This is a genomic window from Ensifer sp. ENS08 (assembly GCF_014852195.1).
Taxonomy (GTDB): Bacteria; Pseudomonadota; Alphaproteobacteria; order Rhizobiales; family Rhizobiaceae; genus Ensifer; species Ensifer adhaerens.
Genome location: NZ_JACVBF010000003.1, coordinates 1 through 400,806 on the forward strand (window position 1 = coordinate 1; position 400,806 = coordinate 400,806).

Genomic DNA, 400,806 nt, shown 5'->3' on the forward strand with positions numbered 1-400,806 from the left:
GCTACGTTCGACGCGCGCGCGGTCCGGGACGTCGGAAGGATTTCATGAACGATCCTGCGGTCATTGCCCGGCGGCGACAGGCGCTCTCTGACCTCGATGCGGCGGAATGACCGGCTGCTTCAACTGTCCAAGCTAAAGCCGATGGGTGCGTCTCATCCGCCCCCTCCCTTCCCTTGCAACCCGGTCCAGCCGGTTCGGTCGGGGGCTTGCCTCAGCGCCAACGGAGATGTCGAGTGTCGCATGTCTAAATGGCTGACGATGCGCCGCCCAAAGTGACATTTCTACTTTGCGCCAAAGCGGACAGTTCAACTTGGCTGCCACATTGCATGTGGTCGGGTGGGTTCAAGGATGACATGCGACCCTCTCTCCAACGTTTGCGCAAAGCGCGCCCTCGTCACTTGCGGCACGCCCCTGGCGCTCAAGCCGTCCCAAACGCGGCACGCTCTTCCATGTAGGCCAATGGATCAGGTTTGTCTTTCATCATCGTCTTTCGCCAGGCTTCCTGCTCGGCGTTGATCAGCGCCAATTCCCAAACACAGGCAATGGCCGGTCTCCTTGCAGCATCCATCGGCTCAGAAGCCGTATAGAGCTTCCGATAGTTGCGCTGACACAGAACCGAACCTTGTATCCACCAGTGAGCCGAGATGGAGATGCCGAGGCTGCCGGGATGGACGATGACAAAGCGAGGCCATTGCTATCGCCCCCAGCCGCCACGCACGGAATGACGTCCTGTCGGACGAATGACTGAGCCAGCGTAACCATCGCGTCATCGATGTGTCTGCCATCGGCGGCAAGGCCATAGGCTTTGAGCTTGAGACCGCCGATGTTCCAGTCGCCCAGGGTGGAAACATCACGTGGGCGGTAAATCTCGATCGTTCCGGTATTCATCGGCGCGCTTCCATCGATACATTGCCTCCCGCTACCTTGGGTGGTGACATTCAGAGAAAAACGACGACCTGCCAAGCGGTCGGCAAACGTTAGCGTCGCGTCGCGTGGAGAAGCTCAACCGGGAACCTAACCCGGCTCAGCGCCTTTCCGCATGGCTGGCTCCATTGGGCGAGCCTGAATGGTTGGAAGGCTCCGCATAGCTGAGGTCGCGCATGCCAGCGGGCACTCGGCATTCCCCTACCCGCATTAGGTGCAATCATCGCCTTGACAAAAAAATCTGTCAAGGCGATGATTGCACCATGCTCGATCTCGATGTCATAGACGCGCCGGCCGCCGCCGCACTTGCCCTGGAGCCGATCAAGGCCCGCTTGCTGGCGGAACTTGCCGCGCCGGCATCGGCTGCCGCGCTGGCTGTGCGGGTGGGGCTGACGCGCCAGAAGGTCAACTACCATCTGCGTGCGCTCGAAGAGCACAAACTGATAGAACCGGCAGAGCAACGCCGCTGGGGCGGGTTGACCGAGCGCCTGATGGTCGCAACCGCCACGTCCTATGTAGTTTCGCCGGCGGCGCTGGGGCCGATTGCTGCCGACCCCGGGCGGAGCAGCGATCGCCTGTCTGCGAGCTATATGGTCGCACTGGCGGCCCGCATGGTCCGTGAGGTCGGCGGACTGCTGCGCAGCGCCCGCACGCAGGACAAGCGCCTGGCGACGCTGTCGATCGACACCGTGATCAACTTTCGTTCGCCTGCGGAGCGCGCCGCCTTTACCGCCGATCTCGCCCAGGCGGTGAGCGCGCTCGCCGCGCGCTACCACGATGAAGGCGCGCCGGACGCCCGGCCGCACCGGCTCATCATCGCCTCCTACCCTGGGCCGAGCGACGAGAGCGCAGCCAAGGGCGAACCCGACGACACCAACTCCTGAAAGGATAACCCATGCCGATCAAGAAGGATGGCAGCGGAAAGCGCTGGGTTGAAATGGAACTGATCGTGCCCGGCTCGCCCGAAGAGGTCTGGCAGGCGATCGCAACCGGCAGCGGCAACAATGCCTGGTTCACCAAGACGGAAATCGATGAGCGGGTCGGGGGCAAGATCGCCTTCGACTTCGGTCCGAACGGCAGCTCGACCGGCGAAGTGACGCATTGGGAGCCGCCTGCCCGCTTTGCCTATGTGGAACGCGAGTGGAGCGAGGGCGCGCCGCCGGTCGCAACCGAAATCACCGTCACGGCGCGTTCCGGCGATCGTTGCGTGCTGCGCATGGTGCATTCGCTGTTCACAGCGAACGACGACTGGGACGACCAGTTGGAAGGCTTCGAGGGCGGATGGCCGGCGTTCTTCGAGATCCTGAAGATCTATCTCGCACATTTCGCCGGCGAGAAGGCGGTCAGCAGCTTCGCCATGGTTTCAACCGGGGAACCGCAGGCAAGAGTCTGGGAACGCCTGAACGAAGCGCTGGGACTTCTCGGCGCCAATGTCGGCGAGGAGCGCAGCACGCCACCACGGCCCGAACGCCTTGACGGCATCGTCGAACGGGTACAGCAGGACACCAAGCAACGCTATCTGCTGCTGCGCCTGAAGGAACCCGGCGCCGGCGTCGCGCTCATCGGAAGCTATTCGACCGGCGAAGGCACCAATGCCAGCATCGCGCTCTATCACTATGGAGACGGTGCCAAGGCGCGCGCGAAAGACAGCGAGCCGAAATGGCAGGAATGGATGGCGACAACGTTCAACTAGATCGCCCATTGGCAACGGGCGCTTCGCCGCCGCCAGCCTGCGCACGCCATTACGCGGACATCACCAACTTATGATATCTGATATCTGACTTTCATATCACCAGACAACAAATTGAATTAACACGATTTACATAGACAGATCTGAGCAACTATCTGAAGCTGCCACCAAAACTCCTGTTTCCAAAAGCCGCGACTGTCCTATGGTCTTACATTGCGGCTATGGAGATCGGCGATGTTCAGGAGCTTTGCGATTGCCCTCGGTATGGTGGCACAACTGGCAGCCGCGACTGCCGCTTGTGCGGAGGAACCCGTCGATACGGCGCGAACGATCATACGGGAACAGATCACTGCCTTTCTGCAGGATGATGCCGAGACCGCCTACTCCTTCGCTTCACCCGCGATCCGCGGCAAGTTTCCCGATAAGGCAAGCTTCTTCGAGATGGTGAAGCGCGGCTACCAGCCCGTCTACCGGCCTGGCAACTTTGCTTTTGGTCGATCGAAGGTTGTTGGCGACCAGGTGCTGCAGGAAGTTCTGATCTCGGCGCCAGACGGCAAGGACTGGACCGCAGTTTACGAACTCGTGAAACAGCCGGATGGCAGCTACAAGATCAACGGCGTGATGATTTTGCAGTCGGCGTCGGGACCGGCCATCTGAGACATCGGTCCGCTGGCGACCATCAGACCGGGGGAAGGTCCCCTCGCCGCCAGGTTTCCTGCGTTTCGGCCATGAAGTCAGCGAAGCGACCTTCTTCGATCGCCAGGCGAATTCCGGCCATCAGTTCCTGATAGTAGGCCAGATTGTTCCAGCTGAGCAGCATGCCGCCGAGCGATTCGTTCGAGCGGATCAGATGGTGCAGATAGGCACGCGAATAGTCGCGCGTCGCAGGGCAAGAGGATTGCTCGTCGAGCGGGCGCATGTCTTCGGCGTGACGGGCATTGCGCAGGTTGATGCGGCCGTGGCGCGTGAACGCGAGGCCGTGGCGTCCCGAGCGGGTCGGCATCACGCAGTCGAACATGTCGATGCCCTCGGCGACCGACCGCAGGATGTCGTCTGGCGTACCGACGCCCATCAGGTAACGGGGCTTGTCCACCGGCATGATCGGGCAGGTAATGTCGAGCATGCGCAGCATTACCTCCTGCGGCTCGCCGACGGCGAGACCGCCCACCGCATAGCCCTTGAGATCGAGGCCCTTCAGCGCTTCAGCCGAGCGTTCGCGCAGCTTCGGGATATCGCCGCCCTGCACGATGCCGAACATCGCCTTGCCCGGCTGGTCGCCGAAGGCGACCTTGCAGCGCTCGGCCCAACGCAGCGACATTTCCATCGCGCGCTCGATTTCCTTTGGCTCGGCCGGCAGCGCCACGCATTCGTCGAGCTGCATCTGGATGTCGCTGTCGAGCAAGCCTTGAATCTCGATCGAGCGCTCCGGCGACATATGGAAGAGCGCACCATCGACGTGGCTCTTGAAGGTGACGCCCTGCTCGTCGAGCTTGCGAAGGCCCGCCAGCGACATGACCTGGAAGCCGCCCGAATCCGTCAGGATCGGGCCCTGCCAGCGGATCAGGCCATGCAGACCGCCGAGCCGCGCGACGCGTTCGGCGCCTGGGCGCAGCATCAGGTGGTAGGTATTGCCGAGAATGATGTCGGCGCCAAGATCCTTGACCTGGTCGAGATACATCGCCTTGACCGTGCCGACGGTACCGACGGGCATGAAGGCCGGCGTGCGGATCGTGCCGCGCGGCATGGACACTTCGCCGCGACGGGCCTTGCCGTCGGTCTTGTGTAGCTTGAACTGGAAGGTCTCGGTCATTTAGTCTTTCCGGAAAAGCAGGCTGGCGTCGCCATAGGAGTAGAAGCGGTAGCCGGTTTCGATCGCGTGCGCGTAGGCCGCGCGCATCGTGTCCAGGCCGCTGAAGGCCGAAACCAGCATGAACAGCGTTGATTTCGGCAGATGGAAATTGGTCATCAGCATGTCCACCGCGCGGAAGCGGTAGCCGGGCGTGATGAAGATACCCGTCGGACCGGACCAGGACTTGACCGTGCCGTCTTCCGAGGTGGCGCTTTCGATCAACCGCAGCGAGGTCGTGCCGACGCAGACGATGCGCCCGCCCCTCGTCTTGACGGCGTTCAGCCTCTCGGCGGTCCGGGCATCGACGTGACCGATCTCCTGGTGCATCACGTGGTCGTCGGTATCATCAGCCTTGACCGGCAGGAACGTGCCCGCACCCACATGCAGCGTCACGAAGTGGCGCTCGATGCCGGCCTCGTCGAGCTTGGCGAAAAGACGGTCGGTGAAATGCAGACCGGCGGTCGGCGCCGCAACGGCGCCCTCCTCTCGGGCATACATGGTCTGGTAGTCGGCGCGGTCCTGCGCATCCTCGGCGCGCTTGGAGGCGATGTAAGGCGGCAAGGGAATGTGGCCGACCGCCATGATCGCCTCGTCAAGCGAGGGACCCGAGAGATCAAAGCGCAGCGTCACTTCGCCGGCATCGCCCTTTTCCTCGACGGTCGCGTCGAGCGTTCCAAGAAAGCAGCTTGAGCCACCGTGGCCGAAGGCAATGCGGTCGTCGACCTTGAGGCGTCGTGCCGGGCGGGCGAAAGCCTTCCAGCGGTCGGGTGCGACCCGCATATGCAGCGTCAGCGAAACTTGCGTCGCGATCTCCTCGCCGCGGCGGCGGATGCCTTCGAGCTGCGCCGGGATCACCTTGGTGTCGTTGAAGACAAGCGCGTCGCCTTCCCTCAGGAACGACGGCAGGTCGAGCACGCCCCTGTCCGCAAGAACGTCGGCGCCATCGGGGCGCACCACGAGCATACGGGCGCTGTCGCGCGGGCTTGCGGGCCGAAGCGCAATCGAAGTTTCCGGGAGGTCGAAGTCGAACAGGTCTACGCGCATTGTTATCTTCAGACAAAAGCAAACCCGCCCCGGCGCAGTTGGCGACCGGGGCGGGTTCGTGCATTAGCGCAAATCAGGCGTCTGCGGCAACCCGCATCGTGACGATCGTATCGGGATCGCGCACCGGCTCGCCGCGCTTGATCTTGTCGATGTTGTCCATGCCTTCGATGACCTGGCCCCAGACAGAGTACTGCTTGTTGAGCCACGGCGCGTCGGTGAAGCAGATGAAGAACTGCGAGTTGGCCGAGTTCGGCATCTGGCTACGGGCCATCGAGCACGTGCCGCGAACGTGGCTGACGTTCGAGAATTCGGCCTTCAGGTCCGGCTTTGAGGAGCCGCCCATGCCGGCGCGGGCCGGGTTGAAGTGCTCGCCGCCGGTCTTGCCGTACTGCACGTCGCCGGTCTGGGCCATGAAGTCCTCGATCACGCGGTGGAATACCACGCCGTCATAGGCGCCTTCGCGGGTCAGTTCCTTGATGCGGGCGACATGCCCCGGAGCGACGTCGGGCAGAAGCTCGATGACGACTTTGCCCTTGGTGGTCTCCAGGATGATCGTGTTTTCCGGATCCTTGATCTCGGCCATGGGTTTTCTCCTTCTGTTGATTTTACTTGCCGACCTTGACGCTGATCATGCGGTCGGGATCGGTGACGGAGCCGTTGTTGGCGTCGTCGCCGAGCTTGATCTTGTCGACATTCTCCATGCCGGAGACGACCTTGCCGACGACCGTGTACTGGCCGTTGAGGAAGTCGCCCGGGGCGAACATGATGAAGAACTGCGAATTCGCGCTGTTCGGGTCCTGCGAGCGGGCCATGCCGACCGTGCCGCGTTCAAACGGGACGTCGGAGAACTCTGCCGGGACGTCCGGACGCGACGAACCGCCGGTGCCGGCAGCCTGCGGCTGGTAGCCGTTTTCCATGTCGCCATACTGCACGTCGCCGGTCTGGGCCATGAAGCCCTTGATCACGCGGTGGAAAGCGACGTTGTCGTATTCACCGGCCGCGGCCAGCGCCTTGATCTGCTCGACATGCTTCGGCGCGATGTCAGGCCTGAGTTCGACGACGACCGGACCATCCTTGAGCGTGATGGTGATGAAGTTGTCGGCCGCTTGCGCAAGCGCCGTGCCCGTGAAGGAGGCAAGCGCGATGGCGCCGGCAAATGCGAGGTGGAGGATTTTCATGGTTTCTCCCTGCGTGGTGAATTTGGGGCCGCCCGTCAGGTACGGCGTTTGGCCTGCAGTGCTTCGTAGACGGACTTGGGCACGAAGGCACTGACGTCGCCGCCCATGGCCGCGATCTGGCGGACCAATGTGGCCGTAATGGGCCGTGATGCCGTGCCCGCCGGCAAGAACAAGGTCTGGATATCCGGCGCCATCTGCCGGTTCATCCCGGCCATCTGCATCTCGTAGTCGAGGTCGGTGCCATCGCGAAGGCCGCGCACAAGCAGCTTTGCGCCGCGCTCTCGCGCCGCGTCGACGACCAGATTGTCGAAGGAAACGACATCGATGTCGCCTGCCCTGTCCGGCAGAAATTCCTGGAGCGAGCGGCGGATGAGCTCGGCGCGTTCGTCGAAGGAGAAGAGTGGTGCTTTGCCGGGGTGGATGCCGATCGCGACGATGACTTTCGCCGCCACGTTCAGCGCCTGCACGAGCACATCGAGATGCCCGTTCGTCATCGGATCGAAGGAGCCGGGATAAAATGCCGTGGTCATCGCACCTGTTTCCGTTTGGTGAAGCCTTTTGTCACGGACGGCGACAGATCGCAAGAGTTGTACGGCGGTTGACCCTGTTCCCTGGGAAACAGCGGGACAGAAAGAATGAATGCTAGATGAATGCCATGTTCAACGGTGCTTCACAGCAAAGACGTTAAGTGTAGTGCCAGTAACAACGGAACTTTTTTGAACGTACTGCCGTTTAGGATGCGAAAGGATTACGGCTATGGGACTTGCTCTGTTTTCGATGGCGATGTTTTTCGCGATGATCTTTGCGACGATACATGGACTGCGCAACGAGTCCCGTGACCGGCGCGAGCGCTACGCGACTCAGAAAATCTTCCGTTGATGGAGGGCACTATGGCCACCCTATTCATGATCGCGGCAGCGGTCATTAGTCTCGTATTCTTGATCGACTTTGCCCGGACGATACGCGACCTCCAGCGCGATCGCCAGGGTTCGGAACGGCTCGACGGCTTCAACGTCTAGCAGTTCCAAAGCTTCGTAAAACGAAGCGTGGTAGTAAGCGGCCGTCGTTCCCTTCCCCTGAGGCGACCGCCATTGTAAGCCGGACGGCATCCCCTGCCCGTCCGGCTTTTTCTTTTCTCTTCTTCGCCCCAAGTCAGGCGCCCTTGGCGGCAGCCTTCGCCGTGATCTCGCCGAGCATCCGGAAGAAGCGCCAGTTCAACAGCACCGCGGCGGCTGCAAGCCCGAGGACGAAGCCGAACCACACGCCGATCCCGCCGAAATTGAAGGGAAAGGCCAAGAGCCAGGCGCAGACGAAGCCGATCGGCCAATAAGAAACCATCGCCAGCAGCATCGGCACCTTTGTGTCCTTCAGGCCGCGCAGCATGCCGGCGGCGATCGCCTGCATGCCATCGACGAGCTGAAACGCACCGGCAATGACAATCAGCGGAGCCGCGAAGGCAAGCACCGCCGCAGCGTCCGGACGGGCTGTGTCGAGATAAAGGGCAGCCAGTTGGCTGGGGAAGAATGCGAAGATGGCGCTGCCGACAATGGCAAAGCCGGCGCCGAGCACCAGCGAAGCGATCGCCGCGCGCCGAACGCCCAGGAGGTCACCGCGGCCATAGGCAAGCCCGACCCGCACCGTGGCGGCCTGCGCAAGCCCGAGCGGGATCATGAAGGCCATCGAGGCGAATTGCAGCGCGATGCCGTGCGCCGCAAGCTCGACCGTGCCGATCGTGCCCATCAGCAGCGAGGCGACGGTGAACAGGCTGACCTCGGCAAGGATCGTCAGCGAAATCGGAATTCCGAGAAAAACGACTTCGCGGAAGGCGACCCAGTCGGGCCGCCAGAAGCGGACGAAGAGTTCGTACTGGTTGAGCTCCGGCTTGCTCTTGATATAGCCGATCGTCAACGCCGCGCCGAGCACGGCAACGCCAAGCGCTGCGACCGCCGCACCGAAGATGCCGAGTTTCGGGAGGCCGAAGTGGCCGAAGATCAGCACGTAGCAGAGCGCGGCATTGAGCACGAGCGTCGCCAGCGTGACATAGAGAATGATCCCTGCCCTCTCCAGGCCACTTAGGAAGGCCCTCAGCACCATGAAGATGAGACCGGGGAAGATCGCCCATTGCGCGATGCGGACATATTCTCCTGCAAGGGCTGCGACCTTGGGCTGCTGGCCGGCAAATAGCAGGATCGGCTCGGCCATCCAGAGGATCGGCGCGGTCAACAGGCCGTAGAGCATCACCACCCACATGCCCATGCGCACCGAGCGGCGCACCGAAACCTTGTCGCCACGGCCGACGGCCTGTGCTGCCATCGGCACCACCGCATTGGCAAATCCGTTGCCGAAAACATAGACGGTGAAATACATCTGGGTCGCGAGGATGATCGCCGCGAGCTCGGTGGCGCCGAGCTTACCGACCATCAGGACGTCCGTCGTGTTGATCGCGAGCTGCGCAAGCTGCGCACCGATGAACGGCACGCCCAGATAGAAGCTCGCGCGATAGTGCGTCCGCCAGGAATTGTCGGTCGTCAACGGTATCGGGCTCGCATTCGCGGTCAGCATGGCAGATTCCTGGCAGTCAATGCGGCTCCGGGCCGCAACCGAAGAACGGGGGGGAGGAATCCGGAAATAGAATACCGTCGGGCAAAGAGCCAGCCGCAAGGGCGAGGTTGCTCAAAGTTTCATCGATAGATCACGAAAATTGATCAATTTCCGTGCAATCGTGGCCGCTCCATCGCCTCTGGCTCGTCCGGCGCTACGGCGTCGGCCGGCCCGACATTCTCCGCGCCTTCCGGTCCGACCGCCCTGCTTCTCGGTATCTTCAGGAAGAACACGATAAGCGCGCCGACGAGGAAGCAACTGGCGAGCGCATAGGGCGCGCCGGCAAAGGCGACGGGCGCGGCAGGGCTGGTGAAATAACCGAAGGCCTGGGTGAAGATCAACGGACCGATGATCGTGGTGATGCTGCCGATGCTGGTCAGCGCGCCCTGAAGCTCGCCTTGTGCCGACGACGGCACGTGGGCCGCGGCGATACTGCGCAGCGGCGGATCAGCGAGGCTTTCGAGCGCGGTCGCGATGATCACCGCATAGATCATCCACCCCTGCCAGGCGCCGGCATAGCCGATGGCTCCGAGCGTGGTGAAGGTCAGGCCGAGCACGGCCGTGCGCCACTCCCCAAGCCGCGGCACCACGCGCGGCAGGATGACGGCCATGACGAAGGCACCGCCGATACCGAAGATCCCGAGCGAAAGTCCGATCTGCCCCTCGCTCCAGCCGTAGCGGTAGCTGGAAACGAAGGACCAGACGGCCGGATAGACCGAATGGGCAAGCCAAAAGAGAAAGAACACCAGCCCCACCCAGCCGATGCCGGGGTAATTGCGCATCTGCTTGAGGGCGCCGAGCGGGTTGGCGCGTTTCCACTCGAAGCGGCGGCGGTTGGCGCTGTCGAGCGTCTCGGGTAGCAGGAATACGCCAAGGATAAAGTTGACGAAGGACAGCGCTGCCGCGCCGTAGAACGGGACCCGCGGGCCGAGTTCGCCAAGCAGACCGCCAAGCACCGGCCCGAGCGCGAAGCCGGTACCAAAGGCAATGCCGATCAGCCCGAAATTCTTGGCTCGGTTCCCGTCATGACTGATGTCGGCGATGTAGGCCGATGCCGTGCCGAAGCTGGCGCCGCTGACGCCGGCGAGTACACGACCGATGAACAGCATCCAGTAGCTGGTGGCGAGCGCGCAGATCAGGTTGTCGAGCGCGAAAGTGAAGACGGATGCGAGCAGCACCGGGCGGCGGCCGAATCGATCGCTGAGATTGCCGATCAGCGGCGCAAAGAGAAACTGCATCGCCGCATAGACGAGCAGCAGCCATCCACCATCGATCGCCGCCTCGCTGACATTGGCGCCGGTCAATTCCTCAAGATAGGCCGGCAGCACCGGCACGATGATTGCGATGCCAATGATATCGAGAAACAGGATGAGGAAGACGAGGAACAGGCCGCGTCGCACAAATTTCTCGTCGCGCATGCGATCCCTCCCCGGCGGCCTGCCCCGGGAAAAGAGACAGAACGTGAACAACGCTACCAATTTAGGTGTAACGGATCATTTCGTACGAAACAATCCGTGAACGTCTCAAATTTTCTGATGGGACTATCGCAATGGTTGATAGGTCGAGCGATCTACAGCCTATGCCTCAGCGATGATCCCGCCGCTGTTCGCGCTTCAGGAAGTCCACGAAGGCACGCAACGCCGCCGGCATATGCTTGCGGCTTGCATAATAGAGAAGCGGACCGGAGAAGCTCGTCGTCCACGCCTCAAGGATGAGCACCAGACGCCCTGCGGCGACCGCGGGCGCGATGAATTCCTCGAAGGTCCGGATCACGCCAAGGCCGTCGATGGCCGCCCCGAGTTCGAGATCGATCGTGTTGGCGGTGACGACGGCTGGCGGCGCGATCGTCAGCGCCGCCTCGCCCTCGCCGAACTCCCAGGGAAGCGAGAAGCCGCTGGCGAAGCGGTGGCGAATGCAGGCGTGTTCAAGCAGGTCGCGCGGATGGCCGGGCACGCCGCGCCTTGCGAGATAATCCGGCGCCGCGGCGGTGACATAACGCTGGCGGCTCGGCCCGATCGGGATCGCGATCATGTCGCGCTCGACGCGTTCCTCGTAGCGGACGCCCGCATCGAAACCGGCAGCGAGGACATCGACGAAACCGTCCTCCGCCGTAACCTCCAGGGAAATTGCCGGGTGCTCGCGCAAGAACCGGCCGATGATCGGAGGTAGAATTTCGCGCGCGACGATGGTCGGAACGTTCAGTTTTAGCGTTCCCGCCGGACTGTCGCGCATCTCGTTGACCTGATCGAGCGCACCGGCGATCTCGCCGAGGGCCGGCGTCAGCCGATCGAGCAGCCGCGTGCCCGCCTCCGTCAGGGTGACGCTGCGGGTCGTGCGGTTGAGCAGGCGCACCTGCAGCTTCGCTTCAAGGCGGCGGAGCGCCTCGCTCAGCGCCGACGCGGAAACGCCGCGCTTCTTCGCAGCCGCGCGGAAACTCCGCGCCGCGGCCACTGCGGTGAAGGCATCGAGATCGGCAAGCGGCAAGTCGTCCATTGTGCGGAATTTCGTACAAGTCGTTCGATTGAGATCGGATTATCGCACGGCATCGAACGAAGTAAACAGGAGACCGAGCAAACGGCCGGCTGGTTTTCGGCCTTGTCGAAGGAGAACGAAGATGGATTACGTTTCACTCGGAAAGTCCGGTCCCTCGGTTTCGGCGCTCGGCCTCGGTTGCATGGGCATGTCCGGCATGTACGGCCCTGCGGATCGGGCCGAAAGCATCGCCACGATCCATGCAGCGCTGGAAGCCGGCATCACGCTGCTCGACACCGGCGATTTCTACGGCATGGGTCACAACGAGATGCTGATCGGCGAAGCGTTGAAGGGCGGAAGGCGCGACAGGGCGCTGCTGAGCGTGAAGTTCGGCGCCCTGCGCGATGCCGCCGGCAACTGGTTGGGCTACGATTGCCGGCCCAAGGCCGTTCGCAATTTTCTCGCCTACACGCTGCAGAGGCTCGGCGTCGACCATATCGACATCTATCGTCCCGCCCGGCTCGACCCGGATGTGCCGATCGAGGACACCATTGGCGCAATCGCCGATCTGGTGAAGGCGGGTTACGTCAGGCATGTCGGCCTCTCGGAAGTCGGATCAGAAACCATCCGGCGTGCGGCGGCCGTGCATCCGATCGTCGACCTGCAGATCGAGTATTCGCTGATTTCGCGCGGCATCGAGGATGAAATCCTGCCGACCTGCCGCGAACTCGGTATCGGCATCACCGCCTACGGGGTCCTTTCACGCGGGCTGATCAGCGGCCATTGGCAGAAAGGTGCGGCCGGCAAGGGCGATTTCCGCGCCATGAGCCCGCGGTTTCAGGAAGGCAACATCGATCGAAACCTCGCCCTCGTCGAGGCTTTGAGACGGATCGCCGAAGGCAAGGGCGTGTCGGTGGCTCAGATCGCGATCGCCTGGGTTGCGGCCAAGGGCAAGGACATCGTGCCGCTCGTCGGCGCGCGGCGGCGTGATCGACTGGCAGAGGCCCTGTCGTCGCGCGACGTCCATCTCAGCGCAGACGATCTGACGGTGATCGAACAGGCAGTGCCGAAGAATGCGGCAGCCGGCGCGCGGTATCCAGAAGCCCAGCTCGCCCACATGGACAGCGAGCGCTAAGCCACAAACGAAAGGGCCGGCAGACAAGCCGGCCCTTTCGAATGATTCTGGTTCAAAGAAATCAGGCTGCGCCCGAGAAAGTATCACAGGCCGTCATCTTGCCGCTGTCGAAGCCGCGCTTGAACCAGCGCATGCGCTGCTCGGAGGTCCCGTGATTGAAGCTCTCGGGAACGACATAGCCCTGCATGCGCTTCTGCAGCGTATCATCGCCGATCTGCGTGGCCGCGTTCAGCGCCTCTTCAAGGTCGCCCTGTTCGAGCAGGCCCTTCTGCTGGGTGTACTTGCCCCAGACACCGGCGAAGCAATCGGCCTGCAGTTCGACGCGCACCGACATCTGGTTGGCTTCGGTCTCGCTCATCGACTGGCGCATCTGGTTGAACTTCGGCAGAACGCCGATCAGGTTCTGGACATGATGGCCGACCTCATGCGCGACGACATAGGCCTGGGCGAAGTCGCCGGCCGCATCGAACTTCTGCGCGAGTTCGTCGAAGAAGCTCATGTCGAGATAGACCTTGCGGTCGCCCGGGCAATAGAACGGCCCGGAGGCAGCCGAAGCAAAGCCGCAGGCAGAACGCACCTGGCCACGGAAGAGCACCATCTTCGGCTCTTCATACTGCTGGCCGTTTGCCTGGAAGATGCCGTTCCAGGTGTCTTCAGTCTCGGCGAGCACCGTCGCCATGAACTGCTTCATTTCCTCTTCTTGAGCGGATCCGCGCGGTGCCGGCGAACCATCGCTCTGCTCGAAGCCCGGCATCTGGACCTGGCCCCCGCCGCCTTCCAGCACCTGCAGCATGTCGATGCCCATGGCCTTGAGGATGAAATAGAGCACGACGAGGAAGATAATCGTACCGAAGCTCATACCGCCTCCGGCGCGCCGCATGCCGCCGCCACCGCCTGGCATGCGGAAACCGCCCCCCCGCCCAAACGGGTTGCCGCCACCGGGGCTCGCGCCGCGCTGGTCTTCGATATTGTCGGATTGGCGGCGGCCCTTCCATTCCATGATCTGTCCTCCCCGGCCTCTGAAAGGCGTTGTCGGTCTGCTCTTTTATAAGACGGCCCTAACGTCGTTGTAAAACGCAATCGCGCCCCGTAAGTTCGCGATCTCACCAATCTTTTTGACAAGGCGACCACTTCGCCAAGGCGCTGCCGGCAGCCGGGCCGCCGGCCCGACCGGCCGCCCTCTCTTGAACAGCCGCGCTCGCCTTGACGCAAACCTGCTTTGCGGCTCCTATGCCCATGCGGACAGGGCGAGGAGGCAGGGCGATGAAGGCATTGCGGCTCGAAGGAATCGGTCAGCTGCGGGTCGCAGAAGTGCCAAAGCCCCTACCCGGCCCGGACGATCTGCTGGTGCGGGTCGAAGCCTGCGGCATCTGCGGCACGGACCGGCATCTGCTGCACGGCGAATTCCCCTCGACCCCGCCGGTGACGCTCGGCCACGAATTCTGCGGCATCGTCGAGGCGGTCGGAAGCAGGGTCTCCGATATCGCAATCGGCGCGAGAATCACAGGCGACCCCAACATCGCTTGCGGTACCTGTCCGCAATGTACCGCCGGGCGCATCAATCTCTGCCGCAATCTCCGGGCGATCGGCATCCATCGTGACGGTGGTTTTGCAGAATACGTGATTATGCCCCGCAAGCAGGCCCATGACATACCACTGAGCCTCGACCCCGTTCATGGCGCCTTTTGCGAGCCGCTCGCCTGCTGCCTGCATGGCGTGGATATGGCGGGCATTCGCGCCGGCTCCTCCGTCGTCGTCCTTGGCGGCGGTGTGATCGGCCTACTGGTCGTGCAGCTCGTCCGCCTCGCCGGCGCAACGACGGTCATTCTTTCCACACGACAGGCGGCAAAGCGCCGTCTTGCCGAAGAGATTGGCGCAACGGCGACGGTCGATCCTTCCTCTACCGATATCATCGAACAGATCGCCGGTGACACCGGGCTCGTTCCCGGCGGGGTCGATGTCGTCATCGAATGCGCCGGCGTTGCCGAAACCGTCATGCAGTCGACTCGCCTTGCCAGGTCCGGTGGCACCGTCGTGATCCTCGGCGTCATGCCGAAGGGCGAGAACGTGGAAATCGAACCGTTCGACATTCTCTTTCGCGAACTGCGGGTGCTCGGATCCTTCATAAACCCCTTCGTCCACCGCCGTGCAGCAGACCTCGTCGCCTCAGGCGCCATCGAGATCGACAAGTTGATCTCGCGGCAAGTGACGCTCGGCGAAGCAGCCGACGTCATTGCGCATCCGCCGGCGGCCGGAGAGGTCAAGGTTCTCGTCATCCCCGGCCGCCCCTGACATTCCCGGCGCTGTTTCGCCGCGCGCGAAGCGCGCTGCATGGCCGGAGGTGCGCAAATATGGCTGGTTCCTGTCGATTCCGGAATTTTCGGGGTTTCGCTTGCAGAAACATTTGCCTATAAGCCGCTTCTAGCCTGAAAAGACCCATCAATGCGTGCCCGGCCGGTGACCTCCCACCTCGGCCGGTTTTTCGCGCAGCTAGAAACGGATGATCGACCATGCCGAAGCGCCAAGATATCAAGTCCATTCTTATCATCGGCGCGGGGCCGATCGTCATCGGTCAGGCTTGCGAATTCGACTATTCCGGCACCCAGGCCTGTAAGGCGCTGAAGGAGGAAGGCTACCGCGTCATCCTCGTCAACTCCAACCCGGCGACGATCATGACCGATCCGGGTCTTGCCGACGCAACCTATGTCGAGCCGATCACCCCTGAAGTTGTCGCCAAGATCATCGCCAAGGAGCGCCCGGACGCGCTGCTGCCGACCATGGGCGGCCAGACCGCGCTCAACACGGCGCTCTCGCTGCGCCGCATGGGCGTTCTCGACCGCTACAATGTCGAGATGATCGGCGCCAAGCCGGACGCCATCGACAAGGCCGAAGACCGCGCCCTCTTCCGCGAAGCAATGGCGAAGATCGGCCTCGAAACGCCGAAGTCGCGGCTGGCGAATGCCACCGACATCAAGGACCATGACCGCAAGACGCACGAGGCCGAGCGCGCCGAACTGAAGAGCCGGCTTTCCGGCGCCGAGCTCGACAAGGCGCTCGATGACCTCGAGAACCAGTGGAACCTTGGCGAAGGCGACCGCAAGCAGCGCTACATGAACCACGCGATGGCGATTGCCGCGCAGGCGCTTGACGATGTTGGCCTGCCCGCCATCATCCGTCCGTCCTTCACGCTCGGCGGTACCGGCGGCGGCATTGCCTATAACCGCACGGAATTCTTCGACATCGTCGGCAGCGGTCTCGATGCGTCGCCGACCACCGAAGTGCTGATCGAAGAATCGGTGCTCGGCTGGAAGGAGTACGAGATGGAAGTGGTCCGCGACACGGCGGACAACTGCATCATCATCTGCTCGATCGAAAACATCGACCCCATGGGCGTGCACACCGGTGATTCGATCACCGTTGCGCCGGCGCTGACGCTGACCGATAAAGAATATCAGATCATGCGCAACGCCTCGATCGCGGTTCTGCGCGAGATCGGCGTCGAGACCGGCGGCTCGAACGTGCAGTTCGCCGTCAATCCGAAGGACGGCCGTCTCGTCGTCATCGAAATGAACCCGCGCGTGTCGCGCTCGTCGGCCCTCGCCTCCAAGGCGACCGGCTTCCCGATCGCCAAGATCGCGGCGAAGCTCGCGATCGGTTACACGCTCGACGAACTCGACAACGACATCACCGGCGGCGCGACCCCGGCCTCGTTCGAACCGTCGATCGACTACGTCGTCACCAAGATCCCGCGCTTCGCCTTTGAAAAGTTCCCGGGCGCCTCGCCGGTTCTGACCACCGCCATGAAGTCGGTCGGCGAAGTCATGGCGATCGGCCGTACCTTTGCCGAATCGCTGCAGAAGGCGCTGCGCGGCCTCGAGACCGGCCTTACCGGCCTCGACGAAATCGAAATCCCCGACATGGACGAGAACGGCGATGGCCGTAACGCCATTCGTGCGGCAATCGGCACGCCGACGCCGGACCGACTGCGCATGGTTGCGCAGGCGCTGCGCTTTGGCATGAGCGAAGCCGAGGTTCACGAGGCGAGCAAGATCGACCCGTGGTTCATCGCCCAGTTCAAGGCGATCGTCGACATGGAAGCGCGCATCCGCGAGCACGGCCTGCCTGCCGATGCCGAGAACCTGCGCATGCTGAAGGCAATGGGCTTCTCCGACGCCCGCCTCGCAACGCTCGGCGGCAAGCGCCCGAAGGAAGTGGCGGAACTGCGCAATGCGCTTAATGTCCGCCCGGTCTACAAGCGCATCGACACCTGCGCTGCCGAATTCGCCTCGCCGACCGCCTACATGTACTCGACCTACGAAACGCCTTTCGTCGGTGCCGCCCGCTCGGAAGCTGAAGTGTCTGACCGCAAGAAGGTCGTCATTCTCGGCGGCGGTCCGAACCGCATCGGTCAGGGCATCGAGTTCGACTATTGCTGCTGCCACGCCGCCTTCGCGCTGAAGGATGCCGGCTACGAAGCGATCATGATCAACTGCAACCCGGAAACGGTCTCGACCGACTACGACACCTCCGACCGCCTCTACTTCGAGCCGCTGACGGCCGAAGACGTGATCGAGATCATGCGCGCCGAGCAGGAAAAGGGCGAACTGGTCGGCGTCATCGTCCAGTTCGGTGGCCAGACGCCGCTGAAGCTCGCCGAAGCGCTGGAAAAGAACGGCATCCCGATCCTCGGCACGGCACCTGACGCGATCGACCTGGCCGAAGACCGCGACCGCTTCCAGAAGCTTCTGATGAAGCTCGACCTCAACCAGCCGAACAATGGCATTGCCTACTCGGTCGAGCAGGCCCGCCTCGTCGCTGCCGAAATCGGCTTCCCGCTGGTCGTACGCCCGTCCTACGTTCTCGGCGGCCGCGCCATGCAGATCATCCATTCGGAAAGCATGCTTCAGAGCTACCTGCTCGACACGGTGCCGGGCCTCGTTCCTGAGGACATCAAGCAGCGCTATCCGAACGACAAGACCGGCCAGATCAACACGCTGCTCGGCAAGAATCCGCTGCTGTTCGACAGCTACCTGACCAACGCGACGGAAGTCGACGTCGACTGCCTGTGCGACGGCAAGGATGTCTTCGTCTCGGGCATCATGGAGCACATCGAGGAAGCCGGTATCCACTCGGGCGACAGCGCCTGCTCGCTGCCGGTGCACACGCTCGACAAGGACATGGTCGACGAACTCGAACGCCAGACGGCAGCCCTTGCCAAGGCGCTCAATGTCGGCGGCCTGATGAACGTGCAGTTCGCGATCAAGGACGGCACGATCTACGTGCTCGAAGTCAACCCGCGCGCTTCGCGCACCGTACCCTTCGTCGCCAAGACGATCGGTGCACCGATCGCGAAGATCGCGGCCCGCGTCATGACCGGCGAAGCGCTCGATGTCGCGATCGCCGCCTATGGCGAAAAGCCGGATCCGCGCAACCTCAAGCACATCGCGGTCAAGGAAGCAGTCTTCCCGTTCGCACGTTTCCCCGGCGTCGATACGCTGCTTGGCCCGGAAATGCGCTCGACCGGCGAAGTCATCGGTCTCGACACCGACTATGCACTGGCCTTTGCCAAGTCGCAGCTCGGCGCCGGCGTCGACCTGCCGCGCGATGGAACAGTGTTCGTTTCGGTGCGCGACGAGGACAAGACCCGGGTGTTGCCGGCAATCCGCATCCTCGTCGACATCGGCTTCAAGGTCATGGCGACCAGCGGCACGGCTCGATTCCTCGGTGAACACGGCATTGCCGCCACCAAGATCAACAAGGTTCAGGAAGGTCGTCCGCACGTCGAGGATGCGATCCGCAACCGTCACGTTCAGCTCGTCATCAACACGACGGACGGCAACAAGGCGATCTCGGACTCCAAGTCGCTGCGCCGCGCCACACTGATGCAAAAGGTGCCCTACTACACCACCATGTCCGGTGCTGAAGCGGCTGCGCACGCAATCAAGGCTCTGAAGGCAGGCAGCCTCGAAGTGCGCCCGCTGCAGAGCTACTTCAAGGCCTAGGAAAGACCGCGGCGCGCGAAACCCTCGCGCGCCGCCGCTATCCCCGAGGGTGTGATGCGCTTCAACAGCCCGCCCCTCCGCTGAACGCCGCATGAACGACCGGTTCAGCCTGCATTCCCCCGGCACATGTTTCTATGACCCTGCGCACTGAGAGATCGGCGGCTTCGCCGGTGGGCGCGACATGGGGCAAGATCGTGCAACTCTATTTCTTTGATTTGCTGTGGGGCGACGAGCACTTCGTCGATGAAGACGGTATCAGCCATTTCGACGAGGGATCGGCCCTCTATTACGGCCAGCGGATCGCAGACAAGATCGGCCGCGATGCCGATTATGGTTCGCTGAAGGTTCAGGTCCGTTCCAGCAACTGCAGGCTGCTGGCAACAATCGTGCCCTCCATCGGCCGCGGCGCCGAACAGCGGGCTCTGCTTGCCCGCCGCCACGTCGGCGCCTCTCTCTACGCTGCAGCCTGAAGCAGCGCAACGAGCAAAGCGCAGGAACATCCATCCTGCGCTTGATCACACTGTTAGTCTGCCGCCAGGGCCTCGGCAGCAGTTCTGCCCCGATCACGACGCGCGTGGCTCGCTGCGAGCCGCACGGTTCTGACGCCCAGATACAGAGAAGCCGTGGAGATCAGGAACGCGACGACGAAAACCGTGAACAAGGCGGCGTGCATCGTGGCAACGTTCGCCTTCTCGTCGAAACCGCGAAGATTGGCCGTCAGCCCGCAGATCGCCGCGCCGATCGCATAACCGGCCGACTGCAACGTCGGCAGAAACGCTGAGGTCTTGTCCCGCTCTCCTCGCAAGGAGACGTCCATCATCAGCTGGCTGAGCGTGCCCCAGGACATGCCGAACCCGGCCCCGACCGCGATCTGGCTCGGGAAGACCAGCCGGTAATCGTCGATCGCGAAGGCGATCATCAGACCAGCGAGCCCGAGGCTGAGAAGCGCAGGTCCCGCAGGGATGAGCTTCACGCGCAGAGCGTGCGAGTGCAGGCTTGCGACGGCGATAGCGGTCACACTCCAGGAGATCGCCATCAATGCCGCGGAAAAACCGGCGGCCGTGGGGCTGAAATTCCAGACATGTTGCAGGCCATAAATGAGGTACACCGAGCCGGACGCCTGAGCGAGGGGCATCAGCAGCACGACCCAAAGTCCGGTGCCGAGCGGTTTTGTGAGCTGAAAGGCGCCCGCGGGCAGGATCGGATGCTCCGCCCGACGGTCGGTTGCGACGGCCGCCCAGAGGATGGTCAGCGCCGTCGCCAGCGCCGCCGCCATCAATGGGACGCTGCTCGCCGTATTTGAGACCGATATCAGCAATATGCCGGAACCGACGACGGTCAGCCGCAGCAGCGGGATTGGACGAGGCGTGTCGGTCGATAGCACCTTGCGTGCCGGTACGATCAGCAGAACGAGCGCAACGAAGATGACGGTTGCGGGAACGTTGACGGCGAAAGCCACCCGCCATGACCAGTGTTCCGTCAGGAATCCGGACACGAGTGGCCCGCCAAAGGCCGCCGTTGCCCAGACGATGGCCTCGGCTCCGAATACCTTTGGGACCAGGCGCGGCGGGAAGAGTTCGGGAATCAGCGCGTAGCAGACCGCGGCAATGATCCCCTCGCCGAATCCCTGAAACACGCGACCGGCGAGGACCTGCGGCATGCTGCCGGCGGCGGTCGCGATGAGGGTGCCGACGACAAAGATGAGCGCGGCCGTAATCAGCGTCCCGCGTGCGCCGAACCTTGACTTGAGCGTGGCGGCAACAGCGCCGCCGAGAATGGCAAAGACGAGATAGAGCGTGACGGCCCAGGACAACAGCGTAGCGCCGCCGATCTCTTCGACGGCTGTGGGCAGCGCGGTCGCTACGAAAAACTCGTTGAATGCGAACAACGCGACCCCGAGGCAAAGGGCAGCCGTCGTCGCCAGATAGTCCGGCCGCAACAGTTCGCTCCAGCGGCCGTCCTCCTGAAGTGCGGTATTGCCCTCGCCTGCCTTGGTTTCATCCCTCGCCAGAACCATGCCCAACGTTCCTCGCTGCTATCTCTTCGGAACACCTTTGTTACGACCTCAACCGCGGTTGAGGTAAAGCGCTTTCCGCGTAGCTTGCCACCCCATCGCTTCCCCCACAAGTTGCAGTGGCCTTTCAGGGTTCGGTGGATGATGGCGAAATATCTGGCTTTCGCGCTTCCGTTTCTGCTATAACCAAGGTTCGAAGTTTCGGACGGTTCCGGCGTTTACGCGCCGGAGACCGTTTTCTTTTGCGTTGGCGCCGCCCTAAGGGCGGCGCCTCGTGCTTGATGAAGGACATTGAAATGGTCGAAAAAGTGCCGATGACACAGGGCGGATTCGTCAACCTGCAGGAGGAGCTGCGCTGGCGCCAGCAGGAAGAACGACCGCGAATCATCGAGGCGATTGCCGAAGCCCGTGCACATGGCGACCTGTCGGAAAATGCCGAGTACCACGCTGCCAAGGAAGCGCAGAGCCACAACGAGGGCCGGATCACCGAGCTCGAAGACTTGATCGCCCGCGCGGAAGTCATTGATCTCTCGAAGATGTCCGGCTCCAAGATCAAGTTCGGCGCCAAGGTCAAACTCGTCGACGAAGACACTGAAGAAGAAAAGACCTACCAGATCGTTGGCGACCAGGAAGCCGACGTGAAGGCTGGCCGCATTTCGATCTCGTCGCCGATCGCGCGCGCGCTCATCGGCAAGGAAGTCGGCGATTCCATCGAAGTGAACGCGCCTGGCGGTTCCAAGGCCTACGAAATTCTCGCCGTCAACTGGGGCTGATCTGCCCTAGCCAAGGGGCGAAGCCTGCCTTCGCCCCGTTTCTCCTTTTCAAAAGACGATCGTTGCTCGCGCAAGGAGTGCGCTTTCGTGGCCGATATCCGGAACGTCGAGGTCATCGCTCCCAATTTCAAGCGCCGCCTCTCGGGCGTGACGTCCACCATCATCCAGTTGATTCCGATCCAGCGCGCGCTCGGCGAAAAGATCGCCGTGCTTGGCCCGGGCTTGCCTGACACCCTGCCCTCGATCCGCTTCCGCGATCTCCTGCGCCTGTGGAGCGCACCGGACGGACGGCCCTGCCGGGTCTGGCATGCGCGCCGCAATGTCGAAATGCTGCCGGCCATCGTGCTGCGCGACCTTCTCGGCATGAAGCTGAGGATCGTCTTCACCTCTGCGTCGCAGCGCCGCCACACCGGCTGGAGCAAGTTTCTGATTTCGCGCATGGACGCGGTAATCGCGACCAGCGGCAAGACCGCCGCCTATCTGCAGGTGCCGAACACGGTGATCCTGCACGGCATCGATACCAAGCGCTTCCAGCCGCCGGTTGACACAGCGGCAGCCAAAGCTGCGCTCGGGCTCGACCCCAACCAAAAATATGTCGGCTGCTTCGGGCGGGTGCGTAAGCAGAAGGGCACGGATCTCTTCGTCGACAGCATGATTGGGCTTCTGCCGTGCCGGCCCGGCTGGAGTGCCATCGTCGCCGGTCGCGCCACCGGCCCGCACGTCGCCTTCGAGAACGAATTGAAAGAGCGGGTCGCAAAGGCCGGGCTCACCGACCGCATCCGTTTCGTTGGCGAACACACCAACATTCCGGACTGGTATCGTGGGCTCGATCTCTTCATCGCGCCGCAGCGCTGGGAAGGTTTCGGGCTGACGCCGCTCGAAGCGATGGCGACAGGCGTGCCCGTTATCGCAACCGACGTCGGCGCGTTTTCGGAACTGGTCGTCGTCGGAGAGCAGGAAACCGGCGCCGTGATCGCCGCCAACGATCTGCAGGCCATGGTCGAGGCAACGGCTGGCTTCATGGACGATGATCATCGCCGGACCTTGGCTGGCGCCAACGGTCTGGGGCTGACCCGCGCATCCTTTGCGATCGAGGGCGAGGCCCGCGCGATCAACGCGGTCTATGAACGCCTGATGCGCTCCTGACTGGCGTTGCCGCTTGCGCGGCAGCCGCCACATTGAATACGTCTCACCGCTTGGAAGCGAAGAGCTTCAGATAGGCGTCGGTAATCGCCTGCTTCGAGAACTGGTTCATCAGGGTCTCGTGCCCACGTTCGGCAAGCCGTTCACCGAGCGACGTATCGCCCGCGATGCGGTCGATTGCCTGGGCAAAGCCGTCGGCGTCACCGATATCGACCATCAAACCGTTTTCGCCATCGCGCATGAACCATTGCGGCCCTTCTGAACGGCTGGAAACAACCGGTGTCCCTTGCGCCCAGGATTCGAGGATTACGTTGCCGAGCGGCTCGTGGCTCGACGCCATCACGAAGATGTCGGAAGCGGCAAGGAAAGGCCGCGTGTCCTTCTGCCAGCCGGCGAAACGCACGCGCTTTGCCACGCCGAGGTCGGCGGCCAGTTTCTCCAGATTTGCACGTTCTTCGCCATCGCCGACGAGCCACAGATAGGCGTCCGGCACCTTGGCGATCGCCTGGATCAGCGTGTGGAAGCCCTTGCGCGGAACGAAGCGCCCCATCGACATGACCACAGGCACATTCTCAGGCGTGTCGAGCGTGGCGCGGCTGATGGGCGCGACCCGCTCGGTTCCGGTGAAGTTGGAGATGACTTCGACGTCGCGATTCCAGCCGATCTTGCGCACATGCTCGGCAATGCCCGGCGTGTTGCAGACGAGGCAATCGGTGTTGCGGAAATAGTCGAGCCGCAGCGGATAGTCGCCGAGACGCGAGATCTTGATGCAGCCCTTGTAGTTGGGCATCAGGCGGCTGGCGCGCGGCATCCAGGCAAACAGCGCATCCGGCTTTTCGCGGCGTGCCATGCTGCTGACCTTCATCGGCAGGAGGATCCGGTCGAGCGACAGGTTGCGGAAGTTGCTTTCGATGATGCGCGTCGCACCCTCGATGTCCTTCTTCCAGATACGACCATGGCGGATGACAGAGGTCTGCTCGACGCCACGCTCGGCGAGCGCGTTGACCAGGTGGACGAAGAAACGCTCAGCGCCGCCGTCCTTGCCGAAGTGAAAATGCATGACTTTCATGAAAACCTCACCGCTTGCTGGCGCGCCGATCCATGTCGTCATGGTTCGGGTGCCGCTTGAGCGCGTGCCTCTGATAGATCTTGGCGGCGGTCAGGAAAGCGTACACCGCTCCCGTCATCGCCTCAATGAAGCCTGGAAAACCGCAGCGCCACAGACCGTTGCGGAAATAGAGCCTAAGGAAATAGAGCGGCGGGCTGAACAGCATTTTGTAAGGGCGCGCCGACTTACCGGCGGCGAACTGCTGATCGGCCTTCAGCGTCGAATACTTGTTTTCCTTGAGGATCTGCTCGTCGATGATCAGCGGCCGATAGTGCAGCAGGCTGCCCTTGGCAGCGGCGCCGACCGCGCCATCCGGCACGATCCCCTCGTGGACTTTCTGATTGAGATCGTATCGTCCCCTGCCCTGGCGGATCAGCCGCAGGTTTCGCCGCTCGTGCGCCCGCTCCGGCGTGTAGCCGTAGCCGATGAGGTAGGGCCTGCGCGCGACGCGCCAGCCGACCGTCTCCGGCGGCGCATCGAGCAGCGAGGGCAGCAGTGCCTTCAGCGGTTCGTCTAGGCGTTCGTCGGAATCGATGTTGAAGCACCAGGGCTGCGTACATTGGTCGAGCGCGAACTGCTTCTGGCCGGCATAGCCCCGCCACGGCTCATGCAGGAAACGGATCGGCCAACCCTTGTCGATGTAGGACTGCACGAGTGCTGCCGTTCCGTCGGTCGAGCCGGAATCGACGATGACGATTTCTGAGCACTGCTCGAGGCTCTCGATGCAATTACCGAGATAGGCTTCTTCGTTCTGGCAGATGATGAAGGCGGACAGCGGAAGCTTGTTCATGGGCGGGCCTTAGATCTGGACGAGGCCGATATCCTTGACCTGGCGAATGGTCAGCATCGTGCGCACCGTGTCGACCCGTTCATTGGCCGTCAGCACTTCGATGACGAAATCCTGGAAAGTCGTGAGGTTTTCGGCGACACAATGCAGCAGGAAGTCGCTTTCGCCGGAAACCGTCCAGGCCTGCCGGACGATCTGCCATTCTGCAGTAGCGGCCGAGAACGCCTTGAGGTCGGCCTCCGACTGACGCTTCAGGCCGACCATGCAGAAAGCGACGAGATCGAAGCCGAGCGCCGGTGCGTTCAGCAGTGCGTGATAGCCCTTGATGACGCCGGTCTCTTCGAGCTTGCGCACGCGCCGGAGGCAGGGCGGCGCGGAGATGCCGACCCTTTGCGCGAGATCGACATTGGTCATCCGGCCATCACGCTGGAGCTCGCGAAGGATCTTGAGATCGATAGCGTCGAGCTCGACTTGTTTCGTCATGAACGTTCGTCCTTTTCGTGGTGACTTTGAGCGCGAGGCAAAGTCGAAAACTTGTGTCTGCCGATGGTGAGGTTGCCCCGATGGCGGGCGACGTCGACTGATGTCCGCCTATCCCGGCGCTGCCGCGATCATCTCGGTCGAGATTTTCAGCAAGGCGCGCTCGTCAAGGGCAAGGTCGTCTCGAGTCGGTGCGTGGCCGAGCGCAGCGCTTTCGCAGTGCAACCATGCACGGCCGGCATTCAACCCCATATGCTTCTCCAGCAAAGTGAATCCGCGTGAAATATCGTCAAACCCGCTGGACAACAAGCAGCCCGGCCGACTATTCGCGGGAAAATGGCGTTGGCGATGCCGGTAGATGCGCAAATAGAGGTGGACATCTTCAGGAGCGACGCAAGGAGCGCTCCATTGTCGGGGTGCGGCGCGGATCGATGCCGGGCCGACGCCTGTGCCCTAAGCGCGTCATCTGGTGGCAAAAGCGGGCTTGAGGCTCAAGCACTTGTGTGTATCAGGCTGCGCACTCTTGAAAGTCATGGTGGGGAATACCTAAAGTATGGGACGATTTCCCATTGACGCAATGGAATCGGATGTGGAGGCAATCCTCTCCGATGAGCGAAGGACAAGATTATGACTGCCCGTCACGTGAAAGTGCTGATCATCGGCTCCGGCCCGGCTGGCTATACCGCCGCCATCTATACGGCGCGCGCCATGCTCGAGCCCGTACTGATCGCCGGTATGGAACAGGGCGGCCAGTTGATGATCACGACTGACGTCGAAAACTACCCGGGCTATGCCGATCCGGTCCAAGGCCCGTGGATGATGGAACAGATGCTGAAGCAGGCGACCCATGTCGGCGCCGAGATCGTCAACGATCTCGTGACCGATGTCGACCTGTCGGTGCGCCCGTTCCGCATCAAGACCGACAGCGGTAACGACTGGACGGCGGACGCGCTGATCATCGCAACCGGCGCCAAGGCCAAGTGGCTCGGCATCGAGACAGAACCGACCTTCATGGGCTTCGGCGTCTCGGCCTGCGCCACCTGTGACGGCTTCTTCTATCGCAACAAGGACGTGATCGTCGTCGGCGGCGGCAACTCGGCCGTTGAGGAAGCGCTCTATCTCTCGAATCTCGCCAAGACGGTCACTGTCGTTCACCGCCGTGATAGCTTCCGCGCCGAGAAGATCCTGCAAGAGCGCCTGTTCGCCAAGCCGAACGTCAAGGTGATCTGGGATCACGAGGTCACGGAATACCTGGGTGCGCCGGCCAAGCCGCCGATGCCCGCTTCCGTCAACGGCGTGAAGCTGCGCAACACCAAGACCGGCGAAACCTCCGACATGGTCACCGACGGCGTGTTCGTCGCGATCGGCCACGCGCCGGCAGTCGAACTTTTCAAAGGCAAGCTTCGGCAGAAGTCCAACGGCTATCTTTGGACCGCGGCCGATTCGACGGCGACCGACGTGCCCGGCGTTTTTGCCGCAGGCGACGTGACGGACGACATTTACCGTCAAGCGGTTACGGCGGCCGGCATGGGCTGCATGGCAGCGCTTGAGGCCGAGAAATACCTGGCGGGTCATATGCCCGTCGCAATTGCAGCCGAATAGAAGCTGCGAATCGGGGTGGTGCCGCTGAGGCACCTCGCCCGTGTGGGAACAGATGCATCAGCCACGCCCGGAAGACAGGACCCCGTCTTCCGGAGTGGTTTCTTATGGGGGACTACATGTCGCTGGACTGGGACAAACTGCGCATTTTTCACGCGGCGGCCGAGGCTGGGTCGTTCACCCATGCGGCAGACAAGCTTCATCTTTCGCAGTCCGCGATCAGCCGGCAGGTGAGTTCGCTGGAGCAGGATGTCGGCATCAAGCTGTTCCACCGCCATGCGCGCGGCCTGATCCTCACCGAACAGGGCGAGATCCTCTATCGCACCGCGCATGAAGTGCTGATGAAGCTCGAGAGTGTCAAGGTCCAACTGAGCGAAACCACGGACAAGCCGAGCGGCAAGCTGCGCATCACCACGACGGTCGGACTCGGCCAGGGCTGGCTCACCGACAAGATCCAGGAGTTCATGTCGCTGCACCCGGACGTGCAGGTTCAGCTCATCCTCGACAATGAGGAGCTGGACGTGAACATGCGCCACGCGGATTGTGCCATCCGCCTGCGTCAGCCGCAGCAGTCGGACCTCATCCAGCGCAAGCTCTTCACCGTGCACATGCACGTCTATGCAGCTCCGTCCTACATCAACAAGTATGGCGAGCCGCAGTCAGTCGAGGATCTCGACAACCACCGCATCATCACCTTCGGCGAGCCGGCGCCGAACTATCTGCTCGACGTCAACTGGCTCGAGATCGCCGGCCGCGATTCCGACAATCCACGCGTGTCGCACCTGCAGATCAACAGCCAGACCTCGATCAAGCGCGCCTGCCTGCTCGGCATCGGCGTCGCCATGCTGCCCGACTATATCGTCGGTCGCGATCCTGGCCTCATCCAGCTGCCGATCAGCGCCGACATCCCGTCGTTCGATACCTATTTCTGCTATCCGGACGAGATGAAGAACGCAGCCAAGCTCAAGGTCTTCCGCGACTACATCGTCGCCAAGGCCCGCAACTGGAACTTTTAGGACGCTTCGGCGAATGCTCATTTTCCGAGCATTTTCCCAAGAGGCCACCAACCATCTGTTTTTACATCGATATTACGGATGCGCCGTCTCTATTGTGCGGCGCATTTTTATTGTTCGCCGCAGAAATAGGCAGGGATGCGCGCATGACATGGCTGTCATGCACAGAAAATGATTGTTGCGCGCCCAAAAAAGCAGCATACCAAACTCAGCTGATGCATCTTTGGTGGCTTCTCCTCCCAGTGCCACCGCAGCAGCTGTTCCCCTCTGGAGGTTTAATTACCTTCACAACTTATAAGGGCCCAAGTCATCTTGTGGCCCTCTTTTTTTGTCTACTGTTAGATACAGGCGAAACGTGACGAAAATCACAGCCGGCTATTGAAAGCCGATACTTCGCTTCCCATATTAAAATGCAGCTGATGCATTCTTGGTGGCTTCTCCTCCCCGCCACCGCATTAGCTGTTCCCCTCTGGAGGTTCTTATTACCTTCACAACTACAAGGGCCCAAGTTTTCTTGAGGCCCTCTTTTTTTGCCTGCAGCACGCTCACGGTCTTGTGATTTGAATATCGTGTTTTAGCGATACATTTATCGTTAAAACACGATATGGCGATATACCATGGACCGAGACGAAATCCTCAAGGCGCTTGCCCATCCCGTGCGGGTGAACATCCTCGCCTGGCTGAAGGAGCCGCAGCGCCATTTTCCGACCCAGGAGCATCCGCTCGATCTCGGCGTATGTGCCGGCCAGTTCGAACGCTGCGGCCTGTCGCAGTCGACCGTTTCCTCGCATCTCGCTGTGCTTCAGCGCGCCGGCCTCGTGACAACCCGCAAGGTTGGCCAATGGATCTTCTACCGCCGCGATGAAGAGACGATCGCCGCCTTCCTCGAGAGCATCGGCGATCTCTGAATCAACCACCTTCTCCCAAGCAGCCCCCCCCTGAAAGGACCTCCCATGGCCTCGCTTTTCGACCCCATCACCATTGGTGACATCGCGCTGAAAAACCGCATCGTGATGGCGCCGCTGACCCGCAACCGATCCCCGGGCGCCGTTCCGAACACCCTGAATGTGACCTACTACGAGCAGCGCGCGACGGCAGGCCTGCTGATCTCGGAGGGAACGGCGATCACCCAGCAGGGCCAGGGCTATGCCGACGTTCCGGGCCTCTATACGCCGGAAGCGCTTGAAGGCTGGCGCAAGGTGACGGACGCGGTGCACGCCAAGGGCGGCCGGATCGTCGTCCAGATGTGGCATGTCGGCCGCATTTCGCATGATTCTCTGCAGCCGGGTGGCGGCAAGCCTGTTGCACCGTCGGCCGTTCGCGCCAAGTCCAAGACCTATCTGGTCAATTCGGACGGTACTGGCTCCTTTGCCGAAACCTCCGAACCGCATGCACTGGAGACCGCCGAGATCGAAGCAATCGTGGAGGACTATCGCAAGGCTGCCCGCGCCGCGATCGACGCCGGCTTCGATGGCATCGAGATCCATGCGGCCAACGGCTATCTCATCGACCAGTTCCTGCGTTCGGGTTCGAACCACCGCACCGATACCTACGGCGGTTCGATCGAAAACCGCGCCCGCTTCTTGTTCGAGGTCATGGATGCCGTGACGAATGAAATCGGCGCCGGCCGGGTCGGCATCCGCCTTTCGCCCGTCACTCCCGCCAACGATGCCTTTGATCCGCAGCCGCAGGAGGTGTTCGGCCATGTGGTCAAGAACCTCGCCCGCTATCCCCTCGCCTATATCCACATCATCGAAGGCGCGACCGGCGGCCCGCGCGACCACCAGCAGGGCGACCAGCCATTCGACTACGACGCCCTGCGTTCGACCTATGTCGCTGCCGGCGGCAAGGCTGCCTGGATGACCAATAATGGCTATGACAGGGCACTCGCGGTAAAGACGGTCAAGGACGGCGAAGCCGACCTTGTCGCTTTCGGCAAGCCGTTCATCGCCAACCCGGATCTCGTCGAACGGTTGAAGCGCGATGCGCCGCTCAACGCGCCGGATCAGGCAACCTTCTACGGCGGTGGCGCCAAGGGCTATACCGACTATCCGGCCCTTGAACAGGTCGCCTGACACTCCCACATGGCAATGCTCCGCCTCTTCGGCGGGGCATTTGTCTTTGGGAATGAAGAGCTTATGTTTTCGCTATATTCAGAAAAATGGTCATTGCATCCTGACGGCGACGTCATCGTAACCCCCTCCAGCCGTCTTTACCCCGTCCGCTATCGCGGCCAGCAGGCGATGCTCAAGGTCGCCGAGGACCCGGAAGAGAAGTATGGTCGCCTGCCCCTGCTCTACTGGAACGGGCATGGCGCTGCAAAGGTCTATGAAGCCGATGGCGACGCGGTGCTGATGGAGCGCACGGACAGCCAGCGCAACCTCTTCCACATGGCGATGACCGGAAGCGACGAGGAAGTGACGCGCATCATCTGCCGCACCGTCGCCGAGCTCCATGCGCCGCGCTCGACACCGGTTCCCGGCGATCTCGTGCCACTCGACAAATGGTTCGCTTCCCTGGAGACGGCTGCTCCCGTTCAAGGCGGTCTCTTTGCCCGCGCGCTCGAGGCGGCGAAAAGCCTGTTTGCAGATCCCGAACCGCCGGTCGTGCTGCATGCCGACGTCCACCACGCCAACATCCTCGATTTTGGCGACCGCGGCTGGCTGGCGATCGATCCGAAACGCGTCCTCGGCGATCGCGGCTACGACTACGCCAACCTGTTCTGCAATCCAGAACTGCCCCTGGTCACCGCTCCGGGCCGGTTGCAGCGGCATCTGCCGATCGTCGCGAAGGAGACCGGGCTTCACCCGCAGCGCATTCTCAACTGGGTGCTTGCCTATGCCGGGCTTTCCGCAGCCTGGTTCCTGGAAGACCATGACGATTTCGGCGTCGAGAACGACCTTACGATGGCGCGAATCGCCATCGCCGAGCTCGGCAGCTAAGCTCAACCCGTCCGCAACAGGACGACGGCGTAGATACAGGTCTCTCCGCCGACATTGCGGAAGACGCAATCCTCCGGCGGGCCGAGTTCCAGGCAATCCCCGATGCCGAGCGTATGGGTCTCCAGCCCTTCCACGAAGGTCAGGCGCCCCGCAGTCACCCATAGCCACCGGCGATGGAGCGCATAGGCGGATGCCGGGATCGGCACCTCGGCGCCGGCCGGAAGTTCAACCTCGACAAGCTCGAGCGGCAGGTCCGACATCGGCGAGACGTGGCGCCGAAGATATCCGGTCTGCGGATCGCGCCACACTGCCTGATCCTGGCGCCGCGACAGCCTGCCCTGGCTCATCTCCGCACGCGCGATCAGAGTGGACATGGTGAGCCCGAACGCGCCGGCGAGCTTTGCCAGCAGCGTGGCCGTCGGGCTGCTATCGCCCCGCTCTACCTTGTGGATCATCGCGCGCGAGACTCCCGATCGCTCCGAAAGCTCGCTCAGCGACCAGCCGCGCGCCTCTCTTTCCAGACGAATTCGTTCACTGAGCCGTTGATCCAGACTATCTACTTTAGTATTCATATCGTAGTCATATAGTGAACGAATGCGAGGAGCAAGCATGCTGATCCGGGCGGCCATCCAAGACGATATGCCAGTCATCTGCGAGATCTACAACGACGCCGTGGCGAACACGACGGCGATCTGGAACGAGACCCGGGTCGATGTCGCCAATCGCGTGGCCTGGCTGAAGGCGCGCACGGACGTGGGTTATCCTGTGCTGGTGGCGGTCTCCGAGGAAGGCGATGTCATCGGCTATGCGTCCTTCGGCGATTGGCGCGCCTTCGATGGCTATCGCCATACGGTCGAGCACTCCGTCTATGTTCACAAGGATCGGCGCGGTGGCGGCATCGGCCGGAAACTCATGGTCGCGTTGATCGCCGAGGCCGAACGGCTTGGCAAACATGTGATGATCGCCGGCATCGAATCGGAGAACGCAGCCTCGATCCGCCTTCATGCCCAACTGGGTTTCGAGGATACCGGCCGGCTGCGTGAGGTCGGCACGAAGTTCGGCCGCTGGCTTGATCTGACATTCATGCAACTGGTGCTTCCGACGGGCTCGCCGCGCTAACCCGCGGCGACGCCTCGACGATGGCCGTTTGTCGAGGCGGTGGGAGATGCTATGAACCTTCAAGGACTGTTTCTGGAAATGTTTTGACGTGGGTCTTCGGCGGAAGGTCAGATCGGGCGCCTGGGCACGTGTCGCGAGAGCGGCACTGGCGTTGGCCGTCAGCATTCCGGCATTAAGCATGACCGAGGCAGAGGCTCGTATCGACGACTTCGCCGCGCAGCCCAAGTGCGTCTATTCCGGCCCGTCGGCCACCGACTCCGCCAAGTCGCTCTGCATCAGCAAGGAAAACTTCGCCCGCGATATCTGCGGCGTGATCGACCACTATGCGACGGTCAACGACCTGCCCGCGGCCTTCTTCGCCCGGCTCATCTGGCGCGAAAGCCTGTTCCGGCCCAATGCCGTCAGCCCCAAGGGTGCCGAAGGCATCGCGCAATTCATGCCTGGAACGGCGAAGATGCGAGGGCTCAACAACAGCTTCGATGTCGTCGAGGCGCTCGGCAAGTCGGCAGAGTATCTGAACGAACTCAGGTCGCGCTACGGCAATCTCGGCTATGCGGCTGCCGCCTACAATGCCGGCGAGAACGGGCTGGAGCGTTTTCTCGAGGTCGATTGGCTGCCGGCGGAAACGCGCAACTACGTGCTCGCGATCACCGCCTACAGCGTCGAGGACTGGCGCGACAATCCGCCGAAGATCCTCGACCTGACGCTCGACAAGAACAAGAGCTTCATCGACGGCTGCGTGGCGCTCGCCAGCACCCGCAACCTCCGCGACATCGAGGTGATCGACGAAGCCGAATGGGCGCCCTGGGGCGTACAGCTTGCCGCACATTTCCAGAAATCAGTGGCGCAGCGACTGTTCGTCAGCGCCGTCAAGCGCCTGCCGGAGCCGATCCGCAGCGAGAAGGCGCTTCTCCTGCGCGAGCGCAATGCCAGCTTCGGCCTGCGTATCCGCTATGCTGCACGCATCGGCCGCGAGACCCAGGCGGACGCGAACAAGCTTTGCGCCACCATCCGCAAGAGCGGCGGCGCTTGCCTCGTCTTCCGGAACTGACAGCTATCGAGGCCTGTCCGATCCTGGACACGAGCGCGCGCTAGCCTGCGGCAATCCCTTGCGGAAGCGCCCGCGGGGCGTTCAGGCAGCCAAGTCCGACGAGCGTCGTTGCAACCGCCTCGTCGATCGGCGTGTGCGGCTCTTCGCCGAGCACGGCAAGCAGCCGCTCGTTTGGCATTCTCAACGGTTCGCGCCAGAGATAGCGCATCTTGCGCAACTCCCTGAAGAGCGGAACGAAGGGCGAAGCCAAGTCGATCAGCCACCACGGGAAGGCCCGGACGGGAAGCGCCGGCTTGCCGACAACCCGGCGGATCGCCGCGATCATCTCGGTTCCATTGCGGTCGAGGAAGCCGCGCATGTGGTAAACGGCGAAAGGCGGCAGGTCCTCGGCGCGCTCGACGAGGCGGATCATGGTTTCGGCGACATCGGGCAGATAGGCCCATTGGTGGCCGATCCCCTCGCGGCCCGGGTAGGAAATCGCGCCCAACGCTCTGCCCGGCTTTATCAGCCCTTGCGAAAACCAGTTATTGGCCGCACCGGGACCGAAGAAGTCGCCTGCCCTCACGATGATGACGCCGACACCTGCCTCCGAGGCGTCCTTCAGACGGCGCTCCATCTCCCTGCGGATCAGACCCTTGTCGGTATCCGGGTTCTGCGGCGCGTCCTCCGTCAGGACGGGAAAGGCGTCGCGGCCGAAATTGTAGATCGTTCCCGGTAAGAGGATGCGTGCACCGGTGGCCTTGGCGGCGGCGATCGTATTGTCCAGCATCGGCAGCACCAAGGTGCCCCAATTGCGGTAACCCGGCGGATTGACCGCGTGCACGATCAGATCCACCCCTTCGGCAGCAGTGCGAACGTCATCCGCGTTCATGGCATCGCCTTGCCGCCAGTCGAACGCCGGCTCGGCCTGCGCCGCCGTCGCGGCGTTTCGGTTCAAGGCACGCACCTGGCAGCCGCGCCTGAGGAGCCCACGGGCGACGGCGCTGCCGATACCGCCCGTCGCGCCGAGCACCAGCGCACGTCTTGTTCTCTGCTGCATCTCGGTCATGTCACACTCCATCCGTTTCGATGAAGGCAGGATTACGCATTCACGAGCTAAACGGAATTGCCGAAAAATCTTGCGCGGCTATACTGAAATCCATGAGCAAGATAGATTTGAGCTGGGATTTCTACCGAACGTTCCTCGCCGTGCTTAAGGAGGGATCGTTGTCAGCCGCCGCCCGCGAGCTTGGCCTGACGCAACCGACCGTTGGCCGGCACGTGGACGCCATGGAAGCGACACTCGGCTATCCGCTGTTCGTGCGCTCCCCGCACGGTCTGTTGCCGACCGACGCCGCGCTGGCACTCAGGCCCTATGCCGAGACGCTCGCCGCGACGTCGGCTGCGCTCTTGCGGGCCGCGTCGGGCCAGCGCGATACGGTCAGCGGCACTGTGCGCATCAGCGCCAGCGAAGTCATCGGCATCGAGGTCCTGCCGCCGATCCTCTCAGAACTGCACGCCGCCTATCCTGCATTGACGATCGAGCTTTCCGCCTCGGACACGGTCGAGGACCTCTTGCGCCAGGAGGCCGATATCGCGGTGCGCATGGTGGCGCCCGCACAGGATGCGCTGATCGCCCGACATCTCGGCGCGGTTCCCTTAGGCTTTCACGCCCATCGCCGCTACATCGAGCGACGCGGCATGCCGCAGACACTGGCAGACCTTAGCAATCACAGCCTGATCGGTTACGACCGAGAGACTGCGGCGATCCGGGCGATCATCGCCCGCTCGCCCGAACTGCCGGCCACACGCTTTGCGCTGAGGGCCGACAGCAATCTTGCCCAATTGGCCGCAATCCGCACCGGCTTCGGCATAGGCATCTGCCAGAACGGACTTGCGGCACGCGATCCCGACCTCCTCCCAGTGCTGCCCGGCTTGTTCGAGATGAAGCTCGATACCTGGCTGGTGATACATGAGAACCTGAAGACGGCTCCCCGCTGTCGCGTCACGTTCGACGCACTTGCCGCGGGACTGCGGGCCTATATTCGTGGCACTGCGCTTGCAGACGCGAATACCGAGATCTGACTTCAACTCCCGCTGCTGCTCAATACTAGTCCTACGCACGAAAAAGCCCGCCAAAATGGCGGGCTTTCAGTTTCCTTGGCACTTCAAGTCGAGCGCTTAATCCTCGGATTCGGCTGGCGTTTCCGCTGCGCCGTTCTCGACGGCCGCCTCTTCGCCTTCCTCTTCGTCGCTTTCCGGTTCGCTGATGCGCTCGACCGAAACGACCTTCTCGTCCTTGGCGGTCGAGAAGATGGTAACGCCCTTGGTCGCGCGGCTCGCAAGCCGGACGCCATTGATCGGCACGCGGATCAATTGGCCGCCGTCGGATACAAGCATGATCTGGTCGTTGTCTTCGATCGGGAAGGCCGCGACGAGCACGCCAATTTCCGTCGTCTTCGAGGTGTCGGTGGCACGGATGCCCTTGCCGCCACGGCCCGAAGTCCGGAAATCGTAGGACGACGAGCGCTTGCCGAAGCCCTTCTCCGAGACCGTCAGCACGAACTGTTCGCGTGCCTTCAGTTCCTCGAAGCGTTCGTTCGACAGTTCTCCGCCGTCAGCGACTTCCTCGCCGACCAGAGCGATTTCTTCCTCGTCGCCGTTCGTCGCCCGACGTTCCGCTGCAGCGCGCTTGAGATAGGCGGCACGCTCCCACGGTTCGGCCTCGACATGGCCAAGGATCGCCATCGAGATGATGCGGTCGCCGTCGCCGAGATTGATGCCACGAACGCCGATCGAGTTGCGGCCGGCAAAGACGCGCACGTCGTCGACCGGGAAGCGGATGCACTGGCCGAGCGCTGTCGTCAGCATGACGTCGTCATGCTCCGTACAGGTGTCGACGGAAAGGATCTCGTCGCCCTCTTCCTCGAGCTTCATCGCGATCTTGCCGTTGCGGTTGACCTGGACGAAGTCCGACAGCTTGTTGCGGCGAACCGTGCCGCGGGTCGTCGAGAACATGACGTCGAGGTTTTCCCAGGTTGCCTCATCCTCGGGCAGCGGCATGATTGTCGTGATGCGTTCGCCGGGTTCCAGCGGCAGCATGTTGATCAGCGCCTTGCCGCGCGATTGCGGCGTGCCGATCGGCAGGCGCCAGACCTTCTCCTTGTAGACGATGCCACGCGAGGAGAAGAACAGAACCGGCGTATGGGTATTGGCAACGAATAGCCGGGTAACGAAATCCTCGTCCCGGGTCGCCATGCCCGAACGGCCCTTGCCACCACGGCGCTGCGCGCGGTAGGTCGTCAGCGGCACGCGCTTGATGTAGCCGAGATGCGAGACGGTCACGACCATGTCTTCACGGGCGATGAGATCCTCATCGTCCATGTCGGGGCCGCCTTCCATGATCTCGGACCGGCGCGGAGTGCCGAACTCGTCGCGGATGGCGACGAGCTCGTCCTTGACGATGCTCATGATACGCAGGCGCGACGACAGGATGTCGAGGTAATCCTTGATTTCCTCGCCGATCTTGTTGAGTTCGTCGCCGATTTCGTCGCGGCCGAGCGCGGTCAGGCGCTGCAGGCGCAGGTCGAGGATGGCACGGGCCTGCTCTTCCGAGAGGTTGTAGGTGCCGTCCTCGTTGATGCGGTGGCGCGGGTCGTCGATGAGGCGGATGAGGCTCTCGACGTCATGGGCCGGCCAGCGGCGCTCCATCAACTGCTCGCGCGCCGTCTGCGGGTCGGGCGCATGGCGGATGAGCTTGATGATTTCGTCGATGTTGGCAACCGCGATGGCAAGACCGACGAGCACATGGGCACGGTCACGCGCCTTGCGCAGCAGGTATTTCGTACGCCGGCTAACAACTTCCTCGCGGAACGAGACAAAGGCACGCAGCATGTCGAGCAGCGTCATGTGCTCGGGCTTGCCGCCGTTCAGTGCCACCATGTTGCAGCCAAACGAGGTCTGCAGCGGCGTGTAGCGGTAAAGCTGGTTCAGGATGACATCGGCATTGGCATCGCGCTTCAGTTCGATGACGACGCGGTAGCCCTGGCGGTCCGATTCGTCACGCAGGTCCGAGATGCCTTCGATACGCTTCTCGCGGACCAGCTCGGCCATCTTCTCGATCATCGTCGCCTTGTTCACCTGGAACGGGATCTCGGTGATGATGATCTGCTCGCGGTCGCCGCGCATCGGCTCGATATGGGCGCGGCCGCGCATGATGACGGAGCCGCGGCCGGTCTCGTAGGCCGAGCGGATGCCCGAGCGGCCAAGGATCAGCGCGCCAGTCGGGAAATCCGGGCCGGGGATGATTTCCATCAGTTCCGGCAGTTCGATCGCCGGATTGTCGATCAGCGCCATGCAGCCGTTGATGACTTCGACCAGGTTGTGCGGCGGAATGTTCGTCGCCATGCCGACGGCAATACCGCCGGCGCCGTTGACGAGCAGGTTCGGGAACTTCGCGGGAACGACCGCCGGCTCCTGCAGGGTGCCGTCATAGTTGTCGCGGAAGTCGACCGTTTCCTTGTCGAGATCGTCGAGCAGCGAATGCGCGGCCTTCTGCAGGCGGCATTCGGTGTAGCGCTCGGCCGCCGGCGGGTCGCCGTCGACCGAACCGAAGTTGCCCTGGCCGTCGATCAGCGGCAGGCGGAGCGACCAGTCCTGCGCCATGCGTGCCAGCGCGTCGTAGATCGCGGCGTTGCCGTGCGGGTGGTACTTACCCATCACGTCCCCGGTCACACGGGCGCATTTGACGTATTTCTTGTTCCAGTCGATGCCGAGCTCGCTCATCCCGTAGAGGATGCGGCGGTGCACGGGTTTCAGACCGTCACGCACGTCGGGAAGCGCGCGGCTGACGATAACGCTCATCGCGTAATCGAGATAGGACCGCTGCATTTCCTCGATGATGGAAATCGGCTCGATGCCTGGCGGAGTTTTTCCGCCGCCGGGGGTGCTTTGCTCAGTCAATGGTGATCACGATCTTTGTTCAGAATCAGTCGGATATTTATAGCGGATTGCCATCGGAAGCGCCAATTTGCGGCCTTTGGCGCCACTTGCCCGCCGGACTGTGAAGATGTCCTTGTAATGCCTTGATTCGCTGTACGATTCACCCAGTTATCCCAATCGGGACCGGTGAGCCGCACAGCAGTTGTGAACAGTCTTTTGCCGCCGGAGCAGGCTTTTCTAGGGCATCGCGCCGGAAATCGGAAGAGCCTGTCCGTCAAAGCCCGACGCGCCGCGGATTTCCGGCCTCTACGCTCGCAGCGATTGCTGATTAAGTCATTGCTGAGACTTTGTTTGTCTGCCCCTTCCCAATGCCCGGCCGCTTGCCTAACAATGTAGGCATGCCACCGGGAAAACCCGGGGCAAAAATCCGGAAGGGGAAACGGATGTTCAATGTCGACCTCCTGGTCAATGCGCTGACGACGCTTCTCGTCACGCTCGATCCGCCTGGCCTCGCGCCGATCTTCCTGAGCCTCACGGTCGGCCTCAGCCGGCAGGAGCGCTTTCAGGTGGCCACCCGTGGCTCGCTGATCGCCTTCTTCATCCTGGCGGCCTTTGCGCTCTTCGGAAACAGCATCCTCGGCCTGCTCGGCATCTCGATCGGCGCCTTCCGCATCGCCGGCGGCCTGCTGCTCTTCTGGATCGCCTTCGAGATGATTTTCGAGAAGCGCCAGGAGCGCAAGGAAAAGACCGGCGAGAATGCGACGGTCAAGGACCACATTCACAACATCGCGGTCTTCCCGCTGGCCCTGCCGCTCATTGCCGGGCCGGGCGCGATTTCGGCAACGATCCTGCTTGCCGGCTCGTTCCCGACCGCTGTCGAGCGCACTCAGCTCCTGATCGTCATCGCGCTGTCGATGCTCAGCCTGTTTCTGGCGCTGGTCATCGCTGAACGCGTCGATCGCTTTCTCGGCGTCACCGGCCGCGCCATCCTCACCCGCCTGCTCGGCGTGATCCTGGCAGCACTCGCGGTGCAGTTCGTCGTCGACGGCGTCAAATCCGCGATGGCGACCTGAGGTCGGATGGCTGGGCGCATCCTTCGCCCGATGCAGTCGAAGAAGACCGGAAACGAAAAACGCCACGTCCCGAGGACGTGGCGTTTTTTCTGTAAATAGGATCCGCTTGCGATCAGAACGGAATATCGTCGTCCATGTCGCGCGAGAAGCCGCCGCCCTGGCCGCCTTGACCGCCCTGGCCACCGCCCGAGCGACCGCCGCCAGAGGACTGGCGAGGCTGGTCGTAATCGTCGTAACCGCCGCCGCCATAGTTGCCGCCGCCGCCGAAGTCACCCGCTCCACCGCCGCCGCCGCGGCTGACACCGGAGCCGCCGCCTTCGCCGCGGCCGTCAAGCATGGTCAGCGTCGAGTTGAAGCCCTGCAGCACGACTTCGGTCGAGTAACGGTCGTTGCCGTTCTGGTCCTGCCACTTGCGGGTCTGCAGCGCGCCTTCGATGTAGAGCTTGGCGCCCTTCTTCACATATTGTTCGACAACCTTGCAGAGGCCTTCGTTGAAGACCACGACCGTGTGCCATTCGGTCTTTTCCTTGCGCTCACCGCTGTTGCGGTCGCGCCAGGTCTCCGACGTTGCAATGCGCAGGTTGGCGATCGGCCGGCCGTCCTGCGTGCGCCGGATTTCCGGGTCTGCCCCGACATTTCCGATCAAGATCACCTTGTTGACGCTTCCAGCCATGTTGCTTTTCCCGTGGTTTCACCGGGCCATGGACCCGGCTTGGAATTTCAAGAGCGCGCATCTTAGCGGCCTGATGCCGCCGATACGCCCCGCCTCGCACATAATCCACAACAGTTTTGGTCGTTTTATGGGCGATTTGTTCTTTATTTGTTCTAGTATTTGGCTATGATCCTGTCAACCGACTCGAATTGGCCGCCTGTTTTGCCGATTGCGCCTCGACATGGGCGTTAGCGTCATTACATAGGGGGCTTTCAACCGACATGCAAAAGCTGGCTTCCGATGAGTGAACTCAAGACCATCTCCATTCGTGGTGCGCGCGAGCACAATCTGAAAGGCATCGACCTCGATCTGCCGCGCAACAAGCTGATCGTGATGACCGGCCTTTCCGGCTCGGGCAAGTCGTCGCTTGCGTTCGATACGATCTATGCCGAAGGCCAGCGCCGCTATGTCGAAAGCCTTTCGGCCTATGCGCGCCAGTTCCTCGAAATGATGCAGAAGCCGGACGTCGACCAGATCGACGGCCTGTCTCCGGCGATCTCGATCGAGCAGAAGACGACGTCGCGCAATCCGCGCTCGACGGTCGGTACCGTCACCGAAATCTACGACTATATGCGCCTGCTCTTTGCGCGCGTCGGGGTCCCCTATTCGCCGGCGACGGGTCTGCCGATCGAAAGCCAGACGGTGAGCCAGATGGTCGACCGGGTGCTCGAATTCGGCGAAGGCACGCGCCTCTATATTCTTGCGCCGCTCGTGCGCGGCCGCAAGGGCGAGTACAAGAAAGAACTCGCCGAACTGATGAAGAAGGGCTTTCAGCGCGTCAAGGTCGACGGCACCTTCTACGAGATCGCCGAGGTGCCCGCACTCGACAAGAAGTACAAGCATGACATCGACGTCGTGGTCGACCGCGTGGTCGTGCGGCCCGACCTCGCCTCGCGCCTTGCCGACAGCCTTGAGACCTGCCTGACGCTCGCCGATGGCCTCGCAGTCGCCGAATTCGCCGACAAGCCGCTGCCACCCGAGGAGACCGCTGCCGGCGGCTCGGCCAACAAGTCGCTGAACGAAACCCACGAGCGCGTGCTGTTTTCGGAAAAGTTCGCCTGCCCGGTTTCCGGCTTCACCATTTCCGAGATCGAGCCGCGGCTGTTCTCGTTCAACAACCCCTTCGGCGCGTGCCCGACCTGCGACGGTCTCGGCAGCCAGCAGAAGATCGACACGGCGCTGATCGTGCCGGAAGAGCACCGGACGCTGCGCGACGGCGCAATTGCGCCCTGGGCGAAATCCTCCTCTCCATACTACAACCAGACGCTGGAAGCGCTCGGCAAGGTCTTCGGCTTCAAACTCGGCAGCCGCTGGAACGAGCTGTCGACTGCGGCGCAGAACGCGATCCTGCACGGAACGGAAGAGAAGATCGTCTTCCATTACGAGGACGGTGCCCGCTCCTACAACACCACCAAGAACTTCGAGGGCATCGTGCCCAATCTCGAGCGCCGCTGGAAGGAAACCGACAGCGCCTGGGCGCGCGAGGAGATCGAGCGCTACATGTCGGCTGCGCCCTGCCCGGCTTGCGCCGGTTTCCGCCTGAAGCCGGAAGCGCTGGCTGTCAAGATCGACAAGCTGCATATCGGTCAGGTGACCGAAATGTCGATCCGCGTTGCACGCGACTGGTTCGAGGTCCTGCCGGAGCATCTGAATGCCAAGCAGAACGAAATCGCCGTCCGCATCCTGAAGGAGATCCGTGACCGACTGCGCTTCCTCAACGACGTCGGTCTCGAATATCTGAGCCTGTCGCGCAATTCCGGAACGCTCTCAGGCGGTGAAAGCCAGCGCATTCGGCTGGCCTCGCAGATCGGCTCCGGCCTCACCGGCGTTCTCTACGTGCTCGACGAGCCGTCGATCGGCTTGCACCAGCGCGACAACGCCCGCCTGCTGGACACGCTTCGGCATCTGCGCGACATCGGCAACACGGTGATCGTCGTCGAACATGACGAAGACGCGATCCTGACGTCCGACTATGTCGTCGATATCGGCCCGGCTGCCGGCATCCATGGCGGCGAAGTCATCGCGCAAGGGTCGCCGTCGGACATCATGGCCAATCCGAAATCGCTGACCGGCAAGTATCTGTCCGGCGAGCTTTCGGTTGCCGTTCCCTCCGAACGCCGCAAGCCGAAGAAGAAAAAGGAAATCACCGTCGTCGGCGCCCGCGCCAACAACCTGAAGAACGTCACCGCCTCGATCCCGCTCGGCGTCTTCACCGCCGTTACCGGTGTCTCCGGCGGCGGCAAGTCGACCTTCCTGATCGAGACGCTCTACAAGGCCGCCGCCCGCCGCATCATGGGCGCGCGCGAAAACCCGGCCGAGCACGACCGCATCGATGGCTTCGAGCATATCGACAAGGTGATCGACATCGACCAGTCGCCGATCGGTCGTACCCCGCGCTCGAACCCGGCAACCTATACCGGCGCCTTCACGCCGATCCGTGACTGGTTCGCCGGCCTGCCGGAAGCCAAGGCACGCGGATATCAGCCGGGCCGCTTCTCCTTCAACGTCAAGGGCGGCCGCTGCGAGGCCTGCCAAGGCGACGGCGTCATCAAGATCGAGATGCACTTCCTGCCGGATGTCTACGTCACCTGCGACGTCTGCCACGGCAAGCGCTACAACCGCGAAACGCTCGACGTGCATTTCAAGGGCAAGTCGATCGCCGACGTGCTCGACATGACCGTCGAGGAAGGCGTCGACTTTTTCGCCGCCGTTCCCTCGGTGCGCGACAAGCTCGTCACGCTCAACCAGGTCGGCCTCGGCTATATCAAGGTCGGCCAGCAGGCCAACACGCTCTCGGGCGGTGAGGCCCAGCGCGTCAAGCTCGCCAAGGAACTGTCGAAGCGCTCGACCGGGCGCACGCTCTACATTCTCGACGAGCCGACCACCGGCCTGCATTTCCACGATGTCGCCAAGCTTCTTGAAGTTCTGCATGAGCTCGTCAACCAGGGCAATTCGGTCGTCGTCATCGAGCACAATCTCGAAGTCATCAAGACTGCCGACTGGGTGATCGACTTCGGCCCTGAAGGCGGCGACGGCGGCGGCGAAGTCATCGCCAAGGGCACGCCGGAAGACGTGGTCAAGGAAAAGCGGTCGTATACCGGCCAGTTCCTGAAGGAGCTGCTGGAGCGCCGGCCGATGAAGAAGGTCGAAGCAGCAGAGTAAGTCTGCCGATCTGGTCGGCGCGCTTTAGGAGTGATCACGGCATGATGCGGCCTGCTCGTCTGGAAGATCTGGCCGCCGTGCAAAGCGTGACGGAGGCGGCCTATGAGCCCTATCGGGCGCTCTTTGGTGGGCCGCCGCTCCCGGTCACCGAGGACTACGCGCCTCGCATCCTTCGCGACGAGGTCTGGCTTCGGGAGCGAGATGAGGTTGTCTCGGCGCTTGCCGTTTTCGAACGGCACGCCGATCACCTTATGATCTTCAGCCTTGCGGTTGCCCCGGCCTATCAGCGCCAGGGGTTCGGCATCGAATTGCTGCGCTTCGTGGATGCCAAAGCAGCCGAGTGGGGCTTGCCGGAGGTGCGGCTCTACACCAATTCACGCATGGAGCGAAACATCGCGCTCTATCGCGCCTATGGATTTCAAGAAACGGGTCGCCGACCCAATCCCTATCGTCCAGGGTGGACACTCGTTGACATGACGAAATCGATCAAAGACTGAAAAGCACGCGGTCAAGCGATGGCCGTTGTTGAGGAGGATGGCATGGCAAAATCCGGAAAGATCCGCGTTGGTATCGGCGGCTGGACCTTCGAGCCCTGGGAAGGCACCTTCTATCCCGACACGCTGGCAAAGAAGCGGCAGCTCGAATATGCCGGCAAGCAGTTGCGGGCAATCGAGGTGAACGGCACCTACTACTCGTCGCAGAAGCCCGAGACCTTCGCCAAGTGGGCCTCCGAAGTGCCCGATGATTTCATCTTCTCCCTGAAGGCGAGCCGCTTCGTCACCAACCGCAAGGTTCTCTCGGAAGCCGGTGAATCCATGGAGCGATTCCTGACGCAGGGACTGACCGAGCTTGGCCCCCATCTCGGCCCCATCCTCTGGCAGTTCGCGCCGACGAAGAAGTTCGAGCCCGACGATTTCGAAGGCTTTTTGAAGCTTCTGCCGGGTAAGCAGGACGGCTTGCCGCTGCGCCATGTGGTCGAGGTCCGCAACCCAACCTTTCAGTCTCCGGATTTTGTCTCCCTGTTGGAGAACTACGGTGTCGCCGTGGTGCTCGCCGAGCATGCGGACTATCCGATGATCGCCGATGTCACTGCCGATTTTGTCTATCTGCGCCTGCAAAAGGGCAGCGACGACATCAAGACTTGCTATGCTGCCGACAAGCTCGACCTCTGGGCCGAGCGCGCCAAGGCGTTTGCGGCGGGCGACGAGCCGAGTGGGCTTGAAAAAAGCGCGCCTGATCGCACGGCCAGGAAGGAGCCGCGTGACGTGTTTGCCTACTTCATCACCGAGGGCAAGGTGAATGCGCCGAACGGCGCACGCGAGCTGCAAAAGCGCGTCGATTGAGATCAGCAGGGCCAGACCGCGCGCAGACGCGTCTGGCCCGCCTAGGGCGCATCCGCGCCCGAGAGCCCCACCACGCTTGGAGTCTCGGGCCTGTCGCAAGGCGTTGATGTTCAGGCGTGCCGAGGCCGCGCCGACGTCGGCTGCGAACCAAATGCCGGTGCTTACGGGACCGCCAAAAAAACGAATCACTGCCCCACCCCATATCGCTTTCACCGATGCAACCGAGCCTGCCGTAAGGGACACTTTTTATGCGGGTTTTTACCCGTCAAAATTTCGATTGCGTGCCGACCGTTGCGTCAGTCTCACAGGCAACCTCCGGAAGTGCCTGATTTTCATGGCGTTGACCGATGTCCCCGTTTTCCACAGCCGGTCCACACAACATCTAGGGCTCAAACTTCCGTCACAAACCACCCCTTGACGCCTCCGGACGATTCACGGTTAATGGATTTCACGTTGCAACGGCGGCGGACCGGATTGTTCAAGTCCCGGTTCCTCTCCCCAAATCGGCGGTTCTGAAAGGCGGCAGTCATGGATTTCACCATGGGGTCGCCCTGAGGATTTCTGTGCGATTTTTCGGGTCCACCGGGGCAATATTTGGCTGGCATCAAGAAGTTGTTGATACTATATTTAGTATTTGCAGACAGCCTATCTCACAAGATACAGGGTCACCCAGTTATGGGTTTCTCTCCAAGGACGGAAGCTGAGACTGGCTGCGGGATGCTCCTCGCGGCCGGGCGGGGACAATTGCGCCTGTGGCGGGCGCTAGGCAACACGAAGGACCAGGGACAATGAAGATCGAACGTCGTTTCACAAAAGCCGGGCAATCCGCCTATGCGGAGATCGAATTCCGCAAGGCTACGAGTGAAATCAAGAACCCCGATGGTTCGATCGTTTTCCGCCTTGCCGATATCGACGTGCCGGCTCAGTTCAGCCAGGTTGCAGCCGACATTCTCGCCCAGAAGTATTTCCGCAAGGCCGGCGTTCCCGCCAAGATGAAGCGCGTCGAGGAGAACGATGTCCCCTCCTTCCTCTGGCGCGCGGTTCCCGACACGGATGCGCTGAAGGCGCTGCCGAAGGATGAGCAGTACGGTTCCGAAACCGATGCCCGTCAGGTCTTCGATCGCCTGGCCGGCACTTGGGCCTATTGGGGCTGGAAGGGCGGCTACTTCGACACCGAGGAAGACGCTTCGGCCTTCCAGGACGAACTTGCCTACATGCTCGCCACCCAGCGCGTCGCGCCGAACTCGCCGCAATGGTTCAACACCGGCCTCCACTGGGCCTATGGCATCGACGGCCCCGGCCAGGGCCACTTCTATGTCGACCCCTTTACCGGCAAGCTGACCAAGTCCAAGTCGGCCTATGAGCATCCGCAACCGCATGCGTGCTTCATCCAGTCGGTCGGTGACGATCTCGTCAACGAAGGCGGCATCATGGATCTGTGGGTGCGTGAAGCGCGCCTGTTCAAGTACGGTTCTGGCACCGGCTCCAACTTCTCTTATCTGCGCAGCGAAGGCGAAAAGCTCTCGGGCGGCGGCAAATCCTCCGGCCTGATGTCGTTCCTGAAGATCGGCGACCGTGCTGCCGGTGCCATCAAGTCGGGCGGCACCACCCGCCGCGCCGCCAAGATGGTCGTCGTCGACATCGACCATCCGGATATCGAGGAATACATCAACTGGAAGGTCAAGGAAGAGCAGAAGGTTGCCGCCCTCGTCACCGGTTCCAAGGTCGTCGCCAAGCATCTGAAGGCGATCATGAAGGCCTGCGTCAACTGCGAAGGCACCGACGACGCCTGCTATGACCCGAAGCAGAACCCGGCGCTGAAGCGCGAGATCCGCGCCGCCAAGCAGGCGCTGGTTCCGGAAAACTATGTCCAGCGCGTTATCCAGTTCGCGAAGCAAGGCTACAAGGACCTTGAGTTCAAGACCTACGACACCGACTGGGATTCGGAAGCCTACCTCACGGTTTCGGGCCAGAACTCCAACAACTCGGTCTCGATCAAGGACGACTTCCTGCGCGCCGTCGAAGCCGATGGCGACTGGCACCTGACCGCCCGCAAGGACGGCCGCGTCATGAAGACGCTGAAGGCACGCGACCTCTGGGAATCGATTTCCTACGCCGCCTGGGCGTCGGCCGATCCGGGCCTGCACTTCAACACGACCATGAACGACTGGCACACGAGCCCCGCTGCCGGCCCGATCCGCGCATCGAACCCGTGCTCGGAATACATGTTCCTCGACGACACCGCCTGCAACCTCGCCTCCCTGAACCTGATGATGTTCAAGGACGCGGCGACCAAGCGCATCAACATCGCAGACTACGAGCACGCCGTCCGCCTGTGGACGATCGTTCTCGAAGTCTCGGTCATGATGGCGCAGTTCCCGTCCCGCGAGATTGCCGAGCTTTCCTATGAATACCGCACGCTCGGCCTTGGCTACGCCAACATCGGCGGCCTCTTGATGTCCTCGGGCATTCCCTATGACTCGACCGAAGGCCGCGCCATCGCCGGTGCGCTGACGGCGATCATGACCGGTGTCTCCTATGCCACCTCGGCCGAGATGGCCGAAAAGCTCGGTCCGTTCCCGGGCTTTGCGCCAAACCGCGACAACATGCTGCGCGTCATCCGCAACCATCGCCGCGCCGCCTATGGCGAGACGACCGGTTACGAAGCGCTTTCGGTCAACCCGGTCGCGCTCATCCATGCCGACAATCCGGACCAGGACCTCGTCATCCACGCCATGAGCGCCTGGGACAAGGCACTGGAACTCGGCGAAAAGCACGGCTATCGCAACGCCCAGGCAACGGTTATCGCGCCGACCGGCACGATCGGCCTCGTCATGGACTGCGACACGACCGGCATCGAACCTGACTTCGCGCTGGTCAAGTTCAAGAAGCTCGCCGGCGGCGGCTACTTCAAGATCATCAACCGCGCCGTTCCGGAAGCGCTGCGCTCTCTCGGCTACAGCGAAAGCCAGATCGCCGAAATCGAAGCTTACGCAGTCGGTCACGGCAACCTGAACCAGGCTCCGGCGATCAACCCGTCGACGCTGAAGGCCAAGGGCTTCACCGACGAGAAGGTGGAAGCCGTCAACGCCGCCCTGAAGTCCGCTTTCGACATCAAGTTCGTCTTCAACCAGTGGACGCTCGGCGCCGACTTCCTCAAGGGCACGCTGAAGGTCTCCGACGAACAGCTCGCTGCGATGGACTTCAACCTGCTCGACCACATGGGCTTCTCCAAGAAGGACATCGAAGCGGCGAACATTCACGTCTGCGGCGCGATGACACTCGAAGGTGCACCGTTCCTGAAGAACGAGCACCTGCCCGTCTTCGATTGCGCCAACCCCTGCGGCAAGATCGGCAAGCGTTATCTCTCGGTCGAAAGCCACATCCGCATGATGGCGGCCGCCCAGCCGTTCATCTCGGGCGCGATCTCCAAGACGATCAACATGCCGAACGAGGCGACCGTCGAGGACTGCAAGAACGCCTACATGCTTTCGTGGAAGCTGGCGCTGAAGGCAAACGCGCTCTACCGTGACGGCTCCAAGCTGTCGCAGCCGCTGAACGCCTCGCTGATCGAGGACGACAAGGACGAGGATGCACTGGAGGATCTGATCCAGGCGCCCGCCGCCGCCCAGGCTGTCACCATCACCGAGAAGATCGTCGAGCGCGTCATCGAGAAGGTGATCCGCGCCCGCGAAAAGCTGCCGAACCGCCGCCAGGGCTACACCCAGAAGGCCGTCGTCGGTGGTCACAAGGTGTATCTGCGCACCGGCGAATTCGGTGACGGCCGCCTCGGCGAGATCTTCATCGACATGCACAAGGAAGGGGCCGCCTTCCGTGCGATGATGAACAACTTTGCCATCGCCATCTCGCTCGGCCTGCAGTACGGCGTGCCGCTCGAAGAATATGTGGAGGCCTTCACCTTCACCAAGTTCGAGCCGGCCGGCATGGTCCAGGGCAACGACGCGATCAAGAACGCGACGTCGATCCTCGACTACGTCTTCCGCGAACTGGCGGTTTCCTATCTCGGCCGTCACGACCTCGCCCATGTCGACACGTCAGACTTCGGCAACACCGCGCTCGGCAAGGGCATTCAGGAAGGCAAGACCAACCTGATCTCGACCGGCTGGACCCGCGGCTACAAGCCGACGATCGTCGGCGGCACCGGTGACCGGGCCTCCAGCGAGCCGAAGGGCTCGTCGACGGCAGCCCCTGCCCGCGCCTCCTCTGGCGCAACCGTAACGGCGATCGCCGGAAACACGGTGCGCAAGATCGAGACGACGACGGCGATCGCAACCTCCGAAATCGTCGCCTTCAAGCGCGACTATGAAGAGCGCGCTGCTGAACTGGCAGAAGAGATCGCCGACGAAGTCGAGCAGGAAGTAACCGCCCTCTTCTCCGACAAGGCGGCCGCCGAAGCGGCATCGGCCAAGTCGGACGCCAAGAAGGTGGAAGCTGAGCGCCGCGCCCGCTCGATCATGCAGGGCTACACCGGCAACATGTGCACCGAATGCCAAAACTTCACGATGGTGCGCAACGGTACCTGCGAGAAGTGCGACACCTGCGGCGCGACGAGCGGCTGCAGCTAAGCGGCCCGTCGTCGTTGATGACGACGACCACCACCATCAGTGCCAACCCGAGATTTTCCTCGGGTTGGATTTCTTTAGAGAACAAAACGAGAATTTATAGACCGAACCACCATTCGACCAAGTTCCCATCATGCTCACCCCGATCATAGACATCCTTCTCGAAGACCCCAGTCAGAATGACCTCAGCGGCATCGTTGCGCCGCTGGATGCCTATAACGATGCCCATAGCGGCATGGTCGATCTGCCCGGTTTTGCCATCGTGCTTCGCGATCCGGAGACGAAAGTCGCGACGGGCGGGCTCTATGCGACGGATGGCTATGGCTGGGCCTTTATCCGTTACCTTGCCGTCCCTGATGAGTACCGCGGCCAGGGCCTTGGCCGGCGCCTTGTCGAAGAAGCGGAGACGATCGCGCGCCAGCGCGGCTATGTCGGCCTTTGGCTCGACACCTTCGAATTCCAGGCCAGGCCCTTTTATGAAAAACTCGGCTTCGAAGTTTTCGGCGAGCTTGAAGGTGGTGATGGGGCGATTGCGCGCTACTTTCTAAAGAAGCGATTCTGACGCCGGAAAGCCACGATCCGAAGAAGCAACCGCGCTTTGGGGGCCCGAAAGCGAGAGTATGCGGCTGCCCCAACGGTATACACGGCCCGACGCTTATTCCGGACGGACGCCCTTGTTGCCCTGTAGCGCGTTTGTGGTCACCCGAATCGCCGGCTGCCGTTTACGTCCTTGCCGATGATCTCCCGGATAATGGTCAGGGTTTCCTTCGCCGCCTCCCTGGGTGCGAGTGCGGTATCGGCGACGTTGCTGACCAGCTTCGTCATATCGTGATCGATATCCTTCTCAGCCCAACGCTTGCCCTTCGCAACCGTGATGTAGACCGAGTAGGCGTGGTGCATGGTTCCGGGCCGCTCGCCGATGATGTGGAGAATTCCGCGAAACGTGTTGGGATCGGCGTCGGCAAACAGCATCTCGCCAATCCGGTAGCCGGCCCGCACTCTGCCGCTGGTGACCAGGATATTCTTGTCGCTCACCGACACGCCGGCATCGCCGAGCAGCCTGCGCATCTCCTCCAGGTAGGGCGAAAGATGGCCGTCATCCATGATGGCCTTGGCGTTCAGACCATCTGAGATGACAATCTGGCCCTTGGGCATATCGCCTTTCCAGGACGTCCTGATCGCGTCAATCGCCCTGATTGAGTCCGGGCTCAGCGTTTCACCGGTCGTCGGATGCGCGATGTAGTCGTTCCGGTCCTTGGACAGGGTGCGAACCGGAACGACGCTGGGCACTGCCGCTATGAACTCCGGCGTAAGCTCGGCCCAAAGAGAGAGTTTGGCGTCGTCATAAAGACCCCTCACTTTCGTCGCGAGCGACGGGTTGAGATCCCATATCTTCTCACCGTGGCCCGTGGCCAGGTCGACGCCTCTTGCCTCGACCTCCGTCATCATCCGCCTGCCCTCGGCGTAAACGGCGTCCTTGGAGCGCTTGTCCCCCTTGGCGAGGCGGTACTGATAATAGACCCAAAGAGGATCGCCGTATTTTGACGTGTAGCTGTTGTCCTTGCCGACAATTCCAAGGCGTTTGTAGAAATCCCACATCGCATCGTTGACCTTGAAGCCGAACTTATCCCTCACGCGTACGTGGTCCTGAAATGCGGTCGTGAGATAGCTCAACATCGGGTCGTTCTTGGTCGGCAGAGCAATCAGATAGGCCGGATTGGCCGGCATGATCTGATCCTGGCACCAATCCAGATCGTCCAGGCTGACGGTCATGTGCAGGGTCGTGCATATATCGAGACCGATGGTCAGCCCATGGAGCTTGCCCATGACCATGTCCTCGAGGCAGCACCGAACGAGTTGTTCTCGGCTCTTGAAGACCTCCGGCCCAATGAAGCCGGCGACGTCGTTGACATGCAGCCATGCGCCTTTCGGCTGCACTTTCGCAAGCTCCATGCCGACAGCCCGGCTGAACCCGTACTTCCGGGACTCAAGCACCATCATGTCGACGCCGTTTGCCGCGCCGTTGGTGAATTCCGAGCCCTGTCCGGTTTCGAAGTAAAGGCCGTACCGCTCCCCTGCCTTGGCGCGCGCATATTTCAGGATCTTCTCATTGGTGATGTCGAAGATCTTGTTGCAATCATCCGTACCGGCAAGGCTCTGGAACACGGTGGAAACTGTGCCGGGGAAGTCTTCGCTTACCTCACCTTGGACGTCGATGTGAGCGAGCACGCACCACGGAATGACGTCGACCAGCTTGAACGTATCCACGATGTCCTTGAGCGCCCGCTCCACCGTGACGACGCTGTCGACGGTGCTGTCCACCGGGTTGGTGCCGATGACGATGTCGCCGGTCGCATAGGAAAACGCATCGAAGACCTGCCACATGATGTCATCGGGGTGGTCGGTCGGCGAATTCGGCTGGATTCGTGCGCCCATGTATCCCTTGGCCCCCAACTTGGTGCCGGGCATGACATTGAAAATCTTCTGGCTGACGGCCACCAGCTCTTCATTGCTCATCAGCTTCGGCACGCAGCCGATGGTATCGCTGGTCAGGCCATGCATGACGCCTTTGATCTCATCTTCCGATTTGGTCAGAAGAAATTCCTTCAGCTGGCCCATCGTCCAGTCTTTCAGCTTTTCTTGTTGAGCCCTGTCGGTGGTCTGCCAAATCAGTCGTTGCAGATCGTCCTCAAACAGCGGGTGCTGATCGAGGTCTGCGATCTTCGTTCTTGCCAGGAGGGCTCGGGCGTTCGTTCGGGACGTATCATTTTCCGCAGCCACAGCGATCGTCTGGTCTCCTTCCTTGAACGCATTCGCGCATCCCAGAACTTGCCGATAGGTCGTCTCGTCAAAGCCGCCCTTGATCCTGCTGATATAGGCAAAGATGTCCTCATCCTGCTTCACGTCGTCGATCACGAGGTTGCTTGGGCCTGGCGCGGCACGGGCAGCATGACTGTAGGCTGTAAGCGTGGCCGCCGCAGTTCCCGCCACCAGCAGGAGATCGCGCCTGGACAGTGCATGCTGGTCTGAGAACATGCCTTTGCTCATTGCCATTTCCTTTCTGCAAAAGGTCTATCGGCATCTCGCCCGACGGCCCTCTGGTGACCGGCGATCTAAGGAAGGCGCATAAGAGTAAATGCTCGACACGTGTCCCTTGGGCATCGACACGGACCCGGCGAGCCTCGACCAGCCGGGCCTGTCAAAGTCGATTACTGCAGGCTCATCACGATGCGACCGTCGATCTTCCCGGCTTCCATGCGGCGGAAGATCTCATTGATATTCTCGAGGCTATCCCACGAAAAATGCGGCGCGACTTTGCCTTCAGCGGCGAACTGGAGCGACTCTTCCAGGTCTTGGCGGGTGCCGACGATCGATCCACGCACGGTGATGCGCTTAAGAACAGTCTCAAAGACCGGCACCGAGATCATACCTGGGGGCAGGCCGACGAGCGCCATGGTGCCGCGCGAACGCAGGAAACCGAACGCCTGTTCCATCGCCGCGGGCGAGACTGCAGTCACAAGCGCTCCATGCACGCCGCCGGTGGCCTTGATCACCTGCTCGACCGCATCCTTGGCCTTGCCGTTGACTGTCAGGTCGGCGCCCAATTGCTTTGCAAGTGCCAGCTTGTCGTCAAAGATGTCCGCCGCGACGACATGCATGCCCATCGCCTTTGCGTACTGCACGGCCATGTGGCCAAGCCCCCCGATGCCGGAGATGGCAACCCATTCACCGGGACGGACTTCCGTTTCCTTCAACCCCTTGTAAACGGTGACCCCGGCACACAGAACCGGCGCGGCAGGACCGAACTCCAGCCCATTGGGCAGGCTGCCAACGAAATCAGGATCCGCCAGGCCATATTCGGCGAACGTCCCGTTGACCGAGTATCCCGTGTTCGACTGGGCCGCACACAGCGTCTCCCAACCGGTGCGGCAATGCGGACAGTAGCCGCAGGCGCTGTGAAGCCAGGGAACGCCGACCCTGTCGCCCTCTTTCACTCTTTTGACACCGGCGCCGACCGCCGAGACATAGCCGACACCCTCGTGCCCGGGAATGAATGGTGGGCTGGGCTTCACCGGCCAGTCGCCATTTGCAGCATGGAGATCGGTATGGCAAACGCCCGTTGCTTCGTATTTCACCAGGATCTGTCCCGGCTGCGGCGTGGGCACTGCCACTTCCTCGATCGTCAGGGGCGCGCCGAATTGCCGAACGACGGCTGCCTTCATCGCCTGAGCCATTTGCCAATCCTCCTCCAATCGCCGGGCCACGGAGAGGTTTCTTATGGGAACAGTGGGCCGGCAGGGGCCTATCTCACATACGAAAATCGTGTAATTGGCTCGAGCATCATGGCGCTCACAGCCAGTGCCCGGACGTCATTTCCTGCTTGGCGTATACCGCCAACACTTCAACGCGGTTCACGTAGCGCCATCGTCAGGTTGCAGCGTAAACCCGCCGGCAGAGTTCGACAATGGGTGGAGTGCAGAAGCGGTTCAGAGACCGACCGCCTTCGGCGCCCGGCCGGATCGAACAACGCATATCGTGCAACCGCGTTCGAGCGGGCGCGCTGGCGCGCGTATTGACAGGATCGGCGCCGGTCGTGTTGACTGAATGCTACGGGGCCGTAGCTCAGTTGGGAGAGCGCCGCAATCGCACTGCGGAGGTCGAGGGTTCGACTCCCTTCGGCTCCACCAAAACGATCAGAAGGTGCCCGGTTGCCGAGGTATCGGAACAGCGGCTGATTTGTCATCAGCAGATCGCCAGTTCGAGTCTTTCCGGGGACACCACCATGCTAAGCCACCGTTCGGCCTTCGCGAAACGCTGCCCGATCCCGTGGCCACCTGTTTTCAGAGGCTGAACGGATCCCGCGCCGATCGCTTCTCGCTCGGTGCACTGAACGGGTCGGCTTTCTTCTCCTTGGACTTGCGGCCCTCGTCGGCGATGATCTCGTCGACCGCCCTCTGGCACTTCATCAACTCGTCGGCCGCCGGGCCGGTGCCGCGCAGGCTGAGATTTGCGATGACGCGATCTTCAAACGCGATGGCCAAGGCCCGCTTGCGCACGAAGCCCGTCAGGAACTCGGCGTCGGTGACGTTCACGAACAGAAACTTTCCGCTCGCATCACCGGCAGCGGTCGCCGAGGCGCTCCATGGATCGGTCTTGTCGAAGCGGAAGGTCAGGTCGTACTCTTTGCCGACCTCGAGCGACCTCCAGTCGTCGCTGGCGAAGCTCATATAGAGCGGCGACTCGGAGCCCTTGGGATAGAACCCAAGGCGCAAGGTGACCCCGCCGTCGAATACCGACGAGATGAAGCAGGAGCCCTCCATCGAGGTGTCGGAAGCAACGGTCCAGCCGTCGACATCCTTCCACTTGATGATTTCGGACTCCTCAGCCGCGGCCGATCCCGCGGCGATCAGACAGCTTACCAATCCGACCAGCAATCTACGCATGCAAAACCCCCGTTTGCCCGCATTTTGATAGGTCCCCGCATCGCTGTCGAGGGTGCCTAGCCGATCCCAGGCAATATTTTAGGAATATTCACCTCTCCGCGGCAAGCGGACTGCCCATCACATGGCGAAAGGATCTTTCGATGACTTGGTCTGGCCGCCGCCGGCAAAGGGATCGTTGTTCGGCGCATTGCCACCGGCGCCCGCAAAGGGATCGTTCGCCGCTCCCTGACCGCCATTCGGGATCAAGGCGCTCACCGCCTCCTGGCACTTGAACATCTCGCTTACCGCCTTCATCGAATCACGCAGGCTGAGGCTCGCGACGACGCGCCCCTCGAAGGCCAGCGCCAAGGTGTTCTTGCGAACGAATTCGGTAAAGAAGTCGGTGTTGGAAAAGTTGACGACAAGGGCCTTGGCGCCGGTCAGATCAACACCGAACGCAACGGCCGGCCACTGACGACCACGGTCGAGCTGCAAGGCAACATCGTATTCCCGCTGCGGCTCGATGGATTTCCATTCGGCATTGCCGATCGAAAGAAACGCCAGGTTCGTCGATCCCCGCGGATAAAAGCCGATACGAAGGATAGCGCCGGCGTCATAGCTCGTCGCCGCGTAACACGAGCCTCCCAGGGAAGGATCGGATCCCACCGTCCAGGCGTTGATCCGTTTCCAGATATTCGAACGCCCTTCTTCGGCAGACGCCGCTCCAGCCGTGAGCAACAGGCCGAGCACCACCAACGACAATCTATGCATGCAACCACCCCACTTTCCACGCAAAGTTATCTTTTTTTAGAGGCCTGTCGAGACGGTGAAGGCCCTTCCCCGCAGGGATTTTTGCGCGCCCCAGGCCCGATGCGAAAGCTGGCAGCTCCGATGCATTCTCCGCGCCGGTCCATGAAGAACGGCCGAGACGAGGTCGAGATGGAGCGGCTGGCGCAAATCAGCCACAGCCTGCGGGCAAAGAGCTGTTGAACATGGCAGAGTGATCGCCATGCTTGCTGGACTTCGGAACGAAAGCGCGGTTCACATCGTTTACCAACCCTTAGTCCCACCCCTTCATCAAGTGGACGATCACCGTGCTTGCCGCCCTGCTTCTCGCTTCGATAGTCGCATCGCCCAATATGCCTGACGTCAAGCTCAGTGCCGCGACGGTGGATGAACTCCAGACCGATTTCGAACGGGCCGTACCGTGCCATCAGATCGATGGACGCAATGTTTGGAAGGGCGCGCTCGCGTTCTACATCCAGTCCTTCGTTTATGACGGCGATACGCCCGTTGCGACCGATGCGGCCGACGCAGTGCTTCCGGAAGACAACAGCGCCGAGACGGTGAAGGAGTTCGAAGACGCCTGCTCGGCCTCGCAAGCGACTTAAGTCTCTCCGCGAAGAGAGCCGCGATTCGTTCGAATCACGCGCGCGACCGGCCTGCCCGGCGCTGTTTTGGGACGCAACCGTCGCCGAAAACCGCCCCGCTCCCGCAAAAGTGACCAATCGACCCCCACAGAAGCAGCCAATTGCCTGAATTCACGGAATTTTAGGCACTTGCGGAACACATATGGAACAGATAGTGTCTGTTCTTGATTTGTTTCACGCCTCTGGAGCGACGTGCCATGCTGACCCGCAAGCAACAGGAATTGCTTCTGTTCATCCACGAACGCATGAAGGAGTCGGGCGTACCGCCGTCTTTCGATGAAATGAAGGATGCGCTCGACCTGGCGTCGAAGTCCGGCATTCACCGTTTGATCACGGCGCTCGAAGAACGCGGGTTCATTCGCCGGTTGCCGAACCGGGCGCGCGCGCTCGAAGTCATCAAGCTTCCGGAAGCCTACGCCGCCGGCCAGCAACAGCCGCGCAGAGGCTTCTCGCCGAGCGTGATCGAGGGCAGCCTCGGAAAGCCGCCGGCCGCCGCTCCTGCCACGCCGAAGCCGGCGCCGGTCGCCGAAAGCACGTCTGTTTCCGTCCCGGTGATGGGCCGCATCGCTGCCGGCGTGCCGATCTCGGCGATCCAGAACAACACCCATGACATTACCGTTCCGCTCGACATGATCGGCAGCGGCGAGCATTACGCCCTCGAAGTAAAGGGCGATTCGATGATCGAGGCCGGCATCTTCGATGGCGACACGGTGATCATCCGCAACGGCAACTCGGCCAATCCCGGCGACATCATCGTGGCGCTCGTGGACGACGAGGAAGCGACGCTGAAGCGCTTCCGTCGCAAGGGCGCGTCGATTGCGCTCGAAGCGGCCAACCCCGCCTACGAGACGCGCATTTTCGGACCGGATCGCGTGAAAATCCAGGGCAAGCTCGTCGGGCTGATCCGCCGCTACCATTGAATTCCAGGCAGAACGCCGAATCAAAAGAGCCTCGCCACTGAAAGTGGCGAGGCTCTTTCCATTTAAGGCGACCTGAAATCCAGATCGCTTATTCGTGGATCGTGTATTCGCCGAGTTCGCAGAGATCCTGCGTGTCCTCGGTCGTATCGAGGGCCGAGCCTTCCTCGAATTCGAATCGCATGTCGTATTTGCAGACGTCCCGCCCGTCGGCAATGGTGATCTCCATGCTCTCGCCGGGGTTCAGGACCTGCCGACCGAAAACATCGTCTTCCCATTCATTGACGCCGACCGGCGACGTATAGAAATTCGTCAGTACCGCGCCGGTGTTGTTCTTCAGCTGGAAAACCAGGTCGTCCGCGCGCGCCTCCATAGCGGTCGCCGCAAAACACGCCAACGCCGTCAGGATCAGTCTCTTTTTCATTGATGCCATTGCCTCCGTTCTTAATGTTGACGGACGCTACCGATGCGGTTGATCTCAGCGGAGTCATCGTTCCCCCTCTACCGAATTCACCGAAGCGATAAGATCCGACGGAGGCATAGGAGACGTGGCTTGCGCGGACGTGTCGCGAATTTTACCGCGCTGCCCTAAGGCAGAACGCCAAACCAAATTTAACGAGGTGAGATTATTGGAGGCCTCGCCCGGAATTGAACCGGGGTACAAGGATTTGCAGTCCTCTGCGTCACCACTCCGCCACGAGGCCTCACAGCTCGGATAACCAAGCGTTGGCGCGGATTTAGAATGATTGCAGAAAAACCGCAAGAGGCATTTTCTGAAAAACGCGCCGTCGAATTGCAGGACGGATACTTTCCACAGAACGATCGACGATGTCCGCCGATCGTCTCCCAGCTGATCTCAGCACCAGGGCGTCGGGCGCCCTTCCCACGGCCGCACGAGCCCCTCGGAAACGAGTACACGTCCAAGAGATTGGTCACCGCGGGTGACCAGGCGCAGTTTCTCGCCGGCCTTGGCATCTGATCGCCCTCCCGCCGAGATCAGCCTGAAGTCGCCTGCATTCAGCAATTCGCGCAGGCGCTGCTTGGCGTAGAAGCCGCGCGAACGCTCCTTGTCGCAGCTTGCCTGGCGGATTCGCGGTGCATCGACATCGGCGACGCGGATCGTCTCGCCATGGAAGACGAAGGTCGCGCCATCGATCACGCAGTTGTCGTTGCGAATGCCGCAAAAATAGAACTGATCGGTACGGATGGATGCCGTCTTCACCTCTTCATTGGGCCGCACGAGAGGGGTTGGCGGCGTGACGCCGACATTCACCGACGGCACCGGGGCGGCCAGGACAACCTTCGTCGCCGGGTTGGGCTTCGGATTTGGTTTGTGCCTATCCGCCTGCTGCGCAACGCGCTCCTGCGCTTCAGGAACCGCGCGCTGAGGCTTCGGCTTCGTTTCCGATCGCGATGCAAGGGCCATGACATCCGAAACCACCGGCCAGTGCCGCAAATCGGCGCGATGGTCGTAGGCCATGACGCCGCCAAGGGTGAGCGCTGCGGCCAGATACCACGGCGCCATGCCGCCCTGTTTGCTGGTGCTTCGGCCCGAACTGCGGCGTCGACGTTTCGTAGTGGCTTTGGCCATCGGTCCCCATCCTGATTCGAGACCGCATTATGCGTTTGATGGGTTGCCGAAAAGTTTTCGAGGGCACCCCAACAGAGGGGAAGACCGCGAGGAACCGGTCATTCGCCTGCGCGGCCACGGCCCTTGTTGAGAGATTCGGAATTGGTACGGGACGGCCGCGAGGAACCGAAAACTGCCGACCGCCCTGCCTCGACAACAAGATCGTTAAATCGGCGTCCGGCTCAGGAGCCGTTCGAGGAGTTGGCCTTCCCGCGCCAGCGCGCCCACCAGACGGCCAGACGACGACGGCGGCGGCGAACCGAGGGAATGTCGTGGGAAAGCACGATCAGGCCCAACGGTATCATCCAGAAGCCCAGCACGGGCAGGAAACCGAGAAAACCGCAGAACACCAGCAGCGAACCCAGCAGGATGCGCAGCAGCGGAGAGTCGGGCAGCGCGATACGCCATTTGCCCAGCACGATCTGTCGTGTTTGCGGATCAATGCCGAAATGCGTCTGCTTCCTGTTTTTATTCATCATTCCCTATCCGGCGTGTTTTCCCACAATTGGGGACTTCTCCACAGCCTCGCAACGGAACTTGTCATTTTTTTTGAAAAAAGCGCTTGGCAAATCAGAAAAGCATGCGTATTAGCAGCCTCACTTCTGAAGCGCACAGCACAACAGCGGCGCGGATGATCCCTGGTAGCTCAGCGGTAGAGCATTCGACTGTTAATCGACAGGTCGCCGGTTCGAATCCGGCCCGGGGAGCCACTTTCTAAAAGAGCCATTTGCAGCGATGCGAATGGCTCTTTTTCATTTTGCACCTATGTTCTCCAGGTGATCAATCCCCAACCTCCCGATGGTTCTTCATGACAAAGGCCGCGGCGCCGCCCATCATCGTCTGGTTCCGCAAGGATCTCCGCCTGGCCGACAATCGCGCCCTCTCGGCTGCCGCCGGCGAGGCAGCCGTCATTCCCCTCTATATTCGCGAACCCGCCGACAGCGGCAACGGTCCGCTCGGGGCGGCGCAGGCGTGGTGGCTGCACCATTCGCTCGAGGCCTTGGGCGCAAGTCTCGCGCGGCACGCTTCTCGCCTCGTTCTTCGATCAGCCGCGCCGCTTGACGTGATTGTCGAGATTGCGCACGCAAGCGGTGCGGAGCGCATCTACTGGAACCGGCGCTACGACCCGAACGGCATCGCCACGGATACCGCGCTCAAGAAGGCGCTGGCCGAGCGGGGAATCATCGCGGAGAGCTTTGCAGGACAATTGCTGCATGAGCCCATGCGGCTGCTGACGACGACGGGCGGCCCCTACCGCGTGTTCACGCCGTTCTGGCGCGCGCTCGAACTGAAAAACGAGCTGGCACCGCCGATCGACCGGCCGCGCCATATCGCAGCCCCGGGAGCATGGCCGCGATCGGAACGCCTTGACGACTGGTCGCTGCTGCCGACGAAACCGGACTGGGCGGCGACATTCAGCGAGGTCTGGACGCCGGGCGAAGACGGTGCGGCCACCCGTCTCGAAGAATTCGTCGATGAGAAGCTCGACGCCTACAAACGCTGCCGCGACATTCCCGACGCGGATGGCACATCCCTGCTCTCGCCTCATCTCGCCTTTGGCGAAATTTCGCCGGCGCAGGCCTGGCATGCGGCAGCTGGGCCCCAGGCCGATAGCGGCGAAGGGGCGGCCACCTTCCGCAAGGAACTCGCCTGGCGCGAATTCTCCTATCATCTGCTGTTTCATTATCCTGAGCTTGGCCGCCGCAACCTCGACCGTCGATTCGACCGCTTCCATTGGCTGAACGACGAGGACGATTTTACTCGATGGACCAGCGGGCTCACCGGATATCCGATCGTCGATGCCGGCATGCGCCAGCTATGGCGCCACGGCTACATGCACAATCGCGTTCGCATGATTGTCGCCTCCTTTCTCATCAAGGACCTGCTCGTCGACTGGCGCAAGGGAGAAGCCTGGTTCCGTGACACGCTGGTCGACGCGGATCCGGCCAACAATGCCGCAAGCTGGCAATGGGTCGCCGGATCGGGCGCGGACGCCGCACCGTTCTTCCGCATCTTCAACCCGCTCCTGCAAGGGGAGAAATTCGATCCCGACGGTCTCTATGTGAAACGCTTCGTGCCGGAGCTGGAGCGCCTCCACCCGCGCTATGTCCATCGCCCCTTTGCAGCGCCCGCCACGACCCTTGCCGAAGCCGGCATCGAACTCGGCACGACCTACCCGAAACCGATCGTCGACCATGCCCTTGCCCGCGATCGGGCACTGGCAGCCTTCCGGCAGATCACAAGCGCACCGGGAGTTTCTGAAGAGACGTAGAGCCTCCGGTAGAATTCCTCAGTTGGCGTCCCGCCCGATTGCGGCTAGGCTCACGTTACGGATGCAACAGCTGAGGGGGTGGTGTATGCGTAACCTGGAAGCCGATTTTGCTGCATTTGCCGGTGCGGTGGAGCTATCTTCCGAAAATCTGGCGACGGCCGTGCGGGAATTTCCGCTCAAGGCGCGCATGGTGCTTGGCGCCCTGGTGCACCTTCAGGTGGGAACGTTGATGCTCGCCACGCCAGACGGCCGCAGGCTGGTGATCAAAGGCGCCAGGGCCGGCCCCAGCGCCATCCTCAACCTCAACAACTGGAACCTGCCGCAGCGTGCTATCTCGGGCGGCACCATCGGGGCTGCGGAAAGCTACATCGACGGCGACTGGGACAGTCCCGATGTCGGCGCCTTTCTCGAACTGTTCCTCGTCAATGCCGAAATCGGCAGGAATTTTCCGAACCGTGCGCGCGGGCTCCTGCGCCTTTTCGACAAGTTCCTGCACTGGCGCAATGCCAACACCCACTCCGGCGCGCGCCGCAACATCTCGGCCCATTACGACCTCGGCAACGCCTTCTACAGCGAATGGCTGGATCCGAGCATGACCTATTCGTCTGCGCTTTATGCAACGGGCGCCAATGATCTTCGCTCAGCGCAGAAAGCCAAATACCGCGCGCTCGCGGAAGCGACGAACCTGCGCACCGGCGATCATGTGCTTGAGATCGGCTGCGGCTGGGGCGGCTTTGCCGAATTTGCGGCAGCGGAAATCGGCTGCAAGGTCACGGGGCTGACGATCAGCCGCGAGCAACTGGCCTTCGCACGCGAACGCATGCAGCGTGCGGGCCTTGCCGACCGGGTCGAATTGAAGTTCCAGGACTATCGTGAAGAAAAGGGTACCTATGACCGCATCGTCTCGATCGAGATGTTCGAGGCCGTCGGCGAAAAATTCTGGGCAACCTATTTCTCGCAGCTGAAGCGGTGCCTGAAACCCGGGGGCAAGGCCGGACTGCAGATCATCACGATCAAGCCCGAATCCTACGAGGAGTATCGTTCCAATCCGGATTTCATCCAGAAATACGTCTTCCCGGGCGGCATGCTGCCAACGCGCGAGCATCTGGTCGAGCTTGGCCGCAATGTCGGCCTGCGGATGATCAACGACTTCGGCTTTGGCGTCGACTATGCCCGCACACTCGGCGAATGGCGGGAGCGGTTCTGGGCGGTCTGGAACAGGATCGAGCCGCTCGGCTTCGACCTGCGCTTCAAGCGGCTGTGGGAGTTCTACTTCTACTACTGCGAGGCCGGGTTCCGTGCCCGCAACATCGACGTCCGGCAGATCGTCTTCGAGTGAAGCGCACGGCGCGTCTTTACCGCGTCACCCGTAGCGCTTAAGAGGCGGTCGATCCAAGTTTCTGTTCAAAGGTACAGCATGCGTCTTGCATGGTTTTTCCTCGCGCTCGCCATCGCGACCGAAGTGGTGGGCCTGACGGTGATGAAGGCCGCTTCCGAAAGCGGCTCCTATCTCGGCCACATCGTCATGTATGTCTCGATCGCACTCTCCTACGTCTTCCTGGCAAAGGCGGTGAAGACGATATCGGTCGGCGTCGCCTATGCGATCTGGGAAGGTTCGGGCGTCGCCATCATCACCCTGGTTTCGGTTTTCGTCTTCGGCCATGTGCTGACCGGACGCGAAATGCTCGGGCTTTCGATGGCGATCGTCGGCATCCTGCTCGTCAATGCCGGCGAGTATCATGACGAGGACGAGGCAGCGCGTGAAGGAGCCGCCGATGAGCGCGCCTAGCATCTACTTCGTTCTCGCGGTCGTGGCCGGCATCCTCGATATTGCGGCCAACCTCGCCTCGACGAAATCGGAAGGGTTCGCCCGCCGCGGCTGGGGCATCCTTTCGATTCTGCTAGTGCTCGCCGCCTTTGCCTTCCTGGCGGAAGCCATCAAGGGCATGGAGCTCGCCATCGCCTATGCCGTACTTGGCGCAACCGGGATCTTCGGGACGGCCATCTGCGGCCGCTTGCTGTTCGGTCAGAAGCTGAAGCCGATCGGCTGGGTCGGACTGGCGCTCATCTTCGGCGCGGTGCTGGTGCTTCACACCGCCTGACGCGGGCGCCCGCCGGGTCCGGCACACTTCTGTCCTTCCATGGCCTCCGCCTTACCGCGGGTCAGCCAGTTCAGCAGGCGGAAATAGAGGCTGTAGGGCAGCAGGTCCATGAGCTTCACCGCGTAGGCAAACCGGCGTGGGAAGGCAATTTCGAACCTTCGCGACTTCAGGCCGGCAACGATGCGCCTTGCCGCCTCTTCACTGTTCACCGGCGCCGGTCGCAGAAAGCGAATGCGCGCGGTCCCGGGCGTATCGACGAAGCCGGGGCTGATGATCTGCAGCCGGACGCCGAGCCGGTCGAGATCGAACTTCAGGCTTTCCGCCATATTGATCAGCGCGGCCTTGGTGGCGCCATAGGCGGCACTGGTCGGCAGTCCGCCGTAGCCGGCCACCGACGAGACGATGGCGATGTGTCCGTACCCCTGCGTCTTCATGTGGTCCACCGCCGGCAAGAGACAGTTGACGACGCCGTTGAGGTTGACGGCAAAGCTCTTCTCGAAGGCCTCGCGGTGAAGCTCGTCTCCGCGCACCGGCAGCGCGACCCCGGCGTTCAGCACCACGAGCGAAAGGTGCCCGTGATCATATTCGATCGCCGCCATCACCCGCTCCATGTCGGCAGGGTCAGTGACATCGCCGTCGAGCACGGTGATCCGCCCTTCGCTTGCTGCTTCATGCTGCAGGTCCACGAGCCTGTCGTGGTTTCTCGCCGTCACGACGACGGAATAGCCTTCCCGCACCAGCGCGAGCGCCAGTGCCCGCCCGGTTCCCGAGCTTGCGCCCGTCACCCAAGCCAGTTTCTGTTCCGATTTCGTAGATTGAATACTCATCACTCACTCCTCGGCACGCGCCGGGAAACACGTACGCATCTCCTTCTGTGGGCGAAAAATGACTTGCCCGGCCCTTCTTCGCGGCAGCGCTCCTTGCCGCCGGCTCTCGCAGTCCCTGGAGACGATTTTTGTTCGGGACAGAGCGACGGCGAAACGCTATTTCTTGCCTGAAGTGCAGGCTGAGCCGAAAACACGCCAACATTTCGGCGGTCCCGGAACGTTGTCGATATTCGCTGGCCGCCGTTCGCTTTTACCTGGTACGTGCCGCCTTACCGCGGTGCCTGTCCTCAAACACGAGGTTCTGAAAATGGCCATTCTCCCGTCCGTGCTCGAAGCAATCGGAAACACGCCTCTGATCCGGCTGAAATCCGTATCCGACGCGACAGGCTGCACGATCCTCGGCAAGGCCGAGTTTCTGAACCCCGGACAATCGGTGAAGGACCGCGCGGCGCTCTGGATCATTCGCCATGCGGAGCGCACCGGCCAGTTGCGGCCGGGCGGTGTCATCGTCGAAGGTACGGCCGGCAATACCGGCATCGGCCTGGCGCTGGTCGGCCAGGCGCTCGGCTACCGCACCGTCATCGTCATTCCGGAAACCCAGAGCCAGGAAAAGAAGGACGCCCTGCGGCTGCTCGGCGCCGAGCTGGTCGAAGTGCCGGCCGTTCCCTACAAGAACCCCAACAACTACGTGAAGATCTCCGGCCGCCTCGCCGAGCAACTGGCCAAGACCGAGCCAAACGGGGCGATCTGGGCCAACCAGTTCGACAACGTCGCCAACCGTGACGCCCATGTGGAGTCCACGGCGCCCGAGATCTGGCGCGACACGGACGGCAAGGTCGACGGCTTCATCTGCGCCGTCGGCTCCGGCGGCACGCTGGCCGGCGTCGCCCAGGGCCTCAGAGCCAAGAACCCCGCGGTCAAGATCGGCCTGGCGGACCCGCAAGGTGCGGCCCTCTACAATTTCTACGCCAATGGCGAACTGAAATCCGAAGGAAGCTCGATCACCGAGGGCATCGGCCAGGGCCGAATCACCGCCAATCTGGAAGGCTTCACACCCGACTTCTCGTACCAGATTCCCGATTCGGAAGCCGTGCCTTACGTCTTCGACCTGATCGAACGGGAAGGCATTTGCGTGGGTGGCTCGACGGGCATCAACATCGCCGGGGCCGTGCGGCTCGCCAAGGACCTCGGGCCGGGACATACGATCGTGACGATCCTGTGCGACTATGGTAACCGCTATCAGTCGAAGCTCTTCAACCCGGACTTCCTCGCCTCCAAGGGGCTGCCGGTGCCGACGTGGTTGAAGACGGCTTCCAACATTGCAGTGCCATACGAATCAGTTGGATAGGAATGCGATGACCAGGACCGTGACTGCCCTCTTCCGTGACGACTTCTACCTCTCGACATGTGAGGCCAGCGTCACCGGAATCCTCGAAGGTGGCGGGATCGAGCTTGATCAGACCTGCTTCTATGCCACCTCCGGCGGCCAGCCTGGCGACACGGGTTTTCTGGAGCGCGCCGATGGCAGCCGCATCGACATCGCGGTCGCCCGCCATGGGGAGACCAAGGATATCATCATCCATGTGCCGGCCGAGGGCCAGCCGGCGCCCGAGATCGGCGAGAAGCTGGTTCTGCACATCGACTGGCCGCGCCGCTACCGGCTGATGCGCATGCACACGGCCTGCCATCTGCTTTCGGTCGTCTGCCCCTTCCCGATCACCGGAGCGTCGGTCGGCGAGGACGAGAGCCGTGTCGATTTCGACATGAACGAGACGATCGACCGGGACGAGGTCACAACAGCGCTGATGAAGCTCGTCGACGAAAACCACCCCGTTTACGTCCAGTGGATTACCGACGACGAGTTGGCCGCCAACCCCGGCATCGTCAAGTCGAAGAATGTTCGCCCGCCGATCGGCCTTGGGCGCGTCAGCCTTGTCTGCATCGGCGAGAACTCGGCGGTCGACAGCCAGCCCTGCGGCGGTACGCATGTGTCGGAGACGCAGGAAGTCGGCGCCATCCACATCGCCAAGATCGAGAAGAAGGGTAAGGAGAACCGCCGGTTCCGTATCCGCTTCGGCACCGCCGAAGACCGCGCATCAGTTTGAGTAAGGAGTTGCGACCGTGACCAACAACAAGAGCGCCTTTGTCGTTTCCGCCGATTGGCTGCAGGAGCGCCTCGGCGATCCGTCGATCCGGATCCTCGACGCGTCGTGGTACCTGCCGGCACAGAAGCGCAACCCGAAGGCGGAATACGACGCCGGCCACATTCCCGGTGCTGTCTTCTTCGACCAGGATGCCATTGCCGACCATACGAGCGGCCTGCCGCATACGCTGCCTTCGCCGGAAGCCTTTGCTGAAGCCGTCGGCACGCTTGGCGTCAGCGAGACGGATACGATCGTCGTCTATGACGGCCCGGGCATCATGACGGCGCCGCGCGTCTGGTGGGAACTCCGCATCATGGGTGCCAAGAATGTCTATGTGCTCGATGGCGGCATGGACGGCTGGAACCGGGAAGGCCGACCCGTCAGCACGGATGTCCCCTCGCCCAAGCCGGCCACGTTCAAGCCGAGCTTTACGCCCAGCGCCGTTACCTCCTTGGCCGGAATGAAGCAGATCGTCGCCGACGGCGCGATCCAGATCGCCGATGCCCGTGGCGCCCCGCGTTTTTATGGCGAGGAAGCCGAGCCGCGTGCCGGCCTTCGTTCCGGTCACATGCCCGGCGCCCACAGCCTTCCTTCCGGCGTCTTTTCGGAAAACGGGAAGCTCAAGGATCTTGAAAGCCTCCGCCAGACCTTCGCAGCGGCCGGCGTCGATCTTTCGAAGCCCGTGGTCACGACCTGCGGATCGGGCGTAACTGCCGCCATCATCACCCTGGCGCTACAGTCGCTCGGCCACACCGACAACACGCTCTATGACGGATCCTGGTCGGAATGGGGTGGCCGCACCGACACCGCCGTCGTCACAGGTCGCGAGTGACGCCATGCGCCCTCCGAAGCTCGCCTCACTGACGGCGCACGTCACCGAACTCGAAATGACCGCTCCGCCGAAGCAGAGCCTGCCGATGCCGGTCAATATCCAGACGGCGATCCTGCGCGTCTCCGACATTCCGCTCGGCTACTATCGGTTTCTCTATCTGCGCGTCGGACGTCGCTGGCACTGGACCGAACGGCTGCGGATGAGCGACGAGGATCTGGCAGCACTGCTTGGCGACAAGCGGAGGAGCGTGACGGTTCTTTACGTCAACGGCGCGCCGGCCGGATTCTTCGAACTGCATCAGGGCGACGACGATGTGGTCGAGCTTGTACATTTCGGGCTGATGGAACACGCACTTGGCCTCGGCCTCGGCAAATGGTTCCTGCTGCAGACGCTGTTTGCCGCCTGGGCGCTGAATCCGAGCAAGCTGAAGGTGACCACCAACAATCTCGACCATCCCCGCGCGCTGCAGCTCTATCAGCAATTCGGCTTCTCGCCAGTCGCGACCCGCGAGGCCACGGTCGAGCCTTTGACCGATGCCGAGCTTCTGAGCCTGGTGAAAAACCTCTGACGAACACCATCCGGCAAGTTCCGGGTGTCCCGATGGCTGCGGCCGGTGCACTCTCCTGATCGAACAATACAAGCTGATCAAGGAGATACACCATGTCGCTGCGCTATATTCCGATGTCTGACGCGGAAGCCCGCCGGATGAGAGAGGGCGGGCTGGACGCCTATGGCAATGCGCCGGAGCGACAGATCTCCGATGGCGACGGCGTACCGTGCCGTCATTGCCTGGATTATGTCGAAGCCGGCGCGCCCTATTTGGTTTTCGCGCTTCGACCGTTTTCCTCATTGCAGCCTTATGCGGAAACCGGCCCGGTGTTCATGCACGCCGAGGCGTGCCCGGCGCATGATGGCGAAACACTGCCGCCGATCCTGAGCTCTCGTGACAGCTATCTCCTGCGCGGCTACGGCCCCGACGAACGGATCGTCTATGGGACCGGTGATGTAATCGCCAGGGAACAGCTTGAAACTCGAGCGAATGAACTGCTGGCACGATCCGACATTTCAGCCATCCATGTGCGCTCGACCAAGTACAACTGCTACCAGTGCCGGATCGTCACCGCCTGACGCCTTCGTGGCAATCGGCCCGGCATCGCTCGCCGGGCCGCTGGATCATTCCGTCAGGCGACGTTCAGCACCGCCTCCGGCGCATAGGCATCATACCCGAGCGCTTCGGCGACGGGTGCGTTGGTGACGCGACCGCGGTGCACGTTGAGGCCGGCGCGCAGATGCCGGTCTTCGGCAATCGCTTTCAGGCCCTTGTCGGCGAGCTGCAGACCATAATGCAGTGTCGCGTTGTTGAGCGCATGCGCCGAGGTCACCGGCACGGCACCCGGCATGTTCGCAACGCAGTAATGCACGATGCCGTCGACTTCATACGTCGGATCGGAATGGGTCGTGGCATGCGAGGTTTCGAAGCAGCCGCCCTGGTCGATGGCGACATCGACGATGACGGCCCCCTTCTTCATGCCGGTCAGCATTTCGCGGGTCACAAGCTTTGGTGCTGCTGCCCCCGGGATGAGCACGGCGCCGATGACAAGATCGGCTGAAAACACTTCCTCTTCCAGCGCGTCGATGGTCGAATAGCGCGTGTGCACGCGGCCGGCAAAGAGATCGTCGAGCTGGCGCAGACGCGGGATCGAGCGATCGATGATGCTGACGTCAGCGCCAAGACCCGCCGCCATGCGGGCGGCATGCAGGCCGACGACACCGCCGCCGATGACGGTCACCTTGGCCGGCAGCACGCCCGGCACGCCACCGAGCAGGATACCGCGGCCACCATTGGCCTTTTGCAGCGAGGTAGCACCGGCCTGGATCGCCAAGCGCCCGGCAACTTCCGACATCGGCGCAAGCAGCGGAAGGCCGCCGCGATCGTCGGTGACGGTTTCATAAGCAATCGCCGTGACGCCGGAATTCAACAGGCCCTTGGTCTGTTCCGGATCGGGCGCAAGATGCAGATAGGTATAGAGAATTTGGCCTTCGCGCAGCTGCGCCCATTCGGAGGGCTGCGGCTCCTTGACCTTGACGATCATGTCCGACTTTTCGAACACGTCCTTCGCCGTCGCGACGATTTTCGCGCCAGCGGCACGGTACGCATCGTCGTCCGCGCCGATCCCTGCCCCGGCCTTGGTCTCCACGATTACCTCGTGGCCATGGGCAACATATTCACGCACCGAGCCGGGCGTCAGGCCGACACGATATTCATGGTTTTTGATTTCCTTCGGGCAACCGACACGCATCCTTGCGTTCCTCTCCTGTTGGGCTTTGCGCCGCTTTTGACGAGGCAATCAGCAAAACACGCCGACAATCGAATGTCCTTGCAAAGACGAAAGCCAGCGCGCATTGATTTCGAAGAATGTTGCGACAATGGGCGCAGGATTGAGGGAAATCACGAATGAGCGAACTTGATGCCATCGATCATGCGATTCTGCGCATTCTTCAGCAGAACGGCCGGATCTCGAATGCCGACCTCGCAGCGAAGGTCGGACTCTCTCCGTCCGCCTGTTCTCGGCGCGTCGACATCCTGGAAAAATCGGGAACGATCGCCGGATACCATGCGCGGATCGCCCACAAGGCGCTCGACTACCAGATCATGGTCATCGTGCATATTTCGCTCTCGGGGCAGTTCGCAAAGACGCTCGCCGAATTCGAGGCAGCGGTAAAGCTCTGTCCGAACGTGCTTGTCTGCTACCTGATGTCGGGAGAATATGACTACATCCTGCGGGTCGCGGCCAAGGATCTGCAAGACTACGAACGCATTCACCGTGACTGGCTTTCGGCCTTGCCCCATGTGGTGAAGATCAATTCCAGCTTCTCGCTGCGCGAAATCATCGATCGGCCGAATGTCGGCATCTGAAAGCGGCCGAAAACCTATCGGCCGACGACGCAATTGCGGCCGCGTCCCTTGGCGGCGTAGAGCCTCAGATCGGCCTGCGCCAGTAAATCCTCGACAGAGACTCCATCGGCAGGCGTCGAAGAAAGCCCGATACTCGCCGTAACCGAGCGACCGTCCGGCGTCGCAATCTGATCTGAGATCGCAATCCGGATCTCCTCGGCGCGGCGCAGCGCATCGGCATGCATCATTGCCGGACACAGGATCACGAATTCCTCGCCGCCGTAGCGAAACAGCCGGTCGACCGGGCGCAATTTCGACTTCACCGTTTCCACCAGACGCTGCAACACACGGTCCCCTTCCAGGTGGCCAAATCGATCGTTCACACCCTTGAAGTGGTCGACGTCGATGATCATCAGCGTCACGGCTGCGTTTTCGGCGCTCGCGGCGCGCAGCATTGCCGGTGCCTCGGCCTCGAACCGGCTGCGGTCGAGCGAGCCCGTCAGCGTGTCCTGCCCGGAGCGCGACAAGAGGTCCTCATAGCGCTCACGGAAGGTCAGCGTGTTGAAGATGTCGCCAAGCGGCCGGTCCGACATGGCAAGCGACGGGTGGCGCGAGAGGTTGAGATAAAGCCCGACGGCAATGGCATAGAAGGGTGCTGCCAGCATTTTCGCCATCCAGCCGCCCCAGAAGACCTCGGCCGGCGCGCCGTTCCACCAGCGCAGCGCCGCATAGAAGGCGGCCTGATCGAAGGTGAGCACCACGAAACCGCAGATGAGGAAACGGACGGTCACGAAGTGACGCAACCACCGCCCGAGGCGCTCATAGAGCAGGATGATCATCAGCGCATCGAAGTAGAGGATCGTCGTTCCCCAGACCATCAGCCACCCCATCTCGTCGATGAAGGCGAGGTCGGCGGAGCGCTCCGCCACGATCGACACCGTATCGTGCTGCCGCAGCAGAAGGCTGAGCGCCACCGTCAGGAAATTGCCGGCGAGCAGACCATAGATCGGCTGGCGCACCGTTGCTGCGTCCTCCTTCACATAGAGGAGGAGGATCATCATCAGCTTGCCGGAGAACAGCACGGCCGATCCGGGAGAAATCACACCGAACGGCAGTTGCACATAGAAGACCGCAGCGAGATAGGTTTCGATGAAGTGCATGACGCCAAGGGCGGCGACAAAGACGCCGAGACCCAATCGGGCACGAAGGTGCAAAAGCCCGATCATCGCCGTGACGTAGACCAGTGCCTCGCCGACGAAGAGAATAAGGTTGGCGTTTGGCATGTGCTTGAGAAGGTTCCGTTTCCTCAAGCACCGTTAACCAGGAAACTTGAAGAAAACTTTACCGGGTGTCCGCTGTTGCTCGACCTTTCAGTGCGAAAATCTGCCGCTTTCGGAAACGCCAGCTTTCCGGCATATTCAGCGCCAACCCACCGTCGTTCGCCCGCAAGCGAACAAAACCCCCAATTGTATTCCTTTTCCATGAAGACCCGCATTCTTGATCAATGGAGGACCGCATGACATCGATGACTTCCCCGCTTAACCTCACGCGCCGCTCGCTTCTTGCGGGGGCCGCAGCCTCCTCGGCACTCGTCATGTTGCATCCATTCTCGGTTCGCGCTGCCGCCAACCAGGCGCATCTCAGGATCATGGAAACGACGGACCTGCACGTCCACGTCTTCCCCTACGACTATTACGGCGACAAGCCGAACGACACGGTCGGCCTTGCGCGCACCGCCTCCATCATCGACGCCATCCGCGCCGAAGCGACCAACTCCATCCTCGTGGACAACGGCGACTTCCTGCAGGGCAACCCGATGGGCGACTACATCGCCTATCAGCGTGGCATGAAGGACGGCGATCTCCACCCGATCGTCGCGGCCATGAACGTGCTCGGCTATGACTGTGGCACGCTCGGCAACCACGAATTCAACTATGGCCTGGACTTCATGTTCAAGGTGCTGAACGGGGCGAACTTCCCGCTCGTCTGCGCCAACCTGACGAAGGGAGCGCTTGCCGCCAATGCGCGGGAGGACAAGCTGTTCCTGAAGCCCTATGTCATCCTCGACCGCAAGGTGAAGGACGGTTCCGGCCAGGAGCATCAGATCCGCATCGGTCTCATCGGCTTCGTACCGCCGCAGATCATGACCTGGGACGCCAAGCACCTGGAGGGCAAGGCCAATGCCCGCGACATCGTCAAGGCGGCGGAAGCCTGGGTGCCGCAGATGCGCGAGGAAGGCGCCGACATCGTCGTGGCGCTCTCCCACTCCGGCATTGGCCAGGAAGCCTATGTGGAGAACCTCGAGAACGCATCCGTTCCGCTCGCCGCGATCGAAGGTATCGATGCGATCGTCACCGGTCACAGCCATCTCGATTTTCCTGGGCCGAAGTTCGACGGCGTTGGCGGCGTCGACAACAAGAAGGGCCTGATCTCCGGCAAGCCCGGCGTCATGGGCGGCTTCTGGGGTTCGCATCTCGGCCTGATCGACCTCTTGATCGAGCGTGAGGGTGGCGCCTGGCGCGTCGTCAACTCGACAAGCGAAGCGCGGCCGATCTATCGGCGCGTTGAAAAGAAAGTCGTGGCTGAAGTCGCCGATCGAAAAGACGTTCTGGCCGCCGCACAAAAGGACCACGAGGCGACGCTTGCCTATGTGCGCACGCCCGTCGGCAAGACCAGCGCGCCGCTCTATTCCTACTTCGCCCTGGTTGCCGACGACCCGTCGGTCCAGATCGTCAGCCAGGCGCAGACCTGGTACATCAAGGACATGCTGAAGGAAACGGAGCACCGCGACCTGCCGGTGCTTTCGGCCGCGGCCCCCTTCAAGGCCGGCGGCCGCGGCGGCGCCGATTACTACACCGACGTTCCGGCCGGCGACATCGCGATCAAGAACGTCGCCGATCTCTACCTTTATCCGAACACGGTGCAGGCCGTGGTCATAACAGGCGAACAGGTGCGCAACTGGCTGGAAATGTCGGCCGGCATCTTTAACGAGGTCAAGCCGGGGGCTTCCGACGCGCCGCTGATCAATGGTGGCTTCCCGTCCTACAATTTCGACGTCATCGATGGGGTCACCTATCAGATCGACCTTTCCGTACCGCCGAAGTTCGACAAGGACGGCAACACGATCAACGCCGCCTCGAACCGCATCAAGAACCTGCAGTTCAATGGACAAGCGATTGATCCGGCGCAGAAATTCGTCGTCGCCACCAACAACTACCGGGCCGGCGGCGGCGGCAACTTCCCCGACATCACCGCCGACAAGGTGGTGTTCGTGGCTCCCGACACCAACCGCGATGTGGTGGTGCGCTACATCATCGACCAGGGCACGATCAATCCGTCGGCCGACGCCAACTGGACCTTCGTTCCGCTCGCCGGGACGAGCGTGACATTCGACAGTGGACCGAAGGCACGGCAGTTCCTGGCACAGGTGAAGGGCGTGACGATCGAGGACGCTGGCGACGCCGCCGAAGGTTTTGCGCGCTTCCGCATCAAGCTCTGAGCCCCCAACCGATCAGTGTGGGCTGCCGCTCGCGGCGGCCCACGCACTTGGCGCGCAGTCGATCAGCCGGCTGAACCGCCGACACAAGCCCACGGCACTCCTACCGAAAAACATGAGTTTCGACAGGCAAGCTTATGTTTACATTAGATTATCTTGAAGAGACAAGCCGGCTCAGACCTGGCGCGACGAGGCGTCGTCGGAAAACAGCGACGGGCCGGTCTGGTCGATGATCTGGCGCCCCTTGCGCAGCGCCGCGTCGATCGCGTCCTGCTCGGACGTGAAGAGATCGGCACGGATGAAGCTGCGAACCTTGGCGCCGCCTTCGGCCGAGACCTTCTCGATGTTGCCCGCCAGACGGAACTGCGAGCCCTCGCGCATCGGCGTCGCACGGATGGTGCAATCCGCATAGGCCTCGGATTTCCCCGGTGCTGCCTGCGCCTGGTCTTCGGAGTTGCCGGAACGGCCGAACAATTTCGAGAAAAACGATGCCATGCCCAAGACTTAGACGCCGCGGCCAACACTGTCAAAGCCTAAGTGCCGATAATTGACCGCGACGCCCACTCCCGTCAGATGATGAGGTTGGAAAGGATCTCGTTCTCGGTAATGTCCTGGTAGCGCAGCCCCGCGGCGTCGAAGCGAGCCTTCAGCACCGGGAAATTCTCGGCATGTTTCGTCTCGATGCCGATCAGGATGGAACCGAAGTTGCGCGCTGACTTCTTCAGATATTCGAAGCGCGAGATATCGTCCTCGTCGCCGAGCAGGTTGAGGAAGTCGCGGAGCGCGCCCGGCCGCTGCGCCATGCGCAGGATGAAGTACTTCTTGAGGCCGGCGTGGCGCATTGCCCGCTCCTTGACGTCAGGCAGGCGCTCGAAATCAAAGTTGCCGCCGGAAACGACCGCGACCACCGTCTTGCCCGCAAGCGTCTCCGGTCCCAGCGCTTCCAGCGCCGAGATCGAAAGAGCGCCAGCCGGCTCGAGCACGACGCCTTCGACATTCAGCATGTCGATGATTGTCTGGCAAATCGCGTTCTCCGATAGCAACATGACCTGGTCAGGCGAGAAACGCCGAAGTGCCGCAAAATTGAGGTCGCCGATGCGCCCAACCGCGGCACCGTCGACGAAGTTGTCGACCTGATCGAGGGTCACGACGCTGCCGGTTTCCAGGCTTTCGCGCAGGCTCGGCGCACCCGACGGCTCGCAGAAGATGAAGTGATCGGCCGCGACCTTGTCCTTGAGGTAGCCGGTGACGCCGGCGGCAAGACCGCCACCGCCAACCGGCAGCACGACGAGATCCGGAACCACCTCTTCCGGCAGTTGCCAGGCAATTTCCGCCGCGACGCTTGCCTGTCCCTCGATGATGTCGGCGTGGTCGAAAGGCGGCACCATGACGCCACCGATCGCCTCCACGTGGTCGCGGGCAGCCTTGTAGCATTGGTCGAAGATATCGCCGACCAGCTTGATGGTGATGAACTCGCCGCCGAACATCCTGGTCTTGTCGATCTTCTGCTGCGGCGTCGTCACCGGCATGAACACGACACCCGGAACGCCGAAATGGCGGCAGACGAAGGCGAAGCCCTGGGCATGGTTGCCGGCCGAGGCGCAGACGAAGGTCTTACCCGAGGCGCCGGCACCGATCGCCTTGCGGAAGAAGTTGAAGGCGCCCCTGATCTTATAGGAGCGAACCGGCGAAAGATCCTCGCGCTTCAGGTAAATATTCGCACCGTAGCGTGCGCTCAAATGCTCGTTGAGCTGCAGCGGCGTCGGCGGGAAGATCTCCCGCAAGGCTTCGGTTGCGGTTTCGACATCCTGCTTCATCACGTGCGGTCTTCCGTTGAGTTGGTCGCTGGCCGTCGCTATTGCACATCGCAACGCCCGAAGCCATGGCTTTGACTCGAATCGGGCCGACGTTGAAAATGACGCACTGACCGTTCCACCGGCACGGCCACACTGTTCTTCCGGGAAATAAGCGCTTGAACGCAACCCTGATCCGGCATGCCGTGCACATTTCGGCGATCCTCGGCATATATCTTGCCTGCGCCATGTTGGTGCCGGCGATGGTCGATCTCTATTACGGCCATTCGGATTGGCAGATCTTTGCCGCTTCGGCGTTCATGGTCGGCGGCCTTTCGCTTGCGACCTTCATGGCGACGCGCATGGGCCCGCCGCCCTTCTCCAAGAAGTTCGGCTTTGTTCTCGTCAATATGCTGTGGGCCGTGTTCTCGGTTGTCGGCGCGATCCCGCTCTGGCTGTCATCGATGAAGCTCGATTTTGCCCAGGCACTGTTCGAATCCGTCTCGGCCATCACGACGACCGGTGCGACAGTGATCGTCGGTCTGGACGATGCGCCGCCCGGGCTCCTCCTCTGGCGGTCACTTTTGTGCTGGCTCGGCGGCATCGGCATCGTCGTGCTCGGCCTGTTCATCATCCCCTATCTCAGGGTCGGCGGCATGTCGTTCTTCAAGATGGAATCCTCCGACACCGGCGACAAACCCTTTGCCCGGCTCGCGAGCTTCAGCCGCGCTTTCCTCGCGATCTATGTCGTCATCACGCTTCTCTGCACGATCGGCTATTTCCTGACGGGCATGAACCGCTTCGATGCGATCAACCACGCGATGTCGACGGTGGCGACGGGTGGCTTTTCCACCCATGACGCATCCTTCGCCTATTTCGGCAGCATTCCGCTGCTCTGGACCGCCACCTTCTTCATGGCGCTCTGCAGCCTGCCCTTCTCGATCCTGATCGTACTGGTCGCCCGTGGCAGGCTGGATGCGCTGCGCGACCCGCAGATCATCGTGTTCCTCGGCTATCTCTCGGCCTTCTCGATTGCCGTTGCCGTCTATCATCGGCTCGCCAATGGCGTGGAATTCCATCTGGCGCTGGCACACTCCTTCTTCAACATCACCTCTATCCTCTCGACCAGCGGCTATGCCAGCCAGGACTACAGCCTCTGGGGGCCCTTCGTCGTCATCGCAGCCTTCATCGCCACCTTCATGGGCGGTTGCTCCGGCTCGACCGCCGGTGGCATCAAGGCCTATCGCTTCATCGTGCTCTTCAATGCGATCCGGTCGGGTTTGAACAAGATCGTCTACCCCAATGCGATCTATGCGGTGCGCTATGGCGGCAACACCGTCGACGCGGACACGCAGCGCTCCATCTTCCTGTTCTTCATCACCTATATGCTGCTCTGGGTGCTCGGCAGTCTCGCCATGGGCGCGCTCGGCTACGATCTGGTCACCGCCACTTCGGCCGTCATTACCTGCCTTTCCAATGTCGGCCCGGGCCTTGGTCCGATCATCGGGCCGGCCGGCAACTTCTCGACGCTCGGCGATCCCGAACTCTATCTGCTGTCGCTGATGATGCTGCTCGGTCGTCTCGAAGTGCTGACCGTGCTGGTAATCCTGACGCCGGTCTTCTGGAAGCATTGACCATTCGCCTGGCGGCCCTATCGTCTTGACTCGGTGCAGCAGATGCCGAAAGTCGGTCGAAACCGGCGATGGGGGAACGTCATGGTGAAACATATACGTCGTCTGGCGATGCTGACCGCCGCCGTGACGCTTTCGGCTGGTCTCGCGGCCCATGCAGGCCCGCTTGCCGACGCGGCGGTGCAGGCCGAAAAGCTCGCGGCTTCCGGCGACGCGGCGAAAGCCCATGACCTGCTCCGCCAGGCGATGAGCGACTTTTCGCAAACGTTACCGCTGGCGATCGGCAAGGCGGTTTTCGTGACCAAGGCGCCGACTGGCTACGCCATGTACGATCCGCGCGAGGGCGCAGTCTTCAAGGAGGGAGAGTCGCTGATCTCCTATATCGAGCCGATCGGCCTCACGTGGAAGGATTCGGCAACGAAAGGCCAACTCGAAAGCCACTTCACCGTGGATTTCGATATTCTCAATCCGAAGGGCGACGTGCTCGCCGGCCAGAAGGCGTTCGGCGATTTCACCTTCACAGGCCACCTCAGAAACCAGGAAATCTATTCGACGCTGACCATCGACGTTTCCGGCGCGCCTGCCGGCGACTATGTGCTGCGCTTCCACTTCAATGACGTCAACAGCGGCAAAAGCGCCAGCGTCGACCAACCCTTCAAGATTGCCGGACCGTAATATTATGCCCCATACTGTAACGACCGTCGGCTTCGATGCCGACGATACACTCTGGCAGAACGAGCAGTTCTTCCGGCTGACGGAAGCGCGCTTCGCCGAGCTTCTGAGGCCGCACACCGACACCGAACATCTCTCCGACCGGCTGCTTGCCGCAGAGAAGCGCAACCTTGGGCTCTACGGCTTCGGCATCAAGGGCTTCGTGCTCTCCATGGTCGAAACCGCCGTCGACGTCACCGATGGCAAGGTGCCCTCCTCCGTCATTGCCGAGATCCTCGCCGCTGGGCGCGACATGCTCGTGCACCCGGTCGAGCCGCTGCTGCATGTCAAGGAAACCCTCGAGGCGCTTCACGGCCATTTTCGCCTCGTCATGATCACCAAGGGCGATCTCTTCGACCAGGAGCGCAAGCTCGCCGCCTCCGGCCTTGGCGACTACTTCAACGCCGTCGAGATCGTCAGCGACAAGACCGTCGCCACCTACGAGCGCATCTTCAAACGTCACGGCGACGGAGCGCTGAAAAGCATGATGGTCGGCAATTCGCTGAAGTCGGATATCGTGCCTGCACTCGGTGCCGGAAGCTGGGGTGTCTATGTCCCGCACGCGCTCACCTGGTCGTTCGAACACCACGATAAGCCGGAGGACCATCCGCGTTTTCGCGAGATTGCGGATCTCGGCGGGTTGGCCACGGTCCTTGAGCGCTTGACACTGAAGGCTTGACTGTCGTCCGCAAGCGCCAAGTCGATTGAAACTATAAGCTGATGCGTATCGATGATACACGCATCAGCTTATCGTCCCCATGGTGGCTTAGATGAGGGGAACCAATGTTGGCGCTTGTTTTCGGTGCAGCGATATCGATGGTGGTGGTGGGCATGCTCATTGGTTGCTGCGGAAGGTTTCGGCTTTGAGCGTCTTTTCCTCGCGCCTCGCGGGTTTGGCGGTTCTGTTGTTTCCCGCACCCGCCATCCACTCGTTCAATTCGGGCTGGTCGTTTGTCGACGCGTTTATCGTCTACGGCCTTGGGGCGCTGATTGCCGCGGCCGTCTTCTACTTCATGAAGACGAGAGAACAGCGCGCCTAAGCGCGTTGTCCACCCCGAAACCCCCGATCACCCTTGACTGTTTGACCTGAGTGTTTGATCTAGGCTGTATGCGGGCGTGGCGAAACTGGTAGACGCAAGGGACTTAAAATCCCTCGGCCTTGGCTGTGCGGGTTCGATCCCCGCCGCCCGCACCAGGCAATCGGTTTTCAAGGATCAACAGGATAGGCGCATCCGACGCTCTCAGGAGAGCGAGACGTTGCGCCGGCGAGACTGGCCGCTCAGTTGTTGTAGTAATAACAATCGCATTCCGCCTGGTAGGCGTCGTCGTGCCAGACGCGGACGGCGAGTTTCGTTGCGCGTCCCTGGTTTTCCAGCCTGAGGCCGAGAAGCGAGACCGCTGCCGCCTTGGAATTGGGGGCGTCCACCTCGATTGCCGATCCGACCTGGTGGACACCCTGCCGCGGGGTCCAGGTGAAGATCTGAACGCTGTAGTGCATCGAATATCCTCCGTGGAGAGATGGTGTGCACGCAATACTAAACGCTATGTGTTCGCAATGAGCCGGTCGCCTTGACCGTTTCAGCCGTCTTCGACGGTCGCTTCAGGCCGATCGCCGCCATCCGTGTGTTCGAAGTGCCAGTGGCCCTCTTCGTCCTGGAAGCTGATCTCCTCGTCGTCGCCGCCGACTTGCTGTTCGGCGGCGGCGGCCTTGGCGGCGGCAAGCGCCGTTTCGCGGTTGGGAAAGGGTTCCGAAAAGGCGTCGGCGGCCTTATAGGCCCATCCGCCGTCATGAGGAACGATGGTGTACGTAATTCGCGCCATACTTCCCTCCCGATAATCCGAAAGACGTTTCCGTCTTCGGCGGGCCGTTGCCGCACGGCCCTGCATTCCTCCTCGTCAAAGGCATACTCAATGCCGAACGCCGCGGATATTAGCACAAGTGTGGTACGAATTGCCACATTCGCGAATCACCCGGAAAGGCTAGCCGCAAAACAAAAAGGCGGCCCCTTGCGGCGCCGCCTAAGCTCTTGAAACGATTGCGTCAAATGATCAGGCCGAAAGCTTCGCAGCGATCTTGGCGACGTGTGCGCCCTGGAAGCGGGCCGCCTGGAGTTCGACCTCGGACGGCTGGCGCGAGCCGTCGGCATCGGTGATCGTCGAGGCGCCGTAGGGCGAGCCGCCCTTGATTTCGTCAAGGCCCATCTGGCCCTGGAAGGCGTAGGGAAGACCAGCGACGACCATGCCGTGATGCATCAGCGTCGGAATGAAGCCGAGGATGGTGGATTCCTGACCGCCATGCTGGGTGGCCGAGGACGTGAAGACCGAGCCGACCTTGCCGACCAGCTTGCCAGACGCCCACAGGCTGCCCGTCTGATCGATGAAGTTGCGCATCTGCGAAGCAACGGTGCCGAAGCGCGTCCCGGCGCCGAAGATGATCGCGTCGTATTGGGCAAGCTCCTCGACATGGGCGATCGGCGCGGCCTGGTCGAGCTTGAAATGAGAGGCCTTGGCGATCTCGTCCGGCACCAGTTCCGGAACGCGCTTGACGTCGACTTCGGCGCCGGCAGACTTGGCGCCTTCGGCCACGGCGTAAGCCATGGTTTCGACGTGTCCGTATGCCGAATAGTAGAGAACGAGAACCTTGGCCATAATTGCTCCTTTGGATACAAGCGATCCCACTTGATCACTGCTGCGCGGAAGATTTATCAAAATGCAGCCGCATGCCAGGAGCCGTCCGGGAAACAGACTGTTCTCGCAATGTGAACAATAATAATTCACTGTTAAATGACTGACTAAACAAACAGGATCACCCGATGAGCAGCATAAAAGTCGTCACTGCCGCCATGGTCGCCATCGGCGACGAACTTTTGTCGGGGCGAACCAAGGACAAGAACATCGGTCACCTCGCCGACATGATGACCATGGTCGGCATCGACCTGAAAGAAGTGCGCATCGTCGCCGACGACGAGGCGGCGATCGTCGAGGCGATCAATGCGGTGCGCAGCCGCTACGATTACGTCTTCACATCCGGCGGCATCGGCCCGACGCATGACGACATCACGGCCGACGCCGTGTCTCGCGCCTTCGGCGTCGAATGCATCTACGAGTCCGAGGCGATGGCGCTGCTCGGCGCCATGTACGAACGCCGCAACATGGAGTTTACCGACGCGCGCAAGCGCATGGCGCGCATGCCACTCGGTGCACGCCATATCCCCAACCCGGTATCGACAGCGCCTGGCTTCGCCATCGGCAACGTGCATGTCATGGCCGGCGTGCCGCAGGTCTTCCAGGCCATGCTCGACGCGCTGCTGCCCGGCCTGAACGTCGGCTCGCCCCTCCTCTCCCGCACCGTACGCTCGCCCTTAGGCGAGGGCGATATCGGCAGCCCGCTGACCGAAGTGCAGAAGAACCATCCGGAGACGAGCATCGGCTCCTACCCGAAATTTGACGGCAAGACCTTCTCGACGGATATCGTCGTGCGGGCCCGCGATCCGGAAGCGCTTGCTGCAGCGGAGGCTGATGTCCAGGCGATGATCCAGGCAATCGCCGACGCGCGGGCAAAGGGATAGCGCGAAGCCCTTGCACTCAAGGCCTCAATGCCGTTATTGCATGTCGGCAAATCAGGATGACGCGTTCCCGCCTGCCCGATCTGCCGGACGCTTCGCCTTACCCTCGTTCAGACAAGCCGGAGCCCACCCATGTCGCTGCCCGATAAAGCCTTTCCCGTTTCCTGGGACCAGTTCCACCGCGATGCCCGGGCGCTTGCCTGGCGGCTGGCCGACAACGGCCAGGAATGGCGTGCCATGGTTTGCATCACCCGTGGCGGCCTGGTTCCGGCTGCGATCATTTCGCGCGAACTCAATATCCGGATGATCGAAACCGTCTGCGTCGCCTCCTACCATGACTACGACACGCAGGGGCAGATGAAAGTGCTGAAGGGCATCACGCCTGAAATCACCAAGGACGGCGGTGAAGGCGTGCTGATCGTCGACGACCTGACGGACACCGGCAAGACCGCGGCCGAAGTACGGGCAATGCTGCCGAAGGCGCATTTCGCTGCCGTCTACGCCAAGCCGAAGGGCCGGCCGCTCGTCGATACCTTCGTGACCGAAGTCAGCCAGGACACCTGGATCTATTTCCCCTGGGACTTGGGCTTCACCTACCAGGAGCCGATCGCCAAGGGCACGCGCGGCTAACTGCCCATACGTTCCGGATGCGGCGTACGTCGCCTTTCCAAGCGGTGACTTGTCGGGCCGAGCGTTTTCGATCAGCTGATCGGCGGTATCGCGCCGATCAGCGTTTCAGCGGTCAAGCCTGGCCCTGCCTTGGCGCCCGCTGCGCCATGGCGCCAGACCGCGGCGGCCGCCGCCTCGAAGGCCGGCATTCCTTTCGCCAGATGCGCGCCGACGATGCCGGCAAGAACGTCCCCCGATCCGGCGGTTGCCAGCCACGGCGGCGCATTGTTGTTGACGACGGCCCGCCCGTCCGGCGCGGCAACGACGGTGTCGGCGCCCTTGTAGACGATCACGGCATGGCTCGCCCGCGCCGCGGCCTGCGCCTTCTCGATCTTCGAAAGCCCATGGTCTCCGGCGATCTCCGGAAAGAGGCGAGCGAACTCGCCATCATGCGGCGTCATCACCATTTGCCCGCCGCCTTTCGCCAGCGCCGCGAACAGTTCGCCGGGGTTCGTCTGGAACGAGGTGATGCCATCGGCGTCGAGCACCAGAGAGCGATCGCAGAGCGCAAGCGCAAAGTCCCTCGCCTTCTTGCCGATGCCAAAACCCGGCCCAAGCACGAAGCTTCCCAGGCGCTGGTCCTGTAGCCATTTGGTAAGCTCCCGCCTTCCGTCTATCTCCTTCACCATCACCGCCGTCAGATGAGACGCATTGATGCCGAGCGCGGCCTTGCCGGTGGCGACGGTAACCAGGCCAGCGCCAGCCGCAAGGCCCGCTGCCGCCGAAAGTCGCGCCGCGCCCGTTGCCTGGCGGTCGCCTGAGAAAACAACCAGATGCCCGCGCTTGAACTTGTGTGTCGAGGCCGCCAGGTCGCCTCCCCAGCCCGCCCAGAGGAACGGCGCGTTGAGGCGCAACGAACCTGGACCGGCACGCACGATGCGCGCGGGAATGCCGATATCGAACACCTTGAGTGTGCCGCAGAGGGATCGCCCGGGCAGAAGCCAATGACCGGGCTTTGGCGCCATGAACGTGACGGTGTGGCGAGCGGCAAAGGCGGCGCCCCGGATCTCGCCCGTCCGGCCGTCGATGCCGCTCGGCAGATCGATGGCAACGACCGGAACGCCGCTGGCATTGACCCGTTCTATAAGGTGAGCGACGTCGTCAGGGAGGTCGCGTGACAAGCCCGCCCCAAAGAGCGCATCGATGACGACATCGCCAGCCTGTGGTTCGAATGCAGAGATTGGCGCAGCATGACCACTCCAGTCGGACCAGGCCCGCGCTGCATCGCCTTGAAGCCTGGCGGGATCGCCGAGGACGAACACGGCGACATCCGCCCCGCTTTCGGCAAGGCCGCGGGCTGCGATGTACCCGTCGCCGCCATTGTTGCCTGGACCGCAGAGCACGACGAAGCGGCGGGCATCCGGAAAATATCGCAGGGCCGCCGCCGTCACCGCCAGTCCGGCGTTGCGCATCAGCGTAAAGCTATCGATGCCGGATTGGGCTGCCGCCCGGTCGATTGCCGTCATTTCGGCGGGCGTGATCAACAGGTGCTGAAGGTCGGAGCGCATGCGCCAGACTTATCCATGCCCACGCGCGTGAAGCAAGGCCTCAGCGCTGCCACCACGATTGCCTTAAAATCATGCACTTGCACATAATTGTTGCTCAAATAACAAGCTTTGCGTCAGCAATGACGTGGAGACGCCGCAAGAAGCGGGCATCTTTCGATCGGAAATCATAAAAAATAGGCAGATCGCACCCGCCGAAGGTATGGAAATCCCGCAATCGGCGCGCCGACAGCAGATTTTTTGTCGTTCTGACAGATTTTCGCAGAAAAACTGGCATGCAACGTGCATATTCAGGGCGAGCGGGCATGATCCTGCTTTCAAGGGAGAAGCGGAGAGACATTTTCTCATGAAAAAGATCGAAGCGATCATTAAGCCCTTCAAGCTCGACGAAGTGAAGGAAGCCCTTCAGGAAGTCGGTCTGCAGGGTATCACCGTCACGGAAGCCAAGGGCTTCGGGCGGCAGAAGGGTCACACGGAGCTGTATCGCGGCGCCGAATACGTGGTGGACTTCCTGCCGAAGGTAAAGGTCGAAGTCGTGCTGGCGGATGAAAACGCGGAGGCCGTCATCGAGGCGATCCGCAACGCCGCGCAAACCGGCCGCATTGGTGACGGAAAGATTTTCGTTTCCAATGTGGAAGAAGTCATCCGAATTCGCACGGGCGAAACCGGCCTCGACGCCATCTGACATCACGGGCCGTTCGGCCCGGTTCTTTTCAAATCCTCGTCATCTCACACAGGGAATAACGGCAAATGACGACTGCAAGCGATATTCTGAAGCAAATCAAGGACAACGACGTCAAGTTCGTCGACCTGCGCTTTACCGATCCCAAGGGCAAGCTGCAGCACGTAACGATGGATGTAGTCTGCGTCGACGAAGACATGTTCGCCGATGGCGTCATGTTCGACGGTTCCTCGATTGGCGGCTGGAAGGCCATCAACGAGTCCGACATGGTGCTGATGCCCGATCCGGAAACAGCGCATATGGACCCGTTCTTCGCGCAGTCGACGATGGTCATCATCTGCGACATTCTCGATCCGGTTTCGGGCGAATCCTACAACCGCGACCCGCGCGGCACGGCCAAGAAGGCTGAAGCCTACCTCAAGGCATCCGGCATCGGCGACACCGTCTTCGTTGGCCCGGAAGCAGAATTCTTCGTCTTCGACGACGTCAAGTACAAGGCCGACCCGTACAACACCGGCTTCAAGCTCGACTCCTCGGAACTGCCGTCGAACGACGACACCGATTATGAGACCGGCAACCTCGGCCACCGCCCGCGCGTCAAGGGCGGCTACTTCCCGGTTCCGCCGATCGACAGCTGCCAGGACATGCGCTCTGAAATGCTGACGGTTCTGTCCGAAATGGGCGTCACCGTCGAAAAGCATCACCACGAAGTGGCGGCCGCCCAGCACGAGCTCGGCGTCAAGTTCGACGCGCTGGTGCGCAACGCCGACAAGATGCAGATCTACAAGTACGTCGTGCACCAGGTCGCCAATGCCTATGGCAAGACGGCAACCTTCATGCCGAAGCCGATCTTCGGCGACAACGGCTCGGGCATGCACGTACACCTGTCGATCTGGAAGGACGGCAAGCCGACCTTCGCCGGCGATGAATATGCCGGCCTGTCGGAATCCTGCCTCTACTTCATCGGCGGCATCATCAAGCATGCCAAGTCGCTGAACGCCTTCACCAACCCGTCGACGAACTCCTACAAGCGTCTCGTCCCGGGTTATGAAGCGCCGGTTCTGCTCGCCTATTCGGCACGCAACCGTTCGGCTTCGTGCCGCATTCCGTTCGGCACCAACCCGAAGGCCAAGCGCGTCGAAGTCCGCTTCCCGGACCCGACCGCCAACCCCTACCTCGCCTTCGCAGCCATGCTGATGGCCGGCCTCGACGGCATCAAGAACAAGCTGCACCCCGGCAAGGCCATGGACAAGGACCTTTATGACCTGCCGCCGAAGGAACTGAAGAAGATCCCGACCGTTTGCGGCTCGCTGCGCGAAGCGCTTGAAAGCCTCGACAAGGACCGCAAGTACCTGACGGCCGGCGGCGTCTTCGACGACGACCAGATCGATTCCTTCATCGAACTTAAGATGCAGGAAGTCATGCGCTTCGAAATGACCCCGCATCCGGTCGAGTACGACATGTACTACTCGGTCTAAAACCATTGGAACCGGCGGCATCGGCAACCGGTTCAAGCCGTGCTCAAGGGCCGGCGGCTCCTCAAACGGAGCCGCCGGCCTTTTCTTTGGCGCGCACGATTGCGAGCGCCCTGAACAAGGAGCGGCACGAAACCGTCGAATTGTGTGATATTATGTTGCCAACAACTTTTGCGCGTCCGCGGGACACGCGCGGCGAGATCGATCAATGGAGGGTGTAGGGAATTCCCTATTGATGTTTTGGGTTCGCCAACCCAGATAATCTCCTGAAAGGATGTGTTGCGTCATGAAACAGAGAAACGCCAAATTCGAGATCGGACAGGTGGTTCGCCATCGGGTTTTCCCGTTCCGCGGCGTCATTTTCGACGTCGACCCGGAATACGCCAACACCGAGGAGTGGTGGAACGCCATTCCGCAGGAGATCCGCCCGAGCAAGGATCAGCCCTTCTATCACCTGTTCGCCGAGAACGACGACAGCGAGTATGTCGCCTACGTCTCCGAGCAGAACCTGGAATTCGACGACAGCGACCGGCCGATGCGCCACGCGCAAGTCGATGCCCTGTTCGACAAGGATGGCGTCGGCCACTACAGACCCAAGGCGACGTTCCGGCACTAAGGCACTGCGCTCTCGAACAAATGAAAACGCCCGGACCGCGAGGTCCGGGCGTTTCTTCATGAGTTTGCGGAGGACCGCTTAGTTCTGCTTGGCAGCCTTCTGGGCTTCTTCAAGCTTCTTGCGCGCGTCCTCGGCCTTCTTCTGCATTTCTTCCTGCAGCAGGCGCTGACGCTCTTCGAGCTGCGACTGCTCGATCGGCTCGCCGTCGAACACACCGGTGAAGCCCGTCAGGGCCATCTTGATCGGGTTCGGAGCGCGCTGGAAGTTGACCGAGGTGAAGACGACCTCATTGCCCTTCTTCAGGCTGGCGATCAGCTGGTCGGAAAGCGGCGCTTCTGCAACGCACTTGTCGGGCATGCAGATGGCGTAGTCGAGCTTGACCGGCTTGCCGCCGTCGATCTGCATCTGAACGCCGGTCGGAATGAGGCGCGCGGACGGTACGGAAACCTGCATGATCTTGCGGTTGACCTTGCCGGAGACGGTGATGAGGCCGACAGCGGTCACGAGCTGGCCGTTGTTGGCGGTCAGCAGGTTCTGAACGATGCAGACATCGTTGTCTTCCTGCTTGGTGCAAACCTTGAACCAGCCCTGCGGCGGCTTGCCGCCAGCCTGCTGTGCAGACGCAACGCTCGGAACGCCCGCAGCAGCTACAGTGAGCGCCAGCGCTGCCATGCCCGAACGTTTTGCAATATTCGACTTGAAGATCATTGTGATTCCGTCTCCTGAAATCCGGTAACGGAACAGTTGTTCCGCAGGTGAGTATCGTCAGCCGCCGTTGTCCTGTTGGCCAAATAAGGCAAATGCATGACCCCGTTTCCGGAAACACCTGTTACATTGGCTCGCTTCGATTATCCAGTGTTTCCTGTCATTTTTTGAATTCATACTAGGCGGAATTTGGACCGCGGATCGGTTGGATTCATCCGTCGGCATTGGTAACGTTCGGGGAATCGGCCTGTTGATACCCCTCACGGGAGGTGACCTTGCGTGCAATTCTTTCCGGTCTGGCGCTGATCCTGACCGCCACTTCATTCGGCACTGCTGCGGCAGCCGCTCCCGTGCATGCGATTGCCATGCACGGAGAGCCGGCGCTGCCTGCCGATTTCAAGAACTTTCCCTACGTCAATCCGGACGTAAAAAAGGGTGGAAAGATCTCCTATGGCGTCGTCGGCAGCTTCGACAGCCTCAATCCCTTCATCCTGAAGAGCATGCGCACCACCGCGCGCGGCATGTGGGATCCGGAATACGGCAACCTCGTCTACGAATCGCTGATGCAGCGTTCGCGCGACGAGGCCTTCACCATGTATGGCCTGCTCGCCGAAACAGTGGAGTGGGATGACGACCGGACCTTCATCCAGTTCAATCTCAACCCGAAGGCCCGCTGGGCCGACGGGCAACCTGTTACCGCCGAGGACGTGATCTTCAGCTTCGAGCTGCTGCGTGACAAGGGGCGTGTCCCCTTCAGCAACCGCATGGCCAAGGTGGCGAAGCTCGAAAAGGTCGGGGAACGCAGCGTGCGCTTTACCTTCACCGAGGATGCCGACCGCGAGCTGCCGCTCCTGCTCGGCCTGTCGCCGGTGCTGCCGAAACATGCCATCGACCTTGCGACCTTCGACCAGACCACGCTGAAGCCGCCGCTCGGCTCCGGCCCCTACCGCGTCGCAGAGGTGAAACCGGGCGAGCGCATCGTCTACAAGCGAAACCCGGACTATTGGGCCAAGGACCTGCCCTCGAAGGTCGGCCAGGACAATTACGACGAGATCTCCGTGGAGTATTTCCTCCAGGAGAACTCGCTGTTCGAAGCCTTCAAGAAGGGCGAGATCGACATCTATCCGGAAGGCAGCGCCACCAAGTGGGCGCGCGGCTACGATTTCCCGGCGGTTCGTTCCGGCGAGGTCGTCAAGGAAACCTTCACGCCGAAGACGCCGTCCGGCATGCTCGGCATCGTCTTCAATACCCGCAGGCCAATGTTCGACAACTTGAAGCTCCGCCAGGGCCTGGCGCTGGTCTTCGACTTCGAGTGGGTCAACAAGAACCTCTTCGACAACGCCTATACGCGCACGCAGAGCTACTGGCAGAACTCGGCGCTGAGCTTTCTCGGCGCACCGGCCGACGACCGCGAACTCGGCCTGATCGGCGACGCCCGCGATCGAATCAACCCGGCGATCCTCGACGGCACCTATCGCCTGCCGGTGACCGACGCGTCCGGGCGCGATCGCAACGTGCTGCGTGTTGCCGTCTCTCTGATGCGCGAGGCCGGCTATCAGATCAAGGACGGCAAGATGGTCGACCCGCAGGGCAAACCGCTCGCGTTCGAAATCATGAGCCAGAATGCCGGCCAGGAAAAAATCGCCCTCGCCTACCAGCGATTTCTCGCACCTCTCGGCATCCAGGCGTCCGTGCGCACTGTCGACGATTCGCAGTACCAGCAGCGCAGCCAGTCCTTCGACTACGACGTGATCATCAAATCCTTCCCCTCGACGCTGTCACCCGGCATCGAGCAGGCCGGGCGCTGGACCTCACAGGCGCGCGACCGGCAGGGCAGCGACAACTTCGCCGGCGTCGCCGACAAGGACGTCGACCGGATGGTCAATAACATCCTGCAGGCCCGCACGAGCGAAGACTTCACGGCGGCGGTGCGTGCGCATGACCGGTTGCTCGTCAACAATTCCTATCTGGTGCCGCTCTATCACCTCGACGCACAGTGGGTGGCGCGACGCAAGCATATCGGCCGGCCCGATACCATGCCGCTCTACGGCTACCAGCTTCCGACCTGGTGGGATCAAAACGCACAATAGAGGGTTGGTTCCCTTTTGGTAACGCATTGAAAGCCGGATGAAACCGGCTTATCTCGCCTTCAACCGAACAAGGAAAGGCGCCCACACCATGCAAACCGTCAGCATCGATATTGTCTCGGACGTTGTTTGTCCCTGGTGTTATCTCGGCAAGGCGCGGCTCGACCAGGCGATTGCCAATCTTCCGGACGTGCTGGTCACGGTCAACTGGCGCCCCTACCAGCTCAATCCCGACCTGCCGCCCGAGGGGGTCGATCACAAGCGGCATCTTGCCGAGAAGCTCGGCGGCCAGGCGGCCGTCGATCGCGCCCACGACACGCTGCGCGAACTCGGCAATGCCGACGGCATCGCCTTCGACTTCGATGCGGTGAAGATCAGCCCGAACACGCTTGACGCTCATCGGCTTGTCCGCTGGGCCGCGACCAACGGCGAGCAGGCGCAGTCGGCCGTCGTCGGCTTGCTGTTCAAGGCCAATTTCGAAGAAGGCCGCAATGTCGGTGATCACGCGGTCCTGCTCGATATCGCCGAGCAAGCAGGGCTCGATCGCCCCGTCGTTGCGGCTCTGCTTGGCTCCGATGCCGACAAGGATGCGGTCAAGGAAGAGGTTGGCATGGCCCGCGAGATGGGCGTGACCGGCGTTCCCTGCTTCATCCTCGAAGGACAATATGCCGTGATGGGCGCGCAATCGGTCGATGTATTGACGAATGCGCTGCGCGAAATCGCCGAGATGAAGGCGAGCGGCAAGCCGAACTGATCTCGGCACGACCTGAAACAGACTTGCTCGACAGACCTCGACCGTACTGCCGCACCACGCGGCAGTACGGTTTTTTCTTACTTCGCCAGGCCGGCGAGCTGCGTCATGACCATTGCTGCACCGGACAGGCGCTTTTCCGGCGTCGCCAGTTCGCGCTGGAAGAAGATGCTCTGGTCGGGCCGAATCTTCGAAAGTGTGCCCTGCTTGGCGATGTAACCCACCAGTGCCGCAGGGTTCGGGAATTCCTTGTTGCGGAACTGCACGACGACGCCCTTCGGCCCGGCATCGAGCTTCTCGACATTCGCCGTGCGGCAGAGCGACTTGATGTAGACGATCTTCAAGAGATGCTGGACCTCGATCGGCAGCGGACCGAAGCGGTCGATCATCTCGGCGCCGAAGCCGTCGATCTCCTTCAAGTCCGTCAGTTCGCCGAGACGACGATAAAGGCCGAGCCTCAGATGCAGATCCGGAACGTAGTGTTCCGGGATCATGACGGGCGTTCCGACCGAAATCTGCGGCGACCAGCCGGTGTCGTGGATTTCTTCCTCACCCTTGAGTTCGGCGACCGCTTCCTCGAGCATCTGCTGGTAAAGCTCGAAGCCAACCTCCTTGATATGGCCCGACTGTTCCTCGCCGAGCAGGTTGCCAGCGCCGCGGATATCGAGGTCGTGACTTGCGAGCTGGAAACCGGCGCCAAGCGTGTCGAGCGACTGCAGTACCTTCAGCCGGCGTTCGGCCATGCCCGTCAGCGTCTTGTTGACCGGCAGCGTGAACAGCGCAAAGGCGCGCACCTTCGAGCGTCCGACGCGGCCGCGAAGCTGGTAGAGCTGGGCGAGACCGAACATGTCGGCGCGGTGCACGATCAGCGTGTTGGCCGTCGGTACGTCGAGACCGGATTCGACGATCGTCGTCGACAGCAGCACATCGTAACGGCCGTCATAGAAGGCGTTCATGATGTCTTCGAGCTCGGTTGCCGGCATCTGGCCGTGGGCGACGGCTACCTTCAGCTCCGGAACGTCCGATTTCAGGAAATCATGGATCTCCGACAAGTCGCTCAGACGCGGGCAGACATAGAAGCTCTGGCCGCCGCGATAGTGCTCGCGCATCAGCGTTTCCCGGATCACCAGCGCATCGAAGGGCGAGATGAAGGTGCGCACCGCCATGCGGTCGACCGGCGGCGTCGTGATCAGCGACAGTTCACGCACCCCGGTCAGGGCAAGCTGCAGCGTGCGCGGGATCGGCGTCGCCGAAAGCGTCAACACGTGCACGTCGGACTTCAACTCCTTCAGCCGCTCCTTGTGCTTGACGCCGAAGTGCTGCTCTTCGTCGATGATCAAGAGGCCGAGATTGGCAAAGTTGACCGACGTGCCGAGCAGCGCATGCGTACCGACGACGACATCGGTCTTGCCATCGGCCACTTCCTTCTTCGTCAGCGCCAGTTCCTTGGAACCGACGAGGCGCGACGCCTGCTGGATGCGGATCGGCAGCCCACGGAACCGTTCGGAAAAGGTCTTGAAGTGCTGGCGGGCAAGCAGCGTCGTCGGCACGACGACCGCGACCTGTACGCCGTTCATGGCAGCGATGAAGGCGGCACGAAGCGCCACTTCCGTCTTGCCGAAGCCGACGTCGCCGCAGACGAGGCGGTCCATCGGACGGCCGCTGCCGAGATCTTCCCGCACCGCCTCGATCGAGTTCAGCTGGTCTTCGGTCTCGTCATAGGGGAAGCGAGCGGCAAACTCATCATAGACGCCGTCCTGTGCGGCGAGCACCGGCGCCCGGCGCGTATGGCGTTCGGCGGCGATGCGAATGAGGCCGCCCGCCATATCGAGCAGCCGCTTCTTGAGCTTGGCCTTGCGCGCCTGCCAGGCGACGCCGCCGAGCTTGTCGAGGATCGCATCGGTGCCTTCTGAACCGTAGCGCGACAGAAGCTCGATGTTTTCGACCGGCAGGAACAGCTTGGCATCGTCGGCATAGACGAGCTCGAGGCAATCATGCGGGGCGCCGACCGCCTCGATGGTGCGCAGGCCGACGAAACGGCCGATGCCGTGTTCGGCGTGCACGACATAGCTGCCCTCGTCGAGACCAGCCACCTCGGCGATGAAGTCGGCGCCGCGCTTGCGCCGCTTCGAGCGGCGGACCATGCGGTCGCCCAGAATATCCTGTTCGCCGATGATGACGAGATCGCCCGTCTCGAAACCGGCTTCGATGCTGAGCACGGCCGAGGCCGCCTCGCCCGGCTTCAGCGACTTGATCTCGGCGAGTGCCTTGATGGGCTTGACGTTGCCGAGACCGTGTTCGGCGAGAACCTGGAGCAGGCGATCGAGCGATCCTTCGCTCCAGCCTGAAATCACCACCTTGGCGCCCTTCGAGCGCCGCTCGGCGATGTACTTGACCGCCTGATCGAAGACGTTGACGCGTTCGTCTTGGGCTTCGCCCTCACCCGCCGACTTCGCCCAACGCATGCCCTGGCGCGCATCGACCGAGATGACCTGGCGGGCCTCGCCCTCGTGCTCGTTGAAGGGCGACAGGCGAATGGCGTCGCGTGAGCTCAGGCCGGCGTTGAAGCCCTGCGAGCTCAGATAGAGCAGCTCCGGCGGAACCGGCTTGTAGGGCGTACCCTGGGTGGCCTGCGCCTTGCCCGGAGACGCCGAGGCCAAACGGGCGTCGTAATAGTCGAGAATGAGCTTCGAGCGCTCAGCCGCAGCTTCGCGCGCCAGATGATCGGTGACGATACGGAAGCCGTCGAGATAGTCGAAGACTGTCTCCAGCCCGTCATAGAACAGCGGCAGCCAATGCTCCATGCCGGCATAGCGCCGGCCTTCGGAGACAGCCTGGTAAAGCGCGTCGTCGCGGGTCGTCGCGCCGAACAGCGACAGGTAGTGCTTGCGGAAATGGCTGATCGTTTCGGGCGTCAGCGACACCTCGCTCATCGGATTGAGATCGAGGGAGCGGACCTGACCGGTCGTGCGCTGACTTGCAGGATCGAACGAGCGGATTGTTTCGAGCGTATCGCCGAAGAAATCAAGGCGCAGCGGCTCGCCGCTCCCCGGCACGAAGACATCGAGGATGCCGCCGCGCACTGCGTATTCGCCAACCTCACGCACGGTCGCGACACGCTCGAAGCCGTTGCGCTCCAGCCGCATCGCGATGTCGTCCATACGCACCTGATTGCCCGGACGGGCCGAAAACGCCAGGCTCTGGATCACGTCCTGCGGCGAGATCTTCTGGAGGGCGGCGTTGACCGTCACCAGCACGATCGCCGCATGCGGCTTCTTCTTGTGCGCAATCAAGGCGCTCAGCGCCGCCAGCCGCCGTGCCGACGTGTCGGCGCTCGGCGAGACGCGGTCATAGGGAAGGCAGTCCCAGCCGGGAAGCGTCAGCACCGGAATGTCGGGCGCGACGAATGAGAGGACCTGCTCAAGATCGGCGATCCGCTGGCCGTCCGATAGAATGTAGGCGACCGGCTGGCCGGCGCGGGCGAACTCAGCAAGGATCAGCGCCTCGGCCCCGGAGGGCACCGGCCCGATCGTGATCTCTCGCTGTGCTTCGACAATCTTCTTCGGATCAAGGCCAGCCAGCATCATCGGTCTATTTCATCCCTTCGGGAAGCTTGTCGAAATCCGGACGATAGGCAGCGATGCGCTGAAACATCTGCGTCTGATAGCAAGCCGGCACCGGCTGTTCGCCGATGATCCACTTGACGAGATCGTTGTCTTCCTCGCCCATGATCGTCTCGAGTTCATCGAGTTGTGCTTCAGAAAGCGTCGAGAGCTCAGCCTCTGCAAATTGCCCGAGGATCAAATCCATCTCGCGAATGCCGCGATGCCAGGCGCGAAACAGGATCCGCCGTCGACGCGGATCGAGATCGGCGCTGGTGCGAGAGATGCCGGTCATGGGAAATTCCTTCCTGCCGCCCGCGATGACGCCTGCACGCTCGGACGAACGCGCGAGGCCTTTGGGGTACGGTTTGTCGTCAACGGCTCTATAAACTCTGAATAGCCGATTGTCAGCCTTGCCAAAGCCCGAATTATCATCGCAATTTCATCGCCATGCGCCCCGCCCTGCTAGATCCGCTCTTCTCCCCGCTCGACACGCTTCCAGGCATCGGCCCGAAGATCGGCGAACTCTATGCCCGTTTGCTCGGTCGCGAGACGATCGAAGACTGCCGCGTGGTCGATCTCGTTTTTCACCCGCCGCATTCGTTGATCGACCGGCGCCAACAGCCTGGCATCGCCCACGCGCCTCAAGGGGTTATCGTCACCATCACCGGTCGGGTCGATCGCCACCAGCCGCCCCCGCGCGGAAAGCCCAACCTGCCCTATCGCGTCTTCCTGCATGACGAGACCGGGGAGCTGGCGCTCACCTACTTCCGCGTCAAGGGCAACTGGCTGGAAAAATCGCTGCCGGTCGATGAGACTGTCATCGTCAGCGGCAAGGTCGACTGGTTCAACGGCCGCCCGTCCATGGTTCACCCTGACTATGCGGTTCGGGCAAGCGAGGCGGAAAACCTGCCGCTGGTCGAGCCGGTCTACGGGCTGACAGCAGGACTTTCACCCCGGATATTGCGGAAATCGATCGAGGCCGCCGTCGCCCGCGTTCCGGACATGCCCGAATGGATGGACGACGCGCTGCAGACGCGACAAGGTTTCAGCACCGCAGCCGAAAGTTTCCGCGCGCTGCATGATCCCCGCGACGCGACCGACCTTGATCCGCAGGCACCTGCCCGCCGCCGCCTCGCCTATGACGAGTTTCTCGCCGGGCAATTGTCCCTGGCTCTCGTTCGCCAGCGCCTGCGCAAGGTCGCGGGAGTACCGGTTCACGCGACCGGTGTGCTTTCCCGTCCGGTCATCGACGCCCTTCCCTTTTCCTTGACAGCCAGTCAGTCGACGGCGATCGCCGACATCCTGAAGGACATGGCCGGCACCGAGCGCATGCTCCGGCTGCTGCAAGGCGATGTCGGCTCCGGCAAGACGATGGTGGCACTGATGGCGATGCTCGCCGCCGTCGAATCCGGCGGTCAGGCGGTGCTGATGGCGCCGACCGAAATTCTCGCCCGCCAGCACCATGCGACGCTTGCAAGGATGGCCGCATCCGCCGGCATCGCCATCGACGTTTTGACCGGCCGCACCAAGGGCAAGGAGCGCGACGCCATTCTCGAGCGCATCGCGTCCGGAGAAACGCGCATGGTGATCGGCACGCATGCGCTTTTCCAGGACACGGTGAGCTACAAGGAGCTGACACTGGCGGTGGTGGACGAACAGCATCGCTTCGGCGTTCACCAGCGCCTGCGCCTGACCGCCAAGGGCATCTCGCCGCATATGCTGGTCATGACGGCAACGCCGATCCCGCGCACGCTGGTGCTTGCCGCCTTCGGCGACATGGACGTTTCGAAGCTCACGGAAAAGCCCGCCGGACGCAAGCCGATCCAGACGGTGACGATCCCGACGGAGCGCGTTGGCGACATCGTCGATCGGCTCGACGCCGCGCTTCGCGAAGGCAAGAAGGCCTACTGGATCTGCCCGCTCGTGGAAGAGTCCGAAGCCGTCGACGTCATGTCGGCCGAAGAACGATACGAAGGCCTCGCCAAGCGCTTCGGCAACAATGTCGGCCTGGTACACGGCCGTATGAACGGGGCGGAGAAGGACGCCGTCATGCTCGCCTTCAAGAACGGCGAGGTCCGCCTGCTGGTTGCGACAACAGTCGTGGAAGTCGGCGTCGACGTGCCCGACGCAACGATCATGGTGATCGAGCATGCGGAACGCTTCGGCCTTGCCCAGCTTCACCAGTTGCGCGGCCGCGTCGGCCGTGGCGACGAGGCATCGACGTGCATCCTGCTCTACAAGGGACCGCTCGGCGAAACCGGCCGCGCGCGGCTCTCGATCCTGCGCGACAGCGAGGACGGCTTCCTGATCGCCGAGGAAGACCTGAAGCTGCGCGGCGAAGGCGAGTTGCTCGGCACGCGCCAGTCAGGCACGCCCGGTTTTCGCATCGCCAGCCTGGAGGCCCACGGCGATCTGCTAGAAATCGCGCGGAAGGACGCCGCCTACGTGATCGAGCGCGATCCGGACCTCACTTCGGAGCGCGGCGAAGCGCTCCGCACGCTGCTCTATCTCTACCGCCGCGATGAGGCGATCCGCTTCCTGCGCGCCGGCTGACCGACCACCCTGCCAAGGCGACGATCACAGCGGCCCGGCATCAAGATACGGGAATCTCAGTCTTCTGCTGACCGATTTTCAAAGGTGCATTGGCGAGCGGCTTCTGGTCGGGCGTCACGAGCCCCCCCGAGATCAGGAGCTTCGCCGCGTCCTCCGCGCTCATGTCAAGCGGGATGATCTTGTCGCGCGGGATGAACAGCAGGAACCCCGCCGTCGGGATCGGGGTCGGCGGCAGGAAGACCGCGACCATGTCCATGCCGCGTTCCTTGAATTTCGAGGCGATCTCGCCTTTCACATCCGTTGCGATGAACACCAGCGACCAGATGCCCGGGCTCGGATACTCGATCAGCCCGGCCTTCTTGAAGGAGGAGGACTGTTCCTGCAGCACTGTCTGGAATATCTGCTTGGTGGACTTGTAGATCGTGCGGACGAGAGGCGTCCGATTGAGGAGCGACTCGGCGAAATTCACGATCGACCGACCGACGAGGTTTGCGGTCATGAAACCGACGAAGGTGATCACGAAAATAGCGACGAGCAGACCGAAGCCGGGAATGGCGACGGGCGAATAGGTGTCCGGATTATAGAAGTTCGGCAGGTAGGGCTTCACCCAACCGTCGGCCCAGTCGATGAAGGTGCGCACGAGCCAGACGGTGATCGCGACCGGTGCGCAGATGATCAAACCCGTCAGGAAGTAGTTGCGCAGCCGGGTGCCGATATAGCCGCGTTTCGAATGTTCCGTCATGCTTCTTCCGTCTCAACCTCACTCGACGCCGAAGGCCGGATGATAGGCGACCGTACCGGCCGCCATCGCGCCGGAGAGAGCCAGCGCCATGAAATATTGCGGCGCACAACCGGGGAATACAAGAGCCGATTCGTTACGGAAACCGAACTTTTGATACAAGGCCGGATCACCGACGACAACGCAGCCGGCGGCCCCTTCCGCCCGCAGCCATTCGAGCCCCTCGAGGATCAGCTGCCGGCCGATGCCCTGGGCCTGAACGTCCGGCTTGACCGAGACCGGCCCAAGCCCGAACCAGCCGGGCTCTTCCGGCGTCAGAGTGACGGGCGAAAAGGCGATGTGCCCGACGATTTCCTCGTTCATCTCGGCGACCAGCGACACACTCAGCGCACCGGACTCACGCAGTCGCTCGATGATGAAGGGTTCGCTCTGGTCGCTGTGCGGATGCCCTTCGAAGGCGGCCGCGGTCACGGCATGTATCGCCGCTTCGTCGCCGGGGCGCTCGTGCCGGACATAGATCATTCGACGGTCACCGATTTGGCGAGGTTGCGGGGCTGGTCGACGTCGGTGCCCATGAACACCGCCGTGTGATAGGCAAGGAGCTGGATCGGCAGCGAGAAGATCATCGGCGCGATGACCTCATCGACATCAGGCAACACGATCGTCGCCATGGTCTCGAGCTTCGAGGCGGCGGCGCCCTTCTCGTCGGTGATGAGAATGATCCGGCCGCCGCGGGCCGCGACTTCCTGCATGTTGGAAACGGTCTTCTCGTAGAAGCGGTCGTGCGGCGCGATGACGATAACCGGCATGTTCTCGTCAATCAGCGCGATCGGTCCATGCTTCAGTTCGCCGGCGGCATAACCTTCCGCATGGATATAGGAGATCTCCTTGAGCTTGAGCGCCCCCTCCATCGCCAGCGGGAAGCTGGTGCCGCGGCCGAGGTAGAGAACGTCGCGGCACTTCGACAGCTCGCGCGAAAGAAGCTCGATCTTCGGCTGAACGGCGTTCAGCACCTGCCCCATGATGCGCGGCATTTCCGCGAGATAGCGAACCAAGACCTGCTCTTCCTCAGCACTCACCGTGCCGCGGGCGCGACCGGCGCCGATCGCGAGCGACGCCAGCACTGCGAGCTGGCAGGTGAAGGCCTTGGTCGAGGCGACACCGATTTCCGGGCCGGCAAGGATCGGAAAGACCGCATCGGATTCACGCGCGATGGTCGATTCGCGCGTGTTGACGACGGCGCCGATCTTCAGGCCGAGATCCTTGCAGTAGCGCAGCGAGGCCAGCGTATCAGCGGTTTCGCCGGATTGAGAGATGAACAACGCGGCCGCCTCGGAAGGCAGCGGGATCTCGCGGTAGCGGAACTCGGACGCGACATCGATTTCCACCGGCAGGCGGGCGTAACGCTCAAACCAGTACTTGCCGACGAGGCCAGCGAGATAGGCGGTGCCGCAGGCGGAAATCGCAAGGCTCGGAACCTTGGCGAAATCGATCGTGCCTGAGAGCGCCTTGATGCGGTTGCCGGCAAAATCGATGTAGTGGCTGAGCGCGTGCGCGATCACCTCCGGCTGCTCATAGATCTCCTTCTCCATGAAGTGCCGGTGGTTGCCCTTGTCGATCATGTAGGCGGCAGCCGTCGAGAGCTGCTTCGGCCGGTCGACGACGTTACCGTCGAGATCGAATATATGCACGCCGTTCACCCCGATCACCGCCCAGTCGCCGTCGATCAGATAGGTGATCTCGTTGGTGAAGGGCGCAAGCGCGATCGCGTCGGAGCCGAGGAACATTTCGCCGCGGCCGTGACCGATCGCAAGCGGCGGGCCGTTACGCGCCGCCATGATCGTCGAAGGATCGTCCTGGAAGAGCACCGCCAGTGCATAGGCACCGGTGACGCGCTTCAGCATCGCGTGCATGGCTTCGCGCCGGCCGAGGCCCTCGCGGCGGAACTTGGAGAGCAGATGGGCCACGACCTCGGTGTCGGTGTCCGTCTCGAACTTTGCGCCACTGGCGATCAGTTCGTCCTTCAGCTCGGCGAAGTTCTCAATGATGCCGTTGTGGACGACGGCGACCCCGTCGGTGAAATGCGGGTGGGCGTTGCGTTCGGTCGGCGCGCCATGGGTTGCCCAGCGCGTGTGGGCAATGCCGATCGTGCCGGCGAGCGGCTCTTCGCGCAGCCTGATCTCCAGATTGACGAGCTTGCCCTCGGCGCGCCGGCGCTCCAGCTTGCCGCCAATGACGGTGGCGACACCGGCGGAATCATAACCGCGGTATTCCAAGCGCTTCAGCGCATCGACCAGTCGTTCCGATACCGGCTGGTTGCCAACGATGCCTACAATACCGCACATAGTCGTCTCCGAATTCGTCCCCGCGCCGCGATGGGCGCCCCTGTTCAACGAGGGCGGAAATGCCGCCCGGCGCGCTGTCTTGGTAAAGCATTTGCCGGTCGAGGCAATCCGCCCCGATTTCACTTTCGATTTCAATGTTTAACGCCGCCGCATGTTCCCGCGAATCCTAGCGGAATCAAGCGACATGGAGCAAATCCGAGGCGAACCCGCGGACACGCGGGCACCACGGGCCTAACCGGCAGCCTTCGCCGCCTTCTTGGCCGCCTTCACCGCCTCGTACCGCTCGCGCAGCAGCCGCGCCCGGCCGGGCTTGATCTCCTGGCGCGCGCGGCCAAAGGCGACGGCGTCGGCCGGCACATCCTCGGTGATGACGCTGCCGGAGGCGACCAGGGCGCCGTCACCGATCGTCACCGGCGCAACCAGAGACGAGTTCGAGCCGATAAAGGCATTTTCGCCGATCCGCGTCTCGTGCTTGTTCACACCGTCGTAATTGCAAGTGATCGTGCCCGCGCCGATGTTGGTGCCTGCGCCGACGAAGGCATCGCCGATATAGGTCAGGTGATTGACCTTGGCGCCGGCGCCAATCTCAGCCTTCTTGACTTCGCAGAAATTGCCGACCTTGGAGTTTTCGCCGAGATCGGCACCCGGGCGCAGGCGTGCGTACGGACCGACCGTCGCGCCGGCGCGCACCGTCGCACCCTCGACATGCGAGAAGGCATGAATGATCGCGCCGCTTTCGACGCGCACGCCCGGGCCGAAGACGACATTCGGCTCGACCAGGACATCCTGCTCCAGCGCGGTATCCCAGGCGAGAAACACGGTTTCCGGCGCGATCATCGATACGCCCGACAGCATCAGCTCGTGGCGGCGGCGCTGCTGCCAAAGCCGCTCGATGAAGGCGAGCTCGGCGCGCGTGTTGCAGCCAGTCAGTTCTTCTTCGGGGGCCTCGACGGCAATCGCCTGCCCACCGATCTCGCGCACGATCTCCACGAGGTCCGTCAGGTAGTACTCGCCCTTGACGTTGGCGTTGCCGATGCGACCGAGAAGATCGAGCGCCTTGCGACCGTCGATCGCCATCAGGCCGCCGTTGCAATAGGTGATGCGGCGCTCTTCTTCCGTTGCGTCCTTGTGCTCGCGAATGGCGACCAGCGCGCCGTCCTTGACGATCAGGCGGCCGTAGCCCGACGGGTCTGCCGCCTCGAAGCCGATCACCACCACATCGTTGCCGGCCGCAAGTCCCTCGCGAGCGGCCCGAAGTGGTTCAGGCTGAATCAGCGGCGTATCGCCAAAAACGACGAGAATGTCGTCGAAACCCTTTGCGATGGCGTCGCGGGCAGCAAGCACCGCATGGCCGGTGCCGAGCCGTTCCTTCTGCAGATAGGACGAAACCGACACGCCGCCGATGTCGGCGGCAGCCGAGACCGCGTCGGCGTCGCGGCCGACGACGAGAGCGATATCCGAGATGGAAGCGTTTGAGAGCGCCTCGACGACGTGGGCGATCATCGGCCGGCCCGCCACCGGATGCAGCACCTTCGACATGGACGATTTCATCCGCGTGCTTTCACCCGCAGCCAAAACGATGGCCAGGCACGTCCGTTCCATATATCTCTCCTTGGTCTCTTCCAGGCTCACGCCCACTGCACAATTCCTTAGATCGGAATCGGCTCAAGTACAAAATCGCCTTTCGATTCGGCGCGGTGCTAGCAGCAACATATTGCGAGAAGCATAATTCTCACAATCACGTCGCATTAACCGGCTTAAAACCGGATGATGGCATAAGAAGGCGCGGAGCCTGTGTCAGCAAAACCGTGCGGGTGCATCGCTCCTTCGGGGGATCAAGCCGCAATGCACAGCCGCACTGACATCGACACACCGGCAAAGTCTACCGGCGCGGTCATTCCTCTCGCGCGGTCTCCGCTTCTGTTGCTTGCCCTTGTGCTCGGTGTGCTCGCGGTTCTGCTCAGCTTCACGATCCCGCAGCCGATCGGTCCGATGTTCTGGGACCACTATCTCTATCTCGATGCCGCCAATCGGATCCGCGACGGCCAGATCCCGTCGGTCGATTTCTTCACCCCCGTCGGCGCCCTCGGCTACTATCTCTTCGCCGCCCTGCAGGGCATCTTTCCGAACGGCCAGCCGCTGCTCCTGGCGAGCTGGTGCCTGCTTCTCGTCAGTGGGCCGCTGATCGCGCTGGTGGTCACCGATGTCCAGAAGCGTTCGACGGCAGTCGCCTATGCGATCCTGCTGCCGTTCCTGGTGTTTTCGGTGCTGCCGTTCAACACCGGCGACTTCTACCCCTACCCCGGGTCCGACGGTTTCGGCATCTACAACCGCCAGGTCTGCCAGCTTCTCTATGTACTCGCAGCCGCACTTGTCCACGTACGCGATCGTCGGCTGCTCGTCGCGACGGTCGCCGGCGCCATGGCGGCACTGTTCTTCGTCAAGATCACCGGCGCGGTTACCGGCACGCTCATGTGCCTCATGGCCTTTGCTGCGGGACGCCTGCCGTTCCGGTCGGCTATCGTGGCAGGGCTCGTGGTCATCGCCATCCTCGCGAGCGTCGAACTCGCCCTCGGCGGCGTCTCTGCCTATCTTGCCGATATCCTGGCGCTGCTTTCCGTCAATGACGGCAGCTTGCTGCCGCGGCTGCTGCAGGCCGCCTCCCTCAATGCCGGTCTGTTGATCCCGGCGGGATTGCTGTGCCTGGTGCTCCTCGGCACGCAGCTTGCGCCCTTCGCCCAGTCGCTGCGTCAGCTTGGAAAAGGCCCGTCAATGGCGGCTCTCTGCCGAACGTTCGACCAGCCGTTTATCTGGCTGGCGGCCTTCGTTGTTGCTGGTATCGTCTTTGAAAGCCAGAATACCGGCAGCCAGGCGTTCATCTTCCTGCTGCCGCTGCTCCTCAAGCTCGCGATCGAGGAAGTCGCAGCCGCCAAAACACGCCCCGTCGCAATCGCCGTCGCTGTACTCGCCCTCACGGCAGCCCTGCCACCGGCCACAGCCGTCGTGCAAAAAAGCGCCCGCGCGTGGATCGGGGCTGTCAACAACGTGCCGTTGGAAAGCCGCAACCTCAAAACGATGGGCGCCGTCAATGTACGGCCCATCCTGGCACTGCGCGCCGAGCGTCTGCGCATCCTCTACGCGACCGAGCGTCCCGCATTCGACGCCTTCGCCATGGCCGGCGAGTTGCCGTCGTTCCTGCTCTACAGCGACTTCGATTTTCAGACGGGATGGCTGATGAATGTCGACGAAGCGATCGACGCGTTGAGGGCCTACGAGGCTTCGAATGGCGTACGCTTCCGGACGATCTTCAACGTCGACTTCACCAACCCCTTTCCGTGGCTGATGGACCGCAGTGCCCCGCTGCATGTCGCGATCGGAGCAGATCCCTTCCGTGCCATTCCGCCGCCGGATGAAAATGTTCGCGCCGCCCTCGATGCGGTCGACGTCGCACTGGTGCCGACCTGCCCGGTGACCAACGTCAACCAGACGCTGCTGTCGCTTTATCTGCCGAACCTCAAAGCGGCTCACAGCCGGATCACGCTGACAAGCTGCTACGACGCCTTTATCCGAAACAGCCTGAAGCCCGCTGCCAACACCGGCGGCTGATTGACGCGACGGCTAGGCGCCCGGCCGCAAGCGGCTCTCGCTCAACAGGCCATTTTCCTCAAGGATGGGATAGGCGACGGAAGCGATATGCGCGTTGACGCGCTTCAGATCCCGGAGCATGTCGAGATGCAGCGAGCTCGTCTGCAGGCTCTGGACCAGCCCGTCGCGAAGCCGCTCGATATGGCGCTCCGCCGAACGTTTCTCCATGTGACGCACGTTGACCTTCACCTCGATGAGCTGCTTGGCGAGATCGGCATTGCGGGTGACGAAGATGGTCTGGGCGACTCGCAGATTGTCGATCGTCAGGTTGAAGAGGCTCTTCAGTTCCTGATAGCCCTCCTCCGAGAACTTCAGGCCGTTGCTGACCTTCTTGGTGATCTGCTCGCACAGCCCCTTCTCGATGATGTCGCCCATATGCTCGAGATTGATGGCGTAGTCGATGATGACGATCGAGCGGCGGCCGTCTTCGGCGCTCAGGCCATCGCGGCCCAAGCGCGACAGGAAGATCTTGACCTCCTGCTGCAGCTGATCGACCTGTTTTTCGAACTTGCCGATATCGCGAATATCCGAGAGGTCGTTGTTGTTGAAGGCGTTCGCGGCACGCATCAGCATCGCCTCGACCAGATCGCCGACGCGCAAGACCTCGCGGGTGGCTCCCGAAAGCGCCATGACCGGCGTATTCAGCGTCGTCTCATCGAGATAACGCGGGCCGGTCTCCTCGGCCTCTCCATCCGGAATGAACCGGGCCATCAGTTGCGACAGCAAACCGGCAAAGGGCCAGGCAAGAATGGCGACCGCGAGGTTGAAGGCCAGATGAATGTCGACGGGCAGGTTCTGGCGCGGCAGCGGGAGGCTCTGCAGAAACTCCACGCTCATGCCTGTCAGCGGAAGCGCGATCAGGCAGCCAATGGCGCGAACGACAAGGTTGCCTATGGTGACGCGGCGCGCCGACGGGGCGGAACCGAGCGTTGCCATGACAGGCGGAACGGCGCCACCGAGATTGGCGCCAAGCACGAGTGCCACCGTCAACCCGACGCTGAGGATCCCCGTCGTCGAGAGTGACAGCACCAGCATCACCACAGCCAGACTGGACGACGACGCAAAGGCAAGTCCCGCGGCAATGAGAAGCGCTACGGGCCAGGCGCTGTCGAGCATCGAGAGGAAGGCCCCAAGGGCCGGACTGTCACGCATCGGCTCCGTCGCCGCGCCCAAAAGATGCAGCGACAGGAGCATGAGGCCGATGCCAACGAAGGCAGCACCCAGACCCTGGCGCGCGTTCGACCGGCTGGCGCGGTGCAAGACCACGCCGATGAGAATGACGAGCGGCGACAGCCATTCTATTCCGGTCGCCACGATCCAGGCCGTCATCGCCGTGCCGAGATTGGCGCCAAGCAGCACGATCTGCGCCATGCGCGAGCGGATGAGCCCCTTTTCCACGAAGGATGCGGTCATCAATGCGGTGGCCGTGGAACTTTGCAGCGCAAGCGTCGCGACAAGTCCGGTCACGAAGGAGCGGAGAGAGCCGTCGGTTCCCTGGGCAAGGCCGGCGCGCAGCCGAGCCCCGAAGGCACGGGTCACCCCGTCCTTGACGAGGGACAGGCCGAAGAGAAGCAGTGCCACTGCTCCAAACAGGTTTACCATCACGATTGTCGACTGCATGGAATCTTTCCCGCGGAAGCTCCAAAGAATCGCTCCGCCCCTGCAACAGAACCACAGAACCGCGGCATGTTCGAGCCAATGTGACAGATAATTTTCGGTTGCCGGCTAACGAATCCGACATCGAGTTGATCACCCGCGCCGGTCCGATCGACGGACGCCGCCCGCCTCATCCAGGCAGCTCGCGCAGCTGTCGCGGCAGCCATTGAAAACCAGACGGTTGCTCAAGGCGGCCGATCCCGTTGCATGGGCGCAATTTGCGGCAAACAACCCTTCATTTCCTGTTTCGTTTGTTTTAAGGAACGAATTCGTTTGGCCGATGGCCACCGCATTGCAACGAGGTTTCTGCCCCCATGCTCGAATTTCTGAGAAGCGCCGCCCAGACCTGGGTCGTCAAAGGCCTGCTAATCGTTCTCGTTCTGTCGTTCATGGTGTGGGGCGGCTCATCGTTGACGATGACGAACCAGTCGGATGCGGTGGTGGTCGTCGGTGACGTCAAGGTCAAGCCACCGGAATTCCGGCTCGCCTACGAGACGATGCTGGCACAGGCTTCCCGCCAGCTCGGCACGCGGCTGACGCCGCAGCAGGCGCGCGCCTTCGGCATCGAGCAGCGGGTCTACTCACAGATCGTCGCCGGCGCGGCTCTCGACCAGCTCGCCAACGACATGAATCTCGGCCTGTCGCAGGATCGGCTCGCAAAACTGATCGCCGACGATCCGGCATTCCACAGCGTCAACGGCCAGTTCGACCGACAGACGTTCTCGAGCGTGCTGCGCAATGCGGGCCTGCGCGAACAGGATTACATCAACAGCCAGAGCCAGACGGCGATCCGCTCGCAGATCGTCGACGCGCTGTCTGATGGCTATGTCGCTCCGAAGGTTCTCACCGACGCGATCGGCGCCTACCGGCACGAGAAGCGCACGATCGATTACCTGCTGCTCTCGAACGCCAATATCGATCCGGTCAAGGTGCCGGGCGACGACGTGCTTTCTCCCTGGTACGACAGCCGCAAGGCGAACTACCGTGCGCCGGAATATCGCAAGATCACCTATGTGAAGCTCGAGCCGACTGACGTTGCCGACCCGACCGTTGTCACCGACGACGAGATCCGCGCCGAATACGAACGCCGCAAGGAAAGCTTCCGTAGCGCTGCCGCGCGGACAATCGAACAGCTCTCCTTCACGTCGCGTGAAGCGGCTGACGCTGCGTCGGCAAAGCTTGCTGCCGGCACCAGCTTCGACGATATCGTAAAGGCCGAAGGCAAGTCCTCCGCCGACGTACTTCTCGGCGAGTTCACGAGGGATCGCGTTCCCGACGCCAAGATCGGCGAAGCAGCATTCGCACTTCAGGCCGACGGCGTGACGCCGGTTGTCGACGGTGCCTTCGGGCCGGTCATCCTGCGCGTGACGAACATCCGCCCGGAAACCGTCCGCAGCCTCGACGAAGTGAAGGAAGAACTGCGCAAGGACATCGCCCTTTCCACAGCGGGCGAAGAAGTCATGCGCCTGCACGACAAGATCGAAGACGAGCGCGCTTCCGGCGCGCCGATCAAGGAAGTCGCCGACCAGCTCAAGCTGAAGCTCGTAACCGTCGATGCGGTGGACGCGACCGGCAAGGACAAGAACGGCGATGACGTCGCCGGCCTGCCGGAACAGGCAGCCCTTCTCCAGGAAGTCTTCAAGGCCGACGTCGGTGCTGAAACCCTGCCGGTGAATGTCGGCCGCGAAGGCTATGTCTGGTTCGACCTCGATGAAGTCATCCCGGCGCGCGATCGCACGCTGGACGAAGCCCGCGACGAAATCGGCGCCGACTGGATGGCTGAGCAGCAGCGCGCAGCACTTGCCACGAAGGCCGGCGAACTGAAGCAGCGCGTCGAGCAGGGCGCAAAGCTCGCCGATGTCGCGACCGAACTCGGCCTCGTCGTCGAAACCAAGGCCGGACTGACGCGAGCGACCGCAGATGCCGCCCTTAGCCCGGCAGCTGTCGCTGCCGCCTTCTCCGGCGCGAACGGCCACGTCACCAACGCTCCCGGAATCGGCGGCGAAGGGCAGATCCTCCTGCAGGTCACCTCGGTTGACACCGCCGGCCCGGCAGACGTGCTGCAGGACGACAGCCGCCAGATCGAGGCCCTCGCCCGTGTCAGCGGCGAGGACATCCTGGACCAGATGGTCGCCACGCTACAGGCCGCCTACGGCGTTTCGATCAACCAGACGCTCGCTGAAACCGCCATTGCGCAACGATAGGCCCAAGGAAACCATCGATGAGTGATCTGAAGCCATTCGTCGCCAAGGTCGCCGCCCGCGAGGCGCTGAACCGCGAAGACGCACGTGCCGCCTTCGAAATCATCATGTCGGGTGCCGCAACGCCGTCGCAGATCGGCGGCTTCCTGATGGCATTGCGGGTGCGCGGCGAAACCGTCGATGAAATCGTCGGCGCGGTGGGCGCGATGCGCGCCCGCATGCTGCCGGTCGATGCGCCAGCGGATGCGGTCGATATCGTTGGAACCGGTGGCGACGGCGCCGGCACCTACAACATCTCGACTCTTGCCTCGCTGATCGTCGCCGGCGCCGGCGTGCCTGTTGCCAAGCACGGCAACCGCGCGCTGAGCTCGAAGTCAGGCACGGCCGACGCGCTCTCATGCCTCGGCGTCAAGCTCGACATCGGTCCGGACGCCATATCGAAATGCATCCGCGAGGCCGGTGTCGGCTTCATGTTCGCCCAGCAGCACCATTCCGCCATGCGCCATGTCGGCCCGACGCGGGTGGAGCTCGGAACGCGCACGATCTTCAACCTGCTCGGTCCGCTTTCCAACCCCGCAGGCGTCAAGCGCCAGCTCGTCGGCGTCTACGCGCCGCAATGGGTGCAGCCGCTGGCCGAAGTGCTGCGTGATCTCGGCTCGGACAATGTCTGGGTCGTTCACGGCGATGGCCTCGACGAGATCACGACGACCGGCACGACCGAGGTCGCAGCACTCAAGGACGGCAAGATTTCCACCTTCACCCTGACGCCCGCCGATTTCGGCCTTCAGACGGTGACGATCGATGCGCTCAAGGGCGGCGACGGCGCGTACAATGCGGTCGCGCTCCAGGCAGTGCTCGATGGTGCCGAGAACCCCTACCGGGACATTTCCCTTGCCAATGCGGCCGCATCGCTGATGATAGCCGGACGGGCAAAGGACCTCACCGAAGGCATGGCGCTTGGGCGCCAGTCGCTTTCAAGCGGCGGCGCGAAGACCGCGCTGCAGCGCCTGATCAGCGTATCGAACGCGGCCTGAGGAAGGATCAGCACATGACGGATATCCTGCGCAAGATCGAAGCCTACAAGCGCGACGAGATCGCGGCTGCCAAGTCGCACGTTTCGCTCGACGAACTCAGGGCGCGTATCGCGGACCAGTCCACCCCACGCGGCTTTCATGCGGCGCTCGCCGCACGCAGGGCCGCCGGCACGTTCGGACTGATCGCCGAAATCAAGAAGGCAAGCCCGTCGAAGGGACTGATCCGCCCGGATTTCGATCCGCCGACGCTCGCCAGGGCCTATGAAGCCGGTGGAGCGGCCTGTCTGTCGGTGCTGACGGACGCCCCGAGCTTTCAGGGTGCGCCTGCCTTTCTCGAAGCGGCGCGTGCGGCCTGCGCCCTGCCGGCGCTGCGCAAGGACTTCATGTTCGACACCTACCAGGTGTTCGAGGCGCGCGCCTGGGGCGCCGACTGCATCCTTCTCATCATGGCTTCGCTCAGCGACGACGACGCCCGCCGCCTCGAAGACGCATCCCTCGAGCTTGGCATGGACGTGCTGATCGAGGTGCATGACGCCGAAGAGATGGAACGGGCACTGAAGCTCACCTCGCCGCTCGTCGGCATCAACAACCGCAACCTCAGGACCTTCGAGGTCGATCTCGCGGTTTCCGAGCAGCTCGCGGGCATGGTGCCTGCCGACCGTCTGCTCGTCGGCGAAAGCGGCATCTTCACGCATGCGGATTGCCAGCGGCTGGAAAAGAGCGGCATCACCACCTTCCTCGTCGGCGAGAGCCTGATGCGCAAGAGCGACGTCGAATCAGCAACGCGCACGCTCCTGACCGGCGCTACGACCACGCTGGCGGCCGAGTGATGAGCAAGCCGACGCTCACGCATATCGGTGGCAGCGGCGAAGCGAACATGGTGGATGTCGGCGACAAGGCCGAGACGATACGCATCGCTGTCGCCGAAGGCCATGTGCGCATGAAGGCCGAAACGCTGACACTCATTCTCGAAGGCGACGCCAAGAAGGGCGATGTCATCGGTACGGCGCGGCTTGCCGGCATCATGGCCGCCAAGCAGACGGCCAACCTCATTCCACTCTGCCACCCGTTGATGCTGACCAAGGTAACCGTCGATATCACGCCGGACCCGGCGCTTCCCGGCCTCCGGGTCGAGGCGCTTGCCAAGCTGACGGGACGCACCGGCGTCGAGATGGAGGCGCTGACGGCCGTGAGCGTCGCCTGCCTTACGATCTACGACATGGCGAAGGCGGCCGATCGCGAGATGGAAATCGGCGGCATCCAGCTGGTCAGCAAGTCCGGCGGGCGATCCGGCGACTATCGACGCGAAGGGAACTGAGGCCATGGCGTTGCTGTCCGTCGAAGACGCGCTCGAGCGGATCCTACACGGCGCCACGCCACCGCAACTGACAGAGCTCGTCGGCCTCCATGACGGGCCCGGCCGCGTGCTGTCTCAGGATATTCCGGCGCGCGTAACCCATCCGGCCTTCGACAATTCGGCGATGGATGGCTACGCCGTGCGCCACCGGGACATTGAGACCGTCGGCGCCGAACTGACCGTGATCGGCCAATCGGCTGCGGGCCACGGCTTCAAGGGCGAGATGAAAGCGGGCGAAGCCGTGCGCATCTTCACCGGTGCGCCGGTGCCATTGAGCGCCGATACGGTGATCATCCAGGAGGATACCGAGCGGTTGCCGGGCAACCGGATCCGCACCAATTTCGTGCCCGGCAAGGGTCGGCATATTCGAACGGCCGGCCAGGATTTTATCGCCGGCGAAGCGGCACTTTCGGCAGGTGACGTGCTCGACGCCGGACGTTTGACGCTCGCTGCGGGGATGAACCATGCGAGCCTGCCGGTCTTCAAGCGCCCGCGGATCGCAATCCTCGCCACGGGCGACGAGCTGGTGGCTCCGGGCAACAAGCCGGGCGACGACCAGATCATCGCCTCCAACAGCTTCGGCGTCGCGGCGATCGCGCGCGACAACGGCGCCGAGGTCATCGATCTCGGCATCGTCTACGACGATCGGGACGCGATCAGTGCCGAGGTCAGGCGGGCGCAGGACGCCGATGTCGACGTGATCGTCACGCTCGGCGGCGCTTCGGTCGGTGACCATGACCTGGTGCAGTCGACGCTCATTGCCTGCGGCATGACGCTCGACTTCTGGCGCATCGCCATGCGGCCGGGAAAGCCGCTCATGGTGGGCCAGCTCGGAACGGCCACGGTGCTGGGCCTGCCGGGCAATCCGGTCTCCAGCCTCGTCTGCGCCCTGCTCTTCCTCGAGCCGCTGACCCGTAAGCTCGCCCGCTTGCCATTGCGCGACCGCATAACGACCGCGCGGCTTGCAAGCCCGCTTCCGGGCAACGACGTCAGGCAGGACTATGTGCGTGCGCGCCTTACGCGGGACAGCGACGGCACGTTGGTCGCCCATCCCTTCTCGCGGCAGGACTCGTCGATGATGAAGGTTTTCGCGCAGTCCGATTGCCTGATCGTGCGCCCGCCGCACGCCACCGAAGCGCCTGCGGGCACAACCTGCGACATTCTCAGGCTTCGCTGAGCAAACCAAGCGCGAGCCACCTCTGGGAGCGCAAAAACAAAAGACCGGGCAGAACCCGACCTTTTTCCCGTTCATGGCGGGTCCTCTCGATCATCCGTAGTCGGGCGACCTCAGCGATGATCACGTTTCCTCGTCATAGAGCGCCACCAATTCGGCGCCGTGACACGGACCCTCACGTTTTGTGACGAAGCACTTTGTGACGATGTAAGCGGCCGCATGGGGCAGTCACCGCTCTTGCCGCGTCAGGCCGGGGGTGCCCCCCGGCCGCGCATGGATCAGTTGCCCGTCTCGTCCGAGCGGCTGACCAGGATCTTGTCGATGCGGCGTGCATCCATGTCGACCACTTCGAAGCGGTAGCCATGGGCAATCGCGACATCGCCCTCCTCCGGCGTCTTGCGCAACTGCTGCACCAGGAAGCCGGCGATGGTCTCGAAGTTGCCGTCGGCGTCGATTCCCTCGATGCCGATGGTCAGGTGGATTTCGTCGATCGGCGTGCGGCCGTCGACAAGATAGCTTCCGTCTTCGCGCTGGCGGATCAACGCATGCTCGATGTCGTCGTAGTTCGACGGCAGCACGCCGACGATCGCCTCGAGAATGTCGGCGATGGTGATAATACCTTCAGTGCTTCCATATTCGTCGACGATCATCGCCATGTTGATGCTTGACGACTTGAAGGCTTCCAGTGCCTTTAGGCACGACGCCGTCTCCGGCAAGGTGTGGATTTCCTTGATGTATCTACGCACGTCGAACGGACCGGAGGTCGGCGCGTTCAGGATTTCCTTGGCGAGAACCGCGCCGAGAACGTCGCCGCTCGGGCCATCGACCACCGGATAGCGGGAATGGCCGAACTGATCGATCTTACGACCGACCGTTTCCAGGCTGTCGTTGACGTCGATGAAGCTCACCTCGGTCCGGTGGGTCATGATCGACTTCACGTTGCGGTCGCCGAGGCGGATGATTCGCCTGAGCATCTCGTGCTCGGACTTTTCGATGGCGCCGCTTTCGACGCCTTCGGCCATGATCGCGTGGACTTCCTCTTCCGTCACATGATCAGGATCGTCAGGACGGATGCCGAGGAGACGCATGGCAAGCGACGCTGCGGTCTCGAAGAGATAGACGACCGGCGCGGTGATCCGCGACAAGAAGTGCATCGGGCGCGCGACGAACATGGCCAGCGCCTCGGAATTTTTCAGCGCCAGCTGCTTCGGAATGAGCTCGCCGATAACCACGGACAGGAAGGTGATGAGGGTAACGACGAGTACGAGGGCAACCGTGTTGCCGTAAGGATTGATCCAAGCGACCTCATCGAGCAGCGGCGCAAATTTCGCCGCGATTGTCGCGCCACCATACGCGCCGGCTAAGGTGCCGACGAGCGTGATGCCGACCTGTACGGTGGAAAGAAACTTGCCGGGATCTTCAGCGAGCCTCAGCGCCACTTCGGCGCGGGCATTTCCCTGTTTTGCCATCTGGCGAAGCATTGGCTTGCTTGCCGAGACGATTGCCATTTCCGAGAGAGCAAAAAATGCATTGATCAAAAGCAGGACGAAAATGACAAAAAACTCGGACATGGTCTCCAGATCACCGTTGACGAAAGCCGCTCCACAAGGAGCGAGCCCTCACCAAATAAGGCCAGCGCGCGATCCGAGCAAGCACAAGCAATGAAATCGCTGCAATCTTCTGAACATTGGAAGGGCCGAGCGCTGTTTTGTTGAACAATCTCGACCGGTGGCAGCCTCAACTGCGACTTTGCAGCGCGCTGCGAACGCGCTCGCGCCCGATCTTGATCACGTTTTCCATGGCAAGCCGTGCGCCGACCTCGTCACGCCTGCCGATCTCCTCAACGATACGGATGTGGTTGCGGGCAACCTCGTCTATGCCGCCCTTTTCGGCGACCGGAGAGCTCAGCTTGAAGACACCGACCAACGCCGCTTCGATCAGCCCACCGACCGTGCGCATGAATGGGTTGCCGGAGGCCTCGGCGACAGCCAGGTGAAACTTCAGGTCGGCGCTTGCGAGGCTCTCGGCGCTATGGCCCTCCTCGCCCATCGCAACCGCGAGCCGCATCATGCGGCTGATTTCGGCCTCCGACGCGTTTCGCGCCGCAAGTGCTGCCGCATGCGGCTCGAAGGCCAGGCGCACTTCGCTGAGGTGATAGAGGAAGTCCTCGTCGACACCGCATTCGAAGTGCCAGGTCAGGATGTCGTTGTCGAACAGGTTCCAGTCGTTGCGCGGCGTCACGCGGGTGCCGATGCGGGCACGCGGCACGACCAGCCCCTTGGCGGCCAGCGTCTTCATGGCTTCGCGCAGAACAGTTCGGGATACCTTGAAGCGTGCCGCAAGTTCCGGATCACCCGGAAGAATGGAGCCGACCGGAAATTCGCCGGATATGATTGCCTTGCCGAGTTGATCGACAACATGTGCGTGGCTCGTGCGCTTGCGCGAGCCGGACACGACGGTTTCCAGCAAACTCCTGTTCAATCCATCTCCTCCAGGCACTCCCCTGCCTGATTTCATACGGCGCGACGCGCCACAAGGCCTTCGTGCGGAGCACGGGCGGGGCCCCTAAACCTGCGCAAATGAATGTAGTTTGAACAGTCGATTCCGGAAAGCCCCAGGGTGGCCGCAAAACCGTAAACCGCGCACCGCCGAACGATGAAACAACCCTTACGCGTTTTCCAAACGACAAACCCCGCCGAAATGGCGGGGTTTGCATTCTGTTTCGTAGGCTCTTGCTTACTTCGGCAGCTGATCGTCGACGCCTTCGACGTAGAAGTTCATGCCAAGCAGCGTGCCGTCGTCAGACGTCGCCCCTGCAGCAAGCCACTCGCTGCCGTCCTGCTTCTTCAGCGGGCCGGTGAAGGGCTTCAGTTCGCCCGACTTGATCTTGGCTTCGGCGTCCTCAGCGAGCTTCTTCACGTCGTCAGGCATGTTGGTGTAGGGCGCCATCGTCAAGATGCCGTCCTTCAGGCCGTCCCAGCTCGACGTCGTTTCCCACTTGCCATCGAGGAAGGCCTGCGTGCGCTTGATGTAGTAGGCGCCCCAGGTATCGACGATCGCCGTCAGCTGCGTTTCCGGGCCGGCCTTGATCATGTCGGAGGCCTGGCCGAAGGCCTTGATGCCGCGCTCGGCGGCAACCTGCATCGGTGCCGTCGTGTCGGTGTGCTGCGTCAGGATATCGACGCCCTGGTCGACCAATGCCTTGGCAGCATCGGCTTCCTTGCCGGGGTCGAACCAGGTGTTTGCCCATACGACCTTGATCTTGAAGTCCGGGTTGACCGAGCGCGCGCCGATGATGAAGGAGTTGATGCCCATCACAACTTCCGGGATCGGGAAGGAGGCGATGTAGCCGGCGACGCCCTTTTGCGACATCTTGGCGGCGATCACGCCCTGGATGTAGCGGCCTTCATAGAAGCGGCTGTTGTAGGTCGCGACGTTCGGCGCGGTCTTGTAGCCGGTCGCATGCTCGAACTTCACGTCCGGGAACTTCTGCGCGATCTTGATCGTCGCGTCCATGAAGCCGAAGGATGTCGTGAAGATCAGGCCGCAGCCCGAGCGTGCGAGACGCTCGATCGCGCGCTCGGCATCCGGGCCTTCCGGCACGCTTTCGAGATACTGCGTCTCGATCTTGTCGCCGAGCGCCTTTTCCAGCTCCTGGCGGCCGATGTCGTGCGCCTGGGTCCAGCCGCCGTCGGTCTTGGCACCGACGTAGACGAAGCAGACCTTGGCCTTCTCCTGGGCGCTTGCACCGGTGGCAAAGCCGATCGCTGCCGCGGAGCTTGCGAGAACGAGCAGTAGTTTTTTCATTTTCTTGACCTCTGTCGGTTTGAGAAACGTCAGTATGAAATGCTTGCAATCATCGGTCCGGCACAAACGGTTTGCCGAGCGATGCCGGCGTATTGATCAGGGTCATGCGCCGGTTATGCGAAATGAGAATGAGGACGACGATCGTCGCGACATAGGGGAGCGACGAAAGGAGCTGCGAGGGAATGCCGAGACCGAAGGCCTGCGCATGCAACTGGCTGATCGATACGGCACCGAAGAGATAGCCACCGGCCACCAGCCGCCAGGGGCGCCAGGACGAAAAGACCACCAGCGCCAGTGCGATCCAGCCGCGACCGGCCGACATGTTTTCCACCCATTGCGGCGTGTAGACGAGCGACAGCTGCGCGCCGGCAAGCCCGGCACAGGCGCCGCCGAACATCACGGCCAGATAGCGGGTGCGAATGACGTTGACGCCAAGCGCGTGCGCGGAGGCGTGGCTATCGCCGACGGCGCGAAGCTTGAGGCCAGCACGGCTCTTGAACAGGAACCAATGCACGCCCGCGACGATCGCGATCGAAAGATAGAAAATGATATCCTGCCGAAAGAGCAACGGCCCGATATAGGGGATATCCCCGAGAAGCGGTATCGCGATCGGCTGCAGCTTGACGCCCTGCATGCCGAGGAAACTCTCGCCCATCATGCCGGAGACGCCGATGCCGAGCAGGGTCAAAGCCAGGCCCGTCGCCACCTGGTTTGCCACCAGGCTCAGCGTGAGGAAGGCAAAGAGCTGCGAGAACAGTGCGCCGCAGGCGATGCCGGCAAGCATGCCCAGATAGGGCGAACCGGTAATCTGGGTAATCGCGAAGGCGGAGACCGCCCCCATGATCATCATGCCCTCGACGCCGAGGTTCAGCACGCCGGACCGTTCGGTCACGAGTTCGCCGATCGCGGCCAACACCAGGGGTGTTGCGGCAGTGATGACGCTCAGAAGGATCGCTTCGACGATACCCATCAGCGGCTCCCCTCGCTATTGGTCGCGGTCAATCGGTCGAAGACCAGCTTGATGCGATAGTGGATGAGCGTGTCACAGGAGAGCACGAAGAAGAGCAGGAGACCCTGGAAGACGCGCGTCACCTTCTCGGAAACGCCGATCGACAGCTGCGCCGCCTCACCGCCGAGATAGGTGAGCGCCAGCACCAGGCCGGCGGCGACGATGCCAAGCGGATTGAGGCGGCCAAGGAACGCAACGATGATGGCGGTGAAGCCGTAGCCGGGCGAGATGACCGGGCGCAGCTGCTGGATCGCGCCACTGACTTCGGAGATGCCGGCCAGACCAGCAAAGGCGCCCGAAAGCAGCATCGAGAACCAGATCATCTTGCGGGAGGAGAAACCGGCAAAGCGCCCTGCCCGCTCCGATTGGCCAAGCACGGAAATCTCGAAGCCCTTCAGCGTGTAACGCATCATGAACCAGACGAGGATCGCGGCAATGATGGCGAAGGCGAAGCCCCAGTGAGTGCGCCCCGAGGCAAGCATTTCCGGCAGGATCGCATCGACGGCGAAGGTGCGCGTCTCCGGAAAGTTCATGCCGCCCGGATTGCGCCAGGGTCCACGCACCAGCCAGTCGAGGAAGAGCTGGGCGACATAGACCAGCATCAGGCTCGTCAGGATCTCGTTGGTGTTCATATGCGCCTTTAGGAAGGCGGGGATGGCGGCAAACAGCGCACCACCGAGCATGCCCATCAGCATCATTAGCGGCAGCACCAGCGGCGACTGCCAGTCATAAAAGACCACCGGCAGGATCGAGCCGGCAATCGCGCCCATGATGAACTGGCCCTCGGCGCCGATGTTCCAGTTGTTGGAGCGGAAACAGACCGAAAGCCCGACGGCAATCAGGATCAGGGGCGCTGCCTTGATTGCCAGCTCGTGCAGCGACCAGACCTCGCTCAAGGGCTCGACGAAAAAGCTGTAGAGCGCCATGACCGGATTCTTGCCGAGAAGCGCAAACATGATGCCGCCGAAGACGATCGTCAGCAGGAAGGCGATGAACGGCGACAGGATCGAAAACAGCGTCGAGACCTTGGCGCGCTTTTCCAGTTCAATGCGCATGTGCGGCCTCCGTGCCTTCCGTCTTGCCGTACATGCCGCCCATCAGCAGGCCGATCTTTTCGCGCGAAAGCTCTTTTGCCGGATAGGGATCGGATAGCTTTCCGTCGCTGATGACGGCGATCTCCGTCGCCACTTCGAAGATTTCGTCGAGGTCCTGGCTGATGACGAGCACGGCAGAGCCGGCCTTGGCGAGGTCGACGAGCGCCTGGCGGATGCGGCTCGCAGCACCCGCATCGACGCCCCAGGTGGGCTGATTGACGACGAGCACGCTCGGCTGACGGTCGAGCTCACGCCCGACGATGAACTTCTGCAGGTTGCCGCCGGAAAGCGAGCCGGCCGGCGGATCCTCACCACTCTTGCGCACGTCCATCGCCTCGGAGATGCGCTTCGTGGCGCTCGTCACCGCATCGCGACGGATGATCTTGAGGAAGCCGCCGCCGAGAAACGCCTTGGCGTCCGAACGGCTGCGAGCAAGCACGAGATTGTCCGAAAGCGGCAACGCCGATACCGCGGCATGGCCGTGGCGCTCCTCGGGAACGAAGCCCGCGCCCATCAGGCGGCGCGCATTGATGTTGCGGTTGCCGACCGGCTTCTGGCGGATCTGCACCGCATTATCGTCGGCAACCGGGTACTCTCCCGAGAGCGCATCGAACAGTTCGCCCTGGCCGTTGCCGGCAACACCGGCAATCGCCAGCACCTCGCCGGCATGCACCTTGAGACAGATGTTCTTCAGCGAAACGGCAAAGGGCGTGCGAGCCGGCACGGTCAAGTGCCGCGCTTCCAGATGCACCTGGCCCTTGGCGCTCGTGCCTTCGGCCGTCACCGCCGCGACGTCACCGCCAACCATCATGCGCGCCAGCGACGACGGGGTCTCCGCCTTCGGATCACAGGCTCCCGTTACCTTGCCGTGACGCAACACCGTGGCGCGGTCGCAGATGCGCTGCACCTCTTCGAGCCGGTGGCTGATATAGAGAACCGAGCGCCCCTCCGCCTTCAACTTGTAGAGCGTTTCGAACAGGCGATCGGCTTCCTGCGGCGTCAACACCGAGGTCGGCTCGTCGAGGATGATGAGGCGCGGGTTCTGCAAGAGCGCGCGCACGATCTCGATGCGCTGGCGCTCGCCGACCGAGAGATCCGCCACATGCGCCTTGGGGTCGAGCGGCAGTCCGTAGGCATGCGACAGGCGCGACGCCTCTTCCGCCACCCTCGCCAGCGAGATGTTCGCATCCATGGAAAGCGCGATGTTCTCGGCGACCGTCAGCGCCTCGAACAGCGAAAAATGCTGGAAAACCATACCGATGCCGAGCCTGCGCGCAGCCGCGGGATTGGCGATGCGCACGCTCTGGCCCTGCCAGAGGATCTCGCCGGCCGTCGGCGCCAATACGCCGAACAGCATCTTCACCAAGGTCGATTTTCCGGCGCCGTTTTCGCCGAGAAGGGCGTGAATTTCGCCCGGTTCAATCTGCAGATTGATCCCATTGCAGGCCGCGAAGCTGCCAAACAATTTCGTCAGGTTGCTCACAGCCAATAGATGACCGTTCGCCGCTACTCCCTCAACAGGCACGCTGCCCTCTTTCCCCTCTGTTGATCCGCGTCCGCCTTAAGGCTTCGATCACGGAATCAGCAGTGTTGTTCCACTTGTTTTTCTTGTCTCGAGATCCGTATGCGCTCGCCCCGCATCGGCAAGCGGATAAGTCTGATTTATATTGATACGCACTTTGTTGCTTTGCACAATATCAAACAGGGAATTTGCACACGCTTCCAGCGCAGGCCGCGTGGCAACGTAACCAAAGAGTGTCGGACGCGTCGCAAAAAGCGACCCCTTCTGCGCCAGGATGCCGATACTAAAAGCCTCCACCGGTCCGGACGAATTGCCGAAGCTGACCCAGAGGCCGCGCGGCTTGATGCAATCCAGCGACGCCGGATAGGTGTCGCGCCCGACGGAATCGTAGACGACATCAACGCCGCGGCCGTCGGTCAATTCCTTGACCCGCGCGACGAAATTGTCGGTGCGGTAGTTGATCACGTGGTCGTAGCCATGCGCCAGCGCCAGATCGATCTTGTCCTGCGAGCCCGCTGTGCCAATAACCGTCGCGCCAAGCGCCTTCGCCCATTGGCCGGCAATCAGCCCGACGCCGCCGGCTGCGGCATGGAAGAGAATCGTCGTGCCCGGACCGACCTGATAGGTCTGGTTGAGCAAGTATTGTGCCGTCATGCCTTTCAGCATCATCGCAGCCGCAGTCTCGAGGCTGATGCCGTCGGGCACCTTCACCAACTGCGCAGCATCGACGTTGCGCTCGCTCGCATAGGCACCATCGGCCGAGGCATAGGCGACGCGATCACCGACGGAAAACAGGCTGACTCCGTCGCCAACTGCAGTGACGATGCCGGCACCTTCCTTGCCCGGCACGAAGGGCAAAGCCGACTTGTAGAGGCCGGTGCGGAAGTAGACGTCGATGAAATTGAGGCCGACGGCCACCTGCCGGATCTGTACCTCACCCGGCCCCGGCGGCGAGAGTGTCACGCCTTCGAGCTTCAGGACCTCTGGTCCTCCGAGTTCGCGTACCACAATCGCCTGTGCCATTGCCTGCTCCTATTTCCGGCCGAGACTTGGGAAAATCTGCAGCACGAAGCCAATCACGTAGAGATAGATGCCTGTGACGACGAAGCCGGTCACGACCCATGCCGGCGTCGCAAAATGCAGGAGCAGCGCATAGATGCCGAGCGCCGACCACAAGAGGAAGATGCCGAGGTTCAGCGGTCGCAAGCGCTGGACGCGAACCGGATGAAGGAAGTTGATCGGCAGGAAGGTCAAGACCACCGACACGAAAACGACGATCGACGCGGTCAGTTCGCTCGCCTGAATGACGAACAATGTGAAGACGACCATGTTCCAGACGACGGGGAAACCGGAGAAAAAGTATTCGTCCGTCTTCATGCCCATATCGGCATAGTAGATCGCGCTCGAAACCACGATCGCACCGGCCGCGACGAAGGACCAGGGCTCGCCGATCATGCCGCTCTGGTAGAGCGCAAAGGCAGGCAACAGCACATAGGTCACATAGTCGATGACGTTGTCGAGCGTATCGCCCGACCAGTTGGGCAGCACTTCCTTGACGCGCACCTTGCGGGCGATCGGCCCGTCGATGCCGTCGACGAGCAGCGCCAGCCCCAGCCACCAGAACATGTCGACGAAGCGATGCTCGGCCGCAGCCACGACACCCAGGAAGGCGAGAAACGACCCCGAGGCGGTCAAGATATGCACGGAAAAGGCGCGAATCTCGGCGTAGGGAACTCGTCTATAGTTAAAGAACTTCATCTGCGGATGCCGCCCACCCCTGCTGTTTTCCCCGTGCGGGCCTTGACCCGCCTCGACCGCTGTGCGGCGCGTTGCCCGTAATATGCACCCTTTGCAACGCATCGCCACTAAAATTCAAGTATTACAGCCTCCCCTCGCCCCACTGTCCTGTGGACACCTGCAAATTGCTTCTGCGCTGATTCTACCCATTTATTTCGCATGCGCCGGCGACTAGAGGTATGATCGAGGCTGGGCCAAGACGCCTCACAGCTTGCGCGAAAGGGCTTTTGCATCATGGACCACTTCGACATCGCCATTATCGGTGCGGGCCTTGCCGGATCGCTTGCGGCCATCGCGCTTGCCGATGCGGGCTACCGCGTGGCCTTGATCGGACCGGAGCCGGCGGTTGCCGACGGACGCACCACCGCGCTGATGGACCAATCGATCGAGTATCTGAAGACGCTCAACCTTTGGGAAAAGGTCGAGCCGCTGACGGCTCCGCTTTCGACCATGCGTATCCTCGACGGCACCAACCGGTTGCTGCGGGCGCCACCGGTCAACTTCCGTGCCTCGGAAGTCGGGCTCGACGCCTTCGGCTACAATATCCCCAATGCGCCCTTCATCGATATTCTCTGCCACCGCGCCGAAGAGAGCCCGACGCTGACACGCATCACCACGTCGGCGATCGGCTTTGAACTTTCGGACGCTGTCGCAACGATCGAGCTTGCAAACGGCAGCCAATGCAGCGCCTATCTCATCGTCGGCGCCGATGGTCGTCGGTCGCCGGTGCGCGAAGCGGCGAAGATCTCCGTCAGCACCTGGTCCTATCCGCAGACGGCGGTCGTCTTGAACTTTGCGCACGAGCTGCCGCACCAGAACATCTCGACCGAATTCCACACCGAAAGCGGTCCCTTCACGCAAGTGCCCCTGCCGGGCAACCGCTCCAGCCTGGTCTGGGTCCGCAAACCCGAGGATGCCGCACAAACGCTGACGCTGGATCTTGCGGCACTCTCCCGCGCCGTCGAAGACCGGATGCAATCAATCCTCGGCAAGGTAACCGTCGAGGGCACGCCGCAGTCCTTCCCGCTCTCGGGCATGACCGCCCAGCGCTTCGGCAAGGGCCGCGTCGTGCTTCTTGGCGAAGCAGCGCACGCCTTCCCGCCGATCGGCGCTCAGGGGCTCAACCTTAGCCTCCGCGATGTGATGACGCTCGTCGATATCATCGGCGTATCCAGCGGCGAGCCGCTTGCCGGCGATATCGCTGACCGCTTCGACAGCCGCCGCCGGCCGGACATCATCAGCCGCACCGCAAGTGTGGATCTGCTCAACCGCTCGCTGCTCTCCGGCTTCCTGCCGGTGCAGGCGCTGCGCGCGCTGGGGCTGCACGTGCTTTCCGCGGTTGGGCCGCTCCGCAGCCTGCTGATGCGCGAAGGCGTGCACCCCGGCAGCGCGCTCAACGCCTTCAAGGAAGGCTTAAGGGAAAAGATCGGGCGGAAGAGCGCCTGAACGGATCAGGTAAAGCAGGCCGGTCACCGTTGCGACCGACAGTGTCGTAGTGATGAGGATCGTGGCCGAGGCTCGCTCCTGCCACACACCATATTGATGGCCGATAACGAAAACGTTCGTCGCCGTCGGAAGCGCTGCGAGCAGTACCGCCGTCTGCACCCAGACCGGATCATAATTCCCCGTCAGGCTCATTGCCGTGAACATCACGAGCGGGTGCAACAGCAGCTTCGCCGGGACGATGTAGCCGATCTCGACGGGAATGCGCTTGATTGGGCGTAGCGCCAGCGTCACCCCCATGGCAAAGAGCGCGCAGGGCGCCGCACACTGGGCGAGATAATCGATCAGCCGCTGAACCGGAACCGGCGGCTGCACGGCGAAGAAGGCGGCGACCACACCGGCAAGTGTGGCCAGGATGAACGGGTGCAGAATGATCTTGCGCGCGACGCTGGCTGCAAGCGCCAGCGGCTTTTCCTGCCGGCCGCCTGATATCGCCATCATCGCCGGTGCGACCGCGAAATGCGCGGCGTTTTCGAAGCTGAAGATCAGCGCCACCGGTACGGCAGCGGCATCGCCCAACGCCAGGAGCGCAAGGCCAGGCCCCATGTAGCCGATATTGCCATAAGCAGCGCCAAAACCCTGGATCGTCGCCTCGGCAATGGAGTTGCGCCTGACATAAACCCCGATGAGGAAGATCAGCGAAAAGACGATGTAGGTCGCCCCGACGGTGGTCAGGATGAAGTCGGCACGCGCCAGCTGTTCAATCGGCGTGCGCGAGACGAGCTTGAAGAACAGCGCCGGCAGCGCGAGGTAGATGATGAAGGTGTTCAGCCACCCCATCGCCTCGCCCGGATGGTGGACGAAGCGCGCCGTCAGATAGCCGAGGAAGATCAGGCCGAAGAACGGCAGCACCAGGCCCGCGATTTCCGTCATCTTGTCCCTCGCATCCTTCACCTTCCCGCGCCGACGCCCGCACGCCTAGCGCACGAACCGGCCTGACGATTAGGCCGGTTAAGCCGAAAAGTGATTCTAAAATACGAGGGTATGCCCTAGCCGATTTTCATCAGGATCGGGAAGGTCGTCTGGAACCAGATGGCGACGGAACTGATGAAGCCGAAGAGAAAAGCCAGGCCCGCCAGCACCAGAAGGCCGCCCATCAGCTTTTCGATCAGACCGAGATGGCGACGGAAGCGGAAGAGGAAGCGCATGAAAGAGCCGGAAAACGCAGCCGCGATCCAGAACGGCACGGCAAGGCCCAGTGAATAGATCGCCAGCAGCATTGCGCCGTCGGACACGGTGTCACGTGCGGCAGCAACGCCGAGGATCGTGCCGAGTACCGGGCCGATGCAGGGCGTCCAGCCGAAGGCAAAGGCAAGACCCATAATGTAGGCGCCCGAGAGCGTCGCCGGCTTGCCGCCGCCCTGGAATCGCGCTTCCCGCGCGAGAAGCCCGATCTTGAACACGCCAAGGAAATGCAGGCCCATGATGATGATGATCACGCCGCCGACGCGCGACAGCAGGTCCATATGCTGCCGAAGCAGCATGCCGATCGACGAGGCCCCCGCCCCGAGCGCCACGAAGACGGTGGCGAAGCCGAGCGTGAACAACAGGGCTGCCGGCAAGACAGCGCGTCTCGTGCTGCCGATGGTCGCCGCATCACCACTACGGAACTGATCGACCGAGACGCCCGCCATATAGCAGAGATAGGGCGGTACGAGCGGCAGAACGCAGGGAGAAAGGAACGAAAGGGCGCCGGCAAGGACGGCGGTCCAGATGGAAATATCGGCGATCGACAACGGCAAGAACTCCGGCACGCGGCATTTGGGCCATTCCTTAGCCGCAGGATCATGATGATACCAATCACCTTTTGGCGATCATTGCGCCATGCACCGTTTCTTCACAAAACCCGCAATTTTTCGGTTGACCGGGGGGAAACACGCGTGCATATGTCCGGCCACTTCCGCCGGGCTTCACCGCCGCGGCCAGGGAGCGCGTAGCTCAGCCGGTAGAGCAACTGACTTTTAATCAGTAGGTCCAGGGTTCGAATCCCTGCGCGCTCACCACGCAAACCCCATTGAAATCAATTGCTTGCTGGCGTCCTTGGACATCAAAATGCATCACCATGCGAGCCCATTCTCTACACTTTTTGGAGCGAACCCCGCCGTATCTTCGCCTGTTGCATTCCGTGCTATCGACAATTCGACGCGTTGAGTAGATGCTGAGGCTCACGCTGAGGATGCAAGGCGGTGAACTGCCCAGTTTGGTATCGAGCAAAGGGGTGAAGGCATGAGAAAGCTTGTCATTGCGGTTTTGATGATTGGTACGCTTGCTTCCTGCACGCAGACCGAGAAAGGCACGGCGATCGGCGCCGGCACCGGTGCGATCATTGGTGGCGCGGTCAGCGACAGCTGGGGCGGCGCGGCAATCGGCGCGGTCGCCGGTGGCGTTATCGGCAACCTGATCGGACGCTCCCAGGAGCGCCAGGGCTATTGCATCTATCGCGACCGCTATGGCCGCCGCTACGAAGCCCGCTGCCGGTAACAGCAAGACCATTCGCCAAGGTGACAGGCGCATCCCCGGTCCAAACCTTCGTGGAGGCCGGCGAATGCGCCTGTGTGCCCGGCTGAAGCTGCAAGCAATATCGTCGAGGCCGAACATGGCAGGACGTCCTCAAGCAAGCGTGTTACACTTCAGACATGACTGACGAAGAACAGAACTACGAGTTTTCAGAATTTTCCGGCCAATTCAGTGACGATGGCGTCGTCGTGGAATTGCGGATCTACCGGGAGGCGGGCACGAATCGCGACTGGACCCTCGAGGTCATCGACGAGGAGGGCTTCTCTACGACATGGGAGGAGCCCTTCCCGACCGACAGGGAAGCTTTCGAGGAGTTTATCGCAACGGTCCAGCGCGACGGCATCCAAGCCTTTACCGACGAGCCGCCACAAACGGTTCATTAGCGCATAATCACCCCGCGACTGCGCCCGGCCGGATGCGGCCCGGCGACGCCGGGCGTGCGGAACGACGTCGCACTCGATGCAAGAAGGGCGAACAATCCGGATCGGCGGTGCCGTGAGCAATTCGCGCCCCCCTCACCCCGGCCTTCCCAATAGTCGCGTGCCTGACGCCGCTGCCTATGCTTCCGCTCCTCTGCGGGCCAGTCGCATCTTCAGCGGGCTCATCCCATACTCGCGGCGATAGCCGCGCGAAAATGCAGACAGGCTGTCGAAACCGCATCGAAGGGCAATCTCGCGGATCGGGCTAGCGGAGTCGCGCACCAGCCGATGGGCGAACTGAAGACGCAGGCGTAGGTAATAGGCGCCGGGACTCGTCGATAGTCCGCGCGCAAACAGCAACTCCAGCTTGCGCTGCGAGATCGACAGCCGCTTCGTCAACGCGGCGATCGTCAAGGGACGCTCCAGCGTGCGTTCCATCAGGCGGATGGCCTCGGCGAGCTTCGGGTCGCGCGTCTCGATCCTCCCGAGCGAAACATAGGGCTGCACGTCGGCTGCACTATGCGTCTGGTCGTAGACGAAGATGCTGGCGACATCGAGCGCCAGTGCAGACCCTAGCCGCTGGGTGATCCAGTGCAGCATCATGTCGAAGGTCGGCGAAGCGCCGCCCGAGGTCCAGAACTTGCCGTCGATGACGAACCGGTCGCCAAGCACCGTCAACTCCGGAAAGGCCTGGCTGAAATCCTCAAGCTCCTCCCAATGCGCTGTCGCCTTGCGGCCATTGAGCAGACCGCTGCGGCCGAGCAGCCAGCAGCCCGATTCGATGCCGGCGACGATATCGAAATGGCGCGAGCACTCCTGCAATGCACCGATGAATTTCTTGCCGGCGTGACGATCAAGGTTGAAGCCACCGATCACCAGCAGCGCGTCTCCGGCAAGCGGCGGGCGAAGTGTGCCCTCGACCGCAATCGGCACGCCGCAGGTCAGGACCACCGGCTTGCCATCGGCCGAGAGCAGCCGCCAGCGAAACACCTCGCGCCCCGAGATACGGTTTGCGGCGCGCATCGGGTCCAGCACTGAGGCAAGCGACATGATCGACGACTCCGGCAGGATAACGACGGAAACTTCGATCACAGATTGTAGACGTCCATCGGAAGGCATGCGAGAAATGTCAAATTTCAAGCGGGAAATGTCAATTCCAATGCTGCCTTTCGGGCATTATCAGACCGTATCGATCTCCCTACGCGCGGCGCTGCAGCCCCGCGCAGAGACGTTCCCCTTTCCGCCTTTTGCCGGAACGGGCCGGTCGGAAACCATCCGCCGGCCCGTTTTTTTATGGAGCGATTTCAGCGCACGGGCATTTACACTTCCGATGGTCAGCGACACGGTTGCGCTCCATCTGCTCTGCAACGATCCGCCTCTCGATCACGGAAGTGTCGAATCCAGGAGAACGATGCCCGGCGCCAGATGATCCAGAAATTCCGGTCCTACCTGCAAGGAAGCGCTCGTATCTCTACGCACTGACGATCCATCTTCCGGGCCGCATGTTCACCAAGGGCCACAGGCTCTTGTTCAAGCCTGTTACCGCGCTTCTTTCCTGCTTCCGGAAACGAGCGTAGCTTTCCTCGAGTGGTGCGGCGCGAATCGCCGGACTTATCCGCCGAGTGGTGGCGTACTAGAGATCTGCCGCTCATGGCGGACGAACAGATCTACCGGGAGACAATGGGCCAGCGACGGCGCCGTTTCGCGGATGGAGAGATCACCTGGCCGACGAATTCTGCTATCGGCAAAGGGAAGCTGTAATCGAGCTTCTTTCAAGCCCCCAAAACAGCTGCTAAGTTCTTGAAATTATTGGCGACCCCTGCAGGATTCGAACCTGCGACAACCTGCTTAGAAGGCAGGTGCTCTATCCAACTGAGCTAAGGGGCCGTCCCGGGCTGTGCCCGTCGAATGCGGCTGAAGGACCTTAGTGGGTCCAGGGCTGCATCCGGTTGAAACGGAAGTTGTCCGGATAGGACACGCTCTTGCGGGTCGTTTCCTTCGGCGCGATGACGCGGTATTCGATGCCGTTTCGCTCGGCGTATGCGATCGCCTGCTCGGCGTTTTCGAAGGTCAGCCGCAGCTGCTGCTTCATGTCGCCCGAGCTGGTGTAGCCCATGATCGGGTCGATGGTGCGCGGCTTTTCCTGATCGAACTCCAGCACCCACAGATTCGTCTTGGCCTTGCCAGACTGCATGGCGGTCTTTGCTGGACGATAGATCTTTGCGGACATGGTTTCGAACGGCTCCATACTTTCGCTGGCAACATTCACGGGCGCCAGCATTCCGTCTTCCCATAACGCAGAATGATTTAAAACGGAATGACTTTTGGCCGGATAAATTTGGCTTTCAGTAGGAGATGAGCGAACTTGTGGGTTTGTCCCAGTCTAAGATGAGGCATTGGGAAATTTTGCTGTTGCAGCCCTGCTGCGAAGCGTGTATCTCCGGCGCCGTTGGCACGGAGTGTAGCGCAGTCTGGTAGCGCATCTGGTTTGGGACCAGAGGGTCGGGAGTTCGAATCTCTCCACTCCGACCATTCATTGAGGCGGAAGCGTCATTCTCTTTTTTTTCAATCTGTTCGTGATCGCAGATCTGCAGGCTAACATCGCCGTAGATCACTCGATTGCGTTGGCAAACGATCGAATCGTCCCGAGTTGGGACAAGAATGCCTATTTGTCATACGAATTTAGGAATCGCTAAATCCATTGTGGATAGAGCGAACCGGCGCGCTTTCGTGCCCTGCGCGCCCCCAAGCCCGCCCGAGCGATCCAATGACTGCCCAACTCGACCTTGCCACCGTTCTGTTGCTTCACAAGTCGTCTTTCCTGATCGGCGCCTTCTGCTTCCTCTATGCGCGCTGGCAATCGCCGCGGGACGAAGGGCTTGGTATCCTGGCGAGCGGCTTCCTCTTCCTGGCGCTCGCCTCGACGCTCGCGGGCTATGGCGAGCAAAAGCTGTTGCCGCCCACTCTGTGGAGGCTTTCCAGCTTCACGCTCGGGATCGGCGGATATGCCCTGTTCTGGATCGGCGTGCGCCGCCTCAGCGGCGGCCGGCGCCGTCTGGCGGACTGGCTGGCGCTACTTGTGCCGCTTGCCGGCGCGCTCGTCGGTCTCGCCACGGATTTCCATGTCGTCAACGTCGTCAGGGCCAGCGTCTTCAACGCCGCCGCCTTTCTTTTCCTCGCGGCTTCGGCTGTCGCCGTCATCGCCGATCGCTCGAAGGAGCCGCTGCCGGCGCGCGCCATGCTGGCGGCCGCCATGGCCGTCGGGGCCGGCCTTTGCCTCGCGGTGGTCATTGGCCTCCTCAAGCCCGGCATCGTGCCGATCACCACGACCTACGCCTTCTTTCTCTCGATCATCTGCCACTTCGCCATCGCGCTCTTCGCCCTCGTGCTCGTCAAGGAGCGGGCGGAAGCAGAGCTTCGCCGGTCTGCCGATACCGATGCGCTGACCGGCGTCGGCAACCGGCGCTGGTTCCTGGCGCAACTGCCTCAGGCAAGCTGGCAGGGCGATTGCCTCCTCGTCATGGACCTGGACCATTTCAAGCGTATCAACGACCGCTACGGTCATCATACGGGTGATCAGGTGCTCGTCGCCTTCGCCGATCTGGTCAGGAAGAACCTGCGCAGGGGCGACAGCTTCGCGCGTCTCGGAGGCGAGGAATTCGGGCTCTATCTCCCGCTGACAAGCGAGACACAGGCGTTTGCAATCGCCGAGACGCTGCGCCGCGCCGTGGAAGAGCTGCGGGTCGTGAGCAACGGGCAAAGCGTAGCTGTCAGCATCAGCATCGGGCTTGCCACCGCCAGCGGCGCGGAGCGTTCCTGGGAGGAATTGTTCAATAGGGCAGATGCCGCGCTCTACGCGGCCAAACGAGGCGGGCGTAACCGTGTCGCGTCCGATGCGGAGCTTGCCGATTCGAAGCCGCTTGCGGCGAGCCTTCACCGCGCCGGCTAATCAGGCGATGCTTCGCCGCAGACCACGTTCAAAAAAGAGAAGCGGATCCAAGCATTTCCGATCCGCTTCAGATTGGAGGTGTAAGGCGTATTTTACCGCAATGCGCCGAATTCGCTTGTGGCCAAATTTCGCCTAGCGCGCCATCGCACGCCACCTTGGCGCGAGCCTGTGGCATCGTTGCACTTTTCGCCATCCGCGCAAGCGTGTAGGACGTTCAAGCAGCCATTATTGCGCTGGCTCTCCTGGAGTTTCGCTTTGCCTTTGTAAAATCCGGTCTCGCTAGTTTCACCCCGTACGCCCGATAGCACTCCAGCTGTCGGATAGAATTTTCATGCGTTCGTTGAGGTGGCGGTTCGAGACCGGAATGGCATTGCCGATCTCAAGCCCGACGTAACTTCGTCAGGCGGAACCATCACGTCCAACAGCTGCCAGGCCGCGTCCCCGGAACGGGTACTCAAACCGTCGTCTCGATGGACTTCCAATTGGAAGAACCAGACGACATGTCTCATACATTGACGGTCCAGTGGACCATCGAACCCCAATCCGCCCCCCGCCCCTGGCTTGCCTGCAGCCGCTGCGGCGGCCACCGCCCCTTCGTATGCAGCGGCAAGACACGGTTGAACGCCAACGGGCGGCGGCTCGACGCCTGGCTGATCTATCGCTGCGCCGTCTGCGAAGACACCTGGAACCGTCCGATCTTCGAGCGGCGGAATGTCGCCAGCGTCGCCCCGGATGCGCTCGCAGCGCTTCAAAGCAACGATCCCGTCTGGGTCCGCCAGGCGGCGTTCGACATCGAAGGTCTTCGCCAATGCACGGACCGGATCGAGGATTTGGCCGATTCTAACGTGGAACGGCACGTATTGGGTGGGAGTGCGGGTTGCGCACGGCTTGAGATTGTCCTTGTCGTGCGCCAGGCAAGCAGCCTGCGCGTCGACCGCCTGCTATCGACGGAACTCGCGCTTTCACGCGCCAGACTGAGCAAGCTCGAAACCAAAGGGCGACTCACGCTTCTGCCCGAGTCGCGGAAGGCCCTGCAACGCCCGATCAGAGACGGCAGCCGCATCGTCCTCGATCTTACGGCGGAAGATGACCGGGCCGAGATTGCCCGGCGTGCCCGCGGCGGCCCGTAGTTGAAAGGATATCGCGGAGCGTCCGGCAGCATGCCGGCGCGCTCCGCGATGCCAATGGTTGCTGGTCAGAACTTTACGCCGACACCAACGGTGAACTGGTGCTGGTCGAGATCGACATTGACGCCGCCGAAGTCCTTGTCGCCGTAGTCGTTGTAGCGGTACTCGGCGCGGCCGAAGACGCTGTCGGTGAACGAATAGTCGACACCGGCACCGATCGTCCAACCGTTGAAGGTTTCCTTTTCCTTCGATGCGCCGGGCACATCGACGAAGCCGCGGGTCACCGCCCAGCCGCCGGCGCCATAGAGCAGCGCCTTGTCATTCAGCAGGTAGCCGACCCGGCCGCGTATTGCGCCGGAAACGTCGGTACCAACTTCGGTCGAGGTTCCGCCGACGTCGAACGTCTTGTCGTTCCAATTGTAGTTGACGTCACCCTCGATGCCGTAAACCCAGTCGCCCTGCTGAAAGTTGAAACCGGCAAAGGCGCCGAGCAATCCGCCATTGAAGTCTTCTGAAGCGCTGCTGCCGGGCGCACTGAAATCGCCATTGAGCCACCCGCCGCCGCCCTGGAGGCCGACATAACCGCCGGTCCAGACGAATCCTGGAGATGGCTGCGCGACCGGTGCCGGCGGCTGGCTCAGATCGGCTGCCAAGTCCGCTGCCATCGCTGTTTGCGCAACGGCGCAGGCCGCTACCATTGCAACAAGCACACTCCGGATCATCACGGCTGCCTCCTGTTGTCGCCAGAAGAATATTAGCAACTCGTTAACGCGCAGTCTGCCCGAAAGGCTCCATGATCTCAACCATGAAACCCGTGGGGTTCAGACACATAATTTAGGAAATGATCGGGCAAGGACAAGGCGGACCGCGAAGTGGCCCCGGCGTCTACGGCTTCGAAGACGGCATGCGGGCACCTTCCAGCCGGTCTCCGGGCCGGATATTCAGCCGCTTGACCGCGCCGGCATTGAGCTCAAGCACGAAAGCCACCGGTTCTTTCGAATCAATGATCGCTTCCGAAAAAGGCACGGCGCCTTCATGGATCGTGCGCACAACGCCCTTGTTGTCGATGAACAGCATATCGAGCGACAAATGGGTGTTCTTCATCCACATCATCACGCGGCGTGTCTCGCCAAAATCGAACAGCATGCCGTGATCCGGCGCCATGGAGGTACGAAACATCAGGCCCTGCTCACGCTGGGCCGGTTCGAGGGCCAGTTCGACCGTCAGTTCGTGCACAGCCTTGTCCGCGGTGACCAGGCGCATCTTGTCCGTTGTGAACTGAACGTCGGCGAAAGACGATACCGTCAGGGCAAGCAACAAAAAAAACGCCAGGAAGGCGCTTTTTCCGACAAGGTTTCGAGCCGCGACCATCAGTGCGCCCGGCTCGTCGGCGACGGTCCATCCGGATGTATCTCAGCGGCCATCAGGCCCTTTTCGCCATCGCCGAACCGGACGAGCACCACCTGGCCTGGCCGCAGTTCCGTCAGGCCGAAACGCCTGAGCGTTTCCATATGGACGAAGATATCTTCGGTTCCCTCGCCGCGGGTCAGGAAGCCGAAGCCCTTGGTGCGGTTAAACCACTTGACGAGAACGCGCTCAAGGCCGCTGGTCGGCGTTACCTGCACGTGGGTTCGGACCGGCGGCAGCTGCGACGGATGCACCGCCGTGGATTGGTCCATCGATAGGATACGGAACGCCTGGTAACCGCGGTCCCGCTTCTGGATGAGAGCAACGACCCGCGCACCCTCAAGAACCGTCTGGTAGCCGTCGCGGCGCAGGCAGGTCACGTGCACCAGCACATCCTGCATGCCGTTGTCGGGAACGATGAAGCCGAAGCCCTTGGCGACGTCGAACCACTTGATCACGCCGGTGATTTCGATGAGGTCGAGAGCGTCGCTGCCAAAGTCGTCACCATGCATGACGTCTTTTGAAGATGTCCTATCCGCCATTCTCTCCCAGCCCCTCGTTTACGCGCGACTACCGATACGGTTAACTGATTCTTATTGACCAGAATAACATCGTCCCGCCGCGGATACGCAAGACCCTCGGCATATTTTGGCCGAGAACTAATATGGGGACGCAGCCTTGCCTCTGGCTTGCTGACGGACCAGTATACGCCATCTTCTGCAAAACAGGGACATTGCAATGCGCTATCTGCACACGATGGTTCGCGTCAAGAATCTGGACGAGGCCTTGAACTTCTACGGCAAGATTTTCGGCCTGACGGAGATCCGCCGCTACGAAAATGAAAAGGGCCGGTTCACGCTGGTGTTTCTGGCCGCTCCCGGCGACATCGATCGCGCCCGCGGCGAACTCTCTCCCTGCCTCGAGCTCACCTACAACTGGGATACGGAAGATTATACGGGCGGGCGTAACTTCGGGCACCTCGCCTACGAAGTCGACGACATCTACGGTTTCTGCCAGCACCTGATGGAGAACGGCGTGACCATCAACCGGCCGCCGCGCGACGGCCACATGGCGTTCGTGCGCTCTCCCGACGGCATTTCGATCGAGATCCTGCAGAAAGGCGAAAACCGGCCGCCGCAGGAACCTTGGGCGTCGATGGCCAATACGGGCGTCTGGTAAGCTCCGCACAATTCTCGCGAACGAAGATGGCCCCGTGCTGTCGGTGAAATCCGGCGGGCACGGCCGAGCCGTCGATCAGCAGCAGCTATGAATGATCCAGGGCCCGGTCTATCCGGGCCTTTGCATGTTGGAAACATGCGGGCTCAAGGTTAGCGCCGGTTTACAAATCGCGTATCGTTGGGTACTTTTTCGCGCGAAACGTTGATGCCGGGTCCTATCCGCGATATCTCGTGGCGGCGACCCCCTTTTGTACTTGGCCTGATCTTTTCCCGTGGCGCTCATTCCGATCGCCGCGAGAAGCATGAGTTTGTTTGTTCTGAGCGATGTTTCGGAACTGAGACTTAATGCATGACAAGACGAGGCTTCGTCCGTCATGCACGGAGAGCGGGGATAGGACGTTGCAACATCCGGACACGAAGGGCGCGGTGCTCGTCACCATTGCGCGGGCGGCAGCCTTATCCGTATCGCTGCTGGCCTTGAGCGGCTGCATGTCGGCGGTCGGGGAAAACGATGCCGCGACCGCGCTGAAGGCCGAGGGGCAGGCAGCCCCTGTGCAAACCGCCGAATCGGAGGCCACAGTCCAGGATGGACAGGTGGTCGCGCTCGGCAGCAATCCGCAGGCGCAACAGGCAGCCGGCAATGCCACAGTTCCCCACGATACCGGACAGCCGCAATCGCTGACGATGCAGGGCACCGGCCTGCGCGCCGCCTCCTCAAGCATCTATGGCCAGGCACCTGCCGCACAGGCAACGACGACCGTCCAGCCGCAGACGACGGGAACTGTTCCGCCCCCCGCCGGCCAGCCCGGCATGAACGCAACCAACAACAGTCTTTTCAGCGGCACCCAGCGACAGCCGCTGCCGGTAATAGCGCCGCAACAGGGGGCCGCCAACACGGCCAACGACGTCGTGACGGACGCCGCTGTCGCCGCCTATGCTCCCTCTCCCGCGCAGGACGCCACCCTTCCTGTTGCCGTTCCGGTGCCGCTGAGCGCCGAGGCTGCCGCCAGCGGCCAGACCTCTTCGACGCCACAGGCGGTGGCCAATGCCGACGCCACACCAGCAGCGACCGAGGTCGCCGCCGCGCAGCAGGCAGCACCAGAAGCCACGCCAGCAGACGATAACAAGGACACGTCCAAAACCTGGACGCTCGCGGCCCTTTTTGCCGGCAAGCGCAAGGAGAAGCCGCAGCAGGCGGCACTTCGCTCGGCTCCGCCGGCGGAAAAGAAGACGATTACCACCAGCAATGCGAGCCAGCCGCAAACGGCCTCCCTCGCCTACACGCTTCCGGGCGTCAAACTGAACTCGCTCTACAACTACGAGCACGAAGAGCACCTCGGCGATGACGACGACGGCGCACCGGTTCAGGTCGCCTCGCTCTCGGGGCTCGCTCGACTGGCGCCGAGCGGGCTCATTCTGCAGACCGAGAAAGTCGATGCCGGCTGTTTCAAGCCCGAGCTCATGCAGATGCTGAAGAAGGTGGAAACGCATTACGGCAAGCAGGTCATGGTGACCTCGGGCCTCAGGCCGATCAAGGTCAACCGCGCCAAGCAATCGCTGCATACACGCTGCGAGGCGGCTGACATTCAGGTTCAGGGCGTCAGCAAGTGGGATCTCGCCGAATTCCTGCGTAGCGTCCCCGGCCGCGGCGGCGTCGGCACCTATTGCCACACGGAGTCGGTCCATATCGATATCGGCGCACAGCGGGACTGGAACTGGCGCTGCCGGCGCGCCAAGGGCTGAAGGCAAGCATTTGTTTCCATGGAGGATTCGACGAGAAGCCTCCTTTGCTTCCGGCCTGTGGAATTTTTACAGAAATATGAAAATTGCCGCTTGCGGTTCTGAAATCCTCTGGCTATAAGGCGCCCACACAGCGAGTGCGCCCTTCGTCTATCGGTTAGGACACCAGATTTTCATTCTGGGAAGAGGGGTTCGACTCCCCTAGGGCGTGCCACTGTGTTGATCTCCTTCTCCCGAAAAATCGACGTTTCCAGCATCTGAAGCAGCAACTCGCTGCGTCGCACGCATCTCCGATTCCTGCTCTTCGGCCGCCGAATTTTTCTCACCGATTTTAACAGGGAAAGCACAAAAAAACTGAGATTGGCGCTTGCGGTATCCAGAGTCGCTGGCTATAAGGCGCCCACACAGCGAGTGCGCCCTTCGTCTATCGGTTAGGACACCAGATTTTCATTCTGGGAAGAGGGGTTCGACTCCCCTAGGGCGTGCCACTGTGTTGATCTTCTCCCCAAATGAAAATCGATTTTCTGTTGTTGGAACAGCGATTTACCGCGCGTTTCGACACCTAAATTTCCGCCTCGTGCCGCCATGAATCTTTCCTGGTATTTTGAACAGGAAAATCACAACATTCCTGAGATTGGCGCTTGCTCTATTCAGAGTCGCTGGCTATAAGGCGCCCACACAGCGAGTGCGCCCTTCGTCTATCGGTTAGGACACCAGATTTTCATTCTGGGAAGAGGGGTTCGACTCCCCTAGGGCGTGCCACTGTGTTGATCTTCTCCCCGACATCGAAAGCCTTGTTCCATCGGCTGACGGATCGCCTTCGATTCTTCTCGTCGTTTTCGTCGAACAGGACTAGGATAGCGCGTTGCGCAGCAACCGCTTGCGCTCAATCGAATAGAGATGCGCCCATCGTCTAGCGGTCAGGACGCCGCCCTCTCACGGCGGCAACACGGGTTCGATTCCCGTTGGGCGTGCCAAGGCCGGTTCGGCAAATTCCCGATTGCTATTGCTGGCGAATGCGGGTGCCCACACTGATGCGCGTCTCACGTAATTCCCAAGCGCATACTGGTGTTTCGCAGATATCCTTTGGAAGAGACAGCGACGTGAGCGGCAACAGGATCGTGGCCGGTTTCCGCATACCAGGGGTATGTGCGTAGCTTTCCAAAGCAGAGACTCCTGCAACGGCGCGGTCGCAGGGGCCGTTCTGTTGCATCGGTGGCGACTCGCGTTCTCGACCACGCGCGGCAGCCTTCACCGCCTGATTTCTGATGCGGCTACAGATGTCAAAACCCGGACTCGACGAAATATTGCAGTTCTGCTTTGAGTTTACAGCTCAACAGAATGAGGCGCACGCGGGTGTCGGAAAATCAGTTTGATGTCGTATTGGAGAGGCTGACGGATCAAGCAGTCGGCCGGCTTCTCAAGTCCGATACCTTCGATGCGTCGGCATTTGACGCTCTGGAAGACCATATCTGGCAAAAGGCAGAAGGACTGCAGAGCGAATACGCAATCTCTAAACAGATTCTGCTCAGCCTTCGATCTGCTGGCGACGCCATCCGAAGCCGTGCGAAATATCTTCCTGCTCTTCAGGAGCAACTTCAACGCGCCGACGATTTCGACCTGATTCTTGATCGTTTGATCGCTGGGGAAACACGCTCCGATCGCAAGTCGGGCGTTCCTCGAATCAGTTGAACGGGAATCTATTTTTGTTTCGCGTCATTGCTGCGGGGCTCGCCGCAATCACAATTTCGTCCTATCCCGGATCGCCTGCGGCCGCTCGTTCCAACGTGATTTCTGGCGAGCAAACGCTGACGCCTGCAGACTTGGTACCGAGTCCGGTGTTCAAGCTGGGGATGCCAATTGAAGAGTTAGAAACGTTGCTCGCGCGGGATTTCAAAGACTGGGAACGCTCCGAAACGACGCGAAGCCTGAACAATCGCAAAGACCCGAAGCTCCCAGCTTATGCCAAAGCACCCTATCTGCAGCGCATACACATTACCCGACTGGACCAGCAGCAGGGTTTCCGTCGTACCTACTCGCTCACACTGAATTCACCACTCAGCGGCAGTCGCCTCGACTCCGTGGTTTACAATGTTGAAGCCTTGCGACCGTTCAATGATCTCGGATCTTTGAGCGCTGTGGCTCAGTACCTAAGTGCCATGTGGGGCAGCGCCCATAGCGGCTCGCACAAGGGAGAGTTCGCACGCCTCAGCTATCTCTTTGATCGACAAGGAGAACTTGTTCGCGACGGCGATGCAAGTTGCGCCCCCCTTTATCCTGCCCTTGTCAGGCTGGACGAAAAGACGCCCGACGAGGTCGAAAGAGTTATCGCGATGATCGACGCAACGAACTGTGGCGGCAACAAGAGCGTGCATTTTCGCCTGCAAGCCGATGGCGACACCATCGTCGAAACGACGTTCTTCAACACCATCCTCGCTGTGCATCCTCGAGATGTTTTGAAGCGTGTGCGGTACGGTCAGCCATAACACGGCCCAGCGAAATATCTGTCAGCACACTTCGCGACGGGTGCTACAGCGCCTTTGCCGCGTCCGTGACGCGCAGCTGTACCCGTCGCTGGCCCTGCCACAGATCGGCGGACACCGATCCCGCGACGTGGATGGATGTTCCGCGGCTCGACAGCAGGAAGTCGCCGAGCGGTGTCTCGGTCGCCCGGAAAGCAATACCGTCAAGGCGGCTGCCGTCCTGCCCCTCCAGCGTCACCTTGATGTGGTTGGCGCCGACCTGCCTGCTGTCGCGCAGGCGATGCTGCGGGAAGGCGAAGACCGGCTGCGGGTGGGCCGAGCCGTAGGGGCCGGCCTGCTCCAGGAGATCGATGAGTTCCAGGGTCGCGCCGGAGGCTGCAAGCGCGCCGTCCACCTTGAGCGTCTGGATGGCGACGAGTTCGCGCACCGCCGCTTCCGCACGTCCCTCGAAAAACTGCCTGAGCTTGCCGAGCTTCGCGCGTTCGACGGTGAGACCGGCAGCCATGGCATGGCCGCCACCCTTTACTAGCAGGCCACCATCGACGGCGGCCCGAACCATCTTGCCCATGTCGAAACCGTTGATCGAGCGGCCGGAGCCGGTGCCGCGGCCGTTCGGGTCGAAAGCGATGGCAAAAGTCGGTCGGCGGAATTTTTCCTTGATGCGGGCGGCGAGCAGTCCGACGATGCCCGGGTGCCAGTTTTCGCGCGCGGTAACGATCACCGAAGCGCCCTCGCCCGTGCCGTATTCGGCCAGAACCTCAGCTTCCGCCTCGGCCAACATGACGGCTTCCATCGCCTGCCGCTCGCGGTTGAGCTCATCGAGCTGCGCGGCGATCTTCTCCGCCTCGGCCGCATCCTCCATCGCCAGCAGGCGGCTGCCGAGCGCCGCATCGCCAATGCGTCCGCCGGCATTGATTCTCGGGCCGACGAGAAAGCCCAGGTGATAGGGCGTGACGGGACCGCCGATCGCAGCTTTCCGCAGCAGTGCCGAAAGCCCGACATTGCCCATGTGACGCGCCGCGATCAGTCCCTTGACGACGTAGGCGCGGTTGAGCCCTTTGAGCGGCACCACGTCACAGACGGTCGCCAGAGCCACCAGATCGAGTTGGGCCAGCAGATCGAACGAAGAAACGCGGCTGTCGCCGGCGTTGCGCAAAACGCGCAAGGTATTGACCAGAACCAGATAAACGACGCCGGCGGCGCAAAGATGCCCCTGCCCCGAGAGATCGTCTTCGCGGTTCGGGTTGACGAGCGCATGGCAGGGCGGCAGCGCCGAGCCGACCTGATGGTGGTCGATGACGACGACATCGACGCCGCGTTTATCGGCAACGGCGAGCGCCTCATGGCTGGTCGAGCCGCAGTCGACGGTGACGATGAGATCGGCGCCCTTGTCGATCAGCTGCTCGATTGCCGTCGGGTTCGGGCCATAGCCCTCGAAGATCCGATCGGGAATGTAGATTTCCGCGTCGACGCCGAAATGGCGCAGGAAACGCGCCATCAAAGCCGAAGACGCGGCACCGTCGACGTCATAGTCACCGAAGATCACCGTCTTTTCACGGCGCTTGATGGCGGCCGCCAGACGCTCTGCAGCCTTGCGGCAATCGGTAAGCGTGTCCGGGTCCGGCATAAGCGAGCGAAGCGTCGGATCAAGGAAGCTTGCGGCATCGTCGAGTACGACGCCGCGGCCGGCAAGGACGCGACCGAGCAGATCGGAGTAGCCGTGAACCTGGCTAATGGCGAGCGCGCGGTTCTGGCCCGCCTGGTCGAGGCGCGACACCCATCGCTGGCCGCTGACCGACTGCTCGACATTCAGAAAGGCCCGCTGTACCGGATCCACCAATTCTTCCATGCTCGTCCATCCGCTTGGCGCTTCATTCCTCTTAGCGCATAACCCTGGAAATCGTGACCGTTTTTGGAACGGCATACACAGAGATCCACGTTTCGTAGGGGGTTGGGCCGCCGCAGGCGCCCAATTCCCAAAAAAGAAGCCTCGCCGGCTTGCTTGCGCGGCGAGGCTTCTAATTTGTTGGCCACAAACGGCACTGCGCACCGTCATGCCGAACGGCCCGAGGTCCTTCGCCGTCAGTTTGCCTTCGGGCGTTCGATGCGAATGACCTGCGGCTCGCCGACGAGGTAGCCCTCGCCCTTGATCGCCTTGATCGCATCGCGAACGGAGTGCTCCGATGTCGCGTGCGTGACCAAGATGATCGTCTGCGGCTCGCCCGTGTCCATCAGATGCTTCGAATGCTGCATGATCGATTCCAGCGAGATGCCGTTGTCGGCCATGCGGGTCGCGATGCTGGCGAAGACGCCGGTGCGGTCAACGACCTTCAGGCGGATGAAGTAGCCGCCCTCGTGGCTCTGGATCTGCGCGCGCTTATAGGGCAGCAGCGCATTGGTCGGACGGCCGAAGGCCGGAACGTGCTGGGCGCCCGGGCGGCTCTTGGCAATGTCGGCGATATCGCCGAGCACGGCCGACGCCGTCGCGTTGCCGCCGGCACCCGGGCCGACCATCAGGAGCTCGCCGAGAATGTCGGATTCGATCGCAACGGCATTGGTCACGCCATCGACCTGGGCGATGACGGAATCGTAAGGCACCATCGTCGGGTGGACGCGCTGCTCGATGCCGCTTTCGGTGCGCTGGGCGACACCGAGGAGCTTGATGCGGTAACCGAGATCGGCGGCTGCATGAATGTCGTCGATCGAGATATTGGTGATGCCTTCGAGGTAGATGTCGTCGGCAGCGATCGCCGTACCGAATGCAAGGCTCGTCAGGATCGACAGCTTGTGCGCCGTGTCGTTGCCCTCAATGTCGAAGGCCGGATCGGCTTCGGCATAGCCGAGGCGCTGCGCCTCCTTGAGGCAGGCTTCGAAGGAAAGCTGTTCCTTCTCCATCTTCGTCAGGATGTAGTTGCAGGTGCCGTTCATGATCCCATAGACGCGCGAGATCGTATTGCCGGTCATGGATTCGCGCAGCGCCTTGATGACGGGGATACCGCCGGCAACAGCCGCTTCGTAGTTGAGCAGCGCGCCCTTCTCCTCGGCGATCTTTGCAAGTTCGATGCCATGGGCAGCCAGCAGCGCCTTGTTGGCGGTCACCACATGAATGCCGCGCTGCAGCGCCGCCTTGACGGCCGAATAGGCGGGATCGCCGGCACCGCCCATCAGTTCGACGAAAACGTCGATATCGGCGTCACGCGCAAGCGAAATGGCATCGTCGAACCAGGCGGTCTTCGAAAGATCGACGCCGCGGTCCCTGTTGCGGTCGCGCGCCGTTACGGCCGTGGTCTCGATTGCCCGTCCGCACGTTGTCGCAAGCATCTCGTGACGATCCTGGAGGATTCGCACGAGCGAGGCACCGACGGTACCCAAGCCCGCAATGCCGATTTTGAGGGCATCTGCCATAGCCATTTCCTAACATGTAGAGGGCGCGCCGCGAGAACAGCGGGGCCAGTGTGGAAGGAGGCGCGCGTCAAGCACGCCTCCCGACTTCTTACCTATGAGCGTTGAGCGAGATGACGTTGTGCATCGTCTCGTCGGCGGTCGACAGGAATTTCTTGATGTTGCGCGCCGCCTGGCGGATGCGGTGCTCGTTCTCGACGAGAGCGAGGCGCACATAGTCGTCGCCCTGTTCGCCGAAGCCGATGCCCGGAGCGACCGCGACATCCGCCTTCTCGACGAGGAGCTTGGAGAATTCGAGCGAGCCCAGATGACGGAACTTCTCCGGGATCTTTGCCCAGGCAAACATCGTCGCTGCCGGCGGCGGCACTTCGAAGCCGGCCTTGCCGAAGCTGTCGACCATGACGTCGCGGCGGCGCTTGTAGATATTGCGCACTTCGGCGATGTCGCTGCCGTCACCGTTCAGCGCCTGGGTGGCGGCCACCTGGATCGGCGTGAAGGCGCCATAGTCGAGGTAGGATTTCACGCGTGTCAGGGCTGCGATCAGCCGCTCGTTGCCGACGGCAAAGCCCATGCGCCAGCCCGGCATTGAGAAGGTCTTCGACATCGAGGTGAACTCGACCGTGCAGTCGATCGCGCCCGGAACTTCCAGCACCGACGGCGGCGGCGCGTCGTTGAAGTAGATCTCCGAATAGGCAAGGTCCGAAAGCACGATGATGTCGTGCTTTTTCGCAAACGCGATCACGTCCTTATAGAAGTCGAGCGTCGCAACCTGCGCCGTCGGGTTCGACGGATAGTTGAGGATCAGCGCCAGTGGCTTGGGGATTGAATGGCGAACGGCGCGTTCCAGCGGTCCGAAGAAGGTTTCGTCCGGCTCGACCGAGATCGAGCGGATGACGCCGCCGGCCATCAGGAAGCCGAAGGCGTGGATCGGATAGGTGGGGTTCGGGCACAGAATGACGTCGCCAGGTGCGGTGATCGCCTGCGCCATGTTGGCGAAGCCTTCCTTGGAGCCAAGGGTAGCGACGACCTGGGTATCCGGGTTGAGCTTGACGCCGAAGCGGCGGGCGTAATAGGCGGCCTGGGCACGACGCAGCCCGGGAATGCCCTTCGACGACGAATAACGATGCGTGCGCGGGTCCTGAACGGCCTCGCAGAGCTTGTCGACAATCGACTGTGGTGTGGGTAGATCCGGATTGCCCATGCCGAGGTCGATGATGTCAGCACCGGCCGCTCGCGCGCTTGCTTTCAAACGGTTGACCTGTTCGAAAACATAGGGCGGCAAACGCCGGACTTTGTGAAACTCTTCCATCTCCAAACCTCGTTTGGCGCACGCTCCCGCCAGCGGCTCAAGCCTTTGCGAAACCGTGCGCTGTGGTGAACGGCCGTCCATGCGGCCATTGAACGCTTTGCGTCCAAATCACCGGAAAGGCAAGCGCTAATTCTGGATCTCTTTCAGCGTGTCGGCGCCGTGCTGTTCGGCCAGCGCGCGCATTTCTTTCAGGCGACGCTGATACTCGGCTTCAGAGATCGCGCCGGACTTGCGTGCAGCGCCGAGAGAGCTCAGGCGCGCCTGCATGCTTGCCGCTTCATCGTTGGTCATCTGCGACGTTGCGGCCGGCTTCTGGCCGTAAACCGACGGATAGTTCTCGAAGTTGGTCCCCTGGCTGTTGCAGCCTGCAAGCGTGCCGAGCAGAACGATCCCGGCAACCCAGGTGATGGAACGCTGTTTTCCGACGGCAAGCATACTGGAGACGACCTCTATTTTGATGGCGCGACGATGCGCTAGCCCTTGTAATCATTTTCGGGCAGAATGTAAAAATACAAAACAAACAAGATGCTGTGGAGGACGCCGGGTGACAGCAGAGAGGAATGCGGAAGGCAAGGACGGCTACGCAGGCTTCGATCCCAAATCCGTCGAACCTTATATCGTCAAGGATCCGGAAAGCCTCGCAGTCAACCTCGCCCGCGCCATGGAACAGCTTGGCAAAGCGGCTTCCGCCTGGCTGGCGCCGCGGGAATCGGGCCAGAAGTCCGATACCTTCGCCGAACCCGTCACCGACATGGTCAAGACGCTGTCCAAGGTCTCGGAGTACTGGCTTTCCGATCCGCGCCGCACGCTCGAAGCGCAGACTCACTTGATGGGCAGCTTCTTCGAGATCTGGTCGCGCACGCTGCACCGGATGTCCGGCGAAGAGACGGCGGAGCCGGCCGCCCTCCAGCGCAACGACAAGAGATTTACCGACGAGGACTGGGTAAAGAACCCGTTCTTCGACTTCATTCGCCAGGCCTATTTCGTAACGTCGGACTGGGCCGAGCGCATGGTCGAGGACGCCGAGGGGCTCGACGATCACACGAAACACAAGGCTGCTTTCTACGTTCGCCAGGTTTCGAGCGCGCTGTCTCCGACCAACTTCGTCACCACCAATCCGCAGCTCTACCGCGAGACGGTTGCCTCAAGCGGCGCCAATCTGGTCAAAGGCATGCAGATGTTTGCCGAGGACATCGCCGCCGGCCGCGGCGACCTCAAGCTCCGGCAAACCGACACCAGCAAGTTTGCGATCGGCGAGAATATCGCGATGACGCCGGGCAAGGTCATTGCCCAGAGCGACGTCTGCCAGGTGCTGCAATATGAGGCGACGACGGAAACCGTGCTGAAGCGGCCGTTGCTGATCTGCCCGCCCTGGATCAACAAATTCTACGTGCTCGATCTCAACCCGCAGAAATCCTTCATCAAATGGGCGGTCGATCAGGGACACACGGTCTTCGTCATCTCCTGGGTGAACCCGGACGAACGGCACGCGACCAAGGACTGGGAAGCCTATGCCCGCGAAGGCATCGGCTTTGCGCTCGATATCGTCGAGCAGGCCACCGGTGAGCGGGAAGTCAACGCCATCGGCTATTGCGTCGGCGGCACCCTGCTTGCCGCGACGCTCGCATTGCATGCGGCCGAGGGCGACGACCGCATCCGCTCGGCGACACTGTTCACGACGCAGGTCGATTTCACTCACGCTGGCGACCTCAAGGTCTTCGTTGACGAGGACCAGATAAGCCAGATCGAACAGAACATGAGCGTGACCGGCTATCTCGACGGCTCGAAGATGGCTACCGCCTTCAACATGCTGCGCGCCTCGGAGCTGATCTGGCCCTACTTCGTCAACAACTACCTCAAGGGCCAGGAACCCCTGCCCTTCGACCTGCTCTACTGGAACTCCGATTCGACGCGGATGCCGGCCGCCAACCATTCCTTCTATCTGCGCAACTGCTACCTCGATAACAAGCTTTCGAAGGGCGAGATGGTTCTTGCCGGCAAGCAGGTATCGCTCGGCGACGTGAAGATCCCGATCTACAATCTCGCGACCAAGGAAGACCACATCGCCCCGCCGCGCTCTGTATTTCTCGGCAGCGCTTCGTTCGGCGGCAAGGTCACCTATGTTCTCTCGGGTTCGGGCCACATTGCCGGCGTCGTCAATCCGCCGGACAAGGGCAAGTATCAGTTCTGGACCGGAGGCGCGCCCAAGGGTGACTTCGACGATTGGTTCAAGGCCGCCAAGGAGACACCGGGATCCTGGTGGCCGCATTGGCACCAATGGATCGAGAAACTCGACAAGCGACGCGTTGCGCCCCGCAAGCCGGGCGGTCCGCTGAACTCGCTCGAGGAAGCGCCGGGCTCCTACGTACGCGCCCGCGCCTGAATCATTCGCAGGACCTGCCTTGATCTTCGATCCTCCGCTGACGACCGCAACCCTTGTGCAGCGCTACAAGCGCTTTCTCTTCGATGCCCTGTTGCCTGATGGCACGGCCATGACCGGATCCTGCCCCAACACGGGATCGATGCGCGGGCTGACGACACCCGGTTCACGCATCTGGATGTCGGAACACGACAGCCCGACGCGGAAGTACCGCCAGATGCTGGAAATCGTCGAAGCCGACGGAACGATGGTCGGCATCAATACCGGCCTGCCCAACCGGCTTGCGGAAGAAGCCATCCGGCTGGGGCTCGTTTCCGACCTGCATACCTATGAGCATAGTGCACGCGAGCAGAAATACGGACGCAACTCGCGCATCGACATTCTCCTCAGCGATCCCGAGCGCGGCCGTGCCTATGTCGAGGTCAAGAACGTGCATTTCAGCCGCTCGCCCGGTCTTTCCGAATTTCCTGACAGTCCGACAACGCGGGGGGCGAAACATCTCGACGAGCTCGGTGATATGGTTGAGGCCGGTCACCGCGCGGTGATGATCTATCTCGTGCAGCGCGACGATTGTGACCGATTGAGGATCTGCCGCGAGTTCGATCCCGCCTATGCGCGCGCATTCGACCGCGCGATGTCACGTGGGGTTGAGGCCTATGCGGTCAAATGTCAGGTTTCGCCAACGCAAATCCGCCCAACCGGATTGATGACAGTGGACGAAGCGGCCCTCGCTGCTCTATGAAATCCGACTGGAACAACTGAAAGCTTTGGAATGGTGACTTACATCGAGGCAGGGTCTGCGCCCTACAAGAACACCGGCGTAATCCGGCTCTATGGACCGGAAGGTTTCGAGGGCATGCGAAAGGCCTGCCAGGTGACTGCGCGTTGTCTGGACGAGCTCGTCTCGCGGGTACAGCCTGGCGTCACCACCGACGAGATCGACCGGTTCGTCTTCGAGTTCGGCATGGACAATGGCGCGCTGCCGGCGACGCTCAACTATCGCGGCTACACGAAATCGTCCTGCACCTCGATCAACCACGTCGTCTGCCACGGCATCCCTAACGACAAGCCGCTGCGCGAGGGCGATATCGTCAACATCGACGTCACCTACGTCGTCGATGGCTGGCATGGCGATTCGAGCCGGATGTATCCGGTCGGCGAGATCAAGCGTGCGGCCGAGCGACTGCTCGACGTCACCCACGAGAGCCTGATGCGCGGCATTGCCGCCGTGCGCCCCGGCGCCCGCACCGGCGCCATCGGTGAAGCGATCCAGGTCTATGCCGAAGCGGAGCGCTGCTCCGTCGTGCGCGATTTCTGCGGCCACGGCGTCGGCAAGCTCTTCCACGACGCACCGAACATCCTGCACTACGGCCGCGCCAATGAAGGCCCGGAATTGCGCGAGGGCATGATCTTCACCATCGAGCCGATGATCAATCTCGGCCGCCCGCATGTGAAGGTGCTCTCGGACGGCTGGACCGCCGTGACCCGCGACCGGTCCCTGTCGGCGCAATACGAGCACACGGTCGGTGTCACCGCCGATGGCTGCGAGATCTTCACGCTTTCGCCCGCCGGCCTGTTCAAGCCCGGCGTCAGCACGCTCGGCGCCGCATGACGAAACGCTCGATCTCCCCTGACGGCGATTTTGTGCCATCGGCGGACGAGAGGACGTTTTTTCCGCAATTGCAGTTAGATAACTCGCCGGCCGCCAAGAAGGCGCCGGCACCCGAGGCGCACTATCACGGTCATCGCGATCGCCTCAGGGCGCGCTACCGCGAAAGCGGCGATGCCGCACTCGCCGACTACGAAATCCTGGAAATGTTGCTGTTTCGGCTGATCCCACGCAAGGATACCAAGCCGATCGCCAAGGCCCTGCTCGCCCGCTTCGGCACGCTCGCCGGTGTCTTCGGCGCCCCGATCGTGCTGTTGCAGGAGGTGAGCGGTATCGGCGAGGCCGTCGCCCTCGACCTCAAGCTGATCTCCACAATTGGTCACCGCACGCTGAAGAGCGAACTTCGCCAGAAGCAGCTTCTCTCGTCCTGGAGCGCCGTCATCGACTATTGCCACGCGGCGATGGCCTACGAGACGAAGGAACAGTTCCGCATCCTGTTTGCTCCTTCCATTTCTCGCATCAGTTTCAACTAGTTAGAAGAAACGTCCCCCAAACGTCCCTTGGACGTCCCCTATTCCGTGTTCCCCGTCCGTTTTGCCATCCGCACTTTCGCGACGCGACTCGTCTGCTCAAGTGTGCCGCGGTTATAGCGAGCGCTGGTCTGCCGGTTCTTGTGACCCGCGGATTTCATAACGTCTGTTTCGGCCGCACCGAGATCATAGGCCTCCGTGATGCCGCCCGCTCGTGCGTCCATGTTCCATACGTTTTTAGGAATGCTGGCTTCGTCGGCAACGTCGCGCCACCGCTGCGTGAATGTGCGATGCTTGTAGGGTTCCCCTGTCGTCTCAGCGATGATCATCGGACCAACGCGCTTGTCGGTCGGCACACGCTCGATTTCCTCGAGGATCATCGGATGAAGCTTTAGGTCGTGCTCAACCTCGAATCCCGTTTTGACGTGTTTCTTCCTGAGGATTAGTTTCTCGTCGATGTCCGACCACAGCAGCCCGTTCACCCAAATCGTGTCTTTGTGGCGGATGCCGCCCTCCGTACTGGTCGTGGGCTCCCATTCGCCAATCACGTCTTTCTGCCGCATCGTGAGCGAGAACTGCAGCGCCGTCGCAAGCGCGATGGCGTGGTAGCCGAGCTCATGCGCCTTCGCGCGAACGGCAGTGACGTGGTCCTCCGTCAGGACGGACTTTCGTGCCGGTGGCGTCTTGAAACGGATCTTGCCGAGAATGGCATCCGCCCTGAAGCAGTCTTCGTATCCAAGCGTCACGCCGTAGCTGATCAACTGGCGCACTGCGTCAATCGTGTGTTTTGCACGCCACGGCCTCGCCGGCATGCCATCTTCCTTAGGAAGCGCCCACGAAGCATGCCAGCGCTTAAAGTCGGGACCTAGCAGACTTCCAATTTGGCGCGGGCCGACTGTGCGCTCGATGATTTCGAGAGACTGCAGGAAACTGGCCCGGCTGTTCCATTTCATTGTTTGGAATGGAGAGTCGTCGTTCACCTGGAAAAGGCTCGACAAGCTTTTTATCGTGCCGTCGTACCCAGGCGCGGAAGCTCCGCCCCGCGCTGCCCATGCGAGCATTTCGGCCTGTAGGATTTGGCATTTAGAGGCAAGCTGAATCCGGCCTTCCGGTGTCTCCGGATAATGAAGGCGGATACTCGACGGCCGATACCCGCGCTTCACGAGGTCAGCGCGGGCCATCCAGTACTCGCGGACAGTACCGTCCTTATTGCTCTTCCGTTTCAGGCCAGGGGCGTCGGTCAATTCCAATTCTCCATTCCATCGGCGGCGGTTGGAAGGAAGCGCTGCCCTAACCCGTGGCGCCGATCGAGAAACTCGCGCACCGCCGGCCAGTAGCGGCAACCAGTCAACGGCTCGATACGCGGCAGTCCCTCCTTTTCCCAAACAGCAGCGAGAGCTGCCCATTGAGTTTTGCACTTTGGGCCTAACACTCGAGCAGCGATGGCTGCCTCAGATAGATAAAGAGGCGAATTGTCATTAGCGGCAGTGCGCATTTGGCCTCCGTCATTGACGTTGCGCTGTGGTGGGAAATACCGGCCGGCGCGCTGCTGGTGTGGGCGCAGGTGGTGATCGCGCCGGCCATTGGTGTCTCGTAAAAGGGCCGTCCGCTCTTCGCCGTGTCCAAGCAACGAGCGCGCCTCGGCCCCGACCCTTTCGGATCTACCCCGCGGGGGTCTAAATAAAAGGCCCCGTCGCCAACGAGGCGCCTGGGGCAAGTTGCCCGCGCAGCGGGCAGTGAACTCAAGAGGCCTGTAGGGCCTCGGCCGCGTTCTTCAGGAAATGGACTTGGGCGCAGAGCTCATCAAACCCAAGCTGGTCGCGGAGGTGGATCTCGTGCAAATCCTCCATCGCGTGGATGTTCCGGAACACTTCGTCGACGAGCGTCACTGCGATCTTCGCCATCATCTGGACGTCGTAAACTTCGCTCCGCCAGGGGTGGTGCGGGCGGCCGTCATCGGCGCCCTGCACGTTGTTCGATAACCCCGCCTCACCGGCCGAGCGTCTTAATCTAAGGCCTTCATCGTGTTCGACTGCGATGGCTGGCTGCGGTCTTAATCTGCGAACGTTGGTCATGCTGGGCTCCTCGTGTTGACTGCAATAATCTTTTAATGCGCTTTATACGAAATAGAGTCAACCATAAAATGCGTAGCGCGCAAAATAAAATAATGGTACGAGAGCCGGACTTAACCGAGAGATGAAGATGGCCACCCCGAAAGAACTAGTCGCCAAGATCGCTGACCTAACCGGCGTGCCCGAGGGCACAGTAATCTTGCATGACCGAAATCTGCTAAACGCCGGGTTGCGAAGCGAAGGCCTGCGCGGGCGTGGCAAGTCGGTGGTGACCTATCTCGACGCCGCGAATCTGTTGATAGCCGTAGCCGGCAGTCGAAACGTCAAGGATAGCGCCAAGACCGTGCGCGACTACGCCGACCTAAAGGCGTCCACCGCGCTATCCTTCGATGTTGGCGGCCAAGATGTCGCGCGAGGAGAAACCTTTGCTGATGCCCTCGCCGCACTGCTTGAAGCCGTCCCCGCTTCCCGCGAGGACTTTGCGGGTGATGACGCTGCATGGATCGACGTCTCACTCTTCGGACCTAGTCCAAGGGCTGTGATCGAGTATCAGAAGCGAGGCGCCAAGGATGTTGTCAAGCTGCAGTATGATCGCGCTTGGAAGCGCGGCGAAGCGAAACCGGGAGCCGCTGATTTGCAGTTCATCGCGAAGTTTAGCCAAGCCACGATCGGCCACGTAGGAGAGCTCCTGCGCGGCGACCCAATCGAATAACATATTGATATTATTTTACAAATTTGTCAAAGACCCGCTTTCTTTGCTATTGACGAGCCGCATCAGATAGATCAATCACCCCGCCTCGAACAACCAAGAGGCGATCCGGACGTGAAGCAGCCAATCATCCCAAAGCCAAGGAAGACGCGCACGGCCGCGCAAGCGCATGCCGTGGCTTTAACTGAATCGACACACGCCCGACGAAAACGCGGCCAGAAACCGCGCCCGATCGTCGAGTTCCCAGAACCTCTATTCGATGAATGGGACGACCCCGCAACTTTCACCGAGTCACTTCAGCTTCATATGCGGAGGCATGGCGACACCTGCTGGCACCTGCACAAAGCCATCACTCACCCCGGAGAGGCATTCAATCGCAAAACGATCGTTGTTTGGTTCAATGGAGAAAAACCGCCCCGGAGCGTTCAGAGCCTCGAGATGCTTGGGCGTATCGAGCGCCGCTATCGACTTCCGGTCGGTTACTTCAAAAGCAAGTTGCCAAACCCGATGCGCGCAGCCAAAGGACATAATGTCGGCAAAGATATCGGGGATGCCGAGCGCCGGCGCCTTGCCTGGCACCTACCCGACGACTTCAACTCCCTTCCATTCGGAAAACGAGAAGAGATCATTGCATGGGTGCGGCGTGTTATTATCAGCGGCACGACCGAATATCGCCGATTCCAATCGGCGGCGATCAAGCAGCGATATGCGATTCGGTTCCCTGTCCTTACCGGCCGTTCAGTTTCACCTGTTTGGGATATCGAAGACGAGGAACCGAACACCGTCGACCCTGACCTTTTGTCCGGCAGTCTCGATGCACCCGCGAGCGTGGCGGCCGAGATGGAAGGTCTTATCCGGTTCAAGACGACCACGCTCACAGACCTGGGGTTCCAGCGAAATGGTGTTTGGGGCGAGGAAACTGCCGCACAGAAGATCGAACATCTTGGATTGATGTTCGGTGCATTGTCAGCGTCACCGGACGAAGGCGTGCGGGGTTACGGACTTCCCTTTGAGCGCCTAACATTCGCCCTGCTGGCCTTCCCTGGCGTGTGGGATTGGTACCTGCGTTGGCGCGAGCACCGCCGCGGGTTTTATACGACCTGGGAAGTGAACATGCTGGCCGTTGCCCTTGCCCTGACGCGCAAGGAGACAGGCTGGCTCCGTCAGCACCCGGAGTTGCTCAAGCGTGTCCGACCGATTGCAGGGCTGATCTCCGAATCGGAGATCACGGCCGCGTCCAATGATTGGCATGCCTACTGCGACAACTTCTATCGCCACCTCACCAACCGAATGAAGGAAATCCAACGCGTAGCGCGGGTTCACCGAGATCCGTTCGAACCAATCATGTGCGTGCTAGAGACCGATAGCCCACTCTCGGAGTACCGAAAGATCACCGACGAGATACTCGCTCGGATGCCCGATGAGAAAAGGCATCCGCGAGCCGCGGCCGAGGCCGTGCGGTCGTTTCTCCTGCTGCGGCTGGGCCTGCACCTCGGGCTCAGGCAAAAAAATCTACGGCAACTGCTCGTATGCCCTCGAGGTCGGCTTCCAACAACAGAGCGCCGCTTAGAGGATTTGAAATGCGGTGAGCTACGGTGGAGCGATCGAGAGAACGGCTGGGAAGTGCTGATCCCGTCGAATGCTTTCAAGAATGCAAGCTCCTCGTTCTTCGGTCAGAAGCCGTTCCGCTTGGTCCTGCCAGACCTATTGGACCTGTATGATTACATCGACGCCTACGTGAGCCGGCATAGAGCCGCGCTCTTGGGCGAAGTCGCCGATCCAGGCACATTCTTCGTCAAGACGACGAAATCGAACACCAAGGATGCGTCTTACGACAGTTCGTCTTTCTACGAAGCCTGGCGGCTTACGATTCAACGCTACGGCATCTACAACCCATACACCGGCCGTGGAGCAATCAAGGGGCTTCTCCCGCATGGGCCGCATAACGTGCGCGACGTCTTGGCTACCCACATCTTGAAGAAAACCGGCTCCTACGAGCAGGCGAGTTACGCGATTCAGGATACGCCCGAGATGATCCGGAGCCACTATGGTCGGTTCCTGCCTGAAGATAAGGCCGCGCTCGCAGCACGGATATTGAACGAAGTCTGGATGGCGGCGTGAAGCGGTCGCAAAGACTCCAAGGTGGCCGGCCTGGAGTCTTTGGCCGTAAGCTCAACCGTCTCAGGATTGCGCTAGTCTCTGAGAAATACACGAGCCGTGACGTGAGGATGGACACACATCTGAACTTTGTTGCCACCCAGTAGTTGTCCGTTTCCAAACCTTGCAAAGTCGTCGATCCAAATCCAGCCCCAAGGGGCAGCGATGTTGTGCGCGACTTGGTCTCCTAAAACCCAAGAGTAGTCACCGCCTCCGCTCTGGCGAGTCCAGCCGTAACGTCCCGCGTAGCGGCCTCGCTTACCGTACGTATCGTCTGACCACTCTGTTGCTATATGCTCGTCGATCATCCGCATTTGATCGTAGGGATCAAGCTCATGCTGCATTATTAACCTGATTGTGCCCCCGTCAACGTCCAGCATCTGCTGCGGCATCTCAAAAACGCGGCAGAAGTACGTATAGATATCTTCGCCACCCAATGGGAATGCTGCAATGGTTCCAGGGTGGGTCTTAGGGTCCACAGTGAGCGCATTTGCTCCGTCGAGGTCTTGGACTTCGACAGCGATACTTTTTGTCTTCGGATCGATAACTATGCCCCCAAATCCTTCATTGATTGGATTTTCTTGTGCCAGCGCAGACGTAACCGTCGACATCAGTGAAAGCGCAATAAGAATTGTCCTTCCATGCGACATAGGTTCCTCCCTGACCTGATTTGAAAGAAGAGGCTAAAGTAACAATTTCCCACAACTTTGTATTGTTCCCATATAGGGCTAAACTTCTGCACTAAAATAACCAATCTAGGCGAGTAATTTATGGCCAATGCACTATGAATAATCGCCGACCCGACCCCATCCTTATTCCCATGAAAGAGGTCTGCGCGCTGACCAGTCTCTCGCGCACCATGGTCAACCGCCTGCGAGTTGCCGGCCGATTTCCGGAGGCGGTCGAACTCGGCGACCGCCGGGTGGCGTTCGTGCGCTCGGAAGTGCTGGCGTGGATTGACGAGAGGATCGCGGGGCGATCGTCTCCCCCTCGGCGACGTTGACCTCACTAATCAGCTAAAATAGCGTCGAATGGCGCCCCCGACCTTATCCGGACACACTATGCTTCCGAACATCATCTACGAGGTCCAACTCCCAGGCCAAACTCGCACGCGTCCTATGGTGGGCACCGGCGAGGATATTCGGGATTATCTGAGTTCCCAAGGAGTGAACGCGGCGGTTGCCATCGGGGCGGCCGGCTCTATCGTCTTCGATCTTTCCATCATGCGCGAGACCACCTTCGCATACGAGGGCATCTGGATCGCCGCCCGGCTTCCTCGACCATAGATAGAGCATCGACCTAGCCAGTCCCCTGTTGCTTCCTGAGCTGCGCACTGCAGGACCACAACGATGCCAGAACAAGACCGCCGCGGACCTATTCTACTTACATTCTTGAAGGCCGTTCGTATCCGCCGCTTGATCGGAGAAAATCTCGGTCAGATCCTCGCTCCAACTCACCACCTTGAGACCACCTGAAAAGGACTTGAAATAGTAGTTGCTCCACCAATAGGTACCCTCGCCTGTGCAGAGCCCAACCGCTAACGCCGCATCGTCAACAATCCTTACCTGGCTGAAGTCGCAGCTCATCTCGTACCCGGACATAGACACGTAGCGATCTGCTGCGAACTTGAAACTCGTTGGAACGTTCGTGCACGAATTCTCGTAGGTTTCCACATGAGAACCATATCCCTTCGCACTCGTGAGCTTTGCAAAGAACGCGACCGTCGGTTGATCGAGATTAGCGTCGATATTGTATCCCCACGCTGCCAGCCTCGTCTCAATCGACTCGGTCACGGTGCTGAACTCGCGCTTGGTTTTGCAGTCTGGAGGATTGCATGTCCTGCCGACTTCATCGGGTTTCCGCGCTAGCACAGACGGCTGAACACCCTGGAGCACTTGGTGATACGCCCCAACATTGGCCGCGGCACCCAAAAGGCCAGCAATCTGGCCGTCAGTCGATTGCTGGCTGTTTTGCCACGCGGTGAGCGTCTTTATCAGTTCAGACCTCAAGTGCTTTTGAAAGCGCGCCTCTCGCGTAACATCTGCGAATTCTCCATTGCGAAGGGAGAGGATACGAGGAGGAGGCATGGATCCGGCGTATCCACTAAACGCATAGAGGAAACGCTGGTCAACGGTATCAATCTCGAACATGGCGTCGCCGTCGATATCGGAAACGCGCAGACCATCTCCGTCGAAATTTCCGATTGGCACCTGTTTGATCCCGCCATCCCTGGCCACGGCGGCGATTACTTCCGTGCAGCAGTGAGCGCCCCCGGAATAGGAGCCGAACACCAAACTCGGTCCCGATCCATCGAACGGGAACACGCCGAGGTAGCCCAGCCCTGACCTCTCTGCGCCGGCACCCTCCAATTTCAGAACGTCGCTGGCCTTCCCGTCGTAGGAGACCTTCAAATAGACTGTAGACGTTCCGTCAATATTCTCTTGGTTCCGCAGCTCAGCGGTCCACTGCTCACCTTTAAAGGTCTTACCGTAGTCCTCATGCGTCCATTCCCTCAGCTCCCGAAAGGGCAACTGGGCCGGCATTTGCGGCTCGTACGCGCCGGCGTCCCGCTTCTTTGCACACTCCTCAAGAAGGGCAAGCGCCTTGCTCGACCCCTTCAGCGAGTAAGGACCGTACGCAACGCCCTCAACCTCGAGCCGAAATCGCCCGGCGGCGCCAAGTGCTCGAATGAACTCATCAGCCGGACCAGCGAGGCGCAGACCATAGCTCGCATTTCCGCCATTGAAGCCTAGCATCTCCCCTCGCCAGCCACGGCCATCAGTTCTGACCGTCACCGGATATTGCTTCTCATCCTCAACCCATGAGAGTCTTTTGCTACCAAAAACTAGCTGAAGACCATCCGTTTTCTGGAAAAAGAAGAGCCCTTCCAGCGACTTCGGTGCCGCAATGCAGGTAGATCGCTCGGACTCGTATGCGACGGACCAGCCAGCACTTTCGCCTACCGTGATTGTGTCTGCACTCGCTGAGCTGCACGCAACAGCGAGTGCGAGCGCGGCCACGCTCAGGTTGATCATAAAGCGATTCATTTGATGCCCCCCGACATATACTCGACCGTAAGACGAGTGATCGAGAGGATGCAAGTGCCGAACGAAAGAAACGCCTGTCCCGCCGCTCAATCGAGGGGCGAACGTACTGTAGCGGCCCCTTAAAATAACCGTGGATTGAGCATCCAAAAAATCAACCCTGCATAGGGCGCCCTTCCCTCAGCCGCGGCAGCATGCTTACCTGCACTCGGGCTGATTTAGTTAAGACTGAGGGAAATTATGAAAGTTCGTTATGCCGTGCTGGCCGTCGCGCTGGCTGCTTCTTCGTGCGCAAAGCGTCCGGACGCGATTGTACCGGTCGACATTCCGATGGCCGCCTACTCAAATCAGAGCTGCCAGGGCCTGGCACAAGAGCTCGTTAAGGAGCAATCGACGCTCTCGAGCCTTTCGAAGCAGCAGCACGACGCAGCAACCGGCGACGCCATGGGCGTCTTCCTGATCGGCGTACCGATGTCGAGCACGTTCGGCGGCGATAAAGAAGGCCAGGTTGCCGTGTCGAAGGGTAAGGTGACGGCTATCGAATCTTCGCTGAAGGCTAAGGGATGTAAGTAGGCGAATCGCCGGCGGGATAGATATGAAGAAGGACTTCCTTTTGCGGCTTGGCAACACGGTTGACGCCATCTGCGCGTCGCCGCGTGTCACTGGATACCTGATAGGCTACTCGTCTAAGGGTTCATCGCGTTTTGCCGCCTACCGTCCTCACGGCTTTCAGCATTTCGTAATTCTAGCGGACGGATTGGCCCAGAAAGATGCCCTCGATCTGGAAGAGCATTTGCACATGCGGATTGAGAGCGACCAATCTGCGCTCTCATACCAAAAATATCGCGAGAAAAGCCGCGGTAAACACCATCGAAGCTCGGGCGGGGTGACTTCCGAGAAGGGCAACAACCACTCCGTCTACATGGCATGGTGGGAGGAGTGATTTAGGGGCTAACCATCCGGCGGAACCTCATACACCTTCGATGGCCCCTCCATCTCACGCACGCCCTTGAACGATGGATGCCGCAGCTTTCCGTCTTGCGTCCAGGCTCGATACTCGACCTCGGCCACAAAAATGGGCTCCACAAAGATCGCGCCCTTACGTTTCAGAGCGACCGGTGGCGCCTTCGCCGGGATCGCGTCGAGCAATTCGCGAAGCTGCACCGATTCCTTATTGCTCCATCCGGTACCGCAGCCACCGACATAGACGAGGTCGTCGCCCTTCCTCGCGGCCAGCAGCAGCCGACCGATCGCGCTAGGCACTGTTGACGGCTCGTAGCCCACGATTACAAAGGTGTCTCGCCGAACGCATTTTATCTTCAGCCATTCGGGCCGGCGTCCCGATCGATACGGCGCGTCCCGCCGCTTGGCGATGATCCCTTCGAGCCCCATGTTGCAAGCGATTTTGTAGAACTCGGCGCCGTCGGCGTGCACCTCCTCGGAGAAGCGGATCGCACCAGTCCTGCCAGAGACGATCGGTTCGAGAAGTTGCCGACGTTCAGCAAGCGGCATCATCCGGAGGTCCTGGCCATCGAGATAGAGAAGATCGAAGGCAAAGAAGATAATCTCGCTCGGCTCGTGCAGGCTGGGCTTCTTGCCGGCGGCGCGCTGCAACAGCCCGAAATCCGACCTCCCGTGGTCGTCGAGAACGACCGCCTCGCCATCGAGGATCATGGAGGCGTGCCCGAGCTCGCGCGCCTCGGCCACGATCAGGCCGAACTTCTTGGTCCAGTCGTAGCCGCCGCGCGTGATCGCCCTCACCTCGCCTGGCTCGACATGGACGGCAAGCCGGTACCCGTCCCACTTCACCTCATAGGCCCACTCCGGGCCTTTGGGTGGGTTATCGACGAGGGTCGCAACGCAGGGATCAACGCGCCGCGGCATCGGCTCGGGCAACGTTGCGGGAACAGATTTCTTTCCGGGTGTTTTAGTCATCGCGCATTAAAGCACGAGATGGCGAAAACGTTCCTCACCTAGTAACAACGGACCTATGAACTGGAGCAGTTGGGCGCGCATTTCGAGCGCTTGACACCTCCGGCCTGGGAGCCCAAACACTAATTCTCTGTACGACACAGGTAAGGGGATCGGCGGTATTGACTTTGCAGTGGGTGGGTATCGACGGGACCACGCCTATCTCGGCGACGAACGAGGAATTTGCACAACTTCGCGAGTGGCTGCGCGTCGATGGCAAATTGGAGAGCCGGATCTCTAATTTGTTCTGGCGCGACATGTATGAAGGGTACACTCGGCGCTCGCTCAATTGTAACGCTGTCCTAGACGCAGTGAGCAACCTCGAACGCGGCGAAAGGCATAGTGGCGTGAAGCCCGCCTCCCGATTCAGGAATCCACCGCTGAAGGGGCTTTGGCACAAACACTATTACTCCGCGCAAGCGTTATCCAACAATGTGTTCCTTCAACTCAGCACGAAAGGAGGTATGAAGCGTTTATCGGACGACATTTCGGGTGGAGGGAAGACGGCCTTACAGATTGCCACTAGGACGGTCCTCGGATCTCTTTCTGATCGGAGTTCAGCAGGGAAGCTAACCGGCGAGTGGGTGATCTTCGCTAAATTCGGCAACGAGAACTACTATCTCTCGCTAGGAGAGCACAGGATTGATGATCAGATTCAGTACAATCGGATCATCAAGTACTGCATCCATGATTTCCCCGATCTCAAACAGTGGCTGACATAGGTCTCCCCTCGGTCCGGGAAATACTGGACGTACCGCGCTCCGGCCTACTTCCTTTCAATAATCACTTCTTCAGCGCGATCTCAGCGAGCGTTCCTAGAGCGAGTCCAATCAAGATCGCGTAGAGGCCATCATTGATAGCATCCCCACTCGATGCACTCCCCGGTGCATAGCGAGCCAGAGCTTCATGATATGGGCCAATGACGTTCATTGCGATCAGCAAGCCAGTGCCAGCCCGCAGAACACCGGCAACCAGGGCCAGCACAGCGACAATCCTGGCAAGCCCTGCAATCCACATATCAACTCCCCCACACGCGCGTTTGCATCGATACCACAGAGCCAGGTCGCCGGGAAGTTGCTGGGATTGACGTCACCCCGCAGCGCTATACCCTGTGCCCCATGTCACTCACCACCGCCTTCATCGCTGAGCTCGTACGGGCGGCCAACCACGTCGAGCACCTGACTAACTTCGAAAAGCGCCGGCTGCTCGAGCGCTCTGTCGTGACGATCCGTGAAATGCGGGAGCAGGTGGGAATTCCAGGGAGCAAGACCGCGGCGGACGCGGTGATCGATCTGCAGACGACCGCCGGGGGAATCGAAAGGCGGAGTGCTGACGAGGTGAAGGCAGCACTTCTCGATGCGGCTGAGATGATCCGGGTTCTGAAGATTATCTTGGATGGAAAGGAGTAAATTAGCTTCGCGCGTAAGGGTTGTTAAATCTGCATCTTCTCGCTAGGGATTCAAATGATCGTTTTTGAGAGCTTTGAAGATGTCAAAGATCCGCTTGGAAGCAGTGTCGACCAGTTTGGCGCAGACGTACGGTCGATTGGTCCAAACCGATGATGCTGATGTTTTGTTCAAGGGTGACGGACCGGATGATCTGTTATGTTCGCAATGCGAGTATTTGATCGGGCGCAACATTCAGACGCCCATTCGAATTCTTAACGGGGTCGTGCAATGTCGAAGGTGCGGTGTTCATCTGCATCTTCGAAGGCCGTCGCGCTACGACCAGCCTGTGTCTATGATCGCATCGACTCCCCAACTGACTACCGGGAAATATTTGCGTGAAATTCCGACGGATGCAGCGCCAAAGCTTTTCACCGAGGCAACTTGCCTCTGGAGATCGTCGCAAGAAGAAGTACCAAACCTCCTTTATCACTATACCAATGTCGCTGGGCTGCAAGGAATAATCGGCAACTCAGAGATTTGGTCGTCCGACGTATCTTTTCTTAACGACGCGTCCGAACTCCAGTACGCGTTTTCTATGGTTTCGGAGGTCGTTCAGGAAATATCCGGCACCTTTACATCCGAAGCACGTTCGATGTTGGCGTTTTCATCGGACGTCGAAACACTACAATCCGCTGAAAGCTCCGTACACGCCATTTGCTTTTGCGAGGACAATGACCTCTTGAGCCAATGGCGCGCCTATGGCAACGCCACGGAGGGGTACTGCTTGGGATTTGAATCCAAGCAATTGAACCAGATAGGCACCTTACTCAAGGTATGCTACGACCCCGTCCAGCAGAAGCGAATGATCGCACAGACGATCGAGGCTTTCGGCCGAAGCTTCGATCTAAAACTTTCCCAGGGGGCGCCGGCCGGCGATCTGATCCCCCTGTACGCGCCGATGCTGCAATCGATTCTCAGTAATTACGCGGTGTCATTCAAACACCCGAGTTTCCATGAAGAAAACGAATGGCGAATTGTGGCGGTTACCCAGAGAGACGAAGATCTCGATCGCTTTCATTTTAGAACAGTGAATCAACGACTGGTGCCCTACACCAAACGATCCTTTGAAAGCTCCGAGCCGCCAGCGCCCAGACTGCCACTTGTTTCCGTTACCCAGGGACCGACTCTCACGCCACAACTCAATGCGAAATCTCTACACCTTTTCCTCGAAAAAACCGGCTACGCTCATGTGGAACTTCTGGGCAGCTCGTCGCCTCTAAGGGCGTGACGGCCGCGCGACACCGCAACGGACTCCCAGAAAACAAAAAAGCCCCGCTCACCGGTGAAGGCAAGCGGGGCTAGATTAGGTGCGTGCTGGGTGGGGTTCGCCTCTAAGCGACTGCTCGAAGTTTCTTGTGCCGCTCTTCGATCTTGTCGTTGCAACGGCGCACAAAGCGAGCGCGAACCACCTCAGTGAGAGTAACGCGCTGCCTTTTGCGAAGCCACCGCGACACATCTACCCAATCCCACAACGGGCTTTCAGAGGTCACGCGCGCTACCGGCAAAGGAAAACCCTGGCCTCGCTCACCTTTGGCATATTGAGTCACGGCCGCTCGCGTCAAGTCCGCCCGCTCGGCTATGTCGGACAAGCTAACCAGATAATCTGGCTCGACTCTCTCTACCGAGGCGCCTGCATCCTGCACGCTGCCGATCGCGGAATTCACCGCATGCGCAAAATTCCGCGCTTCCCGATCGAACTCCAACAAGATTGCGCCACGAGCAAAGGTAATCGTTGCATCATCGCAACCAGCGTTGAAGAAGCGATCTTCGAAATCTTCTGCTTCTGGATCCAACCCGGAGGCTATGATCGTGAATTGGAAGTTTTTCATTTTTCCGCTCCTCAGTGAGAACATCTTTTCCCGGCGCGAATCAGCGCCTTCGCGTGTTCTTCTGGACGTCTAGGTGTTGACCAAACCGAAACCTGACAACCGTTCCTATCGTTGTGAGGGCACAGCATCCTGCCCCAACAATGCGCACTTGCGCCCGGTTTCTTGTATGTCCATTTCAGTTCTTCGAGGTAAGCTAAAGCCGCCTCAATCTCCTTGGTCGGGTGTTGCGGCCTACTCACTTGATGGCCTCAACATGATATCACTGTTAACAGATGTCAACACCAGTAAGTTCCATATAGAGGGCGGATGGTTAAATTTTTCCTTCCACTATCATGCACTCAACCAGATAGCGATCTCTAATACACGTTTCGCGCACCAACTCACAAGTTGCTCGCCTCACCCGACCCTTGTCGTTCGCGGCTTCGCTTGATTCTCAACGATGCGGTCGACTCGCAGCGTCATGTTGTCGACGGCGTCTTTCACGCCGCTGATGGATGCCAGGATCTGCTCGGTGGTTTCACGCAATCCCTGCTTGGAAACGTAGTGCTCGGCGACGCGCAGTTTAAAGCTGGCCAGGTCATCTAGCGCTTTCTCGCCTTTGGCAGACGCCTCTTTGGTCTTCCCCTCGATGCGCCACCAGACGCCGGACACGATGCCGAGCAAGCCGACAAAGAACAGGATCTGCTCCCACGTGATGGCGCCGCTCACGGCTTCACCCCGCAAAGTTTCTCTAGCTTGGAATTCTCGGCCAGGATCTGGCGCTTGGTGCCTTCCGTCATCTTGTCTTCGACCGACGGCCTAACAGGGCGCGCAACGTCGCAGTAGCTACCGGCCGTCACGCAGCCACTTACTGAGAGCGCGATCAACATCGTCGCCCCCCATGTTTTGAACTTCATCTTCGACGCCCCTCGCCTGTTTGATGGCTTTCGCGTTTGCCTTAGCCTGCTCCGCCTTGGCATCATCCTTGCCGCTGGAGCGTCCATAGAAAAAGGCACCCGCGACGATCGCGAGCGCCATGCCGACCGGTGCCAGCCAGCCGGTGATGCGGGACCAGATGCCCGCGAACAGTGCGCCGAATATCACGTCGGATGCCCCACCTTGCGCGCCCACTGCCACCAGCTTAGGGGGATAGCAGCAACAAGCGCGGCAATGCCGGCCTCGAGCGAGGCAGCAACGGCGGGGTCGTCGGTGATCATCGACCTGACTTCCTCGCCAATGTAGCCGGATCCGTAGAGCCAGCCGGCGATCATGTAGAGAGCGATGCGAATCCAGACGGTCATTTCTTGCCTCCCTTGAGAAGCGCCAGCAGGAAGCGGCCGAGCGCGGCCCAGAAGCCGGCGGTGGCAGGTGGGGTCGGTGAAGTGGGCTTGGTGGCGTCATAGCCAGCGGTGCGCAGCGCCGCTTCAAAAGCGCGGCCATATTTATCGATGCGCGCGCCGTTCGCCTTCACGTCACCGTTGATGATCGCGCGCGAGGCTGCATAGCGGTAGCCGTCGGCGGAGTCGTAGTCCTTCAGGCGCTTGCCGGTGAAGATGCCGCCGATCATGCCGTCAAAGAGGATGCGGATGGCCACAGGCATTTTACCCGCGTCGTCAGGCACACCCGCTATGCCAAATCTGGCATAGTTCTCGCGCCCGGTGATCTGTGCGAGACCCCTTCCCCGGAAAAGCCATCCGTCTCCCGAGTCGACGTTGCCGAGCCTACCGCCATAGACCTTGTTCGCAAGCCTCTGCGGGCTGTTGGCGTACGGAGCGGCCGCCGCGAGCGTTGGGAATCGACTGGGCCAAACTTCCGTCAGCCGCTTTGCCGAGTAGTTGAGGTTTTCACTGACCGGCTGAAACTGGCCGCCGGTCTCGTGGTGCGCTTCGGCCAGGATTGCGGCCAGGTGCTGCAACGGCGTGCCGCGGTGCTCGGCTTCGTCGAGGATAGCGTCGATGCCCCGCACTTGTGCTTTCTTGCTGATGGACAAGGGCGAGCGCACCGCCGCGAAGAATTTCGCGCGGTCCATGGTGGTCTCCTAAAATTGTGATGGTTGGCATCGCTTTAGGCATCGCTCGCCGGCGCAGGGCATAGCGAAGGACCTCGCGCCAGTTACGGGGCCATCGCGTGGCCTTGTAGGGTGGGTGGTCAAGCTACCCCTATGTACCGAGAATATGGATTATCGGTGCAATTTAGGATAGCAATACGATAGTCTTGACCATCGAGGGCAATATGAAGATTTTTCTCAGCCATACGCATGCCGATAAGCCCGTCGTCGAACCAATAGCGTTGCGCTTGCGGGAGATTTTCGGTCAAGAGAATGTCTTTTACGACTCCTGGTCGATTCAGCCAGGTGACGGAATCCTCAAGAAGATGAATGAGGGATTATCTGCGCCCGACTATGTTTTCTTCTTCGTTTCTGAGGAAAGCCTCAAGAGCAAGATGGTCGAGATGGAGTGGCAAAATGCCCTTTATGCTTCGACGAAGGGACGAGTTCGTATCATCCCGATCCGCGTAGACGGCAGCAGCATGCCACCGCTGTTGCTACAAAACCTCTGGATCGATCTATACTCTCAGGGTGTCGAGGCGACACTGCATCAGATTGTGAACGTGGCACAGGGACAGAACACGTTTGTTCCTCAACATCAGCAGTTCTCGAATCTGACTTACTCACTCACCCAACAGGGGTCGGTGGCGACCGTAACCATTGTCGCCTCGCATCTCATGGAGCCCAAAGCGTCGTTCGCCATAGGAACCAGGCACAATGAACGGGAACTCGAATGCAAGCTTGTAGGCAACGTCCCATTCATAGCTGGTTACGTGCCGAGCGTAGGCAAGACTGAAGATGGTGTACCGTTCAACGTATTTACAATCAGCCGTTTAGGGGATCCAGTCACGCCGAAGAACCCGCTTCGGATTGAACTCCGAAATAGAGAGCCGTCGAAGCAAGTGGTAATAGTCAATGTCCTGCACAACGTGGGTGAGGACATGTGGCAGCCGGTGCCCTTTAAGGCGCCGGCAAAAACGCCCGCATAAGTGGCCCGATCCTACCCGCGGAAAAGCGGATGTTTCGCTTCCCAATGAATGAACCCACTACTGGCGCTGTCGATCGTCACGGTGAAGGTCGTCGACGTCGTGGCTGTCACCCTTGGATTGGCGCCGGCGGCGAGACCCACGCCTGGCCTTACGATGATGTCGTAGTCGTTTGGCTGAACGGGCAGGCCGTGGCTGACGACTACGGTCGTCGACGCGGAGAAGGCAATTGAACCGCGCTTCACAACGTCAAAACCCTTTCCGCTCCGGACACGTCCGTTGGCAGCCGCGGGCGAACCATTCGTCATCTGAGTGGTATTGCCGGTGAAGCTACCGGGATCCACCAGGTAATAATCAACGTTCGCGCCGATGATGATCCCTGTACCGTTGCCAAGCAGGCCATCGCCGGCGCCGCAGACATCTGGCGCCAGAGTTATGTGAGACGCATTGTCACCGATGGACAGACCAGCCCCGACATTCTGAGCAAAGCTGCCTCCGCGCACATGAACGTTCTTCACGGCACCGGAGGTCACCAGACCGGCATCGTTCAACACGCCCTTGCAGTTCTCGAAGATGAAGCCGTCGACAGCTCCGCTGCTCAGCCGCTGGATGATCACCCCCTGCTGCGTGTGGCCGCCGAACCACGAGCCCTTGGCAGTGCATCGTGTGATAATCCCTGTTCCCGCCGAGCGAGCCCAGAGGCCGCGGACCGCACTATCAAGGTAGCTGTCGTTGATCTCGACCGAGGCAACGACCTTACCGTTAGCCACATCCAGGAACACGCAAGTACCCGCTCGGAGCAACTGCGCCGAGTTTAACTGGATGTCGCCGACCTCCTTAATGTAGACGCCGTACGTGGGCTGAAGGCCCGGATCATTGAGCGAGTAGGGATTCCTGATCTGGTGATTGAACCCGCCTACGACAGTGATCAGTGCCCCAGTGCAACTATAGAGCTTTACGAGATCGATGTCGCACCGGTTGTTGGTGTTCACCACTATCGGGTCGAGCAACTCGAAGAATGCACATTCTGATAGTCGATGGTACGAGCCGGCCGGGGCGTTGCCTTCCGCAGGGCCAAACCGAACGACATGGCCGCCGCTACGGGCGAGACCCGCGGCTTTTGTGAAAAGTATGCGGCGAAGGTTGATGTCGCTTCCTTCGACGATGACGATATCGTTTGTGGCGTGGGAAACTTCGATGCACGAGAGACCGAGGCTGTCAGAGCCCTCCCAGGTCTGACTGTCTCGCGCCGTAACCTGAGAGATCTTGTATTTCTTCTTCGCCCCGAAGAGCACCTTGTCGTCGGCGTCGATCGCACGTTGCATGGCCGCCGTGTCTTGCGCGATGGTCGATGCCGGAGTGCCGATCTGCTCTGGCGTTACCCCGAGCCCTTGAGTGAAATACTCGGGCATCGCACCGCGAAGGCGATTGACATAATAGAACTTCACCGAAGCCGCGTTCGTCCGATCGTCCGTATAATCAATGTTCTGAGACTCCGCGCCAGGCTGCAGAGCGGTCGCAGCAAGGCCGATAAGGGAAACGGCATCAGCTGCCGCGTCCTCTGCCGCCGCCTGTGCCGCTTCCGCGGCAGCCTGAGCCGCCTCTGCTGCAGCCACAATCGCGCTAGACACCTGGTCATTGAATAGCCGAAACGTCGACCCAGAAACGATGCCGAGCACGATCATACCGGCAACGAGACCGCCAGCCGCGACGTTGTTGCCGGTGTTCGTCTTAATCGTCAGTGCCGAACCGCCATTGAACGAGATCGTGACCGGGCTTGCCGTGTTGGCCTCGAAGATGTTCGTCCAAACAAGCGCCGAACTCAAAACCGGGATCGACGTTGTCGCCTGAATCGCGTTCGCCGTGCCCGCCCCTGCATCGCTCGCGATAATGAACGAGAACGGTAGGTCGCTGACGCGCGTCCACGAACCGGTGCCAGAGCCGCCAATCTTGCGGTAGATGCCGTTATTGGCGACGGTGGCGTCGCCCAGCACCCACGCCATTGTGTTGGCCGCGTAGTTCAGGCTGGCATCAAGGCTGGCCTTGGAAGCGAAGATCAGCCCGCCGTTCGACAGGAAGGCATTGATAATTGCCTCATAGCCGCCGAGAAGCTGGCGAATCTCCGACTTCTTGGGCTTTTTGGCGCCGGAAGACGGCACGCCATCGGTTTCGTAGTCGCGAAACACAGTTGCTGCGGTCGCCATGCTTTCTCCATAAAAAGAAAGCCCGCGCGCTGGCGGGCCAAAGAAACTAGAAGGTGGTTGGCTTGCTACCGCCGAGCGGCAGCGTCGTCAGGTGACGACGAACGAGCCTGTTGCGACTGCCGACGCCGGTACGCCGGAGGGATTGATCGCCCGCAGCCACGCGTAGTAGGTGCCAGGCGCCAAGGACGTCACGACGCGAAGGTCGACGGCGCTCGGAGGTCCGTATTCAGTCGCAGCGAGAGTTGCTGTGCCGAGATTATTCACCGTGTTGATGTAGATGCGGCAGGCGAAGTAGTTAGCGCTGTTCGGCGCGGTCCACTGGAAGGTCGCTTGGCCGGCAGCCGGCGTCACGCCAACCGCAGTAACCACGCCAGGCGCGACCGGGTCGGCCGTAGCGGTAAGGGTAATATACGACGTCCAAGCGGATGACGTGCCACCGCCCCATGCTCTCAGCCGAACTGTGTACTGCTCGCCGTCAACCAGATAGGCGGATCGAACCTGAACGGCGCCGGCCTGAGAGAATACCGACTGCACGCCGGTAGACCCCGACACGCGGTCGTATTCCATCTCATAGGTGAGCACGTCGGATACAAAGTCCCACGTTCCTAGGATGAAGGCGGCAGTAGACCCGCCCGTCACGACCTCTGTTTGAATGGTGGGCGAGAACCCCGTTGGCGTCGGTACGCCGCCAGGTGGCAATGGTTCGACCGATTCCCCTGGCTCCCCCTCCTCTGTGGCCGCATTGAACGCGTACAGTGACGGCGTTACCAGAATGCCAGAGAACGATATCCGCATGTTGCGCAGGTCGATCGTAACGCTCGAGGTGATCTCGACCACCGCCTCCGCTAAGCCTCGCGATGGGTAGTGAACCCGCACGAACCGCCGGTACGGCAAATTGCGGATGCCCTCGGCGGTGTAATCTGCAACGATCGAGACCTTGCGGGCATTGGCGCGAATGAACGTCAGCTTCTGCTTGCGCTGGCAGTGGTTGTGGCTCTGGATCGCCGCATTATCGAATGTGCGCGTGCGCTCCGTGTTGTCGTCGACGACAGCGTACGGATCGCCATAGATCGCCGCGTCCTCCGTGACATAATCCTTTGCGGTATTGACGTACCGCCCGCGGACACCGAGCACTGTGTTGGCGCGCCGCTTGTTCTTGTCCACTCGGATGCTGAAGACGCTATCGGCGGTAAGTCTGACGTCAGGAGCCACGTATTCGCCGGCATGGACGCCGATGGTGCCGTCGGCGCGCTCGTAGACGACCATTTCAGCGGCCTCGTCCATGATGCGTCCGACCTCGATCGGGTCGTTGCTGGCCCGAAACCAAAACCCGCCGTTGTAGCGCTTTTCGGTTCCGCCAGTTCGGTTCGTGACGTTCTGGTCGCAGACGTTGGCCGCATTGATCCAGTCAGGCAGATACATCGCGCTGTAGGCCATCTTTCCGCCAACTGGGTGACAGAGATGCCAAAGGCGCATCAGCGCCAGGTTTCGCGAGAACTCCCACGTATTCGGGTCGGTGTAGCGGTGTGAACCTGATCCACCCTGCGTACTGTCCTTGCGGGGATCATAAAGCAGCGCGCCATCACCGACGGCCGAATGCTCTGGCATCTGGTTAGGGAAGACGTCTAGGTGCTTCTTCTGGTCGACGGTGCTGACTCGCATGTAGACAGACGCAAGCCCGTCTCCGCGACAGTTATTGTCCCAGATTGTCGGAAACGCCGTCACTACGTCCGAATAGGCCGTCTCGGCATTGACGCCGTTGTGGGCCAAGATTTTGACCGCAGTGCCGAAATGCGCCGGTGACGTGACCGTGCCGCTGCCGTTGATCGTGACCTTCTCGTCATGCAGGTAATGCTGGACAAGGCCTTGGATACGGTGACCGGCCCAGACGATGATGTGGTAGGCCTTGCCGCCAGTCTCCTCGAGGAAGACGTAGTCGCCGCCCTTTTTGGCGCTTCCCAGAACATACGCAAGAGACGGCACGCTCTGCTTGAGATTGTAGCTTCCGTCGTCAGGCTTCGGCACCTTCGGCTTCTCAACGAGAAAACTCTGAAGGGCCGCGGCGCCAAACGCCAGGCCGCCGTAAAGCAGTGCCGACGTGCCGAGATAGAGAGCGTTGGCCGCGCCCACGCTCGTCGCGATCGACGATACGATCAGCGCGATGGTGTCGATGATGCCGGGCAAGTCGCCCTCCGATTTAGATTGTCCAGACGGCCAGCGTTTGTGCCGTCATGCGGCCGAAACTGCCGTGCATGCGCACGAGCCAGCCGCTGCCATCGTGAATGGCGCCGAATTGCCGCTTGATGTTCGTTGGGCTGCCGATCACGCCGATGTCGCCGGCCAACGGGTGCTGGATGCGTTTGCCGCTAGCCGGGATGCAGGAAGCCACCAGCGGCACTACGCCGCCGTGTGCGGCAATGATCTGCCGAAAGCCTTCGTCGCTATCGTAGGCGTCGCGCAGGTGCACCGCTGGATCCGGATGGCGTAACCACACCGCCCAGTCGGCCAGCACCATGCAACAATCCACCTCGCCTGGCCGCCAAGGGCGGGCGTTGTTGTCAGCGATGAACGATTGCAGCAGGTTGTGACGGTCCGCTACCAGTTGGGCCATTTTATAGACTGGTCACGCATCAGCGGGACTCGCTTGCAAAACTCATCGTCGGCCGCAGACGGATTCATTAAAGAAGAGCGAGCCCGCTGGTCGACGTCGGAAAGGACGGCGCCGTTGGTGACGGTTCTCAGCGTGAAGCGGTTCGTCACCTCAAGATTGACGATCGACTTGATGCCGTCCTCGGTGGATTCATCGGCAACGTCGAGGTTGTCGATCTCGCCAGTGAAGACGACAATCGGCTCACCGTCAGGCTGCTCGAACTCGTCCAGGATCTGCAACTTGACTACGAACGGCGAGCCTTGAACGCTCGTCGTCTCGTCGTAGTCCCATATGCTGTCTGCAACTGATTGACTGATCGAGATCAGCGACAGCGCGAGCGTGAACGCCTCGCCGTTGATGGCTGCCTCAATCGACTGCAGCGCGTCCTCAGTGAACTGCGCCGGCCGATAGAAGTTGCCATCGCCATCGACGAACGTGCCGCCTGAGCCGTCCCAGACGCGAATGGGGTCTTCCCCCGGCAACATGACGTCGCAGAGGATGCGTAGCGATTTGATTGCCATTCACCCTCCGGCGACTATGTCGCGTTCCAATAATCCACGGCTTCCACGAAGCTGACCGACGGCGAGGAGAACTTGCCGACGGCGTTCTGGTCGATGTCCATGCCGCGGTCCTCCGCCAAGTGGCAAAGGCACGTCGGCTGGTCGAACTCGAGATCGGCGCCAGCGGGAATGAGCTCCCGCACAGACGGCGAAATCGGAACAGTCCAGATGTCGCCATCAACACTGGTCACCGGGCCGGTCTCATAGAGGGCGTGATTGTACGAAAATCTGGCACCCACAAGGTTGGCTGCGGCGTTGATGATCCGCAACCGAATCGACGTAGCGCCGACATCAGTCACGCCGTCAGTCACGACCGAAATGGCGCCCTGCACATAGGGCGTATCGTCATCGAACGGCGCGTCGTCGCTGTGCTCGGTGTCGATCACCGGCTCAAACTTGCCGGAGGCATACGGTGCGGAAAGCGACGAGCGGACGCGGACAGCGATCAGACCAGAGCGACCGCCCAGTTTTTGCCGGATTGCATTCCAGGTCTGCCAGGCGGCTCGGTTGCGATTTTGTAGGACTATCCCGGAATAAGATACCTCCCAAAAACCCAAATCCGTCCGAGTGGTGGGTTGGACGCCGCCTAGAGTGCGACCGCCGCTCCTTGTGAAGGGCACCAAATCCGCCGATGCGGTTTGGGGAGTTAATGTGCAGAGCGGCCAAACTATCACGTCGCTCATCTCCACTCCCCTCCCGCTTTTTGCTGCTGGTACTTCGCGACTGCGGCAGGTGCCTGTTGGTTGGCGGCCGAGACGATCTTGGGGCTTGCCGAAGCGACTTCCTGCTGGCTCACGCTCTTAACGTAAGCCTGGAGTTGCCCGTCATTATCGACGCTAACACCCACCTGCACCTGAACGGCCTGCTGGCCGCCCATCTTGGTGCCGCGAGGCAGAACGACCTCGCCGCGTTGCAGGATGGCCGGAACCTCGCCAGGCTGAAGGCCCGCGACGCCGCCAGTGTGGTAGCGCTTGGCGCCGGCGAATGTTGAAGGCGAGACCGAGCGACCATGACCGTAGCCATCGCTGCCAGCCACGCCGCCCTTGTGCAGGATGCCGGGAATGAGGAACCCGCCGAGCAGGCCTCCCCCACCACCTCCACCGAACAGGCCGCCGCCAGAGAACAACGAGTTAAGGCCGATCTCGATTATCTTATCGAGAACCTTGTTCAGGGCGTTGCTCAGCGCCTCGGCTGCAGATGCCCCGTTGCGCATATCGCTGATGAAGCCGCCAACAACTTCCTGGCCGAGACCAGAAAACTGCTTTGCCGCGTCAACGGCCTTTTGCTGCGAATCCTTCAGCCTGTCACTGGCCGACGAAGCTTTCGCGTAGTTTTCGGCTAGACCCTCGATCTGCGTTCGCAGTTCCGGGGTGATTTCAAGCCCTGCGCGCTGAGCCTCAGACAGCAACTGCTGCTGAATTCTCGCTTTTTCAACGGCATAGCCGTAATCGTTCACAAGCGGATTTAACCTAGCCTGCGCCTCGTATTCTGCATTTAGCGCGGCGATGCGCGCTTGGATCTGCTGCACATCGCCCTGGAAGAGCTCCGCCGGCGTCTTCTTGCCGCCACCGAGCCCAGCCTCTGACATCGAAATGCCAGTTCCGGATAGGAACGATTGTGCCTCTTCGTTGCGGCGCCGCTTGTTTATCCCGCCGTTGTCGCTGCCGAGCGCGGAGATCGCGTTTGCTACTGCTTCAGCTCCGCCACCGCTCTCTATCGCCGCAACGATGCGCTTAGGTAGCGAGCCATAGTTGTAAGCGATGCTGGTGAGTGCAGCCTGCTGAGCCTCATTGAGGCTGTTCCAGGTGTCGACGCCGATTGCCTTCTGGATTCCATCTTGGAACTCCACCAGACGGCGCTCAAGGTCGCGCTGCGCATCCGCCAGAGTGACGACAGTGTCTTTGGTGACCTCCTCGATCTGGCCGTTGGCGCGCGTGACTGTGTCGCTGCCGAAGCCCACGCGGAAAGCGTTCTCGTCCCACTTCGCTTTGGCAATGAAGCCCTCGAAGCCCTTTACCATCTGCGCCGCGGCGCTTTCGCCGGCGACACGATATTTCTCTTCACCCGCACGAAACGTGTTGAGCTCGTCGGCATTCAGGAACTGTCCGCCGCCGGAGAAGATCGGCGACAACTGGCCGAGAGGCGTTTTGTTTACCTGCTCTTGTAGCGATGAGAAATTCTTCGCGTATTCCGCTGTCTTCTGGATCGCCTGCGTTATAGCCGGAAGAAGCTCGTTCTTGAACTTTCCCGCGATCGTACTGACAGCGTCGCCGCCGGCAGTACCCATACCGAGCGCTGCAGCGGTCATGGCAGCAAACGCTGCCTTGCCTTCTTCACTCGTCAGGTTGAGTTGCTTCAGCCTTCGCTGCGTCTCCTCAAGCGCGTCTTGCACTGGGAAGAGTTCTTGCGCGAGCTTTCTTGCTTCTGCCGCCGCTTCACGGACAGGCTGCGGCGCGTCCTTGGCGTTCTCAAGCTTCACCATCTCGGCGGCAAATTCACGAAGCGCCGGAACTTGCTGCTCCAACAGGGTCATTGCCCTATTGGTCTGATCAATTATATCGCCGCCACCGAACTCCGAAGCGGGAATGTTGCGAAGTCCACGAGTGACGTCTTCGAAAGTGCTTTCCGCGGTCTTCGCCAGATCCCCAAACTTGTCCTTGAGCTTCTGGAGTTCGACTTGTTTTGTGGCGTCAGAGTATTCCTTAACGCCCTTCTCAGCGATGCCCCACGCTTCATCAAAAGACTTGATGACGTTGGCGTGTTCTTTCAATAGCGCCTCGGAGTCGGGAACTCCTGAGTTAAGCGTTGTCAGATATTGGACAGCGGCGCCGGTGAGGCCAATCAACGCAAACGACGCCAGCGACACCGGGCTCACCATTGAGGCGAAGGCGCCGCCAAGCGTCTTGATCGCCCCGACGATGCCGCCGCCAGTTCCGTTGAAAACCTGGGCGACCTGGCTACCCTGCTGAACCATGATCGTGAAAGGCGACGTACCGGAGGCAAGCCCCATCGCGATGTCGTTCAACTGAAACGACAGGTTGGATACGGCGGCGCTCGACTGCCGGGTGGCTGTCGTTGCTCGCCGCGAGCCCTGCTCAAAGCTCCGAGCAACGTTGTCATTCGCCTTCTGGAAGGACTTTTCAACGTTGCCGGCCGTATCTCCGGCCCTCCTGGCAATGGCCGCCAGTTGTTTCTCGAACTTGGCCTGCGTCGCCTCGATCGAGACTAACAGACGCGCGGTATCGTCATTTGCGGCCATTATTCACCTGTGTGGACAGAGTTGGCGCAATCTGGGATAGTGCGCATAAAGAGGTAGCCATGGACGGTTGGCTTAAGGCATTGATCGCGTGCGCTTGCGCCGTAATCATCATCGGCGGTGGGTACTTGGCGTTCGCAGAGTACGACGCCAAGTATTCCAGCGCTGCGCGCACGAATGCGCTGCTCGATCAGAATCGCCAGACGCTGGAGCGCCTTAGCGACTAGAAGCCTACGATCCCCAAATCAGCAGCAGCAGCATCGCTCATAGGCGGAGGCGCCTGCTCTTCTGTCTGGTTGGCTTTGCGATGGCCTTCGTAGCAGCAATCGAACTCCCAAAAAGTGCATTCATCAACCTGCCGCGGCGTCATGCCCATCACGATGCCGGCGGCGTAGTATGCTGACCAGCGGGTCATGCCGTTCGGTAGCGGGTCCGGTCTTACTCCGTTCCCGCCTACGACTCCCCCGACTGATCACCACCGGGCTTGTCTGCACTATTGCCCATGATGAAGCGCTGCAACACGTCGGCCGCGGGAACGGCGAGCGCATAAGGGCTGGAGACGTCAAGCGCCGCATCAACCGCCCTCTGCGCGTCGCGCTCAGACATGCCAGCACCAATGAGGCCGAGCCTCAAAGGAGCGATCACGTCATCGATCTTCCAAGCCGAGGACAAAAGCCTCATCAGGACCACAGCACAACCGGCGTCGCACTTCTGCTCGATCGCGCGAAGCTCGCCGATACCCAGGCGGAAAGCATGCTCCCCGCCTGGCCAAACAATCTCCTCTGAGCCACGCATCTATTAGGCCTTATCTGTCACGGTCGGGATTCCATCAAATTCGATGGACAGTTCACCCGTGACCTTCTGCCCACGCTCAGCGGTGTTGTTCAGGGAGACCAGATAGGCTGGCCCGCTCTCATACTCCGGCGAACCGACAGAGGCATTCAGATGAGCGATTCGGATGTTTCTGGTGGCGCCGGAGGCCCACCAATCGTAAAGCGTGCCATGGCTTTCGGCAGCCCACACACCAGATGCAGAAATCGTGCACTCCTGGCTCTGAACGGCACGCTCCAGAGAGGCAGGCAAACTTTCGTCCGAGCAATCCGGGACTTCGGTAGTTGCCATATTTGACTGGCGGTTGATCGATCGCGACGTGAGGCCGCAAATCTTGCTGTAAACGCCACTTCCTGGGGTCGTCTCAACCTCAAGAACCATTTGATGAAAGTTCGCAGTAGTCGCCCGCGCCATGCTTTTCTCCAATAAAAAAGCCGCTCACGGCGGCTGCTGTGATTGGGCGGTCAGCCCTTTTGCTTTTCTTTCCGCCTCGGCGGCGGCACCTTCACCGCCCAGCCTTTTGAGACGGCATAGTCAACGAAGTCATGCGGAAAGCACTGCGGCTCCGCTTTCGGCTTCGCGTTAAATGAAAACTTGCAGTTGGGCCGCGACCAGTTTGTCTCGCGACGAAACACGGCCCAGGCCATCACGGCTCCTCAATGAGCGCAGTCACGCTCGCAATACCGTGCGTTATGAGCGGATCCGGATCCGCGAAAACCCGACGGAAGTCGACGCGGATCTCGGCAAGCGCATTCTCTGTCAGAGTCAGCGATTGCTCGTGCAGCGCCTTGTAGATCAGGAATACGAGACGCTTCGCCTCGACCTGGCCGACCGCCTTGGACCACACATCCAACTGAATCGTGTGCTCTCCAGAAAAGATGCAGTCAGCGCCATCCTCGACGACATCCGACGGTCCGAACGACACGTATGCTGTCTTCCCCTTGTAAGGGTCAGTCGGCACGCGATCATAGACCCCGCCTGCCAACGCCATGATTCCGGTATTTCCGGTAAGCGTGGTGAACAGCAGCTTCTGCAGTTCTGTTTCAGCAGATTCCGCCATTTATGCCTCGCTCTGCGTAACTGGTCCGACGAAGCGGATGGCTTTCTTCACCTCCCGCTTGATACGAGACTGAATGCGCTTCCGGAGCGTGCGGTATGAGGGAAAGAAGAACGGCTGCGCACGCATCTTGATGGTGCCGAACTCGATCCATCGCGCCTTGTAGTCGGTGGCATAGACCGTGATCTTGAGACCGCGCGCGTCTGGCTCGCTCTCGGCGAGAACAACCGACTCCTTTGGCGCCTCGCCCCATGTCCACGCGATAGATTCGCGCAGGTCGCCCTGGTCGACAGGCACCAGCCTGCGCATCATCTGCACAAGCTCGTCGGCACCCTTCTCCATGGCCTTGCGAGCGGCGATTTCCACCCGCTTCGGCATTGCCAAGAGCTTTTTCTCGAGTTCCTTGACGCCCTTAGCCATCAGGGAACCACCCCGCGTTCACAAAGCAGGTCGATCCAAGCGCGATCGACATCATGCGTGACGTCCTTGATCGCGTATTCCACGCCGGTGCGCGTGTCGGTAAGTTTCCACTCGGCGGTCACTGCGCGAGCGGCCGTGCTGGTCCGTATCCGGATGACAAGCGGGTGCTTGTTCTCAAGCCTTGCCGCCATGACGGCCTCGCCGCCCCGCAGATGCGTGTAGCCGGCGGCAGTCTGGAACTGAAGCACCCAATCGGTGACGGTGTTGCCGTAACCGTCGTCGAGCTCGCCTCGCTTGAAAAGAGAGACGCGCTCTTGCAGTCTTCCCGCGCCTCCCTTGGCCATTAGAGGGCGACGCCGCTGTACTGGAAGTCTAGCCTGATGGCCGACGTGCTCGTGGCAACACCAACAATCGTGACGTAGTCGCCGGTCAGGATGTCAGCCAAGGGAGCGATTCCGCCAGGGTTGGGCGAAAGGTAGTAGGTCGTGCCGGCGACAACAGTTGCACCGATCGTGATCGGGCCTTCCGTCTGCACGGCAAGCGGCTGGCCGTTGCTTGCGCCGTTCAATGCGACGCCGATCTTGCCCTGGCCGCGCGCTGCTGCGGTCGCCGCGTCAGCGTCTGCCAGCAGCCACTTTCCGGTGGTGGTTTGGTCAAGAAATACAAGTTTTCCCGCCGTAATCGTTTCGCCGGCTGTTCCGTGTTCGATGCGCGCTCCTGCTCCACTAATGCAGTTAGCCGCGGTAATCGTGAGATCCGCCATCTAAAATCTCCTGCGGCTTAGGAGCCGCGTCTGTAGTTGCAAAGAAGCGCGTCAAACGCGGTCCAATCGTCGAGCTCCGCGTTTTCGCGGTTCTCGTAGGCATCGGCGATGTTCAGGAGGATGGCGTGCTTTACAGCCGCAGGTGCGGCCGCGTATCCAACCACCGCTGTGACCACAATCCGCGATCCAGGCTGTATGGCCGGCCATTGCTGGCCGTATTTGGTGACAATTGCCACCTCTAGGCCGTCATTCCGGAGCTCGTACACCGACTCAGCAAGTGTCTGGTTGCCGCCGCCGGTATCTACATAAGCGATCGACGTCACAGAGGTGACGGGCGCCTCTGGTAGCCTTGCGAAGGCGCAAAAGCCGTCGCACTTCATCTCGACCGTCTGGCTGGTAAAGCGCGTATTACAGTACTTTTCGGCATGATCTCGCATCGACGAGATCATCAGATTGATGTCTTCGTCGTCGTCATCAAAGGTGACGTGGAGCCGGCGCTTAACCTCTTCGAGGCTGACTGGCTCAGTCGTCGCCGCCGTTGCCACTTTCGTCGGATACCACATTCTTGCCTCTCTTGCTGCGCTTCTCGGTCGGCTGAACGTCGACCGGCGCCGCGAAACCAGCATCAATCAGCCTGACCGCTTCCGCATGAGGGAATTCTCGCTCGTCGCCTGGCGCCAACGAATATTCGTTGCCGGCGAGACCGACTAACATCTGAATTTTCATGATCTCTCCTGGGAAGGAGGCGGGCCGAAGCCCGCCATCCAAGCATTAGGAAGCAGCGGTGATCAGGTGCTTCACGGCTGCAGCGTCGCCGAGCTCACCGTCAAAGCGGATCAGGCCGGCGATGCCAAGATCAGGCCAGAAGCGCTCGCGCAGAACGCCAATGACCGGCGATCCTACCTTGCGGACGAAGTACTTCGAGAAGTCGCCGAAGAGCATGACCTTCTTGGCCGCAGCAAGCGCATCCATGTCATCGTTGATGCTGTAGCGGTAGCCGAGCAGCGTTCCGGGCTGGGCGGTCGTGACGTCCCCCATTTGCCACAGAAAATTCCCCTGCCCGTCTTTCAATTTTCTGATGGCCGCGAGCGTAGTGTCCGCGAACATGAAACGCGTCTTCGGCGAACGGCGGTAGGCCGCGTTGACCGAATGCAGAAGGTCGATGATCTCGTCGGCAGCGATAGCTGCAGCGGCGGCCCCGGTCTTGCCGAGCGAAGATGCCGTGACTACGCCATTCGGGTCGCCAGTGCCGTCGCCGATCGTAAGTTCGCGGTTCGCGATGCGGCCGAGCCGTTCGCCGAGTAGCGAGCCGAGCAGGGATTCCATATTGAAGATGGAGTCCTGTGCCAGTTCCATCGAGAACTTCACGAATTCGGTGTCGTACACGTAGGCATCGAGCCGCTTCTGGCCAAAGACAACATCTTCCGAGCCATCGTCGGTTAGCGCAGTGCCTTCGGTGTGCTTCGCGCCAGACTTCGCCGTGTCGTCGACAGTGGGAAGGTTGATTTGGTTGCCGCTCGCGGTGGAGATTACCGTCGCGATGTCCTCGTCGTACATCGGACCCCAGTCTTTCATGGAGCGAACAATGATGTTGGCAAGCTCTACTGGCACGGTGTAACCACCGGGACCACCGGAAGTGGTCACCTGGGTGCGGAATTCCTCCTTGGCCGAAGCATCCACGCCAGCCTTCAGAACCTTACGCTCTTCGGCGTTGAGCTCACCGATGTCCGCACCCGAGGCAAGGAACTTGTAGAAGATCGAGCGGTATTCGATCGTCTCTCCATCGTCCTGGCCGCGGGTTTCGGAGTCGCCATTGTTCGGGCGTCGATCGCGCTGACGCTCAGCGAAACGAGCCTCGATGGCTGCCTGGCGCTCTTCGCGTTCGATCTGCTTCTCGACTTTGTCGAACTCGGCCATGATGTCGTCATGACGCTTGTCGAGCTCGGCGGCGCGGACTTCATCGGTGTTCTTGGTGATTTCGCCAAGCGCTTCGCGGGCCTGCGTCACGAGACGGCCGCGCTTTTCCTGCAGTTCAGTAAGGGACATGATTTTCCTTTCGGGCAAAGAAAAAGCCCGACGCGAGCGCGTACGGGCTTGGTGAAATGGCAGGACGTTCCTGCCCTCCGGCTAAACCGGGTGACTAAGAGACGTCCTGCCGGATGCCCCTAAATTTCTGCTCCATCGCGGCCTTCTTGCCGGCTATGCGACGTGCGGCCGCTGCGTTATTCTGTTGGCTGCGCGATCCTGAACGCCACTGGTCAAGCGAGCGAACGCCGACAGTGGTGTCGGCATAAGCAGGGAAAGTAACGATCGACACCTCGTCGATTTCCAGCTTTTCGAGCGTGCGAAGCGGCGGGTCGACGGTATCGTCCCACGACTGCTTCGTTGCACGGAAGTTGAACGAGCATCCGCTCACATCGCCTCGCTCGACGAGTTTCCCGACGTCCTTGCCGGTGCTTGTATCCGGGAGATCCACTTCAAATCTCAGCCCCTTGGCGTCCTCGAACAATCGAAGCGTCCGGGCGACGGTGCGGCCGAGCACATGATCGCTATCGTGATTGAACAGGCATCTGACATCGCCCTTGATCGTCTCTGCGAAGGCGCCGGGAGCAATCTGTTCGGTGAAATACCCGCCGATGTCCGTCGGTGAGTTGAATACGGCAGCATAGCCGGTGAGCGTCTTCGTGCCACTCTCGTCTGCGCGCAGTTCGACCTGCTGCGCTATGCGCTTCTCGAATTCGCTCATGCGGCTTCCGCCTCGTCTGCTTGATTGTCGTTGGCTGGCTGCTGATCCGCCCCGGGTGTGTTTTGCTGGCCGTACGTCGCCGTTCCAAGCGGCGCCGTGGCTCCTTGAAGGAACAGGTCGTCACCGTGAGGCTTTGCCTCCCTGTGCTCCAGCGCCCTCGCCTCATTCGGCGTCAGCAGCGCGTTCTGAACAGCCTTCGCCAAGCCATCCATTCGGGAGAGGAAATCGCCGCGCATCAAGCCGTCGAGGACGTGCGAGATGTAACGGCTTCCACCGCCACGGCCGAAAAACTTGAGATTCATCTCGTCCTCAAGTGCCTTCGCCCATTGGCCGACGAGGTGCTGGACGAGCATGAGATTTTGCTGCTCGGTGTTCGCCATCGTGCCATGCGTCAGATCCTGCAGAAACACAGGCGGGAGCTGGTACGTCCTTGCGATTTCTTCCACTTGGAATCGCCGGGCCTCGACCATCTGGCCTTTGGCTGGGTCCATCCCGACCGGCTTCAGCTCATTGCCGGGAGGGATTGGAAAAATCTGGCTGCTGCTAGACTTAGCTGCGCCAATTGCCCGCTTGATATCCTCATGCGCTCGCTTCAGGGCATCAGCGCCTTGGGGCAACGGGCCAACCAACGCGAGAGGGGGAACTCCACCGCCCGAGAAGAAGTTGGATCCGTAATCGTTCATAGCCAGGGCAAGCTGAATAGCTTTCGAGGCCTGACTGATCGGCCCGTAGTGCTTTATTCCGTCGCTGCGCCGCATGAACGGCACATCGATGACATCAGCCGCGGCGTAGGTCTTGCCGCCAAACTCATACGTGACCTTCAGCCCGACGCGCTTGATCGTGGTCTTTGCGGGGTCCATCGGCCAAAGCGAGTCAACGCCCTGTGGCGTCCGCTCGATGTATGCCAGGCCGCGGCCGCCTGTGAAAACTTGCTGCCAAAACCACTGCCAGAACGCAAAGGAGCCTAGTTCATCGTTTGGAGCGACGTTCACCACCGTCTCCAGCTTGCCACCGACACGCTTTGCACCTTCCTTTGTGTCGCGATAAGCGTGCCGCGGCAGTGCCGCTAGCGTGCGCGAGAGGAATGCGACAGCGGCCCATACGGCCGGCACACTCAGGGCGCTGTCGATCGTGACATTGGGCAGATTTCCCGATTGCACGCCAAAATAGGCGAGGAAGCTTTCCGCACTGACCGGGATCTTCTCATTTTCGGAACTTGAGCGCGATTCTGGCGCATTTCTTCGGGTAAACGGCCATCGCATCAAAATGCTCCTAAATCCGCTAGTGAAAATGAGGGATCGTCCCAGGCCGAGGTCGGGACCGGTACTGCACCCGGAAGACCATCGGCAGCCGCACAGGTGGCCATCGCAATCGTCACAAGGCCGTCGATCCGGCCGCGAGAGCGTTTCTTGTCGAATGCGCGATTGCCTTGGCCGTCGGCATCGACGAGCGCGTTGCCGGCACACATGTACGTGACCGGCGAGGAGTCGATGGTGATCGACCGTTCGAGGATGCGATCCTCGAGACGTTCGATCGCTCGTGGCATGCAAAGTGCCCGGTCTTCAAACACCACGCGCTTGCCTTGACCATGAGCGATCAGCTTGAGCCCCTGCCCTTCAGGTTTGTCCGGACCTTCGTACTTCCAAACTGGGAAGCCGATCTGCTCGCACGCTCCGATGAAGTCGGCCATGCCGGCGGGGTCAAACGCCAGAAACTCGACATCGTGCTCAGCACAGAGCTTCTTGACCTCAGCCGCCACGAAGGTCTTATCGATGACGGCGCCGGATACAGCTGTCAGGTCGACCAGCGGGTCCTGCGACCACTCCACGTATTTCGCGTTGTCTGAAAGCGCTCGCGCTTCCAGCCCTTCCTTCGTGGTCCAGTACCAGGTCTTCGCATGTAGATGACCGCCGTCATCGGCCCAGACAGCGGTAAGGGCCGTCAGGTCGTTCTTGTCGCTGAGGTCCAGAGAGAGCCAGCACTTGCGGCCGCGCTGCTCCTTCGGATCAACCCGACCTTGAACAGCAGACCATGCATCCTCCGCGATCCAGAAGTCAGCGGCCCCAATCGGAATCCCGAAATAGAGGCGCTTGACCGAGAACGACGTCGACAGCAGCACACGCGCCGTATTGACCTCGCCGCGGATGTTCTCAATCGGAAAGGTCACGCCGAGCGCCGGCAGCGACTTTTGCCAAACGGCCTCATTGTCGAAGACGGTGTCGCGGTCTGCCTTGTCGACACGACAGATGAACGCAAACGCCTCATCGTCGTTTATCTCGCCGGTGGCGACTTTCTGGTAGAACTCGCTGTATTCGGTGCCCACGATTTGGGTTGATGCCGGCGTGTTCGTGCCCAGCAGCATGAGCCCGTCGCCAGGCATTTTCGCAATGGCTCGCTTCCATGTCTCGATGGAGTCGTTGGTCCGGAATTCGTGAATTTCGTCGGCCGCCACCATGATCGGGCGGGGTCCGCTGATGGCCTGACCATTGGCCAATGACTGGAATTTTCCGCCGATCTCGGGGAACTCGATCTTCCAGGCGTTATCGCCCTCGCCACGGATGATCACGTCGCCTCGGGAAACGAGTGAATCCTCCTCGTCCTCTTCGCCCCCTGGAATGGGAGCCCGGCACATCGCCACGGCATCCTTGAACAGAACGTTGGCGGTGGCGCGGTCCTGGCCGATCGAATAGACCTCGGCTCGCTTCACACCATACCATCCGCCCATGTAGAGGCCCGTTGCGGCCATCCAAGGGGACTTAGCCTGACCTTTGCCAGTTTCTACCCAAGCAGAGCGGAAGCGCATCCGACCGCTTTCGCGACGCCAGCCAAAGAGGCTGCCTGTGCAGAAGACCTGCCACGGAAGAAGATTGAACGGCCTGCCTTCGGCGGCACCGGCCGTGATCGAAAGGACCGCTGGTGCAAAACCGACGGCTAGCGCGGCATCCTTTGGGCTCCAATAGAGGCCACGCTTCTGTCCGTCGCGAAGATCCTTGAGATGCCGTTCGGCGGCGGCGACTTGGTGCTCGCCCGCAATAATCTTGCCAGCCACGACATCCTGGGCGTACTGCGTGGTCGGGTCAGTCGGCCCGAGGCTTGAGGTAGGCGTCTGCCGCGCGGGCCTTTTTCTTTCCACGCTGCACCTTCGTTGCTTTTCCTCGGCTGAGTGGGTCTAGGCCTAGTTTTGCCTCAAGAACGACGATACGAGCGTCGGCGTGCTGCATCGCAGACCAATAGGGGTTCCACTGCCCGATTTTGGCGCGCTTGTTGCCCGCGAGGATGGTTCCGTGTTCGGCGACATGCTTTGCCGCCCTCCAATATTGGACCCTGAACTCAATGAGGCGCCGAACGGTATGGCCGTTGGCGTCGGCGATCGTTCCAGCTGTTTGAAGATCCGCCATGACAGCGGTCCACTGTCGGCCGGCTTCCAACGCGTCACCCTGCTCTGGATAGAGTTCAAACCAGTCCGGCTCCCTTAAAGTCGTTTCTGTCAACGTCATCCCCTACGGGGATGGCGATCATCCCCCCTCTTCAGATTTGCTCTCGGTGCGAACGGACCTGGGGCGCGGGTACGGCGTCTGAACGGTCGGACCTCGTCACCCACCCCCTCCGGCCCGATTCCAGGGGTGCAGGGGGTCCAAGGGGCGACCTTCGATGTCGCACCCGATAACATGACCGCGCTTCTCCTCGCGCTGGATCAAACCGTCGTGGTGCGGCTGACACACGCTCTCGTGATTGTCCGGATCGACGAACAACTTCCAATCCCCGCAATGAGGAGTGCGGTGGTTTACGACCGTTGCTTCAGTCACGATCTCGGATTGAAGGCACCGCTCACATAGCGGCTGGCGGGCAAGCTGCACCTGACGTGCGTCCTGCCAGGCTTTCAGGCCATACCAACGGTGGTAAGTCGCTCGATCTATTCTAAGGTGGTCACGTGGCTCTACAACACGGCAGGGCTGTATGCTATTCATTGGCAGTCTCAACTTTCTTGGAGCATCGCAAACAATGAAAAACGGCCTCTATCGTGTGCATTTCCAAACACCTCTGGGCTCGGGCGCTGGCGTCGTTCATGCCGTCGACGGTAAGATGTGGGGCGGTGACGCTGGCCTCTACTATGTCGGCTCATACACAACCGCAGGAGACCACCTGACAGCCGTCGTAACCACAGACCGCCACACAGCGCACAATGGCGTCACTTCGGTCTTCGGCATCGACAAAGCTACCATCAACCTCGATGGCCGCGTTTCCGGAGACAACATCTCGGCCAAGGGAACGTCCCCGCAAGCACCGGGCATCAACTTCACTGCAGAGCTTTCGCGCGTTAGCGACTAACCGCCGACGCTGAGCCGAAAAAAACAAAGGCGGCCCGCTCAATCCTGCAGAACAGGAGAGCGGGCCGCATGATCACCCGTCGCCAGAGGAGGAGGCAGCGCCAGGGGATGGGAATGCCCACGGAATGCCGCGTCCAAGCCGCTGGCATCTAGCCGTAGATGGGCAATTGGTGTCGCAGGCGGCGCCCATACGGTGTGCCATTCCTGTGTATCGGGCTTATGCGTCCACGGCCCGGCCTGCCAGTAGTTACCCGCATTCATCGCTGACGCGGGCTCGGTCGCAAATCAAGCTGCGCACCGAAAAAGAAAACCCGGCGCTGTAGCCGGGTTAAATTTCTGATCTTGGATACAAGTATAGCACAGGCTGCCGGAGATAGCCGGAGACCTATGCAGCGAGGCGGGTCAGACCGTAACGCTGAGCCAAAATCCGCAGACCCGCGTTGAGACGTTCTTTCGCCGCGGCCGTCGCTGTGTCCTTACCGGAATAGCCACAGTGTGCCCTGCCCGCATCGAGCAACGTCTTGCCTTCCAGCACAACCGCGTCGACTACCGCACCGTAGCGGCTGCCGATCGATCGCCTCGCCGCGCGGAAGCGATCCTTGGCGATCGTGGACCGCTCGGACACAGGAGGGCCGCCGGATCCGTCGACCATTGGTCGCGAATAGTCGATGGCACCTAGAGGATCGAACCCGGCGGCGTGGTGATCTTGTTGGTACAGCCGGCCGGCAGTAAACAAGAGCTCATTGATTTCAGGGTCCTCGTCGAGTTGCTTGCGTTTAGCCATGACGTCGAACGCAGTATCGAAGAGGCGACGTGCGCCTTCGACGATCTCACTGTTGTCATTGGCTGCAACCAACCGCTCTGCCGTCGCGTCATTCTCACCTAACGATATCCCGGGCAACGTGACCTTACCGGACAGCATCGTGGGCTTAGCTTTCGCGCCCCACCAGCCGCGAGCGACATCGCCGATCCCCGCCGTAAGTTGGTGGGTGGCATCGAGGTTTGCTCTCGGGTTCTCGATAACAAGTGCCATCCGGACTGCACGCTCTCGCTTAGGCGTCCGGATCGACCGCATAGCCTTCTCCAACATCTCGCGCAGAGCAAGGCGAGGTTTGCTGACCGACGACCACTTACCTTCCTTGTCGCGCCAATTGACGATTGCTGGGCCGTTCAAAGGAGAGCGCCCCGCGATTGCCAATCGGTGGAGAATCTCGCCGGCGTCACGCTCGTCAGATGTGAGGGCACCTGTTGTCGCTAGGTTGGCGAGCAAGCGGAGAGGTTCAACAGGAACCGTCGGATCTCCGTCCGCCAAGCGGTCATTGACCGCCAGTTCGAAATCGGACGATGCAAACTTTTCGTTGATGAAATCACTAGCGCTCATTGTTTGCTCCATTTCTGCGGTGGTTTGATATTGTCGATCGCGTCGGACAACATGTTCGGGACATCATCCGGCTCGGCAAGGATCGCCGCTTTGTTGCGCGCTAGGTTGAAAGCCGCCAGGCGCTCGCGCTCGTACTGTGAGCGTGGCACGCACAAGCTGAGCAAATAGGCCGTGTCCTCCTTCGCTTTCGCCGCCTTTTCCTCGAGCTCCGCGATGCGTACCTGAAGCGTATCGATCACGCGATTGGCATCTGCCAAGTGTCGACGGTAGTGTTCGCCCCGGGCGCGAGGGTCGCGCGGTGCTGTGCTGTCGGCCACGATCGTCCGGATAGCCTCCTGTGCGCGTGCCGCCTCGCGGCGGATTGATTTGTCAAAGTTCTTGATGCGCATCACGAGTTCACCACGTCGTCGAGTAGCGACGAAAGATGGTATGCGACACTGGCCTTGTAAGTTGTCGGCCAATGCTCCGGCATCTCCGCCATGGCCATTGCGGCGCCGTGAGCGGGCGTGCTCGGATTGTGCTTCTCGAATGCAGCACGGATGGCCGGCCCGTCGTGCAGTTGGATCCAGCCTTGGCGTGGTGCATCGATCGCCTCGACGGCGGCATAAAACTTGCCAAGTGCTCGGCGGATGCGGGCCACGTCTTCTGGCGTCGCGGCGATGTCGTGCTTGTCTGCGAATGCTTCTGCTGTTTTGGTCATGTCGTTCTCCTCAGTTGCTAATCTCGGCACGGTCGATCCAGTGCCATTCCCATTGGCGGTGCGTTTCGCACCAGACCAGCGCGAGTTGCTCGTCGCCGGATATTTCGTCGAGTTGATCGACCTGACTCGTGTCCAGACGGTGGGTAGTTTTCCGGCCGCGTTTCGTTTCGCTAACTTCAATCACGTGTTCTCCTTCGCGCGTGTGTGTGACTAACGATTTGAGCACTCAAAAACCGCATTGGGGGCATCTCCCCATGCTAGATGTACCCACCCTTGTATATATTATTGTTTTTATTGTATTTTTTAAAAGAAAGACTGGGGGAAAGGGTGGGTGCAAGGGTGGGGGAAAGACTGCCGGAAGACTGGGGGAGAGCAGACGGTGTTTTTTGGAGTACGCCGATTTTGCCCCCACCCTTTCCCCTGCCTATCCCCCAGGCAAATCCCCTACCTTTCACCCAGCCTCAATCGGGACAATGACCGCCCCATTTGGCAGCGATTCAGCCGACCAAAAGCGCATTTTCGACTGGCCACTCTCCGTTGTGAGTTTCGCGAGATGTATCTCCCTCGCCTGCCGCAGCATGGCCATGATGTCTTCAAGTCGCCGGCGGTCGATCGCGCCTCGGAGGTTTTTTACGATCTCGCGCGCTGTAATTCCGTCCGACCCTCGGCGCGTGATCTGCTGGCGCACGCGCAAATACTCGGCCGCCCGATCATTGTCAGCGATATTGTCGTTTGCGCCTCGCAGGATCACGTTGAGGCTGTGTTCGGCAACGGCATTAGCCCACGTCTGAATTTCTCGAGTTACGATCGGTTCCTTCGGGTCGCACCCGACTGCAACGATTAGCGCCAGCCTGGCGGAATTTTCGCCGACGCGGTTGAGGATTGGGCGATACTGCGGGTCGATCGTCCGTTTCATCGCGCGGATGCGATCGTCAAAGTCTTCGAACAAGTCGTCGACGCCGTCTCCCCATTGTGCTGTCATAATAGGATGCGGCTTTTCGTCAGATCTTGCTGAAAGTGCGCAAAACGACCCCGTGAACTTTCCCGCGGACAGCCCGAGAAGCTCAGCTACCTGCTGAGACAACACGGTCGGAATGTCTTCAATGCTATTGGGAGGGCGGCGCACTTTCACCGGCTCTGCATTTCCGACATCAATAAGCACGAGGCGGCCAAGCAGGCCCTCGGAGATGTTTCCGCTCGATAGCGCATTCCAGAACGTTGACGGGGTCGAAACTCCATGAACGCTCAAGCATGGCGCAACGATGCGAGGAATATTGCCGCCCGCCTTTTCCTGGCCACCCCAAAAACCAGTCGGAGCCCCAGTCAGCTCCATGAGAGAGGCTGTTATTTCGGCTCGATGTGAGGCGGTGTTTCTCCCGGTATGCTCGGCGAGCCACCGTCCAAATTCGTCTTGAACCGCTATGGCAGAGGGTGACTTCCTGAGTTTGCCTGCCAAGCCGGGAAGGCTTCGAATTTGATCGGCAAAAAGTGCCTCGCTGACCTTGTTGCCCCACGAGGTGGAATCGGCAAGCGCAGAGGTGGCTCGAATTGTGATGTCCTTGCCGAAGCCCGATTCGGCGAGTCCCACCACATAGAGGTTGCTTCTAAGCCCTGTTGGACCTCGATACCGCCGGCCGATCAGACCGGCCACGAAGGCAAGCGACGCGACTAGCGAGAGGTGCGGCGAAGGGAAGCGAGCGCAGCCGACAATGAAGCGCGTGAAATCGCCCACGGCTCCTGGCGGGAAGCAAAGATGCTCGGGCAAACCAGTGGCCTGCGGTAGGACTGCTGGCTCCTCGTCTGCTTCATCTTCTTTTTGCACGTTGTCGTTCGCAGCCGCAGGAACCTTAGTGAGGCTGCCGAGCGTCATACGAGCGCCGATATCGCGGTCCTCCCAGCCTAGCTCCTTGGGGGCTCGACCGAGGCGCTCGCACAGCCAGAAAGCGGCCATTTTGGGGTTGGCGGCGCCACCATAATCGATGACAAGCTCAACGGCGGTGCACGCCTTTTCAGTGCCAAAATCGCGGATGCCATCCTGATGGATGGAAATGTCTTCCTCCAGCGAACGCCCGAGATCCTCTGAGGTGATACGCCATGCGCCGGTCCCCGCCTCTTTCGTTGCGGTTGAGAAAAGGTCGCGTACCCAGCGGTCAGGCTCGGCGAGTGCCGCGGAATTCACCTGTTTCCAGAAGCTGCCGCCGATCGCCTGCACAGCACGCGGCTCGGCTCTCTTGCTGATAGCCGTCCCTATGGACGCGAGGTAGGCGTCGGCGTCGGCCACGAATGCGTCGATAGTCTCGGCATGGATCTCTGGCAGGTCTGCGAACGGCACGTCGAGCGGAGATGCGCCTGTCCACTCGTAAGCCTTGTCGGTATCGGGATGGATGCCGAAGGCGACAAACTGCTGGCCTTGGCCCAAGATTTCAATCTGGCATTCGAGGCCGTTGACGATGTACTTGCCGGTGATTTTCTTCCGTCGAGCGTCCGATGCGCGGAAGATGAAGGTCACCTTTGGAGCGCGGCCGATCCGCTGTAGAGCGCGATCGGCGCCGGGAAGAGCCAGTGCCATTGTGCGCAGGTGTTCCGCTGCGTAGATATCCGGAACGTCGATATCGACGGCCACCACTTCGCCGCAGAGGATGCCGGTATTAGTATGGTCCGAATAGCGTCGGATCTGACCATCGATCTGCTCGGGCTTTGGCCGGAAGCTTGACCATCCTTTGATCTTCGGGCGCTTGCCGTCAACCGGGACGGGTACATATCCGTTGGCGAGCAATCCGCGGCGGAGTTCGGCTAGGCTTTGTGAGGGGTTTTCAGGCTGCGCTGAGGCGGTCAAGGTCTACATCTCCGATAGCTTCACGAGCTGCTTGCGTAATCGCTTCAGCCGTTTCCGGCGTAAACGTCGCGGTTGAATTGCCAAAGGCGCTGGCAGAGTGAACGCGAAGGCCGCGCGGTGTTTGAGAGAGCTTCAGGTTGAAGAGGCGGATCCCGCCAGGGAGCTCGATGTCGAAACGAGCGATCGCGTTGCCTGCAGGCAGCGGCCTGATAGAGAGAACCTTCATGTGATCCTCCTCTCTGCCTGGCGAGCAGCGCGTGCTAGTTGCTGCCAACGAGCGAACAGTCGATCGCCGCGGCGGTTCTCAGGGAGATACAGAGTCCAGTCCGCCCCCTCGGGAACACCCAGGGCTCTCCGCGTTTCATCCTCGAAAGCGCGCAACGCCGCGCTCGTCTCCTCTATTTTTCGCAAACAGAATCCTCCTCTCGCCGGCGCCGGCGCCGGTCGGCTCATGGTTGAAAATGGAACTTAGATGCGATCTGAGCCGTTCATTCTCCAAACAAAACGGAGGAGCGAACATGAACCAGATTGTTTACGTTGTCGGACTTGTTGTGATCGTCTTGGCAGTTCTGGCGTTCTTCGGTCTCGGGTAAGCACTTGCAATTAATAACCGTGAAGCGTTCGCGAGCGTCAAGGGCACATACTAAATATAGTATTATGTGGGGATTTCTGCCACTCAGGCCTATATCTTGACGCTCCCACCACATTCCGATCGAGGTGCGGGGACGCCGGCAAACTAAATCAAAGCGTTACTACAGTTCCGCATCCTGTTCCTCGACAAGCGCAACACGCTGATTGCCGACGAGGTGCAGCAGAAAGGTACGATCGACCACACGCCGGTCTACCCGCGTGAAGTGGTCAAGCGCGCGCTGGAACTCTCGGCCACCGCGATCATCCTGGTGCACAACCATCCATCCGGCGATCCGACCCCGTCGCGCGCCGATATCGACATGACGAAGCTGATCGTCGAAACGGCGAAACCGCTGGGGATCGCCGTGCACGACCACATCATCATCGGCAAGGACGGCCACGTGAGCCTGAAAGGGCTGCGGCTGTTCTGAGCGCGCTGGCACCCAGCCGTTTCGCGCGGCGGAGCTAGCAGCCCGGTGGTGACGCCGCCCCGCCGCAAACAGTGGCGAAGGCGTTTACCCCAAAAAGCCGGCTTCGACAGACTCCGTCCCCGCCGAGCGTGAAGCCTCGATGACCATATGCACGAACTGCAGTTTCGCCACTGACGGTTTCGACATTACGAAGGGGTAGAAGTCCGGCTGGCCCATGCTGCGCGCCAACTCGTTAAGCACCATCGTCATTTCGATCCAGGAGTTCAACAGCGACAGAAACCCGTCGGCGCCGGTGTCGTCGGGCGCATACAAGGCGTCGCGCTCGAATGGCTCGACAATCGCTTCAAGATCCTCTGCATCGAGCCCAAAGCCGAGTGCCGTGCCCAGGCTATCGATCATATGCAGGTAATGCGCCCAAGTTTCGGCCCAGTCTTCCCAGGGATGTGTGGAAGCATAGGAACTGATGTACCGATCGGCCCAGTCTGGGGGTGCGCCATTCTCATAGTTCGCCTTCAATGCCGCCGCGTAATCGGCGCGCTCATCGCCGAACAGCGTGCGAAACGGCTCCAGCCAGGGTCCGTTGAAAACGAGCCGGTTCCAGTAGTAGTGACCGACCTCGTGTCGAAGATGGCCCAGCAGCGTCCGATAGGGCTCGTACAATTCGAGCCGCATCTTCTCGCGCTGGACCGAATCCGCCTCCTCGATGTTGACCGTAATCAAACCGTCGGCGTGCCCGGTCAGCACGCGCGGCCCGTTCGGTGGCGAACGCAGGAAATCGAACATCAGACCGTGTTTCTCGTCCTCGTCGACCTTGGACTTCACGGGCAAGCCGAGTGCCAGCAACTGCGACACGAGCCGTCGCTTCGCCACCTCAAGCAGACCCCAGTAGCGGGCATTGTCCTCGCGATCGAGATTCGGAATTGTCCGGTTCAGCCGGCAGGCGATGCAAAGTTCCCCTGGTTCGCTGGCCATCAGCATCCAGTTGCACTGCGCCGGCGTGTCACGGTTGCCGCAATACTTCAGCAACGGCCGTTCCTCGCCTGCGGCCCAGATACCTGGCTGTGGGCCGGGGTCGAGCGGCAGCAGCGAATCTTCACTTGGCAGATATCCGAGTGGCGTCTGGCAGCTGTTACAAAACATGTTGCCGAAAAACACGTGACTGCCGCAGCGACACACAAAGGTGCGCGAGTACCGCTTGGGTACGTCGCGGTGTTTCCAGTTCGTACCGATCAGGTCGCCGAGCGTTTGCAGAAGGGTTGCCACCACATCCTCCGAGTTCGGGAATTGGTAAGGTCTGCCGGTCAGTGCTCCGGCCTAAAGCCATTTCGCGCGGCGGAAGAACCGGTAGAGCGTGCCGCAAAGACCGATGATCACTGCAAGGACGACGAAGTAGCCGTAGCGGAACTTCAGTTCCGGCATGTCGTCGAAGTTCATGCCGTAAATGCCGGCGATCGCCGTTGGCACCGCGAGGATCGCGGCCCAGGACGCGAGCTTGCGCGAGATTTCCGTCTGCTCGGATTGACCGACCATCAGGCTCGCCTCGAAGGTGAAGGCAAGAACCTCACGCAAAGCGTCGATATCCTCCTGAACGCGGCGCACGTGGTCCGTAACGTCGCGGAAGAGCGGCTGCAGTGCTGCCTCCATGCCCGGTAGATCGATGTGCTCATGCCGTCGGCAGACGTCGACCAGCGGCACGACCGCGTTTCGCAGGCGCAAGAGATTGCGCCGCAGCAGATAGAGGCGTTCGATGTCGCCCTTGACCAGCCGCTCGCGCAGCAGCCGGTCCTCCAGTTCCTCGACCTCTTCGTGGATCGCCTCGATCACCGGCATGTAGTTGTCGACGATGAAATCGAGGATCGAATAGAGGATGTAGTTTTCGCCGTGGGCCAAGGCTGCAGGAGATGCTTCGCAGCGTTGGCGCACGGCCATGTAGGAGGTCGACGCGCCGTGCCGGACCGAGATGACGTAACCGCGCCCAACGAACAGATGCGTCTCGCCGAAGGCGATCTCGTCGCCAACCATATGCGCAGTGCGGGCGACGACGAAAATCGAGTCGCCATAGATCTCCAGTTTCGGCCGCTGGTGCGCCTTGCAAGCATCCTCGATCGCCAGGTCATGCAGATCGAATTCCTGCTGGATCTGCCGCAAGAGTTCCGCATCGGGCTCATGCAGGCCGATCCAGATCACTGTGCCCGGGCGGTCGCGCCACTTGCCCGCGTCTTCGATGCGGATATCGCGGACGCGCACGCCGTTCTCGTAGACCGCGGCCGCAACGACGCCCGGCTGCGGCTGCGAATGCGGCATGACGCCCTCAGCGCCAGACTGTGGCAAAGCCCTGTTCGTCAGCTCCAATCCCATCGTCAGCCTCCCAGGCAAATACGACACCGACGGGCCCCGCATGTCGTAACGAAGCCAAGCATACGCGCACTCCCTTATATATTCTCATCCGACTGTTTCGGCTATGAAAACCACTTCATCAAACCGTGCCATTGACGGTATAGAGGCTTGCGAGCGAGAGTTTTCGCAACGCACAACGATTCCACCTTCTAACGGAAACGCCTATGAACCAGTTCGATCTCATCGTTGTCGGAAGCGGACCTGCCGGCCGCCGCGGCGCCATCCAGGCAGCCAAGCTCGGCAAGAAGGTCCTCGTCATCGAACAGGGAAAACGCGTTGGCGGCGTTTCGGTTCACACCGGTACGATTCCCTCCAAGACGCTGCGCGAAACGGCGCTCAATCTTTCGGGCTGGCGCGAGCGCGGCTTTTACGGGCGCTCCTATCGCGTCAAGCAGGAGATCAGCGCCGATGACCTACGGCAGCGGCTGATCATCACCCTCAATCATGAAGTCGAGGTTCTCGAACATCAGTTCGCGCGCAACCGCGTGCAGCAGATGCGCGGGAAAGCCAGCTTCGTCAATCCGACCACGCTCGAAGTCGTCAAGGACGACGGCGAGACCATGCTCGTGTCCGGCACCAGCATCATGCTTGCCGTCGGCACCAAACCCTTCCGCCCAGATTACATGCCGTTCGACGGCAAGACTGTGCTCGACAGCGATGAACTGCTCGATATCGAGACCCTGCCGCGCTCCATGGTGGTGATCGGCGCCGGCGTCGTCGGCATCGAATACGCGACGATCTTCAGCGCGCTCGACACCCAGGTGACGGTGATCGATCCGAAGACGACGATGCTCGATTTCATCGACAAGGAAATCGTCGAAGACTTCATCTACCAGCTGCGCGACCGCAACATGAAGCTGCACCTCGGGCAGAAGGCCGACACGGTGGAGCGGCTCGACGATGGTAAGGTGCTGCTGACGCTCGACAACGGCCGCAAGATCACAACCGACATGGTACTCTTTGCCGCGGGCCGCATGGGCGCCACCGATACGCTGAACCTGCCCGCAGCCGGGCTCGAAGCCGACAACCGAGGGCGCCTCAAGGTCAATCCCGAGACGTTCCAGACCTCCGTGCCCAACATCTATGCCGCCGGCGACGTCGTCGGCTTCCCGAGCCTCGCCTCAACCTCGATGGAACAGGGGCGCATCGCCGCCCGGGTCGCCATCGGCGCGATCGCGATGGAGCCGCAGAAATACTTCCCCTACGGCATCTACGCCGTGCCTGAGATCTCCACCTGCGGTCTCTCGGAAGAAGAGGTCAAGGAACGCGGCATCCCCTACGAATGCGGCATTGCCCGCTTCCGCGAGACCTCGCGCGGCCACATCATGGGGCTCGATTCCGGCCTGTTGAAAATGATCTTCTCGCTGAAGACCCGCCGCCTGCTCGGCGTGCATATCATCGGCGAAGGCGCGACAGAGCTGGTGCATATCGGCCAGGCCGTGCTGAACCTCAAGGGCACGGTCGAGTACTTCGTCGAAAACACCTTCAACTACCCAACGCTGGCCGAGGCCTACAAGATCGCCGGCCTCGACGCCTGGAACCGTATGGGCGAGATCAAGCAGGAAGCGCCGAAAGCGTAAGCATCCAGCGACAGAGCTGACCGCCGTCAACGCTGACGGCGGCGGCCACGTGCCTAGAGGGCAACGATTTTGGTTCCGCGTTGCCGAACCGATCTCTCCGGGTTTGCCATCCCACAGACCGCATCTGAAGTGCGCAGGACGCCGGCGAATCGGCTAGCTTCACCTCTCCCGATCCAAGAGAGCCGAACACCATGCGCATCCTTTCGCTCAATGCCTGGGGCGGCAAGCTCCATTCGCCCTTGATGAAATATCTCGCCGATGTCGACGCCGATGTCCTGTGCCTGCAGGAGATCGCGCGATCACCGACGACCGAGGCCGAATGGCTGAGCTATCGCGATGCGGATGTGGAACTGCCGCAACGCGCCAACCTCTTCGACGAGATCGCCGCCGTACTACCGGGACATGATGGATTCTTCTGCCCGACCGCGCGAGGGACGCTCTTTGCTGGAGACACGCCCGTGGCATCGGAATTCGGTCTGGCAACATTCGTTCGGCGGGGCTATTCCGTCATCGGCCAGGCCCTCGGTTTCGTGCATGGAAGTTTTTCGCCCAACAGCTGGGGGCCGCATCCGCGTGCGCGCAACGCCCATTGCATTCGCCTGTTCGATCACGACGCCGGCACTCCCATCACCATCGCGCAGATGCACGGCCTGCGGGAGGTCGGCGGCAAGAACGACAGTCCGGCACGCCGCGCGCAGGCGGAGGCGCTGGTAGGTCTCGTCCACCAGGTCTGGCCCGGAGACGAGCGGCTTGTCGTGTGCGGTGATTTCAATGTGCTCCCAGACAGCCAAACGTTTCAGACGCTCGGCCAGTTGGGGCTCGTCGACCTCGTTGTCACCCGCGGCCACACGGACACGCGCACGTCGCACTATCTAAAGAGCGGCCGCTTTGCCGATTACATGCTGGCGAACGGTGCAGTCAGCGTCGCTCGCTTCGATGTCGTCGCAGAGCCCGAAGTCTCCGACCATCGCGCCCTCCTCCTCGACATCGCTTAGCGCGCCGCGGGTTTCACTGAGCCACGAAGTCGGCTCTGGCTGAATCAGCTGACACTTCCGTGTGTCGCTGAAAGCAGGATGCTCTCGGTCAGCGCTGGACGAAGAGCTCGCCTCCCGCAACGAAAAAGGCCCTGCCGCAAGCGGCAGGGCCTTTCGATTCCTAAGGCTTCGATCCGATTACTCGGCGCTGTCGTCAGCGGCCTTTTTCTTGGCCGGAGCCTTCTTCTTCGGAGCAGCGGCTTCTTCGCCTTCCGTGGCTTCAGCCTTGGCGGCGGCCTTCTTCTTGGCCGGAGCCTTCTTGGCAGCCTTGCCTTCAGTCTCTTCGTCGTCAGCCGTCAGCTCTTCCTTGGAAACCGTCTTGTCGGTTACCGAGATTTCGCCGAGCAGGTGGTCGACGACCTTTTCTTCGAACAGCGGAGCGCGCAGCGAAGCAGCAGCGCCGGGGGTGTTCTTGAAGTAGTCGAGGATCTGCTTCTCCTGGCCCGGGAACTGGCGGAGCTGTTCGAACAGCGAACGCTGCAGTTCGTCGTCGCTGACCTGAACGCCGGCCTTTTCACCGATTTCCGAGAGAACGAGGCCGAGGCGAACGCGACGCTCAGCGAGCTTGCGGTATTCAGCGCGGGCTTCTTCTTCGGTGGTTTCTTCGTCGGCGAAGGTCTTGCCGGCCTGCTGCAGGTCGGTGTTGATCTGGCGCCAGATGTTTTCGAATTCGGCCTCGACGAGGCGCTCCGGCGTTTCGAACTGGTAGAGTTCGTCGAGCTGGTCGAGGATCTGACGCTTGACCTTCTGACGGGTCAGGTTGCCGTACTGGCTTTCGATCTGGCCGCGGACGATTTCCTTCAGCTTGTCAGCCGATTCGAGGCCCAGCTTGGTGGCCAGTTCGTCGTTGATTTCGATGTCCTGGGCGCCAGCCACGTCCTTGACGGTGATGTCGAAGGTGGCTTCCTTGCCAGCAAGGTTTGCAGCCGGGTATTCAGCCGGGAAAGTCACGGTGATGACCTTCTCGTCGCCAGCCTTCAGGCCAACGAGCTGCTCTTCGAAGCCCGGGATGAAACGGTTGGAACCGAGAACCAGCTCAGCGTCCTCGTCCTTGCCGCCGTCGAAGGCGACGCCGTCGACCTTGCCGAGATAATCGATGGTGACGCGGTCGCCGTTGGCGGCCTTGCCCTTCTTCGATTCGTAGCTGCGGGCGCTTTCGGCGATCTTCAGGATCTGCTCGTTGACTTCGTCTTCAGCGATCTCGACGACTTCGCGGGTCACCTTGATGCCGCTGACGTCCTTGAGTTCGATCGCCGGGATGATTTCGTAGGCAACGGTGAACTCGAGGTCGGCCTGAGCGTTGAGGATCTTGTCGGCTTCGGCCTCGTCCTCGGTCATCGCGATTTCCGGCTGGGTGGCCGACTTTTCGCCACGGCCCGACAGGATCTCGGTCGGCTTGTCGCGAACGATCTCGTTGACCAAGTCAGCCATGATCGACTTGCCGTAGACCTTCTTCAGATGCGCAACCGGCACCTTGCCGGGACGGAAGCCGTTGATCTTCACACGGTCCTTCACTTCGGCCAGACGCTCGTTCATCCGAGCTTCCATGTCCTTGGCCGGGATAACGACCTTGAGTTCGCGCTTCAGCCCTTGAGCGAGCGTTTCGATAACCTGCATGTTCAAACCTTCATTTCACGTTGACTGTGCTCTTCCCCTTCGAAAGGTCTGGCGAGCACGTGAGCCGATCCATTTGCCGGGAGTGGCTTTACGCAGTTCTGCAACCGTTTTGCAAGCAAAATGGCACTCCAGCCCCCCTCATCCTCGCAGAATCCGGACTTTGGGCGCGATCGCTGATCTGGTGCGGGTAGAGAGACTTGAACTCCCACGCCTTACGGCACCAGAACCTAAATCTGGCGTGTCTACCAATTTCACCATACCCGCGTTCAGACAATCGCACCGCCTGACCGTATTCCCGCAAGACCAACCAGCGGAATACCGCGGATAGAATGGGCATGCTGAAAGTTCAGGGCTTTCCCGAGCGCGGCGTCTCTATATCACTCGTTTTCGCGGGATCAAAGGGAAAATGCGGGAATTCCACGACCAAGCGGGTTGGCACGGCGTGACTCAATAGAGAGGCTCCTCATAGACCGGGCTGCCATTGACCGCGATCTCGCGGATCTGGGCCTTTCCCTTGGCGTCCACGCGGATATTGACGGAGAGCGCCTCGGCGTTGCGCGCCTCCTCCAGCGTCCGTCCCTCGCCTTCCGGCACATAGAAACGCTCGATCCCGTATTCTACATTGACGGACGAGAGCGCAGACGAGGGATAGTAGGCAAATGGCAGAGAGCGAAGGACGACGCTGTCGCCGGCAGGGCTAAGCGGCGCGAAGGACGCTTCGGTCGCCGCCCAGAAGCCGTCAAGCTGCCTTTCCAGCCGAACGTAGACCTTAGCCTCTTCCGACTGCTTCGGCGTATCGCCCTTGAACAATTCCGGCTGGAGCCTTGAAATGTCGTAGCTCAAGATGACGTAGTCGCCCCGAAGCAGATCGCGGGGATCGACAGGCACGGTCTTCAACAGCACGTCACGGCCGCTTCTGAGGATCGAGGCCCTGCTCTCGATCATATAGCCAAGTGCCGCCGTCTGTACGCCCGCAACCAGCAGGGCCGCCAGCAAGGGGTTCAACCAACGGGTCTTTGCGGTGGTCATCGTGGCGCCTCCGTCACGCGCGCATTTGCCAAGTGCCCCTCGATGCGGATGACGAGCCAGGCGATGCCGGCAACCACCAATCCGGAGATCAGGAAGAAACCGGAGGTGCCGAGCATGGAGCCGAGGGTTTCGAAGGCGAGATAGAGAAGCTCACCGGCAAAGGCGACGTAGCCGAGATAGCGCACCGCGCCGTTCTGCGCCCCGGCAAGCGCGATCCCGAGGAGGGCCACCAGCAGCGTGCCCGCCCCAGTTGCGACCTCCGTTGTCACTCCGACGGCTTCGAATTGAAGAGCGGTAAAACCGAGCAAGGCGAGCGCGAAGGAATAGAAAGCGGGCGCCGAACCGGCATCGACCGCCAGGGCGCGAAGCGGAGAGCCTGGCAGCGTCGCCGCCAGAAAGGCCACGAGGCCGAACGCCGCAAGGCCACCTGCAAAGGCAAGCGACGCGTTGTCGAGGTAAAGCCAGGCCAGCCACGACAGGACCAGCAGATAGGCGAGATGACGGGCCCGGTCGGCGGCCGTGAGGCGCACCAGCAGAACGACGATCACCGCGAGCGCCGGGACGGACCACACGCGCCAGTCCGGCGTGGCGCCGAACCCATTGTCCTGCAGCACCGTTCCGAAATAGAACCAGGCAAGCCCACCCGCAACTGCGGTCATTGCTGCTGAGCGAAATGCCAAGGCAGAGAGGACGGCGCCGGCAAACCACAGCAGCGCGGCATCGGCCGCGTCACCCGACAGGTGATACATCTGCCCGATCAGCGCGATGCCGCCCCCAAAGGCGGCCACCCCCAGAACGAGGGCCGCTGCGGCAAGCGTCGTGCGGCCGGTCTGGGTCAGCCAGGCAGCGGCGAAATGAAAGCCCCAGACCAGAGCGACGATGCCGGCCACCCGCGCAAGGCGTGGCAGCGCCTCCCAGTTGGCGGCGACAAGCAGCAGGATTGAGGCGGACAACAGGAGTGCGGCGAGAATGAGCAGGACGCGCCCTGCCCGGAACGTGGACTCGCGACCGTCATATTCGGCCAGCATTGCGCGTGCTGCATTCTCCTGCAGCAGCCCCTTGTCCATCCAGTGCTTGAAGTCTCGTTCGAGACGCGCGCGGTACATCCTGCCCCCAGCCTAGAATCCGATGCTTGAAATGGTCCGGTTCAGCTCCCAACTAATCACGTATCGGCGCGGAAACACAATCGCTCACTCGCGACTGCGCACCAAACCGATGAGGACGAACGAACGGCTTGCGCAATGCGCATATCTTCCATGCAGATATTGCACTGCACAAATCGATTTAAAGGTCCTATATTCAAATCATCAAAGGCGAACGAAGGCATGAAGCCAGACGGTCGCCAGCGGAAATGGCCAGCCACCTCAGTTTGCTGAGAAAGGCCCGGGTAAAACCGACGGAATTCGGACGAGCGCACTCCTCCTCCCAGCGCTCTTCCGATCAGATTGGCAACACTCCTCCTCCCAGTTGCCAATCACCCCTAATGACGCTCGCTGGACCTCCTCCCCCAGCGGGCGTTATTCTTTTCAGCCCTCCTCTCCACAAAGAAGCCTGCGTCTGCGCACCTGCACAATATTCGTGCATAATTTCGCTGCGCTCGCCCTGCGCCATGCACTGGATGCATAGGTGCCATTCTGGAACAGCGCTACCCTTCCACCCGCCTGCGTACTATCTTCAACTCATCGATCGGGGCGGCGCACTCCTCCTCCCAGCGCCCCTCGATTTGGATCGGCGACACTCCTCCTCCCGGTTGCCGATCGGAACAAAGCGACGCTCGCTGGATCTCCTCCCCCAGCGGGCGTTGTTTGTTTTTGGCCCTCACATTTCGGGCAGCTTTCCAGCCACGACAACTCGATTGCGCCGCGCGTTTTAGGCGCCAGCCGCGAACACGCCATCGCGTAGAGGCTTGCACGGCCTGCATGGGTGCGATGCAGCATTGTCTCTGTAACTTCTGCTCAAAAAGATTATATTTCAGAGCATCAGATGACGGCCAGCAAGAGAGATGAGCGCTGGCACACGACCCTAGAAAGGATAGGATCATGAACCTCGCACGTTCTTTCAACAATTGGCGCAAGTATCGTCAGACCTGCAACGAACTCGGCCGTATGACCGACCGCGAACTGTCTGACCTCGGCATCGGCCGTGGCGACATCCCGTACGTTGCTCGCCAGGCGATCAAGTAATTCAGGCTGCGCGTCAAGCGCAACCGACCTCCAAGTAAGACGCCCTCCGGTTCGTTCCGGGGGGCGTTTTCTTTTGTCGCAGCGAGTACGATCCAGGTGACGCTTTCGCACTTGCGAGAGGCACCGGATGCTTCGCCATCTGCGACTGCCCATGCGGCCGAACCGCGTCCATCGACAGACGCTGCGTCCTTGCTCAGCATCGGCTCGTAAGTCCCTTTGAAAACAATCGCTTATCAACGGGCAATTAAGATTTTAATCAATCATTAATCGATGCCGCCTTTTGAAGCGGTGCCCATCTATGCGGCGATGCACTGCACAAATGCATAGCAGCTGCATTTTCTTTGCACTCCACCTTCTAATTAGACAAGCGTATAAGAACCTCAACGACGCAGACAGATGGCTGTCGCGACAACCTGATTTTGAGGAAATGACCATGAACCCGATTCGTATCGCAAAAAGCTGGATCAACTACCGCCGCACCGTCAGCGAGCTCGGCAACCTGTCGAACCACGCTCTCAATGACATCGGCATCACCCGTTACGACATCCGCAACATTGCGGCCCGTTCCTTCCGTTAATCGGAACGAACGACCAGGACTTCCAAGACGGCGCCTTCAGGGCGCCGTTTTCGTTTATAGGCGTTGGAACGAAAGGCCGAGCCGTGATAGGAAGCCGGCCATGAGCAAAGACACTTCTTCCCACTCCCCCATCCACGTCATCGGCGGCGGCCTTGCCGGATCGGAAGCCGCCTGGCAGATCGCCGAAGCCGGCGTACCGGTCATCCTGCATGAGATGCGCGGCGTGCGCGGCACTGACGCCCACAAGACCGACGGCCTTGCCGAACTCGTCTGTTCCAATTCCTTCCGCTCGGATGACGCGACCAGCAACGCGGTTGGCGTGCTGCATGCGGAAATGCGCCTTGCCGGCTCGCTGATCATGAAATCCGCCGACGCCAACCAGGTGCCTGCGGGCGGTGCGCTTGCGGTCGACCGTGACGGCTTCTCCGACGCGGTCAGCGCGGCGATCGCCGCTCATCCGCTGATCACGGTGGTGCGCGAAGAAGTCACCGGTCTGCCGCCGAAAGATTGGGATCTCGCCGTCATCGCGACCGGCCCGCTGACCGCACCCGGTCTTGCCGAAGCGATCCGCGCGGAAACGGGCGCCGATGCGCTCGCCTTCTTCGACGCCATCGCGCCGATCGTCTATACCGAGACGATCGACATGGACACCTGCTGGTTTCAGTCGCGCTACGACAAGGTCGGCCCCGGCGGAACCGGCAAGGACTATATCAACTGCCCGATGACCGAGGAGCAGTACAATGCCTTCGTCGATGCGTTGATCGCCGGCGACAAGACCGGCTTCAAGGAATGGGAAGGCACGCCCTATTTCGACGGCTGCCTGCCGATCGAGGTGATGGCGGAACGCGGCCGCGAGACGCTGCGCCACGGGCCTATGAAGCCGATGGGCCTCACCAATGCCCATAACCCCACCGTCAAGCCCTATGCCGTCGTACAGCTGCGCCAGGACAATGCGCTCGGCACGCTCTACAACATGGTCGGATTCCAGACGAAGCTGAAGTATGGCGCTCAGGCCGAAGTCTTCCGCATGATTCCCGGCCTCGAGAATGCCGAATTCGCCCGTCTGGGCGGCCTGCACCGCAACACCTACATCAACTCGCCGACGCTGCTCGACGGAACGCTGACGCTGAAGTCGCGGCCGGGCTTGCGCTTTGCCGGACAGATCACCGGCTGCGAAGGCTATGTCGAAAGCGCCAGCATCGGCCTGCTCGCCGGCCGCTTCGCCGCCGCCGAACGCAAAGGCGAGACTTTGGCAACCCCGCCGGCGACCACCGCTTTCGGCGCATTGCTCAACCACATCACCGGCGGCCACATCGTTTCCGACGATGAACCGGGCAAGCGCTCGTTCCAGCCGATGAACGTCAATTTCGGCCTGTTCCCGCCGCTCGATCCGGGCGCGATCACCAAGCCGGAAGGCGTCAAGCGCTTCCGTGGCAAGGAAAAGGCAGTCGCCAAGAAGCAGGCGACGGCGTCGCGCGCGCTCGCCGATTGCGCCGCCTGGCTCGGCAAGTCCGCCTGACAGGCGGACACGCATTTGTTCCACGACAAAAGGCCCGCCTGCAGTGATGCAAGCGGGCCTTTTCTTATGGAAGAACGCGGTGAGAGCTACTCGGTCGCCTGTGCCGTATGCGGCGGCTCGGCGGCGGGCTGCTCGAACTCCGATTTCGGACTGAAGCTGCCAAGCAGCCAGAGCGAAACCTCGGCCGCCTCGCCGGCGCTCTGAAACTCGAAGTCGTTGTCGAGATAAGCAAAATCGGGGAAATGCACGATGAGGCCTCGGCCGGTCTCGGAGCTATTGACCCGAACCTTCCCGGGCTGGATCACGTGGCAGACATAGTGGGTGCCGTGCGACTGGATGAAGCCCGCCTTGCCGTCATGCAGCCGCAGGAAGATCGCCGTGCGGTCCGCCGTCGAGTGCAGCGCCCGGATCGCCTCGTCCGGAAAGGCACGCCCGAACTCCACCATCGCAGAGCCGGCATCGGGATTGTCCCAGTCCCGCTCGGCGCGGGCGTTCATCCACATGTAGAATGCGCCGACCAAGACGATGACGGCGATGAGCAATAACCAAAGCATCCGCGGGCGCTCCCCTTCGCTCGGCATGACGCCGATAAAGCGCTTCTATACGCTGCGAGGCTTGCGCCAATTTGTCGTCACGGCGTGTGCGCCTCCGCCAAAGCCCCGAGCAGACCGAACCTCTGACGTATCAGAAGCGGCGGCGCCGTGCCGCGCGCCACATCCACCATTGCCGCTGCCATTGGGCCGGGCGAATGGGTTTCTGCAGAAGCCCGGCGCCCGCAGCCTCCGCGCGGTTAAGGATAGGTTCGACAAGCGCAAGCGGTATGAAGGCGGGGAAATTCGACGGCGCGATCGCCGCCAGCTGCGCACGCGCCCTGGCGAGATGATCTCGCCCGAAGCCCGCGAAGGCCCGGATCGCCTGGCTGATCGCGGCGCTGTCTTCGCCGGCGATCAGCGTTTCGCGATCGAGACCGGTGGCGCGCAGCAATTCAGCCGGCAGGTAGACCTGGCCACGGCGCAAATGCAGCGGCAACAGCATGAGGAGGCCTGCGACCGTCTGCGCGACACCGCCGTGACCGGCGACTTCGGCCGATTTCGCGGCATTCTCTGGATCAAGGACCAGGGATGAGAGCTGGATCAGCGCCGAGGCGGTCTCGCCGGCATAGCCCTCAAGCGCCGAACGGTCTTCCATCGGATCGTCGTAGAGATCGAAGATCCGGGCATCGATCATGTTCTCGAACACGGAGACCGGCAGCCGATGCGTGCGAATGCAGCCAAGGAGCGCTTCAGCAAGCGGATGCCCTTCTCCGGTCGATGCGTCGTTGCCGATGAGGTCCCGCCACCATTGCATGCGGATCTCACCGGGGATCGGCTCGTGCACGAGATCGCGGATGCGGGCGATCTCCGCACTGAAGGCATAGAGTGCGGCAAGCGCGGGCTGCTTGTCGGCAGGCGCAAGCAGGCAGGCGAGATAGCGGTCGCGGTCCGTGTCCCGCAGGTCAGCCAGAATCTGGGCAGAATTGTCGTGCACGTCGTCTTCCCCAGGCCCGATCAGACCGCGATCAGTGCGACGGCGACTGCGCGCGATTCGGCCAGCATCACATTGTAGGTGCGGACAGCGGCCCCGGTGCTCATGGGATCCGACGATATGTTGGCGGCGCGTAAAGCTGTCTTCACATCGGCCGGCAGCGGGCGAATGTCCTTGCCGGTGCCGACCAGCAGCACCTCAATGTCCTTCGCCTCATCAACGACCTTGTAGAACTTCTCGACCGTCAGCGCATCGCCCTCCGCGACGTCCCATGCATAGACGCCCGAGGGCAGCATCAGGATCGAGCCACGATGCGACATGTCTGCGAAGCGAAAGCCACCATTGCCGTAGGCATCGATGGGCGCACGTCCCGGAAAATGGGCTTCGCGAATTTCAATTCCCTTAGGCATTTCAAACAGCACCCTTTGCCGCGCCCGCCGCACCCGTATCCGCGCCGGAGGCGTTCTCGTCCCCCGGAATGTGGTCGGTGCGCTTTCTGAAGAGGATGAGGATCGGCCCGGCGATGTAAATGGACGAGATCGTTCCGACGATAACGCCAAACAGCATTGTAACACTGAAGGCGCGGATAAGGCCGCCACCGAAGAGATAAAGCGCTGTCAGTGCCAGAACGGTCGTCAGCGCTGTCAGGATGGTGCGCGACAGCGTCTGGTTGATCGACGTATCGATCAGCACCGACAACGGCATGCGCTTGTAGCGTGCAAGGTTTTCGCGGATGCGATCGTAGATGACGACCGTGTCGTTCAGCGAGTAGCCGACGATCGTCAGAACCGCGGCAATGCTGCCGAGATTGAACTCGATGCCGGTCAGCACGAGGAAACCGATCGTCAGCAGGACGTCGTGCGTCGTGGCAATGATCGCGCCGACGGCGAAGCGCCACTCGAAGCGCAGCCACACATAGAGCAGGATAGCAAGGAACGAAACAGCAAGCCCGATAGTGCCGGCGCGTGTCAGTTCGCCGGATACGACGGGGCCGACCACCTCGACGCGGCGGAAATCATACTCGTCCGAAAGTTCCGACCGGATGACGCCGGCGGCCGTCTGCTCGGCATTGTCTCCCGCCTCCTGCGACGGTACCCGCACCAGAACGTCCTCGCCCGAGCCGAGCTGCTGCACCTGGACCTCGCCGAAATTCAGCTCGTCGAGGCGCGCGCGAAGATCGGCGACATCGACCGGTCCGCCTTTGGAATGCAGCTCGATGATCGAGCCGCCCTTGAAGTCGACGCCGAGATTGAGCCCGATGCCGGCAAGCAGCAGGACGGAGGCGAGCGACAGCGCCGCCATCAGGATGAAGACCGGGTTGCGGATCCGCATGAAGCGGATGTCCAGGTCGCTGAAGCGGCCGGTCCGAATACCCTTCGGCAGGCGTTCCGACTTCCATTGGCGCAGCCAGCGCTTCACGATCAGGCGGGTGACCGTGTAAGCGGTGAAGAGCGTCGTCACGCTACCGATCGCAAGCGTAACGGCAAAGCCGCGCACCGATCCGGAGCCAAGATAAAAGAGGATGGCGCTCGCAATCAGCATCGTCAGGTTGGCATCGAAGATGCTGCTGAAGACACGCGAAAAGGCGTTGTTGATGGTGCGCCGCAGGGGCTCGGCGCCGCGAACCTCTTCACGCAGGCGCTCGTAGATCAGCACGTTCGAATCGACGGCCACGCCGATCGTCAGAATGATGCCGGCAATGCCCGGAAGGGTCAGCGTCGCGCCCGAAAGGGAAAGCGCCGCGATAATCAGGACAATGTTCAGGGCGAGCGCAATGACCGCAAAGACGCCGAAGACGCCGTAGAAAAAGATCATCGATGCGGCGACTGCGACAGCCGCAACCAGACCCGCCTTCAGGCCGTCTGCGATGGCGTCGCCACCGACGCCGGGGCCGACCGTCCGCTCTTCGACGAAGGTCAGGGGCGTCGCGAGCGGCCCTGTGCGCACGAGAGCGGCAAGGTCGGTCGCACCTTCGGTCGGCAGGTCTGCGGAGATGCGCAAGGTGTCGCCGTTGACAGCCTCCGACAGCTTGAGCGTCGCGATGACCTGTCCATCGAGAACGATCGCTGCATCCTTTGGCGGCTGCTGCGCCGCAAGGGCGGCAACACGCTGCTGCGAAGCGGTATCGATCTTGATGGCGACCGACGCGCTTTCGCCGGAAGCATCAGGTTCGGGCTGGGCTGCAACAAAATTCGCCGCTGCAAGCAGCGGTGCCTTTTCGACGAGATAGGGCACCGGCGGGTCGTCGAAGGAATAGAGGACTTCCGTGCCGGACGGAGGCTGGCCCTCCACGGCGCGTTGCACGGGCACGGAGGTATCCAGCATCCGCAGGGCCAGGTTGGCCCTTTGGCTGAGCAGATCCTTCAACCGCTGCGGATCGCCGAGGCCAGGCACCTGCACGATCAGCCGGTCATCGCCACGGCGCTGGATCAGCGGCTCGATGGCGCCGACTTCGGCGACGCGGCGGCGCACGACGTCGATGGACTGCGCCACGGCCAGCGAGAGCCGGTAGTCGATGCCTTCGTCCGTGAGGCGCAGGCGAACCAGTTCATCCGGTTCTGCACTGTCGAACACGACCTCGGAAATCGGCTCGGAGCCGAAACCACCGATATCGACAGGCGCCGTCAGCGGCCTCAGCCGCTCGCGAGCGGCCGAGAGTTGCGACCGGTCGCGAACGCGGAAGGCGATCGACTGGCCCTCGCCGGAAAGGCCGATATAGGCGATGTCGGCATCGCGCAACGATTTGCCGACCTCGTTGGCGATCGTCTCGAGCCGTTCAGCGACGATGTCGCTGCGCGCCGCCCGCAGCATGAAATGGGAGCCACCCTGGAGATCGAGCCCGAGCGCCACCTGGCGATGGGGCAGCCAAGACGGAAGTTCGGCTGCCTCTTCCCGGCTTAGAACGTTCGGCAGCGCAAAGGCGATGCCGGCAAGTGCCACCAACCAGACGAGGATACGTTTCAACGGCGGTAATCTGCGCATGCCTCAAACGCTCCAGTTGGTCGGCTGGTGGTGGCTGTTCCTGCCTTATTCCTTGACAGGCTCGCCCTTGACGCGGACTTCCGACACGCCGCTGCGGACGACGCGGATCTTCACGCCATCGGCGATTTCGACTTCGAGTTCGCTGTCGTCAACGACCTTGGTGACCTTGCCGACGATGCCGCCACCGGTCACGACCTGGTCACCGCGACGGATGTTCTTCAGGAGCTCCTCGCGGCGCTTCATCTGAGCGCGCTGCGGACGGATGATCAGGAAATACATAACGACGAAAATCAGCAGGAACGGCAGGATGGACATGAGAATGTCCGCGCCGCCGGCGGAAGGGGCGCCGGCAGTCTGCGCAAAAGCTTCGGTAATGAACATCGATCACTCCTTGAGTTCAAATATCGGCGGTTCCTCCGCGCCAAATCGGCCGGAATATAGGGACGCCCCGCCGCTCTGCAAAGCCGCGGGCACCCGTACCCGTTCCTGTGCCTCTGACACAATTTACACAAGAGGAGAACCCCTCGCGCGGGCCTCGGTGACCTTTTCCAGCGTAAACCTGCGTGCTACCGGGTTTCTGGTGGGACCTGGCCGCGACGCGGTTACGGTAAACACCAGGGCCACGCCGCCTCGAATCATGACGGCACGGCCATACACCTGATTCAGCGAGTGGAGAGAGACATATGCCGGAAGCCAAGATCGACGTTCTCATCAGGGAAATGCAGAAGCTTTCCGCGGCGATCGAGCGCATGGCCGGACCCGCCGCTGCAGCCAACGACTGGACCGCTGCCGAGTGCTTCGTCTGGGCCCCGGCGACACACCATCTGCAGCCGGTCGCCAAGCCGAACCGCATCGAACTGTCCCTGATCACCGGGGTCGACCATGTCCGTGACATCCTGCTCGACAACACGCTGCGTTTTGCCGAGGGCTACACGGCCAATAACGTGCTTCTCTGGGGCGCACGCGGCATGGGCAAATCCTCGCTGGTAAAATCGGTTCATGCGCAGGTTGCGCGCGACACCGGTGTTGCGGTCAAGCTGGTCGAGGTGCATCGCGAAGATATTGCCACGCTTCCGGCGCTGATGGACATTCTGAAGTCGGCACCGGTCCCGGTTATCGTCTTCTGCGATGATCTGTCCTTCGATCACGACGATACGTCCTACAAGTCGCTGAAGGCCGTGCTCGACGGCGGCGTCGAGGGACGCCCTTCTAACGTGCTCCTTTACGCCACCTCGAACCGGCGCCACCTGCTGCCGCGGCATATGATGGAGAACGAGCAGTCGACCGCGATCAACCCGTCGGAAGCGGTCGAGGAGAAGGTTTCGCTGTCCGACCGTTTCGGCCTGTGGCTCGGCTTCCACAAGTGCAGCCAGGACGACTATCTGGCGATGATCGACGGCTATGCCGCGCACTATGGCTTCAAGCTCGATCGCGACACCTTGCACGCCGAAGCGCTGGAATGGGCAACGACCCGTGGCGCAAGGTCCGGCCGCGTCGCCTGGCAATTCATCCAGGATCTCGCCGGCCGCCTGCGCCACAGGCTCGACGGGTAACCGGGCGCGTCGCGAACCGCACGCCTTGCCGACATCCTGAAATAGAAAGCACCGCCTGCCCGAGAGGGCAAGCGGTGCAAACATCGGATCCGGATCGGCTTTGCGACCGATCGAGACTATTCGAGGAAGGTCGCCGGGTTTACCGCGGTGGCGTTCTTGCGCACCTCGAAGTGAACCTGCGGCTGGCTTGCCCGGCCGGTCATGCCCGAAGCAGCGAGCGTCTGGCCGCGCTGAACCTTCTGGCCGCGCTGAACCTTGAGTTCGGAAGCGTTACCATAAACCGTGACCGTGCCGTCGTCGTGGCGCACCAGGACGGCGTTGCCGAGTTCCTTCAGGCTGCTGCCCGAATAAATAACGACACCGTTTTCAGCCGCCTTGATCGGCGTGCCCTCGGGCACCGAGATGTTGATACCGTCGTTGCGGTTGCCATCGACATTGGCGCCGTAGCCGGCGACGACTGCGCCGCGCACAGGCCAGCGGTACTTGCTGATGCCGGTCGACTTCGGAGAATCGTCGTCGATATCAGTCGTCTTGCTGGCGACTTCGCTGACGCTCTGCTTGGCAACCGGCGCCTGGTATTCAGCCGGCTTGTTCTTGTCGAGCGAGGCAACCTGCGGCTGCTCGGCCTTCTTGGGAACCGAGGCCGTCTTGAGCTGATCCGGAGCGGCACCATTTGCGCCCGGCAGCTGCAGCGTCTGGCCGACGCGGATCGATTCGGCCGTCAGGCCATTTGCCTGCTTGAGGGCGGCAACGGATACGCCCGTCGTCTTGGCGATACGGTTGAGCGAGTCGCCCGGCTTGACGGTGTAGGATCCACCGCCGGCGCCCTCGCCGTTCGTTGCCGGCTTGCCTGCAACGACGTCAGACTTGCCTTCACCCTTTTCGCGGGACTGGGCCGAACCCGGCAGGATTGCAACGTCGCGCTGATTGACCGGCAGCGGCGACGGCTGGCGGCTGTTGCCGTCGAGATCGGCGATCGAGTTCGTGGCTGCCGCCTTGGCAGCGCTGCCTGCGACGCCGAACGTCGGGATGACGAGACGCTGACCGGTCTCGACCTGCGCTGCGGACTGCAGACCGTTGGCCTTCAGGATTTCCTTTTCCGGGACACCAAAACGCTTGGAGAGAACGGCGACATTGTCACCCGGGCGAACCATGATCGTCGGAGCGTTCTGCGTCGTCCAGCCGCTCTTGCTTGCGGTTTCCTTGACCGTTGCGGGAAGCGTCTGCTGCGTGGCGAGTGCGGCCTGCTGGCGTGCTGCCGGGAACGGCTGGGCTTCGGCGCGCTGGTTTCCAGCAGCGCTCGGGTCAGCCAGAGTGTTGCGCTGAACGGAGATCGGGGTCGAGGCGACGCGGGCGTTCGATACGGGCGTGGAGGCCGTGTTTACCGGATCGTAGGCACCCTGCCCAGCTGCCGCAGGATAGGGCTGACCGAGGGCTGAACCACGGTTATCAACCGGCGCTGCCGCCATCTGACCGACGGACACATCGCCGCGCGGAACCGGCGTTGCGTCTCGGGGGATGGAATTTGTGGTGATGTTGTCGGACCGGGAGAACAGGCCGTCAAACCGGCTTGCATCCGAACTGCAGCCTGTTGCGACGCCTGCCAGCAGGACCGCCACGCAAAGGCGGATCGTCGACTTTCCAACCCCGGGAGATACAAACTTACGCATGACGCTTACCCACTCCGAACGCAACTCGATGTGGATTGATTAAAGCGTATTAGAGTTACCGCGTGGTTAAGGCAGACCCCACCAAAGGACTAATTTGACCAAATGCTAACCATAGGTCGACCGTCGCCCGTGAAGGGCATGCTAGAGGCAGCGTCACAGCTGCCGCCCGGGCACGAGGAGCCTAGCGCTAGATCAGTTCGGAATAGAGGCGCTCGATCTCGGATACGGATCGCCGCTCCGTCTGGTCCTCTTCGTAGCTGATGCTCGTCAGGTCCCAGGCAAAAATCTGGCGACCGGCCGGCTGCGCCAGGGTTTCGGACTGCGCCGTCTTGTCTTCGTCGAGCAGGACGCTCACCAAGGTCTGGAACGCCGCGTCTCCGTCCGCACCGCTTGCTTCTTCATATTCGAGCGACCGCAGACCTGCCACCGCCGCCTCGCGTGTCCCGAAATAGCGCAAACTGTTCTGGTCCTCCGGACGAAGGCCGTCGTAGTAGTCGATGAAGTTCTTGTAATAGGCTTGGTGATCGCCGGAATCGAGAAACTTGCCGAAGGCCTGGTACTCGCGCGAGGCCAGTTGCGGCGACAGGCGGTTGTTCCATTCCTCGCGGGTGAGCGCCGGCTGGCCGTCGGATCCCTTCTTCGTCTGGCCTAGATAAAGCAGGGCATCGGCCGAAAGCGAGATGCGTGGCGTCGGATCAAAGAAGGTCGCGGCAAGCGCCTGTGCCGCCTGCTCATCCTTGCCTGCGGAATTCGTCTGGCCGGCATTGCGCCCGGCAAGATTGTTCAGCCCGTCGCCGGATGCTGCCGCCGTCAACCTGTTCGCGATCTGCATGTGCCGTCTCCGTACCTCGCGACCGGTGTCCGCCGACGTCGCAAGACAAGCGACGACTCGCAGGCGAAAACCTGTCCGTGCACGGCAGGCGTATGGCGCGAAGCTTGCGCGAAGCTGGAGGAAGTTAAGGGGTCGTTAATAGTCAACGCCGGCGCGACCGGCGCTCCTCACCCGCACGGACGGGAATTCAATATTTAGAGAAACGACGCCAGCTGCTGCACGATCGGAAGGTAAGGCGCGTCGAACAGATCCTCGCGATCGAAGCGGCTGCCCGTGCGGCTGACGCGCACGACCCGGCAATGGGTCTCGCTCATCATGATCGGAACCAGCAGGGTGCCGCCCGAAACGAGGTGATCTGAAAACATGCGCGGCAGACTGTTGAAGGCGGCCGTGATCAGGATCCGGTCGAAGGTGCCCTCACCCGGCACGCCGGCACTGCCGTCGGCATGCCGGACGATGACATTGCGAACACCTGTTTTTTCGAGGTTCTTCTGGGCCATGCCGACGAGCGTCTGATAGCGGTCGATCGTCAGCACCCGCTCGGCAACGCGTCCCATGACCGCGGCGGTGAAGCCGCTGCCGGTGCCGACTTCGAGAACACGCTGGCCGGATTTCAGATTGAGACTGTGCAGCAGACGGACCGCAAAGTCGTATCCCTCCATGAACGAACCGCAATCGAGGGGGATTGTCCGCTGCGAATGGGCTTCGGCCTGGTACTGCGGCGGCGCGAAATGGCTTCGCGGCGTCTGCTCAACCGCCTTCAACAGATCATGGTTGGTGATGCCTTCGGCGCGCAGACGCAGCACCATCTTGGCAAAGCCTTCCTGTTCGGTCACCCGCGCACTCAAGCAACGGCTCCCTCGTTGAGCGCCCGCGCCAGGCGATCCTGGACACTGTAGTCGGTAAGGTCGAGTTTGAGCGGCGTGACCGAGATCATGTTTTCACGCAGGGCGTGAATGTCGGTTCCGGCGCGGAAATCGCCGAAGCGTTCGCCGAAACGCAGCCAGAAATAGGGAAAGCCGCGGCCATCGGTTCGCTCGTCGATCGACAGGCCGAAGTCGAGCTTGCCTTGTGACGTCACCTCCGTACCGGCAATAGCGTCCGCCGAGCAATTGGGGAAGTTGACGTTGAGCAGCGTGCCGTCAGGCAGATCCACCTTCATCAGCTTGCGGACCAAGGCCGGCGCGTGCGTTTCGACGACATCCCACGGAACGGTCTTTCCGACGGCGTGATTGTAGGCCTGGCTCAGCGCGATCGAGCGGATGCCCTGCAACGTTCCTTCGATGGCGCCGGCGACGGTACCGGAATAGGTCACGTCGTCGGCCATGTTGGCGCCGATGTTGACGCCGGACAGCACGAGATCGGGCTTGCGATCGAGCACCTTGCGGACGGCCATGATGACGCAATCGGTCGGCGTGCCGCGAAGTGCGAAGCGCTTTTCCGCGATCTGTCGCAGCCGCAATGGCTCCGACAGGGTCAGCGAATGGGCAAGGCCGCTCTGGTCCGCTTCGGGCGCAACGACCCACACATCGTCCGAAATCGTCCGGGCGACGCGTTCAAGTACCGACAGGCCCTCGGCGTGAATGCCGTCATCGTTTGTCAGCAGGATCCGCATGATGCCGCACTCCCCTCGACGTTCGCTCAGGCTACCTTTTCGATGCGCGTCTGGCCGCCCATGTAGGGGACCAGCACCTCCGGCACCGATATCGAACCATCGTCATTCAGATAGTTCTCGATGACGGCGATGAGCGCGCGGCCGACGGCAACGCCCGAACCGTTCAGCGTGTGAACGAAGCGGGTTCCCTTGTCTTCCTTGGTGCGATAGCGGGCGTTCATGCGGCGCGCCTGGAAATCGCCGCAGACCGAGCAGGACGAAATCTCGCGGAACGTATCCTGTCCCGGCAGCCATACCTCGAGGTCGTAGGTCTTGCGGGCGCCAAAGCCCATGTCGCCGGTGCAAAGGGTCATGACGCGGTAGTGCAGGCCGAGGCGCTTCAGCACCTCCTCGGCGCAGGCGGTCATGCGCTCGTGTTCGGCAACGGACGTTTCGGCATCGGTGATCGAGACCAGTTCCACCTTGTTGAACTGGTGCTGGCGCAGCATGCCGCGGGTATCGCGACCGGCAGAACCAGCTTCCGAGCGGAAGGACGGCGTCAGCGCGGTGAACCGCAGCGGCAGCTTTTCGCCTTCCAGGATCTGCTCCCGGACGATGTTGGTCAGCGGCACTTCCGCCGTCGGAATCAGCCAACGGCCATCCGTGGTGCGGAAGAGGTCTTCGGCAAATTTCGGCAGCTGGCCGGTGCCATACATCGCATCGTCGCGCACCAGAAGCGGCGGTTGCACTTCGGTGTAACCATGTTCCTGGGTGTGCAGGTCGAGCATGAACTGGCCGAGCGCGCGCTCGAGCCGCGCCAATTGGCCCTTCAGGATCGTGAAGCGCGAACCGGAAATGCGGGCCGCACCCTCGAAATCCATCAGCCCGAGCGCTTCGCCGATTTCAAAGTGCTCGCGCGGCTGGTGGTTCCAGGTGGGCTTCTTGCCAACCACGCTCTTGACGACGTTGCCGGTCTCGTCGGCACCGACGGGTACATCGTCCAGCGGGATGTTCGGAATGCGCGAGAGGGCGTCGTTGAGCTCGGCCTCGATTCTGCGGCTGTCCTCTTCGAGCGCCGGCATGGCGTTCTTCAGGTCGGCAACCTCGGCCTTCAGCTTATCGGCGAGCTCGGCATTCTTCTGCGCCATGGCCGCGCCGATATCCTTCGAGGCCGCATTGCGGCGCGACTGCATGTCCTGCAGCGCCTGAAGGTTCGTACGGCGGCGTTCGTCGAGCGCGATCAGAGATGCCGACAAAGGCTCCGCGCCCCGCTTCGCCAGGGCGGCGTCCAGCATCTCGGCATTCTCACGGATCCATTTGATATCAAGCATTTTCGTTCCACGCGTTGGTCAGATCACGGCGCGAAATCTCGAATGCTCAGCCCTTGGCGGGGCCGACCTCTCCGGAAGATCCTTCCTGCGACTCGGCAGCCTCGCTCTTGAGCGCGTCCGCTGCCCGCTGCCTTTCGACGAGTCGCGCCGTATAGATCGAAATTTCGTAGAGAAGGATGGCTGGCAGCGCAAGGCCGATCTGGGAAATCGGGTCCGGCGGCGTGAGCACGGCCGCGACAACGAAGGCGATCACGATCGCGTATTTGCGCTTCTCGGCAAGACCCTGCGAGCTCACGAAGCCGACGCGGGCAAGAAGCGTGGTGATGACCGGGAGCTGGAAGACAAGGCCGAAGGCGAAGACCAGCGACATGATCAGGCTGAGATACTCCGAGACCTTCGGCAGGAGCTGAATGGCCACCTGCCCTTCGCCACCGCCCTGCTCCATGGCCAGGAAGAACCACATCACCATCGGTGTGAAGAAGAAGTAGACAAGCGCGCCGCCAAGCAGAAACAGGAGCGGTGACGCGACCAGGAACGGTAGAAACGCCGCGCGCTCGTTCTTATAGAGCCCCGGTGCAACGAACTTGTAGATCTGTGCAGCGATTACAGGAAAGGCGATGACCAGCGCACCGAACATTGCCACCTTAATCTGGGTGAAGAAGAACTCCTGCGGCGCCGTGTAGATGAGCTCGACATTGCGATGGTTGAGGCCCGCCCAGCTCACGGCCCATTTGAACGGCAGCACCAGAAGGTTGAACAGGCCCTTGGCGAAGTAGAAGCAAACGAGGAACGCAGCGAAGAACGCGCCGATGGCCCACATCAGGCGCCTGCGCAATTCGATCAGATGCTCGATCAGCGGCTGCGGCCGGTCCTCGATATCGCCGCTCATGCTTCACCTTTCTTGCGCGCGCTGGTGCGCGGCTTTGACGTCTTGGCAGCAGGCTCCGCCACCGTCGGCGTCACTTTTTTCTTTTCAGTGGCCGGCTTCGCGGTCGCCTTGGCAGCAGACTTTGCCGTGGCCGACTTGGATGCAGCTGTTGCCGTCTTGGGCGCTGCCGTTGTCGACTTGGGCGCGGCCTTCTTTACAGCCGGCGTCGCATCGGCCTTCGTTCTGGTCGCACGCTTCGACTTTTCTGCCGGTACGGATGCGACCTCTGCGCGCTCGATCTGGCGATTGGCCGAACCGATTGCCGCAGCGGCAACCGCATCTGCGGGCTTGGCTTCGACCGCGGCCGGCGCAACGGCCGGTTCGACGGCAGAAACCGTATCGACGGTGTTCGGTGTCGCAGGCTGGTCGGGTGTCGCCGCCTTCTGCAGGTCCGCCTTGATATCGTTGCCCATCTGGCGCAGCGGATTGATTGCATCGCGCAACGCATTGGCCGGATTGAGACTTTGCGCGTCGCTGATGGTCTTTCGAACCTCGTCAAGGTCCGCTTCGCGCAGCGCTTCATCGAACTGCTGACGGAATTCCGATGCCATGCCGCGCATCTTCGAGGTCATGCGGCCGAAAGCCCGCAACATTGGCGGAAGGTCTTTCGGCCCGACAACCACGATCAGAACGATTGCGATGACGACGAGCTCGGTCCAGCCGATATCAAGCATGCGATATGTCCTGCAAACCCTTGATGCCGCCAGCCCGGTATGGACACCGGACAGGCTTCACCGACACCAGACTGTTAGCGAACTTCGTCAGACTTGTGGTCAACGGTCTTGCTGTCGAGCGTCTTGTCGGTAGCAGCCGCCTCATCGTCGGACATGCCCTTCTTGAAACTCTTGATGCCCTTAGCAACGTCACCCATCAGTTCGGGGATCTTACCGCGACCGAACAAGAGCAGCACCACGACCAGAACGATCAGCCAGTGCCAAATGCTTAACGAACCCATGCTCTTACTCCTCTGAGCCTTCCCCGATTTAGGCTCTATCACATGTCAATTTTCAGGCGTGCCTCAAGCACGCGTCTCGTTGTGACAGAACCTAAGATGCCGAACTGCTTTTTTCAAACAGTAATATATCCCGCTCGTTAACTGAAAGCATTACATCACGCAATCCATGCGGCAATCGGTCCGCCCTGATGCGCGCCCGAACCACCTCTTCACAACGCGGCACAGCGAGCTCCAGAAGCTCGACCACGCCGATGAAGCGACGGGAGAGAATGCGGGCGGGAATGTCGCCATCCTCTTCGCCGACGCGCACTCCAGACAACCTGACAGCCACCGAGAGGCGCTTACCTTCCGGATGGGGGCCGGCTGCAACGCTTCCGACCGGCGTTTCGACGCGGCCGTCACGAACCTGCGCATCGAAGACGTTGATCTCCGAGAAGAAGCCGGCGGCAAAAAGATCCCTCGGCTCGCGGTAGAGTTCGTCGGCCGTTCCGACCTGAACGAGGCGCCCGTCCTTCAGGAGCGCGATGCGATCCGCCATGCGCATCGCCTCTTCGGCGTCATGCGTGACGACGATAGCCGTTGCCCGCGTTTCCCTGAGGATCGCCAGCGTATCGGCACGGATCGAATCCTTCAGGCGCGAGTCGAGGCCGGAAAATGGCTCGTCCATGAGCAGCACCGCCGGGCGCGGCGCGAGCGCGCGGGCAAGCGCTACGCGCTGCTGCTCGCCGCCGGAAAGCACGTGCGGATACAGATCGGCATAGTGCGACAGGCCGACACGCTCGAGCGCCGCATCCGCCTGGATCAGACCTTCCTTCTTGGGGATCGCCGTCAGACCGAAACGGACATTGTCGCGGATCGTCATGTGCGGGAAAAGCGCAAAGTCCTGAAACATCAGCCCGACGCCACGCTTTTCCGGCGGCAGGAAGACAGAGGGGCCGGAAATTTCCTGGCCATTGAGCATCAGACGCCCAGCGCTCTGCCTCTCGATACCCGCGGCGATGCGCAGCAGGGTCGTCTTGCCGGATCCCGAAGGCCCGAGCAAGCAAAGGACCTCGCCGGCCTTTGCCGCCAGGCTGACGCCCTTGATCGTTTCCTTGGCGTGATAGCTGTGGTGAATATCTTCGAAGGTCAGGCTCGCCGCGAAGGAGACGCCCGCTGTCCGTCGCGTGGTCATGACGGGAGCGTCCTGCGGATCTGAAACCATGCTCTTGCATTCCTTGACACCAGTGGCGCAGGGTCAGCGAGCCCCGACGCCATGGAAAGCCGATATCTATAATCAGGTTTTTCTAATCGGCTTCTTCGCCCTTCGGTGTCAAGAGCCCCAGTTCCTCCAGGTCGAGCTGGGTGATCGGATCCTCGTTCTCGGCCAGTTCGTCGTCGCCGGTCGGAACGGGGATGTTGAGGTTCGAAGGCACGCGGCCGGAGAGCAGCCCGGCGCCCTTCAATTCCTCGATGCCCGGCAGGTCGCGCAGTTCCTCAAGCCCGAAGTGATCGAGGAAATCGCGCGTCGTACCGAAGGTCACCGGACGCCCCGGTGTGCGCCGACGCCCGCGGAACCGGACCCAGCCCGCCTCCATCAACACGTCGAGCGTACCCTTCGAGGTCTGCACGCCGCGGATATCCTCGATCTCGGCGCGCGTAACCGGCTGATGGTAGGCGATGATCGACAGAACCTCGAGGGCTGCCCTTGAAAGCTTGCGGACCTCCTGTTCGTCGGTCTGAACGACGAAAGAGAGATCGGCGGCCGTGCGGAAGGCCCAATGGTCGGCCACCTGAACGAGGTTGACGCCGCGCGTCGCGTAAACGGCTTTAAGCCGTAGCATGATCGTGCGGACATCGGCGCCACGCGGCAACCGGCTCTCGATATAGGCCTCGGACACCGGCTGCGCCGAAGCGAACACCAGGGCTTCGGCGATCCGCTCGGCTTCCTGCTCCAGCCGGGGGTCGAGGGATGCCGTTTCGATCTCGTCCTCCTCGTCGGGAACGCCAGGCAGGTACTTCTGGGCTTCAGCCACGGGCTGCCTCCATCTCGGCGAGAGTCTCCGCATCGATCGGATTTGGTCCGCGCCGGAGATAGATCGGCGCGAAGGCCTCCTCTTGGCGGATCTCCAGACGGCCCTCGCGAACCATTTCGAGCGACGCGGCAAAGGAGCTGGCGATTGCCGTCGCTCTCTCCTTCGGCGTCGTCATGTAGCGCACGAGAAAATGATCGAGCGCAGTCCAGTCGTCGAGACCACCGATCATGCGGGCCAGGATCAGCCGCGCATCGGACAGCGACCAGACGTGGCGCTTCTCGATTGTCACCTGGGTGATCGCCTGTCGTTGGCGCAGGCCCGCATAGGCGCTCAGCAGATCGTAGAGCGAAGCGTCGAAACCGGATTTCCTCTCAGTGACGATATGCTCCGGTGCGCCTCGGACGAAAACGTCCCGGCCGAGCCGGTTTCGGTTGATGAGCCGCGTCGCCGCCTCGCGCATCGCTTCCAGCCGCTTGAGCCGGAAGGCCAGCGCCGAGGCCATCTCCTCGCCGGTAGGACCGTCATCCTTCGCCTGCTGCGGGATCAGCAGCCGCGACTTCAGATAGGCGAGCCACGCCGCCATGACGAGGTAATCGGCCGCAAGCTCGATGCGGATGCTGCGCGCGCGTTCGATAAAGGCGATGTACTGTTCGGCGAGCGCCAGGACGGAAATGCGCGAAAGGTCGACGCGTTGGCTTCGGGCGAGATGCAACAGCAGGTCGAGCGGACCTTCGAAGCCGGCAATGTCGACCACCAGCGCTTCCTCATGCAGTCCGCGCTCGGCAGTCTCGTCCTGCCACAAGGGCTCCATCGGCGCCTTCGACGCAGGCTTGCCTTGTCTTTCGCCCGCATTGCTCACTGGCAGCCCGATCCTTTCCTTCAGTCCCTGTTTGCCGTCAGCCTATGTTTGCCTCAGACGGTTGCAAACAGGGCATTGAACTCCGCCCGCAGATCGACTTCGCTCGCACCGTCAGGCGCCCGGAACGCGGCTTCGGCGGCCCGCGCCCGGCGCAAGCTTTCGCCGGCCAGAACCGGCACGACATCCGCGACGGCCTTCATTTCCTCCATTATGCCATGACAATGCAAGACGAGATCAAGTCCCGCAGCAATGATGTTGCGCGCGCGGGTCGACATGTCGCCGGCAAGCGCGTTCATTGACACGTCATCCGACATCAGCAGGCCGTCGAAACCGATATGGCCGCGAATGATCTCGCGCACGACCTTCGCAGAGGTGGTCGCCGGATTGTCCGGATCGATCGTGGTGAACACCATGTGCGCCGACATCGCCATCACCTCGTCCTTCATCGCAACGAAGGGCAGGAAGTCGCTCGCGGCAAGCTCATCGAATGTGGCGCTGACGACAGGCAGGTTGTGGTGCGAGTCGACGAAGGTGCGTCCGTGGCCCGGCATATGCTTCATTACAGGCAGCATGCCGCCGGCCTTCAGCCCCTCGCCCATCGCACGGCCGATTGCCGTGACGGTCTCGGGATCGTGCCCATAGGCGCGATTGCCGATGACGTCGTGGCTGCCGGGCACGGGCACGTCGAGCACAGGCAGGCAATCGACGGTGATGCCGAAGCGCATCAGGTCAAAGGCATGCAGGCGTCCCATCAGCCAGGCGGCGCGCAGACCGAGCTCCGCGTCGCGGCGGTAGATTTCGCCGATCGCCGCGCCATTCGGATACTGCTGAACGAGCGGTGGGCGGATGCGTTGAACGCGTCCGCCTTCCTGGTCGATGAGCACGGGCGCATTGGGATTGCCGATACTGTCGCGAAGGGCTGCCACCAGATCCGAGATCTGTTGCTCCTCGCCAATGTTGCGACCGAAGAGGATGAAGCCCCAGGGGCGTTCTCCTGCAAAGAAATCGCGCTCGTCGCTCGTGAGGGAAAGGCCCTTGCAGCCGGAGATAAATGCTTTTGATTCGCTCATCCCAAGAGCATAGAGCGCGGGCTGCCCGGCGCGAAGCCACAAAGACAGCGCCCCCCCACTCATGCACAAGGTCATGGGGCAATCGGAAGCCCGAAAACGCGAAGGGCGCGGCCTCCTCGGCCGCGCCCTTCGTCAACTCGATCATTATGCCCGTTTACTTGGTAACCAGGCAGCTTCCGCCGGCGCCCTTGTACTTGGAGCAAAGGGCATTGGCCTCGTCCTTCGAACCGGCCGGGATGCGGACGCGGTAGTAGGTACCCTTGCCGGCGATCTCCGCCTTGCGGATGTCGACGCCGCGGCCGCCGATGACGCTTCCGAACTTGCTCGAAAGGCTGTTGTAGGACTTCTGCGCCTCGGCTTCCGACGGCAGAGATGCGACCTGGATGAAGTAGCCACCGGCCGGAACCGATGCCGTGGCAACCTGCTGCGCGGGCTGGGTCTCAGCCGGGAGAGCGGCCTGCTCTTCCGCCGGACGGGCGTTTTCGGCAGGCTGTGCGGCCGGACGGGTCTGCGGCGTCGGAGCCTTTTCGCCACCGGCAGAAGCCGTCGTCGTGACGCTGCGCACCGGAACCTGTTCGATGTTGGCGTTACCCGTTGCGGCAAGCGCAACCTGGTCGGTGTTGGCCGCAGCCTGGCCTGCAGCAGCGACTTCATTCGAAGGCGTTGCGGGCAGCGGCTGGGTCGTGCCGGCGACATCGGTCGCCGGTGCTGCAACCGGCTCCTCGCGAGCGACCAGCGTTCCATCCGGCTTGACGATCATCGTGCGCACCTTCCTCGGTGCGACGGCCGGCGTCTTGTCTTCTTCCTGGGCAGCGGTCTCGCCGTTTGCGCCATCCGGCAGCAGGCGATCGCCGTCCTCTTCGTTCGGCAGTGCCGCCTGCAGGGTTTCGGCCTCGTTGCTGCCTTCGAGCGGCAGGGTCTCCGGCGTCAGCGTCCTCTGGACGACATCCATCGGCTCCTCGGTCGAAGAGACCAGGGCTTCCTGCTGCGGGGCACCAGCCTGAGCACCGGCAACGCGGTCATAAACCGCCTTGTCCTGGTTCGGCACGGTCTTGCCGCCCTTTTCCTCGGGCACGACCTTGACCGGGGCCTTGTCGGCCAGAATGATCTTCGGGCCTTCGGCCGAACTGACCGCGCCGCTACCGCCCATCCAGGCGTAGACGGCAGCGCCACCAAGGATGATGACGCCGGCAACGCTTGCTGCCAGCAACATCGTGCGCTGCGAGCCACGGCCGGTGCCATATTCGCGGTATTCGCCGGCATCCTGCTGGCTCTGCGCCGCTGAAACCCGTTCGGCATCGCGGGCAACCGCCGGACGCTCGACGATCGAGCGGCGGAAGTCTTCTTCCATCGCCTTTTCAAACTCGTCGAAATCGTCAAGCGAACCCTGACCGAAGGCCGGAGCCGCGGCAGCGGCCGGTGCCGGACGGGCCGGCTCCACCTTTTCGACGGCCGCCGGACGGCTTTCCTTGACCGGAGCCGGCGTTCCGAAGAGCTGGGCCATTTCCGCGTCGATGTCGAGATCGTAGTCGGCCGGATAAGAAACCGGCTTCTCGGTCTCGATAACCGGCAGCTGCGGCACGTCCATATCCGCGATCGGGGCGACGCCGTTCTCGGCTTCGGCAATCATCGACGGATCGAAGGGCAGCGTGCTCTCGGGCTGTGCTTCCTGGCGCTCGACCGGCGCGGGAGCGACGTAAGGCTCGACGAACCGCTCCGGCTCGCGCTGCGGAACGGCCGCCTGCGCGACCGGCTGCACCGGTGCTTGCGGCACGACGGCAGCAACGACCGGCTCATCTACGGTGACGTCTGCGAAGTCGAGCTTCAGCGCCTCGTCGGAGAGCTCAATTTCGAAGTTCTCGATGTCGAAGCTCGGCTCGTGCTCCGGCTGCGCAATTGGCTTGGCCACCTCGACCAAGGGTTCCGCGACCTGAACGGGAGCAGCTGCCGCTGACGCAACCGGCGCTGCAACAGCGGCCACCGGTGCTGCGACCGACGATACCAACGGGCCGGCAAAGGCACGCTGCTGGCTGGCGCCCGAGGCGGACGCAACCGGCGTCGCACGGCTGAAGGTGGGCGTAAAGGGATAAGGGCTCTTCTTTATCGGAGCGGCAGTGGCAACCGCTGGCGTGACCACCGGCGCCACGACGGGCTGTGTTTCCACATGGAGAGCCGGATGCGACTGCACCGCAGCGGCAACCATCGCTGAGACCGGCGGAACCGGGAACCGTTCGATGTCCGCCAGAAGATCGTCGCGGCCAGCATCCTGCTCGACGACTGCCTGAGCTGCGATCACGTCTTCCTGATAGGGAGGCTCAATTTCGCGCTCTTCGGCCGCGACATCGAAGCGCGGCTGTTCATGGGCCGAAAATGCATCCGCAACCGGAGCCGGCTCGGCCCAGACCGGAGCGGCTTCGACGGCCGGCGCCTGCCATGCATCGACGAACTGATCACGCGGATCGATATCCTGCGGTTCGACGTGCGCCGCAACCTCGGCAACGTCATCCGACAACAGATCGGCTTCGCCAAGCGACAACTCGAGTTCGCGCTCAAGATCGAACGCCGGCTCGTCGACGACGGCCTCGGCGTTGTCGTCTTCGGCAACCTGCGGCGCCACGGAGAAGGCGTGAACCTCGGCATAGTCCTCGTCAGCGACGGGGGCTGGCGCCGCTTCGACGCGTTCGGGCTGGACGAACACCGGCTCTTCAAGCTCGGCGACGGGCTCCGCCACCGGCTCTTCGTGAACGACGACGTGTTCGGCTACCGGCTCGAACCGGGGCTCTTCGATCGGAGCCGGCTGCGGCGCGGACCGCGGCGCGTCGTAGCTGTCGAACGCGCGAAGCAGCTCGTCTTCGAGATCGAAGGCGGGATCTTGACGCACCGCCTCCTGGTGTCGTTGCAGTTCCTGCAACTGTTGGACGGCCGGCCGGGCATCGTAACCGACGATCCGGGCGAGTTCGGCCAACGGATCATCGTCTGCCAATACATCGAATTCAGCCGGCCCGCTTCGTGCGAATTGTTTGTCTGCCATGCTCTCCACTCACAATTGCCTGTATCGCTGTGCCAGTGCATTGTGGGAAAATGGTGACAATACTTATCGCATTTCCTCCGGTGCGGAGGTGCCTGTAATAGACAGGCCGGATTTCAATACCGAAGCGACAGCATGCACCAGCCCGAGTCTGGCAGTACTTAATTCTCTATTTTTATCGTTAACAAAACGTAATTCCGGATTCTCTTTACCTTTGTTCCAATGTGCGTGGAAGGCGGCGGCAAGATCATACAGGTAAAACGCGATGCGATGCGGCTCCTGAGCCAGTGCCGCAGCCTCGATGACTCGCGGATATTCTGCGAGCTTGGCGACGAGCTGGAGCTCCGTCGGATCCGTGATCTGGCCCAGAACGGCACTGGCGAGATCGACCGATTCGAGGTTCAGATCCGGGAACGCGTCCGCAGCCTGGCGGAAGACCGAGCGGCAGCGCGCATGCGCATACTGCACGTAGAAGACCGGGTTATCCTTCGACTGTTCTGTTACTTTAGCAAAATCGAAGTCGAGCGGTTCGGAGTTCTTCCGATAGATCATCATGAAACGAACCGGATCGCGGCCGACTTCATCGACGACGTCGCGCAGCGTGACGAAGTCACCGGAGCGCTTCGACATCTTCACCGGCTCGCCGTCGCGGAAGAGCTTGACCAGCTGGCACAACAGAACCGTAAGCTTCGACGAACCGCCGGAGACCGCGCGCGCCAGCGCTTCCAGGCGCTTGACGTAGCCGCCATGGTCGGCACCGAGCACATAGATCATCTCGTCGAAGCCGCGGTCGAACTTGTCCTTGAAGTAGGCAACGTCGGCGGCGAAGTAGGTATAGCTGCCGTCCGACTTGATCAGCGGCCGGTCGATATCGTCGCCGACCTCGGTCGAACGGAACAGCGTCTGCTCGCGGTCTTCCCAATCTTCCGGCAGCTGGCCCTTCGGCGGCGGCAGGGTGCCCTTGTAAACGTGGCCCTTGAAGGTCAGGTCGTTGATCGCCGTGCGGATGGCGGCAGCACCGTTCGCGTGCAGCGTTCGCTCGGAGAAGAAGACGTCGTGATTGACGTTCAGCGCCGCGAGATCCTCGCGGATCATCGCCATCATCGCGTCGATCGTCCGGTCCTTGACGAGCGGCATCCACTTGTCTTCAGGCATCAGCCTGAGGCTCGTGCCGAATTCGTCGGCGAGCGCCTCGCCGACCGGCACGAGATAGTCGCCCGGATAAAGGCCCGGCGGAATCTCGCCGATCTCTTCGCCCAGCGCCTGGCGATAACGCAGGAATGCGGACCGCGCGAGAACGTCGATCTGCGACCCCGCATCGTTGATGTAGTATTCCTTCGTGACCTCATAGCCGGAGAAGGCCAAAAGGTTGGCCAGCGCGTCGCCGACAACGGCTCCGCGGCAATGGCCGACATGCATCGGGCCGGTCGGGTTGGCCGATACGTATTCGACGTTGACCTTGCGGCCGCCACCGACAGCGCTACGGCCGTAGTCGACGCCCGCACGCGCCATGCCCGACAGCAGCTTCTGCCAGTAGTAAACGGAAAGGCGGACGTTGATGAAGCCCGGACCGGCGACGGAGACGTCGGTGACTTCCGGATCCTGCTTGAGCTTCTCGACGATGAGTTCGGCAAGCGCGCGAGGATTCATGCCGAGCGGCTTTGCCAGCACCATCGCAGCATTGGTCGCAACATCACCATGGCTGGGATCACGTGGCGGCTCGACATTGACACGGCCGAAGTCAAGCTCGGATCGCTTTTCTCGAACGCTTTCAAGCGTTTCGAGAATGTCCTTAATTCTTGATTCGAAGTCCGTGAAGAGATTCATCTGATCCGTCCGCTTTTCCCGGCCACAAGTGACCGGCGCAAAACTCAAAAAGGAGGCTCGGTTCGGCCGAACCGCAAGCCTCCGGGCGGGGGGTCCCTAGCGCAAATCGGGCGTATGGTCAAACAAGCGCTTGTGCACGCTGATCGCAAAAGTGTCGGTCATGCCGGCGAGGTAGTCGCCGACGTGCCGCGCCCGCGCCGGCTCCGCCATGCCGGCAATCTGGTCGATCCAATAGTGCTCACGCATCAGCTGCGGGTCGTCCATGAAGGCATGATAGAGATCGCAGACGATCGAGGCTGCATTTTCGCGCACGCGCATGACTTCCGGGTGCCGGTAGATCCGGGTCATCAGCAAGCGCTTGATCTGCTTGTCCGTCTCGCCCATCTCCTCAGAGAAGGTCGCCATCACGGTGCCGGCCTGGCGCACATCGGCAGCACTTTGCGGCCGTATCTCGCCGATCCGTTGCTGCGCGACGCCGATGACGTCCTCGACCATCGCGGTAATCTGACGCCGCATGATCTCATGCGTGAAGCGGCTGCTTTCAAGACCGGGATAACGGTCATGGACCTCGCGCATCAGGCGCGCGAGAAACGGCACGTCTTCGAGCATTTCGAAGGTGAGATAGCCAGCCCGCAGACCGTCATCGATATCATGGGTGTTGTAGGCGATATCGTCAGCAATGGCCGCGACCTGCGCTTCGAGGCTCGCAAAACTCGCCAGTTCCAGATCATGCAGCGCGCAATAGTCGAGGATCGGCTGCGGCACGGGCCCTCGCGTGCCCTCACCGTCCGCGGTCAGCAACGGCCCGTTGTGCTTGACCAGGCCTTCCAGGCTCTCCCAGGTCAGGTTCAACCCGTCGAACTCGGCGTAGCGACGCTCGAGCTTGGTGACGATGCGCAGCGACTGGGCATTGTGATCGAAGCCGCCATAGGGCTTCAGCATCTCGTGAAGGGCATCCTCGCCCGTATGGCCAAAGGGCGTGTGGCCGAAATCATGCACGAGAGCGACGCCTTCGGCCAGATCTTCGTCGAGCTTGAGCGCGCGCGCCAGAGCCCGGGCGATCTGCGCCACCTCGATCGTGTGCGTAAGACGGGTGCGGTAGTGATCGCCGTCAGCGGCAATAAAGACCTGCGTCTTGTGCTTCAGGCGGCGAAACGCCGTGGTGTGCACGATGCGGTCGCGGTCGCGCTGAAAATCGGAGCGCGTCGCGCTCGTCGCTTCGGGAAAGAGCCTGCCGCGCGTCATCCAGGGATTCGACGCGAACGGCGCATGTTCACCATAACCGAAGCCGAGCGCATTTTTGTCGAATGTCATCTTCCACCTAATTCGTCGTCCCATTGACGGGACATTCAAGCCTTCATACCTATAGTGAAAGCTACGGAAACGCGTGATGCAAGATCGACCGATTCCGCAAGCGGAAGCAACGGCTTGGCCGCGGGTCTTGAAAGAGGCCCCGAAACCGACCAGATCGGATGCTTTAACACAGGGCAATTCTCTCCGGTTCTTGACCCCGGCAGGAGGCAGATATGACGCATGAAACCGTGACCCTCTCGGACGCTGCAGCGAAGCGGATCGCCACGATCCTGCGTTCAGACAGCCACAACAACGCCATGCGAGTGTCCGTCGAGGGCGGCGGCTGCTCGGGCTTTTCCTACAAGTTCGACCTGGTCGACAGCAGCAATGACGACGACCTGGTGCTGGAAAAGAACGAAGCCAAGGTCCTGATCGACAGCCTGTCGCTCGTCTATATGGGCGGCTCGGAAATCGACTTCGTCGACAACCTGCTCGGCCAGTCGTTTCAGATCAAGAATCCGAACGCGGTTGCAAGCTGCGGATGCGGAACGAGTTTCTCCATCTGACGCCAGCGCCCCACGTCTCTCTTAGCCGGCTCCGTTTCAACAACGAACGGAGCCGTTTGCGTCAGAGATAGGGCGATCCGAGCCAGAGAATGCGGTTCGCCAATCGATCCGCGAACGACTTTTTGCGCAACCTTTCGAGCGTGACCGGCTCGGCTGATGCGAGAATGTCGGAGATCGTGCCATTGATCGCCTCGGCGAAGCCATGGTCGAGAACCTCAAGGTCGAACTCGAAGTTGAGGCGCAGGGAGCGCGGGTCGAGATTGGTGGACCCGACATAGGCCCAACGCTCGTCCACGGTCAAAAGCTTGGAGTGGTTGAAGGCGCCCTTCGCCCGCCAGACGCGACAATGGCCCTTCAGCACCTGATCGAACTGCGCAGTCATCGCCCTGTCGACCAGCAGCAGATTGTTGACTGCGGGAACGATGATATCCACCTCGACGCCGCGGCGCGCGGCGGTGACGAGCGCGCTGATCAGTTCGCGGTCCGGTAGGAAATAGGGTGACATCACGCGGATATTCTTCTGCGCGACCGAAAACGCCCCCATGAGCATCTTGTGATTGGTCTCATTGGTGGCGTCAGGTCCGGATGGCACGGCGCGCATCAGTACCGACGGCCCATCCGCCGGCAGCGGTGCCTCTTCGATCGCCCATGCGGGGCCCGCCAGAACCTCGCCACTTGAGAATTGCCAATCTTCGGACGAGACCTGGAAGATATCGGCGACCACCGGTCCGGCCATGCGGAAATGCGTATCCTGTGCCGGCGCCTGACCGGCGATCTCGCTGGTGAAGCCCACCCGGATGTTCATGCCGCCGGCAAAGGCAACCTGACCGTCGACCACGAGGATCTTGCGGTGCGTGCGCAGGTTGGCATAGGGCAGCCGTAGCCCCATGATGATGTTGCCGTTGAAAACCGCCGTCGGAACGCCCGCCGCCTCAAGATGACCGACAATGCTCGGCACCGAGTAGCGCGCGCCTACGGCGTCAATCAGCACCCGCACCTCGACACCCCGCGCCACCGCCGCGATCAGGGCGTCTGCAAAGCGCAGGCCGATGACGTCGCGATCGAAGATATAGCTTTCGAGCAGGATCGAGCGCCGGGCGCCGGCGATCGCTTCCAGCATCGCGGCATAGACGGCATCGCCGCCGGCGAGCACCGAAATACGGTTGCCCGTGCACATACGATGGCGTGAAACGCGGTCGCCGAGGATCTTCATCGCCGCAAATCGTTCTCCGAACTGCACCGATATGTCGGCATCCGAAACGTCGAAGCGGCCGAACTGATCCGGCCCCTGCCCGCGCAACAGAGCGCGTTGCGAGCCGATCGAGGAGCGCCGGATACGGTTGATTCCGGCAACGGCATAGATCAGCGCGCCGACGATCGGCGAAAGCAGGACGACACCGACCCAGCCCGCCGCGGCGCGCACGTCGTCCTTCGTCATCGCGGCATGAATGGCGGCAGGAATGCCCAGCGCGAAGGACAAAAGCGCCAGGATATGCGGCCAATAATTCTGCACGAGATCGATCATGGGCGGGACTATAGCCCGCCAACGGGCGGAATCAATTCGACGCCTGCAGCGTATACCGTATCGACCGCTGCCCCCTCATGGGAAGCGTCGGTGCTGCTCGCGCGCGCTGTTGAAAACCCGCAGGTAACGGATTTGTCAAAAGAATCCGGAGCGGCTAGAAATGACCCCGCCAAGGACTTAACCGACATGGAAGGGCGTTTCGAGCCATGAAGATTGCCACCTGGAACATCAATGGCGTCAAGGCGCGAATCGACAGCCTGCTGGCCTGGCTGAAGGAAAGCGGACCGGATATCGTCTGCCTGCAGGAGATCAAATCGGTCGACGACGGCTTTCCGCGCCTCGAGATCGAGGCGCTTGGCTATCATGTCGAAACACACGGCCAGAAGGGCTTCAATGGCGTCGCGCTGCTTTCCAAGCTGCGGCCGGACGAGGTCAATCGCGGCCTGCCTGGTGACGATACGGACGAACAGTCACGTTTCATCGAAGGTGTCTTCTCGGTCGAAGGCGGCGTGATCCGCGTCTGCTCGCTCTACCTTCCGAACGGAAATCCCGTCGACAGCGAGAAATATCCCTACAAACTCGCCTGGATGCGCCGGCTTGAGGCCTATGCGAAGCAGCGCCTGTTGCTCGAAGAACCCTTCATCCTTGCCGGCGACTACAACGTCATCCCCGAGGAACACGACTGCTGGGATATCAAGGTCTGGCAGAACGATGCCCTCTTCCTGCCGGAAACGCGCGCGGCATTTCGCCGGCTGCGCAACCTCGGTTTCACCGACGCTGTGCGCGCGACGTCGGACGCTGTGCCGCTCTATACGTTCTGGGATTATCAGGCCGGCTGCTGGCCGAAAAATTTCGGCATCCGCATCGATCATCTGATGCTGTCGCCGGAGGCGACCGATCGGCTGGTGTCGACATCCATCGACAAGCATGTCCGCGCCTGGGAGAAGCCTTCGGACCACGTGCCCGTCATCGGGACGTTTGCGTTCGCGCCCGCTTAAGGCGCGTTTTTCCAGATCTTAGTGTGTGGAGAATGGTCCCTGGGCCGGCGGCGGTTCGGGGACCGCTCGACGATGACAATCAGTCGTCGTCGCCCTGCATGTGCAGGTTCTGCGACAGTGCGATTGCCGTGCGTCGATCGTCCTCGCTGGCAAGCGAGAAGGCCTGCTCCTGCATCGACTGCATCCAGGGCCGATCCTTCGGCGAACACTGGTCGAGTGCCGCAGTCATGAACGCGAGACCACGAACGGTCTGGCCTTCCTGGAAAATCACATTGCCAAAGACGCCCATGGCGCCGGCGTGACCGCTCTTGCGCGCACGATTGAGCCATTTCTTGGCCTGCTGAACGTTCACGCTACCGCCCTCGCCCGACAAGAGCATGCGCGCGAGCTGGAACTGCGCCTCGGCGACGCCGAAGGTCGATGCCGCCTGGAAATAAAGCTGGCGCGCCTGGGACATGTCGGACTTGATCGGGCTGTCGGGAATGCCGCGACGATAGTAGCCGGCAAGGGAGATCAACGCGTTGACGAAGTAACCGGTGTCTTCCGAGCCTGGCTCCACGCCCTCCTGGGCGATTTCGCTATAGATCTTGAAGGCTTCAAGGTCGTTCTCGGCGACGCCGTCGCCATAGGCGTACATGTTGGCGAGGGCCCAGCGGGATCCGGTGTGGCCCTTCTCGGCCGCGTATTTGTAAGCTTCTACAGCCTCGTCCTTGCGGCCATTCTTGTAGGCGGAAAACCCGAACTTGAAGAGCGCGAACGGACCTGATTCTTTGGTGACGCCCGCACCGGGATCAAAAGCGTAGGCCGGCATGGCGAAGGTCCCACAGACCGCCAGCGACACGCCGAGTATCGCAACCTTTAGTGACTTTAGTTCACCCGCAAGCATCACAGTCTAATTCTTCCGTTCCAGCCGGCCACGCCGAACCCATCACCGCTGCAAACACACAAGCCCGGACGACCCGCCGCCGGGAACTGCACCAACTCCGCCGACAAAGTCGGCGCAACCTTTCCACAATGAAACTTCGACATAGTCCCCGAAGCAGTCATTTTGATGGACCACTTGCACTGGCGTGCCGGAGGCCACATTTCTCATGACGGTCATCGATCCAAGTTTCATTTCACCCCAAACGCTGCAGGTATCGCACTCACATTGCAGGCTTGTCCCTATATCGCTGCTCCCTGTTTGTGGCGGGAAATGGACATAGCCGGAACGAGTCTGATCCTAGCAAACTCTAGCATTAAAAGTGTTGCTGAATCGTCACATTGCGGGACAGTGCGGACGCGTGGTTAAGAGGCTCCACACATAAGAAAGGCCCGGTAAAACCGGGCCTTGCAGGATCAGATGACGAAGGATCAGAACTTCACTTTGATCGATGTCGAAATGGCACCGACAAAGTCGTCGTCGAAATCGTAGGAAACGTCGTCACCAATGACGTCGTCACCATACTTCACCGCACCGGAACTGCCGCCGGTCATGATGCCGACAGCACCAGCAAGACGGAACTCAAGGTTCTCGGTCGGCGTGTAGGAAACACCGGTTCCCAGCGTCCAGGTGTCGGTCTGCGTTCCATAACCGTGGCTGGTGCCGCGGTCCCAGGTCAGGCTGACGGCGCCGCTCCACTGATCATTGAACTTGTGGCCGACACCGCCGGTGATCGTCCAGCCGTCACGGTAGAGAAGATCAAGGCTCGTGCATGGCGTAGTACGGGAGACCGTGGCGGGGCAGAACTTCAGGACCTGAAGCTGGCTCCAGTCCGTCCACTTCACCGAGCCAAATGCCGCCCAACCGGGTGCAAAGCCGCTCTGCAGCTTGAGTTCCAGCGAGTCCGGCATCGAAGCCGCACCGTTTACGTCGTATTTCGTACCGGTCACAAGGCCCACACCCGGTACAACGAAGCCCAACTGGCGAAGGTCGATGAAGCCCGAGAGGTTATCCAGATCGACAGCACTGTTGTAGACGAGGCTCGCTCGCAAGGCATACTCGGGGATTTCGTAGGCAGCACCTGCGCGCCAGCCCCAGCCATGCCCTCCAAGCTCGAGCCTGCCAATGCCGGTAAAGGCACCAGCGAGCGGCGTGCCTGTATAATCCTGAACCAGCCGTTCCTTGAAGCCGTTGACTTCCTGATAGAAGACGCCGCCGATCACACGGAACTGGCCTGGCCCCATGTCCCATTTGTAGGAGCAGGTCGCGGCGTAGTTGTCGCTCTCTACCTTCGTTTCGATATTGCTGTTGGCACCGGCCCAGTTCTGCCCCGGATTGGTGTGGGCACCCCAGGGCTGGGAGTAGTCAGCCATACAGTCGACGCTGTCACCAAAGGCCGCCTTAACGCCGACGCGCGGAACCCAGTAGCTCTCGGTGTCGTCAGCAGTATTCGGTCTGTTGTTGAGATTGCCGCCACCAAAAGTCCCGGTAAGGATGTTGGTGTTCCCGGTATCGGTATCACGGACGTTCTTCAATTCGCGCTGCGGATTGACGTAGGTCGCCGACGCTTCCCCCGCATAATCCGACGGGTCGAACAGCAGATCGATGTTGTAACCGCCGCGCTCAAGACCGCCCGCGTGCGCGGCGGAGGCAAACAGCAAACCCGCTGCTACCGACAGAACACCCCGCTTTAAATTCATGTGAGCCATCCAGCTCCTCCCCCTGCACTGCAAAACTGCGACATTCCACCTCATGTCGTGTGGGCCGAAGTATTCTCACGATCCCGTGAAATCGCAAATGCGAGATCTAGCAGTTAGCAGGCTCGATCGGTCACAGAATTTACGTAAGATTCTCATGATTTAGCCACAATGGCGCCAGATCGGAACCATTTTTCCAAAATCATGGATGAAATCCACTGAATTAGAATGGATTTCCAAACCATCGAAAACCTGTGTCGCCTGAACAACATTATCGCTTTTTGCGGTAGAACAGCGAAAAACTCCGTTGAAGTTCCGCTCAAACGCCACGCGCGCTTAATGACCCGCGCAGCAGATTCAACTGATCGAATCAATGCCAAATCTCGATAGGCTGAAGTCTATCTTGCATTTCTAAAATAAAAAATCCGCGGCATTTCTGCCGCGGATTTCGATTTCTGACGGTCAGGCATTCTCTTGAACGCCCTCTCGTTGAATCCGTCGATTAACGGCCTCAACCGGCCTCGGCGACGCGCGTCAGCGCAACGCTCAGCGATTCCTTCTGGAGATCGAGCTCTACGAGGCGTTCACGTTCCGCTTCGACCAGTTCCGGCTTTGCGTTGGCGACAAACTTCTCATTGGCCAGCTTGCCGAGGATGCGCTCGCGCTCGGCTTCCACCTTGGCGATCGCCTTCTCAAGTCGGGCCTTCTCGGCGGAAAGGTCGATCAGGTTGCCGAGCGGCAGGCAGGCCGTTGCCTCGCCAACGACAATCTGGGCGCTGCCGCGCGGCGCAACAGTGGCGTGGTCGATATGCTCGACGCGCGCCAGACGACCGATGGCCTGGGCATGCTGCTGCAGGCGCTCGCGCGTCAGGTTGTTGGCACCGACAACGATCAGCGGCGCGGTTGCCGCCGGCGGGACGTTCATCTCCGAACGGACCGAACGAATGCCCGAAACCAGATCGATCAGCCAGTTGATCTCGTCGGCCGCCGTGTCGTCAGCATAGGACGGCGCCGGCCATTCGGCGTGGCACAGCAGCGTCGAACGCTCCTGGCCCTCGCCTGCCGTCTGCGCCCAGAGCTCTTCCGTCATGAACGGCATGAACGGGTGCAGCAGCTTGTAGATCTCGTCGAGAACGTAGGCGACGCAGGCCTGCGACTCGCGTTTTGCCGCTTCGTCCTCGCCACTGAAGATCGGCTTCAGCAGTTCGAGGTACCAATCGCAGAACTGGTTCCAGACGAACCGATAGAGGCTGCCGGCCGCGTCGTTGAAGCGATAGGCATCGAGCGCCTCGGTGACGTCGCGGATGGTCCGCGACAGCTCCGTCAGGATCCAGCGGTTGACGGTGAGCGATGAGGTTTCGGGAATGAAACCATCGCTGCTGGTAACGCCATTCATCTGGGCAAAACGCGTCGCGTTCCACAGCTTGGTGCCGAAGTTGCGGTAGCCGGCGATGCGGGCCGGGTCGAGTTTCACGTCACGCCCCTGGGCCGCCATGATCGCCAGCGTGAAGCGCAAGGCGTCAGCACCGTATTCGTCGATCAGTTCGAGCGGATCGATGACGTTGCCCTTCGACTTCGACATCTTCTGGCCGTTCTTGTCGCGAACGAGCGCATGGACATAGACCGTATGGAAAGGCTCGACCGGAGTGCCGTCGGCATCCTTCATGAAATGCAGGCCCATCATCATCATCCGGGCAACCCAGAAGAAGATGATGTCGAAACCGGTGACCAGCACGTCGGTCTGATAGTACTTCTCCAGTTCCGGCGTCTCGTTCGGCCAGCCGAGCGTGGAAAACGGCCAAAGCGCCGAGGAGAACCAGGTGTCGAGAACGTCTTCGTCACGCGTCAGGATTTCGCCCGGCTTGAAGTTCTCGAGCAGATCCTCGACATAGGCCTTCATCGGGCCTTCATGCGCCAGATAATGCTGGATCGCCGCGTGCAACGCCTCTTCCTCGGTCTTTTCGACGAAGACCTGACCGTCCGGACCGTACCAGGCCGGGATCTGGTGCCCCCACCACAGCTGGCGCGAAACGCACCAGGGTTGAATGTTTTCCATCCACTCGTAGTAGGTCTTCTCCCAGTTCTTTGGAACGAAGTTGGTCCGACCTTCCTTGACGGCGGCGATCGCGGGCTTGGCCAGCGTCTTCGCGTCAACGTACCATTGCTCTGTCAGACGCGGTTCGATCGGCACGCCGCCACGGTCGCCATGGGGAACCATGTGCTTGTGCGGCTCGATCTTGTCGAGCAGGCCCGCCTCTTCGAAGATGCGAACGATGATCTTGCGCGCTTCGAAGCGGTCCTTGCCTTCGAGTTCGTCCCAGGCGCCGTGCAGGGCAGCCGGATCGCTGAGCCCTTCGAGGAAATCCTCGTTGTCCTTGATCGTGATGCGGCCTTCGATCGTCATGATGTTGATCGCGCGCAGACCGGCGCGCTTGCCGACGTCGAAGTCGTTGAAATCATGCGCAGGCGTGATCTTCACCGCACCGGTACCGGCGGTCGGATCCGCATAGTCGTCGGCAACGACAGGAATGCGGCGACCGACGATCGGCAGAATGACGTGCTTGCCGATCAAAGGCTTGTAGCGCTCATCCTCCGGATTGACCGCGATGCCGCTGTCTCCGAGCATGGTTTCAGGACGCGTCGTGGCGACGACGAGGTAATCGCGCTTTTCCCACTCGGTCGCCTTGCCCTCTTCATCGAAGGCGACCGGGTAATCGAAGGTTACGCCAGGCTCCAACGGATAGCGCAGGTGCCAGAGGTTGCCGTTGATCTCGTGCTGCTCGACCTCCAGATCCGAAATCGCGGTCAGAAGCTTCGGGTCCCAGTTGACCAGGCGCTTATCCTTGTAGATCAGGCCTTCCTTGTAGAGCGAAACGAAGACCTCGAGAACGGCCTCAGACAGCCCTTCGTCCATGGTGAAGCGTTCGCGCGACCAGTCGCAGGACGCGCCAAGACGCTTCAATTGGTTGAAGATGAGCCCGCCCGATTCGGCTTTCCATTCCCAGACCTTCTCGATGAAGGCTTCGCGGCCCATCTGCCGGCGGTGCTGCTGGCTCTCCATCAGCTTACGCTCGACGACCATCTGGGTGGCGATGCCTGCATGGTCCATGCCCGGCTGCCACAACACATCCTTGCCGCGCATGCGTTCGAAACGAACGAGCACGTCCTGAAGCGTGTTGTTGAGCGCGTGGCCCATGTGCAGCGAACCCGTCACGTTCGGCGGTGGGATCACGATGCAGAAACTGTCGGCGCCGGGCTTGGCACCCGCCCCTGCACGAAACGCGTTTTCTTCGTCCCACTTCTTGGCGATACGCGGGTCGACGGATGCGGAATCGTAGGTCTTATCAAGCATTTTGGAGCCAATTTACGAGATTGATGTCAGCGTCTTGTAAACCGGAACGGCCGGTGCAAGTCAACACGAACGCAAAAAGCCGCGACGATCGCGCGGCTTCTTTCGTGTTCGGATTCGGCTTTTAGCGGCGGGGGCCGCGCGCGACGCGTTCGATTTCCTCGCGGACGAGCCGCTCGACAAGCGTCGGCAGATTGTCATCGAGCCATTCCTGCAGCATCGGCCGCAGCATCGCTTCGGCAATTTCATCAAAGGAACGCCGCGATTCCTGATCCACTGCGTGGGCAAGATCGCCGAACGACTGAGCGACCTTGCGGCCGACCTCCGGCGAGACGATCGCCGCAAGCGCCGTCTCCGGCGCGGGCGCTTCCGGCGGAACGACGGCGGCCACCGGCGGAACCGCGCTTAGAACTTCCGGGAGTTCGACTGGCGGCGGCGCTACGACTTCCGGCTCTGCCGGCGCCTCAACAGCAGCAGCGGGCTCGATCACCGGCGCTTTCGGCGCGGAAACCGCCGCCATGCGCGAGGTGACGACCGGACTGTCCTGAATGGCGACGACCTGCGGCGCAGGCGGCACCTCACGTCCGGCAAAGCCCGTCGTATGACGCTCGGACGCGGCGCGAACCCGTGCTGCGACATCGGCAAGTGAAAGCGGCGGCTGCGCTACCGGCGACGGCTCCGACAGCCCGGCCTGGCTGTCCACGACCGGTTCGACAAACGCGGCCTTGGGCGCCTCATCGCGTCGGCCAAAGGCGATCGTCTCGATCTCGCTGTCGATGGTCAGCTCGATCTCGTCGTTGCCCTCGTCCTCGAACTGCTCCTGCGGCGCAAATCCGGCTTGCCCGGGTTCGTTGCTCTCAATGATCTTGCGAATGGATGCCAGGATTTCATCCATCGACGGTTCACGCGCGACATTGAGCTGTGCCATTTCCATCCTCGTTTGACGCGGCAGACATGTGTCCCAAAACTGGACATGCGCCGATTTCCGACAAACCTTAAGTGAGTTCGCGAACGAAACATACGCCACGAATCAACGCTAAGGATTCTTGCACAGATTTGTTTTCAGGGGAAAAAATAGAAACGCCCCGGGGAAGACCCGAGGCGTTGGCAGGTACCCAATGATGCGAACGGACGCCTTAGCGACCGTCAACGGTTCGAAGACCGAACCACTTGTCCTTGACCACTTCGTAGTGCTCTTCGGCACGGTATTCGGCAACCTGCAGGCCCTGATCCTTCACGGTCAGCCGCGCGGCGGCAGCAAGCAGCGAATAGCTCGCAACGACCGCGTCGCGCTGGGCAACGGCCAGAAGTTCCTGTGCCTGAAGCACGTCCTGCTGCGAATCAAGCACGTCGAGTGTTGTACGCTGGCCGACCTTGCGCTCTTCGATCACGCCATCGAGAGCCAGCTTGGCGGCGGAGATCTGCGCCTTGTTGGCGGAGATGCGCGCAATCGCGGCTTCCAGCTGAGCATAGGCGGAGACAATAGTCTGCTGTACCGCCGCACGCGCCGAATCGACGAGGATGCGCTGCTGGCCGAGACGTTCCTTGGCCTGGCGGATCTGGCCGTACTCGGCGCCACCCTGATAGATCGGAACTTCGAGGCGAGCCGTAATGCTCGATGCATTGCTATCGAACTGGCTGGCATTGCCGGTGGTGCGGCCAACCTGGCCCTGCAGCGTCACACCGGGGAGCATCGTGCCTTCCGCCGACTTGACCTGATAACCGGCCGAATCAACGGAGTACTGCGCCGACAGAATGATCGGGCTTTCGCGCAGACCTGTCGCGACGGCCTGATCGAGCGTGCGCGGCAGGGCCTTCGAAGCCGGCGAAGCCTGCTTGATGCCGCGCGGCACATCGCCGACGATCTGTACATAGGTCGCTTCGCTCTGCTTCAACTGAGCGACGGCGACGATAAGCTGCGACTGGGCATTGGCGAGCGAGGCTTCGGCGAGGCTCACGTCCGTTCGGGTACCTTCGCCCACATCGAGACGGGCTTTCGCCGCGTTCACCTGCTCCTGAAGGAAGGCGATGTTCTGCTTGCGGATCGATACGAGCTGCTGGTCGCGCGCGATGTTGGAATAGATGGTCGCGGCCGAAAGGAGAATCGATATCTCGTTGGCGCGCAGCGATTCGCGGGTCGCAAAGACGTTCGATTCAGCGGCGCGCACATTGTTCAGCGTCTGAAAGCCGTCAAACACCATCTGGTTTACGGTGATGCCGACCTGTCCCTGGTGGAGGTCTTCGCTCAGGGTCTTTTCTCTGTCGATGGTCGAAAGCGTTCCGGACGCGAATGCCGCCACCTGGGGGCGAAAGCCGGACTTGGCAATCGGCACGCTCTCGTCGGTCGCCCTGAGGCCGGCCCGCGCGGCGTTCAGGTCAGGGTTGTTTGCGTAGGCTTTGGCCATTGCGCCGAAGATCGTTTCGGCCAGTACTGCGTGCGGTGCAAGCAGCAAGCTTGTCGAAACGGCGGCCAGGAGGGCCGCTTTGCGGACAATCGACACCATTACTTCTCTCTCCGATCGGGGCGGCAGAGCCTGCCCTCTATTTCCGCGGCGCCGCTCTTTTTTTGCAAAAAGCGACCCCAACTAGACACGGCGATGAAGCGCTCACACCGCCCACTGGTGAGCAAATCACTACCACTGCACTCTTTGAAACCCGGAATCAGCATTCCGACAACTGCGCAGCCATACTCTGCGCAGCCATTTCAAAAAGAAACAAGTACCGCGTTGCGAATTGGCAACATTGTTATTTTAGCAACGCAATTAATTGTTGACATCCCTCAATAAGCGGGACCTCAAAAAACAAATTCCTGTGCACGACGGAAGCCGGGAAGCGGCTTGACCGCAGTGTTGAAATCGGGGCGCTCGGACGTCTTTCCGTGCTCGTGCACATAGAGTTTAGCGCGAGAAGCATTGCCAAATCCTTCAACGACGACCAGCCGCCCGCCATCGCGCAGCTGCTCGAACAAAGCGGTCGGCAGGACTTCGACCGAGCCGTGAACGAAGATCACGTCATAGGGTGCCTCGGCGGCATATCCCTTCTCGAGTTCGCCGGTCACGACGGCGATGTTGTCGTAGCCGAGGCGAGACAGCGTTTCCGTCGCGGTGGCGGCGAGGCCTTCATCGCTTTCGAGCGCAACGACCGAACCTGCAACCTGTGACAGCAGTGCGGACGCGTAGCCGGTGCCGCAGCCGATCTCCAGGACGACATCGGACTTGGCGATTTCGGCCAACTGGAGAAGCTTGGCGAGCGGCGACGGCTCCATCAGGAAACGCGGTGCGTTGCCATTGGTAACCTCAAGCGCGATATCCGTGTCGATGTAGGCAAGCTCTTTCATCTTGGCAGGCACGAATTCCTCGCGCGGCACGCTCAGGAACGCGGACAGAACCGAGTGGGACGTGACATCCGTCGTGCGGATCTGGTTGTCCACCATCTTGGTGCGCGCTGCTTCGAAATTCATGGTAGTGCCCTCGTGTCCGGATAGGCGCGGCGCCCGCTTTCGGGCAAGCACGCACGATCGTCTTCTGGCTCCCGTCGGAAAGCCTTTGAGGTAAGCTCATAAATCGGCGCCCGGCCGGTTTCAAGCGATAGCGGCAATCTGCGCCGGAAAAACGGGAGGGAATTGCACTGCGAATGGCGGAGGCAACACGATTGCCGGCCGGGATCAGCGTCCCGGCGCGCCTTCCAGCCCAACGAGGGCAATCTTGGTGTAGCCGGCGTTCTGAATGAGGTTCATCACCGTCATCAGTTCACCGTAGTCGACGGCTTTGTCCGCGCGCAGCAGAACGCGCGTCTCGGTATTGCCTTCGGTCAGGCGCTTCAACTCGTCGGCAAAGCTCTCGCGCGCCGTCTCATCGTTGCCGATCGCCAGAGCCAGATCCGCCTTCAAAGTCACGAAGACCGGCTTGTCGTCCCGCGGAGCCGGCTTTGCGGCCGATTGCGGCAGGTCCACCTTCATGTCCACGGTGGCAAGCGGCGCCGCCACCATGAAAATGATCAACAGCACCAGCATGACGTCGATGAAGGGGGTGACGTTGATCTCGGCGTTTTCATCGAGATCGCCGCCACCGTCGCTGATTTTTCCGGCCATAGGTCACCCGATCCTTGCGATGGTCGTCTCGGTGTGACCGAAGTCCTGGCGGCGCGGCTGCGCCTTGCGGGCCAGGCGATGGTCGAGGTCGCGGCTGACGAGCCGTTCCACGGCCGCCGCGGCATCGGCGAGAATGACCTTGTAGCCACCGACCGAGCGGGCAAAATAGTTGTAGATGACGACGGCCGGGATCGCCGCCACCAGGCCGATAGCGGTCGCCAAAAGCGCCTCCGCGATGCCCGGCGCCACGATCGCCAGATTGGTCGTCTGCGCCTTGCTGATGCCGATGAAGGAATTCATGATCCCCCAGACCGTGCCGAACAGGCCGACGAATGGGCCGACGGAGCCGATCGAGGCCAGGATGCCGGTGCCACTTGTCATGCGCTTACCGGCGCGAACCTCGATGCGGGTCAGAAGCGAGGAAACACGCTCCTTCAGGCCGCCCGTCGGCGCATGGTCGATCACCGCCTCCGAGCGGGCCATTTCGTCGATCGCCGCGGCGACCATTTCGGGCGCCGGTCCCGACTTGCCGTCAAAGGCTCCCTCGACGTCTGCCAGGCCGTTGGCAGCCGACAGCAGGCGAACTGCGCGCGTCAGGCGCGCCTTGGCGCCAAAGAGTTCCAGCAGCTTGACCACAAAGATCGCCCAGGTGGCGACGGACGCCAGCGCAAGGCCAATCATCACGCTCTTCACCACCACGTCGGCGGCCATGAACATGCCAATCGGCGAAAGATCATGCGGCAACACCGGGCTTGCTGCACCCTCGCCCGTTGCCGGCCCGCTTTCCGCCGTCACCGGGGCGCCTTCAACGGTTACCGGAGCCCCCTCGCCCGACGTAGCGGCAGGAGCTTGCAGTGTCGGCTGCGCCTGCGTCGCCGGTTCCGCTGGCGGAACGGTTACGGCCGTGCCCTGACTTTCTGCCGTCGGCGCGGATGCGGACGGCGCCGTTGCTCCGCTTTGCGTACCATTAACCGCGGGTGCCTGCGTCGTCGCTTGGGCCAAGGCGGCCGTTGGCGAAACTGCGGAGGACAGGACCAGCAGCGCGGCTGCCAACAAATTGATCGTCGATCGGGCTCGTCTCGGCATCTCGTTCCTCACGTACTGGTCCATTTCGTCGTGTCAGGGCGAAGGGTTTTCCGTCATCCGCCGCTACCCTTGCGCGCTTCCGGGGCTCTTTAAGCAAAGGAAAACCGAATGACAAGGATTTGTGGAGTTTATCAATCAAGAATAATTTCGCAACCACCCATTGCCGGAACTGGACAGGCGTTTTCAGGGCGTCGGCTGATCTTCGATGAAGGTGTCGCTGCGCCAATCATAGGTGCGATGGCGCTCCCATGGACGGGCAAGCGTCGTGAAAGCCGGCCGGATTTGCATGACGGGTGAGCCCTGCCCTTCCTGCTGCTCCGCCCGGATTTCGATTGCGCCCGTGCGGCGCAGCGTCCGTGCGTCGACGATGCGGGCTCGGCGCGGCGCGCACGCTTCCACATCCACCCGCGCGGCGACCACGATCAGGTCTGCCTGATCGCACAGGGCGGGAAAGAGGCGCGGATTTTCGAGGGTGACGATCGTCCAGCCGATGGCGCTGCGCGCCGCACACCATTGCTTGTCGCGGCAGACAAATCGGCCTGGCCGGCTTGCCTCGATGGCCGATGAAAAATCCACACGGATCGCCGTAGCCTTTTCTCCATCGATCGGTGGAGCTCGTCGGACCGCCTGTTCGATAGCCGGGTAAAGATCATCGGCTGCGGGCGGGAGCGTGATTGGTCGCTCGTGCTCCCCCACGGCGAGCGCCCGTCGCCATTGCGAAAATATGAAGTCCGGCGGGCGCGGGCGGTTCGTTGCGATGGCATCATCCGTGACCAGACCGAGAAGGCGGCCGTCCTCGGCGATCACGATGTCGGGCCGGCTCCCATCTTCCAATGCCAGGCTGAAGAAGCCTGCACAGATCAGCACGATGCCAGAGATTGCCAGCCAACTGCGCAGCACGCAGAGAAAAACACCACCGATCGCGATCAGCACGAAGCCGATGGGTCCGATGCGGCCGGTCACGACCTCGCCATCGAGCGACGTCACGAACCGGGCGACGTCGAGCATCCGATCGAGACCCCACGCCATCGCCATCAAAGGCAGATGCTCAAGCCCGAACGGCATTAGCAGCATGGCGAACAGACCGAAGGGCATGATCACGATGCTGATCAGCGGCATGGTGAGAATGTTTGCGAGCAGGCCATAGGCCGGCAGCCTGTGGAAGTAGGCGATCGAATAGACCGACGTTGCCAGGCCGCCGATGAGCGAGGTGATGAGGATGCCTGCGGCGACGCCGGTGATGAGGCGCCCCTTGGTGCGGCCGCCAGCCGCTTCGGCCTTGCCGGTGCGCCGTTCGCGCCAGCGCCCGTAGCCGGCAACCAGCGCCAGGGTGGCGGCGAAGGACATCTGGAAGCCTGGCCCGGCCACAGCCGAAGGCATGAGAACCACGATGACGATTGCGGCGAGCGCGACGTTGCGCAGGCTGATCGACATGCGGTCGAAAAACACCGCGACCAACATGATCGAGATCATGATCCAGGCGCGAAGTGCCGATACGGCGCCGCCGGAAATGAGGATGTAGAGGCAGACCATCAGCAGCGCACCGGCAGCGGCAACCTTCTTGATCGGCACACGGTGCGCCAGCCCCGGAACCATGCTGAGAGCAGTGCGTGCGCCGATCAGAAACGTGCCGGCTGCCAGCGCCATGTTGAGGCCGGAGATCGCCAGCACATGCGCTAGCCCCGCCTGTCGCAGCACCTCGACCGTCTCCCGGCTGATGGCCCTTTCCTCTGCGGTCACCAGAGCCGCCGCAAGCGCGCCGGTATCGCCGCCGATCGAGGCGCGGATCCTCTCGCCAACCGTTTCCCGCATTGCGGCCATCGTTTTCGCCGCTGCCGAACGCAGCGAGAAAGCCGCCTCGGGCTCTTCGGTCGCCACCTTCTCGGATAGTTTGGGCGCGCCGTAGAAAAACCCGACGGCGCCGATTCCCTTGAAATAGCTGTCGAAGGCGAAATCGTTCAGGCCGGGCAGCGCCGGACCCGAGGGCGGAGACAGCCGCGCCCTGCCCTCGATCATCGCGCCGAGCGGAAACGGCTCTCCGGAGCCCCGCGTCACCAGCGTCGCCTTCAGCGGCTGGCGGCGCAGCTTTGGCCGGCTCGTTTCCTCGATCTCCAGCCCGTAGCGCCAGCGGCCGCGATCGTCCTGCTCGCGCGAAAAGACCACGCCCCGCAGGTTCGTGGTCACCGGAGCGTCGAGAACAACCGTGTCGGTGCACCACGTGTCGATCGCGACCAGCAGCATGCCGCAGATGAAGAGCGTAACCGCAATCAACGGAGCCCTCAAAGGCGCCAGCCGCCACCGACAGGCCAGCGCTGCTATTCCGAAAATGCACAGCAGCACTGCAAGATTGGCAATCCGGATATCGAAGGGCAGCGCCAGCCAGGCGAGCACGCCGAAGATCAAGAACACCGGGATCAACACGAAACCATGACCGAATGCCCGTTCCTCTTCGATCGCGGCGAGGAATGCCGGTTTAAGCGCGGCAGGCCGGAAACGAGCTGCGCGGCCCGCAATTGCTTGCCACGATGGCCGGAGAAACAGGAAGAACCGGCCTCGCGTAGGTAATGTCGCGACGACAACGGCGGCATCGGATTCGGGAAGCCTGAAGCTTCCGCGTTCGACGTCGAGCGACGCTTGCCGCATTTCCGTTTCGCTCATTGCGCCCGCACTTTGGACCCTGACTTCGCGGTCGATCATGCAACCAACGCAGCGCAACTGCAACCGAGGCGCTATCTGCCGAAAAAAGCGGCAAACCTATATAGAATGGTACCGCACCATCATCGGACGAGCTTATTGATCTCTTTGGACTTATTGCCGTAACATGCCATTATTGCGTCGCCATATGCACATTTTCGCATCGCACAATTTGCCTTTCGTACAGCTTGGCAGTCGAAAATAAATCATATAGCAAATTCGCAACGTTCATTGTCGTGGCACGTCTGTGTGCCACGTTGCCATAAGACGGAGGGTCCGATGACTGATAAAACCGCGGTTGTAACACTCGATGGAAAGTCGGCGGATCTTCCGGTGCGATCTGGGTCCATCGGCCCTGACGTCGTGGACATCGGCTCGCTCTACAAGCAGACGAAGATGTTCACCTACGACCCGGGCTTCACGTCGACGGCGTCGTGCGAATCCAAGATCACCTATATCGACGGCGACGAAGGCGTGCTGCTCCACCGCGGCTATCCGATCGAACAGCTCGCCGAGCACGGCGACTTCCTGGAAGTCTGCTACCTGCTGCTTTACGGCGAACTGCCGACGAAGGCGCAGAAGGCTGACTTCGACTACCGCGTCACGCACCACACCATGGTGCACGAGCAGATGTCGCGCTTCTTCACCGGCTTCCGCCGCGACGCACACCCGATGGCCGTCATGTGCGGCTGCGTCGGCGCGCTTTCTGCCTTCTACCACGACTCGACCGACATCACCGATCCGCACCAGCGCATGGTTGCGTCGCTACGCATGATTGCCAAGATGCCGACGATTGCGGCCATGGCCTACAAGTACCACATCGGCCAACCCTTCGTTTACCCGAAGAACGACCTCGACTACGCCTCGAACTTCCTGCGCATGTGCTTTGCCGTTCCCTGCGAAGAATATGTCGTCAACCCGGTTCTGTCGCGCGCCATGGACCGTATCTTCATCCTGCACGCCGACCACGAACAGAACGCTTCGACCTCGACGGTTCGCCTCGCCGGCTCGTCGGGTGCCAACCCGTTCGCCTGCATCGCGGCCGGCATCGCCTGCCTCTGGGGCCCGGCGCACGGCGGCGCCAACGAAGCGGCACTCAACATGCTTGCCGAAATCGGCACGGCCGACCGTATTCCGGAATTCATCGCCCGCGCCAAGGATAAGAACGATCCGTTCCGCCTGATGGGCTTCGGTCACCGCGTCTACAAGAACTACGATCCGCGCGCCAAGATCATGCAGAAGACCACGCATGAAGTGCTCGCCGAACTCGGCCACAAGGACGATCCGCTCCTCGAAGTGGCGATGGAACTCGAACGCATCGCGCTCACCGACGAGTACTTCATCGAGAAGAAGCTCTACCCGAACATCGACTTCTACTCGGGCATCACGCTGAAGGCTCTCGGCTTCCCCACCACCATGTTCACCGTTCTCTTCGCGCTTGCCCGTACCGTCGGCTGGATCGCGCAGTGGAACGAGATGATCGAGGATCCGGAACAGCGCATCGGCCGTCCGCGCCAGCTCTATGTCGGCGCTCCGCAGCGCGACTACGTGCCGGTTTCCAAGCGCTAAGACTGACAATCAGCAGAGACAACAAAGCCCGGTCAGCGATGACCGGGCTTTTGTTTTTGCAGGCTAGGATCGACGTTTCGGACCAGTTGTGGCCGGGTCTCGTAATGGCGGCAACACAACGCCACCCTAGCGCGCACTGTGCACTAGGCACCGTCTTCAGAAGTATTGCGGCAGTCGTGCGCTCGGGCGGCGCTAAGTCTTACGGCTGGCTCTTGTTGAGATAGCCAAAAACGATCTTGGCCGCCATCTCGCCCGGCGGATGATCGGTCGTCATGCGCTGCTGCACCAGCGCGTAACCGTCGAGCATCGAGGCCCGCTGCGCCGTTGCGCCCGAAAGCCGCTCCATCCAGCGCGTCAACGCGCCGGGGCGGATCGATTCGCCGAAATATTCCGGGACGATCGGGAAATCCGCGATCAGGTTCGGCAGCGCGCCACTCCAGATGCGGATGCGCTTGTGCAGGAACTTCACCAGGAAATCCGGCGCATAGGTTGAAACCACGGGCACGCCAGCCAAAGCGAGTTCCAGAATGACCGTACCCGAAGCAGCAATCGCCGCGTCGGCTCGATCGAAGGCCGCCCATTTGTCGGCCGCACCGACGGAAATTTCCGGCTGGATCGTCCAGGATGCGGTAATTTCCCGCACCAGCTTCTCCTGGCGCGGGACGGTCGGGAGCAGGAAGCGAATTCCCGGATGGCGGGCTTCGAGTTCCTCGACTGTCGCGCGGAAGATCGGCAGCAGGCGACCGACCTCGCTGGAGCGCGAGCCCGGCAATAGAAGGCATGTCTCAACACGCCCGTCCTTGGCGCCCGCAAGGCGCGGCTGGCGGCTTGCGCGAACGGCGAGCACATTGGCGTCGCTTGCAAGGCGATGGCCGACATAAGTGGTCGGGGGGCCTTGCAGCCGCTCCATCGCCTCCGGCTCGAACGGCAAGACGGCGAGCACGTGATCGACGTAGCCGCGCATGCGCGGTGCTCGCTCCGGCTTCCAGGCCCAGACGCTCGGGCAGACGTAGTTGATGACGGGCAGATCCGGCAATGCGGCGCGCACTTTTCGCGCCACGCGGTGGGTGAAATCCGGGCTATCAATGATCAGAAGCGCGTCGGGTCGGGCTGCGATGATCGCCTTTGCCGTTTGGCGAATACGCATGATCAGCTTCGGCAGACGGGCGAGCACCTGGGTGAAGCCCATGATCGACAGTTCGGAATAGTCGAACAACGAGCGAAGGCCCTCGGCCTCCAGCGCCTCGCCGCCGACCCCGACGAGTTCGACGTCAGAATGGCTTTGCGCCCGAAGCGCGCGGACGAGATCGGCACCCAGAAGGTCGCCGGAAACTTCACCCGCGATCACTGCGAGCTTGTAACGTGGCGCGTTCATCGTCTGATACCTCCGGAAGTGCGCTCCACTCCGGCGACAAAAAGCCCCGCTTGATCGGCGACCTTGACCACTTCGCTACGTTCCAGCACCAGCGCCCGTCCGGCTTCGACGGCAACACCGGCAAGACCGGCCCGCTCGGCAAGCGCGATGGTGGACGGGCCGATCGACGGCAGGTCCGCGCGCAGATCCTGCCCGGGCTTGCAAAGTTTGACGAGAACGCCGCGCCGGCGCGAAGAGACGCGCCCCTCCGCCTTCAAGACAGCGACACGCTCCAGCATGGCGTCCGTGCCCTCCGCGCCCTCGAGCGCTACGACACGCCCGCCGACCGCAACCGCCCCCTGCCCCACGTCGAGCGCGCCGAGCGCGTTGGCCGCAGCGATGCCCGCTTCTATGTCGCGTTGGTCGTCACCGTCAGGGTTCACAGCACCGATGGGGCCTGATTCGGCCAGGAGATTGGGTACCACCTCGTGCACGCCGATGACGTGCGCGCCGCTTGCCTCGATCAGCTGCATCGCCATGCGCAGAACCGCATCGTCCCCGCCCGAGACCAAGGTCTTCAGCACTGACGGTATCTTTGCGAGGGTCCGCAACGTCGGGCGGATATCGCGCCACTCCGGCCGACGCCGAACCCACCCGGACAAGACGACGCGGTCGATGCCCTCTTCTTTGAATGTGCGGCTGATATTGGCGAAATCGCCGATCGCCAGAACCGAATGGTCAAAATCGACCCAATCGGTTTCTTCCGCTTCACGCGTGAGCGCGATGATGTAGGGATCTTCGCCGCGTGCACGAACCGCTTCGGCAACGTGATGAGGCAGCGCGCCGCCACCAGCGATGATTGCGAGCCGGCCGCTGGTCGCCGCGCGGCTCGCAGCAGAAGACATCACGGTCAGGCCTTGCCGCGTTGCGGCGAAGATAGCGCGCGGTCGCTCTCGGCGCCGATGAAATCGAGGATTTCCATGACCGGCGCGCAATCCATATAGTCTTCGCGAATCGCTGCGGCATTGGCGCGGATCGATTCCGGCCCTTCGAAGATCTGCTTGTAGGCCCGGCGAACCACATGGATCGTTGCACGATCGATGCCAGCCCGGCTCATGCCGACGACATTCAGACCGCTCAGCAGACCGGGATTGCCGTTGAGCATGCCATAGGGAATGACGTCGTAGCTGACAGCCGACAGACCGCCGACAAAGGCCTGACGGCCGACGCGGGTGAACTGGTGGACCGCACAGCCGCCGCCGAGAATGACGCGATCTTCGACCGTGACGTGGCCCGCCAGCATCACATTGTTGGACAGGATGATGTTGCTGCCGAGGCGGCAATCATGCGCCACGTGCGAGTTGGCGAGAAAGAGATTGTTATCGCCGACGACCGTCTTACCGCCATGCTCGACGGTACCGGTGTTCATCGTCACGCCTTCACGGATCGTGCAATTGGCGCCGATCAGAAGCTCGGTATCGACGGCACTGTGATGAACGCTTTGGGAGTCACCGCCGATAACGGCGTTCGGGAAAATCTTCGTTCCCTTGCCGACGGTCGTCCGGCCGATCACCACGACATGGCTGAGAAGCTCGATATCGTCGCCCAGAACGACTTTCGGCCCGATGTAGCAAAACGGGCCGATCTTGACGTTCTCGCCGATCACAGCACCGCTCTCGACGATCGAGGACGGGTGGATCTTCGCAGATGCTGCAATCATGTTCAGGCGTCTTCCTTGCTGACTATCATCGCGCCGATATCAGCTTCTGCGACAAGTTGCCCGTCAACTTTTGCGTCACAGTGAAATTTCCAGATATTGCCGCGCTGCTTCTGCTTCACGACATGGAATTCGACGCGATCTCCGGGCACGACCGGCTTGCGGAAACGGGCATTGTCGATGGTCATGAAATAGACCAGGTTCGTGCCGGTTCCCACCTTGCGGGCGCAGATCGCGCCGGCGGTCTGCGCCATGCCCTCGACCAGCAGGACGCCCGGCATGATCGGCTGCTCCGGGAAGTGGCCGGTGAAATGCGGCTCGTTCGCCGAAACGTTCTTGATGCCGATCGCCGAATTGTCGCCGTCGATCTCGATGATGCGATCGACGAGCAGAAATGGGTAGCGATGGGGAAGCAGTTTCAGGATTTCCTGAATATCCGCCGTGCCGAGAACCGTTGCTGCTTCACTCATTCGCGCCGCCCTTCTTCTTTTTCTGTCTTTCCTCTGCCCGCATGGCCATTTCCGCAACGTCGCGCAGGAAATCACGCATCGGGCGCGCTGGAATACCGCCGTACCGTTCGCCGGCGGGAACATCAGCCGCCACGCCGCTCATGGCGGCGATCTGGACGCCATCACCAACGGTGATATGGCCATTGACGCCGCTGCCGCCGCCGATCATGACGCCATCGCCGATCTTTGTGCTGCCGGCGATGCCGACCCCGCTGACGATGCCGCAATAGCGACCAATGCGCACGTTGTGACCGATCTGAACGAGATTGTCGATCTTCGTACCCTCGCCGATCACTGTGTCATCCATCGTGCCACGGTCGATGGTCGTATTCGCGCCGATCTCGACATGATCCTGAATGATCACCCGTCCGACCTGAACGATCTTGATCATCCCGCCTTTCGGACCCGGCGCATAGCCGAAGCCGTCCTGACCGATGCGAGCGCCGGGGTGAATGATCACGCTGTTGCCGACGAGAGCGCAAAGCACGCTTGCACCTGCGGCAATCGTGCACTCGCGACCGATGCGCACGCCTGGGCCGATGACCGCGCCGGCCGCGATCCGCGTGCCGCGGCCGATCTCGGCGCCGGCACCAACCACAGCCGTCGGTTCGACCTCGACATCGTCCTCAAGCCGCGCCGTCGGATCCACGAACGCCCCAGGGGCGATGCCGCGCAGGCTCGTATTGCGTGCCGGACGCATCGCAATCTCGTGCAACAACGTGCCAGCAAGCGCAAAGGCCGTGTGCGGCCGAGCTGTCAAAAGGACGGGAATATGTGCAGGGATGAGAGACGAAATCGTCTTATCGCAAATGATTGCCGATGCCTCACACGTTTCGAGTTCGGCGCGGCTCTTGCGAGACAACATATAGCAGACGTCACCGGGCTTTGCCCGATAGACCGGCGCTACGGAGCAGACGGCGCGGTCAGCGACCGCGACATCAACCAACTCCGCCCCAATTCGATCCGCCAGGTCGCCCAGGCGGATCCCATCGTGGGGCGGAAAAAACCAGTTCTGTTCCATGTACACTCCAGAACGATCTTCTGGCAGTTCTGGACTGCTTCTTATCAGAACGACGAGGAAATACCGAACTTCAAGTTCTGAACCTTGTCGAAATCTTCCTTGGCGATCGGCCATGCGTAGTCGACGCGCAGCGGACCGAAGGGCGAAGCCCAGATCAGACCAACACCGACCGATGCACGCAGCGACGAGTTGTTGCCCTGCACGGTCTCGCCCGGGGCCATCTTGACCTGGTTGCTGTAAAGCGTGCCGGCATCAGCGAAGACCGCACCGCGGAAGCCGCTGTCACGCGGGATACCCGGAAGCGGGAACGTCGCCTCGGCCGAAGCCGTGAAGTAGGTCGTACCGCCGAGCGCATCGCCCGTTGCCTTGTCCCGAGGACCAACACCGTTACGCTCGAAGCCACGGATGTCGCTGGTGCCGAGCTGGAACTGGTCGAAGACCTGCAGATCGCTACCGGTTTCGAAGATATGGCCGGCGCTACCGCCGAGCGAAGCGATGATGTCGGCTTCGTCGTTAACGGTGTAGTACCACTTGGCCTTACCGGTCATCTTGTAGAAGTCGGAGTCACCACCGAGGCCGGCGAATTCATGCGTGAAGGTCGCGAGAATGCCGTCATGCGGCAGCTGCGCATCGTCGAGCGTGTTGTACGTGATCGACTGCGACACCGACGAACGAACCCAGTTGCCACCCTCGACCGCGCGAACGTACGGCGAAGAAAGCTTCGCGACGTTACCGCTATAGTCGAACTGCGTGAAATTGTAACGCAGCGTCGTCGACAGGTTCTCTGTGATCGGCGCGGTCACGCGCAGGCTGAAGCCTTGATCTTCGTAGCTGTAGTTGTCGTCATCGAAGTCGTTTTCGTTCTTGAAGACGTCGAAGCCTGCAGCCAGACGGTAGCCAAGGAAATACGGTTCGGTGAACGAAACGTTGTACGTGCGGCTTTCGTCGCCACGACCAGCGGCGACGCGGATGTACTGACCGCGACCGAGGAAGTTCTTCTCTTCGATCGAAGCTTCGACGAGGAAGCCACCACCGCTGCCGGCGGAGTAACCTGCACCGATACCGAACGAACCGGTCGACTGATCCTGTACGTCGACGATTACGACAACACGGTCAGCGGCGCTGCCCGGAGCGGTCGAAACGTTGACGCTCGAGAAGTAACCGAGAGCCTCGAGACGACGCTTGGCGCGCGCTACCATTTCCTGGTTGAAGGCGTCGCCTTCACCCATGTCGAACTCGCGACGGATAACATAATCGCGGGTACGGGTGTTGCCGCGGATTTCGATACGCTCGACATAGGCACGCTCGCCCTGGTCGACGAGGTAGTCGACGGCGATCGTGTGGTTGCCGAGATCGCGGTTGCCGCGAGGCGTGACGCGAGCGAACGGGTAGCCAGCCGAAGCGACGCGCTTCGAGATCTCGGTCATCGTCGCCTGAACGTCCTTGGCCTTGTAGACCGAACCCTGACGGCTGACGATAAGCCCCTTCAGTTCTTCGGCGTTGATGCCCTCAACGGTCGATTCGACGTTGACGGAACCAAAGTCGTAGCGCGGACCTTCTTCGACGGTGATCGTCACCGTGTATTCGTTGGTCGCTTCATTCAAGGTCGCATCCGAGGTAACGACCTGGAAGTCGGCGTAGCCGCGGTTGTAGTAGAACTGACGCAACAGTTCTTCGTCCGCGCGCAGCTTGTCGGGATTGTAGACGTCCTTCCGCGTAATGAAGGAGAAAATGCCCGATTCCTTCGTCGCGATGACCGACTGCAGACGACCGTCGCTGTAGGCTTCGTTGCCGACGAAGTTGATCTGAGAAATCTTGGTGCGCTCGCCTTCGTTGATGACGAACGCGAGGTTGACGCGACCTTCGGCGACAGGAACGACCTGCGTCGTCACCGTGACATCGCCACGACCGATCGCCGCATAGGCGTCCTTGATCGACTGGATGTCCGTCTCGACCGTCGCTTCGCTGTAAGGACCGAGCGGCTGCGTGCGCACAACGCCCTGCAGCTTGTCGTCCTTGATCTTGCGGTTGCCGTTGAAGACGACCTGGTTGACAAGCTGATTCTCGCTGACGCTGACGACCAGCGTGCCGCCGGAAACGTTGATGCTGACGTCGGAGAAGTAGCCGGTCGCATACAGGCGCTTCACGGAAGCGTCGATGTCGGTGTTGTTGAAGCTCTTGCCCGGAACGATCGTGATGTTGGCGCGAACCGTTTCAGCGCTGACGCGCGTGGCGCCGCGCACTTCGACACGATTGATGACCGCAGCTTCTGCAACGGACGTGCCTGCGAGCAACCCAACACCAGCGCCGGAAACAACAATGCTTGTTGACAGCGCAGCCGCCGACACCGCGTTCAAAAACCTTGAACCAGCTTTCATGTTCAAATCTTACCTTTTCCAAACGTCGCGCGGCAGTTTCGTGCCGACTCCGGTCACGGTTGCCGTTTTAACCGCTTTTCCCATACAAGCAAGCCAGCTCGTTAATTTCTGTTTACTTCAATTCGAACCGTGGCTTAACGGCCACTACAGCTTCGATTTATCGTAAACAAAACCTTTCGTCGCAAGCCGTTGAAAACCAATCGTTCACAGTATCCTTCGAAATCCCCCTCGCCGTTTCCCCGGCCGAACGCTAGCCGAAGAACATCGATATGTCGTTCCAGGTGGCAAAGACCATGAGCATCAGCACCATGGCAAAACCGATCCGGTAAGCGACATCCTGCGCGGCCGGGCCCACCGGCCTTCCGCGCAAGGCCTCAACCGCATAGAACATCAAGTGGCCGCCATCAAGCACCGGAACGGGCATGAGGTTAAGCAATCCTATGGAAACAGACAGGATCGCGGCAATATTCAGCAAAAACGGAATTCCAAGCGTCGCCATCTGCCCCGAGACCTTGGCGACGCGGATCGGTCCGCCGATCTGATCTGCCTTCATCCGCCCGGTCACGACATTGGAGAGATAGTCGAAAGTACCGGTGACAACGTGCCAGCTTTGCAGGACGCCCTGCCCGACGGCCTCGATCGGACCATAGTTGACCGTGCGGAAATTGCCGGCTTCCTGGTCGGTCAGGATACCGATGACGCCGATTTCCATCTTGTTGCCAAACTGATCCGTGAGCTCGGTACGCTGCGGCACCATGGACAGATCGAGCATCGCGCCGTTGCGTTCGATTCGGATCGAAATCGGCATTTCCGGGCGAACACTGACGTAGCGACGAACGTCGTCGAAGGTGACGACCGGCGTGCCGTCGATCGAAATCAGACGGTCTCCCGGCACGACACCGGCTTGCGCAGCAGCACTGTTCTCATTCACCCGCGCAACCACCGGATCGGCGACCTGACGCCCGTAGACGGAAAACAGCACGGCAAAGATGGCGATGGCGAGAATGAAGTTTGCGATCGGTCCGGCGGCGACGGTTGCCGCACGCTTCCACAATTTGGCGCCGAGGAAGGTCTGGCTGCGCTCTTCCGGCGCCAGCGCCTCCAGGCGCTTGTAGTCCGGCACGCTCGCCGCATCCTCGTCGCCGTAGAACTTGACGTAACCGCCAAGGGGAATCGCCGCCAGTTTCCACCGCGTTCCGTGCCGGTCGGTCCAGCCGACGAGCTCAGGGCCAAAGCCGATCGAAAAAGCCAGAATGCGGATGCCCGACCAGCGGCCGACGAGGTAGTGGCCCATCTCGTGCACAAAGACCAGCAGCGTCAGCACCAGAAGAAATGGGACGACGTAGCCGGTCAGAATCTGAAGGGCATCAAGCAGATATGTCATGAACGTTCCTCAAGCACCCGCGGGCCAAAGCTCAAAGGCTATACAGGACGGATCCGAAAGCGATCTGGCGCCCATCGCTGACGAAATACTGAATCATGACCAGAATCAACGCCGCGACACACGCGAAAATCAACCCGTCGACCCGATCCATAACGCCGCCATGCCCCGGAATGAGACGGCTGGAATCCTTCACCCCAAAACGGCGCTTGATGAAGGATTCGAACAAGTCTCCCACTTGGCTGGCGACGGAAAGCACCAGCGCAATGATCGGAATGCGGAGATCTTGCAGTGAAAAATAAGCCATAAAGACGGCAACACCGGCAACGATGCCGCAAATTGTGCCACCGATGGCACCCGACCATGTCTTGCCGGGCGATATGCGTGGCGCGAGCTTCGGTCCACCGATCGCGCGGCCGGTAAAATAGGCGAAGATGTCGGTCGCCCAGACGACGGCAAAGACGAACAGCGTCGCCATCAAGCCAAGATCGTCGGCGCCGCGAAGGGCCGCAAGCGAAATGCCGGTCAGCCCGGCATAGGCGATGCCACCCGGCAGCCACCAACTGGTCTTCTGCAGAAATACCCAAAGGACAGTGAGAACTACAAAAGCGGCCAGGACCGGAAGGCTGTAGCCGATATAGCCGGTCACGATCAGGCCGGCGATGATCACGACGGCCAGCCAGCCAACGGCATTGCCTTGGAAATCCCGCTCCTGGAGGTCCGTGATCGTCGACCACTCATAATAGACGAGCAGCGCAATCAGCGCCGACAGCAACTGAAACGCCAAACCGCCGAACCAGGTCGCCGCCAGTGTCACCGCTGCGAGGACCACGCCCGAAGCGATACGAAGCTTAAGTTCAGTCTGCATCAGGAACCGACCGCCAATGTGGGCTCGGCGACGCCGCCGAAGCGGCGCTCGCGGCAGGCGTATTTTTCAAGCGCCGCCAGGAACGTTTCGCGCGTAAAGTCCGGCCACAACTCCGGAACGAAGATCAGTTCCGAATAGGCGCCCTGCCAAAGAAGGAAATTCGAGAGACGCTCTTCGCCGCTGGTGCGGATGATCAGGTCCGGATCGGGAATGTCCGACGTGTCCAGCATCGCCGCGATACGCTCGGGGTTGATGTCTTCCGGCCGCAAGCGTCCTTCGGCGACTTCCGTCGCCAGCCGCCGCATGGCTCGTGTCATTTCGTCCCGGGCGCCGTAATTGAAGGCAATGACGAGCGTAATCCCGGTATTTGCCCGCGTCGTTTCCTCCGCCTCCACCAGCAACGGTAGAATGTCGCCTCTGAGGTTGGAGCGGTCACCGATGACTCGGATGCGGACATTCTCGCGGTGCAGATCGGCAAGATCCCGGCGGATGAAGGTCTTGAGCAGCCCCATCAGATCGCTGACTTCCGCCGCCGGCCTGCTCCAGTTTTCCGAGGAAAAGGCAAAAAGCGTGAGGTAGCGGATCCCCAAGTCGCCCGCCGTCTTGACGGCGGCGCGAACGGTCTCGACACCCTTGCGGTGCCCCATCGTGCGCGGCAGCCCACGCGCGTTCGCCCAACGCCCGTTGCCATCCATGATGATGGCAACATGTTCCGGAACGGTCGTGGAAGTGAGGTTTTGCATAAGGCGTCCGCGAAAGGAGACTCAGATCACGAGCAGAGCAGATCAGACCTGCATGATTTCCTTTTCCTTCTCGACGAGCAAGCGGTCGATATCGGAAATCGTTTCGTCGGTCATCTTTTGCACGCGCTCGGACTGAGAACGGCTGATATCTTGACCGATGTCGCCATCCTTTTCGGCTTTTTTCAGGTCGTCCATGCCGTCGCGGCGCACGTGGCGCACGGCGACCTTCGCCTTTTCGGCGTAGTCATGTGCCACTTTGACGAGCGACTTGCGGCGCTCTTCGTTGAGTTCCGGCAGCGGAATGCGCAGGTTCTGGCCGTCGATGATCGGATTGAGGCCGAGGTTCGATTCGCGAATGCCGCGATCCACAGCGCCGACCATCTGCTTGTCCCAGACCGAGACGGACAGCATGCGCGGCTCGGGAACCGTGATGTTCGCCACCTGGTTGAGCGGCACGCGTGAGCCATAGGCTTCGACGGTCACCGGATCGAGAACGTTCGCCGACGCGCGGCCGGTACGGAGCGACGCGATATCGCTCTTGAATGCGGAAATGGCGCCATCCATGCGACGCTTCAGTTCCTTCAGGTCAACACCTTCACTCATGGTCGAAACTCCCGTTCTATCATTCGCCGGCCCGAGGGCCGTTCTGCAGCTTCTTAATTGTCTGTGACGATGGTCGCGCGACCGCCGCCGGTCAATATTTCCGCAAAGCCACCCTTCTCATGAATGGAGAAGACAACGATCGGAATGGCATTTTCGCGTGCAAGCGCGACGGCGGCAACATCCATGACGGCAAGCCCCTTCTCGAGGACTTCGCTGTGCGTCAGGCGGTCGAAGCGGGTCGCGTCCGGATCCTTCTTCGGGTCGGCGGAATAGATGCCATCGACCTGGGTGCCCTTGAAGATCGCCTGCGCGCCCATTTCGGCGGCGCGAAGGGCGGCGGCAGAGTCGGTCGTGAAGAAGGGATTGCCCGTGCCGCCGGCGAAGATCACGACGCGCCCGAGGGAAAGATGGTAGAGCGTTGCGCGCTGCGAGAAGCTCTCGCAGATTTCCGGCATCGCGATCGCCGAGAGCACGACCGTATCGATGTCGAGCTTGCGCAGCGACGTTGCGAGCGCCAGCGCATTGATGACGGTTGCCAGCATGCCCATGTGGTCGCCGGTTACCCGGTCGCCGCCCTTGGAAGCGACGGCCACGCCGCGGAAGATATTGCCGCCGCCGACAACCACGCCCACTTCGACGCCCATGGCGCGCGCTTCGGCGATATCTGCGGCGATCCGGTCAGCGACCGCCACATCGATGCCGAAGCCCTGGCTGCCCATGAGAGCTTCACCGGAGGCTTTGAGTAGAACGCGTTTGTAGAGTGGCTCGGCCGGCATCATCGCTCCTGAACAGATCGGCGCGCGTGCGCACGATGGCGGCGCACAGCGCATAAGGACACATTGCGCACCATGGTTTCAACCGCAACGGCGTATTTTCCGGCGGGTCCAGCGCATTGACGAAGCCGGATACACGAAGGGCACCGCGTTGTCACGCGATGCCCCAAGGTTTTCCCAATATGGGTGAAGAAATCAGCCCTTGGCGACGGCTGCAACTTCTGCAGCGAAGTCGGACTCTTCCTTCTCGACACCTTCGCCGAGCAGCAGGCGAGCCATGCCGGTGACTTCGATCGGTGCGCCAGCGAGCTTTTCAGCGTCCTTGACGGCCTGACCGACGGTGATTTCCGGGTTCATGACGAAGGCCTGCGACAGCAGAGCGACTTCTTCGAAGAACTTGCGCATGCGGCCTTCGACCATCTTTTCGATGATGTTGTCCGGCTTGCCCGAAGCGCGCGACTGTTCGATGAAGACGTTGCGTTCGCGCTCGGCAACAGCGGCGTCGACTTCGTCCGCACGGATCGCGAGCGGGTTGGTCGCAGCGATGTGCATGGCGATCTGACGGCCAACCGAGAAGAGAACTTCCTTGTCGCCGATCGACTTCAGGGCGACGAGAACACCGAGCTTGCCGATGCCGTCGCCGGCAGCGTTGTGGATGTAGGTGGCAACAACACCGTCTTCGACCTTGAGCAGGGCTGCGCGGCGAAGCGTCATGTTCTCGCCGATGGTGGCGATCGCGTCCTTGATGGTCTCGTCGACCGACTTGCCGGTTGCCGGGTAGTTTGCAGCCGCGATGGCTTCAACCGAGCCGTCGGTGGTCAGCGCTACATTGGCAACGCCGCGGACGAGTTCCTGGAAGGCTTCGTTGCGGGCAACGAAATCGGTCTCGGAGTTGATTTCGACGACGACAGCCTTGACGCCACCGCTGACAATACCGATGAGGCCTTCAGCAGCCGTGCGGCCCGACTTCTTGTCGGCCTTGGCGATGCCCTTGGCGCGCAGCCAGTCGATCGCAGCTTCCATGTCGCCGTTGGTTTCGGCGAGCGCCTTCTTGCAGTCCATCATGCCTGCGCCGGTCTTTTCGCGCAGTTCCTTCACCATTGCTGCAGTTACACTCATCTTATTGCCTCTTTGTCTGTTTGGTTGGCGCGCTGCCCTTGAGGGCGCGGTACCAGGAGGTGTGGCTGGGAATGGCTTTTCAATGTGACACCGTGATGACTGAAACATCACGGGGTTGCTCGGCTCCAAAGATCCGAACGGATCAGCGCCATCCCCGGCTGAAAAGAACAAGGCCGTTCAGATTTTCATCACAAACGGCCTTGTCCCGACATTTCATTGGGGGCGGCAGGCTTACCTGCCGCCAAGGCCCGATCAGGCGTCGGAGGCCTCGTCGAGCGCCGGCTCGACCGGAGCTTCGGCAGATGCGCCGAGGTCACGGCCCGATGCGCCCTGCTGACGTGCGATGCCGTCGATGGCAGCGCGTGCAATGAGGTCGCAGTAGAGAGCGATGGCGCGCGAAGCGTCGTCGTTGCCCGGGATCGGATAGTCGATCTGGTCCGGATCGCAGTTCGAGTCGATGACTGCGACAACCGGGATGCCGAGGCGCTTGGCTTCGTCGATCGCGATCGATTCCTTGTTGGTGTCGATGATGAACATCAGGTCCGGCGTGCCGCCCATGTCGCGGATACCGCCGAGAGCGCGGTTCAGCTTTTCGCGTTCGCGCTCGAGGTTCAGGCGTTCCTTCTTGGTGAAGCCCGAAGCTTCCGAAGAGAGGATTTCGTCGAGCTTGCGCAGGCGCTGGATCGAGTTCGAAATCGTCTTCCAGTTGGTCATCATGCCGCCGAGCCAGCGAGCGTTGACGTAGTACTGGGCCGAACGCTTGGCAGCGTCAGCGATGATTTCGGACGCCTGGCGCTTGGTGCCGACGAACAGAACGCGGCCGCCGTTGGCAACGGTGTCGCTGACGATCTGCAGGGCGCGCGACAGCATCGGCACGGTCTGTGCGAGGTCGATGATGTGAACGTTGTTGCGATCGCCGAAAATGTACGGCTTCATCTTCGGGTTCCAGCGGTGCGTCTGGTGGCCGAAGTGAACGCCAGCTTCCAGAAGCTGACGCATGCTAAAATCAGGCAATGCCATGCCTTTTCTCCTTTTCCGGTTGAACCTCCGCGAAGCGTCGAGCATGTCTTTCGACCGGCCCACCGGCGGAACGATCCGGATTTCTCCCGGAACATCCCAAGCTTCACGTGTGGAATGGGCAGCCCCTTAACGGCAACCGCCCGAGAAATCAAGCCGCAAACGCCGCTTTTTACCGCAATCGGCTATTTGCAGTCCTCGGATTTGAACACTTCGAGGTCCGCAAGCTTGCCGCTCAGGACGAAATCGCCGTAGTCCATCGTCAGGTCGCGGGTAATCCCGTTCTCGTAGAGTTTGAACGACATACGGTAGATCGGCAGCGCGTCGCCGCTCTTGTCATCGTTGAAATAGGAGATGGTCACCGGCCAATAATTGTCGCCGCTGAGCTTGCCCGCCTTGCCGGCATCCGGCTCATCCGCCGTGGGTTTGCGCGATTTGCCGACGAAGGTCGAGGTGATCAAGGTCTTGTCACCCGAATCGGAGCCGTCGAAGATGCGCGCCTCAAAGAGGCTCTCGCCTTTCTTCGCTCGCGAGATCACCTCCATCATGTGCGCCGTCGGAAACCGGCTCGCCGCAAGCTCGATTTCGCGCTTGTCCGGCGCGGTCAGCTCGACCTTAACGCCCGCTTTTTCCTCATGCGCCGTACCGCGCACTTCCTTGTCCAGCTTCTCATCGGTGAAGGAGCGGGTCAGGAAGCGGAAATTGCCATTCTTTAGATCTTCGTAGGTGGTCGTCTGCTGATCGGTCAGGCGCACTTCCTCGCCGGTATCGACCTGGGTGACGAAACGGAAGCTGACGGTATAGCCCGCACAGGCCGAGCCATTGAACTCGTAGACCATGCGACCATACATTCCGGCAATGCCCGAACGATCCGATGCATCCTTGAGTTCGAGATCATAGACGGCGCGGTGCGGCACAAGGGCGTTTGCGTGTGCCGCCGTGGCGCCCGATACTGTCATGACGGCGAAACAGGCGCTGCCCAAAGTGACGAGACCGAAGCCTTTATGAAACATCCGTTTCCTCCTGTTGGACTCGCCGGCAATGCTATAAACAAGCGTTCGGCAGAAGCGAGGCGGCGTTCGCAGGAAAAAGCCGGTGCCCGCCGCGATCCGGCCTGAATGCAGGATTTTAACACAAAAGACAACAATGGAGCTTTCCATGTCGGCAGAGATCGAAGCGCGCCTCAAGGACCTCGGCGTCACACTTCCCCAGGCTGCGACCCCGGTTGCAAACTACGTGCCCTACGTCATCAGCGGCTCGATGCTCTACATCTCCGGACAGCTTCCGATGGAAGACGGCAAGGTTGCTGTGACCGGCATCGTCGGCAAGGATGTGGACGTGGCCCGTGCACAGCGCGCCGCCGAACTCTGCTCGATCAACATCCTCGCCCAGGCCAAGGCAGCGCTCGGCGGCGATCTCGGTCGCATCCGCCGCCTGGTGAAAATCAACGGCTTCGTCGCCTCGACACCGGAATTCGTCGAGCAGCATCTGGTCATCAACGGCGCATCCAATCTGCTTGCGACCGTGCTCGGTGAAGCCGGCAAGCATGCACGTGCCGCCGTCGGCATGGCTTCCCTTCCCTTCAATGCCGCCGTCGAGATCGACGCCGTCATCGAAATCGCCTGACGGAGTGCCCGGCATGGCTGATATTTCCTGGCTGAAGGCCCAACCGATTGCCCATCGCGGCTATCACGACATGAACAAGCAGGTGTGGGAGAATACGCTTTCGGCCTTCTCCCGCGCCGTCGACGCCGGTTTCGCGATCGAATGCGATCTGCAGTATACCGCCGACAGCATTCCGGTCGTCTTCCACGATGACGATACCGAGCGACTGTGCGGGATCAAGGGCGACGTTCGCGCGCGCACCGCCGGCGAACTCGGCCTGATGGCGATCGGCGGCACGAAGGACAAGGTGCCGACGTTGACGCAGATGCTGCGCCTGGTTGCCGGCAAGGTGCCGCTCGTCATCGAGCTCAAGGGCCGCAAGGGCGACGACGAGGGCTTTGCAGCCGCCGTGCTCGAAACGCTCGAAGGCTACAAGGGCCATGTCGCACTGATGAGCTTCGATCACTGGCTGCTCAAGGACCTGAAGGCGCTCGACGCGCCCTACCCGCTGGGCCTCACCGCGGAAGGTGCCAATCCGGAGACCTTCTTCGTGCATGAGGAAGCGATGCAGCTCGGGCTCGATTTCATCTCCTACCACTACGGCCACCTGCCGAACTCGTTCATCACCAAGGAACGGACGCTCGGCAAGACGATCATCACCTGGACCGTGCGAGACCGGCAGGCCGAAGCCTACACGTTTGCCCATGCGGATCAGATGACCTTCGAGGGTTTCGACCCGCGGGAGGCCCTGGTTTCCTAAAGTAATGTCAGACGCCGTCACCCTCCGCATCGCGCAATCCTTCACCGATATACCAGCGGCACGCTGGAATGTGCTGTCCGGTGCATCGAAGGCGTTTCCTGGCGGCGTCTACAATCCCTTCCTCTCGCATGCCTATCTCTCGGCGCTCGAAGAGTCCGGGTCGGCGACGGCCAAGACCGGCTGGCTCGGCCAGCATCTGTTGCTTGAAGGCGGAGACGGGCAATTGCGCGGCGGCCTCGTCTGCTACCTGAAGAGCCACAGCCAGGGCGAATACGTTTTCGACCACGGCTGGGCAGACGCCTTCGAGCGCGCCGGCGGCCGCTACTATCCGAAACTGCAAAGTTCCATCCCCTTCACGCCTGCGACCGGACCACGGCTGCTTTCGGCACCGGACGAAAACACGAACGCCGTTCAGGATGCGCTTGCCGCGGGCCTGAAAGAGCTTGCCCGCAGACACGATGTCTCTTCGGCACATGTGACTTTCGTGCCCGAGGCCGAGATCCCTGCGCTTGAGCGTGCCGGGTTCCTGCACCGCACAGACCAGCAGTTCCACTTCACCAATGAAGGCTATGGCTCCCACGCCGATTTTCTGGAGACCCTTGCCTCACGCAAACGCAAGGCGCTGAAGAAGGAGCGCAGGGCTGCGCTCGAAAACGGGATTTCGATCGACTGGCTGACTGGCAGCGACCTGACGGAATCGATCTGGGACGAGTTCTTCGCCTTCTACATGGACACCGGCGGACGCAAATGGGGCCGCCCCTATCTGACGCGCGCGTTCTATTCGCTCATTGGCGAGCGCATGGCCGACGATATCCTGCTGGTGATGGCACGCCGCAACGGCCGCTACATCGCCGGCGCGATCAACTTCATCGGCGGCGATGCGCTCTACGGTCGCCACTGGGGCTGCATCGAGGATCACCCGTTCCTGCATTTCGAAGTCTGCTATCACCAGGCGATCGATTTCGCGATCGCCAAGGGGCTGAAACGGGTCGAGGCTGGCGCCCAGGGTGAGCACAAGCTTGCGCGTGGCTACATGCCCGTCACCACCCATTCCACCCATTTCTTCACACATCCGGGACTTGCCCGCGCCGTCGGCGACTATCTTCAGCGCGAGCGCAGGGATGTGGAGGAAACGGGCGAGTTTCTTGCCGAGCACGGACCTTTCCGAAAGGGTGAACGGCAGGACGACTGACCCCCTTTTCGTGAAGGCCGGCTTCATTACACGAGGAAGAACAATGAGCTACGACGACAACAACATTTTCGCCAAGATCCTGCGCGGCGAAATTCCCTCGCACCGCGTCTACGAGGACGACGCGACGATCGCCTTCATGGATGTCATGCCGCAGGCAGAAGGCCATCTGCTCGTGGTGCCGAAATCCCCTTCGCGCAACCTGCTCGACGCCGATGCAGCAACGCTGCCGGCGTTGATTGCCACCGTACAGAAGCTCGCCGTTGCCGCCAAGGAAGCTTTCGACGCCGATGGTGTGACGATCATGCAGTTCAACGAAGCACCGGCTGGACAATCGGTCTTCCACCTGCACTTCCACGTCATTCCGCGGCAAGCAGGCGTGCCGCTGAAGCCGCATTCCGGCACGATGGAAGACGGCGCCGTTCTGGCTGCCAATGCCGAAAAGGTTCGGCAGGCGCTCTGATCGCGCTCATACTATCCGCGCAGGAGCCAGGGAGCCGGCGACGCGCCGGCTCTTTAACCGACGGTCAGGTGAAAGCACCTCACCCGGCCTAAAAACCCAACCACCACAGGCCCAGCGCCAACGCGGCAATCGCTGACGCGATCCCGATCGCCGGTTTTCTTCCGAACAGGAAGAAGGCGGCCGCCCCGAGCGCGACGGCACCTGCGCGCAGCCAGAGCGGGGATTGTTCGAGTACGCCGGTCGGATAGAGGATAAGCTTGGCGATGACCGCTGCGACCAGCGCGGTCGCAACCGCCCTCACCCAGTTCAGCGCCTCGGAATCATCGCGCAGCCTGTTACCTGTGATGACACCCAACCAGCGCCAGATGTCGGTCGCCAGCCAGCCGGCAATCGCGATGAAGACATAGGCCCACCAACCATCCTGCCAGGTCATCCTCTCACCTCCTTGCGACGGCGCCAGAGGCGCTCGATGAGCCAGGCAAGCGTACCGCCGACGAGGCCGGCGAGCAGGATGTCGAATTCCGGAAACAGCCAGTAGAACAGCGGCCCGCCTGCAAGACCGAAGAGCAACGCCACATAGACGACGGGATGGCGCGCCGAATGCCAGATCGAGGCGAGAAAGTAGACCGGCGTCAGGAAGAAAAGGCAGCCGGCAACGATCGGCGGGAAATCGGCGACGAAGTGGTAGACGACAGCGACGAGTAGCATGTTTGCCGCCACCAGCGTGATGCCGAAGCCCGCGAAAAAGGCGACGCGACGCTCGTGCGGCACGTGCGGCACCTTCTCCATCGCGAACACCCAGGCGGTGATCGCGACGAAATGCGACAGGAAGAGCAGAAGCCAAGTCGGCGTGCGCGACCCGCGCAGCTCCGGTATCAGCGCGGCGACCATCGGCATCAGCCGTACGGACGACAGCGAGACCGCGAGGAACGCGGTCGCGAGCCCGGCTCCGCTCATCATCGAACTGACGAGAATGACCTTGGCCGGAAGCGCCCAGACCATGCCGACCATGAAGACCACCTGCTCGACCGGGATGCCGGCCTGAGCCGTCAGCGAACAGAAGCCGACAAAGGATAACATCAGAATGAAGGCCGGCAGACTGAAAATGCCGCGCATGCCTTTCCCGAACCAGGCGAGCGAAGATTGCTCGTCTTCTTCTCTCTTCATCGGCGATTCCGGATTGTTTTCAACTCGACTACGACCACCCCGGATCGAATCGTCCAGGATCAGCATGACCGAATATAGGCTATCAGACCGGCATGCGGACGAAAAACCACGCAGGCTCTTCTCATTTCGTTTTTAAAGAAAAACGGTGCCGGATGGTTTGCATCCGGCACCGTCGAACGTGTCTTGCGGGGGGGCTACTTCTTGCGCGGCACCTTCGGCACCGTGCGGCCCTTTCTGGGAGCCGCGTCGCCCGCCCCGGCCTCGTCATCCGTTGACGCCTTGGCGGCAGCCTTCTTCGGCTTGGACTTCGGCGCAGGCTCGGCGCCCACCTCTTCCTTGTCCTCGGCCTTTTTCGGCTTGGCGGCCTTCATCGCCGGGCGGGATACTTCCGCCTTTGGCTTGATTGGCGTCGTCTCAGGAACGGCATCGAGCAGCAGGCCCTTGGTGCCATCGGCCTTCGTGCCGATCGTCACCTTGACGACGCCGCCCTTCTTCAGCTTGCCGAAGAGGATTTCATCGGCGAGCGGCTTCTTGATGTTTTCCTGGATGACACGCGACAGCGGTCGCGCGCCCATCTTCTCGTCGTAGCCCTTTTCGGCAAGCCAGGCGATCGCCTCCGGCGCGAGGTCGAAGGTGACGTTGCGCTCGGCAAGCTGGGTTTCAAGCTGCATGACGAACTTCTGAACCACCTGGTGGATAACCGGTGTCGGCAGCGAAGCAAACGGAATGACCGCATCCAGACGGTTGCGGAATTCCGGCGTGAACAGGCGGTTCAGCGCCTCTTCGTCTTCGCCCGTACGCTTGGAAGAACCGAAGCCGATGGCGGCCCGGGCCATTTCCGATGCGCCGGCATTGGTCGTCATGATCAGGATGACGTTGCGGAAGTCGATCTTCTTGCCGTTGTGATCCGTCAGCGAGCCATGGTCCATGACCTGCAACAGGATGTTGAACAGGTCCGGATGCGCCTTCTCGATTTCGTCGAGCAGTAGCACGCAATGCGGATGCTGGTCGACGCCATCGGTCAAAAGGCCGCCCTGGTCGAAGCCGACATAGCCGGGAGGTGCACCGAGCAGGCGGGAAACCGTATGCCGCTCCATGTATTCCGACATGTCGAAGCGCAGGAGCTCGACGCCGAGCGAGGTCGCAAGCTGCTTGGCGACTTCCGTCTTGCCGACGCCGGTCGGGCCGGAGAAGACGTAGCAGCCGATCGGCTTGTTCGGTTCGCGCAGGCCGGCACGCGCCAGCTTGATCGACGAAGCGAGCGCCTCGATCGCCAGGTCCTGGCCGTAGACGACCGAGCGCAGCTCTCTCTCGAGATTGGCAAGCACGGCCTCGTCGTCCTTGGAGACGGTCTTCGGCGGGATGCGCGCCATCGTCGCGATCGTCGCCTCGATCTCCTTCTCGGTGATCAGCTTGCGGCGCTTGCTGGCTGGCAGCAGCATCTGTGCGGCACCGGATTCATCGATCACGTCGATCGCCTTGTCCGGCAGCTTGCGGTCGTTGATGTAGCGGGCCGAAAGCTCGACCGCGGCCTTGATCGCCTCGTTCGAGTATTTCAGGTGATGATATTCCTCGTAATAAGGCTTCAGCCCCTTCATGATCTCGATCGCGTCGGCAATCGTCGGCTCGTTCACGTCGATCTTCTGGAAACGGCGAACCAGCGCCCGATCCTTCTCGAAAAACTGGCGGTATTCCTTGTAGGTGGTCGAACCGATGCAGCGGATCGCGCCGGAGGAAAGCGCCGGCTTCAGAAGGTTGGATGCATCCATCGCGCCGCCGGACGTAGCTCCGGCGCCGATGACCGTATGGATCTCGTCGATGAAGAGCACGGCGCCCGGATAGTCCTCGAGCTCCTTGACGACCTGCTTCAGCCGTTCTTCGAAATCGCCACGGTAGCGCGTGCCGGCAAGAAGCGTGCCCATGTCGAGCGAGAAGATCGTCGCATCCTGCAACGCTTCCGGCACCTTCTTTTCGATGATGCGCTTGGCAAGGCCTTCGGCGATCGCCGTCTTGCCGACGCCGGGGTCCCCGACATAGAGCGGATTGTTCTTCGAGCGGCGGCACAGCACCTGGATGGTGCGGTTCACCTCGGCGTGACGGCCGATCAGCGGGTCGATCTTGCCGGATTTCGCCTTCTCATTGAGGTTGACGCAATAGGCGGTCAGCGCGTCCTGCTGCTTCTTGGCGCTGGCCTCTTCGTTGTCGCGCGCGGGCTTCTGCTCGCTCTCATGATCGTCAGAGCCACGCACAGGACGGGACTCAGAGCTGCCGGGCCGCTTGCCGATGCCGTGCGAAATGAAGTTGACCGCGTCGTAGCGGGTCATCTCCTGCTCCTGCAGGAAATAGGCTGCGTGACTTTCGCGCTCGGCGAAGATCGCGACCAGCACGTTGGCGCCGGTCACTTCCTCGCGGCCGGACGATTGCACGTGGATCACCGCCCGCTGGATCACGCGCTGGAACCCGGCCGTCGGCTTGGAATCTTCGTCGTAGCCGGTCACGAGGTTCGACAGTTCATTGTCGACGTAATCGGTTACGGTCTTGCGTAGCGTCTCAAGATTGACGTTGCAGGCGCCCATCACGGCCGCCGCGTCGGCATCGTCGATCAATGCCAGAAGCAGATGCTCGAGCGTAGCGTATTCGTGGTGGCGCTCGTTGGCAAAAGTCAGTGCCTGGTGCAGCGCCTTTTCGAGGCTGGGCGAAAATGTTGGCACGTTAGTTCCTCATTTCTTTTCCATGACGCATTGCAACGGATGCTGATGCTGCCGGGCGAAGTCCATCACCTGCGTCACCTTGGTTTCGGCGACCTCATAGGTGAAGACGCCGCACTCTCCCACACCGTGATTGTGGACGTGGAGCATGATGCGGGTCGCCTCTTCCGGATTCTTTTGAAAGAAGCGCTCCAGAATATGGATGACAAATTCCATCGGCGTGTAATCGTCATTCAAAAGCAGAACACGATACAAACTCGGCTTCTTGGTCTTCGGCTTGGTACGCGTGATGACGGACGTGCTGCGGTTGTTGCCGTTCCCCTCATCATCGCTACCTTGCTGCATCCGGACCGGCATGGCGATCATTCTTGTCAGTTCCTTGTACAGTAGCGACCCATCGAACTCGGCCGCAGCCTGCTTGCCCTTTATCTAATGGTTCGTTTTCAGATTTTAAGACCGAACCAACACACTGCAATCATAATCGCACGTTGACCGGCAAGATTGATCAACTTTCTTTGGGCTGCGCACAGCTTATGCGAAAAACAAAAAGGCCGGTCGCAAGCGCTGCGACCGGCCTTTTTATTGAGAAATTGTTTTAGCCGGTGATCAGGCTGCTGCAGCGGCGGCCTTGACTGCTGCCGTTGCCTTGGCAACCGGCGCTTCGTAGGGCTTGTAGGCGTCCTTGGCGAGGTCGGCATACATTTCGCCGATCTTCGTTGCTTCGGCGACAAAGCCTTCGTAGCTCGACTTCACGAAGTTGGTCTGCAGTTCGAAAGCAGCCTCGACGCTCTTGACGCTCGTCAGCTTTTCGACATGCGCGACGCTGTCCTCGAAGGACTTCTTCGAAAAGTCGGCAGCTTCGGTCGCGATAGCCTGGAGACCCTTGGTCCAAGCGGAATAGCTCTTCACAGCCACGTCAATGGCTTCCTTGCTCTTCTTGTTTGCATCGTCGAAGTTGAACATCCGGTGTCTCCTTGGTGACGGCCTGATCTGGAGGTTTCAGTTTATGTGCACTGCACAAAAAGTCAAGACGAGTGTGCGATGCAATAAAATACAACAGATGCAACAACTTGATGAAATATCGCGGTCCGGCATGAAATTTCTTGCCGCGCTCGCTAAAGCCGCAAGATAAGCACTAGCGAGCAATTGCCCAGCAAGACATCAACATCCCACACAAAACAATAAACCCCGAAAATCCCATGGATTTTCGGGGTTTATACTGAAAGCGTCCGGCGTCGCGACTTAGAGGTCGATGTCGAGGATCGCCATGGAGAAGTTGTAGGAAAGCTCGCCGTCTTCCTCATCGCGGAAGACCACACCGAGGAACTCGTCACCGAGATAGACTTCAGCGGACTCGTCCTTCTTCGGGCGAGCCTTGACGACCATCTGCTGATTGAAGGTGCGCTTGAAGTAGGCTTCAAGCTTGCGGATTTCTTCGGGCTTCAAAACACGTCTCCGTAGCCGTTTAAACTGTGCGGCGCTTCTCGCACGCTGCATCGGCGGGTGTAAACCCCTCGAAAGAGGCTACACACCGGTTCCCGCATGTCAGATATCGAAGCTGGCAAGGATCTGGTCCATCTGGCGCGACGGCTCGGAACAGCCGGCCTCGCCCACGACCTTTGCCGGCACGCCGGCGACCGTCGACTTCGGCGGCACCGGTTTCAGCACGACCGAACCCGCAGCGACGCGCGAGCAGTGCCCGATATGGATATTGCCGAGGATCTTGGCGCCGGCGCCAATCAGCACGCCGTCGGCGATCTTCGGGTGGCGATCGCTGCCTTCCTTGCCCGTGCCGCCGAGCGTCACGCCGTGCAGGATCGAGACGTTGTCACCAATGACCGCGGTCTCGCCGACGACAAGGGCGGTGGCATGATCAAGGAAGATGCCGCGGCCGATGCGGGCGGCGGGGTTGATGTCCGTCTGGAAGACGCTCGACGCCCGGCTCTGCAGGTAGAAGGCGAAATCCTTGCGGCCGCGCTTCAATAGCCAATGCGCCAGGCGATGCGTCTGGATCGCATGGAAGCCCTTGAAATAGAGCACCGGCTCGATGAAGCGGGTGCAGGCGGGGTCACGGTCGTAGACGGCCTGGATGTCGACACGCAGAATGGTGCCCCATTCCGGCCAGTCCTCCAGCATCTCCGAGAAGGTCTGGCGCAAAAGGTTTGCCTGCAGATCCGGGTGATCCAGCCTTTCGCATATGCGGTAGATCACGCTTTCTTCGAGAGAGTGCTGATTGACGACGGTGGAATAGAGGAAGGCCGCGAGCATTGGGTCTTGCTCGGCGGCAATCCGGGCTTCTTCGCGCAGGCTATTCCAGATCGGGTCCATCACTTGCAGCGCTTCTGCCTGGCGAAGTTCGGTCTTGGCGACCATCGTCGCTCTCCTTCCTTGTCCGTGCCTGCCACCACTATAGGGGAAATCAGGCGTGACTTAAATGGCGTCTGGCGGCAATGACGATACGCTAGATGCGATCGATCTCTGCCAAAAATTCGAGCACCGCTTTCTTGAAAACCCGGTCGCCGACGGCGAGCATATGGTCGCGGCCCGGAATGTCGAGCGCACGCGCACGCGGCATCAGCGCTGCCAGTTCCTGCGCCGATCCGGCGATGTCATCGGTCGTCCCGACGCCAATCAGCGTCGGCTGCTCGATGCGCGCCATATCCTGTGCCGTCAGCAGATCCCGCGAGGTCGAGATACATGCCGCAAGCGCCTGCCGGTCGCTCTTGGTCTGGTCGGCAAAGGCACGGAACATGCGCCCGCGCGCATGGGTCACGTCGTCAAGCGACGGCGCCACCAGAGCGTCGGCAATCGGATCCCAATCCCCTACCCCCGACACCATGCCGATGCCGAGGCCGCCGAAGACCAGCGAGCGCACGCGATCGGGATGCGCGAGCGCCAGGAAGGCCGAGATTCGAGCGCCCATCGAATAGCCCATGACATGGGCCTCGGCGATCCCGAGATGCCCAAGCAATGCGGCGGCGTCACCCGCCATCTGCTGCGGGTGATAGAGTTCCGGGTCGTAGGGCTTGCTGCTCTTGCCATGGCCGCGATTGTCGAGCGCGATGACGCGGTAGCCGGCGTCACCCAGCGTCTTCAGCCAGCCCGGGAAAACCCAGTTGACGTTGGCGCTGGAGGCAAAGCCGTGAATGAGCAGAACGGGCGCGCCGGACGGGTCGCCCTCGTCGAAGAAGGCGATCTCCAGACCGTCATGATTGAAACGGGAAAACGGCGGCGGGGTGAGATCCATCTATTCATCCTTGGGCATATCGATCCCGCGCAACCTAGTTCGTCGCCTTGGCGGGCGAAACCCCGCACCGGCAAAAACCACAACTGCGGCAGCTTTGCCGCTACACATTTCCGGCAAAGCTGACTATGGTGCCGCCAAATTTGACCTTCAGACTTGCATTCATCGGAGCATGACATGGCCGGCCACAGCATCCCGCATTTCCAGAACGACGGCGGACATCAGGCAATCGAAATCGGCGTTAAGGAATTCATGTGCACCGGCGCATCCATTCCCTACGATCACCCGCACATCTTCATCGACATGGGTGACGACAACGAGAAGGTCTGCTCCTACTGCTCTACGCTCTATCGCTACAATCCGAAGCTGAAGGCGACCGAAACCAATCCCCCCGGCTGCCTCTTCGCCCATAAAGCCGCCTGATAAGCGCCGATGTCGCGCCCCGTCGCGATCATCGGCGCCGGCATCGGCGGCCTCACGGCTGCCCTATGCCTTGCCCGGCGCGGCTTCGACGTCGATATCATCGAGCGGGCGACGGCACTGACCGAGGTCGGAGCCGGCCTGCAGCTCTCACCGAACGCCTCCCGCATCCTCATCGAGCTCGGCCTGCTGACGCAGCTTGAGAGCGTATGGACAGAGCCCGAGCGCATCGGGCTCGTTGACGGCCGCTCGCTGCGCGCGCTTGCCAGCGTACCGGCCGGGACCTTCGCGCGCCGCCGCTGGCATGCGCCCTATGCCGTTCTCCACCGCGCCAGCCTTCAGAGAATCCTGTTTCAGGCTGTTCAATCCGAACCGCGCTGCCGTCTCCACCTCGGATGCCAGATCGACAAGCCCGGGGACCAGGCGATCGCGGCAGTGACAGGGCGCATGCCGGACGTCGTCATCGGCGCCGACGGCATCTGGTCGCGGCTGCGCGAGACTGTGCCCGCCGCCGGCCGTGTCCGGTTCTCGGGCAATATCGCCTGGCGCATGACGCTTGCAGGCGACGTTGCCGCGGGCGTGCTCAACCGCGGTGAGGTCACCGCCTTCCTCGGCCCGCGCGCCCACCTCGTTGCCTATCCTCTGCGGGAAGTCGGCGGTTTCAATCTCGTCGCCATCATCGAGGGCAAGGAGACCGACGCGATCTGGGTCGGCAAGGATTCGGACGCGCGGCGCCAGGATTGCCTCAACGCCTTTTCCGATTGGAGCCCAGGCATCCGCTCGCTTCTCGATAAGGCCGTGGCGCCCACCTACTGGCCGCTCTGCACCGTCGACGACGGCGCCTGGCATGATGGTCAAAATACAGTGCTGATCGGCGACGCGGCCCATGCGATGACGCCCTTTGCGGCGCAAGGTGCGGCCATGGCCATCGAGGACGCATCCGCGCTTGCGGCTTGCCTGTCTGAAAACCTCAGCGTCGCGAATTCCTTGCGGAAATTCGAGGCGCTTCGCAGGCCACGCATCGCGCGCGTCCGCCGCCGTGCGGCCTTCAACCATTTCGCCTATCACGCCCGCGGCCCGGTGCGTATCGGCCGCGACATGGTGTTGAAGCTCAAGGGGCCCGACGCGCTCGCAGCCGACCTCGACTGGCTCTACGGCTACGGGGCGCCGGAGCACTGAGAAGCGACGGCCATTCGCCGCGATCCGTTCGATAAACTGCCGTCGCGCAAGATCTAGTCCAGAAAAGCAGAACGCCGCGGATGACCGCGGCGTCCGTCATTGCCTTCGTCAAACGGCGTTTGCCGCAGCCAGGCCCGCTTCGATGTCGCGCCGGATATCCGGCACGTCCTCAAGGCCGATCTGCAGGCGCAGAACCGGACCTTCGGTCGGCGCCAGCGCCACCTTGCGATCTCCGAGACCGACATGGAGTGCCAGGCTTTCGAAACCGCCCCAGGAATAGCCGAGCCCGAACAATCTCAGCGCATCGAGGAAGGCGTGCGCCTTGGCCTTGAAGCGGTCAGGGCTCTCCGCCTTCAGCACGAAGGAGAAGATGCCGCTCGCGCCGGTGAAATCGCGCTTCCAGAGCTCGTGGCCGGGGAAGCTCGGCAGCGCCGGATGCAGCACGCGGGCCACTTCGTCGCGTGTTTCCAGCCACTTCGCCAGTGTCAGGGCGCTCTCCTGGTGCCGTTCGAGGCGGATGCCCATGGTGCGAAGGCCACGCAGGATCTGGTAGCTGTCATCGGGCGAGACGCAGACGCCGAGCGTCACCATGGCCTCTGTCAGGGCCGGCCAGTGCTCGGCATTGGCCGAAACGGTGCCGAAGAGCACGTCCGAATGGCCGGACGGATACTTGGTGGCCGCATGGATCGACACATCGACGCCATGGTCGAGCGGCTTGAAGTAGACGGGCGTCGCCCAGGTATTGTCCATGGTGACGATGCAGCCATGGCGATGGGCGGCATCGGCAATCGCGCGGATGTCCTGCATTTCGAAGGTGTTCGATCCCGGTGCTTCGGTGTGTACCAGGCGTGTGTTCGGGCGGATCAAGCTCTCGATCGCAGCGCCGATCATCGGATCGTAGTATTCGACCGTGACGCCAAGTCGCTTCAGCATCGTGTCGCAGAAATGGCGCGTCGGGAAGTAGACCGAATCGACGATCAAGGCGTGGTCGCCGGCCGAGAGATAGGCGAGGAACGGCACCGTGACCGCAGCTAGACCCGAAGGCACGAGGATCGTTCCGGCGGACCCTTCGAGTTCGTTGATCGCGTCGCAGAGCGCGTCCGTGGTCGGCGTTCCGCGCGTGCCGTAGGTGTACTTCTGCGCCCGCGTCTCCATGGTCTTGGCGTTCGGGAACAGCACCGTGGAGGCGTGCACGACCGGCGGATTGACGAAGCCGAAGTAATCGGAGGGGTTGTTGCCGCTATGGGCGAGACGCGTGTTGATGCCTGCCTTGCCGTTCACATTGCCACTGTCTGCCATTGCTCATTCCGCTTCTAGATTTCGAATGCAAAACTCTTCGAACGAGCCACAATCGCGGTCAAGTGGCAAAAATCATGAAGCGTCGTTTTGACCGTCGCGAGGCCACTTCTGGCGAATTTTCCGCCAGAGCGTGCTTCACACCCCCAAGATCTGCCTAACTTTCTGGCTTGTTTCGAGTTTTTCACATGCAAAACCAGAAAATCGGCGGCCTCTCTTGACCCTCATGGAAATTGAGCATGAGATAGCCGACACTCGCGCCAGGAGGGTGGCGGAGGCTCACCGCGCTAGGAGACGCGACGGTGCAGACTGGAACTAACGACAACAGAAAAAGGTTCTAAAAATGGCAAAAAGAATTCTGACAGCTCTCGTTGGCGCTGCTGTCATGGGGATTGGCACACAGGCGGCTTCGGGCGCTACTCTTGATGACGTCAAGGCCAAGGGCTTTGTCCAGTGCGGCGTGAACACCGGCCTCGCCGGCTTCGCAGCGCCGGATGCTTCGGGCAACTGGAGCGGATTCGACGTAGACTACTGCAAGGCAATCGCCGCCGCGATCTTCGCGGATGGCAGCAAGGTGAAGTACACCCCGACCTCCGCCAAGGAACGCTTCCCGGCGCTGCAGTCGGGCGAAGTCGACGTGCTTGCCCGTAACACCACCTGGACGATCAACCGCGACACCGCGCTCGGCTTCAACTTCCGCCCGGTCAACTACTATGACGGCCAAGGCTTCATGGTTCGCAAGGGCCTGAACGTCAAATCTGCGTTGGAGCTTTCGGGCGCCGCTGTCTGCGTGCAGACGGGCACCACCACCGAGCTCAACCTCGCCGACTACTTCAAGTCGAACAACCTGCAGTACAATCCGGTCGTTTTCGAAAAGCTTGAAGAAGTCAACGCCGCCTATGACGCCGGCCGTTGCGACGTCTACACGACCGACCAGTCCGGCCTTTATTCGCTGCGTCTGACGCTGTCGAAGCCAGACGATCACATGATCCTGCCGGAAATCATCTCGAAGGAGCCGCTCGGCCCGGCCGTGCGCCAGGGTGACGACCAGTGGTTCGATATCGTCAGCTGGGTTCACTACGCGCTGATCCAGGCTGAAGAGTTCGGCGTCACCCAGGCCAACGTCGAAGAAATGAAGAAGTCCACCAACCCGGACGTTCAGCGCTTCCTCGGCGTCGAAGCTGACTCGAAGATCGGCACCGACCTCGGCCTCACCAACGAATGGGCCGTGAACGTGATCAAGGCCGTCGGAAACTACGGCGAAGTCTTCGACCGCAACATCGGCGCCGGCAGCCCGCTCAAGATCGAGCGCGGCCTCAACGCGCTGTGGAACAAGGGCGGCATCCAGTACGCTCCGCCGGTCCGCTAAAGCGAACCGAAAATACCGGGGAAGCGGACAACCGCTTCCCCGTCCCAACGATAAAAACACCCAAAAGGGTGAAAAGGGGAAAGAGGCATTGCATGGCGATTGGCGTCACAACTACGCCTGAGAAATCGAAACCGTCGGGGTCGATCATCAACGACCCGCAGGTCCGCGGCATCTTTTATCAGGTTATTACCGTCGTCCTACTCGGGGCCTTCGTCTATTGGGTGGCCGACAACACGATCGAGAATCTCAAACGGGCGAACATCGCTTCCGGTTACGGCTTCCTCAATGGACGCGCCGGTTTTGACGTCGGGCAGTCGCTGATCGCCTATACCAGCGATTCCACCTATCAGCGCGCACTTGTCGTCGGCCTGCTCAACACATTGCTGGTCGCCGTCTGCGGTATTTTCACCGCCACCATCATCGGCTTTGCAGTCGGGATCGGCCGCCTGTCGCACAACTGGCTGATCGCCAAGCTGTCGCTCGCCTATGTCGAGATCTTCCGCAACATCCCGCCGCTGCTGGTCATCTTCTTCTGGTACAGCGGCGTCCTGGCGATCCTGCCGCAGCCGCGTGAATCGGCAGCACTGCCGCTCAACATGTTCCTCAACAACCGCGGCCTTGCCTTTCCCAAGCCGATCTTTGGCGACGGCTCGCTGTACACGGTTCTAGCCTTTGTCCTCGCGATCGTCGCCAGCTTCCTCCTGGCACGCTATGCGCGCAAGAAGCAGGAGGCCACCGGACAGCGTTTCCCGGTTCTTTGGGCGTCTCTCGGCCTGATCATCGGTCTGCCGTTGTTGGTCTTCCTTGCCACGGGATCGCCGATCACCTTCGACGTCCCCGTCGCCGGCAAATTCAACCTCACCGGCGGCTCGGTCATCGGACCAGAATTCCTGTCGCTGTTCCTGGCGCTCTCGTTCTACACGGCCGCCTTCATAGCCGAGATCGTGCGTGCCGGCATCCGCGGCGTATCCAAGGGGCAGACGGAAGCCGCGCACGCGCTCGGTGTACGCCCCGGCCTGACGACACGACTGGTGGTGGTTCCGCAAGCGCTCCGGATCATCATTCCGCCGCTCACCAGCCAGTATCTGAACCTTACCAAGAACTCGTCGCTCGCCGTTGCGATCGGTTACGCGGATCTTGTCGCCGTCGGTGGCACCATCCTCAACCAGACAGGACAATCGATCGAGATCGTCACGATCTGGATCGTCGTCTACCTGTCGCTGAGCCTTGCGACGTCGCTGTTCATGAACTGGTTCAATGCCCGCATGGCCCTGGTGGAGAGATAAGATCATGAACACACACCAGGCAACTTTTGTCCGTACCTCAATGATCGAAGGGTCCGCCCCGCCGGTCGCCGAAGGTGGCATCGTCCATTGGCTGCGCGAAAACCTGTTCGCGACGCCAAAGGATGCGGTGCTCACCATCGTCAGCCTGCTTGCGCTTGCGTGGCTCGTGCCTCCGGCCATCCAGTGGCTCTTCATCGACGCCGCCTGGACCGGTGGCGGCCGTGGCGTTTGCGCCACGGTTGCTCAAGGAGGCTCGCAGCCGGATGGCTGGAGCGGTGCGTGCTGGGCCTTCGTCAACGCAAAACTCGACCAATTCGCCTACGGCCGCTACCCGCTCGATGAGCGTTGGAGACCGACGCTGGTCGGCATCCTCTTCGTGCTTTTCCTCATTCCGATGTTGATCCCGAAGGCTCCCTTCAAGGGCATCAACGCCATCCTGCTCTTCGCCGTGCTGCCGATCATTTCCTTGATCCTGCTTCCCGGCGGCTGGTTCGGACTGACCTACGTCGAGACGCCGCTCTGGGGCGGTTTGATGGTGACGCTCATCCTTTCGTTCGTCGGCATTGCCGTGTCGTTGCCACTCGGCATTCTTCTGGCACTGGGGCGGCGATCGCATATGCCTGTGATCAAGATGCTCTGCACCGCCTTCATCGAACTGGTGCGCGGCATCCCTCTGATCACCGTGCTCTTCATGGCGAGCGTCATGCTGCCACTGTTCCTGCCGCAGGGCGTCACCTTCGACAAGTTCCTGCGTGCACTGATCGGCGTGTCGTTCTTCGCCTCGGCCTACATGGCCGAAGTGGTGCGCGGCGGCCTCCAGGCTATCCCGAAGGGGCAGTATGAGGGCGCGGATTCCCTCGGTCTCAGCTTCTGGCAGAAGATGAACCTCATCGTGCTGCCACAGGCGCTGAAGCTCGTGATTCCGGGCATCGTCAACACCTTCATCGGCCTCTTCAAGGACACGTCACTGGTGTCGATCATCGGCATGTTCGACCTGCTCGGCATCGTCCGCTTCAACTTCACGGACGCCAACTGGGCCTCTTCGGTGACGCCGATCTCAGGGCTAATTTTCGCTGGCTTCATATTCTGGCTTTTCTGCTTTGGTATGTCGCGCTATTCAGGTTTCATGGAACGCGTGCTCGACACGGCCCATAAACGATAAAATGAGGGGAGGATCGCATGGCAAACGCAGCCACTGCTTCCAAAATGACTGTTTCCGCAACGGATGTCGCAGTCGAAATCACTGGAATGAACAAGTGGTACGGGGACTTCCACGTCCTTCGTGACATCAACCTGAAGGTTATGAAGGGCGAGCGCATCGTCATTGCCGGCCCGTCGGGCTCCGGCAAGTCGACGATGATCCGCTGCATCAATCGGCTCGAAGAGCACCAGAAGGGCAAGATCGTCGTCGACGGCATCGAGCTCACCAACGATCTGAAGAAGATCGACGAAGTGCGCCGCGAAGTCGGCATGGTGTTTCAGCACTTCAACCTCTTCCCGCACCTGACGATCCTCGAAAACTGCACGCTTGCGCCGATCTGGGTGCGCAAGATGCCGAAGAAGCAGGCCGAAGAAATCGCGATGCACTTCCTGAAGCGCGTCAAGATCCCCGAGCAGGCCAACAAGTATCCGGGCCAGCTCTCGGGCGGCCAGCAGCAGCGCGTGGCGATCGCCCGCTCGCTGTGCATGAAGCCGAAGATCCTGCTGTTCGATGAGCCGACCTCGGCGCTCGACCCGGAAATGGTCAAGGAAGTGCTCGACACCATGGTGTCGCTCGCCGAAGAAGGCATGACCATGCTGTGCGTAACCCACGAAATGGGCTTCGCCCGCCAGGTCGCCAACCGCGTCATCTTCATGGACCAGGGCCAGATCGTCGAGCAGAACTCGCCGGCCGAGTTCTTCGACAATCCGCAGCACGAGCGCACCAAGCTGTTCCTCAGCCAGATCCTGCACTAGGACCGGACGAGACGACACAAAAAGAAGCCCGCCTCATCGAGGCGGGTTTTTTCGTTCTGCCCGTTATCGATCCTACTCGACACGATAGCGCAGGGTGCCGACTGACCAATGGATTCCGCGCGTGTCGAGATCCTCGGTCCAGTTCTTCTGCAGCCGCGCGATGATCTCGCTCAAGGTCTCGCGCGCATCGACCTCCACCTTGAGGCCCCGCGATATCGGCGCAAGATCGCTCAAGTCGACAGCATCGCTGACGACAAGCGCCACGAAAATGCCGTCCCCCTCGCCCGAGGCCTCGAAATCGAAGCCGTAAAATTCATCCGGCAAGGTCAGCGGCACGTCCGGCGCCAATGTCGTGATCTTTTGCGCGAACTCGTTCGGGAAAATCTGTGTTGCCTTGCCCTGGCTGTTGACGTCGAAAATCAGGAGATTGCCGCCCGTGTGGCTGTTGACCGTCAGTTTGAAGACTTCGCCGGCCTTCATGGTGGTCGGCTTGTCGATAGAGAGCGTGACATCGCCAGCTTCGCTCTTGCCGATGATATCACCGACGGCATCGATGGGGTTGGCTGCCTGATAGCTCGGCACCGCTACGTTCGGAGTAATGGTATACGCACCCTGCCCGCTGCCATCCGCATCGCGCTTTTCCGGCACCATCGCGCTGTCGCCGAGCGCCTCGGGTTTGCCTTCCAACTGCGGGTCGAGATTGCCGCATTGCTCCTGCAAGGCGCAGTAGGAGGCAGATTGCGCCTTTACATATCCAAGAAGCTCGGCGTTGCTCGTCAATCCGTTGCCATTGCCATCGGCAGCGTCGCCGGTCTGGCCGGCGACGAAGGCTGCGGTGAAGACCCCGTGCCGATCCGCTGTCGGTAACCGGACATCGTCCCAGGCGACCTGATAGGGCGCCGCCGCACTCCAGGCGGTCACCCCGGCATCGACGAGCTTCGGCTTGTCGACGAGGGCAAGATCGATCCTAAGGCCGCGGGTCAGCGCTTGCTCGACCGGCTTGGCATCGGGACGCGGGAGAAAGCGGGCGCCGTCGATAGGCTTTTTGATGTCCTCGGACAGCGACCGGGAGATCGTGCCGGAGTGACAGGCGTCGATCACGACCGTCACAGCGCGCCCCTTCAGGCGCTCCAGCACCGCATCGATCTCGTCGTCGAGGACAGCGCCTTGCCAGTCCGTTTCACCGGCGGCAATGTCGGCAGGTGCGATCGCTTCATCCAGCCCATCCGCTTCGTCGCCATCCGCATCCTTCACCTGCAGGCCGTGGCCTGAAAAATAGAGATAGACGCGATCGCCGGGCTTCGTCGCATCGACAAGCCAGCCGTTCATGGATGACAGGATTTCAGCTCTGGTCGCCTGCCCATCCTTCAGCACGCGGATCGAGGCACTGTCGAAGCCGAGCCGTTCCGCGAGGAGCCTTTGCATCGCGACCAGATCGTTCGCCGGCCCGGGCAGGGAAAACTCCGTCGGCAGGTTCTGATAGTTGCCGACCCCGATCAGTAAAGCCCGATCTCCGGCGACCGCAGGCGCAGCCAGCAGCATGAAACACGCAAGGGCGTGAAGGAACGACAGCCGCGATCTGGCGCCCATGCTCATTGGCCCTGACCTCTCGTGTAAAGCGGTTGAACCGCGATCGTACTCTCACTCCCTTCCAGGCGCGTTTCGAGCAAGCGCAGCAAGGCCGCTGCGTCGAGGTCCGAATTGGCAAAGGCGGCCGCGATCGCGTCGACAGGCGCATTGGTCGCGATGACGACCAGATGGTCCGCACCGAAGGGCTTGACCACCTCCAGGTCACGCAGCTTGAAGGCATGGCTTTCGCTGCCGGCAATCTGCACGTCGAGCAGTTGCGCTTCGCCTGTGTTGGCGAGGTTGAAGACCAGCATGTTGGCATAGCCGCCCTGCGGCGCCTCGACGTTCAGGCGGTCGCCGGCAAAGTAGATGTCCTTGACGGGCTTCAGCGAAACGGCTCCCGGGCTCTGCGCCGCAAGTGCTTTCAGAAAATCCACCAGGATGAATTTGTCGACCACGCCCTGGAGCCTTTTGGGCGCGACATGTTCCGCTGCGACGTCCCCGTTCGGCGTATAGAAGACACCGGATGCCGCCTCCCACCGGTAGGGCACGCCGTCGCCACCGATATTGGCAAGATCAGGCATGTCACCGACGACGCTCAATGGCAACTTGCCCGTCCATCCGGTTTCGCGCGGCGACTTCAGTGCATGCTTCGTGCCGCTCACTGTTGGCGCCACGCCGACCTTGGCGCTACGCGGCAGGGACAGCACGATTTCCTTGTCGGAGCGCGCCAGTTGCGGCGTGAAGTTCGGCACCTGCAGGGCTTCCGACTGCAGCTTGACGTTGGAAAACACGTAGTCTTCGAGTTCGACCCGCGAAATCCGCCCGTCGCCATCGCGATCGGCGGCGCCTTCCAACGCACGGGCAAAACTCCAGCTCAGGGCGCCGCGGGGCTCGCCGCCGATAACCACTTCCGGGGTCGGCTGGCTTTCGAGCGATGCGGCGAGGATCGTCACCTGCGACAGCTCCACGTCCCTCACCTTGGCGCCGGACAGCGCCTCCTTGGATGGCGGCGGCAGCTTGGCGCGCACCATCGGCGCCAGCCGCGTCTTGCCGGAGATCGAGCGGTTCATGCCGCCTGAATAACAGCTGTCGGAGACGAACAGGACATGAATGCTCTTGGCTTCCGCCTCCGCGAACCAGGCGCTGAGCTCGTTGTCGACGATGATTTCGCTCGCCGTCTCCTCAGCACGCGCCCGGTCGAAGCCCGGCAACTCCAGGAATTCGTCGAGCCCGTCCTCCTCACTGCCAGCGACCAGCTCCGGCATCTGCGCACCGTGCCCGGCATAGGTGAAGACGATCGTATCGCCGCGCTCAGCGGCCGCCACGAGCTCGACCCAGGCCGCTCGGATTGCATCCTTGGTCGCCTGTTCGTTGATGAACTGGCGGATCGGGGCGACATCCGCCGCTTTCAGCGCCTGCGTGACGTCTTGCGCATCGCGGACGGCACCATCGAGGCTTACTTCGTGCGGATACTTGTCCACCCCGACGACCAGCGCCGAGGTCGAGGCCATCGCCGGGGCCACCGGCAATGCGAGCAAGCTCATCGCAAGCAGGGTTCTGCACAGCACTGTCATTTCCCCACATCCACATCCACGCGCCGGTCGAGCTGGTGCAACATCTCCTCGCTATAGGCGGTCGGATCATCCGGCTTGAACGGCTCCTCCTCGCCCTTGCCGATCACGGTCCACATGCCGGGATAGCCGGCATCGACGAGGTAATGCGCCAGTGCCTCGGCGCGGGCGATCGACAATGCCTTGTTCGCCTCGGGCGTGCCGACCGGATCGGTGTGACCGATCAGCGTAATCGCGGCCGGCTTTGCGGACTTCAGGCACTCGAACAGATCCTCGGCCGCCTCGAGACCTTCAGGCGTAAACTTGGCCGTGCCGAAGACGTAGCGCACCGGCGTCGCCTTTTTCCGGATCGAGACACCACGATAGGAGAACTTGCAGGCGCCGCGCGCGGCGAGCTTGACCGGCTTGGTTGCAGCGAGCCGCATTTCCGAAGCCAGGCGGTCCAGCCGTTCGATATAGGCCTTGTCCGGCGCCATCCAATCGGGCGTCAGTTCCTCGTTTGCCGCATCTTCCAGCGCCTGCTGATAGGAGGTCGCCGCGGCGTCGTAATCCTTGCGCTCGCGCTTGATGTCGCCGAGCGCATCGAGGATCTGCCAGGGGCCGCCGGCGTCGCGGCTTGCGGCCGTCAGTTCCGCTTCGAAGGTTTCAAGCTTCGCGCCTTGCCCCACTGCCGCTGCAACCCGGTTGAAGGTTGCAAGCGCCGCGATGCGCCGGGTGAGCGCGATCTCAGTCGCCGAGCAACCCTTCATGTTGACGGGGTCGGCCGCCACCTTAGTGCCGGCCTCGTCGGCGCGGTTCAGCGCCTCGGAGGCCAGGCGAAGACCGTCACAGGCCATGACCGGCGCGGTGAAGACCGCCAGAACCGCCGACGCGAGGAGAAATGCTCGTAGCTGAACCATGACTCGACCATCAATCCTTGATCTCGAACGTCACCATCTGAACACTGCTGGCACCGGCGTCACCCTGCGCTCGCTTGGCCAGGTTGATCGCCAGTCCCCGTGTCGGCGGCAACCGCGACGTCGCGACATATTGGCGTGCCTTCTCCACCGTCAGCTTCTGGTCACCGAGCCCGCCGGCACGGCAGAAGGCCAGCATCGTTTCGGCGGGCGCAGGTGTGTCGAAGGTGAGCGTGCCCGTGCCCGGCTGCGGGATCAGGCGTCTCTCGCCCGGCTTAAGCGTGGTGTTGCCGATCATCACGTCCGGGATGACCTCGACGTTGCCGTTCTCCTCGACATAGAGGATTTGCAGCTCGCAGGCCTGGTTGGCGCTGAGTTCGAAGGAAAGCTCGTCGCCAACCTTCGCCGTCGTCGACTTCACGTTCAGGGCCAGCTCGAGCTTGTGGCCAGTCCCCGCATCCTCCTTGCGATAGTCCGGCACGGCGGCCGCGACCGACTGCGGCCTGTCGTCCACCATCGGCTCGGAACCGGCAATGACGATCGCCGTCGTGTCGAGCGGACGGCGCTGGGTTAGCGGCGCCATCAGCAATGCATATTGTTGCTCGACCTCGTTGCGCGGAATGGTTCCGCCCGCTTCCAGCGTCGTCACCCAGTCGAGCCCGAGGCGCAGGACATCGGTGTTTGTCACCCGCTTGATCGCTTCTGAGAATTGCTTGGGCGTCATGTCAAACTCGGCCGCCAGGGCATCGAAGTCGAGCTCGTCTTCGTACTTGTCGGCAAAGTAGGTGATGAGCTCCGCCTCGCCCGGCGCATGCTTGCTCTGGAGGCCCCCATCGGGCGTCGGCTCCGTGATGCCCAGCACCTTCAACGCGTTGACGAAGCGCTCGCGGTCCTTGCGATAGGTTTCGTCCAGTTCCTCCTGCTTCACATACATGGCAAGCAGCACGTCCTGTTGGTCCTTGCTGAACAGCGTCGACGTCTCGATCTGCTCGCGCAGCTGATCGCGTTTCGAAAGGATGCCATCGGCGTGGCAATCGACACAGGACCGCGCGTTGATGATCTCGACGCCCTTGCCGATCGGGCGCTTGCGGAAGGACACGATGGTGGTCGGCCCGACATCAAGCTGCTTTCCTGCTGACGTCGAGAGGTAGTAGCCCTGCAGGCCGTTCGGCAACGAGAAGATCATTTCGCCGCCGTCGTGCTCGAAGGGCACGAGGCCCGCGTCGAGCGGTGCCAATTCCCGAGGCCCGTGCGGGAAGCGCTTCAGCACCTGCTTGCCGATGTCGCCGCCGAAATCATAGGACTTCCAGTAGTAGCCGCCGAACGGCATGTCGTGCCGTTCGAGCATGCGGTTGTGGTCGGAAACCCCGGACGAGCCGTCGGCGAAACCGGCCCGCAACACATCGCGCCTGCGAATGTTGCCGGCCACGTCGATCTTGAAGCGCTTTTCGAGTTCGGCGATCTCGGTCGGCAACTTCATCAGCCGGTTGTAGATCTCCGGGCGCGCGCCGTTGCTCATGAACCAGTCGACCCGCATGATCGGCAGTTGCGTCGCCGTTTCCTTCGAAAGGGCCGAAAGCGACGCATCGCTCTCGGGATCAATCCCATAGAAATAGCGCTTGATCAGGAAGTCATAGTCCACCGCGTCCCATTGCAGTTCGCGCAGATCGACGCGCACCAGCAAGCCATTGGTGCCGTCGACCTCCGTCGGAAGCACCAGCTTTGGCCCGTAGGACAGCGAATTCAGCAGCTTCTTGAAGCCGCCGGCAAGCACGTCCATGCGCTTCATGAAGGTCTGGTCGTCCTCGCAGCCCATCATGCCGTTGTACTGGTCGCGATAGGAAAAGTAGCGCATGTAGGGGCGGTCGAGGGCACTGACCGTCTCGATGTCCTTCAGCGCCGCATCGACGAACTGGCCATAACCCAACATCGGGCGGGCGCGCGCCGGTTTTGCGGCCACCGTCTGCGGCAGGCTCTTTTCGTTCAGTGCGTTGATCCAGTCCTCCAGCATCTTGATCTCTTCGGCAGAGGGGCGCTTGCCAAGCGGCATGCGGCCGCTGACGACAGTCGCGTAGAGCCGTGACTTCGAGGCATCTCCGGGGGTCACGAAGTTTGCGTCGGCGGCAATCGAGGCGAGTTCGCCCGCCGGGTAGCTACCCTGCGAACTTTCGCCCGGCCCGTGACAGTTGCGGCAGTATCTGCCGATGAAGGCATCTGCCTGCTGCGCCAGCGCCGCATTGCCGCCGCCCAGCGCTTCAGTCGCCGTATTCTCCTTGCAAACGGCCGTGACAGACTGCGCCACCGGCGCGGGGGCCTTCACTTCACGATCGGCAAGGAAGGCATAGATCGCGCGGCGATCGTCGTCAGAAAGAACGCTCAGTCCCTTGGCTATACGCCGCATCACCGGATCGCTGATCGGCGCGCCCGAGAGCTTCTTGCCTTCCTCGATCAGGCCCCTGGTGAAAACGTCGGGCGAGGCAAGACCGGCCATCTTCGTCTTGCTGATGTCGGGCGCGACCGCGCCGCTCAAATCCTTTTCGCCCTCATAGGCGCGCTCCAGGTCGAGCCCATAGGTCGTGGTGCGCGGTGTGTGGCAATCGCCGCAGCCGCCGACATTCTCGGCCAGATAGCGGCCGCGCTCGGCTTGCGTCTCCTCGCGCGGCTGGTAGGCCGGCACCGTGAAGTGGCTGCGCTTCCAGAGCGTGATCGTCGTCTGGCGACTGAACGGAAAAGCAATCTCATCCTCTTTCGACACTGCATCCGCCTGGGGTAACGTCTCGATATAGGCTTTGATGTCGAGCGCATCCTCCGGCTTCATGCCACCATAGGAGGTGTAGGGCATGACCGGATAGAGGTTGTTGCCCTCGCGATCGAGACCGACCAGAACCGCATTCAGAAACTGCGCATTGGTCCAGCCGCCGATGCCATTGGCGTGCGGCGAAATGTTCGGCGCATAGAAGGTGCCGATCGCCGTCTTCATCTCCATGCCGCCGGAGAGCAGTTCGGTGTTGTCGCCGGAGCCGTGGCAGGCGCCGCAGCCTGCGGCGTTGAACATGTATTTGCCGTTGTCGACGTTGGCCTTGTAGGTGGAGAAGGCATCCTCAGCGAAGGCATCGCGCGCCGAGGCACCAGCGGGACAGAGCGAGACTGCGACCAGCGCCGCAAATGAAACGGCCCAATATCCGCGGCCAAGACCGGACAATGACGAGGCGCCTTCTCGCTTTCTCTGCAGACCGCGCATGAAACCCACTCCCTAAAACAATAGAATCGCTACTGAAATCCGCTGCACTATCGAAACTGAAATCGCTCGAATTCAACCCGCTTCGGCCGCTTGCCGAGATCTTTCAGACCTTTGACGATCGCCTCCCTGAGAGGTGGCGGGCCGCAAAACCACAGATCGGCTTCCGCCGGATCGATCGCGCTACCGTTCGCGAGCTTGGCCGCATCCAGGCGCCCGTCCACGGAGGAATCGTGCAGGACAAAAGTGAAGTTGCCGAGCTTTCCGGCCTGCCCCTCGAAGGTCTCCAGCCCGATCGCCTCGCGCCGGTCGCGCACGCAATAGACCATGTGGATGTCCTGCCCCTCGTCGCCATTGAGATGCCGCGCCATCGCCAGGAACGGTGTGACGCCGATGCCGCCGGCGAGCCAGATCTGCTTCTTGCCGCCACGGCGGTGGTTGAAGCGGCCATAGCCACCCTCGAGCTTCAACCGGTCGCCGACAGCGATTCCGTCCCGCAGGGCCTGGGTGTAGTCGCCAAGCGGCTTGATCGCGAAGCGCACGACCCCGTCGGGCTCGATACCAGCGATCGTAAACGGATGCGGCTCGCGCAGCCCAGGCTTCAGCACCCGCAGAAAACCGAATTGCCCGGGCTTGGCGCGCAAGGCACGCCGCAGCGGCCGCGCCGCAATCACCGTCGCCCCGTCCTCCCGGGCGACATCGAAGACTTCGTAGCCGCGGGTTCTGAGCCAGGGCAGCAGCTGGGTATAGGTGTAGCTCAGGATGCCAAGTGCTGCGAAGGCGTTGAGGTAGACCGCCAGAAGCGCGGTACCGTCATAGGGGCGCTTGATGAACATCTGGTGGAAGGCGACCATCACGAAGAGCAGGCCGATGAAGCGGTGCGTGTAGCGCCACAGATGGTAGGGGATCTCGATCTTCGTCCGCGGTATGATCTTGACGATACTGAGAACGAGCAGCACGACGAAACCGTAAAAGGCATATTTGCCGGCGGATGCAGCAAGCTGGTTCAGACCGCTCGTCAGCGCCAGGCCCTTGAAGTCTGGTTTCAGGAAATAGTGCACGAGGATGAGGCACAGCACCGAGATGCCTATCCTGCGATGAAAATGATAGACACGGTCGAGCCCCCCGAAGACAGCCTCGACGAACGGCGGGCGCGCGGCCATGAACTGCGCGACGGCCATGCCGACAAAGGCCGCCGACGACGCCATCAGCGAAAATGTCGTCAATGCATTGGTGTGACTGACTGCGGGTACGGCCAGCAGCGCCGCAAATGCCATCAAGGACCAGACCAGAAACGCGCCCACTTGCATCTTGCGCCCCTCAACGCCGATGGCTGACGGTTGTTGCCTTGCCTTGTGCCTGTTGCCTTCGATCCCTAGCGACCAAGGAAACATGCAACCAGCTTCTTGCCGCAACGACCCACGCGCCTCTTCACGCGGGGCCTTTGTTGGGAGAGTGGCAAGCACCTCTCGGTTCGTCAACACGATTCCTATTGGAAACGTCCTATGAGGTTCGTTTATTCATGCCTTTGAAATTCGTGTTTTTTAAGCATTCGCTTATTTTATTGATCACATAGGCAAACCACCCCCTTTGACCTGCACAAAGCCAGGCAACCGGCGCGCTTGCCTGGTTGTATGAAATCGTGCAAGCTACTGATATATCAGAACCAAAGGAACGGCATGTCACCGCAATCTCAGGCTCACCTCGCCTATCTCGCGCTCGAACGCCTGATCGTCACTCTGAAGCTCGAGCCCGGCGCCCTGGTCACCGAGAGGCAGTTGATCGAACTTGCCGGGCTTGGGCGAACACCGGTTCGCGAGGCGATCCAGAAGCTGGCCTGGCAGGGTCTCATGGATATCCGTCCCCGTGTCGGCTTGCAAATCACCACAATCCGGCCGGACGACCAGGTGCATGTCATGCAGACGCGCCAGAAGCTGGAGCCGCTTGCCGCCGCCCTCGTCGCAACGCACGCAAGCGCCGAGGAGCGAAGCGCGATGAAAGCTTGCGGTGCGGAGATGGCCGCTTGTCTTGACGCGGGCGAAATGGAGGGTTTTCTCGTCGCCGACAAGGTGTTCGACGAACTGATGGAAGAAGCCTGCCCCAACCGGTTCCTGACCGCAGCACTTGCCCCGCTGCAGACACATGCGCGCCGCATCTGGTTTGCTTCGTCCTCGCCTGAAAAGATGGCCGGATCGGTCCGCCGCCATGTCACGGTGATCGATGCGATCGAGCGGGCCGACGCTGAAGGCGCGTCGGCCGCGATGGCGGACCTGATGAGCTATCTATCAGACGCCTGAAGAAACCTTGCCTGCACGAGAAGAAACAACGGCAAGCGATTGCTTTCACGGTTGTTTCTTCAACACACTTCAGGCCGTCGGCATCATGCTGCCGGTCTTCAGCCGGCGCACATGCCAGTCGAAAGCCTCTTCCAGAATATGCGGGGTCTGTCCGCCACGGGTGGCGACTGCACGATTGAAGTAATCCGACAAAAGCTCCCGATAGGCCGGGTGGCAGCAGTTTTCGATGATGACGGGTGCGCGCTCCCGCGGCGCCAGGCCGCGCAGATCTGCAAGACCATGCTCGGTCACCAGAATATCGACGTCGTGCTCCGTGTGGTCGACATGGGACACCATCGGCACGACAGACGATATCGCCCCGCCCTTGGCAACCGACTTGGCGACGAAGATCGACAGGAAGGCGTTGCGGGCGAAATCGCCGGAGCCGCCGATACCGTTCATCATGTCGGTACCGCCAACATGGGTCGAGTTGACGTTGCCGTAGATATCGAATTCGAGCGCCGTGTTGATGCCGATGACACCGAGGCGCCGAATGATCTCCGGATGATTGCTCACCTCCTGCGGCCGCAGCACCAGCTTGTCCTTGTAGGCGCGGATGTTGCGGAACACGCGATCAGCCCAGGCGCTGGAAAGCGTCATCGACGAGGCCGAGGCGAAGCTCAGCTTGCCGGCCTCGAAAAGCTCGAACGTGCTGTCTTGCAGCACCTCGCTATACATACGCAGATCATGGAAGGGACTGTCGACCAGGCCGCTCAGCACCGAATTGGCGATGACGCCGATGCCCGCCTGCAGCGGGTTGAGCGTCATGTCGAGGCGGCCCTTGCGCACCTCCTCCTGCAAGAAGCCGATCAGATGGCCGGCGATCGCCGTCGTCTCCGCATCCGGCCGAGAGATCCGTGCGGCGCTGTCCTCTTTCTCGGTGACGACGATTGCGACGATCTTTTCCGGATCGACAGGAATGTAGGGCGAGCCCGCACGGCTATCGCAGGCAACGACCGGGATCGGCGTGCGGCTCGGTCGCTTCGCCGGAATGAAGATATCGTGCAGGCCTTCGAGTTCGGGACTGTGGCTGAGATTGAGCTCGACGATCACCTTCTTCGCCAGGATCGCGAAGCTTGCCGAATTGCCGACCGATGTCGACGGAACGATGCCGCCGTCTTCGGTGATCGCCACCGCCTCGACCACCGCATAGTCGATCGGGCTGATCTGGCCGGACCTCAACTGCTCGACGGTTTCCGAGAGATGCTGATCGATGAACATCACCTCGCCGCGGTTGATCGCCGCTCGCAGAACCGGGTCCGACTGGAACGGCAGGCGCCGGGCAAGAACACCGGCCTCTGTCAGCGTCTTGTCGATGTCATGACCGAGCGAGGCGCCCGTCATCAGCGTGATGCGAAACTTCTCCCGTGCGGCCCGTTCGGCCATGGCAAGCGGCACGGCCTTCGCGTCACCGGCCTTGGTGAAGCCGCTCATGCCGATGGTCATGCCATCCTTGATCAGCGCGGCCGCCTCTTCCGGCGTAGCGATGCGATCACGCAGCGATTTGCAGCGGATCCTGGCCTCCAGGTCGGTTGGCGGAACATGGCTCATCGGGCACTCCCAGAAATGGCCCACGAGGCTCATATCAGGACGGCGCAGGCTTGGTTCGTCGTGCGCTTATTTTCGCATGTCTGCGTGCGCACGCTATGAAGATTTGCAGGAGCACGATAGCCGCTCGGACCGCAGGGCGGTACGCAGAATGGGCAGGGCGGAACTACCGCCGACGCATAGCTCGACGGCATTTCGCCTTAAACGACCAGGGGCGCATCCTTGGCGCGCCCCTCGAACGATAAACTGCACAAAAAAGGGTCAGCCGACGAAGGCGCGTTCGATCACGAATTCGGCCGGCTTGTTGTTGGCACCTTCGGTGAGACCAGCGGCCTCGAGGATTTCCTTGGTGTCCTTCAGCATCGCGGTCGAGCCGCAGATCATGCCGCGATCGACAGCCGGATCGAGCGGCGGCAGACCGAGATCGGAGAAGAACTTGCCGTTTACCATCAGGTCGGTAATGCGGCCCTTGAACGGGAAGTCTTCGCGGGTCACCGTCGCGTAGTGGCGCAGCTTGTCGCCGACAATCTCGTTCAGGAACTCGTGGTTCCGGATTTCCTCGACCAGATCGAAGCCGTATTTCAGTTCGGCAACATCGCGGCAGGTATGGGTGAGGATCACTTCCTCGAACTTTTCATAGGTCTCGGGATCGCGGATCAGGCTTGCGAAGGGCGCAATGCCGGTGCCGGTCGAGAACATGTAGAGACGGCGCCCGGGAACGAGCGCGTCGAGCACCAGCGTACCGGTCGGCTTCTTGCGCATCAGCACCTTGTCGCCCGGCTTGATCCCCTGCAGGTGCGAGGTCAGCGGGCCATCCGGCACCTTGATCGAGAAGAACTCGAGTTCCTCGTCCCAGGCCGGGCTGGCGATCGAATAGGCGCGATAGACCGGCTTGTCGCCGACCATCAGGCCGATCATCGCGAATTCGCCCGAGCGGAAGCGGAATTCGGCAGGGCGGGTCATGCGGAAGCGGAAGAGCCGATCCGTATAGTGTTCAACGCTGGTCACCGTCTCGACGTAGACGCCTGCCGGTGCCTGGATCGCGAAATCTTCCGTTTTTGCCGGAGCATTCATCTTAGCTACAAGTCCTGTAAATGATGACCCTGTCTATCAACAATAAGCCGATATTCCAAGCTGCGCCTTGTTGAAAGGAAATCTCTTCCAAATATAGTCGCTTTTGGGGATTTCGGCGTGCTTCACACTGTCGCGGCCAACCCTACCCTATGACACCCGGCGCCAGCTATAGGATTTAGCATCGGTCGAAGGCTTGGCGGTCGGCTGGTAGTGCACAGCAATGCCCGGCAGGCGTCCTTCGGACAAACGCTTCAGCGCTGTCGCATTGCTGACAGCGAAGCTTTCGACGCCACAGCGCAGCATCAGCGGGATCTGGTCAATCAGCACGTCGCCGACCGCCCTCACCTCGCCGGTAAAGCCAAGGCGCGCGCGCAGCAGCGACGCATGGCTGAAGGCGCGGCCGTCATTGAACGCCGGGAACGCGACGGCGACCAGCGCAAGGCGATCAAGGTGTGGTGCGAGCTTCGTCACGTCGTCTGCCGGCGCGATGACCACGCCAAGACCGGTTTCGTCGCTGTCTGCAACCTTGCCCAGGAATGCGTCGAGACCGACGATCGCCTTCTCGTTCGAGCCTGCCTTGGTTTCCTCCGTCTCGATGACCCAGGGATCATCGCCCACGAAACCGGTTTCCTTCCAGATTTTCGTCATTTCCGTTCCTCAGCGCCTCAGGCAGCTTCCTGCGCGCTGCCGTAGAGCGCATCCTTGAAGGGTTGTGGGCCGACGCGGCGATAGGCTTCGAGGAAGGTCTCTTGACCGTCGCGGCGCAGTCCCAGGTAGGTGTCGACGATGGTCTCGACGGCGTCGGTCACCTTCTCCGGTTCGAAGCCGCGGCCGATGATCTCGCCGATCGAGGTGTTTTCGTCGCCGGAGCCACCAAGCGTAATCTGATAGAGTTCCGCACCCTTCTTTTCAACGCCAAGCAGCCCGATATGGCCGACATGGTGATGACCGCAGGCATTGATGCAGCCGGAGATCTTGATCTTCAACTCACCGATCTCGGCCTGACGCTCGGGCGAACCGAAGCGGGTCGAAATTTCCTGCGCCACGGGGATGGAGCGCGCATTGGCAAGTGCGCAGTAGTCCAGCCCAGGACAGGCGATGATATCCGTGATCAGGCCGGCATTGGCAGTGGCAAGACCTGAGGCGACCAGCGCGCGGTAGACCGGCTCGAGATCGGCCAGCGCCACATGCGGCAGGATCAGGTTCTGTTCGTGGCTGACTCGGATTTCGTCGAAGGCGTATTCCTCGGCGATATCGGCAACGGCATCCATCTGCGCGTCGCTGGCGTCGCCCGGAATGCCGCCGATCGGCTTCAGCGAGATCGTCACCATGCCGTAGTCCGGGTGCTTGTGCGGTTGCACATTCTGCTGCACCCAACGGGCAAACTCGGGATCGGTCTTCTTCCAGCGCGCCAGGCTCTCCCAGCCTTCAGCACGGTTTTCGACGGCCGGTGGTGCGAAATAGGTGGAGATCGCCTGGATGTCGGTCTCCGGCAGCTTCAGCTCGGTGTCCTTGAGGGCCGCGAACTCGACTTCGACCTGACGCGACAATTCTTCGGCGCCGGTCTCGTGTACGAGGATCTTGATGCGGGCCTTGTACTTGTTGTCGCGGCGGCCGTGCAGGTTGTACACGCGCATGATCGCCGTCGTGTAGGACAACAGGTCCTCCTCCGGCAGGAAGTCGCGGATCTTCTTGGCGATCATCGGCGTGCGGCCCTGACCACCGCCGACATAGACGGCAAAGCCGACGCGGCCGTTTTCGTCCTTCTTCAGGTGCAGACCGATATCATGGACCTGGATTGCGGCGCGGTCGCGCTCAGCGCCAGTGACGGCGATCTTGAACTTGCGCGGCAGGAACGAGAATTCCGGATGTACGCTCGACCACTGTCTCAAGATCTCGGCGTAAGGCCTTGGGTCTGCGACCTCATCGGCCGCCGCGCCGGCAAAGTGATCGGCGGTCACATTGCGAATGCAGTTGCCCGAGGTCTGGAGCGCATGCATCTCGACGCTTGCGAGCTCTTGCAAGATATCCGGCGTGTCGGACAGACGCGGCCAGTTGTACTGGATGTTCTGGCGCGTGGTGAAATGGCCGTAGCCGCGGTCATATTTGCGCGCGATATGGGCGAGCATGCGCATCTGGCGGCTCGACAGCGTGCCATAGGGAATGGCGACGCGCAGCATATAGGCGTGAAGCTGCAGGTAGACGCCGTTCATCAGGCGCAGCGGCTTGAAGGCGTCTTCGGCAAGCTCGCCACTCAGTCGCCGCTCGACCTGATCGCGGAACTGTTCGACGCGGGAGGAAACGAAGGCGTGGTCGAATTCATCGTAACGGTACATCGGGTATCGGTTCCTCAGGCAGCGTGTTTCGGGCCGGAAAGGCCATTGTAGCCGGCAGCGTAGGGGATCGAGGGGCCTTCAGCGCGGATGCGCTCGCGCATGCGCAGCGGGCGAAGTGTGCCGTTGATCTCTTCGACGTCGACGACGTTGGCATCGACGACCTTGTTGTCATCGAACGCCTGCTTGCCGGTGGCTTCGAGCGCCGTCACGGCCTCGGCGTGGCGAGCGATGAAGGCATCCTGAAGCTGCTCGACCCAGTTGCCCGCGGCATCCAGCCAGACGGAAATGCCGTCCGAAAGTCGATTTGCCGTCAAAACCTTGCTCACCATGACCTCTTCCTCAGTTCAAAATCTGTTCGTCGCGCCCGAAAGCGGCTTCAATGTTTTTCTTCTCGCCACGTGCCTTGCCTGCGACAAGCGGTTCGGACCGCTCGAAATTGGCGCCGGCGACGGCATCGCCGATGATGACCATGACCGGACCTGCAAGCTCGCTGCGGTTTTCAAGATCCGGAAGGTCCTTCAGCGTGCCGTGCAGCAGGCGCCGATCGGCGCGGCTGGCATTCTCGATGACGGCAACCGTCGTTTCCGGCGGAAGACCTGCCTGCATCAGACGACCGGCGACCGACGCCGCAACAGTGCGCCCCATGTAGACGGCGATCGTTGCGCCCGAGACGGCAAGCCGCGCCCAATCGGGCAGGACTTCGCCGGTCAGATCGTGGCCGGTCGTAAAGACCAGCGAGGAGGCAACACCGCGAAGCGTCAGCGGCAGTTCAAAATCGGCCGCCGCGGCGAAGGCCGAAGTGATACCCGGGACGATCTCGTAGCTGATACCGGCTTCGCGCATCGCCGCCATCTCTTCGCCGGCGCGGCCATAAACCAAAGGATCTCCGGACTTCAGACGGACGACGCGCTTGCCTTCGGCAGCCAGCGTCACCAGCAGCTGGTTGATCTCGTCTTGGGACTTGGTGTGGCAGCCCTTGCGCTTGCCGACCGACAGGCGCTCGGCGTCACGACGACCCATATCAACGATCGTCTGCGGCACCAGCGCATCATAAACGATCGCATCGGCTTCCATCATCACGCGCTGGGCGCGGAGCGTCAGCAGGTCTTCAGCGCCTGGACCGGCACCGACGAGCCAGACATGGCCCCTCGCCTTCTCGGGCGCATCGAGCAGACGCGAAGCCTCACGGCGGGCAGCAGCCAGATCGCCGCCGGCGACCTTGTCTGCCACCGGCCCCTGGAAAAACCGGCGCCAGAACATGCGGCGGGCAACGCCGCGCGGCACCAGGCGATCGACGGCCTCGCGATAGCTCGCGGCAAGCGAAGCAACGACGCCGAGCGAGGGGGACAGCAGCTGATCTATCTGCGCACGGATCATCTGCGCCAGAACGGGTCCTGCCCCTTCGGTCCCGATGGCGACTGCAACGGGGGCACGGTTCACGAGCGCCGGCGTGAAGAAGTCGCAGAAGTCGGGCTGGTCGACGGCATTTGCCGGGATCTTGCGTTCACGCGCTGTAAGGACGATGCGCTGATCCTCGACGGCATTGCCGGTCGCGGCAAAAACGAGAATGGCGCCGTCGAGCTGCTCGGGTGCGAAGGCGGCCGCGACATGTTCGATCCCACGGTCACGAAGGTATTGTGCGAACTCCGCTTCCGGCGCGTCGGCGAAGACGACGATCGACGCTTCGGTGTTCAGCAGCAGCCGCACCTTGGCAAAAGCTTCGTCGCCATTGCCGAAAACCGCCACGCGCTTTTGCGCGACGCGAAAGAATGCGGGGAAAACGGCGAGCTGCTGCGACATGGTCTTGCGGTCGTTCCTTCTACAGGCTGCGGCGAATATCCCTTATGGCGCACGACAATTGAAGGAACAGAAATTTCAATGCCTTTCCAGGCACGTATTGTTTTGCTCGGCGGTGCACCATTTTGAGCAAATATCTCCGAGCCTGTTCAATCGCCGACCTTGGCGCGGCCATTGCGCCGCATGGGTAACCTCCGTTAAATGCCGTCAACGACCTGCCGGAGGCCCAAGACATGACAAAACCCGAACTCGCCGAACGGCTTTTGACCGTCATCGAGCAGGATATCCTGCCGCTTACCGAAAAGGGTGTTGCCGCCGGCAACAAGGTCTTCGGCGCAGCGATCCTGCGCAAGTCCGATCTGTCGCTGGTGCTTGCCGAAACCAACAACGAGACGGAAAATCCGCTCTGGCACGGCGAAGTGCACACGCTGAAGCGTTTCTACGAGATGGCGGAGAAACCGGACACGCGCGACCTCATCTTCCTCTCGACGCACGAGCCCTGCTCCATGTGCCTTTCTGCCATCACCTGGGCCGGCTTCGACAATTTCTATTACTTCTTCAGCCACGAGGATTCGCGCGACGCCTTCGCGATCCCGCACGACCTGAAGATACTGAAAGAGGTCTTCCGGCTGGAACCGGGTGGCTACGCGCAAGACAACGCCTTCTGGCACTCGGCCTCGATTGCTGCACTCTCGAAAGACGCCGACGCCGAAACCCGCGATCGGCTTTCCGCCCAGGATGCCCGCATCCGCGCCCGCTACCAGAGCCTTTCCGACAGCTACCAGTCGGGCAAGGACGACAACGCCATTCCGCTGAACTGAGATCCATGGAACCTTCACGCGACATAACGCGCCTGCTCGACATCATGGCGGCGCTCCGCCAGCCCGAGACCGGCTGCCCCTGGGACATCGTCCAGACCTTCGAGACCATCAAGCCCTATACGATAGAAGAGGCCTATGAGGTTGCCGACGCCATTGAGCGCGGCGACATGCACGACCTCTGCGACGAGCTCGGCGACCTGCTGCTGCAGGTGGTCTTCCACGCCCGTATGGCCGAAGAGGCCGGCGACTTCGCTTTCGGCGACGTCGTTGAGGCGGTGACCCGCAAGATGATCCGCCGGCACCCGCATGTCTTTGCCCGATCCGACGCCGATACGCCCGAGGCGGTGAAGCTGCAATGGGATGAGATCAAGCAGGCCGAAAAGGCCGAGCGGCAAGAAAAGCGCGCCAAGCGCGGCCTCGCGCCTGATGCAGCCGCAAACCATTTGGGCTCGGTGCAGCGCTCATTTCCGGCGCTCGTAGAAGCCCTGAAGCTGCAGGAGCGCGCCGCAAAGGTCGGCTTCGACTGGTCGGAACCGGAACCGATCCTCAACAAGATCGAGGAGGAGATCGGTGAACTGCGCCAGGCTCTGCGAGAAAAGGACCGCGCCAAAGTCAGCGACGAACTGGGCGACCTGATCTTTGCCGTGGTGAACATCGGGCGCCATGTCGGCACCGATCCGGAGATGGCGCTTCGCGGCACCAACACCAAATTCCGCCGCCGCTTCGCCCATATCGAGCGGGAACTCGGCGCGGCCGGCGAGACGCTGGTTGAGGCAACGCTGGAGCGGATGGAAGAGCTCTGGCAGGCAGCCAAGGCGATCGAGCGACAGCTGGGCTAGAACGAGCGGGACGCGTGCCCGCCATGCGTCCTCTTTCCCAAAGCTGAGGCCGACGGCCCGCTAGCCGCCAACCCCGGGAAAGCTATGACTTACCAGTCTTCCTCGACCGGCTTCGGCCCGTTTCCGAGGCGACGCTCCAACTCGGAGGCCTCGTTCTCGGTCAACCTGAGATCAAGGCTCACACGCCCGTCTTCCAGGTCTTCGCGACCGTCGACGATCGCGTGCTGGTAGACCCAGGGCAGAAGCTGCAGCTGATCGATGCCGAGAACGACAGTGCATTCCGTCAGGACGCCGGAAAGACGACGGCCGATTTCGGCGAGCAGTTCGTCGACGCCGTCACCGGTGATCGCGGAAACGGCAACCGTGTTGTTGGACGTCGCCGCTTTGCCGCGCAATGCCTCGCGTGATTCGTCATCCAACCGGTCGATCTTGTTCCAGACCTCGATCAGGCGCTCGGAGGCTTCCTTCTCGTCGATGCCGAGATCGGACAGGATTCTGAGAACGTCGCTTGCTTGTGCCTGGTTGTCCGGGTCCGAGAGGTCGCGGACATGCAGGATCAGATCCGCCTCCAGCACCTCTTCCAGCGTCGCGCGAAACGCGGCGACGAGATGGGTCGGCAGGTCGGAAATGAAGCCGACAGTGTCGGAGAGGATGACCATCCGGCCATGCGGCAGCTTCAGCCGCCGAAGCGTCGGGTCGAGCGTTGCAAACAGCATATCCTCGGCCAGAACGCCTGCCCCGGTCATGCGGTTGAACAGCGTCGACTTGCCGGCATTGGTGTAGCCGACGAGGGCGACGATCGGGTGCGGTACCTTCTTGCGCTTAGAGCGATGCAACTGCCGTGTGCGGCGCACCTGCTCCAACTCGCGCTCGAGCTTGACGATGCGATCCTGCAGCAAGCGCCGGTCCGCTTCGATCTGGGTTTCACCCGGACCGCCCATGAAGCCGCCACCACCGCGCTGGCGCTCAAGGTGGGTCCAGCTTCGGACCAGGCGGCCCTTCTGATAGTTGAGATGCGCGAGATCGACCTGCAGCGTGCCTTCCTTGGTGGAGGCGCGGCGGCCGAAGATTTCGAGAATGAGGCCCGTACGGTCAATGACCTTGGCGTTCCATTCCTTCTCGAGATTGCGTTGTTGCACCGGCGTCAGCGGATGGTCGACGATGACAAGACCGGCATCGAGCTCGACGAGGATGTGGCCAATCTCTTCGATCTTGCCGGTACCAAGCAAGGTGCCCGGCTTCGGCTGCGCCACCGGAACGATGGCGCCATGCACGACCTCAAGATCGATCGCCATGGCGAGACCGGTCGCCTCTTCGAGGCGACTTTCGTCCGAGCGCGTCGTGGTGGTCGAGAGCATATCTGCGGACTGCCGTCCGGTCTTTTTCAAGACTGGAACGATGACGACCGCGCGCATGTCGTCGCGGAGCTTCTCGAGCTCCGGAATGATCGACGACAATTTTGAATCACGTTTGGTAATGTGCCTAACGTCCCGTCAGGATGCGGCTTCTTCGTTCTCGAACATCTGCAGCGGCTGGCCGGGCATGATGGTCGAGATCGCGTGCTTGTAGACCAGTTGCGAGTGGCCGTCGCGACGCAGCAGGACGCAGAAGTTGTCGAACGAGGTTACAACGCCGGTAAGCTTGACGCCGTTGATGAGAAAAATTGTCAAGGAAATCTTTTGCTTGCGGACCGTATTGAGAAAGAGATCCTGCAAGTTTTGAGAACGTTCCGCCATCGCGCCGCTTCTTTCTTATTTGCCGGCGTTTTGCGCCGGTGCATTTTTGTCAAATTCAGCAATCAGAGGCGCCACAAGTACCTTCCCCGACACCTCTTCAGAGTTGGTATCAAATCAATGTCTTTTCCGCAACGCCGAAAAAGGCTTCGCGAATATTCTGTGCTATGCTTCCTGGATGGCCGTTGCCGATCGGCTTGCCGTCGATCGAAACGACCGGAAAACAGATGCTGGTGGCGGCCGTAATAAACACTTCGCGCGCCGCGAGCATCTCATCGACCGAGAACGCCCTCTCCTCGATTTTAAGCCCAAGCTGCACCGCTACATCCATCAAGGTGGTGCGGGTGATTCCCTTGAGGATGCCGTGTTCTGCCGGTCGTGTGCGCAGGTTTCCGTCGCGATCGACAATCCAGACATTGGTCGCTGCGCCTTCCTTCACCGTGCCGTCGGCATCGACGAAGATCGCCTCCTGTGCGCCTTCCTCCTTGGCCTTCTGGCGCGCCAGCACGTTGGGCAGAAGCCCGACCGACTTGATGTCGACACGATCCCAACGGTTTTCCGGCACCGTGATCGCCGCAATGCCATGGGTCGCCTTCCTGGCAATAGCTGCAGTGTCGGTGCGCTTCGCCGTCACCACGATCGACGGGCGTGTTTCCGATACGGGAAAGACGTGATCGCGGCGCGCCACGCCGCGCGTGACTTGCATGTAGAACAGGCCGTTTCTCACCCGGTTGCGCCGGATGACTTCGCGGATCACGTGGACGAGCGCGGCCCTTGTCATCGGCCAGTCGATGCGCAGTTCGCTGAGCGAGCGGCCGAGGCGATCGAGATGACGGGTGAGATCGACGATATAGCCGTGACGCACCTCGCAGACCTCGTAGACGCCGTCCGCAAACTGATAGCCGCGGTCCTCGATATGGACGCCGGCGTCCGCGTGCGGCACGTAGGCGCCGTTGACATAGGCAATTCGGGACATCGTCTCGACCTTAGAAATACTGGATGCTGACGCGGAACAATTGCTCGACATGGCGCACCGCATCGGCCGTGGCAAAGAGCACGACGCGGTCCCTCGCCTTGATCCGGGTGGCGCCATCAGGGCGGATGAACGTCTTGTCGCGATAGAGCGCGCCGATGCGGATTCCGTCGGGAAGTTCGAGGTCGCGCAGGGCCTTGCCGACGAGCGGGGACGTTTCCAGAGCCTCGGCCTCGATCACCTCGGCCATGCCCTTCTGCACCGCATAGACCGAGCGGATGCGGCCCTTGCGGACATGCTGCAGCACGCGCGAAATGGTCACCGCGCGCGGGTTCACATAGGCGTCGACGCCGGCGGTCGCGGCAAAATCCTGGTAGGACGGTTCGTTGATGAGGACGAGTGTGGACTTTGCACCCAGGTGTTTCGCCATCATGCTGCCGAGGATGTTGATCTGGTCGTTGTTGGTAAGCGCCACGACGAGATCGGCGTCCTGGACATCAGCCTGGGCGAGAATCCGCTGGTCCATGGCCGACCCGTTGAGGACGACCGTGCTGCTCAACTTGTCGGCCATCATCACCGCGCGGTCGCGATCGCTCTCGATCAGCTTCACCCGCGTGCGCGGCTGGTGTTCCTCGATCGTCTTGGCAACGAAATAGCCGACATTGCCGCCGCCGAAAATGATGATGCGCCGCGCCTCCTGCTCTTCGTGGCCGAAGAGCGCCAGCGTGCGCCGCGCATGATCCCGATCGCAGACGACATAGGCGATATCGCCCGCCTGCAACTGGTCGTCGGAATGGGGCACGATCACCTTGCCGTTGCGGAAAATGCCGGTGACGGTCGCAAGCAGGTCAGGAAACAGTTCGCTCAACTGTTGCAGCGGCGTGCCGACGACGGGACAGTCTTCCAGGCACTCGAAGGCGACCATGGCGATGCGGTCATCGGCGAAACGCACGACGTCGATCGCGCCGGGAAAGGAAATGCGCCGCAGCACGAGCCGCCCGACCTCGACTTCGGGCGAGATGGTGACATCGATCGGCACGTTTTCGCGCGAAAACAGGTTCGCGTACTCAGGCGCCAGATAGCTCTGCGCCCGAATGCGCGCAACCTTCGTTGGCACGTTGAAGATCGCATGAGCCACTTCACAGGCGACGATGTTGACCTCGTCGGACAGCGTGACCGCAATCAGCATGTCGGCCTGGTCAGCACCCGCCTTGGCGAGCACATCCGGATGCGCGCCATGGCCCACATAACCGCGCACGTCGAGGCTCTCGGTGATGTTGGCGATCAGCGCCGCCGACGTATCGATCACCGAAACGTCGTTGTCTTCCTGCGCCAGTCGCTCGGCAATGCCGTAACCGACCTGCCCCGCGCCACAAATGACTACCTTCATGTCGTTCTTTCACATGCGAGCGCGGGCGGGTTGGCCGGAAATTCCGGTTCAGACGCCCAGCGACTTCAGCTTCCGATGCAGCGCCGACCGCTCCATACCGACAAACTCCGCCGTGCGCGAAATATTGCCGCCGAATCGGTTGATCTGCGCGATCAGATAATCACGTTCGAACATTTCGCGAGCCTCGCGCAACGGCAAGGTCATGATGTGCTGGTCGCCCTGGGCCGAAATCTTCGGCAGGGTGTCACCCACTTCGGTTGGGAGCATGTCGGCCGAGATCGGCGTATCCGGACCGTCGCTGCGGGCAAGGATCATCAGCCGCTCGATGTTGTTGCGAAGCTGGCGGATGTTGCCCGGCCAGTCATGCGCCTGCAACACCGCCAGCGCGTCGTCGCCAATCTTGCGCGGACGGATGCCCGCCTGCTCGCTGACCTGGCGCATGAACATGTCGACGAGGAACGGAATGTCTTCACGCCGCTCGGCCAGTGCCGGAACACGAACCGGAATGACTGCCAGCCGGTGGAACAGGTCTTCGCGGAACAGCCCCTCGGAGATCATATTTTCGAGATTGTAGGCCGTCGACGAGATGATCCGGACGTCGACCTTCACGCGCTTGGTGCCGCCGACACGCTCGAACTGCTGGTCGACGAGCACGCGCAGGATCTTGTTTTGCGTCTCGCGCGGCATTTCGCCGATCTCGTCGAGATAAAGGATGCCGCCATGGGCTTCCTCGAGCGCGCCCGTGCGGCGCGGCTGGCCCGGCGTGCCCTCGGTCCCGAAGAGCGCGATTTCCATTCGGTCCGGCGTGATCGCCGCTGCGTTCAGCGCCACGAAGGGGCCTGTCGATCGCGTCGACTTGCGGTGGATCATACGCGCGACCAATTCCTTACCGGAACCCGAGGGCCCCTGGATCATGATGCGGCTGTTGGTCGGCGCGACCTTTTCGACCGTCTGGCGAAGCTGCGAGACGGCAACGGACGTGCCGATCAGCTCGACCGGATCGCCGGACTTCTTTTTCAGCTCCGAGACTTCCCGCTTGAGCTTGGAATTTTCCAGCGCCCGTTCGGCGATCAGGATCAGACGGTCGGCCTTGAAGGGCTTCTCGATGAAATCATAGGCGCCGCGCTTGATGGCGTTGACCGCGGTCTCGATGTTGCCGTGACCGGAAATCATGACAACCGGAAGATCCGGGTGCCGCCCCTTGATCTCGTCGAGCAGCGCCAGGCCATCGAGGCGGCTTCCCTGCATCCAGATGTCGAGGAAGACCAGCCGCGGCACGCGATCGCTGATCGCCGCCAGCGCGCTGTCGCTGTCGAAGGCGGTGCGCGTTTCGTGCCCCTCGTCGGACAGGATACCCGACACGATCTCGCGGATATCTTCCTCATCGTCCACAACCAGAATATCAGCGGCCATCGCTCGCACCCTTATCCTTCAAACTCTCTTCGCCCGCGGTTTCTCCGGCAGGCGGCAGGATCACGCGGATCATCGCCCCGACACCGCCGTCGTATTCGGCAGGCGCGTCGTGCAATTCCAATTGTCCGCCATGGTCCTCAATGATCTTCTTGACGATGGCGAGACCCAGGCCCGTGCCCTTCTCGCGCATCGTCATGTATGGCTCCAGAATACGGTGCCGGTTTTCCGTGGGCAGGCCCTTGCCGTTGTCGATGATGTCGACGACGAACTGGCCGGTCCCCGCATCGGTTCGCGCACGCGCCACGACGACAGGCTGGCCGCGGACCGCATCCGCCGGCACCGCCTCGATCGATTCCACGGCATTCTTGACGATGTTGCCGAAGGCCTGGCCGAGCATGCGCCCGTCGAACAAGCCCTCAAGCGGCTCCTCGCCGAAGTCGCGCACGAAGTTGATGTGGTTGTTGCCCATTTCGCGCAGGAACACTGCATCCTTCAGGATCGCGCGAAGATCCGCCCGTTCCTTTGTCGGCTTCGGCATGCGCGCGAAGGCCGAGAACTCGTCCACCATGCGTCCGATGTCTTCCACCTGGCGCACAATGGTGTCCGTGCACTGGTCGAAAACGGCTTTGTCGCCCTGATTGATCTGTTTGCCGTAGCGCCGCTTCAGGCGCTCGGCGGAAAGCTGGATCGGCGTCAGCGGGTTCTTGATCTCGTGGGCGATGCGGCGCGCCACGTCCGCCCAGGCGGTCGAGCGCTGGGCGATGACGAGATCGGTGATGTCGTCGATGGTGATGACGTAGGATTCGTTCGCCTCGCCGCCCTCTTCGCGCGTCACCTGAACGTTCAGCGTGCGCTCGGTTCCGCCGCGCATAACGTTGATCTGCTTGCGGTAATCGTTGCGATGGCGCCCTTCGGCCTCGACCAGGACCTCCTCGATCTCGGGCGCGATCTGCCTGAGATCGGCACCGAGAAGATCCGGCGCGGCCTTCTTCAGGAAATCTTCGGACGACGGATTGGCAATGGTGATCTGGCGGTCACGACCGACACCGATGACAGCCGCGGTCACGCCCGACAGAACCGCCTCGATGAAGCGGCGGCGGTGGTCGACTTCGTCCTTGGCCTCCAGGATCTGCTCCTGCTGGCTGCGGATCTCAGAAACCATCTTGTTGAAGGTTCGTGACAGATTACCGACGTCGCCATCGACGGCGCGCACCGGCACGACGACATCGAGATTACCGGAAGCGACGCTGTCGGCGGCACCGATCAGCTGGCGGATGGGCCGGACAATCCGGTCAGCGACGGCGATCGCGGTCCAGATCGCGGCCAGCAGTACGATGAGGGCAAAGCCGAGATAGAGGACGCCGAAGGCGATCTGGGTGAAGGTTCGCCCGGCCTCGAGCATCTTGTACTCGGCGGTGTTCTCCTCCATCAGCCGGAGCGAGCGCATCACCTCCGGATCGACGTTGCGAACCGTGTAGAGGAAGGTGCCCGGGATGTCGTCAAGCGGGATGACTGCGCCGACAAGGTTGGTGATCCCTGGCGGGATCAGGGTCGGCTGGCCGGAGACGGAACTCTTCAACGCATCCGGCGGGATCGCCGGCAGCGGCCGATCGGTCGAGATGTTGGCCTGCACGATGGGGCTGCCGTCGGCACGCACAAGAAAGGCGCCAAGCATGCCGCGTCCGCGCGCCTGGCGGGTCATCAGCTCGGCAAAGCCCGTACGGTCGAGGCTGTAGAGCTGACGGTTGCGCTCGAGGTCGTTCGCCATCGAGACGGTCTGGCCCTGGAGATAGCTGGCATTCTCGAGCACGTAGGCCTGCGCCACGTTGATCGAGGAGCGGACGATCGCCTGGGTTCGGAGCGAGAACCAGCGGTCAAGGCCGACATCGAGCGTGATGCTGGCAAAGATCGCGACGAGAACCGCCGGCGTGATCGCCACGATTGAAAACAGCGCGACGATGCGCACGTGCAGTCGGGCTGCGGCACGGCCTTTGTGGCGGGCGCGCAGCAGACGCAGGATTTCACGGGCGATCAGATAGATGAGGCCGACGACGAAGAGGCTGTTGATCGCCGCACAGGCGATGACGATATTTCGTTCGAGCTTGATTGGCGTCAGGCCGAGAAGCACGAGCAGGGAAACGGTCGCACAGATCAGCGCGCCGGTTGCCAACATCAGGCCCGGCAGGGCAAAGGAGCCACGGCGATCCTGCGCCGCCAGTCCCTCATCTGTGCCCAGCGGCAAGGCCATTGCGTCCACCATGAAAAGCGTTCCCCCAACCGTCGCCGGCCGGCGACGGCATCTCTTGCTTGCATTCTCGGGTCAAAGGTTGACCTCACCACCCAGATGGGCTGCCGCGCGGCACCCCCGTCAATCGATTGGGTCAAATCGATTGAACAGGACGGCAACGACGCGCGATTCGGCGGCCGTTATCCGTTCAAGCAACGCATTGTGGCGAAAATGCAACGGTGGGTGCGGCCAAGTCAAGCGCTGCGTGAGCTGCGATAGACCGAAACACCGAGCTCGCGGATCTTCTTGCGCAGCGTGTTGCGGTTGAGGCCGAGCAGATCGGCCGCCTTGATCTGGTTGCCGCGGGTGGCGGTGAGCGCTGCGAGGATCAGCGGATACTCCATTTCCGCAAGTACCCGGTCGTAAAGGCCGGCCGGAGGCAAGGCCTCGCCAAAGCTTGCGAAATACTGGCGCATATTTTCTTCGACCGCCTGCGAAATCGTCAGCGAGCCCGGACGCGCCGCCGCCTTCTCGATCGGGCTATCCGGGATCTCGGAGCGAAGCTCGTTTTCGATGATCTCGCGGCTGATGACATCCTGTGGATAAAGTGCCGTCAGGCGCCGCACCAGGTTCTCCAGCTCGCGAACGTTGCCTGGCCAGGGGTGCGCCTTCATCAGCTCCAGCGCCTCATGGTCGAAGCGCTTGACGTCCAAGCCTTCCTTTTCCGCTTGCTGGACGAAGTGGCGCACGAGGTCCGGAATGTCCTCGGCACGGTCGCGCAGCGGCGGCAACCGCAGCGGCACGACGTTCAGACGATAGTAGAGGTCTTCGCGGAACAGGCCCTGATTGATCGACTGCTTCAGGTCCTTGTTGGTTGCCGCGACAATACGCACGTCGGAGCGGATCGGCGTGCGTCCGCCGACGGTCGTATATTCCCCCTGCTGCAAGACGCGTAGAAGACGCGTCTGCGCGTCCATCGGCATGTCGCCGATTTCGTCGAGGAAGAGCGTTCCGCCTTCGGCCTGCTCGAAGCGGCCGGTCGAGCGCATCTGCGCACCGGTAAAGGCGCCCTTCTCGTGGCCGAACAGTTCCGATTCGATCAGGTCGCGCGGGATCGCCGCCATGTTGATGGCCACGAAAGGGCCGTTGCGGCGCTTGCCATAGTCGTGCAGCGCGCGGGCAACAAGCTCCTTGCCGGTGCCGGACTCGCCCGTGATCATCAGGGTCAGGTCGGTCTGCATCAGGCGCGCCAGCACCCGGTAGATTTCCTGCATCGCAGCCGAGCGGCCGACCAGCGGCATGCCGTCCTGGGTGTCGTCGTCGAGCTTTGCCGGCCGGCGCTTCGGCTCCGACAGCGCCCGGCCGATGATGCCGATCAACTCTGTCAGGTCGAAAGGCTTCGGCAGATAGTCGTAGGCGCCCTTCTCCGAGGCCTTGATCGCCGTCATGAATGTGTTCTGGGCGCTCATGACCAGCACCGGCAGGTCGGGGCGCGCCTTCTTGATGCGCGGGAGAAGATCGAAGGCGTTTTCGTCCGGCATCACCACGTCGGTCACGACCAGATCGCCATCGCCCGCCGCAATCCAGCGCCACAGCGTCGCCGCGTTGGAGGTGATGCGGACATCGTAGCCGGCGCGGCTGAGCGCCTGGTTCAGCACGGTGCGAATGGCGGCATCGTCATCCGCGACGAGGATCGTGGCACCGGTCATGCAAGGTTTCCTTTTGTCATCGGCATGTCGTCGTCATCCGCGGCCTGGCCCTTGGAGGCAGGCATCAGCACGCGGAAGGTGGTGCGGTTCTGCTGGCTGTCGCATTCGACGATCCCGCCATGGCCGCCGATGATCTTGGCAACCAGAGCGAGACCCAGGCCTGAACCATTGGTCTTGGTGGTGATGAAGGGGTCAAACAAGAGCGGCAGCAGGTCCTGAGGGACGCCTGGGCCATTGTCGTGCACGCAGAATTCCAGCGGCAGCGAGATCTTCTCGCGCGTCCCGGCAACCGACAGGCGAATGCCCGGCCGGTAGGCGGTCGTCAGCAGGATTTCGCCGTCGTGGCGCTCGCCGATCGCTTCGGCCGCATTCTTGATCAGGTTCAGGAACACCTGAACCAGCTGATCGCGGTTGGCATAGACGGGCGGCAGCGACGGATCGTAGTGCTCCGCGAACTTGATGTGGCGGGCGAAGCCGGCCTTGGCGATCGCCTTCACGTGGTCGAGCACCGAATGGATGTTCAGCGGCACGCGATCGACGGGGCGCTCGTCGGAAAACACCTCCATGCGATCGACCAGCGAAACGATGCGGTCGGTCTCGTCGCAGATCAGCCGCGTCAGCGCGCGGTCCTCGTCGTTGGCGGAGGTCTCCAGCAGTTGCGCAGCACCTCGGATGCCCGAGAGCGGGTTCTTGATTTCATGCGCCAGCATCGAGGCGAGACCGGTCACCGAACGGGCAGCACCGCGATGCGTCAGCTGCCGGTCGATCTTGTCGGCCATCGAACGCTCCTGGAAGACGACGACGACCGCACCCGGCTCGGACAGTACAGGGGCGACATAGAGATCGACCAGCTTGTCGGCCCCAAGGCGCGGCGAACTCAGGTCGACGCGATACTCGTTGACCGGCGCCTTGCGCTCGCGCACCTGCTCGATCAGCGTCAGCAGCGGACTACCAAAGGGAATGAAGGCGCTGATGTCATGGCGCGCCAGGTGGTTGGCGCTGGCGCCGAAAAACGATTCGGCCTCCCAGTTGGCAAAGGCGACGAGACCCTTGGCATCCACCATGATCACCGGGTTCTGGATGGCGTTCAGAACCGCCATCGACAGACCGTTGGCGACGGCATCCGGCATGCTCGGTTTCTCGGTCATGCGGCAATTCCTTCTTCGACCGCCTCGCCTTCCGGCTTACCCGAGGCGGCGTCGAGCATCGCCGCACGGGCCCTGTCGCGGACGAAACGGGCATCGGTCGATGTCAGGATTGCTGCCTTTTCCGGGCCCGCAAGGTCAGGGGCGGCGCGATCGAGATACCAGGCGACATGCTTGCGGGCATGCCGGAGGCCGACCTCAACGCCATAGAATTCGAGCATCATCTCGTAGTGCTCCGCAAAGATATCGGCGACCTCCGCCGCTGACGGATGCGTGACCGCCCCGGCGAGAAGCCCGACGTGCCACGGGCGCCCCTGCGAGGACCGGCCGGCCATGACGGCGTCCGCGCCCGATCGGCGGAGAATCTCTTCCGCATCGGCGACCGTCTCCACGTCACCATTGGCGACCAGCGGCACGGTAACGACGTCGCGGACCAATCGGATCGCATCCCAATCCGCCTTGCCGTTGTAGAACTGCATGCGCGTGCGGCCGTGCACGGTAATTGCCTTCACGCCCGCCTCTTCGGCGCGCTTGGCAATCAGCGGCGCATTGATCGAGTTTTCATCCCAGCCGAGCCGCATCTTCAGCGTCACGGGCACATCGACGGAGTTGACGGTCGCCTCAACCAGCGACAAAGCGTGATCGGGGTCGCGCATCAGGGCCGAACCGGAGTAACCGCCCGTCACCTTCTTTGCCGGGCAGCCCATATTGATGTCGATGATGTCGGCGCCATTGTCGGCAGCGATCTTCGCGGCCTCCGCCATCCAATGGGCCTCACGGCCCGCAAGCTGGACGATGTGCGGCTCGATCCCGGAGTTCTTCAGCCGCGCCCAGGATTCCTGGGCATTGCCGACCAGTTCACGGCTCGCCACCATTTCAGTCACGACGAAACCCGCACCGAAGCGCCAGGCAAGCCGCCGGAATGGGAGATCGGTGACGCCGGACATCGGCGCGAGCGCAACTCTGTTGCGGATTTCGATGGATCCGATACGAAGCGGAGACGAAAGAGCCGGAATTGGCAAATGCATATCTTTCAGGCACATGTTGTTCCTGCACTATTTTTAGACATTGTTCTCGGACTTGCCAAGCGATTTCGGCGCGGCGCGCAAAATTCTAAGCTCAGCTGGCAAAGCACGACCCTTCGCGGTACATCACGGCGAAGATCGGCGAATGCGGGACCTCATACAGAAAATGCAGCCTCAAGAACAGTTCAAGTGCGGCGTGGTTATCGTCGCGGCAGGACGCGGCGAACGCGCCGGGCAATCCGCCGAGGGCCCGAAGCAGTACCGAACTATCGGCGACCGCCCCGTTATCGCCCATACGCTTGACACTTTCGCGACATGGCCGGGCGCCGGTCCGATCGTCGTCGTCATCCATCCGGACGACGAGGCGCTGTTTAACGCCGCACGCAAACGCTCGGTGGCGAGCGACGTGATCATCGTCCACGGCGGCGCGACCCGGCAGATATCGGTGCTCGCCGGCCTCGAAGCCCTGGCCGACATCGGCGCGCGCCGCGTGATGATCCACGATGCGGTGCGCCCCTTTGCCGATCACGCGCTGCTGTCGCGGTGCGCTGCGGCATTGAGTGAGGACGTCAGGGCCGTACTGCCGGCGGTCGCCGTCGCAGACACGCTGAAGCGTGCCGGCAAGGATGGCATGGTCACGGAAACCGTGCCGCGCGACGGCCTCTACGGCGCACAGACGCCACAGACATTCGATCTCCAGGCCATTCTTGCCGCACACCGGGAGGCGGCGAGAAGCGGCCGCACGGATTTTACCGACGACGCGTCGATCGCTGAATGGGCCGGCCTCAAGGTCGTGCTCGTCGAAGGCGCCGTCGACAACGTCAAGCTTACGCTGAAAAGGGATATCGCCATGGCCGACGAGAAACTCAATCGGATTGCCCTGCCCGATGTGCGCACCGGCAACGGCTACGACGTGCACCAGCTCGTCGAGGGCGACGGCGTCACGCTCTGTGGCGTCTTCATTGCGCACACCAAGAAACTTTCCGGCCATTCCGATGCCGACGTGGCGCTGCATGCGCTCACCGACGCGCTGCTCGCCACCTGTGGCGCCGGCGACATCGGCGATCATTTCCCGCCGTCCGATCCGCAATGGAAGGGCGCGCCGTCTCGCATTTTCCTGGAGCACGCGGCCAAAATCGTGCGCGAGCGCGGCGGCATCATCACCAATGCAGACGTTTCGCTGATCGCCGAAGCGCCGAAGGTCGGGCCGCACCGCCTGACGATGCGCGAAAATCTCTCGGACATGCTGGGGATTTCACTCGACCGGTGCTCGGTCAAGGCAACGACCAACGAACGCCTTGGTTTCGTCGGCCGCGACGAAGGCATCGCCGCGATCGCCACGGCGACGGTCGTCTATGGGAACCTTTCGTGATGTGGTCCGCCGACATCGAAGTCAAAGCCGGTGAGATCATCGCGCAGTTCACGGCAAATGGCCGCAAGGTCGCGACCGCCGAATCCTGCACTGGTGGCCTGATCGCCGGTGCGCTGACCGAGATCTCCGGTTCGTCCGCAGTCCTCGACCGCGGCTTCGTCACCTATTCCAACGAGGCAAAGGTCGCAATGCTCGGCGTCGAGACGGCGACGCTCGTCGCCCATGGTGCCGTCTCGCGGCAGACGGCGATCGAGATGGCACAGGGCGCAATCGCGCATTCGGCGGCTGACTTCGCCGTTGCCGTCACCGGCATCGCCGGGCCGAGCGGTGGTTCGGCTGAAAAGCCTGTCGGCCTTGTGCATCTCGCTGCGGCAGGGCGAAACGGCGCGCTGCTGCATCGCGAGATGCGCTACGGCGATATCGGCCGCAGCAACATAAGGCTTGCGACCATCCGCACCGCACTCGATCTGCTCACGCAGATCGCTCAGGCCGAATAGATGCTGTCGGCGCGCTTTTCGAAGGCGTCGGAGAACATGCGGAAGGCACGGTCGAACATCGAGCCCATCAAGGCCCCGAGGATGCGGCTTTTGAACTCGTAGTCGATGTCGAAGTGCACGATCGACTGCCCCTCGCCCGAAGGCTCGAAGCGCCAGCGGTTGTCGAGATATTTGAACGGCCCGTCGATGTATTTGACGTCGATCGTCCGCTCTGCCTTGTTCAGCAGCACCTGCGTCGTGAAGGTCTCGCGAATCGCCTTGTAACCGACGGTCATATCGGCAAGCAGCAGCACTTTGCCATCGCGCTCCTTGCGCGAGCGCACCGTCAGCGCCTCACAGAGCGGTAGAAACTGCGGATACTGTTCGACGTCGGCAACGAGGTCGAACATCTGGTCTGCGGTGTGCTTGACGACGTGGTTGGTTTCGAAATGCGGCATAAAGGGGAGTTAAGCGGGAGAACCGAGAAGATCAAGGAGCCTGCGCATCTGGCGCCGCGATTTCAACTGCAGAACCGGCACGTCAGGGCCGTGCTTCGCCAGACCTGCGACGATGTGCGGCGTAAACTTCTGCTCAAACGTCCAGATGAACTGAAGGAAATCCCAATCGACCTTTTCGATGCAGCCCGGCGCCATCTCCGGGCGGGTGCGGCCGAAATGTTTCAGCCAGCGGGTGACGACGCCCCATATGCAGACAAGCCGCGGCATGCGCACCCAGATCACGATGTCGCTTCTCGGCACCCGGATATCGAATGTGGACGGACCGGTGCCATCCATGACCCAGCGATCGGCGGCGATCCTCTCGACAATGCGCTGGCGCTGCTCCGCCCGGTCACGCTCTGCCCAACCCGGCAACCACCGGATATCGCGATCGATCGAGATGTAGGTCAACTGGAACTGACGGGCGAGCTTCTGTGAAAGCGTTGACTTGCCGCCGCCGGAGCATCCGACCACGAGGATGCGCCTGGCCCTGCGAATATGGTCGGCGGCAACGGCATCGTCGACATAGTTGACGATTGCCGGTTTTGACGGCAGGTCCATGGAAACTCCCGCGGAACTCGGGAACAAGTAAACCCAATGCGAAACTCCGGCTCGGGGCCGGAGTTTCGGTATTTTTTTGAGCGGCCGAGCCGTCAGCCTGCCACGGCCGCCAGCTTCTTTTCGCGGGCTGCACGCAGCCGCGCAAAGTCGTCGCCGGCGTGGTGCGACGAGCGCGTCAGCGGGCTCGACGACACCATCAGGAAGCCCTTGGTGTAGGCGACAGTCTCGTAGGACTTGAACTCCTCGGGCGTGACGAACGCTTCGACCTTGTGGTGCTTGCGCGTCGGCTGCAGGTATTGGCCGATCGTCAGGAAGTCGACATCGGCGGTCCTCAGGTCGTCCATCAACTGCAGCACTTCGTTGCGCTCTTCGCCGAGGCCGACCATGATGCCGGACTTGGTGAACATGGTCGGGTCCAGTTCCTTCACGCGCTGCAGCAGGCGGACGGAGTGGAAGTAGCGCGCACCGGGGCGGACCGTCAGGTAGTTGCCGGGAACCGTTTCCATATTGTGGTTGAAGACGTCAGGCTTGGCGGCAACGACGCGTTCCAGCGCACCCGGCTTCTTCAGGAAGTCCGGCGTCAGGATTTCGATCGTGGTCGTCGGCGAGGCCTCGCGGATCGCCCAGATGACCTTCTCGAAGTGTTCGGCGCCGCCATCTTCCAGATCGTCACGGTCGACCGAAGTGATGACGACGTGGCTGAGGCCCATCTGCTTGACGGCCTTGGCGATGTTGGCCGGCTCTTCCATGTCGAGCGCATTCGGCTTCCCGGTCGCGACGTTGCAGAAGGCGCAGGCGCGGGTACAGATCTCGCCCATGATCATGAACGTGGCGTGCTTCTTGTCCCAGCATTCGCCGATGTTCGGGCAACCGGCTTCCTCGCACACGGTCACGAGCTTGTGCGAACGCACCAGCTCGCGCGTCTCCTGGTAGCCCTTGGACATCGGCGCCTTGACGCGGATCCACTCCGGCTTGCGCATCACTTCCGTGTCGGGCTTGTGGGCCTTTTCCGGGTGGCGGACGCGTTGCGCCCGGTCAGAGACGGCATCGAACACCGTTACCATACTGTCTTCCTCGTCGCGGCGGATCCGGCATCAGGCCGGATGACCCATTTTCGCTCTATATAGACGGCCCGACCGGAAATGTCAGGCCGTCTATTTTCGAAGCCCGACGGAAGCGCAGATGGCCCGACGGACTATCGTTTCACGACCCGACCAGCGGCGATCAACAGGCATGCGCCGATGAAGCCGATGATCAGGTAGGCGACCCAGCCGGCATAGGCCATGCCGAAGGCCGCCAGGACGAAATTCAGCACCACCGCACCGATGATGCCAAGCACTATGTTCATGATCAGCCCCATGCTGCTGCCCATGAACTTCTCCGCGAGCCACCCGGCCAAACCGCCGACGATGATCGCAGCCAAAATACCGACGCCGTTCACGCTCATTTTGGTCTCCGTGCATTGAAAATGCGCCCATTATCAATGCCAAAGCTACACCAAAAGCGCCGGCGCCGAAACCATCAGGCGTTGAGCGCGCGGCCGTAGGCGTCGAGCACGCTTTCCTTCATCGTCTCGGAGATCGTAGGATGCGGGAAGATCGTGTGCATCAGATCTTCTTCGGTCGTCTCGAGGTTCATCGCGACGACGAAGCCCTGGATCAGTTCGGTGACTTCCGCACCGACCATGTGGGCGCCCAAGAGTTCGCCGGTCTTCTTGTCGAAGATCGTCTTGACCATGCCCTGGTCCTCGCCGAGCGCGATCGCCTTGCCGTTGGCAACGAAGGGGAAACGGCCGACGCGGATGTCGCGTCCGAGTTCCTTGGCCTTGGCTTCCGTAAGGCCGACGGAGGCGACCTGCGGGTGGCAATAGGTGCAGCCCGGGATCTTCAGCTTGTCCATCGGGTGGACGTTCGGCAGGCCAGCGATCTTTTCGACGCAGATGACGGCCTCATGCTCGGCCTTGTGGGCGAGCATCGGCGGTCCGGCGACGTCGCCGATGGCGTAGACGCCGGGAACGTTGGTCTTGCCGTAGCCGTCGATGATGATGCAGCCGCGGTCGGTCTTGACCCCGAGCGTTTCGAGGCCGAGGTTCTCGATGTTGCCCTGAACGCCGACGGCCGAGATCATGCGGTCAGCGGTGATCTTCTCGACCTTGCCGTCCTTCATCTCGACATGGGCGGTGATCGAGTTGGCAGCCTTCTCGACCTTCGTCACCTTGGCCTGGAGATGGATCTTCATGCCTTGCTTTTCAAACTGCTTCTTGGCGATGTTCGAAATCTCGGCATCTTCGACCGGCATCACGTTCGGCATCACTTCGACGACCGTCACGTCGACGCCCATGGTGCGATAGAAGGAGGCGAACTCGATGCCGATCGCGCCCGAGCCCATGACCAGCAGCGATTTTGGCATTTCCTCAGGCTTCATCGCCTCGAAGTAGGTCCAGATCAGCTTGCCATCGGGCTCGATGCCCGGCAGCGCGCGTGGGCGGGCGCCGGTCGCGATGATGACGTGCTTGGCGGTGTAGGTGCCCTCGCCCTTGGTGTTCTTCGGCAGCGGCGCCTGCGGCTGGACGACCGGCTTCGTCGACTTGCCGACGACGATCTCGCCGGGCTTCGTGAGCTTGGCTTCACCCCAGATCACATCGACCTTGTTCTTCTTCATCAGGAAGCCGACGCCGCCGTTCATGCGCTCGGCAATGCCGCGCGAGCGTGCAACGATCGCCTTCAGGTCCGGCGTCACCGTGCCTTCGATCTTGATGCCATAGCTGCCCGGGTGCTGGGCGTAGTGCAGAACTTCGGCGGAGCGCAGCAGCGCCTTGGTCGGGATGCAGCCCCAGTTGGAGCAGATGCCGGCCAGATGCTCGCGCTCGACGACCGCGGTCTTGAGACCCAACTGTGCCGCACGAATGGCGGCGATATAGCCCCCCGGACCCGAACCGATGACGATGACGTCGTAATTCTCAGCCATGTGTTTCCTGCCTTTGTCTCAAGCGACCTTGCGGGTGAAAAGCACCCAGTCGTGTTTCTTGCTTTCCTCAAAGAGCGGAACCGCCTCGGCGCGCGCTGCCTCGCCGAAACCGTTTGCCCTGTATAGTGCCTGAGCCCTGCCGTTGTGGCTCTCGGTGATCAGGCTCACCGGCGCCGATCCGGCGCGTTCGAATTCCTTTGCCAGAAGCGCCTTGCCGATCCCCCTGCCGCGCTGATGGCGATAGACGCCCAGGCTCTCTATGAACCAGTGGCCGACGATCTGCCGCTGCAGCGCCAGCAGGGGCTCGAGAACCGGGTGCCCGGCAACAATCTCAGCCGCTTCCGGCCCGACCCCATAGCCGAGCGACAGTCCGGCAACCTCGTCATCGACCTCGGCAACCAGCGCATCACGCCAGTTCCCCGGACCCGGCTCTTCGCGCAGCTTGTTGCGCCCGCGCTCAAAAGCCGTATCCGTCACCCCATGCTGGACGGCGCCGTACCAGAGCCAGGAGGCAAAGCCATGCGCGGCGATATCGACGAGGATGGCGAGTTCCGCCGCCTCACGTCTTTCGGCCGGACGTATGGTGACGCCCCCGACCATTCTCAGACCCCGAGCATCATCCGCACGACCGGTTCCAGACCCCGGCCAATCGCACGCGTGTTTTCCGCATCGAGATGCACGCCATCGAGCGGCGTCGTCACCGCCACTGATCCGGCATCGAAGAAGCCGCAATCGAGTTCGTCGGCGAGATCGCGATAAAGGGGCGCCAGCATCGAAGACTGCTCGATGCCGCCTGCGAACATTGCGGCAAAGCCGGCGTCGGCCGTTTCGCAAAGCACCGGCGGCGACACGATCAGGATCTCCGGGCCGTCCTCACTCTCAACCGGCCAATCGTGACGGCGCACCAGATTGACCAGCCGCTCGACGCCCTTCACGGCGCCGAAGGCGGTTCCGTGGATCACCGGCTTCATGTCATTTGCGCCGAGAAGAAGAATGATGAGATCGAGCGGCGCGTGGCTGTGCAGCAGCGTCGGCAGCACCTTCGCACCGTTACGGTCGCAATCGGCGAGGTGATCGTCGTAGGCGGTCGTGCGGCCGTTCAGCCCCTCGGCGATGACCTGGACGTCCGGCCCCAGCGCCTTCTGCAAGACACTCGGCCAGCGATCGGCAAGCGCATGTCGACCGCCATCGGTGGCATCGTAGCCCCAGGTCAGACTGTCGCCATAGCAGAGAACTGTTTTCATCGTCCGGGCCCGCCTTCGACTGTGCGAAAAGGAACGGACCGGCCCGAAGGCCGGTCCTCATCCAACTCAGACCAGCATGCCCATCGGGTTTTCGATGTAGCGCTTGAAGGCACCGAGCAGTTCGGCACCGAGCGCGCCATCGACGCAGCGATGGTCGGTCGAAAGCGTGACGGTCATGACGTTGGCGATGACCATCTGCTTGTTCTTGACGACGACGCGCTCCTCGCCGGCGCCGACCGCGAGGATCGTGGCATGCGGCGGGTTGACGACGGCGGCGAAGTTCTTGACGCCCATCATGCCCATGTTGGAGACGGCAGTCGTGCCGCCCTGGTATTCTTCGGGCTTCAGCTTGCGGTCCTTGGCACGCTGGCCGAGGTCCTTCATCTCGTTGGAGATGGCCGATAGGCTCTTCAGTTCCGCCTTGCGGATGATCGGGGTGATCAGGCCGCCCGGGATCGACACGGCAACGCCGACGTCGGCGTGCTTGTGCTTGACCATGTTGCTCTCGGTCCACGAGACGTTCGCGTTCGGAACGTCGCGCAGTGCCAGCGCCAGGGCCTTGATGACCATGTCGTTGACGGAGAGCTTGTAGACCGGCTTGCCACCCTGCTCGGGAGCCGCTGCGTTGAGCTGCGCACGCAGTGCCAGCAGCGCGTCGAGTTCGCAGTCCACCGACACGTAGAAGTGCGGGATCGTCTGCTTGGATTCGACGAGACGCTTGGCGATCGTCTTGCGCATGCCGTCATGCGGCACGAGTTCGTAGGAACCTGGCTCGAACAGCTTGAGAACGGCGTCTTCCGACATGCCCTTGGCAAGCGGTGCGGCTGCAGGAGCAGCAGCGCCGGCGGCCGGTGCGGCGGCGGGCTTGGCAGCGCCACCGGAGATGGCGGCTTCGACGTCCTTCTTGACGACGCGGCCATGAGGACCGGTGCCGGCAACTGCCGACAGGTCAATGCCCGCGTCCTTTGCCAGACGGCGTGCGAGCGGCGAGGAGAAGACGCGTGCGCCGCCCTCGGCCTTGGCCGGCTGGGCTGCAGCCGGTGCAGCGGCAGGAGCCGCAGCCGGAGCGCTCGGCGCTGCCGGTGCAGGCGCTTCGGCCTTGGCGGCGAGCGCCGGTGCTGCCGCGCCGTTGCCGCCCTTGGCGGCGGCGGCGACATCCTCGCCATCGGCGGCGAGAACGGCGATCAGCGCATTGACCTTGACGCCATCGGTGCCGGCGGGAACGACGATCTTGGCAACGGTGCCTTCGTCGACGGCTTCGACTTCCATCGTCGCCTTGTCGGTCTCGATCTCGGCAATCACGTCACCGGACTTGACCTTGTCGCCTTCCTTGACGAGCCACTTGGCCAGATTGCCTTCTTCCATCGTCGGGGAGAGGGCAGGCATTGTGATGTTGATAGGCATCGAAGGGCCCTCCCCTTATTTGTAGCAAACGGCTTTCACCGCATCGACAACCTCTGCGACGTTCGGAAGCGCGAGCTTCTCGAGGTTCGCGGCGTAAGGCATCGGCACATCCTTGCCGGCGATCGTCAGGATCGGGGCGTCAAGGTAGTCGAAGGCCTGCTGCATGACGCGGGTTGCGATCTCGGTGCCGACGGAAGACTGCGGATAGCCTTCTTCGACGGTGACCAGACGGCCGGTCTTCTTGACGGATTCGATGACCGTCGGCAGGTCCATCGGACGGATGGTGCGCAGGTCGATCAGTTCGACATCGATGCCCTGGGCTTCGAGTTCGGCAACCGCCTTGACGGCGTAGGTCATGCCGATACCGAAGGAAACGATCGTTGCGTCCTTGCCGACCTTGTGGATACGGGCCTTGCCGATCGGCAGCACGAAATCGTCAAGCTTCGGCACTTCGAAGGAGTGACCGTAAAGGATTTCGTTTTCGAGGAAGATGACCGGGTTCGGGTCGCGGATCGCAGCCTTGAGCAGGCCCTTGGCGTCGGCAGCCGTGTAGGGCATGACGACCTTGAGGCCCGGGATATGGCTGTACCAGGCGGCGTAGCACTGCGAGTGCTGCGCGGCCACGCGGGCAGCCGCACCGCTCGGGCCACGGAAGACGATCGGCGCGCCCATCTGGCCGCCGGACATATAGAGTGTCTTGGCAGCGGAGTTGATGATCTGGTCGATCGCCTGCATGGCGAAGTTGAAGGTCATGAACTCGACGATCGGACGAAGGCCGGTCATGGCAGCGCCGACGCCGACGCCGGCAAAGCCGTGCTCAGTGATCGGGGTATCGATGACACGGCGGGCGCCGAATTCCTGCAGCAGGCCCTGGGTAATCTTGTAGGCGCCCTGATATTCGGCGACTTCTTCACCCATGACGAAGACGTCGTCGCTGGCGCGCATTTCTTCGGCCATGGCGTCGCGAAGTGCTTCGCGAACGGTCATCGTCACCATTTCGGTGCCGGCAGGGATCGCCGGATCAGCAGCGACTTCGACCTTCGGCTGGGCTGCAACCGGAGCCGGCGCGGAAGCGGCCGGCGCTTCGGCAGCGGCTGCCTTCGGCGCTTCGGCCTTCGGAGCGGCGATGTCGCCAGCGCCTTCGCCGTCTTGCAGCAGCACGGCGATCGGGGTGTTGACCTTGACGCCTTCGGTGCCGGCGGCAATCAAGAGCTTGCCGATCGTGCCTTCATCGACGGCTTCGACTTCCATCGTTGCCTTATCGGTCTCGATTTCGGCAATGACGTCGCCGGAGGACACCTTGTCCCCCTCGTTCTTCAGCCATTTCGAGAGCGTGCCTTCCTCCATTGTCGGGGAAAGGGCGGGCATAAGAATTTCTACTGGCATGTTTGTCCCTCCCCGGATCAAAGCAGGATGTCGGTGTAGAGCTCGGATGCATCCGGCTCCGGATCGGCCTGGGCAAAATCGGCGCTGTCGGCAACGATGTCGCGGACTTCCTTGTCGATCTGCTTCAGCTCATCCTCGTTCGCCCAACCCTTTTCGGTCAGACGCGCCTTCACCTGCTCGATCGGGTCGTGTTCCGAGCGCATCTTCTGCACTTCGTCCTTCGAGCGGTACTTCGCCGGGTCGGACATCGAGTGACCGCGGTAGCGATAGGTCTGCATCTCAAGGATGATCGGACCCTTGCCCGAGCGGCAATGCTCAACAGCCTCGTCGCCGGCGGCCTTGACCGCGCGCACGTCCATGCCGTCGACCTGGAAGCCCGGAATGTTGAAGGAGACGCCGCGCTGCGAGAAGTCGGTCTGTGCCGAAGCCCGCGAAACCGAAGTACCCATGGCGTAGCGGTTGTTCTCGATCACGTAGATCACCGGCAGCTTCCAGAGCTGCGCCATGTTGAAGCTTTCGTAGACCTGGCCCTGGTTGGCAGCGCCGTCACCGAAATAGGCAACGGACACATTGTCGTTTCCGCGATAGCGGTTGGCGAAAGCAAGACCGGTGCCGAGCGACACCTGGGCGCCGACGATGCCGTGGCCGCCATAGAAGTGCTTTTCCTTGGAGAACATGTGCATCGAGCCGCCCTTCCCCTTGGAAAGACCGCTGCGACGACCGGTGAGTTCGGCCATGACGCCGCGGGCGCTCATGCCGCAAGCCAGCATGTGTCCATGGTCACGATAGGCGGTGATGACCTGATCGCCTTCCTTCAGCGCCATCTGCATGCCGACGACAACGGCTTCCTGGCCGATGTAGAGGTGACAGAAGCCGCCGATGAAGCCCATGCCATAGAGCTGGCCGGCCTTTTCCTCGAAACGCCGGATCAGCAGCATCTCGCGGTAGGCACTCAGATCTTCCTGTTTGGAGAAGTCGGCGAACGTGCCGCCGTTGAAGTCTTTCTTCGCCGGCTTTGCGGCACTCTTGCGGCTGGAAACGGACGCGGATTTTCGCGGAGCCATTCGTTCCTCCCAATGGTTAGCCTTTTGCGGTTACCATAGGGAAAGAAAGCAGACACAGCAATGCCATATTTGCATGGCTCACATTCCACGCAAATAATTGATTTTGCTTTACAAATTTCAATTAACTGAATTCAGGTTAATTTGCGGCACGGTGGAAAATAACGATCTCGTCACTTCGCGACATGTTCAGCGCGAGGCGAGCCTTTTCATCCAGCATGTCCCGTTCCAGCGACCCATCACTCATCAGCTGAACCTCCTTTTCGAGGATCATTCGCTGCTTCGTGAGCTTATCCAGCCGCGCCTGCCGCTCGACGATCTGACGATCGAATTGCTCGGTCGCCTTCAGGCCATAGCCGCCGTGAATGGAATGATAGCCGAAGTAGGAGAGAAAGGCGACCGCGATCAGCGGCATCACCAGCCGACCCAGTTTCCGTTTCTTATGATGCCGTGTCCACATGCATTCCCGCCCTGATACGCAGTACGGCAATCAGATTAGCGTCGATTGATTAACCGACCGTTGACCATGAACGGCAGGAAAATAGAAACCCGCCCACACGGGGCTGTGTGGGCGGGCTCAGTTTTCAGACAAAAATCAGGCGGCGATCAACCGCGCAGGATCGAACGGCCGGCGTACTTGGCCTGCAGGCCAAGCTGCTCTTCGATGCGGATCAGCTGGTTGTACTTTGCGAGCCGGTCCGAACGGGCAAGCGAGCCGGTCTTGATCTGGCCGCAGTTGGTGGCAACCGCGAGATCGGCGATCGTCGCATCTTCGGTTTCGCCCGAACGGTGCGACATGACGGCGGTGTAGCGCGCCTTGTGTGCGGTCTCGACGGCGTCGAGCGTTTCCGACAGCGAGCCGATCTGGTTGACCTTGACGAGGATCGAGTTGGCGACACCCATCTTGATGCCGTCGCGCAGGCGGGCCGAGTTGGTGACGAACAGGTCGTCCCCGACGAGCTGGCACTTGTTGCCGATGAGATCGGTCACAGCCTTCCAGCCGTCCCAGTCGTCTTCGGCCATGCCGTCTTCGATCGAGAAGATCGGGTACTTGGCGGCGAGTTCGGCAAGATATTCAGCCATTGCGCCCGGCTCCAGCGTGCGGCCTTCGCCTTCGAGTACGTACTTGCCGTCCTTGAAGAATTCGGTCGCTGCGCAATCGAGCGCGATGAACATGTCTTCGCCCGGCTTGTAGCCAGCCTTCTCGATCGACTTCATGATGAAGTCGAGCGCTGCCGGGGCCGAAGCGAGACCCGGCGCGAAGCCGCCTTCGTCGCCGACATTGGTGTTGTGGCCGTCGGCTGCAAGCTGCTTCTTCAGCGTGTGGAACACTTCCGAGCCCATGCGAACAGCATCACGCATCGTGTCGGCGCCAACCGGAACGATCATGAACTCCTGGAAGTCGATCGGGTTGTCGGCGTGCGCGCCACCGTTGATGATGTTCATCATCGGAACCGGGAGCACGTGGGCGTTCGGACCACCGACGTAGCGGTAGAGCGGCAGGCCGGCAGCTTCGGCGGCAGCCTTGGAAACGGCAAGCGAAACGCCGAGAATGGCGTTTGCGCCGAGGCGCGACTTGTTCGCCGTGCCGTCGAGCTCGATCATGGTCTTGTCGATCTGGATCTGGTTCTCGGCATCGAGACCGCCGATCGCTTCGAAGATCTCGCCGTTGACGGCTTCGACGGCACGTTCGACGCCCTTGCCGAGGTAACGCGTACCACCATCGCGCAGCTCAACAGCCTCATGCGCACCGGTCGAGGCGCCCGACGGGACTGCCGCGCGGCCGAAGCTTCCGTCTTCCAGGTACACGTCGACCTCGACGGTCGGGTTGCCGCGGCTGTCCAGAATTTCTCGGCCGATGATGTCGATGATTGCAGTCATGATCTCTTCCCTGTTGAAGACGGTGGGTGGTCGGGGCCTGTCATACGCCAAGGCCTCGAAATTACAATGGCGCGCAATATGCAAAAACAACCGCGCCATTGCGGTTCATGAAAATTTCACGAAGCGTCGCGCGGGTCTCAGCCCTTGGCGATCGCGTCGAAAGCCAGCAGCTTTTCGAGCAGCCGCGGCATGTCCCTCAGATGCACCATGTTCGGGCCGTCCGAGGGTGCGTTGTCCGGGTCTTCGTGCGTCTCGACGAACACACCTGCGACGCCAACCGCCACGGCCGCACGCGCCAGGGTCTCGACGAATTCTCGTTGACCGCCCGAAGAGCCGCCCTGCCCGCCCGGCTGCTGAACCGAATGGGTCGCATCAAAGACGACCGGCGCGCCGAGCGAAGCCATGATCGGCAGCGAGCGCATGTCGGAGACCAGCGTGTTGTAGCCGAAGGAAGCGCCACGCTCGCAGAGCATGACATTGGAGTTGCCGCTCTCGGTGAACTTCGCCAACACGTTCTTCATGTCCCAGGGCGCCAGGAACTGGCCCTTCTTGACGTTGATCGCGCGGCCGGTCTTGGCGGCTGCGACCAGAAGATCGGTCTGGCGCGACAGGAAGGCCGGGATCTGCAGGATATCGACCGTCGGCGCGACCAGAGCACATTGCTCTTCGGTGTGCACGTCGGTCAGAACCGGAAAGCCGAATTCCTTTTTCAGGTCGGCGAAGATTTCCATCGCCTTGTCGAGACCGATGCCACGCTTGCCCGAAAGGGAGGTGCGGTTGGCCTTGTCGAAGGAGGACTTGTAGACGAGGCCGAGGCCGAGCTTGTTGCAGAGTTCTGAGAGCGCGCCCGCCATCATGAAGGCGTGTTCACGGCTCTCCATCTGGCAGGGGCCGGCGATCAGCGACAACTTCTCGGTCTGTGCGAAGGCGACCTGACGGGCGCCCTCACCGACAACGACTCTGGCATTGGTTTTCATCATCAAGCTCCAAACGCGAAGATCACCCCTTGCCCCGGCATTTCGGGGACAATGAGGCGCCCGCCCATTTCTGCAAATTCGATATCGTTCTCGGCAAAGAGCGCCCGCGTTGCCTCGAGATCGGCAACACGGAAGACGACCGCCCGTCCGCGAAGGCCCCGTTCGGCACCGCGCACCGAGCGACCGAAGAAGGCTTCCATGCCGGCGGCGTTCAGCACCGAGATCTTGGCGTTGGTGGTCGCGACATCCATGCCGAAGGAATGCGCCGAAACCTCGCGCTCATCGACCGCTTCCTGCAGCAGATACTGGAAATCAGTCGGATTGGCTTCCGACAGCACCACTTCGCTTATGCCGATCACGCCGTTGTCGTGTCGCTCCAGCGCCGCCCGATCGGTGGGGAGTGCGCGAACGCGCTGACAGCTGAAAAGAAAGAGATCCGGCGCGCGCAGGTCGGCCGCAAAGGCAAGACGGAACGAGCCCAGTCCTTCGCGGCCATCCGGCAACTTCATCGGCCGGGAAAACTCCAGCATGTCACCGCCGGAGATGCCCCGCGCCCTAAAACGAATGTGGTCGCTCGCCGCATCCTCGGTGCCGAAGACCAGCGCCGAGAGGCCTTCCGGTCCCTGGCGGAAACGAAACGCCTGATCACGCGCCACAAAGGCGTTGCCGTCGAGTGCCGCCGCCTCGCACTCCTCGCGGGACGCTATGGCTAGCGGTTCGAGATAGGTGCCGTCGGCAAAGAAGACGCAGGCATTTTCGGTGCCGAAGGGATGGCGGGCATCGTCGGCGACGGTGAAGCCGAGATTGGAAAGCCGACGCCGCGCCTGGGTAAGCGTATCCACCGGCAGCACGAGGTGATCGAGCGGGCGGGTGGTGCGCTTGGAGAGGCTCATGGCGTGTTCCCTGATGGTTCGCCGCTGTTTGCAACTTTTGGCCGGCGAATGCAAGCCGGGTCACCGCCAGGGGCCGGATCGGCCATCCGGGTTCGGGCCGTTGCCGCAAAGTGAGCCGTCCGCGGCCGGCTGCGCCCGCCGCGGATTATGCCTGTCAGCGGGAGACGAACCGCCGGAAGGTCAGTAGTAGCCCGGCGCCGTCGTGGCGTTCGCCGTGTTCCCCGCACCGAGACCGGGGGCGAACGTCTGGGGCTGCGTGTAGGATGTATTGGTCGAGGACGTCGAGGCACAACCCGAAAGCCCCAGCACGGCAACCGCCAAAGGCACGAACAACAAAGCGATGAAGCGCATATGGATTGACCCCTTTCCAGTTTCGCTGACGACAGGAAAGTACGAAACCGATGCGTTGGCGAGTACGTAACAGTAACGCGAGGTAAAAAGGCGGTGCGGAAGCCGGGATCGGCAACCGCAGCGCCTTCCGGCCGCTGCGACTGCCCTCGTTGCGTGCGAGCTTGCGGGCCCGAACAGAGCGCCGGGCCTGCCGCATCAGGGATGAAGATCGCTCTTGATGGCAAAGGTGGCGATGAAGGTCGGCACGAACCTGTCGATCAGGAAACGAGCCGACGGCTGCCAATCCTCGTGAAAGCCGGCCAACAGGAAACCGACCTTCAGCTGCCCCTCGATCTGCGCAGAAAGGCTGTGTCCGAAGACCAGGGCCTCGCCCCGATCGACCTTGGCCTGCACGACATCGGGCGCGAGATGCTCCACCTCGGCAAAGGGGAGCCGGTAAGCCGGGCGGATAAGGCCCTTTTCCGCATGGGCCGGATCGCGGTCGCCGACGAAAACGATCGGATTGTAGAAGCTCGAAAGCAGCCGACCGCCGGTCTTCAGCACCCGGTGGCACTCCCGCCAGACCGGCTGGATGTCGGGAACATAGAGGTTCGAGATCGGATGAAAGACGATGTCGAAGGTTTCGTCCGCAAAGGTCGCGAGGTCCCGCATGTCGCCCTGCACGGTCAAAAGCGACAGCCCTTCGCGTTCGGCGACGCGCCGATCCTGTTCGAGCTGTCCCTCGGAGAGGTCGAAGACCGTAACGTCCGCACCGGCGGCGGCCAGGGTCGGCGCCTGCTGCCCGCCGGCGGACGCCAGGCAGAGGATCTTCTTGCCCTTGACGTCGGGCAACCAGCCCACAGGCAGATCGCCGGGCGTCAGCCGCGCCTGCCACTGCCCTTTGCGGGCGTCGGCGATCATCTCCGGTGTTACCGGACGCGACCATTCGCAGTCCTGGCTTGCCTGCCTGTCCCACGCCTGGCGATTGTGATCGATGATATCGAGATTGAAGGAGGAAATATCTTGCATGTTCGGTCCCTGGAAACTTTGTCCTGATGTGACCGCTCACGAAGGCGAATGGAGATCGCAGGCAGAAATGCCCTAGCGTTCGTCCGTCGATGCGGATCGCAGCAATGCCATCGTCCATCCTCTTCGCAAGCGAAGTTGAGGCGATTCGGTTTTCACCGGGCATTACTGGCGCATTGGACGACGCTCCCCTTACTGGAAGCCGCAAGCTAGCGGCTAGGTTGCGGATGGTCAACGCGAACGGAGGCCAACGGCTGCGACGTGCCGCCGCAATGGTTTCTCCGGCATGGTGTCGGCGAACGAATATCCGGCATGGTCTGCGCGTTATCATGTTGCGCATGATTTCAACCGCTTGAGAAGCCGTCACAATTGCGTAAAATTCGTCATTGCAGCCTGGAGTTATGCCGGGCAGCAGGCTGAGGGGCAGCATTTGATTATTGAGTCGCAAGACAAGAAACGCATCCGGGCACGGCCGAGTCACGCCAAAGGGCGCTTCGGCACACTGGCTCGGCTCCCAACCGGGCACAAAACCACATGATGCGCGAGATGATGGCCAAGCTGGCTTCCATCGCCATCATGATGTTTGCGCGGGCGCTGACGGCGGCGCGCGCCATCTGGCATGAGACCGGCCTGCCGCCGAAGCAGAGCATCTATTTTGCCAACCACTCCAGCCACGGCGATTTCGTGCTGATCTGGGCGGTCTTGCCGCCCTGGCTCAGGGAACGCGCGCGGCCGGTCGCAGGTGCCGAATACTGGCTGAAATCGAAGCTTTCGACCTTCATCGGCCGCGACGTCTTCGACGCGGTGCTGATCGAGCGCGACCCGGATGCGCGCACGCAGGACCCGGTCGAGCAGATGACGGCCGTGCTCAACGACGGATCGTCGCTCATTCTCTTTCCCGAGGGAACGCGCAACCAGACCGAAGCGCGACTGCTGCCGTTCAAGAGCGGGCTCTATCACCTCGCCTGCAAGCGCCCGGACGTGGCGCTGGTTCCCGTCTGGATCAACAATCTCAACCGCGTCATGCCCAAGGGGGAGTTCGTGCCGATCCCGCTCATCTGCACCGTCAATTTCGGCGAACCGATGCGCCTCAAGGCGCAGGAGACGAAGGAAGAGTTTATCGCTCGCGCCGAGACCGCCCTGCTTTCGCTCGCACCTTCATCGACGGATGACGGCGCATGAGCGCGGCCAGCCTGGACATGCTCAAGCTGCTCTTCGGCGTCGGCGGCGTTCTCGTGCTGGCGTCGAGCGTCGGCTACATGCTCAAGCAGAAGCTGTCGCCTGACGGGTCGAACGGCTCGATCGAGAACCTCAACGCCCGCATCAAGGCGTGGTGGGCAATGGTAGTGCTGATCGCCATCGCCTTCGTTGCCGGACGGGTCGGCGTGCTCCTGCTCTTTGCCTTCTGCTCGTTTGCGGCACTGCGCGAGTTCATCACGCTCATCAACACGCGGCGCGGCGACCACTGGGCGATCGCGGGCGCCTTCTTCGTCGTCCTGCCGATCAACTACTTCCTGCTGTGGGCCGAGCAATACGGCATCTATTCGATCTTCGTGCCGGTCTACGCCTTCCTGCTGATGCCGATCGTCGCGGTTCTTCGCGGCGACACCCGCGACTTCCTGGTCCGGATCTCCGAGGTGCAATGGGCGCTGATGATCTGCGTCTTCTGCGCCTCGCATGTGCCGGCGCTGCTAACGCTGCAGATCCCGGGCTATGAGGGACGCAACGTGCTTCTCATCGCCTTCCTCGTCATCGTCGTTCAGTCGAGCGACGTGCTGCAATATGTCTGGGGCAAGCTCTTCGGCAAAACCAAGATCGCGCCAACCCTTTCGCCGTCGAAAACGGTCGAGGGTTTCGTCGGCGGCGTTGCGAGCGCAACGCTGATCGGCGCCTCGCTCTGGTGGATTACCCCGTTCACCCCGGCACAAGCCGCGTTGATGTCGCTCATCATAACCCTGATGGGATTCTTCGGCGGGCTCGTCATGTCGGCGATCAAGCGGGACCGCGGCGTCAAGGACTGGGGCCATCTGATCGAAGGCCATGGCGGGCTGATCGACCGGCTCGATTCCGTCGTTTTCTCCGCGCCGATCTTCTTCCACCTGACGCGCTACTGGTGGTCGCTGACATGAGCGCGAAACTGAAGGGGCTGGCATCAAGCGGCTTCGTACATGTGGCCTTCGCCTTTTTCGCCATGGGCGGCTGGGCGCTTTTCGCCAACGGCCATCACCCCATGCCCAAGCCGCTTGTTGCCGGCTTCGTCCAGGGAACGCTTTCGGCGCTGCTTACCCTCTACCTCAAGACGGCGATCGATGCGCTTTCCAGGCGGTTCAACGGCGCCAGGCGCCTGGTTCTGCCACCGCTCTTCGCGTGCCTCGGCTCGTCTGCAATTCTGATCGCGATCCACGCCACCAGCGGCACGCCCGAGATCCTGAAAACGATTGCGCTGCCGCTCACGGTTTCGACCACCTACGCCGCCATCTACAACTATTCCATCAGCCGAGGCGAACATGACCGAGACCGGTGACCGCAGGCCGCTCGCAAGCCGCAACACCCGCTGGGCGCAGGCCACCGCGCGCCGCCTGGCATCGATGAACCTCACGCCAAACCGGATCTCGCAGGCAAGCATGCTGGCGGCCGCCCTTGCCGGCCTTTCCTTCTGGCTCACGGGCGAAAGCGAGGACGGCGTAAGGGCGAGCCTGTTCATCGCCGCCGCGCTCTTCTGCCAGTTGCGCCTGCTCTGCAACCTTTTCGATGGCATGGTCGCCGTCGAGGGTGGCAAGGGCGAGGCCGATGGTCCCTTCTGGAACGAGTTTCCCGATCGCATCGCCGACATCTTCATCTTCGTCGGCGCCGGATTTGCCATCGGCGTGCCGGCTCTCGGTTTTGCCGCGGCCACCTTCGGCGTGCTGACCGCCTATGTGCGCGAGCTCGGCCGTGCCAATGGAGCGCCGGGCGACTTCTCCGGCCCGATGGCCAAACAACACCGCATGGCGACGATGACGCTGGCCGCCGTGGTGTCCGCCTTCGAAGGCCTCTGGCTCGGCGATGGCGAACTGCTGTGGATCGCGCTCCTTGCGATCTCGACTGGGGCTGCGCTTACGGCCCTGCTGCGCGCTCGTCGCCAGATTGCCTGGCTTCGGCAAAACGCTCCCCACAAAGGCTAAACACCCTCTTCACGCATCATGAACGAGGCCGCAGCAACATCGCGCGGCCCTCTTGACGCATGTCCATGCCAATTATTAGATAGATTAGTCTATTTATTAAATGCCACGAGTGTCGACGATGAACGAATGCTCGCGCGCACCAAGATCGGCGGCGATCAGGTACATGGTCGCTGCCTCCTGAAAGCACACTTTTTCAATCGGTTACGGCGCAAATTTATAGCGCCTCCCGTAACGGAGAACACGAATGAGTACCCCAGACCGCATCGACGACGTCGATGCATTGCGTGGCTTTGCCTTGCTCGGCATCCTCCTTGTCAACATCATGGCCTTCGCCTCCGCCTTCTACGGGCTGGAAATTTCCGACCCCGCCTTCGGCGGCATCCTCGATCGCAGCGTGCATTTCGTGATCGCCCTGTTCTTCGAAATGAAATTCTACCTGCTCTTCTCGTTCCTGTTCGGCTACAGCTTCACCCTGCAGATGCGTTCGGCGGAAAAATCCGGCGAGGCCTTCGTTCCCAGGCTCTTGCGCCGACAGATGGGCCTCTGGCTGATCGGGCTTGCCCATGCGGTCCTGCTTTTCCATGGCGATATTCTCACCACCTACGCGGTGCTTGGCATCGTCCTCCTGATGCTCAGAAACCGCAGCGATGGGGCCCTCTTCCGCCTGGCGAAATGGCTGGTCCTTATCCTTGCAGTGGTCTGGGGCACACTCGGCATCCTCATCACGCTGGATCCGGTACCGCTCGATCGGTCTGCCATTCTTTCCGCCGCGGAGGCGGCCGAGCTTGCCTTCCAAGGCGACTGGCAAGCCGTCATCGGTCAGCACCTTACGGAGCTCAACTCGGTCTGGATCATCCTCGTCCTGCTGCAAGCGCCGTGCGCGCTGGCGATGTTCCTGCTCGGCCTGATCGCCGGGCGTCGCAAGACCTTGGCGCGGCCGGAGGAGAACACGGCGTTGTTCCAGCGCCTCGTTCGTACCGGTCTCTGGATCGGCCTGCCTGGCGCCGTCATCTATGCCTATGTCAGCGTCGAGATGCCCGAATCGCCAATCGCGGTCATCGCGCTTTCGATCGGGCTCGCCACCGGCCCGCTTCTCACCGGCGCCTATGTCGGCGCCATGATGCTGCTCTTCGGATCCGAAACCGGCCACAGCCTGCGCAACCTGCTGGCGCCTGCCGGCCGCATGGCGCTGTCCAACTATCTGCTGCAGTCGCTGATCGCGGCGCTGATCTTCCATGGTTACGGCCTTGGTCTCATCGGCCAGGTCGCGCCTTTGGCAAGCGTGCTGATCGCGCTTGCGATCTTTGCCGCCCAGCTCTTCATCAGCCACTGGTGGATGGCCCGTTTCGCCTATGGCCCGCTCGAATGGATCCTGCGCTTCATCACCATCGGCCGCGTGCCGCAGTGGCGCCGCCCGGCGGAGGCGCGCTGACGGACACCAGCCAATTCCCGCAACCAATGCTGCCCGGCGCCTTCGGCGCTGGGCATTTTCGCTTCCTGGCTTGAGACGCAGTTCGGCACTATTTCGCTTTGACTCTAATTAGATGCTTGTCTAAATATTGAGACAACAAGCGAGCGGAGACGATGCGGATCAACAGGGTTTTCGAGGCGCTTTCTCATCCCGTGCGGCGGCAGATCCTGGCACTGTTGAAGGCCGGGCCGATGAGCGCCGGCGAACTCGCCGAGCATTTCGACCTGACCAAGCCGACGCTTTCCGTGCATTTCAACAAGCTGCGCGAGGCAGAACTCGTCGCGGTCGAGCGGCGCGGCACGAGCCTCATCTACCACCTCAACATGTCCATTCTCGAAGAGGCGCTCGGCGGTCTCCTCAGCACAAGGGATCAAGCACCATGACCTTGCTTTTGCGTTCCCCGATCGCGCTGGTCGCTGGCGGCATACTTTTTTCCGCGACGCTCGTCGGCTATCTCGCAATCCCCGCCGAGGCGCTGCTTCCGATCCATTGGGGTGTTGACGGCACGGCCGATGCCTTCTGGCCGCGCGACCGGGCGCTGGCGCTGGCGCCTGTGGCGGTCGCCGTGCTTGCCGCATTCTCGTTCGCCGTTGGTCGGTTCGCACCACAGGCCGAGCTTCAGGCGGGCCGGCATATCGCCGAAGTCACCCTCCCCGCGATCCTCGCGCTCTTTGCCGCCATTCAAACTGTGATCGTGCTGATCGGGCTTGGCGGCGACCTCTCGATGACGCGCGTGATCGCCTTCGGCCTCGGACTTCTGTCGATCGTCGTCGGCAACGTCCTGCCGAAATCGCAGCCGAACGGCCTTGCCGGCATTCGGCTGCCGTGGACGCTCGCCGATAACGCCAACTGGCGGGCAACGCACCGGCTTGCGGGCCTGCTGATGGTCTGCGCCGGTATCACCCTGGCGCTGCTGGCCCTCGTCATGAGCACCGGTCCAGCGCTTGCCGCAGCGACGATCGCCGCGCTGCTGCTGCCGGTCGCAATTGCAACGCTCTATAGCTACCACATCGCCCGTCGCAGTTAGTGGCTCCAGGCGTCGCAGCTCGGCCGCAGCGCAACGGCAGAAATGAAAAAGGCCGGTCTTGCGACCGGCCTTTTGCTTGTCTTTCCTGTGCGCCTCAAACGAGACGCGACTGTTCCAGTGCAGCTTCGATGAAGCTTGCAAACAGCGGATGCGGATCGAGCGGACGCGACTTCAGTTCCGGGTGGTACTGAACGCCGATGAACCACGGATGGTCCGGATACTCGACCGTCTCCGGCAGGATGCCGTCCGGCGACATGCCCGAGAACACCAGACCGCAGGACTCAAGCCGATCCTTGTAGTCAACGTTGACTTCGTAGCGGTGGCGGTGACGCTCAAAGATCTCGGTCGAACCGTAGATCTCGGCAATCTTGGTGTCGGCCTTCAACGATGCGCGATAGGCGCCAAGCCGCATCGTGCCACCGAGATCACCCGATGCGGAACGCTTCTCGAGTTCGTTGCCCTTCACCCACTCGGTCATCAGACCAACGACCGGTTCCTTGGTCGGACCGAACTCGGTGGAGGACGCCTTCTCGATGCCGGCGAGGTTGCGGGCAGCTTCAACGACAGCCATCTGCATGCCGAAGCAGATGCCGAAATACGGCACCTTGCGCTCGCGGGCAAAGCGCGCCGCGTTGATCTTGCCCTCGGAACCGCGTTCGCCGAAACCGCCGGGAACGAGGATGCCGTGTACCTTTTCAAGGTAGGGCGCTGCGTCTTCCTTCTCGAAGACTTCCGATTCGATCCACTCGAGCTTGACCTTCACCCGGTTGGCGATGCCACCATGGTAAAGCGCTTCGATCAGCGACTTGTAGGCATCCTTGAGGCCGGTGTACTTGCCGACGATCGCGATCGTGACTTCGCCTTCCGGCGTGCGGATGCGATCGGCAACCCGTTCCCAGGCGTCCATGCGCGGCTTCGGCGCCGGTTCGATGCCGAAGGCTGCCAGCACTTCGTTGTCGAGGCCTTCCTTGTGGTAGGCGATCGGAACGTCGTAGATCGAGGCAACGTCGAGCGCCTGGATGACTGCCGACTGGCGGACGTTACAGAAGAGCGAGAGCTTGCGACGCTCGGCCTCCGGAATTTCGCGGTCCGCACGAACGAGCAGGATATCAGGGTGGATGCCGAGGGCCTGCAGTTCCTTGACGGAATGCTGCGTCGGCTTAGTCTTCAGTTCGCCGGCAGCCGGGATATAGGGCATCAGAGTGAGATGGACGTAGACGGCGGTGCCACGCGGCAGGTCGTTGCCGAGCTGGCGGATCGCCTCCATGAACGGCATCGCTTCGATGTCGCCGACGGTGCCGCCGATTTCGCACAGCACGAAGTCGTAGTCGTCGTTGCCTTCGGTGACGAAGTTCTTGATTTCGTTGGTAACGTGCGGGATCACCTGAACGGTTGCGCCGAGATAGTCGCCGCGACGTTCCTTGTCGATGATGTTCTTATAGATCCGGCCCGTGGTGATGTTGTCGGTCTTCGTCGCCGAACGCCCTGTGAAGCGTTCATAGTGGCCGAGATCGAGATCGGTCTCCGCGCCATCGTCGGTTACGAAAACCTCACCGTGCTGAGTCGGGCTCATGGTGCCCGGGTCAACGTTGAGATAGGGGTCGAGCTTGCGCAGTCTCACCCGGTAGCCACGCGCCTGCAGCAGTGCTCCGAGAGCCGCTGCAGCGATGCCTTTTCCGAGGGAGGAAACCACGCCGCCTGTGATGAATACATATCGCGCCATGGGAGTCACCGGATACCTTTTAACAAATGATTCCGCCACCGAAAAATTCATGTTCCAGAACTTTTCGTCTTGGGATGGAGGCAGATTTCACACAAAACAAAACCGGCGGATGAAACATCCGCCGGCGGGTTCTTCAGAATTGCGACCTTATTGGCCGCTGGGAACTTGCGATCCCGTATTGCTGTTGGCGCCAGCGGCGGGCGCCGGGGTCGTTGCTCCGCCGGCCGGGGCTTCGCCCGTCGTTGCCGGTGCGGTCGTCGAGGGCACGCCATTGTCGGCCGGAGCGGCGTTGCCGGTGGCCGGCTGCTGTCCAGTCGCACCGCCAGCCGGAGCCGGAGCGCCGCCACCGAGCGAATTGAGAACGCCACCGCCGTTCGAGCTGGTGCCCGGGATACGGTCGAGGATGTCGGTCGCCTGCGGCTGGTAACGCGCGAGAATGCCCATGCCGAGCGCCAGGACGAAGAAGAGCGCGGCAAGGATCGCCGTCGTGCGGGTCAGCGCATTGGCCGTGCCGCGCGCGGACATGAAGCCCGAGCCGCCGCCGATGCCCAGGCCACCGCCTTCGGAACGCTGAATGAGTACGACGCCGATCAGGGCGACGACGACCATGAGATAGATGACGAGTAGTACGGTCTGCATCAGCTTCCAGTCCTGCCCTTGGGGCACACGAATCAAACCCTGCGCAAACTCGGCATGGCCGGGCGCAATTTTCGCGCCTCTTTATACCATGCCGTGCGCCATTCCAAGCCCCTGCCCGGTAACCCGGGCGATCAGGCCGTCAATTCTTCATAAGCCCGGTAGATGGCGAGGAAGTCTTCGGCTTTCAAGCTTGCGCCACCGATCAGTGCGCCGTCGACATTGGCAACGCCCATCAATTCCTTCGCATTGGACGGCTTGACCGAGCCGCCATAGAGGATGCGCATCTTGGCGCCGCCGTCGGCAAAGCGTGCGATCAGCTCCTTGCGCATGAAGGCGTGGGCTTCCTCGACATCCGTGGCCGTCGGCGTCAGGCCGGTGCCAATCGCCCAGACGGGCTCATAGGCAATCACGGTGTTTTCCGCGGTTGCTGCATCCGGCAGGCTTTCGGCGAGCTGGCGCTTCAAAACATCGAGCGTCTTTCCGGCCTTGCGCTCATCACCGGTCTCGCCGATGCACACGATCGCGACGAGTTCGGCCGAATGGGCCGCTTCCGTCTTTGCGCGTACCAGCGCATCGCTTTCGGCATGATCGGTGCGGCGCTCGGAATGGCCGACAATGACGTGGGTGCCGAAGCAATCGGCGATCATTTCGGCGGAAAGGTCGCCAGTGTGGGCGCCCGACTGCTTCTGGTGGCAGTCCTGCGCGCCGATCAGCAGCGGGCTGTCGTCGCAAAGCGCCGTCGCCACGTAGAGCAACGTTGCCGGCGGGCAGATCAACGTTTCGACCTTGGCGGAGAGTTCGCCCTTGACCCCTTCGGCCATCGCCTTGATCTGATCGAGCGAAGCGCGGGTTCCGTTCATCTTCCAGTTGCCGGCGACGAGCGGGCGGATATCGGGCGTCATGCTATTTCCTCCGGGTACTTTTCTCCGGAAGCGGCCTAGCAAATGCAGCCGGCAAATAAAAGCACCGCCGTGGATTATTCATGGGCCGCGGGGCCGGTTGCCCTGCCCCGCCGTCAGGCGTTGCGCGTCGCCAGCATCATGACGAAGGACGCCCTCCCTTCTCGCGATATTCCGCCGTCGACCCGACCTTTGCGGCCACAATCGCATACATCAGCGGCAGGCTCGGCATGGCCGCCGGCGGCGCCATGCGCCCGCCGCCAAGGTCGCGCATGCCTTCAAACGCCACCCAGCCGTTGGCATAGGGGTATTCCTTCAGGACTTCCATCCGGAGCCCGGCGTCGATCAGCGCCTGCACAACATCGGCGATACCCCAGTTGAACTCGAAGGACGGGTGCGGATTGGTGAATCCCACCACGCCCTCCTGATAGCCGCCATGGGCAAGGCCTGCGCCCGAGTCGGCGACATAGTCACCGACGCCCGCTTCCGCGACCGGGTCTTTGGGCGCGTAGTCGTAGTGTGGCTTCCAGCCCTGATCGAAAACCATCGCAAAAGGATGGAATTCAACGAAGGCGAAACGCCCGCCGGGCTTCAGCACGTCGGCAATGCCACGCGCCCAGACACCGAGGTCCGATAGCCAGCAAATGGTACCATAGGAAGCAAAGACGCGATCGAACCGGCGGCCGGCCTTGCGGGCGGCGTCGAACCAGCCGAACAGGTCGGACCGCTCGAAGGCGGCTGCGATGCCGCTTTCCGCCGAAAGCCGTGTGGCAAAGGCGATCGCCTCATCCGAGATATCGACGCCGGTCACGTTCGCGCCGCGCCGCGCCAGGCTCAGGCTATCCTGGCCAGAATTGCATTGCAGGTGGAGGACGTCGAGCCCAGCGATATCGCCGAGCAACTCGATCTCTTCCGGATAGAGCGTGGAGCCGCCGGCGCGGAAGAAAGCGGCCTGGTCGCCCTTGTGACTGTTGTGCGCGACGGTCGCGGCATTCCACGAGAGGCGATTGGCCTCGTGAAGATCAATACTCATGTTCCAACTCTTGAACATCTGGGAGAGACACAGGAGGTTTTTTCCCCGTATCCCGGCGCCCTTAGAATTTCAGCACAGCCTCAAGCTCGTCATCATAGTACTCGCCCGTCGGCTTGAAGCCGAGGCCTTGGTAAAAGCCCTCAGGGCTGCCAGGGCCCTGCCCGTAACTCGTGTAGAGCTCATGCAGGCCCCGCGCCTTCAGATCGCGCACGACAAGGGCAATCGCCTGCTTGCCATACCCTTTGCCCTGGAAAGGCCGGGCGATCATGAAGCGCCAGAGATAGACACCCGGGCAATCGATGCCGTCATCCCAGTCGGATCCTTCGTGTAGCATGATGAAGCCAATGAGCGTCTCATCGGCGTAGACTGCACGGAACCAGGCATTCTCGGAAAAATGCGCCTCGGCGATCGAGGTGCCGTTGTCCGCCACCATGTTGCGCTGTTCGTCGCTCAGCGTCTCGCTGAGTTCGCAGACGTCGCAGACGGTCAAGGCTGATATGCGCCGAAGAGTGATTTCGGCATCGGACGGCAATACGGTTTCACTCATGGGAAACTCCTTAGAAAAATCAAAATGTTAAAAAAGGGCCCGAACCAGAACGACGGACCTCGAATCACCCGTTAAAGGGGCAATCGGCGGATAAAATGAAATCATGGCGAGAAAACGCCAAAGTCAGAACTGCCGGTATCTCGCCAGATTCCGGCACCGCTGTTACTAGGCTATACGCCTGCCTTCACTTCGGGCGGCCGGCCGTCGGTTGATTGCCGCCGTTCTCCAAGCCGGCGATCGCCGCGTGAACGTCGGCTTCAGCATCCTCGTCGAACTGCTCGAAGATCGCGTCGCCGATCAGGGCGTGAACCTCGCGGAGATAGGGTGCTGCCGCCTCGCCTTCGCCGAGCGCCAGATAAGCGCGCGCGATCGAAAGCGACGAGAGCGGCTGGCGCCGCGCGAGCGTCCACTCACGGGCAAGCAGGGAGACTGCAATGCTCTCCCGATGGTGCCCGGCATCGCAAAGGGCGGCGCCGTAGCCGCTCTTGACCCAATAATACATGTCCGTGAAAGCGAGGTGGACATCGGCTATGTTGGATGCCAGACGCCAGGCGTCGACCGCTTCGCCATAGTTGCCTTCGGTTCCAAGCCGGATGCCCGCGCGGCCGTGTTCGTAGGCTTCCCGCTCGTGCGGGTTCATTGGTGTCGTTTTCTTCTTTGTCATGTACGCCAGTCCACATGCTCCCAGGAACAACCCCTCCGTGTCCCCTCCACCAGCAAATGGACCATAGCTTGCCGAGATCAACAAGATCTCAGTGCAATTTTATGGTATTCTAGGCGAATAAAAGCACGAACTCATGAGTCTTACCGCAGTCGCCGAGCCAATAGCGGCCGGGCGAGCGACCATGGGGTCGAACATGCTGCGCAACGACAAAGCCGGATTTGGGTGGATCACCATCGTCCTTCACTGGGCGATTGCGGCATTGATGATCACCCTACTCGGCCTCGGCTTCATCATGCGGCGAACGCCCGTCGATCCGGCGCTGCAGTTTTCGCTTTACCAATGGCACAAGTCGCTCGGTTTCACCGCGCTCGGTCTGGCGACAATCCGCGCGCTCTGGCACCTGGTCGAGGCTCGTCCGCGCCCGCCCGCCGGCCTCAACGCGCTCGAGCGCCGTGCAGCCAGCGCCACCCATGTGGTGCTCATCCTCCTCGCGCTCGCCGTTCCGCTTGCCGGCTGGGCGGTGGCCTCGACATCGACGCTGAACATACCGAGCTTCTATTTCAACTGGATCGTCATCCCCCACCTGCCGATGGCGAAATCGGAAGCGGCCGAAGACCTCTGGACGCTCGTCCATATGACGCTCGCCTACCTCCTGCTCTGCTTCGTCGCGCTTCACGTCCTGGCCGCCCTCTACCATCACTTCGCACGCCGCGACGACGTCCTCGTCCGCATGCTTCAGACCGGATCACGCCAACGCGCTTCCTCCCAAGCGGCTGGTTCGGATCCGGTTATCGCCGGAAGGAAGAAACCATGACACTGCACTCGCAATCACCAACAAAGGCCATTGCCTTCACGCTGCTGCTGGCGCTCGGGAGCATTCCGTCGCCCGCCACGGCAGCCGCGCCGGACCTTGCCGATGCTGCCGGCAACTACGGGATCACGCCGGCTTCACGTATCCATTTCACCGTTGCGCAAGCGGGCGGCGGCGGAATTGTCGGCGATTTCGCCAAGTTTTCCGGCAACTTCCGCATCGACCGAAATGATGTCGGCCATTCGACGGTCGAATTCACGCTTTACCCGGAGAGCTTGAAAACCGGAGAAAAGCGGATCGAGGACTTCCTGAAGTCGAGCGCCGTCTTCGATACCGCAAACTTCAGCACCGTCACATTCCATTCGACGACCGTGAAACAGACCGGACCGGACACGGCCGCGGTCGAGGGAACGCTGACGGCGCGCGGCACGTCGCGAAAGGAGCGCTTCTCGGTAACGCTGCTTGACTGGAACCGCGGCTCGATCGCCTTCAACATCCGCGGCAATATCCACCGATCACCCTACGGCATGGATGTCGGCACGCCGATCTATTCCAACGTCGTCGAGTTCGACATGAACATCAAAGGGCAGAGGCGCTGAACGCCCCTGCCCTTTGCAAGTCGATAGGCTTCTCGATCAACCGATCTGGCTGCCGACGAAATCCTTGACGATCCGCACGATGCCGCGGCCGAGCAGGTCGTCGAGGGCGGCGATGAACTGGTCGACATGAGCGCGCTCGCAGATCAGCGGCGGTTCGAGCCGGATGACGTTGCGATTGTATTCGGTGAAGGCCACCAGCACGTCGTAGTCACGCAGGAGCAGCGCGCCGATGAAGCCGGAGAGCGAGCCTTTGAGCTTGTCGTCGAGCATCGAGACAACAGGACGCAGCACCATAGGCAGTGTCTGGCTGAAGTCCTGGAATTCCAGGCCGACCATCAAGCCCTTGCCGCGGACGTCCTTGATGATCTTCGGATACTTCTCTTTCAGCGCCTGCAGACGCTCGAGCAGATAGTCGCCGCTGTCGGCGGCGCGGTCGATCAGGTGCTCGTCGTAAAGCACATTGATGCCTTCAATCGCCGTGACGCAGGCCTCGCCCATGCCGCCGAACGTGGCCATCGCATGGATCATGGCGGTCTTCGGCGTGCCGTAAGCCTTCATGTAGACCTCACGGCGGGCAATCATCGCGCCGACGGCGGCCTTGCCGGCGCCCAGCGACTTGGCGAGCGCCGTCACGTCAGGCACGACGCCGTAATGCTCGAAGGCATAGAAGCGGCCGGAGCGGCCATAGCCGCACTGCACTTCGTCGGCGACCCAGAGCACGCCGTATTTGTCGCAGAGCGCACGCAGCTTCTGCCAGTACTCCGCCGGTGCCTGGATGATGCCGCCGCCGCCCTGGATGGTTTCGAGCACGATGACGCCGATTTCCGGGTCGGACTTGAAGGCATTCTCCACCGCGTCGATATCGGCAAAGGGCACGCGCACTGTGTTGTCCGTGATCTTGAAGTCGGCGCGGTAAAGCTGGCCATCGGTGATGGCGAGCACGCCCTTGGTCTTGCCGTGGAAGGAATTCTCCGCATAGACGACCTTCGGCCGCTTCGGGCCGGCGGCACGTTCGGCAAGCTTGACGGCAGCCTCCATGGCCTCCGAACCGGAAGAGCCGAGGAACACCATGTCGAGATCACCCGGCGAGCAGGCCGCGATGTTCTTCGCCAGCGCCGCTGCATATTGCGACATGAAGGCGATCGCGATCTCGTGGCGCTTTTCGTCCTGGAATTTCTGTCGGGCTTCCAGAATGCGCGGATGGTTGTGGCCGAAGGCGAGCGAGCCGAATCCGCCGAAGAAATCGAGGATCTGGCGGCCATTCTGGTCGGTGTAGAACATGCCCTCGGCGCTCTCGATCTTCACCTTGTGGAAGCCGAGCAGCTTCATGAAGTGGAGCTGGCCCGGGTTCAGGTGTTCCTTGAACGCGGAGGTGATGTCGCCGATCGACATGGCTTTCGCCTGTTCGACGGTGATGAGATCGGGCCTGGCGACGCCACCGTCGAGCGACGGCGCGGCAACGGCGATACGGTTCGGTCTGTCCAGCATGGTGTCTCCCCTCATTCGGCCGGCACGGCGACAGCTGCAGGAACTGCGGCGCCCATCTTCTTGGCCCGATATTCGTCATAGGCGGCGATCAACATGTCGCCATCGTTGAACTCCGCGCGCCAGCCGAGCTCGCGCTTCAGCTTGCCGGTCTCGCGCACGCACATTTCGTCGGCGATCAGGTACTGTTCCGGATCCATGATCGGCTTGTTGATCAGGTCGAACAGCGCCAGCGTCTGCTTCACCGCAAAGGCCGGTGTCGGCAGCAGGAACGACTTGGATCCGGCGTGCTTGATCAGGTTGCCGAGCAACTCCCGCACCGAAGGCGGATTGTCGGAGCCGAGATTGTACGCTTCGTTCGGCACGCCGCCCTTCCAGGCAAGGCGCGCAGCTTCGGCGCAATCGAAGACCGAGATGAACTGGTAGGGCACCTTGCCCGAGCCGATCATCGGCACCGGCAGGTTCAGGTCGATCAGCTTGAACAATTTCTCGAGGATGCCGAGACGGCCGGGACCGATGATCAGGCGCGGGCGGAAGATCGAAATGTTCATGCCCTGCTTGCGCCACTGCATGGCCAGTTGCTCGGTTGCCCATTTCGACTTGCCATATTCGCCGAGCGGCTTTGCCGGATGGGTCTCGGTTTGCGGCGACTGCACCGTGTGGCCATAGATCATGTCGGTGGTGAACTGCACCAGGCGTGATGCGCCGGCGGCATCCATCGCCTTCATGATGTTTTCGGCACCGTAATAATTGACGGGCCAGAAGAACTCCCAGCGCTTGGCGCGGACCTGCAACGGTGACAGCATCTTCGCCGCCATGTTGTAGATCATGTCGTCGGGGCCGATGCCGACCTTCTGGACGGCTTCCAGATCGGTAACGTCGCAATGAACGAAGCGCACGCGGCCGTAATGCGGCAGCTCGGACTTGACGATATCGGCGACAACTACGTCCTCGCCTTCCTTGACGAGGCGTTCCGCCAAATGACGGCCAACGAAGCCGTCGCCACCAAAGATGATGTGTTTCATGACTTGCTCCCGAATTCTGCGGTGCTCATCCCGGCGGCATCTGCCGATTTCTCGTCGGCGCTGGATGAGATGCCCGACTGGGCGATAAGAACGGTTCCGGCGCAGATCAGCGCGATACCGGCGATACGCCAGGCGTTGAGGTCTTCGCGAAAGACGAAATAGGCGAAGACAGCAACGAGAACGTAAGCGAGGCTCAGGAACGGATAGGCAAAGGAAAGCTCGACCTTCGACAGCACATAGAGATGCGACGCCATCGAGATGACGAAGGTCGCGAGGCCAGCAAAGACCCAAGGGTTGAAGACGATCTGAAACAGCCGGACGATCGCGGTTTCGGCAGTCATCGAAATCGGTCCAAGCGTCATCATGCCCTGCTTCAGCATCAGCTGAGCGGCGGCGTTGGTGAGTACGGTAAAGAGAATGAATGGAATATATTTCATAGTTTTACTCCCAGTCCCGAAAATCTACTTACGGGCAAGAGACGGATATTCCGTGAAGTTTGCGCATTTAATTGAATAAAATTGTCTGCATTCTCATTTTGGCAAAGCCAGAGCCGTGCGTTTCCAGAAATTCGAAACCAGCGCAGGGTCGCGCAACGTTTCGATCTTTCTCCAGAAAGGAAAAGATTTTTCAAAGACTTGCGGGCTCATGCGAGCATCCTTGTACGGATTGATCGCACCGCCTGCCTCGATTACGATGCGATCGAGCGCATCGAGCAGCTTTACTGTCCGTTCACCTTGATTGGCGAAGTCCAGCGTCAAAGTAAAACCGGGACGCGGGAAGGACAGGATGCCCCGGGAGCCGATGTCGCCGAAACGCTTCAGGATCGTCAGAAACGACGCATGGCCGGCCTGGCGGGCGGTTTCCATGAGCTTGGCCGTGATCTCCGGTGCGTTTTCAGCGGGATAGACGCTCTGATGCTGGTAGAGCCCGCGCGGACCATAGAGCCGGTTCCAGGCGCCGATCGCATCCAGCGGATAGAAATAGGACGTCCAGGGAACGGTCGTCACCGTCTCGCCCGGCTTCACCTTGCGGAAGTAATACTCGTTGAAGCCTTTGATCGTTGCCCGGTTGAGCAGGTTGACCGGCGGCGAAAACGGCACGGACAGCTTCAATCCCTTGGGGATGTCGGGCAGTTCGCAGGAACCATCGGCATGATCGCCGGCGAGCAGCACGCCCCTGCCCATTCGAGATCCCTTTGCGAGCTGGTCGATCCAGGCGACGGAGTATTCATGCTCGGCATCGACGCCGTCGACGAGGGCAAAGTATTGGTCCAGGTTCTCGAAACGGATCGCGTGCTGCTGCACATGCGGCGACGGCACCTTCATCAACCGGATATCGACGGTGAGGATCAGTCCGGTCAGCCCCATACCGCCGATGGTCGCGGCGTAGAGCTCCGGGTTTTCGACCGGCGAGCAGGTCAGCCGTTCGCCGGTCGAGCGCAGCAGCGTGAAACGCGTCACGTGATTGCCGAAGGTGCCGCGCGCGTGATGGTTCTTGCCGTGCACGTCGTTGGCGACCGCGCCGCCGACGGTGACAAAGGCCGTGCCAGGCGTCACCGGCAGGAAGAAGCGATGCTCGATCGCCCGTTCCAGCACCTGGCGCAGCGTCACCCCCGCCTCGCAGGTCATCATGCCGGTGCCGGGATCGAAGGCGAGTATCCGGCCGTGAAGGTTGCTTTCGATCAGCGTACCGCGATCGTTGTGGCAGCTGTCGCCGTAGCTGCGTCCGTTGCCGAAAGGCAGATAGCCTTCGGACTCAAGGCTGCCGAGCCGGTCTTCATAGTCGTCAGGCGAAATTCCAGGCCGCACGCGATTGTCGATGCGGCCCCAGCTTTCATGGTCTTGCAGGGTCATTGCGGCCCGATGGCTCCAAATAGGATCAGCAGCGCGCCGATCAGCATGGTCAGTTGGCTGCGCCAGTCGCGCATGATGAAGACGACCGGATCCTCATGCAGCATGCCGCGGCGCGCAAGCATCCAGATGCGCAGCAACATATAGAGCACCAGCGGGCAGAGTGGCCACAACGCCCAGGGCGTGGTGTACATCTCCTGCAGTTCCTTGCTGTGCACGTAGAGCGCCAGAACCAGGGCCGAGGTGAAGGCGGAGGCAACGCCGGCCTGGCCGACCATCTCGAAGTCGACAGCGAGATAGCCACGCCCCGGCACGTTGCCACCGTCCTTGTCCTCGAATTCGTGCAGCTCGACGTAACGCTTCACCAGCGCGAGGCTCAGGAAGAAGAAGATCGCAAAGGACACCAGCCAGAAGGACAGTTCCGTGCCGGTCGCGGCCGCACCAGCGACGATGCGTGTGGTGTAGAGGCCGGCGAGCGTGAACACGTCGACGAGCAGCTTGCGCTTCAGCACGAAGGTATAGGCCGTCGTCGCGCAGGCGTAGAAGGCGAGCACCCCGGCAAACTTCCAGGGCAACAGAAGGGTCAGCGCCACGGACGCGATGATGAGGCAGCCTGCAAGCACCAGCGCTGTCGGCACGGACATCTGGCCGCTCGCGAGCGGCCGGTAACGTTTCTTCGCATGGCGGCGATCGTTGGCAAGGTCCGAGAGATCGTTGATGACGTAGACGGCGGATGCGAGGAAGCTGAAGGCAAAGAAGGCGATGATGACGCTGACGATCGCATCGAAATGCAGCACCTCGTGGTTGAGGATCATCGGCACGCCGATGAGCACGTTTTTCGCCCATTGATGCACGCGGATCGACTTCAGCGGCGCAAGCACGCTGACCTTGCCGGTATCGAGCCGTTCGGCATCATGGGTGCGACGCCATTTTTCCGCGGCCGCATCGGGCGAGACCACGATCGCGCGGCGTGCCACCTCAAAGACGGCGATATCGTCACGGCTGTTGCCCATGTAGTCGAAGGCGCCGTCGCCGTACCGCTCTACCAGCGCCCGGCGCTTGTTGCTGCTCGTCAGGTTGAGCGCGTCGGTCGAATGCATGACCGAGGAGAACATGCCGACATGGGCGGCAATGTCTTTTGCGACGGACGGTGCTGCGCCGGTCACGAGGACGAGTTCTCGCCCGCTCTTCTTTTCCTCCATGAGCCGGTCGATGACGGCCTGCCGATAAGGCCAGTCTTCCGCACGGCGACCGGATCTAAGGGCCACTTCGTGCTTCAGGCGTGCCTTACCTTTTGCCAGCCAGACCAGCATCGGAAACAGCATCAGCGGATTGCGCAGCAGGATGATCGCCGCCCCTTCCCACAGGGTGTCGGCGGCCAGCAAAGTGCCGTCAAGATCCACACACAGCGGAATGTGCCGTGTCTCGGTGCGCGCGTCCATGAAGTCCATCCCAGCCATAGTTGCCGGTATCATCACGACTTCAACTTTCCAGAGTGGAAACGTAGGCCTTGGTTTCGCTCGCAAATTGGCGGGCTGGTTAACAAATCCACAGCAGCAGGGCGACGCCTATCGCCTGTCGCGTGAACGAAGATTCACACGCCAGGCCTTAGGCTCTTGTTTTGATGCATGTCGCTGCCGCAAAACCGCTGCACACTTTTGCGCGACATGCATTAGCGGCTGCCGATCCAGTTCAGCGCATCGCGCCAGTCGGTCATGCGCACTGGCGTTCCGTGCGAGCCGGTTTCGAAAAGCACGAAGCGCGTCGGATAGCCCTTGGCCTTGAGAGAGCGATAGAGCGCCTTCTGGCCTTCGGCGGGATAGACGCTGTCACGGCTTCCATGGCTGAAGAACATCGGCAGCTTCGCCTTGTAGGCGGCACTTTTCGTGAAGTCCGGATCACTGACGCCGCCCATGACCATCATGCCGGAGAGTGCTGCGACGGCGGAGGCGTCGCGCGAGACACCCCAGCAGATGAAGCTTCCCATCGAGGCGCAGGCGAGCACGACCGGACGGCCTCCGGAACGTTCGGACGCGTATCGAACCAGGCCGGCGATATCGGCGGCACCTGCCGTATCGAAGGACCGGACGCTCGGGGCGTAATAGACGCCGCCATTTGCGACGGCGAGGTTCTTCAGCCGGTTGAAGTTTCCACCGAAGGAAAAGTCGTTGGCACCGAGCCGACGGTCGCCGCCGCGGCCATGGATGAAGATGACCGAGAAGCCGGCGCCGCGATCGGGGCCGACACGGGTCACGTCGAGCGCGCGGCCACCGATATCGAGCGTTTCATTGGCCTGCTCGTTCTTCACGCCAAGCGACACATAGGCGCGCTTCACCCGGCGTTCGGGGATTTCGTCGCGTTCGTTGATATCCCGCAGTTCCTGGTAGTCGATCGTCAGATCGTCACCGCCATCCTCCTGGCCAAGCACCTTGGCATAGGAGAACAGATCGTCCTTGTAGGGCTTGAGCGTCTGCGCCTCTGCCGGCGAGGCGGCAATTGCCAAGGCCAGGGCGAACAGGCAGGCACGAAACGGAAAAACAACTGTGGACACGGCCAAATGACGGGCTCCCTCTTTCGCCGCAAGCCTTGCCATTGGCCGCACCGCAAAGCAACACTTGGCCCGAAACACGGCCGTTCGTGCGAAAAATCATCGGCGGCCGGCGCCAGAAATTCTCCTTTTGTTCGCGTATCCTGTGAGAGTCTGGCAGAATTCAGGTGATTCGACCGCCGGGGGATGGCGGCAGAGCCTGGGGCTTGCTATGGCCTCTGGCATTCCCGAACGACAGGAACGATCCGAACGGCCCCATGGACGACAACAGCGACCTCTTCTCAATGCCCGAGCAACCGAAGGCCGTACAGCCGAGCGCCAAGCCGGCCGTGGCTGCAGCCCCCATCGCGCGCGAAGAGCCGCGCCCTGCCCCGAAAGGCAGCGATGGCAGCGATTACGATGCGTCGGCGATCGAGGTGCTCGAGGGCCTTGAGCCGGTCCGTCGTCGTCCGGGCATGTATATCGGCGGCACCGACGAGAAGGCGCTCCACCATCTCTTTGCCGAAGTCATCGACAACTCGATGGACGAAGCGGTCGCCGGCCATGCGAACTTCATCGAGGTCCATCTCGACGCGGACGGGTTCCTGACGGTCACCGACAACGGCCGCGGCATCCCGGTCGAAAACCATCCGAAATTCCCCGGCAAGTCGACGCTCGAAGTCGTCATGACGGTGCTCCATGCCGGCGGCAAGTTCGATGGCAAGGCCTACGAGACCTCGGGCGGTCTGCACGGCGTCGGCGTTTCCGTCGTCAACGCGCTCTCCGACGCGCTCGAAGTCGAGGTTGCCCGCAATCGCAAGCTCTATCGCCAGCGCTTCTCCCGCGGCATTCCGCAGGGCGGGCTCGAGGAACTCGGCGACGTGCACAATCGCCGCGGCACGCGCGTCCGCTTCCATCCGGACCCGGATATTTTCGGACCGCACGCGCATTTCGAGCCCGGCCGGCTTTTCCGCATGGCGCGCTCGAAAGCCTATCTCTTCGGTGGCGTCGAGATCCGCTGGTCCTGCGATCCGTCATTGCTGCAGGAAGGTTCGGAGATCCCGGACAAGGCCGTCTTTCACTTCCCTGGCGGCCTGAAGGACTATCTGGCGGCGACGCTCGGCAAGGAATTCACCGTTACCCGCGAGATCTTCGCCGGCAAATCGGAGAAGGCCAACGGTCACGGTTCGCTCGAATGGGCGGTCACCTGGTATGGCGGCGACCAGCAGGTTCATTCCTACTGCAACACCATTCCGACGCCTGAGGGCGGTACGCACGAGGCGGGCTTCCGCATCGCGCTGACCAAGGGACTGAAGAACTATGCCGAGCTGAAGCAGAACAAGCGTGCAGCGCTCATCACCACCGATGACGTGATGATTTCAGCCGCCGGAATGCTGTCGGTGTTCATCCGCGAACCGGAATTCGTCGGCCAGACCAAGGACAAGCTAGCGACAGTCGAAGCACAACGCATCGTCGAAAATGCGCTGCGCGATCCCTTCGACCACTACCTTACCGACAATCCGGCCGAGGCCGACAAGCTGCTCGACTGGGTGGTCGAGCGCGCCGAGGAGCGCGTGCGCCGGCGCAAGGAAAAGGAAGTCAACCGCAAGACGGCCGTGCGCAAGCTGCGCCTGCCCGGCAAGCTTGCCGACTGCTCGCAGAACACTGCTGAAGGTGCCGAACTCTTCATCGTCGAAGGGGACTCAGCAGGCGGCTCGGCGAAGCAGGCGCGCAACCGCGCCAACCAGGCGATCCTGCCCTTGCGCGGCAAGATCCTCAACGTGGCGAGCGCCGGTCGCGAAAAGCTCGGCGCCAACCAGCAGATTGCCGACCTCATCCAGGCGCTTGGCTGCGGCACCCGCAGCAAGTACCGGGAAGAGGATCTGCGCTACGAGCGCATCGTCGTCATGACCGACGCCGACGTCGACGGCGCGCATATCGCCTCGCTGCTGATCACCTTCTTCTACCAGGAGATGCCCGAACTGATCCGCGGCGGTCACCTCTATCTCGCCGTGCCGCCGCTCTATCGCATCAGCCAGGGCGCAAGGACGCTCTATGCCCGCGACGACGCGCACCGCGAGGAGCTGATGCGCACCGAGTTTGCCGGTCGCGGCAAGGTCGAGATCGGCCGCTTCAAAGGTCTCGGCGAGATGCTGCCGGCGCAGCTCAAGGAAACGACGATGGATCCGAAGTTCCGCACGCTGCTCAAGGTCGAGATCGACGATGTCGATTTCGAGGGCACGCGCGAAGCGGTCGACAACCTGATGGGCACGAAGGCGGATGCCCGCTTCCGCTTCATCCAGGAGCGCGCTGTCTTTGCGGACAACCTGGACATCTGAGCCGGCTTTTTGCCGGCAAGCAGGATCACAATAATCCATACAGAAACGGCGGCTCACAGGCCGCCGTTTCTGTATTCAGGGTTTGAAGGCTGCTCGAGCTTACGCAACGTGAACGGGCTTCTCCATGAAGAGGCTCAGCGGATCCGGCTGATACTCCCCGAACGGCGGGCGCTCGACGTAGCCGGCCGCCTTGTAAAGGCCGATCGCTTCGGGCTGATAGATGCCTGTTTCGAGGCGGATTGCCGCCAATCCGAGTTGCGCCGCGCGCGCCTCCAGCGCCTGCAGCAACAACTTGCCGACCCTCAGCCCCCTCGCCTCGGGATCGACGAACATGCGCTTGATTTCCGCAGTCCCGTCACCGGCATCGACCAGGGCGCAGCAGCCGACGGTATCGCCGTCACGCCGTGCGACGAAGAACGATACCTCCGGCTTTTCCAGGTTCGACAGATCGACCATGTGATTGCTCTCGGCGGGGTAGAGCGAGGCGGCGTAGGCGTCAGAGAGTTGCAGGAGACGCAGAACTTCAGCTTGGCGCGGCGTCTCCTGGGCTATGATTACGGCAGGCAATCGGGTCGTCCTTTTCATTCAGGCGTGGTTTTGCGCCAAACTACCGCCGGCCTACGCCCGGACCAATACGTCAAATGGCGCAGGCTCGCATGCCTCCCCATCAATCCGCCTAACAGGCTGAAACAATTTGTTCCGCGCTGCCGGCAGCATCGCCCTATTTCGAGGAGAATCATGCAGGCATAGGTTGATCCACCACAACCTGCAAAGACGATGGGAATGCGATGCAAGCGGCGCTGATAGTGATGACCATTCTCGGCTGCGACCACGACGTCAGCCAATGCCAGTACATCTCGACGGTCAACGGCAGTTGGCCATCGATCGCGCAGTGCGACACGGCTTCGAACGCGCAACTGCCGAGGTTTTCCAATGCTAACTATCCGGTCGTCGTTGCGGTATGCGAGAGTTCGGCGCCAAGCGTCGCCGAAATCCCCGCGCCGCCACCGGGCGCCCAGCAGAACCAGGCGCTGCCCGTTCCGGCAGCGGAGCCGGAACCCGCGCAAGGATTGCCGAAACGCACGCTGGCTTTCCTGTCGGGCGCCATCCCCGATCGGGAGAAGCTGAAGACCATAGTCACGAAGCCGGTGCGCTATGTCGAAGATGGCTATTCCTGGGTAGCGCGCCGCTTTACCGACTGACGCGCCAGCACGCCTCAGACGAGGCCGGCCGAAATCAGGCTGTTCGCCGAGGCCACGACGGCCTCTTCGGCAGAGCGCGGCTGCCACCCGAGAACACGGAGCGCCTTTTCGTTGGAAATGCGGGGGTCATGCCCGAGTTCGCGCACGATGAGGCGCAGGCCCGCATCGAAGGGGGCGGCAAGCCCTGCCAGCCAATTGGGCAGCACGAACCTCCGAAGCCTGCCCGCATGTTCAGGGAACCTGCGCCGGAGGATGGCCGTGATATCCGCAAGGGAAAGCGCCTCTCCCGCAATCAGGAAACGCTCGCCTGCCGCTGCGGCGACGCTTAAGGCCTGCACATGCGCATCCGCCACGTCGCGGACGTCGACAACCGGCACGGCGAACTTCGGCAAGGCGGGATAGTTCCCCTTGAGCAGGTTGCGCACCACGGCGACGGATGTGCCGATCTCATGGCCAAGAACCGGCCCGAGGACCATTCCGGGATTGATGACCACAAGCTCCAGGCCGCTGTCAGCCGCATAGTCCCAGGCCGCGCGTTCGGCGAAGGTCTTGGAGCGGTAGTAGGGTGTCGCAAGCGATGACTGCGGATCGGTCCAATCGTCCTCCGTAAACGGCGCGCGCCCTGCCCCGTAGATGACCGCGGCGACCGACGACGTGAGCACGACGCGTTTGGCACCGGCCGCATGGGCTGCCCTGAGCACACGCAGCGTACCGTCACGGGCCGGCCCGATCAGGTCATCTTCATTGGCGGGCAAGCGAGCCGGAAATGGCGAGGCGGTGTGGACGACGTAGGAAACCTCGGCAAAGGCCTCAGCCCAGCCCCGCTCCTTCAGGAGATCCGCCTCTCCAAACGTCAGGCGCGCGGCATCCGTACCACCGGCCGCGCGAATGGATCGCTCGATCTCCTCGGCGCGCCCGAGCGCGCGAACCGTGCCGTGCACAGGATAACCTTCGCGCAGCAAGGCGAGCGCGACGTGCCGTCCGACAAAACCGCCGATCCCGGTCACGGCAACGGTCGCGGTCCTCGCGTTCATGGGTCCATTCCTCGCTAAAACGGGTCGCGATCAGGCGGCCTGGCGTGCGGCAAGTTCCGCGTAGTCACGGGCCGACTGGCGCTCCTCGGCGAATGCCAGGCGCTCGAGCAGATCGATCATCGCTGCGTCGGTCGGCGATGTTGCCCGTCCGCGTCGCAGGCGCACGAGCAGTTCTGCCGAGACCGTCGCGTGGCCGCCGATTGAACCCGGCCCGTCCTGACGCCACAGGAGGACGGCTGTCGCAAACGTCTCGCTGACGTCGCGGCCGAGCCCGGCGCTTTCGAACAGGGCACGGATCGAGTGGACGCGCCCACCGGACAGGATGGAGCGCACGCGTTTTTCGCTGACGCCGGAGAGGTCGACGATTGCGGCCGAGAAAAACTCTGCACGGCCGGTCACGAGCGCATGCAGCAGGAAGGCGGGCGTCAGGCGGCCGGTCTCGCGCAGATGCGTGACGAGGTCCGGCAGCTCCTCGACCGCTGTCGTTCCAACCATGCCGACGGCGGCGATATCGCAGGCTTCACGGGTGACCCGCTGCACGCGACCTTCTCCAATCGTCACCTGTACGAGGCCGAAGGCGGCAAGTGCTGCACCGACTTCTTCGACAAGCGCGTGGCGGGCGGCACTCGGCAGGTCGTTGCGCGCAAGAAGCAGGTCACGAACCGAAGCCGAATGGCCAAGACGCTCGGCAATGCGCTTCAGCGAACGGCGCGACAGAAGAGCGCCGGGGTTTTCGAGCAGGATCAGCATTTCGTCTTCGTCGCCGATTTCGGCGATCGCAGCGGCGACCCCGCGCGAAACGAAACTGCGCGCCGCGATCAGCGCGCGGGTCTCCAGCGTTCCCCGAGCCGCGAGGTCGACCAGGTCGTCGTCGGTCAGGACGGGAGAATGCGAAACGACGAGATAGGCAATTTCAGGCTGGTCCCCGGCAAGACCAAGAATGATGGCGCGCGGCACGGAAGAGCAACCGCAAAGGACTTCGGCCAAGGCAAGGCGAACTTTGGGCGACGGATCGTCCAGCAGGAAGGTCATCGCCATCTCGGCGGCGCGACGATCGAGGCCATTCAGTTGCGCGTCGACATAGGCGCGGCCGAGCGCGCTGGCGGCGCGAATGCGTTCGCCTGTTCTCGCCGTTTCCACCCAGCGAAGAAATGCTTGTATGATCACCTACGCCCCACTAGACCACGCCAATGCCACCGATGTTCTGAGCCTAGCGAGCAAAGGTTTAAGATTGGTTCACCATGTCTGTTAACCGCCTCCAAACCATAATACCGCTGCTGTTTGCGGACGACGACGCGCTTAGCCTCGACGTGAGCGTTCTCAACACATTGGCTGGGCTCATCCTGACTGCCGGCTGCGGCCACGAAACGCGTCTTGGACTCGCCCGGATGGAAGGACGCGATTTCGCGCTGCTCGCCTGCGTGGAACCGGTCGGGCTGCTCCATGAAGACGACGTACACCGGCTGCTTGATGGCGGCATCGATGGTGTCGTGCTTACCGGATGCCGCGGCCGCGCGGACATACAGAAGCTCGACGTGATGCTGCGGGTTGCCGAAGCAAGGATTGGCCTTCCAGCCAACCGCACCCGGATTTACGCCGAATACGGCGCAGCACCCGAAGGCCTGCTGTCGCCGCACACACTGGCGGGGTGCTCGCAGCGACTGGAAGGATTGATCTTCAACGGCTCGGCGCTGGCAAAGGCAGTCGGCTGCAAGGAGCCGGCGAGTGCCGCGCATCAGGGCGTGGCCGCGCCCGTGCTCGCGGGTCGCGCCAATGTGGTGCTAAGGGCCCACGAGGCCGGCATCCGCGCCTATGAGGTGCTGCCGCCCACCGCCGATGCGGCAGCCACACGCTGGGCGCTTTCACAAAGCAGGAACGACGGATTCGCTTCGGTCGTCTGCCGCTCGCCCGAGCAAGCAGTCATCGCCGGCAGCGTATGACGCCGAGCCGGCGCGGTAACGGTCAGCGCGTCGGGCGGGTCATCTGGAAGACGTCGCCGCCGTCGCAATAGTCCATGTAGCCGAGGCGGGCGAGCGGCTTGACCGTCGCCATGTCGAAACGGCCATCGCGGATCGCGTCTTCGCGAATGTGGATGCCGACGACCTGGCCGATGACGACGTAGTTGTCGGACAATGCACCATCCAGATCCTTGGGCTGGAACATCTCGGTCATCCGGCATTCGAGCGCGGCATAGGCTTCACCGACGAACGGCGCCCCAACCAGCGCGCCGTCGACCGGCGTCAATCCGGCGATCTCGAATTCGCTCTCGCCATGCGGCGCCGGGATCGACGTCTTGTTGATGGCGGCCGCCAGGTCACGGCTGGCGAAGCTCGCCGTGAACTCGCCGGTTGCCTCGATGTTGCGAACCGAATCCTTATAGCCGCTCGATGAAAACATCACGAGCTTCGGCCGGTCGCTGATGGCATTGAAGAAGGAATAGGGCGCGAGGTTCAGCGCGCCCTCGGCCGACCGCGTGCCAATCCAACCGATCGGCCGCGGCGAAACAATCGCCTTGAAAGGATCATGCGGCAGACCGTGACTGTTCGAGGTCGTATCGTAAAACATCAGGCTTCCTCGCCAACCCAGGTGACGATCTCGGCCAGCTCCGGCCGCGGCCGCTCCGTCGGTGGCACCATGGCGGTACCGATATGGATGAAGCCGGCAATTTTCTCGCCCGGCTTCACGCCCAGCAGCGGATAGGCGCGCTCGTCGAAAGCATACCACTCGGTCAGCCAGTTGGATGCGTAACCGAGGGCGTTGGCGGCCATCAGCAGGTTGAGGCAGACGGCACCAGCGGACATGACCTGTTCCCATTCCGGGATCTTGAAATGCGGCGCGGCGGTGCTGACGACGGCGACGACCACAGGCGCACGCGACAGGCGGGTTTCCTCCACCTTGATCATCTCTTCCGACAGATCCGGCTTCAGCTCAAGCGCCATTGCCTTCAGCTTGGCGCTGATGCGTACCCTCTCCTCGCCGCGATAGACGATGAAGCGCCAGGGCGCGAGTTTGCCGTGGTCCGGCACGCGCGAAGCAAGCTTCAGCATTTCCTCGACCTCGGCCTTGCCGGGACCGGGACCTCCCATCTGGAAAGCGGGGATGGAGCGACGGGACGTCAGGTAGTCGACGAGCTTAATTTCGGTTTTCATGTCAGATGAATTCCACTAATTTGCCGCCCCACAGGCAGCCACGAAAATGCCATACCGGCGTCCCAAGTGGAGTCACCCAGTCAGGAAGTCAACTGTTCTCATGCGTGCACTCTCTCGTATTTTCCTTCAGACCGGTCTTGCGATCCTTGTCGCCGGCACCGCTACGGGAAATGTGTTCGCAGAGGATGCGACCCAGGCGTTTGAAAGTTTCCCCTCGATCGCCGGCCCGCGCAAGATGCCGAAGCTGACGGGCTTCAGCCCGATGACATCGGATCCGCTGGCGGACGGCACGCTGAAGGATATCAAGCTCGAGGCGCTGCTGACCGAAAAAGGCGGCCCAGTGGAGGCTGGGCTCACCTGGCGTGTGTTCAGCCCGATCCCCGGAAGCGACGGCAAGCTGCCGCTTCTCGCAACGTCGGAAGGCGGCTCGACAGCGTTCAATCTGGTGCCGGGCGAATATTTCGTCAATGTCTCCTTCGGACGCGCCTCGGCCACGCGCAAGGTCCGCGTGCCGGAGCAAGGTGCGCTCGACAAGCAGGTGCTGGTGCTTGATGCCGGCGGCATGAAGCTCAATGCCGTCTCCGGCAGCGACGTGCGCATCCCACCGGCCGAACTCAGCTTCGACGTCTATTCCGCCGACACCAAGAGCGACGGCGAACGGGCGCTCATTGTCGAGGACGTCGAGCCGAACACGGTGGTCCGGCTGGGCGCCGGAACCTATCACGTGACCTCCAGCTATGGCGGCACGACCAACGCCTCGACCGCGGCAGACATCCAGGTCGAAGCGGGCAAGCTGACCGAAGCAACCATGCAGCACCGCGCCGCCAAGCTCACGCTCAAGCTGGTTTCGGAACCGGGCGGCGAAGCGATCGCCAACACCGCCTGGACGATCCTCACCTCCGCCGGCGATACGGTGAGCGAAGCCAACGGCGCCTTCCCGACGCAGGTTCTGCTCGAAGGCAGCTATTCCGCCGTGGCGCGCTACAAGGACAAGATCTACGAGCGCGACTTCACCGTGAAGGCCGGCGTCAACATGGACGTGGAAGTGCTGCTCAGCAGCGGCGGCAACAATGCGAACACCAATGCGAGCGTTGTGTCGGAAGCACAGGACTGAGCTTCGACGTGACGGAACGCAGTTGACCTAACGTCAGCCTGACCGTCGCAGGAACCGCCGACGCGGCGGCGCCATGGAAAAGACCGCTTCATAGATGCGCGCCAAAAGGTCCTTGCGATCACCACAGGCACCGAGATCCTCGGGCGTGAGAACGCCGCCGATGCGCGCCGCGATCGTCGTTCCCGACAGACGCCGGAATTCGCGGATCAAGAGCGACAGTCTCAGCGTCAGTGAAATCTTGCTCGCCAGATGGAAGAACGGCCCGTTCTGTCCTTCGAAGTAGATCGGGATCACGCTCGCCCGCGCCGCCTGAATGAGCTTTGCCGGAAAGATCTTCCACGGCAGGTCCTCGGCCCGGCCGAAACCCTTCGGCGCGGTCGCCACGCCGCCGGCCGGGAAGATGACGATGGTCACGCCTTCCTTGAGCAGTCGCAGCGCCTCATGGCGCGTCGCCATGTTGACCGCTAGCGCCTCCTTCGTCTCTTCGAACGATACCGGCAGCGAGTAAGGCGCCATTTCCGGCACCTTCAGCAGTTCGTTGTTGATGAGGACGCGGAAGGGACGGCCGAGCTGTTCGGCGAGCGCCAGCACGGCGATGCCGTCGCCGATGCCGAAAGGATGATTGGCGATGATGACGATCGGCGTATCGGGCAGGTTCCGCGGCGGCCACTCGCCTTTTGTCTGCAGCGTCACATCGATGAGCTGCAACATCTCCCCGAAGACGCGCTCGCTCTTGCCGACGATGTCGGACCGCCAGCGCGTATAAAGCTTGGCATAGCGGTTGCGGCCCGACAGGCCTTCCATGGAGCGAATGAACCAGCGCTTCAGGCGCCGGTCGTTCTCATTGGCGTAGGACAGCTCTTTGAACTGCACGGAAATCTCCGATGGATACGATCTTATCCGGATATTCCGCTAATATGACAGTTTGCTGACAAAGCAAGTGCTCGGGGTCTCAACCCCGAGCTTTCTTTTCTGCCTTGCGCTTGAGATCCGGCGCCATGGCTTCGAGCGCAAGCGATGCGATTGCCTCGTCGAGCGACATGGCGGTCTGGGCCTGCGAGCCCAGACGGCGGATGTTGACCGAGCGCTCTTCGGCTTCGCGCTTGCCGCAGACCACGATGACCGGAACCTTCGTGACCGAATGTTCGCGGACCTTGTAGTTGATCTTCTCGTTGCGGAAGTCGGTCTCTACAGTCAGCCCTGCATCACGCAGGAGTTCGGCAACCTCGCGACCGTAGTCGTCGGCTTCCGAAGTGATCGTCGCGACGACGACCTGCAGCGGCGAAACCCAGAGCGGCATGTGGCCGGCGAAGTTCTCGATCAGGATGCCGAGGAAGCGTTCCATCGAGCCGCAGATCGCGCGGTGGATCATCACCGGCTGGCGCTTTTCGGATTCCTTGTCGATGTAGAAGGCACCGAAACGCTCCGGCAGGTTGAAGTCGACCTGGGTCGTGCCGCACTGCCATTCGCGACCGATCGCGTCCTTCAGGGTGTACTCGAACTTCGGACCGTAAAAGGCGCCCTCGCCCGGCAGAATGCCGGTCTTGATTCGGCCTTCCGACTGCGCCTCGATCGTCTTCAAGACATCCGTCATCACGCTTTCGGCGCGATCCCAGAGCTCATCGGAACCGACGCGCTTGTCCGGACGGGTGGAGAGCTTGACCACGACTTCCTTGAAGCCGAAGTCCTCGTAGACCGAGAGGATGAGGTCGTTGATGCGCAGGCATTCTTCCGCCATCTGCTCGTCGGTGCAGAAGACATGCGCGTCGTCCTGGGTGAAGCCGCGCACGCGCATCAGCCCGTGCAGAGCGCCCGACGGCTCGTAGCGATGAACGTTGCCGAACTCGGCGAGGCGCACCGGCAGTTCGCGATAGGACTTCAGGCCATGCTTGAAGATCTGGATATGGCCCGGGCAGTTCATCGGCTTCAGCGCAAAGATGCGCTCGTCGTCGGTCTCGTCACCGGCAACCGTCACCTTGAACATGTTGTCCCGGTACCAGCCCCAGTGACCCGAGGTTTCCCAGAGCGACTTGTCGAGTACCTGCGGCGCGTTGACTTCCTGATAGGTGTTGGCGAGCCGGCGACGCATATAGGCAACCAGCGTCTGGAACATGCGCCAGCCCTTGCCGTGCCAGAAGACGACGCCCGGGCCTTCTTCCTGGAAATGGAACAGGTCCATTTCGCGGCCGAGGCGACGGTGGTCGCGCTTTTCGGCTTCAGCGAGCACGTGCAGGTACTGGTCGAGCTCTTCCTGGGTGTGCCAGGCGGTGCCGTAAATGCGGGTCAGCATCGCGTTGTTGCTGTCGCCGCGCCAATAGGCGCCGGCCACCTTCATCAGCTTGAAGGCGGTGCCGATCTGGCCGGTCGAGGCCATGTGCGGGCCGCGGCAAAGATCGAACCAGTCGCCCTGATAGTAGATCTTGAGATCCTGCCCTTCGGGGATCGCGTCGACGAGTTCGACCTTGTAGGCCTCGCCCTTGTCGGCAAAAACCTGGCGGGCCTTATCGCGCGACCAGACTTCCTTGGTGAAAGGCTTGTTGCGGGCGATGATCTCCTTCATCCGCTTTTCAATGAGCGGCAGGTCGTCGGGCGTGAAGGGCTCGTTGCGGGCAAAGTCGTAATAGAAGCCGTTGTCGATGACCGGGCCGATGGTCACCTGCGTTCCCGGCCACAGTTCCTGAACGGCCTCCGCCATCACGTGCGCGGCATCGTGGCGGATCAGTTCGAGCGAGCGCTTGTCGTCACGAACGACGATTTCGAGGCGACCATTGGTCACCGGATCGGACAGATCGCGCAGCTCGTCGTCGAGCGCGATCGCAACCGCCTTCTTGGCGAGCGACTTCGAAATCGATTCTGCCACGTCGCGGCCGGTCGTGCCGAAGGGATATTCGCGCACCGAGCCATCAGGAAATGTAAGGGAAACAGGATTCGACATAGTGATCTCCTATCCAGTCCCGCCAACGAATGCGGGTGGTATGGTTGACCGGCAAGGCCGGTGAATTGACGATACAGCGTCGCATCCGTCAGGCGCGCAGAGATCGCTGTAGTGCTTTGGATTGCTGCGTGTTTTTCCCCGAGCCGGAGGACGACCCGCGGAAACACGCCGTAGCCTGATAAAGGGTTTTCGAAAGTGAGTAAAGGCAAAGGCTGCTGCGGAGGCTAGCTGCGCAGCATCTCGCAAAGCCCCTTCACGGTGTTCCAGTTGCGGAACGTCCCGATGCCCAGCCGCTTGGTGGTCATGGCGCCGAGCAGCTTCGATTCGCTCGCCTTGCCCGGGAAATGCACCCAGAGATCGCCATCGACGATCGCCAGTCGCTCGCCGGCGGTGCAGTAGCGCCGAAGCCCTTCGAGTGCCGCTTCCGTCAAAGGTTCGCGCATCACCCGGACATGAACCTGCGTCGCGTCCGCCTCGCCCTCCTCATGGAAGGGATTGGCTGCGGCAAGCGTCTGCCAATCGGCGCCCGACCGGACAAGAATGTCGACGTGCCGGCCAAACGTCTCGGCAAAGGCCTTCTCAAGCGGCATTTCGAGGTTCCGAGTGGACGTTTGTCCGGTCTGAAACACCAGATTGCCCGTTGCGACCAACGTCCGCGGCGCTTGATAGCCGAGCCCTTCCGCCATCTTCTTCAGGTCAGCCATGACGACCCGGCGGCCAGGCCCGAGAACGATGCTGTAAAGCAAGGCGACGTAGCTGTTCATCATTCCCCTTGTCAGGCGCGCCAGAAATCCGCTGCGCCCGCCGGCAGTCGGGCGAGCACCCGGTCGAGTTTCGCCTCGTCGATGTTGCGACGCAAGGCGCCAGCGACGTCTGCAATGGCGCTGTCCGGGGAAATATTGTGATCCGGGCGCAGCGCCTGTACCTCGCGGGTCATGGCGATGCGACCCGAAAACGGGAGCCGCGGCTCTTCAAGGTCCCACTCGGCAACGAAGATCGCCCGGATGACAGGCGGCAGGATGTCGGCAAACAAAATGGCATCCTCGATATCGAGCCGGCGCCGAAACGTCTGCAGTACCGCCTGGACCATCGTATAGGCCTGGTTCGTCGTCTGCAGCCCTGCCACGTCGCGGGCATCGAGAAGGAAGCGCTCGAAGTCTAAGGAAGCCTGACGATACTCCATCGGCATGGGCATGGCGGTCATCCAATCTTCGGCCGCGGCCGCCAAAAGCGCCACGGCGCATACCATACGAGGCGCGGTTCAAGCCGCTCCGGCACCGGATCGAAACCATGCGTTCCGCCCGGCCCGCAGCGCGCCACGCGAAACAGCGTCATCCAGCCTCCGGCCCAGAAGCCATGGCGCGCAATCGCCTCATAGCCATATTCCGAACAGGTCGGCAGGTGTCGGCACGAATTGCCGATAAAGCTCGAAAGCGTGAGCTGATAGGCGCGGATAAGCGCCATGCCTAAGAGCCGCCCGGGGGTCTTGCGAAAGGGGCCCGACCAGTTCCGGCCACGGACCGCTGGCGCTGCCTTGTCGTGCGCAGCGTGCCGGCAATTCGGTTCCCCGCACATCTCAGACGGCCGCGAGCAGTCGCCTGGCCTCGATCTGCTCGATGGCATCGACGACCGCATCGAAGGTTAGCATGGTCGATGCGTGGCGCGCCTTGTAGTCCTTCACCGGACGCAGGAAGCGCATGTCCTCGAAACGGCCCGAAGGCCCCTCACCGTCCGCTTTCAACATAGCCAGCATGTCTTCGCGCGCCTGGCGGATCTCCTTAGCACCGGCGCCGACGACATGGCGCGCCATGATCGAGGACGACGCCTGGCCGAGCGCGCAGGCTTTGACGTCATGGGCAAAATCGGTGACGACGTCGCCATCCATCTTCAGCCAGATATGCACCTTGGAGCCGCACAGCTTGGAATGCGCCGTCGCGTCCGCATCGGCATCGCCGAGCGTCCCGATACGGGGAATGTTGCCGGCGAATTCGAGAATTCGGCTGTTGTAGATGTCATCCATCATTTGACGCGATCCGACTGATTTTTCGCGGTTTTGAGTGATCGACGCATGATTTTCTCCGGTAGACGGGAAAAAAGCACGACGCGACACGCTCCGCCTCTTTCATCTCTGTGGCACCATACTATATGCTATGTCGTGTTGGGGCGACAGTTCCGCAAGAGGAACAATGTCGCCTGTTGTTTGGGAAACCGTGCCGGAAGGTCCAGTGCACTGCTAAGCCAGGACCGGAAAGCCCCGGAGCCCGCCAACGGAACCCAAGCCTGCAGGGTTAGGCGAATGGCCAGTGGCGAGTTGTCCGAAAGATAAAACGTCAAGCAATCCCGTATTGCTAAAAGAGGCCATTATGGATGCCATAGTGAAGAATTTTCCTGTGCTCGACGATGCGAGCGGCCGCCCCACCCAGAAGGAGGCCGAGGAAGCGGTGCGCGTTCTTTTGCGCTGGGCTGGCGAAGACCCGCAGCGCGAGGGGCTTTTGGACACGCCCGCGCGCGTGGCCAAGTCCTACCGCGAGCTTTTCAGCGGTTATGATCTGGCTGCCGAAGACGTGCTTGGCCGCACCTTCGAGGAGGTTGCCGGCTACGACGATATGGTGCTCGTCAAGGACATCCCGTTCTATTCGCATTGCGAGCACCACATGGTGCCTATCATCGGCAAGGCGCATGTCGCCTACCTGCCGAACGGGCGCGTGCTCGGCCTGTCGAAGATCGCCCGCGTGGTCGATATTTACGGCCGCCGACTGCAGACGCAGGAATCGATGACGGCGCAGATCGCCAGGGCGATCGACGAATCGCTCGCCCCGCGCGGCGTTGCCGTCATGATCGAAGCCGAGCATATGTGCATGGCGATGCGCGGCGTGCAGAAGCAAGGCTCGACAACGCTGACGACCACATTTACGGGTACCTTCCAGACGGAACCGGCCGAGCAGGCGCGGTTCATGACGATGATCAGGGGCTTCAAGTAAGGCTCCGACAGACGGAGCCTTTCCATGACGCTCACCTTCGACGCTCCCTCCTCAGACAAGGCCGAACTGGAAACCGGTCCGGCCTTCACTCCCCGTTTTGATGAAAAGGGGCTGATCACCGCCGTCGTCACCGACGTCAGGGACGGCGAGTTGCTGATGGTCGCCCACATGAACGCGGAGGCCCTGGCCCTGACGATCGAGACCGGCGTGGCCCACTACTACAGCCGCTCGCGCAAGAGCCTCTGGAAGAAGGGCGAAAGCTCTGGGAACCTGCAGACAGTCAAGGAAATCCGCACCGATTGCGACCAGGATGCGATCTGGCTGAAGGTTTCCGTCGCCGGCCACGACGCGACCTGCCATACCGGCCGCCGCTCCTGTTTCTACCGCACCGTCGGCACCGAAGACGGCAAGGCCTCGGTCAAAATCACCGACGACCACAGGCATTTCGACCCCGCCGAGATCTATGATAAAAATTAAGCATCGCGCATCTTTTTGGCGCGGGTGCATGCTATATTTATATTTTGGAAACCAACCGGGCGCCTAATCCTTAAGCAGGGATGCGGCGCAATCGGAACGATCTCGTTCCAAACTGTATTGCAAACTGTATCCAATGTTTATCGGTCGTGCCGCAATCGTCGGCGGGATCGGTGATATACCTTAGACACAGGTGCCAGTCTTTCAGCAATGAAGCGGACAAGGCCAGCACCGGCGCCGGCTTGGCGGAGCCTCCCCAGGACGCGCGCATGAAATTGCCTCTCTCCAGGATCAATCCCGACCCCTGGAAGTTTAGTCAGCGATGAATTGCCACAGCGACCTTCGCGCATTCTCATCGACGTGTCGCGCTGCGGAGTATTCGGCGGTGTTGGAGGTGCCGGATGTTGAATTGGACGTTTACGCGTAACAATCAGATTACGGATCTGTCCGGACCGGACGGAACATCGATTTCGACAACGCCACCTGAACCGGCGCCACCTCCGCAAAAACCGAAGATCGCAATCGCGCTTGGCGGCGGTGCCGCGCGCGGCTGGGCCCATATCGGCGTGCTGCGCGCGCTCGACGAAGAAGGCATCGAAGTCGGCATGATCGCCGGCACCTCGATCGGCGCGCTCGTCGGTGGCTGCTATCTTGCCGGCAAGCTCGACGAACTCGAAGCCTTCGCCCGCTCCCTCACCGTACGCCGGATCGCCGGCCTGCTCGATTTCGCCATCGGCGGCGGCGGCCTTTTCGGCGGCCTGCGGCTCACCAAGCGCATGCAGGAGCATTTGGAAGGCCTCAGCATCGAAGGCCTCGACAGGCCGTTCATTGCTGTTGCAACGGAAGTTCACAGCGGCCACGAGGTGTGGCTTGAAAAGGGATCGCTGATCACCGCGATCCGGGCCTCCTACGCCCTGCCCGGCATCTTCGAGCCGATCAAGGCGAATGGACGCTTGCTGATCGACGGCGCGCTCGTCAATCCGGTTCCGGTTTCGGTGTGCCGCGCCCATGAGCAGCAACTCGTCGTCGCGGTGAACCTCAACTACGATCTCTATGGCCGCTCTGCCGTCGTCAAACACAGCGCCGGCGCTGAATCCCTGGATGCGCCCGCCAAGGAAGCGCCGCACCAGTCGCGCCTCGGCATGACCAGCGTCATGGTCCAGGCCTTCAACATCATCCAGGACCGGATTTCCCGCGCCCGGCTTGCCGGCGACCCGCCGGACCTGGCGCTGCACCCGAAACTCAACGACATCGGTCTTTCGGAATTCCATCGCGCGGGCGAGGCCATCGATCGCGGCTACCACGAGGCAAAGGCGAGGCTGGTTGAAATTCGCCGCATGCAGGAAGTGCTCGTTCGCTGACGGATCGTGCCCGGCATGAAAGCCGCGATACGCAGCGGCGCACGTTACCGGCCGCCCAGGGTGTACCCTGAACACACGGGTGCTTCGCGGCTCCCAGGGGGATTAAGAGGGCGGCGCAATGCCGCCCTTTTCTCTCAGCCGGCGATATAGGCCTTGATCTGTTCGGTCTCGTGCTCGATGGCGCGGATGTGATGCTTGATCACGTCACCGATCGAGACGATGCCGGCAAGCTGGCCGTTCCTTTCGACCGGCAGGTGACGGGCCCTGAGCTTGCTCATCATTTCCATCAGGGTCTGAACCGACATGTCCTCGGTGCAGCAATAGACATTCTGCCACATGACCGCTGCCACCGGCCTTTCGAGACAGGTCGAACCCTGCTTGGCAATCGCTGCGACGATGTCGCGCTCGGTGAGGATGCCTGCGATCTGATCGTCCGCGTCGAGGATGACGACCGCACCGATATGATTGTCACGCAAGAGGATGGCAGCCTGTTGGACTGTCATCTGAGGGCCGACCGTTACGACATTCCGGCCCTTTTCATCGAGTATGGCTTTTACTGACATGCGCACATCTCCCGTTGCGACAACACCGGGTCGGCAGGGATAGGTCCAGCCATCTCACGTGCGGTACGGTCGGGCGATGGAACCTGTACCCTGGCCGCTTGCGAAAGCCGTCTCGCGTGCTCCTCAGACGCGGATGGCATTCGATTCCCGGCCTACACGGGTCGCCCAGTCTTTCGATCACGGGCGACCGTAACAAATGGTGCGCCAGCGCCCTGGGGAAATCAAGCGCTCACAAGCGCCGTCCGCCGATCTTTCGCTCCGTCAGTCACGCGGATCGAAAAGGCTGAAGAGCAGAAAGCCGAAGAGGAAGCCGCCGATATGCGCTTCCCAGGCGACGCTGCCCGCTCCGCCGGGGGTAAACATGCCAAGGCCGATCAGGAAATTGGTCAGGAACCAGATACCGGCAAAGACCACGACCGAGCGGTTGGCCAGAGCCTCACCGACGTCGAGCCGGCGATTGAGATGGGCAAACTGCCGGCTGATGCGTCCGCTCGGCGAGAAGACGAAGCGCGCGGCAGCCCCCATGAATCCGGACACCACGCCGGAAGCGCCGACGACGACGATCATTTCCCCCCAGTGAAACGCCGTATGCAGCGCGACTGCGGCCGCCGCCGACAGGCACCAGAACACGGCGAGACGCCCCATGCCGATCCGCCGCACGACCGGCGCACCGAAGGCCACCATCCAGAAGATGTTGAAGATCAGATGCTCCCAGCTTCCATGCAGGAAGGAATAGGTGACGGGGCTCCACAGCCAGGCAAGCCCCTGCTCGGCCAATGGGTGATCGTAGCGGGCCGGGAGAAAGGCGAAGTTGAAGATGATCTCCTGATCGATCGCCGGCGGCAGCACGTAGGTTCGCAGAACATGGATTGCGATCAGAAACAGCAGGATGAAGGTCAGCCCCGCCGGCAGATTGAAGGCCGGCTCGCGCGCCGGGTTCGCGGCGCTGTCGCGCTCTGCTTCCGGTGGCGTCGCCGTCTGATCTCGTTCCATGGTTGCTGTGTTCTCCTCTCAATGCGGCCCACACATTCCTGTGCGATCGCGGCAATGGCATGGCATCACCGGAATTAGGACTGGAGTTGGGGCGACCAGCCATAAGCAAACAAAAAAAGACCGTCCAGCAAAAACTGAACGGTCGCCAAGCTCAGATCCGAGCTCCAGTTCAAGTGCCGAAGACAACGCTTCGTAAAGTGATGTCCTCCCCTGCCAGTTGCGGCGGCGCACTGCAACGGAAACCGTTTGTTAACCTTAATTTCCGGCTGGCACGGTTTTCGCTCCTTAATCCTCAGAACCGAAATGCATGGCCGAAGATGTCTCGAACCGGGACACAACGGGCCGCAGGAATGGAATGAAAGAAGCGATGCGCAGCAATACGACGACGGAGCTTTTCCGATACTGGAACACCATTCGCGGGAAGCGCGAGCTTCCGCGCCGCGACGAGCTTGAACCTTCCGACATCAGAACGCTGCTGCCGAACCTGTTCATTCTCGAGCGCGACCGCAATGCCGGCATCTCGTTTCGCCTAGCGGGAACCCAGGTGTGCGCCCTCTTCGGGCAGGAGCTGCGCGGGCGGCAATTCGGCATGCTCTGGCTCGGCAGCCAGGCGGCGAAAACGCAGCGCATCACCGGCCAGGTCATGACGCACCGTGTGCCGCTCGTGCTTTCGGCCAAGGGCCGTACCGCCGACGCGCGGGAAGTCGATATCGAAACCCTGCTTTTGCCGCTTGCCTCCAGCGAAGGCGAAAGTGACCGGGTCCTTGGCGCCCTCTCACCTCTTTCCCGCCCGTATTGGTTGCATGCAACCTCAATCGAATGTCTCGATGCGACGGGCATGAAGGTTCTTGACCCTGATCGGACCGCTGTTTTTCGCGACGAGGAAACCGAACGACAGAGCGATGCCTTTGCGAAATCGCCTGCCGCCGGCGCATTTTCGCGCGAATTCCGCCAGTTCGGGCATCTCCGCATCCTCGAGGGCGGGCGCCGCGATTGATCGCGCCGACTGTCCCGAGATGATGTCAGGGACCAACCGGAGGACGAACCTTCTATTAACTTGAAAAGGCTAAGCTCCGCCAGCCAAGCTATGTCGCCACAGAGTCAACATGTTCTCGTTTCAGCACGCACAGAATACCGCTCCGAAACCGCACCACGAAGGTGCGTTCCAGCGCGTTTCCGTGAATCTGGCGGGGCGGCTGATGCTTGCCAATCGTGACGAGTTCGAGTGCACCGCCATCGACATGTCGCCCGGCGACGTCCTGCTTTCCTCGCCGGCCCAGCCGCGCGCGGGCGAACGCATCATCGCCTATGTCGATCACGTCGGTCGCCTCGAAGGCACGGTGTCTCGCATCGCCGATGGCGCTTTCGTCATCCAACTCAACGCGACCGAGCGCAAGCGCGAGAAGCTCGCGGCCCAGCTCACCTGGATCGCCAACAAGCATGAGCTCGGCCTGCCCGAAGACCGCCGCCACGATCGCCTTGCGCCGCGCAAAACGGTAACCGAATTGACGCTCGACACCGGCGAGAAGTTCCCGTGCCGCATCATCGACCTTTCGCTGTCCGGTGCTGCCGTCGACATCGAGAACCGCCCGCCGATCGGAACCGCCATCCTCCTGGGAAATATGAAGGGCCGGATCGTCCGTCACTTCCAGGAAGGCTGCGCCATCGAGTTCTTGGGCATCCAGTCCCGTGAGGCACTGACCGAATTCCTCTAACGGCGCGCCTGCGCCGTCCTTCGGCTACCCGCCTTGCATTGAGCAACGCTGCTAGCCCGACCATCTCCCGAACTGTGCTTCAGACACAAAACCGTCTTCGTGCTTCTTTTGTGCGGCAAAGAACCCCCGTTCCCACATCGCTCCGCTCGGCTACGCCCGAGAGAACGCGCTAAAGGCGTGCTCGCTTAGGCCCTACGTCCTTGACCCCGAAGACACACGATGATCGGTGGCAACTGGAGCGGTTTTCGCGAGCAGAAGCGCGCCGCATCCGCGCCTGGATCATTTCGAGACAAGTCCGGCGCCGCGATCAAAATGCTCTCGTCGTCCGCAAATATTTTTCCGGTGGAATTCAAGCGAAAACGCATATTTCAAGTCAAAACTCTCCTGAAGTGGCAAGTACAGACGCTGCAAAGATGCATCTCCTGCCGTGGCCGCGCCGCAGTTTTTGCACCGCCCAGTCGCTCAGTTCCCGCATACCCAAACAAATACAGCGGGTTAAATGCTTAACAAATTACACCTCCACGAGCGGGCGGAGCTAAAATCGATAAAATTTGATTCAAATTCGATTCAAATACAAATAGAATTCTATTCTTATTTTATTCTTATACGACTTTCATTTGTACTTGTTTTTAGCTCGCAAGTTCGCGAGCGATAAAAACGTCTGTGCCATTGTCGAACCATAACGGGGAGACAATCATGCTCAAGACAATCACCAAGCTGATCGCGGTTGCGGTCCTTTTCACCGGCGGCCTTTTCGGCACGGCTCAGGCGCTTCCGGCCAACATGGTCGTGACCGGCTCCACCAACCCGCCGATCGGCCACTACGAGTTCTGCAAGATCTATGCGTCGGAGTGCACCTCCAACGGCAAGGACGGCGGCCCGATGGTGCTGACCCGCGAAGGCTGGCAGAAAATTCTCGAGATCAACTACGACGTGAACCAGGCGATCACTCCGATGACCGACATGGAAATCCATGGCGTCGAAGAGAAGTGGTCCTATCCGGAAACCGTCGGCGATTGTGAAGACTACGTTCTCCTGAAGCGCCGCAAGCTGATCGAAAACGGCTTCTCCGCATCCGACCTGCTGATCACCGTCGTGCTGCAGCCGAATGGCGACGGCCATGCCGTCCTCACCGTTCGTACCGACCGCGGCGACTTCATCCTCGACAACATGCGCAACAAGGTGCTGCTGTGGTCGGATACCGAATACACCTACCTCAAGCGCCAATCGACCGAGCATTCCGGCCGCTGGGTCAAGCTTCAGGACGGCCGCACCGTTGCCGTCGGTAGCGTTCGCACGCAGTAAGATCTGAAACACAGGCGAGCCGCCACCCGGCGGACGTCTCCCAACGGGCCTCGGTCAGTCCATTTTCCCCGTCCAGACCGAGCCTCGGCCGGTTCCGTGTCCCTCGGAACCGGCCGTTTTTTTATGCGGCCTTGCCTCCCCGGACGCACGCAGGCATAGGGCATTCATCGAAAGTTAACCGTCTTCGACCAGCGTCGGGCAAGCGGCGTCCGCCACACTTCGGTCCGCCGCCAACCAGGGGCTCGACACTCGACTTGGGCGCGGCCAACGCGACGGGACGGCCACCATGAGCAACGCTCCAAACGGGATAGACGAACCGGAACTCCGGCCGCTGCTGTCGGCCCGCTTCATCTACCGGGTGACGGCGGTCGTTGTTGTGCTCGCAGCCCTGACGGCGGCAATCGCGTTCGCGGGAAGATGGTTCGGCGAAAACCTGGCGCTGGCCGGTCACACCGCCAGCAGGGAGCCCTACGATATCTTCATCGGACAGGATCATCTGCGGCTGCCGGCGAACATGATCCGCTTCGAGGCCCAACGTGCCACCTCGATCGTCGGGCGTGTCGATGTCTACCTGACATGGCCCGGCCTTGAAGGTTACAGCGACGAAAATCGCGACCTCTTCAACGACGTCGACGCGCCTGAAAATCTGATCTTCCTGCAGATTTCGCAAAGCACGATGTCCCGCGACATGTCGGGTCGGGTGGAGCCGATCTACAAGCAGGTCTTCGACGGCACTCCATCCCCCGGGCCGAACGGACTGCTTTTACATGCGACCAAAGCTGCCTCCAGCTACGCAGGCGAAGTCTTTTATACTGCGGAGCGGACAGGCCAGGCGCCCTACGTGGTGCGCTGTCTGAAATCCGACGCGCAAACCATATCGACCAGCGCCGACTGCCAGCGCGACATTCATGCCGGCAAGGACCTCGTCGTGCTCTACCGCTTCGCCAACAAACTGTTGCCGCAATGGAAGGAAATCGACCACGCGATTACAGCTTTCATCAAAAGCCGAATCGTGCCCTGATTTCGTCCAACTGATGTGGTGCAGGCAGGCACCGCATCATTGCGCTACACCGGAATTGTCTTTGTACGAATGCGTCCGATTCCGGAAACCAATCATTCATCATAAACCGATTGGTAACGCTATGCCGATACTGTCTCGAGAACGGTCGTTCCCGGAGGCGGCGTCCGGACAACCCCATGACATGAGAATAAAGAGCAGCGTAGTGTCCCAAACCGGTTTTTTTGATCTCGCGAAGCGCCCGTTCGGCGCTCTTTCAAAGATGGTAAAGCGGGTCGTCCTGGCAGGCACCATTGCCTCGGTCGCCTTTGTGTTGCCCGGCTTTGCGGCGTCGACCTACGCCAATCCCAAATATTCGGGCATCGTCGTCGATGCCAAGACCGGCAAGATCCTCTATGGCGAGGATGCCGACGAACTGCGCTATCCGGCGTCTCTCACCAAGATGATGACGCTCTACCTCACCTTCGAGGCGCTCGAAGCCGGTCGGATCAGCAAGTCCACGCAGATTCCCTTCTCGAAAAATGCGGCCGCGGAACCCCCGTCGAAGCTCGGCGTGCGCGCCGGCCAGTCGATCACCGTCGAACAGGCGATCCTTTCGCTCGTTACACGGTCGGCCAACGATGCCTCCACGGCACTTGGCGAGTATCTCGGCGGCTCCGAGCAACGCTTCGCCCGCATGATGACGAACAAGGCGCGCGCGCTCGGCATGACGCGCACGACGTACCGCAACGCCAACGGCCTGCCAAATCCGGAACAGCGCACGACCGCACGCGACCAGGCCCGCCTCGGGCTCGCGCTTCGCCAGCATTTCCCGCAGTATTACGACTACTTCTCCACGCGCAGCTTCCGCTTCGGCAAGCAGACCATCGGCAACCACAACCGCCTGCTCGGCAATGTGCGCGGCGTCGACGGCATCAAGACCGGCTACACGCGCGCTTCCGGCTTCAACCTCGTGACCTCGGCCCAGCTCGACGGCCGTAGCATCGTCGCCGTCGTCATGGGCGGCACCTCGGGCGCCAGCCGCGATGCACAGATGCGCCGCCTGGTCGCGAAGTACATGCCGGACGCATCGCGTCGCGGCAACGGCAACCTGATTGCCGAGACGAAGCCGACCCCCGTTCCGGCCGAAGAGACCCAGGTTGCAGCCGCAGCGCCCGTTGCCGAGACGCCGGTCGTCGCAGCCGTCGCCACTGGCCATGACTTGCCCAACACCGGTCCCGTTCCGGATTTCCGCTACAACGGCGAAAGCGCCAGCAGCGTGCAGATGGCCTATGCCGGCAACAAGCCTGCATCGGACAACCCTGTCCTTTCTCCGAAAATCGTTCCCAACACGCTCGACGCGCAGAGCCTGAAGCTTCGCCAGCCTGCGACCGCAGCGATGGTCGACACCCAGATCACCAATTCCGTGCCGAAGAAGGCAGAGGCTGTTGCCAAGGCAGAGCCTGCTGAAGTCGCAAAGGCCGAGCCGATGCCGGCGCAGCCGCAGGGCTGGGTGATCCAGATCGGTGCCACTCCGGACAAGGATCAGGCCATGACGCTGCTCGGCAACGCCAAGGACAAGGGTGGCAAGGCACTGCGCAACGCGCAGCCGTTCACCGTCGCCTTCGGCCAGGTCTACCGCGCCCGCTTCGGCGGCTTCGATGACCAGAATTCGGCAGTCAATGCTTGCAAGGCCTTGAAGAAGAAAGGCATCTCCTGCTGGGCCAGCCAGCAGTAACGACGAAATTTGGCGGCCGGATGTGTTTGTTTTCCGGCCGCCTTCCTCGGATTTGTACAGCGTAACGAGGTTAAACATGGCAATGAACGAGAACGTTCCGGGTGTCACCCCGCTGCCGGGGCGACGGGCTAAACCGTCGCGCATCAATCTGCACCCCCTGCACGAGGCGGCCATGCGCATCGCCGATCTCGGCCTCAATCGATCGAAGGCCAAGACACGCGATCTCGTCGGCATGCTTTTGACGCACGGAGCTCGAGCCTGGCGCTCGACCCAGCCGCGCGCCGGCATCCACCTTCACGTGACGGCGCCAAACCGGCGCCATCCGCTGAAGATGCGGATCACCTGAACATTCACAGTCCGGAAGGCGGCCACGGCCGCCTTTTCGCTTTCTGGCTGGATGATGGTGCGGCCTCGGTAGGGCCGTTTCGCGCGCGCAGAAGAGTGCGAAAGCAGGCGACACCTTCAAGGACGCGTTGGTTGCCGCTCGATTGCCAAGAGCTCAGCAAAATGCCCGCGGCATAGGACTTCTAGAGAAGCCCGAGTTCGGCCAGTTCGCGCCGCAGTTCGAGCGGCATCTCGGAGCCGCCGCCCGATAGCGACGCCAGGTCGCGCGGGGCGTCCTTGTCGGTCAGGTAACGCCATCCCTGAAACGCGCGACGCGGCTGCAGTTCGGTTTCGATCACTTCCGGACCCAGCAGCAGATTACAACGGCCGATACCTTCGCCGTCGGTAAAGGGCTCGATGCCGATGAGCGGCTGGCGCGCCTGCACGCTGCCCTTGATCACCCAGTAGAGCGAGCCGCCTTCCAGCAGTTCCTCCACGCGTTTGGGCACCATGCGCGTCGTGTGGAACGAGTGCGGCTCGAGGCCGGCGGCCATGGCCGCCATCGCCTTGCGCGAAACCCATTCGCGCAGGTCCTCGATCGATTCCGCTCCGACGCAAAGCTTTATGAGATGTAGAGACATGGCTTTTTTTGAACACCCCTCCGGCCGTTGCGGTCAAGCGGCCAGACGTCGTTCATCCACAATCACCGCAATACGTCCGGTCGATACACCGGCGTCTGGGCTTCGAGAGGCTTGCAAGCCTCAACATTCGACAACGTTGACCGCAAGACCGCCAGTCGATGTTTCCTTGTACTTCTCGTTCATGTCGACGCCCGTCTGCCGCATCGTCTCGATGCAGGCGTCGAGCGGCACGAAATGCTTGCCGTCACCTTTGAGCGCCAGAGAAGCGGCCGTCACCGCCTTGACCGCGCCAAGCGCATTGCGCTCGATGCAGGGCACCTGCACGAGGCCGGCCACAGGATCGCAGGTCATGCCGAGGTGATGTTCGAGTGCAATCTCGGCGGCATTTTCGATCTGCTCGGGGGTACCGCCCATAACGGCAGCAAGGCCCGCCGCCGCCATCGCGGACGCCGAGCCGACCTCGCCCTGACAGCCGACCTCAGCGCCGGAAATCGAGGCGTTGTGCTTGATGATGCCGCCGATCGCGGCAGCCGTCAGCAGATAGTCGCGAATGCCTTCCTGGTCGGCGTCGTCATGGAAATGCATGTAATAGCGGATCGTCGCCGGCACTACGCCTGCGGCACCGTTGGTGGGCGAAGTGACGACGCGGCCGCCGGCGGCATTTTCCTCGTTGACCGCCATTGCGTAGACGCTCAGCCAATCGTTGGCGAGCAGAGGATTGGCCTTGTTGGAACGCCACTCTTCCTGCAGCTTGTCGTGGATCGAGCGGGCGCGGCGGCGAACCTTCAAGCCGCCGGGCATGATGCCGTCCTGGCTCAAGCCCCGGTCGATGCAATTGCTCATGGCGCCCCAGATTCGGTCGAGCCCGGCGTTCAGTTCGTCCGGCGACATCGTCGCCTCTTCGTTCGCCCGCTTCATCTGCGCAATCGTCAAGCCGGAGCGCGCAGACATGTCCAGCATTTCCTGGGCCGAGGAGAACGGGAACGGCACCTTGACGCCCGTCGCCTTGTTCTTCGAGGCGCGCATGGCCTCAAGTTCCGTGTCGGTCACGACGAAGCCGCCGCCGATCGAATAGTAGATCCGCTTCAACAGCAGCCGGCCGTCGCGGTCGAAGGCAGAAAACGACATGCCGTTGGCATGGCCGGGCAACGGCACCTTCTTGTCGAAGACCAGATCGGTCTTCGGCTGGAATTCGTAGGACGGATGGCCCGGCGGTGTAATGCGGCCCGTGCGTTCGACCTCATCGATGAGAGCATCCATGCGATCCGGATCGACGAGATCCGGGCGTTCGCCAACGAGTCCGAGGATCACCGCCCTGCCCGTTCCGTGGCCGATGCCGGTGTGGGCGAGCGAACCGTGCAGGCTCACCTTGATTGCCGCAACGGAGGCATGGGACGGACGTGGCCAGTCGTCGGAAAGGATGAGATCGAGAAAGCGATTGGCGGCCGACATCGGCCCCATCGTATGCGAGCTCGAAGGCCCGATACCAATCTTGAACACGTCGAAGACGGAAAGAAACATAAGCTGCCTGCCCCGGAGACTGACCCGCGACGCACGGGCATGATCGCCCGGCACCGCATTAACGATTGCCTCGATACCACGCTTCGAAGTCTATGCGAACCGGCGTGATACCATCTTATTTGCTGGTGGATTTTACGCCTTGATCGGTGCCGATTTAAGGAGATCCGCAAGCAGATATAGGAACGAAGCCTAAGCGATCCCATAGCTGGCCGTCAGGCGGTCAACCGACATTCGATCCCGTCCGTGCGACATTGACCTCCCGCAAGGCCTCCGGGTAGCGCCACTGGTTGCCTGGAATCAAAAACGGCGCGGCTTTTGGGAAGCCGCGCCGTCAATCAGTGGACTTTTCTAGATACTAGATATCAAAGGCCGCCGAAAAGATAAGCAAGAACAAGAACGCCAGCGAAACCAGCCACGGCGCGTGCAGTTACGCCCCAGCAAGACTTCTGAATTGTATTGTCCATGATGTCTCCGAAAACACTCTCAACGGCCGCGGGCAGCACAGTGGGCGCCCGCGTCTGGGGCCATGCATATTGAAGAAAGCGTAAATGCGCAATGGGGGAATGTGGCGGAAAGGTGTCAAGCTCGTGCGACCGAACACAGGATCCTGGTGAAAACCGCACAAATGGTCGGTACGGCCGGGAAGAAATTCCGCCGCAATTTCATCACAGTAGTTGACGCGTCGCCGATTCCGACGCCGCCCCGGCCACCTTGCAATTTCCAAAAGCCATGCCAAAAACACGTGTATGACCTTCGAAGATTACATAGCGCTTGTCGTGTTTATCCTGCTTTGGGCGGGTTTCAGCTGGGCGACCGATGGCACGCGCGGCTTCAAACGCGTGAGTCTTACGCGCCTCATGAACGAGCATCGCGGCCGCTGGATCCGCAATTCGCTCAACCGCGACCTGAAGATGATCGATACGCAGATCATCGCGGGGCTCCAGGCCGGCACCGCTTTCTTCGCTTCAACGACCATATTCGCGCTCGGCGGCTGCTTCGCACTGCTCGGCGCTACCGAACAGGCGCAGATGATCTTTGCCGACATGCCCTATGTCTTCCATGGCGGGCGCACGGCGTTCGAGCTGAAGGTCGGCGGCCTCACCTGCCTCTTCGGCTACTCCTTCTTCAAGTTCGGCTGGTCCTACCGGCTGTTCAACTATTGCTCGATCCTGATGGGTGGCATCCCGATGACCGCCGACATGCAGCGGGATCGTCATGCGGCGGAAAAGGCGGCCGAACGGGCGATCCGCATGAACGTGCTTGCCGCCAAGCACTTCAACGCCGGTCTCCGGGCGATCTTTCTTTCGATCGGCTATCTCGGCTGGTTCATCAGCCCCTATGTGTTCGTGGCGCTCACCGTCTTCGTCATCTTCGTCTTGACCCGCAGACAGTTCTTCTCGGAAGCGCGTTCCGCGCTCCTCAAGGACGCAACACCCTGACAGTCCGCGCAACCGGCGCGCCGGACGGCTGCGGATCGCAGCCGCGGCGTTCCATCAGCAATCAAGGACGCGTGCCTGGCGCAAGCCAGGCCTGCCACTCTTCCTCACGCCAACAGGATGGCGAATGCCCATGTCCGATATCCATGTGACCGCACCGGCAGCAGAGACCCCGGCGAAACCGACAGGCAGGCGGCTCGCCTTCATCGATGTCGCGCGCGGCGTGGCGCTGCTTGCCATGGCGACCTATCACTTCGTCTGGGACCTCGAGTTTTTCGGCTATGTCGCAGCAGGCACGGCCGGCACCGGCGGCTGGAAGATTTTTGCGCGGCTGATTGCCAGCAGCTTCCTGTTTCTTGCCGGCTACAGCCTCGTGCTCGGACAATGGCCGACGATCCGCATCAATGCGTTCCTGCGCCGTTTCGCCAAGATCGCTGGCGCCGCAGCGCTGATCACGATTGCCACCTATTTTGCCTTCCCGGACACCTTCATCTTCTTCGGCATCCTGCACGCGATCGCCGCGGCAAGCCTGATCGGCCTGATATTCCTCAGGCTTCCTGCCGTCGTTTCGTTCGCCGCAGCCGCCGCGGCCATCGCGGCACCCTTCTATCTGCGCTCGCCGATCTTCGATGCGCCCTGGCTCTGGTGGGTCGGTCTGTCCGAGACGCTGCCACGGTCCAACGACTACGTGCCGCTGTTGCCGTGGCTCGGTCCGTTTCTGCTCGGCCTTGGTGCCGCCAAGCTCTTCCACGCGCAGCTGGCATCCGCGCTTGCAAGCCGGCCCTCCACAGATGGCAAGGGGCGGCTGTGGATGACGCCCCTCGTCTTCGGCAGCCGTCACAGTCTGGCCATATACCTCATTCACCAGCCCGTGCTCATCGGACTGGTCTATCTCTTCTCGCTGATCTCTCCGCCGACACTGCCGGATCCCAAGGAAGCCTACCGCAGCAATTGCGTTGCGGCCTGCAACCAGGGAAATCCAGCCGTGCCGTGCGACAGCTTCTGCGGCTGTACCCTCGACCGTCTGGTGGAACAGAACCTGTTCGACAGCCTGAACAGGGGAGAGATCAACGTCAGCAGCGATGAACGCATTGCGCGAATCGCGCAGCAATGCACAATGAACGTGCAATCAGGGGACTAGGACATGAATGCCTATCGTGCCAAGCCGCTGAACTTCCCATGGCCGGCCCTTCTCTACGGGGTCGCCACTCTTGCGGCGCTTCTACTGGCGCGACATTTTCCCATTCCGGTGGCACATGGCCACGGCTGGTTTCCCTGGATCAGCGGCGGCGCCCTGATTATCGTCGCGATCTGGCTGGCCCTCTGGGCCGTCAAAACGCTGCTCGATCGGCATACGGCGGTCATGCCCTACCGATCAGCCACATGCCTGGTCACCTACGGTCCGTTCCGCTTCACGCGCAATCCGATCTATCTCGGCTACACCTTGATGATGATCGGCTTTGGGCTGGCGACGCTCAATCCGTGGTTCTTCATCATGGCGATTGCAGCCGTGATGCTGACCACACTCTTTGCCATCCGCAATGAAGAGCGGCACCTGCTGTCGCGCTTCGGTTTCGAATTCGAGCGCTACTGCCGGCATACCAGCCGTTGGATCTGAGCGCCGGCAGGGATACACGCAGCAAAAAGGGCAGCGCGAACGCTACCCTTCGAAAATTCCAGACATAAACCAGCGACCCTTCAGGTGCCGACGCCGATTTCGGCCAAACGCGTCAGGCACGCTTCCTCGACATTGTCGAGTTCCGTCAGCGTATCGTCGATGTCCTTGCGCTTCTGGCGCAGCTCTTCGCGCTTTTCCTCGACGCGCGACATCAGCAGCTGAAGCTGGCCGAGCTCGCCGGGAGGGTCCTTGTAGACCTGAATGATTTCACGGATCTCGGCGATGGTGAAGCCGATGCGGCGCCCTCGCAGAATCTCCTGAATGAGCCGCCGGTCGGCCGGCCGGAACAGGCGCGTGCGACCACGGCGCTCCGGATGGATGAGGCCCTCGTCCTCATAGAAACGCAGCGTTCGCGTGGAAATGCCGAATTCCCGCGTCAATTCGGTGATGCTATAGTATTTATCCACGCTGCCATTCCATGTGTTCCTGGGCATGCACTATCGTTGACCTTGACGTAAAAGTCAAACAACGCGCCACGTTACGTGACGTGGAACCACCAGGTGGCGATGCCGAGAAAGCTGAAGAAGCCGGTGATATCGGTAATGGCCGTCACGAAGACGGCGGAAGAGACCGCCGGGTCGGCGCCGAAGCGATCGAGGCAGAGCGGCACGAGGATGCCGCCAAGGGCTGCAGCCATCATGTTGATCAGCATCGCAGTTGCGATGATGCCGCCGATGTTCGGGTCCTGAAACCAGAGACCGGCAAGAAGCCCGATCAGCGTGCCGAAGATCATGCCGTTGAGCAGCCCAACGCCGGCTTCACGCCGGATGATGCGCGGCGCGTTGTGAATGTCGAGACCCCGTGTTGCGAGCGCGCGCACGGTAACGGTCATCGTCTGCGAACCGGCATTGCCGCCCATGCCCGCAACGATCGGCATCAGGATGGCGAGCGCCACGATCTGCTGGATCGTCGCGTCGAAGAGGCCGATGACCGAAGCGGAGATGCAGGCGGTCATCGAATTGATGAACAGCCAGGGCACGCGCGAGCGCGATGCCTCCCCGACGGAGTCTGAGAGTTCTTCGTCGCCGACGCCGCTCAGGCGCAGCAAGTCTTCCTCGGCTTCTTCCTGAATGACGTCGACGACGTCATCGATGGTGAGCACGCCAACAAGCCTGCCATTGTCATCGACGACGGCCGCAGAAAGAAGGTCGTATTGCTCGAATAGCTGGGCCGCCTCTTCCTGGTCCATCTCGGCCGGAATGGCATGGCTGGTGTCGTGCATGATCGCATCGACCTTGACCGAACGCTTGGTTCGGAGGATGCGGTCGAGGTCAATGGCGCCGAGCAGCTTGAAGGTCGGGTCGATCACGAAGATCTGCGTGAAACTCTCCGGCAGGTCCTCGTCTTCGCGCATGTAGTCGATCGTCTGGCCGACAGTCCAGAATGGCGGCACCGCCACGAACTCGGTCTGCATGCGCCGGCCGGCCGTGCTTTCGGGGTAATCCAGCGAGCGTCGCAGGCGAACCCGTTCGGTAAACGGCAGCTTCGCCAGGATCTCGTCCTGGTCTTCCTGGTCCAGGTCTTCCAGAATGTAGACCGCATCGTCCGAATCCATCTCGCCGATGGCCTCGGCGATCTGTTCGTTCGGCATGTGCTCGACGATATCGAGACGGATCGCTTCGTCGACCTCCGTCAGTGCAGAAAGGTCGAATTCCTTGCCGAGCAGCGAAACCAGCGCCAGGCGCTGATCGGGCTGGATCGCCTCGAGCAGGTCACCCATTTCCGACGAGTGCAGGCCGGCAACGTGCTGGCGCAGATAGATCGTATCGCGGTCGGCGATTGCCGCGCCGACATGCATGAGAAAATCAGAGCGGATAGAACCGTCGTCGGCATAAATGTCCGAGCCGTCAAAGGCCTTGACGTCTTCTGAGCCGCGGTCTTCGTCGCCAGTATTGCTCATGCGCGCCCTCGAAACGATTTGCTGCTTCCCGGCCGTCCGCCTCGCGAGCCGGAAAGAATGCGTCCACTGACGTTTGCCTCACCCTCATCCGCCGCCATGGGCGGGAATTCTGGCCTTACAGCCTGCTAGCGCAAAGCCCTGCCGAGGTCCACAGCACAGATACCACCGGGCGCGCCGCAACAACAGATTTATTCAAGCTGTTGCAAATACATGAAAAACCGGCTGCTTCTCGACACAGTCGACATCGACCGCGCGATCGGCTAGCACTTCAGTCGAGATATCGGAGGCGCAACACCCATTTGGCGCCGCCAAGGAAGATCTGATGGCCATTCGCCCCATTGTCCGCTTTCCCAACCCGCTGCTGACCCGGACAGCGGAGACGATCACCCGCTTCGACGCGGCATTAGAGGCGCTGGCCGCGGACCTTCTCGACACGATGCGGGGCGCCCCCGGCGTCGGTATCACCGCGCCGCATATCGGCATCCTGGAGCGCGTGACGGTGATCGAGCTCGACCGCGAAAGCGGCGCCAGGACCTTCGTCAATCCGGAGGTCATCTGGTATAGCGACGAGAAGGCGACCCATACGGAAGGCAGCGTCTCGATGCCGGGCATCCTGGAAGAGGTCGAGCGCCCCCGCGCCGTTCGCGTCCGCTACCAGACGCTTGGCGGCGAGACGATCGACGAGGAAGCCGACGGCTTCATGGCCACCTGCCTGCAGCACGAAATCGACCAGCTCGACGGCATCTTCTGGACACAACGGCTCTCGCGCCTGAAGCGCGACCGCGCCATCAAGAAGTTCGAAAAGCTGACCAGGGAGCAGGCGCGCGGCTAGCGCACCGATTCCCTGCTCGCAACATCACGTCATAGTCACCAAGGACCGAACCATGAAACCGACCTATCTCGCCCTCATCGGCCTCCTCGCGCTCGCCGGCTGCAACAGCGCCCAGCAAGATCTCGAGCCCCTGCCCCAGAGCCTGACCTATGGCGAGAACGCGGCCAGCAGGAAGACACAGGCCGCACCGGGCGCCATGATCCAGAACCGCTTCATGTATGAAGGCCAAATGGTCTACGAGACCTACAAGGTTCAGCCCGACCGCACCTACAAGCTTGTCCGCCGCCGCATGGACCAGAGTGGACCTGCCGGCAACAACTGACACGGATCAGGGCGTACGGGCGCAGCGACCTCTGTCGCCCGTCGCCGCTATGTAATTCGAGCCGCGTATACCGCCGTTTCGAAATCGAGATAGCTCCCGAACGAAGCGGGATCGGCAAAGGGCAGTATTTGTGTCGCCCACAGGCCACCGAGACCGTTTTGGCGGTCTATCCAGTAGTAGAGGTTCGCAAGCCCCGCCCAGGCTAACGCACCGGCTGGCCGCCCCGTCGGTGCTGCTTCATCGTTGATCATGAAGCTTATCCCCCAGGACTTCGGCATGCCGGGGAAAAATTCGGCGTCGTGCGACAGGCTTCTTATTACCCCCGGGAGCCTCTTGATCTTTTTTTCTCCGAGGCCGTTCCTTGCCGCCATTTCGACCGTTTCCGTCTTCAACACCCGACCGCCGGGTGACATCCCGTCGTTGAGCCACATGCGGATAAATTTGGCGTAGTCGACGGCCGTCGAATAGAGACCGTGCCCGCCCATCTGGACCTCCGGGGCCTGCGGGAGCCTGAAATCAGGCAACGGCGACAAACGTCCGGCATCGTCCCTTTGGTGCAAGGTAACCACGCGGGATGTCATGGATGCGGTCATTGCAAAGCCGGTGTCCTCCATACCAAGCGGCTGGAGGATGCGTTCCGCCATCACAGCGCCAAGCCGCTTGCCGGTGATGCCCTCCACGACCTGCCCGGCCCAGTCCAGGCTGCTCCCATATTCCCAGTCGTCGCCGGGATCGAAGAGCAAAGGCGTCCGGATGGATGCATGGGACGCGGTGATCACGCTCGGCTGTCCATGTTGCCGCGCCAACCGGGCATAGGTCTCGTTGAAAAAATCGTAGCCAAAACCGGCCGTGTGCAGGAGCAGCATGCGCGTGGTGATGTCCCGTTTGGGCGGGCGGAGTTTCGGATTCCCCGCGAGGTCAAACCCCTCGATCACCTGCAGCGTGCCGATTTCGGGCGCGTATTGCCTGGCGGGAGCGTCGAGATCGAGCTTGCCCTCCTCGACCAATTGCAGGCAGACCGTCGCCGTGATCGCCTTCGTCATCGAGAAGATCGCAAAGACGCTGTCGATGGTCATATCCGTCGCGCCAGCCAAAGAGCGCTTTCCGGTGGCGCCCGCGTAAAAATTGCCATGGCGATCCGTGGCGATTGCGACAACGCCTGGCACGCCATCGGCGGAAGCGACCGCGGCATTGAGGATTGCATCGGCAGCAGTCTTGAGATCGCCGGACAAAGGAACCTCCCGCACAGCCAAGGCTTCGACACGCGTGGCGGTCGTGCCACCCTTCACGTTGAACCGCCGCGCAAATCTTAACATCAAAGGGCGGCCCAAGCCATTTTCTAACGGCTGTGGAAAAAGAGTGCCGTCGGCCAACTCAGCGCGAAACGAGCGAGACTCAGATTGCCAGAAGGCATCACGATGCCGCCGATCAGGGCGCGCCAGAACGGGGAAGCTAAACATGGATTTGAAACAAAAAACCCGGCCGAAGCCGGGTATTTGGTGCGGTCGAGAAGACTCGAACTTCCACGGGTTGCCCCACAGCGACCTCAACGCTGCGCGTCTACCAATTCCGCCACGACCGCATCGTGGTAGGGCCGACTTGCGTCGGCGCGGCTGCATGTAGCAAAAGCCCCTTGAGTGCACAAGGGATGGCTGTGGACAAATTAAACGATGGCGACGGACGGGAGGGCATTCACAGAGCGGCGCGAAAAGACGGCGTTCAGCGCGCGCATTTCAGACCAGCGAACGAACCTCCCCGACGCCTTTCGAGGCTCGCTCTCGCCACGACGGGATCGTCGGCAATTCGTTCGGCATTCGCGCGCAAGATGAGCGACGGCCGCCACCCCTATTCGAACGCATGATATGGACTGGAAGACAAAGGGATGCGCCGGTTGCGCACGGGCAGAAGGCCTAATTGGCTAACACCAGGATTAAAAACAAAAAACCCGGCCGAAGCCGGGTTTTTTTGGTGCGGTCGAGAAGACTCGAACTTCCACGGGTTGCCCCACAGCGACCTCAACGCTGCGCGTCTACCAATTCCGCCACGACCGCATCGTGGTAGGGCCGACTTGCGTCGACGGGGCTGCATGTAGCAAAAGCCCCTGGGGGGCACAAGGGGATCACGACAGAATTTTGACGGGAAATGAAACTATTTCAACAGCCCGCCCAAGGAGCCCCGGAAACGCTGGACTCTTGCCTCGCGCCATCCCATGTACAGGCTCCAAAAAACAGGAATGCCGAGCGAATGCAGCGTGAAAATCTGAGCCAGGACATGTTTGCCCCTCCGGAATCACCCCCGGTTCGCTGGCGGATTGCCTCCGAACTGGTCGATTATCCGCAGGCCGTCGAGCTGATGGAGCAGGAAGCCGCGGCGATTGCCGCCGGCACCGCAGATGAACTGGTCTGGCTCGTTGAGCATCCGCCGCTCTATACGGCCGGCACCAGTGCCGACGCCGCCGATCTCGTCATGCCCGACCGTTTTCCGGTCTTTGCCACCGGCCGCGGCGGCGAATACACCTATCACGGCCCGGGCCAGCGCGTCGTTTACGTCATGCTCGACCTCAAGCGCAGGAAGCAGGACGTACGCGCTTTCGTCGCGGCACTCGAAAGCGTCGTCATCTCCACGCTCGATTCGATGAACGTTCGGGGCGAGCGGCGTGAAGACCGGGTCGGTGTCTGGGTGCGGCGCCCGGAAAAGCCTGCCCTGCCCGACGGCTCCATGTCGGAAGACAAGATCGCCGCGATCGGCATCCGCCTGCGCAAATGGGTGAGTTTCCATGGCTTTGCGCTCAACGTCGACCCGGATCTCGACCATTTCGGCGGCATCGTGCCCTGCGGCATTCGCGGTTATGGCGTCACCAGCCTCGTCGATCTCGGCCTGCCCGTAATGATGCCGGACGTGGACATCCGCTTGCGCGAGGCCTTCGAGACCGTGTTCGGTCCGACGCGGAACGACGCGCCGTAAGCCCGTTCAACTTGCCGTTCGACGTCCAGCCTGCCGCTCACGCCAGATGATGAAGAGGCCCGAGCCAACGATGATGGCGATACCAAGCCATTTGGAGAGCGACGGAAAGTCTCCGAAGATGAGATAACCGAGCGCCGTCGCCGTGACGATCTCGAAATAATGAAACGGTGCGAGCAGCGAGACGGGTGCCGCCCGGAACGCCTTGACCACCAGCAGATGGCCGTAGCCGGACAGCGCGCCAAGCACGATCACGAGCATCCAGCCAAGCGGCGACTTCGGCAGCGACGGCACGAAATCGGCGCTGCCCATGCCGTTGCCGATCAGGATCACCAGCGCCATCGTCAATGTGCCGCCGATGCCGGCAATTGTCTGCATCGTTAGCGGCGAGTCGCCGGTACCGACAGCACGGTTGAGGAGCAGGTAGCAGGCAAAGACGAAGGCGCAGGCAACCGGCAACAGCGCGGTTAGGCCGAAAGCGGCAAAGCTCGGCTGGATGACGATCATCGCTCCACCGAAACCGACGACAATGGCGAGCCAGCGCCGCCAGCCCACTCTTTCCTTGAGGAACACCGCCGAAAGACAGGTCAGGATGAAGGGCTCGACGAAATAGATGGCGAAGGTGTCGGCAAGCGGCATGTACTTCACCGATATGAAGAAGAACAAGGCCGCGGTCGCCAGCAGTACACCGCGCAGCAGATTGGCCCAGGGCCGCTTTGGCCTCAGCGCCCGCAGGCCACCGGCGCCAAGCAGCATCGGTAGCGTCGCTACCAGTTGGAAGAAGAAGCGGTAAAAGGTCACCTGCCCCGGCGACATGCCCTCATAGACGGCCATGTATTTCGCAATCACGTCCATGCCCGGCAGGATGACCATGGCAAAGAGCATGATGGCGACGCCCTGCATCACCGTGTCGGTGTGGTCGGTGGTCGCAGTTCGGGCGTCTGTCATGGGGCAAGCTCCTGTGGCCGCCGCACATTAGAGCCTACGCGTTGGTTTTCAACGGCCGAGGATGCGACGGAGAAAGAACTATCCGCGCCCTAGCCGCAATTGACGGTGTTTTTGGCGCTTCGGGGTGGTCCCTCGCCGCCCAAATGCCTATAAGCTCAGGACAATCTTCCGCCCCGGATCCAAAGGTCGGCCGTCGGCCCCCATGGTTCGGGACCTTTGAACGTGACCGTGGCAAAGGAGATGTCCATGCGCTTGTCCACCGAAACGATGATTGCCCGCCTGCGCGACACCAGCGACGGTGATACGCTGGGAGGACGCATCTGGAGGGCGCGCGACGCCGCAAATCTCAGCGCCAAGGAACTGGCCGATCAACTCGGCGTGCGCACGGAGACGATCGCGGCCTGGGAACGGGATCGGGCCGAACCCCGCACAAACCGGCTGTTCATGCTTGCAGGCGTACTCGGCGTCACCCCGGCCTGGCTGATCGCCGGGCTCGGCCGCGCGCCGGATGCCGACGCAATCGACGAGAAGGACGGCCTGCGCGAGCAGCTCGCCCTCGTCAAGAAGCTGCACGAACAGACCGGCAAGGCGATTGCCGCTCTTGAGATGGAACTCAATCGCGTTCAACAGAACATTCGATAACCTATTGCGATTCCACTTAGGGCCGCCGTTCTGGCGGCCCGACGTCATTTCAGTCCAAGGAGAAAATAGATGGATGTACGCGCCGCCGTTGCCGTTCAGGCAGGCAAGCCGCTCGAGGTCATGACGGTTCAGCTCGAAGGCCCGCGGGCCGGCGAAGTGCTGATCGAGGTCAAGGCCACAGGCATCTGCCACACCGACGATTTCACCCTGTCCGGCGCCGATCCGGAAGGCCTGTTCCCTGCGATCCTCGGCCATGAAGGCGCCGGCATCGTCGTCGACGTCGGCCCGGGTGTGACCTCGGTGAAGAAGGGCGATCATGTCATTCCGCTCTACACGCCCGAGTGCCGCTCCTGCCCGTCGTGTCTGTCGCGCAAGACCAATCTGTGCACCGCGATCCGCTCGACGCAAGGCCAAGGCCTGATGCCCGACGGCACCTCGCGCTTCTCGATCGGCAAGGACACGATCCACCACTACATGGGCTGCTCGACCTTCGCCAACTACACGGTGCTGCCGGAGATCGCGGTTGCCAAGGTCAACCCGGACGCGCCGTTCGACAAGATCTGCTACATCGGCTGCGGCGTGACGACCGGCATCGGCGCCGTCATCAACACGGCACAGGTGGAAATGGGTGCGACTGCGATCGTCTTCGGTCTCGGCGGCATCGGCCTCAACGTCATTCAGGGCCTGCGCCTTGCCGGTGCCGACATGATCATCGGTGTCGACCTCAACAACGACAAGAAGGCCTGGGGCGAACGCTTCGGCATGACCCACTTCGTCAACCCGAAGGAGGTCGGCGACGACATCGTGCCTTACCTCGTCAACATGACCAAGCGCGGAGCCGACCAGATCGGCGGCGCCGACTACACCTTCGACTGCACCGGCAACACCAAGGTCATGCGCCAGGCGCTCGAGGCCTCGCATCGCGGCTGGGGCAAGTCGGTCGTCATCGGCGTTGCCGGCGCGGGCCAGGAGATCTCCACCCGGCCGTTCCAGCTCGTCACCGGCCGCAGCTGGATGGGCACCGCCTTTGGCGGCGCGCGCGGCCGCACCGACGTGCCGAAGATCGTCGACTGGTACATGGAAGGCAAGATCGAGATCGACCCGATGATCACCCACACGATGCCGCTCGAAGACATCAACAAGGGCTTCGAACTGATGCATTCTGGCGAGAGCATCCGCTCGGTCGTTCTCTACTAAGCTGCTATTTTGATTCAAGGAGGCGCCGGAGACGATTGATTTCCGGCGCCTTTTTCAGTCCCGTTGAGAAGTTGATTCAAAATGATCTATGTCGACGCAGACGCCTGCTCGGTGAAAGCCGAAATCCTGAAAGTGGCCGAGCGCCACGGGATCGAGGTGACCTTGGTCGCTAATTCGGGCCTGCGCCCTTCGCGCGACCCGATGGTGCACAATGTCATCGTCTCGGCAGGCTTCGACGCGGCCGACAACTGGATCGCCGAACGGGCGCACGAGGGCGATATCGTCGTTACCGCCGACGTGCCGCTTGCCGTTCGCTGCGTTGCCGCCGGCGCACTTGTCACCGGCCCCTCCGGCCGGATCTTCGACAAGGGCAATATCGGCATGGCGTCTGCGATGCGCGATCTCGGACAGCACCTGCGCGAGACCGGCGAGAGCAAGGGCTACAACGCCGCCTTCACACCGCGCGATCGATCCGCCTTCCTCGAAACCCTTGACCGACTCGCGCGCCAGTCGAAAAAATGATCAACGGGCGGGACCATGGGGCCCGCAATCGCAGGGGCACTAGCATGGCAGCGACGACTAAGCTCAGGCACTGGCCGTTTTACACCGCCATTCTGTGCGCGCTCGCAAGCATACCTGTCCTCTGGTTCGTGGCGCAGCGTTTCGCCCTTGAAGGGGCAGCGATCACCTTCTTCTGCGTCTATCTCGTCCTATGCTGGCGGCGCTTGCGGATGATGACCGGTCGGCATCTGAAGACCCATGCCAGGAACACCGACGAGCCCGAGGTCGTGATCCTGCTCGTTACGTTCGGGGCAGCCGCGAGTTCGCTCGTATCCTTGTTTTTCGCGCTCAACGGCGAGAAGTCCGGCTCGGCGCTGGCGCTCGGCCTCGCCTTTGCCTCCGTTGTGCTCGGCTGGGCAACGATCCACATGATGGCGGCCATGCACTACGCCCATGTCTATTGGGTCCCAGCACCCGATGGTCTGGCCACCGAACCGGCACGCGGACTCGATTTTCCCGAAACGCCCGAGCCCGGCGGCTTTGACTTTCTCTATTTTTCCTTCGTCATCGGCATGACGGCGCAAACCTCCGATGTCGCCATCACCAAGACGGCCATGCGGCGCATCAACCTGATACACGCCATCGTATCGTTTTTCTTCAACACCGTGCTCGTCGCCGCCGCCGTCAATGCAGCCGTGCAGCTTGCCGGTTGAGCATCTTTATCCAAGGAGCATCCCATGAAAGTCCTTTCGCAAAACACCGCCTTCGGCGGCATGCAGGGCGTCTTTTCGCACGATTCCAAGGCATGCAAGGGCGAGATGACCTTCGCCGTGTTCGTACCGCCACAGGCAATCAACGAGCCGCGGCCGGTGCTCTGGTATCTCTCCGGCCTCACCTGCACGCATGCGAACGTCATGGAGAAAGGTGAGTACCGGCGCATGGCCGCCGAGCTCGGGCTGATCGTCGTCTGCCCGGATACGAGCCCGCGCGGCACTGATGTTCCCGACGAACTGACGAACTGGCAGATGGGCAAGGGTGCAGGCTTCTATCTCGATGCCACCGAAACGCCCTGGGCCGAGCACTACCAGATGTATAGCTACATCACCGAGGAGCTGCCCGCCTTCGTCAGCCAGCACTTCCGCATGGACATGAGCCGCCAGGGCATCTTCGGCCATTCGATGGGCGGTCACGGCGCCATGACCATCGCGCTCAAGAACCCGGGCCGCTTCAAGAGCTGCTCGGCCTTCGCCCCGATCGTCGAGCCTTCGACCGCCGACTGGTCGATCGGCGCCTTCGAGAAATATCTGGGCGCGGACCGCGCCGCCTGGCGCCAATATGATGCCTGCGCGCTCGTCGAGGATGGTGCGCGCTTCCCCGAGTTCCTGATCGATCAGGGCAAGGCGGACAGCTTCCTTGAAAACGGCCTGCGTCCCTGGCTGTTCGAGGAAGCGGTCAAGGGCACCGGCATCGATTTGACGCTGCGCATGCATGAACGCTACGACCATTCCTACTACTTCATATCGACTTTCATGGACGATCATCTGCGCTGGCATGCCGAGCGGCTGATCTAGCCACCGAATGGCGCAATTCCGTATGAAAGCCGCTTTCGCGGAATTGCGCCGTCAATCTACCCGGAGCGACTGATGACCCACCTTCTCCTTGTTGGCACCGGCGGCGCGATCGGCTCGATGCTGCGTTATCTCGTCGGTCTCTGGGCCGTTCACCGCTTCGGGTCCGGCTTTCCCTGGGGCACGTTTGGCGTCAACATAACGGGGTCGTTCCTGATCGGCGTGCTCGCCGAAGTGATCATGCGCAAGTTCGGCGCCTCGCCGGACATGCGTGTCTTCCTCATCACCGGCATTCTCGGCGGTTACACCACCTTTTCCGCCTTCTCGCTGGACGCAATCACGCTCTTCGAGCGCGGCGATGTCATGCTATCGGCCGTCTATGTCATCGCCAGTGTCGCGCTTTCGATCCTCGCGGTCTTCAGCGGGCTGGCTCTGATGCGCGCAATAGTCTAAAGGCTCGTCTTACAGGCGCTGCGTATCCAGGGGACACGCGGCGCATTGCTGCATTGTCCTTCAACCGTTGTCGCTTCGAGGGCATTGTCATGCAGCAACGAAAATATTGCGGCAGCCTTTGCGCGCCTGAAGCTTCCTCTTTGCGTCATCCCAACGCAGGGGCTTCGGACCGACGCGCGACGCTGCGACCAAACAGAAGGCAGGTTCGCTCAAATGGCAGGCATAGAACACAGGCAGGTGGACGGTGACGAGGCGGGCATGCGCCTGGATCGCTGGTTCAAGGTGCATTTTCCGGGACTGGGCTTCGGCCCGCTGCAGAAGCTTTTGCGCTCCGGCCAGATCCGCGTCGACGGTGCCCGCGCCAAATCCGACACGCGGATCCAGCCCGGCCAGACGATCCGCATTCCGCCGCTCGGAGTGGATCCCAAGGAAACCAAGACCGGGCCGATCGCCGGACGCGACCTCAGGAACTCACCCGACGGCGAACTGCTGTCGCGCATGGTGCTGCACGAGGACGCCAAGGTTATCGTGCTCAACAAGCCTGCCGGCCTTGCCGTTCAGGGCGGCTCGGGCGTCAACCGACATATCGACAAGATGCTTGAAGCCTGGACCAACCAGAAGGGCGAAAAGCCGCGTCTCGTCCACCGGCTCGACCGCGACACGTCAGGCGTGTTGGTGATCGCCCGCACCCGGGGTGCGGCGCAGAAGCTGACCGCCGCCTTTCGCGAGCGCGACACCAAAAAGACCTACTGGGCGCTGGTCAAGGGCGTGCCGCGCAAGCGCGAAGACCGCATCTCCACCTGGCTCGTCAAGGAGCAAACGCCGGATGGCGACCGTATGCGCATCGCCAAACACGGCGAAGACGGTGCCGACCACGCCATCTCCTACTACCGTATTCGCGAACAGGCCGCACAGAACCTCGCCTGGCTGGAGATGGAGCCCTATACCGGCCGCACCCATCAGCTTCGCGTCCATGCACTGCACATTGGACACCCGATCCTCGGCGACCCCAAATATTTCGACGCCGACATCAATTGGAGCCTGCCCGGCGGCATGCAGAACCGTCTGCATCTGCACGCGCGCCATATCGATATTCCTCACCCGGATGGTGGCCGCCTGCGCGTGACCGCGCCGCTGCCACCGCACATGGTCCAGAGCTGGAACCTGCTGGGCTTCGAAGAGAACGAGCCTGGCGAGGACGACTGATGAAACTGGCGCTTTTTGATTGTGACGGTACGCTGGTCGATAGCGGAGGCCTGATCCATGAAGTGATGGCGCGCACCTTCGAGGCCTTCGATCTCGAGCGCCCGCCCCTGTCGGCAACCAAGAGCATTATCGGCTTGACCCTCGACATTGCCATCGCGCGCCTGCTCGGCCGTGAACATGTCGACGATCAGGCGCTGGCGATGACGGCGCACTACAAGTCGATCTTCGCCGGCGTTCGCGCAGAGGCAGGCTTCCAGGAGCTTCTGTTTCCGGGTATCGCCGACATGATGCAGACGCTGTCGTCACGCGACGCACTGTTGATCGGCGCCGTAACCGGCAAGTCGCGTCGCGGCCTGACGCATATTTCCGAGACTCACGGCTTCGACCGGATATTTTTCGTGTCCCGCACCGCCGACGACTGCCCCTCCAAGCCGCATCCGGCCATGGTGACGGAATGCTGCTTTGAAGCCGGCATCGATGCGAAGGATACGGTCGTCATCGGCGACGCGATCTACGACATGCAGATGGCCAAAGCCGCTGGAGCATCCGCCATCGGCGTCGCCTGGGGCTATGCTTCCGTTCCCGACCTCATCGAGGCCGGCGCGGATTTCGTTGCCCGGACGCCGGCCGACATCATTGAATGGATGGAACACAATCATGTCTGATATTCGCGACGAACTCAGCGGTGCGATGAGCCACGAGGATCCGGTCCGCCGCGCGCAAATCCAGATGCTGAAGCCACTGCCGAAGCGCTTCTACAAGGACGTCAGCGTGGCCTCGGCCGATGGCGATACGCACGCGGTGCTGCTCGACGGCCGCACCGTGCGCACGCCGGCCAAGCAGCCGCTTGCCGTGCCGACGCGCAAGCTCGCCGACATGCTCGCCGCCGAATGGGATGCGCAGGCAGAGGTCATCGATCCCGGCAAGATGCCGATCACGCGAATCGTCAATACCGCACTTGACGGCGTCGCCAAGGACCAGCGCTCGGTCTTCGACGATATCCTGCGTTTCGCCGGAACGGACATGCTCTGCTATCGCGCCGATAGCCCGGAAGGCCTCGTCGCCCGCCAGAACGAAATCTGGAACCCGGTGATCGAGTGGGCCCAGCAGGCACTCGGCGCCCGTTTCATCCTCGCCGAAGGCGTGATCCACCAGGAGCAGCCGGAGGAAGCGCTTTCCGCCTATGCCGAAGGCCTGCGCGCCTTCGCAACCCCGCTCGGCCTCACCTGCGTCCACACGGTGACGAGCCTGACCGGCTCTGCGTTGCTGGCGCTCGCCTTCGCTTCCGGCCGGATATCCGCCGAAGAAGCCTGGACGGCCGCCCATGTCGACGAGGACTGGCAGATCGAACATTGGGGAACCGACGAGGAGGCCTTCCGCCGCCGCGAGAACCGCTGGCAGGAAATGCAGGCGGTCGCCACGGTTCTTGACGCCCTGCGCTGACGACACCGGATACCACGGAATGCGAAGCGGGCTGCGTGTCTTCCGACGCGCAGCCCGCTTTCTTTTTTGTTCAATATGTCGGCGTCAGAGCGGCTCTGTTCGCGCTAACGTAACGGAAGCCAATAGCCGCGGCGTTAAGCGGCCAGCTTCAGGCCGGCGATACCGCTGACGATGAGCGCGATGCAGCCAAGGCGAACGAAGGTTGCCGGTTCGGCAAACAGGAAAATGCCGAGGATCACGGTGCCGACGGTGCCGATGCCGGTCCAGACAGCGTAAGCCGTACCGAGCGGCAGGGTCCGCACGGCGAGACCGAGCAACGCGATGCTGAGGATCATCGAACCGACGGTCAGGATCGTCGGTGTCACCCGCGTAAAACCATCCGTGTATTTGAGACCAATTGCCCAGCCGATTTCAAGAATACCGGCAAGCAGAAGAAGGAACCAGGCCATGTCAAACTCCCAAAGTTTGGAGCGAGGCCGTCCCCGCGGATGTTCGGTATCGCCTTTGCGAACCGTGCAGCCGTCTGCAACGCGGGTTCTATCTCACACTCCAGTTTCGCCGGCAAGGCGGTCAAGGGCAAATCAGCCTTGCGTCCGCGGCAAAGCTAAACCATTTCACGCTGTCGTTGAAACCATGGAAACGTGAGGGGTCTGCAAGTCTGCCCCTACGGTGCGTTGCGCTCCCGACGGAGTTTCGCCCACCATTCCAGCCGCTTGCGGATCTCGCGCTCGAAACCGCGCTCCGGCGGATCATAGAAGGTTCTGCGCCCCATCTTCTCGGGGAAATAGTCCTGGCCGGAAAAAGCATCCGGCTCGTCATGGTCGTAGCGGTAGCCGTCGCCGTAGCCCTCACCCTTCATCAGTTTCGTCGGGGCGTTGAGGATATGTTTCGGCGGCAGCAGCGAGCCGTTTTCCTTCGCCGCCCGCATCGCTGCCTTGTAGGCGGTATAGACGCCGTTCGATTTCGGCGCGGTCGCGAGATAGACGCAGGCTTCGGCAAGCGCCAGTTCGCCCTCGGGCGAGCCGAGATAGTCATAGGCGTCCTTGGCGGCGTTGCAGATCACTAGGGCCTGCGGGTCGGCAAGGCCGATGTCCTCGACCGCCATGCGCACCAGGCGCCGCCCGAGATAAAGCGGATCCTCGCCGGCATCGAACATGCGGCAGAGATAGTAGAGTGCGGCATCCGGATCAGAGCCACGCACCGCCTTGTGCAGGGCCGAGATCAGATTGTAGTGGCCGTCCTGGCCCTTGTCATAGACCGGCGCCCGGCGCTGGACGATGTTCTGGAGTGCTGCCGCATCGAAGATCTCGTCGCGCCGCGCCGCGCGCCAGACTTCTTCCGCCAGCGTCAGCGCAGCGCGACCGTCGCCGTCGGCCATGCGGATAAGGCTGGCGCGCGCATCCGCATCGAGCGGCAGTTTCTTGCCCTCAGTCTCTTCGGCGCGCGACAGCAGTTCCTCGATGCTGTCTTCGCCATGCGGCTTGAAGGTCAGCACCCGGGCTCGGGACAGGAGAGCGGCATTGAGTTCGAAGGATGGGTTTTCCGTCGTCGCGCCGACAAGGATCACGGTGCCGTCTTCCATCACCGGCAGGAAGCTGTCCTGCTGTGCCCGGTTGAAGCGATGAATCTCGTCGACGAAGAGTAGCGTCTGACGGCCGGACATGCGCCTTGCTCGCGCCGCCTCGAACACCTTCTTGAGATCGGCGACACCGGAGAAGATCGCGGAGATCTGCTCGAAGGCGAGACCCGCCTCCCCCGAAAGCAGCCGCGCCACGGTCGTCTTGCCGGTTCCGGGCGGCCCCCAGAAGATCATCGACCCGAGCGAACCCGAAGCAATCATGCGCGACAGCACGCCATCCTCACCGGTCAGGTGATCCTGACCAGTGACTTCGGCAAGCGTTCGCGGGCGAAGCCGGTCGGCAAGCGGTCTTGCCGACGCCATTTCCGGTGGCTCGTGGGCGGTGAACAGGTCGCTCATCGGAAGAACTGACGGATGAGCTGGCCGTCGCGCTCGATCTCGACACGCCAGAAGGAGGCATCGTCGGCCATTACCTGTTCCAGCGTCTTCGACGTGTCGATCGCCGTGCCGTTGACCGACCGCACGATGTCCTTCGGCTCGAGGCCGATGCGGGCGGCGGGCGAACCGCGGTTGACCTGCATGACGACGACGCCCTGCAGCGAGGTCGACATGCGCAGCTCGTCGGCAAGGCGCGGCGACAGGTTGGCAACGACTGCACCGGCGAAGGGGTTACGACCTTCGATCAGCCGTTCATCGCGTGGCGAGGTCTCGGGCGCCCGGTCGAGCTTGATCGTCACTTCCCGCGGCTTGCCGTTTTCCGATACGGTGACGCGCGCCTCATGACCGATGCCGACCGTCGTCAGGCGATAACCGAGTGCGTCGGGATGTTCGACCTCGATGCCGTTGACGGCGGTGATCACCTGGCCGGGCTTGATACCGGCCTGTTCGGCCGGGCCACCGGCCACGACGGCGGTCACCAGCGCACCACGGGCGCGGCTGAGGCCAAGGGCTTCGGCCACTTCCGAAGTGACCGGCTCGAAGCTGGCGCCGATGAAAGGACGCACGAAGGCGCCGTTGCCACCTTCGGCCGACGCAACGAAGACCTTCACCAGATTGGCGGGGATGGCAAAGCCAACGCCGTTAGAACCGCCGCCCTTGGAGAAGATGGCCGTGTTGATGCCAATGAGCTGGCCGTTCATGTCGATAAGGCCACCGCCGGAATTACCCGGGTTGATCGCCGCATCCGTCTGGATAAAGAAGCCGAAATCACCCGAGGAGACCTGATTGCGCGCGAGCGCCGAGACGATGCCACTCGTCACCGTCTGGCCGACGCCGAAGGGGTTGCCGATCGCGAGCACGAGGTCGCCGACCGCGACTGCATCGGAATCACCAAGCGGCACGATGTCGAAGGGACCGTCCGACTGGATCTTCAAAACAGCGAGGTCGAGCCGGTCGTCCTTGAGCACGATCTTGCAGGGAAACTCGCGGCCATCGGCCAGCGCCACCTTTATATCGTCGGCGCCCTCGATGACGTGGTTATTGGTCACGACGATGCCGTTCTTGCCGACGATCACCCCGGAACCGAGCGAAGACTGCTTCTCCGAGCGGTTCGGCATGCGTTGGCCGAAGAACTCCTCGAAGAAGGGGTCACCGGAGAAAATCGAACGGCGCTCGACCACCCGCTCGGCATAGACGTTGACGACGGCATTTGCCGTCTGCTTGACGAGAGGCGCAAAGGAAAGCTGCATTTCGGTCCGCGATTGCGGAACGCTCTTGGCCTCCTGGGCCCATGCCGGACAGGCGAGAGAAACAGCGATGACGAGCGAAACAAGCGCTCTTCGACCTACGATCATGTAAAGCATTCTCCTATTCGTCGCGGCTACGTTCAGATAGGATTTCGCGGGAAAAAAGGCAAATGTTGGCGCAGGATATGCAAAGTTGCCAGCTTCACGCGCTACGCACGAAAACGTGGTTCGCAACCCCTTTCACGGTGATCGAAAGTCTGGTGAGTTCATAGAAGACAAGGCTCATAAATCACTTCGGAAAAGACCATGCCATCTTACCGCCCGCCGCGAATCGTTTCCTCCGAGATCACCCCGGAGGCCCTCTTTTTCAACCGCCGCACCTTCCTCGGGGCTGCTGCCGGCGGCGGCATGCTGATTGCGGGCAGCGGCACGGGGCTGGCGGCCGCACTCGGCGCGCCCAAGAGCAAATACACTGTCGACGAAGACCTGACGCCGGAGGCCGACGTCACCAGCTACAACAATTTCTATGAGTTCGGGACCGGCAAGGGCGACCCTGCTGCCAACTCGAGCAGCTTCAAGCCAACGCCCTGGACGGTGAAAGTCGATGGCCTCGTCGGCAAGCCGAAGGAATTCGGGTTCGAGGAACTGCTAGCGCTCCCGATCGAGGAACGCGTCTACCGCATGCGCTGTGTCGAGGCCTGGTCGATGGTGATCCCCTGGACCGGGTTTCAGCTCTCGGCCCTGCTCGATAAGGTAGAGCCGCTTGGCAGCGCGAAATATGTCTCGTTCGAAACCGTGGTGCGCCCGTCCGAAATGCCGGGACAATCCGGCTTCTTCCAGCCGCTTGCTTGGCCCTATCGCGAAGGGCTGAGGCTCGACGAGGCCCGTCACCCGCTGACGCTGCTGTCCGTCGGCGTCTACGGCAAGACGCTTCCCAATCAGAACGGCGCGCCGATCCGGCTGGTCACCCCCTGGAAATACGGTTTCAAGGGGATCAAGTCGATTGTGCGCATTTCGCTCACGGAAACCCAGCCACCGTCCACCTGGAACCTCTCGGCGCCGAACGAGTACGGCTTCTTTGCCAACGTCAATCCGGCGGTCGATCATCCACGCTGGAGCCAGGCAACGGAAAACCGCATCGGCGGTGGCGGCTTCTTCGGCTCCAACCGGCGCGACACCCTGTCCTTCAATGGCTATGCCGACGAGGTGGCCGGACTTTATGCCGGCATGGATCTCAGAGCGAACTATTGATCATGGCCCGCCTGCCCTCGCTCCCAAAACGCTACCATTCGGCCTCGGTCTGGGGGCTCTACGGCTTTGGTCTGCTGCCCGCCGCCTATGCATTCTATCTCGGCGCTACGGGCCAACTGCCCGGAAACCCGGTCAAGGAATTCGAACACCTGCTCGGCCTCTGGGCGCTGCGTTTCCTCGTCGCGACATTGGCGATCTCGCCGATTCGCGACCTATTCGGCATCAACTGGCTGCGCTATCGGCGGGCCTTGGGTTTGCTGGCGTTCTACTATGTGCTGATGCATTTCCTCGCCTACATGCTGCTCGATCAGCGGCTAAACTTTCCGAGCATACTGGCCGACATCGCCCGCCGCCCCTTCATCACCATCGGCATGGCCGCACTCGTCATGCTGATCCCGCTGGCGCTCACCTCCAACAACTGGTCGATCCGCAGGCTCGGTACGCGGTGGAACACGCTTCACCGCCTGGCCTATGTGATCGCCGCCGCCGGCGCCGTGCATTTTTCGATGTCGGTGAAGGTCATCGGCGCCGAACAGCTGCTTTATCTCGGGCTCGTCGCCGTACTGCTTGTCTGGCGGCTGGTGCGCAAGCCGTATCTGCGGCGCAAGCGACAGGCGGCCAATGTGCCGGTCAGAACCGCCGCCGGAAGCGCCTGAGGCCATCTTCGCCTCGCCAGGACATCGACCCTCGATCGCATTTCGACGAAACGGTGACAGAACGAGCACACCGTCAAACGCACGTTAAGCAACAGCCCCAAAAGAAAAAGCGGCCGGGTGACGAACACCCGGCCGCTTCAATTTTCTGCCTTCGATCGGCTTAGGCTGCTTCAGCAGCTTCGGCTTCTGCAGCAACGCGGGCGAGATCCTTCGCGCCCTTTGCCGAGACGTCGCGGTCAACGAATTCGATGACGGCGAGCGCGGCGTTGTCGCCGTGACGGAAGCCAGCCTTCATGATGCGCAGGTAGCCGCCGTTGCGGGTGGCGTAGCGCGATGCGATCGTGTCGAACAGCTTGGCAACGACAGCGGCGTCGCGGATCTGCGAGATCGCCTGGCGGCGAGCGTGCAGGTCACCGCGCTTGCCGAGCGTGACGAGCTTCTCGACGATCGGGCGGATTTCCTTGGCCTTCGGCAGGGTCGTAACGATCTGCTCGTGTTCGATCAGCGAAGCTGCCATGTTGGCAAACATCGCCTTGCGGTGGCTGGCGGTTCTATTCAGCTTGCGGCCGGCTTTACCGTGGCGCATGGCTATTCTCCTTCACTTGCAGGCATTCGCCCGCAGTCTAATGGTTAGTATTGGTCTTCGTAACGCTTGGCGAGATCTTCGATGTTCTCGGGCGGCCAGGACGGCACTTCCATGCCGAGGTGCAGGCCCATGGAAGCGAGAACTTCCTTGATTTCGTTCAGCGACTTGCGACCAAAATTCGGCGTGCGGAGCATTTCTGCTTCGGTCTTCTGAATGAGGTCGCCGATGTAGACGATGTTGTCGTTCTTCAGGCAGTTGGCCGAACGGACCGAAAGTTCCAGTTCGTCGACCTTCTTGAGAAGCGCCGGGTTGAAGGCGAGTTCGGTAACTGCCTCTTCCTCTGCTTCCTTCTGCGGCTCGTCGAAGTTGACGAACACCGACAGCTGGTCCTGAAGGATGCGGGCCGCAAATGCGATCGCATCTTCACCGGTGACGGAACCGTCCGTCTCGATGGACATCGTCAGCTTGTCATAGTCAAGAACCTGGCCTTCGCGGGTGTTTTCCACCTTGTAGGACACTTTCTTGACCGGCGAGTACAGGCTGTCGACCGGGATCAGGCCGATCGGAGCATCTTCCGAACGGTTGCGATCAGCCGGCACGTAACCCTTGCCGTTGTTGACGGTGAACTCCATGCGGATCTCAGCGCCCTCGTCGAGGGTGCAGATCACATGGTTCGGGTTGAGGATTTCGATATCGCCAACCGTCTGGATGTCACCGGCGGTTACAACGCCCGGACCCTGCTTACGCACGACCATGCGCTTTGCGTCGTCGCCATCCATCTTGATGGCGATTTCCTTGATGTTGAGCACGATGTCCGTCACATCTTCCCGGACGCCCGGGATAGAGGAGAACTCGTGCAGGACGCCGTCGATCTGCACTGCGGTGACAGCAGCACCGCGCAGCGACGACAGCAGCACGCGGCGAAGCGCGTTGCCGAGCGTCAGACCGAAGCCGCGTTCAAGCGGTTCCGCAACCAACGTTGCCTTGGTGCGGCCGGAGGAGACGAACTCCACCTTGTTCGGCTTGATCAGTTCCTGCCAATTCTTCTGGATCATGTTTTCTGCCTTCCGTTCGTTGCCACCATCCAATCGTGACAACCGAGCCCCGAAGACCGGGAGCGCGCGTCTGCGCCCTCACCGGCATGTTGAATGCATATGATCAGACGCGGCGCTTCTTGCGCGGGCGGCAGCCGTTGTGCGGGATCGGGGTCACATCGCGGATCGAGGTGATCATGAAGCCCGCAGCCTGCAGCGCGCGAAGAGCGGATTCACGGCCGGAACCCGGACCGCAAACTTCGACTTCCAGCGACTTCATGCCGTGTTCCTGAGCCTTCTTGGCGCAGTCTTCAGCGGCGATCTGTGCGGCAAACGGGGTCGACTTACGCGAACCCTTGAAACCCTTGGCACCGGCAGACGACCAGGCAATCGCGTTGCCCTGTGCGTCGGTGATGGTGATCATGGTGTTGTTGAACGACGAATTGACGTGCGCGACGCCAGACGTGATGTTCTTGCGTTCGCGACGGCGAACGCGGGTGGCTTCCTTGGCCATAGGATCCCTTTCTTAGATCTCTGCACCGCCGTAATTCCAGCGGCTCCACCGGGAAAAGGATTTGACGTCCCCTGCCCTGCATCTTCATTTCCCGCAGGACGAGATATCGTCCGGCGAACATATCGCCCGGCCGGATCGGCCGAACAAAGGTCAGGCAAACGCCCTTCCAAACTGCAAAAGGAGGCCGGCGCTTGACACCAGCCTCCCAATCTCCCTTTTCGGGAAATTACTTCTTCTTACCGGCAATCGCCTTCGCCGGACCCTTGCGGGTGCGGGCGTTGGTGTGGGTGCGTTGACCGCGAACCGGCAGGCCACGACGGTGACGCAGGCCGCGGTAGCAGCCGAGGTCCATCAGGCGCTTGATGTTCATCGAGGTCTCGCGACGCAGGTCACCTTCGACCTGGTAGTCGCGGTCGATCGTTTCGCGGATCTGCAGGACTTCAGCGTCCGTCAGCTGATGCACGCGACGATCAGCCGGAATACCGACCTTCTCGATGATTTCCTGTGCGAATTTCGGGCCGATCCCGTGAATGTAGGTCAGCGCAATAACTACGCGCTTTGCCGTCGGGATGTTGACGCCAGCGATACGTGCCACGTCTATTCTCCTTGCGTTCCAGTTGCCATCCGGCAATAGGTGCTTCGTTACGCGACCTCGAAGAGCCGCACGTTGATTGAGGTTCGAGACACGTCAAAAACGACCGTACCCGGACTTCATTTTCTTTGAAGACCGCGCCGACCGCTCTCATGTCGCGAGTTGGCGCTGTCTTTGGCGGAATCGGCCGGAAAAGTCAACTCCCCGGCAGTTCCTTTTCGGCAAAGACCAGTGTCTAAGCCAGAATCTTCTCGATCTCGGCGGTGACGGTGTTCACTTCCGCCATGCCATCAACCGTTCTGAGCTGCCCCGTTCCGGCGTAGTGCTCCGAGAGCGGCGCCGTCTTTTCACGGTACTCGGTCAGCCGGCGCTTGAAGGCTTCCGGATTGTCGTCCGAACGGACGGTTCCGCCGGCTGCGATGGTTTCCGCTACGCGATTCTCCATCCGCTTTACAAGGGCTGCCTCGTCGACCTTGAGCTCGATTACGGCATCGAGCTTCAGACCCTTGCCCTCGAGCATCTTGCCGAGCGCAATCGCCTGCGGAACCGTGCGCGGGTAACCGTCAAGGATGAACCCCTTCGCGCAGTCCGGCTGGTCGATGCGATCCGACACGATTTCGTTGACGATCTCATCGGATACCAGCTGACCGGCATCCATGACCGCCTTCGCACGCTTGCCGACCTCGGTCGCCTGGGCGACGGCCGCCCGCAGCATATCTCCTGTGGAAAGCTGCGGAATGCCGTATCTCTCCGTCAGAAGCTTGGCCTGTGTCCCCTTGCCAGCGCCCGGCGGTCCCAAAAAAATCAGTCTCATCGTCCCCTCTTTCCTCCGCGCAGCTTCGACTTCTTGATCAGCCCCTCATATTGCTGTGCGATGAGGTGGCCCTGGATCTGTGCTACCGTATCAAGGGTGACGCTGACAACAATCAAAAGCGACGTACCACCAAGGTAGAACGGCACGCCGGTCTGAGCGATCAGAACTTCCGGCAGAATGCAGACGAAGATCAGATAGGCCGCACCGATCACGGTGATGCGCGTCAGGACATAATCGATATATTCCGCGGTACGCTCGCCCGGACGAATGCCCGGAATGAAGCCGCCGTGCTTCTTCAGATTGTCAGCCGTATCCTTCGGATTGAACACGATCGCGGTGTAGAAGAAGGCGAAGAACGCGATCATCGCACCGTAAAGCACCATGTAGAGCGGCTTGCCGTGCGCAAGTGCGCCAACCACGGTGGTCGCCCAACCCGGCAGCGTCGCCGTATTGGCAAAGCCTGCGAGCGTTGCCGGCAGAAGCAGCAGCGACGAGGCGAAGATCGCCGGGATGACGCCCGCGGTGTTGAGCTTCAGCGGCAGGTGCGAGGTGTCGCCCTGGAACATGCGGTTGCCGACCTGGCGCTTCGGATACTGGATCAGAAGCCGCCGCTGCGCGCGTTCGACGAACACGATGAGCGCGATGACGCCGACGACCATGACGATGATCGCGAGGATCAGCGGGGTGGACAGAGCGCCGGTGCGGCCGAGTTCGAGCGTGCCGGCGAGAGCCGTCGGCAGATGTGCGACGATACCGGCGAAAATGATCAGCGAGATGCCGTTGCCGATGCCGCGCGAGGTGATCTGTTCACCGAGCCACATCAGGAACATGGTGCCGCCAAGCAGAGAAATGACGGTCGAAACACGGAAGAACCAACCCGGATCGTTGACGAGGCCGTTGCCGCTCTCGAGACCGACGGCGATGGCGTAAGCCTGCGCCGTGCCGAGAAGCACCGTGCCGTAACGGGTGTACTGGTTGATGATCTTGCGGCCCTGCTCGCCTTCCTTTTTCAGCTGTTCCAGTGCCGGAACGACAGAGGTCATCAGCTGAACGATAATCGAAGCAGAGATATAGGGCATGATGCCGAGCGCGAAGATCGCCATGCGCTCAACTGCACCGCCCGAAAACATGTTGAAGAGGCCGAGGATACCGCCGCTCTGGCCGCGGAATGCCTGGGCAAACGCTTCCGGGTTAAGACCGGGCAGCGGGATATAGGTGCCAAGACGGTAAACCAGAAGCGCACCAAGCGTGAACCAGAGCCGTTTCTTCAGATCTTCCGCCTTGGCGAAAGTCGAGAAATTCAGGTTCGAGGCGAGCTGTTCCGCTGCAGAAGCCATGCAATTCTCCGCGTACCAAATCTCGGAATCAGCGGGAACACCCGGTCCGTTCCGGAAGGACTAACTTTTCGTCTTGAAAACCGGACGCGAGGCGATTGTGTCTGCAATCGGATGCCTCACCGTGGTTTCCGCTATGTCCGCCGCGGCGAGCGATTCGCGCTTGCGGACGTGAGGCTCACATATGGGAGCAAAACCGCCCGGAGTGAAGCACCCCGGGCGGTTCATCAATAATATTATTCAGCAGCCGCAGCGAGCAGCTTGATCGAGCCGCCAGCCTTTTCGATCTTCTCGATCGCCGACTTGGACGCACCGGCAACTTCGAGCGAAACCTTCGCCTTCAGTTCGCCGTCGGCCAGAACGCGGACGCCGTCCTTTTCGCGACGGATGACGCCGGCAGCCTTGAGGGCAGCTGCGTCAACGGTCTTGGAAGCATCGAGCTTCTTGGCGTCGATTGCCGTCTGGATACGGCCGAGCGACACGACAACAAACTCCGAAGCGAAGATGTTGTTGAAGCCGCGCTTCGGCAGACGACGGTAGATCGGCATCTGGCCGCCTTCGAAGCCGTTGATGGCGACGCCCGAACGAGCCTTCTGACCCTTCACACCGCGACCGGCGGTCTTGCCGGAGCCCGAGCCGATACCACGGCCAAGACGCTTACGGCTGTGGGTCGAGCCTTCGTTGTCCTTGATTTCATTCAGTTTCATGAGCTTATCCCCCTCACTTCTCGTCGACGACGCGAACGAGGTGCTGGACAGTCCGGATCATGCCGCGGACAGACGGAGTGTCTTCCAGCGTGCGAACCCGGTGCATCTTGTTGAGGCCCAGACCGATCAGCGTCTGACGCTGTACGGCCGGACGGCGAATGGGGCTACCGATCTGCTCGACGGTAACGGTCTTCGCTGCGACTTCTTTCTTAGCCATCTGTCAGCTCCCTTATTCTTCGGAAGCAGCGCCGGAGGAAACACGACGAGCCTGGAGCGTGGCGTACTTCATGCCGCGCTGAGCTGCGATGTCCTTCGGGTGCATCTGGTTCTTGAGGGCGTCGAACGTTGCGCGAACCATGTTGTAGGGGTTCGACGAACCGGTCGACTTGGCAACGACGTCATGAACGCCGAGCGTTTCGAAGACGGCGCGCATCGGGCCGCCAGCGATGATACCGGTACCGGCCTTGGCCGAACGCAGCAGCACCTTGCCGGCGCCATGACGGCCGTGAACGTCGTGATGCAGGGTACGACCACCACGCAGCGGGACGAAAATCAGGTCGCGCTTTGCGGCTTCGGTTGCCTTGCGGATGGCTTCCGGCACTTCGCGTGCCTTGCCATGACCGAAGCCAACGCGGCCCTTCTGGTCGCCAACGACGACGAGAGCGGCGAAACCGAAACGACGACCGCCCTTCACCACCTTGGCGACGCGGTTAATTGCTACGAGCTTATCGACAAATTCGCTGTCGCGCTCTTCGCGGTTCTGGCGATCTTCGCGAGAACCCTTTCTTTCCTGTGCCATTGTCCTTTTCCTTTTTCTTTTCCGGGTGCAATCGGCAGATTGACAAAAGTCGCCCCCGTCCGATGGATCGGATGCGACCGGAAACCTATGAGAGTGCCAGGCAGGCGCAACGCCCGCCTGGCGACCGATCAGAAGTTCAGACCACCTTCACGGGCAGCATCGGCCAAAGCCTTGATGCGGCCGTGATAGATGAAGGCGCCACGATCAAAGACAACGTCCTTGACGCCAGCCTTAGCGGCACGCTCAGCGATGAGCTTGCCGACGGCAGCAGCAGCTGCCGTGTCAGCGCCCGTCTTCAACGACGAACGCAGATCGGTATCGAGCGTGGAGGCAGACGCAAGCGTCTTGCCGGCCACGTCGTCGATAACCTGTACGTAGATGTTCTTCGACGAGCGATGAACCGACAGGCGCGGACGGCCATTGGCGACCGCCTTGATTTGACGGCGCACGCGGTTGGCGCGACGCACAAGAGTATCTTTCCTGCTAGCCATTTCGCGTGATCCTTACTTCTTCTTGCCTTCTTTGCGGACAATCCGCTCTTCGGCATACTTGACGCCCTTGCCCTTGTAGGGCTCGGGGCCGCGGTATTCGCGGATTTCCGCGGCAACCTGGCCGACCTGCTGCTTGTTGATGCCGGACACGATGATTTCGGTCGGCTTCGGAACAGCAATCGTGATGCCTTCCGGGGTCTGGTAGACGACGTCGTGGCTGAAGCCGAGCGCCAGCTGCAGGTTCTTGCCCTGCAGCGACGCACGATAACCAACGCCGTTGATTTCGAGCTTGCGCTCGTAACCGTCCTTGACGCCCTTGAAGATGTTCTCGATCATCGTGCGGGACATGCCCCACTTCGAACGAGCATCCTTGCTCTGGCTGAGCGGCTGTACAACAACCGCATTTTCTTCGAGCTTTACCGATACTTCGTCGTTTGCAACAAAGAACAGTTCGCCCTTCGGGCCCTTCGCCGTTACCTTCTGGCCATCAACGCTTGCCGTGACGCCTGCCGGAACCTGAACGGGCTTCTTACCGATACGAGACATTTTTATACCTGTCTGTTCGCTATGGAGAACTTGCTACCGTCTTCGATTAGAAGACGGAGCAAAGGATCTCGCCACCAACATTCTGTTCGCGCGCCTGATGATCGGCCATCACGCCCTTCGGGGTCGAAAGGATGGTGATGCCGAGGCCGTTCGCGACCTGCGGAATGGACTTAACCGAGACATAAACTCGGCGGCCCGGCTTGGAGACGCGTCCGATCTCACGGATCACGGAAGCGCCTTCGTAGTACTTCAGTTCGATGTTCAGCTCGGCCTTGCCGTTGCCGAATACGACTTCGGAGTAACCACGGATGTAGCCTTCAGCCTGAAGAACATCCAGAACACGTGCACGGAGCTTCGAAGCCGGCGTGGAAACGCTCGACTTGCGGCGAGCCGCGCCGTTACGGATACGGGTGAGCATATCGCCCAGCGGATCAGTCATTGCCATGTGCCCGTCTCCTTACCAGCTCGACTTGACAATACCCGGCACCTTGCCGAGGTTGCCCAGTTCGCGAAGCGCAATACGCGACATACGAAGTTTACGATAGAAGGCGCGCGGACGGCCGGTAACTTCGCAACGGTTGCGGATGCGGGTCTTGGATCCATCGCGCGGCAGGCCTGCCAGCTTGATGGTTGCCTTGAACCGCTCTTCAATCGGCAGAGACTGGTTCATGATGGTCGCCTTCAGAGCGGCACGCTTTGCAGCCTGCGAGGCAACCAGTTTGCGGCGGCGCTTGTTCTTTTCAACTGCGCTCGTTTTCGCCATTACAGTTATCCTTCTTTACGCTTGTCGTTACGGATTACTGACGGAACGGGAAGTTGAACTCTGTGAGCAGAGCGCGAGCTTCGTCGTCGTTAGTAGCCGTCGTGCAAACGATGATGTCCATGCCCCACATCTGATCAACCTTGTCGTAGTTGATCTCAGGGAACACAATGTGTTCCTTGACGCCCATGGCGAAGTTGCCACGTCCGTCAAAGGACTTCGGATTGAGGCCACGGAAGTCGCGAACGCGCGGAAGCGCGATGTTCACGAGGCGATCCAGGAACTCAAACATCCGAACGCCGCGCAGGGTAACCTTGGCACCGATCGGCATACCTTCGCGAAGCTTGAAGCCAGCGATGGAGTTGCGAGCGCGGGTGATTACCGGCTTCTGACCAGCAATCGCTGCGAGGTCGGCTGCAGCAACGGTCGGCTTCTTGGAGTCGCCCGTCGATTCGCCGACGCCCATGTTGATGACGATCTTGTCGAGGCGCGGGATCTGCATTTCGTTGGCGTAGGAGAACTTCTCCTGCATAGCCGCACGAATACGCTCGACATATTCCTTCTTGAGCCGCGGCTCGTAAGCGGACTTAGCCATCGATCACTACTCCCGAACGCTTGGCCACGCGGACCTTCTTGTCGCCATCGATCTTGAAACCGACGCGGGTCGGCTTGCCGTCCTTCGGATCGGCAATCGCGATGTTCGAAAGATGGATCGAGGCTTCCTTGTTGATGATGCCGGCTTCCTGGCTCTGGGTCTGGCGCTGGTGACGCTTCACCATGTTTACGCCACGCACGACAGCCCGGTCTTCCTTCGGCATTACCTGTACGACTTCGCCGGTACGACCCTTGTCCTTACCGGTGAGAACGACGACTTTGTCGCCTTTGCGAATCTTTTGCATCTCTCAACGCTCCCTTAGAGTACTTCTGGAGCCAGCGAGATGATCTTCATGTGGTTCTTGGCGCGAAGTTCGCGCGGAACCGGTCCGAAGATACGGGTGCCGATCGGCTCTTTCTTGTTATCGATAAGAACGGCTGCGTTGGTGTCAAAGCGGATGACAGAGCCATCCGGACGGCGGATGTCCTTCGCAGTGCGAACGACAACAGCCTTCATGACATCACCCTTCTTTACGCGGCCGCGCGGAATGGCTTCCTTGATCGAAACGACAATGATGTCGCCGACCGACGCATACTTGCGCTTGGAGCCGCCCAGCACCTTGATGCACATGACACGACGTGCGCCGGAATTATCCGCCACGTCGAGGTTTGTTTGCATCTGAATCATGTCAGGTCGCCTTCTTGTTGTTACCAGGCCGGTTGGGTCGAGACCCCCTCGCCCGGCTTATAGTGCTCATCTCAAAGCAAAAGAACGCCCGGAATCGAGCGTTCCCCTGCTTCAATTGCGTGCTTCATACAGGTATTTTCCCAAGACGCAAGGGTCTTGGCGTCAAAACCTGCTGAAATCAAGCGTGGGCGGCGACTACCGTCCAGCGCTTATCCTTCGAGATCGGCGCACATTCCTCGATGGAAACGACGTCACCAACCTTGTACTGGTTGTTTTCGTCATGCGCCTTGTACTTCTTGGAGCGACGGACGGTCTTCTGGAGGATCGGATGCGCAAAGCGGCGCTCGACCCGTACGACGACGGTCTTGTCGTTCTTGTCGCTGACAACAGTGCCCTGCAGAATGCGTTTCGGCATATTTTCTGGTCCTTAGGCCTTGGCTTCTGCCGCCTTCTGGCGGGCAATGGTTTTGACGCGTGCGATGTCCTTGCGGACTTCGTTGATACGCGAAGACTTCTCGAGCTGGCCGGTTGCCTTCTGGAAGCGCAGGTTGAACTGCTCCTTCTTCAGCTTGGCGAGCTCTTCGTTGAGTTGATCGGCGCTGAGAGCGCGAACATCTACGGCTTTCATGAGTTCACTCCTTACTCTGCGATACGCTGCACGAAGCGCGTCTTGACAGAGAGCTTGGCAGCGCCAAGACGAAGTGCCTCACGGGCAAGTTCTTCGCTGACACCATCGATCTCAAACATCATTCGGCCGGGCTTGACCTTGCATGCCCAGTATTCGACCGAACCCTTACCCTTACCCATGCGGACTTCCGTCGGCTTGGCGGTGACCGGAACGTCAGGGAACACACGGATCCAGACGCGGCCGGCGCGCTTCATGTGACGCGTGATCGCGCGGCGGGCCGCTTCGATCTCGCGTGCATTCACGCGGTTGGGTTCCTGAGCCTTAAGGCCGAATTCGCCGAAAGCGAGATCAGATCCGCCCTTGGCTACGCCCTTGATGCGGCCCTTGAACTGCTTGCGATACTTCGTACGCTTTGGCTGCAACATTTTTTTACTTCTCCGATATTGGCTGCCAAACGCGAATGTTACGCGTTTTCACGACGGCGGTCACGATCGCCACGGTCGCGATCACGGCCTGCCGGGCCCTGGTTGTCACTTTCGATCGCGCGACGCTCCGAAGCCATCGGATCGTGCTCAAGAATTTCGCCCTTGAAGATCCAGACCTTGATGCCGCAGATACCGAAAGCGGTTTCCGCTTCAGCCGTGCCGTAGTCGATGTCCGCACGCAGCGTGTGCAGCGGAACGCGACCTTCGCGGTACCATTCGGTACGAGCGATTTCGGCGCCACCGAGGCGGCCGGCGCAGGTGATCTTGATGCCTTCGGCGCCAAGACGCATGGCCGACTGAACAGCGCGCTTCATCGCACGGCGGAAAGCCACGCGGCGCTCGAGCTGCTGGGCAATCGACTGAGCGACGAGGGTCGCGTCGACTTCCGGCTTGCGCACTTCAACGATGTTGAGGTGCGTTTCGGAGCTGGTCATCTCGGAAAGCTTCTTGCGGAGCTTCTCGATGTCAGCGCCCTTCTTGCCGATGATCAGGCCCGGACGAGCGGAGTGGATCGTGACGCGGCACTTCTTGTGCGGACGCTCGATTACCACCTTGGCGATGCCGGCAGCCTTCAGTTCTTCCATCAGGTAAGCGCGGATCTTCAGGTCTTCGTGAAGAAGCTGGCCGTATTCGGCGTTGTCCGCGAACCAGCGGCTGTCCCAGGTCCGGTTGATACCGAGACGGAAGCCGATCGGATTAATCTTCTGACCCATTATGCGGCCTCCCCTTTGGCTTCCACTTCACGGACGACGATCGTCAAGTGCGAGAACGGCTTTTCGACACGCGATGCACGGCCGCGACCACGAGCGTGGAAGCGCTTCATGACAATCGACTTGCCAACGTAAGCTTCTGCAACGACGAGCGAATCGACGTCGAGATCGTGGTTGTTCTCCGCGTTTGCGATGGCAGATTCAAGGGTCTTCTTGACCGTCTCTGCAATGCGCTTGCGGGAGAATTCCAGTTCGGCCAGAGCGCGATCGACCTTCTTGCCGCGGATCATCGCGGCAACCAGGTTGAGCTTCTGGGGGCTGACGCGGATCGTGCGCGCAACTGCCTGCGCCTCATTATCCTTCAGCCGGCGTTCGGCTTTTGCCTTGCCCATTGTTACTTCCTCTTTGCCTTCTTGTCCGCACCGTGACCGTAGTAGGTCCGGGTCGGAGAGAATTCACCAAACTTGTGGCCGACCATGTCTTCGTTGACGCTGACCGGAACGTGCTTGCTGCCGTTGTAGACGCCGAAGGTGAGACCGACAAACTGCGGAAGGATCGTGGAGCGGCGGCTCCAGATCTTGATCACTTCGTTGCGACCGCCTTCGCGGACCTTCTCAGCCTTCTTGAGAAGATAACCGTCAACGAACGGACCTTTCCATACTGAACGAGTCATTCGAGACTTCCTCTCTTACTTCTTCTTCTGGTGGCGCGAGCGCATGATGAACTTGTCGGTCGACTTGTTCGAGCGCGTACGCTTACCCTTGGTGGGCTTGCCCCACGGGGTAACCGGGTGACGACCACCCGAGGTACGGCCTTCACCACCGCCGTGCGGGTGGTCAACCGGGTTCATGACGACACCGCGAACGTGCGGCTTCTTGCCACGCCAACGCGAACGACCAGCCTTACCGTCATTGATGTTGCCGTGGTCGGGGTTCGACACGGCGCCGATCGAGGCGAGGCAGGAACCATGCACCAGGCGCTGTTCACCAGAGTTCAGGCGAAGGATCGCCATGCCCTGGTCGCGGCCAACGAGCTGTGCGTAGGTACCGGCGGAGCGGGCCATCTGGCCGCCCTTGCCCGGCTTCATTTCCACGTTGTGGATGATGGAGCCGACCGGGATGTACTGCAGCGGCATCGTGTTGCCGGGCTTCACGTCAACGGCCTTTTCCGAAGCGATGACCTTGTCGCCAGCAGCAAGGCGCTGCGGAGCGAGGATGTAGGCCTTTTCGCCGTCGGCGTAGTTGACGAGCGCGATGAACGCGGTGCGGTTCGGGTCGTATTCCAGACGCTCGACCGTGCCTTCAACGTCGAACTTGCGACGCTTGAAGTCCACCAGACGATAGGTGCGCTTGTGACCGCCGCCCTGGAAGCGAACGGTGATGCGACCGAGGTTGTTGCGACCGCCCTTGGAGGACAGGCCCTCGGTCAGCGCCTTCACCGGCTTGCCCTTGTAGAGGCCGGACCGGTCAACGATGACCAGCTGGCGCTGGCTCGGGGTCGTCGGATTGAAACTTTTCAATGCCATTTTCTTGTTCCCTTTTGGGTTTTTACCCTAATGGGCCTATCCGTTAGAGACCGGTGGAGACGTCGATGGACTGACCGTCGGCGAGCGTAATGACCGCCTTCTTCACGTCCTTCTGCTTTCCGGCAAAGCCGCGGAAACGCTTCGTCTTGCCCTTGCGGACCAGCGTGTTCACGGCCGTAACCTTGACGCCGAACAGAGCTTCGACTGCAGCCTTGATTTCAGGCTTCGAAGCGTCCTTGGCGACGTTGAAGACGACCTGGTTCTGTTCGGAAACCAGCGTCGACTTTTCAGTGATCGAGGGGGACACGATCACGTCGTAGTGGCGAAGATCCGTCATTTGAACCGCTCCTCCAGAGCTTCCACGGCAGCCTTGGAAAGCACGAGCTTGCCACGGCGCAGAATGTCGTAAACGTTGATGCCCTGAACCGGCAGAACGTCCACGTTCGGGATGTTCTGGGCTGCGAGCTTGAAGTTGTTCTCAATCTCGGCGCCGCCGATGATGAGAGCGTTGGTGAGGCCGAGCGACGCGAATACGCCGGCGAGAGCCTTCGTCTTGGCTTCCTTGGCAACGAGATCGTCGATGACGATGATCTCTTCAGCCTTCAGCTTGGCCGAGAGTGCATGGCGCAGGCCGAGGGCGCGAACCTTCTTCGGCAGGTCATGGGCGTGGCTGCGAACAACCGGGCCATGAGCCTTGCCACCGCCGCGGAACTGCGGAGCACGAGCGGAGTGGTGGCGGGCGCGGCCCGTACCCTTCTGCTTGTACATCTTGGCGCCGGTGCGGGACACTTCAGCGCGGCCCTTGGCCTTGTGCGTGCCCTGCTGCTTCTTGGCGAGCTGCCAGCGAACGACGCGGGCAATGATGTCTTCACGGGGTTCGAGGCCGAAAATGGCGTCAGAAAGAGAAACCTTTCCTGCGTCCTTGCCCTCGAGGGTTTTGACGTTGAGATCCATTATTCGGCTCCCTTACTTCGATGCTTCGGCGCGCACAGCGGCCGGACGCGGAGCGCCTTCCGGGGTGCCCGACTTGATGGCGTCACGAACGACGATCCAGGCACCCTTGGAGCCGGGGACAGCGCCCTTGACCAGGATCAGACCGCGGTCTTCATCGGTCGATACGACTTCGAGGTTCTGAGTGGTGACGCGCGTCTGGCCCATGTGACCAGCCATGCGCTTGCCCTTCCAAACGCGGCCCGGGTCCTGGTTGGAACCGGTAGAACCATGCGAACGGTGCGATACGGAAACGCCGTGCGTTGCACGCAGACCGCCGAAGTTGTGGCGCTTGATGGCGCCGGCAAAGCCCTTACCGATCGTGGTACCGGTGACGTCGACGAGCTGACCGGCGACGAAATGGTTCGCCGTCAGTTCTGCACCGATGTCGATCAGGTTGTCCGCGGAAACGCGGAACTCGACGAGCTTGGCCTTCGGCTCGACGTTGGCAGCAGCAAAGTGGCCGCGCATCGCCTTCGGCGTGTTCTTGACCTTGGAGCGGCCAGCACCGAGCTGGACAGCAACGTAGCCGTTCTTTTCTTCCGTACGCTGGGCTACCACCTGGCAGCTTTCCAGCTTCAAAACTGTAACCGGGATATGCTCACCGGCGTCGTTATAGACGCGGGTCATTCCCACTTTCTGTGCAATCACACCTGAACGCATTGGTTCATTCCTCTTGAGAGTTAGTGACGGAGCAAGCCCCTTCACATCTCTGGTTTAAGGTTTCCTCGAGATCATCCGATCTTGAGGTCGCCCGTTTTTGGAAGCCGTTGGACCGAGGTCCACGTACCTTCCTTGTTTATTAAAGCTTGATTTCCACGTCGACGCCGGCAGCCAGGTCGAGCTTCATCAGCGCGTCAACGGTCTGCGGGGTCGGGTCTACGATATCGAGAAGGCGCTTGTGGGTGCGCATTTCGAACTGTTCACGGCTCTTCTTGTCGACGTGCGGCGAGCGGTTGACCGTAAACTTTTCAATGCGCGTCGGCAGCGGTACGGGACCGCGCACGCTTGCACCGGTACGCTTTGCAGTCGACACGATTTCGCGCGTCGAGGCGTCGAGGATCCGGTGATCAAACGCCTTGAGGCGGATGCGGATGTTCTGGCCGTTCATACGACTTATCCTTGTTCAGGTTACTTGCGGTTTCCGTGGAAAAACACGCAGTGAACTTCGTTTAATTTCGGCCAGTCCGCTAACTTTTCAAAGATCGGAGGGACAGGGTTTCCCCTGCCCCTTCCTATTTGAGCGGCCGTGGCCGGCCTGTCTTTCTGTGAGCGCACAACGTCGAAGCACCGTGCAAATCACGCGTGGGCGCCATTTGCACTATTTCGTCGTCTTCGGCAAGCCGTGCGACCAACTAAATCTTTCGGGGCGGGTATGTCCAAGGCGCATAGCACATGCGCCTTGTGTCTTCCCGCCCTCGGTCTCGTCGATTACTCGACGATCGAGGCAACGATGCCTGCGCCGACGGTACGGCCGCCTTCGCGGATTGCGAAGCGCAGCTTTTCTTCCATCGCGATCGGAACGATCAGCTCAACGGCAACGGTGACGTTGTCGCCCGGCATAACCATTTCCGTGCCTTCCGGCAGCGTCACGATGCCCGTCACGTCCGTCGTGCGGAAGTAGAACTGCGGACGGTAGTTGGTGAAGAACGGCGTATGACGGCCGCCTTCTTCCTTCGTCAGGATGTAGGCTTCAGCCATGAACTTCTTGTGCGGCTTGACCGAACCCGGCTTGCACAGGATCTGGCCACGCTCGACGCCGTCACGGTTAACACCACGGATCAGCGCGCCGATGTTGTCGCCGGCCTGGCCCTGGTCGAGCAGCTTGCGGAACATTTCAACGCCCGTAACCGTCGTCTTCGACGTGTCGCGGATGCCGACGATTTCGACTTCTTCGCCGACCTTGACGATGCCGCGCTCAACGCGACCGGTCACAACCGTACCACGGCCCGAGATCGAGAACACGTCTTCGATCGGCATCAGGAACGGCTGGTCGATCGGACGCTCAGGCGTCGGGATGTAAGCGTCAACAGCTGCCATCAGCTCGCGGATCGCGTCTTCGCCGATCTTCTTGTCCGAATCTTCCAGAGCAGCAAGAGCCGAGCCCTTGATGATCGGAATGTCGTCGCCCGGGAATTCGTAGGACGACAGAAGTTCGCGAA

The 400,806-nt window shown here is 61.5% G+C and carries 399 protein-coding genes, 14 tRNA genes and 2 pseudogenes; 156 read left to right on the top strand and 259 right to left on the bottom strand.

Translation table 11 applies throughout. The annotated features are described in order from the left end of the window. Nucleotides 1-516: 516 nt before the first annotated feature. Nucleotides 517-888 carry a hypothetical protein gene (locus IB272_RS09985; RefSeq protein WP_246810342.1) on the bottom strand — a complete coding sequence of 124 codons (372 nt, stop codon included), beginning with the start codon at nucleotides 886-888 and terminating at the stop codon, nucleotides 517-519. Nucleotides 889-1,187: 299 nt separating this feature from the next. Between IB272_RS09985 and IB272_RS09990 the strand changes: the two genes are divergently transcribed. The 3 genes from IB272_RS09990 to IB272_RS10000 all read left to right on the top strand — a co-directional run bounded on the left by IB272_RS09990 (nucleotide 1,188) and on the right by IB272_RS10000 (nucleotide 3,271). Next, complete coding sequence (locus tag IB272_RS09990) at nucleotides 1,188-1,808, top strand: helix-turn-helix domain-containing protein (RefSeq protein ID WP_192444370.1); 621 nt, start codon at nucleotides 1,188-1,190, stop codon at nucleotides 1,806-1,808. Nucleotides 1,809-1,819: 11 nt separating this feature from the next. Further along, nucleotides 1,820-2,617 (top strand): SRPBCC domain-containing protein, encoded by a 798-nt coding sequence (locus IB272_RS09995; RefSeq protein WP_063894944.1) that lies wholly within the window; start codon nucleotides 1,820-1,822, stop codon nucleotides 2,615-2,617. 231 nt (nucleotides 2,618-2,848) lie between these two features. Further along, on the top strand, nucleotides 2,849-3,271 hold the full coding sequence (locus IB272_RS10000; protein WP_060582133.1) for a DUF4864 domain-containing protein: 423 nt from the start codon (nucleotides 2,849-2,851) through the stop codon (nucleotides 3,269-3,271). 22 nt (nucleotides 3,272-3,293) lie between these two features. On the opposite strand, the gene tgt is transcribed toward IB272_RS10000, so the two are convergent. From tgt to coaD, 5 genes are all read right to left on the bottom strand, one after another. Beyond that, nucleotides 3,294-4,424 carry a tRNA guanosine(34) transglycosylase Tgt gene (gene tgt / locus IB272_RS10005; RefSeq protein ID WP_034791366.1) on the bottom strand — a complete coding sequence of 377 codons (1,131 nt, stop codon included), beginning with the start codon at nucleotides 4,422-4,424 and terminating at the stop codon, nucleotides 3,294-3,296. Then, a complete protein-coding gene (gene queA, locus IB272_RS10010) occupies nucleotides 4,425-5,507 on the bottom strand; it encodes a tRNA preQ1(34) S-adenosylmethionine ribosyltransferase-isomerase QueA (protein WP_060517147.1) in 1,083 nt (360 codons plus the stop codon). A gap of 73 nt (nucleotides 5,508-5,580) precedes the next feature. Continuing rightward, nucleotides 5,581-6,090: a peptidylprolyl isomerase gene (locus tag IB272_RS10015; protein ID WP_192444371.1), complete on the bottom strand. Its 510-nt coding sequence runs from the start codon at nucleotides 6,088-6,090 to the stop codon at nucleotides 5,581-5,583. 22 nt (nucleotides 6,091-6,112) lie between these two features. Continuing rightward, on the bottom strand, nucleotides 6,113-6,685 hold the full coding sequence (locus IB272_RS10020) for a peptidylprolyl isomerase (protein ID WP_034791360.1): 573 nt from the start codon (nucleotides 6,683-6,685) through the stop codon (nucleotides 6,113-6,115). 35 nt (nucleotides 6,686-6,720) lie between these two features. Then, on the bottom strand, nucleotides 6,721-7,215 hold the full coding sequence (coaD, locus tag IB272_RS10025) for a pantetheine-phosphate adenylyltransferase (protein ID WP_060517145.1): 495 nt from the start codon (nucleotides 7,213-7,215) through the stop codon (nucleotides 6,721-6,723). A 360-nt stretch (nucleotides 7,216-7,575) separates the two neighbouring features. Here coaD and IB272_RS35370 point away from each other — a divergent pair, with 360 nt between their 5' ends. Continuing rightward, nucleotides 7,576-7,704, top strand: coding sequence for a hypothetical protein (locus IB272_RS35370; RefSeq protein ID WP_255380878.1), 129 nt, complete (start codon nucleotides 7,576-7,578; stop codon nucleotides 7,702-7,704). Nucleotides 7,705-7,837: 133 nt separating this feature from the next. Here the strand turns inward: IB272_RS35370 and IB272_RS10030 are convergent, their stop codons facing one another. The 3 genes from IB272_RS10030 to IB272_RS10040 form a co-directional block, all read right to left on the bottom strand. Continuing rightward, nucleotides 7,838-9,247 carry an MATE family efflux transporter gene (locus IB272_RS10030; RefSeq protein ID WP_192444372.1) on the bottom strand — a complete coding sequence of 470 codons (1,410 nt, stop codon included), beginning with the start codon at nucleotides 9,245-9,247 and terminating at the stop codon, nucleotides 7,838-7,840. Nucleotides 9,248-9,390: 143 nt separating this feature from the next. Next, nucleotides 9,391-10,704 carry a TCR/Tet family MFS transporter gene (locus IB272_RS10035; RefSeq protein WP_134887981.1) on the bottom strand — a complete coding sequence of 438 codons (1,314 nt, stop codon included), beginning with the start codon at nucleotides 10,702-10,704 and terminating at the stop codon, nucleotides 9,391-9,393. 166 nt (nucleotides 10,705-10,870) lie between these two features. Next, complete coding sequence (locus IB272_RS10040) at nucleotides 10,871-11,779, bottom strand: LysR family transcriptional regulator (protein ID WP_112975384.1); 909 nt, start codon at nucleotides 11,777-11,779, stop codon at nucleotides 10,871-10,873. Between the two features lie 121 nt (nucleotides 11,780-11,900). Here IB272_RS10040 and IB272_RS10045 point away from each other — a divergent pair, with 121 nt between their 5' ends. Then, the gene (locus tag IB272_RS10045) at nucleotides 11,901-12,893 is read left to right on the top strand and encodes an aldo/keto reductase (protein ID WP_192444373.1); all 993 of its coding nucleotides are present in this window, start codon (nucleotides 11,901-11,903) and stop codon (nucleotides 12,891-12,893) included. A gap of 61 nt (nucleotides 12,894-12,954) precedes the next feature. On the opposite strand, the gene IB272_RS10050 is transcribed toward IB272_RS10045, so the two are convergent. Continuing rightward, nucleotides 12,955-13,893: a neutral zinc metallopeptidase gene (locus IB272_RS10050; RefSeq protein WP_034791344.1), complete on the bottom strand. Its 939-nt coding sequence runs from the start codon at nucleotides 13,891-13,893 to the stop codon at nucleotides 12,955-12,957. Nucleotides 13,894-14,156: 263 nt separating this feature from the next. Between IB272_RS10050 and IB272_RS10055 the strand changes: the two genes are divergently transcribed. From IB272_RS10055 to IB272_RS10065, 3 genes are all read left to right on the top strand, one after another. Next, complete coding sequence (locus IB272_RS10055; protein ID WP_192444374.1) at nucleotides 14,157-15,185, top strand: zinc-dependent alcohol dehydrogenase family protein; 1,029 nt, start codon at nucleotides 14,157-14,159, stop codon at nucleotides 15,183-15,185. 218 nt (nucleotides 15,186-15,403) lie between these two features. Next, the gene (carB, locus tag IB272_RS10060; RefSeq protein WP_034791307.1) at nucleotides 15,404-18,895 is read left to right on the top strand and encodes a carbamoyl-phosphate synthase large subunit; all 3,492 of its coding nucleotides are present in this window, start codon (nucleotides 15,404-15,406) and stop codon (nucleotides 18,893-18,895) included. Nucleotides 18,896-19,029: 134 nt separating this feature from the next. Next, entirely contained in the window at nucleotides 19,030-19,365 is a 336-nt protein-coding gene (locus IB272_RS10065; RefSeq protein ID WP_192444375.1) for a hypothetical protein, read from the top strand. 53 nt (nucleotides 19,366-19,418) lie between these two features. Here the strand turns inward: IB272_RS10065 and IB272_RS10070 are convergent, their stop codons facing one another. Next, complete coding sequence (locus IB272_RS10070) at nucleotides 19,419-20,912, bottom strand: MFS transporter (RefSeq protein WP_192444376.1); 1,494 nt, start codon at nucleotides 20,910-20,912, stop codon at nucleotides 19,419-19,421. A gap of 293 nt (nucleotides 20,913-21,205) precedes the next feature. On the opposite strand from IB272_RS10070, the gene greA reads away from it, so the two are divergent. Both greA and IB272_RS10080 read left to right on the top strand, forming a co-directional pair. Beyond that, nucleotides 21,206-21,682 carry a transcription elongation factor GreA gene (gene greA, locus IB272_RS10075; protein ID WP_034791305.1) on the top strand — a complete coding sequence of 159 codons (477 nt, stop codon included), beginning with the start codon at nucleotides 21,206-21,208 and terminating at the stop codon, nucleotides 21,680-21,682. An 87-nt stretch (nucleotides 21,683-21,769) separates the two neighbouring features. Further along, a complete protein-coding gene (locus tag IB272_RS10080; RefSeq protein WP_192444377.1) occupies nucleotides 21,770-22,828 on the top strand; it encodes a glycosyltransferase family 4 protein in 1,059 nt (352 codons plus the stop codon). Between the two features lie 43 nt (nucleotides 22,829-22,871). On the opposite strand, the gene IB272_RS10085 is transcribed toward IB272_RS10080, so the two are convergent. Genes IB272_RS10085 through IB272_RS10095 form a run of 3 tightly spaced genes read right to left on the bottom strand, consistent with a single transcriptional unit; the run spans nucleotide 22,872 to nucleotide 25,203 of the window. After that, nucleotides 22,872-23,894, bottom strand: coding sequence for a glycosyltransferase (locus IB272_RS10085; protein WP_192444378.1), 1,023 nt, complete (start codon nucleotides 23,892-23,894; stop codon nucleotides 22,872-22,874). Nucleotides 23,895-23,901: 7 nt separating this feature from the next. Beyond that, nucleotides 23,902-24,723, bottom strand: a complete 822-nt coding sequence (locus IB272_RS10090; protein ID WP_034791294.1) for a glycosyltransferase family 2 protein — start codon at nucleotides 24,721-24,723, stop codon at nucleotides 23,902-23,904. Between the two features lie 9 nt (nucleotides 24,724-24,732). Further along, on the bottom strand, nucleotides 24,733-25,203 hold the full coding sequence (locus IB272_RS10095) for an Lrp/AsnC family transcriptional regulator (protein ID WP_034791292.1): 471 nt from the start codon (nucleotides 25,201-25,203) through the stop codon (nucleotides 24,733-24,735). Nucleotides 25,204-25,827: 624 nt separating this feature from the next. Between IB272_RS10095 and trxB the strand changes: the two genes are divergently transcribed. The 5 genes from trxB to IB272_RS10120 all read left to right on the top strand — a co-directional run bounded on the left by trxB (nucleotide 25,828) and on the right by IB272_RS10120 (nucleotide 30,754). After that, nucleotides 25,828-26,802 carry a thioredoxin-disulfide reductase gene (trxB, locus tag IB272_RS10100; protein WP_034791290.1) on the top strand — a complete coding sequence of 325 codons (975 nt, stop codon included), beginning with the start codon at nucleotides 25,828-25,830 and terminating at the stop codon, nucleotides 26,800-26,802. A gap of 116 nt (nucleotides 26,803-26,918) precedes the next feature. After that, a complete protein-coding gene (locus IB272_RS10105; protein ID WP_034791460.1) occupies nucleotides 26,919-27,815 on the top strand; it encodes a LysR family transcriptional regulator VtlR in 897 nt (298 codons plus the stop codon). Between the two features lie 614 nt (nucleotides 27,816-28,429). Then, nucleotides 28,430-28,720 (top strand): metalloregulator ArsR/SmtB family transcription factor, encoded by a 291-nt coding sequence (locus IB272_RS10110; RefSeq protein ID WP_034791288.1) that lies wholly within the window; start codon nucleotides 28,430-28,432, stop codon nucleotides 28,718-28,720. Between the two features lie 45 nt (nucleotides 28,721-28,765). After that, nucleotides 28,766-29,887 carry an alkene reductase gene (locus IB272_RS10115; protein WP_113294527.1) on the top strand — a complete coding sequence of 374 codons (1,122 nt, stop codon included), beginning with the start codon at nucleotides 28,766-28,768 and terminating at the stop codon, nucleotides 29,885-29,887. Nucleotides 29,888-29,950: 63 nt separating this feature from the next. Further along, nucleotides 29,951-30,754, top strand: a complete 804-nt coding sequence (locus tag IB272_RS10120; protein ID WP_113294537.1) for an aminoglycoside phosphotransferase family protein — start codon at nucleotides 29,951-29,953, stop codon at nucleotides 30,752-30,754. Nucleotides 30,755-30,756: 2 nt separating this feature from the next. Here the strand turns inward: IB272_RS10120 and IB272_RS10125 are convergent, their stop codons facing one another. Next, nucleotides 30,757-31,365, bottom strand: coding sequence for an XRE family transcriptional regulator (locus IB272_RS10125; RefSeq protein WP_348646784.1), 609 nt, complete (start codon nucleotides 31,363-31,365; stop codon nucleotides 30,757-30,759). Between IB272_RS10125 and IB272_RS10130 the strand changes: the two genes are divergently transcribed. Both IB272_RS10130 and IB272_RS10135 read left to right on the top strand, forming a co-directional pair. Further along, nucleotides 31,364-31,873 (top strand): GNAT family N-acetyltransferase, encoded by a 510-nt coding sequence (locus IB272_RS10130; protein WP_192444379.1) that lies wholly within the window; start codon nucleotides 31,364-31,366, stop codon nucleotides 31,871-31,873. The two genes, IB272_RS10125 and IB272_RS10130, sit on opposite strands and share 2 nt — an antisense overlap. A gap of 178 nt (nucleotides 31,874-32,051) precedes the next feature. Beyond that, nucleotides 32,052-32,924, top strand: a complete 873-nt coding sequence (locus tag IB272_RS10135) for a lytic transglycosylase domain-containing protein (protein WP_113294524.1) — start codon at nucleotides 32,052-32,054, stop codon at nucleotides 32,922-32,924. Between the two features lie 40 nt (nucleotides 32,925-32,964). Here IB272_RS10135 and IB272_RS10140 read toward each other — a convergent pair whose 3' ends face one another. Further along, complete coding sequence (locus IB272_RS10140) at nucleotides 32,965-33,972, bottom strand: SDR family NAD(P)-dependent oxidoreductase (protein ID WP_113294523.1); 1,008 nt, start codon at nucleotides 33,970-33,972, stop codon at nucleotides 32,965-32,967. Nucleotides 33,973-34,064: 92 nt separating this feature from the next. Here IB272_RS10140 and IB272_RS10145 point away from each other — a divergent pair, with 92 nt between their 5' ends. Then, nucleotides 34,065-34,988: a LysR family transcriptional regulator gene (locus IB272_RS10145; protein ID WP_113294522.1), complete on the top strand. Its 924-nt coding sequence runs from the start codon at nucleotides 34,065-34,067 to the stop codon at nucleotides 34,986-34,988. Nucleotides 34,989-35,084: 96 nt separating this feature from the next. Here the strand turns inward: IB272_RS10145 and gyrA are convergent, their stop codons facing one another. Continuing rightward, complete coding sequence (gene gyrA, locus IB272_RS10150; protein WP_034791267.1) at nucleotides 35,085-37,865, bottom strand: DNA gyrase subunit A; 2,781 nt, start codon at nucleotides 37,863-37,865, stop codon at nucleotides 35,085-35,087. Between the two features lie 422 nt (nucleotides 37,866-38,287). Between gyrA and IB272_RS10155 the strand changes: the two genes are divergently transcribed. Next, a complete protein-coding gene (locus IB272_RS10155) occupies nucleotides 38,288-38,917 on the top strand; it encodes a MarC family protein (protein WP_090295526.1) in 630 nt (209 codons plus the stop codon). Between the two features lie 112 nt (nucleotides 38,918-39,029). Here IB272_RS10155 and IB272_RS10160 read toward each other — a convergent pair whose 3' ends face one another. Continuing rightward, on the bottom strand, nucleotides 39,030-39,590 hold the full coding sequence (locus IB272_RS10160; protein WP_034791264.1) for a single-stranded DNA-binding protein: 561 nt from the start codon (nucleotides 39,588-39,590) through the stop codon (nucleotides 39,030-39,032). A gap of 279 nt (nucleotides 39,591-39,869) precedes the next feature. Between IB272_RS10160 and uvrA the strand changes: the two genes are divergently transcribed. The 5 genes from uvrA (at nucleotide 39,870) to IB272_RS10185 (ending at nucleotide 49,279) form a co-directional block, all read left to right on the top strand. Further along, entirely contained in the window at nucleotides 39,870-42,791 is a 2,922-nt protein-coding gene (uvrA, locus tag IB272_RS10165) for an excinuclease ABC subunit UvrA (RefSeq protein WP_034791261.1), read from the top strand. 44 nt (nucleotides 42,792-42,835) lie between these two features. Next, complete coding sequence (locus IB272_RS10170) at nucleotides 42,836-43,288, top strand: GNAT family N-acetyltransferase (RefSeq protein ID WP_192444439.1); 453 nt, start codon at nucleotides 42,836-42,838, stop codon at nucleotides 43,286-43,288. Nucleotides 43,289-43,330: 42 nt separating this feature from the next. Continuing rightward, nucleotides 43,331-44,134, top strand: a complete 804-nt coding sequence (locus tag IB272_RS10175) for a DUF72 domain-containing protein (RefSeq protein WP_134886997.1) — start codon at nucleotides 43,331-43,333, stop codon at nucleotides 44,132-44,134. Between the two features lie 788 nt (nucleotides 44,135-44,922). Beyond that, nucleotides 44,923-48,720 carry a vitamin B12-dependent ribonucleotide reductase gene (locus tag IB272_RS10180; protein ID WP_089045908.1) on the top strand — a complete coding sequence of 1,266 codons (3,798 nt, stop codon included), beginning with the start codon at nucleotides 44,923-44,925 and terminating at the stop codon, nucleotides 48,718-48,720. A 130-nt stretch (nucleotides 48,721-48,850) separates the two neighbouring features. Beyond that, nucleotides 48,851-49,279 (top strand): GNAT family N-acetyltransferase, encoded by a 429-nt coding sequence (locus IB272_RS10185; protein ID WP_134886996.1) that lies wholly within the window; start codon nucleotides 48,851-48,853, stop codon nucleotides 49,277-49,279. A 137-nt stretch (nucleotides 49,280-49,416) separates the two neighbouring features. On the opposite strand, the gene IB272_RS10190 is transcribed toward IB272_RS10185, so the two are convergent. Together IB272_RS10190 and adhP are read right to left on the bottom strand one after the other, a co-directional pair. Further along, nucleotides 49,417-51,765 (bottom strand): ethanolamine ammonia-lyase, encoded by a 2,349-nt coding sequence (locus IB272_RS10190; RefSeq protein WP_192444380.1) that lies wholly within the window; start codon nucleotides 51,763-51,765, stop codon nucleotides 49,417-49,419. Nucleotides 51,766-51,926: 161 nt separating this feature from the next. Continuing rightward, on the bottom strand, nucleotides 51,927-52,952 hold the full coding sequence (gene adhP / locus IB272_RS10195) for an alcohol dehydrogenase AdhP (RefSeq protein ID WP_034791206.1): 1,026 nt from the start codon (nucleotides 52,950-52,952) through the stop codon (nucleotides 51,927-51,929). Between the two features lie 377 nt (nucleotides 52,953-53,329). On the opposite strand from adhP, the gene IB272_RS10200 reads away from it, so the two are divergent. Further along, nucleotides 53,330-53,405, top strand: a tRNA-Ala gene (locus tag IB272_RS10200). A gap of 153 nt (nucleotides 53,406-53,558) precedes the next feature. Here IB272_RS10200 and IB272_RS10205 read toward each other — a convergent pair. Together IB272_RS10205 and IB272_RS10210 are read right to left on the bottom strand one after the other, a co-directional pair. Continuing rightward, nucleotides 53,559-54,152 (bottom strand): hypothetical protein, encoded by a 594-nt coding sequence (locus IB272_RS10205; protein WP_060582150.1) that lies wholly within the window; start codon nucleotides 54,150-54,152, stop codon nucleotides 53,559-53,561. A 126-nt stretch (nucleotides 54,153-54,278) separates the two neighbouring features. Beyond that, nucleotides 54,279-54,911 carry a hypothetical protein gene (locus tag IB272_RS10210; protein ID WP_060517113.1) on the bottom strand — a complete coding sequence of 211 codons (633 nt, stop codon included), beginning with the start codon at nucleotides 54,909-54,911 and terminating at the stop codon, nucleotides 54,279-54,281. Nucleotides 54,912-55,234: 323 nt separating this feature from the next. On the opposite strand from IB272_RS10210, the gene IB272_RS10215 reads away from it, so the two are divergent. Continuing rightward, nucleotides 55,235-55,531, top strand: a complete 297-nt coding sequence (locus tag IB272_RS10215; RefSeq protein WP_034791202.1) for a hypothetical protein — start codon at nucleotides 55,235-55,237, stop codon at nucleotides 55,529-55,531. A 236-nt stretch (nucleotides 55,532-55,767) separates the two neighbouring features. Further along, a complete protein-coding gene (gene lexA / locus IB272_RS10220) occupies nucleotides 55,768-56,490 on the top strand; it encodes a transcriptional repressor LexA (protein WP_034791199.1) in 723 nt (240 codons plus the stop codon). Nucleotides 56,491-56,578: 88 nt separating this feature from the next. On the opposite strand, the gene IB272_RS10225 is transcribed toward lexA, so the two are convergent. The 4 genes from IB272_RS10225 to IB272_RS10240 form a co-directional block, all read right to left on the bottom strand. Further along, the gene (locus IB272_RS10225) at nucleotides 56,579-56,911 is read right to left on the bottom strand and encodes a hypothetical protein (RefSeq protein ID WP_089045904.1); all 333 of its coding nucleotides are present in this window, start codon (nucleotides 56,909-56,911) and stop codon (nucleotides 56,579-56,581) included. A 206-nt stretch (nucleotides 56,912-57,117) separates the two neighbouring features. After that, nucleotides 57,118-57,191 (bottom strand) — tRNA-Cys (locus IB272_RS10230). Nucleotides 57,192-57,343: 152 nt separating this feature from the next. Continuing rightward, nucleotides 57,344-58,078, bottom strand: a complete 735-nt coding sequence (locus IB272_RS10235; protein ID WP_192444381.1) for a thermonuclease family protein — start codon at nucleotides 58,076-58,078, stop codon at nucleotides 57,344-57,346. A 221-nt stretch (nucleotides 58,079-58,299) separates the two neighbouring features. Then, entirely contained in the window at nucleotides 58,300-58,593 is a 294-nt protein-coding gene (locus IB272_RS10240) for a hypothetical protein (RefSeq protein WP_034791391.1), read from the bottom strand. Nucleotides 58,594-58,752: 159 nt separating this feature from the next. Between IB272_RS10240 and IB272_RS10245 the strand changes: the two genes are divergently transcribed. From IB272_RS10245 to IB272_RS10265, 5 genes are all read left to right on the top strand, one after another. After that, nucleotides 58,753-58,827: transfer RNA gene (locus IB272_RS10245), tRNA-Asn, on the top strand. A gap of 98 nt (nucleotides 58,828-58,925) precedes the next feature. Continuing rightward, the gene (locus IB272_RS10250; protein ID WP_060517109.1) at nucleotides 58,926-60,389 is read left to right on the top strand and encodes a deoxyribodipyrimidine photo-lyase; all 1,464 of its coding nucleotides are present in this window, start codon (nucleotides 58,926-58,928) and stop codon (nucleotides 60,387-60,389) included. An 85-nt stretch (nucleotides 60,390-60,474) separates the two neighbouring features. Beyond that, nucleotides 60,475-61,728, top strand: coding sequence for a cyclopropane-fatty-acyl-phospholipid synthase family protein (locus IB272_RS10255; protein WP_113544639.1), 1,254 nt, complete (start codon nucleotides 60,475-60,477; stop codon nucleotides 61,726-61,728). Nucleotides 61,729-61,806: 78 nt separating this feature from the next. Next, nucleotides 61,807-62,178: an SMR family transporter gene (locus IB272_RS10260; protein WP_060517105.1), complete on the top strand. Its 372-nt coding sequence runs from the start codon at nucleotides 61,807-61,809 to the stop codon at nucleotides 62,176-62,178. Then, nucleotides 62,165-62,491 (top strand): SMR family transporter, encoded by a 327-nt coding sequence (locus IB272_RS10265; RefSeq protein WP_060517103.1) that lies wholly within the window; start codon nucleotides 62,165-62,167, stop codon nucleotides 62,489-62,491. The genes IB272_RS10260 and IB272_RS10265 overlap by 14 nt, the downstream gene beginning before the upstream one ends. On the opposite strand, the gene IB272_RS10270 is transcribed toward IB272_RS10265, so the two are convergent. After that, on the bottom strand, nucleotides 62,479-63,321 hold the full coding sequence (locus IB272_RS10270; protein WP_192444382.1) for an SDR family NAD(P)-dependent oxidoreductase: 843 nt from the start codon (nucleotides 63,319-63,321) through the stop codon (nucleotides 62,479-62,481). The two genes, IB272_RS10265 and IB272_RS10270, sit on opposite strands and share 13 nt — an antisense overlap. A 304-nt stretch (nucleotides 63,322-63,625) precedes the next feature. On the opposite strand from IB272_RS10270, the gene IB272_RS10275 reads away from it, so the two are divergent. From IB272_RS10275 to IB272_RS10290, 5 genes are all read left to right on the top strand, one after another. Continuing rightward, the gene (locus IB272_RS10275; RefSeq protein ID WP_060517101.1) at nucleotides 63,626-64,666 is read left to right on the top strand and encodes a cysteine synthase A; all 1,041 of its coding nucleotides are present in this window, start codon (nucleotides 63,626-63,628) and stop codon (nucleotides 64,664-64,666) included. A 7-nt stretch (nucleotides 64,667-64,673) separates the two neighbouring features. After that, complete coding sequence (locus IB272_RS10280) at nucleotides 64,674-65,423, top strand: alanyl-tRNA editing protein (protein WP_060517098.1); 750 nt, start codon at nucleotides 64,674-64,676, stop codon at nucleotides 65,421-65,423. 16 nt (nucleotides 65,424-65,439) lie between these two features. Further along, nucleotides 65,440-66,294, top strand: coding sequence for a 3-mercaptopyruvate sulfurtransferase (sseA, locus tag IB272_RS34870; RefSeq protein ID WP_226020680.1), 855 nt, complete (start codon nucleotides 65,440-65,442; stop codon nucleotides 66,292-66,294). Between the two features lie 4 nt (nucleotides 66,295-66,298). Next, nucleotides 66,299-66,862 carry a GNAT family N-acetyltransferase gene (locus IB272_RS34875; RefSeq protein WP_034791121.1) on the top strand — a complete coding sequence of 188 codons (564 nt, stop codon included), beginning with the start codon at nucleotides 66,299-66,301 and terminating at the stop codon, nucleotides 66,860-66,862. A 92-nt stretch (nucleotides 66,863-66,954) separates the two neighbouring features. After that, the gene (locus tag IB272_RS10290; RefSeq protein ID WP_192444383.1) at nucleotides 66,955-67,422 is read left to right on the top strand and encodes a DUF1203 domain-containing protein; all 468 of its coding nucleotides are present in this window, start codon (nucleotides 66,955-66,957) and stop codon (nucleotides 67,420-67,422) included. 53 nt (nucleotides 67,423-67,475) lie between these two features. On the opposite strand, the gene ald is transcribed toward IB272_RS10290, so the two are convergent. Then, on the bottom strand, nucleotides 67,476-68,594 hold the full coding sequence (ald, locus tag IB272_RS10295) for an alanine dehydrogenase (protein WP_034791117.1): 1,119 nt from the start codon (nucleotides 68,592-68,594) through the stop codon (nucleotides 67,476-67,478). Nucleotides 68,595-68,749: 155 nt separating this feature from the next. On the opposite strand from ald, the gene IB272_RS10300 reads away from it, so the two are divergent. Next, nucleotides 68,750-69,211, top strand: coding sequence for an Lrp/AsnC family transcriptional regulator (locus IB272_RS10300; protein WP_034791115.1), 462 nt, complete (start codon nucleotides 68,750-68,752; stop codon nucleotides 69,209-69,211). 14 nt (nucleotides 69,212-69,225) lie between these two features. Here the strand turns inward: IB272_RS10300 and IB272_RS10305 are convergent, their stop codons facing one another. Beyond that, nucleotides 69,226-70,473, bottom strand: a complete 1,248-nt coding sequence (locus IB272_RS10305) for a GGDEF domain-containing protein (protein ID WP_034791114.1) — start codon at nucleotides 70,471-70,473, stop codon at nucleotides 69,226-69,228. Nucleotides 70,474-70,715: 242 nt separating this feature from the next. Here IB272_RS10305 and IB272_RS10310 point away from each other — a divergent pair, with 242 nt between their 5' ends. Next, nucleotides 70,716-72,689: a bifunctional 2',3'-cyclic-nucleotide 2'-phosphodiesterase/3'-nucleotidase gene (locus IB272_RS10310; protein ID WP_060582200.1), complete on the top strand. Its 1,974-nt coding sequence runs from the start codon at nucleotides 70,716-70,718 to the stop codon at nucleotides 72,687-72,689. A gap of 171 nt (nucleotides 72,690-72,860) precedes the next feature. On the opposite strand, the gene IB272_RS10315 is transcribed toward IB272_RS10310, so the two are convergent. Continuing rightward, on the bottom strand, nucleotides 72,861-73,181 hold the full coding sequence (locus IB272_RS10315; RefSeq protein WP_113135722.1) for an HlyU family transcriptional regulator: 321 nt from the start codon (nucleotides 73,179-73,181) through the stop codon (nucleotides 72,861-72,863). Between the two features lie 74 nt (nucleotides 73,182-73,255). Next, the gene (gene ilvA / locus IB272_RS10320) at nucleotides 73,256-74,503 is read right to left on the bottom strand and encodes a threonine ammonia-lyase (protein WP_034791101.1); all 1,248 of its coding nucleotides are present in this window, start codon (nucleotides 74,501-74,503) and stop codon (nucleotides 73,256-73,258) included. Nucleotides 74,504-74,658: 155 nt separating this feature from the next. Between ilvA and IB272_RS10325 the strand changes: the two genes are divergently transcribed. From IB272_RS10325 to IB272_RS10345, 5 genes are all read left to right on the top strand, one after another. Then, nucleotides 74,659-76,113 (top strand): TrkH family potassium uptake protein, encoded by a 1,455-nt coding sequence (locus IB272_RS10325; protein ID WP_034791099.1) that lies wholly within the window; start codon nucleotides 74,659-74,661, stop codon nucleotides 76,111-76,113. Between the two features lie 81 nt (nucleotides 76,114-76,194). Beyond that, on the top strand, nucleotides 76,195-76,785 hold the full coding sequence (locus IB272_RS10330) for a hypothetical protein (protein WP_034791097.1): 591 nt from the start codon (nucleotides 76,195-76,197) through the stop codon (nucleotides 76,783-76,785). 4 nt (nucleotides 76,786-76,789) lie between these two features. After that, a complete protein-coding gene (locus IB272_RS10335; protein ID WP_060582159.1) occupies nucleotides 76,790-77,500 on the top strand; it encodes an HAD family hydrolase in 711 nt (236 codons plus the stop codon). A 184-nt stretch (nucleotides 77,501-77,684) separates the two neighbouring features. Further along, nucleotides 77,685-77,861, top strand: a complete 177-nt coding sequence (locus IB272_RS10340; protein ID WP_162733007.1) for a hypothetical protein — start codon at nucleotides 77,685-77,687, stop codon at nucleotides 77,859-77,861. A gap of 70 nt (nucleotides 77,862-77,931) precedes the next feature. Further along, nucleotides 77,932-78,016, top strand: a tRNA-Leu gene (locus tag IB272_RS10345). An 84-nt stretch (nucleotides 78,017-78,100) separates the two neighbouring features. Here IB272_RS10345 and IB272_RS10350 read toward each other — a convergent pair. The 3 genes from IB272_RS10350 to wrbA form a co-directional block, all read right to left on the bottom strand. Further along, nucleotides 78,101-78,319: a hypothetical protein gene (locus tag IB272_RS10350; protein ID WP_060582160.1), complete on the bottom strand. Its 219-nt coding sequence runs from the start codon at nucleotides 78,317-78,319 to the stop codon at nucleotides 78,101-78,103. An 80-nt stretch (nucleotides 78,320-78,399) separates the two neighbouring features. Then, complete coding sequence (locus IB272_RS10355) at nucleotides 78,400-78,642, bottom strand: DUF2188 domain-containing protein (protein WP_034791085.1); 243 nt, start codon at nucleotides 78,640-78,642, stop codon at nucleotides 78,400-78,402. Between the two features lie 228 nt (nucleotides 78,643-78,870). Continuing rightward, complete coding sequence (gene wrbA / locus IB272_RS10360) at nucleotides 78,871-79,470, bottom strand: NAD(P)H:quinone oxidoreductase (protein ID WP_034791083.1); 600 nt, start codon at nucleotides 79,468-79,470, stop codon at nucleotides 78,871-78,873. 164 nt (nucleotides 79,471-79,634) lie between these two features. Between wrbA and IB272_RS10365 the strand changes: the two genes are divergently transcribed. Then, a complete protein-coding gene (locus IB272_RS10365) occupies nucleotides 79,635-80,390 on the top strand; it encodes a competence/damage-inducible protein A (RefSeq protein WP_060582161.1) in 756 nt (251 codons plus the stop codon). A gap of 129 nt (nucleotides 80,391-80,519) precedes the next feature. Beyond that, complete coding sequence (gpt, locus tag IB272_RS10370; RefSeq protein WP_034791068.1) at nucleotides 80,520-81,017, top strand: xanthine phosphoribosyltransferase; 498 nt, start codon at nucleotides 80,520-80,522, stop codon at nucleotides 81,015-81,017. Between the two features lie 71 nt (nucleotides 81,018-81,088). Here the strand turns inward: gpt and IB272_RS10375 are convergent, their stop codons facing one another. After that, nucleotides 81,089-82,564, bottom strand: a complete 1,476-nt coding sequence (locus IB272_RS10375; RefSeq protein WP_192444384.1) for an NAD(P)H-hydrate epimerase — start codon at nucleotides 82,562-82,564, stop codon at nucleotides 81,089-81,091. A 343-nt stretch (nucleotides 82,565-82,907) separates the two neighbouring features. On the opposite strand from IB272_RS10375, the gene IB272_RS10380 reads away from it, so the two are divergent. From IB272_RS10380 to hspQ, 3 genes are all read left to right on the top strand, one after another. Next, nucleotides 82,908-83,246 carry a P-II family nitrogen regulator gene (locus IB272_RS10380; RefSeq protein ID WP_003528058.1) on the top strand — a complete coding sequence of 113 codons (339 nt, stop codon included), beginning with the start codon at nucleotides 82,908-82,910 and terminating at the stop codon, nucleotides 83,244-83,246. A 65-nt stretch (nucleotides 83,247-83,311) separates the two neighbouring features. Further along, nucleotides 83,312-84,721, top strand: a complete 1,410-nt coding sequence (glnA, locus tag IB272_RS10385; protein ID WP_034791062.1) for a type I glutamate--ammonia ligase — start codon at nucleotides 83,312-83,314, stop codon at nucleotides 84,719-84,721. A 283-nt stretch (nucleotides 84,722-85,004) separates the two neighbouring features. Then, a complete protein-coding gene (hspQ, locus tag IB272_RS10390) occupies nucleotides 85,005-85,334 on the top strand; it encodes a heat shock protein HspQ (RefSeq protein WP_034791060.1) in 330 nt (109 codons plus the stop codon). A 78-nt stretch (nucleotides 85,335-85,412) separates the two neighbouring features. Here the strand turns inward: hspQ and IB272_RS10395 are convergent, their stop codons facing one another. After that, a complete protein-coding gene (locus IB272_RS10395; protein WP_034791027.1) occupies nucleotides 85,413-86,042 on the bottom strand; it encodes an invasion associated locus B family protein in 630 nt (209 codons plus the stop codon). 272 nt (nucleotides 86,043-86,314) lie between these two features. On the opposite strand from IB272_RS10395, the gene IB272_RS10400 reads away from it, so the two are divergent. Together IB272_RS10400 and IB272_RS10405 are read left to right on the top strand one after the other, a co-directional pair. After that, nucleotides 86,315-88,129 (top strand): extracellular solute-binding protein, encoded by a 1,815-nt coding sequence (locus IB272_RS10400; protein ID WP_113135703.1) that lies wholly within the window; start codon nucleotides 86,315-86,317, stop codon nucleotides 88,127-88,129. Between the two features lie 88 nt (nucleotides 88,130-88,217). Then, nucleotides 88,218-88,880 (top strand): DsbA family protein, encoded by a 663-nt coding sequence (locus IB272_RS10405; protein WP_060582202.1) that lies wholly within the window; start codon nucleotides 88,218-88,220, stop codon nucleotides 88,878-88,880. A 77-nt stretch (nucleotides 88,881-88,957) separates the two neighbouring features. Here IB272_RS10405 and mfd read toward each other — a convergent pair whose 3' ends face one another. Beyond that, nucleotides 88,958-92,461, bottom strand: coding sequence for a transcription-repair coupling factor (gene mfd / locus IB272_RS10410; protein WP_060582203.1), 3,504 nt, complete (start codon nucleotides 92,459-92,461; stop codon nucleotides 88,958-88,960). A gap of 7 nt (nucleotides 92,462-92,468) precedes the next feature. Then, the gene (locus IB272_RS10415) at nucleotides 92,469-92,774 is read right to left on the bottom strand and encodes a succinate dehydrogenase assembly factor 2 (protein ID WP_034791024.1); all 306 of its coding nucleotides are present in this window, start codon (nucleotides 92,772-92,774) and stop codon (nucleotides 92,469-92,471) included. 155 nt (nucleotides 92,775-92,929) lie between these two features. On the opposite strand from IB272_RS10415, the gene recG reads away from it, so the two are divergent. After that, entirely contained in the window at nucleotides 92,930-95,035 is a 2,106-nt protein-coding gene (gene recG, locus IB272_RS10420) for an ATP-dependent DNA helicase RecG (RefSeq protein WP_060582163.1), read from the top strand. 40 nt (nucleotides 95,036-95,075) lie between these two features. Here the strand turns inward: recG and IB272_RS10425 are convergent, their stop codons facing one another. The 4 genes from IB272_RS10425 to glmU form a co-directional block, all read right to left on the bottom strand. Then, nucleotides 95,076-95,777 (bottom strand): DUF502 domain-containing protein, encoded by a 702-nt coding sequence (locus tag IB272_RS10425; RefSeq protein WP_034791018.1) that lies wholly within the window; start codon nucleotides 95,775-95,777, stop codon nucleotides 95,076-95,078. A gap of 18 nt (nucleotides 95,778-95,795) precedes the next feature. Continuing rightward, complete coding sequence (locus IB272_RS10430) at nucleotides 95,796-96,296, bottom strand: N-acetyltransferase (protein ID WP_089044661.1); 501 nt, start codon at nucleotides 96,294-96,296, stop codon at nucleotides 95,796-95,798. Further along, nucleotides 96,293-98,119 carry a glutamine--fructose-6-phosphate transaminase (isomerizing) gene (glmS, locus tag IB272_RS10435; protein ID WP_060582165.1) on the bottom strand — a complete coding sequence of 609 codons (1,827 nt, stop codon included), beginning with the start codon at nucleotides 98,117-98,119 and terminating at the stop codon, nucleotides 96,293-96,295. Before glmS ends, IB272_RS10430 begins: the two co-directional genes overlap by 4 nt. 231 nt (nucleotides 98,120-98,350) lie before the next feature. Next, a complete protein-coding gene (gene glmU, locus IB272_RS10440) occupies nucleotides 98,351-99,721 on the bottom strand; it encodes a bifunctional UDP-N-acetylglucosamine diphosphorylase/glucosamine-1-phosphate N-acetyltransferase GlmU (RefSeq protein WP_060582166.1) in 1,371 nt (456 codons plus the stop codon). Nucleotides 99,722-99,964: 243 nt separating this feature from the next. Between glmU and IB272_RS10445 the strand changes: the two genes are divergently transcribed. After that, entirely contained in the window at nucleotides 99,965-101,725 is a 1,761-nt protein-coding gene (locus IB272_RS10445; protein ID WP_060582167.1) for a hypothetical protein, read from the top strand. A 12-nt stretch (nucleotides 101,726-101,737) separates the two neighbouring features. Here the strand turns inward: IB272_RS10445 and IB272_RS10450 are convergent, their stop codons facing one another. Continuing rightward, on the bottom strand, nucleotides 101,738-103,384 hold the full coding sequence (locus IB272_RS10450) for a Na/Pi cotransporter family protein (RefSeq protein ID WP_034791009.1): 1,647 nt from the start codon (nucleotides 103,382-103,384) through the stop codon (nucleotides 101,738-101,740). Nucleotides 103,385-103,734: 350 nt separating this feature from the next. Between IB272_RS10450 and IB272_RS10455 the strand changes: the two genes are divergently transcribed. From IB272_RS10455 to glp, 5 genes are read left to right on the top strand one after another with little or no spacing between them, the layout of a single operon-like run. Continuing rightward, nucleotides 103,735-105,624 (top strand): SurA N-terminal domain-containing protein, encoded by a 1,890-nt coding sequence (locus tag IB272_RS10455; RefSeq protein ID WP_060582168.1) that lies wholly within the window; start codon nucleotides 103,735-103,737, stop codon nucleotides 105,622-105,624. A 17-nt stretch (nucleotides 105,625-105,641) separates the two neighbouring features. Then, complete coding sequence (gene trpD, locus IB272_RS10460) at nucleotides 105,642-106,655, top strand: anthranilate phosphoribosyltransferase (protein WP_060517064.1); 1,014 nt, start codon at nucleotides 105,642-105,644, stop codon at nucleotides 106,653-106,655. A 14-nt stretch (nucleotides 106,656-106,669) separates the two neighbouring features. Continuing rightward, on the top strand, nucleotides 106,670-107,485 hold the full coding sequence (gene trpC, locus IB272_RS10465; protein WP_192444385.1) for an indole-3-glycerol phosphate synthase TrpC: 816 nt from the start codon (nucleotides 106,670-106,672) through the stop codon (nucleotides 107,483-107,485). Continuing rightward, nucleotides 107,485-107,973, top strand: a complete 489-nt coding sequence (gene moaC / locus IB272_RS10470; protein WP_034791001.1) for a cyclic pyranopterin monophosphate synthase MoaC — start codon at nucleotides 107,485-107,487, stop codon at nucleotides 107,971-107,973. Before trpC ends, moaC begins: the two co-directional genes overlap by 1 nt. 4 nt (nucleotides 107,974-107,977) lie before the next feature. Then, nucleotides 107,978-109,189, top strand: a complete 1,212-nt coding sequence (glp, locus tag IB272_RS10475) for a gephyrin-like molybdotransferase Glp (protein WP_060582170.1) — start codon at nucleotides 107,978-107,980, stop codon at nucleotides 109,187-109,189. A gap of 275 nt (nucleotides 109,190-109,464) precedes the next feature. Here the strand turns inward: glp and IB272_RS10480 are convergent, their stop codons facing one another. The 8 genes from IB272_RS10480 to pcsA form a co-directional block, all read right to left on the bottom strand. After that, entirely contained in the window at nucleotides 109,465-110,757 is a 1,293-nt protein-coding gene (locus IB272_RS10480; protein ID WP_034790998.1) for a hemolysin family protein, read from the bottom strand. Nucleotides 110,758-110,923: 166 nt separating this feature from the next. Further along, on the bottom strand, nucleotides 110,924-111,703 hold the full coding sequence (locus IB272_RS10485) for a FadR/GntR family transcriptional regulator (RefSeq protein ID WP_051659212.1): 780 nt from the start codon (nucleotides 111,701-111,703) through the stop codon (nucleotides 110,924-110,926). A 219-nt stretch (nucleotides 111,704-111,922) separates the two neighbouring features. Next, nucleotides 111,923-112,993, bottom strand: coding sequence for a BMP family ABC transporter substrate-binding protein (locus IB272_RS10490; RefSeq protein WP_034791380.1), 1,071 nt, complete (start codon nucleotides 112,991-112,993; stop codon nucleotides 111,923-111,925). Between the two features lie 49 nt (nucleotides 112,994-113,042). After that, nucleotides 113,043-113,963 carry an ABC transporter permease gene (locus tag IB272_RS10495; protein WP_192444386.1) on the bottom strand — a complete coding sequence of 307 codons (921 nt, stop codon included), beginning with the start codon at nucleotides 113,961-113,963 and terminating at the stop codon, nucleotides 113,043-113,045. Beyond that, the gene (locus tag IB272_RS10500; RefSeq protein ID WP_060517054.1) at nucleotides 113,963-115,057 is read right to left on the bottom strand and encodes an ABC transporter permease; all 1,095 of its coding nucleotides are present in this window, start codon (nucleotides 115,055-115,057) and stop codon (nucleotides 113,963-113,965) included. The genes IB272_RS10495 and IB272_RS10500 overlap by 1 nt, the downstream gene beginning before the upstream one ends. After that, nucleotides 115,047-116,621, bottom strand: coding sequence for an ABC transporter ATP-binding protein (locus IB272_RS10505; protein ID WP_060582171.1), 1,575 nt, complete (start codon nucleotides 116,619-116,621; stop codon nucleotides 115,047-115,049). Before IB272_RS10505 ends, IB272_RS10500 begins: the two co-directional genes overlap by 11 nt. A gap of 48 nt (nucleotides 116,622-116,669) precedes the next feature. Next, nucleotides 116,670-117,641, bottom strand: a complete 972-nt coding sequence (locus tag IB272_RS10510; protein WP_060517050.1) for a quinone oxidoreductase — start codon at nucleotides 117,639-117,641, stop codon at nucleotides 116,670-116,672. Nucleotides 117,642-117,650: 9 nt separating this feature from the next. After that, the gene (gene pcsA / locus IB272_RS10515; RefSeq protein WP_034790952.1) at nucleotides 117,651-118,376 is read right to left on the bottom strand and encodes a phosphatidylcholine synthase; all 726 of its coding nucleotides are present in this window, start codon (nucleotides 118,374-118,376) and stop codon (nucleotides 117,651-117,653) included. 273 nt (nucleotides 118,377-118,649) lie between these two features. On the opposite strand from pcsA, the gene IB272_RS10520 reads away from it, so the two are divergent. Continuing rightward, a complete protein-coding gene (locus IB272_RS10520; RefSeq protein ID WP_192444387.1) occupies nucleotides 118,650-119,861 on the top strand; it encodes a UbiH/UbiF family hydroxylase in 1,212 nt (403 codons plus the stop codon). Here IB272_RS10520 and IB272_RS10525 read toward each other — a convergent pair. Beyond that, the gene (locus IB272_RS10525) at nucleotides 119,829-120,791 is read right to left on the bottom strand and encodes an AEC family transporter (RefSeq protein WP_060517046.1); all 963 of its coding nucleotides are present in this window, start codon (nucleotides 120,789-120,791) and stop codon (nucleotides 119,829-119,831) included. The two genes, IB272_RS10520 and IB272_RS10525, sit on opposite strands and share 33 nt — an antisense overlap. 116 nt (nucleotides 120,792-120,907) lie before the next feature. Then, nucleotides 120,908-121,654 carry a cytochrome c biogenesis CcdA family protein gene (locus IB272_RS10530; protein ID WP_060582205.1) on the bottom strand — a complete coding sequence of 249 codons (747 nt, stop codon included), beginning with the start codon at nucleotides 121,652-121,654 and terminating at the stop codon, nucleotides 120,908-120,910. 191 nt (nucleotides 121,655-121,845) lie between these two features. On the opposite strand from IB272_RS10530, the gene IB272_RS10535 reads away from it, so the two are divergent. The 3 genes from IB272_RS10535 (at nucleotide 121,846) to IB272_RS10545 (ending at nucleotide 122,818) form a co-directional block, all read left to right on the top strand. Continuing rightward, nucleotides 121,846-121,921 (top strand) — tRNA-Lys (locus tag IB272_RS10535). 223 nt (nucleotides 121,922-122,144) lie between these two features. After that, the gene (locus IB272_RS10540; protein ID WP_034790944.1) at nucleotides 122,145-122,399 is read left to right on the top strand and encodes a glycine zipper domain-containing protein; all 255 of its coding nucleotides are present in this window, start codon (nucleotides 122,145-122,147) and stop codon (nucleotides 122,397-122,399) included. Between the two features lie 155 nt (nucleotides 122,400-122,554). After that, the gene (locus tag IB272_RS10545; protein WP_043623603.1) at nucleotides 122,555-122,818 is read left to right on the top strand and encodes a hypothetical protein; all 264 of its coding nucleotides are present in this window, start codon (nucleotides 122,555-122,557) and stop codon (nucleotides 122,816-122,818) included. A gap of 174 nt (nucleotides 122,819-122,992) precedes the next feature. Here IB272_RS10545 and IB272_RS10550 read toward each other — a convergent pair whose 3' ends face one another. After that, entirely contained in the window at nucleotides 122,993-123,973 is a 981-nt protein-coding gene (locus tag IB272_RS10550) for a GlxA family transcriptional regulator (protein ID WP_060582191.1), read from the bottom strand. On the opposite strand from IB272_RS10550, the gene IB272_RS10555 reads away from it, so the two are divergent. Continuing rightward, on the top strand, nucleotides 123,903-124,283 hold the full coding sequence (locus IB272_RS10555) for a hypothetical protein (RefSeq protein WP_162733005.1): 381 nt from the start codon (nucleotides 123,903-123,905) through the stop codon (nucleotides 124,281-124,283). The two genes, IB272_RS10550 and IB272_RS10555, sit on opposite strands and share 71 nt — an antisense overlap. Nucleotides 124,284-124,664: 381 nt before the next feature. On the opposite strand, the gene IB272_RS10560 is transcribed toward IB272_RS10555, so the two are convergent. Beyond that, nucleotides 124,665-124,741: transfer RNA gene (locus tag IB272_RS10560), tRNA-Arg, on the bottom strand. Between the two features lie 37 nt (nucleotides 124,742-124,778). Continuing rightward, on the bottom strand, nucleotides 124,779-125,084 hold the full coding sequence (locus IB272_RS10565; RefSeq protein ID WP_060582206.1) for an ETC complex I subunit: 306 nt from the start codon (nucleotides 125,082-125,084) through the stop codon (nucleotides 124,779-124,781). 225 nt (nucleotides 125,085-125,309) lie between these two features. Here IB272_RS10565 and IB272_RS10570 point away from each other — a divergent pair. The 3 genes from IB272_RS10570 to IB272_RS10580 all read left to right on the top strand — a co-directional run bounded on the left by IB272_RS10570 (nucleotide 125,310) and on the right by IB272_RS10580 (nucleotide 127,933). Continuing rightward, nucleotides 125,310-125,386, top strand: a tRNA-Pro gene (locus IB272_RS10570). A 235-nt stretch (nucleotides 125,387-125,621) separates the two neighbouring features. Further along, on the top strand, nucleotides 125,622-126,803 hold the full coding sequence (locus IB272_RS10575) for a GGDEF domain-containing protein (protein WP_113080768.1): 1,182 nt from the start codon (nucleotides 125,622-125,624) through the stop codon (nucleotides 126,801-126,803). A 500-nt stretch (nucleotides 126,804-127,303) separates the two neighbouring features. Continuing rightward, nucleotides 127,304-127,933 (top strand): DUF1062 domain-containing protein, encoded by a 630-nt coding sequence (locus tag IB272_RS10580; protein WP_192444388.1) that lies wholly within the window; start codon nucleotides 127,304-127,306, stop codon nucleotides 127,931-127,933. Between the two features lie 65 nt (nucleotides 127,934-127,998). Here IB272_RS10580 and IB272_RS10585 read toward each other — a convergent pair whose 3' ends face one another. The 3 genes from IB272_RS10585 to IB272_RS10595 form a co-directional block, all read right to left on the bottom strand. Next, the gene (locus IB272_RS10585) at nucleotides 127,999-128,652 is read right to left on the bottom strand and encodes an outer membrane protein (RefSeq protein WP_060517027.1); all 654 of its coding nucleotides are present in this window, start codon (nucleotides 128,650-128,652) and stop codon (nucleotides 127,999-128,001) included. A gap of 163 nt (nucleotides 128,653-128,815) precedes the next feature. Continuing rightward, complete coding sequence (locus IB272_RS10590) at nucleotides 128,816-129,301, bottom strand: DUF192 domain-containing protein (protein ID WP_060582194.1); 486 nt, start codon at nucleotides 129,299-129,301, stop codon at nucleotides 128,816-128,818. Next, entirely contained in the window at nucleotides 129,301-129,879 is a 579-nt protein-coding gene (locus tag IB272_RS10595) for a cold-shock protein (RefSeq protein ID WP_034790903.1), read from the bottom strand. The genes IB272_RS10590 and IB272_RS10595 overlap by 1 nt, the downstream gene beginning before the upstream one ends. 196 nt (nucleotides 129,880-130,075) lie before the next feature. On the opposite strand from IB272_RS10595, the gene IB272_RS10600 reads away from it, so the two are divergent. From IB272_RS10600 to IB272_RS10635, 8 genes are all read left to right on the top strand, one after another. Then, the gene (locus IB272_RS10600; protein WP_034790901.1) at nucleotides 130,076-130,516 is read left to right on the top strand and encodes a VOC family protein; all 441 of its coding nucleotides are present in this window, start codon (nucleotides 130,076-130,078) and stop codon (nucleotides 130,514-130,516) included. Nucleotides 130,517-130,914: 398 nt separating this feature from the next. Beyond that, complete coding sequence (locus IB272_RS10605) at nucleotides 130,915-132,258, top strand: D-Ala-D-Ala carboxypeptidase family metallohydrolase (RefSeq protein WP_192444389.1); 1,344 nt, start codon at nucleotides 130,915-130,917, stop codon at nucleotides 132,256-132,258. A gap of 136 nt (nucleotides 132,259-132,394) precedes the next feature. After that, nucleotides 132,395-132,469 (top strand) — tRNA-Glu (locus IB272_RS10610). Between the two features lie 199 nt (nucleotides 132,470-132,668). Then, nucleotides 132,669-132,743: transfer RNA gene (locus IB272_RS10615), tRNA-Glu, on the top strand. A 199-nt stretch (nucleotides 132,744-132,942) separates the two neighbouring features. Beyond that, a tRNA-Glu gene (locus IB272_RS10620) sits at nucleotides 132,943-133,017 on the top strand. Nucleotides 133,018-133,157: 140 nt separating this feature from the next. After that, nucleotides 133,158-133,232, top strand: a tRNA-Glu gene (locus tag IB272_RS10625). Nucleotides 133,233-133,611: 379 nt separating this feature from the next. After that, complete coding sequence (locus IB272_RS10630) at nucleotides 133,612-133,947, top strand: hypothetical protein (protein WP_127889031.1); 336 nt, start codon at nucleotides 133,612-133,614, stop codon at nucleotides 133,945-133,947. 14 nt (nucleotides 133,948-133,961) lie between these two features. Then, nucleotides 133,962-134,741, top strand: coding sequence for a hypothetical protein (locus IB272_RS10635; RefSeq protein ID WP_162733088.1), 780 nt, complete (start codon nucleotides 133,962-133,964; stop codon nucleotides 134,739-134,741). Between the two features lie 43 nt (nucleotides 134,742-134,784). Here the strand turns inward: IB272_RS10635 and recJ are convergent, their stop codons facing one another. The 4 genes from recJ to IB272_RS10655 form a co-directional block, all read right to left on the bottom strand. Continuing rightward, nucleotides 134,785-136,587 carry a single-stranded-DNA-specific exonuclease RecJ gene (recJ, locus tag IB272_RS10640; RefSeq protein ID WP_060583201.1) on the bottom strand — a complete coding sequence of 601 codons (1,803 nt, stop codon included), beginning with the start codon at nucleotides 136,585-136,587 and terminating at the stop codon, nucleotides 134,785-134,787. Nucleotides 136,588-136,820: 233 nt separating this feature from the next. After that, nucleotides 136,821-138,143, bottom strand: coding sequence for a homoserine dehydrogenase (locus IB272_RS10645; RefSeq protein WP_034796566.1), 1,323 nt, complete (start codon nucleotides 138,141-138,143; stop codon nucleotides 136,821-136,823). Nucleotides 138,144-138,231: 88 nt separating this feature from the next. Next, the gene (locus IB272_RS10650) at nucleotides 138,232-139,449 is read right to left on the bottom strand and encodes an LL-diaminopimelate aminotransferase (protein WP_034796568.1); all 1,218 of its coding nucleotides are present in this window, start codon (nucleotides 139,447-139,449) and stop codon (nucleotides 138,232-138,234) included. Between the two features lie 126 nt (nucleotides 139,450-139,575). Then, nucleotides 139,576-139,884 carry a hypothetical protein gene (locus IB272_RS10655; protein ID WP_060583200.1) on the bottom strand — a complete coding sequence of 103 codons (309 nt, stop codon included), beginning with the start codon at nucleotides 139,882-139,884 and terminating at the stop codon, nucleotides 139,576-139,578. Nucleotides 139,885-139,993: 109 nt separating this feature from the next. On the opposite strand from IB272_RS10655, the gene phaC reads away from it, so the two are divergent. The 4 genes and pseudogenes from phaC to IB272_RS10675 form a co-directional block, all read left to right on the top strand. Further along, nucleotides 139,994-141,832, top strand: a complete 1,839-nt coding sequence (gene phaC / locus IB272_RS10660; RefSeq protein WP_060583199.1) for a poly(3-hydroxyalkanoate) polymerase subunit PhaC — start codon at nucleotides 139,994-139,996, stop codon at nucleotides 141,830-141,832. A gap of 19 nt (nucleotides 141,833-141,851) precedes the next feature. Further along, nucleotides 141,852-142,571 (top strand): DNA/RNA nuclease SfsA, encoded by a 720-nt coding sequence (sfsA, locus tag IB272_RS10665; protein ID WP_034796581.1) that lies wholly within the window; start codon nucleotides 141,852-141,854, stop codon nucleotides 142,569-142,571. Between the two features lie 30 nt (nucleotides 142,572-142,601). Beyond that, nucleotides 142,602-143,441, top strand: coding sequence for a type I methionyl aminopeptidase (gene map, locus IB272_RS10670; protein WP_034796583.1), 840 nt, complete (start codon nucleotides 142,602-142,604; stop codon nucleotides 143,439-143,441). A 116-nt stretch (nucleotides 143,442-143,557) separates the two neighbouring features. Beyond that, a pseudogene (locus IB272_RS10675) lies at nucleotides 143,558-143,938 on the top strand (hypothetical protein); the annotation flags it as partial. Nucleotides 143,939-144,009: 71 nt separating this feature from the next. Here IB272_RS10675 and IB272_RS10680 read toward each other — a convergent pair. After that, nucleotides 144,010-145,212, bottom strand: a complete 1,203-nt coding sequence (locus IB272_RS10680; protein ID WP_192444390.1) for an integrase — start codon at nucleotides 145,210-145,212, stop codon at nucleotides 144,010-144,012. A 498-nt stretch (nucleotides 145,213-145,710) separates the two neighbouring features. After that, entirely contained in the window at nucleotides 145,711-146,043 is a 333-nt protein-coding gene (locus IB272_RS10685; RefSeq protein ID WP_090301464.1) for a hypothetical protein, read from the bottom strand. Nucleotides 146,044-146,170: 127 nt separating this feature from the next. On the opposite strand from IB272_RS10685, the gene IB272_RS10690 reads away from it, so the two are divergent. Together IB272_RS10690 and IB272_RS10695 are read left to right on the top strand one after the other, a co-directional pair. Then, a complete protein-coding gene (locus IB272_RS10690) occupies nucleotides 146,171-146,752 on the top strand; it encodes a hypothetical protein (RefSeq protein ID WP_192444391.1) in 582 nt (193 codons plus the stop codon). A gap of 171 nt (nucleotides 146,753-146,923) precedes the next feature. After that, nucleotides 146,924-148,870: a hypothetical protein gene (locus tag IB272_RS10695; protein ID WP_192444440.1), complete on the top strand. Its 1,947-nt coding sequence runs from the start codon at nucleotides 146,924-146,926 to the stop codon at nucleotides 148,868-148,870. A gap of 71 nt (nucleotides 148,871-148,941) precedes the next feature. Here the strand turns inward: IB272_RS10695 and IB272_RS10700 are convergent, their stop codons facing one another. Then, entirely contained in the window at nucleotides 148,942-149,556 is a 615-nt protein-coding gene (locus tag IB272_RS10700; protein WP_192444392.1) for a hypothetical protein, read from the bottom strand. 170 nt (nucleotides 149,557-149,726) lie between these two features. On the opposite strand from IB272_RS10700, the gene IB272_RS10705 reads away from it, so the two are divergent. Next, a complete protein-coding gene (locus IB272_RS10705; RefSeq protein WP_192444441.1) occupies nucleotides 149,727-149,909 on the top strand; it encodes an AlpA family phage regulatory protein in 183 nt (60 codons plus the stop codon). Between the two features lie 58 nt (nucleotides 149,910-149,967). Beyond that, on the top strand, nucleotides 149,968-150,192 hold the full coding sequence (locus IB272_RS10710; RefSeq protein WP_192444393.1) for a hypothetical protein: 225 nt from the start codon (nucleotides 149,968-149,970) through the stop codon (nucleotides 150,190-150,192). A 93-nt stretch (nucleotides 150,193-150,285) separates the two neighbouring features. On the opposite strand, the gene IB272_RS10715 is transcribed toward IB272_RS10710, so the two are convergent. Next, the gene (locus tag IB272_RS10715; RefSeq protein ID WP_192444394.1) at nucleotides 150,286-151,953 is read right to left on the bottom strand and encodes a hypothetical protein; all 1,668 of its coding nucleotides are present in this window, start codon (nucleotides 151,951-151,953) and stop codon (nucleotides 150,286-150,288) included. Between the two features lie 237 nt (nucleotides 151,954-152,190). Here IB272_RS10715 and IB272_RS10720 point away from each other — a divergent pair, with 237 nt between their 5' ends. Both IB272_RS10720 and IB272_RS10725 read left to right on the top strand, forming a co-directional pair. Then, entirely contained in the window at nucleotides 152,191-152,523 is a 333-nt protein-coding gene (locus tag IB272_RS10720) for a hypothetical protein (RefSeq protein ID WP_192444395.1), read from the top strand. A gap of 22 nt (nucleotides 152,524-152,545) precedes the next feature. Beyond that, nucleotides 152,546-152,893: a hypothetical protein gene (locus tag IB272_RS10725; protein ID WP_192444396.1), complete on the top strand. Its 348-nt coding sequence runs from the start codon at nucleotides 152,546-152,548 to the stop codon at nucleotides 152,891-152,893. A gap of 8 nt (nucleotides 152,894-152,901) precedes the next feature. On the opposite strand, the gene ligD is transcribed toward IB272_RS10725, so the two are convergent. Further along, nucleotides 152,902-153,834 carry a non-homologous end-joining DNA ligase gene (gene ligD, locus IB272_RS10730; protein ID WP_192444442.1) on the bottom strand — a complete coding sequence of 311 codons (933 nt, stop codon included), beginning with the start codon at nucleotides 153,832-153,834 and terminating at the stop codon, nucleotides 152,902-152,904. Nucleotides 153,835-154,043: 209 nt separating this feature from the next. Between ligD and IB272_RS10735 the strand changes: the two genes are divergently transcribed. Further along, nucleotides 154,044-154,643: a hypothetical protein gene (locus IB272_RS10735; protein ID WP_192444397.1), complete on the top strand. Its 600-nt coding sequence runs from the start codon at nucleotides 154,044-154,046 to the stop codon at nucleotides 154,641-154,643. 61 nt (nucleotides 154,644-154,704) lie between these two features. Here the strand turns inward: IB272_RS10735 and IB272_RS10740 are convergent, their stop codons facing one another. Continuing rightward, the gene (locus tag IB272_RS10740; protein ID WP_192444398.1) at nucleotides 154,705-154,938 is read right to left on the bottom strand and encodes a hypothetical protein; all 234 of its coding nucleotides are present in this window, start codon (nucleotides 154,936-154,938) and stop codon (nucleotides 154,705-154,707) included. A 101-nt stretch (nucleotides 154,939-155,039) separates the two neighbouring features. On the opposite strand from IB272_RS10740, the gene IB272_RS10745 reads away from it, so the two are divergent. Next, nucleotides 155,040-155,330, top strand: coding sequence for a hypothetical protein (locus IB272_RS10745; protein WP_192444399.1), 291 nt, complete (start codon nucleotides 155,040-155,042; stop codon nucleotides 155,328-155,330). Nucleotides 155,331-155,409: 79 nt separating this feature from the next. Further along, on the top strand, nucleotides 155,410-156,597 hold the full coding sequence (locus IB272_RS10750) for a DUF2971 domain-containing protein (RefSeq protein ID WP_192444400.1): 1,188 nt from the start codon (nucleotides 155,410-155,412) through the stop codon (nucleotides 156,595-156,597). 103 nt (nucleotides 156,598-156,700) lie between these two features. Here IB272_RS10750 and IB272_RS10755 read toward each other — a convergent pair whose 3' ends face one another. The 5 genes from IB272_RS10755 to IB272_RS10775 form a co-directional block, all read right to left on the bottom strand. After that, complete coding sequence (locus tag IB272_RS10755) at nucleotides 156,701-157,198, bottom strand: hypothetical protein (protein ID WP_192444401.1); 498 nt, start codon at nucleotides 157,196-157,198, stop codon at nucleotides 156,701-156,703. 396 nt (nucleotides 157,199-157,594) lie between these two features. Beyond that, nucleotides 157,595-157,906, bottom strand: a complete 312-nt coding sequence (locus IB272_RS10760; protein WP_348646781.1) for a hypothetical protein — start codon at nucleotides 157,904-157,906, stop codon at nucleotides 157,595-157,597. 117 nt (nucleotides 157,907-158,023) lie between these two features. Next, a complete protein-coding gene (locus tag IB272_RS10765; RefSeq protein WP_348646782.1) occupies nucleotides 158,024-158,281 on the bottom strand; it encodes a hypothetical protein in 258 nt (85 codons plus the stop codon). Then, nucleotides 158,278-158,478: a hypothetical protein gene (locus IB272_RS10770; protein ID WP_192444402.1), complete on the bottom strand. Its 201-nt coding sequence runs from the start codon at nucleotides 158,476-158,478 to the stop codon at nucleotides 158,278-158,280. The genes IB272_RS10765 and IB272_RS10770 overlap by 4 nt, the downstream gene beginning before the upstream one ends. Further along, a complete protein-coding gene (locus tag IB272_RS10775; RefSeq protein ID WP_192444403.1) occupies nucleotides 158,475-159,206 on the bottom strand; it encodes a hypothetical protein in 732 nt (243 codons plus the stop codon). Before IB272_RS10775 ends, IB272_RS10770 begins: the two co-directional genes overlap by 4 nt. Nucleotides 159,207-159,391: 185 nt before the next feature. Between IB272_RS10775 and IB272_RS10780 the strand changes: the two genes are divergently transcribed. Continuing rightward, entirely contained in the window at nucleotides 159,392-160,213 is an 822-nt protein-coding gene (locus tag IB272_RS10780) for a toll/interleukin-1 receptor domain-containing protein (RefSeq protein WP_192444404.1), read from the top strand. A gap of 11 nt (nucleotides 160,214-160,224) precedes the next feature. Here the strand turns inward: IB272_RS10780 and IB272_RS10785 are convergent, their stop codons facing one another. The 6 genes from IB272_RS10785 to IB272_RS10810 all read right to left on the bottom strand — a co-directional run bounded on the left by IB272_RS10785 (nucleotide 160,225) and on the right by IB272_RS10810 (nucleotide 168,883). Beyond that, nucleotides 160,225-162,414 carry a hypothetical protein gene (locus IB272_RS10785; protein ID WP_192444405.1) on the bottom strand — a complete coding sequence of 730 codons (2,190 nt, stop codon included), beginning with the start codon at nucleotides 162,412-162,414 and terminating at the stop codon, nucleotides 160,225-160,227. An 87-nt stretch (nucleotides 162,415-162,501) separates the two neighbouring features. Continuing rightward, nucleotides 162,502-164,598: a hypothetical protein gene (locus IB272_RS10790; RefSeq protein ID WP_192444406.1), complete on the bottom strand. Its 2,097-nt coding sequence runs from the start codon at nucleotides 164,596-164,598 to the stop codon at nucleotides 162,502-162,504. Between the two features lie 13 nt (nucleotides 164,599-164,611). After that, nucleotides 164,612-164,929 (bottom strand): hypothetical protein, encoded by a 318-nt coding sequence (locus IB272_RS10795; protein WP_210339443.1) that lies wholly within the window; start codon nucleotides 164,927-164,929, stop codon nucleotides 164,612-164,614. A gap of 80 nt (nucleotides 164,930-165,009) precedes the next feature. After that, nucleotides 165,010-165,585: a hypothetical protein gene (locus tag IB272_RS10800; RefSeq protein WP_192444408.1), complete on the bottom strand. Its 576-nt coding sequence runs from the start codon at nucleotides 165,583-165,585 to the stop codon at nucleotides 165,010-165,012. Between the two features lie 14 nt (nucleotides 165,586-165,599). Then, on the bottom strand, nucleotides 165,600-166,307 hold the full coding sequence (locus IB272_RS10805) for a hypothetical protein (RefSeq protein ID WP_192444409.1): 708 nt from the start codon (nucleotides 166,305-166,307) through the stop codon (nucleotides 165,600-165,602). Next, nucleotides 166,304-168,883 carry a phage tail length tape measure family protein gene (locus IB272_RS10810; protein WP_192444410.1) on the bottom strand — a complete coding sequence of 860 codons (2,580 nt, stop codon included), beginning with the start codon at nucleotides 168,881-168,883 and terminating at the stop codon, nucleotides 166,304-166,306. Before IB272_RS10810 ends, IB272_RS10805 begins: the two co-directional genes overlap by 4 nt. 59 nt (nucleotides 168,884-168,942) lie before the next feature. On the opposite strand from IB272_RS10810, the gene IB272_RS10815 reads away from it, so the two are divergent. Next, a complete protein-coding gene (locus tag IB272_RS10815; protein WP_192444411.1) occupies nucleotides 168,943-169,107 on the top strand; it encodes a hypothetical protein in 165 nt (54 codons plus the stop codon). Here IB272_RS10815 and IB272_RS10820 read toward each other — a convergent pair. From IB272_RS10820 to IB272_RS10890, 15 genes are all read right to left on the bottom strand, one after another. Then, a complete protein-coding gene (locus IB272_RS10820) occupies nucleotides 169,104-169,295 on the bottom strand; it encodes a hypothetical protein (RefSeq protein WP_192444446.1) in 192 nt (63 codons plus the stop codon). The two genes, IB272_RS10815 and IB272_RS10820, sit on opposite strands and share 4 nt — an antisense overlap. 38 nt (nucleotides 169,296-169,333) lie before the next feature. After that, on the bottom strand, nucleotides 169,334-169,675 hold the full coding sequence (locus IB272_RS10825; RefSeq protein ID WP_192444412.1) for a gene transfer agent family protein: 342 nt from the start codon (nucleotides 169,673-169,675) through the stop codon (nucleotides 169,334-169,336). Between the two features lie 3 nt (nucleotides 169,676-169,678). Next, nucleotides 169,679-170,125 carry a phage tail tube protein gene (locus tag IB272_RS10830; RefSeq protein WP_192444413.1) on the bottom strand — a complete coding sequence of 149 codons (447 nt, stop codon included), beginning with the start codon at nucleotides 170,123-170,125 and terminating at the stop codon, nucleotides 169,679-169,681. Between the two features lie 50 nt (nucleotides 170,126-170,175). Beyond that, complete coding sequence (locus tag IB272_RS10835) at nucleotides 170,176-170,358, bottom strand: hypothetical protein (RefSeq protein ID WP_192444414.1); 183 nt, start codon at nucleotides 170,356-170,358, stop codon at nucleotides 170,176-170,178. Beyond that, nucleotides 170,358-170,771, bottom strand: coding sequence for a DUF3168 domain-containing protein (locus tag IB272_RS10840; protein ID WP_192444415.1), 414 nt, complete (start codon nucleotides 170,769-170,771; stop codon nucleotides 170,358-170,360). Before IB272_RS10840 ends, IB272_RS10835 begins: the two co-directional genes overlap by 1 nt. Next, the gene (locus IB272_RS10845) at nucleotides 170,772-171,188 is read right to left on the bottom strand and encodes an HK97-gp10 family putative phage morphogenesis protein (protein WP_192444416.1); all 417 of its coding nucleotides are present in this window, start codon (nucleotides 171,186-171,188) and stop codon (nucleotides 170,772-170,774) included. Continuing rightward, on the bottom strand, nucleotides 171,188-171,532 hold the full coding sequence (locus tag IB272_RS10850) for a phage head closure protein (protein ID WP_192444417.1): 345 nt from the start codon (nucleotides 171,530-171,532) through the stop codon (nucleotides 171,188-171,190). Before IB272_RS10850 ends, IB272_RS10845 begins: the two co-directional genes overlap by 1 nt. Further along, nucleotides 171,532-171,951 carry a hypothetical protein gene (locus IB272_RS10855; RefSeq protein WP_192444418.1) on the bottom strand — a complete coding sequence of 140 codons (420 nt, stop codon included), beginning with the start codon at nucleotides 171,949-171,951 and terminating at the stop codon, nucleotides 171,532-171,534. The genes IB272_RS10850 and IB272_RS10855 overlap by 1 nt, the downstream gene beginning before the upstream one ends. A 17-nt stretch (nucleotides 171,952-171,968) precedes the next feature. Further along, complete coding sequence (locus IB272_RS10860) at nucleotides 171,969-172,514, bottom strand: head-tail connector protein (protein ID WP_192444419.1); 546 nt, start codon at nucleotides 172,512-172,514, stop codon at nucleotides 171,969-171,971. Next, nucleotides 172,474-172,677: a hypothetical protein gene (locus IB272_RS10865; RefSeq protein WP_090301528.1), complete on the bottom strand. Its 204-nt coding sequence runs from the start codon at nucleotides 172,675-172,677 to the stop codon at nucleotides 172,474-172,476. Before IB272_RS10865 ends, IB272_RS10860 begins: the two co-directional genes overlap by 41 nt. Nucleotides 172,678-172,722: 45 nt before the next feature. Continuing rightward, nucleotides 172,723-173,997: a phage major capsid protein gene (locus tag IB272_RS10870; protein ID WP_192444420.1), complete on the bottom strand. Its 1,275-nt coding sequence runs from the start codon at nucleotides 173,995-173,997 to the stop codon at nucleotides 172,723-172,725. 94 nt (nucleotides 173,998-174,091) lie between these two features. After that, entirely contained in the window at nucleotides 174,092-174,697 is a 606-nt protein-coding gene (locus tag IB272_RS10875) for an HK97 family phage prohead protease (protein ID WP_192444421.1), read from the bottom strand. Then, nucleotides 174,694-175,959 carry a phage portal protein gene (locus IB272_RS10880; RefSeq protein ID WP_192444422.1) on the bottom strand — a complete coding sequence of 422 codons (1,266 nt, stop codon included), beginning with the start codon at nucleotides 175,957-175,959 and terminating at the stop codon, nucleotides 174,694-174,696. Before IB272_RS10880 ends, IB272_RS10875 begins: the two co-directional genes overlap by 4 nt. Further along, the gene (locus IB272_RS10885) at nucleotides 175,959-177,746 is read right to left on the bottom strand and encodes a terminase TerL endonuclease subunit (protein ID WP_348646783.1); all 1,788 of its coding nucleotides are present in this window, start codon (nucleotides 177,744-177,746) and stop codon (nucleotides 175,959-175,961) included. Before IB272_RS10885 ends, IB272_RS10880 begins: the two co-directional genes overlap by 1 nt. A gap of 28 nt (nucleotides 177,747-177,774) precedes the next feature. Then, nucleotides 177,775-178,188: a P27 family phage terminase small subunit gene (locus IB272_RS10890; protein ID WP_246810343.1), complete on the bottom strand. Its 414-nt coding sequence runs from the start codon at nucleotides 178,186-178,188 to the stop codon at nucleotides 177,775-177,777. Between the two features lie 511 nt (nucleotides 178,189-178,699). Here IB272_RS10890 and IB272_RS10895 point away from each other — a divergent pair. Beyond that, on the top strand, nucleotides 178,700-179,026 hold the full coding sequence (locus tag IB272_RS10895; protein ID WP_192444425.1) for a GrlR family regulatory protein: 327 nt from the start codon (nucleotides 178,700-178,702) through the stop codon (nucleotides 179,024-179,026). Between the two features lie 384 nt (nucleotides 179,027-179,410). Here IB272_RS10895 and IB272_RS10900 read toward each other — a convergent pair whose 3' ends face one another. From IB272_RS10900 to IB272_RS10925, 6 genes are all read right to left on the bottom strand, one after another. Beyond that, entirely contained in the window at nucleotides 179,411-180,406 is a 996-nt protein-coding gene (locus tag IB272_RS10900; RefSeq protein ID WP_192444426.1) for a hypothetical protein, read from the bottom strand. After that, the gene (locus IB272_RS10905) at nucleotides 180,403-180,795 is read right to left on the bottom strand and encodes a hypothetical protein (protein WP_192444427.1); all 393 of its coding nucleotides are present in this window, start codon (nucleotides 180,793-180,795) and stop codon (nucleotides 180,403-180,405) included. Before IB272_RS10905 ends, IB272_RS10900 begins: the two co-directional genes overlap by 4 nt. After that, nucleotides 180,795-181,106, bottom strand: a complete 312-nt coding sequence (locus tag IB272_RS10910; protein WP_192444428.1) for a hypothetical protein — start codon at nucleotides 181,104-181,106, stop codon at nucleotides 180,795-180,797. The genes IB272_RS10905 and IB272_RS10910 overlap by 1 nt, the downstream gene beginning before the upstream one ends. A 10-nt stretch (nucleotides 181,107-181,116) precedes the next feature. Continuing rightward, nucleotides 181,117-181,290, bottom strand: coding sequence for a hypothetical protein (locus IB272_RS10915; protein WP_192444429.1), 174 nt, complete (start codon nucleotides 181,288-181,290; stop codon nucleotides 181,117-181,119). 267 nt (nucleotides 181,291-181,557) lie between these two features. After that, nucleotides 181,558-183,942 (bottom strand): bifunctional DNA primase/polymerase, encoded by a 2,385-nt coding sequence (locus IB272_RS10920; protein ID WP_192444430.1) that lies wholly within the window; start codon nucleotides 183,940-183,942, stop codon nucleotides 181,558-181,560. Then, nucleotides 183,920-184,168, bottom strand: coding sequence for a hypothetical protein (locus tag IB272_RS10925; protein WP_192444431.1), 249 nt, complete (start codon nucleotides 184,166-184,168; stop codon nucleotides 183,920-183,922). Before IB272_RS10925 ends, IB272_RS10920 begins: the two co-directional genes overlap by 23 nt. A gap of 529 nt (nucleotides 184,169-184,697) precedes the next feature. Between IB272_RS10925 and radC the strand changes: the two are divergent. After that, nucleotides 184,698-185,003, top strand: a pseudogene (gene radC / locus IB272_RS10930) (DNA repair protein RadC); the annotation flags it as partial. Nucleotides 185,004-185,087: 84 nt separating this feature from the next. Here the strand turns inward: radC and IB272_RS10935 are convergent. Beyond that, a complete protein-coding gene (locus IB272_RS10935) occupies nucleotides 185,088-186,266 on the bottom strand; it encodes a putative zinc-binding metallopeptidase (RefSeq protein WP_060583197.1) in 1,179 nt (392 codons plus the stop codon). A gap of 51 nt (nucleotides 186,267-186,317) precedes the next feature. Beyond that, a complete protein-coding gene (locus IB272_RS10940) occupies nucleotides 186,318-187,307 on the bottom strand; it encodes a magnesium and cobalt transport protein CorA (RefSeq protein ID WP_244496862.1) in 990 nt (329 codons plus the stop codon). Between the two features lie 257 nt (nucleotides 187,308-187,564). On the opposite strand from IB272_RS10940, the gene sthA reads away from it, so the two are divergent. Both sthA and IB272_RS10950 read left to right on the top strand, forming a co-directional pair. After that, nucleotides 187,565-188,980 carry a Si-specific NAD(P)(+) transhydrogenase gene (gene sthA / locus IB272_RS10945; RefSeq protein ID WP_034796590.1) on the top strand — a complete coding sequence of 472 codons (1,416 nt, stop codon included), beginning with the start codon at nucleotides 187,565-187,567 and terminating at the stop codon, nucleotides 188,978-188,980. A gap of 191 nt (nucleotides 188,981-189,171) precedes the next feature. Next, nucleotides 189,172-189,975, top strand: a complete 804-nt coding sequence (locus IB272_RS10950) for an endonuclease/exonuclease/phosphatase family protein (RefSeq protein ID WP_060583196.1) — start codon at nucleotides 189,172-189,174, stop codon at nucleotides 189,973-189,975. A 177-nt stretch (nucleotides 189,976-190,152) separates the two neighbouring features. Here IB272_RS10950 and tig read toward each other — a convergent pair whose 3' ends face one another. From tig to IB272_RS10970, 4 genes are all read right to left on the bottom strand, one after another. After that, a complete protein-coding gene (tig, locus tag IB272_RS10955) occupies nucleotides 190,153-191,631 on the bottom strand; it encodes a trigger factor (RefSeq protein WP_034796594.1) in 1,479 nt (492 codons plus the stop codon). 179 nt (nucleotides 191,632-191,810) lie between these two features. Further along, nucleotides 191,811-191,895: transfer RNA gene (locus IB272_RS10960), tRNA-Leu, on the bottom strand. Between the two features lie 183 nt (nucleotides 191,896-192,078). Further along, on the bottom strand, nucleotides 192,079-192,660 hold the full coding sequence (locus tag IB272_RS10965) for a GDYXXLXY domain-containing protein (RefSeq protein ID WP_060583195.1): 582 nt from the start codon (nucleotides 192,658-192,660) through the stop codon (nucleotides 192,079-192,081). Next, complete coding sequence (locus IB272_RS10970) at nucleotides 192,657-193,766, bottom strand: DUF2157 domain-containing protein (RefSeq protein ID WP_060583194.1); 1,110 nt, start codon at nucleotides 193,764-193,766, stop codon at nucleotides 192,657-192,659. Before IB272_RS10970 ends, IB272_RS10965 begins: the two co-directional genes overlap by 4 nt. Nucleotides 193,767-194,699: 933 nt before the next feature. Between IB272_RS10970 and IB272_RS10975 the strand changes: the two genes are divergently transcribed. From IB272_RS10975 to trmFO, 3 genes are all read left to right on the top strand, one after another. Then, entirely contained in the window at nucleotides 194,700-194,843 is a 144-nt protein-coding gene (locus IB272_RS10975) for a DUF1127 domain-containing protein (protein WP_064816990.1), read from the top strand. Between the two features lie 433 nt (nucleotides 194,844-195,276). Next, complete coding sequence (locus IB272_RS10980; protein ID WP_064816989.1) at nucleotides 195,277-195,420, top strand: DUF1127 domain-containing protein; 144 nt, start codon at nucleotides 195,277-195,279, stop codon at nucleotides 195,418-195,420. A gap of 100 nt (nucleotides 195,421-195,520) precedes the next feature. Next, complete coding sequence (trmFO, locus tag IB272_RS10985; RefSeq protein WP_060583193.1) at nucleotides 195,521-196,939, top strand: methylenetetrahydrofolate--tRNA-(uracil(54)-C(5))-methyltransferase (FADH(2)-oxidizing) TrmFO; 1,419 nt, start codon at nucleotides 195,521-195,523, stop codon at nucleotides 196,937-196,939. 86 nt (nucleotides 196,940-197,025) lie between these two features. On the opposite strand, the gene IB272_RS10990 is transcribed toward trmFO, so the two are convergent. The 5 genes from IB272_RS10990 to yajC all read right to left on the bottom strand — a co-directional run bounded on the left by IB272_RS10990 (nucleotide 197,026) and on the right by yajC (nucleotide 201,826). Further along, nucleotides 197,026-197,493 (bottom strand): hypothetical protein, encoded by a 468-nt coding sequence (locus IB272_RS10990; protein WP_034796603.1) that lies wholly within the window; start codon nucleotides 197,491-197,493, stop codon nucleotides 197,026-197,028. A 130-nt stretch (nucleotides 197,494-197,623) separates the two neighbouring features. After that, on the bottom strand, nucleotides 197,624-198,466 hold the full coding sequence (locus IB272_RS10995; protein ID WP_060583192.1) for a phytoene/squalene synthase family protein: 843 nt from the start codon (nucleotides 198,464-198,466) through the stop codon (nucleotides 197,624-197,626). Between the two features lie 20 nt (nucleotides 198,467-198,486). Further along, nucleotides 198,487-198,873: an Mth938-like domain-containing protein gene (locus tag IB272_RS11000; RefSeq protein WP_034796607.1), complete on the bottom strand. Its 387-nt coding sequence runs from the start codon at nucleotides 198,871-198,873 to the stop codon at nucleotides 198,487-198,489. 1 nt (nucleotide 198,874) lies between these two features. Continuing rightward, nucleotides 198,875-201,445 carry a protein translocase subunit SecDF gene (gene secDF / locus IB272_RS11005; RefSeq protein WP_060516999.1) on the bottom strand — a complete coding sequence of 857 codons (2,571 nt, stop codon included), beginning with the start codon at nucleotides 201,443-201,445 and terminating at the stop codon, nucleotides 198,875-198,877. A gap of 45 nt (nucleotides 201,446-201,490) precedes the next feature. Next, nucleotides 201,491-201,826 (bottom strand): preprotein translocase subunit YajC, encoded by a 336-nt coding sequence (gene yajC / locus IB272_RS11010; protein WP_034796611.1) that lies wholly within the window; start codon nucleotides 201,824-201,826, stop codon nucleotides 201,491-201,493. 302 nt (nucleotides 201,827-202,128) lie between these two features. On the opposite strand from yajC, the gene IB272_RS11015 reads away from it, so the two are divergent. Continuing rightward, nucleotides 202,129-202,998 (top strand): ATP-binding protein, encoded by an 870-nt coding sequence (locus IB272_RS11015; RefSeq protein WP_034796613.1) that lies wholly within the window; start codon nucleotides 202,129-202,131, stop codon nucleotides 202,996-202,998. A 116-nt stretch (nucleotides 202,999-203,114) separates the two neighbouring features. Here the strand turns inward: IB272_RS11015 and IB272_RS11020 are convergent, their stop codons facing one another. The 15 genes from IB272_RS11020 to IB272_RS11090 all read right to left on the bottom strand — a co-directional run bounded on the left by IB272_RS11020 (nucleotide 203,115) and on the right by IB272_RS11090 (nucleotide 220,421). Next, nucleotides 203,115-204,668 carry a LysM peptidoglycan-binding domain-containing M23 family metallopeptidase gene (locus IB272_RS11020; protein ID WP_060583191.1) on the bottom strand — a complete coding sequence of 518 codons (1,554 nt, stop codon included), beginning with the start codon at nucleotides 204,666-204,668 and terminating at the stop codon, nucleotides 203,115-203,117. Between the two features lie 187 nt (nucleotides 204,669-204,855). Continuing rightward, on the bottom strand, nucleotides 204,856-205,500 hold the full coding sequence (locus IB272_RS11025; RefSeq protein ID WP_034796617.1) for a hypothetical protein: 645 nt from the start codon (nucleotides 205,498-205,500) through the stop codon (nucleotides 204,856-204,858). 194 nt (nucleotides 205,501-205,694) lie between these two features. Beyond that, on the bottom strand, nucleotides 205,695-206,348 hold the full coding sequence (locus IB272_RS11030; protein WP_034796623.1) for a protein-L-isoaspartate(D-aspartate) O-methyltransferase: 654 nt from the start codon (nucleotides 206,346-206,348) through the stop codon (nucleotides 205,695-205,697). Next, nucleotides 206,345-207,115: a 5'/3'-nucleotidase SurE gene (surE, locus tag IB272_RS11035; RefSeq protein WP_034796625.1), complete on the bottom strand. Its 771-nt coding sequence runs from the start codon at nucleotides 207,113-207,115 to the stop codon at nucleotides 206,345-206,347. The genes IB272_RS11030 and surE overlap by 4 nt, the downstream gene beginning before the upstream one ends. Before the next feature lie 26 nt (nucleotides 207,116-207,141). Continuing rightward, nucleotides 207,142-208,425: a serine--tRNA ligase gene (gene serS, locus IB272_RS11040; protein ID WP_060583190.1), complete on the bottom strand. Its 1,284-nt coding sequence runs from the start codon at nucleotides 208,423-208,425 to the stop codon at nucleotides 207,142-207,144. Between the two features lie 46 nt (nucleotides 208,426-208,471). Next, nucleotides 208,472-209,314, bottom strand: a complete 843-nt coding sequence (gene tatC, locus IB272_RS11045; RefSeq protein WP_034796629.1) for a twin-arginine translocase subunit TatC — start codon at nucleotides 209,312-209,314, stop codon at nucleotides 208,472-208,474. Continuing rightward, the gene (gene tatB, locus IB272_RS11050; RefSeq protein ID WP_060583189.1) at nucleotides 209,311-210,027 is read right to left on the bottom strand and encodes a Sec-independent protein translocase protein TatB; all 717 of its coding nucleotides are present in this window, start codon (nucleotides 210,025-210,027) and stop codon (nucleotides 209,311-209,313) included. The genes tatC and tatB overlap by 4 nt, the downstream gene beginning before the upstream one ends. 74 nt (nucleotides 210,028-210,101) lie before the next feature. Further along, nucleotides 210,102-210,308 carry a twin-arginine translocase TatA/TatE family subunit gene (locus IB272_RS11055; protein ID WP_034796642.1) on the bottom strand — a complete coding sequence of 69 codons (207 nt, stop codon included), beginning with the start codon at nucleotides 210,306-210,308 and terminating at the stop codon, nucleotides 210,102-210,104. A gap of 91 nt (nucleotides 210,309-210,399) precedes the next feature. Further along, nucleotides 210,400-211,512, bottom strand: coding sequence for an ABC transporter ATP-binding protein (locus tag IB272_RS11060; protein ID WP_060516987.1), 1,113 nt, complete (start codon nucleotides 211,510-211,512; stop codon nucleotides 210,400-210,402). 82 nt (nucleotides 211,513-211,594) lie between these two features. Then, a complete protein-coding gene (scpB, locus tag IB272_RS11065; RefSeq protein ID WP_060516985.1) occupies nucleotides 211,595-212,323 on the bottom strand; it encodes an SMC-Scp complex subunit ScpB in 729 nt (242 codons plus the stop codon). Further along, nucleotides 212,316-213,134: a ScpA family protein gene (locus tag IB272_RS11070; RefSeq protein ID WP_060517402.1), complete on the bottom strand. Its 819-nt coding sequence runs from the start codon at nucleotides 213,132-213,134 to the stop codon at nucleotides 212,316-212,318. Before IB272_RS11070 ends, scpB begins: the two co-directional genes overlap by 8 nt. Before the next feature lie 101 nt (nucleotides 213,135-213,235). Beyond that, nucleotides 213,236-214,252 (bottom strand): beta-N-acetylhexosaminidase, encoded by a 1,017-nt coding sequence (nagZ, locus tag IB272_RS11075; protein WP_060583188.1) that lies wholly within the window; start codon nucleotides 214,250-214,252, stop codon nucleotides 213,236-213,238. Nucleotides 214,253-214,406: 154 nt separating this feature from the next. Then, entirely contained in the window at nucleotides 214,407-217,283 is a 2,877-nt protein-coding gene (locus IB272_RS11080) for an SPOR domain-containing protein (protein WP_060583187.1), read from the bottom strand. A 63-nt stretch (nucleotides 217,284-217,346) separates the two neighbouring features. Next, the gene (gene argS / locus IB272_RS11085) at nucleotides 217,347-219,107 is read right to left on the bottom strand and encodes an arginine--tRNA ligase (RefSeq protein ID WP_113136257.1); all 1,761 of its coding nucleotides are present in this window, start codon (nucleotides 219,105-219,107) and stop codon (nucleotides 217,347-217,349) included. Between the two features lie 96 nt (nucleotides 219,108-219,203). Continuing rightward, nucleotides 219,204-220,421, bottom strand: a complete 1,218-nt coding sequence (locus tag IB272_RS11090) for a deoxyguanosinetriphosphate triphosphohydrolase (protein WP_034796668.1) — start codon at nucleotides 220,419-220,421, stop codon at nucleotides 219,204-219,206. Nucleotides 220,422-220,633: 212 nt separating this feature from the next. On the opposite strand from IB272_RS11090, the gene erpA reads away from it, so the two are divergent. Continuing rightward, nucleotides 220,634-220,966 carry an iron-sulfur cluster insertion protein ErpA gene (gene erpA / locus IB272_RS11095; RefSeq protein ID WP_034796669.1) on the top strand — a complete coding sequence of 111 codons (333 nt, stop codon included), beginning with the start codon at nucleotides 220,634-220,636 and terminating at the stop codon, nucleotides 220,964-220,966. A gap of 61 nt (nucleotides 220,967-221,027) precedes the next feature. Here the strand turns inward: erpA and IB272_RS11100 are convergent, their stop codons facing one another. Next, nucleotides 221,028-222,491 (bottom strand): phosphatidylserine/phosphatidylglycerophosphate/cardiolipin synthase family protein, encoded by a 1,464-nt coding sequence (locus IB272_RS11100; protein WP_060516977.1) that lies wholly within the window; start codon nucleotides 222,489-222,491, stop codon nucleotides 221,028-221,030. A gap of 206 nt (nucleotides 222,492-222,697) precedes the next feature. Between IB272_RS11100 and xth the strand changes: the two genes are divergently transcribed. Continuing rightward, on the top strand, nucleotides 222,698-223,489 hold the full coding sequence (gene xth, locus IB272_RS11105) for an exodeoxyribonuclease III (protein ID WP_060516974.1): 792 nt from the start codon (nucleotides 222,698-222,700) through the stop codon (nucleotides 223,487-223,489). Between the two features lie 79 nt (nucleotides 223,490-223,568). Here the strand turns inward: xth and exoR are convergent, their stop codons facing one another. From exoR to IB272_RS11150, 9 genes are all read right to left on the bottom strand, one after another. Beyond that, nucleotides 223,569-224,375, bottom strand: a complete 807-nt coding sequence (gene exoR / locus IB272_RS11110; RefSeq protein ID WP_034796672.1) for an exopolysaccharide production regulator ExoR — start codon at nucleotides 224,373-224,375, stop codon at nucleotides 223,569-223,571. 467 nt (nucleotides 224,376-224,842) lie between these two features. Further along, nucleotides 224,843-226,120: an OmpP1/FadL family transporter gene (locus IB272_RS11115; RefSeq protein WP_034796673.1), complete on the bottom strand. Its 1,278-nt coding sequence runs from the start codon at nucleotides 226,118-226,120 to the stop codon at nucleotides 224,843-224,845. 499 nt (nucleotides 226,121-226,619) lie between these two features. Continuing rightward, on the bottom strand, nucleotides 226,620-229,460 hold the full coding sequence (locus IB272_RS11120) for a valine--tRNA ligase (protein WP_034796674.1): 2,841 nt from the start codon (nucleotides 229,458-229,460) through the stop codon (nucleotides 226,620-226,622). Between the two features lie 121 nt (nucleotides 229,461-229,581). Then, a complete protein-coding gene (locus tag IB272_RS11125; protein WP_034796675.1) occupies nucleotides 229,582-230,385 on the bottom strand; it encodes a PopZ family protein in 804 nt (267 codons plus the stop codon). A gap of 208 nt (nucleotides 230,386-230,593) precedes the next feature. Further along, nucleotides 230,594-231,961 (bottom strand): TolC family outer membrane protein, encoded by a 1,368-nt coding sequence (locus IB272_RS11130; RefSeq protein WP_034796676.1) that lies wholly within the window; start codon nucleotides 231,959-231,961, stop codon nucleotides 230,594-230,596. 290 nt (nucleotides 231,962-232,251) lie between these two features. Then, nucleotides 232,252-232,917: a protein-L-isoaspartate O-methyltransferase gene (locus IB272_RS11135; RefSeq protein WP_060583185.1), complete on the bottom strand. Its 666-nt coding sequence runs from the start codon at nucleotides 232,915-232,917 to the stop codon at nucleotides 232,252-232,254. 204 nt (nucleotides 232,918-233,121) lie between these two features. Next, on the bottom strand, nucleotides 233,122-233,547 hold the full coding sequence (gene exbD / locus IB272_RS11140) for a TonB system transport protein ExbD (protein ID WP_034796684.1): 426 nt from the start codon (nucleotides 233,545-233,547) through the stop codon (nucleotides 233,122-233,124). A gap of 3 nt (nucleotides 233,548-233,550) precedes the next feature. After that, a complete protein-coding gene (gene exbB, locus IB272_RS11145) occupies nucleotides 233,551-234,633 on the bottom strand; it encodes a tonB-system energizer ExbB (protein WP_060583204.1) in 1,083 nt (360 codons plus the stop codon). Between the two features lie 183 nt (nucleotides 234,634-234,816). Beyond that, nucleotides 234,817-237,291 (bottom strand): ComEC/Rec2 family competence protein, encoded by a 2,475-nt coding sequence (locus tag IB272_RS11150; protein WP_060583203.1) that lies wholly within the window; start codon nucleotides 237,289-237,291, stop codon nucleotides 234,817-234,819. Between the two features lie 315 nt (nucleotides 237,292-237,606). On the opposite strand from IB272_RS11150, the gene gltA reads away from it, so the two are divergent. Further along, nucleotides 237,607-238,896 carry a citrate synthase gene (gene gltA, locus IB272_RS11155; protein ID WP_034796688.1) on the top strand — a complete coding sequence of 430 codons (1,290 nt, stop codon included), beginning with the start codon at nucleotides 237,607-237,609 and terminating at the stop codon, nucleotides 238,894-238,896. Nucleotides 238,897-239,095: 199 nt separating this feature from the next. On the opposite strand, the gene lpxB is transcribed toward gltA, so the two are convergent. Genes lpxB through bamA form a run of 6 tightly spaced genes read right to left on the bottom strand, consistent with a single transcriptional unit; the run spans nucleotide 239,096 to nucleotide 245,875 of the window. Continuing rightward, nucleotides 239,096-240,271, bottom strand: a complete 1,176-nt coding sequence (gene lpxB, locus IB272_RS11160) for a lipid-A-disaccharide synthase (protein WP_060585273.1) — start codon at nucleotides 240,269-240,271, stop codon at nucleotides 239,096-239,098. Beyond that, nucleotides 240,268-241,155 (bottom strand): LpxI family protein, encoded by an 888-nt coding sequence (locus tag IB272_RS11165; protein WP_060585276.1) that lies wholly within the window; start codon nucleotides 241,153-241,155, stop codon nucleotides 240,268-240,270. Before IB272_RS11165 ends, lpxB begins: the two co-directional genes overlap by 4 nt. A 5-nt stretch (nucleotides 241,156-241,160) precedes the next feature. Continuing rightward, the gene (gene lpxA / locus IB272_RS11170) at nucleotides 241,161-241,976 is read right to left on the bottom strand and encodes an acyl-ACP--UDP-N-acetylglucosamine O-acyltransferase (RefSeq protein ID WP_060585280.1); all 816 of its coding nucleotides are present in this window, start codon (nucleotides 241,974-241,976) and stop codon (nucleotides 241,161-241,163) included. Further along, nucleotides 241,973-242,437, bottom strand: a complete 465-nt coding sequence (gene fabZ / locus IB272_RS11175; RefSeq protein WP_034796695.1) for a 3-hydroxyacyl-ACP dehydratase FabZ — start codon at nucleotides 242,435-242,437, stop codon at nucleotides 241,973-241,975. The genes lpxA and fabZ overlap by 4 nt, the downstream gene beginning before the upstream one ends. Then, entirely contained in the window at nucleotides 242,430-243,497 is a 1,068-nt protein-coding gene (gene lpxD, locus IB272_RS11180) for a UDP-3-O-(3-hydroxymyristoyl)glucosamine N-acyltransferase (protein ID WP_060585283.1), read from the bottom strand. The genes fabZ and lpxD overlap by 8 nt, the downstream gene beginning before the upstream one ends. Nucleotides 243,498-243,541: 44 nt before the next feature. Further along, nucleotides 243,542-245,875, bottom strand: a complete 2,334-nt coding sequence (bamA, locus tag IB272_RS11185) for an outer membrane protein assembly factor BamA (protein ID WP_060585286.1) — start codon at nucleotides 245,873-245,875, stop codon at nucleotides 243,542-243,544. Between bamA and IB272_RS11190 the strand changes: the two genes are divergently transcribed. Beyond that, complete coding sequence (locus tag IB272_RS11190; protein ID WP_162251000.1) at nucleotides 245,817-246,041, top strand: hypothetical protein; 225 nt, start codon at nucleotides 245,817-245,819, stop codon at nucleotides 246,039-246,041. The two genes, bamA and IB272_RS11190, sit on opposite strands and share 59 nt — an antisense overlap. Nucleotides 246,042-246,125: 84 nt before the next feature. Here IB272_RS11190 and rseP read toward each other — a convergent pair whose 3' ends face one another. The 8 genes from rseP to IB272_RS11230 form a co-directional block, all read right to left on the bottom strand. Further along, nucleotides 246,126-247,259 carry an RIP metalloprotease RseP gene (rseP, locus tag IB272_RS11195; protein ID WP_034796698.1) on the bottom strand — a complete coding sequence of 378 codons (1,134 nt, stop codon included), beginning with the start codon at nucleotides 247,257-247,259 and terminating at the stop codon, nucleotides 246,126-246,128. Between the two features lie 31 nt (nucleotides 247,260-247,290). After that, entirely contained in the window at nucleotides 247,291-248,124 is an 834-nt protein-coding gene (locus IB272_RS11200; RefSeq protein ID WP_060585288.1) for a phosphatidate cytidylyltransferase, read from the bottom strand. Then, nucleotides 248,124-248,867, bottom strand: coding sequence for an isoprenyl transferase (locus tag IB272_RS11205; protein ID WP_060585290.1), 744 nt, complete (start codon nucleotides 248,865-248,867; stop codon nucleotides 248,124-248,126). The genes IB272_RS11200 and IB272_RS11205 overlap by 1 nt, the downstream gene beginning before the upstream one ends. Nucleotides 248,868-248,909: 42 nt before the next feature. After that, complete coding sequence (frr, locus tag IB272_RS11210) at nucleotides 248,910-249,470, bottom strand: ribosome recycling factor (RefSeq protein ID WP_034796704.1); 561 nt, start codon at nucleotides 249,468-249,470, stop codon at nucleotides 248,910-248,912. 53 nt (nucleotides 249,471-249,523) lie between these two features. Continuing rightward, a complete protein-coding gene (pyrH, locus tag IB272_RS11215) occupies nucleotides 249,524-250,246 on the bottom strand; it encodes a UMP kinase (RefSeq protein WP_034796706.1) in 723 nt (240 codons plus the stop codon). A 192-nt stretch (nucleotides 250,247-250,438) separates the two neighbouring features. Further along, nucleotides 250,439-251,362, bottom strand: coding sequence for a translation elongation factor Ts (gene tsf, locus IB272_RS11220; protein WP_034796708.1), 924 nt, complete (start codon nucleotides 251,360-251,362; stop codon nucleotides 250,439-250,441). 252 nt (nucleotides 251,363-251,614) lie between these two features. Next, nucleotides 251,615-252,382 (bottom strand): 30S ribosomal protein S2, encoded by a 768-nt coding sequence (gene rpsB / locus IB272_RS11225; RefSeq protein ID WP_034796710.1) that lies wholly within the window; start codon nucleotides 252,380-252,382, stop codon nucleotides 251,615-251,617. A 182-nt stretch (nucleotides 252,383-252,564) separates the two neighbouring features. Then, on the bottom strand, nucleotides 252,565-253,392 hold the full coding sequence (locus IB272_RS11230; RefSeq protein ID WP_034796712.1) for a cell envelope integrity EipB family protein: 828 nt from the start codon (nucleotides 253,390-253,392) through the stop codon (nucleotides 252,565-252,567). Between the two features lie 145 nt (nucleotides 253,393-253,537). On the opposite strand from IB272_RS11230, the gene IB272_RS11235 reads away from it, so the two are divergent. The 4 genes from IB272_RS11235 to IB272_RS11250 are packed head-to-tail and all read left to right on the top strand — an operon-like array spanning nucleotide 253,538 to nucleotide 256,396. Further along, a complete protein-coding gene (locus IB272_RS11235; RefSeq protein ID WP_043622203.1) occupies nucleotides 253,538-254,005 on the top strand; it encodes a RidA family protein in 468 nt (155 codons plus the stop codon). A 13-nt stretch (nucleotides 254,006-254,018) separates the two neighbouring features. Next, nucleotides 254,019-254,744, top strand: coding sequence for a glycerophosphodiester phosphodiesterase (locus tag IB272_RS11240; protein ID WP_060585298.1), 726 nt, complete (start codon nucleotides 254,019-254,021; stop codon nucleotides 254,742-254,744). 4 nt (nucleotides 254,745-254,748) lie between these two features. After that, the gene (locus IB272_RS11245; RefSeq protein ID WP_060585299.1) at nucleotides 254,749-255,936 is read left to right on the top strand and encodes a GNAT family N-acetyltransferase; all 1,188 of its coding nucleotides are present in this window, start codon (nucleotides 254,749-254,751) and stop codon (nucleotides 255,934-255,936) included. Nucleotides 255,937-255,979: 43 nt separating this feature from the next. Further along, a complete protein-coding gene (locus IB272_RS11250) occupies nucleotides 255,980-256,396 on the top strand; it encodes an HIT family protein (RefSeq protein ID WP_034796718.1) in 417 nt (138 codons plus the stop codon). 88 nt (nucleotides 256,397-256,484) lie between these two features. On the opposite strand, the gene IB272_RS11255 is transcribed toward IB272_RS11250, so the two are convergent. From IB272_RS11255 to IB272_RS11290, 8 genes are all read right to left on the bottom strand, one after another. Further along, the gene (locus IB272_RS11255) at nucleotides 256,485-256,829 is read right to left on the bottom strand and encodes an AzlD domain-containing protein (protein ID WP_034796719.1); all 345 of its coding nucleotides are present in this window, start codon (nucleotides 256,827-256,829) and stop codon (nucleotides 256,485-256,487) included. Continuing rightward, nucleotides 256,826-257,563 carry an AzlC family ABC transporter permease gene (locus IB272_RS11260; RefSeq protein ID WP_060585303.1) on the bottom strand — a complete coding sequence of 246 codons (738 nt, stop codon included), beginning with the start codon at nucleotides 257,561-257,563 and terminating at the stop codon, nucleotides 256,826-256,828. Before IB272_RS11260 ends, IB272_RS11255 begins: the two co-directional genes overlap by 4 nt. A 194-nt stretch (nucleotides 257,564-257,757) precedes the next feature. Further along, a complete protein-coding gene (gene clpA, locus IB272_RS11265; protein ID WP_034796722.1) occupies nucleotides 257,758-260,274 on the bottom strand; it encodes an ATP-dependent Clp protease ATP-binding subunit ClpA in 2,517 nt (838 codons plus the stop codon). Between the two features lie 9 nt (nucleotides 260,275-260,283). Further along, nucleotides 260,284-260,637: an ATP-dependent Clp protease adapter ClpS gene (gene clpS / locus IB272_RS11270; RefSeq protein WP_043622145.1), complete on the bottom strand. Its 354-nt coding sequence runs from the start codon at nucleotides 260,635-260,637 to the stop codon at nucleotides 260,284-260,286. Between the two features lie 240 nt (nucleotides 260,638-260,877). After that, nucleotides 260,878-261,234, bottom strand: a complete 357-nt coding sequence (locus tag IB272_RS11275; RefSeq protein ID WP_034796735.1) for a phasin family protein — start codon at nucleotides 261,232-261,234, stop codon at nucleotides 260,878-260,880. A 279-nt stretch (nucleotides 261,235-261,513) separates the two neighbouring features. Beyond that, a complete protein-coding gene (locus IB272_RS11280; protein ID WP_034796738.1) occupies nucleotides 261,514-261,717 on the bottom strand; it encodes a DUF3126 family protein in 204 nt (67 codons plus the stop codon). Nucleotides 261,718-261,816: 99 nt separating this feature from the next. Next, on the bottom strand, nucleotides 261,817-262,644 hold the full coding sequence (gene cysE, locus IB272_RS11285) for a serine O-acetyltransferase (RefSeq protein ID WP_192444432.1): 828 nt from the start codon (nucleotides 262,642-262,644) through the stop codon (nucleotides 261,817-261,819). Between the two features lie 88 nt (nucleotides 262,645-262,732). After that, entirely contained in the window at nucleotides 262,733-263,518 is a 786-nt protein-coding gene (locus IB272_RS11290) for an alpha/beta hydrolase (RefSeq protein ID WP_034796743.1), read from the bottom strand. 174 nt (nucleotides 263,519-263,692) lie between these two features. Between IB272_RS11290 and IB272_RS11295 the strand changes: the two genes are divergently transcribed. Together IB272_RS11295 and IB272_RS11300 are read left to right on the top strand one after the other, a co-directional pair. After that, entirely contained in the window at nucleotides 263,693-263,938 is a 246-nt protein-coding gene (locus IB272_RS11295) for a zinc-finger domain-containing protein (RefSeq protein WP_057255736.1), read from the top strand. A gap of 9 nt (nucleotides 263,939-263,947) precedes the next feature. Continuing rightward, nucleotides 263,948-265,114: an FAD-dependent monooxygenase gene (locus tag IB272_RS11300; protein WP_060585306.1), complete on the top strand. Its 1,167-nt coding sequence runs from the start codon at nucleotides 263,948-263,950 to the stop codon at nucleotides 265,112-265,114. A gap of 108 nt (nucleotides 265,115-265,222) precedes the next feature. On the opposite strand, the gene IB272_RS11305 is transcribed toward IB272_RS11300, so the two are convergent. Next, on the bottom strand, nucleotides 265,223-266,413 hold the full coding sequence (locus IB272_RS11305; RefSeq protein WP_060585308.1) for a cystathionine beta-lyase: 1,191 nt from the start codon (nucleotides 266,411-266,413) through the stop codon (nucleotides 265,223-265,225). Nucleotides 266,414-266,753: 340 nt separating this feature from the next. On the opposite strand from IB272_RS11305, the gene IB272_RS11310 reads away from it, so the two are divergent. From IB272_RS11310 to IB272_RS11325, 4 genes are all read left to right on the top strand, one after another. Next, complete coding sequence (locus tag IB272_RS11310) at nucleotides 266,754-267,779, top strand: amino acid ABC transporter substrate-binding protein (protein ID WP_034796750.1); 1,026 nt, start codon at nucleotides 266,754-266,756, stop codon at nucleotides 267,777-267,779. Between the two features lie 92 nt (nucleotides 267,780-267,871). Continuing rightward, a complete protein-coding gene (locus tag IB272_RS11315; RefSeq protein ID WP_060585310.1) occupies nucleotides 267,872-269,065 on the top strand; it encodes an amino acid ABC transporter permease in 1,194 nt (397 codons plus the stop codon). 4 nt (nucleotides 269,066-269,069) lie between these two features. After that, nucleotides 269,070-270,227: an amino acid ABC transporter permease gene (locus IB272_RS11320; protein WP_034796753.1), complete on the top strand. Its 1,158-nt coding sequence runs from the start codon at nucleotides 269,070-269,072 to the stop codon at nucleotides 270,225-270,227. Between the two features lie 17 nt (nucleotides 270,228-270,244). Beyond that, nucleotides 270,245-271,021, top strand: coding sequence for an amino acid ABC transporter ATP-binding protein (locus tag IB272_RS11325; protein WP_064816988.1), 777 nt, complete (start codon nucleotides 270,245-270,247; stop codon nucleotides 271,019-271,021). 72 nt (nucleotides 271,022-271,093) lie between these two features. On the opposite strand, the gene IB272_RS11330 is transcribed toward IB272_RS11325, so the two are convergent. Genes IB272_RS11330 through IB272_RS11350 form a run of 5 tightly spaced genes read right to left on the bottom strand, consistent with a single transcriptional unit; the run spans nucleotide 271,094 to nucleotide 279,608 of the window. Further along, on the bottom strand, nucleotides 271,094-272,611 hold the full coding sequence (locus tag IB272_RS11330) for a caspase family protein (protein WP_060582459.1): 1,518 nt from the start codon (nucleotides 272,609-272,611) through the stop codon (nucleotides 271,094-271,096). Between the two features lie 2 nt (nucleotides 272,612-272,613). Next, nucleotides 272,614-274,167, bottom strand: coding sequence for a caspase family protein (locus tag IB272_RS11335; RefSeq protein ID WP_113136405.1), 1,554 nt, complete (start codon nucleotides 274,165-274,167; stop codon nucleotides 272,614-272,616). Further along, on the bottom strand, nucleotides 274,164-275,063 hold the full coding sequence (locus IB272_RS11340; RefSeq protein ID WP_060582461.1) for an OmpA family protein: 900 nt from the start codon (nucleotides 275,061-275,063) through the stop codon (nucleotides 274,164-274,166). Before IB272_RS11340 ends, IB272_RS11335 begins: the two co-directional genes overlap by 4 nt. Before the next feature lie 10 nt (nucleotides 275,064-275,073). After that, a complete protein-coding gene (locus IB272_RS11345) occupies nucleotides 275,074-278,301 on the bottom strand; it encodes a c-type cytochrome (RefSeq protein ID WP_113136406.1) in 3,228 nt (1,075 codons plus the stop codon). A 47-nt stretch (nucleotides 278,302-278,348) separates the two neighbouring features. Next, complete coding sequence (locus tag IB272_RS11350; protein WP_060582506.1) at nucleotides 278,349-279,608, bottom strand: ferric reductase-like transmembrane domain-containing protein; 1,260 nt, start codon at nucleotides 279,606-279,608, stop codon at nucleotides 278,349-278,351. A gap of 369 nt (nucleotides 279,609-279,977) precedes the next feature. Here IB272_RS11350 and IB272_RS11355 point away from each other — a divergent pair, with 369 nt between their 5' ends. Further along, the gene (locus IB272_RS11355; protein WP_060582463.1) at nucleotides 279,978-280,595 is read left to right on the top strand and encodes a GntR family transcriptional regulator; all 618 of its coding nucleotides are present in this window, start codon (nucleotides 279,978-279,980) and stop codon (nucleotides 280,593-280,595) included. 69 nt (nucleotides 280,596-280,664) lie between these two features. Here IB272_RS11355 and IB272_RS11360 read toward each other — a convergent pair whose 3' ends face one another. From IB272_RS11360 to cysG, 6 genes are all read right to left on the bottom strand, one after another. Further along, a complete protein-coding gene (locus tag IB272_RS11360) occupies nucleotides 280,665-282,185 on the bottom strand; it encodes an acetyl-CoA hydrolase/transferase family protein (RefSeq protein ID WP_060582464.1) in 1,521 nt (506 codons plus the stop codon). A gap of 258 nt (nucleotides 282,186-282,443) precedes the next feature. Further along, nucleotides 282,444-283,256, bottom strand: coding sequence for a ferredoxin--NADP reductase (locus IB272_RS11365; RefSeq protein WP_034795721.1), 813 nt, complete (start codon nucleotides 283,254-283,256; stop codon nucleotides 282,444-282,446). 147 nt (nucleotides 283,257-283,403) lie between these two features. Then, nucleotides 283,404-283,904, bottom strand: a complete 501-nt coding sequence (locus IB272_RS11370) for a DUF934 domain-containing protein (RefSeq protein WP_060582465.1) — start codon at nucleotides 283,902-283,904, stop codon at nucleotides 283,404-283,406. Between the two features lie 17 nt (nucleotides 283,905-283,921). Continuing rightward, entirely contained in the window at nucleotides 283,922-285,592 is a 1,671-nt protein-coding gene (locus IB272_RS11375; RefSeq protein ID WP_060582466.1) for a nitrite/sulfite reductase, read from the bottom strand. Nucleotides 285,593-285,606: 14 nt separating this feature from the next. Further along, a complete protein-coding gene (locus IB272_RS11380) occupies nucleotides 285,607-285,921 on the bottom strand; it encodes a DUF2849 domain-containing protein (protein WP_034795732.1) in 315 nt (104 codons plus the stop codon). A gap of 10 nt (nucleotides 285,922-285,931) precedes the next feature. Next, nucleotides 285,932-287,392, bottom strand: a complete 1,461-nt coding sequence (gene cysG, locus IB272_RS11385) for a siroheme synthase CysG (protein WP_060582467.1) — start codon at nucleotides 287,390-287,392, stop codon at nucleotides 285,932-285,934. A 230-nt stretch (nucleotides 287,393-287,622) separates the two neighbouring features. On the opposite strand from cysG, the gene IB272_RS11390 reads away from it, so the two are divergent. After that, complete coding sequence (locus tag IB272_RS11390; protein WP_034795738.1) at nucleotides 287,623-288,210, top strand: nucleoside deaminase; 588 nt, start codon at nucleotides 287,623-287,625, stop codon at nucleotides 288,208-288,210. Nucleotides 288,211-288,215: 5 nt separating this feature from the next. Continuing rightward, the gene (mazG, locus tag IB272_RS11395; RefSeq protein WP_060582468.1) at nucleotides 288,216-289,049 is read left to right on the top strand and encodes a nucleoside triphosphate pyrophosphohydrolase; all 834 of its coding nucleotides are present in this window, start codon (nucleotides 288,216-288,218) and stop codon (nucleotides 289,047-289,049) included. A gap of 89 nt (nucleotides 289,050-289,138) precedes the next feature. Here the strand turns inward: mazG and hflX are convergent, their stop codons facing one another. The 9 genes from hflX to dusB all read right to left on the bottom strand — a co-directional run bounded on the left by hflX (nucleotide 289,139) and on the right by dusB (nucleotide 300,682). After that, nucleotides 289,139-290,464: a GTPase HflX gene (gene hflX, locus IB272_RS11400; protein ID WP_060517394.1), complete on the bottom strand. Its 1,326-nt coding sequence runs from the start codon at nucleotides 290,462-290,464 to the stop codon at nucleotides 289,139-289,141. A 78-nt stretch (nucleotides 290,465-290,542) separates the two neighbouring features. Continuing rightward, entirely contained in the window at nucleotides 290,543-290,785 is a 243-nt protein-coding gene (hfq, locus tag IB272_RS11405; RefSeq protein WP_003535434.1) for an RNA chaperone Hfq, read from the bottom strand. Nucleotides 290,786-290,894: 109 nt separating this feature from the next. Beyond that, nucleotides 290,895-291,758, bottom strand: coding sequence for a D-amino-acid transaminase (locus IB272_RS11410; protein WP_060582469.1), 864 nt, complete (start codon nucleotides 291,756-291,758; stop codon nucleotides 290,895-290,897). A gap of 10 nt (nucleotides 291,759-291,768) precedes the next feature. Continuing rightward, a complete protein-coding gene (trkA, locus tag IB272_RS11415; RefSeq protein WP_060582470.1) occupies nucleotides 291,769-293,145 on the bottom strand; it encodes a Trk system potassium transporter TrkA in 1,377 nt (458 codons plus the stop codon). Between the two features lie 48 nt (nucleotides 293,146-293,193). Next, nucleotides 293,194-294,558, bottom strand: coding sequence for a two-component system response regulator NtrX (gene ntrX, locus IB272_RS11420; protein WP_060582471.1), 1,365 nt, complete (start codon nucleotides 294,556-294,558; stop codon nucleotides 293,194-293,196). After that, on the bottom strand, nucleotides 294,548-296,818 hold the full coding sequence (locus tag IB272_RS11425) for a PAS domain-containing sensor histidine kinase (protein WP_192444433.1): 2,271 nt from the start codon (nucleotides 296,816-296,818) through the stop codon (nucleotides 294,548-294,550). The genes ntrX and IB272_RS11425 overlap by 11 nt, the downstream gene beginning before the upstream one ends. A 221-nt stretch (nucleotides 296,819-297,039) precedes the next feature. Beyond that, a complete protein-coding gene (gene ntrC / locus IB272_RS11430) occupies nucleotides 297,040-298,494 on the bottom strand; it encodes a nitrogen regulation protein NR(I) (protein ID WP_034795776.1) in 1,455 nt (484 codons plus the stop codon). Continuing rightward, nucleotides 298,491-299,642 (bottom strand): nitrogen regulation protein NR(II), encoded by a 1,152-nt coding sequence (locus tag IB272_RS11435; RefSeq protein WP_034795779.1) that lies wholly within the window; start codon nucleotides 299,640-299,642, stop codon nucleotides 298,491-298,493. Before IB272_RS11435 ends, ntrC begins: the two co-directional genes overlap by 4 nt. Continuing rightward, on the bottom strand, nucleotides 299,639-300,682 hold the full coding sequence (gene dusB / locus IB272_RS11440; RefSeq protein ID WP_060582473.1) for a tRNA dihydrouridine synthase DusB: 1,044 nt from the start codon (nucleotides 300,680-300,682) through the stop codon (nucleotides 299,639-299,641). Before dusB ends, IB272_RS11435 begins: the two co-directional genes overlap by 4 nt. 148 nt (nucleotides 300,683-300,830) lie before the next feature. Between dusB and IB272_RS11445 the strand changes: the two genes are divergently transcribed. Continuing rightward, the gene (locus IB272_RS11445) at nucleotides 300,831-302,036 is read left to right on the top strand and encodes a bifunctional 2-C-methyl-D-erythritol 4-phosphate cytidylyltransferase/2-C-methyl-D-erythritol 2,4-cyclodiphosphate synthase (protein ID WP_192444445.1); all 1,206 of its coding nucleotides are present in this window, start codon (nucleotides 300,831-300,833) and stop codon (nucleotides 302,034-302,036) included. Next, on the top strand, nucleotides 302,036-302,533 hold the full coding sequence (locus tag IB272_RS11450; protein WP_034795789.1) for a CinA family protein: 498 nt from the start codon (nucleotides 302,036-302,038) through the stop codon (nucleotides 302,531-302,533). The genes IB272_RS11445 and IB272_RS11450 overlap by 1 nt, the downstream gene beginning before the upstream one ends. Here IB272_RS11450 and IB272_RS11455 read toward each other — a convergent pair. The 15 genes from IB272_RS11455 to IB272_RS11525 all read right to left on the bottom strand — a co-directional run bounded on the left by IB272_RS11455 (nucleotide 302,521) and on the right by IB272_RS11525 (nucleotide 316,742). Further along, entirely contained in the window at nucleotides 302,521-302,970 is a 450-nt protein-coding gene (locus tag IB272_RS11455) for a type II toxin-antitoxin system RatA family toxin (protein ID WP_060516918.1), read from the bottom strand. The genes IB272_RS11450 and IB272_RS11455 overlap by 13 nt on opposite strands. A 9-nt stretch (nucleotides 302,971-302,979) precedes the next feature. Further along, nucleotides 302,980-303,570, bottom strand: a complete 591-nt coding sequence (locus IB272_RS11460; RefSeq protein WP_060516916.1) for an AAA family ATPase — start codon at nucleotides 303,568-303,570, stop codon at nucleotides 302,980-302,982. 92 nt (nucleotides 303,571-303,662) lie between these two features. Next, nucleotides 303,663-304,634 (bottom strand): lipoyl synthase, encoded by a 972-nt coding sequence (gene lipA / locus IB272_RS11465; RefSeq protein WP_034795803.1) that lies wholly within the window; start codon nucleotides 304,632-304,634, stop codon nucleotides 303,663-303,665. Nucleotides 304,635-304,765: 131 nt separating this feature from the next. After that, nucleotides 304,766-305,017, bottom strand: a complete 252-nt coding sequence (locus IB272_RS11470) for a GlsB/YeaQ/YmgE family stress response membrane protein (RefSeq protein ID WP_034795805.1) — start codon at nucleotides 305,015-305,017, stop codon at nucleotides 304,766-304,768. A 74-nt stretch (nucleotides 305,018-305,091) separates the two neighbouring features. Beyond that, the gene (gene lpdA / locus IB272_RS11475) at nucleotides 305,092-306,537 is read right to left on the bottom strand and encodes a dihydrolipoyl dehydrogenase (protein WP_060582475.1); all 1,446 of its coding nucleotides are present in this window, start codon (nucleotides 306,535-306,537) and stop codon (nucleotides 305,092-305,094) included. Nucleotides 306,538-306,555: 18 nt separating this feature from the next. After that, a complete protein-coding gene (locus IB272_RS11480) occupies nucleotides 306,556-307,137 on the bottom strand; it encodes an N-acetyltransferase (RefSeq protein WP_060582476.1) in 582 nt (193 codons plus the stop codon). Between the two features lie 2 nt (nucleotides 307,138-307,139). Then, nucleotides 307,140-307,781, bottom strand: a complete 642-nt coding sequence (locus tag IB272_RS11485; RefSeq protein ID WP_034795815.1) for an SGNH/GDSL hydrolase family protein — start codon at nucleotides 307,779-307,781, stop codon at nucleotides 307,140-307,142. A 66-nt stretch (nucleotides 307,782-307,847) separates the two neighbouring features. Next, entirely contained in the window at nucleotides 307,848-309,185 is a 1,338-nt protein-coding gene (locus IB272_RS11490; RefSeq protein ID WP_192444434.1) for a pyruvate dehydrogenase complex dihydrolipoamide acetyltransferase, read from the bottom strand. A 15-nt stretch (nucleotides 309,186-309,200) separates the two neighbouring features. Next, the gene (locus tag IB272_RS11495) at nucleotides 309,201-310,571 is read right to left on the bottom strand and encodes a pyruvate dehydrogenase complex E1 component subunit beta (protein WP_060516909.1); all 1,371 of its coding nucleotides are present in this window, start codon (nucleotides 310,569-310,571) and stop codon (nucleotides 309,201-309,203) included. Between the two features lie 17 nt (nucleotides 310,572-310,588). After that, entirely contained in the window at nucleotides 310,589-311,635 is a 1,047-nt protein-coding gene (gene pdhA / locus IB272_RS11500) for a pyruvate dehydrogenase (acetyl-transferring) E1 component subunit alpha (protein ID WP_034795824.1), read from the bottom strand. A 136-nt stretch (nucleotides 311,636-311,771) separates the two neighbouring features. Next, nucleotides 311,772-312,092 (bottom strand): septum formation initiator family protein, encoded by a 321-nt coding sequence (locus IB272_RS11505; protein WP_034795840.1) that lies wholly within the window; start codon nucleotides 312,090-312,092, stop codon nucleotides 311,772-311,774. A 146-nt stretch (nucleotides 312,093-312,238) separates the two neighbouring features. Further along, nucleotides 312,239-313,513 (bottom strand): phosphopyruvate hydratase, encoded by a 1,275-nt coding sequence (eno, locus tag IB272_RS11510; protein WP_034795843.1) that lies wholly within the window; start codon nucleotides 313,511-313,513, stop codon nucleotides 312,239-312,241. 137 nt (nucleotides 313,514-313,650) lie between these two features. Next, the gene (gene kdsA / locus IB272_RS11515) at nucleotides 313,651-314,493 is read right to left on the bottom strand and encodes a 3-deoxy-8-phosphooctulonate synthase (RefSeq protein ID WP_060582479.1); all 843 of its coding nucleotides are present in this window, start codon (nucleotides 314,491-314,493) and stop codon (nucleotides 313,651-313,653) included. Beyond that, on the bottom strand, nucleotides 314,493-315,383 hold the full coding sequence (locus IB272_RS11520; protein ID WP_034795850.1) for a VOC family protein: 891 nt from the start codon (nucleotides 315,381-315,383) through the stop codon (nucleotides 314,493-314,495). Before IB272_RS11520 ends, kdsA begins: the two co-directional genes overlap by 1 nt. A 546-nt stretch (nucleotides 315,384-315,929) precedes the next feature. After that, a complete protein-coding gene (locus tag IB272_RS11525; RefSeq protein ID WP_060582480.1) occupies nucleotides 315,930-316,742 on the bottom strand; it encodes a class I SAM-dependent methyltransferase in 813 nt (270 codons plus the stop codon). Nucleotides 316,743-317,276: 534 nt separating this feature from the next. On the opposite strand from IB272_RS11525, the gene IB272_RS11530 reads away from it, so the two are divergent. The 7 genes from IB272_RS11530 to IB272_RS11560 all read left to right on the top strand — a co-directional run bounded on the left by IB272_RS11530 (nucleotide 317,277) and on the right by IB272_RS11560 (nucleotide 322,401). Then, nucleotides 317,277-317,921, top strand: a complete 645-nt coding sequence (locus IB272_RS11530; protein ID WP_060582507.1) for a lysophospholipid acyltransferase family protein — start codon at nucleotides 317,277-317,279, stop codon at nucleotides 317,919-317,921. Then, entirely contained in the window at nucleotides 317,918-318,868 is a 951-nt protein-coding gene (locus IB272_RS11535; RefSeq protein WP_034795857.1) for a phosphatidate cytidylyltransferase, read from the top strand. Before IB272_RS11530 ends, IB272_RS11535 begins: the two co-directional genes overlap by 4 nt. Continuing rightward, on the top strand, nucleotides 318,865-319,263 hold the full coding sequence (locus IB272_RS11540; RefSeq protein WP_060582481.1) for a hypothetical protein: 399 nt from the start codon (nucleotides 318,865-318,867) through the stop codon (nucleotides 319,261-319,263). Before IB272_RS11535 ends, IB272_RS11540 begins: the two co-directional genes overlap by 4 nt. Next, the gene (locus tag IB272_RS11545) at nucleotides 319,247-319,903 is read left to right on the top strand and encodes a CDP-alcohol phosphatidyltransferase family protein (protein WP_034795863.1); all 657 of its coding nucleotides are present in this window, start codon (nucleotides 319,247-319,249) and stop codon (nucleotides 319,901-319,903) included. The genes IB272_RS11540 and IB272_RS11545 overlap by 17 nt, the downstream gene beginning before the upstream one ends. Nucleotides 319,904-320,147: 244 nt before the next feature. Beyond that, complete coding sequence (locus IB272_RS11550) at nucleotides 320,148-321,335, top strand: DUF418 domain-containing protein (RefSeq protein WP_060582482.1); 1,188 nt, start codon at nucleotides 320,148-320,150, stop codon at nucleotides 321,333-321,335. Nucleotides 321,336-321,487: 152 nt separating this feature from the next. Beyond that, a complete protein-coding gene (locus IB272_RS11555) occupies nucleotides 321,488-321,757 on the top strand; it encodes an autorepressor SdpR family transcription factor (RefSeq protein ID WP_197067148.1) in 270 nt (89 codons plus the stop codon). Next, entirely contained in the window at nucleotides 321,754-322,401 is a 648-nt protein-coding gene (locus IB272_RS11560; RefSeq protein WP_060582483.1) for an SdpI family protein, read from the top strand. Before IB272_RS11555 ends, IB272_RS11560 begins: the two co-directional genes overlap by 4 nt. A 94-nt stretch (nucleotides 322,402-322,495) precedes the next feature. Here IB272_RS11560 and IB272_RS11565 read toward each other — a convergent pair whose 3' ends face one another. From IB272_RS11565 to IB272_RS11590, 6 genes are all read right to left on the bottom strand, one after another. Continuing rightward, the gene (locus IB272_RS11565) at nucleotides 322,496-324,133 is read right to left on the bottom strand and encodes a CTP synthase (protein ID WP_082566349.1); all 1,638 of its coding nucleotides are present in this window, start codon (nucleotides 324,131-324,133) and stop codon (nucleotides 322,496-322,498) included. Between the two features lie 138 nt (nucleotides 324,134-324,271). Next, a complete protein-coding gene (gene secG, locus IB272_RS11570) occupies nucleotides 324,272-324,763 on the bottom strand; it encodes a preprotein translocase subunit SecG (protein WP_034795875.1) in 492 nt (163 codons plus the stop codon). 131 nt (nucleotides 324,764-324,894) lie between these two features. Further along, the gene (gene tpiA, locus IB272_RS11575) at nucleotides 324,895-325,665 is read right to left on the bottom strand and encodes a triose-phosphate isomerase (protein WP_060582484.1); all 771 of its coding nucleotides are present in this window, start codon (nucleotides 325,663-325,665) and stop codon (nucleotides 324,895-324,897) included. 136 nt (nucleotides 325,666-325,801) lie between these two features. Further along, nucleotides 325,802-326,695, bottom strand: coding sequence for a class I SAM-dependent methyltransferase (locus IB272_RS11580; protein WP_060582508.1), 894 nt, complete (start codon nucleotides 326,693-326,695; stop codon nucleotides 325,802-325,804). A gap of 61 nt (nucleotides 326,696-326,756) precedes the next feature. Further along, on the bottom strand, nucleotides 326,757-327,242 hold the full coding sequence (locus IB272_RS11585; RefSeq protein WP_060582485.1) for a GNAT family N-acetyltransferase: 486 nt from the start codon (nucleotides 327,240-327,242) through the stop codon (nucleotides 326,757-326,759). Between the two features lie 184 nt (nucleotides 327,243-327,426). After that, nucleotides 327,427-327,906 (bottom strand): hypothetical protein, encoded by a 480-nt coding sequence (locus tag IB272_RS11590; RefSeq protein ID WP_060539243.1) that lies wholly within the window; start codon nucleotides 327,904-327,906, stop codon nucleotides 327,427-327,429. 193 nt (nucleotides 327,907-328,099) lie between these two features. Here IB272_RS11590 and IB272_RS11595 point away from each other — a divergent pair, with 193 nt between their 5' ends. Both IB272_RS11595 and IB272_RS11600 read left to right on the top strand, forming a co-directional pair. Then, a complete protein-coding gene (locus IB272_RS11595) occupies nucleotides 328,100-328,720 on the top strand; it encodes a cytochrome b (RefSeq protein ID WP_113136413.1) in 621 nt (206 codons plus the stop codon). Next, the gene (locus IB272_RS11600) at nucleotides 328,717-329,316 is read left to right on the top strand and encodes a YceI family protein (RefSeq protein WP_060582486.1); all 600 of its coding nucleotides are present in this window, start codon (nucleotides 328,717-328,719) and stop codon (nucleotides 329,314-329,316) included. The genes IB272_RS11595 and IB272_RS11600 overlap by 4 nt, the downstream gene beginning before the upstream one ends. A gap of 36 nt (nucleotides 329,317-329,352) precedes the next feature. Here the strand turns inward: IB272_RS11600 and IB272_RS11605 are convergent, their stop codons facing one another. The 6 genes from IB272_RS11605 to IB272_RS11630 all read right to left on the bottom strand — a co-directional run bounded on the left by IB272_RS11605 (nucleotide 329,353) and on the right by IB272_RS11630 (nucleotide 336,269). Further along, nucleotides 329,353-330,804, bottom strand: a complete 1,452-nt coding sequence (locus IB272_RS11605; protein WP_060582487.1) for an aspartate aminotransferase family protein — start codon at nucleotides 330,802-330,804, stop codon at nucleotides 329,353-329,355. Between the two features lie 11 nt (nucleotides 330,805-330,815). Then, nucleotides 330,816-331,826 carry an NAD(P)-dependent oxidoreductase gene (locus tag IB272_RS11610; RefSeq protein WP_060582488.1) on the bottom strand — a complete coding sequence of 337 codons (1,011 nt, stop codon included), beginning with the start codon at nucleotides 331,824-331,826 and terminating at the stop codon, nucleotides 330,816-330,818. Then, nucleotides 331,823-332,263 (bottom strand): EamA family transporter, encoded by a 441-nt coding sequence (locus IB272_RS11615; protein WP_060582489.1) that lies wholly within the window; start codon nucleotides 332,261-332,263, stop codon nucleotides 331,823-331,825. The genes IB272_RS11610 and IB272_RS11615 overlap by 4 nt, the downstream gene beginning before the upstream one ends. Before the next feature lie 93 nt (nucleotides 332,264-332,356). Continuing rightward, nucleotides 332,357-333,679: an FAD-binding oxidoreductase gene (locus IB272_RS11620; RefSeq protein ID WP_060582490.1), complete on the bottom strand. Its 1,323-nt coding sequence runs from the start codon at nucleotides 333,677-333,679 to the stop codon at nucleotides 332,357-332,359. After that, a complete protein-coding gene (locus tag IB272_RS11625) occupies nucleotides 333,676-335,118 on the bottom strand; it encodes a UbiA family prenyltransferase (protein ID WP_060517386.1) in 1,443 nt (480 codons plus the stop codon). Before IB272_RS11625 ends, IB272_RS11620 begins: the two co-directional genes overlap by 4 nt. Nucleotides 335,119-335,348: 230 nt before the next feature. Beyond that, nucleotides 335,349-336,269, bottom strand: coding sequence for a phospholipase (locus IB272_RS11630; RefSeq protein ID WP_060539244.1), 921 nt, complete (start codon nucleotides 336,267-336,269; stop codon nucleotides 335,349-335,351). A 212-nt stretch (nucleotides 336,270-336,481) separates the two neighbouring features. Between IB272_RS11630 and parE the strand changes: the two genes are divergently transcribed. After that, on the top strand, nucleotides 336,482-338,542 hold the full coding sequence (gene parE / locus IB272_RS11635) for a DNA topoisomerase IV subunit B (protein ID WP_034795915.1): 2,061 nt from the start codon (nucleotides 336,482-336,484) through the stop codon (nucleotides 338,540-338,542). A 99-nt stretch (nucleotides 338,543-338,641) separates the two neighbouring features. Here parE and IB272_RS11640 read toward each other — a convergent pair whose 3' ends face one another. Further along, entirely contained in the window at nucleotides 338,642-339,109 is a 468-nt protein-coding gene (locus IB272_RS11640; protein ID WP_060582491.1) for a GNAT family N-acetyltransferase, read from the bottom strand. A gap of 221 nt (nucleotides 339,110-339,330) precedes the next feature. Between IB272_RS11640 and IB272_RS11645 the strand changes: the two genes are divergently transcribed. Continuing rightward, on the top strand, nucleotides 339,331-339,744 hold the full coding sequence (locus tag IB272_RS11645) for a hypothetical protein (RefSeq protein ID WP_060582492.1): 414 nt from the start codon (nucleotides 339,331-339,333) through the stop codon (nucleotides 339,742-339,744). Nucleotides 339,745-339,758: 14 nt separating this feature from the next. Here IB272_RS11645 and IB272_RS11650 read toward each other — a convergent pair whose 3' ends face one another. Both IB272_RS11650 and IB272_RS11655 read right to left on the bottom strand, forming a co-directional pair. Next, on the bottom strand, nucleotides 339,759-340,778 hold the full coding sequence (locus tag IB272_RS11650; RefSeq protein WP_060582493.1) for an aldehyde reductase: 1,020 nt from the start codon (nucleotides 340,776-340,778) through the stop codon (nucleotides 339,759-339,761). Nucleotides 340,779-340,808: 30 nt separating this feature from the next. Further along, nucleotides 340,809-341,945: a DUF2336 domain-containing protein gene (locus IB272_RS11655; RefSeq protein WP_034795928.1), complete on the bottom strand. Its 1,137-nt coding sequence runs from the start codon at nucleotides 341,943-341,945 to the stop codon at nucleotides 340,809-340,811. Between the two features lie 74 nt (nucleotides 341,946-342,019). Between IB272_RS11655 and IB272_RS11660 the strand changes: the two genes are divergently transcribed. Then, on the top strand, nucleotides 342,020-342,718 hold the full coding sequence (locus IB272_RS11660) for a hypothetical protein (RefSeq protein WP_060582494.1): 699 nt from the start codon (nucleotides 342,020-342,022) through the stop codon (nucleotides 342,716-342,718). 22 nt (nucleotides 342,719-342,740) lie between these two features. Here IB272_RS11660 and IB272_RS11665 read toward each other — a convergent pair whose 3' ends face one another. Both IB272_RS11665 and IB272_RS11670 read right to left on the bottom strand, forming a co-directional pair. Continuing rightward, nucleotides 342,741-343,343, bottom strand: a complete 603-nt coding sequence (locus IB272_RS11665) for a flavin reductase family protein (RefSeq protein ID WP_034795932.1) — start codon at nucleotides 343,341-343,343, stop codon at nucleotides 342,741-342,743. Then, a complete protein-coding gene (locus tag IB272_RS11670) occupies nucleotides 343,343-343,927 on the bottom strand; it encodes a nitroreductase (protein ID WP_034795936.1) in 585 nt (194 codons plus the stop codon). Before IB272_RS11670 ends, IB272_RS11665 begins: the two co-directional genes overlap by 1 nt. 100 nt (nucleotides 343,928-344,027) lie before the next feature. Here IB272_RS11670 and IB272_RS11675 point away from each other — a divergent pair, with 100 nt between their 5' ends. Further along, nucleotides 344,028-345,041 (top strand): hypothetical protein, encoded by a 1,014-nt coding sequence (locus IB272_RS11675; RefSeq protein ID WP_060582495.1) that lies wholly within the window; start codon nucleotides 344,028-344,030, stop codon nucleotides 345,039-345,041. Nucleotides 345,042-345,074: 33 nt separating this feature from the next. On the opposite strand, the gene IB272_RS11680 is transcribed toward IB272_RS11675, so the two are convergent. The 6 genes from IB272_RS11680 to IB272_RS11705 all read right to left on the bottom strand — a co-directional run bounded on the left by IB272_RS11680 (nucleotide 345,075) and on the right by IB272_RS11705 (nucleotide 349,999). Then, entirely contained in the window at nucleotides 345,075-345,914 is an 840-nt protein-coding gene (locus tag IB272_RS11680; protein WP_060582496.1) for a lysophospholipid acyltransferase family protein, read from the bottom strand. A 79-nt stretch (nucleotides 345,915-345,993) separates the two neighbouring features. Further along, nucleotides 345,994-347,976 carry a threonine--tRNA ligase gene (gene thrS, locus IB272_RS11685; protein ID WP_060582497.1) on the bottom strand — a complete coding sequence of 661 codons (1,983 nt, stop codon included), beginning with the start codon at nucleotides 347,974-347,976 and terminating at the stop codon, nucleotides 345,994-345,996. A gap of 224 nt (nucleotides 347,977-348,200) precedes the next feature. Beyond that, the gene (locus IB272_RS11690) at nucleotides 348,201-348,740 is read right to left on the bottom strand and encodes a DUF1697 domain-containing protein (RefSeq protein WP_060582510.1); all 540 of its coding nucleotides are present in this window, start codon (nucleotides 348,738-348,740) and stop codon (nucleotides 348,201-348,203) included. 11 nt (nucleotides 348,741-348,751) lie between these two features. After that, nucleotides 348,752-349,180, bottom strand: coding sequence for a DUF2267 domain-containing protein (locus tag IB272_RS11695; RefSeq protein WP_060582498.1), 429 nt, complete (start codon nucleotides 349,178-349,180; stop codon nucleotides 348,752-348,754). Next, a complete protein-coding gene (yidD, locus tag IB272_RS11700; protein WP_060582499.1) occupies nucleotides 349,177-349,551 on the bottom strand; it encodes a membrane protein insertion efficiency factor YidD in 375 nt (124 codons plus the stop codon). The genes IB272_RS11695 and yidD overlap by 4 nt, the downstream gene beginning before the upstream one ends. Before the next feature lies 1 nt (nucleotide 349,552). Beyond that, nucleotides 349,553-349,999 (bottom strand): iron-sulfur cluster assembly scaffold protein, encoded by a 447-nt coding sequence (locus IB272_RS11705; protein ID WP_060582500.1) that lies wholly within the window; start codon nucleotides 349,997-349,999, stop codon nucleotides 349,553-349,555. Nucleotides 350,000-350,339: 340 nt separating this feature from the next. Here IB272_RS11705 and folE point away from each other — a divergent pair, with 340 nt between their 5' ends. The 3 genes from folE (at nucleotide 350,340) to IB272_RS11720 (ending at nucleotide 352,792) form a co-directional block, all read left to right on the top strand. Further along, entirely contained in the window at nucleotides 350,340-350,957 is a 618-nt protein-coding gene (folE, locus tag IB272_RS11710; protein ID WP_034795957.1) for a GTP cyclohydrolase I FolE, read from the top strand. Nucleotides 350,958-350,981: 24 nt separating this feature from the next. Further along, entirely contained in the window at nucleotides 350,982-351,434 is a 453-nt protein-coding gene (hisI, locus tag IB272_RS11715) for a phosphoribosyl-AMP cyclohydrolase (protein ID WP_060516845.1), read from the top strand. A 398-nt stretch (nucleotides 351,435-351,832) separates the two neighbouring features. Further along, nucleotides 351,833-352,792 carry a patatin-like phospholipase family protein gene (locus IB272_RS11720; protein WP_034795962.1) on the top strand — a complete coding sequence of 320 codons (960 nt, stop codon included), beginning with the start codon at nucleotides 351,833-351,835 and terminating at the stop codon, nucleotides 352,790-352,792. Between the two features lie 134 nt (nucleotides 352,793-352,926). Here the strand turns inward: IB272_RS11720 and IB272_RS11725 are convergent, their stop codons facing one another. After that, entirely contained in the window at nucleotides 352,927-353,355 is a 429-nt protein-coding gene (locus tag IB272_RS11725; protein WP_034795965.1) for a CBS domain-containing protein, read from the bottom strand. A gap of 261 nt (nucleotides 353,356-353,616) precedes the next feature. Next, nucleotides 353,617-354,348, bottom strand: a complete 732-nt coding sequence (locus IB272_RS11730) for a rhomboid family intramembrane serine protease (protein WP_034795968.1) — start codon at nucleotides 354,346-354,348, stop codon at nucleotides 353,617-353,619. Nucleotides 354,349-354,703: 355 nt separating this feature from the next. Here IB272_RS11730 and IB272_RS11735 point away from each other — a divergent pair, with 355 nt between their 5' ends. The 7 genes from IB272_RS11735 to IB272_RS11765 all read left to right on the top strand — a co-directional run bounded on the left by IB272_RS11735 (nucleotide 354,704) and on the right by IB272_RS11765 (nucleotide 360,449). Then, entirely contained in the window at nucleotides 354,704-355,345 is a 642-nt protein-coding gene (locus IB272_RS11735) for a PAS domain-containing protein (RefSeq protein ID WP_234798738.1), read from the top strand. Nucleotides 355,346-355,454: 109 nt separating this feature from the next. Then, nucleotides 355,455-356,063: a PilZ domain-containing protein gene (locus tag IB272_RS11740; protein WP_034795971.1), complete on the top strand. Its 609-nt coding sequence runs from the start codon at nucleotides 355,455-355,457 to the stop codon at nucleotides 356,061-356,063. A 219-nt stretch (nucleotides 356,064-356,282) separates the two neighbouring features. Next, entirely contained in the window at nucleotides 356,283-356,570 is a 288-nt protein-coding gene (locus IB272_RS11745) for a hypothetical protein (protein ID WP_162733108.1), read from the top strand. Nucleotides 356,571-356,759: 189 nt separating this feature from the next. Further along, nucleotides 356,760-357,368 carry a transglutaminase-like cysteine peptidase gene (locus IB272_RS11750; RefSeq protein ID WP_034795974.1) on the top strand — a complete coding sequence of 203 codons (609 nt, stop codon included), beginning with the start codon at nucleotides 356,760-356,762 and terminating at the stop codon, nucleotides 357,366-357,368. Between the two features lie 286 nt (nucleotides 357,369-357,654). Further along, nucleotides 357,655-358,389 (top strand): hypothetical protein, encoded by a 735-nt coding sequence (locus tag IB272_RS11755; protein WP_060516839.1) that lies wholly within the window; start codon nucleotides 357,655-357,657, stop codon nucleotides 358,387-358,389. Between the two features lie 181 nt (nucleotides 358,390-358,570). Then, nucleotides 358,571-360,103, top strand: coding sequence for an SPOR domain-containing protein (locus IB272_RS11760; protein WP_060582501.1), 1,533 nt, complete (start codon nucleotides 358,571-358,573; stop codon nucleotides 360,101-360,103). Between the two features lie 76 nt (nucleotides 360,104-360,179). Beyond that, the gene (locus IB272_RS11765; protein WP_034795983.1) at nucleotides 360,180-360,449 is read left to right on the top strand and encodes a hypothetical protein; all 270 of its coding nucleotides are present in this window, start codon (nucleotides 360,180-360,182) and stop codon (nucleotides 360,447-360,449) included. Nucleotides 360,450-360,630: 181 nt separating this feature from the next. On the opposite strand, the gene IB272_RS11770 is transcribed toward IB272_RS11765, so the two are convergent. After that, nucleotides 360,631-361,068, bottom strand: a complete 438-nt coding sequence (locus tag IB272_RS11770) for a DUF1489 family protein (protein ID WP_060582502.1) — start codon at nucleotides 361,066-361,068, stop codon at nucleotides 360,631-360,633. Nucleotides 361,069-361,188: 120 nt separating this feature from the next. Then, complete coding sequence (locus IB272_RS11775; RefSeq protein WP_034795990.1) at nucleotides 361,189-362,589, bottom strand: L-serine ammonia-lyase; 1,401 nt, start codon at nucleotides 362,587-362,589, stop codon at nucleotides 361,189-361,191. Nucleotides 362,590-363,335: 746 nt separating this feature from the next. Between IB272_RS11775 and IB272_RS11780 the strand changes: the two genes are divergently transcribed. The 3 genes from IB272_RS11780 to IB272_RS11790 all read left to right on the top strand — a co-directional run bounded on the left by IB272_RS11780 (nucleotide 363,336) and on the right by IB272_RS11790 (nucleotide 365,643). Further along, the gene (locus IB272_RS11780) at nucleotides 363,336-364,028 is read left to right on the top strand and encodes a DUF599 domain-containing protein (RefSeq protein WP_034795992.1); all 693 of its coding nucleotides are present in this window, start codon (nucleotides 363,336-363,338) and stop codon (nucleotides 364,026-364,028) included. A 235-nt stretch (nucleotides 364,029-364,263) separates the two neighbouring features. Next, nucleotides 364,264-365,166 (top strand): DUF1624 domain-containing protein, encoded by a 903-nt coding sequence (locus tag IB272_RS11785; RefSeq protein WP_246810350.1) that lies wholly within the window; start codon nucleotides 364,264-364,266, stop codon nucleotides 365,164-365,166. 3 nt (nucleotides 365,167-365,169) lie between these two features. After that, the gene (locus tag IB272_RS11790; RefSeq protein ID WP_034796004.1) at nucleotides 365,170-365,643 is read left to right on the top strand and encodes an isoprenylcysteine carboxylmethyltransferase family protein; all 474 of its coding nucleotides are present in this window, start codon (nucleotides 365,170-365,172) and stop codon (nucleotides 365,641-365,643) included. An 80-nt stretch (nucleotides 365,644-365,723) separates the two neighbouring features. On the opposite strand, the gene IB272_RS11795 is transcribed toward IB272_RS11790, so the two are convergent. Both IB272_RS11795 and mgtE read right to left on the bottom strand, forming a co-directional pair. Further along, complete coding sequence (locus IB272_RS11795; protein WP_089044566.1) at nucleotides 365,724-366,110, bottom strand: MerR family DNA-binding transcriptional regulator; 387 nt, start codon at nucleotides 366,108-366,110, stop codon at nucleotides 365,724-365,726. 71 nt (nucleotides 366,111-366,181) lie between these two features. Next, the gene (gene mgtE / locus IB272_RS11800) at nucleotides 366,182-367,603 is read right to left on the bottom strand and encodes a magnesium transporter (RefSeq protein WP_060582504.1); all 1,422 of its coding nucleotides are present in this window, start codon (nucleotides 367,601-367,603) and stop codon (nucleotides 366,182-366,184) included. Nucleotides 367,604-367,925: 322 nt separating this feature from the next. On the opposite strand from mgtE, the gene IB272_RS11805 reads away from it, so the two are divergent. After that, nucleotides 367,926-368,435, top strand: coding sequence for a peptide deformylase (locus IB272_RS11805; protein WP_060582505.1), 510 nt, complete (start codon nucleotides 367,926-367,928; stop codon nucleotides 368,433-368,435). Between the two features lie 52 nt (nucleotides 368,436-368,487). Further along, nucleotides 368,488-368,757 carry a hypothetical protein gene (locus tag IB272_RS11810; protein ID WP_192444435.1) on the top strand — a complete coding sequence of 90 codons (270 nt, stop codon included), beginning with the start codon at nucleotides 368,488-368,490 and terminating at the stop codon, nucleotides 368,755-368,757. Nucleotides 368,758-368,804: 47 nt separating this feature from the next. Here the strand turns inward: IB272_RS11810 and IB272_RS11815 are convergent, their stop codons facing one another. The 3 genes from IB272_RS11815 to IB272_RS11825 form a co-directional block, all read right to left on the bottom strand. Continuing rightward, nucleotides 368,805-369,989: a serine hydrolase domain-containing protein gene (locus tag IB272_RS11815; protein ID WP_192444436.1), complete on the bottom strand. Its 1,185-nt coding sequence runs from the start codon at nucleotides 369,987-369,989 to the stop codon at nucleotides 368,805-368,807. Between the two features lie 265 nt (nucleotides 369,990-370,254). Further along, nucleotides 370,255-370,339 (bottom strand) — tRNA-Leu (locus IB272_RS11820). 384 nt (nucleotides 370,340-370,723) lie between these two features. Next, nucleotides 370,724-370,808: transfer RNA gene (locus tag IB272_RS11825), tRNA-Leu, on the bottom strand. A gap of 193 nt (nucleotides 370,809-371,001) precedes the next feature. Between IB272_RS11825 and lipB the strand changes: the two genes are divergently transcribed. Further along, on the top strand, nucleotides 371,002-371,721 hold the full coding sequence (gene lipB, locus IB272_RS11830; RefSeq protein WP_060516828.1) for a lipoyl(octanoyl) transferase LipB: 720 nt from the start codon (nucleotides 371,002-371,004) through the stop codon (nucleotides 371,719-371,721). Between the two features lie 6 nt (nucleotides 371,722-371,727). Here the strand turns inward: lipB and IB272_RS11835 are convergent, their stop codons facing one another. Continuing rightward, on the bottom strand, nucleotides 371,728-372,666 hold the full coding sequence (locus tag IB272_RS11835) for a DMT family transporter (protein WP_060516826.1): 939 nt from the start codon (nucleotides 372,664-372,666) through the stop codon (nucleotides 371,728-371,730). Nucleotides 372,667-372,912: 246 nt separating this feature from the next. Here IB272_RS11835 and IB272_RS11840 point away from each other — a divergent pair, with 246 nt between their 5' ends. From IB272_RS11840 to IB272_RS11880, 9 genes are all read left to right on the top strand, one after another. Further along, complete coding sequence (locus IB272_RS11840) at nucleotides 372,913-373,308, top strand: helix-turn-helix transcriptional regulator (RefSeq protein ID WP_034804375.1); 396 nt, start codon at nucleotides 372,913-372,915, stop codon at nucleotides 373,306-373,308. 69 nt (nucleotides 373,309-373,377) lie between these two features. After that, the gene (locus IB272_RS11845; RefSeq protein ID WP_192438960.1) at nucleotides 373,378-374,505 is read left to right on the top strand and encodes an S-(hydroxymethyl)glutathione dehydrogenase/class III alcohol dehydrogenase; all 1,128 of its coding nucleotides are present in this window, start codon (nucleotides 373,378-373,380) and stop codon (nucleotides 374,503-374,505) included. Between the two features lie 81 nt (nucleotides 374,506-374,586). Continuing rightward, nucleotides 374,587-375,027, top strand: coding sequence for a YaiI/YqxD family protein (locus IB272_RS11850; RefSeq protein ID WP_113136432.1), 441 nt, complete (start codon nucleotides 374,587-374,589; stop codon nucleotides 375,025-375,027). Between the two features lie 44 nt (nucleotides 375,028-375,071). Continuing rightward, on the top strand, nucleotides 375,072-375,719 hold the full coding sequence (locus tag IB272_RS11855; protein ID WP_060585480.1) for a DUF1345 domain-containing protein: 648 nt from the start codon (nucleotides 375,072-375,074) through the stop codon (nucleotides 375,717-375,719). A 24-nt stretch (nucleotides 375,720-375,743) separates the two neighbouring features. Next, entirely contained in the window at nucleotides 375,744-376,577 is an 834-nt protein-coding gene (fghA, locus tag IB272_RS11860; RefSeq protein ID WP_060585479.1) for an S-formylglutathione hydrolase, read from the top strand. Between the two features lie 72 nt (nucleotides 376,578-376,649). Continuing rightward, on the top strand, nucleotides 376,650-377,027 hold the full coding sequence (gene crcB, locus IB272_RS11865) for a fluoride efflux transporter CrcB (protein WP_060585477.1): 378 nt from the start codon (nucleotides 376,650-376,652) through the stop codon (nucleotides 377,025-377,027). Nucleotides 377,028-377,240: 213 nt separating this feature from the next. Beyond that, nucleotides 377,241-378,233, top strand: coding sequence for an RluA family pseudouridine synthase (locus IB272_RS11870; protein ID WP_034795631.1), 993 nt, complete (start codon nucleotides 377,241-377,243; stop codon nucleotides 378,231-378,233). Beyond that, nucleotides 378,233-378,898: an HAD-IA family hydrolase gene (locus IB272_RS11875; protein ID WP_034795628.1), complete on the top strand. Its 666-nt coding sequence runs from the start codon at nucleotides 378,233-378,235 to the stop codon at nucleotides 378,896-378,898. The genes IB272_RS11870 and IB272_RS11875 overlap by 1 nt, the downstream gene beginning before the upstream one ends. Then, nucleotides 378,891-379,676 carry an ATP12 family chaperone protein gene (locus IB272_RS11880; RefSeq protein WP_060585475.1) on the top strand — a complete coding sequence of 262 codons (786 nt, stop codon included), beginning with the start codon at nucleotides 378,891-378,893 and terminating at the stop codon, nucleotides 379,674-379,676. The genes IB272_RS11875 and IB272_RS11880 overlap by 8 nt, the downstream gene beginning before the upstream one ends. A gap of 134 nt (nucleotides 379,677-379,810) precedes the next feature. Here IB272_RS11880 and sugE read toward each other — a convergent pair whose 3' ends face one another. The 3 genes from sugE to IB272_RS11895 form a co-directional block, all read right to left on the bottom strand. Beyond that, on the bottom strand, nucleotides 379,811-380,125 hold the full coding sequence (gene sugE / locus IB272_RS11885; RefSeq protein WP_034795623.1) for a quaternary ammonium compound efflux SMR transporter SugE: 315 nt from the start codon (nucleotides 380,123-380,125) through the stop codon (nucleotides 379,811-379,813). A gap of 215 nt (nucleotides 380,126-380,340) precedes the next feature. Beyond that, on the bottom strand, nucleotides 380,341-381,654 hold the full coding sequence (locus IB272_RS11890; RefSeq protein WP_060585474.1) for a replication-associated recombination protein A: 1,314 nt from the start codon (nucleotides 381,652-381,654) through the stop codon (nucleotides 380,341-380,343). After that, the gene (locus IB272_RS11895; RefSeq protein WP_192444437.1) at nucleotides 381,651-383,048 is read right to left on the bottom strand and encodes a DegQ family serine endoprotease; all 1,398 of its coding nucleotides are present in this window, start codon (nucleotides 383,046-383,048) and stop codon (nucleotides 381,651-381,653) included. The genes IB272_RS11890 and IB272_RS11895 overlap by 4 nt, the downstream gene beginning before the upstream one ends. Before the next feature lie 198 nt (nucleotides 383,049-383,246). Between IB272_RS11895 and msrP the strand changes: the two genes are divergently transcribed. Both msrP and msrQ read left to right on the top strand, forming a co-directional pair. Continuing rightward, entirely contained in the window at nucleotides 383,247-384,191 is a 945-nt protein-coding gene (msrP, locus tag IB272_RS11900) for a protein-methionine-sulfoxide reductase catalytic subunit MsrP (RefSeq protein ID WP_192444438.1), read from the top strand. A gap of 2 nt (nucleotides 384,192-384,193) precedes the next feature. Then, the gene (gene msrQ / locus IB272_RS11905) at nucleotides 384,194-384,847 is read left to right on the top strand and encodes a protein-methionine-sulfoxide reductase heme-binding subunit MsrQ (protein ID WP_060520934.1); all 654 of its coding nucleotides are present in this window, start codon (nucleotides 384,194-384,196) and stop codon (nucleotides 384,845-384,847) included. A 160-nt stretch (nucleotides 384,848-385,007) separates the two neighbouring features. Here msrQ and rplQ read toward each other — a convergent pair whose 3' ends face one another. From rplQ to IB272_RS12045, 28 genes are all read right to left on the bottom strand, one after another. Continuing rightward, nucleotides 385,008-385,433, bottom strand: a complete 426-nt coding sequence (rplQ, locus tag IB272_RS11910; protein ID WP_034795595.1) for a 50S ribosomal protein L17 — start codon at nucleotides 385,431-385,433, stop codon at nucleotides 385,008-385,010. Between the two features lie 44 nt (nucleotides 385,434-385,477). After that, on the bottom strand, nucleotides 385,478-386,488 hold the full coding sequence (locus IB272_RS11915; protein ID WP_034795592.1) for a DNA-directed RNA polymerase subunit alpha: 1,011 nt from the start codon (nucleotides 386,486-386,488) through the stop codon (nucleotides 385,478-385,480). A 103-nt stretch (nucleotides 386,489-386,591) separates the two neighbouring features. Further along, nucleotides 386,592-386,981 carry a 30S ribosomal protein S11 gene (gene rpsK / locus IB272_RS11920; RefSeq protein WP_003536496.1) on the bottom strand — a complete coding sequence of 130 codons (390 nt, stop codon included), beginning with the start codon at nucleotides 386,979-386,981 and terminating at the stop codon, nucleotides 386,592-386,594. 226 nt (nucleotides 386,982-387,207) lie between these two features. Then, complete coding sequence (gene rpsM / locus IB272_RS11925) at nucleotides 387,208-387,576, bottom strand: 30S ribosomal protein S13 (RefSeq protein ID WP_034795586.1); 369 nt, start codon at nucleotides 387,574-387,576, stop codon at nucleotides 387,208-387,210. A 232-nt stretch (nucleotides 387,577-387,808) separates the two neighbouring features. Then, a complete protein-coding gene (locus IB272_RS11930) occupies nucleotides 387,809-388,387 on the bottom strand; it encodes an adenylate kinase (protein WP_034795582.1) in 579 nt (192 codons plus the stop codon). After that, on the bottom strand, nucleotides 388,384-389,724 hold the full coding sequence (gene secY / locus IB272_RS11935; protein WP_034795578.1) for a preprotein translocase subunit SecY: 1,341 nt from the start codon (nucleotides 389,722-389,724) through the stop codon (nucleotides 388,384-388,386). Before secY ends, IB272_RS11930 begins: the two co-directional genes overlap by 4 nt. Before the next feature lie 233 nt (nucleotides 389,725-389,957). Next, a complete protein-coding gene (rplO, locus tag IB272_RS11940) occupies nucleotides 389,958-390,428 on the bottom strand; it encodes a 50S ribosomal protein L15 (RefSeq protein ID WP_034795576.1) in 471 nt (156 codons plus the stop codon). Nucleotides 390,429-390,441: 13 nt separating this feature from the next. Continuing rightward, entirely contained in the window at nucleotides 390,442-390,645 is a 204-nt protein-coding gene (gene rpmD, locus IB272_RS11945; RefSeq protein ID WP_043623384.1) for a 50S ribosomal protein L30, read from the bottom strand. 12 nt (nucleotides 390,646-390,657) lie between these two features. Next, nucleotides 390,658-391,227, bottom strand: coding sequence for a 30S ribosomal protein S5 (rpsE, locus tag IB272_RS11950; protein ID WP_034795569.1), 570 nt, complete (start codon nucleotides 391,225-391,227; stop codon nucleotides 390,658-390,660). Nucleotides 391,228-391,355: 128 nt separating this feature from the next. Then, entirely contained in the window at nucleotides 391,356-391,718 is a 363-nt protein-coding gene (gene rplR / locus IB272_RS11955; RefSeq protein WP_034795567.1) for a 50S ribosomal protein L18, read from the bottom strand. A 12-nt stretch (nucleotides 391,719-391,730) separates the two neighbouring features. Beyond that, nucleotides 391,731-392,264: a 50S ribosomal protein L6 gene (gene rplF, locus IB272_RS11960; protein WP_034795564.1), complete on the bottom strand. Its 534-nt coding sequence runs from the start codon at nucleotides 392,262-392,264 to the stop codon at nucleotides 391,731-391,733. Between the two features lie 46 nt (nucleotides 392,265-392,310). After that, complete coding sequence (gene rpsH, locus IB272_RS11965; RefSeq protein ID WP_025426677.1) at nucleotides 392,311-392,709, bottom strand: 30S ribosomal protein S8; 399 nt, start codon at nucleotides 392,707-392,709, stop codon at nucleotides 392,311-392,313. Nucleotides 392,710-392,721: 12 nt separating this feature from the next. Beyond that, nucleotides 392,722-393,027 (bottom strand): 30S ribosomal protein S14, encoded by a 306-nt coding sequence (gene rpsN / locus IB272_RS11970; protein ID WP_034795562.1) that lies wholly within the window; start codon nucleotides 393,025-393,027, stop codon nucleotides 392,722-392,724. A 34-nt stretch (nucleotides 393,028-393,061) separates the two neighbouring features. Then, nucleotides 393,062-393,619 (bottom strand): 50S ribosomal protein L5, encoded by a 558-nt coding sequence (rplE, locus tag IB272_RS11975; RefSeq protein WP_034795552.1) that lies wholly within the window; start codon nucleotides 393,617-393,619, stop codon nucleotides 393,062-393,064. Beyond that, nucleotides 393,612-393,923, bottom strand: coding sequence for a 50S ribosomal protein L24 (rplX, locus tag IB272_RS11980; RefSeq protein WP_025426674.1), 312 nt, complete (start codon nucleotides 393,921-393,923; stop codon nucleotides 393,612-393,614). The genes rplE and rplX overlap by 8 nt, the downstream gene beginning before the upstream one ends. Before the next feature lie 14 nt (nucleotides 393,924-393,937). After that, complete coding sequence (rplN, locus tag IB272_RS11985) at nucleotides 393,938-394,306, bottom strand: 50S ribosomal protein L14 (protein WP_034795548.1); 369 nt, start codon at nucleotides 394,304-394,306, stop codon at nucleotides 393,938-393,940. 178 nt (nucleotides 394,307-394,484) lie between these two features. Continuing rightward, complete coding sequence (gene rpsQ, locus IB272_RS11990) at nucleotides 394,485-394,721, bottom strand: 30S ribosomal protein S17 (RefSeq protein ID WP_034795546.1); 237 nt, start codon at nucleotides 394,719-394,721, stop codon at nucleotides 394,485-394,487. A gap of 12 nt (nucleotides 394,722-394,733) precedes the next feature. Continuing rightward, nucleotides 394,734-394,934: a 50S ribosomal protein L29 gene (gene rpmC, locus IB272_RS11995; RefSeq protein ID WP_034795543.1), complete on the bottom strand. Its 201-nt coding sequence runs from the start codon at nucleotides 394,932-394,934 to the stop codon at nucleotides 394,734-394,736. A gap of 11 nt (nucleotides 394,935-394,945) precedes the next feature. Further along, nucleotides 394,946-395,359, bottom strand: a complete 414-nt coding sequence (gene rplP / locus IB272_RS12000; RefSeq protein ID WP_011975175.1) for a 50S ribosomal protein L16 — start codon at nucleotides 395,357-395,359, stop codon at nucleotides 394,946-394,948. Between the two features lie 38 nt (nucleotides 395,360-395,397). Continuing rightward, nucleotides 395,398-396,132, bottom strand: coding sequence for a 30S ribosomal protein S3 (gene rpsC / locus IB272_RS12005; RefSeq protein WP_034795537.1), 735 nt, complete (start codon nucleotides 396,130-396,132; stop codon nucleotides 395,398-395,400). Continuing rightward, nucleotides 396,132-396,521 (bottom strand): 50S ribosomal protein L22, encoded by a 390-nt coding sequence (rplV, locus tag IB272_RS12010; protein ID WP_034795534.1) that lies wholly within the window; start codon nucleotides 396,519-396,521, stop codon nucleotides 396,132-396,134. The genes rpsC and rplV overlap by 1 nt, the downstream gene beginning before the upstream one ends. Nucleotides 396,522-396,523: 2 nt before the next feature. After that, nucleotides 396,524-396,802, bottom strand: coding sequence for a 30S ribosomal protein S19 (rpsS, locus tag IB272_RS12015; protein ID WP_018239488.1), 279 nt, complete (start codon nucleotides 396,800-396,802; stop codon nucleotides 396,524-396,526). Between the two features lie 15 nt (nucleotides 396,803-396,817). Further along, on the bottom strand, nucleotides 396,818-397,654 hold the full coding sequence (gene rplB / locus IB272_RS12020; RefSeq protein ID WP_034795526.1) for a 50S ribosomal protein L2: 837 nt from the start codon (nucleotides 397,652-397,654) through the stop codon (nucleotides 396,818-396,820). 43 nt (nucleotides 397,655-397,697) lie between these two features. After that, the gene (locus IB272_RS12025) at nucleotides 397,698-397,991 is read right to left on the bottom strand and encodes a 50S ribosomal protein L23 (RefSeq protein ID WP_034795524.1); all 294 of its coding nucleotides are present in this window, start codon (nucleotides 397,989-397,991) and stop codon (nucleotides 397,698-397,700) included. After that, nucleotides 397,988-398,608, bottom strand: a complete 621-nt coding sequence (gene rplD / locus IB272_RS12030; protein ID WP_034795521.1) for a 50S ribosomal protein L4 — start codon at nucleotides 398,606-398,608, stop codon at nucleotides 397,988-397,990. The genes IB272_RS12025 and rplD overlap by 4 nt, the downstream gene beginning before the upstream one ends. Nucleotides 398,609-398,620: 12 nt before the next feature. After that, nucleotides 398,621-399,307, bottom strand: a complete 687-nt coding sequence (rplC, locus tag IB272_RS12035; RefSeq protein ID WP_034795518.1) for a 50S ribosomal protein L3 — start codon at nucleotides 399,305-399,307, stop codon at nucleotides 398,621-398,623. 139 nt (nucleotides 399,308-399,446) lie between these two features. Further along, on the bottom strand, nucleotides 399,447-399,755 hold the full coding sequence (gene rpsJ, locus IB272_RS12040; protein WP_003507767.1) for a 30S ribosomal protein S10: 309 nt from the start codon (nucleotides 399,753-399,755) through the stop codon (nucleotides 399,447-399,449). Between the two features lie 320 nt (nucleotides 399,756-400,075). Further along, a partial coding sequence (locus IB272_RS12045; RefSeq protein WP_246810344.1) for an EF-Tu/IF-2/RF-3 family GTPase occupies nucleotides 400,076-400,806 on the bottom strand: 731 nt, incomplete at its 5' end.

Bases quoted from the DNA above. Each gene is read 5' to 3' on its own strand.
- IB272_RS10565 (WP_060582206.1), bottom strand. From the start codon at position 125,084: ATGTCCGCAAAGATCTATCGTCCAGCAAAGACCGCCATGCAGTCTGGC.
- IB272_RS10255 (WP_113544639.1), top strand. From the start codon at position 60,475: ATGCGTAACCTGGAAGCCGATTTTGCTGCATTTGCCGGTGCGGTGGAG.
- nagZ (WP_060583188.1), bottom strand. From the start codon at position 214,252: ATGAGCGAATCAAAAGCATTTATCTCCGGCTGCAAGGGCCTTTCCCTC.
- pcsA (WP_034790952.1), bottom strand. From the start codon at position 118,376: ATGAAGTTCTTTAACTATAGACGAGTTCCCTACGCCGAGATTCGCGCC.
- IB272_RS12025 (WP_034795524.1), bottom strand. From the start codon at position 397,991: ATGACGGATCTTCGCCACTACGACGTGATCGTGTCCCCCTCGATCACT.
- IB272_RS11505 (WP_034795840.1), bottom strand. From the start codon at position 312,092: ATGTGGACACGGCATCATAAGAAACGGAAACTGGGTCGGCTGGTGATG.
- rplQ (WP_034795595.1), bottom strand. From the start codon at position 385,433: ATGCGCCACGGTAAAGCCGGCCGCAAGCTGAATAGAACCGCCAGCCAC.
- IB272_RS11330 (WP_060582459.1), bottom strand. From the start codon at position 272,611: ATGGGCGCCAGATCGCGGCTGTCGTTCCTTCACGCCCTTGCGTGTTTC.
- IB272_RS11840 (WP_034804375.1), top strand. From the start codon at position 372,913: ATGCGCTTGTCCACCGAAACGATGATTGCCCGCCTGCGCGACACCAGC.
- IB272_RS10095 (WP_034791292.1), bottom strand. From the start codon at position 25,203: ATGACGAAACAAGTCGAGCTCGACGCTATCGATCTCAAGATCCTTCGC.
- glmU (WP_060582166.1), bottom strand. From the start codon at position 99,721: ATGGAACGGACGTGCCTGGCCATCGTTTTGGCTGCGGGTGAAAGCACG.
- IB272_RS11535 (WP_034795857.1), top strand. From the start codon at position 317,918: ATGAGCGCGGCCAGCCTGGACATGCTCAAGCTGCTCTTCGGCGTCGGC.
- IB272_RS10895 (WP_192444425.1), top strand. From the start codon at position 178,700: ATGAAAAACGGCCTCTATCGTGTGCATTTCCAAACACCTCTGGGCTCG.
- IB272_RS10850 (WP_192444417.1), bottom strand. From the start codon at position 171,532: ATGGCCAAGGGAGGCGCGGGAAGACTGCAAGAGCGCGTCTCTCTTTTC.
- rplP (WP_011975175.1), bottom strand. From the start codon at position 395,359: ATGTTGCAGCCAAAGCGTACGAAGTATCGCAAGCAGTTCAAGGGCCGC.
- IB272_RS11235 (WP_043622203.1), top strand. From the start codon at position 253,538: ATGTCGGCAGAGATCGAAGCGCGCCTCAAGGACCTCGGCGTCACACTT.
- rplO (WP_034795576.1), bottom strand. From the start codon at position 390,428: ATGAAACTGAATGAAATCAAGGACAACGAAGGCTCGACCCACAGCCGT.
- ntrX (WP_060582471.1), bottom strand. From the start codon at position 294,558: ATGGCCGCTGATATTCTGGTTGTGGACGATGAGGAAGATATCCGCGAG.
- IB272_RS11135 (WP_060583185.1), bottom strand. From the start codon at position 232,917: ATGAATTTCGAAGCAGCGCGCACCAAGATGGTGGACAACCAGATCCGC.
- IB272_RS10810 (WP_192444410.1), bottom strand. From the start codon at position 168,883: ATGGCCGCAAATGACGATACCGCGCGTCTGTTAGTCTCGATCGAGGCG.
- IB272_RS11875 (WP_034795628.1), top strand. From the start codon at position 378,233: ATGAAACTGGCGCTTTTTGATTGTGACGGTACGCTGGTCGATAGCGGA.
- IB272_RS11315 (WP_060585310.1), top strand. From the start codon at position 267,872: ATGGCGATTGGCGTCACAACTACGCCTGAGAAATCGAAACCGTCGGGG.
- rpsJ (WP_003507767.1), bottom strand. From the start codon at position 399,755: ATGAACGGCCAGAACATCCGCATCCGCCTCAAGGCGTTTGATCACCGG.
- IB272_RS09990 (WP_192444370.1), top strand. From the start codon at position 1,188: ATGCTCGATCTCGATGTCATAGACGCGCCGGCCGCCGCCGCACTTGCC.
- kdsA (WP_060582479.1), bottom strand. From the start codon at position 314,493: ATGATGAAAACCAATGCCAGAGTCGTTGTCGGTGAGGGCGCCCGTCAG.
- IB272_RS10065 (WP_192444375.1), top strand. From the start codon at position 19,030: ATGACCCTGCGCACTGAGAGATCGGCGGCTTCGCCGGTGGGCGCGACA.
- yidD (WP_060582499.1), bottom strand. From the start codon at position 349,551: ATGTGCGGGGAACCGAATTGCCGGCACGCTGCGCACGACAAGGCAGCG.
- IB272_RS11915 (WP_034795592.1), bottom strand. From the start codon at position 386,488: ATGATCCAGAAGAATTGGCAGGAACTGATCAAGCCGAACAAGGTGGAG.
- IB272_RS11425 (WP_192444433.1), bottom strand. From the start codon at position 296,818: ATGGTGGACGCAATGGCCTTGCCGCTGGGCACAGATGAGGGACTGGCG.
- IB272_RS10980 (WP_064816989.1), top strand. From the start codon at position 195,277: ATGAACCCGATTCGTATCGCAAAAAGCTGGATCAACTACCGCCGCACC.
- IB272_RS10550 (WP_060582191.1), bottom strand. From the start codon at position 123,973: ATGCCTTCCGATGGACGTCTACAATCTGTGATCGAAGTTTCCGTCGTT.
- mazG (WP_060582468.1), top strand. From the start codon at position 288,216: ATGGAACCTTCACGCGACATAACGCGCCTGCTCGACATCATGGCGGCG.
- IB272_RS11090 (WP_034796668.1), bottom strand. From the start codon at position 220,421: ATGACATTCGACAAAAATGCGCTCGGCTTCGGTTATGGTGAACATGCG.
- IB272_RS10500 (WP_060517054.1), bottom strand. From the start codon at position 115,057: ATGCGCATTGAACTGGAAAAGCGCGCCAAGGTCTCGACGCTGTTTTCG.
- coaD (WP_060517145.1), bottom strand. From the start codon at position 7,215: ATGACCACGGCATTTTATCCCGGCTCCTTCGATCCGATGACGAACGGG.
- secDF (WP_060516999.1), bottom strand. From the start codon at position 201,445: ATGCGCAGATTACCGCCGTTGAAACGTATCCTCGTCTGGTTGGTGGCA.
- IB272_RS10380 (WP_003528058.1), top strand. From the start codon at position 82,908: ATGAAAAAGATCGAAGCGATCATTAAGCCCTTCAAGCTCGACGAAGTG.
- gltA (WP_034796688.1), top strand. From the start codon at position 237,607: ATGACTGATAAAACCGCGGTTGTAACACTCGATGGAAAGTCGGCGGAT.
- IB272_RS10250 (WP_060517109.1), top strand. From the start codon at position 58,926: ATGACAAAGGCCGCGGCGCCGCCCATCATCGTCTGGTTCCGCAAGGAT.
- IB272_RS11660 (WP_060582494.1), top strand. From the start codon at position 342,020: ATGTCTGTTAACCGCCTCCAAACCATAATACCGCTGCTGTTTGCGGAC.
- IB272_RS11560 (WP_060582483.1), top strand. From the start codon at position 321,754: ATGACCTTGCTTTTGCGTTCCCCGATCGCGCTGGTCGCTGGCGGCATA.
- IB272_RS11650 (WP_060582493.1), bottom strand. From the start codon at position 340,778: ATGAACGCGAGGACCGCGACCGTTGCCGTGACCGGGATCGGCGGTTTT.
- IB272_RS11610 (WP_060582488.1), bottom strand. From the start codon at position 331,826: ATGAAACACATCATCTTTGGTGGCGACGGCTTCGTTGGCCGTCATTTG.
- IB272_RS11250 (WP_034796718.1), top strand. From the start codon at position 255,980: ATGAGCTACGACGACAACAACATTTTCGCCAAGATCCTGCGCGGCGAA.
- fghA (WP_060585479.1), top strand. From the start codon at position 375,744: ATGAAAGTCCTTTCGCAAAACACCGCCTTCGGCGGCATGCAGGGCGTC.
- IB272_RS11690 (WP_060582510.1), bottom strand. From the start codon at position 348,740: ATGAACAGCTACGTCGCCTTGCTTTACAGCATCGTTCTCGGGCCTGGC.
- IB272_RS10900 (WP_192444426.1), bottom strand. From the start codon at position 180,406: ATGAGCGCTAGTGATTTCATCAACGAAAAGTTTGCATCGTCCGATTTC.
- IB272_RS10050 (WP_034791344.1), bottom strand. From the start codon at position 13,893: ATGGAATGGAAGGGCCGCCGCCAATCCGACAATATCGAAGACCAGCGC.
- IB272_RS11240 (WP_060585298.1), top strand. From the start codon at position 254,019: ATGGCTGATATTTCCTGGCTGAAGGCCCAACCGATTGCCCATCGCGGC.
- IB272_RS11125 (WP_034796675.1), bottom strand. From the start codon at position 230,385: ATGGCACAGCTCAATGTCGCGCGTGAACCGTCGATGGATGAAATCCTG.
- ilvA (WP_034791101.1), bottom strand. From the start codon at position 74,503: ATGAAGCAGGATGTCGAAACCGCAACCGAAGCCTTGCGGGAGATCTTC.
- IB272_RS10145 (WP_113294522.1), top strand. From the start codon at position 34,065: ATGAGCAAGATAGATTTGAGCTGGGATTTCTACCGAACGTTCCTCGCC.
- IB272_RS10455 (WP_060582168.1), top strand. From the start codon at position 103,735: ATGCTCGAATTTCTGAGAAGCGCCGCCCAGACCTGGGTCGTCAAAGGC.
- tpiA (WP_060582484.1), bottom strand. From the start codon at position 325,665: ATGACGCCCGATATCCGCCCGCTCGTCGCCGGCAACTGGAAGATGAAC.
- IB272_RS10595 (WP_034790903.1), bottom strand. From the start codon at position 129,879: ATGGCGGATAGGACATCTTCAAAAGACGTCATGCATGGTGACGACTTT.
- mfd (WP_060582203.1), bottom strand. From the start codon at position 92,461: ATGCTGGCTGGCCTTGATCCGAAGAAGATTGTCGAAGCACAGCGAGAG.
- IB272_RS10335 (WP_060582159.1), top strand. From the start codon at position 76,790: ATGCCCCATACTGTAACGACCGTCGGCTTCGATGCCGACGATACACTC.
- exbB (WP_060583204.1), bottom strand. From the start codon at position 234,633: ATGCCGAGACGAGCCCGATCGACGATCAATTTGTTGGCAGCCGCGCTG.
- IB272_RS11755 (WP_060516839.1), top strand. From the start codon at position 357,655: ATGAGCAACGCTCCAAACGGGATAGACGAACCGGAACTCCGGCCGCTG.
- IB272_RS10805 (WP_192444409.1), bottom strand. From the start codon at position 166,307: ATGAGCGACGTGATAGTTTGGCCGCTCTGCACATTAACTCCCCAAACC.
- IB272_RS10910 (WP_192444428.1), bottom strand. From the start codon at position 181,106: ATGACCAAAACAGCAGAAGCATTCGCAGACAAGCACGACATCGCCGCG.
- IB272_RS11255 (WP_034796719.1), bottom strand. From the start codon at position 256,829: ATGACCTGGCAGGATGGTTGGTGGGCCTATGTCTTCATCGCGATTGCC.
- IB272_RS11310 (WP_034796750.1), top strand. From the start codon at position 266,754: ATGGCAAAAAGAATTCTGACAGCTCTCGTTGGCGCTGCTGTCATGGGG.
- glmS (WP_060582165.1), bottom strand. From the start codon at position 98,119: ATGTGCGGTATTGTAGGCATCGTTGGCAACCAGCCGGTATCGGAACGA.
- IB272_RS10280 (WP_060517098.1), top strand. From the start codon at position 64,674: ATGACCAGGACCGTGACTGCCCTCTTCCGTGACGACTTCTACCTCTCG.
- lexA (WP_034791199.1), top strand. From the start codon at position 55,768: ATGCTGACCCGCAAGCAACAGGAATTGCTTCTGTTCATCCACGAACGC.
- IB272_RS10105 (WP_034791460.1), top strand. From the start codon at position 26,919: ATGTCGCTGGACTGGGACAAACTGCGCATTTTTCACGCGGCGGCCGAG.
- IB272_RS10975 (WP_064816990.1), top strand. From the start codon at position 194,700: ATGAACCTCGCACGTTCTTTCAACAATTGGCGCAAGTATCGTCAGACC.
- hflX (WP_060517394.1), bottom strand. From the start codon at position 290,464: ATGCGCGCGGTCGTCATCGTTCCAGTCTTGAAAAAGACCGGACGGCAG.
- IB272_RS10265 (WP_060517103.1), top strand. From the start codon at position 62,165: ATGAGCGCGCCTAGCATCTACTTCGTTCTCGCGGTCGTGGCCGGCATC.
- rpsE (WP_034795569.1), bottom strand. From the start codon at position 391,227: ATGGCACAGGAAAGAAAGGGTTCTCGCGAAGATCGCCAGAACCGCGAA.
- IB272_RS10715 (WP_192444394.1), bottom strand. From the start codon at position 151,953: ATGAATCGCTTTATGATCAACCTGAGCGTGGCCGCGCTCGCACTCGCT.
- IB272_RS11375 (WP_060582466.1), bottom strand. From the start codon at position 285,592: ATGTACCGTTACGATGAATTCGACCACGCCTTCGTTTCCTCCCGCGTC.
- rpsQ (WP_034795546.1), bottom strand. From the start codon at position 394,721: ATGCCGAAACGCATTCTGCAGGGCACTGTTGTCAGCGACAAGAACGAC.
- IB272_RS10495 (WP_192444386.1), bottom strand. From the start codon at position 113,963: ATGGGTATCGTCGAAGCGATCCTTCTGAGCGTCATCACTGCCGCAACA.
- IB272_RS11275 (WP_034796735.1), bottom strand. From the start codon at position 261,234: ATGTTCAACTTCGACGATGCAAACAAGAAGAGCAAGGAAGCCATTGAC.
- IB272_RS11130 (WP_034796676.1), bottom strand. From the start codon at position 231,961: ATGGTGTCGATTGTCCGCAAAGCGGCCCTCCTGGCCGCCGTTTCGACA.
- IB272_RS11850 (WP_113136432.1), top strand. From the start codon at position 374,587: ATGATCTATGTCGACGCAGACGCCTGCTCGGTGAAAGCCGAAATCCTG.
- rplB (WP_034795526.1), bottom strand. From the start codon at position 397,654: ATGGCATTGAAAAGTTTCAATCCGACGACCCCGAGCCAGCGCCAGCTG.
- IB272_RS10785 (WP_192444405.1), bottom strand. From the start codon at position 162,414: ATGGCGACCGCAGCAACTGTGTTTCGCGACTACGAAACCGATGGCGTG.
- IB272_RS11720 (WP_034795962.1), top strand. From the start codon at position 351,833: ATGTTGAATTGGACGTTTACGCGTAACAATCAGATTACGGATCTGTCC.
- IB272_RS11365 (WP_034795721.1), bottom strand. From the start codon at position 283,256: ATGAATGCTCCGGCAAAAACGGAAGATTTCGCGATCCAGGCACCGGCA.
- wrbA (WP_034791083.1), bottom strand. From the start codon at position 79,470: ATGGCCAAGGTTCTCGTTCTCTACTATTCGGCATACGGACACGTCGAA.
- IB272_RS10905 (WP_192444427.1), bottom strand. From the start codon at position 180,795: ATGCGCATCAAGAACTTTGACAAATCAATCCGCCGCGAGGCGGCACGC.
- IB272_RS10725 (WP_192444396.1), top strand. From the start codon at position 152,546: ATGAAGAAGGACTTCCTTTTGCGGCTTGGCAACACGGTTGACGCCATC.
- IB272_RS10020 (WP_034791360.1), bottom strand. From the start codon at position 6,685: ATGAAAATCCTCCACCTCGCATTTGCCGGCGCCATCGCGCTTGCCTCC.
- IB272_RS11345 (WP_113136406.1), bottom strand. From the start codon at position 278,301: ATGCGCGGTCTGCAGAGAAAGCGAGAAGGCGCCTCGTCATTGTCCGGT.
- IB272_RS10830 (WP_192444413.1), bottom strand. From the start codon at position 170,125: ATGGCGCGGGCGACTACTGCGAACTTTCATCAAATGGTTCTTGAGGTT.
- IB272_RS10125 (WP_348646784.1), bottom strand. From the start codon at position 31,365: ATGCTTGCTCCTCGCATTCGTTCACTATATGACTACGATATGAATACT.
- IB272_RS10720 (WP_192444395.1), top strand. From the start codon at position 152,191: ATGAAAGTTCGTTATGCCGTGCTGGCCGTCGCGCTGGCTGCTTCTTCG.
- pyrH (WP_034796706.1), bottom strand. From the start codon at position 250,246: ATGCCGGCCGAGCCACTCTACAAACGCGTTCTACTCAAAGCCTCCGGT.
- IB272_RS10865 (WP_090301528.1), bottom strand. From the start codon at position 172,677: ATGAAAATTCAGATGTTAGTCGGTCTCGCCGGCAACGAATATTCGTTG.
- IB272_RS11230 (WP_034796712.1), bottom strand. From the start codon at position 253,392: ATGTTTCATAAAGGCTTCGGTCTCGTCACTTTGGGCAGCGCCTGTTTC.
- IB272_RS10310 (WP_060582200.1), top strand. From the start codon at position 70,716: ATGACTTCCCCGCTTAACCTCACGCGCCGCTCGCTTCTTGCGGGGGCC.
- IB272_RS10940 (WP_244496862.1), bottom strand. From the start codon at position 187,307: ATGCCGCATTCGCAGCCGCAGCCGGGCGTCGTTGCGGCCGCGGTCTAC.
- IB272_RS10090 (WP_034791294.1), bottom strand. From the start codon at position 24,723: ATGAACAAGCTTCCGCTGTCCGCCTTCATCATCTGCCAGAACGAAGAA.
- IB272_RS10405 (WP_060582202.1), top strand. From the start codon at position 88,218: ATGCAAACCGTCAGCATCGATATTGTCTCGGACGTTGTTTGTCCCTGG.
- rplN (WP_034795548.1), bottom strand. From the start codon at position 394,306: ATGATTCAGATGCAAACAAACCTCGACGTGGCGGATAATTCCGGCGCA.
- IB272_RS11115 (WP_034796673.1), bottom strand. From the start codon at position 226,120: ATGGCTCACATGAATTTAAAGCGGGGTGTTCTGTCGGTAGCAGCGGGT.
- ligD (WP_192444442.1), bottom strand. From the start codon at position 153,834: ATGCCGCGGCGCGTTGATCCCTGCGTTGCGACCCTCGTCGATAACCCA.
- IB272_RS11290 (WP_034796743.1), bottom strand. From the start codon at position 263,518: ATGGATCTCACCCCGCCGCCGTTTTCCCGTTTCAATCATGACGGTCTG.
- IB272_RS11100 (WP_060516977.1), bottom strand. From the start codon at position 222,491: ATGATCGATCTCGTGCAGAATTATTGGCCGCATATCCTGGCGCTTTTG.
- IB272_RS10355 (WP_034791085.1), bottom strand. From the start codon at position 78,642: ATGGCGCGAATTACGTACACCATCGTTCCTCATGACGGCGGATGGGCC.
- sugE (WP_034795623.1), bottom strand. From the start codon at position 380,125: ATGGCCTGGTTCCTTCTTCTGCTTGCCGGTATTCTTGAAATCGGCTGG.
- IB272_RS10240 (WP_034791391.1), bottom strand. From the start codon at position 58,593: ATGAATAAAAACAGGAAGCAGACGCATTTCGGCATTGATCCGCAAACA.
- recJ (WP_060583201.1), bottom strand. From the start codon at position 136,587: ATGGAAGAATTGGTGGATCCGGTACAGCGGGCCTTTCTGAATGTCGAG.
- IB272_RS10015 (WP_192444371.1), bottom strand. From the start codon at position 6,090: ATGGCCGAGATCAAGGATCCGGAAAACACGATCATCCTGGAGACCACC.
- IB272_RS11020 (WP_060583191.1), bottom strand. From the start codon at position 204,668: ATGCGTAAGTTTGTATCTCCCGGGGTTGGAAAGTCGACGATCCGCCTT.
- queA (WP_060517147.1), bottom strand. From the start codon at position 5,507: ATGCGCGTAGACCTGTTCGACTTCGACCTCCCGGAAACTTCGATTGCG.
- IB272_RS11600 (WP_060582486.1), top strand. From the start codon at position 328,717: ATGACACTGCACTCGCAATCACCAACAAAGGCCATTGCCTTCACGCTG.
- IB272_RS10035 (WP_134887981.1), bottom strand. From the start codon at position 10,704: ATGCGCGACGAGAAATTTGTGCGACGCGGCCTGTTCCTCGTCTTCCTC.
- IB272_RS10860 (WP_192444419.1), bottom strand. From the start codon at position 172,514: ATGTGGTATCCGACGAAAGTGGCAACGGCGGCGACGACTGAGCCAGTC.
- IB272_RS10840 (WP_192444415.1), bottom strand. From the start codon at position 170,771: ATGGCGGAATCTGCTGAAACAGAACTGCAGAAGCTGCTGTTCACCACG.
- IB272_RS11435 (WP_034795779.1), bottom strand. From the start codon at position 299,642: ATGACCGAGAAACCGAGCATGCCGGATGCCGTCGCCAACGGTCTGTCG.
- rpsN (WP_034795562.1), bottom strand. From the start codon at position 393,027: ATGGCGAAAACGAGCGCAGTTGAAAAGAACAAGCGCCGCCGCAAACTG.
- IB272_RS11070 (WP_060517402.1), bottom strand. From the start codon at position 213,134: ATGGAGCCCTTGTGGCAGGACGAGACTGCCGAGCGCGGACTGCATGAG.
- IB272_RS10375 (WP_192444384.1), bottom strand. From the start codon at position 82,564: ATGCGCTCCGACCTTCAGCACCTGTTGATCACGCCCGCCGAAATGACG.
- IB272_RS10815 (WP_192444411.1), top strand. From the start codon at position 168,943: ATGGACGGTTGGCTTAAGGCATTGATCGCGTGCGCTTGCGCCGTAATC.
- IB272_RS11370 (WP_060582465.1), bottom strand. From the start codon at position 283,904: ATGACGAAAATCTGGAAGGAAACCGGTTTCGTGGGCGATGATCCCTGG.
- IB272_RS35370 (WP_255380878.1), top strand. From the start codon at position 7,576: ATGGCCACCCTATTCATGATCGCGGCAGCGGTCATTAGTCTCGTATTC.
- IB272_RS10085 (WP_192444378.1), bottom strand. From the start codon at position 23,894: ATGAAAGTCATGCATTTTCACTTCGGCAAGGACGGCGGCGCTGAGCGT.
- IB272_RS10170 (WP_192444439.1), top strand. From the start codon at position 42,836: ATGCGGCCTGCTCGTCTGGAAGATCTGGCCGCCGTGCAAAGCGTGACG.
- gpt (WP_034791068.1), top strand. From the start codon at position 80,520: ATGTCGCTGCCCGATAAAGCCTTTCCCGTTTCCTGGGACCAGTTCCAC.
- rplR (WP_034795567.1), bottom strand. From the start codon at position 391,718: ATGGCTAGCAGGAAAGATACTCTTGTGCGTCGCGCCAACCGCGTGCGC.
- IB272_RS10140 (WP_113294523.1), bottom strand. From the start codon at position 33,972: ATGACCGAGATGCAGCAGAGAACAAGACGTGCGCTGGTGCTCGGCGCG.
- IB272_RS11760 (WP_060582501.1), top strand. From the start codon at position 358,571: ATGAGAATAAAGAGCAGCGTAGTGTCCCAAACCGGTTTTTTTGATCTC.
- rplV (WP_034795534.1), bottom strand. From the start codon at position 396,521: ATGGGCAAGGCAAAAGCCGAACGCCGGCTGAAGGATAATGAGGCGCAG.
- IB272_RS10700 (WP_192444392.1), bottom strand. From the start codon at position 149,556: ATGTCGCATGGAAGGACAATTCTTATTGCGCTTTCACTGATGTCGACG.
- secY (WP_034795578.1), bottom strand. From the start codon at position 389,724: ATGGCTTCTGCAGCGGAACAGCTCGCCTCGAACCTGAATTTCTCGACT.
- rpsH (WP_025426677.1), bottom strand. From the start codon at position 392,709: ATGGCAATGACTGATCCGCTGGGCGATATGCTCACCCGTATCCGTAAC.
- IB272_RS11150 (WP_060583203.1), bottom strand. From the start codon at position 237,291: ATGAGCGAAACGGAAATGCGGCAAGCGTCGCTCGACGTCGAACGCGGA.
- IB272_RS11630 (WP_060539244.1), bottom strand. From the start codon at position 336,269: ATGGCAAGGCTTGCGGCGAAAGAGGGAGCCCGTCATTTGGCCGTGTCC.
- IB272_RS11295 (WP_057255736.1), top strand. From the start codon at position 263,693: ATGGCCGGCCACAGCATCCCGCATTTCCAGAACGACGGCGGACATCAG.
- IB272_RS09985 (WP_246810342.1), bottom strand. From the start codon at position 888: ATGAATACCGGAACGATCGAGATTTACCGCCCACGTGATGTTTCCACC.
- IB272_RS11805 (WP_060582505.1), top strand. From the start codon at position 367,926: ATGGCCATTCGCCCCATTGTCCGCTTTCCCAACCCGCTGCTGACCCGG.
- tig (WP_034796594.1), bottom strand. From the start codon at position 191,631: ATGCAGGTTATCGAAACGCTCGCTCAAGGGCTGAAGCGCGAACTCAAG.
- IB272_RS10970 (WP_060583194.1), bottom strand. From the start codon at position 193,766: ATGTACCGCGCGCGTCTCGAACGAGACTTCAAGCACTGGATGGACAAG.
- IB272_RS10775 (WP_192444403.1), bottom strand. From the start codon at position 159,206: ATGGACCGCGCGAAATTCTTCGCGGCGGTGCGCTCGCCCTTGTCCATC.
- IB272_RS10450 (WP_034791009.1), bottom strand. From the start codon at position 103,384: ATGCAGTCGACAATCGTGATGGTAAACCTGTTTGGAGCAGTGGCACTG.
- IB272_RS11495 (WP_060516909.1), bottom strand. From the start codon at position 310,571: ATGCCAGTAGAAATTCTTATGCCCGCCCTTTCCCCGACAATGGAGGAA.
- recG (WP_060582163.1), top strand. From the start codon at position 92,930: ATGCGCCCCGCCCTGCTAGATCCGCTCTTCTCCCCGCTCGACACGCTT.
- IB272_RS11245 (WP_060585299.1), top strand. From the start codon at position 254,749: ATGTCAGACGCCGTCACCCTCCGCATCGCGCAATCCTTCACCGATATA.
- moaC (WP_034791001.1), top strand. From the start codon at position 107,485: ATGAGCAAGCCGACGCTCACGCATATCGGTGGCAGCGGCGAAGCGAAC.
- IB272_RS10480 (WP_034790998.1), bottom strand. From the start codon at position 110,757: ATGTCCGAGTTTTTTGTCATTTTCGTCCTGCTTTTGATCAATGCATTT.
- IB272_RS11205 (WP_060585290.1), bottom strand. From the start codon at position 248,867: ATGCAAAACCTCACTTCCACGACCGTTCCGGAACATGTTGCCATCATC.
- IB272_RS10155 (WP_090295526.1), top strand. From the start codon at position 38,288: ATGTTCAATGTCGACCTCCTGGTCAATGCGCTGACGACGCTTCTCGTC.
- IB272_RS10575 (WP_113080768.1), top strand. From the start codon at position 125,622: ATGACTGCCCAACTCGACCTTGCCACCGTTCTGTTGCTTCACAAGTCG.
- IB272_RS10190 (WP_192444380.1), bottom strand. From the start codon at position 51,765: ATGAGCAAAGGCATGTTCTCAGACCAGCATGCACTGTCCAGGCGCGAT.
- IB272_RS11725 (WP_034795965.1), bottom strand. From the start codon at position 353,355: ATGTCAGTAAAAGCCATACTCGATGAAAAGGGCCGGAATGTCGTAACG.
- tgt (WP_034791366.1), bottom strand. From the start codon at position 4,424: ATGACCGAGACCTTCCAGTTCAAGCTACACAAGACCGACGGCAAGGCC.
- cysE (WP_192444432.1), bottom strand. From the start codon at position 262,644: ATGGTCGCCAAGACCGAACTTCGCCAGGCAGAAGCGCTGCAAGTGATG.
- trmFO (WP_060583193.1), top strand. From the start codon at position 195,521: ATGAGCAAAGACACTTCTTCCCACTCCCCCATCCACGTCATCGGCGGC.
- IB272_RS11705 (WP_060582500.1), bottom strand. From the start codon at position 349,999: ATGATGGATGACATCTACAACAGCCGAATTCTCGAATTCGCCGGCAAC.
- IB272_RS11790 (WP_034796004.1), top strand. From the start codon at position 365,170: ATGAATGCCTATCGTGCCAAGCCGCTGAACTTCCCATGGCCGGCCCTT.
- IB272_RS11595 (WP_113136413.1), top strand. From the start codon at position 328,100: ATGCTGCGCAACGACAAAGCCGGATTTGGGTGGATCACCATCGTCCTT.
- IB272_RS10490 (WP_034791380.1), bottom strand. From the start codon at position 112,993: ATGAAAAAACTACTGCTCGTTCTCGCAAGCTCCGCGGCAGCGATCGGC.
- IB272_RS10745 (WP_192444399.1), top strand. From the start codon at position 155,040: ATGTCACTCACCACCGCCTTCATCGCTGAGCTCGTACGGGCGGCCAAC.
- IB272_RS11460 (WP_060516916.1), bottom strand. From the start codon at position 303,570: ATGGACCTGCCGTCAAAACCGGCAATCGTCAACTATGTCGACGATGCC.
- IB272_RS11545 (WP_034795863.1), top strand. From the start codon at position 319,247: ATGACCGAGACCGGTGACCGCAGGCCGCTCGCAAGCCGCAACACCCGC.
- IB272_RS11450 (WP_034795789.1), top strand. From the start codon at position 302,036: ATGTGGTCCGCCGACATCGAAGTCAAAGCCGGTGAGATCATCGCGCAG.
- secG (WP_034795875.1), bottom strand. From the start codon at position 324,763: ATGCAGACCGTACTACTCGTCATCTATCTCATGGTCGTCGTCGCCCTG.
- IB272_RS11750 (WP_034795974.1), top strand. From the start codon at position 356,760: ATGCTCAAGACAATCACCAAGCTGATCGCGGTTGCGGTCCTTTTCACC.
- IB272_RS10130 (WP_192444379.1), top strand. From the start codon at position 31,364: ATGCTGATCCGGGCGGCCATCCAAGACGATATGCCAGTCATCTGCGAG.
- IB272_RS11645 (WP_060582492.1), top strand. From the start codon at position 339,331: ATGCAAGCGGCGCTGATAGTGATGACCATTCTCGGCTGCGACCACGAC.
- IB272_RS11675 (WP_060582495.1), top strand. From the start codon at position 344,028: ATGCGTGCACTCTCTCGTATTTTCCTTCAGACCGGTCTTGCGATCCTT.
- IB272_RS11665 (WP_034795932.1), bottom strand. From the start codon at position 343,343: ATGTTTTACGATACGACCTCGAACAGTCACGGTCTGCCGCATGATCCT.
- IB272_RS10845 (WP_192444416.1), bottom strand. From the start codon at position 171,188: ATGGCTAAGGGCGTCAAGGAACTCGAGAAAAAGCTCTTGGCAATGCCG.
- IB272_RS11730 (WP_034795968.1), bottom strand. From the start codon at position 354,348: ATGGAACGAGATCAGACGGCGACGCCACCGGAAGCAGAGCGCGACAGC.
- lpxD (WP_060585283.1), bottom strand. From the start codon at position 243,497: ATGGAACAGAACTGGTTTTTTCCGCCCCACGATGGGATCCGCCTGGGC.
- rplE (WP_034795552.1), bottom strand. From the start codon at position 393,619: ATGGCTAAGTCCGCTTACGAGCCGCGGCTCAAGAAGGAATATGTCGAG.
- IB272_RS10820 (WP_192444446.1), bottom strand. From the start codon at position 169,295: ATGACCCGCTGGTCAGCATACTACGCCGCCGGCATCGTGATGGGCATG.
- IB272_RS11300 (WP_060585306.1), top strand. From the start codon at position 263,948: ATGTCGCGCCCCGTCGCGATCATCGGCGCCGGCATCGGCGGCCTCACG.
- IB272_RS11380 (WP_034795732.1), bottom strand. From the start codon at position 285,921: ATGGTGAGCAAGGTTTTGACGGCAAATCGACTTTCGGACGGCATTTCC.
- IB272_RS11625 (WP_060517386.1), bottom strand. From the start codon at position 335,118: ATGGACGCGCGCACCGAGACACGGCACATTCCGCTGTGTGTGGATCTT.
- exoR (WP_034796672.1), bottom strand. From the start codon at position 224,375: ATGCTTGCGGGTGAACTAAAGTCACTAAAGGTTGCGATACTCGGCGTG.
- argS (WP_113136257.1), bottom strand. From the start codon at position 219,107: ATGAATCTCTTCACGGACTTCGAATCAAGAATTAAGGACATTCTCGAA.
- IB272_RS10225 (WP_089045904.1), bottom strand. From the start codon at position 56,911: ATGAAAAAGAGACTGATCCTGACGGCGTTGGCGTGTTTTGCGGCGACC.
- IB272_RS11870 (WP_034795631.1), top strand. From the start codon at position 377,241: ATGGCAGGCATAGAACACAGGCAGGTGGACGGTGACGAGGCGGGCATG.
- IB272_RS11060 (WP_060516987.1), bottom strand. From the start codon at position 211,512: ATGGTTTCAGATCCGCAGGACGCTCCCGTCATGACCACGCGACGGACA.
- IB272_RS11895 (WP_192444437.1), bottom strand. From the start codon at position 383,048: ATGATCGTAGGTCGAAGAGCGCTTGTTTCGCTCGTCATCGCTGTTTCT.
- IB272_RS11190 (WP_162251000.1), top strand. From the start codon at position 245,817: ATGCTTGTTGACAGCGCAGCCGCCGACACCGCGTTCAAAAACCTTGAA.
- dusB (WP_060582473.1), bottom strand. From the start codon at position 300,682: ATGTGCCTGAAAGATATGCATTTGCCAATTCCGGCTCTTTCGTCTCCG.
- IB272_RS10485 (WP_051659212.1), bottom strand. From the start codon at position 111,703: ATGAAATCAGGCAGGGGAGTGCCTGGAGGAGATGGATTGAACAGGAGT.
- IB272_RS11930 (WP_034795582.1), bottom strand. From the start codon at position 388,387: ATGAGACTGATTTTTTTGGGACCGCCGGGCGCTGGCAAGGGGACACAG.
- IB272_RS10185 (WP_134886996.1), top strand. From the start codon at position 48,851: ATGCTCACCCCGATCATAGACATCCTTCTCGAAGACCCCAGTCAGAAT.
- IB272_RS11525 (WP_060582480.1), bottom strand. From the start codon at position 316,742: ATGCAAGATATTTCCTCCTTCAATCTCGATATCATCGATCACAATCGC.
- IB272_RS11455 (WP_060516918.1), bottom strand. From the start codon at position 302,970: ATGCCGCATTTCGAAACCAACCACGTCGTCAAGCACACCGCAGACCAG.
- IB272_RS11785 (WP_246810350.1), top strand. From the start codon at position 364,264: ATGGCGACCTATCACTTCGTCTGGGACCTCGAGTTTTTCGGCTATGTC.
- IB272_RS10430 (WP_089044661.1), bottom strand. From the start codon at position 96,296: ATGATCTATGTCCGGCACGAGCGCCCCGGCGACGAAGCGGCGATACAT.
- eno (WP_034795843.1), bottom strand. From the start codon at position 313,513: ATGACTGCAATCATCGACATCATCGGCCGAGAAATTCTGGACAGCCGC.
- IB272_RS11305 (WP_060585308.1), bottom strand. From the start codon at position 266,413: ATGGCAGACAGTGGCAATGTGAACGGCAAGGCAGGCATCAACACGCGT.
- frr (WP_034796704.1), bottom strand. From the start codon at position 249,470: ATGAGTGAAGGTGTTGACCTGAAGGAACTGAAGCGTCGCATGGATGGC.
- IB272_RS11550 (WP_060582482.1), top strand. From the start codon at position 320,148: ATGAGTACCCCAGACCGCATCGACGACGTCGATGCATTGCGTGGCTTT.
- IB272_RS10585 (WP_060517027.1), bottom strand. From the start codon at position 128,652: ATGATCCGGAGTGTGCTTGTTGCAATGGTAGCGGCCTGCGCCGTTGCG.
- rpmC (WP_034795543.1), bottom strand. From the start codon at position 394,934: ATGAAAGCCGTAGATGTTCGCGCTCTCAGCGCCGATCAACTCAACGAA.
- IB272_RS10395 (WP_034791027.1), bottom strand. From the start codon at position 86,042: ATGATCTTCAAGTCGAATATTGCAAAACGTTCGGGCATGGCAGCGCTG.
- IB272_RS10415 (WP_034791024.1), bottom strand. From the start codon at position 92,774: ATGACCGGCATCTCTCGCACCAGCGCCGATCTCGATCCGCGTCGACGG.
- rplC (WP_034795518.1), bottom strand. From the start codon at position 399,307: ATGCGTTCAGGTGTGATTGCACAGAAAGTGGGAATGACCCGCGTCTAT.
- surE (WP_034796625.1), bottom strand. From the start codon at position 207,115: ATGCGGATCCTGCTGACAAACGATGACGGCATTCACGCCGAGGGCCTG.
- ntrC (WP_034795776.1), bottom strand. From the start codon at position 298,494: ATGACCGGTGCCACGATCCTCGTCGCGGATGACGATGCCGCCATTCGC.
- IB272_RS10110 (WP_034791288.1), top strand. From the start codon at position 28,430: ATGGACCGAGACGAAATCCTCAAGGCGCTTGCCCATCCCGTGCGGGTG.
- IB272_RS11015 (WP_034796613.1), top strand. From the start codon at position 202,129: ATGCCGGAAGCCAAGATCGACGTTCTCATCAGGGAAATGCAGAAGCTT.
- xth (WP_060516974.1), top strand. From the start codon at position 222,698: ATGAAGATTGCCACCTGGAACATCAATGGCGTCAAGGCGCGAATCGAC.
- IB272_RS10710 (WP_192444393.1), top strand. From the start codon at position 149,968: ATGCTTCCGAACATCATCTACGAGGTCCAACTCCCAGGCCAAACTCGC.
- IB272_RS11520 (WP_034795850.1), bottom strand. From the start codon at position 315,383: ATGAGCCTCTCCAAGCGCACCACCCGCCCGCTCGATCACCTCGTGCTG.
- IB272_RS10045 (WP_192444373.1), top strand. From the start codon at position 11,901: ATGGATTACGTTTCACTCGGAAAGTCCGGTCCCTCGGTTTCGGCGCTC.
- IB272_RS11585 (WP_060582485.1), bottom strand. From the start codon at position 327,242: ATGAGTGAAACCGTATTGCCGTCCGATGCCGAAATCACTCTTCGGCGC.
- IB272_RS10545 (WP_043623603.1), top strand. From the start codon at position 122,555: ATGACTGACGAAGAACAGAACTACGAGTTTTCAGAATTTTCCGGCCAA.
- IB272_RS11695 (WP_060582498.1), bottom strand. From the start codon at position 349,180: ATGACCGCCATGCCCATGCCGATGGAGTATCGTCAGGCTTCCTTAGAC.
- adhP (WP_034791206.1), bottom strand. From the start codon at position 52,952: ATGGCTCAGGCGATGAAGGCAGCCGTCGTTCGGCAATTCGGCGCGCCC.
- IB272_RS10925 (WP_192444431.1), bottom strand. From the start codon at position 184,168: ATGAAGGTTCTCTCTATCAGGCCGCTGCCTGCAGGCAACGCGATCGCT.
- IB272_RS10330 (WP_034791097.1), top strand. From the start codon at position 76,195: ATGGTGAAACATATACGTCGTCTGGCGATGCTGACCGCCGCCGTGACG.
- IB272_RS10590 (WP_060582194.1), bottom strand. From the start codon at position 129,301: ATGGTCGCGGCTCGAAACCTTGTCGGAAAAAGCGCCTTCCTGGCGTTT.
- IB272_RS10685 (WP_090301464.1), bottom strand. From the start codon at position 146,043: ATGACCAACGTTCGCAGATTAAGACCGCAGCCAGCCATCGCAGTCGAA.
- IB272_RS11165 (WP_060585276.1), bottom strand. From the start codon at position 241,155: ATGTCTTCTGCTGCGAGCCGCGCGGCGACCAGCGGCCGGCTCGCAATC.
- IB272_RS11780 (WP_034795992.1), top strand. From the start codon at position 363,336: ATGACCTTCGAAGATTACATAGCGCTTGTCGTGTTTATCCTGCTTTGG.
- IB272_RS10160 (WP_034791264.1), bottom strand. From the start codon at position 39,590: ATGGCTGGAAGCGTCAACAAGGTGATCTTGATCGGAAATGTCGGGGCA.
- IB272_RS11775 (WP_034795990.1), bottom strand. From the start codon at position 362,589: ATGTTTCTTTCCGTCTTCGACGTGTTCAAGATTGGTATCGGGCCTTCG.
- IB272_RS11530 (WP_060582507.1), top strand. From the start codon at position 317,277: ATGCGCGAGATGATGGCCAAGCTGGCTTCCATCGCCATCATGATGTTT.
- IB272_RS10795 (WP_210339443.1), bottom strand. From the start codon at position 164,929: ATGGTGCTGGCCGACTGGGCGGTGTGGTTACGCCATCCGGATCCAGCG.
- IB272_RS10655 (WP_060583200.1), bottom strand. From the start codon at position 139,884: ATGCTTGCCGTCGGAAAACAGCGTTCCATCACCTGGGTTGCCGGGATC.
- IB272_RS11890 (WP_060585474.1), bottom strand. From the start codon at position 381,654: ATGAGCGACCTGTTCACCGCCCACGAGCCACCGGAAATGGCGTCGGCA.
- IB272_RS10875 (WP_192444421.1), bottom strand. From the start codon at position 174,697: ATGAGCGAATTCGAGAAGCGCATAGCGCAGCAGGTCGAACTGCGCGCA.
- IB272_RS10740 (WP_192444398.1), bottom strand. From the start codon at position 154,938: ATGTGGATTGCAGGGCTTGCCAGGATTGTCGCTGTGCTGGCCCTGGTT.
- greA (WP_034791305.1), top strand. From the start codon at position 21,206: ATGGTCGAAAAAGTGCCGATGACACAGGGCGGATTCGTCAACCTGCAG.
- rpsK (WP_003536496.1), bottom strand. From the start codon at position 386,981: ATGGCCAAGGAAGCCACCCGCGTTCGCCGTCGCGAACGCAAGAACATC.
- bamA (WP_060585286.1), bottom strand. From the start codon at position 245,875: ATGAAAGCTGGTTCAAGGTTTTTGAACGCGGTGTCGGCGGCTGCGCTG.
- lpxB (WP_060585273.1), bottom strand. From the start codon at position 240,271: ATGAACGCGCCACGTTACAAGCTCGCAGTGATCGCGGGTGAAGTTTCC.
- IB272_RS10600 (WP_034790901.1), top strand. From the start codon at position 130,076: ATGCGCTATCTGCACACGATGGTTCGCGTCAAGAATCTGGACGAGGCC.
- rpsB (WP_034796710.1), bottom strand. From the start codon at position 252,382: ATGGCATTGCCTGATTTTAGCATGCGTCAGCTTCTGGAAGCTGGCGTT.
- msrQ (WP_060520934.1), top strand. From the start codon at position 384,194: ATGGCCCGCCTGCCCTCGCTCCCAAAACGCTACCATTCGGCCTCGGTC.
- carB (WP_034791307.1), top strand. From the start codon at position 15,404: ATGCCGAAGCGCCAAGATATCAAGTCCATTCTTATCATCGGCGCGGGG.
- IB272_RS10750 (WP_192444400.1), top strand. From the start codon at position 155,410: ATGTCAAAGATCCGCTTGGAAGCAGTGTCGACCAGTTTGGCGCAGACG.
- IB272_RS11410 (WP_060582469.1), bottom strand. From the start codon at position 291,758: ATGTCCCGAATTGCCTATGTCAACGGCGCCTACGTGCCGCACGCGGAC.
- IB272_RS11810 (WP_192444435.1), top strand. From the start codon at position 368,488: ATGAAACCGACCTATCTCGCCCTCATCGGCCTCCTCGCGCTCGCCGGC.
- IB272_RS10365 (WP_060582161.1), top strand. From the start codon at position 79,635: ATGAGCAGCATAAAAGTCGTCACTGCCGCCATGGTCGCCATCGGCGAC.
- IB272_RS10055 (WP_192444374.1), top strand. From the start codon at position 14,157: ATGAAGGCATTGCGGCTCGAAGGAATCGGTCAGCTGCGGGTCGCAGAA.
- IB272_RS10115 (WP_113294527.1), top strand. From the start codon at position 28,766: ATGGCCTCGCTTTTCGACCCCATCACCATTGGTGACATCGCGCTGAAA.
- fabZ (WP_034796695.1), bottom strand. From the start codon at position 242,437: ATGAGTGAAGCAGCAACGGTTCTCGGCACGGCGGATATTCAGGAAATC.
- IB272_RS11080 (WP_060583187.1), bottom strand. From the start codon at position 217,283: ATGGCAGACAAACAATTCGCACGAAGCGGGCCGGCTGAATTCGATGTA.
- tsf (WP_034796708.1), bottom strand. From the start codon at position 251,362: ATGAGTGTAACTGCAGCAATGGTGAAGGAACTGCGCGAAAAGACCGGC.
- IB272_RS11490 (WP_192444434.1), bottom strand. From the start codon at position 309,185: ATGCCTATCAACATCACAATGCCTGCCCTCTCCCCGACGATGGAAGAA.
- crcB (WP_060585477.1), top strand. From the start codon at position 376,650: ATGACCCACCTTCTCCTTGTTGGCACCGGCGGCGCGATCGGCTCGATG.
- IB272_RS10175 (WP_134886997.1), top strand. From the start codon at position 43,331: ATGGCAAAATCCGGAAAGATCCGCGTTGGTATCGGCGGCTGGACCTTC.
- IB272_RS11745 (WP_162733108.1), top strand. From the start codon at position 356,283: ATGATCGGTGGCAACTGGAGCGGTTTTCGCGAGCAGAAGCGCGCCGCA.
- IB272_RS11555 (WP_197067148.1), top strand. From the start codon at position 321,488: ATGCGGATCAACAGGGTTTTCGAGGCGCTTTCTCATCCCGTGCGGCGG.
- IB272_RS10000 (WP_060582133.1), top strand. From the start codon at position 2,849: ATGTTCAGGAGCTTTGCGATTGCCCTCGGTATGGTGGCACAACTGGCA.
- glnA (WP_034791062.1), top strand. From the start codon at position 83,312: ATGACGACTGCAAGCGATATTCTGAAGCAAATCAAGGACAACGACGTC.
- IB272_RS11360 (WP_060582464.1), bottom strand. From the start codon at position 282,185: ATGAGCCATGTTCCGCCAACCGACCTGGAGGCCAGGATCCGCTGCAAA.
- IB272_RS10445 (WP_060582167.1), top strand. From the start codon at position 99,965: ATGCACAGCCGCACTGACATCGACACACCGGCAAAGTCTACCGGCGCG.
- IB272_RS10825 (WP_192444412.1), bottom strand. From the start codon at position 169,675: ATGCGTGGCTCAGAGGAGATTGTTTGGCCAGGCGGGGAGCATGCTTTC.
- IB272_RS10855 (WP_192444418.1), bottom strand. From the start codon at position 171,951: ATGGCGGATCTCACGATTACCGCGGCTAACTGCATTAGTGGAGCAGGA.
- IB272_RS11770 (WP_060582502.1), bottom strand. From the start codon at position 361,068: ATGTCTCTACATCTCATAAAGCTTTGCGTCGGAGCGGAATCGATCGAG.
- hfq (WP_003535434.1), bottom strand. From the start codon at position 290,785: ATGGCGGAACGTTCTCAAAACTTGCAGGATCTCTTTCTCAATACGGTC.
- IB272_RS11735 (WP_234798738.1), top strand. From the start codon at position 354,704: ATGAAAGAAGCGATGCGCAGCAATACGACGACGGAGCTTTTCCGATAC.
- erpA (WP_034796669.1), top strand. From the start codon at position 220,634: ATGACGCATGAAACCGTGACCCTCTCGGACGCTGCAGCGAAGCGGATC.
- IB272_RS11580 (WP_060582508.1), bottom strand. From the start codon at position 326,695: ATGAGTATTGATCTTCACGAGGCCAATCGCCTCTCGTGGAATGCCGCG.
- IB272_RS10520 (WP_192444387.1), top strand. From the start codon at position 118,650: ATGGACCACTTCGACATCGCCATTATCGGTGCGGGCCTTGCCGGATCG.
- IB272_RS11615 (WP_060582489.1), bottom strand. From the start codon at position 332,263: ATGAAATATATTCCATTCATTCTCTTTACCGTACTCACCAACGCCGCC.
- IB272_RS10705 (WP_192444441.1), top strand. From the start codon at position 149,727: ATGAAAGAGGTCTGCGCGCTGACCAGTCTCTCGCGCACCATGGTCAAC.
- mgtE (WP_060582504.1), bottom strand. From the start codon at position 367,603: ATGAGCAATACTGGCGACGAAGACCGCGGCTCAGAAGACGTCAAGGCC.
- IB272_RS11120 (WP_034796674.1), bottom strand. From the start codon at position 229,460: ATGCTTGATAAGACCTACGATTCCGCATCCGTCGACCCGCGTATCGCC.
- IB272_RS10350 (WP_060582160.1), bottom strand. From the start codon at position 78,319: ATGCACTACAGCGTTCAGATCTTCACCTGGACCCCGCGGCAGGGTGTC.
- IB272_RS11765 (WP_034795983.1), top strand. From the start codon at position 360,180: ATGGCAATGAACGAGAACGTTCCGGGTGTCACCCCGCTGCCGGGGCGA.
- IB272_RS34875 (WP_034791121.1), top strand. From the start codon at position 66,299: ATGCGCCCTCCGAAGCTCGCCTCACTGACGGCGCACGTCACCGAACTC.
- IB272_RS10800 (WP_192444408.1), bottom strand. From the start codon at position 165,585: ATGGCAATCAAATCGCTACGCATCCTCTGCGACGTCATGTTGCCGGGG.
- IB272_RS11055 (WP_034796642.1), bottom strand. From the start codon at position 210,308: ATGGGTTCGTTAAGCATTTGGCACTGGCTGATCGTTCTGGTCGTGGTG.
- IB272_RS10755 (WP_192444401.1), bottom strand. From the start codon at position 157,198: ATGAAAAACTTCCAATTCACGATCATAGCCTCCGGGTTGGATCCAGAA.
- IB272_RS10650 (WP_034796568.1), bottom strand. From the start codon at position 139,449: ATGGAAGAGTTTCACAAAGTCCGGCGTTTGCCGCCCTATGTTTTCGAA.
- IB272_RS10210 (WP_060517113.1), bottom strand. From the start codon at position 54,911: ATGCATAGATTGTCGTTGGTGGTGCTCGGCCTGTTGCTCACGGCTGGA.
- lipB (WP_060516828.1), top strand. From the start codon at position 371,002: ATGCAGCGTGAAAATCTGAGCCAGGACATGTTTGCCCCTCCGGAATCA.
- IB272_RS11845 (WP_192438960.1), top strand. From the start codon at position 373,378: ATGGATGTACGCGCCGCCGTTGCCGTTCAGGCAGGCAAGCCGCTCGAG.
- IB272_RS11390 (WP_034795738.1), top strand. From the start codon at position 287,623: ATGACAAAACCCGAACTCGCCGAACGGCTTTTGACCGTCATCGAGCAG.
- IB272_RS10540 (WP_034790944.1), top strand. From the start codon at position 122,145: ATGAGAAAGCTTGTCATTGCGGTTTTGATGATTGGTACGCTTGCTTCC.
- hisI (WP_060516845.1), top strand. From the start codon at position 350,982: ATGACGCTCACCTTCGACGCTCCCTCCTCAGACAAGGCCGAACTGGAA.
- IB272_RS10235 (WP_192444381.1), bottom strand. From the start codon at position 58,078: ATGGCCAAAGCCACTACGAAACGTCGACGCCGCAGTTCGGGCCGAAGC.
- IB272_RS09995 (WP_063894944.1), top strand. From the start codon at position 1,820: ATGCCGATCAAGAAGGATGGCAGCGGAAAGCGCTGGGTTGAAATGGAA.
- IB272_RS10990 (WP_034796603.1), bottom strand. From the start codon at position 197,493: ATGCTTTGGTTATTGCTCATCGCCGTCATCGTCTTGGTCGGCGCATTC.
- serS (WP_060583190.1), bottom strand. From the start codon at position 208,425: ATGCTTGATATCAAATGGATCCGTGAGAATGCCGAGATGCTGGACGCC.
- IB272_RS10690 (WP_192444391.1), top strand. From the start codon at position 146,171: ATGGCCACCCCGAAAGAACTAGTCGCCAAGATCGCTGACCTAACCGGC.
- IB272_RS11880 (WP_060585475.1), top strand. From the start codon at position 378,891: ATGTCTGATATTCGCGACGAACTCAGCGGTGCGATGAGCCACGAGGAT.
- IB272_RS11855 (WP_060585480.1), top strand. From the start codon at position 375,072: ATGGCAGCGACGACTAAGCTCAGGCACTGGCCGTTTTACACCGCCATT.
- tatC (WP_034796629.1), bottom strand. From the start codon at position 209,314: ATGAGCGGCGATATCGAGGACCGGCCGCAGCCGCTGATCGAGCATCTG.
- IB272_RS10770 (WP_192444402.1), bottom strand. From the start codon at position 158,478: ATGACCGTCTGGATTCGCATCGCTCTCTACATGATCGCCGGCTGGCTC.
- IB272_RS10880 (WP_192444422.1), bottom strand. From the start codon at position 175,959: ATGCGATGGCCGTTTACCCGAAGAAATGCGCCAGAATCGCGCTCAAGT.
- IB272_RS10835 (WP_192444414.1), bottom strand. From the start codon at position 170,358: ATGGCCTGGGCCGTGTTTCGTCGCGAGACAAACTGGTCGCGGCCCAAC.
- IB272_RS10305 (WP_034791114.1), bottom strand. From the start codon at position 70,473: ATGCCAAACGCCAACCTTATTCTCTTCGTCGGCGAGGCACTGGTCTAC.
- trpD (WP_060517064.1), top strand. From the start codon at position 105,642: ATGAGTGATCTGAAGCCATTCGTCGCCAAGGTCGCCGCCCGCGAGGCG.
- thrS (WP_060582497.1), bottom strand. From the start codon at position 347,976: ATGTCGAATCCTGTTTCCCTTACATTTCCTGATGGCTCGGTGCGCGAA.
- lipA (WP_034795803.1), bottom strand. From the start codon at position 304,634: ATGGTAACGGTGTTCGATGCCGTCTCTGACCGGGCGCAACGCGTCCGC.
- IB272_RS11480 (WP_060582476.1), bottom strand. From the start codon at position 307,137: ATGGTCGGGGGCGTCACCATACGTCCGGCCGAAAGACGTGAGGCGGCG.
- IB272_RS11355 (WP_060582463.1), top strand. From the start codon at position 279,978: ATGTCACCGCAATCTCAGGCTCACCTCGCCTATCTCGCGCTCGAACGC.
- rplD (WP_034795521.1), bottom strand. From the start codon at position 398,608: ATGGATCTCAACGTCAAAACCCTCGAGGGCAAGGACGCAGGAAAGGTT.
- trxB (WP_034791290.1), top strand. From the start codon at position 25,828: ATGACTGCCCGTCACGTGAAAGTGCTGATCATCGGCTCCGGCCCGGCT.
- exbD (WP_034796684.1), bottom strand. From the start codon at position 233,547: ATGGCCGGAAAAATCAGCGACGGTGGCGGCGATCTCGATGAAAACGCC.
- IB272_RS11485 (WP_034795815.1), bottom strand. From the start codon at position 307,781: ATGAAAACAGTTCTCTGCTATGGCGACAGTCTGACCTGGGGCTACGAT.
- cysG (WP_060582467.1), bottom strand. From the start codon at position 287,392: ATGTCGCAGCAGCTCGCCGTTTTCCCCGCATTCTTTCGCGTCGCGCAA.
- IB272_RS10275 (WP_060517101.1), top strand. From the start codon at position 63,626: ATGGCCATTCTCCCGTCCGTGCTCGAAGCAATCGGAAACACGCCTCTG.
- IB272_RS10120 (WP_113294537.1), top strand. From the start codon at position 29,951: ATGTTTTCGCTATATTCAGAAAAATGGTCATTGCATCCTGACGGCGAC.
- trkA (WP_060582470.1), bottom strand. From the start codon at position 293,145: ATGAAGGTAGTCATTTGTGGCGCGGGGCAGGTCGGTTACGGCATTGCC.
- IB272_RS11200 (WP_060585288.1), bottom strand. From the start codon at position 248,124: ATGCAGACTGAACTTAAGCTTCGTATCGCTTCGGGCGTGGTCCTCGCA.
- IB272_RS11590 (WP_060539243.1), bottom strand. From the start codon at position 327,906: ATGACAAAGAAGAAAACGACACCAATGAACCCGCACGAGCGGGAAGCC.
- IB272_RS10965 (WP_060583195.1), bottom strand. From the start codon at position 192,660: ATGACCACCGCAAAGACCCGTTGGTTGAACCCCTTGCTGGCGGCCCTG.
- IB272_RS11000 (WP_034796607.1), bottom strand. From the start codon at position 198,873: ATGCCTAAGGGAATTGAAATTCGCGAAGCCCATTTTCCGGGACGTGCG.
- IB272_RS11605 (WP_060582487.1), bottom strand. From the start codon at position 330,804: ATGCTGGACAGACCGAACCGTATCGCCGTTGCCGCGCCGTCGCTCGAC.
- IB272_RS11470 (WP_034795805.1), bottom strand. From the start codon at position 305,017: ATGAGCGTGAACGGCGTCGGTATTTTGGCTGCGATCATCGTCGGCGGT.
- msrP (WP_192444438.1), top strand. From the start codon at position 383,247: ATGCCATCTTACCGCCCGCCGCGAATCGTTTCCTCCGAGATCACCCCG.
- pdhA (WP_034795824.1), bottom strand. From the start codon at position 311,635: ATGGCTCCGCGAAAATCCGCGTCCGTTTCCAGCCGCAAGAGTGCCGCA.
- hspQ (WP_034791060.1), top strand. From the start codon at position 85,005: ATGAAACAGAGAAACGCCAAATTCGAGATCGGACAGGTGGTTCGCCAT.
- uvrA (WP_034791261.1), top strand. From the start codon at position 39,870: ATGAGTGAACTCAAGACCATCTCCATTCGTGGTGCGCGCGAGCACAAT.
- tatB (WP_060583189.1), bottom strand. From the start codon at position 210,027: ATGCTTGATATCGGCTGGACCGAGCTCGTCGTCATCGCAATCGTTCTG.
- rplF (WP_034795564.1), bottom strand. From the start codon at position 392,264: ATGTCTCGTATCGGTAAGAAGCCCGTTCAGGTTCCGGCAGGCGTCACG.
- rplX (WP_025426674.1), bottom strand. From the start codon at position 393,923: ATGCAAAAGATTCGCAAAGGCGACAAAGTCGTCGTTCTCACCGGTAAG.
- parE (WP_034795915.1), top strand. From the start codon at position 336,482: ATGGACGACAACAGCGACCTCTTCTCAATGCCCGAGCAACCGAAGGCC.
- rpsS (WP_018239488.1), bottom strand. From the start codon at position 396,802: ATGACTCGTTCAGTATGGAAAGGTCCGTTCGTTGACGGTTATCTTCTC.
- IB272_RS10525 (WP_060517046.1), bottom strand. From the start codon at position 120,791: ATGACGGAAATCGCGGGCCTGGTGCTGCCGTTCTTCGGCCTGATCTTC.
- IB272_RS11620 (WP_060582490.1), bottom strand. From the start codon at position 333,679: ATGACCCTGCAAGACCATGAAAGCTGGGGCCGCATCGACAATCGCGTG.
- IB272_RS10315 (WP_113135722.1), bottom strand. From the start codon at position 73,181: ATGGCATCGTTTTTCTCGAAATTGTTCGGCCGTTCCGGCAACTCCGAA.
- IB272_RS10870 (WP_192444420.1), bottom strand. From the start codon at position 173,997: ATGTCCCTTACTGAACTGCAGGAAAAGCGCGGCCGTCTCGTGACGCAG.
- IB272_RS10300 (WP_034791115.1), top strand. From the start codon at position 68,750: ATGAGCGAACTTGATGCCATCGATCATGCGATTCTGCGCATTCTTCAG.
- glp (WP_060582170.1), top strand. From the start codon at position 107,978: ATGGCGTTGCTGTCCGTCGAAGACGCGCTCGAGCGGATCCTACACGGC.
- IB272_RS10070 (WP_192444376.1), bottom strand. From the start codon at position 20,912: ATGGTTCTGGCGAGGGATGAAACCAAGGCAGGCGAGGGCAATACCGCA.
- IB272_RS11340 (WP_060582461.1), bottom strand. From the start codon at position 275,063: ATGGTTCAGCTACGAGCATTTCTCCTCGCGTCGGCGGTTCTGGCGGTC.
- map (WP_034796583.1), top strand. From the start codon at position 142,602: ATGGTGACTTACATCGAGGCAGGGTCTGCGCCCTACAAGAACACCGGC.
- IB272_RS10580 (WP_192444388.1), top strand. From the start codon at position 127,304: ATGTCTCATACATTGACGGTCCAGTGGACCATCGAACCCCAATCCGCC.
- IB272_RS10180 (WP_089045908.1), top strand. From the start codon at position 44,923: ATGAAGATCGAACGTCGTTTCACAAAAGCCGGGCAATCCGCCTATGCG.
- IB272_RS11445 (WP_192444445.1), top strand. From the start codon at position 300,831: ATGCAGCCTCAAGAACAGTTCAAGTGCGGCGTGGTTATCGTCGCGGCA.
- IB272_RS10645 (WP_034796566.1), bottom strand. From the start codon at position 138,143: ATGGCAGATGCCCTCAAAATCGGCATTGCGGGCTTGGGTACCGTCGGT.
- IB272_RS10135 (WP_113294524.1), top strand. From the start codon at position 32,052: ATGACCGAGGCAGAGGCTCGTATCGACGACTTCGCCGCGCAGCCCAAG.
- IB272_RS11540 (WP_060582481.1), top strand. From the start codon at position 318,865: ATGAGCGCGAAACTGAAGGGGCTGGCATCAAGCGGCTTCGTACATGTG.
- IB272_RS11740 (WP_034795971.1), top strand. From the start codon at position 355,455: ATGTTCTCGTTTCAGCACGCACAGAATACCGCTCCGAAACCGCACCAC.
- IB272_RS11835 (WP_060516826.1), bottom strand. From the start codon at position 372,666: ATGACAGACGCCCGAACTGCGACCACCGACCACACCGACACGGTGATG.
- IB272_RS10030 (WP_192444372.1), bottom strand. From the start codon at position 9,247: ATGCTGACCGCGAATGCGAGCCCGATACCGTTGACGACCGACAATTCC.
- rpsC (WP_034795537.1), bottom strand. From the start codon at position 396,132: ATGGGTCAGAAGATTAATCCGATCGGCTTCCGTCTCGGTATCAACCGG.
- IB272_RS11335 (WP_113136405.1), bottom strand. From the start codon at position 274,167: ATGACAGTGCTGTGCAGAACCCTGCTTGCGATGAGCTTGCTCGCATTG.
- folE (WP_034795957.1), top strand. From the start codon at position 350,340: ATGGATGCCATAGTGAAGAATTTTCCTGTGCTCGACGATGCGAGCGGC.
- rseP (WP_034796698.1), bottom strand. From the start codon at position 247,259: ATGACATATCTGCTTGATGCCCTTCAGATTCTGACCGGCTACGTCGTC.
- sthA (WP_034796590.1), top strand. From the start codon at position 187,565: ATGAACCAGTTCGATCTCATCGTTGTCGGAAGCGGACCTGCCGGCCGC.
- IB272_RS10950 (WP_060583196.1), top strand. From the start codon at position 189,172: ATGCGCATCCTTTCGCTCAATGCCTGGGGCGGCAAGCTCCATTCGCCC.
- IB272_RS11260 (WP_060585303.1), bottom strand. From the start codon at position 257,563: ATGAAGAGAGAAGAAGACGAGCAATCTTCGCTCGCCTGGTTCGGGAAA.
- IB272_RS11025 (WP_034796617.1), bottom strand. From the start codon at position 205,500: ATGCAGATCGCGAACAGGTTGACGGCGGCAGCATCCGGCGACGGGCTG.
- clpS (WP_043622145.1), bottom strand. From the start codon at position 260,637: ATGATCGCCATGCCGGTCCGGATGCAGCAAGGTAGCGATGATGAGGGG.
- IB272_RS10425 (WP_034791018.1), bottom strand. From the start codon at position 95,777: ATGACGGAACATTCGAAACGCGGCTATATCGGCACCCGGCTGCGCAAC.
- IB272_RS10260 (WP_060517105.1), top strand. From the start codon at position 61,807: ATGCGTCTTGCATGGTTTTTCCTCGCGCTCGCCATCGCGACCGAAGTG.
- rpmD (WP_043623384.1), bottom strand. From the start codon at position 390,645: ATGGCTAAGAAAGAAGTCGCAGCGAAGACCGTTACCGTCGAGCAGATC.
- IB272_RS11350 (WP_060582506.1), bottom strand. From the start codon at position 279,608: ATGCAAGTGGGCGCGTTTCTGGTCTGGTCCTTGATGGCATTTGCGGCG.
- IB272_RS11325 (WP_064816988.1), top strand. From the start codon at position 270,245: ATGGCAAACGCAGCCACTGCTTCCAAAATGACTGTTTCCGCAACGGAT.
- IB272_RS11670 (WP_034795936.1), bottom strand. From the start codon at position 343,927: ATGAAAACCGAAATTAAGCTCGTCGACTACCTGACGTCCCGTCGCTCC.
- trpC (WP_192444385.1), top strand. From the start codon at position 106,670: ATGACGGATATCCTGCGCAAGATCGAAGCCTACAAGCGCGACGAGATC.
- ald (WP_034791117.1), bottom strand. From the start codon at position 68,594: ATGCGTGTCGGTTGCCCGAAGGAAATCAAAAACCATGAATATCGTGTC.
- IB272_RS11320 (WP_034796753.1), top strand. From the start codon at position 269,070: ATGAACACACACCAGGCAACTTTTGTCCGTACCTCAATGATCGAAGGG.
- IB272_RS10040 (WP_112975384.1), bottom strand. From the start codon at position 11,779: ATGGACGACTTGCCGCTTGCCGATCTCGATGCCTTCACCGCAGTGGCC.
- IB272_RS10555 (WP_162733005.1), top strand. From the start codon at position 123,903: ATGATCGACGACTCCGGCAGGATAACGACGGAAACTTCGATCACAGAT.
- IB272_RS10290 (WP_192444383.1), top strand. From the start codon at position 66,955: ATGTCGCTGCGCTATATTCCGATGTCTGACGCGGAAGCCCGCCGGATG.
- IB272_RS10510 (WP_060517050.1), bottom strand. From the start codon at position 117,641: ATGGCACAGGCGATTGTGGTACGCGAACTCGGAGGACCAGAGGTCCTG.
- yajC (WP_034796611.1), bottom strand. From the start codon at position 201,826: ATGTTCATTACCGAAGCTTTTGCGCAGACTGCCGGCGCCCCTTCCGCC.
- lpdA (WP_060582475.1), bottom strand. From the start codon at position 306,537: ATGGCTGAGAATTACGACGTCATCGTCATCGGTTCGGGTCCGGGGGGC.